This window comes from Stenotrophomonas sp. I18B00994 (genome assembly GCF_014145825.1).
GTDB classification, from domain to species: domain Bacteria; phylum Pseudomonadota; class Gammaproteobacteria; order Xanthomonadales; family Xanthomonadaceae; genus Stenotrophomonas; species Stenotrophomonas maltophilia.
Map to the genome: position 1 here is coordinate 1 of NZ_JACIUW010000003.1, position 370,366 is coordinate 370,366.

The 370,366-nt window shown below is 65.1% G+C and carries 318 protein-coding genes, 2 tRNA genes, 2 rRNA genes, 6 pseudogenes and 1 riboswitch; of the genes and pseudogenes, 149 read left to right on the forward strand and 179 right to left on the reverse strand.

All coding sequences use genetic code 11. The features are described from left to right. Window positions 1-479 precede the first annotated feature (479 nt). The gene (locus tag H4O10_RS03710; protein ID WP_049397258.1) at window positions 480-2,909 is read right to left on the reverse strand and encodes a DUF3772 domain-containing protein; all 2,430 of its coding nucleotides are present in this window, start codon (window positions 2,907-2,909) and stop codon (window positions 480-482) included. Between the two features lie 247 nt (window positions 2,910-3,156). Continuing rightward, window positions 3,157-3,405, reverse strand: a complete 249-nt coding sequence (locus H4O10_RS03715) for a hypothetical protein (protein WP_033834858.1) — start codon at window positions 3,403-3,405, stop codon at window positions 3,157-3,159. 182 nt (window positions 3,406-3,587) lie between these two features. Between H4O10_RS03715 and H4O10_RS03720 the strand changes: the two genes are divergently transcribed. The 3 genes from H4O10_RS03720 to H4O10_RS03730 all read left to right on the forward strand — a co-directional run bounded on the left by H4O10_RS03720 (window position 3,588) and on the right by H4O10_RS03730 (window position 5,911). Next, a complete protein-coding gene (locus tag H4O10_RS03720; protein ID WP_049452258.1) occupies window positions 3,588-4,082 on the forward strand; it encodes a lipocalin family protein in 495 nt (164 codons plus the stop codon). Window positions 4,083-4,093: 11 nt separating this feature from the next. Continuing rightward, entirely contained in the window at window positions 4,094-5,302 is a 1,209-nt protein-coding gene (locus H4O10_RS03725) for an FAD-dependent oxidoreductase (RefSeq protein WP_049452257.1), read from the forward strand. Between the two features lie 126 nt (window positions 5,303-5,428). After that, complete coding sequence (locus tag H4O10_RS03730) at window positions 5,429-5,911, forward strand: hypothetical protein (RefSeq protein WP_005411364.1); 483 nt, start codon at window positions 5,429-5,431, stop codon at window positions 5,909-5,911. A gap of 153 nt (window positions 5,912-6,064) precedes the next feature. On the opposite strand, the gene H4O10_RS03735 is transcribed toward H4O10_RS03730, so the two are convergent. After that, complete coding sequence (locus tag H4O10_RS03735; RefSeq protein ID WP_005411365.1) at window positions 6,065-6,499, reverse strand: PepSY domain-containing protein; 435 nt, start codon at window positions 6,497-6,499, stop codon at window positions 6,065-6,067. A 157-nt stretch (window positions 6,500-6,656) separates the two neighbouring features. Here H4O10_RS03735 and H4O10_RS03740 point away from each other — a divergent pair, with 157 nt between their 5' ends. Genes H4O10_RS03740 through H4O10_RS03750 form a run of 3 tightly spaced genes read left to right on the forward strand, consistent with a single transcriptional unit; the run spans window position 6,657 to window position 8,922 of the window. Next, a complete protein-coding gene (locus H4O10_RS03740) occupies window positions 6,657-6,947 on the forward strand; it encodes a PepSY domain-containing protein (RefSeq protein ID WP_033834860.1) in 291 nt (96 codons plus the stop codon). Further along, window positions 6,947-7,606: a response regulator transcription factor gene (locus tag H4O10_RS03745; protein ID WP_049402750.1), complete on the forward strand. Its 660-nt coding sequence runs from the start codon at window positions 6,947-6,949 to the stop codon at window positions 7,604-7,606. Before H4O10_RS03740 ends, H4O10_RS03745 begins: the two co-directional genes overlap by 1 nt. Next, entirely contained in the window at window positions 7,603-8,922 is a 1,320-nt protein-coding gene (locus H4O10_RS03750) for a HAMP domain-containing sensor histidine kinase (RefSeq protein WP_033834862.1), read from the forward strand. Before H4O10_RS03745 ends, H4O10_RS03750 begins: the two co-directional genes overlap by 4 nt. Before the next feature lie 163 nt (window positions 8,923-9,085). Here the strand turns inward: H4O10_RS03750 and H4O10_RS03755 are convergent, their stop codons facing one another. Then, window positions 9,086-9,406: a DUF6122 family protein gene (locus tag H4O10_RS03755; protein WP_019661547.1), complete on the reverse strand. Its 321-nt coding sequence runs from the start codon at window positions 9,404-9,406 to the stop codon at window positions 9,086-9,088. Window positions 9,407-9,443: 37 nt separating this feature from the next. Beyond that, the gene (gene speA, locus H4O10_RS03760) at window positions 9,444-11,333 is read right to left on the reverse strand and encodes an arginine decarboxylase (protein ID WP_033834863.1); all 1,890 of its coding nucleotides are present in this window, start codon (window positions 11,331-11,333) and stop codon (window positions 9,444-9,446) included. 191 nt (window positions 11,334-11,524) lie between these two features. Between speA and speE the strand changes: the two genes are divergently transcribed. After that, window positions 11,525-12,376, forward strand: coding sequence for a polyamine aminopropyltransferase (gene speE, locus H4O10_RS03765; protein WP_032127130.1), 852 nt, complete (start codon window positions 11,525-11,527; stop codon window positions 12,374-12,376). A 118-nt stretch (window positions 12,377-12,494) separates the two neighbouring features. Here the strand turns inward: speE and H4O10_RS03770 are convergent, their stop codons facing one another. Continuing rightward, entirely contained in the window at window positions 12,495-13,400 is a 906-nt protein-coding gene (locus tag H4O10_RS03770; protein WP_024957655.1) for an aspartyl/asparaginyl beta-hydroxylase domain-containing protein, read from the reverse strand. Window positions 13,401-14,350: 950 nt separating this feature from the next. Here H4O10_RS03770 and H4O10_RS03775 point away from each other — a divergent pair. Then, window positions 14,351-14,973: pseudogene (locus H4O10_RS03775) on the forward strand (tyrosine-type recombinase/integrase). Window positions 14,974-15,176: 203 nt separating this feature from the next. On the opposite strand, the gene H4O10_RS03780 reads toward H4O10_RS03775, so the two are convergent. Further along, entirely contained in the window at window positions 15,177-15,470 is a 294-nt protein-coding gene (locus H4O10_RS03780) for a metalloregulator ArsR/SmtB family transcription factor (protein ID WP_021202108.1), read from the reverse strand. 171 nt (window positions 15,471-15,641) lie between these two features. On the opposite strand from H4O10_RS03780, the gene H4O10_RS03785 reads away from it, so the two are divergent. Genes H4O10_RS03785 through H4O10_RS03805 form a run of 5 tightly spaced genes read left to right on the forward strand, consistent with a single transcriptional unit; the run spans window position 15,642 to window position 18,662 of the window. Then, window positions 15,642-16,583 carry an MBL fold metallo-hydrolase gene (locus tag H4O10_RS03785; RefSeq protein ID WP_227832890.1) on the forward strand — a complete coding sequence of 314 codons (942 nt, stop codon included), beginning with the start codon at window positions 15,642-15,644 and terminating at the stop codon, window positions 16,581-16,583. Beyond that, window positions 16,580-17,020 carry a hypothetical protein gene (locus tag H4O10_RS03790; RefSeq protein ID WP_005420838.1) on the forward strand — a complete coding sequence of 147 codons (441 nt, stop codon included), beginning with the start codon at window positions 16,580-16,582 and terminating at the stop codon, window positions 17,018-17,020. The genes H4O10_RS03785 and H4O10_RS03790 overlap by 4 nt, the downstream gene beginning before the upstream one ends. After that, on the forward strand, window positions 17,017-17,448 hold the full coding sequence (locus H4O10_RS03795) for a DUF6691 family protein (protein WP_005420840.1): 432 nt from the start codon (window positions 17,017-17,019) through the stop codon (window positions 17,446-17,448). The genes H4O10_RS03790 and H4O10_RS03795 overlap by 4 nt, the downstream gene beginning before the upstream one ends. Beyond that, window positions 17,445-17,882 (forward strand): TIGR01244 family sulfur transferase, encoded by a 438-nt coding sequence (locus tag H4O10_RS03800; protein WP_005420843.1) that lies wholly within the window; start codon window positions 17,445-17,447, stop codon window positions 17,880-17,882. The genes H4O10_RS03795 and H4O10_RS03800 overlap by 4 nt, the downstream gene beginning before the upstream one ends. Window positions 17,883-17,900: 18 nt before the next feature. Next, the gene (locus tag H4O10_RS03805; protein ID WP_005420845.1) at window positions 17,901-18,662 is read left to right on the forward strand and encodes a sulfite exporter TauE/SafE family protein; all 762 of its coding nucleotides are present in this window, start codon (window positions 17,901-17,903) and stop codon (window positions 18,660-18,662) included. 72 nt (window positions 18,663-18,734) lie between these two features. Here the strand turns inward: H4O10_RS03805 and H4O10_RS03810 are convergent, their stop codons facing one another. The 3 genes from H4O10_RS03810 to H4O10_RS03820 all read right to left on the reverse strand — a co-directional run bounded on the left by H4O10_RS03810 (window position 18,735) and on the right by H4O10_RS03820 (window position 23,257). After that, window positions 18,735-20,006 (reverse strand): DUF2254 domain-containing protein, encoded by a 1,272-nt coding sequence (locus tag H4O10_RS03810; protein ID WP_005420848.1) that lies wholly within the window; start codon window positions 20,004-20,006, stop codon window positions 18,735-18,737. Between the two features lie 122 nt (window positions 20,007-20,128). Next, window positions 20,129-22,108 (reverse strand): choline BCCT transporter BetT, encoded by a 1,980-nt coding sequence (gene betT / locus H4O10_RS03815; RefSeq protein ID WP_021202110.1) that lies wholly within the window; start codon window positions 22,106-22,108, stop codon window positions 20,129-20,131. A 51-nt stretch (window positions 22,109-22,159) separates the two neighbouring features. Then, the gene (locus H4O10_RS03820; RefSeq protein ID WP_072167334.1) at window positions 22,160-23,257 is read right to left on the reverse strand and encodes a hypothetical protein; all 1,098 of its coding nucleotides are present in this window, start codon (window positions 23,255-23,257) and stop codon (window positions 22,160-22,162) included. 298 nt (window positions 23,258-23,555) lie between these two features. Here H4O10_RS03820 and H4O10_RS03825 point away from each other — a divergent pair, with 298 nt between their 5' ends. The 3 genes from H4O10_RS03825 (at window position 23,556) to H4O10_RS03835 (ending at window position 26,669) form a co-directional block, all read left to right on the forward strand. Beyond that, the gene (locus tag H4O10_RS03825) at window positions 23,556-23,924 is read left to right on the forward strand and encodes an H-NS histone family protein (protein WP_005420854.1); all 369 of its coding nucleotides are present in this window, start codon (window positions 23,556-23,558) and stop codon (window positions 23,922-23,924) included. A gap of 287 nt (window positions 23,925-24,211) precedes the next feature. Continuing rightward, window positions 24,212-25,327 carry a serine hydrolase domain-containing protein gene (locus H4O10_RS03830; RefSeq protein WP_021202112.1) on the forward strand — a complete coding sequence of 372 codons (1,116 nt, stop codon included), beginning with the start codon at window positions 24,212-24,214 and terminating at the stop codon, window positions 25,325-25,327. 169 nt (window positions 25,328-25,496) lie between these two features. Then, window positions 25,497-26,669, forward strand: coding sequence for a serine hydrolase domain-containing protein (locus H4O10_RS03835; RefSeq protein ID WP_005420857.1), 1,173 nt, complete (start codon window positions 25,497-25,499; stop codon window positions 26,667-26,669). A gap of 118 nt (window positions 26,670-26,787) precedes the next feature. Here H4O10_RS03835 and chrA read toward each other — a convergent pair whose 3' ends face one another. Genes chrA through arsH form a run of 3 tightly spaced genes read right to left on the reverse strand, consistent with a single transcriptional unit; the run spans window position 26,788 to window position 29,201 of the window. Beyond that, the gene (gene chrA, locus H4O10_RS03840; RefSeq protein WP_072167335.1) at window positions 26,788-27,990 is read right to left on the reverse strand and encodes a chromate efflux transporter; all 1,203 of its coding nucleotides are present in this window, start codon (window positions 27,988-27,990) and stop codon (window positions 26,788-26,790) included. A gap of 54 nt (window positions 27,991-28,044) precedes the next feature. Beyond that, window positions 28,045-28,464 carry an arsenate reductase (glutaredoxin) gene (gene arsC / locus H4O10_RS03845; protein ID WP_005420861.1) on the reverse strand — a complete coding sequence of 140 codons (420 nt, stop codon included), beginning with the start codon at window positions 28,462-28,464 and terminating at the stop codon, window positions 28,045-28,047. Further along, window positions 28,461-29,201, reverse strand: a complete 741-nt coding sequence (gene arsH, locus H4O10_RS03850) for an arsenical resistance protein ArsH (protein ID WP_031269347.1) — start codon at window positions 29,199-29,201, stop codon at window positions 28,461-28,463. Before arsH ends, arsC begins: the two co-directional genes overlap by 4 nt. Window positions 29,202-29,240: 39 nt before the next feature. On the opposite strand from arsH, the gene H4O10_RS03855 reads away from it, so the two are divergent. Genes H4O10_RS03855 through H4O10_RS03870 form a run of 4 tightly spaced genes read left to right on the forward strand, consistent with a single transcriptional unit; the run spans window position 29,241 to window position 32,270 of the window. Continuing rightward, on the forward strand, window positions 29,241-29,555 hold the full coding sequence (locus tag H4O10_RS03855; RefSeq protein ID WP_005420865.1) for a metalloregulator ArsR/SmtB family transcription factor: 315 nt from the start codon (window positions 29,241-29,243) through the stop codon (window positions 29,553-29,555). 25 nt (window positions 29,556-29,580) lie between these two features. Continuing rightward, window positions 29,581-30,072, forward strand: a complete 492-nt coding sequence (locus H4O10_RS03860) for an arsenate reductase ArsC (RefSeq protein WP_021202114.1) — start codon at window positions 29,581-29,583, stop codon at window positions 30,070-30,072. A gap of 20 nt (window positions 30,073-30,092) precedes the next feature. Next, window positions 30,093-31,151 carry an ACR3 family arsenite efflux transporter gene (arsB, locus tag H4O10_RS03865; protein ID WP_005420869.1) on the forward strand — a complete coding sequence of 353 codons (1,059 nt, stop codon included), beginning with the start codon at window positions 30,093-30,095 and terminating at the stop codon, window positions 31,149-31,151. 33 nt (window positions 31,152-31,184) lie between these two features. Next, entirely contained in the window at window positions 31,185-32,270 is a 1,086-nt protein-coding gene (locus H4O10_RS03870; protein ID WP_021202115.1) for an ArsO family NAD(P)H-dependent flavin-containing monooxygenase, read from the forward strand. On the opposite strand, the gene H4O10_RS03875 is transcribed toward H4O10_RS03870, so the two are convergent. From H4O10_RS03875 to H4O10_RS03890, 4 genes are all read right to left on the reverse strand, one after another. Continuing rightward, window positions 32,231-32,764: an arsenate reductase ArsC gene (locus H4O10_RS03875; protein ID WP_072167338.1), complete on the reverse strand. Its 534-nt coding sequence runs from the start codon at window positions 32,762-32,764 to the stop codon at window positions 32,231-32,233. The two genes, H4O10_RS03870 and H4O10_RS03875, sit on opposite strands and share 40 nt — an antisense overlap. A 111-nt stretch (window positions 32,765-32,875) precedes the next feature. Then, the gene (locus H4O10_RS03880) at window positions 32,876-34,354 is read right to left on the reverse strand and encodes a SulP family inorganic anion transporter (RefSeq protein ID WP_005420874.1); all 1,479 of its coding nucleotides are present in this window, start codon (window positions 34,352-34,354) and stop codon (window positions 32,876-32,878) included. 420 nt (window positions 34,355-34,774) lie between these two features. Beyond that, complete coding sequence (locus H4O10_RS03885) at window positions 34,775-35,494, reverse strand: hypothetical protein (RefSeq protein ID WP_021202117.1); 720 nt, start codon at window positions 35,492-35,494, stop codon at window positions 34,775-34,777. Window positions 35,495-35,569: 75 nt separating this feature from the next. Continuing rightward, complete coding sequence (locus H4O10_RS03890; RefSeq protein WP_072167339.1) at window positions 35,570-35,866, reverse strand: hypothetical protein; 297 nt, start codon at window positions 35,864-35,866, stop codon at window positions 35,570-35,572. A 491-nt stretch (window positions 35,867-36,357) separates the two neighbouring features. Here H4O10_RS03890 and H4O10_RS03895 point away from each other — a divergent pair, with 491 nt between their 5' ends. The 3 genes from H4O10_RS03895 (at window position 36,358) to H4O10_RS03905 (ending at window position 39,098) form a co-directional block, all read left to right on the forward strand. Continuing rightward, a complete protein-coding gene (locus tag H4O10_RS03895; protein WP_021202118.1) occupies window positions 36,358-37,071 on the forward strand; it encodes a DUF3800 domain-containing protein in 714 nt (237 codons plus the stop codon). Between the two features lie 322 nt (window positions 37,072-37,393). After that, a complete protein-coding gene (locus tag H4O10_RS03900; protein WP_134970394.1) occupies window positions 37,394-38,173 on the forward strand; it encodes a hypothetical protein in 780 nt (259 codons plus the stop codon). Between the two features lie 196 nt (window positions 38,174-38,369). Beyond that, on the forward strand, window positions 38,370-39,098 hold the full coding sequence (locus H4O10_RS03905; RefSeq protein ID WP_021202120.1) for a hypothetical protein: 729 nt from the start codon (window positions 38,370-38,372) through the stop codon (window positions 39,096-39,098). A 164-nt stretch (window positions 39,099-39,262) separates the two neighbouring features. Here H4O10_RS03905 and H4O10_RS03910 read toward each other — a convergent pair whose 3' ends face one another. The 4 genes from H4O10_RS03910 to H4O10_RS03925 form a co-directional block, all read right to left on the reverse strand. Then, window positions 39,263-39,520 carry a hypothetical protein gene (locus H4O10_RS03910; RefSeq protein ID WP_031269352.1) on the reverse strand — a complete coding sequence of 86 codons (258 nt, stop codon included), beginning with the start codon at window positions 39,518-39,520 and terminating at the stop codon, window positions 39,263-39,265. Window positions 39,521-39,611: 91 nt separating this feature from the next. Then, on the reverse strand, window positions 39,612-40,037 hold the full coding sequence (locus H4O10_RS03915; protein ID WP_152525780.1) for a hypothetical protein: 426 nt from the start codon (window positions 40,035-40,037) through the stop codon (window positions 39,612-39,614). A gap of 279 nt (window positions 40,038-40,316) precedes the next feature. Continuing rightward, entirely contained in the window at window positions 40,317-40,586 is a 270-nt protein-coding gene (locus tag H4O10_RS03920) for a hypothetical protein (RefSeq protein ID WP_134970386.1), read from the reverse strand. Window positions 40,587-40,809: 223 nt separating this feature from the next. Then, window positions 40,810-41,178 carry a helix-turn-helix transcriptional regulator gene (locus H4O10_RS03925; protein WP_134970384.1) on the reverse strand — a complete coding sequence of 123 codons (369 nt, stop codon included), beginning with the start codon at window positions 41,176-41,178 and terminating at the stop codon, window positions 40,810-40,812. Window positions 41,179-41,617: 439 nt separating this feature from the next. Between H4O10_RS03925 and H4O10_RS03930 the strand changes: the two genes are divergently transcribed. Both H4O10_RS03930 and H4O10_RS03935 read left to right on the forward strand, forming a co-directional pair. Next, complete coding sequence (locus H4O10_RS03930; protein ID WP_005420884.1) at window positions 41,618-42,088, forward strand: NIF family HAD-type phosphatase; 471 nt, start codon at window positions 41,618-41,620, stop codon at window positions 42,086-42,088. 37 nt (window positions 42,089-42,125) lie between these two features. Further along, a complete protein-coding gene (locus H4O10_RS03935) occupies window positions 42,126-42,581 on the forward strand; it encodes a hypothetical protein (RefSeq protein WP_005420886.1) in 456 nt (151 codons plus the stop codon). Between the two features lie 405 nt (window positions 42,582-42,986). Here the strand turns inward: H4O10_RS03935 and H4O10_RS03940 are convergent, their stop codons facing one another. Beyond that, a complete protein-coding gene (locus H4O10_RS03940; RefSeq protein ID WP_021204010.1) occupies window positions 42,987-43,379 on the reverse strand; it encodes a hypothetical protein in 393 nt (130 codons plus the stop codon). Between the two features lie 267 nt (window positions 43,380-43,646). On the opposite strand from H4O10_RS03940, the gene H4O10_RS03945 reads away from it, so the two are divergent. The 4 genes from H4O10_RS03945 (at window position 43,647) to H4O10_RS03960 (ending at window position 48,946) form a co-directional block, all read left to right on the forward strand. Continuing rightward, window positions 43,647-43,955, forward strand: a complete 309-nt coding sequence (locus tag H4O10_RS03945; protein ID WP_005420891.1) for a hypothetical protein — start codon at window positions 43,647-43,649, stop codon at window positions 43,953-43,955. A gap of 210 nt (window positions 43,956-44,165) precedes the next feature. After that, the gene (locus H4O10_RS03950; protein WP_032954698.1) at window positions 44,166-46,559 is read left to right on the forward strand and encodes a transposase; all 2,394 of its coding nucleotides are present in this window, start codon (window positions 44,166-44,168) and stop codon (window positions 46,557-46,559) included. Window positions 46,560-46,614: 55 nt separating this feature from the next. Beyond that, window positions 46,615-47,637 (forward strand): transposition helper protein, encoded by a 1,023-nt coding sequence (locus H4O10_RS03955; protein ID WP_258015418.1) that lies wholly within the window; start codon window positions 46,615-46,617, stop codon window positions 47,635-47,637. 22 nt (window positions 47,638-47,659) lie between these two features. Next, window positions 47,660-48,946 (forward strand): TniQ family protein, encoded by a 1,287-nt coding sequence (locus tag H4O10_RS03960; protein ID WP_072167341.1) that lies wholly within the window; start codon window positions 47,660-47,662, stop codon window positions 48,944-48,946. 62 nt (window positions 48,947-49,008) lie between these two features. Here H4O10_RS03960 and H4O10_RS03965 read toward each other — a convergent pair. Continuing rightward, window positions 49,009-49,638 (reverse strand): annotated as a pseudogene (locus H4O10_RS03965) (IS3 family transposase); the annotation flags it as partial. 604 nt (window positions 49,639-50,242) lie between these two features. On the opposite strand from H4O10_RS03965, the gene H4O10_RS03970 reads away from it, so the two are divergent. The 4 genes from H4O10_RS03970 (at window position 50,243) to H4O10_RS03985 (ending at window position 55,600) form a co-directional block, all read left to right on the forward strand. After that, window positions 50,243-52,084, forward strand: coding sequence for an AAA family ATPase (locus H4O10_RS03970; protein ID WP_021204017.1), 1,842 nt, complete (start codon window positions 50,243-50,245; stop codon window positions 52,082-52,084). Beyond that, the gene (locus H4O10_RS03975; protein WP_031270585.1) at window positions 52,081-53,880 is read left to right on the forward strand and encodes an ATP-dependent helicase; all 1,800 of its coding nucleotides are present in this window, start codon (window positions 52,081-52,083) and stop codon (window positions 53,878-53,880) included. Before H4O10_RS03970 ends, H4O10_RS03975 begins: the two co-directional genes overlap by 4 nt. Before the next feature lie 296 nt (window positions 53,881-54,176). Further along, window positions 54,177-54,836, forward strand: coding sequence for an RIO1 family regulatory kinase/ATPase (locus tag H4O10_RS03980; protein ID WP_049451155.1), 660 nt, complete (start codon window positions 54,177-54,179; stop codon window positions 54,834-54,836). A 116-nt stretch (window positions 54,837-54,952) separates the two neighbouring features. Next, window positions 54,953-55,600, forward strand: a complete 648-nt coding sequence (locus H4O10_RS03985; protein WP_223846443.1) for a hypothetical protein — start codon at window positions 54,953-54,955, stop codon at window positions 55,598-55,600. A 136-nt stretch (window positions 55,601-55,736) separates the two neighbouring features. Here the strand turns inward: H4O10_RS03985 and H4O10_RS03990 are convergent, their stop codons facing one another. Next, a complete protein-coding gene (locus H4O10_RS03990; protein WP_005411374.1) occupies window positions 55,737-56,075 on the reverse strand; it encodes a P-II family nitrogen regulator in 339 nt (112 codons plus the stop codon). 155 nt (window positions 56,076-56,230) lie between these two features. Here H4O10_RS03990 and H4O10_RS03995 point away from each other — a divergent pair, with 155 nt between their 5' ends. Then, a complete protein-coding gene (locus H4O10_RS03995) occupies window positions 56,231-56,482 on the forward strand; it encodes an accessory factor UbiK family protein (protein ID WP_005419983.1) in 252 nt (83 codons plus the stop codon). 126 nt (window positions 56,483-56,608) lie between these two features. Then, the gene (gene arr, locus H4O10_RS04000) at window positions 56,609-57,043 is read left to right on the forward strand and encodes an NAD(+)--rifampin ADP-ribosyltransferase (protein ID WP_033834865.1); all 435 of its coding nucleotides are present in this window, start codon (window positions 56,609-56,611) and stop codon (window positions 57,041-57,043) included. 4 nt (window positions 57,044-57,047) lie between these two features. Here arr and H4O10_RS04005 read toward each other — a convergent pair whose 3' ends face one another. The 5 genes from H4O10_RS04005 to H4O10_RS04025 all read right to left on the reverse strand — a co-directional run bounded on the left by H4O10_RS04005 (window position 57,048) and on the right by H4O10_RS04025 (window position 61,139). Further along, window positions 57,048-57,482 (reverse strand): DUF4279 domain-containing protein, encoded by a 435-nt coding sequence (locus H4O10_RS04005; RefSeq protein WP_049454263.1) that lies wholly within the window; start codon window positions 57,480-57,482, stop codon window positions 57,048-57,050. A 335-nt stretch (window positions 57,483-57,817) separates the two neighbouring features. Further along, complete coding sequence (locus H4O10_RS04010) at window positions 57,818-58,423, reverse strand: hypothetical protein (RefSeq protein ID WP_180845659.1); 606 nt, start codon at window positions 58,421-58,423, stop codon at window positions 57,818-57,820. A gap of 261 nt (window positions 58,424-58,684) precedes the next feature. Further along, window positions 58,685-59,149: a hypothetical protein gene (locus H4O10_RS04015; RefSeq protein ID WP_180845660.1), complete on the reverse strand. Its 465-nt coding sequence runs from the start codon at window positions 59,147-59,149 to the stop codon at window positions 58,685-58,687. 809 nt (window positions 59,150-59,958) lie between these two features. Further along, window positions 59,959-60,288: a hypothetical protein gene (locus tag H4O10_RS04020; RefSeq protein WP_049454264.1), complete on the reverse strand. Its 330-nt coding sequence runs from the start codon at window positions 60,286-60,288 to the stop codon at window positions 59,959-59,961. Between the two features lie 260 nt (window positions 60,289-60,548). Beyond that, the gene (locus H4O10_RS04025; protein WP_049454266.1) at window positions 60,549-61,139 is read right to left on the reverse strand and encodes a DUF998 domain-containing protein; all 591 of its coding nucleotides are present in this window, start codon (window positions 61,137-61,139) and stop codon (window positions 60,549-60,551) included. Window positions 61,140-61,769: 630 nt separating this feature from the next. Here H4O10_RS04025 and H4O10_RS04030 point away from each other — a divergent pair. The 4 genes from H4O10_RS04030 to H4O10_RS04045 all read left to right on the forward strand — a co-directional run bounded on the left by H4O10_RS04030 (window position 61,770) and on the right by H4O10_RS04045 (window position 66,272). Continuing rightward, window positions 61,770-62,126 carry a hypothetical protein gene (locus H4O10_RS04030; RefSeq protein WP_049454268.1) on the forward strand — a complete coding sequence of 119 codons (357 nt, stop codon included), beginning with the start codon at window positions 61,770-61,772 and terminating at the stop codon, window positions 62,124-62,126. Between the two features lie 105 nt (window positions 62,127-62,231). Continuing rightward, window positions 62,232-62,768 carry a cold-shock protein gene (locus H4O10_RS04035; protein WP_239591861.1) on the forward strand — a complete coding sequence of 179 codons (537 nt, stop codon included), beginning with the start codon at window positions 62,232-62,234 and terminating at the stop codon, window positions 62,766-62,768. A gap of 100 nt (window positions 62,769-62,868) precedes the next feature. Beyond that, window positions 62,869-63,531 (forward strand): DUF1629 domain-containing protein, encoded by a 663-nt coding sequence (locus H4O10_RS04040; RefSeq protein ID WP_024957931.1) that lies wholly within the window; start codon window positions 62,869-62,871, stop codon window positions 63,529-63,531. A gap of 41 nt (window positions 63,532-63,572) precedes the next feature. Beyond that, on the forward strand, window positions 63,573-66,272 hold the full coding sequence (locus tag H4O10_RS04045) for an XVIPCD domain-containing protein (protein ID WP_080353470.1): 2,700 nt from the start codon (window positions 63,573-63,575) through the stop codon (window positions 66,270-66,272). A gap of 99 nt (window positions 66,273-66,371) precedes the next feature. Here H4O10_RS04045 and H4O10_RS04050 read toward each other — a convergent pair whose 3' ends face one another. After that, window positions 66,372-67,130: a carbon-nitrogen hydrolase family protein gene (locus tag H4O10_RS04050; RefSeq protein WP_049454269.1), complete on the reverse strand. Its 759-nt coding sequence runs from the start codon at window positions 67,128-67,130 to the stop codon at window positions 66,372-66,374. 262 nt (window positions 67,131-67,392) lie between these two features. Here H4O10_RS04050 and H4O10_RS22245 point away from each other — a divergent pair, with 262 nt between their 5' ends. Continuing rightward, window positions 67,393-67,719 carry a hypothetical protein gene (locus tag H4O10_RS22245; RefSeq protein ID WP_242880803.1) on the forward strand — a complete coding sequence of 109 codons (327 nt, stop codon included), beginning with the start codon at window positions 67,393-67,395 and terminating at the stop codon, window positions 67,717-67,719. A gap of 84 nt (window positions 67,720-67,803) precedes the next feature. Here the strand turns inward: H4O10_RS22245 and H4O10_RS04060 are convergent, their stop codons facing one another. The 5 genes from H4O10_RS04060 to H4O10_RS04080 all read right to left on the reverse strand — a co-directional run bounded on the left by H4O10_RS04060 (window position 67,804) and on the right by H4O10_RS04080 (window position 73,742). Continuing rightward, window positions 67,804-68,850 carry a radical SAM protein gene (locus H4O10_RS04060; RefSeq protein WP_049453844.1) on the reverse strand — a complete coding sequence of 349 codons (1,047 nt, stop codon included), beginning with the start codon at window positions 68,848-68,850 and terminating at the stop codon, window positions 67,804-67,806. Between the two features lie 18 nt (window positions 68,851-68,868). Then, the gene (locus H4O10_RS04065) at window positions 68,869-70,941 is read right to left on the reverse strand and encodes a peptidase domain-containing ABC transporter (protein ID WP_080353459.1); all 2,073 of its coding nucleotides are present in this window, start codon (window positions 70,939-70,941) and stop codon (window positions 68,869-68,871) included. 24 nt (window positions 70,942-70,965) lie between these two features. Further along, on the reverse strand, window positions 70,966-72,201 hold the full coding sequence (locus H4O10_RS04070; protein ID WP_049453847.1) for an FtsX-like permease family protein: 1,236 nt from the start codon (window positions 72,199-72,201) through the stop codon (window positions 70,966-70,968). Further along, entirely contained in the window at window positions 72,198-73,490 is a 1,293-nt protein-coding gene (locus tag H4O10_RS04075; protein WP_161801842.1) for an ABC transporter permease, read from the reverse strand. Before H4O10_RS04075 ends, H4O10_RS04070 begins: the two co-directional genes overlap by 4 nt. Before the next feature lie 66 nt (window positions 73,491-73,556). Continuing rightward, complete coding sequence (locus H4O10_RS04080) at window positions 73,557-73,742, reverse strand: hypothetical protein (RefSeq protein ID WP_141097866.1); 186 nt, start codon at window positions 73,740-73,742, stop codon at window positions 73,557-73,559. 558 nt (window positions 73,743-74,300) lie between these two features. Between H4O10_RS04080 and H4O10_RS04085 the strand changes: the two genes are divergently transcribed. Further along, window positions 74,301-75,800, forward strand: coding sequence for a YifB family Mg chelatase-like AAA ATPase (locus tag H4O10_RS04085; RefSeq protein ID WP_012481486.1), 1,500 nt, complete (start codon window positions 74,301-74,303; stop codon window positions 75,798-75,800). Window positions 75,801-75,995: 195 nt separating this feature from the next. Here H4O10_RS04085 and H4O10_RS04090 read toward each other — a convergent pair whose 3' ends face one another. The 3 genes from H4O10_RS04090 to yidA all read right to left on the reverse strand — a co-directional run bounded on the left by H4O10_RS04090 (window position 75,996) and on the right by yidA (window position 80,072). After that, window positions 75,996-76,382 (reverse strand): hypothetical protein, encoded by a 387-nt coding sequence (locus tag H4O10_RS04090; RefSeq protein ID WP_033835660.1) that lies wholly within the window; start codon window positions 76,380-76,382, stop codon window positions 75,996-75,998. 165 nt (window positions 76,383-76,547) lie between these two features. Beyond that, the gene (locus tag H4O10_RS04095) at window positions 76,548-78,866 is read right to left on the reverse strand and encodes a TonB-dependent receptor (RefSeq protein ID WP_033835661.1); all 2,319 of its coding nucleotides are present in this window, start codon (window positions 78,864-78,866) and stop codon (window positions 76,548-76,550) included. A gap of 372 nt (window positions 78,867-79,238) precedes the next feature. Next, window positions 79,239-80,072, reverse strand: coding sequence for a sugar-phosphatase (yidA, locus tag H4O10_RS04100; RefSeq protein ID WP_049454299.1), 834 nt, complete (start codon window positions 80,070-80,072; stop codon window positions 79,239-79,241). A 149-nt stretch (window positions 80,073-80,221) separates the two neighbouring features. On the opposite strand from yidA, the gene H4O10_RS04105 reads away from it, so the two are divergent. Then, entirely contained in the window at window positions 80,222-80,872 is a 651-nt protein-coding gene (locus H4O10_RS04105) for an exopolysaccharide biosynthesis protein (RefSeq protein WP_049454297.1), read from the forward strand. Between the two features lie 147 nt (window positions 80,873-81,019). Here the strand turns inward: H4O10_RS04105 and H4O10_RS04110 are convergent, their stop codons facing one another. From H4O10_RS04110 to H4O10_RS04120, 3 genes are all read right to left on the reverse strand, one after another. Continuing rightward, a complete protein-coding gene (locus tag H4O10_RS04110) occupies window positions 81,020-82,330 on the reverse strand; it encodes a sorbosone dehydrogenase family protein (protein WP_049454295.1) in 1,311 nt (436 codons plus the stop codon). After that, complete coding sequence (locus H4O10_RS04115) at window positions 82,323-82,763, reverse strand: DUF2231 domain-containing protein (protein WP_049454301.1); 441 nt, start codon at window positions 82,761-82,763, stop codon at window positions 82,323-82,325. Before H4O10_RS04115 ends, H4O10_RS04110 begins: the two co-directional genes overlap by 8 nt. A gap of 108 nt (window positions 82,764-82,871) precedes the next feature. After that, window positions 82,872-83,282 (reverse strand): hypothetical protein, encoded by a 411-nt coding sequence (locus tag H4O10_RS04120; protein ID WP_224481904.1) that lies wholly within the window; start codon window positions 83,280-83,282, stop codon window positions 82,872-82,874. 249 nt (window positions 83,283-83,531) lie between these two features. Between H4O10_RS04120 and H4O10_RS04125 the strand changes: the two genes are divergently transcribed. Further along, a complete protein-coding gene (locus H4O10_RS04125) occupies window positions 83,532-85,298 on the forward strand; it encodes a S8 family serine peptidase (protein WP_088470670.1) in 1,767 nt (588 codons plus the stop codon). Next, window positions 85,298-85,876: a hypothetical protein gene (locus H4O10_RS04130; RefSeq protein ID WP_005414757.1), complete on the forward strand. Its 579-nt coding sequence runs from the start codon at window positions 85,298-85,300 to the stop codon at window positions 85,874-85,876. The genes H4O10_RS04125 and H4O10_RS04130 overlap by 1 nt, the downstream gene beginning before the upstream one ends. Window positions 85,877-85,979: 103 nt before the next feature. On the opposite strand, the gene H4O10_RS04135 is transcribed toward H4O10_RS04130, so the two are convergent. The 5 genes from H4O10_RS04135 to cyoA are packed head-to-tail and all read right to left on the reverse strand — an operon-like array spanning window position 85,980 to window position 90,525. Continuing rightward, a complete protein-coding gene (locus tag H4O10_RS04135; RefSeq protein WP_049454291.1) occupies window positions 85,980-86,660 on the reverse strand; it encodes an SCO family protein in 681 nt (226 codons plus the stop codon). An 11-nt stretch (window positions 86,661-86,671) separates the two neighbouring features. Then, window positions 86,672-87,004 (reverse strand): cytochrome o ubiquinol oxidase subunit IV, encoded by a 333-nt coding sequence (cyoD, locus tag H4O10_RS04140; RefSeq protein ID WP_005411473.1) that lies wholly within the window; start codon window positions 87,002-87,004, stop codon window positions 86,672-86,674. Window position 87,005: 1 nt separating this feature from the next. Beyond that, window positions 87,006-87,641 carry a cytochrome o ubiquinol oxidase subunit III gene (gene cyoC / locus H4O10_RS04145; protein WP_005411474.1) on the reverse strand — a complete coding sequence of 212 codons (636 nt, stop codon included), beginning with the start codon at window positions 87,639-87,641 and terminating at the stop codon, window positions 87,006-87,008. Beyond that, the gene (cyoB, locus tag H4O10_RS04150; RefSeq protein ID WP_006474876.1) at window positions 87,638-89,614 is read right to left on the reverse strand and encodes a cytochrome o ubiquinol oxidase subunit I; all 1,977 of its coding nucleotides are present in this window, start codon (window positions 89,612-89,614) and stop codon (window positions 87,638-87,640) included. Before cyoB ends, cyoC begins: the two co-directional genes overlap by 4 nt. 5 nt (window positions 89,615-89,619) lie before the next feature. Next, window positions 89,620-90,525 carry a ubiquinol oxidase subunit II gene (cyoA, locus tag H4O10_RS04155; protein WP_005411476.1) on the reverse strand — a complete coding sequence of 302 codons (906 nt, stop codon included), beginning with the start codon at window positions 90,523-90,525 and terminating at the stop codon, window positions 89,620-89,622. 183 nt (window positions 90,526-90,708) lie between these two features. Here cyoA and H4O10_RS04160 point away from each other — a divergent pair, with 183 nt between their 5' ends. Genes H4O10_RS04160 through H4O10_RS04175 form a run of 4 tightly spaced genes read left to right on the forward strand, consistent with a single transcriptional unit; the run spans window position 90,709 to window position 94,581 of the window. Then, window positions 90,709-92,124 (forward strand): PLP-dependent aminotransferase family protein, encoded by a 1,416-nt coding sequence (locus tag H4O10_RS04160; RefSeq protein ID WP_049454288.1) that lies wholly within the window; start codon window positions 90,709-90,711, stop codon window positions 92,122-92,124. Window positions 92,125-92,179: 55 nt separating this feature from the next. Beyond that, window positions 92,180-92,458: a hypothetical protein gene (locus H4O10_RS04165; RefSeq protein WP_005414763.1), complete on the forward strand. Its 279-nt coding sequence runs from the start codon at window positions 92,180-92,182 to the stop codon at window positions 92,456-92,458. Further along, the gene (locus H4O10_RS04170; RefSeq protein WP_032127099.1) at window positions 92,458-93,057 is read left to right on the forward strand and encodes a DUF6436 domain-containing protein; all 600 of its coding nucleotides are present in this window, start codon (window positions 92,458-92,460) and stop codon (window positions 93,055-93,057) included. The genes H4O10_RS04165 and H4O10_RS04170 overlap by 1 nt, the downstream gene beginning before the upstream one ends. Before the next feature lie 9 nt (window positions 93,058-93,066). Further along, window positions 93,067-94,581: a PLP-dependent aminotransferase family protein gene (locus H4O10_RS04175; RefSeq protein ID WP_049404416.1), complete on the forward strand. Its 1,515-nt coding sequence runs from the start codon at window positions 93,067-93,069 to the stop codon at window positions 94,579-94,581. A 208-nt stretch (window positions 94,582-94,789) separates the two neighbouring features. Here H4O10_RS04175 and H4O10_RS04180 read toward each other — a convergent pair whose 3' ends face one another. The 3 genes from H4O10_RS04180 to H4O10_RS04190 form a co-directional block, all read right to left on the reverse strand. Further along, a complete protein-coding gene (locus tag H4O10_RS04180; protein WP_049454286.1) occupies window positions 94,790-96,091 on the reverse strand; it encodes an aminotransferase class V-fold PLP-dependent enzyme in 1,302 nt (433 codons plus the stop codon). After that, on the reverse strand, window positions 96,091-98,493 hold the full coding sequence (locus H4O10_RS04185) for a TonB-dependent receptor (RefSeq protein ID WP_180845661.1): 2,403 nt from the start codon (window positions 98,491-98,493) through the stop codon (window positions 96,091-96,093). The genes H4O10_RS04180 and H4O10_RS04185 overlap by 1 nt, the downstream gene beginning before the upstream one ends. 217 nt (window positions 98,494-98,710) lie before the next feature. After that, window positions 98,711-99,112 carry a hypothetical protein gene (locus H4O10_RS04190; RefSeq protein ID WP_014648738.1) on the reverse strand — a complete coding sequence of 134 codons (402 nt, stop codon included), beginning with the start codon at window positions 99,110-99,112 and terminating at the stop codon, window positions 98,711-98,713. 186 nt (window positions 99,113-99,298) lie between these two features. On the opposite strand from H4O10_RS04190, the gene H4O10_RS04195 reads away from it, so the two are divergent. The 3 genes from H4O10_RS04195 to H4O10_RS04205 are packed head-to-tail and all read left to right on the forward strand — an operon-like array spanning window position 99,299 to window position 101,945. Then, window positions 99,299-100,126 (forward strand): AraC family transcriptional regulator, encoded by an 828-nt coding sequence (locus H4O10_RS04195; RefSeq protein WP_049432233.1) that lies wholly within the window; start codon window positions 99,299-99,301, stop codon window positions 100,124-100,126. A 13-nt stretch (window positions 100,127-100,139) separates the two neighbouring features. Next, the gene (locus H4O10_RS04200) at window positions 100,140-101,219 is read left to right on the forward strand and encodes an alpha/beta fold hydrolase (protein WP_049454281.1); all 1,080 of its coding nucleotides are present in this window, start codon (window positions 100,140-100,142) and stop codon (window positions 101,217-101,219) included. Between the two features lie 54 nt (window positions 101,220-101,273). Then, window positions 101,274-101,945 (forward strand): VOC family protein, encoded by a 672-nt coding sequence (locus tag H4O10_RS04205; RefSeq protein WP_049454278.1) that lies wholly within the window; start codon window positions 101,274-101,276, stop codon window positions 101,943-101,945. A gap of 1 nt (window position 101,946) precedes the next feature. On the opposite strand, the gene H4O10_RS04210 is transcribed toward H4O10_RS04205, so the two are convergent. The 3 genes from H4O10_RS04210 to H4O10_RS04220 form a co-directional block, all read right to left on the reverse strand. Then, window positions 101,947-103,266 carry a TPM domain-containing protein gene (locus H4O10_RS04210; RefSeq protein WP_049454276.1) on the reverse strand — a complete coding sequence of 440 codons (1,320 nt, stop codon included), beginning with the start codon at window positions 103,264-103,266 and terminating at the stop codon, window positions 101,947-101,949. 2 nt (window positions 103,267-103,268) lie between these two features. After that, window positions 103,269-105,107: a M3 family metallopeptidase gene (locus tag H4O10_RS04215; RefSeq protein WP_049454274.1), complete on the reverse strand. Its 1,839-nt coding sequence runs from the start codon at window positions 105,105-105,107 to the stop codon at window positions 103,269-103,271. Window positions 105,108-105,180: 73 nt separating this feature from the next. Continuing rightward, window positions 105,181-105,693, reverse strand: a complete 513-nt coding sequence (locus H4O10_RS04220; RefSeq protein WP_049432223.1) for a hypothetical protein — start codon at window positions 105,691-105,693, stop codon at window positions 105,181-105,183. A gap of 82 nt (window positions 105,694-105,775) precedes the next feature. Between H4O10_RS04220 and H4O10_RS04225 the strand changes: the two genes are divergently transcribed. After that, window positions 105,776-106,402 (forward strand): YiiX/YebB-like N1pC/P60 family cysteine hydrolase, encoded by a 627-nt coding sequence (locus H4O10_RS04225; protein ID WP_049432221.1) that lies wholly within the window; start codon window positions 105,776-105,778, stop codon window positions 106,400-106,402. Between the two features lie 51 nt (window positions 106,403-106,453). Here H4O10_RS04225 and H4O10_RS22250 read toward each other — a convergent pair whose 3' ends face one another. From H4O10_RS22250 to ubiA, 3 genes are all read right to left on the reverse strand, one after another. Continuing rightward, window positions 106,454-106,618 (reverse strand): hypothetical protein, encoded by a 165-nt coding sequence (locus H4O10_RS22250; RefSeq protein ID WP_005414774.1) that lies wholly within the window; start codon window positions 106,616-106,618, stop codon window positions 106,454-106,456. A gap of 273 nt (window positions 106,619-106,891) precedes the next feature. Further along, window positions 106,892-108,316, reverse strand: a complete 1,425-nt coding sequence (locus H4O10_RS04235; RefSeq protein ID WP_172958426.1) for a TIGR00366 family protein — start codon at window positions 108,314-108,316, stop codon at window positions 106,892-106,894. Between the two features lie 435 nt (window positions 108,317-108,751). Next, window positions 108,752-109,645: a 4-hydroxybenzoate octaprenyltransferase gene (gene ubiA, locus H4O10_RS04240; RefSeq protein ID WP_033833742.1), complete on the reverse strand. Its 894-nt coding sequence runs from the start codon at window positions 109,643-109,645 to the stop codon at window positions 108,752-108,754. Window positions 109,646-109,794: 149 nt separating this feature from the next. Between ubiA and H4O10_RS04245 the strand changes: the two genes are divergently transcribed. Beyond that, a tRNA-Arg gene (locus H4O10_RS04245) sits at window positions 109,795-109,871 on the forward strand. 82 nt (window positions 109,872-109,953) lie between these two features. On the opposite strand, the gene H4O10_RS04250 is transcribed toward H4O10_RS04245, so the two are convergent. The 10 genes and pseudogenes from H4O10_RS04250 to H4O10_RS04295 form a co-directional block, all read right to left on the reverse strand. Beyond that, window positions 109,954-110,403, reverse strand: coding sequence for a hypothetical protein (locus tag H4O10_RS04250; RefSeq protein WP_049453480.1), 450 nt, complete (start codon window positions 110,401-110,403; stop codon window positions 109,954-109,956). Further along, complete coding sequence (locus H4O10_RS04255; protein ID WP_224481903.1) at window positions 110,400-110,897, reverse strand: hypothetical protein; 498 nt, start codon at window positions 110,895-110,897, stop codon at window positions 110,400-110,402. The genes H4O10_RS04250 and H4O10_RS04255 overlap by 4 nt, the downstream gene beginning before the upstream one ends. Before the next feature lie 245 nt (window positions 110,898-111,142). Beyond that, window positions 111,143-111,610 (reverse strand): hypothetical protein, encoded by a 468-nt coding sequence (locus H4O10_RS04260; protein WP_227832754.1) that lies wholly within the window; start codon window positions 111,608-111,610, stop codon window positions 111,143-111,145. Window positions 111,611-111,624: 14 nt separating this feature from the next. Further along, window positions 111,625-112,941 (reverse strand): annotated as a pseudogene (locus H4O10_RS04265) (RHS repeat-associated core domain-containing protein); the annotation flags it as partial. 1,702 nt (window positions 112,942-114,643) lie between these two features. Continuing rightward, window positions 114,644-115,450: pseudogene (locus tag H4O10_RS04270) on the reverse strand (RHS repeat-associated core domain-containing protein); the annotation flags it as partial. Between the two features lie 68 nt (window positions 115,451-115,518). Further along, entirely contained in the window at window positions 115,519-115,794 is a 276-nt protein-coding gene (locus tag H4O10_RS04275) for a hypothetical protein (protein WP_049418016.1), read from the reverse strand. A 23-nt stretch (window positions 115,795-115,817) separates the two neighbouring features. Further along, window positions 115,818-120,488 (reverse strand): RHS repeat-associated core domain-containing protein, encoded by a 4,671-nt coding sequence (locus H4O10_RS04280; RefSeq protein ID WP_258015420.1) that lies wholly within the window; start codon window positions 120,486-120,488, stop codon window positions 115,818-115,820. A gap of 313 nt (window positions 120,489-120,801) precedes the next feature. Further along, window positions 120,802-122,157, reverse strand: a complete 1,356-nt coding sequence (locus tag H4O10_RS04285; RefSeq protein ID WP_049453765.1) for a Gfo/Idh/MocA family oxidoreductase — start codon at window positions 122,155-122,157, stop codon at window positions 120,802-120,804. Window positions 122,158-122,222: 65 nt separating this feature from the next. After that, window positions 122,223-125,198 carry a TonB-dependent receptor gene (locus tag H4O10_RS04290; RefSeq protein WP_049453758.1) on the reverse strand — a complete coding sequence of 992 codons (2,976 nt, stop codon included), beginning with the start codon at window positions 125,196-125,198 and terminating at the stop codon, window positions 122,223-122,225. Window positions 125,199-125,331: 133 nt separating this feature from the next. Further along, on the reverse strand, window positions 125,332-128,691 hold the full coding sequence (locus tag H4O10_RS04295) for a TIM-barrel domain-containing protein (RefSeq protein ID WP_049453756.1): 3,360 nt from the start codon (window positions 128,689-128,691) through the stop codon (window positions 125,332-125,334). Between the two features lie 322 nt (window positions 128,692-129,013). On the opposite strand from H4O10_RS04295, the gene H4O10_RS04300 reads away from it, so the two are divergent. The 6 genes from H4O10_RS04300 (at window position 129,014) to H4O10_RS04325 (ending at window position 136,286) form a co-directional block, all read left to right on the forward strand. Then, window positions 129,014-130,168 carry an SIS domain-containing protein gene (locus tag H4O10_RS04300; RefSeq protein WP_005411499.1) on the forward strand — a complete coding sequence of 385 codons (1,155 nt, stop codon included), beginning with the start codon at window positions 129,014-129,016 and terminating at the stop codon, window positions 130,166-130,168. Next, a complete protein-coding gene (locus H4O10_RS04305; RefSeq protein ID WP_049453754.1) occupies window positions 130,161-131,099 on the forward strand; it encodes an ROK family protein in 939 nt (312 codons plus the stop codon). The genes H4O10_RS04300 and H4O10_RS04305 overlap by 8 nt, the downstream gene beginning before the upstream one ends. A 16-nt stretch (window positions 131,100-131,115) precedes the next feature. Continuing rightward, window positions 131,116-132,450: a D-tagatose-bisphosphate aldolase, class II, non-catalytic subunit gene (locus H4O10_RS04310; RefSeq protein WP_111118834.1), complete on the forward strand. Its 1,335-nt coding sequence runs from the start codon at window positions 131,116-131,118 to the stop codon at window positions 132,448-132,450. Between the two features lie 33 nt (window positions 132,451-132,483). Beyond that, window positions 132,484-133,260, forward strand: a complete 777-nt coding sequence (locus H4O10_RS04315; protein WP_049453764.1) for a DeoR family transcriptional regulator — start codon at window positions 132,484-132,486, stop codon at window positions 133,258-133,260. Beyond that, window positions 133,257-134,384 (forward strand): N-acetylglucosamine-6-phosphate deacetylase, encoded by a 1,128-nt coding sequence (gene nagA, locus H4O10_RS04320; protein WP_049453750.1) that lies wholly within the window; start codon window positions 133,257-133,259, stop codon window positions 134,382-134,384. Before H4O10_RS04315 ends, nagA begins: the two co-directional genes overlap by 4 nt. A gap of 123 nt (window positions 134,385-134,507) precedes the next feature. Further along, entirely contained in the window at window positions 134,508-136,286 is a 1,779-nt protein-coding gene (locus H4O10_RS04325) for an MFS transporter (RefSeq protein WP_049453762.1), read from the forward strand. 52 nt (window positions 136,287-136,338) lie between these two features. On the opposite strand, the gene H4O10_RS04330 is transcribed toward H4O10_RS04325, so the two are convergent. The 6 genes and pseudogenes from H4O10_RS04330 to H4O10_RS04355 all read right to left on the reverse strand — a co-directional run. Beyond that, the gene (locus H4O10_RS04330) at window positions 136,339-136,809 is read right to left on the reverse strand and encodes a hypothetical protein (protein ID WP_049453749.1); all 471 of its coding nucleotides are present in this window, start codon (window positions 136,807-136,809) and stop codon (window positions 136,339-136,341) included. Further along, window positions 136,806-137,357, reverse strand: a complete 552-nt coding sequence (locus H4O10_RS04335; RefSeq protein WP_033833753.1) for an HdeD family acid-resistance protein — start codon at window positions 137,355-137,357, stop codon at window positions 136,806-136,808. The genes H4O10_RS04330 and H4O10_RS04335 overlap by 4 nt, the downstream gene beginning before the upstream one ends. 58 nt (window positions 137,358-137,415) lie before the next feature. Next, the gene (locus H4O10_RS04340) at window positions 137,416-138,105 is read right to left on the reverse strand and encodes a ComF family protein (RefSeq protein ID WP_033833761.1); all 690 of its coding nucleotides are present in this window, start codon (window positions 138,103-138,105) and stop codon (window positions 137,416-137,418) included. A gap of 96 nt (window positions 138,106-138,201) precedes the next feature. Then, window positions 138,202-139,371, reverse strand: coding sequence for an L-dopachrome tautomerase-related protein (locus tag H4O10_RS04345; protein WP_033833762.1), 1,170 nt, complete (start codon window positions 139,369-139,371; stop codon window positions 138,202-138,204). A gap of 193 nt (window positions 139,372-139,564) precedes the next feature. Next, window positions 139,565-140,020: a hypothetical protein gene (locus H4O10_RS04350; protein WP_032964538.1), complete on the reverse strand. Its 456-nt coding sequence runs from the start codon at window positions 140,018-140,020 to the stop codon at window positions 139,565-139,567. Between the two features lie 143 nt (window positions 140,021-140,163). After that, window positions 140,164-141,459, reverse strand: a pseudogene (locus H4O10_RS04355) (chloride channel protein); the annotation flags it as partial. A gap of 204 nt (window positions 141,460-141,663) precedes the next feature. On the opposite strand from H4O10_RS04355, the gene bioB reads away from it, so the two are divergent. The 5 genes from bioB (at window position 141,664) to bioC (ending at window position 146,501) form a co-directional block, all read left to right on the forward strand. Then, complete coding sequence (gene bioB, locus H4O10_RS04360; RefSeq protein WP_049453745.1) at window positions 141,664-142,707, forward strand: biotin synthase BioB; 1,044 nt, start codon at window positions 141,664-141,666, stop codon at window positions 142,705-142,707. Window positions 142,708-142,774: 67 nt separating this feature from the next. After that, entirely contained in the window at window positions 142,775-143,998 is a 1,224-nt protein-coding gene (gene bioF / locus H4O10_RS04365; RefSeq protein ID WP_049453743.1) for an 8-amino-7-oxononanoate synthase, read from the forward strand. A 17-nt stretch (window positions 143,999-144,015) separates the two neighbouring features. Then, a complete protein-coding gene (bioH, locus tag H4O10_RS04370; protein ID WP_033833757.1) occupies window positions 144,016-144,795 on the forward strand; it encodes a pimeloyl-ACP methyl ester esterase BioH in 780 nt (259 codons plus the stop codon). Between the two features lie 29 nt (window positions 144,796-144,824). Next, a complete protein-coding gene (locus H4O10_RS04375; RefSeq protein WP_049453741.1) occupies window positions 144,825-145,604 on the forward strand; it encodes an SDR family oxidoreductase in 780 nt (259 codons plus the stop codon). A gap of 12 nt (window positions 145,605-145,616) precedes the next feature. After that, window positions 145,617-146,501: a malonyl-ACP O-methyltransferase BioC gene (bioC, locus tag H4O10_RS04380; protein WP_182680959.1), complete on the forward strand. Its 885-nt coding sequence runs from the start codon at window positions 145,617-145,619 to the stop codon at window positions 146,499-146,501. A 114-nt stretch (window positions 146,502-146,615) separates the two neighbouring features. Here bioC and H4O10_RS04385 read toward each other — a convergent pair whose 3' ends face one another. Both H4O10_RS04385 and H4O10_RS04390 read right to left on the reverse strand, forming a co-directional pair. Continuing rightward, window positions 146,616-147,260 carry a YdcF family protein gene (locus tag H4O10_RS04385; protein WP_024958800.1) on the reverse strand — a complete coding sequence of 215 codons (645 nt, stop codon included), beginning with the start codon at window positions 147,258-147,260 and terminating at the stop codon, window positions 146,616-146,618. Continuing rightward, a complete protein-coding gene (locus H4O10_RS04390) occupies window positions 147,245-148,207 on the reverse strand; it encodes a pyridoxal-phosphate dependent enzyme (RefSeq protein ID WP_049453738.1) in 963 nt (320 codons plus the stop codon). The genes H4O10_RS04385 and H4O10_RS04390 overlap by 16 nt, the downstream gene beginning before the upstream one ends. 159 nt (window positions 148,208-148,366) lie before the next feature. Between H4O10_RS04390 and H4O10_RS04395 the strand changes: the two genes are divergently transcribed. Continuing rightward, a complete protein-coding gene (locus tag H4O10_RS04395) occupies window positions 148,367-148,855 on the forward strand; it encodes a hypothetical protein (RefSeq protein ID WP_049403683.1) in 489 nt (162 codons plus the stop codon). Window positions 148,856-149,405: 550 nt separating this feature from the next. Continuing rightward, window positions 149,406-151,295: a tRNA uridine-5-carboxymethylaminomethyl(34) synthesis enzyme MnmG gene (mnmG, locus tag H4O10_RS04400; protein ID WP_049453736.1), complete on the forward strand. Its 1,890-nt coding sequence runs from the start codon at window positions 149,406-149,408 to the stop codon at window positions 151,293-151,295. A 170-nt stretch (window positions 151,296-151,465) separates the two neighbouring features. Here the strand turns inward: mnmG and smeC are convergent, their stop codons facing one another. The 3 genes from smeC to smeA are packed head-to-tail and all read right to left on the reverse strand — an operon-like array spanning window position 151,466 to window position 157,236. Next, complete coding sequence (smeC, locus tag H4O10_RS04405) at window positions 151,466-152,881, reverse strand: multidrug efflux transporter outer membrane subunit SmeC (RefSeq protein ID WP_049453735.1); 1,416 nt, start codon at window positions 152,879-152,881, stop codon at window positions 151,466-151,468. After that, window positions 152,878-156,027: a multidrug efflux RND transporter permease subunit SmeB gene (gene smeB / locus H4O10_RS04410; protein WP_088470439.1), complete on the reverse strand. Its 3,150-nt coding sequence runs from the start codon at window positions 156,025-156,027 to the stop codon at window positions 152,878-152,880. Before smeB ends, smeC begins: the two co-directional genes overlap by 4 nt. 12 nt (window positions 156,028-156,039) lie before the next feature. Continuing rightward, the gene (gene smeA / locus H4O10_RS04415; RefSeq protein ID WP_049403680.1) at window positions 156,040-157,236 is read right to left on the reverse strand and encodes a multidrug efflux RND transporter periplasmic adaptor subunit SmeA; all 1,197 of its coding nucleotides are present in this window, start codon (window positions 157,234-157,236) and stop codon (window positions 156,040-156,042) included. A gap of 117 nt (window positions 157,237-157,353) precedes the next feature. On the opposite strand from smeA, the gene baeS reads away from it, so the two are divergent. The 10 genes from baeS to H4O10_RS04465 all read left to right on the forward strand — a co-directional run bounded on the left by baeS (window position 157,354) and on the right by H4O10_RS04465 (window position 167,966). Further along, entirely contained in the window at window positions 157,354-158,757 is a 1,404-nt protein-coding gene (baeS, locus tag H4O10_RS04420) for a sensor histidine kinase efflux regulator BaeS (RefSeq protein ID WP_049453580.1), read from the forward strand. Next, a complete protein-coding gene (locus H4O10_RS04425; protein ID WP_005414809.1) occupies window positions 158,754-159,443 on the forward strand; it encodes a response regulator in 690 nt (229 codons plus the stop codon). The genes baeS and H4O10_RS04425 overlap by 4 nt, the downstream gene beginning before the upstream one ends. A 131-nt stretch (window positions 159,444-159,574) precedes the next feature. Next, complete coding sequence (locus tag H4O10_RS04430; protein ID WP_111118620.1) at window positions 159,575-160,396, forward strand: nucleotidyltransferase domain-containing protein; 822 nt, start codon at window positions 159,575-159,577, stop codon at window positions 160,394-160,396. Between the two features lie 166 nt (window positions 160,397-160,562). Beyond that, window positions 160,563-161,093: a gamma carbonic anhydrase family protein gene (locus tag H4O10_RS04435; protein ID WP_033833769.1), complete on the forward strand. Its 531-nt coding sequence runs from the start codon at window positions 160,563-160,565 to the stop codon at window positions 161,091-161,093. Window positions 161,094-161,216: 123 nt separating this feature from the next. Continuing rightward, a complete protein-coding gene (locus H4O10_RS04440; RefSeq protein ID WP_049453576.1) occupies window positions 161,217-161,906 on the forward strand; it encodes an RDD family protein in 690 nt (229 codons plus the stop codon). Beyond that, window positions 161,903-162,895, forward strand: coding sequence for a stage II sporulation protein M (locus H4O10_RS04445; protein WP_049403679.1), 993 nt, complete (start codon window positions 161,903-161,905; stop codon window positions 162,893-162,895). The genes H4O10_RS04440 and H4O10_RS04445 overlap by 4 nt, the downstream gene beginning before the upstream one ends. Further along, window positions 162,885-164,507, forward strand: coding sequence for a DUF4129 domain-containing protein (locus H4O10_RS04450; RefSeq protein ID WP_033833841.1), 1,623 nt, complete (start codon window positions 162,885-162,887; stop codon window positions 164,505-164,507). The genes H4O10_RS04445 and H4O10_RS04450 overlap by 11 nt, the downstream gene beginning before the upstream one ends. Next, entirely contained in the window at window positions 164,504-165,688 is a 1,185-nt protein-coding gene (locus H4O10_RS04455) for a DUF4350 domain-containing protein (protein ID WP_033833771.1), read from the forward strand. Before H4O10_RS04450 ends, H4O10_RS04455 begins: the two co-directional genes overlap by 4 nt. After that, entirely contained in the window at window positions 165,685-166,671 is a 987-nt protein-coding gene (locus H4O10_RS04460; protein WP_033833772.1) for a MoxR family ATPase, read from the forward strand. Before H4O10_RS04455 ends, H4O10_RS04460 begins: the two co-directional genes overlap by 4 nt. Further along, entirely contained in the window at window positions 166,668-167,966 is a 1,299-nt protein-coding gene (locus H4O10_RS04465; RefSeq protein WP_049403678.1) for a DUF58 domain-containing protein, read from the forward strand. The genes H4O10_RS04460 and H4O10_RS04465 overlap by 4 nt, the downstream gene beginning before the upstream one ends. A gap of 153 nt (window positions 167,967-168,119) precedes the next feature. Here H4O10_RS04465 and H4O10_RS04470 read toward each other — a convergent pair whose 3' ends face one another. From H4O10_RS04470 to H4O10_RS04480, 3 genes are read right to left on the reverse strand one after another with little or no spacing between them, the layout of a single operon-like run. Further along, the gene (locus H4O10_RS04470; protein ID WP_049453574.1) at window positions 168,120-168,767 is read right to left on the reverse strand and encodes a hypothetical protein; all 648 of its coding nucleotides are present in this window, start codon (window positions 168,765-168,767) and stop codon (window positions 168,120-168,122) included. Next, window positions 168,767-169,945 carry a glutathionylspermidine synthase family protein gene (locus H4O10_RS04475; protein WP_049453572.1) on the reverse strand — a complete coding sequence of 393 codons (1,179 nt, stop codon included), beginning with the start codon at window positions 169,943-169,945 and terminating at the stop codon, window positions 168,767-168,769. Before H4O10_RS04475 ends, H4O10_RS04470 begins: the two co-directional genes overlap by 1 nt. Window positions 169,946-169,952: 7 nt before the next feature. Continuing rightward, window positions 169,953-170,525 (reverse strand): DUF1190 domain-containing protein, encoded by a 573-nt coding sequence (locus tag H4O10_RS04480; RefSeq protein ID WP_005411539.1) that lies wholly within the window; start codon window positions 170,523-170,525, stop codon window positions 169,953-169,955. 409 nt (window positions 170,526-170,934) lie between these two features. On the opposite strand from H4O10_RS04480, the gene ilvD reads away from it, so the two are divergent. Further along, window positions 170,935-172,773: a dihydroxy-acid dehydratase gene (gene ilvD / locus H4O10_RS04485; RefSeq protein ID WP_049453570.1), complete on the forward strand. Its 1,839-nt coding sequence runs from the start codon at window positions 170,935-170,937 to the stop codon at window positions 172,771-172,773. Window positions 172,774-172,902: 129 nt separating this feature from the next. On the opposite strand, the gene dinG is transcribed toward ilvD, so the two are convergent. From dinG to aroE, 3 genes are all read right to left on the reverse strand, one after another. Next, entirely contained in the window at window positions 172,903-175,005 is a 2,103-nt protein-coding gene (gene dinG, locus H4O10_RS04490) for an ATP-dependent DNA helicase DinG (RefSeq protein WP_049453569.1), read from the reverse strand. 167 nt (window positions 175,006-175,172) lie between these two features. Then, a complete protein-coding gene (locus H4O10_RS04495) occupies window positions 175,173-175,526 on the reverse strand; it encodes a hypothetical protein (RefSeq protein ID WP_005411542.1) in 354 nt (117 codons plus the stop codon). A gap of 3 nt (window positions 175,527-175,529) precedes the next feature. Beyond that, on the reverse strand, window positions 175,530-176,375 hold the full coding sequence (gene aroE, locus H4O10_RS04500; protein ID WP_033833778.1) for a shikimate dehydrogenase: 846 nt from the start codon (window positions 176,373-176,375) through the stop codon (window positions 175,530-175,532). Window positions 176,376-176,423: 48 nt separating this feature from the next. Between aroE and H4O10_RS04505 the strand changes: the two genes are divergently transcribed. Next, window positions 176,424-177,287, forward strand: coding sequence for a PD40 domain-containing protein (locus H4O10_RS04505; RefSeq protein ID WP_049403673.1), 864 nt, complete (start codon window positions 176,424-176,426; stop codon window positions 177,285-177,287). Between the two features lie 83 nt (window positions 177,288-177,370). On the opposite strand, the gene H4O10_RS04510 is transcribed toward H4O10_RS04505, so the two are convergent. From H4O10_RS04510 to H4O10_RS04525, 4 genes are all read right to left on the reverse strand, one after another. Then, complete coding sequence (locus tag H4O10_RS04510; protein WP_005411545.1) at window positions 177,371-177,640, reverse strand: hypothetical protein; 270 nt, start codon at window positions 177,638-177,640, stop codon at window positions 177,371-177,373. A 32-nt stretch (window positions 177,641-177,672) separates the two neighbouring features. Further along, on the reverse strand, window positions 177,673-178,662 hold the full coding sequence (gene hemB / locus H4O10_RS04515) for a porphobilinogen synthase (protein ID WP_005414824.1): 990 nt from the start codon (window positions 178,660-178,662) through the stop codon (window positions 177,673-177,675). A 19-nt stretch (window positions 178,663-178,681) separates the two neighbouring features. After that, window positions 178,682-179,599 carry a bestrophin family protein gene (locus H4O10_RS04520; protein WP_033833780.1) on the reverse strand — a complete coding sequence of 306 codons (918 nt, stop codon included), beginning with the start codon at window positions 179,597-179,599 and terminating at the stop codon, window positions 178,682-178,684. Window positions 179,600-179,721: 122 nt separating this feature from the next. Next, the gene (locus tag H4O10_RS04525) at window positions 179,722-179,970 is read right to left on the reverse strand and encodes a hypothetical protein (protein WP_005411548.1); all 249 of its coding nucleotides are present in this window, start codon (window positions 179,968-179,970) and stop codon (window positions 179,722-179,724) included. Between the two features lie 184 nt (window positions 179,971-180,154). On the opposite strand from H4O10_RS04525, the gene H4O10_RS04530 reads away from it, so the two are divergent. Then, window positions 180,155-180,619 (forward strand): hypothetical protein, encoded by a 465-nt coding sequence (locus H4O10_RS04530; RefSeq protein WP_049453566.1) that lies wholly within the window; start codon window positions 180,155-180,157, stop codon window positions 180,617-180,619. 135 nt (window positions 180,620-180,754) lie between these two features. Here the strand turns inward: H4O10_RS04530 and H4O10_RS04535 are convergent, their stop codons facing one another. The 4 genes from H4O10_RS04535 to H4O10_RS04550 form a co-directional block, all read right to left on the reverse strand. Beyond that, window positions 180,755-182,554, reverse strand: a complete 1,800-nt coding sequence (locus H4O10_RS04535; protein ID WP_049453564.1) for a DUF885 domain-containing protein — start codon at window positions 182,552-182,554, stop codon at window positions 180,755-180,757. Between the two features lie 252 nt (window positions 182,555-182,806). Further along, the gene (locus H4O10_RS04540) at window positions 182,807-183,322 is read right to left on the reverse strand and encodes a cytochrome c oxidase assembly factor Coa1 family protein (protein ID WP_005414826.1); all 516 of its coding nucleotides are present in this window, start codon (window positions 183,320-183,322) and stop codon (window positions 182,807-182,809) included. Window positions 183,323-183,347: 25 nt separating this feature from the next. After that, a complete protein-coding gene (locus H4O10_RS04545) occupies window positions 183,348-185,573 on the reverse strand; it encodes a S9 family peptidase (RefSeq protein ID WP_049453562.1) in 2,226 nt (741 codons plus the stop codon). 162 nt (window positions 185,574-185,735) lie between these two features. Further along, window positions 185,736-186,425, reverse strand: coding sequence for a glutathione binding-like protein (locus H4O10_RS04550; RefSeq protein ID WP_049453560.1), 690 nt, complete (start codon window positions 186,423-186,425; stop codon window positions 185,736-185,738). Window positions 186,426-186,537: 112 nt separating this feature from the next. On the opposite strand from H4O10_RS04550, the gene H4O10_RS04555 reads away from it, so the two are divergent. Together H4O10_RS04555 and H4O10_RS04560 are read left to right on the forward strand one after the other, a co-directional pair. After that, the gene (locus H4O10_RS04555) at window positions 186,538-187,158 is read left to right on the forward strand and encodes a TIGR00645 family protein (RefSeq protein ID WP_005411554.1); all 621 of its coding nucleotides are present in this window, start codon (window positions 186,538-186,540) and stop codon (window positions 187,156-187,158) included. A gap of 202 nt (window positions 187,159-187,360) precedes the next feature. Further along, window positions 187,361-188,365, forward strand: a complete 1,005-nt coding sequence (locus tag H4O10_RS04560; protein ID WP_005414830.1) for an energy transducer TonB — start codon at window positions 187,361-187,363, stop codon at window positions 188,363-188,365. Between the two features lie 82 nt (window positions 188,366-188,447). Here H4O10_RS04560 and H4O10_RS04565 read toward each other — a convergent pair whose 3' ends face one another. Continuing rightward, window positions 188,448-188,702, reverse strand: coding sequence for a hypothetical protein (locus tag H4O10_RS04565; RefSeq protein WP_033833784.1), 255 nt, complete (start codon window positions 188,700-188,702; stop codon window positions 188,448-188,450). Window positions 188,703-188,779: 77 nt separating this feature from the next. Here H4O10_RS04565 and H4O10_RS04570 point away from each other — a divergent pair, with 77 nt between their 5' ends. Beyond that, window positions 188,780-189,577, forward strand: a complete 798-nt coding sequence (locus tag H4O10_RS04570; RefSeq protein WP_088470161.1) for a helix-turn-helix transcriptional regulator — start codon at window positions 188,780-188,782, stop codon at window positions 189,575-189,577. A 100-nt stretch (window positions 189,578-189,677) separates the two neighbouring features. Then, entirely contained in the window at window positions 189,678-190,376 is a 699-nt protein-coding gene (locus H4O10_RS04575; RefSeq protein WP_049452968.1) for a transposase, read from the forward strand. Window positions 190,377-190,409: 33 nt separating this feature from the next. Here H4O10_RS04575 and H4O10_RS04580 read toward each other — a convergent pair whose 3' ends face one another. From H4O10_RS04580 to H4O10_RS04595, 4 genes are all read right to left on the reverse strand, one after another. After that, window positions 190,410-191,594 (reverse strand): ABC transporter permease, encoded by a 1,185-nt coding sequence (locus H4O10_RS04580; protein ID WP_033833787.1) that lies wholly within the window; start codon window positions 191,592-191,594, stop codon window positions 190,410-190,412. Then, complete coding sequence (locus H4O10_RS04585) at window positions 191,591-192,337, reverse strand: ATP-binding cassette domain-containing protein (protein ID WP_049452970.1); 747 nt, start codon at window positions 192,335-192,337, stop codon at window positions 191,591-191,593. Before H4O10_RS04585 ends, H4O10_RS04580 begins: the two co-directional genes overlap by 4 nt. Further along, a complete protein-coding gene (locus tag H4O10_RS04590; RefSeq protein WP_049452972.1) occupies window positions 192,334-193,860 on the reverse strand; it encodes an alpha/beta fold hydrolase in 1,527 nt (508 codons plus the stop codon). Before H4O10_RS04590 ends, H4O10_RS04585 begins: the two co-directional genes overlap by 4 nt. A gap of 68 nt (window positions 193,861-193,928) precedes the next feature. Then, window positions 193,929-194,330 (reverse strand): GGDEF domain-containing protein, encoded by a 402-nt coding sequence (locus tag H4O10_RS04595; RefSeq protein ID WP_309250907.1) that lies wholly within the window; start codon window positions 194,328-194,330, stop codon window positions 193,929-193,931. Window positions 194,331-194,528: 198 nt separating this feature from the next. Here H4O10_RS04595 and H4O10_RS04600 point away from each other — a divergent pair, with 198 nt between their 5' ends. From H4O10_RS04600 to H4O10_RS04610, 3 genes are all read left to right on the forward strand, one after another. After that, the gene (locus H4O10_RS04600; RefSeq protein WP_049452976.1) at window positions 194,529-195,056 is read left to right on the forward strand and encodes a DUF1203 domain-containing protein; all 528 of its coding nucleotides are present in this window, start codon (window positions 194,529-194,531) and stop codon (window positions 195,054-195,056) included. 190 nt (window positions 195,057-195,246) lie between these two features. Further along, window positions 195,247-196,419 (forward strand): lytic polysaccharide monooxygenase, encoded by a 1,173-nt coding sequence (locus H4O10_RS04605; protein ID WP_088470162.1) that lies wholly within the window; start codon window positions 195,247-195,249, stop codon window positions 196,417-196,419. A 178-nt stretch (window positions 196,420-196,597) separates the two neighbouring features. After that, window positions 196,598-197,767: a lytic polysaccharide monooxygenase gene (locus H4O10_RS04610; protein ID WP_088470163.1), complete on the forward strand. Its 1,170-nt coding sequence runs from the start codon at window positions 196,598-196,600 to the stop codon at window positions 197,765-197,767. Between the two features lie 254 nt (window positions 197,768-198,021). On the opposite strand, the gene H4O10_RS04615 is transcribed toward H4O10_RS04610, so the two are convergent. After that, window positions 198,022-198,291 (reverse strand): helix-turn-helix transcriptional regulator, encoded by a 270-nt coding sequence (locus H4O10_RS04615; RefSeq protein ID WP_075075810.1) that lies wholly within the window; start codon window positions 198,289-198,291, stop codon window positions 198,022-198,024. A gap of 312 nt (window positions 198,292-198,603) precedes the next feature. Here H4O10_RS04615 and H4O10_RS04620 point away from each other — a divergent pair, with 312 nt between their 5' ends. The 9 genes from H4O10_RS04620 (at window position 198,604) to H4O10_RS04665 (ending at window position 209,019) form a co-directional block, all read left to right on the forward strand. Further along, a complete protein-coding gene (locus H4O10_RS04620; RefSeq protein WP_141097639.1) occupies window positions 198,604-199,188 on the forward strand; it encodes a hypothetical protein in 585 nt (194 codons plus the stop codon). A gap of 68 nt (window positions 199,189-199,256) precedes the next feature. Further along, window positions 199,257-199,712, forward strand: coding sequence for an NIF family HAD-type phosphatase (locus H4O10_RS04625; protein ID WP_032961321.1), 456 nt, complete (start codon window positions 199,257-199,259; stop codon window positions 199,710-199,712). A gap of 187 nt (window positions 199,713-199,899) precedes the next feature. Further along, the gene (locus H4O10_RS04630) at window positions 199,900-200,346 is read left to right on the forward strand and encodes a cyclin-dependent kinase inhibitor 3 family protein (protein WP_226053690.1); all 447 of its coding nucleotides are present in this window, start codon (window positions 199,900-199,902) and stop codon (window positions 200,344-200,346) included. Between the two features lie 508 nt (window positions 200,347-200,854). Then, a complete protein-coding gene (locus H4O10_RS04640) occupies window positions 200,855-201,283 on the forward strand; it encodes a periplasmic heavy metal sensor (RefSeq protein WP_087786541.1) in 429 nt (142 codons plus the stop codon). A 14-nt stretch (window positions 201,284-201,297) separates the two neighbouring features. Continuing rightward, the gene (locus H4O10_RS04645; RefSeq protein WP_049400889.1) at window positions 201,298-201,861 is read left to right on the forward strand and encodes a sigma-70 family RNA polymerase sigma factor; all 564 of its coding nucleotides are present in this window, start codon (window positions 201,298-201,300) and stop codon (window positions 201,859-201,861) included. An 87-nt stretch (window positions 201,862-201,948) separates the two neighbouring features. Then, on the forward strand, window positions 201,949-203,172 hold the full coding sequence (locus tag H4O10_RS04650) for a TolC family protein (protein ID WP_146256917.1): 1,224 nt from the start codon (window positions 201,949-201,951) through the stop codon (window positions 203,170-203,172). After that, window positions 203,173-204,342, forward strand: a complete 1,170-nt coding sequence (locus H4O10_RS04655; RefSeq protein WP_032961315.1) for an efflux RND transporter periplasmic adaptor subunit — start codon at window positions 203,173-203,175, stop codon at window positions 204,340-204,342. Further along, window positions 204,342-207,587: a CusA/CzcA family heavy metal efflux RND transporter gene (locus H4O10_RS04660; protein WP_008266162.1), complete on the forward strand. Its 3,246-nt coding sequence runs from the start codon at window positions 204,342-204,344 to the stop codon at window positions 207,585-207,587. Before H4O10_RS04655 ends, H4O10_RS04660 begins: the two co-directional genes overlap by 1 nt. A gap of 97 nt (window positions 207,588-207,684) precedes the next feature. Next, on the forward strand, window positions 207,685-209,019 hold the full coding sequence (locus tag H4O10_RS04665; RefSeq protein ID WP_008267238.1) for an MFS transporter: 1,335 nt from the start codon (window positions 207,685-207,687) through the stop codon (window positions 209,017-209,019). A gap of 111 nt (window positions 209,020-209,130) precedes the next feature. Here H4O10_RS04665 and H4O10_RS04670 read toward each other — a convergent pair whose 3' ends face one another. Continuing rightward, the gene (locus tag H4O10_RS04670; RefSeq protein WP_008264507.1) at window positions 209,131-209,454 is read right to left on the reverse strand and encodes a hypothetical protein; all 324 of its coding nucleotides are present in this window, start codon (window positions 209,452-209,454) and stop codon (window positions 209,131-209,133) included. Window positions 209,455-209,833: 379 nt separating this feature from the next. Between H4O10_RS04670 and H4O10_RS04675 the strand changes: the two genes are divergently transcribed. From H4O10_RS04675 to H4O10_RS04715, 9 genes are all read left to right on the forward strand, one after another. Beyond that, on the forward strand, window positions 209,834-210,484 hold the full coding sequence (locus tag H4O10_RS04675) for a HupE/UreJ family protein (protein ID WP_223224807.1): 651 nt from the start codon (window positions 209,834-209,836) through the stop codon (window positions 210,482-210,484). Window positions 210,485-210,503: 19 nt separating this feature from the next. Beyond that, a complete protein-coding gene (locus tag H4O10_RS04680; RefSeq protein ID WP_008264806.1) occupies window positions 210,504-211,154 on the forward strand; it encodes a hypothetical protein in 651 nt (216 codons plus the stop codon). Between the two features lie 129 nt (window positions 211,155-211,283). Continuing rightward, window positions 211,284-211,649 carry a hypothetical protein gene (locus H4O10_RS04685; RefSeq protein ID WP_075075811.1) on the forward strand — a complete coding sequence of 122 codons (366 nt, stop codon included), beginning with the start codon at window positions 211,284-211,286 and terminating at the stop codon, window positions 211,647-211,649. Window positions 211,650-211,737: 88 nt separating this feature from the next. Then, the gene (locus H4O10_RS04690) at window positions 211,738-212,988 is read left to right on the forward strand and encodes a TolC family protein (RefSeq protein ID WP_075075812.1); all 1,251 of its coding nucleotides are present in this window, start codon (window positions 211,738-211,740) and stop codon (window positions 212,986-212,988) included. Next, window positions 212,985-214,217, forward strand: a complete 1,233-nt coding sequence (locus H4O10_RS04695; RefSeq protein ID WP_040006894.1) for an efflux RND transporter periplasmic adaptor subunit — start codon at window positions 212,985-212,987, stop codon at window positions 214,215-214,217. Before H4O10_RS04690 ends, H4O10_RS04695 begins: the two co-directional genes overlap by 4 nt. A 9-nt stretch (window positions 214,218-214,226) precedes the next feature. Further along, on the forward strand, window positions 214,227-217,364 hold the full coding sequence (locus tag H4O10_RS04700) for a CusA/CzcA family heavy metal efflux RND transporter (RefSeq protein WP_032961302.1): 3,138 nt from the start codon (window positions 214,227-214,229) through the stop codon (window positions 217,362-217,364). Between the two features lie 29 nt (window positions 217,365-217,393). Then, a complete protein-coding gene (locus H4O10_RS04705; protein ID WP_008264906.1) occupies window positions 217,394-218,092 on the forward strand; it encodes a HupE/UreJ family protein in 699 nt (232 codons plus the stop codon). A gap of 16 nt (window positions 218,093-218,108) precedes the next feature. Beyond that, a complete protein-coding gene (locus tag H4O10_RS04710) occupies window positions 218,109-218,750 on the forward strand; it encodes a hypothetical protein (protein WP_032961297.1) in 642 nt (213 codons plus the stop codon). Window positions 218,751-218,789: 39 nt separating this feature from the next. Then, window positions 218,790-219,035, forward strand: a complete 246-nt coding sequence (locus H4O10_RS04715; RefSeq protein WP_008267212.1) for a hypothetical protein — start codon at window positions 218,790-218,792, stop codon at window positions 219,033-219,035. Between the two features lie 282 nt (window positions 219,036-219,317). Here H4O10_RS04715 and H4O10_RS04720 read toward each other — a convergent pair whose 3' ends face one another. The 3 genes from H4O10_RS04720 to H4O10_RS04730 form a co-directional block, all read right to left on the reverse strand. Further along, a complete protein-coding gene (locus H4O10_RS04720) occupies window positions 219,318-221,240 on the reverse strand; it encodes a TonB-dependent receptor (RefSeq protein WP_226053493.1) in 1,923 nt (640 codons plus the stop codon). A gap of 275 nt (window positions 221,241-221,515) precedes the next feature. Next, on the reverse strand, window positions 221,516-222,250 hold the full coding sequence (locus H4O10_RS04725) for an SDR family NAD(P)-dependent oxidoreductase (protein ID WP_075075813.1): 735 nt from the start codon (window positions 222,248-222,250) through the stop codon (window positions 221,516-221,518). 75 nt (window positions 222,251-222,325) lie between these two features. Then, window positions 222,326-223,396: an SDR family oxidoreductase gene (locus H4O10_RS04730; RefSeq protein ID WP_226053492.1), complete on the reverse strand. Its 1,071-nt coding sequence runs from the start codon at window positions 223,394-223,396 to the stop codon at window positions 222,326-222,328. Window positions 223,397-223,666: 270 nt separating this feature from the next. Between H4O10_RS04730 and H4O10_RS04735 the strand changes: the two genes are divergently transcribed. Both H4O10_RS04735 and dsr1 read left to right on the forward strand, forming a co-directional pair. After that, window positions 223,667-224,581, forward strand: coding sequence for a LysR family transcriptional regulator (locus H4O10_RS04735; protein ID WP_032962204.1), 915 nt, complete (start codon window positions 223,667-223,669; stop codon window positions 224,579-224,581). Window positions 224,582-225,166: 585 nt separating this feature from the next. Continuing rightward, window positions 225,167-228,991: an anti-phage defense-associated sirtuin Dsr1 gene (gene dsr1 / locus H4O10_RS04740; RefSeq protein WP_182680960.1), complete on the forward strand. Its 3,825-nt coding sequence runs from the start codon at window positions 225,167-225,169 to the stop codon at window positions 228,989-228,991. Between the two features lie 42 nt (window positions 228,992-229,033). On the opposite strand, the gene H4O10_RS04745 is transcribed toward dsr1, so the two are convergent. The 5 genes from H4O10_RS04745 to H4O10_RS04765 form a co-directional block, all read right to left on the reverse strand. Then, complete coding sequence (locus tag H4O10_RS04745; RefSeq protein ID WP_049459868.1) at window positions 229,034-229,540, reverse strand: hypothetical protein; 507 nt, start codon at window positions 229,538-229,540, stop codon at window positions 229,034-229,036. Beyond that, window positions 229,537-231,540 carry a hypothetical protein gene (locus H4O10_RS04750; RefSeq protein ID WP_125899103.1) on the reverse strand — a complete coding sequence of 668 codons (2,004 nt, stop codon included), beginning with the start codon at window positions 231,538-231,540 and terminating at the stop codon, window positions 229,537-229,539. Before H4O10_RS04750 ends, H4O10_RS04745 begins: the two co-directional genes overlap by 4 nt. Continuing rightward, window positions 231,540-233,537: a hypothetical protein gene (locus tag H4O10_RS04755; protein WP_125899102.1), complete on the reverse strand. Its 1,998-nt coding sequence runs from the start codon at window positions 233,535-233,537 to the stop codon at window positions 231,540-231,542. Before H4O10_RS04755 ends, H4O10_RS04750 begins: the two co-directional genes overlap by 1 nt. Beyond that, the gene (locus H4O10_RS04760) at window positions 233,534-234,856 is read right to left on the reverse strand and encodes a site-specific integrase (protein WP_161802155.1); all 1,323 of its coding nucleotides are present in this window, start codon (window positions 234,854-234,856) and stop codon (window positions 233,534-233,536) included. Before H4O10_RS04760 ends, H4O10_RS04755 begins: the two co-directional genes overlap by 4 nt. A 78-nt stretch (window positions 234,857-234,934) precedes the next feature. Further along, complete coding sequence (locus tag H4O10_RS04765; RefSeq protein WP_080353137.1) at window positions 234,935-235,696, reverse strand: ferredoxin--NADP reductase; 762 nt, start codon at window positions 235,694-235,696, stop codon at window positions 234,935-234,937. 84 nt (window positions 235,697-235,780) lie between these two features. Here H4O10_RS04765 and H4O10_RS04770 point away from each other — a divergent pair, with 84 nt between their 5' ends. The 5 genes from H4O10_RS04770 to H4O10_RS04790 all read left to right on the forward strand — a co-directional run bounded on the left by H4O10_RS04770 (window position 235,781) and on the right by H4O10_RS04790 (window position 240,746). After that, the gene (locus tag H4O10_RS04770; RefSeq protein WP_049453504.1) at window positions 235,781-236,749 is read left to right on the forward strand and encodes an ABC transporter ATP-binding protein; all 969 of its coding nucleotides are present in this window, start codon (window positions 235,781-235,783) and stop codon (window positions 236,747-236,749) included. Further along, window positions 236,746-237,537: an ABC transporter permease gene (locus tag H4O10_RS04775; RefSeq protein ID WP_005411568.1), complete on the forward strand. Its 792-nt coding sequence runs from the start codon at window positions 236,746-236,748 to the stop codon at window positions 237,535-237,537. Before H4O10_RS04770 ends, H4O10_RS04775 begins: the two co-directional genes overlap by 4 nt. A 323-nt stretch (window positions 237,538-237,860) precedes the next feature. Further along, window positions 237,861-238,628: a hypothetical protein gene (locus H4O10_RS04780; RefSeq protein ID WP_049454106.1), complete on the forward strand. Its 768-nt coding sequence runs from the start codon at window positions 237,861-237,863 to the stop codon at window positions 238,626-238,628. A gap of 298 nt (window positions 238,629-238,926) precedes the next feature. Continuing rightward, window positions 238,927-239,865: a 2-dehydropantoate 2-reductase gene (panE, locus tag H4O10_RS04785; protein ID WP_049454108.1), complete on the forward strand. Its 939-nt coding sequence runs from the start codon at window positions 238,927-238,929 to the stop codon at window positions 239,863-239,865. Window positions 239,866-239,894: 29 nt separating this feature from the next. Then, entirely contained in the window at window positions 239,895-240,746 is an 852-nt protein-coding gene (locus H4O10_RS04790; protein ID WP_176425429.1) for an NAD-dependent epimerase/dehydratase family protein, read from the forward strand. 56 nt (window positions 240,747-240,802) lie between these two features. Here H4O10_RS04790 and H4O10_RS04795 read toward each other — a convergent pair whose 3' ends face one another. Beyond that, the gene (locus H4O10_RS04795) at window positions 240,803-241,600 is read right to left on the reverse strand and encodes a TatD family hydrolase (RefSeq protein ID WP_049454123.1); all 798 of its coding nucleotides are present in this window, start codon (window positions 241,598-241,600) and stop codon (window positions 240,803-240,805) included. A gap of 67 nt (window positions 241,601-241,667) precedes the next feature. Between H4O10_RS04795 and hrpB the strand changes: the two genes are divergently transcribed. Both hrpB and H4O10_RS04805 read left to right on the forward strand, forming a co-directional pair. Beyond that, a complete protein-coding gene (gene hrpB / locus H4O10_RS04800; protein WP_049454112.1) occupies window positions 241,668-244,172 on the forward strand; it encodes an ATP-dependent helicase HrpB in 2,505 nt (834 codons plus the stop codon). Between the two features lie 120 nt (window positions 244,173-244,292). Further along, window positions 244,293-244,682: a hypothetical protein gene (locus H4O10_RS04805; protein ID WP_019661686.1), complete on the forward strand. Its 390-nt coding sequence runs from the start codon at window positions 244,293-244,295 to the stop codon at window positions 244,680-244,682. Window positions 244,683-244,772: 90 nt separating this feature from the next. Here H4O10_RS04805 and H4O10_RS04810 read toward each other — a convergent pair whose 3' ends face one another. From H4O10_RS04810 to H4O10_RS04820, 3 genes are all read right to left on the reverse strand, one after another. Continuing rightward, on the reverse strand, window positions 244,773-245,312 hold the full coding sequence (locus H4O10_RS04810) for a pseudouridine synthase (protein WP_049454114.1): 540 nt from the start codon (window positions 245,310-245,312) through the stop codon (window positions 244,773-244,775). A gap of 107 nt (window positions 245,313-245,419) precedes the next feature. After that, a complete protein-coding gene (locus tag H4O10_RS04815) occupies window positions 245,420-245,683 on the reverse strand; it encodes a hypothetical protein (RefSeq protein ID WP_262089239.1) in 264 nt (87 codons plus the stop codon). A gap of 111 nt (window positions 245,684-245,794) precedes the next feature. Beyond that, a complete protein-coding gene (locus H4O10_RS04820) occupies window positions 245,795-246,652 on the reverse strand; it encodes a class I SAM-dependent methyltransferase (RefSeq protein WP_033833799.1) in 858 nt (285 codons plus the stop codon). A 169-nt stretch (window positions 246,653-246,821) separates the two neighbouring features. On the opposite strand from H4O10_RS04820, the gene H4O10_RS04825 reads away from it, so the two are divergent. From H4O10_RS04825 to H4O10_RS04840, 4 genes are all read left to right on the forward strand, one after another. Then, window positions 246,822-247,778 (forward strand): aldo/keto reductase, encoded by a 957-nt coding sequence (locus tag H4O10_RS04825; protein WP_033833800.1) that lies wholly within the window; start codon window positions 246,822-246,824, stop codon window positions 247,776-247,778. A 649-nt stretch (window positions 247,779-248,427) separates the two neighbouring features. Then, window positions 248,428-248,501, forward strand: a tRNA-Thr gene (locus H4O10_RS04830). A gap of 363 nt (window positions 248,502-248,864) precedes the next feature. Then, complete coding sequence (locus H4O10_RS04835) at window positions 248,865-249,989, forward strand: slipin family protein (RefSeq protein WP_049454115.1); 1,125 nt, start codon at window positions 248,865-248,867, stop codon at window positions 249,987-249,989. Between the two features lie 56 nt (window positions 249,990-250,045). Beyond that, window positions 250,046-251,266 carry an RtcB family protein gene (locus H4O10_RS04840; RefSeq protein WP_049406694.1) on the forward strand — a complete coding sequence of 407 codons (1,221 nt, stop codon included), beginning with the start codon at window positions 250,046-250,048 and terminating at the stop codon, window positions 251,264-251,266. A gap of 95 nt (window positions 251,267-251,361) precedes the next feature. Here H4O10_RS04840 and H4O10_RS04845 read toward each other — a convergent pair whose 3' ends face one another. Both H4O10_RS04845 and H4O10_RS04850 read right to left on the reverse strand, forming a co-directional pair. Continuing rightward, window positions 251,362-252,267: an NAD(P)/FAD-dependent oxidoreductase gene (locus tag H4O10_RS04845; protein WP_024958521.1), complete on the reverse strand. Its 906-nt coding sequence runs from the start codon at window positions 252,265-252,267 to the stop codon at window positions 251,362-251,364. Continuing rightward, on the reverse strand, window positions 252,257-252,712 hold the full coding sequence (locus H4O10_RS04850) for an Rrf2 family transcriptional regulator (protein WP_049454118.1): 456 nt from the start codon (window positions 252,710-252,712) through the stop codon (window positions 252,257-252,259). Before H4O10_RS04850 ends, H4O10_RS04845 begins: the two co-directional genes overlap by 11 nt. Window positions 252,713-252,894: 182 nt before the next feature. Here H4O10_RS04850 and H4O10_RS04855 point away from each other — a divergent pair, with 182 nt between their 5' ends. Next, complete coding sequence (locus H4O10_RS04855) at window positions 252,895-255,015, forward strand: methyl-accepting chemotaxis protein (protein ID WP_024958519.1); 2,121 nt, start codon at window positions 252,895-252,897, stop codon at window positions 255,013-255,015. A 24-nt stretch (window positions 255,016-255,039) separates the two neighbouring features. Here the strand turns inward: H4O10_RS04855 and H4O10_RS04860 are convergent, their stop codons facing one another. Further along, a complete protein-coding gene (locus H4O10_RS04860; protein WP_033833806.1) occupies window positions 255,040-255,942 on the reverse strand; it encodes a LysR family transcriptional regulator in 903 nt (300 codons plus the stop codon). 105 nt (window positions 255,943-256,047) lie between these two features. Between H4O10_RS04860 and H4O10_RS04865 the strand changes: the two genes are divergently transcribed. Together H4O10_RS04865 and dkgB are read left to right on the forward strand one after the other, a co-directional pair. Then, complete coding sequence (locus tag H4O10_RS04865; protein ID WP_005411585.1) at window positions 256,048-257,262, forward strand: MFS transporter; 1,215 nt, start codon at window positions 256,048-256,050, stop codon at window positions 257,260-257,262. A 114-nt stretch (window positions 257,263-257,376) separates the two neighbouring features. Further along, window positions 257,377-258,186, forward strand: a complete 810-nt coding sequence (gene dkgB / locus H4O10_RS04870; RefSeq protein WP_049454943.1) for a 2,5-didehydrogluconate reductase DkgB — start codon at window positions 257,377-257,379, stop codon at window positions 258,184-258,186. 119 nt (window positions 258,187-258,305) lie between these two features. Here the strand turns inward: dkgB and H4O10_RS04875 are convergent, their stop codons facing one another. Further along, window positions 258,306-259,007: an alpha/beta hydrolase gene (locus tag H4O10_RS04875; RefSeq protein WP_049454945.1), complete on the reverse strand. Its 702-nt coding sequence runs from the start codon at window positions 259,005-259,007 to the stop codon at window positions 258,306-258,308. Between the two features lie 131 nt (window positions 259,008-259,138). On the opposite strand from H4O10_RS04875, the gene H4O10_RS04880 reads away from it, so the two are divergent. Beyond that, window positions 259,139-259,519 carry a YbjQ family protein gene (locus H4O10_RS04880; RefSeq protein ID WP_033833807.1) on the forward strand — a complete coding sequence of 127 codons (381 nt, stop codon included), beginning with the start codon at window positions 259,139-259,141 and terminating at the stop codon, window positions 259,517-259,519. Window positions 259,520-259,581: 62 nt separating this feature from the next. Here H4O10_RS04880 and H4O10_RS04885 read toward each other — a convergent pair whose 3' ends face one another. Further along, complete coding sequence (locus H4O10_RS04885) at window positions 259,582-262,302, reverse strand: bifunctional acetate--CoA ligase family protein/GNAT family N-acetyltransferase (RefSeq protein ID WP_180845716.1); 2,721 nt, start codon at window positions 262,300-262,302, stop codon at window positions 259,582-259,584. A gap of 177 nt (window positions 262,303-262,479) precedes the next feature. Continuing rightward, window positions 262,480-263,850 carry a magnesium transporter gene (gene mgtE / locus H4O10_RS04890; protein WP_049403655.1) on the reverse strand — a complete coding sequence of 457 codons (1,371 nt, stop codon included), beginning with the start codon at window positions 263,848-263,850 and terminating at the stop codon, window positions 262,480-262,482. Between the two features lie 344 nt (window positions 263,851-264,194). Here mgtE and H4O10_RS04895 point away from each other — a divergent pair, with 344 nt between their 5' ends. Continuing rightward, complete coding sequence (locus tag H4O10_RS04895; protein ID WP_005411591.1) at window positions 264,195-265,973, forward strand: monovalent cation:proton antiporter-2 (CPA2) family protein; 1,779 nt, start codon at window positions 264,195-264,197, stop codon at window positions 265,971-265,973. A 208-nt stretch (window positions 265,974-266,181) separates the two neighbouring features. On the opposite strand, the gene H4O10_RS04900 is transcribed toward H4O10_RS04895, so the two are convergent. The 27 genes from H4O10_RS04900 to H4O10_RS05030 all read right to left on the reverse strand — a co-directional run bounded on the left by H4O10_RS04900 (window position 266,182) and on the right by H4O10_RS05030 (window position 291,414). Further along, the gene (locus H4O10_RS04900; protein WP_049403654.1) at window positions 266,182-269,520 is read right to left on the reverse strand and encodes an ankyrin repeat domain-containing protein; all 3,339 of its coding nucleotides are present in this window, start codon (window positions 269,518-269,520) and stop codon (window positions 266,182-266,184) included. Further along, the gene (locus H4O10_RS04905; protein WP_049403653.1) at window positions 269,513-269,773 is read right to left on the reverse strand and encodes a YcgL domain-containing protein; all 261 of its coding nucleotides are present in this window, start codon (window positions 269,771-269,773) and stop codon (window positions 269,513-269,515) included. Before H4O10_RS04905 ends, H4O10_RS04900 begins: the two co-directional genes overlap by 8 nt. A gap of 160 nt (window positions 269,774-269,933) precedes the next feature. After that, entirely contained in the window at window positions 269,934-270,374 is a 441-nt protein-coding gene (locus H4O10_RS04910; protein WP_005411594.1) for a hypothetical protein, read from the reverse strand. 62 nt (window positions 270,375-270,436) lie between these two features. Next, window positions 270,437-271,675 (reverse strand): beta-ketoacyl-ACP synthase, encoded by a 1,239-nt coding sequence (locus H4O10_RS04915; protein ID WP_049454941.1) that lies wholly within the window; start codon window positions 271,673-271,675, stop codon window positions 270,437-270,439. Further along, entirely contained in the window at window positions 271,675-272,406 is a 732-nt protein-coding gene (locus H4O10_RS04920; RefSeq protein WP_033833812.1) for a 3-ketoacyl-ACP reductase FabG2, read from the reverse strand. Before H4O10_RS04920 ends, H4O10_RS04915 begins: the two co-directional genes overlap by 1 nt. Further along, entirely contained in the window at window positions 272,403-272,858 is a 456-nt protein-coding gene (locus tag H4O10_RS04925; protein WP_005411597.1) for a hotdog family protein, read from the reverse strand. The genes H4O10_RS04920 and H4O10_RS04925 overlap by 4 nt, the downstream gene beginning before the upstream one ends. Next, window positions 272,855-274,039 carry a beta-ketoacyl-[acyl-carrier-protein] synthase family protein gene (locus tag H4O10_RS04930; protein ID WP_005411598.1) on the reverse strand — a complete coding sequence of 395 codons (1,185 nt, stop codon included), beginning with the start codon at window positions 274,037-274,039 and terminating at the stop codon, window positions 272,855-272,857. The genes H4O10_RS04925 and H4O10_RS04930 overlap by 4 nt, the downstream gene beginning before the upstream one ends. Further along, window positions 274,036-274,593, reverse strand: coding sequence for a DUF3261 domain-containing protein (locus H4O10_RS04935; RefSeq protein WP_005414865.1), 558 nt, complete (start codon window positions 274,591-274,593; stop codon window positions 274,036-274,038). Before H4O10_RS04935 ends, H4O10_RS04930 begins: the two co-directional genes overlap by 4 nt. Next, window positions 274,581-275,831, reverse strand: coding sequence for an NAD(P)/FAD-dependent oxidoreductase (locus tag H4O10_RS04940; RefSeq protein WP_032967071.1), 1,251 nt, complete (start codon window positions 275,829-275,831; stop codon window positions 274,581-274,583). Before H4O10_RS04940 ends, H4O10_RS04935 begins: the two co-directional genes overlap by 13 nt. A gap of 52 nt (window positions 275,832-275,883) precedes the next feature. Further along, a complete protein-coding gene (locus H4O10_RS04945) occupies window positions 275,884-278,259 on the reverse strand; it encodes an MMPL family transporter (RefSeq protein WP_033833814.1) in 2,376 nt (791 codons plus the stop codon). Beyond that, complete coding sequence (locus H4O10_RS04950; protein WP_033833815.1) at window positions 278,231-278,860, reverse strand: outer membrane lipoprotein carrier protein LolA; 630 nt, start codon at window positions 278,858-278,860, stop codon at window positions 278,231-278,233. The genes H4O10_RS04945 and H4O10_RS04950 overlap by 29 nt, the downstream gene beginning before the upstream one ends. Continuing rightward, window positions 278,857-279,288 (reverse strand): acyl-CoA thioesterase, encoded by a 432-nt coding sequence (locus tag H4O10_RS04955; protein WP_005411603.1) that lies wholly within the window; start codon window positions 279,286-279,288, stop codon window positions 278,857-278,859. The genes H4O10_RS04950 and H4O10_RS04955 overlap by 4 nt, the downstream gene beginning before the upstream one ends. Then, on the reverse strand, window positions 279,275-280,825 hold the full coding sequence (locus H4O10_RS04960) for an aromatic amino acid ammonia-lyase (RefSeq protein ID WP_033833817.1): 1,551 nt from the start codon (window positions 280,823-280,825) through the stop codon (window positions 279,275-279,277). The genes H4O10_RS04955 and H4O10_RS04960 overlap by 14 nt, the downstream gene beginning before the upstream one ends. Beyond that, window positions 280,815-281,756 (reverse strand): acyltransferase, encoded by a 942-nt coding sequence (locus H4O10_RS04965; RefSeq protein ID WP_033833818.1) that lies wholly within the window; start codon window positions 281,754-281,756, stop codon window positions 280,815-280,817. The genes H4O10_RS04960 and H4O10_RS04965 overlap by 11 nt, the downstream gene beginning before the upstream one ends. A gap of 1 nt (window position 281,757) precedes the next feature. Then, window positions 281,758-282,528 (reverse strand): glycosyltransferase family 2 protein, encoded by a 771-nt coding sequence (locus tag H4O10_RS04970; protein ID WP_049403646.1) that lies wholly within the window; start codon window positions 282,526-282,528, stop codon window positions 281,758-281,760. Continuing rightward, entirely contained in the window at window positions 282,518-284,203 is a 1,686-nt protein-coding gene (locus H4O10_RS04975) for an AMP-binding protein (RefSeq protein WP_049454937.1), read from the reverse strand. Before H4O10_RS04975 ends, H4O10_RS04970 begins: the two co-directional genes overlap by 11 nt. Further along, window positions 284,196-284,747 (reverse strand): hypothetical protein, encoded by a 552-nt coding sequence (locus H4O10_RS04980; protein WP_180845717.1) that lies wholly within the window; start codon window positions 284,745-284,747, stop codon window positions 284,196-284,198. The genes H4O10_RS04975 and H4O10_RS04980 overlap by 8 nt, the downstream gene beginning before the upstream one ends. Window positions 284,748-284,769: 22 nt before the next feature. Further along, window positions 284,770-285,027: an acyl carrier protein gene (locus tag H4O10_RS04985; protein ID WP_005411609.1), complete on the reverse strand. Its 258-nt coding sequence runs from the start codon at window positions 285,025-285,027 to the stop codon at window positions 284,770-284,772. A 17-nt stretch (window positions 285,028-285,044) separates the two neighbouring features. Then, entirely contained in the window at window positions 285,045-285,302 is a 258-nt protein-coding gene (locus H4O10_RS04990) for a phosphopantetheine-binding protein (protein WP_005411610.1), read from the reverse strand. Continuing rightward, window positions 285,289-286,086, reverse strand: coding sequence for a lysophospholipid acyltransferase family protein (locus tag H4O10_RS04995; protein WP_005414875.1), 798 nt, complete (start codon window positions 286,084-286,086; stop codon window positions 285,289-285,291). The genes H4O10_RS04990 and H4O10_RS04995 overlap by 14 nt, the downstream gene beginning before the upstream one ends. Next, on the reverse strand, window positions 286,079-286,822 hold the full coding sequence (locus tag H4O10_RS05000) for a beta-ketoacyl synthase chain length factor (RefSeq protein WP_033833821.1): 744 nt from the start codon (window positions 286,820-286,822) through the stop codon (window positions 286,079-286,081). The genes H4O10_RS04995 and H4O10_RS05000 overlap by 8 nt, the downstream gene beginning before the upstream one ends. A gap of 217 nt (window positions 286,823-287,039) precedes the next feature. After that, entirely contained in the window at window positions 287,040-288,053 is a 1,014-nt protein-coding gene (gene cydB / locus H4O10_RS05005; RefSeq protein WP_049454935.1) for a cytochrome d ubiquinol oxidase subunit II, read from the reverse strand. A 1-nt stretch (window position 288,054) separates the two neighbouring features. Beyond that, window positions 288,055-289,455: a cytochrome ubiquinol oxidase subunit I gene (locus H4O10_RS05010; protein ID WP_049454933.1), complete on the reverse strand. Its 1,401-nt coding sequence runs from the start codon at window positions 289,453-289,455 to the stop codon at window positions 288,055-288,057. A gap of 213 nt (window positions 289,456-289,668) precedes the next feature. After that, window positions 289,669-289,884 carry a hypothetical protein gene (locus tag H4O10_RS05015; protein ID WP_033833824.1) on the reverse strand — a complete coding sequence of 72 codons (216 nt, stop codon included), beginning with the start codon at window positions 289,882-289,884 and terminating at the stop codon, window positions 289,669-289,671. After that, the gene (locus H4O10_RS05020; protein ID WP_033833825.1) at window positions 289,881-290,525 is read right to left on the reverse strand and encodes a sigma-70 family RNA polymerase sigma factor; all 645 of its coding nucleotides are present in this window, start codon (window positions 290,523-290,525) and stop codon (window positions 289,881-289,883) included. Before H4O10_RS05020 ends, H4O10_RS05015 begins: the two co-directional genes overlap by 4 nt. A gap of 36 nt (window positions 290,526-290,561) precedes the next feature. Then, window positions 290,562-290,891 (reverse strand): hypothetical protein, encoded by a 330-nt coding sequence (locus H4O10_RS05025; protein WP_010482336.1) that lies wholly within the window; start codon window positions 290,889-290,891, stop codon window positions 290,562-290,564. Window positions 290,892-290,961: 70 nt separating this feature from the next. Further along, the gene (locus tag H4O10_RS05030; RefSeq protein WP_182680961.1) at window positions 290,962-291,414 is read right to left on the reverse strand and encodes a hypothetical protein; all 453 of its coding nucleotides are present in this window, start codon (window positions 291,412-291,414) and stop codon (window positions 290,962-290,964) included. A gap of 161 nt (window positions 291,415-291,575) precedes the next feature. On the opposite strand from H4O10_RS05030, the gene H4O10_RS05035 reads away from it, so the two are divergent. From H4O10_RS05035 to H4O10_RS05065, 7 genes are all read left to right on the forward strand, one after another. Continuing rightward, entirely contained in the window at window positions 291,576-293,948 is a 2,373-nt protein-coding gene (locus H4O10_RS05035) for a S9 family peptidase (protein WP_033833827.1), read from the forward strand. Then, the gene (locus H4O10_RS05040) at window positions 293,945-294,364 is read left to right on the forward strand and encodes an NUDIX domain-containing protein (protein ID WP_033833828.1); all 420 of its coding nucleotides are present in this window, start codon (window positions 293,945-293,947) and stop codon (window positions 294,362-294,364) included. The genes H4O10_RS05035 and H4O10_RS05040 overlap by 4 nt, the downstream gene beginning before the upstream one ends. A gap of 30 nt (window positions 294,365-294,394) precedes the next feature. Then, entirely contained in the window at window positions 294,395-294,955 is a 561-nt protein-coding gene (locus tag H4O10_RS05045) for a hypothetical protein (RefSeq protein ID WP_033833829.1), read from the forward strand. A gap of 34 nt (window positions 294,956-294,989) precedes the next feature. Next, window positions 294,990-296,111 (forward strand): hypothetical protein, encoded by a 1,122-nt coding sequence (locus tag H4O10_RS05050; RefSeq protein WP_049454931.1) that lies wholly within the window; start codon window positions 294,990-294,992, stop codon window positions 296,109-296,111. Between the two features lie 37 nt (window positions 296,112-296,148). Then, the gene (locus H4O10_RS05055; protein ID WP_049454929.1) at window positions 296,149-297,762 is read left to right on the forward strand and encodes a hypothetical protein; all 1,614 of its coding nucleotides are present in this window, start codon (window positions 296,149-296,151) and stop codon (window positions 297,760-297,762) included. A gap of 54 nt (window positions 297,763-297,816) precedes the next feature. Continuing rightward, a complete protein-coding gene (gene hemF / locus H4O10_RS05060; protein ID WP_049454926.1) occupies window positions 297,817-298,713 on the forward strand; it encodes an oxygen-dependent coproporphyrinogen oxidase in 897 nt (298 codons plus the stop codon). A gap of 95 nt (window positions 298,714-298,808) precedes the next feature. Continuing rightward, window positions 298,809-299,972 (forward strand): hypothetical protein, encoded by a 1,164-nt coding sequence (locus H4O10_RS05065; protein WP_033833833.1) that lies wholly within the window; start codon window positions 298,809-298,811, stop codon window positions 299,970-299,972. A gap of 42 nt (window positions 299,973-300,014) precedes the next feature. Here H4O10_RS05065 and H4O10_RS05070 read toward each other — a convergent pair whose 3' ends face one another. Together H4O10_RS05070 and polA are read right to left on the reverse strand one after the other, a co-directional pair. Further along, complete coding sequence (locus H4O10_RS05070) at window positions 300,015-300,494, reverse strand: YetF domain-containing protein (protein ID WP_024957711.1); 480 nt, start codon at window positions 300,492-300,494, stop codon at window positions 300,015-300,017. Between the two features lie 340 nt (window positions 300,495-300,834). Continuing rightward, window positions 300,835-303,609, reverse strand: a complete 2,775-nt coding sequence (polA, locus tag H4O10_RS05075) for a DNA polymerase I (RefSeq protein WP_049454924.1) — start codon at window positions 303,607-303,609, stop codon at window positions 300,835-300,837. A 98-nt stretch (window positions 303,610-303,707) separates the two neighbouring features. Between polA and H4O10_RS05080 the strand changes: the two genes are divergently transcribed. After that, window positions 303,708-303,992, forward strand: a complete 285-nt coding sequence (locus H4O10_RS05080; protein WP_005411628.1) for a DUF2782 domain-containing protein — start codon at window positions 303,708-303,710, stop codon at window positions 303,990-303,992. Between the two features lie 170 nt (window positions 303,993-304,162). Here the strand turns inward: H4O10_RS05080 and H4O10_RS05085 are convergent, their stop codons facing one another. The 3 genes from H4O10_RS05085 to H4O10_RS05095 all read right to left on the reverse strand — a co-directional run bounded on the left by H4O10_RS05085 (window position 304,163) and on the right by H4O10_RS05095 (window position 305,860). Beyond that, the gene (locus tag H4O10_RS05085; RefSeq protein ID WP_005411629.1) at window positions 304,163-304,609 is read right to left on the reverse strand and encodes a universal stress protein; all 447 of its coding nucleotides are present in this window, start codon (window positions 304,607-304,609) and stop codon (window positions 304,163-304,165) included. Window positions 304,610-304,800: 191 nt separating this feature from the next. Further along, complete coding sequence (locus H4O10_RS05090) at window positions 304,801-305,355, reverse strand: hypothetical protein (protein WP_049454922.1); 555 nt, start codon at window positions 305,353-305,355, stop codon at window positions 304,801-304,803. 178 nt (window positions 305,356-305,533) lie between these two features. Continuing rightward, window positions 305,534-305,860: a low molecular weight protein tyrosine phosphatase family protein gene (locus H4O10_RS05095; RefSeq protein WP_049454920.1), complete on the reverse strand. Its 327-nt coding sequence runs from the start codon at window positions 305,858-305,860 to the stop codon at window positions 305,534-305,536. Window positions 305,861-305,998: 138 nt separating this feature from the next. Between H4O10_RS05095 and H4O10_RS05100 the strand changes: the two genes are divergently transcribed. Beyond that, window positions 305,999-306,709, forward strand: coding sequence for a hypothetical protein (locus tag H4O10_RS05100; RefSeq protein WP_033833844.1), 711 nt, complete (start codon window positions 305,999-306,001; stop codon window positions 306,707-306,709). Window positions 306,710-306,885: 176 nt separating this feature from the next. On the opposite strand, the gene uvrD is transcribed toward H4O10_RS05100, so the two are convergent. The 5 genes from uvrD to rpmB all read right to left on the reverse strand — a co-directional run bounded on the left by uvrD (window position 306,886) and on the right by rpmB (window position 312,634). Continuing rightward, window positions 306,886-309,078, reverse strand: coding sequence for a DNA helicase II (gene uvrD, locus H4O10_RS05105; RefSeq protein WP_049454917.1), 2,193 nt, complete (start codon window positions 309,076-309,078; stop codon window positions 306,886-306,888). 9 nt (window positions 309,079-309,087) lie between these two features. Further along, window positions 309,088-310,509, reverse strand: a complete 1,422-nt coding sequence (locus tag H4O10_RS05110; protein WP_049454915.1) for an FAD/NAD(P)-binding protein — start codon at window positions 310,507-310,509, stop codon at window positions 309,088-309,090. A gap of 45 nt (window positions 310,510-310,554) precedes the next feature. Beyond that, window positions 310,555-311,973: a cardiolipin synthase gene (gene cls, locus H4O10_RS05115; protein ID WP_005414897.1), complete on the reverse strand. Its 1,419-nt coding sequence runs from the start codon at window positions 311,971-311,973 to the stop codon at window positions 310,555-310,557. 246 nt (window positions 311,974-312,219) lie between these two features. After that, window positions 312,220-312,387: a 50S ribosomal protein L33 gene (gene rpmG / locus H4O10_RS05120; RefSeq protein ID WP_169411268.1), complete on the reverse strand. Its 168-nt coding sequence runs from the start codon at window positions 312,385-312,387 to the stop codon at window positions 312,220-312,222. Between the two features lie 10 nt (window positions 312,388-312,397). Beyond that, window positions 312,398-312,634 (reverse strand): 50S ribosomal protein L28, encoded by a 237-nt coding sequence (rpmB, locus tag H4O10_RS05125; RefSeq protein ID WP_005411638.1) that lies wholly within the window; start codon window positions 312,632-312,634, stop codon window positions 312,398-312,400. Window positions 312,635-312,913: 279 nt separating this feature from the next. Between rpmB and H4O10_RS05130 the strand changes: the two genes are divergently transcribed. Further along, window positions 312,914-314,128: a glycosyltransferase gene (locus H4O10_RS05130; protein WP_049454913.1), complete on the forward strand. Its 1,215-nt coding sequence runs from the start codon at window positions 312,914-312,916 to the stop codon at window positions 314,126-314,128. Window positions 314,129-314,141: 13 nt separating this feature from the next. On the opposite strand, the gene dnaQ is transcribed toward H4O10_RS05130, so the two are convergent. Both dnaQ and H4O10_RS05140 read right to left on the reverse strand, forming a co-directional pair. Next, window positions 314,142-314,651: a DNA polymerase III subunit epsilon gene (dnaQ, locus tag H4O10_RS05135; RefSeq protein ID WP_014648871.1), complete on the reverse strand. Its 510-nt coding sequence runs from the start codon at window positions 314,649-314,651 to the stop codon at window positions 314,142-314,144. Window positions 314,652-314,706: 55 nt separating this feature from the next. Further along, window positions 314,707-315,600 carry a LysR family transcriptional regulator gene (locus tag H4O10_RS05140; protein ID WP_049433030.1) on the reverse strand — a complete coding sequence of 298 codons (894 nt, stop codon included), beginning with the start codon at window positions 315,598-315,600 and terminating at the stop codon, window positions 314,707-314,709. A 109-nt stretch (window positions 315,601-315,709) separates the two neighbouring features. Between H4O10_RS05140 and H4O10_RS05145 the strand changes: the two genes are divergently transcribed. From H4O10_RS05145 to H4O10_RS05165, 5 genes are all read left to right on the forward strand, one after another. Next, window positions 315,710-316,099, forward strand: coding sequence for a RidA family protein (locus H4O10_RS05145; RefSeq protein WP_049433029.1), 390 nt, complete (start codon window positions 315,710-315,712; stop codon window positions 316,097-316,099). A 203-nt stretch (window positions 316,100-316,302) separates the two neighbouring features. After that, window positions 316,303-316,635 (forward strand): hypothetical protein, encoded by a 333-nt coding sequence (locus H4O10_RS05150; protein WP_033835343.1) that lies wholly within the window; start codon window positions 316,303-316,305, stop codon window positions 316,633-316,635. A gap of 56 nt (window positions 316,636-316,691) precedes the next feature. After that, complete coding sequence (locus H4O10_RS05155; RefSeq protein WP_033835344.1) at window positions 316,692-317,945, forward strand: TolC family protein; 1,254 nt, start codon at window positions 316,692-316,694, stop codon at window positions 317,943-317,945. Beyond that, window positions 317,942-319,147: an efflux RND transporter periplasmic adaptor subunit gene (locus H4O10_RS05160; RefSeq protein ID WP_049433027.1), complete on the forward strand. Its 1,206-nt coding sequence runs from the start codon at window positions 317,942-317,944 to the stop codon at window positions 319,145-319,147. The genes H4O10_RS05155 and H4O10_RS05160 overlap by 4 nt, the downstream gene beginning before the upstream one ends. A 10-nt stretch (window positions 319,148-319,157) precedes the next feature. Then, window positions 319,158-322,367, forward strand: coding sequence for a CusA/CzcA family heavy metal efflux RND transporter (locus H4O10_RS05165; protein ID WP_033835346.1), 3,210 nt, complete (start codon window positions 319,158-319,160; stop codon window positions 322,365-322,367). A gap of 133 nt (window positions 322,368-322,500) precedes the next feature. Here the strand turns inward: H4O10_RS05165 and H4O10_RS05170 are convergent, their stop codons facing one another. The 9 genes from H4O10_RS05170 to H4O10_RS05210 all read right to left on the reverse strand — a co-directional run bounded on the left by H4O10_RS05170 (window position 322,501) and on the right by H4O10_RS05210 (window position 330,720). Beyond that, on the reverse strand, window positions 322,501-324,273 hold the full coding sequence (locus H4O10_RS05170) for a DUF885 family protein (RefSeq protein WP_111118623.1): 1,773 nt from the start codon (window positions 324,271-324,273) through the stop codon (window positions 322,501-322,503). A gap of 305 nt (window positions 324,274-324,578) precedes the next feature. After that, window positions 324,579-324,926 (reverse strand): lipid-A-disaccharide synthase N-terminal domain-containing protein, encoded by a 348-nt coding sequence (locus H4O10_RS05175; protein ID WP_005414908.1) that lies wholly within the window; start codon window positions 324,924-324,926, stop codon window positions 324,579-324,581. After that, on the reverse strand, window positions 324,926-325,648 hold the full coding sequence (locus H4O10_RS05180; RefSeq protein ID WP_033835348.1) for a glycosyltransferase family 2 protein: 723 nt from the start codon (window positions 325,646-325,648) through the stop codon (window positions 324,926-324,928). The genes H4O10_RS05175 and H4O10_RS05180 overlap by 1 nt, the downstream gene beginning before the upstream one ends. A gap of 89 nt (window positions 325,649-325,737) precedes the next feature. Beyond that, window positions 325,738-326,703, reverse strand: a complete 966-nt coding sequence (locus tag H4O10_RS05185) for an NAD-dependent epimerase/dehydratase family protein (RefSeq protein WP_005411650.1) — start codon at window positions 326,701-326,703, stop codon at window positions 325,738-325,740. A gap of 45 nt (window positions 326,704-326,748) precedes the next feature. Continuing rightward, window positions 326,749-327,483 carry a suppressor of fused domain protein gene (locus tag H4O10_RS05190; RefSeq protein WP_033835349.1) on the reverse strand — a complete coding sequence of 245 codons (735 nt, stop codon included), beginning with the start codon at window positions 327,481-327,483 and terminating at the stop codon, window positions 326,749-326,751. Window positions 327,484-327,608: 125 nt separating this feature from the next. After that, window positions 327,609-328,532, reverse strand: a complete 924-nt coding sequence (locus H4O10_RS05195) for a ParB/RepB/Spo0J family partition protein (RefSeq protein WP_033835350.1) — start codon at window positions 328,530-328,532, stop codon at window positions 327,609-327,611. Beyond that, a complete protein-coding gene (locus H4O10_RS05200; protein WP_005411653.1) occupies window positions 328,532-329,329 on the reverse strand; it encodes a ParA family protein in 798 nt (265 codons plus the stop codon). Before H4O10_RS05200 ends, H4O10_RS05195 begins: the two co-directional genes overlap by 1 nt. Window positions 329,330-329,442: 113 nt before the next feature. After that, the gene (gene rsmG, locus H4O10_RS05205) at window positions 329,443-330,081 is read right to left on the reverse strand and encodes a 16S rRNA (guanine(527)-N(7))-methyltransferase RsmG (RefSeq protein WP_033835368.1); all 639 of its coding nucleotides are present in this window, start codon (window positions 330,079-330,081) and stop codon (window positions 329,443-329,445) included. A gap of 39 nt (window positions 330,082-330,120) precedes the next feature. After that, window positions 330,121-330,720, reverse strand: coding sequence for a 4'-phosphopantetheinyl transferase superfamily protein (locus H4O10_RS05210; protein ID WP_033835351.1), 600 nt, complete (start codon window positions 330,718-330,720; stop codon window positions 330,121-330,123). An 84-nt stretch (window positions 330,721-330,804) separates the two neighbouring features. Between H4O10_RS05210 and H4O10_RS05215 the strand changes: the two genes are divergently transcribed. Next, the gene (locus H4O10_RS05215) at window positions 330,805-331,056 is read left to right on the forward strand and encodes a GlsB/YeaQ/YmgE family stress response membrane protein (protein ID WP_005411656.1); all 252 of its coding nucleotides are present in this window, start codon (window positions 330,805-330,807) and stop codon (window positions 331,054-331,056) included. A gap of 72 nt (window positions 331,057-331,128) precedes the next feature. Here the strand turns inward: H4O10_RS05215 and xth are convergent, their stop codons facing one another. From xth to H4O10_RS05235, 4 genes are all read right to left on the reverse strand, one after another. Further along, on the reverse strand, window positions 331,129-331,896 hold the full coding sequence (xth, locus tag H4O10_RS05220) for an exodeoxyribonuclease III (RefSeq protein WP_033835352.1): 768 nt from the start codon (window positions 331,894-331,896) through the stop codon (window positions 331,129-331,131). 131 nt (window positions 331,897-332,027) lie between these two features. Then, a complete protein-coding gene (locus H4O10_RS05225; RefSeq protein WP_033835353.1) occupies window positions 332,028-333,437 on the reverse strand; it encodes a coniferyl aldehyde dehydrogenase in 1,410 nt (469 codons plus the stop codon). A 213-nt stretch (window positions 333,438-333,650) separates the two neighbouring features. Further along, a complete protein-coding gene (locus H4O10_RS05230; protein WP_033835354.1) occupies window positions 333,651-335,315 on the reverse strand; it encodes an MFS transporter in 1,665 nt (554 codons plus the stop codon). A gap of 78 nt (window positions 335,316-335,393) precedes the next feature. Continuing rightward, a complete protein-coding gene (locus H4O10_RS05235; RefSeq protein WP_005411660.1) occupies window positions 335,394-336,821 on the reverse strand; it encodes a DcaP family trimeric outer membrane transporter in 1,428 nt (475 codons plus the stop codon). 245 nt (window positions 336,822-337,066) lie between these two features. Here H4O10_RS05235 and acs point away from each other — a divergent pair, with 245 nt between their 5' ends. From acs to H4O10_RS05250, 3 genes are all read left to right on the forward strand, one after another. Continuing rightward, a complete protein-coding gene (gene acs, locus H4O10_RS05240; protein ID WP_005411661.1) occupies window positions 337,067-339,010 on the forward strand; it encodes an acetate--CoA ligase in 1,944 nt (647 codons plus the stop codon). A gap of 79 nt (window positions 339,011-339,089) precedes the next feature. Next, window positions 339,090-339,755, forward strand: coding sequence for a response regulator transcription factor (locus H4O10_RS05245; protein ID WP_005411662.1), 666 nt, complete (start codon window positions 339,090-339,092; stop codon window positions 339,753-339,755). A 233-nt stretch (window positions 339,756-339,988) separates the two neighbouring features. Continuing rightward, window positions 339,989-340,078, forward strand: a riboswitch (yybP-ykoY riboswitch). 88 nt (window positions 340,079-340,166) lie between these two features. Further along, the gene (locus H4O10_RS05250) at window positions 340,167-340,742 is read left to right on the forward strand and encodes a manganese efflux pump MntP family protein (protein ID WP_033835355.1); all 576 of its coding nucleotides are present in this window, start codon (window positions 340,167-340,169) and stop codon (window positions 340,740-340,742) included. A 156-nt stretch (window positions 340,743-340,898) separates the two neighbouring features. Here H4O10_RS05250 and H4O10_RS05255 read toward each other — a convergent pair whose 3' ends face one another. Both H4O10_RS05255 and H4O10_RS05260 read right to left on the reverse strand, forming a co-directional pair. Further along, complete coding sequence (locus tag H4O10_RS05255; protein ID WP_043034414.1) at window positions 340,899-344,345, reverse strand: PAS domain-containing hybrid sensor histidine kinase/response regulator; 3,447 nt, start codon at window positions 344,343-344,345, stop codon at window positions 340,899-340,901. Between the two features lie 135 nt (window positions 344,346-344,480). Next, window positions 344,481-346,628 (reverse strand): S46 family peptidase, encoded by a 2,148-nt coding sequence (locus H4O10_RS05260; protein ID WP_049454198.1) that lies wholly within the window; start codon window positions 346,626-346,628, stop codon window positions 344,481-344,483. 127 nt (window positions 346,629-346,755) lie between these two features. Between H4O10_RS05260 and H4O10_RS05265 the strand changes: the two are divergent. Both H4O10_RS05265 and H4O10_RS05270 read left to right on the forward strand, forming a co-directional pair. Further along, window positions 346,756-348,444, forward strand: a pseudogene (locus H4O10_RS05265) (molecular chaperone HscC). Then, entirely contained in the window at window positions 348,441-350,054 is a 1,614-nt protein-coding gene (locus H4O10_RS05270) for a molecular chaperone DnaJ (RefSeq protein WP_049454201.1), read from the forward strand. The pseudogene H4O10_RS05265 and the gene H4O10_RS05270 overlap by 4 nt, the downstream one beginning before the upstream one ends. 19 nt (window positions 350,055-350,073) lie before the next feature. Here H4O10_RS05270 and H4O10_RS05275 read toward each other — a convergent pair whose 3' ends face one another. The 4 genes from H4O10_RS05275 to glyQ form a co-directional block, all read right to left on the reverse strand. Then, entirely contained in the window at window positions 350,074-353,931 is a 3,858-nt protein-coding gene (locus tag H4O10_RS05275) for a translocation/assembly module TamB domain-containing protein (RefSeq protein WP_033835359.1), read from the reverse strand. Then, entirely contained in the window at window positions 353,928-355,724 is a 1,797-nt protein-coding gene (locus H4O10_RS05280) for an autotransporter assembly complex family protein (RefSeq protein WP_005414924.1), read from the reverse strand. Before H4O10_RS05280 ends, H4O10_RS05275 begins: the two co-directional genes overlap by 4 nt. A gap of 256 nt (window positions 355,725-355,980) precedes the next feature. Continuing rightward, complete coding sequence (gene glyS / locus H4O10_RS05285) at window positions 355,981-358,056, reverse strand: glycine--tRNA ligase subunit beta (protein ID WP_049454204.1); 2,076 nt, start codon at window positions 358,054-358,056, stop codon at window positions 355,981-355,983. An 87-nt stretch (window positions 358,057-358,143) separates the two neighbouring features. After that, the gene (gene glyQ, locus H4O10_RS05290) at window positions 358,144-359,055 is read right to left on the reverse strand and encodes a glycine--tRNA ligase subunit alpha (protein ID WP_033835361.1); all 912 of its coding nucleotides are present in this window, start codon (window positions 359,053-359,055) and stop codon (window positions 358,144-358,146) included. Window positions 359,056-359,138: 83 nt separating this feature from the next. Here glyQ and H4O10_RS05295 point away from each other — a divergent pair, with 83 nt between their 5' ends. Genes H4O10_RS05295 through H4O10_RS05305 form a run of 3 tightly spaced genes read left to right on the forward strand, consistent with a single transcriptional unit; the run spans window position 359,139 to window position 362,654 of the window. Continuing rightward, window positions 359,139-360,974, forward strand: a complete 1,836-nt coding sequence (locus tag H4O10_RS05295) for a GspE/PulE family protein (RefSeq protein ID WP_005414929.1) — start codon at window positions 359,139-359,141, stop codon at window positions 360,972-360,974. After that, on the forward strand, window positions 360,946-361,692 hold the full coding sequence (locus H4O10_RS05300; RefSeq protein WP_033835362.1) for a glutamine amidotransferase: 747 nt from the start codon (window positions 360,946-360,948) through the stop codon (window positions 361,690-361,692). Before H4O10_RS05295 ends, H4O10_RS05300 begins: the two co-directional genes overlap by 29 nt. A 50-nt stretch (window positions 361,693-361,742) precedes the next feature. After that, the gene (locus H4O10_RS05305; RefSeq protein WP_005411674.1) at window positions 361,743-362,654 is read left to right on the forward strand and encodes a BPSS1780 family membrane protein; all 912 of its coding nucleotides are present in this window, start codon (window positions 361,743-361,745) and stop codon (window positions 362,652-362,654) included. Window positions 362,655-362,761: 107 nt separating this feature from the next. On the opposite strand, the gene tatC is transcribed toward H4O10_RS05305, so the two are convergent. The 4 genes from tatC to H4O10_RS05325 form a co-directional block, all read right to left on the reverse strand. Then, window positions 362,762-363,511 carry a twin-arginine translocase subunit TatC gene (tatC, locus tag H4O10_RS05310; protein WP_005411675.1) on the reverse strand — a complete coding sequence of 250 codons (750 nt, stop codon included), beginning with the start codon at window positions 363,509-363,511 and terminating at the stop codon, window positions 362,762-362,764. Beyond that, entirely contained in the window at window positions 363,508-363,969 is a 462-nt protein-coding gene (tatB, locus tag H4O10_RS05315) for a Sec-independent protein translocase protein TatB (RefSeq protein WP_033835363.1), read from the reverse strand. Before tatB ends, tatC begins: the two co-directional genes overlap by 4 nt. 15 nt (window positions 363,970-363,984) lie before the next feature. Beyond that, complete coding sequence (gene tatA, locus H4O10_RS05320) at window positions 363,985-364,212, reverse strand: Sec-independent protein translocase subunit TatA (protein ID WP_005420453.1); 228 nt, start codon at window positions 364,210-364,212, stop codon at window positions 363,985-363,987. Window positions 364,213-364,287: 75 nt separating this feature from the next. Continuing rightward, entirely contained in the window at window positions 364,288-365,181 is an 894-nt protein-coding gene (locus H4O10_RS05325) for a YSC84-related protein (protein WP_005411678.1), read from the reverse strand. 164 nt (window positions 365,182-365,345) lie between these two features. Here H4O10_RS05325 and hemH point away from each other — a divergent pair, with 164 nt between their 5' ends. The 3 genes from hemH (at window position 365,346) to H4O10_RS05340 (ending at window position 369,555) form a co-directional block, all read left to right on the forward strand. Continuing rightward, entirely contained in the window at window positions 365,346-366,308 is a 963-nt protein-coding gene (gene hemH, locus H4O10_RS05330) for a ferrochelatase (RefSeq protein WP_033835364.1), read from the forward strand. Then, window positions 366,305-367,159, forward strand: coding sequence for an alpha/beta hydrolase (locus H4O10_RS05335; RefSeq protein ID WP_033835365.1), 855 nt, complete (start codon window positions 366,305-366,307; stop codon window positions 367,157-367,159). Before hemH ends, H4O10_RS05335 begins: the two co-directional genes overlap by 4 nt. 290 nt (window positions 367,160-367,449) lie before the next feature. Continuing rightward, the gene (locus H4O10_RS05340) at window positions 367,450-369,555 is read left to right on the forward strand and encodes a methyl-accepting chemotaxis protein (protein ID WP_049454206.1); all 2,106 of its coding nucleotides are present in this window, start codon (window positions 367,450-367,452) and stop codon (window positions 369,553-369,555) included. 476 nt (window positions 369,556-370,031) lie between these two features. Here H4O10_RS05340 and rrf read toward each other — a convergent pair. Both rrf and H4O10_RS05350 read right to left on the reverse strand, forming a co-directional pair. Continuing rightward, window positions 370,032-370,146 (reverse strand): 5S ribosomal RNA (gene rrf / locus H4O10_RS05345). A gap of 127 nt (window positions 370,147-370,273) precedes the next feature. Then, window positions 370,274-370,366, reverse strand: a 23S ribosomal RNA gene (locus tag H4O10_RS05350); the annotation flags it as partial.

Sequence of the window (370,366 nt, forward strand, 5' to 3'; positions counted from 1 at the left end):
CCGGCCCAGCCGCTGGCGGCTGTGCGTTCGGGCGCTTGCGAAGCAGTGCTTCGCAAGCAAAGCGCCCTCACCCATGTAAGCTCGGTCGCCGCATCCATGCGGCTCACGCCCCCGCAACCGGACCCACACCGCCTTCGACAGTTTGCTGCGGTCTGTTGGACATGCCGATGGGATCAGATCCGTTTTCCGGAGGAAAACGGATCTGATCCCAGATTGATTTCGATATCTGACAGAAATGTCGACCAAGGTCGACACCTACCGACAGCCGCAGGAATCTGTCAGAGGTGGGGCGGTGTCGGAGTGTGGGGTGTCAGCCGCATGGATGCGGCTGCCAAGCCTCCATGGACGGATTCACGGCGTCCCCGCACTCCGACACCGCCCCGCCAAACCACGGAATGCCTGCGGTTCCGGTTGCTTCTGAGGTTGCCGGCCAGCGGCCGGCACTACCACGGGTGCAGGGCGCAGCCCTGCAAAAACCCCTACTCCTGCGGATCGCGGGTGATGTGGATATCGGTCGGGGTCGACAGCGGAATGTTCCGCTCCGCCAGTATCTGCAGCAGGCTGAAGTACAGATCGCTGCGGGTGGCGTAGACCTGCCGCGGGCTGGCCACGTACGCGAAGCTGTTGATGGTGATCTGGCCACCGGCAATGCTGTCGATGTAGACCGTCGGCGCCGGCTGCTTCAGCACGTTGGTATGCGCGGTGTACGCATCCAGCAACGCCTGCCGCAGGTTGCCGACATCGGTGCTGGGCGGCACCGCGAACTGGATCTGGATGCGGCCCTGGTTGTTGCCCATCGTCATGTTGCGCACGGTCTTGGTGACCAGCTCGGAGTTGGGCACGATCAGCGTCGACTTGTCGCCCACCTGGATCTCGGTCGAACGCAGGCTGATGCGGCGGATGTCGCCCTCCTGGTCGCCCAGCTTCACCCAGTCGCCGATCTTCACCGGGCGCTCGGCCAGCAGGATCAAGCCGGAGACGAAGTTCTGGGTGATCACCTGCAGGCCGAAACCGATACCCACTGACAGCGCACTGACCAGCAACGCCAGCTTGCTCAACTGCAGGCCCATGGCCGACAGCGCCCAGATCACCGCGATGATGATGCCCACGTAACGGGCAACGGTACTGACCGAGTTGCGTGCGCCCAGGTCCAGTTCGGTCTTGGGCAGGTAGGTGTCGGTCAACCAGCGCTGCACCAGCTGGGTGATCGCCAGGCCGGCCAGCAGCGCCAGTACCGCCAACACGATCCCCGCCGGTGCCAGCTTGGTGCCACCGATATCGAATCCGGTCGTGAACAGTGAAGTGAAGCGCTCCACCACCGCGCCGATGTTGCCGAACGGTGCCACCAGGGCCAGCAGCGCGATCAGTACGACGATGGTACGCAACGCCGCCGACAGCAGCACGCCGGCCTGCTCCAGCCGCGATACGCTCAGGCCGGTGCTGAGCAGGATGGTCTGGCCAACCTTGCTGTCGGCGTTGAGCATCCAGGTGCTCAGGTCATCGACGAACTTGAACAGCAGGGTCGCGGCCAGCACTACGATGCTGCCGCCGATCAGCTGCTGGTTCACGAACTTGGCGAAGTTCAGGTAGCCCAGCAACGTGGCAATGATGGCCGCCACCACCGCGATGTTGCCCGCTACCCGGGCCAGTACCAGCCAGCTGCTGCGACGCACCGGCGTGGCCGCGCCCACGCCATCGGCCTGTGCCTCCAGCTTGGCCTCGGCCTCGGCGGTCTGCCGGCGATGCAGGCGTGCCAGGGTCACCAGCATGGCCATGATCAGGCCGAGGTAGGTCAGCGCAATCAGGCCGTCCAGCGCCACCGTGGTGACGTCGCTGGTACGCGTGGCCTGATCGAGGGCGACCAGCACCGTGCTCAGCCAGGCCAGCGCCGCCGCGCCCCACGCGTACTTGCGCAGCTTGAGTGCGGCGGTGTCATCCAGATTCAGCAAACGCCACGACGGACGCTTGGGTACCAGCATGCACGCGCTGAGCGCCGCGATGAAGGCGGCGCGGAAGGTGGCCGTCTCCAGGCCGTCGGCCACCACCTGCAGGCGCGGCGCGATCGCATCGATCGCATCGAGCGCTGCCATCAGCACCACCACGGCATAGCCGGGCAGCAGCGTACCGACCAGCAGCAGCCACATGGCCAGGCCGGATCGCCGCAGGCGACCGTCCGGCGCACGCTCGGACGCCGCAAAGCGCCGCCCCAGCCTGCGCAGCCACAGCCGCAGCGGGAACATCATCACCAGCGCGGCCAGCAGGCCCAGCAACGGCGTGCCCCAGCCATTGGCCCGGACACCAGCAACAAACGTATCGCGCCCCTGCTCGGCCAACGGCGCAACGCGTGCGATATCGATCGGCAGGCGCTCGGCCACCTTGCTCCACAGCGCCGGAGACAACGGCGAGGCGACCTTCTTCCCCATGTCTTCGGCGCGTTGCGCAGTGCGCTGCTGGTCGATGTCGGCTGCCAGCTGCTGGGCACGCACGGCACTGGCCTTGGCCTGCGCTACCGACGCGGCCAGGCCGTCGCGCTGTTTGGTGATGGTGCGTCGTTGCGCGGCCAGTTCCGGCGGTTCGGTGGTGCCTTCCGCAGGCGTGCCCAGCTGCGCCAGCTGTTCGCTGATCCGATCCAGCTGCGGCTGCAACGCCTTCTCCAGCGCTTCGGCATCGCGCCGGGCCTGCGAGGCATTCTCGGACAGCATCGCCAGTGTCTCGATGGCCTCTGCATCGCCCCGCTTGCGCTCGACCTCCTTCAGCCTGGAATCGATGTCCGCCAGTTGCTGCTTCGGCGTGGGGTCCTCATCCTGGGCCAGCACCGGTGCGGACAGCAGGAAGGCAGTGCACAGCAGCAGGGCCAGCCAAGGCCCCCGTGCACGGATCGATCGCAGGAAAGAAGACACGCCAGCCACACCGTTTCGCGCGGACCACCGCGCCTGCGCGCGACTATACGGCACAGGCGGTAAAGGCCGGATGGTGGGGCAGAGGACCACACCCACCGCGATGGGAGCTTCGACGGGGTGATGGCGCGGGGTGGTCACGACGGGGCGATAACGGCCTGGCGATTGCGGCGGGGTGTTCGTGGCCGGGCGAATCGACTCTATCCCGTCGGTTCACCCCGCCTGCGTTTCCGCGCGCACGCACGCCACGCCGGCGAAGTCAGTACTTCAGGCGCAGCTCTTCCACGACCGGCTGCTGCAGCGCGTACCAGTCCTGGAACTCTTCCTCGGTGATCTCATCGGGCGCATACACCGCCACCGGGTGCCAGTCGTGGTCGGTGGGCAGCGGCTGGCGCGGGCCGGCACGCAGGCTGTAGCTGACGCCCTCGTAGTCGACCAGGTCATCAACCTGCGGCCACTGCTCGCGTGCGAACGCGGATTCACTCTTCAACAGGATTACCTGGTACATCGGCACCTCCACCTCGGTTGGATCAGGAAAACACGGCGCTGGCGGCAGCATACCGCCACGCCGGTGACAACGGGCACGCCGCAGCGGCGACGGAACGTTCTGGACACGGCCATCGCCCCGGCTTCACCCGCCCATGGCAAGGCCATCGGCATCGTGGAGGCCCACCCCTGCCACGACCGCCGATGACCGACCACCCGCCGCTGAAGACCGTCGCCGACCTCAAGCTACCCCGCTACCTGGGCACCTGGTACGAAATCGCACGCCTGCCGATGCGCCACGAGCCGGAAGGCTGCACCGACGTGTCGGCGCACTACACCCTGCTCGACAACGGCAACGTCGGCGTCACCAACCGCTGCCGCATGGACGGCGACCTCGAGGAAGCCACCGGCGAGGCCTGTGCCGTCGACAACGACAGCGCGCGGCTGGAGGTGAGCTTCCTGCCCAAGGGCCTGCGCTGGTTGCCGTTCGCCAAGGGCGACTACTGGGTGATCCAGGTCGCTCCGGACTACAGCGTGGCGCTGGTCGGCAGCCCGGACCGCAAGTACCTGTGGCTGCTGGCCCGCGAACCGCAACTGGACGCCACCGTGCAGGATCATTATCTGGCCACCGCCCGCCTGCAGGGCTTCGATCTGTCCGAACTGATCCACACTCCGCACACCGGTCGCCCCACAGCCTGAGCCGCCCACTCATGGACCTGAAGAGTGGCTACCCGTGGTGGGCGGTGCGCAACGGCCTGATCCACGCCTTCCCACCGCTGGAGCGGGATCTGCGCTGCGACGTGCTGGTGGTCGGCGGCGGCATCACCGGTTCGCTGATTGCCGACGAGTTGTCCGGGCATGGCCACGACGTGGCGGTGATCGAGCAGCGTGACATCGGCTGGGGCAGCACCGCTGCCAGCACCGCGCTGCTGCAGTACGAGATCGACACCCACCTGCTGGAACTGGCCCAGCGCTATGGCCAAGACGCCGCGGCGCTTGCCTACCGGGCGTGTGCGGAAGCAATCCCAGCGCTGGGCGACGTGGCACGCGGGTTGAAGGACGTGGATTTCCAGCGCATGGACAGCCTGTACCTGGCCAGCCGCCATCGCGACGTTCCGCGCCTGATGGCCGAAGGTGAGGCGCGGCGCAGCATCGGCCTGGATGCCCGTTGGCTGGGCCCGGAGGCACTGCAGGAACGCTTCGACGTGGACGCCGGTGGTGCCCTGCTCACGCGCCAGGCGGCGCGGGTCGATCCGTATCGGCTGACCTATGCGCTGCTGCAGCGCCTGCGTCGGCGCGGCGGCCACGTGCATGACCGCACGGTGCTGCACAGCCTCGACGCCACTGCGCGCGGGGTGACCGCCCGTACCGAAGACGGTGCAACCATCCGCGCCCGCCACGTGGTGCTGGCCATGGGCTATGCCAGCCAGCGCTGGCTCAAGCAACGGGTTGCACGCGACCGCAGCAGCTACGCCTTCATCACCGATCCCATCGATGCGGACGTGCTTGGCCGGCTGCGCACCACCATGGTGTGGGAGAGCGCCCGCCCCTACCTGTACCTGCGCGCCACAGGCGACCGTCGCCTGCTGGTGGGCGGGCTGGACGACGCCATCGACATCCCCGCCCGCCGCGACCGGCGCGTTCAGAGCAAGGCCGACAAGCTGATGAAGCAGCTGCTGCATTGGTTCCCACGGCTGGACCCGGTGCCGGCGTTTTCCTGGGCCGGCACCTTCGCCGAAACGGCGGACGGCCTGCCGTTCTTCGGCCCGCACGATCAGTGGGGGCCGCGGGTGCACTTCGCCATGGCCTACGGCGGCAACGGCATCACCTATTCGATGATCGGCGCGCAGCTGCTGCGGGCCGGGATCGAGCGGCGGGCGCATCCGCTGGCGGGGCTGTTCGGGTTCGGGCGCTTGTAGCCTGCAGCCAGGCATGGCCTGGCTCTACCGCGAGCGGGCGCCGACAGGCATCATTCAAGCAGCCCCTGCTAGCGTCGGCCTGTACCGCCGCGTGTTGCGCGGCCATCTGTCCGCTGGAGCACCGTCATGATCCGCCCCCTGACCCTGCTGCTGTGCCTGGCCCTGCCGGGAACCGTGCTGGCCCAGTCCGCCGCCGGCGCCACCGCGCCGCAGGCTGCCGGCCTGGACCTGACGCTGCCGCAGGCGCCGATGCGCTACCTCAACGACCCGGCCCTGCAGCAGGATCCGCCGGGCACGTACTACGGTGACAAGAGCGGCCCGCGCGTACACGACGACGCGAAGATCGCCGACGTCACCGACGACAAGGTCAAGGTATCCGGCAGCTTCACCACCGGCATCGGCTATTCCAAGAACGGTGGCAACAGCCACTACAACGCCGCCACGCTGAACCTGAGCAAGAACTACACCACCGATGAGGGCAAGACCCACGGGGTCAACGTCAACATCCACGTGAGCGAAGGCAAGGGCCCGGGCTTCTTCGGCCCGTACGGCGGCTACTACGGCCGCGGCCCGGGCTATTGGGATTACCCGCCGCCGTTTGGCTGGTAACGCCCCGCGTCGGGCCTGGGCCGACCAAGGTCGGCCACTATCGCTGCGTACGCTTGGTAGGTGTCGACCTTGCATGTGCCGGTGGGTGTCGACCTTGGTCGACACGCTCTGCATTCCGTGCCGGCCAGCGGCCGGCACCTACCCGCACGCGAATCAATCCAGCCAGCCATCGCGCTCGCTGTGCAGGATGCGGCCGTCATAACCGCTCAGGCGCACCTCCACCTTCTGGTTGCGGGCATTGCGGGCTTCCAGTGACCAGGTCGCACCATCGCGTTCCAGCGAATGGATCTCGCGCAGGCCATGCGCCTGTGCCCGTGCCAACACCTGCTCGGTGGTCAACAGCGCGCGGCTGCTGTGCTCATCGAAGATCTCGCCGGTCTTCGGGTCCACGTAGACCTCGCTGAAGCGGCCATCGGCGCGGCTCACGTCAGCCTCCCACAGGCCATCATCGCGTTCGATCTCGTGGATCTGGGTGTAGCCGGCCTTGCGCAGGGTCTGTTCAACCTGGGCCATGCCCAGCGGCGCAGCCTGTACGGCCGGCGCGACGGCCAGCAGGGCAACAGTGGCGAGGGTGAGTGACTTCAACATGGGGGTTCTCCTGTTCGTGTTCGTGTTCGTGGCCGGACCATCCCGGCAACGCCACAATGCACCCCGTGGTTAACAGCGCCTTAGCCGGCACTGTTAACCAGCTGTTAGTCACCTCCGCCACACTCACGCCTAGTCCTACAGTCCTCCCCGCGCCCCGATGCTCTCCACCCTGCCCCTGCTGCTGGCCCTGGCCAGCGCCCCGACCGCCGCCGCGCCCGCACAGGACCCGGCGCAGCAGGTCGCGCGCCGCGCCGTGCAGCAGGGCCGCTACGTGCCATTGGAAAGCGTGGTGCGCGATGCGCTCAAGCGCTTTCCGGGCCAACTGCTGGAAGTGGAGCTGGACGACGGCGTCTACGAAGTGGAGATCCTGCGCAGCGACGGCGTGGTGGTGGAGCTGGACTATGATGCGCGCAGCGGAAAGCTGCTGAAGACGGAGCTGGACGACTGATGCGCATCCTGTTGGCCGAAGACGATGCCGCACTGGCACAGCGCCTGGTGCCCCTGCTGGAACAGGCCGGCTACGTGGTGCACGTGGTCGCCGACGGCCGCCAGGCCGAGGAGATCGGCCAGATCGAAGACCTGCAGGCGGCCATCGTCGACCTGGGCCTGCCCGGGCTGGACGGATTGAGCGTGATCGAGCGCTGGCGCGGCAACGGCCGCAGCTTCCCGGTGCTGGTGCTGACCGCACGCGGGCGCTGGCACGACAAGCTGGCCGGCTTCGACGCAGGCGCCGACGATTACCTCACCAAACCGTTCCAGGCCGACGAACTGGTGCTGCGCCTGCGCGCCCTGATCCGCCGCAGCCATGGCCACGCCAGCCCGCGCCTGCACTGCGGACCACTGCAGCTGGACGTCAACGCTGGCCGTTTCGAGCTGGACAGCCAACCGCTGTCGCTCAGCCCGCAGGAGTTCCGCCTGCTCAGTTACTTCATCCACCACAGCGGCCAGGTGATCGGCCGCGACCGCCTGGGCGAACAGGTGTTCGACGGCGGCTACGACCCGGACTCCAATGCGCTGGACGTGCTGCTCGGACGCGTGCGCCGCAAGCTCGGCATCGATCTGATTCAGACCGTGCGCGGCCAGGGCTGGCGGCTGGCCGCGCCGTGAGCCGGCAACCCTCGCTGCGGCGGCGCCTGCTGCTGGCTGGTGGCGCCGGCCTGCTGCTGGTTTCGCTGCTGGCCAGCGCGCTGCTGGGCGAACTGTTCAAGCGCAGCGCGCGTGACCGCCTCGACCACGAACTGCAGCAGGACATGCTGACCCTGCTGGCGCAGGCCGAAGTGGACCCGGAAGGACAGCTGCGTCTGCGCCAGGAACCCAATGACGCGCGCTTCCAGCGCGTGTTCTCCGGTGCCTACTGGCAGATTGCCGGTGCCGATGGCCGCGTGCTGTTGCAGTCGCGCTCGCTGTGGGATGAAACCCTGCCGGCCATGGCCACAGGTGCGGCCACGCGCAATCTGGCTGGGCCACTACAGCAATCCCTGCGTGCACGCGTGCAGCAGGTGCGCCTGCCGCGCGCCAGCGCACCGTTCGTCGCCGTGGTTGCCACCGACCGCAGCGCGCTGGATGCGGATGTGGCCGCGTTCCGCAAGCGCACCGCCATCGCGCTGGGCGTGCTGGTCGCGGCCTGGCTGGCTGTGCTGGCCAGCCAGGTGCACTTCGGATTGCGTCCGCTGCACCGCCTCGGCGCACAGCTGGAACGGGTTCGGCGCGGCGATGCGCAGCGCATCGAGACGCAGGGACTTGGGGCGGAGGTCGCGCCACTGGGCGAAGAACTCAACGCGCTGCTGGAGCACCAGCAACGCATGGTCGCGCGCGCGCGTACCAGCGCACAGGATCTGGCGCATGCGCTGAAAACCCCGCTGAGCGTATTGGCCACCGAGGCCGACGGCGACGGCGGGGACTGGCGGGCGACCGTTCGTGAGCAGAGCGCCCGCATGCAGGCCAGTGTCGACCGCTACCTGGCCGCTGGGTTGGCCGCCGACCATCGCCAACGCACCGACGTGGCGACTGTCGGACAGGCGCTGTGCCGGCTGATGGCACGCGTGCATGGCGAACGCGGCATTGCGTTCACAGCGGAAGGCATTGATCCGGCGTTGCAGTTCGCCGGTGCCAGTGCGGATCTGGAAGAGATGCTGGGTAATCTGTTGGACAACGCCGGGCGGTGGGCGCAACAGCAGGTCACTGTCGAAGCGGAAGCCCACGACGGGCAGTTACGCATCGAAGTGCGTGATGACGGCCCTGGCCTGGCGGCGGATGCGCTGTCCCAGGTCACACAGCGTGGTGTACGCCTGGATGAGCGCGAGGGCAGCAGTGGATTGGGGTTGGCGATCGTGGGCGATATCGCCGCCAGTTATGGCGGGCGCCTGGCGCTGGAGAATGCGCAGCCCGGCCTGCGCGCAACGTTGTGGTTGCCGGTGGCGTGAAGCGGCCAACCTAACGGTGGGTAGTGCCGGCCGCTGGCCGGCGCCCACGTAGTAACCGGAAACGCCCTGCGGAAGCCGGCCAGCGGCCGGCTCTACCAAGCACCAATCCTACCGGTCGCCGTGCACCCGGTAGGTGTCGACCTTGGTCGACACGCACCAAGCATCAACGGTGATGCATCCACCAGCAATCAATCGCGTCCAGCACGATGTGGATGATCAAACCGATGCCGAACAACCGCGTTCTCTTCGGCACGCACAGGCCTGCATACACGGCAATCGCCGGTGCGGTGTGCAGCGGGTGGAAACCGATGCTGCAGCGGTTCGGTGCATAGATCGGGTCGGCCAGCAGGTGGTCCAGATCGATGATCCAGCCCAGCAGCATCAGCAACCATGCCGAGGCAAAGCGCTTGCGCCAGAACAGCCATGCCAGCAGGGCTGGCACGGCGGCATGCAGGAACAGGTGGAAGATCGCGCGCGCGCTCATCGGCAACGGCGGCGCCGGGCAAACCCGGCGCCGTCCATCAGACCAGCGGTTCGTCGGACAGGTAGGTGTAACCGGTCAGGCCGGCTTCCAGCGCCTCCGACAACTCCTGCGCACGTTCCGGCGACAACTGGGCCTCGGCCACGCGCTGCGCATAGGTCGCACGCAGTTCGTCCAGGCGGTAACCCACGTAATCGAGCATCACGTCGGTGGTGTCACCACGGCGCTGCTGGGTGATGGCGTAGCCATCGGCATCGGCCAGCACTTCCACCGCGTCGGTATCACCGAACAGGTTGTGAATGTCGCCCAGGATCTCCTGGTAGGCGCCGACCATGAAGAAACCGATGCGGTAGCTTTCGCCCGGCTTCATCCTGTGCAGCGGCAGCGAGCTGTCCAGGCTCTCGTTCTCGACATAGGTTTCCACCATGCCGTCCGAGTCGCAGGTCATGTCGGCGATGATGCCGCGACGGTCCGGGGTCTCGTCCAGGCGCTCGATCGGTACGATCGGGAACACCTGGTCGATTGCCCACACGTCGGGGATCGATTCGAACACGCTGAAGTTGACGAAGTACTTGTCGACCAGGCGCTCGTTCAGTTCGTCCAGCACCGGGCGGTGGCTCTTCTCGTCATAGCTCAGGCGCGCACGCACGCCGTGGGCGATGGCGTAGAACAGATCGTCGATACGCGCACGCTGCGGCAGGTCGATCTGACCCAGCGCGTAGCTGGCCAGGCCTTCGGCATGGAAATGCTGCGCTTCCTGGAACAGCTCCACCGCCGGGCGCACGTCCAGCTCGTCGTGGATCTCGCGCAGGTGCCGAATCGCCGCCGGTTCGTCGTCGTGCTGGTCCGGCACGCGGCCTTCCTGCGCCTCTTCCACTTCCGAGACGTTGGCGATCAGCACCGCGTGGTGCGCGGTCATCGCGCGGCCGCACTCGGTCACGATGCGCGGCGGGGTCAGGCCGAATTCTTCGCACGCATTGGCCAGCGGCTGCACGATGTTGCTGGCATAGGAATGCAGGCCGTAGTTGATCGAGCAGAAGCTGCGCGAACGGGTGCCTTCATAGTCCACGCCCAAGCCACCGCCCACGTCGACGTGGGTGATCTTCGCGCCCAGGCGCGACAGCTCCACGAAGTAGCGGGTGGCTTCGCGCATGCCGTTGGCGATGTCGCGCACGTTGGAGATCTGCGAGCCCATGTGGAAGTGCAGCAGGTTCAGGCAGTCGGCGTACTCGGTGTCACGCAGCGACTTCCACAGGTCCAGCAGCTGGCGCGGCGACAGGCCGAACTTGGCCTTGTCACCACCGCTGTTCTGCCACTTGCCGGCGCCCAGCGAGGCCAGGCGCATGCGCACGCCCAGGCCCGGCTTCACGTCCAGCGCCTTGGACTCTTCCAGCACCAGCTTCAGCTCGGACGGCTTCTCGATGACGATGAAGGTCTGCAGGCCCAGCTTGCGGCCGATCAGGGCCAGGCGGATGTACTCGCGGTCCTTGTAGCCGTTGCAGACAATCAGGCCACCCGGGCGCGACAGCGCCAGCACGGCCATCAGCTCGGGCTTGCTGCCCGCTTCCAGGCCGAAGCCCTCGCCGTGGTGGCTGGCCAGGGTGCCGGCCACGCCGCGGGTCTGGTTGACCTTGATCGGGTACACGGCGGTGTAGCCACCGCTGTACTCCCAGTCCTGCTGGGCCTGGGCGAAGGCCGCCTGCAGCTTGCCCAGGCGCTGGCCGAGGATGTCCGGGAAGCGCACCAGCAGCGGCAGCTTGGCACCGGCCGCGCGCGCCGCATCGACCACCTTGGGCAGCGACACCACCGGGCCGTCCGCCCCGGTCGGTCTCACCACCATGTGCCCGGCCTGATCCACGTCGAAGTAACCGTCCGCCCAATGCGGGATCGAGTAGGTCTTGCGGGCTTGGTCGAGGGACCAATCGGTCATTTCAGTCGGCCTTGTTGGCAGTAAAAGGGGGGGCATGATAACGCCTATATGCCCACAGGTTCGTTATCATGCGCGCCCGCGCCCGTGACAGGTTCCAACCTGAACGGGCCGATCCGTCCGGATGTGGCATCTGTGCCACGCGGCCCCGCCCGCCAGCCCGGCTCCACCCCTCCGAACAGGACTGTTTTCCAATGACTGACAGCAACAACTGGTACATCGAACACTTCGAGCGCACCGGCTCGGCCATCGGCTACCGCATCACCGGCAAGCTGGACGAGGTGCAGTCGCCGTTCCAGAAGATCGAGATCTTCCAGACCACCGACTGGGGCAACCTGATGACCATCGACGGGGCCATCATGCTGACCAGCAAGGACAACTTCTTCTACCACGAGATGATCAGCCACCCGGTGCTGTTCACCCACGCCGCACCCAAGCGCGTGGTGATCATCGGTGGCGGCGACTGCGGCACCCTGCGCGAAGTGCTCAAGCACACCGGCGTGGAGAGCGTGACCCAGTGCGATATCGACGAGCAGGTCACGGTGATGGCGCGCAAGCACTTCCCGGAACTGTGCGACTCCAACGACGACGCCCGCGCCGAGCTGCTGTTCGATGACGGCGTGGCCTACATGGCCAACTGCCCGGCCGGCAGCGTGGACGTGGTGATCGTGGACTCGACCGACCCGGTCGGCCCGGGTGAAGGCCTGTTCAACAAGGCCTTCTACGAGAGCTGCTTCAAGGCCCTGAAGGACGACGGCATCCTGGTGCAGCAGTCCGAGTCGCCGCTGATGCAGCTGGACCTGATCAACGAAATGCGCACCGAGATGGGCAAGGCCGGCTTCGGTTCGTTCAAGACCCTGCCATTCCCGCAGCCGTGCTACCCCACCGGCTGGTGGAGCGTGACCATGGCGCGCAAGGGCGACAGCAGCTTCGATTTCCGCCAGGCCGACTCGGCTGCCAAGACCTTCAACACCCTGTACTACACCGCCGCGCTGCACACCGGCGTGCTGGTGACCCCGCCGTTCGTGCAGGCGGCACTGAAGTAAGGCGTGCCAACCAACGGTCGGCACCCACCCATGCAAAAGAAAAACCCGCGCTGTCGCCAGCGCGGGTTTTTTCATGTTCCGGTAGTGCCGGCCGCTGGCCGGCAACCTCATGCAACGATCAGAGCGCCCAGATACCGGCAATCACCGCCACCACCAGGCCCCACTTGATCAGCTGGTAGGCCACCACGCTGCGCTCGCGCAGTGCCTTGGCCTTCAGGCGCACCTTGTAGACGCTGCCGAACGCCTTGTTGACGCCACCGGTCGGGTCACCCGGCAGGTTCGGCGAGGCACCACCGGCCAGCAACGTGGCCGCCACCGCGCGGTTGAACAGCCCCGGCAGGCCGAAGCGCAGCGGGCGGGCGATGTCGCAGAACAGGATCACGCGGTCATCGGGCGTCTCGTTGTGCGCGTGGTGGATGTAGGTCTCGTCGAACATCATCCACTCGCCATCGCGCCAGCTCTTCTTGATGCCGTCCACTTCGATGTAGCAGCCGTCGTTGTTCGGCGTGGCCAGGCCCAGGTGCAGGCGCAGCGAACCAGCGAACGGGTCGCGGTGCGGACGCAGCTCGCTGCCCGACGGCAGCTGCGCGAACATCGCCGCACGCACGTCCGGTAGGGACTCCAGCAACGCCGTGGTCTTGGGGCACATCGCCTTCGCCGACGGGTGCGACGGGCCGTACCACTTCAGGTAGAAGCGCTTCCAGCCACGGCGGAAGAACGAATTGAAACCGGCATCATTGAACGTGCTGGACGCGGCGATCTTCTGCGCATCGCGCAGCGCCAGCGCCTCATCGCGGATCATCTGCCAGTTCTGGCGCAGCGGCTCCAGCTGCGGGAACTCCTTGGCCGGATCCAGGAACGGCGTGGTCGGCACCTTCGAGAACATGTACATGACCACGTTGATCGGGGCCATGAAACTGGAGTGATCCAGCAGCTGGCGCGACCAGCGCGCGCGGACCTTGCCACGGAAGTGGATGTACAGCACGCAGGCCACGAACAGCGCTGCAATGACGATTTTGATGATCAAAGCACTTTCCTCCAGCCGCGGCCGGAACGGGAATCGGGGCGATGCACGGCCTGGTGGCCAGCATCGGTAAGGAACGCGGCAGGGAACGGGGACGTGCCGAAGGGTGCGGCCGCCGATGTCGCGAATTAACAGCTTATGGTCGGCAGGCCGTGCGTCGGGGTCAAGCCGGACGTGCGCGACGTTCAGCGGGCCGCGGATGAACGAACCGATGCGACGCCCAACCTATTGATTCGGAAAGAACCGCCGACCAAGTGAGACATAATTGTCCGATTGAGCGCGACGAACTGTTCCAGCCACGCCCCTGACATTTCTCCGACAAATCGTGGAATAGCGAACTGGCGAGTACTAAAATTAACGAAAACTTAGTAACTCCCTGTAACACCGGTTCGTAGACGGGCAACCATAGGTTTGCGCTTTTGCTGAACCTATGGTTGCGCAAGAGCTGGAAACCTATGGTTGCAGTGGTTCAGGGGCAGAGCTGACGTCCGCGGCTCCTTGGCCCTAGCCAACGGCCAAGGAGGCAAGCACCGCCCTGACGTCGGTCCAAACTTGTCGGTCCTTAACAAGTAAGGAGACCCTTTAGGTGCCCTACGAAGGTTCGCGGCCTTGGAAGTCGAACGAAGCATGCCGTTGGCGTTAGCGACTCAGGACCAGTAGTGCTCGACATCGCCAGATGTTTCGTCCGCCACGGGCCGTACGCTGTCGCCCTCGCCCCTGTTGAATCTCACGGCTGCTTCATGCCAGAAGCTGGCATCGCTAGCCGTGGCGTCCAGAGATTTCGAGGCAGTGTCGAGCATCTATCTCTCCGGTGGACTGCTAGAGACAGCGTTTCTCTAAGACAGATGCCTCCCGGAAGCCGCCGGGCAAGGCGTCCGCTTCCGGTCGCATCACGCCTTGCTTCTAGGCTCGGGCGAAGCCTGACCACCCCCCTTCAACAGGAGTAGGTCATGGCAATTATTCACACACACCAGCCCCACGAGCCCTGGAACAAGGGAAAGCTGATCGGTCAGAAGGCGCCGCTCAAGCTGAAAGATATCTGGGCCATCCGGATCAGACTTCAGCTTGGCCACAAGGTTCGAGATCTAGCCCTATTCAATCTGGCAATTGACTCCAAGCTCCGCGCCTGCGACTTGGTGAAACTCCGGGTGTCCGATGTATCTCACGGCAGGCAGATGGCTTCGCGAGCTATGGTGATGCAACAGAAGACCGGTCGCCCTGTCCAGTTCGAAATTACCCAATCGACTCGCGAGGCTGTACAGGCCTGGATCACTCATGCTGACCTGAAGGCCTCGGACTTCCTGTTCGCGACCCACGGGTCGGACTCGCCCCAGCTTTCGACGAGACAGTACGCCAGGATTGTCCACCGCTGGGTTGAGGAAGCTGGTCTCGAGTCGGGTTCCTATGGCACGCACACGATGCGCAGGACAAAAGCTTCGTTGATCTACCGCAGGACGCGAAACCTCAGGGCTGTCCAGTATTGCTTGGGCACACGAAGCTCGAGAGCACCGTGCGTTACCTAGGCATCGAGGTCGATGATGCCTTAGAGATTGCCGAGCAGACTGATGTCTGAGTCCATAAGGGTCGCTCCTTGCCCATCGAAGGTCGAGGAGCGGCCATAAGCAGACATCCACCCCATCCCTGATAAACATCCCTAGGCCGCAGCAGACCTCGAGCCTGCTGCGGTCAATTGGTTTTGGGGCAGACTACGCCGATGGCCTAAATTCCCCTAGGTCAGTGAGTCTAGCCCGTCCCTTCTAGACGCCTTAGGCCACTTCAAGTTGATGTATCGTCCGCACAGAAGATCCCATGCATCGCGCCCAGCAGTGCTGCAACGCGCGGGTCTGCCATGCGGTAGACGATCGACCGCGATTCCCGTCGGGTCGCTACAAGCTTTCGTTGGCGGAGTTCGGCCAGTTGCTGGGAGAGCGCCGGCTGTCGGATGCCGGTGGCGTCCTCCAGTCCGCTCACCGTCATTTCACCTTGCGCGAGCTGGCACAGCAGCAACAGGCGGGAGGGAGTGGCCATGAAGCGCAGCAACTCGGCCACTTCGGGCACGCGCTCCTTCATCGTGGCTAGGTCTGACGGGCTGAATGGGGGGCTGGTCACGGGTAAGGGCAACTTGGCCGGGTGATGTGATGCAAACACCATGGGGAAGGCGCCCAGTCTAGCATGCTTCTATAGTTGCACACCTTATGTAACTATGTAATGATTAAGCAACCAATCCCCCCGGAGCCAGTCGTGAACCAATCCGTAGCGGTAGACGCCCCCTTGGAGCAGGCTGTCCGCGTCGTCAACGATGCCCGTGCCGGCCTGCTCCCCTCGCCTCATGTAAAGACCTTCTTCGATCCTGCCACTTTCACTGCCAGTCACGTCGTACGCGATCCATCTTCTTCAGCGTGCGCCATCATCGACAGCGTCCTTGACTTCGACATGGCCGCAGCCCGCACCTCCACTGCCTCCGCATCGGCGTTGGTGGACTACGTGCGGGCCGAGCGCCTACAGGTGCAATGGTTGCTGGAAACCCACGCGCATGCCGACCACCTGTCCGCGGCTCCATGGCTGCAGGAGCAGGTGGGAGGCGCGCTGGCTATTGGCGAACACATCACCGCAGTCCAGGAAACCTTCGGCAAGGTCTTCAACGCCGGCACTGCATTCAAGCGGGATGGCAGCCAGTTCGATCGCCTGTTCGCCGACGGTGCCTCCTTCCGCATCGGTAATCTGCACGCGATGTCGCTGCACGTGCCAGGCCATACCCCGGCTTGTCTGGCGTACGTGATCGGCGACGCCGTATTTCCTGGAGACACGCTGTTCATGCCGGACTACGGCACCGCCCGATGCGACTTTCCAGGTGGCTCGGCGCGCCAGTTGTATCGCTCGATCCAGCGCCTGCTGTCCCTGCCCGACGCCGCCCGCGTATTCCTGTGCCATGACTACAAAGCCACCGGCCGGGACCATTTCGCATGGGAAACAACCATCGGTGCCGAAAGGACAACAAACATGCATGTGCACGAGGGCGTGAGTGAAGCCATGTTCGTGGAACTGCGGGAGGCTCGTGATGCCACGCTTCCGATGCCACGGCTGATCCTGCCGTCAGTGCAGGTCAACATGTGCGCCGGCCATCTGCCCGAACCCGAAGAAAACGGCGTGCGCTACCTCAAGCTGCCGGTGGACCTGCTATGACGCTCTCTCATCTGGCCTGGTATTGGCCGCTCGCTGGCGGTGCGATGATCGGAACAGCGGCCGGAGCCTATCTACTCCTTCTCGGGCGCGTTGCTGGCATCTCGGGTCTGCTTGCCAGGACACTGGGCATGCCGGGTGACGGCGGACGCAGCAGTGCTGCCCTGTTCCTGGCGGGACTTGCCCTGGCGTCAGGCTTGGCAATGGTGGCCAGGCCCATACCCCTGCCGGCGCTCTCCGCAAACGGAGCAGTGGTATTGGTGATTGCCGGACTGCTGGTGGGTTACGGAACTCGCCTTGGCGCTGGCTGTACCAGTGGGCACGGTGTCTGCGGACTAGGCCGGGCATCGCCGCGTTCGGTGGTGGCGACCTGCGTGTTCATGCTCGTGGGCATGGCCACGGCAACCCTGGTACAGATTGCGACCGGAGGCCCGGCATGATCCGTCTTGCCGCGTTCCTGTGCGGCGCACTCTTCGGATTGGGCCTGGTCGTATCCGATATGGCCAACCCAGCCCGCGTGCTTGCTTTCCTGGATGTGAGCGACGCCTGGGACCCCTCCCTGGCGCTGGTCATGCTGGGCGCACTGATTCCTTCCGGCGCAGCCTACCTGTGGATACGCGCCCGAGGAACACCACTGCTTGCCGCATCGCTGCACATTCCCACCCTTCGCATCATCGATCGGCGCCTGGTCATCGGTGCGGCGATATTCGGCCTGGGTTGGGGACTGGCCGGAGTGTGTCCCGGCCCGGCCATCGCGTTGCTGGGAACCGGCCAGCCCTTCGCGATCATCTTTGCCACGGCAATGATCGCTGGCGTGCTCCTGCATGGCCTCATTCATCGCCCCACCGCAACTACGGGACAACCATGAACCTCAAGCCACTCTCTGCCAGCCTCAAGGTGTCCGGTCAGCTCCTGCCAAAGGACATTGAAGCCCTGAAGGAGCAGGCCTTTGCGAGCGTGATCTGCAACCGGCCCGACGACGAACAGCCGGAGCAGCCCAGTCACCATGCGCTGCAGGCTGCCTGCGACCAGGCGGGCATGCAGTTTGCCTATCTTCCGGTAGTGCCTGGTGTTATTACCGATGATCAGGTGCATACCTTTGCCAAGTTGATCGACGCGCTGCCACGCCCTGTTGTCGCGTACTGCAGAACCGGCACCCGTGCTGCGATGCTGTGGGCGCTGTCGGAAGTCGTTCACAATGGAGCGGCATTTGCTGACGTCCTGTCTGTTGCTTCGGACGCAGGCTACGACCTTTCCTCCATCGCAACACGGCTGCAGCAAGGTCCGGCGTCCGCCGACTGACATATGGAAACGCTATCTATGCTGCAGTGGGTGCTGGGCGGCCTGTCTGGCGTCCTGGTCGGCTTCGTCCTTGGCGTGGTTGGTGGGGGCGGATCCATCCTTGCGGTACCACTGATGCTCTACGTGGTCGGGGTGGAAGATCCGCATGTGGCTATCGGCACCAGCGCCCTGGCAGTGGCGGTCAATGCGGTGTCGAATCTGGTGATGCATGCCCGTAAAGGGAATGTTCGCTGGCCCTGTGCCTCGGTCTTCGCCTTGGCGGGGATCGCGGGCGCCTACCTGGGTTCCAGCTTGGGCAAGGCGTTCGACGGCAAGAGACTGCTGGCTCTGTTTGCTGTGGTCATGGTCATTGTCGGCATCGCCATGCTTCGCAGGCGCAACACGCTTGGCTTCGCGGACGCTCGGCTCGGCAGGCGCAATGCACCCGCACTGATTGGGCTGGGCGCCACTGCCGGTGGGCTTTCTGGCTTCTTTGGCATTGGCGGAGGTTTCCTCATCGTGCCCGCACTTGTGGCCGCGACGGGAATGCCGATCATTGCCGCAGTCGGAAGCTCGCTCCTCGCCGTCGCCGCATTCGGCATGACCACCGCACTGAACTACGCGCATGCAGGCCTGATCAACTGGAAGCTCGCGGCAGTGTTCGTCGTTGCCGGGATGGCTGGCGGTACTGCAGGAGCAGCAATTTCGACGAAGCTTGCCAACTATCGTGGAGCTCTGAACACGGTATTTGCAGTACTGATCTTCATTACCGCCGCATACATGCTGTGGAAGGTGAGCTGACCGGATGTGCTCCAGACCACAGCCGAGCACTGATAGCCAGCGCAGCGCTTCAAAGGCTTTGATAGGAAGACACTACGAACGGTGGTCCACATCTTCCAGAGTCAAATAAGATGCGACGGCTCGAAGCGCCTCGCGATCAGCTTCGAAATCCATGGCCAATAGGCCGCGCTCCAACGCGATGCGGGCATGCGCCTGTGATGCGACTCTTGTCGCTTCATTCGAGGACCCTGCCAACGCTGCGAAGGCCTTCTGCAGCCGGATACTGACCTCCAGGGACGCGGCGGCATCCCTGGCAATCGGAGTGAACGCGTCCTCAAACATGTCGCGTACGTCGAGACACTGCACGTGCACGCGCGGATACAGCACCTCGCCTGTCGCAGCGTCCCCTGCGTGGCTGGACCATGCACAGAGCAGCCTGACACATGTCCCGATGACGTCGATGCAGGTCCCAGGGTCGTTCACCGCAGGTGACATGGCTCGCTGGGCAATTTCCGCAAGCACGACCAGCCCGAACCGTGGGTCATTTTCGATGGAGCGCGCGTCGCTAAAGGAAATGGCTGAGATCACTTCACTCTGTACTTCAGGAAGTAGATTTCCCTCGATGGCTATCAACGGACGGGTTGGGGTTGCGAACGTACCCGGCTGGCAGAGCAGATGAACGCGTAGATCATGTTCCTGCGCAATGGCGTTGATCCGCCCGACATCCACGTGTTCAACGTAGGCCACCTGATCGCCGACCAGCTGCACCGCCCCCTCTCCTACCCGAACCGCACTGGCTCCGCCGAGCGAAGGCTCCTCGGCGCGGCGCTTCATTGCCACTTGGGTCGCCCGCTCCACCAGATCGATGGTTTCGCCGACGCGGCCAAAGCGTGAGAACTGCTCGATAGCCCGGAGCAACGTCACTGTGATGACGATGATGACCGCGATGGTTGCCCCGAACAGTACAAGCCGGCCGCTATCTCCGTAGATGCCGGTGCTGAGCGCGATGAGGCCCACGATCGAGAACAGGAAGGCACCAATGAAGGTGGCCAGCGCACCTTGGGCCCGGGTGTCTTCGATCAGCAGGCGGGCCGCGCGCGGGGTGGCGCTGTTGGACGCGGACCCGTATGCCGAGACCATGGTGGACAGCGAGAAGGTGGTTACCGTCAGCATCGACGCGGCAAGAATGCCAAGAATATTGCCGACGGAATCTGCGCCGATCCGTGCGGCAAGGCCGACGGGAATGAGGAACTTCAGGAACGCGCCCGCCAACGCCGTGATGATGCCTAGGGCGCCATACAGGGTCGAGCGGAACCACATCCGCTTTGTAACTTTGCTGGCTGCAAGCCTCAATCTGGTGAGCATGGGCTACTTCCTGGAAAGTTCGACCATCAATAGCACGGCCGGGCGCCGAGGCCACGTCAACGCAGGGTCATGCCCGACCCAAGGCAGATGCCGCTACTCCGGGCGGCATCTGTGTGCAGATTCTACGAGCGCACCTTGTCCAGGAACTGACGGTGGCGCTCGTATTGATCGAGCACATCGTGGATGAGTTGAACCTTGGTCCATCCCATGACGTCGTAGTCCTGCCCGCCCTCCCGCAGATAGACCTCCGCACGGTAATGACGGGTACCCTCGCTGACCGGCCGACGGGGATCCTGCAGGGCGAACGTCGGCGGCTCATAGGGCTGGGGCCGTACCGAGTAGAAGAAGTCCATCTCCTCGCCATGGCCAACCTGCAGCCACGCACGACCATCCTCCCCCTTGGAGACTTGGACCGGCAGATCCTGCTTGCGCAGCTCAGCCGCAACCTCTTCCAATGCTGGGATGACACGCTGCTCGATGAAGCCGGTCACCTCGATCTTCAACGGATTGTGCGCCAGCAGGCGCAGGCGCGCCCGCCAATCCTCGCTGGTACCCGGCAAGATACGTGCCTCGCGCAGGATCGAGCGCTTGGTTGCATCCAGATGCATGGCCTTCAGCAGTCCCCAGCACATCAGGATCATGACGATCGTAAATGGCAACGCACTGGCAATGGTGGCCGCCTGCAATGATTCCAAGCCGCCGGCCACCAGCAGGGCAATCGCAAGGCCGCCGACCAGCAGCGCCCAGAAGATCCGCTGCCAGACCGGCGATTCCTCCTCACCCTTCGAGGTAAGCATGTCGATTACCAGGGCACCGGAGTCCGCTGAGGTTACGAAGAACAGCGCAACCAGGATGACCGCCAGCGAAGAGGTCAGCATGGTCAGCGGCAGGTGCTCCAGGAACTCGAAGAGCGCCATCGAGCTGTCGGTTGAGACCGCCTGCACCAACTGCTGGATGCCCTCCGCCCGCACCATGTGCAACGCGGTGTTGCCGTAGATGGTCATCCAGAGGAATGTGAAGCCAAGCGGCACAAGCAACACCCCCACCACGAACTCACGGACGGTGCGTCCACGTGAGATGCGCGCGATGAACATGCCAACGAAGGGCGACCAGGCAATCCACCAGCCCCAGTAGAACAGCGTCCAGCCACCCAGCCAACCCGTGGGTTCGTAGGCATAAAGGTTGAAGGTCATCGAGAACAGCTGGGAAACGTACATGCCGGTGTTCTGCACCAGTGCCTGCATCAGGTGCACGGTGGGTCCACAGACCAGCACGAAGGCCAGCAACGCTGCCGCCAGGATCATGTTGAGCTCGGACAGCCTGCGTACGCCGCTGTCCAGGCCAGCCACGACCGAGCCGGTCGCCACCAGTGTGATGACGGTGATCAAGCCAACCTGGACGAGCGTACTGACCTCCAGGCCGAACAGGTAGTTCAGGCCGGCGTTGATCTGCATGACGCCCAGCCCCAGCGAGGTGGCCAGGCCGAAGATGGTACCCAGCGCGGCGAACGTGTCTACAGCATGCCCCAACGGGCCGTGGATACGATCGCCGATGAGCGGATACAGTGCGGATCGGACACGCAGCGGGAGATTGTGCCGGTAGGCAAAGTACGCCAGCGACAGCGCCACCACTGCGTAGATCGCCCATGCGTGGATGCCCCAGTGGAAGAAGGTGATGCGCATGGCCTGGCGGGCAGCTGCGGCCGACTCGGGCGAGCCGACCGGCGGCGTGGCGTAGTGCATGATGGGCTCAGCAACGCCGAAGAACATCAGACCGATGCCCATGCCGGCAGCGAACAACATGGCGAACCAGGAGCCGTAGCTGTAGTCCGGCGTACTGTGGTCAGGGCCGAGTTTGATGCGGCCGTAACTGCTGATGGCGACGCCGACGACGAAGACCAGGAAGCCGGCCACCGCAAGGATGGTGAACCAGCCTGCATCATTGGCAGCCCATGACTTGGCCGCGGTGAACCACCGCGTGGCTCTATCGGGCACGATGGCAGCAAGCGCCAGCAGCGCGATGACGATGGCTGCCGTGGGAATGAACACCTGCGGAAGAATCCGCTGGCGAACGGGGGGATGTTGCGGAGCCGTGCTCTGCATGGATACCTCCGTGTTGTTGGGTGAAGAAGCCTCCGGCTTGCGCGAGGCCGATCAGAAGTAGAAGCCGATGTTGAAGTTCAGCCGTGAATGCCAGCGGGAAGGTCCTCCCTCGTCGATGCCGATACCATCACCACCGGCAAACCACATGTTGCGGCCAGCGATCCAGTCGACATAGGTGAGCATGATGCCTTTCTGCAGGCTGCAACCGGTCACGTTCTGCCACGAATCACGAAGGCCCGCGCGGTGCCCGACCGGGCGGGTCATGCTGAGGTTGTTATAGCAGGTGATGTCATCCAGCCAGCCCTTCTGGCCGAACGAATAGGCGATGTTGGCGCTTGGCACATCCGCCTGCGCTGCAACCTGGAAGGGGAATTGGAACGCCGACATTGCGATGCGATCTCCGGGCACGTCATACCGGTACCGCGCCCACTGCAACTGCGCGGTCCAACCATCGCGCTGCCACTGTGCATGGAGGGCCGCGCCCTGATGACCGTAGTGACGCCGTGTCTGAGTGTTCTGCACCTTGCCAGCAAACGCTGATGCGCCCAGCAACAGCTCGCCGCCGCCCCAGGCGCGCGCACTCTCCACGCGTGCATGCAGTCGTTGCCGCTCGCGATACGGCAACGCCTCGGTCTGCGCGACATCAAAGGAGTAGCGATCATAGCGAGCCCCGGACCCGTATTCGTCTCCGGAGAACCAGCCGAGATGCCAGGTCGTGCTGCCGGTGCGGTGAATCACTACAAGGCCCGGATCGTAATCATCCTCAATGCCCAAGTAGTAGCCGGAGCCGAACCAGAAGCTCTGCGATACGGTAGGGAGCAGCCCGAACGGGATCTGCTGGATACCTGCCTTCAGCTGGGTAGCATCGGAGAACTGCCAGCCCGCGTACGCGTGATGCACGGCGTCGAAGCCATCATACCAGCGGTACTGGGCAGAAAAGGAGAACGGTCCGGTTCCAGCGTCAAGGTCTGCACGCAGCAGTTCAAGCTGCAGGCGGCTGGACGGCCCGTAGTCGAGCCAGCCATAGTTGAACCTGGCGGCGCCTCCTGGATCAAAGTAAGGATCTCTATGGAGGTTATCCTCAGAAGCATCTGCAGCCAGCGAAGTTCCCGCCAACGCGGCAGCGACAATGAAGGGAATTGATCTCACGGTTATGCGCCTTGCCTCCCTGATCTGCTACGGAAAGCGCTTGAGTCTAACGTCGATTCATCCAATGCCTCAAACTGGCGATCTCAAAGAACTCTTGGCGACGCCATAGCAATCACTCACGGCGCGTCTTTAGTCCTCAGGTCCATATGCCACGTGAAAATCATGTGCAGTGAGAGAGTAGCTAACACGATCCACTTTTTAGTAGTCGATCCTGAGATTGAGCGACTCATAGTGGACATGGAGTGACACGCAATGTCATTTGAGCATAGGCTAGGGCCTCGACACCGGGGAAGAATTCATGACTATTGATATCAGCGGCCTTACGGCCAAGGAACTTCGCTCACTGATTGCTCAGGCGGAGAAGCAGCAGTCCAAAGTGCTGTCACGCCCTAAGGCCACAGCGATGCGCGCCAAGATCAATAAGTACGTCAAGGATCATGGCTACACGATAGAGGAACTGTACGGCGCTTCAGTGATCGTGCCCTCCGAAACCGCCAAGAAGCGAGGTGATCGGAGGTCTGCCAAATCGACAGTGCCCAAGATCGCTCCCAAGTACCGTAATCCTGCAGTGCGCGGCCAGACGTGGTCCGGTCGAGGGCGGCAACCGCGATGGATAGCCGAGCTGGTAGCAAGCGGAAAATCACTGAATGACTTCCTGATCAAGTAGTGATAGCGGGGCAGCCGTACACCGTTACCGCAGCAGGTCCTGAGAATCATTAGTCATCAGATCGAACAGGATGCTGGTGCGCGGAATACCCTGCCAGGTAGGCGATCAAAGATTTCAGCTAGTCGCAGTTGATGTGACAGCGGGCGAACAGCAGGCGCTCCACCTTATTGTGAGCATGACTCTTTGCACTGTCGTGCCCGGGTGCCTGGGCCTAAGGTTGCCGGCCGGCATCGGTTCCGTCGGCACTCGCCAATCCATTTTCCAGACGACCTGGCCCAGGGAAATCTATGCTGCCTGCACTCTTGCGCACCGCCTTGCTGACCGTTGCCCTGTCGGCATGGCTTCCAGCCCAGGCGCTTGCGGCCGGTTCTCTTAAGGCAGCCAACAGCAAGGCCAGGGCCTTCATCCAGCAGGCCATGCAGGAGCACCGGATTCCGGGCCTCCAGTTGGCAGTGGTGCAATATGGGAAAGTAGTGCTGCTGGAGAACTACGGGTTCGCCAATGTCGAGAACCGGGTGCCTGTTACCGGCAAGACGCTGTTTCCGATCAACTCGGCCACCAAGTCGTTCACCGGCGTAGCCATGATGCAACTGGTCCAGGACGGACGGGTGGACCTGGACGCCCCCTTGTCACGCTATTTGGACGATGTGCCCGCGACCTGGCGTGGGGTGCGGATCCGGCAGCTGCTGGGGCATACATCAGGCCTTCCGGAGATCATCGACTCGCAGGGGGCCTTTGGCGGTGCGACGGAGCCGGAGGCATGGAGCGCGGTCGAGGCTCGGCCTCTGGAGGTATCGCCAGGCGAACAGTTTTCGTACAACCAGACCAACTACGGCCTGCTGTCGCGGATCATCGTCAAGTTGAGCGGGCAACCGTACGAGCGATTCGTGACGCAGCGACAGTTCGATGTGGCGGGGATGCCCTCCACCACGTTCGGTGACAGCTATGACCTGGTTGCCGGAGCCGCCACGATCTACAGCGTGTCGCCGCGGGGCTCGCTGGCACCGGACGACGGTGAGCGCCTGTCGCATTGGATTTATGAAATGCCCTACAGCCTGTGGGCGGGTGGCGGAATCCAGACGACGGCCGAAGAGCTGTCGCGCTGGATCATTGCGCTGTCGCAGGACCAGTTGATCGATGATGCACATGTCCAGCGCATGTGGCAGCCAGAGCCACTGAACAGCGGGGCGAAAAGCGATTGGGCCTTAGGCTGGCCGGTGTTGAAGGCTGATCGCCCGCGCCAGGTCGCAGGCATTGGCGGCGCCCGCGCGGCATTCGTCGTCTACCCGGACGAAGACTTGGCCGTGATCGTGCTGACCAATCTTGCCGGTGCGAACCCGCAGCGGTTTGTTCGACGCATCGGCGAGTTCTACCAGTCGCGGGCGAACGACTCCACCCATTGATGCCGACGAAGCCCCGGGACGACGTGTGCTTTCGACCCGAAGCGGACGTCCACACGCACGCCTTCTGGCTGGCGCCAGCGGCGGCCGCCGCGAGAACAGGGACAGGTGTGCGGCCCTCGGTGTTCGGCTATCTTGAGAGTTCTTGCCACAACCCTTCAAGCACAGACGCATGCAAGCGATTTCGAGGATTGTTCAGAACGGGCGGTGGCTCAACTACTTCGTATTGTCCGTCGTGCTCTTGGCTGCCGGCTGCAAGGGCGAGCATGTGCCGGCAAAGGATCTTGGGGCGGACCTCGATGAGGTGGCCGCAACACTGATACAGCAGCCGTTGCTCCACTCAACCTCGATCGCAGTCGTATATCGGGGCCAGGAATTCATCCGTCATCGCGGCAACATGGAAGCCGGCAGGCTGAGCCCTCCGACCGACGCGACCCTCTACGAAATCGGTTCGTTGAGCAAGACCATGGCAGGGACCCTGATGGCCAACGCCGTCCTGGAGCGCAGGCTGGGGCTGGACGACGATGTCCGGAAGTATCTGCACGGCGATTATCCGAACCTGCAGTACAAGGGCGACCCCATCCGCATCCGTCACCTGCTGTCGCATACGAGCGGTCTTCCGAACATGTTGCCGGAACGCGCGAACACGGTGCTCGCGGACTTCACCGATCAGCGTACGCCTCGTGAACTCAATGCTATTTACGCCGGCTATGGCAAGGCGGATTTCTTCAGGGACCTGCATGCCGTCGAGATTCACCAAGTGCCCGGAAAGGATTATGCCTACTCCAGTGCTGGAACCCAACTGGCGGCGCATATTCTGGAGACGGTTTACAAGAGCGACTATGAGTCGCTGTTACGCGAATTCTTTCGCGATTCCGCGGCAATGGCGGACCTCAGAATCAGGCTGGGCGATGCTGAGGCGCCCCGGCTTGCGGTCGGCTACCACGGTGACAACGCGGTACCGACCTCGCCCATGCCGGAGTTGCCTTGGGGAGCATCGGGGAACGTAAAGGCGACCGTTCCGGAAATGGTGAAGTACCTCAAGTTCCAGCTGGCCGGCGGGCCCGTCGTGACGGAATCGCACCGTACTCTCGTCGAATTCGATTCCGAGTTCAGCATCGGCTATTTCTGGAACATCGTCGGCGGCGACCGCTTGAAGGGCACCTACTATGCCCATCATGGTGGTGTGCCCCGCTCGCAGTGCTATATCTACATCATGCCGAAGTATGACCTTGGCATTTTCGTCATCACCAACCAGAGCGGCGACAAGACTGCCCACGCCATGGAGGCGGCGATCAATACACTGGTCGAGAGAATCGCCGCGCGAGAAAATATCTCTAGCTAGGGCCTGTCACGGTCGCGTCCTGCGAATCGACTTGACCGAGGGATTGTGAATGACCGCTGCTGGCCAGAAGCAGACGTTATGTTGTGCTGCAGAGGCGCGCCTGATTGACCTGGCGGCGTTACCGTGGCAGGGCCCAGGTCGTCATGGCAGCCAGCAACACAACCAGGATCGGCGGTGTACGCGCGAGGGCCAGTAGCCCGAACGCAACCAGCGCCATCGCTGCATCCCATCGGTCATGGATCGCACTCGTCCACACCGGGTCGTACAACGCAGCCAGCAGGATCCCAACCACCCCGGTGTTGACGCCAGCAATCGAAGCTTGCAAAGCCTTTCGGTGGCGCAGGGCCTCCCAGAACGGCAGCGCCCCCACGAGCACAAGAAAGGCTGGCAGGAAAATGACTGCCAATAGCACAAGGCCTCCAAGCCAGCCACCCAGCGGTCCCTCGGCCAGGGCTCCCAAGTACGCCGCAAAAGTGAAGAGAGGGCCTGGCACCGCCTGCGCCGCACCGTACCCAGCGAGCAGATCCGCGGTGGTCACCGTGCCACTTTGGACAACCCCAGTCTGCAGCAACGGCAGTACGACATGGCCGCCGCCAAAGACCAAAGCACCAGCACGGTACGTACCCTCCAACAGCACAGCCAACGGGGAGCCACTAGCTACCACCCACACAGGCAGCAGAACAAGCGGCAGCACCAACAGCATCAGCGCTACCGTGCCCGTTCTTCGCGAGACGGGATAGCTGCAAGCTAAATGGCCCTGGGCAGGCTCGATTTTCAGCGCCCAGCGACCGAGCAGGCCGCTGCAGATGATCACCACCATCTGGCCGAAGACCGAGGGTAGTGCCAGCGTCAATACGGCGGCGACGAGCGCCATCCCTGCCCTCAGACGGTCCGGGCATAGGGTCCGGGCCATTCCCCATACCGCCTGAGCCACCACGGCAACTGCAACGATCTTCAGGCCATGCAGCCAACCGGATTCGAGGATGCCTTGGTATCGAGCAACGCCAAATGCGAACAGGATCATCAGTACGGCCGATGGCAGGGTAAAACCTGCCCAGGCGGCTAGCAGGCCAAGCCAGCCGGCGCGAGCCAAGCCCAGCGCCATCCCAACCTGGCTGCTGGCTGGGCCTGGCAGGAACTGGCACAAGGCCACCAGATCCGAGTAGCTACGGTCCGTCAGCCACCGGCGGCGCTCGACAAACTCGAGGCGGAAGTAGCTCAGATGGGCGATCGGGCCGCCGAACGAGGTCAGTCCCAGTCGTAGGAACACCATGAAGACACGCCACGCACTTTCGCTTTTTGCGGGATGGAGCGTCGGCATGAGGCAGGATCTCCTGTTGTTCTCAAAGGCGGCCAGCCCGGCCCAGCACCCAGACTAGGTCGCCGGGCTTCCCCTGTGCTCGGCCACCAACTCTCCATCTTCCTTCCGGAATGGTCCGGGAAGCTTCGGCAGGATATCCAGCACCAGTTCGGAAGGCCGGCACAGGCGCGTGCCATTATCGGTTTGCACGAAAGGACGATTGATGAGTATTGGGTGCGCCAGCATGGCATCAAGCAACGCGTCGTCGCTCAGTGCCGCATCGCCCAATGCTAGCTCGTCATAAGGAGTGCCCTTCTGCCGGATGGCGTCGCGCACGCTCAAGCCCGCGGCCCTGATGAGGTCGACCAGGCGCGCGCGACTGGGCGGGTGGGCCAGGTAGTCGATCACTTCCGGCTCGATCCCGGCGAAGCGGATCATCGCCAGAGTGTTGCGCGAGGTGCCGCACTTGGGGTTGTGGTAGATGACCGCGTTCACGCACTTTCCTCCTCGTTAAAAACAGTTTCCACCACCCCTGCAGCGGCCGCCAGCGCCGCCGCCTCGATGGCCCCCTTGCGCTCGCTGTAACGGTCCACCAGGTAGTCGCTGCGCCCACGCACCAGCAGGGTGAACTTGACCAGTTCCTCCATGACGTCCACCACGCGATCGTAGTACGCCGAAGGCTTCATTCGACCTTCGTCGTCGAACTCCTGCCAGGCCTTGGCGACCGAGGACTGGTTGGGGATCGTCACCATCCGCATCCACCGGCCGAGCACACGCAGCGCGTTGACGACGTTGAACGACTGCGAACCGCCGCAGACCTGCATCACGGCCAGCGTGCGGCCTTGGGTGGGGCGCACGCTGCCCTCTTCCAGTGGCAGCCAGTCGATCTGGTTCTTGAATACCGCGGTAAGGGTGCCATGGCGTTCCGGGCTGACCCACACGTGGCCCTCCGACCACAGCGAGGCCTGGCGCAGCTCCTGCACCTTTGGGTGGGTGGCTGGCACCGAGTCAAGCATCGGCAGCTCGTGTGGATCGAACAGGCGGGTTTCCGCCCCGAGCTTTTCCAGCAGCCGCTGCGCCTCCAGCGCCAGCTTGCGGCTGAACGACTGAGGCCGCAGCGAGCCGTACAGGATCAGGATGCGCGGGCGGTGCGGCCGCGCGGCCGGGTCGTTGAGCTTGGTGGCCGTCGGGATGTCTAAGGCACCTGGGACCACGTTGGGGATCTGCTGCACGGGGTTGTCCTGCGATATCGATTCCATTATTCTAGAATTATGGAACATAACACTGCAACCCACGCTCTTGCTGCCCTGGGCCACGCCACCCGCCTGTCGATCTTCCGCCTGCTGGTACAGGCCGGCAGCGGCGGCAAGCTGGCCGGTGACATTGCCCAGACGCTCTGCTTGCCTGGCGCCACGCTCTCCTTCCACCTGAAGGAACTGCTGGCTGCGGGACTGATCAGCGCCGAGCAACGTGGCCGGACCATCTGCTACCGGGCCGAGTTCGTGGCAATGAACGAGCTGGTGGCCTACCTCACTGAAAACTGCTGTGCCGACGAACAGGCCTGTGAACGCCCCGCAGGCTGCTGACCAACCCACCTTAGAGATCGCTCAGATGACCCGTCGCGTCCTGTTCTTGTGTACCGGTAATTCCGCTCGCAGTGTGTTGGCCGAATCGACCCTGAAAAAGTGGGGCCAAGACCGCTACGAGTCCTTCAGCGCCGGCAGCCAGCCGGCCGGCCGTGTCAACCCGTTTGCCATTGCTCAGTTGCAGCGCGAGGGTTTCCCGGTGGACGGCCTTCGCAGCAAGTCGTGGAACGAGTTCGCCGAAGCGGATGCCGCGCCGATGGATCTGATCGTCACCGTCTGCGACAGCGCGGCGGTCGAGGCATGCCCGGTAGTGTTCGGCGACTTTGTACGGGTGCACTGGGGCCTGTTCGATCCGGCCGGCGTTGAAGGCTCGGACGGAGAGAAAGCCGAAGCCTTTGATCGCGCGCACCAGATCATCAAGGCGCGCCTGAGGGCCTTCCTGGAGATCTCCGACAGCGCCTGGGATGACTGCGAGGCCCTCAAGGCCCGGCTCGACCCGATCGCACAGATCAACTGACCGTCCTTCCGGAAATCCCCATGACCACTGATACCTCCCGCCTGTCCTTCCTGGACCGGTATCTCACGCTCTGGATCTTCGCCGCCATGGCGCTCGGCGTTGGTATGGGGGCGTTGTTCGAGGGTGTGCCCAGCGCGTTGAACAGCCTCTCCATAGGGTCGACCAACATCCCGATCGCGATTGGTCTGATCCTGATGATGTATCCGCCGCTGGCCAAGGTGAAGTACGAGGAACTGCCGCGGGTCTTCGCCGACAAACGGGTACTGATGCTCTCGCTGCTGCAGAACTGGATCGTCGGTCCGTTCCTGATGTTCGGCCTGGCCGTGCTGTTCCTGCGCGATTACCCCGAGTACATGACCGGCCTGATCCTGATCGGGCTGGCACGCTGCATCGCCATGGTGCTGGTCTGGAATCAGCTTGCCCGTGGTGACGGCCAGTACGTCGCTGGGCTGGTGGCATTCAACTCGATCTTCCAGATTGCGCTGTTCAGCGTCTACGCGTGGTTCTTCCTGTCTTGGTTGCCGCCGGTGTTCGGTCTGCAGGGCAGCGTCATCGATGTCAGTTTCTGGACCATCGCCGAGGCTGTTCTGATCTACCTTGGTATCCCGTTCCTGGCGGGCTTCCTCACCCGCCGATGGTTGAAGGCGCGCAAGGGCGTGCAATGGTATGAAGAGACGTTCCTGCCCGCCATCAGCCCGGTAACCCTCGCCGCACTGCTGTTTACCATCGTGGCGATGTTCAGCCTGAAGGGCGGCGATGTGCTGAGGATTCCGATGGACGCGGTACGCATCGCGATCCCGCTGACGTTGTACTTCATCATCCAGTTCGTCATCAGTTTCTTCATGGGCAAGCTGATCGCCAAAGACTACCCCCGCACCACCGCGATCGCGTTCACCGCAGCAGGCAACAACTTCGAACTGGCCATCGCCGTGGCGATCGCGGCGTTCGGGCTGGCTTCCCCGGTAGCCTTCGCGGCTGTTATCGGCCCGCTGGTGGAAGTGCCCGTGCTGATTCTGCTGGTCCACGTCGCCCTGCGCCTGGGCAAAAGCTACTTTCCTGCCGATGCACGGAGCCGCTGAACCGCCTAGGTGCTGCAGCATGAGGAAGTCCCGATGGAAAGCGTCGATGTCGTGGTGATCGGAGGTGGCCAGGCGGGTCTTTCGGCTGGCTACTTTCTGCGTCGCAGCGGGCTGTCCTATGTGATTCTTGATGCCGAAACGTCACCTGGCGGGGCGTGGCAGCATGCGTGGAAATCCCTGCATCTGTTCTCGCCGGCGGGCTGGAGCTCGATTCCCGGTTGGCCGATGCCTGCTACCCGGGAACCGTACCCGTCGCAGGCGGAAGTGCTCGACTACCTCGCGCGCTACGAGCATAAGTATGCGCTGCCTGTCATCCGTCCCGTGCAGGTGAAACGCATCAGCCGCTCGGGGAGCCGGCTGCGGGTGGAAGCAGATGACGGCCGGCAGTGGCAGACACGTGCAGTGATCAGCGCCACGGGTACGTGGCGGCATCCCTGCACGCCCGGATATGAAGGTCTGGACGCTTTCGGCGGCGTGCAGCTGCACTCGGCCCACTACAGCCATCCCGAACCCTTCGCCGGAATGCGCGTGGCCATCATCGGCAGCGGCAACTCAGGCGCACAGATTCTGGCCGAGGTCTCCAAGGTGGCCAAGACCACGTGGATCACCCAGCGGGAGCCAGCCTTCCTGGCCGACGATGTCGACGGGCGCGTTCTGTTCGCACGCGCAACCGAGAAGTGGAGGGCTCAGCAGGAAGGACGCGAGCCGGATATTCAGCGGGATGGTTTTGGCGACATCGTGATGGTGCCGCCGGTGGTGGACGCACGGCGCCGCGGTGTACTGGTCTCCATGCCGCCACCCGTCCGTTTCACCGCCACCGGCATGCAGTGGGCAGATGGCAGCGAACGCAACTTCGACGCGATGATCTGGTGCACCGGCTTCCGGCCGGTATTGTCGCACCTGGAAGGACTGGGCATTGTCAACGCTCGTGGTCGGATCGACGTGGATGACACCCAGGTTCGGTCGGTCGCAGCGCCATCGGTTTGGCTGCTTGGCTATGGCGACTGGAATGGCGCAGCATCGGCCACGCTGATCGGGGTGACCCGATACGCGCGCGAGGCAGTAAGGCAGATCAGCGACTACATCGGGGAGGCTTCTCCGGTGTTATCTGGCGCGTGAGCCTCGGCGCCATTGCCCAGCGCCCGCACCTGCGATTGCAGGGCCATGCGGTCCAGCGCTTCAGGCTTAAGCGCCAACAGCAATCCGAGACGGTGCTGGAGCTGGTGAAGCGTGCTCAGGAACGCCTTATGGACCTGATCAGCACTGCCCTGCACTGCGGCCGGGTCGGGGATGCCCCAGTGGGCGGTAGCCGGGTGGCCTGGCCACACGGGACACGCTTCACCCGCGGCACGATCGCACACCGTTACGATGAGATCCATCTGCGGTGCTTCCGGACCTGCGAATGCATCCCACGGCTTGCTCGACAGCCCGGCAACGTCGAAGCCAATCTCCGAGAGCACCTGCAGGGCCACCGGATGAACTACGCCCTTGGGATGACTGCCCGCACTGTAAGCGCGGATACGTTCGCGCCCTAAATGGCTGGCCAGTGCCTCGGCAAGAATGCTGCGCGCCGAGTTGCCTGTGCAAAGGAACAGAACATTCAGGGGACGCATGTCATCGCAACCATTTATCTAGAATAATCGAAGTATTGCCTTGCCATATGTCAACTCGATGACTGCCGAAAAGGAAGCGGGCACCCCTCGGTGCCCGCTTCGCTCATCTGTTCAATGGCCCGACGACCGTGTGGCGCCTGGCGTACGATGCTTTCCCAAGCGGTCTACCAAGGTCTCACTTGCATCGTTGAGACCGAACACCTCAACGGTCGCGCCGTGCTCGCGCAGCTTCATCACTACCCGGTCGAGCGCATCAACGGCGGTCACGTCCCAGAAGTGGGCGTCCTTCAGATCGATGATGACCTCCTTGGGGACATCCAGATAGCTGAAGCTACTCACGAACTGTCCAGAAGACGCAAAGAACACCTGCCCCTTCACAACGTAGACGCGCGAGTCGGTCTCGACCTGGGTGTCGTCGATGATCAGCATCTTGCCGACCTTGCGGGTGAAGAACACCGCCGACAGGATCACGCCTGTCAACACGCCTTTGGCGAGGTCGTGGGTAGCCACGGTCACGATGACCGTGCCAATCATCACGACCGAAGAGCTCTTGGGATGAATGGCCAGCTCGCGCAGCGAGCGCCAGCTGAAGGTGCCGATGCTGACCATGATCATCACTGCGACCAGTGCGGCCATTGGAATCTGACTCACCAGGTTTGACCCATAAACAACCAGAAGGAGCAAAACCACGCCGGCCACAAGGCACGAGAGACGGCCCCGGCCACCGGAAGTGATGTTGATCACCGACTGGCCGATCATTGCACAGCCTGCCATGCCCCCAAAGAAGCCCGTTACGGTGTTAGCCAAGCCTTGGCCCGCACATTCGCGATTCTTCTGGCTCGGGGTATCGGTCATGTCTTCGACGATCTGCGCGGTCATCAGCGATTCCAACAAGCCAACGACCGCCAAAGTCGCCGAAACCGGCAGCAGGATCTGGAGTGTTTCCCAGGTGAATGGCACATCCGGAATCAGGAACGACGGCAGGCTGTCAGGCAGCGCCCCCATGTCGCCTACGGTGCGTACCTGGAAGCCGAAATACATGGAAGCGGCCGTGAGAACCACGATCGCCACCAATGCCGAAGGAACGGCTTTGGTCAGCAGCGGCAGCAGGTAGATGATTGCCAGACCCACAGCACAGATCGCATACACCATCCACGGCATGCCGATGAGCTCGGGAAGCTGCGCCATGAAAATGAGAATCGCCAGTGCATTCACAAATCCGGTCACCACCGAGCGCGACACAAAGCGCATCAGCGAGCCCAACCGCAGGGCGCCGGCCAGCATCTGCAGGACGCCGGCCAGGATGGTGGCGGCAAACAGATACTGAATGCCGTGCTCGCGCACCAGCGTGACCATCACCAACGCCATGGCGCCGGTCGCAGCCGAGATCATGCCAGGGCGGCCACCGGCGATGGCGGTGATGACGGCGATGCAGAACGAGGCATACAAACCTACCTTTGGGTCGACGCCGGCGATGATGGAAAACGCGATTGCCTCAGGAATCAGGGCTAGCGCAACGACAATGCCCGACAGCAGGTCACCACGGATGTTACCGAGCCATTGCTGGCGCAGGGGATAAATTGCAGACATAGAAAATGATCTCCGCGCACAGCCGTGCGCGCCAAACGAAAGAAACAGGCACCCTTCCAGACCTATGTGTCTGGATCGCTTCTTCAATCAAGCGTCAGGGTGGAGTCATCGCTAGCCGATCCGTTAGGTATTTGACGGTCTATTGTAGACCGGCATGGCGCCTGAGGGGAAACCCGCCATCGCGGTCGCCTCGGTGCACTCTCAAGGGTAGCTTCCCAGATCCCAAGATCATTTCGCAGGCGAAGTCGACAAGCTGGTAGGCAGTTGATCAGATTGAATTGAGCTCTGACCGAATCGCCAAAGAAGAGGTGGACATTCGCCGCGGGGCCTATGTCCGCTATCGGCCAGAAGCGGACGTGGACCAATGCAATCAAGTCGCGCGGCGTACGCGCCGGTTCGAGTGAATTGTTGTCCCGCGCTCTAGTCGTTCCCGGACTGATACTTCTTGTTTGCACCCGCAGCAGTGAAGACAACAATATTTGCAAGCCGGTTAACTTCATCTCGCAGCTGAGCAATCTTGTCCGGCGGGTCACCCGCTTCGATGGCATGTCTTTTTGCGACCATTGCACGCACCAAGAACTCGCCGGCGGGCTCTGCCGCGTTCTTGAACTTGCTAGGGCGGCTAGGCCGCCTCACCATTGCCTGGGCAAATCGACCCTTTAGTATGTAGAGGAGGAACAGCGTGGCCTCCTCGAAGATCGCCCTGGGATTATTTCTATTTGCCAATGGAGTTTTGAACTCGTGAAGCATTTCAAGCTCCAGTGCGTCAGGAACCTGGCGGGGAGGCACCAGCTCTTCTGGCGCCGCCAACTGTCGGCAGCGATCGGCGATTCGTGGGGTGTTAAAGCTAATGTCCTCAGCTAGGTGCGCGAACTCGTTTCTGACCTTAGCTACAAGTGAGAGACGCATTCTCTCTGAGTCGTCAATCAGTCCAAGCATGAAGGCAATCTTGACCCGGCCCATGTAAGACCCAAGCTCCTGTCCAGGTGCAAAAACGTCAAGTCCGGGAGGGTGGTCCTCGACCATGACAGCCGCAAGAAGCGTGCGGAGTGCGTCATCGATGACCGCGGCCGCGACAATTGCCGCGGCTCGGTCACTGGCACCGGCAAACTCTGCATCTAAGACTTCAAGAGGAGTCATGTGTGTTCTGCCTTCTAATGCCTGAGCTAAGCCGGCGCGCGAAGCGACGTCGGCATCAATTAACGGTAAGCCGCCTCATGTCGTTGCGGCACCCCATGCCCAATTCTCACCGACTGCGACAAAGATCTCAGAATTGAATCTGCGGGCTGCGAAAGCAGCCTTAACCTTATTACGAACATAGTCGCGCACTTCGCCAGAACTGCTGCCCTTGAATGCCCCCATCGCAGAGGTAGTTGGAATGACTACGTCCCCACCATTATCTGACGTTTGCACTCTTCTTAGTCCCATCTCTTCGAGGTCAGCATATGCATTCTTGTAGTCCTGGCTGCTCGCGTTCTTGAGGTCGAAAGTGCAGAAAGCTAAATAGCTCATTGGCAATACCTCCGTGTTGTTTGCTATTCCGCCTTAATTATCCAACAACCTGGTCCCTGGCTCCGTGCGACCAATCTGTAGTGCACCGAATGATCGACTAGCCCTTGATCCAGCTTGATCTTAGGGTAGGTAGGCCCGGCTAACAAGCGCTGATCACAATATGCGGATACGTCTTCGATGACCGCTCTCGGTCGCATCACGCCCCACGGCCAGAAGGGGTAAGCAGATTGACTGGCATTAGCCCTGTGCGGAGCCTTTGAGCGTATTCTAGGCTGTACACGCGATTCGTCCTGACACTGCAGCCTGAACTATACGTGCTGCGGCCTTTCCACAGACTTAGTATGCCTGTTGTATGAGAGCGGCATGTGCTGATGCCTAAAGGACGAAGTGAAAGAAGATGTGGCATGAGAGAAGATGCTGCCTGACAGAGTAACTATCCTGAGGATTCGACGCATCTCGAGCTGGCCGCATTGATCAATTGGGGGAATTCTATGCGCCTTGTGTTCTTCGATGAGACAAAAAACGATCAGCAGTACCCCTCGTATCACATCGGCGCAGTAGTGATCGAGGACACACATCTTCTAGAGGTTGAGGGCATCGTCAATGCTCTCGCAACGGACGTATTTGGCAATGCGCATCTGTCTCAAGACACCGAGTTCCATGCGGCGGAGATCTATCATCGCAAGAAGAACTTTAAGGATTGGGGCAGCTTCGATCTTCGAATTGATGTGCTGCGAAGGCTTGTTGGCATTCTCAGTCTCGATTGCGTACATCTAATTGACATACAGATCAATTGCGATCTGTTGACGGAGAACCAAAGCGCTGAGGACATCGCGTTCATGTTCCTCTGCGAGCGCTCAAATGACTTCATGCGAAAGCATAAGGATCTCGGTATGCTCATCGGAGATCGTGAGAGTGACAAAGGCGCAGCCAGACATGCTGGATCTCTCTCTCATTACAAAGCGAAAGGCACCGGCTTTGCTTTCGGTCGTGAGATTCGGAACCTTGTCGATTCCGTTCACTTTACGCATTCACATCTCAGTCGATTCCTTCAGCTTGCTGATGTATACGTTTGGCTCCAGCAGTTCCGTGTTAGGAATCGAGGGTCGACGAATCCCCGGCATCAAGCCGTGCTCTCCCTGCTCAAGGAGGAGAACGTGAATCTGTTTGCGAGCAAGTACAAAGAGTGGCCGAAGCGGGATTGAGTTGCTAATCTCACACGATTTCTGAGGCCTCCTGAGCTTCCCGAACATCGAAGACCCACTATCAGCTTGCTATTGCGGCTCCTACTGGCCGAAAGGGAACTTTAGCACTGCAGGCACGCCGCGTCCGACCAAGTGTCCGCTTCCGGCCAGAAGCAGACTCTAGGGGGAACTCCAAGCAATCGTATGGCATCATCATGCCGACTGAGCTGACGCGGACGAGCTGATCGAGATCGGCCGGGACGGTGTACTGGACTAAGCACGCTCACGCGATTCGATCACCCAAATTAGTGTCGATCAGTTCTGCTACGAGGTAGGTTCCTGGATGAAATCGTTGTTGCAGTGCGTTGAGTGCACCAAGTCGGGCAGCGTCCAACCGTACCTGTTTGTAGGCGACTACTACGATGGACACACGGTCGAGGCCACATGTCCGCTCGGCCACGCAGCATTCTCCATCGTCCAGAACCCAAAGTTCGAAACGCTGCTGACCGCTGCCGCAGACGCATTGATCCATGATCAGACGCTTCAAGCTGTCGCATGCCTGGCTGCGTCGCGCGAGCGACTTTTCGAGCTTGCGATCCGTGTCTTCGCCCGGTCCAGCGGTGTTGATCCGGGCAACTTCGAGGCTTCGTGGAAGGAGGTGGCCTCGCAGTCTGAGCGGCAGTTCGGTGCTTTCTTGTTTCTCTATCTTGCTGCGACCGGAAAGCCCTACGAGTTCGACAAGAAACTGGCTACTGCCCGGAACGCGGCGCTCCACAAAGGCGAGATTCCAACGACAGGCGAAGCATTCGATTACGCAGGCAAGGTCTACCAAGAGATCTCGAACTTGGCGAACTACCTGCGGACTGATCACAAAGAGTCGCTGCGTGCCGTGCTCCACGAAGAGAACATGCGTAAAGCCGGCCGAGCTCCCAAGGGTGTTCCAGTAGGAACCATTGCACTCTTCAGCATCTACCGAATCGAGGCAGAAGAGAACAGGGCAAATTTCAAGGAAGCGTTCGATCAGTACAGAGACTGGTTGCCCGCGCTACCGGAAGTTGCGGAATCGACACAAAAGGCTTCTGGCGTGCATACGACAAGGAGTCATCCGCCGCACTCCGAGTAGAACCTTGCTTCCATGGTTCGCTGAGGCGGGATCCGCTTCGTACCCATTCCGATTCATGTGACGTCACATGATTGGACGTTAATTGAGCACTTCGGAGTGTTTCGGTTCGGAGGCACGTATTTTCGACAAGGCATACTACAGATACTATTTGGCAACAGGCATACTTGATTCACCTCAGTAACCTTCTCACTCGCACATGTCGAGCTTTCTCAACCCTGACGTTTTGCGGCTCTTCTTCGGCCCCCATTTCGACGTGGATGTCGCCATGGACGCGGTCATGCGGTACCAAGGCGTGAATGTCCTCAAAGGCGAACTTCGTGATTCAGCGACCACAGGTGTCCCGCACACGGGTATCCGGCTTGTCGGCCATCACGACGTGGACACCGGGTCTTCGATTTTCACTTTGATGCTGGAGCCCGGTCATATGAGCGGGGTCAGTTTTTTCGCTGAAAGCAAACATCGCTTGTTCGGAGGCAGCATACTGGTGTGCGTGCCCCTGCTTTACTGCTCGACGGAGTACACACCTACCGGTGATCACATCGTCTATCGGCATACCTACAAACGGCCACTGTTCACTCAAGAAGAGCTTGAGAGAATCAAAAAGAGTGGAACTGCAGAAGAGCAAGTTAAGGCGTTTGTTTTCACCAAAAGCCGTATCGGCTACGAGACGATCAAAGGCATGAGCTATGTCGGCCGATCTCGGCGCTCGTGGCAGCAAAGATACATGGAGCACGTTGAAGAAGCGCTGGAAAAGAACTCGAGCCGCCGCTTTCACGAGGCTATGCGGGGGATGCAGGGCCAGAACGTGATCTGTGTGCACGACATCTCGGCTTATGGGATCCCTGAGGCCTCAGCCAAAATGATCGAAAGGCAACTGATCAAGACTTCCACGTTGTATCCGATGGGACTAAATATGCGGATCTAGACCCGTGAGAATTCATCCGCAACGTCACCTTTCTGGTGGCAGGAAATCGACCACTGGCGCAGTGTCCGCTTCCGGCCAGGAGCGGACACTCAACGGCTGAATAAAGCCGACTTGACAGCGCGAGCGGGCAAGTTCGGTTTGAATTAATTGTTAGACCCCACGCCTCAGAGAAGAAGCTGAGCCTGTAGATTTGACCGACTAACGTCGTGGTTCTGCACAAACACTTCTTCTTCGGTTTGTTGCGTGACGTTCCGGTACATCTCGTGACCGAGTCCGTAGCGGTCTGTCCAAGTGATCTCATCCCCCACTTCTAGAGACCAATCGGACAAGAGTTCAATGATGGTAAACCCGCCATCCTCTGTAGCTATTGCCACCATCCCACGGCGTGGATTGATAGCAGCCACCTTTCCTCGACTGCGCATAGATTTCTCCTGCGGGGTCAAACGCCTGAATTAAGCCGGCCCGCGAAGCGGGTTCGGCTTGAATGAATTGTTAGGTTGCACCACACGCAACCTAAAGGAAATCGCTGCTCGGGTTGGCGATGGCCAACGCAGCATAGTCGAGGGCCTTGATTTTTCCTGAAGCGTCTTTGCCGTAGTTCTCGGGCTTGCGATCTGTGAGATAGCTAGGGATGCGATGCGAGCTGAGATCGCCCGGATCGAGCGGCGCAAGGCGCTCCATGATCAAGAACTTGCCCGACCAGCTCCAGGAAAATAGCTTAGCCAACTCGCCGGTGTCTTTGAACTGGCTATACACCAGTATTTCCATCCAGTTAGAAAAGTTAGATTGGCCGCTAGATACTTTAAGAACTTTGTCTGGATGGCCTGCAATTTCGTACACATCACGGCCGGTGCCGCGCCCGATGCGGCCAGGCGAATCAAGCCATAACGACTCGAACAGAGAGTCGGGCGAGGTGTGCCGAGGAATATCAATAGTCAAGAGCGCTCCTTGGGTACGTCATGCTGCTAAATGCCTCATGTGCAACCTAACTACCTAATAGCCGGATCCCTGGGTCCGGTTATACGACTTATCCACACAGCGCACCTTAGGGTGGGCTATCCCCTTGGTACGACTCGATCTTAGGCCGGCTCGGTCCGGCTAACAAGCCGATGTATAACCGGATCCAGCAGGATGCAGCCCCCCCCCCCGCCGCCGGATGTCCGCTTTGGTCGGATGCCGCCATGGCGAGACGACTACTCAGGGGGCCCGCCTATGAGGTCAGACGCGGACATAGGTCCAGGACTTGAGGCCCAGGCGCTTAGCCCAAGTCTTGGCCGTCGCCTTGTCGCCGGCGCCGAGTAGACGCGTTCGATCCAACTGATCGATGAGCTGCCACTTGCCCTCGCTGCCTTGTTCTGCCGGCTCATCGAAGCAATAGAACTGCATCACATCCTGAGTCGTGGCCAAGTAGTAATCAGCTGTAATTGCCTTTGGTTTTCCATCAGCTCCGAGGCTAGTGTTGTACGAAATGGTTGGCTGACGCGGCATAGGCCGTACCTTGCGGATGTGACGTTGCTAACAACGATACCGGGAGGAGACACCCGCCACCACATGCAGGCCCTCTGTACCCCCAACTACTGTAGGCTATCGAATAGCTATGCACTAAAGCCCAAAACACCTTCGCGAGAAGTTTGAGCCTCTGCCGAATTGGACGTGGGCAAGAGACGGCTACGCTCGCGTCATGGGAGGCTACCAGGTGCCTCTCCTGACTCTAGGACGCTCGCCTGCGTAGCCGTTTAGCCTTCAGCATGGCCATTGGGCTAACGGTTGGGACAGGGACGAGAAAACTCAGCTGTTGCTCCAAGCCCAACGCTTTAAGGGTTGAGATCAGCGTGTGGACAGTTGATCCTTGCCCGCTCTCCAGTTGCACCAATGCCCTGCGAGAGATCCCTGCTTTGTCGGACAACGCTGCTTGCGACACATTGGCCAGAAGGCGGCGCGCCCTGATCCGCTTTCCTAGGGCCTCGGCAATTTCCTCAGGGGACTGGATTGGCATGTGACTCATTTGCGCGCAAATGTGCTCATTAGGGGTGTCTTCTCCCGTTGTGCGCGGAAAAGCGCGCAACTCTGGCACTTCCATAACTCATCGTAATGACGCGAAATCTCCCGCAGAATAGAAGCCTATATAAACAGATCCTACATACCTGCAGGTATCATGCGCACAACTGGCACCAGACTGCGCTCAATTGCTGGGATATATCATTGCCGCGGCCGGACCAACAAAGATGTTCGTCGTTGGCATTCTGGAGCAACTGATCGTCGTCAGTCAGCTGCAGCTACCTTGCGCGAACCGCTCGGAACTGCGCCACGGCCGCAGGCAGAACTTAGCAATGTCGACGACTGGATGAGAATAGCAACGATGCCCGCAAACTTGTGGCTCCTGCGATACACCTGTTCGCTGTGCGCGCCAAGCTCGCGCCGGGAGACGCACTCCCGTGCCTACGAGTAGGCTCACACGATAGACAGCGATCAGCCAGGAGAGCAAGGTTGGGCGCTCGCACCAACAATAGAGGCAGCATATGAAGCCGACGATCTTGGCACTTGACCTTGAGGGAACGCTCATCTCAAACGCAATCAGCCAGATTCCCAGGCCCGGACTCTACCGGTTCCTTGAGGAAGTCCAGGCGCTGTTTGATCAGCTGACGATGTTCACAACAGTTCCCGAAGATCGCTTTCGCAGCATCGCCGCGCTGTTGGCTCGCGAAGGCAGTACCCCGGCCTGGTTCGTGGAGCTGCCCTACATCAGGTGGTCGGGAAAGACGAAAGACCTACGTCTCGCCTCGCCAAATCTGGGCGAGGCAATACTACTCGATGATCACGGCCCTTATGTCCATCCTGGGCAGGAGCACCTTTGGGTCCAGGTCCCGTTGTTCGGTTCTCCCTATTCATCAGACGATGATGGCCTCAACCTGGTACTCCACCGTTTGCTTGATCGCACCCGTAATGCAGACGCTGACTTGCGCCCCCTAGCCCGGAGCGGAGACGCGTAGCCATGCGCAATCCATCTTTGGTTCAGCTCAGGCTCGCATGACTCGCTTCGCGCCCCCACGAGAGATCCTAGATTCCGCCGCAGCAAGGCGCGAAAGTCTCGCCTCACAGTGGTTCAGTGCAGCACAGGTCAATGCCGGGCTAGACTTGAAGCTCGGCAGCGGCTGCCACAGTGCAAGCGAGTTGCGACGTCAGGGGAAGCTGCTGGGCGTGTATGTCACGCAACCCGTCGGCAGCTACCGCTACCCGACCTGGCAGTTCCGCCCAGATGGCCAGCCCTTTGAGCGATTAGTCGAGATCCTAGCAGTGTTGCGGGACTTTGGTCCTTTCCAGCGTGAGCCGGATGGTCTGCGTCGCAGTACCGGTTGGGGCGAGGCCGAGTGGTTCTTGTCGCCGCACGCGTTGCTTTTGGGCGCGGCACCGGCCGCGATGCTGAGTGTAGACCCAGCCCGCGTGTTGTATGCAGTGCACTGCGAGTTCGAAGAGGATGTCTGAGAGTGGCCTTACCGAGATGACTCAACGCTAGCGTCTACCCGACATCCTTCAATTGAAACTGAGTCTGGCAGTGCGGAACTAGTTGAGAGCGAATACGCGGAAGCCTACAGTCTGGCGGCTTGCAGGCCTCCAGCAATCCATGGCTATGCTCACCTGATGACGATGCAGCAGCCGCCAACCGCCGGGACAGAGGCTCAGCCAAGTTTCTGCGACGCGTACATCGAGGACAATCGTAGGGTGAATGTCTAAGCTTCCCCTTAGTTGAATCCAGGTCCATTGCAAGAACAGCGACTCTTATTCATCCCCCGTGATCTCATACGACGGAGACTGATGGGTCCAGGTCTGCATAAACCCGGTCAACCTCATCGACTTGTTACGCGGCCCAAGGTGAATGGCACCCCTTGTCTAGCTGATGGCGTCCTGCCCGTCCAAGTAAGATCGCACATCCCTAAGTTCGCTCAAGCCTCCGCGGCAAAGAAACTCCAGTACGGTGTTCCCAGCAAACATGGGTGCCATGTTCGGCCGCCTTATCCAGCCATCCGCCTGAATGGAGTCCGGCAGAAGGATATGAAGAGCTTTGTAGATGCCAAGTAGATAGCTAATCCGTATCAATACGTCGTCATCGATATGCTCGTAATCGCCTCGCACCCATGCCTCGTAAGAAGCATCAGGGGGACCTCCAAGCAACGTTCTCTGCTGGAGTCCCGACAGATCCCACCTCGCAGCGAGTTTGAAGAAGGCTCTTAATGCCGAGCCTGAAAGCTCTTCGCGACTGAGCTGATCTGTAGGGATGCTCATCATGTGCTCATCTACCAATCGACTTCTCTTAGAAGCACATCGTCGTGTGCCAAAACCCCACACCTACCAACGCGCCGTCATCCCATTCAACGGCCAGCAGCATGCCCATCCTATCGCAATCCACGAACTGCATCTCGTGCTGCGTTTTCTGACATGGCAACCGCTGTAGCGGTATGCATATCAGATTATCTGATACGTAATCAGATAATTTGTACACCACAAATATGAGAATGTGCTCTCTGTTTGCAATATGAAGGAGAGTGAGTGATGCTCGCCTACATGGTGCCCTTGTCGATACAAACGCTCGCACTTCGCGCAACGACTCCTGACCAGCTCGCCGAGCAGGTGGCGGAGGAGTACGGGCTCTATGTCCGGCTCTCAGAAGTCTGGATGCTGCTTGGCTACAACAGCATCGGCGCGGCCAGGCGTGCGGCATATGACAACCGACTGGGTGTAGCGACCTCAACCATCCCTGGGAGGAAGGGCCGCATGATCCGCTCCAGAGATCTCGCGCAATGGCTGTTCACCGCAGCGCGCAGCGCGGAGACCGTCAGCAATCCGCAGGCCACTCAATGATCCCAATCTTCCCATGGAGGACCTCCAGGTGAGCTAAGAACACTCTCTGGGGTAGAAAAGACAAACCCCGGCTGGCAGGCCGGGGTCTGTTTGAGGCGCAGCGATGAGTACCGCTATGCCGAATCTACCCCCTTACCCCGATAAGAATCAACCCCTAGGCATTCCGGGAGGGAGGCGGCTGCCCGCCTCCCAGTAGATAGGCAGGGCTCCATGAATCAAGAAGAACTGGCCGAGCGTCTGCGGGAGCATGAGGGCCTAACTGTCGAACAGCGAGAGCACATCCTTGAGATGGCTAGCTCGAGTCCAGCGCGGAAGCCAGGAAAGGGTGCGCTGAACAACGTTGTGACCCACTTCAACTCAGTGAAATGTGGCCAGCTGATCACGCTGGAGAGTCATACCGTTGAACATCTGTTCGCGCTGACTCTGGAGCTGGATCCGGATGTGCTTGGCTACTTCCCGCAGGTCGCCTGTAAGGGAGTGAGACTTGGCAGTCATGTAAGGAGCGGCACCTTGGATTTTCTGGTCGTCCGCACCCGTCGCGTTGAGCTGGTCGAATGCAAGGCCGCCTCCGCTCGTGACAGCTTGCTTACGGCAAAGTCCGGTGAATGGATTGATGTCGATGGAAATCTTCAGAACCTTGCCTATGGTCCTTGGGCAAGGCAGCGCGGCATGGAGCACGTCCTGTGGCTCAGTCCGTCCCGCGTCGACACGCCACTTCGGAACCTGCAGGTCATCTATAACGAAGTGCGCATGGTACCTGCCGACGCGGCTCAAGTCTTGGGCAGGCGCATCCATGCGCATCTCGCCGACGGCCCCAAGAGCCTCGATTGGATGATCGAGACTATCGAGGGATTCAACCTGAGCCAGGCGGCGCTTTTGCTTGGAACCCGCTGGGCCTTCGGTCCAGTTGAGCATGTTCCGCTCACGGACACGAGCAACTTCTTTTTAACCTTGAGTCAGGCTCAGGCTATTGAGATAGGAAGCAACTTCTTTGAGGTTGCCAGGCACTCTCGCAATCAACTGAACTCTGCGTTCGCAACGGCGACGCTAGTCGACGCCACCCACGCCGAAAAGCGGCTGGCATTGATTCAATCCGCGCATGCGAAGGGTACAGCCGTCCCCAAACACCTGCGTGGGGTAGCGCGGAATGTAGCCGAGGCGCGAAGCAGAGGTGAAAACGAACTTGAGCAGTGCCTTACCAGATTTCATGCAAGCGGCAACCGAATGAGCCGGCTTACCCCCGTTCAGGAGAAGCGGACGGCTGAGGCAATTCGCGCATACGCCGCAGGCAAGTATTCACAGAAGAAGGACGCATACGCTGCGCTCAAGGAGGCCTGTGAATCTGACGGCGAGTCGCCACAGAGCCGCCAGGCCTTCGAACGCAGGCTCGCTGATCCGCGCCTGGAGCTGCGTAAGGTCCTTGCAACGCAGGGAATGCGTGGCTACCAAAAGCAACGGCCGCGCTCGGACGCGCGCGACCGGTCGGGTACAGCCTTAGCTAAACATGCAGTCCTGCACGTCGACAGTACCAAAGTTGACGTCAGGGTGGTGCGCGACGATGGAATGAGTGCAAGCGCAGAGTCCCCTCTGATTTATCTAGGAACAGATGAGGCGACTGATTTGCCAATGGCGCATTCCGTTGTCTTCGGGCCAGCACGGCGCGATGGTTTGGCCATCCTGATACGGAACTACGTCCGCAGACATGGACGACTGTTCAACAGCATCTTTGTCGATCGGGGAACGGAGAATCAGTCGCACTTTCTCATAGCTCTGGCTTTGCGATATCAGTTCTCAATCCATATCTGCCCAACGGCAGGTTCGAGGTTCAACTCGAACGTAGAGCGATACTTTAAAAGGTTCAATTCCCAAGTCAGCCATGAGCTTGTCGGCAGCACCGATCCCGACAAGGCGGGTCGGGGCGTGGACGGGAAGTTCAAGAGCTACAACACTGCCAGGCACTGCTTTGAAACCGTTCATACGGTGGCCAAGGAAACGCTCTATGAGCACTTCCCGAGCGTTCCTGTACAAGGCTTCGCAAGTCCGGCTGAACGTGCAGCCCACGCAGATCTTCTCTTTCCTAGTGCCGGCCTGCACGCGTTGGTTGACGAAGAATTCCTCTTCAGAACCGCGATCCCGCACAGCAATAACAAGTATGTACCCGGACGAGGGTTCGAGGTGAATGGTCGGTATTTTCACTCCAATGAACTGAGGGAGCTCGACGCGTCATTCGATGTTGAGCAGCTTCGAACAGATCCGGAGGACCCGAGCTTCATCTGGGTTAGGACGAATCGTGGACTGTTCAAGGCGTTCTGCAACTTGATCGGGCCTCTAGCCAATTCCACCCTGATTGAGCGGTCGTTCAGGGGTATGTATGACCAGCTCTACGCGCCATCGCTCCGCGAAGCAAAGCAGACCGCAAGGCACGCTCAGGCGATGCGTACGGCAGCCGCGAACGCGAAGCCCAACACCGCGGCTCATCCCAAACCGGGGGAGGCGGACTCCAGTAGCCTCCCTTCGCAATCAAATGACGCTCTTGACGAGATCGCTCTGCGCGGAATCAAGAAGCGAGCCATGGATGACTTTGACGACATTGAGTCGCCGTAGCTTGTGTAATCGGGGGCAAGCCCGCGCCAGTCATTCAAATTCACAGGAACCGATAGTGGACAGCAACTCTGGAATTCCTTTTGTGAATCATAGCCGCATGAGGACGGCTTACTCCGAACTCTTGAATGCCATCCAAGGTGCGCGCCCAGGTACGTTCGTCTGGGCATTGGCTCCTTCTGGCTCGGGCAAGAGTGAGATCAGAAAAGCTATTCTTCCCGTCCTTGCCGGGAAGCAGAGCCTCTGGCCATCTGGCACGCTTCCTTTGATATCGGTGCGTGCAATGGCCAATGATCGGGGAAAGTTCAACTCCAAGGATCTCACGCTGCGCCTCCATCACGCCGTGGTGGAACCCGACTTCGGCTGGCTGGAGAACAAGGACCGATCGGTCAGTACTGATGCGCACCATGTCCAGGCGGAGGCAGAGGTAAACAATCAGCTGTGGAAGAGAGTGAGGGCAACGCAGTCGCAGCCGAGATTGCAGCACAGCTTCGAATCTGTGGCGAAACAACGTCAACTTAAGTACATCTTCCTGGAAGAAGCGGCAACCTTGACGATGGTGCATCTTCATCAAACCAGCTATGGGTACATGTCGAACCTTGTGCGACTGATTGAAGAAATCGGCTGCGTCATAGTGATGCTGGCTACCCACACTGCGGAGAGTTTGTGGGCGGGACACCCCGACGTCTGGAATCGATCCCGGTTCGTCTACATCCGGCCGTATAACCTGAAGAATTCCCAAGACGAGCGGGATTTCGTTGCAGTGCTGAAGGGTATCGGGCAGAGCTTCAACCTGTCCGATCCCAAGCTCCTCGTTAAGAATACTGATTTGATGTACGCCAATGGTGCTGGCGTGTTCGGTCCCACTATCGACGTCGTCCATAGGGCTGAGCTCCGCCGAAAGAATGAGGGAGCGAACAGCATCACTGAAGCGCACTTGCACGCCAGCTCCTCAAGCGAGAAGGAGCTTGGAACCGTGTGGAGCAGCGTGCTGGCCTTCAACAAGCTTGCGGATCAGAGGCCCTTGAATGGTGAGAAAAGAATTGCTGACTTCCTGAAGCGCATGGGTACGGGGGAGTAGAGCGAAAATGACTACGGCACACATGCGGTATCGGTGGACAGCACTGCCGCCAATTGCACCGATCGACGGAGCCACCGCCCAGACTGAGTCACTTGGAGGGTACTTCCAGAGGATGTGCGAAACGACCGGGTTTACAAAGACACACCTCGCAGGAGTGCTTGACAAAGTTGCGGGTCAGCCAAGAAATGGACTGAGTGAGCGAAATAGCTTCGTGGGACCAGGGCAGGTGAGCCTTAACCGCGCGCGCGCGCTAGAGCAGCTGACTAACCAACGCCTGGTCGGCTGCACGCTCTCGCCTTTCATTAATGTCCTGCAGATGCGGGATGGCGGCCTTGCTGGCATCAATCGCCGCTGGTGTCCTGAGTGCCTGCTGGAGGCTGGCGAGAGTAACGGTCTAAGTGAGAGGCTCATCTGGAACTTCCTTCACTACTCGCATTGCTCCTTGCACTCAGTCAGAATCATTGATCGCTGCCAAGAATGCGGCAACAGTCAACAGTTGCGAAGGGGCAACGCGGCCTCGTGCGCCTATTGCGGTTGCAGCCTAGCGCGCGCAACCACGCACGAGAGGCCGAGCGCACTTCAGTCCTGGGCCAACGCCTCGATCGAGGACGTCGTACGCTGGACCGCAACCAACCCTGATGTGGTTATTCCTGCGGAGAACTATCAACGTTTCTTTGATGGGCTCCTTCAAGATGGGACATTGGATAGGCTGAAGATCGTTCATAACAGGTTCTGGAGGGATGCAATTCGCTTCAGACGAACTACCACCACTTTCAGAACGCTACTCAACCTATCCGCCATCAAATCTGTTGACATTATCGGAATTTTGACCGAACCAGTTCCGGCCTCATCGACTTCATTGTTTCCAGGCCATGAGGTGGACGGTGAGATCGCGTTTGATCTAGAGGACTGGGGGGCTCAGGCGAGGAAATTCGAAGTCGTGCTCCACGCGCTCTGCAAGGCCAATACGCGTGTGTTCCCTAGCCAGCAGTTCCTTAGCCTATTGTTGGTTTCTAAACGAAAAAGTTCTATCCACCGTGCGCCGTCATTCAGCGTCTACCTAGATCTTCAGAGGCAACCTGGCCAGGACCTTCTTGCGGGTCGGAACATGGCGAGCAGAATTATGGCCCTGTCCATGACCCTGCTTAAAAGCGGCATGCGCGAGCGGGGCGTAGCAAGTGAAGTTCTGAAGAGATTCGCCATTTCGGCAGAGATCGCTAGAGAGTGCGCCCGGACCGCAGTTGTTATTACAAAGGCCATGCGCTCTCCGGCCTTCCGAGCTTCCGGTGATCCCTTCCCGTGCCGCTGAAGAAGGCCAGAAGAAGACATCACTTCCCTGCGCAGCCGAGCGGGTTGTTCAACCGCGGGGTTCTACCCCGATATCACGGACGGTTCTAAAAGAGCTGCAACCTTCTGGTCCTGCCTGGCGACCCTTCGTCGCATCCTTGGGTTATGGCGTCGCTCTATGTAGTCAAACGCATCCGCTCGTGCTGCATACTTTGTGGCGCAGTTCGTTCGATAGATCCGCTCACGCTTGAGTGGCCCAAAGAGGGCTTCGCAGGTCGCGTTGTCGCCACAATGACCCACAGCGCTCATCGAGCAGATCAGCCCGTTAGCCGCTAGATGCCCCTGGTAGTCGCGGCTGCGGAACTGGCTGCCTCGATCCGAATGCAGGATTACCTCATCGCTTCCTTGACGCTGCCGCACCGCTATCTGCACAGCCCGGGTCACCATCTGGCGATCCTGTCGATCGTGTATTGACGAGCCCATGATGCGCTGGTCGTACAGATCCAGCACGATCCCCAGATACAGCTTGCCCTGCTGGGTCTCGATCTCGGTAATATCTGTCCCCCACTTGGTTTCCGGCTCCAGCGCGAGAAAATCGCGTTCAAGCAGATTGACCACCCCCGGCGGTGTCCTGGCCGGAGTTGCGTGCCGCCCGCGACGCTTGCGGTGTGGCCAGCCCTGCAGGCCGTCGGCGGCCATCCGGCGCGCTACCCGGCCAGCGTTGCTGACGGCGGCGACAAGGCGCGCATCCGTCAGCCATGAGAGCGGGCCCTGAATGACAGGCTTTGAAATTCCGAGAACACTGCAAATTCGGATTGGTGGCTACAGCCCAGTTTCCAGATATGAGAAGTTGATTGACTCAAGGCAGCAGATGGACAGCGCTGCTGGAAGAGAAGGCTACGCCAGGTCGTTCCCGAAAGAATTGGCGATCCGGGGACATCAGTGTTACGAATTGCGATAACAAACTGTTGTCCTTCATGAGGGCCTTCGCCAATCAAACTCCGCCACCATGTACAAGCGCAATCACCGCATTGACCGAATAGGGCCTGCCACTTCATCGCGCGTCGGTGCGCTGAAAGGCACTGCTACCAGTGGTACCCCCTGCCTTCGCTGGGGGATGGATCCGACGTCGCCCCTTACTTGCCTGAGGGACCGGGGAACCAAAAGGCGATGGGCGTACGAGGGTTGCCGGAACGTCCAATTTCCCTGAATTGAGTAGAATCTGCCCAGGTAGATAGGGGCTGTCAGCCGGCCATCGTCGTGCTGCAGTTTGGGACAGGAGGCGGCTACGCCGCCATGAGCACAAGGAGACATCAGGGTGTATTTGGCAGAGCTGTCTATCTCGAACTTTCGCAAGATCAACAACGCTGTACTGCACTTCCAAAGTGGACTGAACGTCCTGGTTGGTGCGAATAACGCGGGCAAGACCGCCATTGTCGATGCGCTGAGGTCTCTCCTTGCCGGGCACGATGAACCTTACCCGCGGTTGGACTCAGACGATATTCATCGGCCGAAGACAGGATCGCCTAGCGGCAACATCGTGTTCAAGTACATCTTCCGAGGGTTGAGCCCCGATGATGAAGCTGACTTCATGACTGCCCTGAAGCCTGCCAAGGACGGGCAGATGGAGGCGCATATCACCATCAGCTTCTCCGAGGCGGATAAGACGGGGCGACTTAGAGCGAAGCGCTGGTGCGGAGACCATGATGATGTCGGCTTGACAGCGGACATGATGGAAAACCTTCGTGGCGTCTATCTACAGCCCCTGCGCGATGCTTCTCAGGCTCTTAGGCCCGGCCGCACAAGCCAGCTGTCCCGACTGTTTCAGCTGCTCGTTGATGACGATGGCAAGATCGAGATCAATAAGGCACTGAAGCTGCTGGATGATGAGCTCAAGACGAAAGCGCCGATTGTGAGCACCCATAAGGCGATAACGACTCGCCACTCCGAGATGTTGGGGCCACAGCTGTCCCAGCTGCTCGAGCTGGGGGTTAGCGTCAGCGATTTCCAACGCCTGGCTTCGCGTCTCTCTCTTACCGTAGATCTGTTCGAGCTTGAGCAAAATGGGCTCGGATTCAACAATCTGATCTTCATGGCGGTCGTTCTCAGCGAGCTGACCAAGAACCCGCAAGCTAGCTATCGAGGCCTGATCATTGAGGAGCCCGAGGCACATCTGCATCCCCAATTGCAGGCTGTGCTCCTGGGATACTTTGAGACCATCAAGGCAGTGGACAAAGAGAAGCCTGTCCAGCTGTTCGTTACCAGCCACTCACCCAACTTTGCCAGCATCGCCAACCTCGACAGTCTCACCTGTCTTGTTGACACCGGAATCAAGGTGGAGACTTTCTTTCCCCGAGACATCAAGTTTTCTGTCGGAAAGCGTGAGAAGCTTGAGCGCTATTTGGACGTCACTCGGGCTGAGCTTTTCTTTGCGCGCCGCGCAATCCTGGTCGAGGGTGCTGCGGAATTGGTCCTTGTCAGTGTGCTCGCCGAGAAGTGCGGTCACGATCTACGTAAGCATGGGGTAAGCCTCATCAGCGTTGAAGGTCTCAACTTCGACTCATTCATTCCACTGTTCGGCGAGAAGGCGCTGAAGATTCCTGTCTCCGTACTTACGGATGCGGACCCAACAGGTCCGAGTGAAGAGGATGAAGAGGAAGAGGAAAAGGGCGATGGCAGCGCAGAAGCAGACGACCATGCGCCGGAAGATGGGACCTCAAGTGGAAAGAAGAAGGCGGCCCCTGTCTACCCTTCGATCGGCGACAAGGTGCAGGCGTCCGCCAACACCTTGAATATGCTCAGGTTCGCGGATTCATATCTCAAGATCTTCCATGGGCTGAAGACGCTTGAGTATGACTTGGCCTTGTACGCCAGCAATCGCAAGATCATGCTTGCGGCGCTTAAGGAGCTACACCCGAAGATTTCTGCGAACCTGGAGAAGAAGGTAGACGCCGCTACGGGAGATGCAGAGAAGGCTCGCGTACTGTTCAGCGGGATGTTCGAGAGGAAGAACGGAAACGTCCAGAAGGGGCGCTTTGCACAAGCTTTGGCGTACCTGATCGCCAAGGCGAAAAAGGAAGAATTCACTGTTCCGGAGTATATCCAGGCTGCAGTCGAGCACGCTTGTCAGCCTGGCCCGAAGAAGGCTGAAGACGAATGAGCACGGATACTACTCCTTCAGTTGAACAGGGTGAGATCATCACGGCACCATTGCATCCGATGTCGGTCATTGCTTGCGCGGGAAGTGGGAAGACCTTCACGGCTGTACGTAGGCTGGCCCACATACGTCAATGCCTCGGTGATCACCGGGGCCGGGTTGCGCTCCTGTCCTTCTCGAACATCGCCGTGGAGACCTTCAGGCGCGAGTACCAGGCACTCGCAATGGGATCGCTCAAGATCCCGTCCCACCAGCGTGTCGAGATCGACACATTGGACGGGTTCATTACGACAAATATTCTGCGACCCCACGCCCATCGGACGATGGGGTGTACCACGACCCCGTTCTTGCTATCAGGGAGCGAGTCATTCCTTTTAGGTAAGGACTATCGCTTCTGGGTGGAATCGCCGAGAACCGATAGCTACCCAGTGCCCCAAGGGCATATCCATCGCGTTGTCATAGGCCCTTCTGGAGCTGCAACGGGCTTCTTCTATCAGAACTCCGGCATGCTGGCGAGGATCAACAATGGCCCAAAGGTTGCCGCAGCATTGGGAAAACTGGGGGCTTACACCCACGAGCTGGCGCGCTACTGGGTCGACCTTACCCTCCGCGAACAACCCGAGATCCTCCGAGTCCTTGCGCGTCGCTATCCCCACATCCTCATTGATGAAGCCCAGGATATCGGCATTCTGCACCAGGTGATCATTGAGAGGCTCAGCCAAGCAGGCTCTCAGATTTCCCTTATTGGGGATCCCAATCAAGGCATCTACGAGTTCATGGGCGCGACCGGCTCGTTCCTGTCCAGCTACCACAGCAAACCCGGTGTTTCTGCGGCCGCCCTGACGCGGAACTATCGGTCCGTGCCGGCCGTACTCGATCTCGCCAACGCAATCTCGGCGCGTACGGACGATCCGGATAGGACAGCGCCACCTACGCTCCACGGGGCCTACTTCGTTCCGTACACGACTGCCGATACGAAGAAGGTCATGGCGGCCTTCCAGGCAACACTGGTCTCCGCTGGGTTGGACCCAGCACGCTCCGCCGTGCTCTGCCGCGCACGCAAGTGGGCCAACGAGCTGGCTGGGCATGAGGGTGCGCCTGGCGTGGGAACGACCAAGATCCTTGCCCAGGCAGCGATGGCGCGCGATATCCACTCCGACTACTCAACAGCATTCAGACTCGTGGCAACTGCCATCATGGGTTTGACCGACAACGCGCCCAAGGGCATCGTTGCTCGCCTGACTCAGCCTGCCAGGTACCCAGAGGAACGAGCACTTCGTCGTGTCATTTGGGCTTTTACGCGAGATCCGGTCTCGGGCCTGCCCAGCGCGGCGCTGCCCGCTGTTAGCGATTGGCAGCCGGCACTGTTGCAACGTATAAGGGTCCTGATGACCAATCTGAGCACAGCCCACGGTCTCAACCACACATCGTCCACGCTCGGTGCTCGGCTCTCGAAGAGGAGTTTGCCCGGCTCACCGCTAATGAGCCCGCCTGACCTAGGTGCCGATCAGCCCTTGCGGGTCAAAATCAGTACCGTGCACCAGGTCAAAGGCGAAAGCCTGGATGCCGTCCTCTACATGGCAACGAAACCGCATGTATCTGCACTGCTAGGCGGAGGTTCCACCGAGGACGGGCGAATCGGGTACGTGGCTGTGACCCGGGCAAGGGATCTGCTGTGGTTGGCTGTCCCTGCAACAGCTTTGAAGAGCCTTCGTGCCGATCTCCAAGCAAAGGGCTTCAAGGACGCAACCGCTACGGCTGCAACCCCAACGGCCGGACATGACAACGGTTCCCTCTGAATGGGCGTATTGGACAGGAACCCAACGCGGCACTGGAATCAACGTCAACGCAGGGAATGAAGCTGAATGGGAGCAAGCATAGGTTTTCCGCTAGATCGGACCTGAATACGCTTCCCTCGATGGAACTGGGTTCCTGCCGGTCAGCGGGGGAGACTATGAGTGCTTGACAACCATAGTTGCGCCAATGGAAGCAGGAAATTGGCTCAACCTATGGTTGCGGATGGCGACAAACCTTTGGTTGCCCGTCTATTCGCTTGACGCTCTGCGCCACCCACCGGGTCGTCCGAGACCCCGACATGTATCTTCCTGCTCTGCCCCCCTCCTCCTGCGGCGATGAGGCCGCCACCCCGCTGCTGCTCAAGCGCGGCGAACGCTTCCTGGCCCCCGACGTCTATCGCACCTGCCTGGACGGGCGCGAGGCAGTCATCAAGGACTACTCCCGCTACCGCGGCACTCCCGTTTCGCTGATCGCGCGACTGATGGTGCGCCGCGAGGCCCGCATGCTGCAGCGCCTCGGCGGCTGGAAGCACGCCCCCGCGCTGCTCGGCACCCTCGGTGGCCTGGCGCTGGGCATGGAGTTCATCCCCGGCCAGACCCTGAGCACCGCACAGGCCGTCGGCAATGAGGTGTTCGAGCAGCTGCAGCACGCGCTCAGCCGCTTGCACGCCGCCGGCATCACCCACAACGACCTGCATGGCACTAACGTGGTGATCAGCGGCGGCGTGCCGGTGCTGCTGGACTTCACCTCGGCCTGGCGCGCCCCGCGCTGGCTGCGCCGCAACCCGCTGAGCCGGCAACTGAGCCGCAGTGACATGAAGAACCTGCTGAAGATCCGCCAGCGCGTGACCGGCCAGGCGCCAAGTGCCGCGCAGGCCGCACTGGTGGCCGACCCGGGCTGGGTCGCTGCCGTGCGGCAGGGCTGGAAGCGGTTCTACAAGTGGGCCAAGCGGCGGTAAGCGCTGTTCGCCCTGCATTGCTTGCGCGACTGCTGTTTGCCCCGCATTTGCCCCGGGCCACACGCCCGATGTGCTCTGCGATACTCGTCGGCACGCCACTCGCAAGGATGCTGGGGATGCCGACACCTGAACACACCCGCCTGCTGACTGCAGCCGCAAGATCCATACTGCGCCCCTTGGGCTGCGTGCAAAAGGGCCGTTCGCGCACTTGGCTTGACGACCAGGGCTGGTGGGTCGGGGTGGTCGAGTTCCAGCCTTCGGCATGGGACAGGGGCAGCTACCTCAATGTCGGCGCCTGCTGGCTCTGGGAAGAAAAGGACTACCTGTCCTTCGACGTGGGCGGCCGCGTTGCCGGATTCGAACGCTTCACCGAAACCGCCGAGTTTGCCTCGGCCGCACAGGCACTGGCCGAGCAGGCCGCCGCCGAGGTACTGGCCCTGCGTGACCGTTTCCCCACCCCGGGGCATGTGCGTGCATTGATGAACCGCCACCCCAAACCGGGCATCCGCGAACACATCCATGCGGGCATCACTGCCGGGCTGGCGGGCGCTTACGACGAGGGTCGCAGGCACTTGGCACTGGCCGCTACGGAGACCCACCCAGCGCCATGGGTCGATGTGCTGAAGCAACGCTGTGCCGAACTCATGCCGCTGCTGCAACGTGATGGCGGCTTCGAGGCAGAGATCGCCGCCACCGTGACGCGCACCCGCCGCGCGCTCGGTCTGCCGGAGTGGCGGTCGTCCTCCCTCATTCCGCCGGGTTGATCACACTGGGAGGGTACTTCGTCGAACACGGGTGTTCGCTCCGCCCGATCCCGGTTGTGGAGTCGAGCTTGCTCGACTCTACAACAGAGGCGGCAAGCATCCCGTCGCTCAGACTGCGCAGCGGTCCCCCCCCCCCTTACAACGCGTCCGCGTCCAACTCACCGGTACGAATACGCACCACACTGCCCAGGTCGTACACAAACACCTTGCCGTCACCAATCTTGCCGGTACCGGCGGCCTTCACGATGGCCTCAACCACGGCCTCCACCTGGTCATCGGTCACCGCCACTTCCAGCTTCACCTTCGGCAGGAAGTCGACCACATACTCCGCGCCGCGGTACAGCTCGGTGTGGCCCTTCTGGCGACCAAAGCCCTTCACTTCCGTCACCGTGATCCCAGTGACCCCACGCTCGGCCAGCGCTTCGCGCACGTCGTCGAGCTTGAACGGCTTGATCACCGCCATGACCATCTTCATCGTCTATCTCCTGTCTTCCGGCGTGGAGGATAGCGCCTGAACGCGGCCCGTGCGAAGCCGCTGCGGCCTGTCCGGGCAGTGGGTGCCAGCAGTATCCTTGTGCCCGAATGGCCTGCCCGCGCCGGATGCACGGGCCCACCCCCACGGAGCACCCCATGATCGACCTGAATCAAATCGATGACCTCGCCCGTCGCCTCAGCGACCTGGTGCCGCCGGGCCTGCGCGAATCGCGCGAGGAACTGCAGGCCACCTTCAAGAGCGCGCTGCAGGCCGGCCTGGCCAAGCTGGACCTGGTCACCCGCGAGGAGTTCGAAGTGCAGCGCGCCGTGCTACTGAAGACCCGCCAGAAGCTGGATGCGCTGGAAACCGCCGTGCGCGAGCTGGAAGGGCGCGGCGCCGCAGAATGAAAAAAGGAGGCGCACCGCGCCTCCCGTTTACAGATTATTTCCCGGATGGGGCCTTGCAGCAAGGCCCACCGGGCGCCCTAGACTCGCCGGCCTGTCGATCCGGCAGGACACGCGGGGGCAGCAGCGATGGCGCAGGACACCGATTGGACACCCGTTTCGCATGGCACCTGCGACCAGGTCGCCGGGCCGTTCTATCACGGCACACGCGCTGATCTGGCGGTGGGCGAGCTGCTGAGCGCGGGCTTCCGCTCCAACTATCGCGACAGTGTGGTGATGAACCACATCTACTTCACCACGATTGCCAAGGGCGCCGGGCTGGCTGCGGAGATGGCCAAGGGTGAGGGGCGGCCGCGCGTGTATGTAGTGGAGCCGACCGGGCCGTTTGAAGACGATCCGAATGTGACCAACAAGAAGTTTCCCGGGAACCCGACGCGGTCGTATCGGAGTGCGCAGCCGTTGCGGGTTCTTGGGGAGATTACGGAGTGGGAGCTGTATGACGCGGAGTTCGTCCAGCAGTTGAAGGCGTTTGTTGCTTCGGGGAGTGGGGAGATCATCAATTGATGACCTACTGGCGTTGGGCGTTGCGCACTTCTTCATCGGCTTCATAGATGTCCAGCCCGAGCTCAATGCCGCGCTCTCCCAAAGCGAGCAGCACGCGGGGCGAAAGCGAGACACCGTCATTGCTGCTGCACATGAAAAGACCGCAGAACAGGTCAGGCCGGAACCGTGCCAATGACTGCCATACGGCGAGATCGCCGGTGAGCTGATCGAGGATCTCGAAGATCTGCGCTTCCAGATCTTCAGGCTCACGACGCTCCGCATCAAGTTGCCAGCTTCCAGTCCTGGCGATACGCACGGTGCCTGATGGGTTGCCTCTGAATTCCTGGCCCTTGTGATGCGATGCGGTTGGAGCCGCTCCGAGCAAAGCACTGATCTGGTCTGGCAAGAGGTCGTCCCAGAAGAATCTGAGCGTTACCAAGGAATGATCGAATGCTGCCATTGGAATCCAGTTTTCCTTGTCGGAATGCATTCCCGCGCGTAGGCACCGATGATGTCAGATTTCGGCCAGAAGCGGACGGCAACACTTGAGCTGAGTCGGCTGTCGAAGCCACTTTTAGTTATCTGTCAGACCCCAACAGGACGGTTAGACCAGACACTGTATGCCAGGACTTGGCATAGACAGGTTGTTCCGAACTGCAGTAGCAAGCCGATGAAATAGAAGAACGGGTCATCGCTTGGATTGATTATGCCCCCCATGAAAAAGTTGCTCCAATGCTGCGTTTTCAGCGCCCACAACGGGGGCAGCTAAAGGCTGTCTATTTGATGGATGGGCCATCATTGTTTCGCACGGCTGTCATCATGTGGGCTTGAAGGGGGGCAGCGCTTCTTCTTCGCGGGGCTACCTTTCTTTGGTAGGTCGTCGGTAGTGTTGTCAGGAATGTCGAATACGAGAACAGTCATGATTAGTTCTCGATTGGCGTCTGAAGGGTGGTGCATAACAAACCGGAAGCCTGATTCTTTTTTCCAAGAGATAGTGCGCTTGTAGTGGGGATGCACTTCCGTCGCCTTCTTTATCTCCTCAAGAACCTTGGATGTGTCGCGGTTGCGGCTGAAGACAAGGATTGCAGTCTTTGTATCTCGCCAAGATTGATAGCTAAGCAGTTGGTCAATGGTCTCGCCGTAGGCCTTCGCCCCCTTCCAGAACTTGCATTCGCCAATGAAGGCATTCTTTCCTTCAATGCGGAGCAAAATATCTGTTTTGCCAGCGGCATTAAACGTCTCGCCCGTGGCTTGCCCTTCGAACTGGCCGTTGAGCTGCACGAGGTAGTGATCGCGAAGGACCTCCTCGCCCATTGTTGCGAATGTCGATGGGCTGCGCTCCATCATCTGAGTCATGTTATGGACCACTGTTAGCACGTGTTCGTAGTGCTCCATGCTCATGGTGGGTTCTGGTTCGAAGGGTGCTGTGGAGGCCTTGGGAAGTGTTGGGGCTACTTTCTTGCGAATAGCAGGCGCAGCATATGTCTTGGGAGCTTCCCCACGTACTTTTAAAGGAATCCCGATCGCTGCAACGCGACCTTGATTGGCAAGAAGTCGGTCTCTTCGTTTTCTTATCGCGGTTTCTGCAACGCCGGCGATCGAGTTGTTGTAGCCCCTTAGATCGCTTCTAATCCATTCGAGGTGCTTCTCGATCTCTTGGAGTTAGTGCTCCAGCTGCGGCTTTATATCCTGATCCATATCGTGGGGAATCTGATAGGAAAGGATCAGCGTTTGGTTCGACACTCGGCCTTGCGGGGGTGCGCTGGAGAATGTGCTGGCCCGGGCTTTGAATAAATTCGCCTCCCCAGTGAACGGAATCTCGATATCTATCTGCTGGCCTGGAATGTAGAAGGGGCGGCTTGTGTCACTTATCCAGCGATGTCCATGGTGGCGCGCATCAACTTTCGTTTCGCGCTGATCTGCGGTCATGTCATCACGAAGCAAAATGGGTGGCTCAACTGTGTACTTTTCGACGAAGTAGTCGATCAGGTCCTGCTCTGACGTGTTCAGTAGGCGGTTCTGCTCCAGCGAATCGACTTCCGCCTGCAAGGCACTTCGCTGGTGCTCCATAGTTGCGCGCAGGTCAATATCGGAGAAAAGGTATCCCCTTTGGTCATACAGTCCCATTGATATCCCTCTCATTTGGAGCGGCTGTGGCTCCTAATGTACGAGTATTTGTCTCAACCTGTGAGACCGCTCAGCGCGAGGCTGTAAGCCCATCATCCCGAAGCCGGACCATGCCCCGCTATCGAACCATTGCCTGCGACCACTGCGGCTACCTGCAGCTCAAGCGCGATACGCAGTGCGACGGCTGCGGCCGACTGACATGACGAGAGCGAAACCGCTGGATTGCCAAGGCGGCGCAGGTGGGCGTGGTCTTACTGGTGGGGGGCTTCATGTACGCCAAGCTCAAAGGACTGGCCCCACAATAGGGGGGCCACCAGGCCATTGCCACGGGCGGCGGGAACGGTCAGCGCATGCCACCCGGGCGCGCAGCCCACGCCCCTAAGGCCACCCCAGACCCAATGCCTTGCGCGGCCAGCAGCAGAGGCCCAGCGGCGGCTACTCACTTGATGCGACTCGATCTTAGGGCGACTGGTCCGGCTAACAAGCCGATGTATAACCGGGTCCAACAATGTGCCGAGTGTACGTTCCGTCGGATGTCCGCTCAGGGTCGAGAGCGGACGCTAGCATCATTGGTAGGGTTCTGCGGCGTCGGTTGCGTCCGCTTTCGGCCAGGAGCGGACAGCAATCGCAAGAGCAGGAGCGTTCCAGATCGCGGAACACCGGCGCGAGAGTATGAGCCCGTCAGGCCAGCTGAATCCGCGATTCTCAAGCTCGACTCTTACCGCGCCACTGCAAGATGATTACCGGCTAGCGACCTCGGTCTATGGGGCTGCTTCATGCCAGAACTAGGCATCTACCCCAGCGATTCGTCACTCCCGCCTTTCCGCCTGGATATGGATAGACGAAACACCGGAAACCAAGGAATGGCTGGACCAAGCATCCAGCTCTTCTGCAATTGAGCCACTCAAGAGCCATCCGCGGCCGGTGCACTGAGCCGAAGCCAGGGCAAGAACCACAAATTCAGGCCACGATTGCGCGGCATGATGGGAGCAGGCACTCACCATGAAGCCGCCCTTGTGATAGGGCTCGGCGTGGAGATTGCTGACTTCAAGACCTGCTTGCTCAAACATCCGCGCCGCGACCTTGAGAGTCGCCTGCTGCGATGTGCAATTAGTGAACAAGCGCCAGTACAACTCCATGAGTCCACAATCTTCCAAAAGGCCCTCTGGGCGCGGTTGCGCTACTTATAGCAGAAGGCGCGCACGACCTTTCCCCTCTTGCCACCCGAGGTGCCTGCATCAAGGAACAGATGGTTGAAGAGCGCCCACGGTTTGAACAGTGAGCCCCCTGGCATGAATCCCGAAAAGATCACCTGGAGCTGGGGCCTGAGAATCGAGAAGCCCTTGATCGATCCTCTATGTTCCGGTCGCGCGCCCCCATCAAAGCGCCGGCTGCCCCTTCAACGCGCTTGAGCGCTTGAACCCCTGCGCAGCAGATACAGCGCCACCAGGAATGGCCACAGCGAGTTGATCGATGAAAACACGCGCTGGGTCAGCCCCCTGAACCCCTCCGGGTCCGCCCCCACCACGTTCAACCAGAGATAGACGATGCCCCCGATGCTCACCACAGCGGTCACGGCATACGCCCTTCGGTTGGCAGACCACGCGCTCAACTCGATGTGCGACATCGCCGGTGCAATGATGTTTGCGATACCGATGGTGTAGAAGCCATGCATCGGATGGCCCATGGGCCAGAGGCCGTTGGTCAGCATGGAGATGCCAAAGATCATCCAGCAGATCGCGCCCACGGCAATGCGGCGGCCGGACTCCCGCCATACCCCGATGGAGAACGCCACGAAGCCCACACCGGAGCCGATGGCGGCGATCCTGGCGCAGATGCTTGCAAGCGTTGGCGCCTGCAGCAGCTCGCTGGCGTGTTGTGCAAGCGGGTTGTAGCCCGGCGCAAACACGGCGGCAACGCTGATCCAGAACAGGAACCACGGAAGCGGGAGCAGACCCGCAGACAGAAGAAGTCGATTGCGGCGTAACACGTACAGTGATCCTTGTAGCGGCCTGCGCCATTGGGTGGAGTCCGTTCGAACGCCGCAGAACCTTCCTGCTGCGGGCAGGACAGTTCCTGGTGACTACAGCAGTAGTCAGACTCTGCGTGACGCCCCACGGGGTCAATAGGCAGAAAGTCACTCACGCATGGAGGCGAAATACGCGGCATCCATCAGCGACCGTCGGACCAATGCTGTCGCATTTGCCGCGCCCTACATCTCTGACGGAAGGTTCTGACGACTCCGTTCCAGAAGTCCCGCTGCGCCAAGCACGCCAAGGCTCTCGCCGCATCCGGGGCTATGCGACAATGCCAAAAGCGTCTCGGGTTTTGGCGGCATTGACCCCTACCCGTTGGCATTCCGAACAACAGCAGGTAATCGTTACTGCGCCACCGTGCATCGGTGGTCGGGACTCGAAAACCCGGATTGCTAGACGTAAGTTTGCGCTTGCCAGCCGGCACCACCGCGCGTGGTGCCGGCTGGCAATCCGTCTGCCGGCTATGGCGGGCGGGGCGTGGGGGCCTCGTGCCCGCCGGCTTTGTCTAGCAACCGGTTTTCGAGCCACGCTCTGCCCGCCACCTTTATCGGTGGCGGCTTCTGCCTGCTTGCACGGAGCCCGCCATGACCACGCCGCACTCCCCTCCCCCGCGCCCGATCCAGGAAGCGCCCTCGGCCGCCCCGGCCCTGGATCCCAACAGCCTCATCGCCATCCTGCACGCCATCGGCGCGGGCGCTGCGGCCGACGGCCAACCCTGGCCCGAGCAGCATCACCTGCGCAGCCGGCAGATGGCGTTGTCCGACGCCGACTGCGCACTCACTGGCCAGCGCATCGTGCAGGAGATCCTGCTGGCGGCCGAACGCACGCGCCAGAACGGTGAGCCTGAGCAGTACGTGGGCGACCGGGTGATGGAGGGGCTGGTGATGGCCGATCTGGCGCTTACTGCGTTCATCCACGAACGGGTACGGCCCAAGGACTGAGCGCGCTTGTGGCGCGTACGTTTCTGCCTGTGTCTGGGGTGACAAATGAAGAACCACGGCCTTGCCGCTGCGGCGGTGTGCGCCTCGATCATGGCGGCGGTGTAGATGGGGTGGCCCGAGCCTGCGGGCGATCAGGTGTGGGCCTACCAGAAGCTGCGGCCGGCCGATTACCGCCTGCTGCACAGTGATGCGCTCGGCTTTGTGACCGCGAAGGCCCACGAGGGCTTTGAACTGCACGCGCGCCATGCCGGGGCGACGTCCTTCGAGATCCGGTGCAAGGGCGTGCTGGTGATGGACGTGGAAAACGCACCCTCGCGCGTGCTGATCCGCATGCCTGCCGATGCACGGTGGCGGGCACCGGACATCGAGCGTCTGCGCATCAGCTTCGAGCGGTGGCTGGATCTGTACCAGAGCCAGGGGCGGTTGCTGGTGGAAAGTGCGGGGCCTTCGTGGGTTGAGGCACGGCTTGGGCGCCTTGACAGGTCGGTGCCTGATGACCAGCGCTGCGTGTTCAGGGACCCAGGCCACCCTCGGCTGGAATCTCCCTCGTCATTCCGCCTATCCAGCAGACCATTGCAGGCAGTGAAAGGAATGGCAGCATCATCCTCGGCATTGCTCCGAAATTCCAAAAGAGCCGCGTGAACCACGTGCCCTCGGCACCGTTTCGGCGCAACTTGTGGCTGCGCAGAAGCCCCGCTAGCATCGGCTCAACGGTTTTTCCCGTTCTGCCCACGCATCCATGATGGAAGCCCCCGTGACCGAATCGACCGCCACTGAAGTTTCAGCCGAAGCCGCATCTCACAAGGGCGAATTCTTCCTGATCGACGCAGGCTTGCTGAGCAACGGCGGGGTACCCGGTATAGAGATCGCCAACGAAGACAAGCTGATCGATCCGGGGATGAATGTCATCTCGCGTCCTGATGGAACGCCAGGCCAGTATCCGGAGCGCCCCCACCTGGTTCATGTGCCCGAGAAGGGCGCAATGCCACGCGATCTGGAAGAGCTCGCTGGCATCTGGATTGTGTCGGAACCGTTGAAGCAGCTGTTTGAGCAGATGGACCCCCAGGCGTTTGCCTTTGTGGCCTGCGACTTCAGCCTTGCCGACGGCAGCCCCGGGCCCCAGTACTACCTGGGCAATGTGCTGCGCAGGCTCGACGCCCTGGATGAAGCCTCGTCCCGCGTGAGAATCAAGCTCGACCACAATTATCAGACCGGCGAGGACGAGAAGCTTTACAGCCTCGTCGGCGGCGCCAGCCTGGTGTTCAAACAGGACGTTGTGGGTGATGCCCATATCTTCCGCCAGGATCGCATGGGCGCACCGCCCATCTGCGACCGCGCGATGTTTGATGCATTGAATGCCGCCAACTTCTCCGGCGTACGGCTGCGCGATGTAGCCGATCTCTAGGACGAGCTCCTTCAAACGGATTCTTGAATGAGGTGGTGCGCATGGCCGACACACCGGTTTTCCAGGGACACCATCTGATCGAACAGAATGCGTTCGAACAAAGCCAGCTGCTGAAGTCGCTTGCCAGGAGTGGTCATTTCACGCTCCACGGTTCCGACAACATCCTCAACCTGCCCGCGAACCCCGCGCTGGCAACCCGGTTGGGTATATCGCCGCACTCGGGCGGCCCGTTGAGTGCGTACTCGGATCAACTGAAGTTCGTTCTCGACGACCTCGCAGAAACCTACGACGGCCGAGCGCTGTTGGCGAAGGATTCTGCGCCGGATGTGCGCGCTGCCGCCGCCGAGCGTATGGGTGCCCGCATCCAGAACCTGGAGTTCACGCTTCGCGCCGGCATCCTCAACGGCGACCTGGTCACCAACACGCCGGAGAACATGACCCCGGCCGAAGCCAACGCCAGGATCCGCACCTTCTTCGCCGATCTGGACGGCTACCAGCGCACCCACGCCGCGCAGATTGCGGAACTGAAGACCCTCAACCCGACCGAGTTGCGCTGGCGCGGCGTCATCCACTCCGAAGCCAACGTGACGGCGGCGCTGGATGCCATCGACCAATCCGGCAACTCCACCCTGAGCGAGCGCTGGGGGGGCCGCACATCGTTGGGCACCGCAATCCAGGAGGCCAACCAGGGCGGCCGCCTGCCGCTGAGCGAGCACACCGCGGCCCGCGTGCGTACGGCGTTCAACCCGGAGATGCCACTGACCATCGTGCGCCCTGGCCCGACAACCACGGCTCCGGAACTGGCCGGCTCTGCTGGGCGCGCTGGCGCTGCGGAAGGCGCCGCCGAAGCTGCCGCCGCGCGCGGACAGATCACCGGCGCGCGCGTACTCGGGGCCGCGGGTGTTGCCGCACTGGCCGTGGACTTCGCCATCACCGGCCACCGCGTGGCCGAGTTGCACAGCGAGGGCAACAACGCCGGCGCAAAATCCGCGGCCACCCACTTCGTGGGGCGCACTGCAGGCGGCTTCGGTGGCGGCTTCCTGCTGGGCGCGGGGTACGGATTGTTCACCGGATCGTGGACCGGGCCAGGTGCGCTGGCTACCGGGCTGCTGGGCGGCGTGGCCGGTGGCTTCGGCGGTGAGTACTGGGCGCAGTACCAGGACAAGAAAGCCGTTTACACCCAGGTGGACCGCAGCGGCAACGAATGGAACCGCGATCCGGAAGATGCCAAGGGCACCTGGAGCCGCAGCGTGCGCACGCCGCAACCCGACGGAAGCTACCGCGAGACCACCATGGTCGCCGGTGGCCGGCTGCTGGATGAGCTGAACTACAAGGCCGCCAACGACTCATATTCACTGGGCATGGCCAACCTGCCCAAGCCGCAGAACCCCTTCAAGCTTGATGCAGGCGGCGAGAGCACGCCGCCGCGCGAGCCGTTTGAAACCAACCGCCACTACGTGCGCAATCCGCACAACGGCGAATGGAACCTCTCCATCCACTCGATGATTGATGGACGCGTCCCTTTTGACTACAGCGTGCCTGTCAGCCCGGAAAAGTCGGGCCAACTGGAACGGGAATCGCAGCGCATCATTGCCCAGAACGCCTTGAACACGCCGGAGGCGCTTGCCGCCCGTTACCAGGTGGCGTTCAACCAGTACAACTGGCACGAGTTCGCCACCATTGAGCCGGTACCGGAGGTGATCACCAACGCGCTGACCCAGACGCAGCCCCTGCGCGCTTCCAACGGCGAGAAGTACACGCAGGACCCCAACGGGCAGTGGCAAACGCCGGGTTGGCTGTATGGCACCAACCCGGCCGAGGGCAGCATCGTCGAGGAGCTCAATCGTACGCGCCAGAGCCAGCAGGCCGGCGTACAGGAGCTGACGTCCATGGCCGACATCGCCCGGGCCAACCCCACGCCAACCGAATACGGCCTGCGCAGTCAGGTGGTGGACGCCTACCGTAGTGCCGGCATTGTGCGCAGTGCCGAAGAGATTGATGACGCCGTAGCCGCCGTTGCCCAGGATCACGCACGCGCCGTGCCCGACCTCGGTACGTTCATGCTGCAGGTACAGAAGGATGGCTCGCTGGCCACACTGGCCGGGAAAGATGACGAGCGCATGCAGATCGTCTGCGTCACCACGCCACAGGAGATTGCCCAGGCACACGTGCAGCGCTCGACCGCGGAGCAGCAGCCCGCGGATGCCTTGCCGCGCGCGCCAACTTCACCTGAGCCCGCACCGAATGCATCGCCGCCACACACTTCCAGGCCTGCCACGCAGCACGACGCTGACGTAGACCGGCGCCACGGCACGGCCCTGCGCCCAGATGGCAGCGGGCTGTTGGAACAGCTGCGCTCGTCGGTAGCCATGCTGGATGAGAAGAACAACAAGCCGTGGGACCAGAACAGCGACCGCCTGCTGGCCAGCGCGTACCGGCTTGCAGCAGAAGCCGGGTTCAAGCCCAGCGACAAAGTTGACATGGCACTGAACGAAGCCACCGAAGCCCATGCTGCGGGCTCCACGCTGTTCGTGACGCGCTCAGGACCGGGCGCGTCATCGGACCCCGCCGCCAACCGGGTGCAGATGCCAACACAGGAGGCCCTGGCGGTCGCACCGGAGCAGCAGTATGCAGCGGCCAACCGGAGCCTCGGCGCTCAGGATCGGGAGCAGTCGCAGCAGCTGGCACAAGCGCAGGAACGGCAGCAGGAAGAGAGCCGGCAGGGGCCGCGGTTGGGTTGATGGCAACGTGACGCTTGGGTTCTTCATGAGAACGCCAGGGTTCCTGCCTGGACGGAATCAGGCGAATGCTCCCTCCGAACATCTCAAGCCTTCCGGGCGTTAGCCCGCACTCCCGAGCGTGCCCATTGCTGGGAGTGTCACGGCACTACCGCTCTGATCTGCGAGGTCATACACCACCAATGCCTCGTCTCCAGTTCCGGCGCGGCACTTCAGCGCCCCCCTGTTGTCCCAGGCGGCGGACCCTCCCGTCATCTCGAATCCATCGGCATGGCCCACGCCGTTGCATACCAACACGTTCATCCCAAGCTCCCGCGCGACTGTTGCGTAGTGGCGGTGAGCCCGCTCCATACCGATCATGTTCTTTGCAACACTGGCAACGTATACCGTCGCTCCCGCGTCCTTGGCCCGCAATGCACTTTCCATCTGTAGCGACTCGAAGCAGATGGCGGGGACAAGAATTTCCTCTCCAAGGGTTACTGACAGGGACGTGGTTCCTGCCTTGAAATAAGGCAGTTCGTCGGCATGCAGCATCTGCTTGGTGTAGACAGCCGGTGCCTGACCGCTGCGGAAGACGAACATGCCGATCTCCGGCCCGTCGTTGCCGCGATACGGCCCGCCGACTGCGACCAGAATCTGGTGCCGATCGCTCAGAGACTGGAATACCTCCAGATGCGCGTCATCTGGGGTCATTGCCAGCTGTTCGGCCAACCGTGGCTCATAGCCGGTCAGCGACATCTCCGGAAAGAAGACCGCCGCACCGCCACACGAGACGGCCCGTTCAATGAAGTGCACGTGCCGTTCGATATTGCCATCGATGTCGCCAGGGGCTGATCGCATCTGTGCTGCAACAATCTTCATTCCATCCTCTCTACTCAGACGCAGGCCGAAGCAAGAACCGCCTCGTACGCTGATTATGCAACCGCCGGTTGAGTGCATCCATCGGGGATCGAGGGGCGATCTTGACGCTTCAGCGAGGCGACTCCTGATGCGCAGCGATGGCTATTCAGGGCGAAGGATCGCCCTTGACCGGAATCCCCCTAGCCGTTTCACCCGCAATGCCCGATGGCGCCGTGCCGAATGCCTGCCGCACCATCAAACATCCATCCGCAGGAAACCACACATGAGCCTGGCGCTGGTTGACAGCCGTGCCCGCGCCGGGGTCGATGCCCCACTGGTGCGGGTGGAAGTGCATCTCTCTGGCGGCCTGCCTGTCACGCAGATCGTGTTGCCGCCCGTGGAGCACGTGGACACACCACTCCTGCCACGGCCCTACTTGGCCGGGTCGCATGCGCAAGCGCCTGCTCCGCATGCCCTGCAGGCTTGCCTGGCAACGCCTGCTACTGCCACACGCGAGCGGTTCAAAGTACAGCGTGCCGTGCTGCTGAAAACCCGCAAGAAGCTGAAGCGCCGAATATGGCCATGCGCAAATTCGAAGGGCGCAGAGTAGGCAAAGATTGCTCCTTCATCCTGCCTGCGGAAGCCGACGCACGACCTTCCGTCAGAACGGAGATCGCGCGCCAGGAGTCCCTCATCAGCTACGGGTCATGAGTGGGCAGCCAAGCTCCGTCGCGTCGCCAGAAAGAAATCCACGTGCCCAGAATTTCATCTTTGCGGGGTCCAAGGCCACCGTCCCGTCTTCCGCCAGCGCCCCCACCACGTTCCCTGCGCTTGCTAACGCGACGGTACACTTCCCTATGCGACCATCGGCTCTGATCAGCATATGGTTGGGCTTGGCCGCATAGCAGACATGACTGACCCGCAGTCCCGACACGCTCATGGCCTGGAGTTCCGCATTTGAATCCGAGAGCCCCGAGATTGATACTTGGCTTTCGAACTCCGTCTCGACCCCGTTCTCGACTCTGAACCCTTCGCTCTCAAAGTCGGCTTGAAGTTCCCTCGAAATCCTCACCGCCTCGGCATGGCTGATCAACTTCAACGATTGCCCTTGCCCGCCCAGGTTCGAGATGTCGCGCAGATAGATCGTGAATCTCTCATCACCGCCGAAATCGCTGCAAAGCCGACTCGACAGGTCCCGAAGACTCTCTTCATTTCCCGGCATGATGTGTACACGCAACATCACCGTGAAAATCAGCGCAGACTCCCTCATTGCGAGCAGGTTCTCATAGATTCGTTGAAACGTTCCTGCTCCCGATGCGTATCGGCGAGTCACGTCGTGGGCAGATGCGTCTCCATCAAGCGAAATCTGGAAGAAGTTCACACCCAGGCCTACAAGCTCATTGAAGAGTTCAGGTGTCAGCTCATACCCATTCGTCGTCATGCTGCAATCGAGCAGATCCAGAGCCCCCGACAAGTAATGGGCATGAAATGCCCTTGAAAGCTCCAGAACCACCATCTTTGCAAGAAGTGGCTCACCCCCGAACCACTCGACACGGAGTTCCTTCAATCCGTGCTCCTCCACCCGCCGCTGAACAAGTGCCTTGATCCCCTTGATCGTTGGGGCCCTCATGCGACCGATCTCGAAATCCTCATAACAGTACACACATCGGAAGTTGCATTTCTCGGTTGGCATGATCGTAAGCTCCAACCGCTTGTTCAATCGTTCCTGAAACGTCTCCATTCATTCCTCCTCCGTTGATCAACCCAGCCTTATCACACGTACATCCTCAGGCAAGGCACGAACCCGGTGCGTGACAATGACACGGGTCATTTTCAGCGCCAGGAGCGTGACCAGAATCTGCTGCTCCGCGTCATAATCAAGCTGACTCAGCGTTTCATCCAGAACAAGAATTTTGGGGGCGCGATAGAGCGCGCGTGCGAGCAGAAGCCGCTTCTGCTGGCCACCGGACAATAGGCGCCCCTCATCCCCCACCTGCGTACCGAGCGACATTGGCTGCTCCGACACAAAGGCGTCCAGACCTGCGGCGCGCAGGCAGCTCCAGGCTTCATCCACATCCGCAACTTCACCCAGCGTTACATTATCCAGGACGGTTCCGGAAAGCAGCGCGTCCTGCTGAAGCACTGTTCCGATATGGCTACGCAGATTGGCAATCTGGCCACGCTCCACACCGCGACCATCGATCTCCATTACGCCCTCGGTTGGCGGGATCAATCCGGTAAGAATTCTTAACAGCGTTGATTTACCTACGCCCGACGGACCAACAATTGCCACCATCTCTCCGGCCTCAATACTCACATTCAAGCCTCTGATCACCCAAGGGTCATCACTCGAGTAGCGGAAGCCGACGTCCCGACACCTAATCGAAAGCGAATCCCGATGACTTCCCGCCACCTCCCATGGCGTGCGCTCCTCCTCAGCCTCGGAAAGAACTTCCGAAATTCTCTGCAAGTGCGCTCGGGCCATCCGTATGTCCATGACCTTGGGTACGATTGAACTCGCACGCTGGCCCAGCATCTCCACATAGATCGCCACCGCTACCAGAGCACCGATCGACATCGAACCTTCTTGCACAGCAAGAGCGCCCATGTAGACGACTGCAATCCTCGTCAAGCCGAGAATAAGATCACTCGCGCAGCTGGAGGCAATGGATATCCGTTGAAGCGTGGTACTCGCATTGATCAATCCAACATTGCTTTCACGGAATCGCATCTCCCTCACGCGCTCCGCACCGTTGGCCTTGACTGTCTGAGCGGCGCGCACGGTCTCTATTACTTCTCGATCCTGCGAAGAAAGCCGGCTTGCAAGAACATTGCAGGCAACGCCCGCATCGTCCGACATGAATACGCGCGCCAGGACGCAGGCAATCACTCCCGTTACGGCCAGCGCCGCAAGCAGCGAGCTATGAAACCAACACGCCACCAGAAGAATGAGCAGCGCAATTGAGTCAACCGTGCACTCAACGATCTTGGAGGACGCGATCTCTTGCACCTCGTGCACGGAACTCAGTCGGGATATAACATCAGCGGGATGCCTACGCAGGAAGTACGCTGGAGGAAGACTCAGGATCTTCCCGAAGACTTTCGTCGAAAGCGCACCGATGATGTTAGCTCCGAGCTTCACGGTCAGCATGGAACGGGACGCCACTGCCAAGACCCTGGCAGCGGCGATGGCGACGAAGATCACCAATAGGCGCTCTGGATTGAAGGCCGCATCAGCAATCTGCAGGCCATCGATGATGGTCTGGAGATAGAGGGGCGATACAACCAAGAGGATCTCTGCCGCAATGGCCAGCAGCACTATTGGAAGATACCTGTGCTTCTGCTGATGCACTTCTGACGCCAATGTCTGCCAAGGACCGGTCTCGACAGCGAACTCCTCGCACTGTCTTCTTCCGCCGGTGAACATGAGCAGCGCCCCCGAGAATCGCCTCTCCAGTTCGGCAAAAGACACTGCAATCTCACCAGCTGCAGGGTCGAGCAACCTGAAGCGATCCGGGCTCACTCTTTGCATGACGACGAAGTGCCCACCATCGACCAGCAGGATGCACTCCGACTCGATGCATCGAAGCGCTGTTGCCCGTCCCGCAAACACGCGGTGCTGCAGACCGAGCTCGCACGCAATCTGCGAGATTCGCCCTACTGTCGTACCACGGAGGGAAACCATGTATCGGCGCCTCAGCCACCGAAGGTTTATCCGCTTGTCATATCTGGATGCGACCATTGCCAGACAGGCCAGGCCACACTCAGTCGACTCCGACTGGAGAACCACGCCGACCCTTCTTCGTTTCCATCGCTTCCAGAAAGTCAACATTCTCTGTCCCTACCGATGCTGATCTCAGCGCAACCGGAAGGCCAACGCCGGTTCCACTTTGGCCGCGCTGAACGCCGGGATGATTGCGGCCACCGAGCAGCCAAAGAACGTCACGCCCGCACCTGCCACCATGGCCAGCCCATTTACCGGAACAAGTTCCACTTGGCGCCCCAGGAGTACATTCATAAGTATCGCCAGCCCCATCCCGGCCAGCACGCCGATACTCGATATCAGTGCACTCTCGGTTGCGAAGAGGACAACTACATCACGCCGCGACGCACCAAGCGCGCGACGGATCGCCGTGGACCAGCGCCTGCGGGAGACCCAGAAATGAGTCAAACCAAATACACCCAGCGCCGACGATACTGTCACGATTGTCGCGACGAGCAGGAGCATCTGTGATCTCGCCACATCCTTACTGAAATTTCTCACTCTCAGTTCGGCCACTGTGCGAACTGGCTCCTGCACAAACCCCGGCATCGAAAGAGAGAGCGCGGTGAGTAGCCCTTGCTTCCCTCGATGATCAAAGGAGGAACTTCGCCGGGCAACATACAGGCCGCCGATGCTCTCACTTTCAATTTTCACTTCCGCAATCACGGCATCGCTGTCGCTTGGGGAGCGCGTGGATGCACTTCTGAAGTCGGCGACAACTCCTACGATTCTCAGAGCTATCGGGTAGCTACCCCATACCTCGGCATGAATGATCCGCCCGAGGGGATTGCCTGCGGGAAATAGACGTTTGGATAGGCTGCTGGTTACCACAGCCGGAACGTGCAGCGATCCGCCGGCCTGCAGTGCGTCTTCCACCGCAGGCGCTCGGAGCGTTCTGAGACCAACACCTTGAAGAACTGAGACACCCAATGTGTCGGAAAGACTCTCACTTCCAAAGTAGATATAGGGTCTGGCCGCCGATAGCTCCCTGGAGGGCTCCAGGTAGACGTCCCCCCGCTCCACTGCAAATGGCGCTGGACCGATCGCCGCCATGGTTATCCCTGGCACTGCGCGCATCGCGCGCAAACCGGCAGCCGAGCTGGCCGCAGCCTCCTCCAGACCGATGATTCCGATATTCTGGACAACAGCGATATGGCTCTCGCTGAGACCTGAATGCGCCCTGCTTCGCTGTGACGCATCCAGAACTACAGTGAACAGATTGCACAGTACCGCCATGGCGATGGCAACCTGGACGATCAGCAATGCGGCTATGGCGGCGTGCTTTGGTAGCGATCTGATTGTCATTGATGCCGAACTGATGAACATCATCGCGCCTCTCCAGTGAGAAGGGATGCTGGCAGGCGACTGGTCCTCCAAACAGGCACTGCGGCCGACAACATCGCAGAGAACAACGCAATGACCGGACAAAGCAGAAGAAGCCATACGGGAAGTGAGAGATGCGCCGTATGCTCTGGCGCAAGCTCTTTGACAACATGGAATCCAACCAGTACCAAGGGAACGGACAGGGCGCCGCCCAAGGTTCCCAGCATGGTCGATTGCAGTGCGAACTGCATGGCCACGTCCCGCCGCGTTGCTCCCAATGATCTTCGAATGCCAGTTTCCCTGGCGTTGTCAACGAACCCAGCAAGGAACAACCCGGAAGCATTCACCAGGCAGATGATCAGTATGCCTATCGCAAACCATAGTTGCGTATGGACATCCTCCGGAACGACGTCATTGATCTCCAGCCACTCCAACAACGACGTCACATTGGGATAGGCGTGAGTCGACCTGCCGCCTTCAATCTGTTCTTCCGCATAGTTCTTCAGCGCGACCCGGAATGCATCAAGCGTGGAGGCACTTTCCAATCGGACCCAGAACTGAAGCCATGCGCAGGAGGGGTGGTTCGGGTCGTCAAGAACACCTTGCCAACAGGTCATCCCTCCCATTCCATAGTCAGTCGGAAGCGAAATCCACGATGACAGCGGAATGTACAGTTGCTCGTTATCCGTATATGCGCCCCCACGAAGGTCATGGAATCGCGGTGCAGGATTCCAGTCCTCGACTACCCCTATGATCACGAATGACCTTGTGGCGAGTTCCAGTTCCTTGCCGAGCGCCGATTCCGTTCCGAAGAGCTCCCTGGAAAGGGAGCGGGAAATAACGGCCACCCGACTGCCGGCGTCATCATCCTCCCTTCGCCAGAAGTTCCCCGAGATCAGGTTAAGATCGAATACTGACTGCGCGCCATAGGTGAATCCCCTTACTGGTAGCATGCCCGCTCGACGCTCTGAACCGTAGGGTCTGTAGGGCAACCAGGATGATGAGGTCGCTGCGCTCGGCACTCCAGTACGATCCGAGAGCGCTTTCACGTCGTGTAGCGCCATTGTGGGAAGCCGTCTATTGTCAGACTCCCGGGATGAGCCATCCCTAAGATCAAGCTCTACGTGATAAAGCGTTCGGCTGACGGCTGGTGCAGGATCAGCACTCAGTCCAATCCTGACCATCAGCATTGTCGCAAACGCGCTGATGCCGATTGCCAGCGAAGCGACAATCAACAGACTGAGAAGCCATGACCTTCCGATTCCCAACAACGCGAGCTGAAGCGCGTAGCGCATCAATGCATCTCCCCGATTACATGCAGCACGTGCGCCGCCGGATCGGCGGCGCACTCCCATCAGCGATCAGGATGCTTTACACGCGCAACCGGAAACGCAGTTTCCGCTGTTGACTTTGCAGACTGCTCCGGACGCTTGGACGCCGCCGGCTCCGAGCAATTCAATGGCACGTGGATCACGCACTTCGCAAAGGCCGTTCTCGTCGTAGACGAATGGATAGCAATCTTTGCCACGCTCTTTCAGCTCGTTCATGTCATCTCCATGGTGCTGTCATTGTCCACATCGGATTCTCTGGTCCGAGGGGATCTGCCGGAGCTCGGCAAATTCGATGTTTCCGTTCGCGGGTGATCTGGCTTCGTTTCTTTCACTGTCTACGGCAGGCATCCAATAGGTTTCCTCTATCTGAGAGGAACGTGGCAATGCTTCCTTGGCCAATCCTTTGAAATGGTTGGGATTAAGTTCGACGGCGGCGCGTGTGACTTGGTGTCGTGGCCGTCGGAGGCAGAAGAAAAGTGTGTCCGAACACGTCATATCGCGGACGTGATCACTCAATACGGCCCTGCCGCGTTTGAAATGAATGCCGTAGCTCTTCGCCAATCACCGTTTCTCCAGCGCTGGTAGCTATCACGGATCCTGTCGCGTCGCATACCAGCAGTTCTAAGAGGAAGCGGAACTGGGGGGAACACTCATGGCCAGTCGAACGGGGCCGGAGTTGGTCGGAATGTTCTTAGCCACCTCAACACCAAATCCCGATAGTCCGCTGCAGGTCGCGTAACGCACCATCGAGCGCCCTTCTGCAGGAATCCACACATGAGCCTGGCGCTGGTCCATAGCCGTGCCCGCGCCGGGGTCGATGCCCCGCTGGTGCGGGTGGAAGTGCATCTCTCTGGCGGCCTGCCTGTCACCCAGATCGTTGGCCTGGCCGAAACCAGCGTGCGCGAATCCCGCGAGCGTGTGCGAGCCGCCCTGCTCTGCGCTCGCTTCGACTTTCCACAGCGGCGCATCACCCTGAATCTGGCGCCCGCCGATCTGCCAAAGGAAGGCGGGCGCTACGACCTGGCCATTGCGCTGGGCATTCTTGCGGCCAGCGGCCAGGTCGATCCGCAGTCGCTGCTTCAATACGAGTTTCTGGGCGAGCTGGGGCTGACCGGCGAGCTGCGGCCGGTGGCCGGTGCACTACCGGCCGCGATTGCCGCCGCTGAAGCCGGGCGCATCCTGGTGGTGCCGCCCGGCAATGCGGCGGAGGCCGCACTGGCCGAGCACGCCGATGTGCGTGTGGCGCGCACGCTGCTGGAGTGCTGCGCCGGGCTGGGCAATCCGCGCCTGTTGCCGCCCGTGGAGCGCGTGGACACGACACCGTTGCCACTGCCCGATCTGGCCGACGTGCGCGGGCAGGCGCACGCACGACGCGCGTTGGAAGTGGCCGCAGCGGGTGGGCACCATCTGTTGTTGATCGGCAGTCCTGGCTGCGGCAAGACACTGCTGGCCTCGCGCCTGCCCAGCCTGTTGCCGGATACCGAAGAGACTGAGGCGCTGCAGCTGGCCGCGATTGCATCGGTGAGTGGCGAAGGACTGGACCCACGACGGTGGCGGCAGCGGCCCTTTCGGGCACCGCATCACAGTGCCAGTGCGGCGGCGCTGGTGGGTGGGGGCAACCCGCCCTGCCCCGGTGAGATATCACTGGCCCACCATGGAGTCCTCTTCCTTGACGAGCTTCCAGAGTGGAACCGCAGCGCACTGGAAACCCTGCGCGAGCCACTCGAGTCCGGCCACATCCGCATCGCCCGCGCGGCACGCAGCGTGCAGTACCCCGCGCGGTTCCAACTGGTGGCCGCGATGAATCCCTGCCCGTGCGGCTGGGCCGGTGACCGCAGCAACCGCTGCCTGTGCAGCGACGAACGGATCAATCGCTACCGCGCGCGGGTGTCCGGTCCGTTGCTGGACCGCATCGATCTGCATATCGGCGTGACGCGGATGGACGCGGTGGAGCTGCGGGAGAGCACGCCGCTGGGTGAGCCCAGTGCTGCGGTGCGTGCACGGGTGGAGGCCGCCCATGCCCGGCAGCAGGCGCGTGGCGCGCTCAATGCGCATCTGCCGCCAGCGGCGCTGCGTGCGTGCACCAAGCTGAGCGAGGCCGATCAGGATCTGCTGGAGCAGGCGATTGAACGCCTCCAACTTTCCGCGCGAGCCATGCACCGGATTCTGCGGGTCGCGCGCACGATTGCGGATCTGGCGGGTTGCGAGGTGATCCAAACGGCCCATCTGGCTGAGGCCATTGGCTACCGGCAGCTGGACCGGGGAAAGCCCTAGAAGCACCGTCCCGAGTGGTCGTTGGTAGAGTCGACTGTTAGTCGACTCGCGCGCGAAGCGCGGCATCTTGGTGGGCCGACGCGAAGAGCAGTCGACTAACAGTCGACTCTACCAGGAGCGGGTCATGGCGACGGATGGTGCGATGGTGCCGGAGCGGGTCATGGCCGCCTGGCGGCGCTAATGCCGCCCCCGCCATCACGCCGCGGAATCCACCCGCCCCCGCTTCGCCAGCAGCGCCACCCGACGGCTGACCAGCGCGTGCAGCTCCGCCAGCTCCGACGCCCGGTCAGCCGTCATGTTCCCGCCAAACAGCACCCGCGACAACGCCGCCTCGTCGCTGTCGTCCGGGTGCTGCCACCGGTCCCGGTACACCTTCTGGCACACCAGCCAGGCCAGCCGCAGCCCCCCACCGGGCAACGGACGGACCACGCGCTCGTAGACGTGCCAGAACTGGTACTCGGCCTGCAGGTCGATCACAGGCGCCACGGACAGCGCCTGCCGGGGCCGTTCTGGGCCCCGGATGCCGAACAACGGGGTTCGCGGGTTGTACTGAGCCATGCCGACAGCATGACCCAGCAACATTGTGGGAACCTTGCGTCGTTGCCGGAAAATCGCTGCCGGCCGCGCAAAGCTGGGTCTGGGGTCAGAGCCCTTTGCTGCGCAAAGGGATCTGACCCCGATCACGGGATGGCTGCGGGGTCGGATCCCTTTGCGCAGCAAAGGGCTCTGACCCCGGCCTTCGTTGCCTCAGAACGTCATCAAGGTACTGAACATCAGTTGCCGTGGCGCGCTGCGCTGCAGGGTCTGGTAATCCCCCGAGAACGACGAGCCGGCGATGGTGGCGGTGCCGATGTTGTGGCGGTTGAACAGGTTGCTCACGTCCAGCCGCAGCTCCAGGCCGGGCACCGCGCTGTCCGCACCGAAGCGGTAGGCGGCATAGGTGTTGACCTGCCAGAAGGTCGGCACGCGGATGTCGTTCTCGTAGGTGAAGGGCTGGCGCAGGTACGAGGTGCTGGTGGCACCAAAGCGCCAGTCACCAAAGTGCGCGGACAGGTCGCTGACCAGCGAGATCTGCGGGTAGCCCGGCTGGGCGTTGCCCTTGATCGGGTAGACCGTGTCGCCCACCACGAAATCGCTGTCGTAGTACGAACGGGCCACGGCCACGCCCTGGTAGAACTGCAGGTGGTCGCTCAGGTCGGCGGTGATGCCGAGGTCGGCACCGATCACGTGCATCTTCGGCATCAACCGCACGGTATTGATCTGTGCGAACTGGGTGCCGATGGCAGCCGACAGCAGTCGGTTGCGGATGTCGTTGTAGAACACATCGCCGGTGATCGTCAGCCGATCGAAGCGATGCGACGCGCCCACGGTGAGGTTCCAGTTCTTCTCCGGGCGCAGCGTGCCCGCCACGCGGTCGAACTCTTCCTGGTCGGTGATGGTCCATGCCGAGGCGGTGTAGCCGATGTTGCCGCGCTGGGCAACGCGATAGCCGTTCATGGTGTTGGCCAGGTCGATGAAGGCATCGGTGGATTCAGTCGGGCTCCAGAACAGCGAGACATGCGGCAGGAAGTTGCTTTTCGCGCGCAGCGTGCCGTTCACCGGCCGGTCCTTGGCATCACCGAGGCCACCGCCGCTGGTGCGGAAGTCCACAGCCTTGAAACCAACGCCCAGCTTCAGCGTGTCGTTCAGCACGATGTCGTCCTGCAGGTAGAACTGGCGCGAGCGGGTCACCCAGCTCGACGCGTTGTCGGTCTTGAACGCCGGACCATACACATCGAACGGACCGGTGGCCTTCAGCGGCGGGCCCTCGCCCAGCAGCGGCTGCTGGTACCACTCGGTCTTGGCTGCGGCCTTGCTTTTCTCCTGCCAGAAGCCGGCGGTGAAGGTGTGTGCGCCCGCCTCGAACTGCAGGTTGAGCATGCCGCCCAGCCGGTTGAGGCGCGGCGTCTGCACCTGTTCGGAGAATGGCGCGCCGTTGGGCGACGGTACGGTCGGGTCGGTCAGCGTGGCCTGCGTATGGCTGTTGGCGTTGTACAGCTGCACGTTGCCGTTCAGCGCCGGACTGATCTGGAAACGATGGTTGATCGAGGACACGCGGTCGCGGGTGGTCTGGCCGGTGTCGTAGGGAATCAGTTCGGACAACTCACCGCAGGTGTAGGCGCCGCAGGACTTGTCCGCATTCTCCGGCGAGGCCACGTACCAGGCCCACGCATAGTCTGGATAGAAGATGTCGGCCTTCCAGCCCAGCTTGCGGATCATGTCGAAGGAGATGTTGTTGTAGCCCCAGACCTTTGCCTTGCTGTCAGAGAGAAACACAGTGAAATCGCCCCAGGCCACATCCTGCTGCAACTTCAGATCGCCGCGCAGAAAGTGTTGGGTGCCGCCACCCTGGTACTTGTCGGCGGACACGCGCTGCAGGTCGACCAGCACTTTCGGGCCATGCTCGCCGAGCTGGCCGCTCTGCCCGGATACGGTGGTGACCAGCGTGTTGTTGCTGCCCACGCCCTGCTTCACGCGCAGGCTGGGCGTGTCCTGCAGCTCGCGCAGGCGGTATTCCAGGCTGCCGCCGTTGACGCTGCTGGAGAACACGCTGACCGGTGCGCCACCGGGGCTGACCGTGATCGCGCCGATGCCATCGGGCACGCCCACGTTCACCACGCTGGTGCCGGTGAGCGAGAGGAAGCCGTTGTCGTTCAGCGGCACGCCTTCGAAGGTGATGCCCATTTCATTCATGCGGAAGCCGCGCACGAACAGGCTGGTGGCCGAGATATCCAGGCCCAGCCCGTCGGTGGCGGTGTAGCTGGCACCGGGCACCTGCTTGAGCATGGCCAGGCCGTTGTTGCCGGTGACCATCGCATCAAGGTCTTCGGCCTTGATGATGTAACGGTTGGGGCCGACCACCTGGGTCGGTGCCACGGCAGCGCCGCGCGGTGTGGCGATCACCTGCAGGGCGTTGAGCGTGGTGGGCGTGTCGTGCGCGGCATCGTGCGTTTCTGCAGCGTACGCAGGTGCGGTGATGGCAGCGATGATGGCCAGGGCGAGGCGCGTCGTGGGTGGGGTGTTCATGGCAGTAGATCCAGGGTGCAGGGAGAGAGCGGCGCAGGCGCACGCCCAGCGCGTTGCAGCACCGGTGTCGGCGCCCTGGCTGGCGGTGCGATTGCGTTGAGGGAGCGACGGCGCGGTGCGTGCCGGTCAGTGGCAGAGGAAGACGATCATCTGCCGTGGGATTCGGTGGGGTGATTTCGACGTGCTGAATTCTTGCATCGCACTGCCGCATTCGCCATTGCGCGGTGGTACAGCGCCGATGGCGGAAGGGATGGGTGGGCTATACGTGGGTATAGCCCCTGGGTCGGCGCTTGCCGTTTGTGTGTGCCAACCAAGGTTGGCACCTACCGGGGCAGCTGAGGTTGGCAGCTACCAGAGCAGAGGGACGCGCGGCTACTGCAGGACGAAACGCTCGATCGCGTGCGCCACGCCGTCATCAGCATTGCTGCTGGTCTCAAACCGCGCCACCGCCTTCACCGCGTCGATGGCATTGCCCATCGCCACGCTGGTGCCGGCGTACTGCAGCATGGTCAGGTCGTTCTCCTGGTCACCGATGGCCATCACGTTGGCACGGTCGATGCCCAGGTGCTCGGCCAGCTTCTGCAGGCTCGGGCCCTTGCCGGCGCGGTGGTCGAACACTTCCAGGAAGAACGGCGCGCTCTTCAGTACCGCGAAGCGCTCGGTCAGGTCGGTGGGCAGGCGCGCGATGGCGGCATCCAGCACGTCGGGTTCGTCGATCATCATCAGCTTGATGAAGGACATGGACGGGTCCATGTCGACCACGCGGCGATACGACAGCGGCATCCGCGAAAGATGCGAGTCGGCCACGGTGTAGTAGCTGATGTCCTGGTTGGGCGTGTACATGCGCTGGCTGTCCAGCGCCTGGAAGTGCACGCCCAGGTCGCGGGCCACCTGCTCGCAGAACAGGAAGTCGTCGAAGCTGAGCGGATAATCGACCACGGTTTCGCGCGTGCCGATGCGCTGCACCAGGCCGCCATTGCAGGCGATGCAGTAGTCGTCGTTGCCGGTGATGCCGAGCTCGTGCAGGTACGGCGCCAGGCCCGGAACCGGGCGGCCACTGGTCAGCACGATGTGCACGCCCAGTGCGCGCGCCTGCGCGATCGCCCGCTTGGCCCGGGCGGTGAGCGTGTGGGTGGGGTCCAGCAGGGTGCCATCCATGTCGATAGCGACCAGTTCGATGGTCGATTGCCTGCGGCCCATGTCCATTGCGTTCAACTCGTGCGGGGCACGCCAGTTTAACCCCTCATGCCCGGTTCACCTCTTTGACTACGTTGGCCGGGATACTGCAGAGGCCTGTGCGTCCCCCACCGCAGGACGGCCCGCTGACCGCCCTTCCCTGGAGAACCTTGCGACGCATGACCTACCGTGCCCCCGAAACCAATGACAGCGCGCCCCTGGCCCAGCAGATCGAGCAGATGATCGACGAGCTGCCCGGCGACCAGGTGAGCGTCGGCACCCTGCTCAGCGCGCTGGGCGATGAGGGCCTGCTGCTGATCGTGATCCTGCTCTCGGCCATCTTCATCATTCCGGTGTCGATTCCCGGGCTGAGTACGGTGTTTGGCGCCTCGATCCTGCTGATCGGCCTGAGCCGGGTGCGCAACCGCCCGCTGTGGGTGCCACAGAAGCTGGCCCGCCGCGAGATCGCCACCGACAAGCTGAAGACCAACCTCGGCCGTGCGCTGAAATGGGTGCACCGCATGGAGCGGCTGTCGCGGCCGATGCGGCTGGCGGTGATGGTGCGCTCGAAGAAGATGATGCGCCTGAACAACCTGATGCTGGTGTTCGCGACCCTGCTGTTGATGGCGCCGGCCGGGCCGATTCCCTTCAGCAACACGCTGCCCGCATTGGCGCTGATGTCCTTCGCCATCGGCTTCATCCAGCGCGACGGCGCAGCGGTAGCGGCCGGTTATGGCTTCGTGGTGGCCACGGTGGTGTATTTCGGCGTACTGCTGGGTGGCGTGGGGTTTGCTGCCGAGTCGGTGTTCAGCGGGTTCCGGGCACGCTGAACCCGGTGGCAGAACCGGCAGGGCGGAGTCGACAGGGTAGTGTCGACTGCCCTTCGCTGCTTACCGGGGAAGCACGCGCTGCGCGCTCGAGTCGACTGACAGTCGACTCTACCGGATGTTCTTCGGCCATGGCTCGACGCTACACAGCTACTTGGCCGACACCCGCCACACCACGTCGCCCACGTCATCAGCCACCAGCAGCGCGCCTTCGGCATCCATCGCCATGCCCACCGGTGCGCCCATCAGGGTCTTCTCGTCCTTCGAGGTGAAGCCGCTGACCACGGTCTGCGGGCGCCCGGTCGGCTTGCCGTCCTTGAACGGTACATACACCACTTCGTAGCCGCTCAGCGGTGAACGGTCCCAGCTGCCGTGCTCGCCGATGAAGGCACCGCCGTGATACTGCGTCGGCAGCGCCTGGCCGGTGTAGAACAGCAGCCCCAGCGGCGCCACGTGCGAGCCGATGGCGTAATCCGGCACGATTGACTTGGCCACCAGGTCCGGCCGCTGCGGCTGCACGCGTTCGTCCACGTGCTGCCCGTAGTAGCTGTAGGGCCAGCCGTAGAAGCCATCTTCCTTCACCGAGGTGAGGTAGTCAGGCACCAGGTCGGCACCGATCTCATCGCGTTCGTTTGCCACCGCCCACAGCTTCCCGGTACTCGGCTCCCAGTCCAGCCCGGTCGGATTGCGGATGCCCGAGGCGTAGATGCGGCTGCCGCGGGTGGCCACGTCCACTTCCAGCACCACCGCACGGCGGTATTCGACGGCCAGGCCGTTCTCGGTGATGTTGCTGTTGGAGCCCACGCCCACATACAGCTTGCGGCCATCACGGCTGGCCAGCAGTTCCTTGGTCCAGTGGTGGTTGATGGTGCTGGGCAGGTCGGTGAACTCGCGGCCCTTGTCCGACATGCGGGTTTCGCCGGGCACGTAGTGGTACTGCATGATGTTGCCGGTGTTGGCCACGTACAGCGTGTCGCCGATCAGCTGGATGCCGAACGGCGAATGCAGGCCCTCGATGTAGACATGCTGGGTCCACGTGTTCGTTCCCGGCGTGCGGCGCAGCAGGGTGACCCGGTTCCCGCCCTTGCCGGCCTTGCCCGAGCGCGCTTTGACCTTGCCGGCAATCCACTGCTTGGGCGTGGTGACCGGTTCTTCGCCGGGGCCGTTGCCTTCCACCACCAGTACATCGCCATTGGGCAGGGACAGCAGGCGCCGCGGATGCTGCAGGTTGGCGGCGATGCGCTCGATCTTCAGGCCCTCGGCCACCGTGGGGGTCTGTCCATCAGCCCAGCCGACGCCCTTGGGCACCTGCATCGGCGGCATCAGGAAGTTGGCCGGCTTGGGCAGCGGCGGCTGCGGGCCCGACTGGTCGGCGGGATGGTATTCAGCCTTGCCGGCGCAGGCCGACAGCATCACGGCCAGCGCCAGGGCGCCCACGGTGGGCAGGATGTGCTTAGCCATGACGACCTCCCTGCAGCACCGGCGGCTGCAGTGACAGCAGGATCAAGCCCAGGGCAATCAGGGCCACGGTCAACGCCGACAGGATCGTGCCCGGCACTGCAACGGCATACGCATCGCGGCTGTGCACGAAGGCGTTCCAGATGGCCAGCACCACCGCGACCAGGTTGAGGAAGAAGTCGATGCGGTCGATACGGGTGGCCGTGCCGTTGCGGCGCCAGACCGCGAACAGGTTGATCAGGCGCGGAAGGATGGCGATCAGCAGGCCGAAGGTGATCAGCCAGGCGGCGGCCTTTCCCCACATCACCTCGGCGCCGTTGAGGTAGATCGCGTCGAAGATCAGTGCACCGACGAAGAAGCCGAAGGGTATCGGGTTCAACAGGCTGAACAGCGTGGTGCCGAGGCCGCGATGGGCCTGGGCCAGAGGGTTGACCATCATCGTGCTCCGATGCGGAAGGGTGCACGGGCTGTAGTAACACAGCGCGATGTGAGGGCGCGCGATGATACCCGGCGGGGCTGCCACACCCACCGCGCAGGCACCCCGCTACGCGGATTCGTCCTCGCGCACCTCGTGGAAGGGCAGCATCGTCTCGAAGCCGAATTCGTGTTCCATGCTGGTACGGACCAGGCCGCCGATGGCGTAGCGGCTGGTGTTGGCATGCACGTCTATGCCACCGAGCCGCCACTCGGTGCGCAGATGCAGCGTTTCTGCGCGGCGCATGACGATCCGTTCCTCCTGCAGCAGCGCGCGTCGGTGCCTCTTCATCAACAGCCGCAGCGGTTTCACCGTGGTGATGCCGAATGCGGCCAGCTCGGGCAGCAACTCGGCGATATCGGCATCGTCGCCATAGTCGTGGCTGCGCGTATGCACGGACAGCACCACCTTGCGGATGGCGGCAACCGAGAGCGGGGTCTGGTCTGCGCGCGCACGTGCACGCTGGCGTCCATTCTTCATGCGTGTCTTCATCTGCATGTGATTACCACGTTTCCGGCCCTCGAAGCAGACGCGCGAAGATGGCGTGAAGGCATTCGAATGCCCTGTCATAACCTGACGTACTAAGCGTTTGTGACGCAATTGGCACATTCGCAGATTGTTTGTGTGAAGAGGTAGGGGGTTGTTCGTTGTGTCGCGTTTGGCTCGTTGCGATGGGGCAGTTCCGCCCCGCCGTCCTGCCATGCCGATTCACAACAGAAGGATTCGTGTATGAAGCGACACACGCAACGCTCCGCGCCACCGCGCTCTGCGCGCCTGGCCCTCGCCACTGCCCTGGTGCTGGGCAGCCTGGCCGCCACCGCCCAGGCCCAACAGGCCGATCCGTTGGCGGGTATCCAGTGGCACCTGCTCAACACCGGTCAGACGGTCCCGGCCGACACACTGCCGGTGGCCGGCAACGATCTGAACGTGGATGGCCTGTTCCGCAATGGCATCCGTGGCCAGGGCGTCACCATCGCCATCGTCGACGATGGCCTGCAGATCGCGCATCCGGACCTGGCGGCCAACGTGGCCGCGGTGGCCGGCAAGAACTTCACCAATGGCTCGAACAACCCCACCCCGACCAACCCGGATGTCGACAACCACGGCACCATGGTCGGTGGCATCGCCGGTGCGGTGGGCGCCAACAACCTTGGCGTGCGCGGTGTGGCCCCGGCGGCGACGCTGAAGGGCTTCAACCCGATTTCGCGCTCAGCCCTGGGCAACCAGCAGAGCAACATCGAGTACGCCTGGTGGGACGGCGCGGAGTCGGCCGACGTGCAGGTGTTCAACAACAGCTGGGGCGCCGGCCCGGGCAATCCGAACCTGCCGTTGGCGTACAGCGAAAACACGATTCGTTCGTATGAGCAAGCCCTGTCGGGTACGCGCGGTGGCCGCGGCGGCATCTACGTGAAGTCGGCCGGCAACAACTTCAACAATGCCTCGATCAGCCAGACCCAGGATGTCTGCACCACCGACACCAAGAACCGCAACACCGGCTGCGTGCCGGCTGGCCGCGACCCGCGCAACAACCTGTTCAACGTCATCACCGTAGGCGCGGTGCGCGCCGATGGCGTGCGCTCGTCGTATTCCTCCACCGGCTCGGCGCTGTGGGTGTCGGCCTTTGGCGGCGAGTACGGCCTGCAGGCGCAGTACGCCCCGGGCCTGGTGGCACGCGCCTACGACCCGGCCATCGTCACCACCGACGTGACCGGGTGCGCGCAGGGCAGCAACAAGAACACCAACCGCCAGAACACGCTGGACAGCAACCTGTCGGCCATCGACAGCACCTGCAACTACACCGCCAAGATGAACGGCACGTCCGCGTCGGCACCGATGGTGTCGGGCGTGGCCGCACTGGTGCTGGAAGCCAATCCGAACCTGTCCTATCGCGATGTGAAGTACATCCTGGCCACCACCGCCACCCGCAACCACCCGAACCAGCCGGCGGTGACACTGGCCGACGGGCGCACGCTGGTGCCGGGCTGGACGGTGAATGCTGCCGGCCGTGCCTACAGCAACTGGTATGGCTTCGGCGTAGTCAACGCTGCACGTGCAGTGCAGGTGGCCGAGAACTTCCAGCCGCTCGGTGCGCTGGTCGACAGCGGCTGGCGCAACACCACGCGTACCGTGGCCATCGGCAACACCTCGGCTGCCGCCGCACGCCTGACCTTCCAGTTGGCCAACGGCGCGCGCAACATCGAAAGCGTGCAGCTGGGCTTCCGGGTCAACCACCGCAACACGCGCCAGCTGCAGTTCGTGCTGGTGTCGCCCAGCGGCACCCGCAGCGTGGTGCAACCGGCGTTCACCGCGATCGGTTCGGGCACGGGTGGCGCGCAGAGCAACTTCACCAGCTGGGACCTGCTGTCCAGCAATGCCTTCCTGGATGAAAATGCCAGCGGCACCTGGACGCTGGAAGTGACCGACATGGGGCAGGCCGCGACCGCAGCTTCGCGCGGCAACCTCGAATTCTTCAAGATCCGCGTTCTGGGGCACTGATGATGAAGACCACCATTCTGTTGAGCACGCTCGCCTTCGCGGCGATGACCTCCCCTGCCTGGGCACAGAGCTCGGGGCAGACCCCTCCAGCCAGGACCCTGTCGACCGTGGATGCGCAGGAACTGAAGGCGTCCGCTACCGGCCGCTCGTTCGATGTGGGCGGCACGCGCTTCCAGCTGTCTCCCTCGACCACCGTGAAGCAGGCCAGCGGCGGTCAGTTCACGATCACCCCGCAGGCGGCGGCGACCACCAGTTCGCGTACCAAGCGTTCGCTGGATGGCGCAGCGGCCGCGCCTGCTGATGCCGGTGCCGGCAAGTTCGCGGCGGCGGTCTCCCGCGACGGAGCGCCGGTGGTGGCGACCTCGCGGGTCAAGGTGTTCTTCACCGATGCGGCATCGGCCCAGCGCGCGGCTACGGCCACCGGTGGCACCGTGGTGAAGGTGTCGAAGGCTTCGGGCCAGGCCATCGTGGAGTATCCGTCGGTGAACGCGGCACTGGATGCGACCACCAGGCTGCTGTCCACCGCCGGTATCCGCGCCACCGAGCCGGACGTGGTGCAGTGGGAAGAGACCAAGTAAGGCGTTGAGTGGTGCCCCCGGCCGGCTGGCTCTCCTGGCCGGCCGGGGATTGGTGTGGGGGTGTGCCGACCAACGGTCGGCACCCACCGCGGTGGAGGTGACGTCAGCGCGCGGCGAGTGTGTCGCTGTGCTTGCGACTGCAGCTGGCCAGTGCGTCGTTGCCGGCGGCGGGATGAGCGGGCTCCAGCAGCAGGCGCTGCACGTCGGAAAACAGCTTGTCCACCGGCATGCCATAGGGCGCGAACAGGCGCAGGCGTCCCTGGCGGTCGAACACGTAGCCACCGGCAATGTGGCTCATCGTGTAGGTATCCGGTACCTGACCGGGTTCCTTTTCGTAGAACGCCTTGAAGTCGCTGGCCATCGCCGCCAGCTGCGCTTCGTTGCCGACCAGTGCGATTGCCTTGGGGTCGAACGCTTCCACGTAGGTCCGCGCAACCTCCGGGGTGTCGCGGGCCGGGTCAACGCTGACGAACACCACCTGCAGCTGGTCGGCATCCTTGCCCATCAGGTGCTTGACCTGGCTCAGCTCGACCATGGTGGTCGGGCACACGTCCGGGCAACTGGTGAAACCGAAGAACAGATAGGTCACCTGCCCCTGCAGGTCCTTCGGGCCGCGCACGGTGCCGTGGCTGTCGGGCATCGACCACTGCTGGCCGAGCTCTTCGCAGGCGATGTCCTTGGAGTAGAAGTCCATGCGCGACTGCGCACTGCAGCCGGCCAGCAGGCCGAGCAGCAGGCCTGCGGCCAGCCGCAGGCCACATTGGGGGAACGCGATGCCTTTCACGGTTCGCAGGCTCAGTTGATCATCATGTGGTAGTGCATGCTCCAGATGATCCACACCGACAACGCGACGATGATGAACAGGATCACCAAGGTGAACACGAAGCTGGCCAGGTTCCAGCCACCTTCGGACTTGCGGTCCATGTGCAGGAAATAGACCAGCTGCACCAGGATCTGCGCCACCGCGAAGCCAACCAGCAGGAACAGCGTGAGCGGCCGCGACAGCACCGGGTTCATCACCAGTGCGAACGGCACCACGGTCAGCAGCGCGCACAGCACGAAGCCGATCAGGTAGGACTTGGTGGAGCCGTGCGCATTGCCGGCGCGCGAAGTTTCGACGTGGGCCATGTCAGAAGGCTCCAATCAGATAGACGAAGGTGAAGACGCAGATCCACACCAGGTCCAGGAAGTGCCAGAACAGGCTCAGGCACGACACGCGGGTGATGTTGGTCGGGGTCAGGCCACGGCGGTAGACCTGGTGCATGACCACCGCCATCCAGATCAGGCCGCTGGCCACGTGCAGGCCGTGGGTGGCGACCAGCGCAAAGAACGCCGACAGGTAGGCACTGGTGCTGGGGCCTGCGCCTTCGTGGATCAGGTGCGAGAACTCGTAGATCTCCATGCCGATGAACGAGGCACCGAGCACGAAGGTCACGCCCAGCCAGCGCAGCACCGCCGAGGTGTCGTGGCGATGCATCGCCAGTACGGCCTGGCCGTAGGTGATGCTGGAGACCAGCAGCAGGAAGGTCTCGGCCATCACGAACGGCAGCGAGAACAAGTCCTTGCCGGTGGGGCCGCCTGCGTAGGCGGTGCTGAGCACCGCGTACGAGGCGAACAGCGAACCGAACAGCACCAGGTCGGACATGAGGTAGACCCACATGCCGAACACCTTCATGCCGCCCTGTTCGTGGCCGTGGTCGTGCTCATGGTGGTCCTCGCGCGCCTGCGTGTCGCTGGCCAGTTCGGGGCGGGTCAACAGGTTCATGCGCGTACCTCCTTCAGCTTGGCAAGGTTGGCCGCTTCGGTGCGCGCCACCTCTTCGGAACTGACGTAGTAGTCCACGTCCTCGTCGTAGGACCGCACGATCAGGGTGACGATCATCGCGATGAAGCTGGCCGCGGCCATCCACCAGATGTGCCAGACCAGGGCGAAGCACAGCACCAGGATCCAGATGTTGAGGATCAGCGGCACGCCGGTGTTCTTCGGCATGTGGATCGGTGCGTACTTCTTCGGCGGCGGCGGCAGGCCGCGCTTCTTCGCTTCGTGGAAAGCGTCCAGCTCATCGGCCTTGGGCACCACGGCGAAGTTGTAGAACGGCGGCGGCGACGGCGTAGCCCATTCCAGCGTGCGTGCGTTCCACGGGTCGCCGGTCAGGTCCAGGTTGCGCTTGCGGTCGCGCACGCTCACGTAGATCTGCACCAGCATCAGGATGATGCCCGCGAACACGAACAGCGCGCCGATGAAGGCGGCGATCAGGTACGGCGTCCACGCCGGGTTGTCGTACTGGTTCATGCGGCGGGTCATGCCCATGAAACCCAGCATGTACAGCGGCATGAAGGCCAGGTAGAAGCCGATCACCCAGCAGGCGAACGACCACTTGCCCAGGCGCTCGTTGAGGGTGAAGCCGAACACCTTCGGGAACCAGTAGGCGAAGCCGGCCAGGTAGCCGAACAGCGCGCCGCCGATGATGGTGTTGTGGAAGTGCGCGACCAGGAACAGGCTGTTGTGCAGCAGGAAGTCGGCGCCCGGGATGGCCAGCAGCACGCCGGTCATGCCACCGATGGTGAAGGTGACCAGGAACGCGATGGTCCACAGCATCGGCACGCTGAATTCGACGCGGCCACCGTACATGGTGAACAGCCAAGTGAAGATCTTCACGCCGGTGGGGATGGCGATGATCATCGTCATGATGCCGAAGAAGGCATTGACGCTGGCACCGGAGCCCATGGTGAAGAAGTGGTGCAGCCAGACGATGAACGACAGGATGCCGATCGCCAGCGTGGCACCGACCATCGACTTGTAGCCGAACAGCTTCTTGCGCGCGAACGTGGCGGTCACTTCGGAGAAGATGCCGAACGCCGGCAGCACCAGGATGTACACCTCCGGATGGCCCCAGGCCCACACCAGGTTCACGTACATCATCGGGTTGCCACCCAATGTGTTGGTGTAGAAGTTGAAGTCCAGGTAGCGGTCCAGGGTGAGCGCACCCAGCGCCACGGTCAGGATCGGGAAGGCGGCGATGATGATCACGCTGGTGACCAGCACGGTCCAGGTGAACACCGGCATCTTCATCAGGGTCATGCCCGGCGCACGCATGCGCAGGATGGTGATGAACAGGTTGACGCCGGTCAGCAATGTGCCGATGCCCGAAGCCTGCAACGCCCAGATGTAGTAGTCGACACCCACGCCTGGACTGAACTCGATGCCCGACAGCGGCGGGTAGGCGACCCAACCGGTCATGGCGAATTCGCCAACGCCCAGCGAGATCATCATCAACGCTGCGCCGACCACGAAGATCCAGAAGCTGAAGGCGTTGAGGAACGGGAACGCCATGTCGCGCGCACCGATCTGCAGCGGCACGATGATGTTCATCAGGCCGACCACGAACGGGGTGGCCACGAAGAAGATCATGATCACGCCGTGCGCGGTGAAGATCTGGTCGTAGTGCTCCGGTGGCAGGAAGCCGTCACTGCCCGGCCCGGCCGCCGCCAGCTGCGCGCGCATCATCAGCGCATCGGCAAAGCCACGCACCAGCATGACCAGCGCCACCACCACGTACATGATGCCGATCTTCTTGTGGTCCACGGTGGTGAACCAGTCACGCCAGAGCGGACCCCACAGCTTGAAGTACGTCACCGCGCCGAGCAGCGCGAGGCCGCCCAGCACCATGGCCGCCAATGTGACCACGACGATCGGCTCGTGCAGTGGCACGGCCTCCCACGTCAATTTACCCAACATGTTCGTTACTCCTGGGAAACCTGGGCACCGCCGGCAGCGCCCGCCGGGGTAGCAGCAGCGGTGTTCTCACCGACGCCGATGAACTGGTCGATGACCTTCTTGAACAGCAGCGGTTCAACACTGGAGAAGTGCTGCACCGGTGCGTTCTTCGACGGCGCGGCCAGCGCCTTGAACTGCGTGAAGCTGAGCGCGTCCGGCGCGTTGCGCACCTCGGCCACCCAGCGATCGAAGTCTTCGTTGCTGCTGGAAGTGGCGATGAACTTCATGTTCGAGAAGCCATGCCCGCTGTAGTTGCCGGACATGCCACGGAACTGGCCGGGCTCGTTGGCGATCAGGTGCAGCTGCGTGCGCATGCCGGCCATCGCGTAGATCTGCCCTCCCAGCTGCGGGATGAAAAAGGTATTCATCGTCGAGTTGGAGGTGATGTTGAACGCCAGCGGGCGGTTGGCCGGGAAGTTGAGCTGGTTGACCGTGGCGATGCCCAGGTCCGGGTACACGAACACCCACTTCCAGTCGGTGGCGATCACGTCCACGTGCAGCGGCTCACCGGCCACGTCCAGCGGCTTGTACGGGTCCAGCTCGTGGGTCGACTTCCACACGATCACCGCCAGCACCGCGATGATGATCAGCGGCACGCCCCAGACCACGATCTCCACCTTGGTGGAGTGCGACCAGTCCGGCGTGTATTTCGCCTTGGTGTTGCCAGCGCGGAAGCGCCAGGCGAATACGAAGGTCAGCACGATGGCCGGTATCACCACGATCAGCATCAGGCCGATGCAGATCAGGATCAGGTCGCGCTGGGCGAGCCCGACCATACCCTTCGAATCCAGCAGCACCCAGTCACAGCCCGACAGGCCGACGCAGGCCAGGGCGACCAGCGCCAGGCGGATGCGGTTCCAGCAGATATTCATTGGAGGTCAACCCTGTTGAAGAAGCGTGCTTGACCGGCTCGCCTGCGCGCAGCGCCCGGGCGTGGAGCGGCTACACTGTGGGTACGAGGTCGCCTACAAACAGGCGAACCACTCCAATCAAGCCCATACAAGATACATCATTGTATGGACTTGTGCATCTGCACGTATGGAAAAAACTGATCGATGACGCCACCTGCCGCCGGCCGCCGCCTGAAACACCCCAATCGCACCTGGGTTCGCCCCTTCCGCGAGGGCGCCGGCCCGCTGTACCTGCAGATTGCCCAGCAGGTGCGCGAGGCGGTGGATGACGGCGTGCTGCGCCCGGGCGACCGCCTGCCGCCGCAGCGCGACCTGGCCCAGCAGGTGGGCGTGGACCTGACCACGGTCACCCGCGCCTTCGCCGAGCTGCGCCAGGCCGGCCTGCTCGACGCGCAGGGCGCCGGCGGCACCTTCATCGCGCTGTCGGCCGGCAACCGCAGCACCTCGGTGGACCTGAGCATGAACATCCCGCCGCTGCTGGGCAGCGCGCCGTTCGCACAGGGCATGGAGGCCGGCTTCCAGCACGTGGGCCAGCAGCTGGGCCAGGGCGAACTGATGAGCTATCACGTCGGCGCCGGCACCCGTGAGGACCGCGCCGCCGCGGTGCAGTGGCTGGCGCCAATGCTGGGCACGGTCGGCGCCGACCAGGTGGTGATCTGTCCCGGCGCGCAGACCGCGCTGTGCGCGCTGATCCTGGCCCGCACCCAGCCGGGCGAGCTGATCGCCGCTGAGCAGCTGACCTACCCGGGCCTGCTGGCCGCCGCGCGCGTGCTGCAGCGGGGCGTGGCGCCGGTGGCGATGGACGCCGAGGGCATGCTGCCGGGCGCGCTGGAGGAGGCCTGCCAGCTACGTCGCCCGCGCCTGCTGTACCTGGTGCCGACCATCCAGAACCCGACCACGGCAACGATGTCGGCGCAGCGCCGGCAGGCCCTGCTGGCGGTGGCGGAGCGCCACGATCTGACCGTGATCGAAGACGATCCCTACTGGTTGCTGGCCGGTGACGCCGCGCCACCGCTGGCCGCCCACCGCGACGCCGGCTGCCCGGTGTATTACATCTCCACCCTGTCCAAGTGCCTGGCCCCGGGCCTGCGCACCGCCTATCTGGTGGTGCCGGCCGGCGAGCCGATGGAACCGGTGCTGGACGCCCTGCGTGCGATCGCACTGATGCCGACCCAGTCGATGGTGGCGGTGGCGTCGCAGTGGATCCGCAGCGGCCAGGCCCGGGACATGGTGCAGCGCTTCCAGCAGGAACTGCGCGAGCGCCAGGCGATTGCCGCGCAGTTCCTGCCGCCCCGCGCCCAGGCGCATCCGGCCGGCCTGCATGTGTGGCTGCCGCTGCCGCCACGGCTGGACCAGTACCGGTTGATCCAGGCCGCACAGGAACAGGGCCTGGGCATCGCCAGCTCGGATGCCTTCAGCGTGGAAGAGCCGCCGCCGGGCAACGCGATACGCCTGTCGCTGGGCGGCGCGGTCGACCAGGGCGCGCTGGCCGGGGCGCTGGCCAAGCTGAACGAGATCCTGTCCGAAGCCCCCGAGGCCCGGCACAACGCCATCGTCTGAACCGGGTGCATGGCGCTTCATCCATACAAGATGATACTTTGTATGCAATGTATGGATGAAGGGACGTGCATCGATGCGCGCCGAGAAACTGAAGTTCCACCTGGTGATGGCCGGCTGCGGTGGCTTTGTGGTGTTGATGCTGGCCGCGCTGGCCTGGGTCTGCCTGCAGCCGCAGACCGTGGACGTGCAGGCCGCCGAACGCCACGCCATCGAGCAGTGCGTGCAGCGCAGCGAGGATCCGTCGCGTAGCGAGATCCAGCGCCGCGCGCAGGCCGATTCCTGCCGCGAGATGCGCAAGCAGTACGTGCACAAGTTCGGCCGGGAAGACTCCTGATGGGCGCAGCCGCGCCGCGTCGCCGCTGGCTGCTGCCGACGATGATCGCCCTCGCCTGCCTGTTCATGGCTGGCGTGGCGGCTGCACTGTGGCAGTACTTCGGCTACAGCGCGCAATCCACGTTCACCGAACAGGCCATCGTCTTCGACGACTCGCAACTGCGCCTGCCAGCCGATCTGGCCGGTGATACCGGCCGCATCCGCGTGGTGCATTTCTGGGACCCGGCATGTGCGGTCTGCAACCGCGAGACCGGTGCGCACCTGAGCTACCTGATCAGCATGTACCGCCGCGCCGGCATCGACTTCTATGCGATCCGCCGCCCGGGTACGCAGGGCGAGCTGCCCGAGCCGCTGCGCAACAAGGTGATCAACCTGCCGACCATTGATGGCATCGAACACATCCCGGCCAGCCCCGCCGTAGCCATCTGGGATCGCCAGGGCCACCTCGCCTATGCGGGGCCGTACAGCATCGGCATGGTCTGCAACTCGGCCAACAGCTTTGTCGAACCGCTGCTGGACAGACTGGTGCGCGGCGAAACCGTGCGCCCGAAAGGACTGCTTGCCGTGGGCTGCTACTGCCCCTGGCAGGCCAAGCGCTGAGGACGCGCAATGACATCACTGACGCTGGCCGGTGCGGCCGCCGCAAACAACAACGGCGGTCACCTGTCCGAACCGACCGATGGTTATGGACAGGCTCCCGCCGTTGGAAGCAACGATACGCCCCGACATGCTCCGTACATGCCGCGACCGGATGTCGCAGCGCGCGAATGGGTGCAGGACGTGCTCGCGCACAACGGGCCGATCTACCTGCGCATCGTCAATTCGCTGGAACGCACGGTGCGCCGTGGCGGCCTCGCACCCGGACAGCGCCTGCCCTCGCAGCGCGCGTTGGCGCAGCAGCTCGGCATCGACCTGACCACGGTCACCCGCGCCTTCGATGAAGCACGCAAGCGCGGCCTGATCGAAGCACGCGGGCCACAAGGCAGTTTCATCGCACCGCCCAAGGCCGGCTTCGACCAGGTCGTGGACCTGAGCATGAACGTGCCGCCGGTGCCCGACGCCGATGCGCTGGCCGAGACCCTGCGCCGCGGTGCCGCCGCCGTGCTTGCACGCAGCAACGCGCCCAACCTGATGACCTATCACCTGGGCGGCGGCAACCCGACCGACCGCCACGCAGCGGCGCGCTGGCTGCAACCGATGCTGGGAAAGGTGGACGACGCCTGCCTGCTGCTGACCGAAGGCGCCCAGGTGGCGCTTGCCGCGATCCTGGTCAGCCAGGGCCGCGACGATGATGCGATCCTCTGCGATGCGCTGGTCTATCCGGGCCTGCTGCAGGCCGCCGCCGCACTGGGCCGGCGGCTGCTGCCGGTGGACAGCGACGAACACGGCATGTGCCCCGATGCGCTGGCCCGGCTGGCACGCGAAAGCGGCGCGCGGTTGGTCTATCTCAACCCCACCTGCCAGAACCCGACCGCGCTGACCCTGCCGCTGCAGCGGCGCGAAGCGCTGGCACGCGTGCTGGAGCGCGAAGGCCTGCAGGCGATCGAAGACGATCCTTACTGGCACCTCGCCGAGGATGCACCTACACCGCTGGCGGCACTGGCACCGCGTCATGTGTTCTACGTGGCGACGCTGTCGAAGGTGATCAGCCCCGGCCTGCGCACCGCCTTCGTGCGCTGCCCGAGCGCGGCGCATGCCGAGGCGATGACGGCTGCACTGCGGGCGACGCGGCTGATGGGTCATCCGCTGGTCTCGGCGTTGGCCAGCCAGCTGCTGCTTGATGGTTCGGCGCAGTCACTGCTGGCCCAGGTGCGCACCGAGGCACGCGAGCGCATGCGCATGGCGCGCTACCTGCTGGCGCCATCGCTGCTGCAGCGCGCGGAAGGCCTGCATGCCTGGTGCCGGGTACCGGCGCCGTGGACCGATGCGACCCTGGTGCGTACCGCGCAGCTGCAGGGGCTGGCGATTGCACCGTCATCGGCGTTCTGTCCGCCAGGGGTCTCGCACCAGAGCGGCGTGCGGCTGTCGCTGGGGCTGGCGGCGGACCGACGACAGCTGGAGAGTGCGCTGCGACGGATTGATCGGTTGTTGTTGTCCGATGCGTTGCCGGCGATCGAGCGGTAGCCGTGGAATGGGATGTGCCGACCAACGGTCGGCACCCACCCGACCGGTAGTGCCGGCCGCTGGCCAGCGGAAGATTCCCCGGCACGGTTGGAATGTGCCAACCAACAGTTGGCACCCACCCGACCGGTAGCGCCGGCCGCTGGCCGGCGGAAGATTCCCCGGCACGGTTGGAATGTGCCAACCAAGGTTGGCACCCACCAAAGCAGGGTCAGGCCAAGGCGGAGAGGGCCTTCACCAGCGCATCCATCTGCTCCGGCCGCGTGAACACTGATGGCGTCACGCGTACACAGGCACCGGAATCCAAACCGTCGCGATGGGTGGTGAACACGCGATGCTCATCCAGCAGGCGCTTCTGCAGCGCGAGGTTGTCAGCCACGCTGGTGCGCCCGCGCAGGCGGAAGCTGGCCAGCGCACTGGCCAGCGCCGGGTTCGGCGAAGACAGCACCTCGATGTGCGCCATCTTCCGCGCTGGCACGGTCCAGCGCTCGCGCAGGTAGCGCAGCCGCGCCTGCTTGTTGGCCACACCTACGCGCTGATGCAGGGCAATCGCCTCCGGCAGTGCCAGGTAGGCGGCGAAGTTGACCGTACCGGTGTGCACGCGGCTGCCGACACGGCCATCATCGGTCTCGCCCATGTACGGGTCCAGGTCCGCCACGCGCCCCTTGCGCACGTACATCGCGCCGACGCCGACCGGCGCGCCGATCCATTTGTGCAGATTGATGCCCACGAAGTCAGCCTTCAGATCCGGCACGGCGTAGTCGATCTGACCGAAACCATGGGCAGCATCAACGATCACATCGATACCGCGTGCCCGCGCACGCTCGGCGATCTCGGCCACCGGCAGCACCAGCCCATGGCGATGGCTGACCTGGGTCAGCAGCACCAGTTTCAGGCGCGGCAACCGCGCGAACGCGGCCTCGTAGGCCTGCAGGATCTGCGCGTGGTCGGGCACGGCCGGTAGCGCGATACGCTCGACCTGCACGCCGCGACGCTGCTGCAGCCAGCGCATCGCGCCGATCATGCTGTCGTAGTCGATGTCGGCATACAACACCTGGTCGCCGGGCTGCAGGCGGTTGTAGCCACCGATCAGCGCCAGCATCGCCTCGGTGGCCCCCCGCGTCAGTGCGATCTCATCAGCACCCACACCCAGCAGTTCGGCTACCTCTCGCTGCACCGCCATGTATTGCGCCGGAAACGCGCGGCGCCCATACCAGGCGTTGCCACGATTCACTTCAGTGGTGTGGCGCTGGTAGCTGGCGAGCGTCTCGTGACCCATCGCGCCCCAGTAGCCGTTCTCCAGGTGGTTCACTTCATCGGTGATGTCGAAGTGGCTGGCCACGGCGGCCCAGTAGCCTTCATCGCGGGCCAGCACGTCCGGCGCCACGGTCGTCGAGGGAATCTCCATCGGCGAAGCGTAACGCGCAGCGGCGCTGGCAGGCAGTGAAGACAGTGCAGCTGCGGCCGGCAGCAGTGTGCCGGCGCGCAGCAGGGAACGACGACGAGCGTCCATCAGAAGGTCAGCCGGTACTGCGCGTACAGGTTGGCACCGTCGGTGTCGTACGGCGCGTTGCGCGAGTAGACCAGGCCACGGCTGGCCTGGAACGTGGCCTCATCCGGGTAGCGATCGAACACATTGTCGGCGCCCACGCGCAGGCTGTGGTGCTCGTTGATGCGATAGCCCACGGCCAGGTCGAGGAAGCTCATCGCACCGAAGCGCTGGTAGATGTCGCCCACCGCGTTGCCGCTGGAATCGGTCCAGGCGCCGTAGTAGCGCATGCGCGCCATCAGCGACCAGGCACCGATGTCCCAGCTGCTGGTCAGACTTCCCTTGTGCTCGGGCAGGCGATCTTCGAACAGCACGCGCTGGGTCTCATTGGTGGCCACCGAGGTGCTGCCGTTGTCCACGCGTGTACGGTTGTAGTTGTAGGCCAGGGTCAGCGTCATGCGGCCGGCGCCGAGGTCGCGCAGGTAGTTGCCAACCACGTCCACGCCGGTGGTGGTGGTGTCGAAGTCGTTGGTGAAGTAGTTCACCGAGGTGTAGCCCAGCGGATTGGGCGTACCGGCCGGAATGGCGAAACTGGCCGACTGGCTGAAGCGGTCGGTGAGCTTGATCTGGTAGACATCCACCGAGCCGGACAGACCCAGGTCCGTGCGCCAGGTCAGGCCCAGCGAGGCGGTGCGCGATTCCTCCGGCTTCAACGGCTTGGCTCCAAGCAGCTGCGCCAGCGGATCGTTCGGCGACAGGCGGCCACTGGTGAAGATCTGCAGCGTGCGCGTGTCCAGGCCCTGGGTGGTGCTGGTGGTGTTGAGCTGCGCCGGCGTCGGTGCGCGGAAGCCGCTGGACACGGTGCCGCGCAGGGCCACGTCCGGGGTGATCGCAAAGCGCGCCGACAGCTTGCCATCCAGTGTGCTGCCGAAGCTGGAGAAGTCCTCGTAACGGCTGGCCGCGCCGATGCTCCAGCGCTCGCCCAGCGGCACTTCCATGTCCACGTAGGCGGCCTTGCTGCGCTGGCTCCACTGCCCGGCCTGGCTGGCCGAGAAGCCCGGCGCGCCATTGGAATTGGCTTCCAGGCCCGCGGCCGCGCCCGGACCCACCGCGTACGACGCCGGGTCACCGGCGCGCACCTGGTAGGTCTCCTGGCGCAACTCGCCACCGAAGGCGACGTTGATCGGCTTGGACAGCGCGCCCACCTCCCACTCGTAGTTGAAGTCGGCGTTGGCGTTCTTCTCGGTCTGGGTCAGGCGGCCGAGATCGAAGTCGGTCGGGCTGGCCGGGCCGAGCGAGGCATTGATCGAGTTCTTCAAGCTGTAGTCGATGGCGTTGCGGCCATACGAGGCGCTGATATCCCAGCGCAGCTTCGGCGTGATCTCGCCGCGCAGGCCACCGACCAGCTGCAGGTCGTTCTGGACGTTGCCGTACTGCGGGCTGAAGCCGACCGGATACAGCGAGCGCAGGTTCCAGCCGGGGAAGATGGAGGTGGTGCGGTACGCGCCGGTGGTGGTGTCCGGGTTGCGCCAGTTGAAATCACTGACGCCATCGCTGTGGCTGTACAGGCCGAAGGCATAGAGCTCCAGCGTCTCGCTGGCATTGGCCTTCACGTTGAAGCAGACGCGGCGGCTTTCCAGTTCCGGCTGGCCCCAGCGCTGCACCGGATTGGGCACGTCCAGCTCCGGATGTGCAGCCTGGAAGGCGATCGCGTCCGGGCGCTGGCGCGTGCGCGAGGTGGCGTCGGAGTTGGACGATTCGGCGAACAGCACCAGGCTGCCATAGTCGCCCAGCGACCAGCCGGTGCGCGCACTGAAATCGCGGGAGGCACCGTCGCCCTGCGAGTACTGCGAATAGCCGGCGGTGATCTCGGTACCTGGGCCATCCTCGAGGATGATGTTGATGACACCGGCGATGGCATCCGAGCCGTACTGCGCCGACGCACCATCACGCAGCACCTCGATGCGCTTGATCGCGCTGGTCGGAATCTGTGCAAGGTCGGCCGCCTGTGCACCACGGTTGCCGAGCAGCGCGCTGCGGTGGAAGCGGCGGCCGTTGACCAGCACCAGGGTCTGGTCCGGCGACAGGCCACGCAGGGTGGCCGGACGCACGAACACCTGGCCGTCGGCCATCGGCAGGCGCTGCACCACGAAAGACGGCACCAGCTGCGCCAGCACGTCCTTCAGGTCGGTGGATTCGACGGACGTGATGTCTTCCTTGGTGAACACGTCCACCGGCGCCAGTGTTTCGAACTGGGTGCGGTTGGACGCGCGGGTACCGGTGACCAGCATCGCGTCGAGCTGGGTGGGTGCGGCGCGGTTGCCGCCTGCGGCATCGACCGCATCGGCCTCCGCTGCGATCGCGCCTCCTGCGCTGGCCATGGAAAGGGCAAGGAGGATGGAACGCGAAAGCTTCGAACGATGCACGGCAGGGCTCCGGGAGGACGCGACAGGGCCAGCACCTGTGCGGACACAACGGGCCTGGACAAGGCGCGCAGTCTCGGCGCGATGTGTGAAGGAGGCATGACGTCAGTACGACAGCTTGATGCGCCAACCAAGGTTGGCCCCTGCCAGGGCTCATCCGTAGATCCACGCCATGCATGGGTGGCAATGAAGACCCACGCCCCATCCCCGCACACTGCGGCTAGCCGTTGGCGTCGTCGCCAAAGCCGAAACGGGCCGGCCGTGCCGTTCGCAGCGGAACGAACATCATGGCGGCGAACACCACCAAGGCGGGGGTGGACATGATCCAGATGCCCCTGTTGCGAATCCCGATCCCCATGAAGTCGACCTGCAGATCGCCGATCCATTGCAGCTGCGTCAGTATCATCACCAGCCCGCCGATAGTCGCGCACGGCAACCCACCGTGACCGGCCCCCAACAACGTCGGTGTCAGAAACCCGCCCAGCAACGCGAAGCCGACACGGTACACCCAGGGATTGCCGCGCCACCGTGGCGCGCCGAACAACATCAGCAGCATCAGCGCCAGGGTCAACAGACTGGGAAGTACCCAGAGGGCAAGCAGCATTTCGATCATCTCGATCATCGGCCGGGCTCCGCTGGCCTGGCATCCCACGTCGTCGATCGCATCTCCCTGCCCCTCATCACGTCCATGAAGCACGCATTGTTGCCGGTACGCAGGCAGACGCAAAGCCCCGGCAGCGCAAGAACTGCTAAACGCCGCGCCTGCCGATCCGCTACTGTGCCGGCATTGGATGCGGGGAACGGCAGGATGAGCGCGGCAGGCAAGGCGTTGTGGTACATCGAAACCCATGCGGACCAGCCCTTGGCGCTGGCCGATATCGCCGCCGCAGCGGGGCTGTCGCCGTTCCATCTGTCACGCCTGTTCCAGGCCCGCACTGGCACCTCGGTGGTGCGCTACCTGCGCGGACGGCGCCTGACCGCGGCCGCGCAGCGGCTGGCCGCCGGCGCAGGCGACATCCTGCAGGTGGCACTGGGTGCGGGCTACACCACCCATGCAGCGTTCACCCGCGCCTTCAACGAACAGTTCGGGCAGACGCCGGAACGGGTACGCGAACAGGGCACCGATGGCCTCGCGCTGGTACAGGCGATCCGCGTGGACGATGCGCCGGCGCCCTGCGGTGAGGCGCCGCGACTGCTTGACACGCCCGCATTCCAGGTGGCGGGCATCGGCATGCGGCATACCCGCGACAGTGGCGGTGCAATTCCCGGCCAATGGGCGCAGCTCAACCGCGAATGGCCGACGGCCGCTCCAATCAGCTTCGGTGCGTGCTGCAACAGCGACGACGATGGCGGCTTCGATTACATTGCCGCACTGCCCGCCAGCGCGCTGCCGACCGTGCCGGCGCACTGGCAACGGGTGGACGTGCCGGCGCGCCGCTATCTTGTGGCCTGGCACGGCGGGCACATCTCGGCCATCCGCTCGACCTGGTTCTGGCTGCTGGACCATTACCTGCCCGGCTCCGGCCTCAGCCTGGCCAATGCACCCGATCTGGAGCGCTACGACACCCGCTTCGACGAGCACACCGGCAACGGCGGCGTGGAGATCTGGCTGCCAGTCGACGAACGTCCCAACTGACAAGGAACTGAAGATGCGCATGATGGCCGCTGTGCTGGGAATGATCCTCATGGTCTCCACTGCCATCGCCGAGGGCAGCGAGACGCAGGCGGCCGGCGAGCGCCACGGCGCCACCATGGTGGCCAGCGCGGCTGTACGCGATGCGCAGCACCACGACGCGCTGCGCTACACGGTCTGGTACCCAGCGCTGGCCGGCAGCCGGGAAACCGCCCTGACCATCGGCCCGCCCGACGCAGCGCTGTTCGAGGTTGGACGCGCAGCGGTGGATGCTCCCGTCGCGGGGGCTCGCCTGCCGACGCTGCTGCTGTCGCACGGTAACGGCGGCAGCGCACGCATGATGGGCTGGCTGGGCACGGCGCTGGCGCGGAACGGTTATCTGGTGATCGCGGTCGATCATCCCGGCAACAACGGTGCCGACGAGATGACGCTGGCCGGCAGCATGCTGAGCTGGCTGCGCGCGGATGATCTGCGCGCTGCGCTGGCCGCCGTGCAGGCCGATCCGATCCTCGGCCCGCATGTCGATCCAGAACGGCTGGGCGTGGTCGGCTTCTCGGCCGGTGGCTACACCGCGCTGCTGGCAGCCGGTGCACGGCCCAGCCTGCAGCGACTGCTGGCCTTCTGCACCGCGCACCCGGATGACGGCGTCTGCCAACCGCAACAGGAGGCGGCCACGCACACGATGCAGGCGCGCCGGGCCGCTGCGGCTTCGCCCGCGCTTGCCCCCTGGATCGCCGAGGCTGACGCACAGCGCGCGATTCCCGGCGTGCGTGCCGTGTTCCTGCTGGCACCCGCCATCGTGCAGGCGTTCGCGCCCGCGCAGCTGTCCGCGTTGCGGCAGCCGGTATCGATCATGTTGGGGGCCGCAGACACCGTCGCGCCACCGGAGACCAATGGTGAGGCCGCACAGGCGCAGATTCCGCGCGCAACGCTGCAACGCCTGCCGGACGTGGGTCACTACGACTTCCTGGCGGCCTGTACCGTTGTCGGCGGGCAGAGGCTGCCCGAGCTCTGCAGCACTGCGGTTCCCAGGACGAAAACCCACCGGCAGGCGGTGGATGCAGCCACGCGATTCTTCGCCGACGCACTGCGCTAGTGGCCGCCGGATGCGGCCCGGCGCTACAGTGATCGCGTCCACGGAGGAACGATCATGCGCCTGCTGCACCTCACCCTGCCGGTCTCCGATGTCGGCGCCGTCGCTGCGTATTTTCACGATGTCCTGCAGCAACGCGTGATCGGCAACCATGTGCACATCGGCTGGAGCACGATCGAACTGCAGCCCGCTGAAGGACGTCCGCTCGGAGGCGTGCACCTGGCCTTCAACGTGCCGGACAACCGCTTCTGCGAGGCGATGACCTGGCTGCGCGAGCGCACGCCACTGCAACGCAATCCAGCAGGGCTGGATTACTTCGCGCTGGAAAGCAGCTGGCAATCGCAGTCGGTGTACTTCACTGGCCCCGATGGCTTGATCCTGGAACTGATCGGCCGCCGCCGCTTGCCCGACAGTACGCATCAGGGCGCCTTCCACGGCAGCGAACTGACCTGCCTGAGCGAGGTCGGCCTGCCCAGCCACGATGTCGATGCCGTGCGCGAACAGTCCAGCATGCGATTCGGCCTGCAACCGATCAGCCCGCCTTCGCCGCAGTTCGCGCCGATGGGCGACGACGAAGGGCTGCTGATCGTGGTCGCTGCGGACCGGCGCTGGTTCCCCGAGCAGAAGGACCTGCCCAATGCGCAGGGGCTGTTGCTGCAGGTCGGCGACGTGGCCGGCCCGGGCGTTGTGGAGGACGCTGCACTCGGCTGGCGTGTGCAGGCGACCTGATCTACCAGCTGCCCGACGCGCCGCCTCCGCCGCTGCGGCCGCCGCCTCCGGACCAACTGCTGGAGCTGCTCGACGACGAACTGCTGGATGACGAACTGGACGCGCTGCGGTGGCCGCCGGATGATCTGCGGCTGCCGCGAGCCTTCTCACCTGGCAGCATGGTGAAGATCCAGGTGAAGTACAGCACGAGCGTGCCGGCACTCCACCCGATCGTCGTGGCGAGGCGCGCAACCGGGCCGGCGTGATCGATGGCCAGCAGTGCGAAGAGCACGTAGCCAGCGGTCAGCAGCAACAGCACTGCGCACCTCACCCCGAAGCTGCTGCGGTCCTTGTGCCAGCGCGCGCGGCACGCCTGTACGAGGAAAAACACCAGCATGGCCATGATGCCTACCGCCAGGTCCAGCGACGTGTGCAAGGCCAGACTGGGTGGCAACTGGCCACGCACCACCATCACCACGAAGAACCCCGAACTGACCCCGAGCATGCCGAGCAGCACCACGCGCACACCGCGGCTACGGCGCCAGCACCAGCCAAGCAGGCTCGCCACCGGTACGCACAATGCCAACACGATGCAGAGCGCTGCCAGTGCCTGGCGTGGCGCCCACATGGCCGCCGCCAGCACGCCCGCGGCCACCACCGCCGTCACCAGCAGCGGGCGGGCCCAGGCCGGCAATCGCTCCGGGTGCGCCTGCGCCGAGGGCGGCGAGCGCCACAGACCCGCAAGGAAGCCGGCCAGCAGCGTCAGTGCAACCACCGAGTCTGCGCTGCGCCAATCGGCCGGCAGCACGTTGCGCATCGATGGCGCTTCCGATGCCGGCAGGTCCTCGCCATCGATCAGCGCCACTATGATCTTCGTTCCATCCAGCACGCCCTGGTCAAGGTCGCCATCGCGGAAACGCGGCACGATCGCCTTGTCGATGATGCGGGCGGCATAGGCATCGGGTATCGCGCCCTCCAGGCCGTAGCCGGTCTGGATGCGTACACGGCGGTCCTGCACGGCCACAAGCAGCAGCACGCCATCGTCAACGCCTTCGCGGCCCAGCTGCCACTGGTCGAACACCCGCTGCGCGTAAGCTTCGATGCCTTCGTCGCCAACATGGTTGACTACCATCACCTGCAGCTGCGCGCCGGTGCGCGCCTGCAACTGGAATGCCTGCGTGCGCAGTTTGTCGCGGGTATCCGCCGAAAGTGCGTTGGCGGCGTCCACCACCGGATCATCCAGCGCAGGGACTGCAGCACCGGCCATCACCACCCTCGGCAACAGGCACAGCAGCATCAACAGCCATGCCGTGGCCCAGGTGCACGTCATCCTGCGCAGCATCTTCACGTTCCCTGCCCTGCCTCGATCCGCGCATGCAGCGCCTGCAGCTGTGCCGCCGTCTGGTTGAACACCTGCAGATCGGCATCCACCAGGGCCGCCCAGTCAGGCGCGTGCCCCAGCAGTTGCGCCACCTGCTCGTTCGGCGCGCGATCGAAGCCCTCGCCAAGCACGGCAAGATAGCGCGCACGGAACCCCTCGGGATCGCGCTGGTCCTGCACATACAACTGCACGGCCAGCAGACCCGCATACAGGTAGTTCACCAGATAGTTCGGGTCTTCATACATCAGGCGCTTGCCGATCCAGGCGTTGCGCAGCTGCGGGTAGCGCTCCGGTTGCTGGCCGAAGCGTGCGAGCACCCGCCCGGTCAGCGCGTCCAGGTCATCGGCGGTGCCCAGCGTGCCGGCGGCAACGCCCTGGTAGATCGACCGCTCCAGCTGCGCTTCCTCGGAAGAGGTGAACAGCTGCAGCACCATGTCGTCCAGCAGAGATTTCAGGTAGTAGGCCTTGGCACGCGGGTCCTGTGCCTGCTGGTACAGCTGGTCGCGGAAGCGCAGCTCGTTGTAGATCGCGAACGCCTCGGTCAGCCACTGGCTGCCATTGCGCTGCAGCGGCGACGCATGACCCCGCTGCATCCACTCGCCATGCACGGCATGGCCAGCTTCATGGGCGATCTCGACATCGCTTTCCAGGTCCCCGCTGCGGACACCAACGAACAGCATTGCCGGCACACCGGGAGCGCTCACGGAGAACGCGTCCTGGCTGCGGTCACCGCGTTCGGTGGCCAGATCCATGCGGTGGCTGGCCGGATCGAGCAGCGCGCGCAGTTCAGCGACGTACGCCGGGCCCAGGTGCTGCATGGCATCGGCGGCGTTGTCGCGCAGCTGCGCCAGCGTCAGCATCGGTGGCGTGTAGCCAGCATCGGGCACCGTGGTATCCCAGATCTGCGGCGCGTCGATGCCCGATCGCGCAGCGTGGTGCAGCAGCATCTCCTGATAGGCGCGGCGGTCTCCCGCATGCTGTTCGATCGCCACCAGCGTTGCATCCACTGCGGCAGTATCCAGGCCCATGCGCTGATAGCCATGTGCCGGCGCCGAGCCGTCACCCTGCAGGCGTGCCGCGGCGTCATTCACCTGCACCAGCCCCAGCAGCACCGACGCCATCGGCTCACGGCGCGATTGCAGGCCTTGCCAGTAGCCCTTCCAGCCCGCCTCGCGCAGGGCGCGGTCGGGCTGCCGGGCCAGTGCCTGCCTGTCGCGCCCCGTGTCCCAGTGCCGGCCGCCGTGCTCGATCTGCGGATACTCGGCGCTGCGCAGGATCTGCCCACGCAGGCGCGCGAAGCTGTCCAGCGCCGGATCGGCCAGTGCCTCCACGGCCTCATCCAGCGCGGCGTTGGCCGGGGCGGCGGCCTCCTTCAACGCGCGTGCGCGCAGGAAGCCATAGGGTGCTGCCCATGGTGCATCCGCGGACGCCTCGCGCAGAGCGGCGCGGCCGCTGCGGGCAATGCGGCTGCACAGCCCCATCACCTGGTCCAGCGCCTGGGCTGGACGCTGATCACGCGCATTGCGGGCGGCCTGCAGGTGCAGGTAGCTGTGATGGCGCAGGCACTGCGCCTCCAGTACCTCGGCCTGCCGGAAGCGTTCCGCGGGTGCAACGGTGGACGCCTGCTGCAGAGCCTCGACGCGCTTGCCCAGTGCGTCACGCGCGGCCTGTTCGGCGGTGGCATTGGCGAAGTAGGCGCGGTCATCGGCATGCACCGACTGTGCCTGGGCGCCGCTGAGGGAGGCTATCGCCAGCACAGCTGCGATGGCGGTGGTGGTGGCGTGCTTCCTGAAAGCCTGCATCGGCGTCTCCCTGCCTGGACCAGGGATCGAGCCTAGCAGTCACTGGCCCGCCGCGCCTGTGCCGGATCAGGTTTCAGATCGACTCGTCCTCACGCTTGACCAGTGTCCAACACGGCGTCTGCGCAAAGGTGTAGGTCTGCTGGTCGCTGCTGTCCGGCATACGGATCTGCACCTGTCGCTGCCCATCGGCCAGGGGGCTGACCTGCATTTCGCGGCCCTGCCCGGCCAATGCGGCAGGATCGGGCATCACCGGCCACTCGACATCGGCCAGCGCCAGCCGGCTCTCCACCTTGCGCGGTTCCGGCTCGGCCTCCGCATCGATGTAACTGTCCAGCAGCGGATCGGCAGTAGCCTTTTCCTGCAGCGCGATCTCGTTGCCGAAATGCTTCAGGAATGTATCGAATTCCGGGTGGGGGCATTCACTGCGTGCAGCCACAGGTGTGGGCTCGGCGGCAGTGATCGCCGGCGCCGCTGCGGCAGGCCCGGCTTCGCCCGCTGTCTGCGGCGGCTGCGGCGCAGGCGTGCAGGCAACCAGCACCACGCCACAGGCGAGCATCAGCAGTGCGGCAGAACGGTATCGACACATGGGCTCATCCTGAATCCGGTCCGGTCGCTCCATGCTACCGCGCGCCCTACAATTCCGGCATTCCGCCTGTCCGAGAGTCCTCATGCATCGCCTCCTGCTCCTGATCGGCCTGCTGCTGCCCGCCCTGTGGCCAGCGGTGGCGATGGCCGTCGATGTCCACGAAGGCGATCTGCTGTTTGTCACCGCCGGCCGCAGCGGCCTCAGTGCGGCCATCGACGATGCCACCGGCAAGCAGGGCGCGCCCAGCTTCGATCACGTCGCCCTGGTCGCTTCCACGCCGACGGGCTGGGAGGTATTGCATGCGGACGAGAAAGGATCGCGCCGGCAATCGCTGGTCGAGTTCCGCCAGGAGGCGCGCGCCAAGCAGCGGCAGATCGTGGTCTATCGCCTGCACGCACCGCAGCAGGCGGCCATCAAGGATGCGGTCGCCACCGCGCGCACGATGCTGGGCAAGCCGTACAACACGTCGTATGTGTTGAGCGAGGACAGCTACTACTGCTCGGACTTCATCGAACGCGCCTTCCGTGCGCACCACGTGTTCGCATTGCAGCCGATGAACTTCCGCAACCCGCAGACCGGGGAGATCGCCCAGCACTGGGTGGATCTGTACCGCGGCATGGGCATGGACGTACCGCAGGATCAGCCCGGCACCAATCCGAACGACATGTCGGCAGCGCCGGTGCTGCAGCGTGTCGGCGTGCTGGAATAAGCAAAGCCCCGCACGGGGCGGGGCTTTGCATCACCGGAGCTGGTAGCGAGGTCACTCTTCCTCGTCCTGCCCACCCTGCTGCTGGTTGCGCTGGTTGCGCTGCTGCTGTTCCTGCTGCTGTTGCTGCTGCTGGTCGCGGCCACGACCCTGCTGCTGATCCTGCTGGTTCTGCTGGCCCTGCTGCTTCTGGTTCGGGTTCTGGTTCTGCTGTGCCATGTCCGATCTCCAAAGCCACTCGCGGAATGCGGTGGACGTGGCCATCGTCTGCAGCGAATGGTTAATCACGCGTGGGTGCGCGGCTACATCTGCGTGTACGCCTGTGAATGAACGCGCAGAAGCCCTTGTGGCACAAGCGGCTGAAGAATTCATGCGGGTTCGGCATGTGCTCATGCAGTGGTCAGCATGGCGCGCATTCATGTCGTTCTCAGCCGGAAACACGCGCGGAAGGAGGCTGGCTTCCCAACTCACGCAGGCAAGCAAGCCCAGCATTCAGGGCATCACCGGCGGCACATACGCCAGGGTCATCCCCAGCAGCCACAGCAGGCCCAGCACCAGCGGGATGTGCACCAGCAGCTGTATGAAGGTGAAGCCCACGATGTCGCGTGCCTTCAGACCCAGCACGCCCAGCAGCGGCAGCATCCAGAACGGATTGATCAGGTTCGGCAGCGCTTCGGCCGCGTTGTAGACCTGCACCGCCCAGCCCAGGTGTGCCTTCAGTTCGTTGGCGGCCTGCATCACGTACGGCGCCTCGATGATCCACTTGCCACCACCGGAGGGCACGAAGAAGCCCAGCACCGCCGAGTAGACGCCCATCACCAGCGCGAAGGTATCGGTGCTGGCCACGTGCACGAACAGGCTCGACAGCCGGTGCGCCAGTGTCTGCCCGTCGCCACCGGCAGCGTGGGTGAGGATCATCGCGATGCCACCGTACAGCGGGAACTGGATCAGCACGCCGGTGGTGCTGGGCACCGCCTTGGCCACCGCGTTGAGGAAGCTGCGCGGCCGCCAGTGCAGCAGCAGGCCCAGCGAAATGAACAGGAAGTTGTAGGTGTTGAGGTTGGCGATGGCGGTGACCACCGGCTTGTTGGCGAACTCGTTGAACAGCCAGCCGAACGCCAGCAGCGAGAGCAGCACGGTCAGCAGCGGGCTGTACTCCAGCCATTCGCCCGGGCGCGTGCGGCGCTGCAACGGCTGCGGCTCGGCCTGCGCGGCGCCGGGGAAGTCTTCAGCGGTGCGGGCACTGCCGGCGGCCGGTGCGGTCAACCAGGCGATCAGCAGCGAGACCAGGATCAGCACCGCGGTCAGTGCGATCGACTGCCACAGGAAGATGGTTTCGGTGAACGGCAGGACGCCGGTGATCTCGACCAGGCCGGGCGGCATGCTGGCCGGGTTGGCCTGCAGCTGTGCGGCCGACGAGCTCAATCCCATGGCCCACACCGCACCCAGGCCGAGATACGCCGACGCACCGGCCGCGCGGTAGTCCATGCGCAGTTCGGTACGGCGGGCCAGCGCGCGCACCAGCAGGCCACCGAACACCAGCGAGAAGCCCCAGCTGAGCAGCGAAGCGAGCATGCTGACCAGGCCCACGTACACCACCGCACCACGGCCGGTACGCGGCACCCGGGCCAGGAAATCGATGAAGCGTGCGACCACCGGCGCGGTCGCCACGGCGTAGCCACCGATGACCACGAAGGCCATCTGCATGGTGAAGGGGATCAGGCTCCAGAAACCGTCACCGAAGGCGCTGGCGGTGGTCTGCGGGGTCGAGCCGAAGCCCATCGCGGCCAGCGCGACGATGACAACGCCCAGAACCGCGAACACGTACGCATCGGGGAACCACTTTTCCGCCCAGGCGGCCGAGCGCAGCGCTGCGCGCGCCATCCAGCCGTCCTGTACTGCTGCCGTCGAGGCCATCGCCTACCCTCCCAGGTTCGATGGATCGATTCTGGGCGGTGGGGTGCGGCCTGTCAGCCACCTATTGGTCGTAGGTCGCCGAGGAGGGTAGTGCCGGCCGCTGGCCGGCAACCTGGGCATCGCACACGGGTGCAGCCGGCCAGCGGCCGGCTCTACCAGACCTGGGGACGGTCGCAGGTAGTGGGTGGCGGTAGTGCCGGCCGCTGGCCGGCAACCTCGGAATCGCGCACGGGTGCAGCCGGCCAGCGGCCGGCTCTACCAGATCCAAGCATCATCGCAGGTGGTGGGTGGTGGTAGTGCCGGCCGCTGGCCGGCAATCTCGCGATCGCGCACGGGTACAGCCGGCCAGCGGCCGGCTCTACCAGATCCAAGCATCATCGCAGGTGGTGGGTGGCGGTAGTGCCGGCCAGCGGCCGGCACTACCTCACCTTGGGCTCAACGCAGTGCCAGATCCACGGCGACGCCGGCAAACAGCGCGGCACCCACCCAGTTGTTGTGCAGGAACGCCTTGAAGCACGGGCCGCGCTCGCGGTTGCGGCAGATCCAGAACTCGTACACCACCAGCGCGGTGGCCACGGCCACGCCGGCCAGATAGTACCCACCCAGCCCGCCACGCACGCCGACCAGCGCCATGGTGGCCAGGAACAGCGCGTACAGCACGCCCTGGATGACCAGGTCGAGGTCGCCGAACAGGATCGCGGTGGAGTGCGAGCCCATCTTCAGGTCGTCCTCGCGGTCGACCATGGCGTACCAGGTGTCGTAGGCGGTGGACCACAGGATGTTGCCGGCGTACAGCAGCCAGCCCAGCATCGGCACCTCGCCCTGCACGGCGGCGAAGGCCATCGGGATGCCCCAGCCGAACGACATGCCCAGGTAGACCTGCGGCAGATGGGTATAGCGTTTCAGGTAGGGGTAGCTGGCGGCCAGGAACACGCCGATGAAGCTCAAGCCGATGGTCAGGCCATTCAGGGTCAGCACCAGGCCGAACGCCACCAGCATCAGCACCGCGAACAGAGCGAGCGCGGCGCGGCCGCTGATTGCGCCGGTGGCCAGCGGACGCGCCTTGGTGCGTTCCACGTGCGGGTCGAGCCAGCGGTCGGCGTAGTCGTTGATGACGCAACCGGCCGAGCGGGTCAGCCACACGCCTGCTGTGAACACGAACAGCGTCCACAGCGGCGGCAGGCCGCCAGCAGCCAGCCACAACGCCCACCAGGTGGGCCACAGCAGCAGCAACGTGCCGATCGGGCGATCAGCGCGCATCAGACTCCAGTAATGCCGCCAACGCGGCGTCGCCGGCGACTGCGGCGAAGTGAGGGGGGTATCAGCCATGGCGATAGGATACTCCTGCCCCTCCGGCAGGGCTTTGCCGGTGGGGGGAGATTTGTTCGGCGAAACTGGATAGAATGCCGGTCCCGCACCGCCTCATGGCGCTGCGATGCCCGCCCCGGCACTGGCCGACGGCGCGGCAGTTCTACAACGCGCCCGTAGCTCAGCCGGATAGAGTAGTGGCTTCCGAAGCCATTGGTCGGGGGTTCGAATCCCTCCGGGCGCGCCATTTTTCCTTCATTGCCTGTACGCAGCGTCCCAACCGGGCGATGCTGCGAAGTCGCAAGGAATCCGGCTCGCCGCCAGGAATGTCAGGGAATGAACGTTGCCGAGCGATGTTCGCAACCGGCAGCGTCCTGTACCACGATGGAGTAATTCGCGCCCGCGCTGGATGCGCCGGGCAGGAACAGGCCATCACCATCGAACAGAACGCTCTGCTGTTCATCCTGCCCGATCGACACCCCGATCGCTCCCGGTGTGATTTCCTCAAGGATCACGTTGTAAGGCCGCCAGGCATCTTCGCCTGTGCACCTCATCTCTGCGCGAGCGGTCCTTGAGTTCAACCTGCGTCTCTCATCCACCCACAGCTGAAGCGGCTGACCAGCGTTGTGGCTGACCTGGAAGCGCCCATAGGTCAGCCCGTCGATGCTCTCGGTGCCGATGTAAGTGAATTGGACCGGCTGACACTTCGTCGTGCGGTTCGGATGCGCCGCACAGGATGTCAGTGCGGCCGCGAGGCAAAAGGCAGTCAGGCGCTTCATGGGTTCGAGGCCTGATGTGGGTGGTTGTCGCGGCGGAATGCGGCGGTGAGGGCAACCAGCACTACGCCCCAGAGCGGCGTGAGCAGCACGACGCTGATCACCGTCAGCGAAACCGGTACCTGCCAGAGCAGCGATGGCCTGAATCCGCTGAATCTGTAGGCTTCCAGTACAAGTACCACGACCTGGGCCAGAAGGCCCGCGAGCAGCCCCAAGCCAGCCCCCTTGGCAAGCCGCCTGAACGTCAGGCGGCCAGCGGCGGGAACCCGTGCGCCCATTCCCAGCAACAGAAGGCTGACGGCATACAGCCAGAAGAAAACCTGATGTGAGTCGAAGGCGTAAAGCGCCCTGCCCACAAAGTGCAGGAACAGCCAGAGTGCTCCACACGACACCGCGTAGGCCAGCCCGTACCGAAGAATCTGCCTCGCTTTCATCTTGTACCTCTCCGAGGCGTGCAGGCCGATCGCGTTCTGTTGTGGAGGAGCGCGGGAGCTCATGCACCTTGCCTCCTGCTTGGCGGCCTACTCACGCAGCCCATCGCGCAGCGCTCGAGAGTACTGCCTGCCCGAAGTCACTGTCGACACCGAACCGGGAAAGAAGTTCGCTGAGTACAGGATCCATGATGTTCATCGAACTGCACGCACGGTAGACACCAACAGAGCGCTCGCAAATGAAATTCCCACTTCCCTATTCCCACCTCAGACCCACACATCCCACCTCAGACCCACACACATAAGAATCTTCAAAGCGCTCCTGAACACCCTCCGAAGACCTTGGCAGGCCTCTTACTCAGGCTCACAGCAACCACTCGATGCACTTGCTCCCCACAACTTCCCATTACCCCGTACAAGATGAGAATTCCATTGTCATTTATGTAGCCGACAAAACTCCCGCCTCCTGCACCCGAGGCCGCTCTGACGAGATAAACAGTCTCCCCCTCTGCCGGCACTAACCCATTCAACTGTAGTGGCGCGAATTTCTCAGCCGCATCCGATGCTTGGATGATGCTCAAGTTCTGATCGAGCATCCACTGAGCAATCGATTTTTCGCTCTGCGGATTCAAGGTGGCCAAGCGGTCACTTCGAAGTGTCGTCGAGTTCCCAGGAATGATCTCATCCGATGAAACGTCCACCCAATCTGAGTTCCATTCAATGTGTTTGATCTGGCTAGTGCCACAGCCTCCGAGCAATGGAAGAAGGAGCGCAGCCACGCGTAGACTCACCATCATTTGCACCCCAACCGCTTCTTGATAGCATCCCGAACCCTATCGTCTGGAACGCCAAGATGCTCTGCCATGATGTTTCCCTCCCACCCCGGAACGGGCTTGGTAGAACGAGATGGCGCCTGCGACACCACATCGTACATATCAAAACGACCATCGTACTTGAATTTCATCAAATGCCCTGCTTCGTGCGCAGCCGTCCACTCAGTGTTTCCTGCATACCATTTACCGACACTGCCTCCAGTTACGGTCGCCCCCTTCCCCAGCGGAACCTCAACACGGTTTAACCGACCTTTCTCCGGCTGGCTAACAGTCACTGTAAATCCGGGCGCAGACCAGGTCGATTCAATTGCATTTATCATTTTTCTCAAAGTCTCAGGAGTAGCTCCCTCACCACTGAAGCGAATAGGGATGTCGATATGAACTCCACCGTCCACGCAAGTGCAATTGGCCAGCAGTCCGAGCGGATCAACCGCCTGCACTGGATCAGCTGATACATAGGAGAAGGTAGATACCCCTCCGTCGAATCCCATCGGATCACTCTGCGAATAGCGCCCCGCTGCCGGGTCATACTCCCGCTGGTAGTTGTAGAACAACCCACTCGCATCCGTGGCCTGCTGGCCCGGGAATCGTAGCGCCAGCTCGAACGCCCCACCATCCCCATCCGGATCAGCGTTCGGAATCTGGTTACCGAACACCTCGCTCTTGTTGTTCCACTCCCAGATCGCCGCATCGCGCATCGGATCGATCACCACGCGCGGCGTACTCAGATGATCCGGCTGCACGTAGGCCAGCTGCGGAACACCGGTACTCGGCACATTGATCAGCGCCACCGGATAGTTGTCCAACCAGATGGCCTGCAACTGCGCCTGCCCCGTGGCCGAGTAGTTGCCCAGCCACTGCCCTGCTTCGTTATACAGGGTGATCTGAGCAGCGCCACCGGCCGGGCTGCGCAGCACGCGCTCGCCGCGATGGTTGTAACCGTAGCTCTCCAGTGCGGCATTACCCTGCTTCACCGCGTTCATGCGATTGGCATCGCTGTAGGTGAACTTCTTGCTGCCGATGCTGGTGGTGTTGCCCGCCGCGTCATGGTTGCGCGCTTCGCCGTCCACGGCGGTCAGCCGGTGGCTGGTTGCGGGATAGGTGTAGCTGGCGGTGCCTGCCGAGGTGGTCAATGCGATGCGATTGCCGGTGGCGTCATACGCATAGGTTTCAATCGGCGTGCCGGTCGCGCCGTCCTGGGTCTGGGTCAGGCGGCCCAGCGTGTCGTAGGCGTACTTGGCCAGCACCGTCGAGCATGTGCCGGTCTTCAGTTCAGAGGTCGTTGCGGCCGATTGAGTCCAAGCATGGCAATTCTACGATTCCGTACCCGCGCAACGCACCGCGTTTTTGGCGTGAATTACCATGGCAGGAGCGAGGACCAAGAGTGCGAACACTATTACAACTGTCAGGGCCAGCCACCATTTATTGCCTGTAACCGCAAGCACGAAGGGAATGCAGCGATGACGGCCAGTACATGAGCATAGAGTAGAAGAAGCACATATCTGTACAGACTCGACGCCGAATCCGCAACGCCCGCAATACTTCCGCACCGACTTGTTAAGTGAATTGAATGTAGAGAAGCTCTGTTCACGTGCCCCGCAGGAGGAGCACGTGAATGAAAGTATCGACCTCACCGGCAAACCTCCGCGCCAACTATTGCCGCCGCTGCGACAGCATCAGGATGCTGATAGGTAACTCTAAAGGATGAACATAGACAGCGAGCCGGATACCGGGATCCTTACCGCTGGTGAAAATATACAACTGACACCGAAACCCGAGGCAGCGCGGCTCAGTAGCTGTACGGGATACTTGGATGCTACTGCACTGACTGCCGTCGCGGTCTGACCAGGGGGCGAGGATACCTGGGAGAGCACGGCGTTCAGTTGAGTATGGGTACTGATTGCTTCCTGTTGAGTCCCTTGGCCCCACCAGTGTTCTCGTCCAGTGAGAGCTGCCGCACGCCACACAGGCCCGATGCGGATGTTATGGAACACACGCCGCACATGCGGCGTGTGCTACCGAACAATGGCGATCATGGAGGTAGCGTTCGAGAAGAATCAGCTCGGGTCCGACGCACGGGATGCTAGGGCAGACGGAGCAAACGTAGAGACCCGATGTGGATGGGGCTAGTTCTCCCATAGATGTGTCTTCTTGACCCGCCATACTCCTTCCTCTTTTCTCAAGAACACATCTGCGTTCTTTCCTGTCGGAGGGAATCCGATTTCCATGAAAGCAGCATCGTCATCAAAGTACAACTTCTCAATGGCAATGAATGGCGAAGTGCGATCATATGACGACGACTTTACGAACTGAAATCTCCCGCCGTTGGCTTCGCACAACGGCAATGAAGATGACGATTCATCGCCATCCCATAGAACGTTTATCCGTGAAGATCCCCATCCATCTCCTCCGTATGCAGAAAGCGCTGAATCCGAGGATGCCGCCTGGATGATTGCCACCGGATCATGACTACAGGGAGCACCTCTTTCACTGGATGACTTTGCGCATCCAAATAGGGTAAATGCAATTATCAAGCACAAGCCAACGCGAAAGAGGTTAGTGTGAAGCAGGCCTTCTGATCCCATAGACATACTCTTCATAGCTCCAACCCTCCTCGCCCTTGTACTGATTTTTGTTCCAGAAATACTCCGAGAATTGAACCAACTCGTGCTCCAGTGTTCTTTCCAGCTTCTGCAGGAGTTCTGGGCTTCGGTCACCCGATTCGAAGCGGTCAAAATAGGTCTCATGAATAAATATCTCACCCGAGCCAGGCGCGTAACCACCATCGTCATGCCTCATGTATTTTGGCGTAATGACTGGCCCATCGCATTTCGATAGAAGCTGATCAAGATGCCCCTGTCCGATGTTTCCGTATCGCTGGAATCCATCATATTTGCGACTGGTCATTCGATCTTTCGTTCCATTCAAGAATTCCGTCGTCGCGGGGTACTTCTTGCTGACCCAGGAGTGATAGCGGAGAAGTCCTAATGGATCGACAAAGTCTAACGGATCATTTCCTGTGTACGCGTAGATTGAAGCTCCGCCTCTCAAACCGATCGGATCACTCTGCGAATACCGCCCCACCGCCGGGTCGTACTCGCGCTGGTAGTTGTAGAACAACCCACTCGAATCCGTCGCCTGCTGGCCCGGGAATCGCAGCGCCAGCTCGAGCGCCACACCATCCCCATCCGGGTCGGCACTCGGAATCTGGTTGCCGAATACCTCGCTCTTGTTGCTCCACTCCCAGATCGCGACATTCCGTACCGGATCGATCACCACGCGCTGCGTGCCCAGATGATCTGGTTGGACGTAGGCAAGTTCCGGCACGCCGGTGCCCGGCACGTTGATCAGCGCCACCGGGTGGTTATCCAGCCAGATGGCCTGCTGTTGCGCCTGCCCCGTGGCCGAGTAGTTGCCCAGCCACTGCCCGGCCTCATCGTACAGCGTGATCTGAGCTGCGCCACCGGCTGGAGTACGCAGCACGCGCTCGCCGCGATGGTTGTAACCGTAGCTTTCCAGCACGGCATCGCCCTGCTTCACCGCGTTCATGCGGTTGGCATCGCTGTAGGTGAAGGTCTTGCTGCCGATGCTGGTGGTATTGCCCGCTGCGTCATGGGTGCGCGCTTCGCCATCCACCGCAGTCAGGCGATGGCTGGTTGCGGGGTAGGTGTAGCTGGCGGTGCCTGCCGAGGTGGTCAGCGAAGCGCGATTACCGGTGGCGTCATACGCGTAGGTTTCGATCGGCGTGCCAGTCGCGCCGTCCTGGGTCTGGGTCAGGCGGCCCAGCGTGTCGCAATCGCAATTGGCCCGCGGGACAGAGCATAGCGCAATGGCTTCAGACCAACGGAAGAGGATCAGCGCATAATCCAGATCACGATCAGGGGAATCAGCGATATGAGATACACAAGGAACGAGAACCAGAACACCAAGAGGAACAACTTGCGCACTCCTGATGCGCCGTTATGAACCCGCTTCCATCCGCAGATCGGATACTTGGTTAAGAAATGATCTCGCTCCAGGATCGCAGGCCTGCCAAGGGTGTCCCACAGTTCAGGGGAATTTCTCCTTAACTCCCAAACCAGAAAAATTCGCGAAACGAAAGCTATCAACAACGTTGCGATAGCGAGCATGCAAAGGGCTTCAAAAACTGATTCTAATGACATTCGCAGTCGCTCCAGGTAACTCCATTCCCCATGAATCTGCTTCGCCCAATCAGGTAGCTCGCCGAGGCATCCCAACCCCCCTGCCCCCCAATTCCAAATGAAGATACATCGCCAATCCTCAGGGTTGACAGAGAGCCCCCCCCACCGGCCGCTGCTCCCAACGAAAGAATGGAAGAAGCTCCGAGCAATTCGCTTGGATCGACATACATCAGGTTGCCTCCAGTGAGAGTGACATTAGAGACGGTGACGGAGATGGGAGATCCAGTGCCGACGCCAACCCCAGCAAAGCCGAGTTCGACGGACGCCTGACGTCCATTGAGACATTCGGACGTAAGGGTCAGTCTTGCACCACCCACACCACCTACAATCCCTACGCCAGTGCCCGCAAACGTCATGGTTCCAGTCCATGTCGCCAATCCGAGCGGGTCCGCTTTAGCCTGTGGAGTGAGATCCGCGTAACTGAAGGTTGAGATTCCCCCATCCAACCCAATTGGATCACTCTGCGAATACCGCCCCACCGCCGGGTCGTACTCGCGCTGGTAGTTGTAGAACAACCCACTCGAATCCGTCGCCTGCTGGCCGGGGAAGCGCAACGCCAGCTCGAACACCACACCATCGCCATCGGGATCGGCACTCGGAATCTGGTTGCCGAACACCTCGCTCCTGTTGTTCCACTCCCAGATCGCGACATCACTCACCGGATCAATCACCACGCGCGGTGTGCCCAGATGATCCGGCTGCACGTAGGCCAGTTCCGGCACGCCGGTATCCGGCACATTGATCAGCGCCACCGGGTAGTTGTCCAGCCAGATGGCCTGCTGCTGCGCCAGCCCCGTGGCCGAGTAGTTGCCCAGCCACTGCCCTGCTTCGTCGTACAAGGTGATCTGCGCTGCGCCGCCGGCCGGGGTACGCAGAACGCGTTCACCGCGGTGGTTGTAACCGTAGCTTTCCAGTACGGCATTGCCCTGCTTCACCGCGTTCATGCGGTTGGCATCGTTGTAGATGAACGTCTTGCCGCCGATGCTGGTGGTGTTGCCCACCGCGTCATGGTTGCGCGTTTCACCATCCACTGCAGTCAAGCGATGGCTGGTTGCTGGATAGGTGTAGCTGGCGGTGCCTGTCGAGGTGATCAGCGCGGTCCGATTGCCAGTGGCGTCATAGGCATAGGTCTCAATCGGTGTGCCAGTTGCGCCGTCCTGGGTCTGGGTCAAGCGGCCCAGAGCGTCGTAGGCGTACTTGGCCAGCACCGTCGAACCTGCGCCGTTCTTCAGCTCGGTGATCGACCCGACCGGGTCGTAGCCATAGCCCAGCGACAGGCCACCTGCGGCCGAGTCATGTACCGCCTGCGGGCGGTAATCCAGATCCAACGGACGCTGCAGCTGGCGGCCGTTGCCGTAGGTCCAGCCGGTCGCCGGGCCGAAGGCCGCACAGGTCACGTTGTTCACCACGATCTGCCGTACCTGGCCGGGGCGGGTCAGGCCGATCTGGCTGATGCAGCCTTGGGTATCGCGCACGTAGTCGGCCACGCTGCCGTCGGGGTAGGTCAACGCAGTCAGGCGACCCGACTTGCTGTAGGCATAGCGCAGTGTGCTGGCCACACCATTGACGGTCTGCACCTTGCGGGTGACCTGGCCGAAGCGGTCGTGGCAGTACTGGGTGCTGCCATTGGCGTGCAGCACCTGCCCCAGGCGCCCCTTGGCAAAGCGCTCGTCGGCGGTACACGCGGCAGGCGCCACGTCGTAGCTGTAGCCCACGTCCAGATTGGGGTCCGGGTAGGCGATGCCGATCAGGCGGTTGAGTGCATCGTAGTGATAGGTGGCGGTGATGCCGCGTGCATCGGTGGCCGTCTTGCGGTTGCCGGCGGCGTCCACGGTGAAGCTGCTGGCGCCACTGTCCGGGCTGACCTGCCCGGTCAGATCACCGAACCCGTTGTAGGCATAGGTCGTATGCAGGCCTTTCGGGTCGGTGACCTGGGTGACCTGGTCCAGCGCGTTGTACTGGCTGCGGATCTCCGCCGCCACGCCGCCGACATCCTGCAGGGTCTGCGCCAGGCGGTTGAGCGGGTCGTACTGCTGGCTGGTCACGCGCTGCAGTGCGTCGGTGATCGTCTGCGGGTTGCCGTTGGCATCGTAGGCAAAGCCGGTGGCGTGGTTGCCCGCATCCTTCAGCGCGGTCAGCTGGCCAAGCGTGTTGAACGTCCGCGCCAGGGTGCGACGCAGCGTGCCGCCAGTATCCAGCGTGTCTTCCTTGAGGCGGTTGCCGGCATTGTCCAGCGTGTAGTGGATGGTGTTGCCAGCGCTGTCGGCGATATCCGTCAGCCGCTGCGCGGCGTCGTAGACGTAGGTGACGCTGCTGCCGTCGGGCTCGGTGACCTGCTGCACTTGGCCGGTCGGCCAGTAGCTGATCTGGGTAGCCCGGTCCTCGGCTGTGGTGGCACCGCGCACGGTGATCGAGGTCGGCCAGCCGCGGGGATGGTAGGTGTAATCAGTTACCACGCCGTTGGCGTCCTTGACCGACAACGGCCGCCCGAACGCGTCGTAGGCCAAGGTCTCGACCGTCTGGCCCAGCGCATTGGTCACGCTGCGCAGGTCGCCCTTGCGATAGCTGCAGGCACCATTGGCCGCGCACCCCGCGTCATCCGCGGTGTAGTAGGCATAGGTGGAGACATCCGCCACATCACTACGCGGGCCATCCACGCTACGCAGCAGTCCCATCAGCGGGCACTCCGGGCCCTCTGCCTCACAGTAGGTCTGCGTGGTGACGCGGTTGTCACCGGTCACCATGTCGCGCACGGCGATGGTGGTCGGCTGGAGGCGTGCATTGCGCACGATGCGGATCTCACGGTTACCGACGGTCTGCTGCACCAGCCGATTGCTGTCCATGGCCACGCGCATTTCGCTGACGCGCTGGTCCGGAGTACCGGCCGCTTCGGTGGTGGTGGTCACGCTGATGGCGCCTGTGGCAGCATCGCTGGCCTCGGAATAGGCATACTGGGTGACAACGCCTCGGCGATCGGTCACCGACTGCAGCCGGCGCCGGAAATCGGTGCCCTCGGGCAGATAGGTGCGACTGATGCTGCCGTTGCTCTCGGTGACGCCGTTGACCTTGCGCGGAAGGCCGCTGGCGCCGCTGGCGGTCAATGCGTAGGTGCTCTGCTTGCCCAGTGCGTCGGTGACGATCGTGGTGCCTGCCAGGGTGTACTCCAGGCGCACGCCATCAATGCCCACGTCGGCCTGACTGCAATCGCCGGAATGGCGGCTGCAGGTGACCCGCCCCTTGGCGTCGTAGCCGTACCAGCTGTAACGCTGGTTGCCCTCGGCGGTAATGCCGGTCAGGTAGCCCGGGAAGCGGGCGTCCTCATAGTGATACGTGCGGCTGGCACCGTCTGCGTAGGTCGCACTGATCAATTCCCCGGCCGGGGAATAGGCGTAGCTCACCACGGGCTGGCCGGCGATCACCAGGGCCGAGATCAGCGAATCGTCACCCGGCGCGAGATACTGGACGTCCACGCGCCGGCCGGTTGAATGGGTGATGCTGAGCAGGCGGCCATGGCTGTCGCGTGCATAGGTTAGCGAGGTTCCGTCTTCGAAATCGCGGCGCTGCATAAGGCCGCCGGCATCGAACTGAATGCGCTCCTGAGCCCGCGACAACAACCATAGGCTCCCCTGTTGAGCCACGCGGTCCCCACTGCCATCCATTGCCTCATACACCGCTCCCACCTTCTTGAAGGCGAGCTGGCCACCCTCAGCGTCAATCAAACCCACCTGGACTTCCGAACTCGGCGGATAGCCCGTGTCATCAATGCCGAGCGTCAGGTGAATATTGTGCGAGTGCGTCCAACCTTGGCCAATGGCTCCGCCGCTGGTGCTGGTCAAGGAATGATACTGGCGATCGAAGCGGACCCACCCGAAATCAAGGTCCGCTTCCGGCTGAGACTTGTCGCCGGTGGTAGGGTCGCATGGATTACCGACTTTGCACTGCTGCGGCGGCAGCGGAGAAGTCCAGTAGGCCAGCAGCATTGCCATGTTTGGGTCGTCCTGCTGGATCAGGGCGCACATGCCCAGGTTATCGTCCCACATCATCATGGGGCGATTCATGCATTTTGCGGTTCTACTCCGAGATGCATTTTGCCAGAAGACCGTCTGCCTGCAGGAATTAATGCCCTCGAAATAAGTGTTCTTAGCGAATTTGTAGCGCTTGCTTTCGTTGATGACGCTACCGTCATCTCCCACTCCAAGCCCGCCAACCTCCTCCCAGGCCTCTTCAGTCATGACGGTGGCAGCGCACCGCGGATCGCTCGCATTCTTCGACAGGAACATGCTGCGGACGGCATCCTCCGTGGCGTACTTCTGATGGTTCTGCTCATACACCCAATCCGTGGTGACGATCTTCTCGGGCTTGACGCGATAGTCATAGATCGTCTTGTTAGGAAGGGCCCTCTGGCGCTTGACCTCCCAAACGAAAGGCTTATCGACCTCATACTCGGCGAAGAAGGCCCGTATGTCTTTCTGGACAGCCGCCTCCGTGGAACGGGGCTCTCCCATCGAGAAGTAGCTTTCCCATTTCTTCTCGATCTCCTGCGCCTGCACGCTGGACGTCGAGCACGCCAGCACGAACAGCGCAAGACTGATGAGCGAAGTGCCAGAGTTTGCCTTCAACATCCCTGTTCTCCTTCCTGGACGGACACAGCGCCGGCGGGAACGAGAACGTGGGCAGCAACCTCCTCACGTCATGCTTCGGATCGTCCCTGGTCCGGAATGCGGCGTGGCCGCATGGGGACGTTATCTCCGATGTGGTTTACACATTCAAGTCAAAAAACTGTGGAATGAGTCAAATTTCAGAACTTTCTGATGCGGGGGGGGGCGTGTCGGAAATGCAGCCAAGCGTGGGCTCGGCTCTACAAGGCGAATGCCCCAGAAACAGAAACGCCGGGCATCGCCCGGCGTTTCCGTCACCGCATGGAAGGGGTAAATCTCAGTACTTCCCATCAAACGCAAAGATCGGCTTGCGCTGCTTCCACGCGCCAGCGGTGAAGTCCGGGAACTCCAGCGTCTGGAAGCTGTTGGCGATCGACTGCTCGCTCAGCGGGGTGATCGCGCTCCAGGTCACTGCGTCGTAGATGTCGATCGGCATCGGAGCCTTCGCCTTCAGCGCTTCAACAAAGGCATGGATGACGAACCAGTCCATGCCACCGTGGCCGGCGCTGGCGGCGGTGTCGGCGTTCTGCTTCCACAGCGGGTGCTCGTACTCGTCCTGGTACTTCTTGAACTCTTCCCACTGGTGCGGCGGGCTACGGCCTTCGATGTGGATCGAATGGTTCACGTCCATCCACAGGCCCTTGGTGCCCTGCACGCGGAAGCCCATCGAGTACGGGCGCGGCAGCGAAGTGTCGTGCTGCAGCAGGATGGTCTCGCCGTTCTCGCAGGCCAGCGTGGTGGTGACGATGTCGCCCAGCTTGAACTTCACCTTGGTGCTGGGGTGGGTGGTGCCACCGCTCTTGGCAACGGTGTACTCGTGCAGGCCACGCGCCTTGGTCGCGAAGGCATTGATATGGGTGAAGCGGTTGCCACGGTTGATGCCGGTGTACATCGCGCACGGGCCGATGCCGTGGCTGGGGTACAGCTCGCCGTTGCGTTCCACCGAATGCTCGGTGCGCCAGCGTGCTTCGCTCCAGCCCTTGGGGCCGAATTCCACGCCGCTGTCGTAGGGCTGGTTCGGGTCGCCGGAATTGAACTTCACACCGCGCAGGTCATGCTGGTAGCCGGCCTGCAGATGCACCAGCTCGCCGAACAGGCCCTGGCGCACCATCTGCAGCGCGGCCATCACGTCGCGGCGGTAACAGACGTTCTCCAGCAGCATGTACGGGGTGCCCGTGCTCAGCTGGGTCTTCAGCACGTCCCAGTGGTCCTGCAGGGTGATACCGGCCACCACTTCGCAGCCCACGGCCACGGCGGCCTGCATGGCGGCGATCGCCATCGGTGCGTGGTACTCCCACGGCGTGGCGATGATCACGCCATCGATGCCCTTCTGTTCCAGCAGGCGCTTCCAGGCGTTGGTATCGCGGTCCTGGCCGTAGGTCTTCGGGGCCGGCTTGCCGGCCTTGGCCACCATGTCCATGGCACGGCCGAGCATGATCGGTTCGATGTCGCACAGCGCGACCACCTCGACATCGTCGCGGCGCACCAGCTCCTTCAGCAGCACAAGGCCACGCATGCCGGTGCCGATCATGGCCAGGCGCACTTTGCGCCCGCGTGCCCACGCCGGGGTCTGCGGCAGCAGGCTGCTGGCGGCGACAGCGGCACTGGCCGCGATGAATTCCCTACGCTTCATGGCAAACATCTCTCCTCTTGGCAGCGAGCCGGCCGTAGCCGGCCCGCCGGGTCACGCAAACGGAATTACTTGAAACGGTAGCCGATGGTCACACTGTAACCACGACCGAAGATGGTTGCGTAGTCACTGGAGTCACCCAGGAAGCTGTTCGGATCGTAGAACGGCAGGCGGTTGAACAGGTTCTTGACGGTGAAGCTCAGGTTCCACGCGTCATCCGGGCGCCAGGTGACACTCATGTTGGCAGTCCACCACGACGGCGCACCATCGCACTTGCTCTTCTGCAGGGCCAGGTAGCCGCCGGTGCAGGTTTCCTTGTTGTTGCTCACCTCATCAACCTGGTCGGTGGCCCACTTGGTGCCGCCCACGTAGTTGACGAACATGCTGGTGGTCACCTGCTTGTAGGTCCAGTCGGCATTGAGCGTGGCACGCAGGCGCGGGTTGTTGTAGTAGCCGACCACGTCGCCGTAGTACCAGCCGTTCTCCGCATCCATGTAGAAGCGGTTGCGGTTGGCGATGGTGGCGGCCAGGCCGATGTTCAGGTTGCCCCAGTCGCCCAGCGAGAAGCGGCTGCGCGCATCGATGTCGAAGCCGTCGATCAGGGTCTTGCCTCGGTTCTTGTACTGGCCCACCACGCTGGCCACGTTGCCGGCCGAATAGCCCGGCAGTACCGACGGGCAGCTCACGCCACTGGCCGGGTCGGCACACATGGCCGCCAGCTGCGCCAGGTTGGCGCGGTCGCTGTCGCTGATCGGCGAGCGCGACATCGAGATGATGTCTTCCATGCGGCGATAGTCCGGCGCGACGATTTCGTTGTTGCGGTAGATGAACCAGTAGTCGGCCGACACCGACAGCCAGCTCGCCGGCTCGTAGACGAAGCCGAGGGTGGCGATCTTCGCCTTCTCCGGCTTCAGGTCCTTGTTCGGCTGTGTCATGCGGGCCACGGTGCGGCTGCAGTCGACGTTCAGCATGTTCTTGCCCAGGTCGACATCACCCGGCCGCTGCGACTTCAGCAACAGGTTGGCGATGGCATTGGTCTCGTTGCAGCGCAGCTCGTCGCGGAAGCCGCCCAGCTGGGCGAACACGCCGCCATTGCCGGACTCGGCCAGGCTCGGTGCACGGAAGCCGGTGGAGTAGGTACCGCGCAGCATCAGCTGGTCGAACGCCTGGTACTTGAAGCCGATCTTCGGTGCCACGTTGGCGCTGAAATTCGGGTACTTGTCCACGCGCACCGCCGCATCCAGTTCCAGCTTCTCGGTGATCGGCGCCACGGTTTCGGCGAACAGCGCGTAGGTGTTGCGCTTGCCGTCGAACCAGGAACCGCCCTGCTGGGTGATCAGGCCGTTGGCGGCGTCGGCGTTGCCCGGAGTGTAGAAGGTTTCGCGGCTGGCGTTGAAGCCGAATGCCGCACGCATCTCACCGGCCGGCAGCTGGAACAGCGGGCCTTCGATCTTGCCGTCGAGGGTGTGCAGGCGGGTCCACGACTGGATGTCGAAGGTCGGGAACGCTTCACGGATCAGTGCGGCGTTGGCTTCGCTGATCTCGCCGAACTTGTACGCCGGGTGGTCGGAGATGATCACGCGGCCGGTGCCCGGATCGATCGTGTACGGGCCGAAGGCCTTCTCGAAGCCCTTGGTGTTGACGTTGATCGTCTGGTAGGTGGTGGAGTGGGTGCCGGCGCTGGCGAACGCGGTTTCCCAGTTCCAGTCGCCGCGGTTGCCACGCGCGCCGGCCAGCACGCGGTAGCTCTTGTCGGTATTGCGCTGGCCGAAGTAGTTCGGGCCGGCATCCTGCAGCAGGTAGTTCAGGCCGACCACACCGCCCATCATCGCCTTCATCTGCGGGCTGGCGTGGTTGTACTCGTTGTTCGGGCCCAGGAACGGGTACAGGAACTGGTTGACGGTGTTGCCGGTATTGCGCGAGAACCAGCTGGTCGGGTTGCCGGTGGTGGTGCCGTAGGTGCGCGGCGTACCGCCGTTGGCGCGCAGGTCGATGTCGGTGTAGGTCGCCTCGGCGAAGATCTCGGTGCTGTCGCCGACCAGGAAGGTGCCGTTGAGGTAGGCGGTGTTGCGCTCGGACTTGGCACCGGCGTCGATCTCGTTGTTCATCCAGGTTTCCCAGACGCAACGCGGACCGGCCGCTTCACTGGTCAGCACGTTCCTGCAACCCGGCGCAGCTTCCTGCACACGGCGGCCGGTGACCGGATCGAAGGCGAAGTAAGTGCCCGGATTGAATTCACCCGGCTTGCTGCCCACGCCCAGGCGCAGGTTGTTGAGGTAGTTCGGATTGTTGACGTAGTACTGGTCGGGCCGCTTGTCGTAGAAATCGCTCAGCGGGATCGCGTCGCGGCGGTACATGTTCACCGCGCCGTAGATGTTGAAGCGGTTTTCGGCCAGGTCACCGAAACCGGCGGTGATGCTGGCCTGGCGCTCACCATAGGAGTCGATGCGCGAAGAGGTGTCGTTGGTGAAGCTGACCTCGGCACCCTGGAAGTTGCGCTTGGTGATCACGTTGATCACGCCGGCCACCGCGTCGGTGCCGTACACCGCCGAGGCGCCGTCGGTCAGCACTTCCATGCGCTCGATGGCCGCAGCCGGAATCGCATCGATGTTGACGAACTGGGTCTGGAAGCCGGCCGGTGCGCCGTAGTACGACAGGCGACGACCGTTCAGCAGCACCAGCGTGCCCTGCGCGCCGAGGCCACGCAGGTTGGCCTGCGAGGCACCGTCGGAACCGGTGAACAGCGAGCGCGCGTCCTGCTGCGCCGGGCGGGCGGCCGGCAGGTTGTCGAGCACCTGCAGCAGCGTGCGCGCACCCATGTTCTGGATGTCCTGCTTGCTGATCACCTGCACCGGCGAGGCGGTTTCAACGTCGGTGCGGCGGATGTTGGAGCCGGTGACCTCGATGCGGGCCAGGTCGGTGGCCTTGTCCTTGCTCTCCTGGGCGAAGGCAGGAACGGCGACCGACAGCAGCACGCCGGCGATGGCCAGCGACAGCGGAGCGATCGAACGACAGGGGGGGCGGTGGTGGCGGGCGGGCAACATCGGGGTTCTCTCCTGGCAGGGGTGCAGCGCAATAAGTGAGCGCGTGGGCGTTCGGCGGGCAAAACGCTCCCGGGCCACGGCCACGAGGGCCGTAGTCGGAATGGGCGGGGGGAGGAGCGGTGTTACGAGGGGGTCATGGGGCGACGATGCTGGCGGAGTCGCCCTCCTGGCCGATCAGTACGGCATTGGCCCAGTTGGCGCAGACCTGGGCGGGTTGACTGCCCTGCGCACCCAGCGTGCGCAGGCTCAGGGTGGAAAGGCCTCGGATGTCCAGCTCCGGCTTGACCACGCCGGGTGCCTTCACCAGGCCGCTGTCATACAACAGGCGGTTGTCACCCCAGACCTGGAACTGCAGGCCACCGGCGGTGCGGCAGGCGTCGTCGATGCCGAGGTCGGCACGCAGCAGGTGCCAGCCGCCCTGCAGGCGCAGGTCGATGCGGCTGTTGGCGCCGACGCCCAGGCCACGGCGGAACTGCAGGCCGTTCATGCGCATGCCGGCGTCGCCACGGAAGGACTGGTCGGTGCGCACCTGGCTGGCCAGCGCGGCCGGCACCGGCAGCTCGGAGAGATAGCGCTGCCGGGCCGGTCGCTCCGGTTCCTGGTGTTCGAGGATGTGGAAGGTGGACAGGGCGATCGGGCCGACGTCGCGTGGCTGCAGTGCATCGAATGCGCGGGCGCTGCCCTGTGCGGCGGTGACCATCGGGTCGGTGCTGCTGGCGCCGTCGCCTTCGGGGTTCTGCACGCTCAGCACGCGGAAGCGCAGCAGGCGCCCGGCATGGGCCGGGAACGCGATGCGCTGCACGCCCTCCTTCAACTGCAGGCGGCCACGTGCGATCGGCTCGCCCCACTCCCCATTGCTGTCGCCCAGGTACACCTCGTAGTCGCGCACCTGGCCGTGCTTCCAGTTCTTGTCGTTGCGCGGGGCAATGTCGATGCCGTCGATCATCCTGCGCTCTCCGAAGCCGATCACCCACTCATGCGCACCGGTGCGCACGGCCTGGTTGCGCACACTGCGGAACCAGGTGGCCGGATCGTCGTCGAGGGCATTTTCCAGCGCATGGCCAGGCTCTTCGGCCGGGCGGTTGACCACCAGCAGGCTGTCGGCCGGCAGTTCGCGGCCCAGCACCGGCGCAGCCGGATAGGCATCGTCGGCGGCCGCAGCGACCACCGCGAAGTCCAGCTGCAGTTGCAGCGGCTGGCGGATGTCCTGGGTAGCGGTACGCACGTGCAGCGTGCCACGGCGCTCCTTGGCATCGAAGTACCAGCCTTCAGCCGCACCGTTGAACGCCGCCGCATCGGCCAGCGCCGGCAACGCGCGGCCACCGGCCTGCACCGCACGCGGCGCCTGGCGGCTGAGCACGCGCAGGCCATAACGACGCTGCGCCAGCTGGCCGTTGTACTGGCCCTGCACCGGATCGATCTGCACCTGCACCGGGCCACTGCCCTGCGCCGGCGCCTGCACGCGGATTACCTGCGTGCTCGACTCACCCTGCTGGTAGCGGCGCGTGTTGCCATCGTCTTCGTACAGCGTGTACTGCGACTCGCCCTGCGGGTACAGGTCGAACGTCACTTCATCCAGCGGCTTCTCGCCGTCGAACAGCATCGACGGGTACATCGGCAGGATCGCACCGGCACGCACGAATACCGGCAACGTGGCCAGGTCCACCTGGCGGTCGAGCTGGCGGCCGTCGGCGCCGGCCTGCACGCGGCGGCCATCCCAGTAGTCGATCCAGCCGCCGGCCGGCAGGTGGATGTCGCGGCGCCAGCCACGGCTGGCGGCCTGGCTGCGATACACCGGCGCCACCAGCAGGTCGCGGCCAAGCAGGAACTGGTACTTGTAGGTTTCATCCTGCGCATGCGGGTCGCGCGGGTTGTCCCACATCAGGCCGCGCACCGGCGGTGCACCAGTCTGCGCGGCCTCGTGCACCAGCCCGTACATGTACGGGGTCAGGCGCATCTTCAACTTCAGGTAATCGCGGTTGATGCTGCGATAGGGCTCGTCGTACCACCACGGGTGCTTGCGCGCGTTCGACGACCAGCCGCTCATGCCCATCAGCACCGGGGTGAAGGCTTTCCACTGCAGGTCGCGGGCGAAGGTTTCGGCGCTGCCGCCGAAGATCGCATCCACATCGCCACTGGCGTAGGCCATGCCGGACAGGCCCGAACCGACCAGGGTCGGCACGTGCCAGCGGATGTAATCCCAACTGCTGCTCTGGTCGCCGGTCCACGCCACCGCGTAGCGCTGGATGCCGGCCCAGCCCATCACCGTCCACAGGAACGGGCGCGAATCGGAATTGTCGAGGATGCCGTTGAACGCCTGACGGTTGGCGTCCATCGCGAACTGGTAGCCCTTGCCGGTCCAGGCCACGTCCAGCTTCTGCACGCGGCTGCCGGCCTTGCCCACTTCCCAGGCGATCTTGTCGACGCCGTTCTCGGTCCACAGGCCGGTGCGGAAGCCGTACTTGGCCAAGCCCTGCACGGTTTCCGGCAGCTTCTTGTACCCGCAGCCGTAGCCATCGTTGGGCAGGATCCAGCCACCGGGCATGTCGTGGGCGCGGTACTGCTTGGCCACCGAGTCGATCACATCCGGCGTGGTGCCGGTCGGGCCGTCACTCCAGCCTTCGGGCACGGTGCCGGGCTTCTTGGCATTGTCACCGTCGTTGTAGCAATCGGCATCGCCGTAGGACAGCGCCCAGCGCGCGACCATGTTCGGGCGGCCGGTCAGCTGGGTGTAGCGCTCGATCAGTTTAGGCAGGTCGGCGCCGACGAAGTAATAGGCATCGAAGCGGTCTTCGCGGTGCAGCAGCGTGGCCTGGTCGGCCTCGCGCAGATCGTAGCTGCCATCGCTCCAGGTGTTGCGCAGCATGCCCCAGCCACGGCTGCTAAGCAGCATCGGTGCAGGGCTGGGGCGGTCGCCCTCTTCCCAGCCGCCGGAGTAGGACACGTCCAGCTCGCGGCCCTTGAACTGGTAACGGCCGTTCTGCTGGCCGCCACCGAAGTAGCCCTCATCGGCCTGCGAGGACAGCACCTGCACGCTCTGCGTGGCATCCAGGTCCAGCGGCTGCAGTTCCTGCCACAGCGCGGTGGGCTGGCCGTTGTCCAGGCGTTCCAGGCGCATGCGCAGCGGCTGTCGCTGTACATGCAGGACCAGTGCATCGGTGCGCACGCGGATTTCCTGTGCGTCTTCTTCCAGCTGCGCCTTCACGTTCGCCTTGGGCTGCGGCAGCACGATCGGTGCGGCCTTGTCGCCGGCACCGGTCAGCGTGCCGTTGCGGCCGGCCTGCACGCGGATGATGTCGGTAGCCGGCAGTTCGATGCGGATGCGCGCGCCCTTGTCGGTCTGCAGGTCCCAGCCCTGCACGCCGTCGCCGCTGGCGCTGGCGGCAACCGAACGCAGGTTGCCGACCGGCTCGGCCTGGGCCGGCATGGACGCCAGCATCAATGCCGGCAACAGGGCCAGCATCAGCGGCGAGCGACGAACGCAGTTTTCCACGCGGACTCCCAACCCGTTCACCGGGCGTTTCGAAAGCGATTGGGCCGACTCTAGGGCAGCGATTCGAAAGATGTCAACAAATTGAAAGGAAAAAGGAAGATATATTCCATTGAAACGAAAGTTGCTGCGCCGCAATACTTTGTGTAATCGCTTGCAGACGCCTGTTAAGCATTGTGCGATACGGCATCCGGCGGATTCTTGCGTTTTCCGACGTGTTCTGGGCAGAGCGAAGTCGGCGTCACATTTTCTTTCTTTTTACTTTCGCTATTTGACATTTCGAAAGAAAACACAGATGGTGCGCTGGCCCAACTGGAACCTCCGAATGGACGTCACCCTGCTTTCCGATGTGTCCGCCTGGCAGCGCCTTGGCGGAGCCGATACCGCTACCGAAATCGCCCAGCAGCCTGCGCTGTGGGAAGCCCTTGCACAGGACCTGTCGCGTGCCCGCGACCGCCTGCAGGCCTTCCTCGGCGACAGCCTCAACGATCCCAACCAGCGCGTGCTGTTCACCGGCGCCGGCAGCTCCGGCTTCATCGCCGAAATGGTGGCCGACGCGATCAACGCGCAGTGGCCAGCCGATGTGCGCGTGGTGCACACCACCAGCCTGCTGACCCACCCGGCGCTGTACCTGCAGCGCGACCGCCCGACCCTGCTGGTCTCGTTCGGCCGCAGCGGTTCCAGCCCGGAAAGCGTGGCGGCGGTTGACCGCGTGCGCAGCGACGTGGATGACGCGCGCTTCCTCGACATCACCTGCAACGCCGATGGCGAACTGGCCCGCCGTGGGGCCGGCCGTGCCGATACCTGCACCCTGCTGATGCCGTCGGCCAGCTGCGACCGCGCCTTCGCCATGACCAGCAGCCTGACCTGCATGCTGTTGGCCGCGCTGACCGTGTTCGATCGTTCGCCGTGGGATGCGCGCGTGGCGCGCCTGAAGCAGATCGCCGCGCTGGCCCGCGAAGGCCAGGCGCAGTGGGACGCACCGGTGGCGGCGCTGGCGCAGCGCCCGTTCAACCGCATCATCTACCTCGGCAGCGGCCCGCTGGAAGCGCTGGCACGCGAGTGCGCGCTGAAGGTGCTGGAACTGACCGCTGGCCGCGTGCTGGCGCTGGCCAACACCCCGCTGGGCTTCCGTCATGGGCCGAAGTCGACGCTGGATGGCAACACCCTGGTGGTGGTGCTGCGCAGCGTGCAGCCGCTGGCGCGCCGCTACGAACAGGACCTGCTGGAAGAACTGCGCCGCGACGGCGTGGCCGGCCAGGTGCTGGCGATCGGCCCGCATTCGGACATCGGCGCCGATGACGAATACACCCTCACCGTGCCGGCACTGGACGATCCGTGGCTGGCGCCGGTGTGGCTGGGCTTCGCGCAGCTGTTCGCGCTGCAGCGCTCGGCCGCGCTTGGCCTGACCCCGGACAACCCGTTCCCGGATGGCACCGTCAACCGCGTCGTCAAGGGCGTCACCATCCACCATGGCTGAGCTGATCGCCCACGCCTGCTACGGCATCGACATCGGCGGCACCAAGATCGAGCTGGTGGCGTGCGATGCGGCGATGCAGGTCACCTGGCGCCGCCGCGTGGCCACCCCACAGGGTGACTACGACGGCTTCCTGCAGGCGGTGATGGCGCTGGTGGCCGAGGCGGACGCCGCCCTCGGCCGCAGCGGTGCGGCCATCGGCATCGCCCTGCCCGGCGTGCGTGACCGCCGCAGCGGCCGCCAGCTCAGCGCGAACGTGCCTGCACTGACCGGCCAATGCGTGGCGCAGGATCTGCAGGCGCGCCTGCAGCGTCCGCTGCACTTCGGCAATGATCTGCAGTGCTTTGCCCTGTCTGAAGCGCACGGCGGCGCGGCCGACGGTTACCCCAGCATGTTCGGCGCCATCCTCGGCACTGGTGCCGGCGGCGGCTTCTGCCTGCACGGCCGGCTGCTGTCCGGCTTCAACGGCCTGGCCGGCGAATGGGGCCACTGGAGCGTGCCCGGCCATCTGCTGCAGCGCCATGGCCTGCCGCTGCTGGACTGCGGCTGCGGCCTGCAGGGCTGCGTGGAGCGCTATGTGTCCGGCAGCGGCGTGGCGATGATCGAGCGCCATCTCGGTGGCAGCGCCGCCGACGCCAGCGCCGTGATCGCCCTGGCCGAAGCGGGCGATGCACGTGCGCGCAAGGCGCTGGACATCCACCGCGATCTGCTTGGCCACAGCCTGGCCGCGCTGGTGCTGGCGCTGGACCCGCACGTGATCGTGCTCGGCGGTGGTCTCTCGCAGTACGCGCCGCTGTACCAGCAGCTGCCGTCGGCCATCGCTGCCCATCTGTTCAACGGCGTGCAGGTACCGCCGATCGTGCCGCCGCGCTTCGGCGATGCCGGTGGTGCACGTGGTGCCGCCCTGCTCGCCTGCCAACCCTCGTTTTCCTGATGTCCGGAGCCTGACCATGTCCCCGTTGCAGACCCTGCTTGCCTCCCACCGCGCCGGTGCCAACGTCGGCCTGTACAGCGTCTGCTGCAGCAACGAGCAGGTGCTGCGCGCGGCCATGCACGTGGCGCTGGCACACGGCACCGTGCTGCTGGTCGAGGCCACCTCCAACCAGGTCGACCAGTTCGGCGGCTATACCGGCATGACTCCGCCGCAGTACCGCGACTACGTCGCTACCCTGGCCGATGAGGAAGGCTTCCCGCGCGAACGGCTGATCCTGGGCGGTGACCATCTTGGCCCGAATGCCTGGCAGAAGCGCCCGGCTGCCGAAGCGATGACCCACGCGCGCGTGCTGATCGAAGCCTACGCCGCCGCCGGTTTCCACAAGATCCATCTCGACTGCAGCATGTCCTGCGCCGATGACCCGGTGCCGCTGCCCGATGCGATCGTTGCCGCACGCTCGGCCGAGCTGGCCGAGATCGCCGAACGCACCGCCGCCGAACACGGCCTGCCGCCGCCGGTCTACGTGATCGGTACCGAGGTGCCGATTCCCGGTGGAGAAGCCTCGCTTGCCGAGGGCCTGCAGGTGACCACGCCGGCCGCCGCCGCGCAGACCCTGGCCATCCACCAGCAGGCGTTCGACACGCCGCAGCTGCGTGATGCGTGGCAGCGCGTGATCGCGATGGTGGTGCAGCCGGGCGTCGACTTCGACCACAGCAGCGTGCACGAGTACGACCCGGCCGCCGCCAGCACGCTGGCCGACTTCCTGGAACAGCAGCGACGCATCGTCTTCGAGGCGCACTCCACCGACTACCAGCGCGAAAGCGGCCTGCACGCGCTGGTGCGCGACCACTTCGCCATCCTCAAGGTCGGCCCGGCGGCGACCTTCGCCTATCGCGAAGCGCTGTTCGCGCTGGCCGCGATCGAGGCCGAACTGCTGCCGGCCGCACAATGCTCGCGCCTGCCGCAGGTGCTGGACGAGGTGATGGTGGCGCAGCCGAAGTACTGGCAGTCCTACTACCAGGGCGATGAGGCAGCGCTGCGCCTGCTGCGCAGCTATTCCTTCAGCGACCGCTGCCGCTACTACTGGGGCGAGCCGGCGCTGGTACAGGCGGTGCAGACCCTGTTCGCCAACCTGGAACAGCACGCGCCGCCGCTGGTGCTGCTCAGCCAGTACCTGCCGGAACAGTACCGCGCCGTGCGCGAAGGCGCCCTGGCCAACACCCCCACCGCACTGGTGCAGCACCGTATCGGCCTGTGCCTGGGCGAGTACGCCCGTGCCTGCAGCGCCAACCAGGCCGGAACCCGCACTCACCACGCAGGTTCGGCTGCCGCCGTTGCTTCGAACGGATAATCTCTACCTTTCCCCGCGACACCGAGAATGGCCATGCGCAACACCCGCTCCCGCCGGCAACAGATCCTGCAGCTGCTGATCGAGCACGGCTCGGTGCAGGTAGCCGATCTGGTCGAGCGCTTCGGCGTGTCGGCGGTGACCATCCGTGCCGACCTGACCCACTTCGAATCGCAGGGCCTGGCCAACCGTACCCACGGTGGCGCCACACTGGTGCGCACGCCGCCGCAGGAACAGGACATCCACGAAAAGGACGCACTGAACCTGCCGCTGAAGGAATCGATCGGCGCGTGTGCCGCGCGCCTGGTACGGCCTGGTGACAACATCATCATCGACTCCGGCTCGACCACGATGACCCTGGCCCGCCACCTGCGCAGCCAGCGCGACGTGACGGTGATGACCAACGGGCTGAACATCGCCTGGGAACTGGCCAACGCGCCCGGCATCAACGTACTGCTGACCGGTGGGCTGCTGCGCCAGCAGTCCCTGTCGCTGCAGGGCAGCCAGGCCGAAGCCAGCCTCAACTCCTACAGCTTCGACACCCTGTTCCTGGGCGTGGACGGCCTGGACCTGCAGTTCGGGTTGACCACCCATGACGAAGCCGAAGCCCGCCTCAACCATCGCATGGTCGAGCGTGCACGCCGCATCGTGGTGCTCACCGACGCCTCCAAGTTCGGGCGCGTCAGCCTGCACCGCATCGCCCTGCTGGATCAGATCCACACCATCATCACCGATGCCGGCATCGACGACGTCTCCCGCGAGGGCCTGCAGCGGCTGGGCATCGAAGTGATCATCGCCGAGCCCGCCGCATGACCGACACCCGTTCCCTGCATGGCCGCATCCTCACCCCGCTGGGCTGGCGGCGTGGCCAGGTCCACTTCGATTCGCACGTGCGCCAGCTGCAGGTGGACGACCACAGCGGTGCCGACGACCTGCAGCTGCCGGTGATCCTGCCCGGCTTCATCGACCTGCATGTGCATGGCGCCGCCGGCGTGGACCTGATGCAGGGCGGCGACGTGGCGCGCACCATCGCCCGTACCCATCTGCGCTTCGGCACCACCACGCTGCTGGCGACCACCATGACCGCTGGCCTGGATGAGATCGAGCACGCGCTGCACGGCGTGGCCGCCACCATGGCCGCACCCGACGCCGAGGCCGCCTGTATTGCCGGCGTGCATCTGGAGGGGCCGTTCATCAGCCCGCAGCGGCTGGGTGCGCAGCCCAACCGGACCATCGAGGCGACGCTGGCGCTGGTACAGCAGCTGCACGCGCTGGCGCCGATCCGGGTGATGACGCTGGCGCCGGAGATCGGCGAGCACACCGCGCTGATTCCCGCGCTTTCGGCGATGGGCATCCGCGTGCAGCTCGGCCACAGCGCCGGTACCTACGAAGAAGGTGTTGCTGCGCTGCAGGCCGGTGCCTCCGGCTTCACCCATCTGTTCAACGGCATGACCGGCGTCGATCACTATCGCCCGGGCATCGCGGCGGCGGCACTCGCGCATGCGCAGTACGCCGAGATCATTCCCGACCTGCAGCACATCCATCCCGGCGTGATCCGCCTGGCCGCGCGCGCGATCCCGCGCCTGTACGCAGTGACCGACGCGACTGCCGCCACCGGCATGCCCGACGGCGAGTACGCGCTGGGCGAGCAGCGCGTGCACAAGTGCGGCGGCTGCGTGCGCCTGGCGACCGGTTCACTGGCAGGAAGTGCACTGACCATGGACCAGGCCCTGCGCAATCTGGTGCAGGTGGGCCTGGAGCTGGCCGATGCCTCGCAACGTGTTTCCACCTTCCCGGCCGATTACCTGGGCCTGGGCGATCGCGGCCGCATCGCGCCCGACGCCCGCGCCGACCTGGTGGTGCTGGACGCCGAACTGCGCCTGCAGCAGGTGGTGGTGGGTGGGCGCGTGGTCGATTTGAACGCAACACCAGCCTGACGCACCGCGCCTTTGTAGAGTCGAGCCATGCTCGACTGCTCTGCCGCGCCATGCGCGGTCAGTCGAGCTCGGCTCGACTCTACAGAAAGCAATCCGCACCGAAACACCTTCTGGGATATGCCGATGACTGCACGCACCGCTCCGCGCTGGCCCGTACGCTACCTGCTCTTCATCGGCGGCCTGGGTGGCCTGCTGTACGGCATCGACATCGGCATCATCGCCGGCGCCCTGCCCTATCTTGAAGCAACTGCCAGCCACGCCTGGCAGCTCAGCAGCCAGCAGCTCGGCTTCGTGGTGGCGGCGGTGCTGCTGGGCAGCGTGCTGTCCTCGCTGTTCGCCGGCATGGTCGCCGACCTGATCGGCCGCCGCGGCGCGATGCTGCTGGCCGGCCTGCTGTTCACCGCCTCGATTCCGATCATGGCACTGGCCTCCGGCTACACGCCGCTGCTGCTGGGACGCCTGTTGCAGGGCATCAGTGGCGGTTTGATCGGCGTAGTGATTCCGCTGTACCTGGCCGAAGTGCTCAGCCCCGAGCGACGTGGGCGCGGCGCGGCGATGTTCCAGCTGCTGCTGACCGTTGGCCTGGTGCTGGCAGCCCTGATCGGCCTGTACCACGCCCACGCCGTGGATGCCGCCGCCGAAGCCGTGCGTTCGCTGCCGGTCGCGCAGCAGGCGCAGGAACTGTTCACTGTGAAGGACCACGCCTGGCGCACCATCTTCTGGACCTGCCTGGCGCCGGGCCTGCTGTTCTGCGCCGGCATCTTCTGGCTGTCCGAATCACCACGCTGGCTGGTGCGCCGCGGTCGCATCGATGAAGCCCGCCGCAGCCTCCAGCGCGTCCTGCCCGCCGCAGATGTCGAGCCCACGCTGGCCCAGATCCAGGCGCCGGAATCGAGCAGCAGCGACGGCAAGCGCGACCCGCTGCTCAGCCGCCGCTACGTGGTGCCGTTCGTGCTCGCGTGCGTGGTGCTGGCCTGCACCCAGGCCACCGGCATCAACTCGGTGCTGGCCTACGCGGTCAACATCCTCAACCAGGCCGGCCTGTCCGGTTCGGTGGCCAACGGTGCCGACGTGGCAATCAAGCTGCTCAACGCGGTGATGACCGTGGTCGCGCTGCTGCTGGTCGACCGCAAGGGCCGCAAGTTCCTGCTGATGCTGGGCAGTGGCGGCATCTGCGTGGCCCTGCTGGCCGCGGCCACGCTGTTCTTCCAGGCCGAGCGTGGCCGCGCCGATGTGCAGCCGCAGTTGCAGGCGGCGGTCAGCGGCGATGGCCTGCAGCTGGTGCTGGATGATGCGCAGTGGCAGCGCCTGGGCGCGGGGATCGACCGCGAAGGGCGGCCGATGCAGCTGACCGTCTCCTATGCCTACGGTGACTTCACCAACGTGCGCGCCCTGCGCAGCGACAACCTGACCGATCGCGAGCTGCGCATCGAGCGCGCCGGCACTGTGCAGCCCGACAGTGTGATTGGTGCGTTCTTCCGCAAGCTGCATCTGAATCCGTTCGCCGACCCGGCCAGTGCCGCGCGGGCACCGCTACGCATCGAACAGGCCCGCATCGGCCCGGTACCGCCGCCGGCACATGGCTTGGCCGTGGCCGCCTGCATCCTGGTGTTCGTCGCGTTCTTCGCGGTCGGCCCCGGCGTGTGCGTGTGGCTGGCACTGTCGGAGCTGATGCCGAACCGCATCCGCTCCAACGGCATGAGCATCGCACTGCTGATCAACCAGTTCGTGTCCACCACCATCGCCGCCATCTTCCTGCCCACGGTGGGCCACTACGGCTACGCCAGCATGTTCGTGTTCTGGGCGGCGTGCACCTTCGTGTTCTTCCTGGTAGCCGCGTTCTGGCTGCCGGAGACCAAGGGCAAGTCACTGGAGGAGATCGAGGCACGGTTCGCCCGGTAGCGGTCGACCTTGGTCGACCTCCGCGCGTAGCGCGGTGGTGTTGGCGCGCCCGTTACTGACCGGTGATGTGCTTCGCCAACGCCTGTGCCTCGGCAATGCTCGGCAGCCCGCTCAGCATCATCGATTCACCGAACGGGCCTTTCACCGTCGTCACCATCAGCACGCGGCCATCCACACTGATCGCTGCTCGCTGGCCCACCAGTGCTGCCGTGCCATCGTGGATGCGCTGGTGCGCTTCGGGTCGATAGCGAATCTGCAGGCCAGGTTGCTTGGCCTCATCCAGCACGTAGCGCACGTCGGCGATGTCGGTGCTGCCGGCAATCGGCGGCTCGCGCAGCGCCAGGGTCTCGCCCTGCCACTGCGCCTGCGTGCCCTTGCCGTCCGCATCGACCGCGCTCAGGCGCACATCCACACCGGGGCGCGGCGCGTGGCGCTCGACCGTCTGCACCGCGGGCGTTGCACCCGGCGTGCATCCGGCGATGGCCAGTGCCGCGCCCAGCAGCAGCGGAAGCGCCGTTCTCACTTCAGGTTCCGCAGCTTGAACGCCACCAGCACCTGCAGCAGGCCGTACAGCAGGCTGCCGATACCGATCCACAGCGTGGTGACCGCCACGCCGGCATACGGGTTGGCCGCAAACAACAGGCCCAGCACCACGGCCAGCACGCCGCTGAGGATCAGCAACCATTCGCCCTGGATCTGCTTACGCACGCGGATCGCGAACACGATGCGATAGATGCCGGCCACCAGCAGCCACGCCGCCAGGAACAGCACCAGCACGCTGGCGGTGGCCAGCGGATTGATCACCGCCAGGATGCCGAAGCCCAGCGAGGCGAGGGCGTACAGCGCCAGCCAGCCGCGCGACGCGCCGCTACCGCCACTGATCAGGGCGAACAGGCTGATGACGCCCTCGACGATGGCCATCACGCCGAGCGTCCAGGCCAATGCCATGGCCGCCGACAAGGGCCAGCCGATGGCGATGATGCCGAAGCCGAGAGCGACCAGGCCATACAGCAGGAGGATCCACCAGCTACGGCCGATTGCCGACAACAGGGGAGACAAGGGGGAATTCATGGCTTCTCCATCGATCCGGAATCGGGTTCATCGTAGCCCGTTGTGATGAAGAGGGGGATCACGGCGCCCGCGCACAGACCCAGACGCGCACCTCCGCAGCGCCGACCAGGCGCAGCGTCTCGGCAACCTCCATCACCGTGCTGCCGGTGGTCATCACGTCATCGACCACGGTCAGCCGCGTGGGCACCGGACCACGAACCGCAAACGCGTCGAACAGATTTTCCCGGCGCTGTTCGGCCGTACGCTCGGACTGTGGTGCGGTATGCCGCCGCCGGTACAGCCCCTGCCAGACCGGCATCGGCAGCAACCGGCACAGCTCGCCCGCCTGGTTGTAGCCGCGCTGGCGCAACCGACGATTATGCAGCGGCACCGGCACCAGCGGCTGACACCACCACGGCGGCGCTGCGCGCTGCATCAACTGCGCCAGCAGGCGCCCGACCGACAGATCCTGATGGAACTTGTAGCGCACCAGCAGCTGATCCACAGGCGGCAGGTACAGCAGGCTCGCATGCGTTGCGGCCTGTGGCGGCACCTCCTCGCGGCAGGTGCCGCAGACGATCAACGCGGTCTCGGGCAACGGCAACGCGCAGCGCAGGCAGGCACGGCCAGCCCAAGGCAGTCCGGCCAGGCAGGCATTACAGAGATCGAGTCCATCGTGGCCCGCGTCACCGCAGACCAGGCAACGAAGTGGTAGCAGCACGCGAAGTGCGGCCTGCACGTGGCGGACTGGGTCGAAGAAGGCAGGCATGCACTTCAGCATGTCACCGCCCTCAGCGGGTTGCTATCGGGGGCGCCCTCAACGACCCGTAGGCATTTTCATCGCCCGCCTCCTGCCCCGATCACTTCACCGCGTCGGCGCAGGTGCGGCATCCACACGCGTGCGATACACCATGTAAGGCGTCTGCCGGCGATCCACGCCACCATTGAAGCCGGCCTGTCGATGCAGCTGGTTGGCGGTGAAATACAGATAGCCGTCCGGCCCCATCGACAGCGTATCCGGCCACAGGATGCGCGGGTCGTGCACCACCGTCGTCCATCGCCCCTGCGCGTCGCGGGCATGGATGGCGTTGTGCTCGTAGTCGCTGGCATACAGCCGCCCGTTGGCGTCCATCTCCATGCCATCGGAGGCGCCCTTGTCGCCCAGGTCGACCACCGCCGCCGCCAGTTCCGCTTCACTCAGCTTCGGGTCGCGCAGCAGCGCGGTCGGCACGCTGTACAGATGACGGCTGGACAAGGGCGTGTAGAACAGGGTGCCACCATCGGGCGACAGGGCGATGCCATCGGCGGCCACGGTGAACGGCGCCGACGAACCGTCGGCGTTACGCAGCCGCATCTGCTGCCCTTCCACGATCGGCACGAAGGCGGCATCGGCCGAGGTGGATACGTGGCCGACCAGTCGCTTGGACGCGGCGCCAGTGGCGAGGTCGATCACGATGATGCCGCCGATACCGCTCAGCGACGAGTCGGTCACGTAGGCCACGCCCTCGCGGCCAACCCGGAAATCGAAGCGCACATCGTTGACATAGGTGCGCGCGTCGATGACGTTGGCCGGGAACACCAGCGTCCTGGCCACGGTGTTGGTGGCAAGGTCGATCGCCACCAGTTTGGCACCGCCGGCCTGTGGCGCAGAGAACCCGGGCGCAGCGGTATCCAGCACCCACAACCGGCCCTGGCCATCGGCCACCACGCTCTGCACGCTGATGAAATGGGCCGCCGGATCGGGACCGTCCTTGCGGTTGATGCGCGCATCCGGATAGGGAACGGCGCGGCCGTCGCGCCATTCGGCCACGCTGTAGGCCACCTCATCGCCCCAGCGCGGGAAGTTGACGAAGATCCGCCCGGTTTCAGATACCGCCACGCTGGTGGGCATGGCGCCATCGAAACGCGCCACCGGTTCGAGGGTGCCGATGCTGCGCTCGCTGGGCAGCAGGGGCGCGCCGGACATCGCCAGCGCGGGGGAACTGGCCAGGGCCAGGACGGCAGCCGCCAGGCTGCGGATACGGCAGTTGATCATGGTCGCGCTCTCGATGCAGGTCCGGGTGCAGCCCGGCGTCGACGCATCTTCTGCGTCGCGCGTGGCATCGGGTAGACGGTGCAACGCGGAATCAGCTTCACTGCTGGAGTGAAGATGGAGGGCTGATTGATCGCGTTGATTGAAGCAATGATCGTTGTCTATCCGTTGCGTGCCTGCCTTGCGGCAAACCCGGTCAAGAAATCTCAACGGCTGCCAACGCGGTTTCGAACCTGTGCTGGCCCTCTTCACCCCACCAGGGAACGGTCATCACGCCCCCCCGCCGCTGCAACTGGTGCAGAAGGAGCAGGAAGGCCTGGACCTCCCGCTGGCCCCAGGACGCTCCCATGCGGTAATCCAGCGTCAACCCATGGCGCATGACGAGCACACCCAGTTCTGGCAGAAGAACGCCGCCGCAGGCAATGTCTGCAAGGCCGACATGGAAGGGTTCCACTTCGTCCTGGAGAACGCGTCGCGCGTCGCCCGGTCCCATGAACGGCTGACCAAGATCTTCCGCACGGTGCCAGAGCTGCACGCTTCCAGAACCCGCGACGCGGGCACCGCAGGCAAACAGATAGGCGAACGCATCGGCCGTTCCGGCGGCCTCACGGTAGGCGAGCTCCACTTCCGGAAGCGAGCCATCATCGGTCACGAAGTAGCACCGTAACGTCGCCAACACCTCCTCTGGGAGGAGAATTGCTGCTCCAGGCTGTATTGCTCCTAGCCATCTCCATTTTCGCGGGTGCGGGAGGTTCGCACAGCAGGCGCCTCGACAGCCACATCTTCAGCCGTTTTCGGCACCATCAACAGCTCCGCCAACCCGCGATAGATCGGTACCCTGCACACCAGCCCGGACACACCACGCGCGATCAGCACCGTCGCCAGGATCGGCAACAGCAGGTCGCCGCTGTCGGTCAGCTCCAGCGAGATCACCGCCGAGGTCAGTGGCGCCTGGGTCACACCGGTCAGGTAGGCGCACATGCCCAGCAACACGAACGCGCGCGGGTCCACGCCCGGCATCAGCACTGACAGGTTGTGGCCGAGTCCCGCGCCGACCGCCAACGCAGGTGAGAACAGGCCACCGGGAATGCCCGCCACGTACGAGGCCAGGTTGGCCAGCAGCTTCATCAACCCGAACTCATGGCCGACCAGCGCCTGGCCCTGCACCAGGCTGCGCGCTTGTTCGTAACCGGTGCCGAACGCGCCTTCGCCGAACACCAGGGCCAGCATGACCACCACCAGGCCGCAGCCCGCGGCCAGCAATACCGGATGCCGCTGCCGCAGCTGGCCCAGCCAACGCGGACGGCCCGCCGCGCTGGCCAGTACCGCACGTGCGAACAGCCCGCCCAGCAGGCCCGCCACCACGCCGCACAGCAGGATCGCCAGCCAGCCCTGGCCGAGCGGCAGACGCGCGCTCACATGGCCGAAGTAGGTGTAATTGCCCAACAGACCGAGCGATGCCACGCCACCGACGATCACCGCGGTCAACAGGGTGCCGGAGAAGCGATGTTCGAAACGGCCGCTGAGCTCCTCGATGGCGAAGACGATGCCGGCCAGCGGCGTGTTGAACGCCGCCGCAATACCGGCAGCGCCACCGGCCAACAGGAAGTGCGAGAGCTCGCGGGGATCCTTGAAGCCGAACCAGCGGCCGAACAGATACATCAGGCTTGCGCCTACGTGCACGGTGGGCCCCTCGCGCCCGACCGATGCCCCACCCAGAAGCGACAGCGAAGTCAGCAGCAGCTTGCCGGCCGAAACCGCTGGGGAAAGGTTGGTTTTCCGGAACGGCTCATCGGCCTTGTCCAGCGCAGCGATGACCTGCGGAATGCCGCTGCCCCGCGTGGGCTTCAACACGCCGGAAGTGAGCCAGGCCAGCAGCGCGAAGATGCCCGGCGTGAGCAGCAGGGCCCACCACGGCGAGTGCGAGGTGATGCGCTGGAACAGATGGAAGGCCGCATCGCTGGCCTTGGCAAACAGGATCGCCACCAGTGCCACGGCCACGGCGCCGCCCCACAGCGCGGCGCGGCGGCGCCAGGCCTCGCTGAGGACCAGCGCGGTGATGCGCCCACGAAGGTGGTAAAGATCAAACATGGGAAAGAGTCTGCGCGCCAGCACTTGCGTTGTGCAGCAGGCACTGTGGCTGGACGCCTTGCAGCATGCGGTGAAATGCGGCGCTTCGCTCGATGCTCTATCGCACCGACGATCTGTAAACCAAATTAAAATGCAAATGGTTGACAGCCTCCCCGCGCCCACCCACACTGCCGCCCTCGCTCCACTCGTATCCAAGGTCCCGCCATGGCTGCTGCCATCCGCCACGACTGGCAACACGACGAACTGCAGGCGCTGTTCGATCTGCCGTTTCCCGAGCTGCTGTTCCGCGCCGCCGCGGTGCACCGCGAGCACTTCGATCCGGCGCAGGTGCAGGTGTCCACGCTGTTGTCGGTGAAGACCGGAGGCTGCCCGGAAGACTGCGCGTACTGCCCGCAGGCGCAGCGCTACAGCACCGGGGTGAACGCGCAGAAGCTGATGGAGACCGACGCGGTGCTGGCCAAGGCGCGCCAGGCCAAGGCCGCCGGTGCATCGCGCTTCTGCATGGGTGCCGCGTGGCGATCGCCGAAGGACCGCGACATTCCGAAGGTGGCGGCGATGATCGCCGGGGTGAAGGCGCTGGGCCTGGAGACCTGCGCCACGCTGGGCATGCTCAGTGGCGAGCAGGCGCGTGCGCTGAAGGATGCGGGCCTGGACTACTACAACCACAACCTCGACACCGCGCCGGACTACTACGATTCGATCATCCACACGCGCCAGTACCAGGACCGTCTGGATACGCTGGAGCACGTGCGCGATGCCGGCCTGAAGACCTGCTGCGGTGGCATCGTCGGCATGGGCGAGACGCGCGCGCAGCGCGTCGGCCTGCTGCTGGCGCTGGCCTCGCTGCCGGCACATCCCGATTCGGTGCCGATCAACAAGCTGGTGCAGGTGCCGGGCACGCCGCTGCATGGCAGTGCCGAGCTGGACCCGTTCGAGTTCGTGCGCATGATCGCAGTGGCGCGCATCGCCATGCCGCGCTCGATGGTGCGGCTGTCGGCCGGGCGCGAGGCGATGAGTGACGAACTGCAGGCACTGTGTTTCCTGGCCGGTGCCAACTCGATCTTCTACGGCGACAAACTGCTGACCACCGGCAACCCGGAGGGCGAGCGCGACCTGGCTTTGTTCGCCCGGCTGGGCCTGCAGCCGATGGCGGTGCAGGTGGATGCCGAGGGCCATGACCACGGCGGCACCGTGCACGCCGATATCAGTGCCGATACGCCCGGCTGTGGCTGCGCTCACGCGGCCTGAGACGGGCCGCAAGCAGCCGCCGCGTCAACGCGCTACCCTAGCCGCCCCGTCGACGCATTCAGCCACCATGGCCCGCCCCGACCTGACCGCCCGCCTCCACGCCCAGCGCGCCCTGCGCGATGCCCAAGGCCGTCGCCGCCCGCGACGCACGGTCACCCGTCGCGATGGCGTGCGCCTGGAAGTGGACGGCCAGTGGCAGACCGGCTTCTGCAGCAACGACTACCTCGGCCTGGCCCAGCAGTTCAGCGTGGTCAACGCGCTGCAGGACGCCGCCGCACGCGAAGGCGCTGGCGCCGGTGCCTCGCACCTGGTCTGCGGCCATCATGCCCTGCATGAGGCGCTGGAACGCGAGGTGGCCGAATGGCTTGGCTATCCGCGTGCGCTGCTGTTCGGCAGTGGCTTCGCCGCCAACCTGGCGGTGCAGCAGGCGCTGCTGAGCGAAGAGAACGATGTCTGCGTACAGGACAAGCTCAACCACGCCAGCCTGCTCGATGCCACCCGGTTGGCCGGTGCACGCCTGCGCCGTTATCCGCATCTGGATGCGGAAGGCGCAATGCGTCAGCTCAAGCATGCGCCCGATGGCGCGGCAATGCTGGCCACCGATGGTGTTTTCAGCATGGATGGCGACATCGCACCGCTGCGTGCATTGTCGCTTGTGGCACGCCTGCAGCAGGCGCTGTTCTATGTGGATGATGCGCACGGTGTAGGCGTGGTCGGTGATGGCCGGGGTGCCGTGGCCGCCGCCGGGCTGGGTGTGGACGATGTGCCGCTGCAGCTGGTCACGCTGGGAAAGGCACTGGGCGGTTCGGGTGCACTGGTGCTGGGCCGCGACGACCTGATCGAGCATCTGGCCGAGACCGCACGCCCGTACATCTACACCACCGCCGTGCCACCAGCGATGGCCGCCGCTGCGCTTGAAGCGGTGCGCCTGGCGCGCAGGGACAACTGGCGCCGTTCCAAACTGGCAGACCTGATCGCGCTGTTCCGCAGCGAAGCACGCCGCCATGGGCTGGACCTGATGGGTTCGGACACGCCGATCCAACCGCTGCTGTGCGGCGATGACCACACCGCCGTAGCCATGTCCACGGCGCTGGAACAGGCCGGCTGGCTGGTCGGTGCGATCCGCCCGCCGACCGTGCCGGAAGGCAAGGCGCGCCTGCGGGTGACACTGTCTGCGCTGCACACGCCGGAACAGGTGCGGGGGCTGGTCGAGGCCATCGCCAGCGCGCGCGAACGCGTGGCCCTGGCCGTGCGTGAAGCCGCGCCACCGCCGCTGCCTGTCTTTGCCTGAGTTCCGTGTCGTTGCCCATGCATATTGACGTCACCGGCCGTGGACCGGACCTGGTGCTGATCCACGGTTGGGCCCTGCAGGGCGGCGTGTTCGCGCCGCTGGTGCAGCGGCTTGCGGACCAGTTCACCCTGCATCTGGTCGACCTGCCCGGCCATGGGCACAGCCGCGAGGACACCACGCCGCTGCGCCTGCCGTTCGTGGTAGGTGCCATTGCCGCGGCTACGCCGCCGGCGGTGTGGTGCGGCTGGTCACTGGGCGGCCTGTTCGCATTGCACGCGGCGGCCACGCTGCCAAAGGTGCGCGGGCTGGCGATGATCGCCGCCACGCCGCGCTTCGTGCGAGGCGATGACTGGCCGCACGCGGTGGAGCCGGCGGTGTTCGAGCAGTTCGGCCGCGAGCTGGCGACCGACTTCGGCGGCACGCTGGAACGCTTCCTCGCGCTGGACGTAATGGGCTCGGCACACGCCCGCGAGGAGCTGCGCACCCTGCGCCAGCGCCTGGTCGAGCGCGGTGCGCCCACCGAACGCGCCCTGCTGGAAGGCCTGCGCCTGCTTGAAAGCACTGACCTGCGCGGCGCACTGCCAACGCTGGGCAAGCCCAGCCTGTGGATCGCCGGCCAGCGTGACCGGCTGGTGTCTCCGGTGGCGATGCAGGCCGCCGCAGCACTGGCCCCGGGTGCGCAGGCGCTGACCATCGCCCACGGCGGCCACGCGCCGTTCCTTGGCCATGCCGACGAAGTGGCCGCCGCCCTGCAACACTTCGTTGCCGCCCTGTCGCCGGCTGATGGCGGACAATGAACACCTTCCGAATTCCGCAGGACTGACGCATGGATCTGGGCATCAACGGCCGCTGGGCACTGGTCTGCGGCGCCAGCAAGGGATTGGGCTTGGGTTGCGCGCGTGCGCTGGTGCGCGAGGGCGTGAACGTGGTGATCGTGGCCCGTGGTGACGCTGCGCTGCAGGCCGCCGCTGAAGAACTGCGTGCCGTGCCCGCCGCTGCCGAGGTGCGCGCGGTTGCCGCCGATGTCACCACCGAGGCCGGCCGTGCTGCGGCACTGGCCGCATGCCCGCAGGTGGACATCCTGGTCAACAACGCCGGTGGTCCGCCGCCCGGTGATTTCCGCAGTTTCGAGCGCGACGACTGGATTGCCGCGCTGGACGCCAACATGCTGGCGCCGATCGCGCTGATCCGCGCCACCGTCGACGCGATGATCGAGCGCGGCTTCGGCCGCATCGTCAACATCACCTCGTCGGCGGTGAAGGCCCCGATCGACATCCTGGCGCTGTCCAACGGCGCGCGCAGCGGCCTGACCGGTTTCGTCGCCGGCCTGTCGCGCCGCACCGTGGCCCACAACGTCACCATCAACAACCTGCTGCCCGGCCAGTTCGACACCGACCGCCTGCGCGCCAACTTCGCCCACAGTGCGGGCAAGGACGGCGATGCTGGCGAAGTAGCCGAGCGCCGCCGCCAGCAGATTCCCGCCGGCCGCTTCGGCACGCCGGACGAGTTCGGCGCCGCCTGCGCCTTCCTGTGCAGTGCGCAGGCCGGTTACCTCACCGGGCAGAACCTGCTGATCGACGGCGGCGCCTACCCCGGTACGTTCTAAGAGACTTTCGCAATGCCGTCCCACTTCGATGCCCGCCACGTCCGCCGCGCGTTCGCGCGTGCCGCCAGCAGCTACGACGCCGCCGCCGCCCTGCAGCGCGAGGTGCAGTCGCGACTGATCGAATCGCTGGACTACCTGGAGGCACACAAGCCCGAGGTGGTGCTGGACATCGGCGCGGGTACCGGCCATGCCAGTGCGTTGATGAAGAAGCGCTGGCCGAAGGCGCAGGTGATCGCGCTGGATGTGGCGCTGCCGATGCTGGACCAGGCCAAGCGCCAGGCCGGGTGGTGGAAGCCGTTCCAGCGCCTGTGCGGCGATGCCGCCGCGCTGCCGCTGGCCGACAACAGCGTGGATGTGATCTTCAGCAACCTGTGCCTGCAGTGGGTGGACGACCTGCCGGCGGTGTTTGCCGGATTCCGTCGCGTGCTCAAGCCCGGTGGCCTGCTGCTGTGCTCGACCTTCGGCCCGGAAACCCTGGTGGAACTCAACGAAGCGTTCGCCGCCGCCGATGATCGTCCGCACGTGAGCCGCTTCGCGCAGATCGCCCAGTTCGGCGACGCGCTGATGATGGCCGGCTTCCGCGACCCGGTGCTGGACCGCGATCTGTTCACCCTGACCTACGACGACCTGCCCTCGCTGATGCGCGAGCTGCGCGCGATGGGTGCGACCAACGCGCGGGTGGACCGCCGCCATACGCTGACCGGGCGTGGTCGTTTCGCCGCTGCCGCCGCCGCATACGAGCCGATGCGCCGTGCCGACGGCAAGCTGCCCAGCAGCTGGGAAGTGATCTACGCCCACGCCTGGGCACCGGATCCGGGCGCGCCGATCCGCGAAGGCGGGCATGACGTCGCCTCGGTGCCGGTGTCGGCGATTCCGATCCGGCGCAAGCAGACCTGATCGTCTGGTAGTGCCGGCCGCTGGCCGGCAACCTCACGATTCCATGGTGGGCATCTGCCGGCCAGCGGCCGGCACTACCCAATGCGACGCCGCGCCCAACGCAGGCTTCCGCCCTCAGGTATTGGCCGGCGAACTCAACGGCGGGCGCACCAGGTCGCGGTGGAAGAAATAGATTTCCTGCACCAGGAAGCGCCAGCTGGTATGGAAGCTGCGGAAGCGCGTGCTGGGCGTGGACGAGGCCAGCGCATCGATGCCGAGCGCCTTGCTCAGGCGCAGCGCGCGCGCCATGTGCAGCGGATCGCTGACGACGATCACCCGGTGCAGGCCGCGCTGGTCCATCAGCCGCTTGGCTTCAACCAGGTTCTGCACGGTATTGCGCGAAGCGGTTTCGATCAGGATCGCATCGTCCGGCACGCCATGCTTCAGCGCGTAGCGCCGCGCCACCTGCGACTCGGAGAAGCGCGCACCGGTGCCGCCATAGCCACCGGTGAAGATCAGCAGCGGCGCATAGCGTGCTTCATACAGATCCAGCCCGTGGCGGATGCGTTCTTCGAACACCGGTGACGGCTTGGCGTCATAGGCGGCCGCACCCAGCACGATGATGGCGTCGGCCTTGGCGGCCTGGTCGCGTTCACCCACCCAGACGATCCAGGCGGTCACGCCCAGCAGCCAGATCACCAGCAGCACGAACAGCCGCCACAACCAGCCCAGCAGGCCGGTGCGTTCGCGGTGCCGCCCGCGGCTCACGCCGCCCCCCAGCGCAGCGCTGGCAGGTCGACGTTGCCGCCGGACAACACCAGGCCCACGCGCAGGCCGGCGAAGCGCTGCGGCTGCGCCAGCACCGCAGCCAGCACGGTGGCCGAAGAGGGCTCCACCACCTGCTTGAGCACGTCCCACAGCAGGCGCATCGCCGCCAGCGTCGCGGCGTCATCGACCACGATCGCCTCGGCACCGGCGGCGCGCAGCAACTCGAAATTGGGCGCGCCGATCAGAGTACGCAGGCCATCGCAGATGGTGTCCGGGGTGAACGCACCCTGGCGCTCGCCGATGGCCAGCGAGCGCGCGGTGTCATCGGCGCCGGCCGGCTCGGCCAGGATCAGCCGGGTCTGCGGACTGGCATGCTGCAGGGCCAGCGCGGTACCGCTGGCCAGGCCACCGCCGCCCACCGGCACCACCAGCGCGTCGAACGGGCCGTCGCTGTGCAGCAGTTCCAGGGCCGCGGTGCCCTGCCCGGCCATCACCGCCGGGTTCGTATAGGGATGCACCAGGGTTGCGCCGGTATCGGCCAGCACCCTGGCGCAGGTGGCCTCGCGGTCGGCGATGGTCGGCGGGCAGCGCCAGAGCGTGGCGCCGTGGCGGGCGATGTTGGCCAGCTTGGCGGCCACCGCCCCCTCCGGCACCACCACATGGCAGGGGATGCCCCGGGTGCGTGCGGCCAGGGCCAGCGCGGCGCCGTGGTTGCCGGAGGAATGGGTCACCACGCCAGCACTGGCGCGATCGGCATCCAGCGACCACATCGCATTGCAGGCACCACGGAACTTGAATGCGCCACCACGCTGCAGGTGCTCGGCCTTGAAGGCCAACTGCGCGCCGGTCATTGCATCGAGGGTGCGCGAGCGCAGCACCGGGGTCACGCTGGCATGCGGGGCAATCCTCGCAGCAGCAAGCAGGACATCATCGGCGCGGGGCAACAGTGAATCGCTCATGACGCAAGATTAACGTATGCCCCCGCGCTGGCGACCGGGGCACAGGTCATGCCAGCATGCAGGCCTACGCCTCCATTCATCCTGGCCAGCCGAATTAAGGGCCGATTCAATGCCCGCGCACGAAGCTGGCTGCACATCCGTCCTCTGGGGGGACCCACCATGAAAATGCGCCTGTTGCTTGCCGGTGGCCTGTTGTTGGGCCTGACTGGCTGCACCACCTACGATTATGTAGGCGGTGGCCGCGGTGGCGGCTACTACCACGGCGCGCCGTCGGTGGAGTACCGCTACCCGGCCGGCTATCCCTACAACTACGGCTACCCGTACTACGGTGGCTATGGCGGCTATTACGGCGGCTATGGCAACCCATACTACTCGCGCCCGATCTACCGCCCACCGCACAACCACCGCCCGCCGCCGCGTCCGCCCGGCAACGGTGGCGAGAATCGTCCGCCGCCGCCGCGGCCGTCGTACAACGGCGGTTCCCCGTGGCGGAACATGGATTCGATGCGACGCCCGCCGCAATCGAACATGCAGCCGCCGTCGCCCGCGCCGCAGGCCCGCCCGTCCCCGGCACCGAGTGCGCCGAGGATGAACGGTTCCCCCTGGCGCAACATGGATCGTGCGACGCAGCGCACAGTTGAGCGCTGAACCGTCTTGCATTTCACACGGTCCAAGCCGCAATCTACGCGGACAGTGACGGCCCGCGTCACAAAGTGACAAAAACGACACGGGCCGCCGCAAAAAGCTCTACGTCGATATCCGACAGGAACATCTGGATCCCCCCTGTTCCGGCCCTGTCGGATGTCGGCACCTCTGAAGGCAGACGGCCCCGCAATGCGGGGCCGTTTGTTTTGCCGGGCCGCCAACCGGCGAGAGACCCAGCGTCAGTAGATCCACGCCATGCGTGGACGGGGCCTTTCCCGGCACCCCAAAAAAACAGGGCCGGACAGTCCCCCGACTGCCGGCCCTCTGCTCCCCCACCGTGCGCCTGTACCGGCCCCTGTTCCAATTCCGGTCACGGGCGCCTACGGCGCCAGCCACGGTGGGTGCTATTGGGTTATCTGCAAAAATCCTGCCAACTTTAGGGCTGATTTCGTCGCCGGCCGACCGGTGCCGACGTCCCGGACCCGAATGGCGCTAAAATCGCCACCCCGGCGCCGCCCCCCCGGCCGCGCCCGCCCCCAGCTGAACAGCCCCCATGAATCCGTCCTTCCATCGTTACGACGTCATCGTCATCGGCGGTGGCCACGCTGGCACCGAAGCCGCGCTGGCCGCGGCCCGCACCGGCGTGCGCACCCTGCTGCTGACCCACAACATCGAAACGGTGGGCGCGATGAGCTGCAACCCGGCCATCGGCGGCATCGGCAAGGGCCACCTGGTCAAGGAAATCGACGCCCTGGGCGGTGCGATGGCGCATGCCGCCGACCGCGCCGGCATCCAGTGGCGCACGTTGAACGCCTCCAAGGGCCCGGCCGTGCGTGCCACCCGTTGCCAAGCCGATCGCAACCTGTACCGCATGGCGATCCGCGCCATCGTCGAAGGCCAGGCCAACCTGACCGTGTTCCAAGCCGCAGTGGACGATCTGGTCATCGAAGGCGACGCCGTGCGCGGCGTCATCACCCAGACCGGCCTGCGTTTCGACGCCGGGGCCGTGGTGCTGACGGCCGGTACCTTCCTCGCCGGCAAGATCCACGTGGGCCCCACCCAGTACGCCGCCGGCCGCATGGGCGACCCGCCGGCCACCACGCTGGCCGCGCGCCTGCGCGAGCGCCCGTTCCAGGTGGACCGCCTGAAGACCGGCACGCCGCCGCGCATCGATGGCCGCTCGCTGGACTACAGCGTGATGGACGAACAGCCCGGTGATTCGCCGCGCCCGGTGATGTCCTTCCTCGGCTCGGTGGACAAGCATCCGCAGCAGGTCAGCTGCTGGATCACCCACACCACCGAACAGACCCACCAGATCATCCGCGACGCGCTGCATCGCTCGCCGCTGTACAGCGGCCAGATCGAAGGCATCGGCCCGCGCTACTGCCCGTCCATCGAGGACAAGGTGGTGCGCTTCGCCGAGAAGGCCAGCCACCAGATCTTCGTCGAACCCGAAGGCCTGGGCATCGTCGAGATCTACCCCAACGGCATCTCCACCTCGCTGCCCTTCGACGTGCAGCTGGAGATGGTGCGCAGCATCCGTGGTTTCGAGAACGCGCACATCACCCGCCCCGGCTACGCGATCGAGTACGACTTCTTCGATCCGCGCGGGCTGAAGGCCTCGCTGGAGACCAAGCTGGTCAACGGCCTGTTCTTCGCCGGCCAGATCAACGGCACCACCGGCTATGAAGAAGCGGCCGCGCAGGGCCTGCTGGCCGGCCTCAACGCCGCACGCCAGGTACGTGGACTGGATGGCTGGTGCCCGCGCCGCGACGAGGCGTACCTGGGCGTGCTGGTGGATGACCTGATCACCCACGGCACCAACGAGCCCTACCGCATGTTCACCAGCCGCGCCGAATACCGCCTGCAGCTGCGCGAGGACAATGCCGACCAGCGCCTGACCCCCGCCGGCCGCGAAATGGGCCTGGTGGATGACCATCGCTGGAGCGCGTTCGAGACCAAGCAGGCTGCCGTCGCCGCCGAGCGCGCGCGCCTGGGCGCACTGTGGGCGACCCCGGCCAATGCGCTGGGCCGCGAGGTACAGGACACGCTGGGCGTGGCGGTCAGCCGCGAAACCAATGTGCTGGACCTGATCAAGCGCCCCGAGCTGGATTACGCGCAGCTGATGCAGGTGCCGTCGCTGGGCCCGGCCGTGGCCGACGCCAAGGTGGCCGAGCAGGTGGAGATCGGCGTGAAGTACGCCGGCTACCTGGATCGCCAGCGCGAGGAAATCGAGCGCCAGCAGCGGCACGAAGCCACGCCGATCGCTGAAGCCTTCGATTATGCGACGGTACGCGGGCTGTCGGCCGAAGCGCTGCAGAAGCTGGAGCGCGTGCGCCCGCAGACCATCGGCCAGGCGCAGCGCATCCCGGGCATGACCCCGGCAGCGATCTCGCTGCTGCTGGTGCATCTGGAGCGGGCGCGCCGCGGCCGCGTGGCATAAGCGGTCGCACCTGCTTCTGGTGGGTGCCGACCTGGGTCGGCACATGAGTCTGCCCTGGTGGGTGCCGACCCTGGTCGGCACGAATCATCAGATCGCGATGCTGCATGCATTTGTGCCGACCAAGGTCGGCACCTACCGGAGCGGAAGACACACCCACATTGGCGGGCGCGTTACCGCGCGTCGGCGCCGCCACCCAACACCTTGAACAGCGTCACCCGGTTGCCCGCCTCCTGCTGCTGCAGGGCGATCAGGTCCTGCTGCGCGGCATACAGGCTGCGCTGCGCATCCAACGACTGCAGGTAGCCATCCAGTCCGGTGCGGTAGCGCGCATCGGCCAAGGTGTAGCTGCGCTGGCTGTCAGCCACCAACGCGCGTTGCGCGTCCAGCTGCGCGGTCAGGTGATCGCGCGTGGCCAGCGCATCGGCCACCTCACTGAAGGCCTGCTGGATCGCCTTCTCGTACTGCGCGATGCCGATGTCCTTGCCGATCTTCGAGGCATCCAGCGAGGCCTTCAGTGCACCGGCATGGAAGATCGGCGCGGTGATGCTGGGCGCGAACGACCAGCCACGGGTGCCGGCCGAGAACAGCGTCGACAACGCGGTGGAACTGTGGCCGTAGTTGGCGGTCAACGCCAGCGTCGGGAAGAATGCGGCGCGCGCGGCACCGATATCGGCGTTGGCTGCCTGCAATGCATGCTCGGCGGACAGCACGTCCGGGCGCTGCAGCAACACGCTGGACGGCAGGTTGGCGGGCAGCGGCGCCAATGCGACGCTGCCACCCAGCGCCTGCGCGGTTGGCAGCAGGGCCGGATCCAGCGGTGCCCCCACCAACAGCTGCAATGCATCGCGATCCTGCGCCTGCTGGGCCTGCAGCTTCGCCAGCGCACCGCGCGCGGCTTCCACGCTGGTCTGCACCTGCGACAGGTCCAGGCCCGAGGCCAGCCCCTGTGCACGGCGGGCCTCGGTGCGCTGAAGGGTCTGCTGCTGGCTGCCCAGCGTTTGCTGCGTGAATGCCAGCGACTGCTCGTCGGCCGCCAGCGCCAGCCACGCCGTCGCCACTTCAGCCACCAGGCTGGTGCGCGCAGCGCGCTGGTTCTCGGCGCTGGCCAGCCAGTTCTGCAGCGCCTCGTTCTTCAAGCTGCGGATACGCCCGAACAGGTCCAGCTCCCAGCTGCTGATGCCCACCTGCACGGCATCGGATTCGGTCACCTGGGTGACGCCGGTCTCGCTGTTGGCATCGCTCACCCGCGAACGGGTGACACTGCCGCTGGCATCCACCGACGGCAGCAGTGCCGCGCGCTGGATGCGGTACTGCGCGCGCTCCTTCTCCACCTGCAGCACCGCCACGCGCAGGTCGCGGTTGTTCTGCAGCGCCAGCGCGATGACCTGCTGCAGGCGCGGTTCCAGGAACACGTCGCGCCGGGCCGGCATCGCCAGTGCCGGTTCGGCCGCGCCGATGGCGGCATTGCCGAACTGTGCCGGCACCGGCGCCTCGGGTCGCTGGTAGTGCGGGGCCATGCTCACGCAGCCGCCCAGCACGGCGGTCATCGTTGCGGCCGCCAGGGCGCGCAGCAGCATCGGCTTCATGGACTTGTCTCCGGGACAGTGGCGTCGGCCGGCGCGCGGCCCGGGAACAGGCGGCGCACCAGCAGGTAGAACAACGGCACGAAGAACATGCCCAGCACCATCGAGGCCACCGTACCACCGGCCACGCCGGTACCCAGCGAACGGCGCGCGGCCGAACCGGCCCCGGTGGCGAACACCAGCGGCAACACGCCCATCAGGAACGCCAGCGAAGTCATCACGATCGGCCGCAGCCGCAGGTAGACCGCCTGCAGGATTGCGTCGCGGGTGTCCCTGCCCTGCTGTTCGAGGATGCGCGCGAACTCGACGATCAGGATGCCGTTCTTCGCTGCCAGACCAATCGTGGTCAGCAGGCCGACCTGGAAGTACACGTCGTTGTTGAGGCCACGCAGGTTCATCATCAGCACCGCACCGAACACGCCCACCGGCACCGCCAGCATCACCGCGAACGGCACCGCCCAGCTTTCATACAGCGCGGCCAGGCACAGGAACACGAACAGCAGCGAGATGGCGTACAGCATTGGCGCCTGGTTGCCCGACAACTGTTCCTGGTAGGCCATGTCCGACCAGGCATGGCTGAAGCCTTCCGGCAGTGTGTCGGCCAGCCGCGCGATCTCGGCCATCGCCTCGCCGGAGCTGACGCCCGGCGCCGGCTGTCCGGTGATTTCCATCGCTGATACGCCGTTGTAGCGCTGCAGTGCGGCCGGCGCACTGGTCCAATGCGTGCTGATCAGCGACGACAGCGGCACCATCTGCCCGGCCTGGTTGCGCACGCTCCAGCGCTCGATGTCCTGCGGCTGCATGCGTGCTTCGGCGGTGCCCTGGATGAACACCTTCTTGATGCGTCCCTTGTAGATGAAGTTGTTGACGAAGTCGCCGCCCAACGCCGCGTTCAAGGTGTCATTGACGTCCTGCGGGTTCACGCCCATCGCCTGCGCCTTGGCGTCGTCCACCTTCACCGCGTATACCGGCGCGTCTTCCAGGCTGGCGTAGCGCACGTTGACCAGCTTCGGGTCCTTGGCGGCTTCTTTCAGCAGCGTGTTGCGCGCGGCCACGGCGGCGGCATGGCCGGCACCGCCTTCGTCCTGCAGTTCCAGGGTGAAGCCACCCGCATCGCCGAGGCCCAGGATGGCCGGTGGCGAGGTGATGAACACCTGCGCATCGGGCACGCTGGCCATCGCCCGCGTCAAGCGTGCGGCGATGGTATCGGCGTCGTCCTTGCGGTCATCCCAGTCCTTCAGGCGGATGAAGGCCTGGCCGACGTTCTGGCCGCTGCCGGTAACACTGAAGCCGGCGGTGGCCTGGATCGAGAGCACGCCGTCGTCCTTCACCGCGACGGCACTCAGACGATCCATCACCGCCCGCGTCTGCTCCAGCGTGGAACCGGCCGGCAGCTTCACCAGCGCGTTGAGCATGCCCTGGTCTTCATCGGGCAGGAACGCGCCCGGCAGGTGCCACAGCAACAGGCCGGTGGCCACGCTCAGCACCAGGTAGAACAGCACGCCCAGCGAGCGGCGGCCGAGGAAACGATCCACGCGGTGACGCAGGCCGTTGGAGGTACGCTCGAAGCGGTGGTTGAACCAGATGAAGAACTTGCCCAGCAGGCTCGGCTCGCCACCGTGGTCGCCATGCGGATGGCCGCCCTTGGGAATCTGGTGCAGGATGCTGCCACACAGTGCCGGGGTGATGGTCATCGCCACCAGCACCGACAGGATCATCGCGGCGGCGATCGTCACCGAGAACTGGCGATAGATCACCCCGGTTACACCGCTGAAGAACGCCATCGGCAGGAACACCGCGGTCAGCACCAGCACGATGCCGACCAGCGCGCCGGTGATCTGGCCCATCGCCTTCAGCGTGGCCGGCTTCGGCGCCAGCCCTTCGAAGGTCATCACCCGCTCTACGTTCTCCACCACCACGATGGCATCGTCCACCAGCAGGCCGATGGCCAGCACCAGTGCGAACATGGTCAGGGTGTTGATCGAATACCCGAATGCAGCCAGCACGCCGAAGGTGCCCAGCAGCACCACCGGCACCGCGATGGTCGGGATCAGCGTGGCACGCCAGTTCTGCAGGAACAGGTACATCACCAGCACCACCAGGATGATCGCTTCGATCAGGGTGATCACCACTTCCTTCAGCGAAATGGTCACGAATGGCGTGGTGGTGAAGGCCACGTGGGCGGTGTAGCCATGCGGCCAGTACTTCTGCAGCTGCTGAAGCCGTGCATCGATGGCCTTGGAGACGGCGATCGCGTTGGCACCGGCATTGAGTTCAATGCCCAGCGACGCCGACGGCTTGCCATTGAAGGTGCTGATGCTGTCGTAGCTTTCCGGCCCGAGGCCGATCTTCGCCACGTCGCCCAGACGCACCACGCTGCCGTTGGCATCGGCCTTGAGCACCACCTGCGCGAACTGCTCGGGCGTGTGCAGGCGGCTGCGCGCGGTTACCGTGGCGTCGAGCTGCTGGCCCTTCAGCGCCGGCTGGCCACCCAGCTCACCGGCGGAGACATCGGTGTTCTGTGCCTGCAGTGCGGTCTCGATGTCCGACGGCATCAGCGCGTACTGGCGCATCTTCTCCGGATCCAGCCAGATGCGCATGGCGTATTCCTGGCCGATCGGCTGGATGTTGCCGACACCGCTGACGCGGCTGATCTGGTCATCGATGCGCGCTTCCATGAAGTTGGCGACATCGAAGTTGTCCATGCTGCCGTCTTCGCTGGTGAACGACAGCACCTCGAAGATCGAACCACTGGACTTGGTGATGGTCAGGCCGTTCTGCTGCACCGCCTGCGGCAGCGTGGCCATGGCGGCCTGCAGCTGGTTCTGCACCTGCACCTGCGCGGTATCCGGATTGGTACCGGTGGCGAACACCAGGTTGACCTGCGCCGAGCCGTCGGAGGCACTGGTCGAGGTCATGTACATCAGGTGATCGAGGCTTTGCTGGGACTGCTCGATGACCTGGGTGACCGCGTTTTCCACGGTCTGGGACGAGGCGCCGGTGTAGGTGGCGCGGATGGTGATGGTGGGCGGGGCGATCTGCGGGTAGCGGTCCACCGGCAGGATCAGGATCGCGAGCAGGCCGAGCAGGCTGACCGCGATGGCGATCACCCAGGCGAAGATCGGCCGGTCGATGAAGAAACGAACCATGTGGGCCAGGCCTCAGTGCGACTTTTCGTCGGTGTTGCCGTTCGGATCGACCGCCGGCATCGCCGCCAACTGCGCCGTCGTGGCCGCCACCGCTTTCACCTGCTGGCCGAGCGATACCGCGCTGCCGTTGCTGACGATCACCCGTTCGCCAGCCTTGAGGCCGCTGGTGATCTGCCACTGGTTACCGACCACCTGGCCGGTGCTGACGCGGCGCTCGACCACATGATCCTTGGCGTCGAGCAGGCGCAGCAGCGGTTCGCCGCGTTCGTTGCGCACCACCGCCTTCTGCGGCACCAGCAGGGCACGCGCGTCGGTGGCCATCGGCAGCACCGCCTTCAGGTACATGCCCGGCAACAGCAGGCCGTCCGGGTTCGGAATGACCGCGCGCAGCTTCACGTTGCCGGTGCCCGGATCCACTGCGCTGCCGACGAACTCCAAGGTGCCTTCATGCGCGTAGGTGCTGCCGTCCTCCAGCAGCACCTTTACCTGTGCCTTGCCATCGATGGCCTTCACCAGGCCCGCATCGAGCTGCTTGCGCAGCGCCAGCATCTGCGTGCTGGACTGGGTGACATCCAGGTACACCGGGTCCAGCCGCTGGATGGTGGCCAGTGCCGTATCCTGGCCGGCCGCGACCAGCGCGCCGGCGGTGACGCTGGAGGTGCCGATGCGGCCGTCGATGGGGGCGGTCACCCGGGTGTAGTCGAGGTTGATGCGGGCAGCCTGCAATGCAGCGCGCGCGGCAATCACGTTGGCCTGCGCCTGCTTCAATGCCGAGGTGGCATCGTCGGCGTCCTGCTTGCTGGCTGCATCCATGCTCACCAGCGCGCGGGTACGCTCGGCCTTCGGCTGTGCCGACAACACGGTAGCCTCGGCCTGCGCCAGCTGCCCGCGCGCGGTATCGAAGGCCGCCTGGTACGGTGCCGGGTCGACCTGGTACAGCAGCTGCCCTGCCTTGACCTGCTGGCCTTCGGTGAACAACCGCTGGCGGATCAGGCCGCCGACCTGCGGCCGCACCTCGGAGATCTCGAACGGCACGGCACGGCCGGGCAAGGTCTGCTGGAGTGCCAGCGGCTGCGCGCGGGCGATGATGACGCCCACTTCGGGCATGGCCGGGGCATCGGTCCTGCCCGCCGAACAGGCCGCCAGGGCCAGCAGCAGGGGCAACAGCAGGGGACGCGGGGAACGGGACAGCGGGCGCAGGAGGGACATGGGGGGCGTGGGGGCCTTGCGTTGACCCGTGCACGCTGCCGTGAAACTGTGCAGAGAATATGGAGATTGTGCGACGGGCTCAGCTGGCGCTTGCTTTCGGCGCCGCATGCGCCGCTAATGGCCTTCGCGATGGCGAAGTTCCAACTCAAATTCGGCCTGACCGCGAAGACCTTCCTCGCGATCTTCACCGCCTGCCTGCTGGTGCTGGCAGTGAACGGTGTTGCCAGCCGCGTGGCCTTCCAGACCGGCTTCCTGGACTACCTCAACGACCAGGGCGACCTGCGCATGCAGCGGCTGATGCCACACCTGCAGCACGAGTACCGCGAGCACGGTGGCTGGGAGCATCTGCACGGTGATGGCGACCGCTGGGCGCGGCTGCTGCGCCCGGACCTGGCCCATGGGCACGAAGGACCGGTGCCGTCGCTGTCCGACCAGACCGGCGTGCCGTCGCGCCTGGGCCTGTTCGACGCGCAGCACCGTTTCGTGGCCGGCAACCCCGACGCCACCAGCGATGACGAGCCGCATGCGGTGCAGGTGGACGGGCAGACCGTCGGTTGGCTGGGCATGGTGCCGTTCCAGACCGTCATCGCCACCAACGACCTGAATTTCTACAACACCCAGGTGCGCGCCTGGTGGGTGATCGGCATCGCGCTACTGCTGGTGACGGTACTGCTGGCCTGGCTGGTATCGCGTGCGCTGCGCCAGCGCCTTGCCAAGCTGGCCGCTGCCACCCACCGGTTGGCCGCCGGTGACTACGCCACCCGCATCGAGCGCACCAGTGACGATGAGCTGGACGCGCTGGTCAACGACTTCAACCGGATGGCGCAGGCGCTGGACGATACCGAACGCAACCGCCGCGCCTTCATTGCCGACATCTCGCATGAGCTGCGCACGCCATTGGCCGTGGTGCGCGCCGAGCTGGAGGCGATCGAAGATGGCATCCGTCCGCTGGACCGGGCCAACCTGGTGGGCCTGCAGGGCGAGATCCGCCAGCTGGGCAAGCTGATCGACGACCTGCACGACCTGTCGATGACCCAGTCCGGCGGCCTGGCGTACCGCTTCGCGCCACTGGACCTGGTGGCGCTGCTGCGCAGCGAACTCAATGGCATGCGCGTGCGCTTCGCCAATGCAGGCCTGGCGTTGGAAGAAGACCTGCCCGCCACGCCGTTGCAGGTGTCCGGTGACGAACGGCGCCTGCAGCAGGTGCTGGCCAACCTGCTGGAAAACGCACTGCGCTACACCCATGCCGGTGGCCGCGTACGCGTGCAGGCAGCGCGCGTGCCTGCCGGCGTGCAGCTGGTCGTGGAAGACACCGCGCCGGGCGTTCCGCCCGACAAGTGTGCACTGCTGTTCGAACGCTTCTACCGCGTGGAAAGTTCGCGCAACCGCGCCAGTGGCGGCAGCGGGCTGGGCCTGGCCATCAGCCACAACATCATCCTCGCCCACCACGGCGTCATCCACGCCGCGCCCTCGCCGCTGGGCGGGCTGCGCGTGGTCATCAGCCTGCCGGAGCCTGCATGAGCACGTCGCCCGCCACGTCCACGAAGATCCTGATCGTCGAGGACGAGCCGCGCCTGGCCTCGGTACTGCGCGACTACCTGGCCGCCGCCGGCATGGCCAGCGAGTGGGTGGACGACGGTGGCCAGGTGATCGACGCATTCGCGCGCTACCAGCCCGACCTGGTGCTGCTGGACCTGATGCTGCCGCAGCGCGACGGTGTGGACCTGTGCCGCGAACTGCGTGCCAGCAGCGATGTACCGGTCATCATGGTCACCGCACGGGTGGAAGAGATCGACCGCCTGCTGGGCCTGGAGATCGGCGCCGACGACTACATCTGCAAGCCGTTCAGTCCGCGCGAAGTGGTCGCGCGGGTAATGGCGGTGCTGCGCCGCTACCGCCCGGACCCGGGTGCGCGCGCCAACGGTGGCCTGCACATCGACGAGCCGGCCGCACGCGCCACCTGGAACGGCAAGGGCCTGGACCTGACGCCGGTGGAGTACCGCCTGCTGCGCACGCTGCTGGCCACCCCGGGCCGGATCTGGGCGCGCGATGAACTGCTCGACCGGCTGTACCTGGACCATCGCGTGGTGGTCGACCGCACCGTCGACAGCCATGTGCGCAACCTGCGCCGCAAGCTGGCCGACGCCGGCATGGAAGGCGAGCCGATCCGTTCGGTGTACGGCATGGGCTACAGCTACGAACCCTAGCCGGTAGTGCCGGCCGCTGGCCGGCAACCGCGCGGTACGCCTGGATTTCCGTGGTTGCCGGCCAGCGGCCGGCACTACCGGTGCGCACCTGCGTTACAGTCGAGCACGCTCGACATTACGAACACAACTGCATGGACGACATCCACCCGATCGCGCCGGACAAGCGCGCCGCCATCCTTTCCACCCTGGCTGACATCGAACAGCGCTACGACGTACGCGTGCTGCTGGCGTGCGAGTCGGGCAGCCGCGGCTGGGGCTTTTCCTCGCCCGACAGCGACTACGACGCGCGCTTCATCTACGTGCATCGCCAGCCTTGGTATCTCAGCGTCAACGAGAGCACCGGTCCCGGCGAAGCGCAGCGCGATGTGATCGAACTGCCGATCGACGATGAGCTCGACGTGAGCGGCTGGGACCTGCGCAAGGCACTGCGACTGGTTTCAAAATCCAATCCGACACTGATCGAGTGGCTGCGCTCGCCGATCGTCTACCAGCAGGATCAGGCGGCGGTGTCACAGTTGTGGGAAGCAGCGAAAGCGTTCCATTCACCGCTGGGCACCTGGTGGCACTACTTCAACATGGCGCGCTCGAACCATCGCGGCTACCCGCGTGGCGAAACGGTGCGCACCAAGAAGTACCTGTACGTGCTGCGCCCACTGCTGGCCTGCCAGTGGATAGAGCACGAACAGACACCCCCGCCGATGGCCTTCGAGGATCTGCTGGACCGGCTGCTGCCAGACGGTGCGGTGCGTGAAGTCATCGATGCCCTGCTGGCGGTCAAGCGGGCCAGCGCCGAGGTCGCCGCCGGGCCGCGCATTGCGGCGATCAGCGACTACATCGATCGTGAACTGGCCATCCGGACTGCGCAGGCGCCACAGCTGCCCGCCGGACGAGGTGATGCTGCGTGGCTGGATGAGCTGTTCCGGCAGATGCTGGCCGAGCACGCGCCTGAATGAAGAGCCGCACCTGCCTCTGGTAGTGCCGGCCGCTGGCCGGCAACCGCGCGGCACGTCTGGATTTCCGTGGTTGCCGGCCAGCGGCCGGCACTACCCGCGGCAGGCACGCGGCGTGCGGACCACGCGGGTATCATCGTCGCGAACGCCCTGATTTCCGGAGACCCCGATGAACCCGCTGCGCCCCTTCCGCGACAAGATGCCCGTCCTCGGCGAGCGCGTGTACATCGACCCGTCGTGCACGATCATCGGCGACGTGGAACTGGGCGACGACGTGTCGGTGTGGCCGGGCACGGTCATCCGCGGTGACGTCAATTACGTACGCATCGGTGCACGCACCAACGTGCAGGACGGCACCATCATCCACGTCAGCCACCACAGCCCGTACAACAAGGCCGGCTACCCGACCCTGATCGGCGAAGGCGTGACCGTCGGCCACGGCTGCATCATCCACGCCTGCACGATCGGCGATTACAGCCTGATCGGCATGGGCGCCTGCATCCTCGACGGTGCCCGCGTGGAGCGCCATGGCTTCGTCGGCGCCGGTGCGGTGATCGGCCCCGGCAAGGTGGTGGGCGAAGGCGAGCTGTGGGTCGGCAACCCTGCCCGGCCGGCACGCACGCTGAGCGACAAGGAGATCGAGTCGCTGCAGTACTCGGCCGACCACTACGTGCGGCTGAAGGACGAATACCGGGGCTGAGCAGCCAACGCTGCCGCGCGGCTCTGCTAAAGTCTGGGCCCGACCAGGATCTGTCGAGACCCCCATGCCTGTGGTTGCCAGCCGGAGAGGACTCCGGCGCCCACAACGAAGGCCACCGCGCTGATGGCCGCACCGATGCTCGATACCTACCGTGAGGTGGTGACGCCAGAGGGTGTGCTGCTTCAGTTGCCGGTAGCCGGACCGCTGCCGCGGGCCATGGCCTGGCTGGTCGATCTTGGCGTGCGCATCGCGGTACTGGTGCTGATGGCGATTCCGCTGGCGGTGCTGGACGAATTCGGCTCCGGCCTCAACCTGGTGCTGATGTTCCTGGTCTACTGGGTCTACCCGATCGTGTGCGAGGCACTGTGGAGCCGCACACTGGGCAAGCGCGCGCTGGGCCTGCGCGTGCTGTCCCGCGATGGCGCGCCCGTGGGCTGGATGGCGGCGATCACCCGCAACCTGCTGCGCACGGTGGACATGCTGCCGTTCGGCTATGCACTGGGCCTGGTCAGCAGCCTGTTCGATCCGCACGGCCGCCGCCTCGGCGACCTGGTGGCCGGCACCGTGGTGGTGCACGCGCCTGTGCTGTACCTGCCGCCGCCACCTACCATCGACAGCGTGCTGGCCCCGCCGCAGCCACTGCGGCCGGAGGAACAGGCCGCGCTGATGGCCTTCGCCGAGCGCGCGCCACGGCTGTCGGCGGCCCGCCAGCAGGAGCTGGCCGGCATTGCCGAGCCCCTGACCGGTACCCACGGCCAGGTCGCCGTGCTGCGCCTGTACGCCATGGCCAACTGGCTGCTGGGGCGGCGATGAAACAGGAACAGTTCGTCGCCCGCTACCAGCAGGAATGGCAGGAGCTGGAACAGTGGCTGCTGCTGCGTGCCGGCGCCTCGCGCCGCGCGCGCCGCAAGGCCAGCGGCCTGGCACTGGACGATACCGCCGTCCCGCAGCGCTACCGGCGCCTGTGCCAGCAGCTGGCGCTGGCCCGCGAGCGCGGTTACAGCCCGCAGCTGCTCCAGCGCCTGCAGCAGCTGATGCAGCAGGGCCACAGTGTGCTGTACCGCACACGGCCGACGCGCTGGCGCGCCGCGCTGGAATTCCTCGTGGCCGACTTCCCGCTGCTCGTGCGCAGCCAGGCACGCAGCATGTGGGTGGCGCTGGCGATGTTCGCGCTGCCGGCAATCGCCTGCTTCGTGCTTGTACAGGTCTACCCGGACCTGATCCACACGTTGATGGACAACCGCCAGATCGCCGCGATGGAGCGCATGTACGACCCTGCCGCCGAACGACTGGGCCGCGACAGCGGTACCGACTGGATGATGTTCGGCCACTACATCCTCAACAACATCAGCATTGCCCTGCGCACCTTCGCCAGCGGCCTGCTGGCCGGGCTGGGTACGCTGCTGGTGCTGCTGTTCAACGGCGTCACCATCGGCGCGGTGGCCGGCCACCTGCAGCACATCGGACACGGTGGACCATTCTGGCGCTTCGTGGCCGGCCATGGCGCGTTCGAGCTGACCGCGATCGTGATCGCCGGCGGTGCCGGCCTGCAGCTGGGCATGAAGCTGCTGGCACCGGGCCGGCGCAGCCGCCTGGACGCGCTGGTCGACGGTGGCCGCATCGGTGCGCGGCTGTGCCTGGGCGTGGCGTTCATGCTGCTGGTCGCAGCCTTCATCGAAGCGTTCTGGTCGTCGATCGCGGAAGTCCCCGCATGGACCAAGTTCGGCGTCGCCGGAGTGCTCTGGGCCGGCGTGCTGCTGTGGCTATGGCGTGGCGGGCGTGGAGGCGGCCATGCGCATTGACCGTCTGGACGTAGTGCTGCGTGCACGCAGCGGCTGGGAAGCGATGGAGCTGGGCAGTGCCCTCGCCCGCCGCCATGCGCGCGCCGTGTGGGGCAGCTGGCTGCTGGCCAGTGCTCCGTTGTTCGTGATCTTCAACGCGCTGGGATGGTGGCTGGATGCCTTCGGCTGGGCCTGGCTGGCGATGTGGTGGTGCAAGCCACTGTTCGAGCGTGCGCCGCTGTATGTGCTGTCGCGCGGCATCTTCGGCGAACCGGTCAGCACACTTTCGGCCCTGCGTGCGCAGCGCCACTGGGGCAACACTGGTTCCTGGGGCTACCTGGGCTGGCGTCGCTTCAGCGTGCTGCGCAGCCTGTGCCTGCCGGTGAACCTGCTGGAAGGCAACGCCCCGGGCCAGCGCGGTCCACGCCGCCGTGCGGTGGCTGCCGGCGCCGCAGGTGCGGCGACAGTGCTGACCGTGACCTGCATGGCGTTCGAAGCGGTGCTGGTATCTGGTGCCATCGGTGCAGTGTTCATGTTCATGCCACTGGACCTGATGTCCGAATCCTGGCGTGCGGCGTGGGACATGATCGGCAAGGACACGCCGGCATGGGCACGCTTCGGTTTCAATCTGGCCTGCTGGCTGGCCTCGGCGCTGATCGGCCCGTTCTTCGTCGGTGCGGGCTTTGGCCTGTACTTGAACCGGCGTACGCAGATGGAAGCCTGGGACGTCGAAATCGCCCTGCGCCGCCTGCGCGATCGCCTGCTGCCGGCGGCATCGACGCTGGCGCTGCTGCTGTGCCTGGCACTGCCGCTGGTCTCCGCCCCGGTGCATGCGCAGGACGCAGATGCCGAGCCCGGGCGCGCAATGGGCAAGCCCAACGCCAGTAACATCGCCGCCGAAGACGACGACGATGAACCGACCATCGACCCGGCCAACACGCCGGCCACCATCTTCGGTGGCACGCCGGTGGACACCGCCGGTTTCCGTCAAGCGGTTAACCGCGCCTATGAGGACCCGCTGCAGCGCCCGACCCGCGAGGTCACCCGCTGGAAGCCGATCGAGCAGGCCGAGGAAAAAAAGAAGGAAGACAAGCAGCTGCAGCGTGACACCAACAGCAAAGGTGAACGCAAAGCGCGCAGGGACGGCATCGCCTGGCTGGCACGGCTGGCCGAATGGGGCCTGTGGGGCCTGCTCGGCATCCTGCTGCTGGTGCTGCTGCTGACCGCGCGGCTGTGGCTGCCATGGCTGCGTGGCAGTGGCCGGCGCAAGGCCGACGCTGCACCGAAGGTGCTGGAGGAACAGGTGGAGTTGCCGGTGGTGCTGCCGCCGGACGTGGCCACCCAGGCTGGCCTGCTCTGGGACCAGGGCCGGCCGCGGCAGGCGCTGGCCCTGCTGTACCGCGCCAGTGTGCGCACGGTGGGCGAGCGCAGCGGTATCGCGCTTCCACCTGGTGCCACCGAAGCGCAATGCCTGCGCGCGTCGCGGCGCATGCCTGATGCCACCGATCGTGACCTGTTCGCGCGCATCGTGCGCATGTGGCAGTACGCCGCCTACGGTGGCCGCCTGCCCAGCCGCGCCGATTTCGATGCATTGGCCGATACCCTGCGCCAGCAGTACGGGTGGCAGGCATGAGTCCGCGCCTGTTCTGGTCGCTGCTGCTCGGTGCATTGGTGCTGTTCGGTGTACCGCTGACCATCCTCTACCTGCGCACGCACGAACGGGTGACCGAGACGATCCGGCTGCCGCCACAGGGCGAAGCCGCCTACAACCCGCTGTACGTACTCGGCCAGGCCCTGCGCGCCGATGGCATTGACGTGCACTCGCGGCCACGGCTGGAACTGCAGCAGATGGCACTGGGGCCGAACGATACGGTGGTGCTGCTGCAGGACAGCAGCGAACTGCCGCCGCCCGTTGCCAGCGCGCTGCTGGACTGGGTCGACGGTGGCGGCCACCTGCTGGTACGTACACCGCCGCCGGCCGAGGACGATGCCGGCAGCACGCAGGGCCCCTTGCTGGACCGGCTGGGCGTGGACAGCCTGTTCCAGCGCAGCGACTGCCAGCCGTTCCATGTCGACGACGATCCTGGCCACGTCGAATTCTGCGGTGGCCGTCGCTTCACCCTGGGTTTTGCCGCCAGTGCGCAGGCCGAACGTCGCTGGGGCACGGATCGCGACCTGGTGTTCGCGCGCCTGCGCCATGGCCAGGGCAAGGTGAGCGTGCTGGCCGACATGGAGTTCATGCGCAGCGAGGTGGACTCACCGGCGGCGCGCCTGGCCTCCGCAGGGGGCAAGGCCAGCGACGGCCTGCACGACGCGTCGCATCGCGACCTGACCCGCTACCTGCTCGATCCGAACTACGGCAAGGGTGCGGTCTGGCTGGTCTATGCCAGCCGCCCGCCGTCGCTGTGGTCGCGCATGTTCTATCAGGGTTGGCCGCTGTGGGCACCGTTGCTGCTGGCCCTGCTGGGTTGGCTGTGGGGCCGCTCGCAGCGCTTCGGCAGCCTGCTGCCGTCGCCGGTTCTGGAACGCCGTTCGCTGCTGGAGCACGTGCGCGCCAGTGGCGAACTGCTGCTGCGTTTCGGCCACGGCGCGCGCCTGTACGAGGCCGTACTCGCCCTGTTCCTGCACCGCCTGCGCCTGCGCGCACCGGTTGCCGCCGCACTCGATGGCGCGCCGCGCGATCAGGCCATCGCCGAGCTGCTGAAGTGGCCGCAAGGCCGCGTTGCCAGCGCGCTCACGCCCCCTCCGCCGCACGATTCCTCCGCCCTGCGCGAGCGCATCCGCTTGCTGCTCCAGATGAGATCCCTGCTATGACCGAAGTCCCCGAGCTGCCGGCGGCCGCCAACGCCCGCCTGATCGAACGCGTCGATGCCATCCGCGATGCCGTCGGCCACGCCTTCATCGGCCAGGCTGATGTGCTGGACCAGATCCTGGTGGCCCTGCTGGCCGGTGGCCACGTGCTGATCGAGGGCGTGCCCGGGCTGGGCAAGACCCTGCTGGTGCGCGCGCTGGCCCAGGCACTTGAGCTGGACTACGGTCGCGTGCAGTTCACCCCCGACCTGATGCCCAGCGACGTCAGCGGCCACGCGGTGTACGACCCGAAGACCGAGAGCTTCAAGATCCGTCGTGGCCCGGTGTTCACCAATCTGCTGCTGGCCGACGAGATCAACCGCGCACCGGCCAAGACCCAGTCGGCGCTGCTGGAAGTGATGCAGGAAGGCCAGGTGACCATCGAAGGCAAGGCCTTCACCCTGGCGCCGCCGTTCATGGCGCTGGCCACGCAGAACCCGCTGGAACAGGAAGGCACCTACCCGCTGCCGGAAGCGCAGCTGGACCGCTTCCTGCTGAAGGTGCTGATCGACTACCCGCAGCTGGAGGACGAGAAGCGCATGGTGACCGCGATCACCAGCGGCCGCGCCGCCAGCGATTTCGACCTGAGCCAGGTGCCGCGCGTGCTCGGCGCCGGTGAGCTGCTGGAACTGCAGCGCGCCACGGCGGCGATCACCGTCGATGACGAAGTGATCGACTACGCGGTGCGGATTGTGGCGGCCACGAGGCAGTGGCCGGGTATCGCGGTCGGCGCTGGCCCGCGTGGCAGCATCGCGCTGGTACGTGCCTCGCGCGCGCAGGCGGTGTTGGCCGGCCGTGACTTCGTCACCCCCGACGACGTGCGCGACATCGCGCGCCCCGCGCTGCGCCATCGCATCGCGCTGGCACCGGAACTGCAGATCGAAGGCCAGGACGCCGACGACGTGCTGGGTGCACTGCTGGCCAAGGTGGAAGCACCGCGCCGATGAGGCCGGCCCCGCTGCTGCTGGCGCTGCTGCTGGCCTGGGCCGCCCTGGGTGGCCTGGTGCTGGGCGGCATGCTGCCGCGCTGGAGCTGGGCGCTGGCCGCGGTGGCGATTGCCGTGCCAGCGTTGATGGATCTGTGGCGGCAGACGCGGCGTCCATCGCCGCAGATCCAGCGTGAGCTGCCCGAAGCACTGGCACTGGGCGTGCGCCGCGAGGCCGCGCTGCGGCTGCAGGCGGACGCATCGATGACGGTGCAGGTGTTCGACCTGGTCCCCGGCGGCTGGCCGCTGGAATCGCTGCCGCAGCGCGTGCGCCTGAAGCCCGGCAGCGCCTCCACCCTGCACTACCACCTGCAGCCGCTGCAGCGTGGGCGCTTCCGCTTCGACGGCGTGCATCTGCGCATGCGCTCGCCATGGCGCCTGTGGTGGCAGCAACGCACGCTGCCTCCCGCGCTGGACGTGCGGGTCTATCCGAACTTCGTACCGCTCACCCGCTTCGCCCTGTTCAGTGCCGACCAGGCCTCGCGGCTGGTCGGTGCACACGTGAAGCGCCGCCGCGGTGAAGGCACCGACTTCCACCAGATGCGCGAGTACCGCATCGGCGACAGCCTGCGCCAGCTGGACTGGAAGGCCACCGCGCGTGCGCGCAAGCTGGTCTCGCGCGAGTACCAGGACGAGAAGAACCAGCAGCTGCTGCTGATGCTCGACAGTGGCCGCCGCATGCTGGCCAGCGAAGGCGGGCTCTCGCACTTCGATCATGCATTGAACGCCTCTCTGGTGGTGGCCTACCTGGCGCTGCGCCAGGGCGATGCTGCCGGCCTGTTCGCCACCGGTGGCGAGCGCCGCTGGGTGGCACCGCAGCGTGGCATGGGCACGGTCGAGCACCTGCTGCGTGCCAGCTACGACCTGCAGCCGCGCGCGGTGGCCACCGACTACCTGGCCGCCGCCACCGAAGTGTCGCTGCGCCAGCGCCGGCGCGCGCTGGTGATGCTGGTCAGCAACGTACGCGATGAGGACATCGAAGACCTGCTGGCGGCGGTGCGCCTGCTGCAGAAACGCCACCTGGTGTGCGTGGCCAGCCTGCGCGAGCGCGAACTGGATGCTGTCCTCGATGATGAGGTGCAGTCGCTGGAGGACGCGGCACAGGCCGGCGCCGCGGCGCTGTACCTGCAGCAGCGCGCGAAAGCGCATGAAGCGCTGCGCAGCGAGAAGGTGATGGTTCTGGACGTGACCGCCGACGCCCTGCCCGGTGCACTGGTGGAGCGCTATCTGGCGGTGAAGCGCGAAGGGTTGCTCTGATACCAGGAACGATTGCCGGCCAGCGGCCGGCACTACCCCCCCTGTAACAACCGCCACATCGCCCTGGTGGGTGCCTACCTTGGTTGGCACGAAACTCACGGCGCCGACCAGGGTCGGCATCTACCAACGGCGGTTGCCGGCCAGCGGCCGGCACTACCCCTGCAACAATCGCCGCTGCAATCGCTCCACCGCGCGCTGCAGCAACACCCGATTGCGGGCCAGCTTCATCCACTGCGGCAGGCGCGAGAACATGGATCGGTGATGGCCGCGGCTTTCGCGCAATGTCGCGCTCGCGTGCTCGTGCAATGCCTGCAGATGTTCAGCGTTATAGGCCCAGAGCAGGCCTGCGCGGGTCGGTTCGACCAGGCACAGCGGCAATCCGAAGTGCGGATCGGCAGGCTCGGCATCACGCAACGGACGCACCGAGACCGAAACATCGGTACTGCGATCACATTGCGCACATCGAGCAGCGAAGGACGCCGGCGCAGGGATGCCAGCGGGAACCCGACGACGCACGTGCAGCCACTGATGCCCACAGAATCCACAAGGTTGGCGGCCCAGCATGTAGACCGCACCGACCCAGTCACCACTGTCCAGTGCAGAACTGCAGCCGGTGCAGCGGAATCGCGCGGTCCACCGGTAGGGTTTCCAGCTGGCGACCACCCAGCCGGGGGTATCGCAGCGATGGCAACGCACCGCGACGCGGTCCGCGAAGGCCTGCAGGCTGCGCCCGTCATCGAAGTGCCGGCCAGGCACGGGCGAAGAACGCCCATGCCGGCCAGGCCAACGCCGCACCGCCATCAGACGTAGATCCGCGTCGGCGCCTCGTCAACGATCGCATGCGGCACGAAGCGCGCACTGTCACGGGTGATCGCGCTGTCGTCCTCGCGGATGCCGACGCCGCAGGCGTGTTCACCCACCACCCAGCTGCCGATCAGCGGATAGCCGCCTTCGAAGCGGGTGAGCGGATGGGCGCGCTGGATGATCGCCGGGCCATCGTAGGGACCGTCGCTGCGCTGGGTGCTGCCATCGGCCAGATGCATCTCGATGTTCGCGCCTTCGCGCGAGAACAGCGGCTTGCGCACCCAGCCCGACGCCAGCGTGCTGCCGTCATCGAAATGCGCTTCCAGCAGGTTCGGATGGCCCACGTTACGCTGCCACAGCAGCGGCAGGATGCCCTTGTTGCTCAACACCGCCTTCCACGCCGGCTCCAGCAGCTGCACGCCCGAGCCGGGCAGCGCGCGACCGAATTCCTCGGCCATCAGGTCTTCCAGCGGGTACAGCTTGAACAGCGTGCCGATCACCGAATCGTCCAGCGCGGTGAAGCGGCCGTCCTCGGACAGGCCAATGTCCTCGATGGCGATGGCCTGGCCATGCAGGCCGGCCTGCGATGCACAGTCGCGCAGATAGTCGACGGTGCCGCGGTCTTCTTCGGAGCTGCCCACGGCACTGAAATACAGCGGCGGCGGCAGCTGCGTGGCCAGTTCGCCGAAACGCTCGACCAGCGTTTCGTGGATCGCGTTGAACTGGTCGGCGTGCTGCGGCAGGCGACCGGCGTTGCGCTGGTCTTCCAGCCACTGCCATTGGAAGAAGCTGGCCTCGAACAGCGAGGTCGGCGTGTCGTAGTTCAGTTCGTACAGCTTGGCCGGACCGGTACCGTCGTAGGCCAGGTCCAGGCGACCGTACAGATGCGGCTGGCGCTGGCGCCAGCTGTCGGCGATCCAGTCGCGGTAATGCGACGGAATCGCCAGCTGGTCCATCAGCCGTTCGCTGGCGATGACATCGCCGACCAGGTCCAGCGCCATCTGGTGCAGCTCGGCGCTGGGGTCTTCGATGTCCTGCTCGATCTGGCGCAGGGTGAACGCGTAGTACGCGCTTTCGTCCCAGTACGGCTGGCCGTCGATGGTGTGGAAGCGGAAACCCGCCTCTTCCGCGCGCGCCCGCCATTGGGCACGCTCGGCAATCCGGATGCGCTGCATGGGTCGATCAGCCGCCGTAGCTGCCGCTGCTGCTGCGGCGCGCGCTGGTGTTGCCGAAGCCACCACGGCTGGCAGTGACCGCACGGTTCGGTTCGCTGGTGACCGGGGCCAGGCCGGCCTTGCCCGCGCCGATGCCGCTGGCGGTGTTCAGGCCACCAGTGCCACCCGGTGCCGGGCGCGCCCAACCCGCGTTCTTGTCCTGGTAGGCCGGCGCCGACGCCGGTGCCTGCGGTGCCAGGCCTCCGCGGTTACTCAGCATCTGCGACATGAAGAAGCCCATCATCATCGGGCCGATGAACGAGGTACCGGCCGAGGTGTGCTGCTGCACGCACTGCTCCGGCTTGTAATCCTTCTCGCAGGCTTCCCTGCTGGCGTACTTCGGCGCCGCATCGGCGGCCTGCTTCTGCGCTTCGGCGAAGGCATTGCGGCACGACGACGGATCGCCGGTGGCCTCGGTGCAGGCCTCGACCGACGTGTACAGGCCTTCCTGCACCTTCACCTCCGGCTCCTTCTGGCAGGCGGTGAACAGCAGCGGCGCGGCGCTCATCAGCAGCAGCGCGGTGGTGCGGGAACGTTTCATGGCCTCATGCCCTGTCGACGGATCAATGCCCCAATGATGCCAAATCCGGGCCAGCAACCGGAATCGGCAAAGTCCGAAAGATGAACGGACTTTCATTTTCGTCGGCATTGGGGTCAGAGCCCATCGCGCCGCGATGGGATCCGACCCCAGGCGACGCACCGCTCTGGTAGGTGCCAACCTTGGTTGGCACACATCCCGCGGCGCCCGGTCATGCCCGGCGCGCGCAGCCAAGTCTCCGGCAAGACGCCCCCTTGTTGTTCAAGGGGGGCGCGCCGAAGGCGCGGGGATAAGGGGAAATGCGCGGACCACCAAGCCGCTGCAAGCGGTGAAGGTGGTTGCAGCAGCAACCGAAAAAATTGGCCATGATCGGCTGACCCCCACGTCGTACGGCCCGCCCGTTCCGCCAGCCATGCCCGAATACCGTTCCCGCACCTCCACCGCCGGCCGCAACATGGCCGGCGCCCGCGCCCTGTGGCGCGCCACCGGCATGAAGGATGGAGACTTCCACAAGCCGATCATCGCCATCGCCAACTCCTTCACCCAGTTCGTGCCCGGCCACGTGCACCTGAAGGACCTCGGCCAGCTGGTCGCGCGCGAGATCGAGCAGGTCGGCGGCGTCGCCAAGGAATTCAACACCATCGCCGTGGACGACGGCATCGCGATGGGCCACGACGGCATGCTGTATTCGCTGCCCAGCCGCGAGATCATCGCCGACGCCGTGGAGTACATGGTCAACGCGCACTGTGCCGACGCGCTGGTGTGCATCAGCAACTGCGACAAGATCACCCCCGGCATGCTGATGGCAGCGCTGCGCCTGAACATCCCGGTGGTGTTCGTTTCCGGCGGACCGATGGAAGCGGGCAAGACCAAGCTGTCCGAGCACAAGCTGGACCTGGTCGATGCGATGGTGGTGGCTGCCGATGACAGCGCTTCCGACGAGAAGGTGGCCGCGTTCGAACGCAGCGCCTGCCCCACCTGCGGCTCCTGCTCGGGCATGTTCACCGCCAACTCGATGAACTGCCTGACCGAAGCACTGGGCCTGTCATTGCCCGGCAACGGCACCACGCTGGCCACCCACGCCGACCGTGAGGCGCTGTTCCGCCGTGCCGGCCGCCTGATCGTCGAACTCTGCCATCGCTGGTATGGCGGCGAAGACCCGAGCGCGCTGCCGCGCGGCATCGCCACCCAGGCGGCGTTTGCCAATGCGATGACCCTCGACATCGCCATGGGCGGCTCCACCAACACCATCCTGCACCTGCTGGCCGCCGCGCAGGAAGCGGAGGTCGACTTCAACCTGACCCACATCGACGCGCTGTCGCGGCGCGTCCCGCAGCTGTGCAAAGTGGCGCCGAACACGCCGAAGTACCACATCGAGGACGTGCATCGCGCCGGCGGTGTGTTCGGCATCCTCGGTGAACTGGACCGCGCCGGCCTGCTCGAAACCACGGTGCCGACCGTGCACAGCGCCAGCCTGGCCGAAGCACTGGAACGCTGGGACGTGGTGCGCAGCGACAACGACACCCTGCATACCTTCTTCAAGGCCGGCCCGGCCGGCATCCCCACCCAGGAGGCCTTCAGCCAGGCCACGCGCTGGCCGACGCTGGACGTAGACCGCGCCGGGGGCTGCATCCGCTCGCTGCAGCATGCGTATTCGCTGGAAGGTGGGCTGGCCGTGCTGCGCGGCAACCTGGCCGTGGATGGCTGCGTGGTGAAGACCGCCGGCGTGGACGAGTCGATCCATGTGTTCGAAGGCCCCGCGCGCGTCTATGAAAGCCAGGACGCCGCCGTCGCCGGCATCCTCGCCGACGAAGTGCAGCCGGGCGAGGTGGTGGTGATCCGCTACGAAGGCCCGAAGGGCGGCCCCGGCATGCAGGAAATGCTGTACCCGACCAGCTATCTGAAATCGAAGGGGCTGGGCAAGCAGTGCGCACTGCTCACCGATGGCCGCTTCTCCGGCGGCACCTCCGGCCTGTCGATCGGCCATGTCTCGCCGGAAGCCGCCAGCGGGGGTGTCATCGGCCTGGTGGAAGATGGCGACCGCATCCGCATCGACATTCCGGCCCGCCGCATCGACCTGCTGCTGGATGAGACCACGCTGGCCCAGCGCCGCAGCGACGCCGATGCGCGTGGTTGGAAGCCGCGCGCACCGCGCCCACGCAAGGTCACCAGCGCGCTGAAGGCTTATGCACTGCTGGCCACCAGCGCCGACAAGGGTGCCGTACGCAACACCGCGCTTCTGGGCGATTGACCGCCATACGGTAGTGCCGGCCGCTGGCCGGCATCTGGGAAAAGGGGCTGAGGGAATTAAGTCGTTTGTGCCTAAATCGACTTAATCCCCTCCGTCCCCTTTTTGCCGGCCAGCGGCCGGCACTACCGGTCAGCCGATCACACGCTTGAACGGTGGCAGCGCGTCGATGATGCGCTTGCCGTAGCGGCGGGTCAGCAGCCGCGAATCGAGGATGATCACGCGGCCGGTGTCGGTGGAAGTGCGGATCAGGCGGCCTGCGAACTGGGTCAGCGTGCGCAACGCATGCGGAATGGCGATCAGATTGAAGGCATTCAGCCCACGCCCCTCGAACCATTCGCTGAGGGTGGCGGTCTGCGGATCGGTCGGCACCGCGAACGGCACCTGGGTGATCACCACCGTGGTGCAGGCTTCACCGGGCAGGTCGAGACCTTCGCCGAACGAATTCAGCCCGAACAGCACCGAACCCTCGCCTGCGGCCACGCGGCGCAGGTGCTCGTCGATCAGGCGGGTCTTGGACATCTCGCCCTGAACCAGCACCTGCTTGCGGCGCGCGGCCGACATCAGCCCGGCCACCTTCTCCATCTTCCAGCGCGAGGTGAACAGCACCATCGAGCCTTTGGCCCAGTCCAGCTCGGTGTCGAGGTAGCGCGCCACTTCGCGCGGATGGCCTTCGCGATCGTCCGGAGTGACCGGGAACTTCGGCACGATCAGTTCGGCCTGGTTGGGCAGGTCGAACGGTGACGACAGCGAGACCATCTCGGCCTCTTCGGGGATGCCGTTGTCGATCGCCAGCGACTGGAAATCGCCGCCACCGGTCAACGTCGCCGAGGTCATCACCACCGAGTCCACTTCATCCCACAGCAGCTTGCGCAGCACGTGCGCGGCCGACACCGGCGAGCCGTGCAGCACCAGATCGCCGTCGCGGGTGGCGGTGACCCAGCGCGCCATCGGCGGCGCACCGTCCTTGTCTTCGCGGCGCCAGGCCTGCCACAGGTTGTACTGCTGCTCGATCATCTCCAGCGCCATGCCCAGGTTGCGCTGCAGGCGCTCGCGCGCGGCATCGTCCGGCTTGCCCTTGGCTACCTGGGCGGTGGCGGCGTGCGCCCAGTTGTAGAGGCTGCGGGTATCGTCAGCCAGTGCTTCGATCGGCTCGCGCCAGGCCTCGGGCAGTCGCCCATTGGCCGCGCGCCACATCGGCTCTTCGTCCGCCGGCGCCGGCATCCACACGCGCTCGATATGATCGCGGAACGCGCGCAGCTGCTTGGCCACGTTGCTGGCCACCTCGATCGCTTCGTTCGGCAGCAGGTTGCCGAGGCGATCCTTGTCGACCGCGCGGTAGGCGCCGGCGATCAGGATCTGCAGGCGACCGGTGCGTTTGGCCATCTCGTCCAGCGCCAGGCTGGCCGCGCCCTGGTCGATCGCCACGTTGCCGATGTGATGGCCTTCGTCCAGCACCAGCAGCATGTCCGACGGCGGTGCGATCAACGGCTGGCCGTTGTCGCTGTCGCCGATCGACAGCGCCGACAGCAGCAGCGCGTGGTTGGTGACCACGATCTGCGCATCGCGCACGGTGTTACGCGAACGCAGCACCGCACACTGCGCCGAATAGGCACAACGGCGCCCGGCGCAGCCCGAAGCCGGCGTGGTGATGCGGCTGCGCAGGCCGGGGCTGATCGTCTCCGGTGCGTTGTCGATGTCGCCATCCCAGCTGCCGCCGGTGAAGGCATCGGTCAGGCGCTTGGCGATGTCCATCTCGATCGGCGCCAGTGGCCGGTCGAACAGCGGCGCATCATCCTCGAACATGCCGCCCTGCGAGCCCTCGCCCTGCGCCTCGGCGGCATTGCGCGTGCACAGGTAGCGGGTACGGCCCTTGGCCAGCGCCACGGTCGCTTCCAAGCCGGTGGCCTTGAGGAAGTTGGGAATGTCGCGCTCGACCAGCTGCGACTGCAGCGCCACGGTGCCGGTGCTGATCACCAGCTTCTTCTTGCTGGCCAGCGCGATCGGCACGCCCGCGGTCAGGTAGCCCAGGCTCTTGCCGACGCCGGTGGGCGCCTCGACCACGCCAACGCCGCCACTTTTCGACAGCGCGCGCGACACCACGCCGATCATCTGGCTCTGCGAGCGGCGACTGGAAAAGCCGGGCGTATTGGCCTGCAGCGTCGTGTACGCCTTGCGGATCGCGTCCTTCAAGGTGTCATCGAGGGTGCGCGGAGCGGCGACGGTTTCGGTCACGCCGGGAATTACCGTAGCTGGATCAGGCCGGGCATTGTCGCATGGCCGGCCGCATTCACCGCCGCTGGGACCCTGAACGGGCCAGCGACGACGCCCGCTGGCGGTCCCGGTCCAATGGCCGGACCATCCCAGGGGCAGATACGCCGGGCATGGCCCGGCGCGACCGGTCAGGCGGCCGGGAGCGTACGGGTACGCAGCAGGCGCACCAGCGCCCACACCACCAGCACCACACCGATGGCCTCGACCATCGCCAGCGCGAAATGCAGCACGCCGAGGATGGCACTCAAGCTCGACACGGCACTGAAATCACCGCTGCGGACCATCCACATCGGCAGAATGCCCGCCGCCATGCCGCCGAGGCTGGCCAGCAGCAACAGCAGCAGGCCGACCAGGGCACCGGTGCGGGTGGCATCGCGCGGTGCGCCGACCACCCAGACCAGGCCCACGCACAGCGCGATCAGCACCGGCAGGCGCACGCCGACCATGCTCAGCACCGTGACCAGCAGGGTTGTGCCGTCCATCGATCAGTCCTCGCCGGCCAGCACGGCCGAGCCCTGGCGCAGCGACTGGTAGACCTCGTCGGTCTGCGGGCGCACACCGTGCCACTGCAGGAAACTCTCAGCGGCCTGCTCGACCAGCATGCCCAGGCCATCGACCGTATTGCGGCACTCTGCGGCGCGCGCCCAGGCCAGGAAGGCGATCGCCGCTTCGCCGTAGTTGAGGTCGACGGCGGTGGTCATCGAGTTGACCAGCGACAGCGGCAGCTTGAACTCGACGTCGCGGTCGCGGCCGGCCGAGGTGGCGTTGACGATCAGTTCGAAGTCACCCAGATCACGCAGGTCTTCCCAGTAGCGGCTGATCGCGCGACCCGGCTCACCCATCGCATCGATCAGTTCATCGGCGCGTTCCGGCGTGCGGTTGACCACCACCAGCTCGGTGATGCCGGCATCAAGCAGCGCCGGGGCGACGCTGCGCGCGGAGCCACCGGCACCGATCAGCAACATGCGGCGGCCACGCAGGTCCAGGCCATGGCGGTCGGTCAGGTCACGCACCAGGCCGATGCCGTCGGTGGTGTCGCCATGCCAGCGGTCGCCCTTGCGCAGCAGCGTGTTGACCGAACCGGCGCGGCGCGCGCGTGCGGTCAGGGTGGTGCACACCGAGAACGCGGCCTCCTTGTGCGGCGAGGTGACGTTGGCGCCGACACCGCCGTCGGCGGCGAAGGCCTCCAGGCCGGCCAGGAACGCCTCCGGGGCCAGGTCGATCGCGCGGTAATCCACCGCGATGCCTTCCTGGCGACCGAACGTCGCGTGGATCTGCGGCGACTTCGAGTGGGCAACGGGGTGTCCGAAGACGGCGTAACGGTCGGTCATGGAATCCTCAAGCTGGCTAGACTGATGCTCTTTCGTGCACGGACCCGGATGATGCGCATCACCCCGCCCCTGCTGGTGCTTGCCGCCAGTCTACTCTCTGCCCCCGTGGCGATGGCGTTGAACGAGTACGGCATCGAAGGCATGGGCGTGGTCTCGACCCGCGCCGACGAGGGCCGCGCCACGATCAGTGCCGATGGCCGGCGCATCGTCTTCGCCCGCCGCGGCGAAGCCGGCTGGGGCCTGTGGGAGGCGCGCGTGGTCGATGGCCGCTGGCAGCAGGCGCAGGCCCTGCCGGTAGGCGTGGCCGGCGAGGCCCGCGATCCCTACTTCAGCCGCGACGGCCGCTGGCTGTTGTTCGCCGCCGGCCGCGAAGGCGCGCTGGCGCTGTACCGGGCTGCGGTGGAAGCAGATGGCCGGCTGGGCAAGGCGCACCCCATGGCCGGCGACGGTGGACGCCACGAAGAGCGCGGGCCGGCCCTGAGCGCGGACGGCACGCGGCTGCTGTTTGCCCGCCAACAGGGCCGTGGCGCCGGCTGGAACCTGTTCGTGGCGACGCTGGATGCGCAGGGCATGCGCGGCCCGGCCACCGCATTGACAGCGTTGAACAGCGCCGACGACGAGACCGACGGCGACTGGCTGGGCAACGATGGCGCGGTGGTGTTCAGCCGCGGCAACGGCGCAACCGCACAGGTGTGGAGCAGCGGCTGCGCGTGGAGTGGCGCGCCCCTGCAACCGTTGGGACTGTCGTTCAACCAGACCGGCGGCTGGACCGGCGCGCCGGTGATCGACAACGCCAAGCCAGGCGAAATGATGGTGGCCAGCAGCGCGGCCAGGGCACCGCGTGCCGGTGGCGTGGACGTGTACCGGTTGGCGGTGCCGAAGGTGGCGGCGGTGGCCGGGTGCGTGCGGTAGATCCACGCCGCGCGTGGATGGCGCCCGCGAAGGGGGTCAGAGCCCTTTCCTGCGGAAAGGGATCCGACCCCGGGCATTGCCCGTCAGCGCGACAACACCTTGGCGCGCAACTGCTCGTACTCCATCTCGCTCAGCTGGCCATTGTCCTTGCGCTGGTTCAGCGCGGCCAGCTCGGCCTGCACGCTGTCCGGCAGGGCCTGCTCACGGGCCACGTGGCGGGCGGCGGAGAGCTGCTCCGGTGGGCGCTTGCCCGCGCGCCAGGCGGCGATGAAGACACCGACGATGATGGCACCGAACACCAGCGTGCCGGTGCCCCAGATCAGCCATTGCATCCATCCCAGTTCGGGTCCCATCGCGCAGTCCTCCGTCTATCGTGGCGCTATTGTCAGCGCTCGCGCAGCCATCGCGCCACCTGCGGCGCGAAATAGGTCAGCACGCCATCGGCACCGGCCCGCTTGAAGCCCAGCAGCGACTCCAGCACGCAGGCGCGCTCGTCCAGCCAGCCGTTGGCGAAGGCGGCCTTCATCATCGCGTACTCGCCACTGACCTGATAGGCGAAGGTCGGCACGCCGAATTTTTCCTTCACCCGGCGCACCAGGTCCAGGTACGGCATGCCCGGCTTGACCATCACCATGTCGGCGCCTTCTTCCAGGTCCAGCGCGATCTCGCGCAGGGCCTCGTCGCCGTTGGCCGGGTCCATCTGGTAGGTCTTCTTGTCGGCCTTGCCGAGGCTGGCCGCGCTGCCCACCGCATCACGGAACGGACCGTAGAACGCCGAGGCGTACTTGGCCGAGTAAGCCATGATGCGCACGTTGACGTGGTTGTCGGCATCCAGCGCACGGCGGATCGCGCCGATGCGGCCATCCATCATGTCCGACGGCGAAACGATGTCGACGCCGGCTTCGGCATGCGACACCGACTGCTTGACCAGCGCTTCGACAGTGATGTCGTTCAGTACATAGCCCTTGTCGTCGATGATGCCGTCCTGGCCGTGGGTGGTGTACGGGTCCAGCGCCACATCGGTCATCACCCCCAGTTCCGGGAAGCGCGACTTCAGCGCGCGGATCGCGCGTTGCGCCAGGCCGTCCTCGGCCCACGCCGCCGATGCATCCAGCGATTTCAGCGACGGGTCGATCACCGGGAACAGGTCGATCACCGGAATGCCCAGCTCCAGCGCCTCTTCGGCCACCTTCAGCAGTTCTTCGATCGACAGCCGCTCCACGCCCGGCATCGACGGCACTGCGGTGCGGCCGGCCAGTTCGTGCACGAACACCGGGTAGATCAGGTCGTCGGTGGTCAGCGTGTTCTCGCGCATCAGGCGGCGCGAGAACTCGTCGTGGCGCATGCGGCGCGGGCGGTACAGCGGGTGGGACATGGCAGGCTCCGAGGAGTGGCTATTGCAACAGGTAGCCCTGCGGCAGCAGGGGTTCGGGCAACGGGCGTTCGCCGAGCGCATCGAGCTGGTCGATCTCGATCGTGCGCACCAGCGCGTCCAGCGGCAGATCGTTCGGCTCAAGGCCGAAGGGGTCTTCCATTTCTTCGCCCAGCTGGTCCAGGCCGAAGAAGGCATAGGCCAGCACCGCCGACAGCACCGGCGTGCCCCAGCCCAGCGAACTGGCCAGGCCGAACGGCAGCAGCACGCAGAACATCCACGCGCAGCGGTGCAGCAGCAGGGTGTAGGCGAACGGCAGCGGCGTGGTGAGGATGCGCTCGCAGCCGGCCTGGATCGACGACATCGCGTGCAGGCGCTCTTCCAGCTGGGTGTAGAGGATGGGCTCGAGCTGGCCGGCGCGCAGCGCATGCGCCAGTTCGGCCGCGATCATCGCCAGCAGTGCATCGGGCACGTTCTCGCGCTGGCCCAGCTGTTCGCGCTGGCGCTTGTCCAGCCACGGCAGTGCTGCCAGGGCGACGATGCGACCACGCAGTCGCGCCGCCAGCGCATGGGCGAACGCGGTGGTGAGGTAGGCGACGCGACGACGACGGCCCGCGTCGTCGGCCAGCAGCAGGTTTACCTGGCGCGCCAGCGAACGCGATTCGTAGATCAGCTGGCCCCACAGCTTGCGTCCTTCCCACCAGCGGTCGTAGCAGGCGCTGTTGCGGAAGCTGAGGAAGATCGACAGCACCAGGCCAAGCAGGGTGAACGGGGTCACCGACACGCGTTCGATGCCGGTGGGGGGCGCCAGTTCGACCACCGCAGCCACGGCGATGGACAGGATCAGGATGGCCAGCACCTTCGGCGCGATCGCTTTGACGATCGAACCGCGCAGGATGTACAGCAGTTGCCAGCCGTGGGGACGGGGTCGGATGATCATGGGGCAGCCGCGCGGGGCGCGGATTCACAGGCACGCGGGGGGCTCGCGCAGCCATTCATTGTACGCCCCCGCCCGGCCATCGGCCGTGTGCCTGCGACGCCCTGTCGCACCCGGGACCGGGCTCAGACCACGCCGCCGCCCAGGCCAAGACGCAGGATGCCGACCACCACCACGATACCGTTCAGGACCAACCCGGCCCACGCCCGGCCACGCTTGCTCGGGTGGGTGAACAGGATGCCCAGCGCGGCGATCACCGCACCGACCGCAGCGAACGGGATCAGGAACCAGTTGCCCCAGCCCAGCAGCGGAATCAACGCCAGGATCATCCACAACAGCGCCAATACGCCCCACAACAGACTGATCACACCCATGCCGCTCTCCCGCAGTTGGTTCCTGGCCCCACCATAATCGTTCCCGTTGCCGCCGCCTACTGCCATTGGCGGGGCTGTCACCCGGCCCGTGCTAGCGTGCTGTCGTGCGTGCCCTGGCCCGGGTGTTGGCGCCGATTCAGAGTGGCCCGCCGATCATCGCAACCAGTCCTGCAGGGGAAGTGCCATGAACATCCGTTGGGCCGCGTTGGCGGCCACGCTGCTGGTCGCCGCCGGCTGTGCCAGCACCTCCAAGGTGATGCTGGGCCGCGCGCGCGCACCGATCGATCCGGCGCTGGTGCAGATCTATTCGACGCCACCGGCCGGCTCCCAGGAAATCGCCCAGCTGGAATCGTCTTCCGCCGTCGGCTTCGGCACCCAGGGCCAGACCGACGCCGCGGTGGCCCGCCTGAAGCGTGAAGCCGCAGCGCTGGGCGCCAACGGCGTGGTGCTGATGGGCGTGGGCAGCAGCGGGTCGCCGGTAGGCATGTCGGTGGGCGCGGGCACGTTCGGCTCGCACGTCGGTGGCGGCGTCGGCATCGGGATTCCGACCACGCAGAAGCGCGCCGCGGGCGTCGCTATCTGGGTGCCGAATCCGGCACCGCCGGCGCGGTTGCCGACACAGGTGATCACGCCGCAACCGCAGCGGTGACGCGGCACTACCGCTGCAACCGACGCATCGCTCTGGTGGGTGCCAACCTTGGTTGGCACGACCCCACAGCGCCGACCAAGGTCGGCATCTACCCACACCGGTTGCCGGCCAGCGGCCGGCACTACCCGGTGATGCTCAGCGCTTGTACTTCGGCACGAACACCTTGTTCACTGCGTCAGCCAGCTGGTCCGGCGGCAGCAGGCCCTGGTCGAGCAGGAAGTTGTTGAACGCCAGGCGGTCGAACTTCGCACCCAGCGCCAGTTCCGTCTGCATGCGCAGTTCCAGGATGCGGGTGTAGCCGTAGAAGTAGCTACCGGCCTGGCCCGGCATCCGCACCATGTAGCGGTCCAGTTCCTGGGTGGCCATCGCCTTGGACAGGCCGACCTGCTCCATCAGCACGCGCTCGCCGTTGGCTCGGTCGGTCAGGCCGAGGTTGAGCATCGGGTCGAGCATCGCGCGCGCGGCGCGCAGCAGGCGGAACTGCAGGGCGATCATCTGCCCGTCCAGCGGCTCGTACGGCACCATCTCGGCTTCGGCGTACAGCGCCCAGCCTTCCACGTTCACCGAATTGAACGCGAACATGGTGCGTGCCAGCGACACACCACGCTCGACCATCGCGGTGAACTGCAGCTCGTGGCCGGGGCGGCCTTCATGCGCGCTCAGCGTCCATGCTGCGGCACCGAAGTTGAAGTCGTCGTACTGCGCGCCCGGGCCCGCTGCCGGGTTGCCCAGCGGCAGCACGAAGGTGCCCTGCTGCCCGGTGTTGTTGACCAGCGGGGCCGGCAGGAAGTGCGGGGCCGGGCTGGCCGCGCTCTCGGCGGCCGAGCCCAGGCGCATCTGCATGGCGCGCTTGGGCACGTCGACGATGGCGTGCTCGCGGATCAGCGGATCGATCGCATCGATCACCTTGCGGTAGTGGCCTTCCAGATGGTCGTCGGCGATCTTGTCGGCCTTCAGCGCGCGGATCACCGCCACCGGATCGCTCGGGTCGGCCACCTTCAGCCCCTTCTCCTTCACCACCAGCGGTGCCAGCTGCTGCATCGCCGAGCGGGTTTCCATGAACTCCAGCTGCGCGCGCTGCATCAGCAGCTTCGGGTCGATGTCGATGCCGACCTGCTTGAGCTGGTAGGCGTACAACGGCGCCGGCAGGCGTGCGTCGGCACGTGCCTTCGGCAGTACCTCCTTGCGGGTCCAGGCGGCGTAGTCCTTCATCTGCCCGGCCAGCGCCTTCATTGCTTCATCGGCGCCGGCAATCTGGTACTTCTTCAGCAGCGACTCGATACCGGTGATGTAGGTCTCGACGTTGTCCAGCGACTGCTGAACTTCGATCCTGGTCGGCTGCAACAGGCTGCTGTCCTTCAGCCGTTCCTCGTAGCGCTGGCGCGCCAGCGTGGTGAAGGCGGTGCCGCCCGGCTGCAGGCCGGCATAGGCCTTGAGGCGGTCGACCGCCTTGGCCCGGCGCTCGACCGGCACCTGGTCGGACAGCAGCAGGTTGAGGCCGCTGAACACGGTCTGCGGCGCATCGCTCCACGGCAGCAGGTACTTCTCGTTGAGCTCGCTGCCTTCGATGTTCTGGCTGGCGGCGTGGATCATGATCTCCAGGTCCTGGCGGACATTGGGATCCTTCTCGACGGCCAGCTTTGCCTTCAGTTCGTCACGTGCCTTGGCCATGGCAGCGCGGTAGCGCTTGCCGTTGTCCGGGCCGAGATCGGCCACCTTGTCGTCGTAGCCGGGCACGCCGAAGAAGCCGGTTTCCTCCGGCTGGAACGGGCCCTGGGCGTCCAGCAGAATCTGCGCCAGCGCATTGCTGCGGGCGACCCAGGCCGGGCTGGCCGGGGTGGCGGCCTTGGCGGAGGGTGCCGCCAGCGCCGGTGGTGCGGACAGCAGCGGTGCGGCAGTCAGGGCCAGGGCAACGGCGAGCGCAATCGGCTTCATGGGACACTCCAGCAAAGGGTTGCCCGCACCCTACGCGCTCACGGCGATGGCGACAATCGGCGGGAAGTCATGGCGGGCTGGTTGTGCAGCCGGGCTCCGCGGAAACCTGGCGGGGGTAGAGTCGACTGTCAGTCGACCATCGCGCGCAGCGCGGGGTTTTTCGCTGTCTGATCGAAGAGCAGTCGACTGACAGTCGACTCTACCCGGTCGACTCTATCCAGTCGGCGTCCCGCAGTCGCCTGCGCCCGGAGGTCAGAGCACGGCGGTCAGCGGGCATTCGCCGCGATCACGGCAGGCCTTCAGCTCGCACTCCTGCGCGGCCTCGTCGTCGTCCAGCGCCGTCAGGTCGAAGGTCTGCTTGTCCTCGCCCAACACGTACATCACCGGGTAGTCCCACACGTCATCGCGACGGGTACCCTGCACGAACAACCGTCCGTGCGCATGCGGTCCTTCCAGGGCTACGGTCAGGCCGACATCACGCTGGCCGTTGATCGCAGTCTGCATGCTGCCCAGCGGCATCGACTCGATGTTCAACGGCTCACCGAACGCTTCCACCAGTTCAATACTGCAGCCCGCGCGTCGCAGCGCCTCGCGCATCGGCGGGCTCTCGCGTGCCGCCTCGCTCCAGCGCAGCACGCTCCAGGTCACTACACCCCCTGCACCACCCAGCACCAGCACCACCATCAACGGCATCGCCCAGCGCCAGTGGCGGCACCACCAACCGGCGGATGCGGGGTCATGGGCGGGAATCGGCGGTGGCAGGGTCATCGGCGGGCTCCTTCCCGTTGCTGGATCAGGGCTTGAGGCAACGTCCCAGGAAGGCTTCGGCCACGCGGTAGCGATGCAGGGCATCGGCGCCGGACAGGCCATGCTTGGCACCCGGGTAGGTCATCAGCTCGAACGGCTGTGCACGCTTCTGCAACGCGCTCATCAGGCTGGTCGAATTGGTGAACAACACGTTGTCGTCGGCCATGCCGTGGATCAGCAGCAGCGACGAGCGCAGGCCATCGATATGGGTCAGCACGCGCGCTTCGCGGTAACCCGCTTCATTGCGCGCCGGCAGGTCCATGTAGCGTTCGGTGTAATGGCTGTCGTACAGGCCCCAGTCGGTCACCGGCGCACCGGCCACGCCACAGGCGTACTGGTTCGAAGCCTTGGCCAGCAGCATCAGGGTCATGTAGCCGCCGTTGGACCAGCCCTGCACGCCGATGCGCGCCGGGTCCACCCATGGCTGCTGCTTCAGCCAGGCCACGCCGCGCAGCTGGTCGGTCACTTCCACCGTGCCCTGCTTGCCATACAGCGCACCACCGAAGTCGCGGCCACGGCGCGGGGTGCCACGGTTGTCCAGCGAGAACACCACGTAGCCCTGCTGGGCCAGGTACTGGTTGAACAGGTGGTCGCCACGGCCGGGCCAGCTGTCGGTGACGGTCTGGCTGGCCGGGCCACCATAGACGTACACGGCCACCGGGTAGCGCTTGGACGGATCGAAGCCGGCCGGCTTGATCAGGCTGTAGTTCAGCGGGGTCTTGCCGTCGGCAGCCATCAACGTGCCGAACTCCACCGGGCGCTGCGCATCGCGGTAGCGCGCATACGGATGCTTGGGATCGGCCAGGTCGTTCTCGAGCAGGGTGGCGATCTTCTCGCCATTGGCGCGGAACAGTTCGATCTGCGGCGGCGTGGTGCTGTTGGACCAGCTGTCCACGTAGACGCTGGCGTTGCGGGCGAAGCTGGCGCTGTGCATGCCCGGCGCCTTCGACAGGCGCTGCGGCTCACCGCCCTGCAGCGACACCGCGTAGATCTGGCTTTCGCGCGAGGTCTCGATGCCGGCGCGGAAGTAGGCCTTGCCGGCCTTTTCATCGACCGCCAGCAGCTCATCCACCGGCCAGTTGCCGTGGGTCAGCGCGGTGGCCTTGCCCTTGCTGTCGATGCGGTACAGGTGCTGGAAGCCGGTGCGTTCGGACGACCACAGCACGCTGCCATCGTCCAGGAAACGCAGGCTGTTGTGCAGCGGCACCCAGGTCGGGCTGGTTTCGTGGGCGAGCACGCGCTGGCGGTTGGAGTCAAGTGCCACTTCCACCAGGTCCAGCTGCTTCTGGTCACGCGACTGGCGCTGGAAGCTCAGGTGCTGCGCATCGCGCCAGTCCACGCGGGCCAGGTAGATGTCCTGTTCCTTGCCGAGGTCGACCCAGCGCGGCTGCGCATCGGCGGTCGGTGCGATCACGCCCAGCTGCACGCGCACGTTGGCGTCGCCGGCGGCCGGGTAACGCTGTTCGATAACATCGGTGCGGTCGGCATAGACCTCGTAGCGCTTCTGCACCGGTACCGGGGATTCGTCGATGCGGGCAAAGGCAATCGCCGAATCGTCCGGCGCCCACCAGTAACCGGTGTGGCGATCCATTTCCTCGTCGGCGACGAACTCGGCAACGCCGTTGCCGATGGTGGTGCTGCCGTCGCGGGTCAGCTGCAGCTGCCTGCCGCTGGCCAGGTCGATCACCCACAGGTTGCGGCCGCGGATGAAGCTGACGAAGCCGCCCTTGGGCGACAGCTTGGCGTCGGTGGCGAAGCCTTCACCATGGGTCAGCTGGCGCACCGCCGCCTGGCCCTGCTGCTTGAGGTCGTACAGGTACAGCTCGCCGCCCAGCGGGAACAGCAGGCGCTGCGCGTCCGGCGACCACTGGTAATCGACGATGCCGGTCATCGCGGCGATGCGCTGGCGCTCGCGGCGGGCCTTCTCCTCGTCGCTGAGGGTCTCGGTGCCGGGCAGCACCACCTTGGAATCAACCAGCAACCGGGTCTGGCCACTGTCGATGTCGTAGGTCCACAGGTCCAGCTGGTTGCGGTCGCTGTCCTTGCCGCGCAGGAAGCTGACCTGCGAACCGTCGGGCGCCACCTTCGGCTTCATCAGGGTTGGGCCGGACAACGGCAACGGGCCGGTGATGGCTTCCAGGGTCAGCTTTTCAGCGTGGGCGGCGGTACTGGTGGCGAGCATGAGGGCGAGCGAAGCGAACAGGTGGCGCATGGAGGATCCCGGCAAACGGCAGGTCCGCCCCCGCGATGGACGCGGAGCGGTCGTCCCCCATCCTAACCAAGCCTGTGCGGGAAGGCAGCATGACCTTCTGCCCATGCCGCGGTGCTGGGGTCGGAGCCCTTCGCGCTGCAAAGGGATCCGACCCCGAGGCGGTCAGCGCTGGCCGAACAGGTGCTTGCGCTCCTCGTCGCTGAGCGGCTTGCCGGCGTTGGGGTTCACCTGCTGGCGCAGGGCATAGGCGCGCTGGGTGGCCGGGCGTGCGGCAATGGCTTCATGCCAGCGCTTGAGGTTCGGGAACGCGGTGAAATCCACCGGCAGCTTGTCGTAGGCGCCGATCCACGGGTAGCTGGCCATGTCGGCGATGGTGTACTCGTCGCCGGCCAGGAAGGCGTGCTGGGCCAGGCGCTTGTCCACCACCCCGTGCAGGCGGCGCACTTCGTTGTCATAGCGCTCGATGGCATACGGGATCTTTTCAGGCGCGTATACGTTGAAGTGGCCCATCTGGCCGCTCATCGGGCCCAGGCCGGCCATCTGCCAGAACAGCCACTCCAGGGTGGTGACGCGGCCGCGGGGGTCGCTGGGCAGGAAGCGGCCGGTCTTCTCGGCCAGGTACAGCAGGATCGCGCCGGACTCGAACACGCTCTGGGGAGCACCGCCATCGGCCGGGGCCTGGTCGACGATGGCCGGCATCTTGTTGTTCGGCGAGATCGCCAGGAATTCCGGCTTGAACTGGTCGCCCGAGCCGATGTTGACCGGGTGGATGCGGTATTCCAGGCCGGTTTCTTCCAGCAGCAGGGTCACTTTGTGGCCGTTCGGGGTGGGCCAGTAATACAGGTCGATCATGGCGGCGGCTCGGGGTGCGGAAAGGAACCTGAAGTCTAGTGCGTGAGTTGGGTTGGCACCGTCATGGCGGGCCGGTAACCTCGCCTCTCCCCCGCAACGCAGCATCCCTCGCATGAGTGCAAACCGCCCGCCGCTCTCCCCCTTGTCCACGCTGATCTTCGCCTCGCGCTGGCTGCAGCTGCCGCTGTACCTGGGCCTGATCGTGGCGCAGTGCGTCTACGTGTTCCTGTTCGGCAAGGAACTGTGGCACCTGATCTCGCACTCGGTGTCGATGGGCGAGCAGCAGATCATGCTGATCGTGCTGGGCCTGATCGACGTGGTGATGATCTCCAACCTGCTGGTGATGGTGATCGTCGGCGGCTACGAGACCTTCGTCTCGCGCCTGCGCCTGGAAGGCCACCCGGACCAGCCGGAATGGCTGAGCCACGTCAATGCCAGCGTGCTGAAGGTGAAACTGGCGATGGCGATCATCGGCATCTCCTCGATCCACCTGCTGAAGACCTTCATCGCCAGCGGTGCGCTGGGCGGCATCCCGCTGTGCACGCCGGAGCAGATGAGCGTGGCCGCTGCCAACATCGGTGTCGCCCGCTGCTCGATGCTGACCCAGGATGGCGTGCTGTGGCAGACCATCATCCACTGCGTGTTCATCCTGTCGGCGATCGGCATCGCCTGGACCGACAAGCTGATGTCCAACAGCCACAGCAAGTCGCACGACAAGGCACACGACCACTGAGGTCGCCGCCGCCAGCGGCTTGACCGCCGCTGCCCCATTCCGGCCACCGTCCCTTGTGCGCGGCGGTGGCCGGGATGCTAGATTGCACCCTCGCCGTTGCCGGCGGTGGCGTCGGGAAACGTCACCCTGCCGCGCCCGGACCGCAGGTCCCGGCCATGCGTATCAATGATTTACGTCACGTCGTCTTCTAGAGGGGAGCAGGATGTCGCACGTCTCAACGATCACCGCCGCGCGCCGGTGGCTGCCGGTTGCCCTGGCACTGGCACTGGCCGCCTGCTCGGGCAAGGAAGAATCCGCAGCGCCTGCTGCCGCCACGGCGCCTGCCGCTGCCGCACCCGCCGCACCGGCGGTTGCTGCCAAGGTGCAGTCCATGGGCACCGAGCAGCTGCGCGAGTCGGCCAGCCAGGCGCTGCGCGAGAACCGCATGTATGCACCGGCCGGCGACAACGCCATCGAGTACTACCTCGCCCTGCGTGACAAGACGCCGGACGACGCCTCGGTGAAGAGCGCACTGACCGACCTGCTGCCGTACACCCTGATCGCCGCCGAGCAACACCTGGGCCGCGAGGACTACACCGAAGCGCAGCGCCTGGTGGCACTGATCGAGAAGGTGGATGCATCCGCGCCGGCCCTGCCGCGCCTGAAGGACGGCCTGGCCAAGGGCGTGCAGAACGCAGCCAAGCGCACCGAAGCGGAAGCCGAGAAGGCCAAGAAGGACGCCGAGGACCGCAGCAAGCAGCAGACCGAGCAGCAGCGCCTGAGCGAGCAGCGCGCCAAGGAAGCCGACGCCGCCAAGCAGATTGCCGCGCAGCAGGATGCCGCGCGCCGCGACAACGAGCGCCAGGAAGCCGAGCGCCAGGCCGCCGCCCGCCGCGAGGCCGAGCAGAAGCAGCAGCAGGCTGCCGCCCAGCAGGCCAGCGCCGCACGCCAGGCCGCCGCACCGGCAGCGCCCACCCTGCGCCCGGTCAGCACACCGGCGCCGCGCTATCCGGGCGAAGCGCTGCGTTCGGGAACCTCCGGCGAAGTGCTGGTGGAGATCACCGTCGGCACTGACGGCTCGGTGGTGAACGCTCGCGTGCTGCGCGCGACGCCGGGACGCGTGTTCGACCGTGAAGCCCTGAACGCGGTCAAGCGTTGGCGCTTCGAGCCGGTCAGCGCGCCGGTGACCACCCGCCGTACGCTGGTGTTCGCGCCGGGCAACAACTGAACGAAAAAGGGGACGGAGGGGATTAAGTCGTTTCTGCCCCTGCAATGACGCCAAGGCCCGGCATGTCCGGGCCTTGTCCGTTTCAGGCCGCTCCATCGATCAGTCGTTGCAGTGCCGGATCGCGCGCCGTCAGTACCTGGAACAGGCCCAGCGCGTGCAGGCCCGGCAGCAGCGCACGCAGATCGGCTTCGGCAGTGGCACGCCTGGCGGGATCGCTGGCGGGATCCTGCCAGTCACGGACGCTGGCCAGGAAGGCGCCGACACTGCCCTTGCGCACGGTGAGGCCGTTCACCTGCACGTCGTTCTGATGGTCGGAAAGAATGTCCTGTGGCTGCATGGCGAAGCGCTCCGTTGAGGTGGGCTCCAGTGTCGGGGCACGGACGCGACGTTTCTGCCGTATAACTGCCAATCGATATGGCAGATCAGACAACCGCCGCATTGCTCGACCCCGCGCTGGCCGATGCCACCGATGGACCGGCGGTGCTGGCGGCCCGGCTGCGCCAGCTCGGCAAGCGTCGCACGGCCCGCCACCGGCATGCGCGTGGGCAGCTGCTGGGTGCGTACCAGGGGCTGCTGCGGATCGCCGCCGACGACCTGCACTGGCTGCTGCCCGCAGGTCACGTCGCCTGGATACCGCCCTTGCTGCCCCACGCGCTGCTGGGCGCAGACGGGTTCAATGGCTGGAGCCTGTACTTCAACGCCGAGGCCTGCCTGGGTCTGCCCGCCACACCACGCATCTTCCAGCCCAATGCGCTGCTGCAGGCGGCGACAGCACGTGCGCTGCAATGGCCCCATGCGCCACTGGATGCTGCGCAGGCACGCCTGGCCGGCGTGATCGCCGATGAGATTGCCGCCAGCACGCCGCTGCCGCTGGCCCTGCCACAGCCGCGTGACCGGCGCCTGGGCCGGATCGCCGCCGCGCTGGCTCGCGCGCCGCACGACAACCGCAGCGTCGAGGACTGGGCCGCCAGCAGTGGCCTGTCCGGCCGCAGCCTGGCCCGCCACTGGCTGGCCGAGACCGGCATGACGCTGAGCCAGTGGCGGCAACGCCTGCGGGTGCTGCTGGCGCTGCCACGCCTGCTGTCCGGCGAGCCGGTGATCAGCGTCGCGCTGTCGATGGGGTACGACACGCCTAGTTCATTCATCGCCGTGTTCAAGCGCGAGATGGGGGTGACGCCTGCGCGGTATGGAAAAGGGGACGGAGGGGATTAAGTCGCTTCTGCCCTCCCCCACGCCATCTCGCGGCATCGCCTGATGTCCTTCGAGGTCACGGAGGCGGCAGTCTGATGAATTCTTGAAGCCCTGAACTGCCATGCCTCGACAAGCGCGCCTGATGTTGGCCGAACAGCCGTACCACGTAACCCAGCGCGGTGTGAACAAGAGGGCGATCTTCGTTGACGATATCGACCGTCAGCTGTTTCTGCACCTGTTGCACAGCGCGTTCCTGAAGCATCAGGTCGCACTGCATGCCTACGTATTGATGGGCAATCACGTTCATCTGTTGGCCACACCTTCCACGCGTGTTGGCTTGGCGAATGCGATGCGGATGCAGGGCAACAACTATGTCCAGGCGTTCAATCAGCGGCATGAGCGCAGCGGACCGCTCTGGCAGGGCCGCTTCCATTCTTCGATGGTGGACAGCGACGCCTATCTGCTCAGCGTCTATCGCTACATCGAACTCAATCCGGTTCGTGCAGGCATGACTGCCGCCCCGGAAGATCACCCATGGTCGAGCGTGCATGGAAACCTGCAGCGGCGCCACGATCCGATGCTGACAGAACATCCCGCATTCCAGGCGCTCGCTCCGACCCAGCGACAGCGGGCAATGCTCTATGCGGAGTTTCTGCAGGACATGAACGCGTCCGCTGACCTGCCGGCAATCCGTGCGCACAGTGCCGGCCAGCATCCGTTGGGAAATGCAGCTTACCTGCGAATGGTGGAACAGACCCTGGGTCGCCCCGTGATGCTGCGCAAGCGGGGGCGCCCTCAGAAGAAGGGGGCGGGGGGTTAGAAACGACTTAATCCCCTCCGTCCCCTTTTACGGTCAGCCGGAGATGGCCAGGCGCTCGTTGTGGTAGCGACGCACGGCGGCGAACCACAGCACGGCGGCCAGGCCGAGGCTGGCGCCGAGGTAGATGGCCCAGACCGCGGGTGTGATGGTCTCGTGGCGGATCACCTTCAGCAGCATCTGGTTCTGCGACAGGAACGGCACGGCGTACTGCCACAGCTGGCTCTTCACCGGGTAGGCAATCAGCGCATAGCCCGGCAGCATCGGCAGCAGCATCAACCAGGTCATGTGGCTCTGCGCTTCCTTCATGCTCTTGGCCGCTGCGGCCAGGAAGGTCAGCAGCGAGGTGCCGATCAGCAGCATCGGCAGCATCACCAGCAGCATCTGCACCATCGCCATGATGTTCATGTTGAGCTGGCGGCCGATGTTACCGGGGGCGATCTGCGCGCTCACCTTGAACGCGGCCAGGGTCAACAGCAGCGAGGCAAAGCCGACCATGCAGGCGGCGGCGATCTTGCCGCTGACAATGGCACTGCGCGACCCCGGCGTGGCCAGCAGCGGCTCCAGCGACTGCCGCTCACGCTCGCCGGCGGTGGTGTCCATCACCAGGTAGGCACCACCGAGGAACGAGGTGAGGGTCAGCAGGATCGGCAACAACGCCGACAGCATCAGGCCACGCTTGGCTTCGGCACTGGCCATGTCCTGGCTGGCCACGTCCAGCGGCCGTGCGACCTGGGCGTCGACGCCCCGCGCCATCAGCCGCAGCGCCCCTACCTGCCCGTTGTACGTGGCCAACGCCGCCTGCAGGCGCGCAGTGGGCACCTCGGCGGCACGTCGTGTGCTGTCACTGATCACCTCCACCAGCGCCGGCTTGCCATCGGCCCAGTCCCTGCCGAAGTCCGGGCTGATGCGCAGCGCCACGTCGATGTCCTGCGAACGGATGGCCTCGGCCAGGTCCTTCGGCGCAGCAGCGGTATTCAGGCCCTGGGCAGCCAGGAAGCGCACCAGGTTCGGCGCATGTTCGGCGCCGATGGTGGGAATCTGCAGCGGCTGCTCGATCTGCGTGCGCACGCGGCTTTCGGACAGCTTGCCCATGCCCAGGATCAGCAGCGGGTACAGCAGCGGCCCGAACAGCAGCGTCAGCGCCAGCGTACGGCGGTCGCGCGACAGGTCACGCAGCTCCTTGCGCATCACCGTCATCAGGGTCGACATCATGCTCATGCGTGCAGGCCCTCTTCGCTGCCGATCAGTTTCACGAACGCATCCTCCAGGTTGGATTCGCCGGACTGCGCGCGCAGTTCATCGGCGCTGCCGGCGGCCATCACCGTGCCCTTGGCGATGATCACGATGTGATCGCACAGCGCGGCCACCTCCTGCATGATGTGGCTGGACAGGATCACGCAGCGGCCTTCTTCGCGCAGGCCCAGCAGGAAGCGGCGCAGTGCGCGGGTGGTCATCACGTCCAGGCCGTTGGTCGGTTCATCGAGAATGACGTTGCGCGGGTCGTGCACCAGTGCGCGGGCGATCGCGGTCTTGGTGCGCTGGCCCTGCGAGAAGCCATCGGTCTGGCGGTCGAGGATGTCCCCCATGTCCAGCGCGTGCGACAGCACCTCGATGCGCTCGCGGATGCGCTCGGCCGACAGGCCATGCAGTTCGCCGAAGTAGGCGATGTTCTCACGCGCGGTCAGGCGCTTGTAGACGCCACGCGCGTCGGGCAGCACGCCGAGATGGCGACGCACTTCCACCGGATTGCGCGCAGCATCGACACCATCGACGCTGATGCTGCCCTGGTCGGGGGTCATCAGCGTGTACAGCATGCGCATGGTGGTGGTCTTGCCGGCACCATTGGGCCCCAGCAGGCCGGTGATGCGGCCATCCTCGGCGCGGAAGCCGACGTTGGACACGGCCTGGATACGGCCGGTGCGGGTTTCGAAGGCCTTGTGCAGGTTGTCGGCGACGATCATGGTTCCCATCCGTTGAACGAGGTGAACGCCGGCACGTAGCTCAGCGTGTCCAGGCAGCCGGCATCCAGCGCCTTGGCATCGGTCGTGTCGATGAACTGGCCGAGCAGGCGCGGCATGCAGCCGGCGGTCAGCGTGCCGTGGCCCTGGCCACGGGCGACCAGCGCGCGTCCATTGGGCAGGCCCTTGAGGACCTGCTCGGCATAGCGCGGCGGGGTCACCGGGTCCAGTTCACCAGACAACAGCAGCGCCGGTACGTCACTGCGCAGCGGCACGGCATTGGCTGCCGGTGCCGGCCGGTGCGGCCATGCCGGGCAGGCGGCAAAGAAGGAACTTGCCACGTCGTTGCCGAACAGGCGCCCGGGATCCTCGGCCGGCGCCTGGTAGCGCGGCGCGTCTTCGCTGCAGATCACCGACCAGTGCATGCCGCGGTTGATCTGGAAATCCATGCTGCGGCTCGCACCGCGCGCCAACGAGGCGAGCGGCGCGTAGCGGCCGTGCGCGGCTTCATCAAGAACCAGCGGCAGCAATGAGGCGTACTGGGGTACGTAGGAAAACGCAAACGCCAGGCCCACCACACTGTCCGGTGTCAGCACATCCTTCCGGGTGTCGTAGGTGCCGGGATCGCGATACTCGACCGGAACCGGTGCACGGCGCAGGGTCTCGACCACGCTGCGCAGCTGCGCACGGGTATCGGTCGGGAAGCGCCTGCTGCAGGCAGCGTCCTTGCGGCACTGCGCCGACTGCAGGGCGATCGCGTCTTCGAACGTCCTGGCGAAATCGCCGCCCACCACCAGCTCATTCGGCACCACGCCATCGATGACGATGCTGCGGGTGTGCTTTGGATAGGTACCCGCATAGCGCTGGGCCACGCGGGTGCCGTAGGACGCACCGATCAGATTGACCCGGTCCACGCCCAAGGCCTGGCGGACCGCGTCCAGGTCGGCAATGGCTTCGGTGGTGGTGTAGAAACGTGCGTCCGCACGTCCCCGCAGGGAAGCCGCGCATCGCCGGGCATAGTCGCGCAGCAAGGCTTCGGAGGGCGCCGCGTCCTCGTGCATCGGCAGTTCCTTTCCGTCCGCGCCGAGGCAGCTGAGCGGGTTGGAGCCGCCGGTGCCGCGCTGGTCGACCAGGAAGATGTCCCGCTGCTTGCGCACCTGGCGCAGCGCGGTATCGACGATGACGGCCACTTCGCTGGCGGCCTGGCCGGGGCCACCGGCCAGGAAGAACACCGGGTCGGGCTGGCTGGAGCCGCTGCTGCCCGATTCCAGCCAGGCGATGCGCAGGCCGATGCGCCGGCCAGCGGGCTGGGCCCGGTCCTCCGGGACCTGCAGGGTGGCGCACTGCGCTTCCACGTTGGCACTGGCACCTACCGTGGACAGCGTGCAGGGCTGGAAGTCGATCGTGCCGAAACGGCGGCTGGGTGCATCGCTGGCGCCTTCGGCGCCGGGTGACGGTGACTGGCTGCAACCGGCAAGCATCAGGCTGGCCAACGCTGCGGCCAACGCGAGGTGGTGTCTTTGCATCGTGCTCGTTTCCCCTGGAGGACGTTCCTGGCAACCACGACGGGCTGCCGCGGAAGATGTGACTCAACTTACACGGGCACGGCGTCGTCGGCGATGGGCAGACGCGAAATCTCCGCCGGCGTGGCGCAGGCCAGGCGATCGCGGCCGGCGGCCTTGGCCCGGTACAGCGCCGCGTCTGCCGCTGCCAGCAGCGTGGACAGCTCGCCCTGGCCGTCGTCCATCGCCAGGCCGATGCTGGCAGTGAACGTCACCGGCCCGGTGGCCAGCCGCGCCGGCTTCTGCTGCAGAGCGGTACGGATCGCCGCAGCCCGCGCCATCGCTTCCACCTGCGTGCTGCCGGCCAGCACCAGCACGAACTCCTCGCCACCGTAGCGGCCCAGCAGCGTGTGATGGCCCTGCAAACCGTGCTGCATCAACGCAGCGAAGTGGCGCAGTACCTCGTCTCCGGCCAGATGGCCCCAGCGATGCAGAGCAGGAAGCCAAGCACGGTGAGGGTGGGGAAATCCACGGACATGCGGCGCTCATCGGCCGGGGCGGCGCGCGCATCTTGGCGCCTTGTGCTGCGTTCCCCGTGGCGCTGCCTGGCCCGATCGAGATGCGGGGTCTGAAAACGGCGAGCACGGCGGCCGGTGCCTGCGCAGAATCCGTGGGAAACCAAGGAGACGCCCATGCATGCCTGGTACCTCGGTGGCATCGACCACCGCCCGTTCCTGCACCTGTTCGAAAAGAGCGACACCGCGCTGGCTGCGCTGGGCATCCGGCGTCGCTGGGCCGGCGAATCAGGAGGACACCCCTGCCGGATCAGCCTGAGCGATCCGCCCGGTGGCAGCGAGCTGCTGCTGTTGTCCCACGTGCACCTGCCCCTGCACTCGCCCTATCACGCTTCGGGCCCGATCTTCGTGCAGCGTGGCGTGACCCGCTGCGTGCTGCCGCCGGGCGAAGTACCCCCGTACGTGCAGCGCCGGATGATCTCGTTGCGCGCCTATGACCAGGCTGCATTGATGCTGGCCGCCGAGATCAGCGCAGGCACGGATGTCGGCGCTCGGCTGGACGCGCTGTTTGCCGACCCTGCCGTGGCCTTCGTGCAGCTGCACAACGCGGCCCACGGCTGCTTCTCGTGCCAGGCGGATCGCGTCGGCATGACACCGACATGGCCGGATCTCCACGACGTGATCGTTGCCACGCCGAACACGTGATCGCCAGCGCATCCGTTCAGGCCCACGTGAAGCCCGCGGGAAGGGCTTCACACCCACAGTCACGGATCAGCATTTCCATGGTTCCGCACCCGGCACCGCAACTCGATACTCGCCATGGTGCCGCCGAAAGTCCGCCGCGCAGCGCAACTCTGCGGTCACCGCTCTCTTTCGACGACCACAAGGAAGCGCCATGTCATTCCAATCCACACCGCTGCTGCTGGCCACCTCGTTCGCCGCTGCAGGCCTGTGCCTGGCCGGCAACGCGTTCGCCCACGGCACCATGACCACGCCGGTCAGCCGCGTCTATGCCTGTTTCCAGGGCAATCCGGAGAACCCGACCAACCCGGCCTGCGCTGCCGCGAAAGCGGTGGGCGGATCGCAGGCGTTCTACGACTGGAACGGCATCAACCAGGCCAACGCCAACGGCAACCATCAGGCGGTGGTGCCCGACGGCAAGCTGTGCAGCGGCAACAATCCCACCTTCCGCGGCCTGGACGTGAACCGCAGTGACTGGCAGACCACGCCGATCCACGCCGATGCCAATGGCAAGTTCACCTTCGTGTTCAAGGCAACCGCGCCGCACGCCACGCGCGACTGGCGCTTCTTCGTCACCCGCGACGGCTGGCAACCGGGCAGCCCGTTGCGTTGGGCAGACCTGCAGGAGTTCTGCACGCTGGGCAATACACCGCTCTCTGCCGATGGCACCTACAAGCTGCAGTGCACGCTGCCGCAGCGCACCGGCCAGCATGTGATCTACAACACCTGGCAGCGCTCGGATTCGACCGAAGCGTTCTACACCTGCATGGACGTACGCTTTGAAGGCGGCGGCGGTGGTACGGCGCCGGCACCGCAATGGCAGGATGCCGGCCCGGTCACCGCCCGCGGTGAATTGCCGGTCGGTACGACGCTGGCACTGCGCGTGTTCAATGCCAGCGGCAACGATGTCGAACGTGTGGAAGCGACGCTGGCCAGCGGCCAGACCTCGGCCGCGCAATGGCCCTTGGCGCTGGCCCGCAAGGTCAATGCCAGTGCCAGGCATGCGCGCGTGGGCGTGCTTGCCAATGGCGTGATCACGCCGTCGGCGTCGGCCACCGACAATCGCGTGTACCTGAAGGACGGCAACCGCTTCCAGCTCGATACCCAGGTGCCGGACCCGGGTACGCCATCGCCGGGTGGTGATTTCGACCACGTGTACCCGGCGGGCATCGGCAGCTATTTGCCGGGCCAGACCGTGGTGAAGAGCAGCGACGGCAAGCTGTATGCCTGCCGCCCGTTCCCGGAGGGTGCATGGTGCAACGTCAATGCCGAGGCCTACCGGCCGGGCGTGGGCGCGGCCTGGCGCGATGCGTGGATCGCGTACTGACGCAGTGATGTGGGAGGCGGTGCACATCACACCGCCTCCTGGCTCCCCTGCCGCGCAGTGGGGCGCGCGTTGCGGAAACAGAGGAACGCAGCAGCCTTTCAAACTTGTCTGATGGGCATATGGCGGCTACATGGGAAGACTCCGCGAGGTTTCCAACACTTCGCAAAGGAGTTCCTGCATGCACCTGTCCCATCGGGCCGTCCTCGCACTGTCCGCCGTTGTCGGCCTGGCACTGTCCGGCAACGCCTTCGCCCACGGCACGCTGTCCAAGCCGCTCAGCCGCGTGAAGCAGTGCCACGAGGGCAATCCGGAGAATCCGACCAACCCGGCCTGCGCCGCCGCCAAGGCCATCGGCGGCGCCCAGCCGTTCTACGACTGGGCCGGTGTCAACCAGGCCAACGCCAACGGCAACCATCAAGCGGTGGTTCCAGATGGCGAGTTGTGCAGCGGCGGCAACAGCAAGTACCGCGGCCTCGATCTGAACCGCAGTGACTGGCCGACCTCGCCGATCCGCGCCGATTCGCGCGGGCGCTACACCTTCGAGTTCAAGGCACCGGCCCCGCATGCTACCCGCGAGTGGAAGTTCTACGTCACCCGCGACGGCTGGCAGCCGGGCAGTCCGCTGCGCTGGGCCGACCTGCAGGAATTCTGCACGCTGGGCAACGTGCCGGTCTCCGGCGACGTCTACAAGCTGGATTGCCCGCTGCCCAAGCGCAGCGGCCAGCACATCATCTACAACACCTGGCAGCGCTCGAATTCCGGTGAAGCGTTCTATACCTGCGCGGACGTGCGCTTCGAGGGCGGTGGTGGCGTTGAACCGCCGCCGCAGTGGCAGGACGCCGGCCCGGTCACCGCCCGCGGTGCGTTGGAAGAAGGCACCACCCTGACGCTGCGCGTGTTCAACGCCCAGGGCAATGATCTGGAGCGTCCGGAGATCACCCTGGCCGCAGGCCAGACCGCTGCGAACCAGTGGCCGCTGGCGCTGGCCCGCAAGGTCAACGCCAGTGCACAGCAGGCGCGTGTGGGCGTGATGAGGAACGGCGTGATCACGCCGGTCGCCTCGGCCACCGAGAACCGCGTCTACCTGAAGCCGGGCAACCTGTTCCAGATCGATACCCGCCTGCCGGGCCCGGTGGATCCGGTAGATCCGCCGCCGGGTGACGACTACGACTTCGTGTATCCGGCCGGTATCGGCAGCTACACGCCGGGCGAAACCGTGGTCAAGGGCACCGACGGCAAGCTCTACGCCTGCCGGCCGTTCCCGGAGGGTGCGTGGTGCAACATCAACGCCGATGCCTATCGCCCGGGCACCGGTTTCGCCTGGCGCGATGCCTGGGTCGCGTACTGAGGCAGGGCACCGGGGGCGGCGTGGCGCCGCCTCCGGTTCTTGGAGTTGCCGGCCAGCGGCCGGCACTACCAGGGTTCGTGGGGCTGCCCGGCCGGCGGCCGGCACTACCAGGGTTCGTGGGGCTGCCGGCCAGCGGCCGGCACTACCCTGACTTACTTGCTGCTGAAGGACTAAATAACAACGGAAAACTTATTTAAAGCATATAAATCAATTACTTATGCTTGAAATAAGACTTTCGACTTATGTGAGCCTTGTCAATTGATCCTCGAGACTCGCACTGCCTTTAGAGCCTTGCAGATCAGATCAGACACCTCAGCTGGAGAGACACCCAGCGCAGATGCCATTTGGCAGAATTCGAGAACGTCTAGACGACGTGATCCAGACTCTATTGAAGAAATGCGCTGTTGGGGCCACCCCAGATGGGCAGCAAGCTGAGTCTGACTGATGCCCAAGATCTCCCGATGCTCCCGAAGCTTTCCGACCAAACGGAGGTACGGGTTCTGATAGATCGTCTTCGTAGCCATCCGGTCCGCCTCAAGGAGCGGATGGAAATCTATGACCGGGGCACGGCATACATGAAAATCATGTAGACGACATCGTGCCGCCTTGGTAGCATCCGGACTGGTTAATTTGCCGGGGATCGAGTGATCTATGGCCGTAGCCAACAGACCCTCCTTCCTTCGTGGCCCGAGCTCGACTCACTTGTCGTATCGCTTGGTCCTTTCTACACCTGCGCCTGGTGTGCGCTTGAACGCTCCACTTCCGTTAGCGCGCCCGTTTCCTCAGACCCTGCTGTCGCCCAGCAACTCCTGCAATTCCTAAAAAGCGCAGGTGTTGTGACCGGTTCCAGTTCAGGCAACGGAGCCGTTAAGCGCTCTCTCTACGAACCGGTCAGTTGGTCCTACGTCGATGACCTGATTCTTCCTGATGACCTTGATGCAGCGCTCAAGGGGATGCTTGATGCTTGGCGCCCGACGCTTGATAAACACGCAAGACTTTGGATCTGGCGCCAGCTAGCGGATCGAGAGGCAAGCGCCTATCTCACATCATTGCTGCGCCGTCACCGTATCGGAGTGCACCGCGTAGATGAAATCCTGAGAAGTCAGGATGAGGAGTGGACTCGTCTGAGCCTGGGGCGGAAACGATACGTGCTCTGGTCATCTGTAAGGGGAGCAGCGAGCCAGTTCCTTAGTAGCGGTGGCAACGAGGACGCCGCACTAGAAGTGCTTTCCCGAGAGATGCGAAGGAGGACGCGCTGGCTGGTAGTAAAGGCGGCCGCGGGTGAACTTCGAAGAACCGACTATTGCTTCCTTCCTGACACAGGTTGGCGACGACCACTGATGATCGATGTAGCGCTGGAAAGCATACTGAAGATAGGCGATGACTACTGGCTTGCAGCTCCATCCTTGGGCGAAATCTAGTCAAAACAGAGGCCCTCGATTACCCACTTCCCTGGCTCAGCTGAACCAAGAATCACGAGACTTGATAGATGCGTCCAATCATTCTTGCACTGGACCTTGAGGGAACACTTATCTCCAATGCCGTCAGTCAAATACCCCGACCCGGCCTGATGGAGTTCCTAAACTATGCCAGCAGCACCTTCAATCGGATCGTCATGTTCACCTCTGTACCCCAAAAGGTTGTTGCAGAGATTACATCCCTCTTGGTGCTGGAGGGACGCGCTCCCGAATGGTCTCAACATCTCCCATACATCGAATGGGACGGTCCGACGAAGGACCTTCGATTCGTTTCGGCAGAACTTGGCGAGGCACTGTTGCTGGATGATCACGGGGCCTACGTGCATCCCGGCCAACACTTCCTCTGGATTGAAGCCCCTCTCTTCGCTGCACCATATTCTGATGGAGACGAGGGGCTGCAGCTGGTGATCCAGCGTCTTGAGGAGCGCCTCAATCCAGGCAGCACAAAGCCCAAGGCGCGGCCTTAGTGGATGGAGTGTGCCGTGGATGCAATCTTCGGACGCCGCAGTGAGACACCGCCAGCCCCCAATACTCGAGGATTCTGTGCACAGAACTAGCTTGTCTCATCCGTTGCAGATTGCGGGACTTTCCGTCGGTGCCAACGGAGGAACCATAGGCGTTACCTTTGCCCCCGGTAAGCATCAGAAAGTTGCAATGACGGGCTCGTGGTGTAGAGATCTCGAGCTCGATCTAGCGTCCGTCTCAGCTTGGGGATGTCGCCATCTGCTTTCCTTGATTGAACCGTGGGAGTTCGACGATCTCGGGATAGGGTCGCTACCCGAACGCGCGCGCGCTCATGGCCTGCACTGGCATGGTCTTCCGATTCGTGATGGAGAAGCGCCGGATCCTCAGTTCTTGGACGAGTGGACACGACTAGGCCCCGTCCTCACTGACGATTTGCTCCGCGGTGACAAAGTAGTCGTTCATTGCAAAGGAGGGCTTGGCAGAGCGGGCACCGTGGCTTCGATGCTACTGCTCGAGAGCAGATCATGCCTAAGCGCTGAAGAAGCTATGGCCAGAGTTCGGAGTGCTCGTCCCGGAGCCGTGGAAACGGCGGAGCAAGAGCGCTTCCTTCTTCACTGGGCTTCTCGGATGCTCTAGAACCGTGTGCGCTGAAGCATCCGTTCTGAACTCTTGACACGGCACTAATCACGTCCAGACCTGTGAACCTCCCAGTGCCGGATCAGCTTCGCCCCGGTGCTCATCGGTGAATCTGAGAACCCGCGGGGAGGTCAGCAATCAGAGGTTTGAGGGGATCTCCCCACGGCAGGCGTATAAGTAGGGAAGGATGAGGAGATCTCCACATGAATGATCTAGACGATTGGCTGTCCAGAGCCTCGGCAGCTACAAGGCCAGACGGCCATGATCGGGCCACCGATAGCCTGGTCCGACGCCTGTCCCAGGAAGCTTCCCCTTCGCAATGGGCCGGTAAGCGAGAGTTCCGCCGGGCACTCGCATGCGCGGCGCTCGCGGCGGTGCTTACCTGCGGAGGAGTAGGCTCCGCCTTCTTTGTCACCCAGGCACCCTCGCGCCCGACATGGGTCGCGGCCCCAGCTTCCATGTCCCCATACGCTCTACTGGTGGAACGCTGATGGCAATCGGACCCCTCATGAGGCTGCCGCTGGCAACAATCGCTGGCGCCATCATTGGCGTAGTGTGCGCGCTGGCTATCGGCTGGATCTGGCACTCGCTCAATCCTGGGCACAGCGATCTCCATGAACGCCTTCACGCCGTGGTGCCTCTGGACGACTCGGAGAAGCAGATCCTCCAGGCCAAGGAACAGCTGTTCGCAACAAGGCGAGGTGAGATCGAAGCGCGCCTGCGGATTGCCAACCGCCAGCTGGCGGACGCCATCGCGGCTGACCCCAAATGGAACCCCCAGGTGGAACGTGCAAGTCGTGAGGTGGAGCGGGCTGCGGGCGATCTCCAGCGCATCACGCTCGAGCATGTGTTCGAGATGCGCGAGGGCTTGAAACCCGAGCACCGGCCGGCCTACGACAAGGCACTCCTTGAAGCACTTCGCACCGACTCTCCCTGAGCCCCACAAACGTTGTGACCATCGAGGACGACAACAACTGGGCAGTTGAAGCTGCGGCGGGTGATGCTGAGGCCTTCGCTCGCCTGGTCCGCCGTCACTCGCCAGCAATCAAGCAGATGGTTCGAGGCATGGGTCTGCCCGAAACCGACGTCGATGATGTCGTGCAGGAGACATTCGTTGCCGCTTGGCGAGGCCTGTCAGAGTACGATCCGACGCGCTCGGTACTTCCTTGGCTGATGCGTATTGGAATCAACAAGGTTCGTGATACGCAACGGTTTCGACGCGTCCGCCACTTCCTGTTTCGGGCCAAGCCTTTGGATGATGAGGAAGGACGCGCCCTGCATTCCGAGCAGGCCGGGCCAGAGCAGGTTGCCGGTTCTCAGCTTGAGCTCGCAGAAGTAAGAAGGGTTCTCAACACGATCGACCCGAGCCTGCGTGAAGCTCTGGTTCTGACTGCCTTCGTCGGCCTTTCCCAGGTTGAAGCAGCTTCCGCCCTGGGTATCAGTCTCAAAACGATAGAGGGTCGCGTCCTGAGAGCGCGGGCCAAACTGACAGATGCACTGAGCCGCGGGAAATAAATTTTCGCCGGATTCGAGGGGAAGGCCGCGCAGGCCGCGTAGTGCAGAAAGACGGCCGAGATTGCGGCCCCACTGCACCGGATCCTCATGAAACCATCATTGCTTGCCCTGACGGTGATGCTGGCCCTGACCAGTATCTCTGCGGCCTATGCCTCGGACGCCCCGAACTTCAGCGCGTTGCTCGAGCAGAGCAGGGCCCAATCCCCCTTCCTTCAGGAAAAGGGGTTCGACACAGCTGCCGCTGCGGGCGAAGCCCGCCAAGCGCGAGCGCTACGTAACCCCACCATTGATGCCCTCGCAGAGAATCTCAACGCTCCCCCCAGCAATGGCGCGAGCCAGCGGCAGACGACCTACACCATCAGCCAGCCACTCGAGATCTTTGGCCAACGTGGGGCTCGAATCCAGGCGGGAGAGAAAGGGCTGCAGGCGGCCGAAGCTCGCCAGCACCAGGCGCAAGTCGAATTCGCCGCAGCCTTGGCTGTTGCCTACGCGTCTTCCGAAGCTGGGCTGATACGGCGCGACATTGCTGCCGAAGATGTTGATCGCGCCAGAGGCGACCTGAAGGCAGCTCAGGCGCTGGTTGACGCAGGAAAGGAGGCCAGCCTGCGCGTAGCACAAGCCCAGGCAGGCTTGAGCTCAGCAGAAGCGATTGCCGCCTCAAGAGAGGCAGAGGCGGCTGCAGCTCTAGAGCAACTGTCAGTACTGGCGGGAAGAGCGGAACCCTACTCAGGCACGTCCGAGTCACTCCTGGTGCGCGAGTGGGTTGCGCCCGCAATTGCGAACGTCGATTCGGCATCTGTCCTGTCTGCGAAGGCAGACGTCGACGCGAGCGATGCGGTTCTGCGCACTGAACGCTTCAAGCGGGCACCGGACCTGAACCTCACCGCAGGCCGTCGCAACTTCGCCGCCGGTGGGGACGCATTGGTCGTCGGCGTGTCTCTGAGCATCCCATTGTTTGACCGGAACAGTGGCGGGATCAGCGCGGCTCGATCACGGAGCGACGCCGCCCGTGCTCGATTGGATGCCGCACGCCTCCAGAGCCAGGCGGACCGTGCGACTGCGCTTGCGCGTGTTGACGCCGCCAAGCGAGGACTGATCGCTGCCTCCAAGGGAGAGGAAGCAGCCACGGAAGCCTACCGAATGGCGCGCTTGGGATACGAGGCCGGTAGAACCCCACTGGTTGAGCTGCTGCTTAGCCGTCGCACGCTGACGGACGCGAGGCTGAGCGTGGTGGATGCACGACTCGCACGCGTTGCCGCCTACGCATCGCTCGCCGTGGCCAGCGGTCAGATTGCCTTTGGAGACATGTAGATGAAGAGAAGTATTCCGGCTGTTAACACCCTGACGATGATCGGCGTGGCTACCTTGGCGCTTGGCGCAGGATTTGGCATTGCACGCTTATCCGCCCCTTCAGAGACGGTGGTCGACCCCGCGAAAGACGAAGCCAGCGCCAGTGCGCCGGCGGAGGCGGCTCAGGAAGTCGCGATTCCCAAGGAGTATGTTGCCGCTGCGGGGATCTCGGTGGAGCCCGTCACTTCCGCTCAGGTAGCGGCGAACATCACCGCATCGGGTTCGGTCGTGGCAATCCCCGGTGGTGAGGCCGTCGTGGTGGCACGTGCGGCCGGTAACGTCACCGATGTCATCCGGCAGGTGGGCGACAAGGTGAAGAAGGGCGAAGTGCTGGCACGCGTAGCCAGCCCTGATGGGGCCCGTATTGCGGCTGACCTTCGTGTGGCCAGCGCCAGCCTCTCCCTCGCCGAAAAGAACGTCAAGCGCGATGAGTCGTTGCTCGCACAGGGCGTGTTGGCACGACAAGAGGCCGAGGCGAGTCGCGCCGCTTATCTCACAGCGCAAGCAGAAGCACAACGCGCTGCCCTGGTGGCACGCACCGCCAATGTGGATGGAGGAGGTAGCGTCAACGTCATCAGCCCTATCGATGGAACCATCAGCAGCTCGCAAGTGACTCTGGGCGCTTTCGTCGAGCCGCAGGCCTCCCTCTATAGGGTCACAGGTTCCAATGGCGTGGAGATTCAGGCCTCCGTTCGTGCGGGTGACACCGGTCGGATCAAGGCCGGCGACAGCGCGTCCATTACCCGCTCCGACGGAAGCGTCACCTCAGGCAAGGTCCGTTCAGTTGCTGCCGCCGTAGGTGGGCTGACAAGGGCTGCCACAGTCGTAATCACCCCGAGCGCAGAGGCGAACGGATTGGTTGTGGGTGACGGTGTGCAGGTCCGGCTGGTCACCGCTTCCGGATCGGGTGAGGGGCTGTCTGTCTCGGAAGAGGCGGTCCAGAACATCGACGGAAAAGACGTCCTCTTCGTCAGAACCAGTAAGGGGTTCACTGCACAGCCGGTCTTCATTGGCCTCCGTAGCGGTGGTATGGCGCAGATCCTTTCTGGCGTCACTGCGGGAACCCCGGTTGCTACCCGTAATGCGTTTCTGGTGAAGGCCGAGATGAAAAAGTCGGGCGGAGACGAGTAATGATCGAGCAAGTACTTACGGGTGCCGTACGGCACCGCTGGCTGGTTCTGTTCATCACACTGGTGATTGCGGTGATCGGCGGGTGGCAACTGAACCTGCTACCGATCGACGTGACTCCGGATATCACGAACAAGCAGGTCCAGATCAACACCGTCATCCCGACGCTGAGTCCAGTGGAGGTCGAGAAGCGCGTTACCTACCCGATCGAGACCGCGATGGCAGGACTTCGGGGCGTCGCGAACACCCGGTCGTTCTCGCGCAACGGCTTCAGCCAGGTCACGGTGATCTTCGATGAGAGCGCAGACCTCTACTTCATGCGCCAACAGGTCACCGAGCGACTGACTCAGGCTCGGCCCCAGTTGCCGGAGGGTGCCGAACCGCTGATGGGCCCGGTTTCGACCGGGTTGGGCGAAGTATTCCACTACAGCGTTGAATTCACCCACCCAGATGGCAAAGATGCCCCGCGAAATGATGGTAAGCCTGGCTGGCAAAGCGACGGTTCGTTCCTGACTGATCAGGGGGAACGGCTGACGGACAACATGGCACGTCTGGCCTACTTGCGCACAGTCCAGGACTGGATTGTGCGGCCTCAGCTGCGCACGACGCCGGGCGTAGCAGACGTCGACAGCCTCGGCGGCTACGTCAAGGAGTATGTCGTTGAGCCCAATGCGAGCAAGCTCGCAGAGTACGGGTTCTCCTATACCGACCTAGCCGACGCGTTGCAGGATGCCAACCTGTCGGTCGGAGCAGACTACATCCAGAGGTCGGGCGAGTCCTATCTGGTGCGCGCAGACGCCCGCATCCGCTCCGTGGACGAGATTGCCCGTGCCGTTGTGGGCAATCGCAACGGAGTTCCCGTAACAGTGGGAGACGTCGCACGTGTGGTCGTTGACGGTGAGCTCCGCCGCGGTGCCGCCAGCCGCAATGGCTACGAGACCGTCGTTGGCAGCGCACTCATGCTGGTTGGCGCCAACAGCCGAACTGTGGCGGCCGCAGTGGGTGACAAGCTGCAGGAGATCGGCAAGACCATGCCGCCGGGCGTGAGGATTGTTCCCACGCTGGACCGATCCCAGCTGGTTGTCGCAACGATCAAGACCGTCGCCAAGAACCTGGCCGAAGGCGCTCTTCTAGTCGTGGTCATCCTATTTGCATTGCTCGGAAACTGGCGAGCTGCTGTCATTGCTGCATTGGTGATTCCGTTGTCCCTGCTGATCACCGCGATCGGCATGAACAAGCTCGGGATCTCTGGCAACCTGATGAGTCTGGGTGCGCTCGACTTTGGCCTGATCATCGACGGCGCGGTCATCATCGTCGAGAACGCGCTGCGCCGTTTGGCAGAGCGACAGCATGCACTTGGGCGCCCACTCAATCTATCGGAGCGGCTGCATGAAACGATCGCCTCGTCCAAGGAGATGGTCCGCCCGACCGTGTATGGGCAGGCGGTCATCTTCCTGGTCTTCGTGCCATGCCTGACCTTCCAGGGCGTCGAGGGAAAGATGTTCTCCCCGATGGTAATTACCCTGATGCTGGCGCTGGCCTCTGCATTCGTGCTCTCCCTCACTTTCGTTCCGGCGATGGTGGCGGTCATGCTCAAGGGCCACATTTCCGAGAAAGAAGTACGGGTAGTCGCTGCCACCAAGAGCCGCTATCAGCCGATGCTTCGCAGCGCAATCCGCCAACCCATGCCCTACCTGGCCGGTGGTCTTGGCGTCCTGGTGGCCGGCGTTGTGGCCTTTGGCTTTGTGGGTCGGGAGTTCATGCCCACATTGGATGAGCAGAATCTCAACCTGTCCTCCGTTCGCATCCCGTCCACATCGATCGAGCAGTCCGTCGCCATCGACCTTCCTCTTGAGAAGGCACTGATGACGTTGCCGGAGGTACAGACGGTGTACTCCAAGGCCGGTACCGCAAGCCTGGCCGCAGATCCCATGCCGCCCAACGCGTCCGACAACTACGTGATCCTCAAGCCCAAGGACCAATGGCCGGATGGAGTGAAGACCAAAGAGCAGGTGATCGAGAGGATTCGAGAGAAGACAGCCTTTCTTGTTGGTAACAACTATGACGCCACCCAGCCCATCGAGATGCGCTTCAATGAGCTGATCGGCGGCGTTCGTAGCGACGTTGCAGTCAAGATCTATGGCGAAGACCTGACGGCGCTTGCCGGCAGCGCTGACAAGATTGCGAGCGTCCTCAAGAAGATTCCGGGCGCATCGGATGTCCGTGTGGCGCAAACGGGAGGCTTCCCGACCTTTGACATGGCATTCGACCGGGCCGCGATCGCCCGTTACGGACTGACCGTCAAGGAAGTGGCCGACACAGTGTCTGCTGCGCTGGCAGGTCGCATGGCGGGCCAGATCTTCGAAGGTGATCGGCGCTTCGACGTAGTGGTTCGTCTGCCCCGTGTGGACCGCAGCGATCTCGATGTACTGGGAGCCGTTCCGGTCATGCTGCCGCCAGGCAGTCAGGAAGGCCGTCAGTCTGTTCCGCTTCGTGAATTGGTCAGCTTCCGCTTCACGCAGGGTCTGAACGAAGTCAGCCGCGACAATGGCAAACGTCGAATCTATGTGGAAGCGAATGTGGTCGGGCGTGACCTGGGTAGCTTCGTTGACGACGCCAAGGCGGCTATTGGCCAGCAGGTGCAGTTGCCCACCGGTTCCTGGATCGAATGGGGCGGGCAGTTCCAAAATCTGCAGGCAGCAACGAAGCGACTGGCGATCATTGTGCCTCTCTGCTTCATCCTCATTGCGGCCGTCCTCTACATGGCGATTGGCAACGGTTTGCTGACAGGTACGGTACTGACTGCAGTGCCACTTGCTCTGGCCGGTGGATTCTTCGCATTGGCGTTGAGAGGAATCCCCTTCTCGATCTCAGCCGCTGTGGGCTTCATCGCGGTATCTGGTGTCGCGGTGCTCAACGGCCTGGTTCTGATCTCCGCGATCAAGAAACGCCTGCACGAGGGGCTTCCGCCAGATGAGGCGGTCGAACTGGGTGCAATGGAGCGCGTCAGACCGGTTCTTATGACCGCGCTGGTTGCCTCCCTGGGCTTCGTCCCGATGGCGATTGCAACGGGTACGGGCGCCGAAGTGCAGAAGCCACTGGCTACAGTGGTTATCGGGGGTCTTGCCACGGCAACCGTACTGACGCTGTTCGTGCTGCCTGCGCTGTGCGGGCTGGTACTCCGAAGAACTGCACGCAGGAAGGCCGCGGGCATTGAAGACCCCCTGCCGGTACCCGAAGTCGATTGAGCACAAGCCCCTTCCACGGCTTCACGTCCTGCCCTACGGATCGGATTACGATCCGCAGGGCAGCGGCGCTTTCCACTGTTCCATCTAGAGGTGAGCCATGATCGAGGTCCTACGCTTTCCAACATTCAGGAACCTGTTCGCTGCGCAGGTTATCGCGCTGATCGGCACGGGCTTGGCTACCGTGGCGCTCTCTCTTTTGGCCTATGACCTGGCGGGGGCTGAGGCGGGCGCTGTGCTAGGTACGGCTCTGGCAATCAAGATGATTGTCTACGTGCTGTTGGCCCCTCTGTCCGGAGCGATCGTCCCGGCAAATCTACGCAAACCGGTGCTTATTGCCCTCGACCTGGTGCGGGCGGGCGCGGCGCTTTGTCTGCCGTTCGTCAACCAGATCTGGCAGGTGTACCTGCTCATTGCCTTGCTGCAGTCGGCCTCGGCGTGCTTCACCCCTCTGTTCCAGTCGACGATCCCGGAAATCCTGAAGGAGGAACGCGACTACACCCGAGCACTGTCCCTGTCGCGCCTGGCCTATGACCTGGAGAGCCTGCTGAGTCCCGCGTTGGCCGCTGCTCTGCTGACGCTGATCAGCTTCCACGGCCTGTTCGCTGGTACGTCCGTAGGCTTCGTGATATCCGCCATGCTGGTGTTCTCAACTGCATTCCCCTTCGTTGCTCCTTCCCTGAGAAAGGACGGTCCCTACGCCCGCGCGATTCGAGGAATGCGGATCTACCTGAAGACGCCCAGGCTGAAAGGGTTGCTTGCCCTTAATCTGTGTGCGGCCGCCGGCGGCGCCATGGTGTTCGTGAACACTGTCGTCGTGGTGCGCAACGTTCTCGGCGGAGCAGAGTCACAGGTGGCATGGGCGCTGGCAGCTTTCGGTGGCGGTTCGATGCTGACGGCGCTTGTCCTCCCCAAGGTTCTCGATCGGGTGGCTGACAGGCGTGTGATGCTCTCCGCAGCCCTTGCAATGTGCATTGTACTTGTGACCCTCAGTCTTACCTGGCTGCTCTCGCCCTCCTCCATAGGTTGGCCCATCGTGCTCGCCGGCTGGGCATTGTTGGGGATGAGCTATGCGGGGCTGGTGACTCCTGGCGGCAGATTGCTGCGACGATCAGCGGAATCCACCGATCTGCCATTCCTGTTCGCAGCGCAGTTCTCTCTCTCCCACGTGTGTTGGCTGATTGCCTACCCTCTGGCGGGAACCGTGGGTGCGAAGTTTGGAATGCCAGTGGCGATCATGGCACTGGCAGTAGTCGGCATCGCCGGATTCGTGTTCGCCTGGAGAATCTGGCCCGCCCATGACCCGGACGAGATTTCCCACGGTCACGACGATCTGGCTGCGGACCATCCCCACTGGGCGGAACACGCCTCTTCCAACGGCAAGCATTCACATCGGTATGTCATCGACGACGTGCACCCTCGTTGGCCTGGATGACGGAAACTTGAACAAGGGGCGCGAGAGGGCATTTTCACCGCTCGCGCCCGACGTTGTCATATCGACTTTGCCAGAACAAGCCTCTAGTCTTTGCCCGTGCGATCCCTTCGTCTACCAACCAGCGTGCTGTTGCGCAGCTGCATCTTCATGATGCTGGTGGCGAGTCTGCTCGTGCGACCCGTCCTGAATCATCTGGGTGAGCTGCACGGCTTGCAGCACATCGTGCAGGCTGCGGTGGAACATGGTCACCCCCATGTTGGGGTGAGTGATGCCGCAGACCGTGATCTTGAACACGCGGTTGGATTGCACAGCCTGTTGCACCAGGCCGATCTGACGGCTTCTGTAGGCATCTTGGCCAGCCTTGCTGGACCCGCTCGAGTTGATCTGAGCGATATCCATCCCTGGCACCAGCCAGCGGCAGAGCTTCAGCATCATCGCTCATCCCTGTTCAGGCCTCCTATCGCCTGAGACCCAGGCCTCGTGCTCGCACTGAGCAGAGGCTTGGCAGCGCCCGTCCAGTCAATCCTTACTGGACGTTCGTCGCTGCAAGAAATTATTCATTCGTTCCCCGCCCGGACCCCGCTTACGCGCAGTGATCCGTGTGACGTGCCGTGCGCGCCTTCTGCGCACTCGTAGCACGTTGCGCCGGTTCCCAGTGTCGTAGCGGATAGCTTTGGCGGAGGTCCGCTGACCGCATTCGTAGATCCTCATCATGATCCCCAGTTCTGAATCCGGGACGCTCTCGCGCGTCCTTCTCCAACCCCCACTACTGTCGCACTGGCCGCGAACTCTACTCGCACTGCTTTCCCTGTTCATGCTGCTACTCACAGCTGACGGGGCGTTGGCTCACGCGATCGCCGAAGGCGACAAGGGCTACATCCAGGAAATATCTGGAGTAAATCTGATCGCATTCGCCTATCTGGGCGCGAAACACATGGCCACCGGCTATGACCACATCCTGTTCCTCCTGGGCGTGGTGTTCTTCCTGTACCGGATGAAGCATGTCGCGCTGTATGTGACGCTGTTCGCGATCGGGCACTCCACAACGATGCTGCTGGGTGTGCTGTTCAACGTGGGCATCAACAGCTACCTGATCGACGCAATCATTGGTCTGTCTGTGGTCTACAAGGCCTTGGACAATCTGGGCGCCTACCAGCGTTGGTTCGGCTTCCAGCCAAACACAAAGGTTGCGACGTTGATCTTCGGCCTGTTCCACGGCTTTGGTCTGTCAACCAAGATCATCGAGTACGACATCTCACCCGATGGTCTGTTGCCCAACCTGCTTGCGTTCAACGTCGGCGTGGAGATCGGCCAGATCCTCTCGCTTGGCGCGATTCTGATCGCAATGGGCTACTGGCGCCGCACGCCCAGCTTCTTCAAGCACGCCTACACCGCCAATGCCGCCATGCTCTGCGCCGGATTCATTCTGATCGGCATGCAGCTCACTGGCTACTTCGTTTCCTGACTTTCAAGAGAACTACATCATGTACAACAGTAAGCCCGCCGAAGGCGACCTTCCCACCAGCCGCCAGCTGGGACGCACCACCGCAATTGCCGCCGGCATCGCCATCATCCTCCTGGTTGGAGTGGTGATGCCATCTGAGTACGGAATCGATCCCACTGGTGTTGGTCGGGTACTTGGTCTGAAGGAAATGGGGGAGATCAAGGAACAGCTTGCCGAGGAAGCGGCAGCTGACGCTGCGATGGACGCAAAGGCCGCCGAAGACGAGGCAGCCGCCCTGCTGACGCAGGTGTCCACGCAGAACCGTAAGACCGTTGAAGTTGCTCAGAAGCCTGCCGCGAGTAATGCGGCCACCGCTGCCGAATGGCGGGACGAAGAACAGGTTGTCCTGACGCCGGGCCAGGGCACCGAGATCAAGCTCGTCATGAAGGCGGGCGAGCGCGCCAGCTACCAGTGGTCTGTTGAAGGCGGCGTCGTGAACTTCGACACCCACGGAGACGGCGGCGGTCGAGCGATCAGCTATGAGAAGGGTCGAGGGGAAGCCACCAAGCAGGGGGTGCTCCTGGCTGCCTTCGATGGCAACCACGGATGGTTCTGGCGCAACAGGGGCGAGGAGCCCGTAACGCTTCTGCTCCGCACCGGAGGGGAGTACGAGTTGATCAAGAAGATGTAAACCGCAGCGGTGAGCGGTGGCCGGGTGCGCTTAAGGCCCGGCCACCGCCCTATGTGGGGTATTTCCGATGGGCTGCGCCCAGTTTCGGCCCCTCGACAACCCCAGCCAGCCCCGCTTAAGCTAACCCATATGCGTCTTTCCGCCCGCCACGGCCTTGCCCTCAGGATCAGCTTCTTTGCGCTGATGCTGTTGAGTGTCGTTGCGCGGCCGATGGTGATCCAGCTCAGCGAACTGCACGGATTGGAACATGACATCGCAGCAGCGGTGGATCATGGCCATTCACATGCCGGCGGTGCGGGCGACAATCTGGACCCGGATCACGCCACTGGCGCTCATGCGGTACTGCATCAGGCAGACGCGAGTTTCGCTGGAAGCTTGTTCACGCCCCACGTCTACCTGGCTTCACTACCGCTGGCCGGTGAAGTCCATGCTCTGCGACTTCTGAGGGTGCCTGCAGGGCACCCGGCGTCACCCTTCCGACCTCCGATCGTCTGACGACCCTAGCTGCGCTCTAGCAGCCTGAGCGCGCCTCCCGTGTAGCGGGACGCGGCGCGTCGTTCTGACTTTCTTTCCGGAGGCTTCCGTGAAATTCCGTAGTGTGTGGGCGCTGGCTGTTGCCGGCGCCTGCGGTGTGGCCCTTCCTGGCCACGCCGCCGAAGTGCTGCGCCTGGAGGATGCGGTTGCCCGCGCCCTTGGCACTCACCCAAGCGTGCAGGCAGATGCCGCACAAATAGAGGCGACAAAGAACCGTGCGGCGCGAGAGGGCTTAGCAGCCCCGTTGGTGCTCGGCGGAGAACTGGAGAACGTGGCCGGTAGTGGCAGCGTGCGAGGTATGGACGCTGCCGAGGCAACGTTCCGGGTATCCAAGATTCTGGAACTGGGTGGCAAGCGGGCGGCCCGCCAAGCGCTTGGCGGCGCGGAGGTCGATGCAGCCCAGCGAGAGGCTGATGTGACCCGGGTGGCCATCGCCACACGCACCGCTGGTCGATTCATCGACGTGCTTGCGGCGCAGGAGCATGTCGAGCATGCGGAAGAGCGGATTCGTATGGCCCGCGCGCTCCAGCGAGAGGTGGCCCGCTGGGTCTCTGCGGCACGGAACCCGGACTCAGACCTGAGGGCCGCTGAAATCGCCCTGGCCGATGCAGAGCTCAAGCGTGATCAAGCAGTCCAGCGGTTGGAGGCATCGCGCATGGCGCTTGCGTCTTCCTGGGGCTCTTTCACCGCTGACTTCGACACCGTCGCCGGCGATACAAACATCCTCCCCCCGCTGGATGACTACCAGACGCTGTCCGAACGCCTTCAGAACGCGCCACAGCAACGTGCCTTCGATGCCCAGTCCAGAATTCTTGCCGCGCGCCGCGATGTCGCCGTTTCCAGCGCGAAGCCTGACGTGAGTGTTGGATTTGGACTTCGCCGTCTTGAAGCAACGAAGGACAGTGGCTTGGTCATGTCGATCTCGGTTCCCTTGGGAACCCGGCGTCGATCAGCCTACTCGGTATCCGAAGTCGACTACGAACTGAGTGCGCTCAAGTCACGCCGTGAAGCACAAATGTTGGAGCTCAACCAGGAGCTGTTCGGAGTCTATCAACAGCTGCGCCAAGCGCAGTTGGAGGTCACCTCCGTTCGTGAGCGGCAGCTCCCCAAGGCGGAGCAGGCGATGAATCAGAGCCGTCGTGGCTTCGAGGAGGGTCGATTCTCCTATCTCGCATTGAGCCAGGCGCAGAAGACGCTGTTCGACCTTCGTGAGCGCGAAGTCGAGTCCGCCGCACTCTATCTCCGATTGCTGGTCGAGGCAGATCGCCTCACCGCCTCCGCCCAGGATATCCGCCCATGAATCGTTACGCCCTTCTTATGTTGCTTCCGCTGGCACTGGCCGCCTGTGGCGGTGAAAAGCCGGTTGAGAAAGAAGCCGCAGAGTCCACCGCCGCGGCCGGCGACTACGAGCGCGGCCCCAACCGCGGTCGCATGCTCCGCGATGGTGATTTCGCACTTGAAGTCACCGTCTATGAAACCAACACGCCTCCTCAGTTCCGCCTCTACGCCTATCGAAATGACAAGCCGATCTCACCGAATGAGGTGAAGGCAACAATGCAGTTGAAGCGCCTCGACGGTGAGGTCAATGATTTCACTTTCACCGCCGAAAACGACTATCTCGTGGGGAACGGCGAGGTCGTGGAACCTCATTCTTTCGACGTGAAGGCAGACGCAGTGGTAGGAGGAAAGACACACACCTGGTCCTATCAGTCCTATGAGGGCCGTACCACCATCGAGCCAAGCGCTGCCAAGGATGCGGGTGTGGTGGTGGAAGAGGCTACCGCTGGCACTATCCGCGATACGGTCACGCTGATGGGGAACATCGCGGTCAACACTGGCCGCCAGGCCGCCGTCAAAGCACGATTCCCAGGTATTGTCCGCAGCGTGTCGGTCGAGATGGGCCAACGCGTTTCCGCAGGGCAGACGCTGGCGACGGTTGAAGGCAATGACAGCATGCGCACCTACGCGGTGATTGCTCCCTTCAGCGGCATCGTTCTTGCGCGCAACACCAGTGTTGGTGATGTGGCCGCCGACAACACACTGTTCGACGTTGCCGATCTGTCAGAGGTCTGGGTCGATCTACGAGCTCTGGGCACTGACGCCGAGCGTCTCGCTCCAGGTCAAGCAGTGCGGATCCGTTCCGCCACGGGTGCCTTGGAGACTGAAGGTAGGCTCCAAAGCCTGCTTCCGCTGGCAAGCAGCGGCCAAAGCGTGGTTGCGCGCGTGAGTATCCCCAATGGTGACGGCAAGTGGCGTCCAGGAATGGCTGTCTCGGCCGAGGTCATCATTGCCGAGACACCTGTTCCACTGGCCGTCAAAGAGTCAGGGCTCCAGCGATTTCGCGACTTTACCGTCGTATTTGCGCAGGTGGGCGATACCTATGAGGTGCGCATGCTTGAGCTTGGAAAGCGTGATGGCGAGTGGGCAGAGGTTCTTGGCGGACTGAAGCCCGGAACGCGGTACGTCGCCGAGCAGAGCTATCTGATCCGTGCAGACATCGAGAAGTCTGGCGCCAGCCACGACCACTAAGGATCCATCATGCTAGAGCGAATCATTCGCGCGTCCATCGCGCATAGATGGCTTGTGCTGCTTCTGGTCCTGGCGCTGTCAGGCTTGGGCATCTGGAACTACAGCAAGCTGCCAATCGACGCCGTCCCTGACATCACCAATGTCCAGGTCCAGATCAACACCGAAGCACCGGGCTACTCTCCACTGGAGGCAGAGCAGCGGGTAACGTTCCCCGTCGAGACAGCCTTGGCCGGCTTAGCCAAGCTGGAGTACACGCGGTCCATCTCGCGTTATGGTCTCTCCCAGGTCACCGTTGTATTCGAAGACGGTACCGACATCTACTTCGCGCGGCAGCAGGTGGCCGAGCGCTTGCAGCAAGCCGCATCCCAGCTCCCAACTGGGCTGAAGCCAACGCTGGGCCCGGTCGCCACCGGTCTCGGTGAGATCTTCATGTACACCGTGGAAGCCGAGAAGGGTGCTGAAGAGACCTGGACGCCGATGGCGCTTCGTACCCTCCAGGATTGGGTGGTACGCCCCCAGATGCGACATCTGAAAGGTGTTACAGAGGTCAACACCGTCGGTGGCTATGTGCGGCAGTTCCACATCACGCCTGACCCGCGCAAGCTTCAGGCGTACGAGCTGACCATGCAGGATGTGATGGAGGCCGTGGCGCGCAGCAATGCGAACGTGGGTGCCGGCTACATTGAAAAGAGTGGTGAACAGTACCTTGTGCGCGTTCCTGGCCAAGTGGCGGACATGGACGGCCTGCGCAAGATCGTGGTCGCCAATCGCGAGGGGCTGCCGCTTCGCGTCGGTGACCTCGCAGACGTTCACGAGGGCACCGAACTGCGAACGGGTGCAGCGACCAAAGATGGCAAGGAAGTGGTACTTGGTACTGCATTCATGCTCATTGGTGAGAACAGCCGCGAAGTCGCTCAGCGAACCGCTGCCAAGCTGAAGGAGATCGACGAGACGCTTCCAGAAGGTGTCCGCGCGCATGCGGTCTATGACCGTACGGAGCTGGTCGACCGCACCATTGAAACCGTCAAGAAGAACCTACTGGAAGGTGCCCTGCTGGTCATTGCGGTGCTGTTCCTTCTGCTCGGAAATCTTCGCGCCGCACTGATCACGGCCGCGGTCATTCCTTTGACCATGCTGCTGACCATCTCCGGCATGGTCCAGAACCGTGTCTCAGCAAATCTGATGAGCTTGGGTGCGCTGGACTTCGGTCTGATCGTCGACGGCGCGGTCATCATTGTTGAGAACTGTCTGCGCCGCTTCGGCGAGCGTCAGCACGCCCTGGGGCGTCTGTTGACCCGGGATGAGCGCTTTGCTTTGGCCGCCAGCGCCAGTGCCGAGGTGATCAAGCCCAGCTTGTTCGGCTTGTTCATCATTGCCGCCGTCTACATCCCGATCTTTGCGCTCTCCGGCGTGGAAGGAAAGATGTTCCACCCGATGGCCCTGACCGTCGTTATCGCGCTGACTGGTGCGATGGCATTGTCCCTCACGTTCGTTCCCGCTGCGGTTGCTCAGTTTGTCACGGGCAAGGTCTCGGAGAAGGAAACCAAGGCTATGCGGGGCGTAACCAAGCTGTATGGCCCGATGCTGGAGCGGGCAGTCAGTGCTCGCAAACTGGTTGTGGGTGGTGCAGCCGTCCTCACCGTACTGGCGGGTCTTCTGGCCAGTCGCATGGGCACTGAGTTCATTCCGAATCTGGACGAAGGTGATATTGCGCTTCACGCGCTGCGCATTCCCGGCACTAGTCTGACGCAAGCCATCGGCATGCAGCGCCAGCTTGAAGCGACCATCAAGAAGTTCCCCGAGGTGGATGAGGTTGTCGCAAAGATCGGCACAGCAGAGGTAGCGACCGACCCCATGCCACCGTCGGTCGCAGACACCTTCATCATGCTCAAGGATCGCGACCAATGGCCTGATCCCCGCAAGCCAAAGGCGCAGCTCATTGCTGAGCTGGAGAAGGCTGTCCGAGCAATTCCCGGCAACAACTACGAGTTCACCCAGCCCGTGCAGATGCGCATGAACGAGCTGATTGCCGGTGTACGCGCCGAGGTGGCGGTGAAGTTGTACGGTGACGACCTGGATCAGCTGGCGCAGATCGGCAGCCAGATCGAGGACGCCGCAGGTTCCATCCCAGGCGCCGCAGACGTGAAGTTAGAGCAGATCAGTGGTCTGCCTCTTATGACCATCACGCCTGACCTGGGTGCTTTGGCCCGCTATGGCGTTTCGATCGACGAGGTCCAGAAGACCATCTCTGTTGCGCTGGGCGGTGAGGCGGTCGGTCAGGTCTTTGAGGGTGATCGTCGCTTCGACATCGTCGTTCGTCTGCCCGAGAACCTGCGTCAGGACACCCGGACGCTCGCATCGCTACCGGTAGCCGTCGCCGTCGGGGCCAGTTCCGGCGAACAGAGAGCGTTCGTTCCGCTGGGGCAGCTGGCTAAAGTTGAAGTTGCGCCAGGCCCAAACCAGGTCAGTCGCGAGAACGGCAAGCGTCGCGTCGTCATCACCAGCAACGTACGTGGTCGCGACCTTGGTTCGTTCGTAGAGGAGCTGCGAGAGAAGGTTGGTCAGGAGGTGCAGTTGCCGGAAGGCTACTGGATTGAGTATGGCGGTACCTTCGAGCAGCTCATCTCTGCCAGCAAGCGGCTGTCCGTGGTCGTGCCGGTCGTCCTGGTGATGATCTTCGGCTTGCTCTTCATGGCGTTCGGCTCGGGCAAGGATGCTGCCATCGTGTTCAGCGGCGTTCCACTTGCGTTGACCGGTGGCGTGGTGGCTCTGTGGATGCGTGACATACCCCTGTCCATTTCTGCAGGCGTGGGGTTCATCGCGCTGTCGGGCGTCGCCGTGCTCAACGGCCTGGTCATGATCAGCTTCATCAAGAGCCTTAGGGAACAGGGCACTCCCCTGCACCAAGCGGTAACCGAAGGTGCACTGACCCGGCTGCGCCCCGTGCTGATGACGGCCCTGGTTGCCAGCCTGGGCTTCCTGCCAATGGCCCTAAACGTTGGGGCTGGCGCGGAAGTTCAGCGCCCGCTGGCGACGGTCGTTATCGGCGGAATCATCTCCTCCACGCTGCTGACCTTGCTGGTGTTGCCGGCGCTCTATCGCCTCATCCACCGCGAAGGGGATGAGCGGAAGGAGGACGCAGCGTGAACCCGTCCATCTCAACCCCTCCCAGGAACATGCAGTTGACCATTTCCAAACGAACCCAAGCGTGGCTCTACCTGCTTGCAGCCATCCTTCTGCCTTGCGTTGCTTGGGCGCATGGCGTCAGTGAAGGCGACCAGGCCTTCCTGGAAGACAGTACCGGCCTGCAGCTCATCGCGTTCACGTACCTCGGCGCCAAGCACATGGTGACTGGATACGACCACCTCCTGTTTCTGTTCGGGGTGATCTTCTTCCTGTACCGGATGCGTGATGTCAGCATCTACGTGACGTTGTTCGCGATCGGCCACAGCACCACCTTGCTGCTAGGTGTCCTGGGCGGATTGCATGTGAATGCGTACCTGGTCGACGCAATCATTGGCCTGTCGGTTGTCTACAAGGCGCTGGACAACATGGGCGCGTTCAAGCGCTGGTTTGGGGTACAGCCCAACACCAAAGCCGCCGTGCTGATCTTTGGCTTCTTCCATGGCTTTGGTCTAGCGACAAAGCTGCAGGATTTCTCGCTCTCACCTGACGGGCTTGTCCCAAACATGCTCGCCTTCAACGTGGGGGTCGAGATCGGACAGCTGCTCGCGCTCGCAGGCATCTTGATCGTGATGGGCTTCTGGCGCCGCTTGCCGTCATTCCATCGACAGGCGTACAGCATCAACACCGCCCTTATGTGCGCCGGCTTCGTGCTTGTTGGCATGCAGCTCACCGGCTACTTCGTTTCCTGAATCTACAGAGGTACTCATGTCCATCACGCTTTCCAATCAGCTGCCCAGCACTCGCAAGCTGCTGAAATCCACCGCCCTGGCCGCTGCCGTTGCAGGGGTGATTCTGCTCACCACCGTGCTTCCCGCGGAGTACGGAATCGACCCTACGGGCGTAGGTAAGGTTCTGGGTCTGGACGCCCTAGCCTCCACTGACCAGGTAGAGGCCGTAGCTCCCCCAGTTCCGGCATCTGCTGGCAGCGCCGAAGCCGTCTCGGCGCTGTTCGAGAAGGCCAAGGTTGCCTTCGGGAGCAATGGCAAGCAGGCCTTCGAACCCGCCGCTGTCTCTCTCGCCAGCACTCCTTTACGGCAGGACTCACTGACGATCGAGCTTGCCCCTGGTAAGGGCCAGGAGGTGAAGGCCCATATGGCTCAGGGCGCTGGGATGGTTTTCAGCTGGAAGGCCACGTCTGATGTTGCCGTGGACATGCACGGCGAGCGTCCCGACGTGAAGGGCCCCTGGACCAGCTACGCCGTTGAAGGCGCCCAGCGTCAGGCCGAGGGAACGTTCATTGCTCCCTTTGAAGGTACCCATGGGTGGTACTGGCAGAACCGCGGCAGCACCCCCGTGATCATCGAGGTGCAAATTACCGGCTACCAAGCCGACCTCTACCAGCCGTGACACCCGGCATAACGCCGAAATCAACCTAGGAGAAGCAACATGAAGAATCGTTTTGCCCTCATCAGCGTCCTTTTCGCTTCCATTGCAGCGTCCGCATCGGCCTTCGCACATGATCCGGCGCTTCATGCCGAGTCGGAAGTGAAGGAGGCGCCTAAGGCAAAGCCTGCTACGTGTGAACAGCTGGCTGACCGGACGAAGTTCAAGGTGGATCTTGCCGATCCTCAGACCAAGGCGCTGAAGGACAGGTGCGACGCTCAGGCGCAGTCGGCTGCGAAGAAGAAGTAATTGATTGCGGCGAATGGTCCGGCTTGGGTGAAGTCGGACCATTCGTCTTTACCCTTGAGCCAAGCGAATAGTGCCAGCGTCGTCCTACAAATAGACCTCGGTTAGACCCTCATTCTTCCAACAGGCTCGCTCTCGAATGCTAGCGTTTGACCGGAGGATTGCGATTAGAGCCGCACTCGGGCTTACATTCTCCAAACCCGAGTGCGGCAAAGTTCATTTGCAATCATCGACGTGATCGAACGTGCTGAACCGAACGCAATCTCCTGACCTGATCAACCCGCCTTAGAAGCGCGCGGTCGCGCCCACAAAGAGCGTGCGTGCGCCGCCGTCGTAATTATTGCCTTCTTCAAGCGTGGAAACATCACCCAAGTTCAGTACGCCGACGCGCAAGGTCAGGTTTTCGTTCACATCGAGAGCGGTGACCAGATCCACCGTGGTGTATGCCTTGGCGAAGGTAGGTCTGGACGAAGACACAAGCTGCTTCCCGATGTGTTGCGCGCTGAGGTTAAGCGACCATGCATCGGACACGCTCCAGTTCAGCGAAGTGTTGGCGGTGATCTTCGGCACCACTAGCAGGCTGGCGCCGGTGGTGCGGTTCTTCGATTCCAACATGCGTGTGGCGTTGGTGGTCCAGCTCAGTCGCTCGTGCAGCGGCACGGTCACACTGGCTTCCACGCCTCGCGTGCGAGCCTTCTGGATGTTCTGCGCCACCGTCCACCAGAAGCCGTTTACGAAGCTAGTGTTCTGGCCTGGGATCTCGCGCAGCGGCACCTGTTCGATCTTGTCGTCGAAGTTGGTCAGGAAGTAGGTGGCCGATGCGGACCAGCCGTTCTGGTCGAAGCCCACGCCAAGCTCATAGTTGGTGCTGGTTTCCGGTTTCAGGTTCGGGTTACCGGCCATGTAGCAGCCGGTCGTGCCGTCGGCGTTGATCAGCCGGCTGTTCCAGCCTTCCGGGGTCAGGCTGCCGCAGCCGCGTCCCAGAGACTGGGTGGCCGCACCAGCGGTGCCCTGCTTAAGATTGGGCGCGCGGAACCCTTTGGAGACACCGCCGCGTACTGTCCATGCGTCTGCCGGGTGCCACACGCCGTAGATGCGCGGGCTCACGTTGTCGTCGTAGTTGTCGGTGTTGTCCCAGCGCACGCCCAGAGTCAGCACGAAGCGCTCGTGCAGGGTGATGTGGTCTTCGGCGAACAAGGCCCATGAGTCCGCTTCACTGGTCGGGCTGATGCGGCTGCTGCCGGTCCAAGTCACAGGTACGGTACCGATGGTGTCGCTGTTTTCCAGCTGCTCGCGCTTCCACTGACCACCCACGTTCAGGCTGTGCTCGAAGCCCCAATGGAAAGCGGTGGTGAAGGCAGTATCGAACACCGTTTCCTTCGAATGGTTGCCCACCGCACTGCCCTTGTCTTGGTAGTCGTTCCGCACAAGGGTGGTCTTGGAGGTGGTGGAGTCGCCGTAACGGCCATCATGGCCCAGCACGTAACCGGTCTGTACCAGCTTGGACAGACCCCAGGCATATACATCACCGCTGCCGGTGTTGCGCTGCACGCCGCGCGACCCTTCTATGGTCAGTGCGTGGTCATCGTTGAGGCGCCAGTGGAACTGCAGGTTGGCATTCTCCGCCTTGCTGCCCGGAGTCTGGCCCTCAAGGCGATCGGACTTGCGGTCGGTCACGTTGGCCCCGATGCGGATCCCCAGGTTGTCGGTCAGTGGGCCGCTGAAAAGGGCACCCATCTGCGTGGTATCACCGCGGGTGGATGAATCGGGCACGCTGTGGTTCAAGGTGACCGAGCCGCCCCAGTGGTCGGAAATCTTGCGGGTAATGATGTTGATCACGCCGCCCATCGCATCCGAACCGTATAGCGACGACATCGGGCCGCGCACCACTTCTATTCGTTCGATCATGTCCGGCGACAGCCAGTTCAGATCCTGCGGACCCAGGTCGTCGCGGTAGTTCACGCCGGAGGAGTTGCCCTGGCGGCGGCCGTCGATCAGGATCAGCGTGTACTGCTCGGGCAGTCCACGCAGGCGGATCTTCGACTGCGCTCCGGACAGTGCATAGCCACCGGTCACTCCAGGGACGGTACTCAGCAGCTGGCCGATGCTGGTGACCGGCTTACGCTCGATCTCCTCGCGGCTGATAACGCTAATGCTGGCTGGCGCATCCCTGATCCACTGCTGGGCACCGGTGGCGGTAACGACCAAGGTGTCCAACTGCTTGACGGAGGAGGCATGCGTCAAAGCTTCAGCGCTGGCATGCGAAGAAAGGGCCAGACCAATAGCAACTGTCAGCGTGGGAAGAGCAAGTCGTGACTTCAGGTATGTGTGCGACATCTCGGGGTAATCCGGTAACGGGCATTATTGCTGGGGAATGGCTGCCTCGCTTGATTCCGGAAAACGCCCATATCGGGTCGAGGGCTGGCTTGCGTCTTGAGGTCAGGTATCAAACTGTGGCCGACCGATGCTGTCTGGGCAGCACCTCAGCTGGACTGGCTCATGCTCCAAGTCGTCCATACGCCGGTCCGCAAGGTCCGCGGTTGCTGCAAGCAATAGACAATCTGCGAGGCTACATCCTGCGCGGCCATGAATTCGCTCAAACGGGGATCGTCGGCCGTGCGACCGTGACCCACGGCAAAAGATGTATGAGTACCTGCGGGGCAGATGGCACTCACGCGAATCCCATCTTTCCTTACTTCTCGGTCCAAGCCGCCCGCAAAAATGAGCTGGGCGGCCTTGGTACCTGCGTAGACGGCTTCGTCCGCCCCACTGCGATGAGCTGCGACGCTCGATACGATCAAAATATCCCCGCCACCAACGCTACGAAGATGAGGGAGGAAAGCACGTACCGTGAGGACCGTTCCGAGATAGTTGATTTCACACATTTCGATGACTTGATCATCGCTTGCGTCAGCGACTCCGCCGTAGTAGCCAACCCCGGCGTTGGCCACTACCGAATGTACGCTTCCAAAGTGATCAATGCCGCAAGATGCGAAGGCACCCACGCTATCCGGATCGCGCACATCCAGACGCATCCAGTAGGCGCGATCAGCGCCGAACTCATCCTGTAGCCGCTTGAAGTCACCTAAACGCCTGGATCCTCCAAGAACGCTTCCACCACTGCGTAAGATCATCTCCGCCGTTGCCAGTCCGATCCCCGAACCGGCGCCAGTAATGGCAACGCAGCGGTTTCTAAGGCTGTAACTTGCTTCTGTCAAGGTCTATCTCCTACGTTCGTTGGCGACCAGGTGTAGTTGAGTCATGAAAGGAGTTGGGGTCGTCTGTGACGCAAGTTAGGGGCGTGCAGCGCCACCTTCGGCCCCATACACCTGGCCGTTCGCATAACTGGCGTCGCTTGCCGCAAGTTGGACGAAGATTGAACCCAGCTCAGCAGGCTGACCTGCGCGTCCTAGCGGCTTGTCCCCCCCGAAGTTCGGAATCTTCTCGGATGCAGTCCCGCCACTGATCTGCAACGGAGTCCAGATAGGACCTGGAGCAACTCCGTTTACCCGAATCCCCTTAGGGCCAAGCTGCTTAGCCATCGAGCGAACGTAGCTAACCTGCGCACTCTTCGTCATCGCATAGTCGACCAGGTAGGGGGACGGATCGTAGCCCTGCTCAGACGTAGTAACGATGATGACGCTTCCAGGCGGAAGAGACACACGCAGTGCCTCTTGGGTCATCCATACCATTGCATTGATGTTGGTAAGGAAGGTGTTCTCGAGGTGTTCGTCGGTAATCTTTAGAATGTCCGGCTCCTGCTGCTGATACGCCGCGTTCAGCACCAAGGTGTCGATCGAGCCCAACGCCGATGCCGCCTTGCGCACAAGATCCAGGCAAAAGTCTTTGCTGCGAATATCACCAGGTAAAGCGTATGCCTGACGGCCGGTTGCGCGTATCAGCGCAATAACTTCACGCGCATCTTCCTCTTCTTCAGGCAAATAGTTGATGGCCACATCGGCACCCTCGCGGGCGTATGCAATGGCAGCGGCCCGACCGATTCCTGAGTCTCCTCCCGTAATCAGTGCCTTGCGGCCTTCAAGGCGCCGATTGCCTCGATAGGTTTTCTCACCGTGGTCCGGCAGCGGACGCATCTTCGACGCAAGCCCCGGCCAAGGCTGTTCTTGGCGCGGGTAGGGTGGCCGAGGATATGCCTGCCGAGGGTCGATCAGGCCGGCTCGCGGGCGGCCCTGACCCTGCGCCTCCGAGAGTACCGCAGCGGGCACAGCACCGAATGCCGAGGAAGCAGCAATTCCGCTGGCGATGGCCACACTGCTTCCCGCAATAAACTGTCTGCGGCCGATGACCGGCGTGGCTTCATCGTCGTGCTCAGGCAAATCACTATTCGAATTTGACATGTTCATCCCAGTTGATTGGTCACTCTGGCCCAAGCAAATTTGAGTACAGCGACCGTGGAGGAGACGCAACTTTACTGCGGCGAACATGCGCAAGTAGCAATTTTATTGCTGAAGTTCTTTCAATTCAGAAATGATCGAAAGCGTCGACGGCGCAGCTTCTTGCCATGCCATCCTCGGCGATAATGGGGAAGCATCTGCACTGCGTTCGATCCATAAATCATGCTTTGTGCGGCGGATCATTGGCACGTTTAGTAATCGATACCCGGGTGAAGTGTCTTGAAAGGTGATCTAGAGAGAATAAGCATTTCAGATCTAGCTGCGTTCATCGAGATCGCTCGGCATGGATCAATGCGCGCCGCCGCCCTCGAACTTGGCTTATCTGCCTCAGCTCTAAGTCACGCCTTAAAGCGGCTGGAAGATCGACTGGGTGTGCGTCTCGTTAATCGTACGACCCGTGCGCTTTCGATCACCGTTGAAGGACGCGAACTGGAACGCTATGCAGCCACTGGCCTAGATACAATTGGAGAGGGTCTAGCCGCGATTCGGGCTCGGAAGCAGTCAGAGATCCAGATGCTCAAGATCTCGCTATCACACGATGCGGCGCGCCTCCTACTCTGGCCAGTGCTGTGGAGCTTTCAGCAACGCTGGCCTAACGTCCATCTTGATCTAGTGATAGAAGAACGCCTGGTGGACTTAGTAGCGGAAGGCTTTGACGGCGGCATTCGATACGGTGACCGAGTGCCAGAGGGGATGGTTGGTCTGGAGCTTACACATCCGCTTAAGTGGGTGGTCGTGGCAGCGCCCAGCTATCTGCAACATGCTGGGAGACCTGAGAATCCAAGCGATCTGCGGCGGCATGTTTGTATTGAGAACAGAATCGGCGACGGCTCAATCTATCGCTGGGAACTTGGCGACGGTGATCGTATGGTCAAGGTAATTCCCAGCGGAATGCTGAGGGTGAGCAGCACCGACTCTCTGCTCGCTGCAACGTTGCAGGGATTGGGGTTGGCATACTGTCTGGAACTCAGAGTGCAGGACGAAATCTCGTCCGGCGCACTTGAAGTTGTGATGCCAGACTGGGCATCAATGGGCGCACCATTCATGCTGTACTACCCCACTCGTCGCCAATCCCTGCCCGGCCTCAAGGGGCTAGCGGAGGTAATTCGGACACAGATGATCGATGCATGCTAAAACATGCTCCAAACTATGGAGTTGGGATCGACATGAATGGTCTGCCAACGTACTCCATCACCAGTTCGATACCGGAGTGCTCTCCAGACTCTCCCTCTGGATCACATATGTAGGTTGCTGTGAGGCAATGAGAGCGCTTCTTGCCACCGGCATCAGACAGAGCCAGTCCGGAGGACTCCGAGAATGGATGCCCTGGACTCGCTAGTTCCATAAGCACCTCGTCCATATGAGTGGGTATCGGAATGCAGTCCCTTCATATGGAAGCGTTCAATTGCCAACCACTGTTGAGGCGCTGAAGTTGCGGTCCTCCGCTGTGGTTGGCTTTAACATTCCTAAACGCGGATGAGACCAAAAACCCTACCTTCAATACTGCCACATCAGCACGAGTTCGAAGCCGAATTTACTGAAGAATGATTGGCACTGCCACGACGAGGCGTTGAGCGGGCTCGGACAGATCTCACCTCTTGGACCATCAGACTGAATCCGCACAAACTTCAAAAGAAGAACTTAATTGGACGCTGCGATTGGCCAATTCCATCTGATTTGAACCTACACTCTGTTCGAGAGCATTCAGAGGGAGTTGCAATGCAGTTCATCGTCGACGGGCCAGACATCCCAGAAGCACTTCTACAGGCACACGAAGAAGGACGAGTAGTCTTCTTCTGCGGCGCCGGAGTCTCCTACCCGTCAGGACTACCTGGTTTCAAAGGACTGGTTGAGCAAATCTATGCGTCGAATGGGACATCATTCACGGACATCGAGCGTGCCGCCTTCGATCATTCAAAGTTCGACGCGACTCTCGATCTACTTGAAAGGCGACTGCCTGGGCAGCGATTGGCGGTTCGGCGCGCCCTAGCGAAATCGTTGAGACCCAAGCTTCGTCGGAAGGGAGCAATTGACACCCAAGCAGCGCTTCTTCGGTTAGCACGAAGCCGGGATGGCGCGTTGCGGTTGGTGACTACCAACTTCGATCGAACCTTCCACGCGGCGGCGAAGCGCATGGGCCAACCATTTCCGGCCTATCCCGCTCCAATGCTGCCGATCCCTAAGAGCAGCCGCTGGGATGGGCTTGTCTTTCTGCATGGCCTGCTTCCGGAGAGTGAGGATGATGCAGCACTCCATCGACTAGTGGCCACCAGTGGTGACTTCGGCTTGGCTTACTTGACCGAACGCTGGGCCGCGCGGTTCGTCAGCGAACTTTTTCGCAACTATGTCGTTTGCTTCATTGGATACAGCATTGACGATCCGGTCCTCCGGTACATGATGGACGCATTAGCAGCAGATCGAATGCTCGGTGAGGTTACCCCGCAGGCGTGGGCGTTCGGAGATTGCGAAGCCGGGAAAGAGCATCTGAAGACTATTGAATGGGAAGCTAAGGGCGTTAGACCTATCCTCTACAGGGTTCAGCCTGCTACCCATGACCACTCTGCGTTGCACGACACAATCAGGACTTGGGCAGATGTCTATCGCGATGGAGTTCAAGGTAAAGAGGCCATTGTTGCGAAGCACGCCATGGCCCAACCTCAGGACAGCACGCTCCAGGACGATTTTGTTGGACGAATGCTGTGGGCTCTTTCAGACAAGTCAGGCCTCCCCGCGAAGCGCTTCGCGGAGTTCAATCCAGTTCCCCCGCTTGAGTGGCTCCTCGAGGCATTTTCCCATGAGCGATTCTTGCAGAGGGATCTAGCCCGCTTTGGCTTCTCCTCGGTTAAGGAGGAGGATGCAGAACTCAGATTCAGCTTGGTTCGTAGGCCTGCGCCTTATGATCACGCTCCTCCTATGACACTGGCGTCTTCTGGAAGTATGGCCAGCCGATGGGATGGATTGATGTTCCAGCTCGCACGCTGGCTTGTGCGTCATCTGGACGATCCACGATTGATCATATGGATTGCAGAGCGTGGCGGGCAGATGGATAGTCGCTGGATCTCTCTAGTCGACTCCGAACTTGAGCGTCTGGCCACACTGGAACGGGATGGCAAAGTCTCGGAGCTGGATCTTATTCGCCTGGACGCCCCAAAGGGTGTGCCCGATCCAAAGATGCGAACTCTTTGGAGAATCGTGCTCGGTGGCCGACTCAAGACCCCACTGTCAGGGGGGCTGCTATATCGTTGGATCAAGCGTCTTAGACGTGAGGGACTGAACACGTCTCTTCGGATGGAACTTCGTAGCCTTCTCAGCCCAAAGATCACACTAAGGCGTCCATTTGTTTGGGACGGCGAAGTGGCCGATGGTGCAGACGAGACAGTGCGAATTAAGCAGTTGGTTGACTGGGACCTTGTGCTTGCGGAGGACAATGTACATGCGGTCCTCCAGGATCAGTCTAAGGGTGAGTGGGAGAAGGCACTCCCGCTCCTGCATTCGGACCTACAGCAACTGCTCTGTGACGCGCTGGGCCTTCTTCGAGATCTAGGAGAGGCAGATGACCTTGTCGATAGATCCTACTGGGACCTTCCATCAATCACGCCCCATTGGCAGAACCGGTCCTTCCGAGACTGGGTTAGGCTGATTGAACTGCTACGCGACGCTTGGTTAGCAGTTCGAGCTACGGATGAGTCGAGATCCACGCTCATGGCTCAGGCATGGTTCGAGATCCCGTATCCCACATTCAAGCGGCTGGCATTGTTTGCGGCCAGCCAGGACAATTGCATCGAGCAGGAGCAGTGGGTCGATTGGCTGCTACTGGATGAGGGGCGGTGGCTGTGGTCGCAGTGCACCGCACGCGAAGTGCTGAGGCTTCTTGTTCTCCAGGGGAGAATTCTAGACAACGCGTCTCAAGCACGCTTGGAGAATGTCATCTTGGCAGGACCTCCCCGCGAGATGTATCGCGATGATCTGGAGTCCGAACGCTGGGATCGCCTGGTTGCTCGCGCAGTATGGATTCGTCTAGCGAAGCTGGAGTCCTCGGGCCTACATCTTGGTGTGTCTGCAGCAAGGCGCCTAGCGGAGATATCCATCGCGCATCCTGAGTTGAGATTGGACCCTAACGAGAAGGACGAATTCTCACACTGGATGAGCGGCACCGGAGATCCGGATTTCGAGGACGGCAGAGAGGTCGATGTCGCCCCTCGCACTCGCAAGGAGCTAGTTGAATGGCTTGAATCGCCGAGGCCTGCCCATAGACCGTTCTATGAGGACACTTGGCGGGATGTCTGCCGTACTCGCTTCTTCCATAGCCTTGCCGCGCTCTGCGACCTCGCTCACCAAGACGTCTGGCCCGCAGTTCGATGGCGCGAGGCGCTTCAGGTTTGGTCGGACGATTCAATGGCAGCCCGCTCCTGGCAGTACGCATCGCCTTTGGTACTGCTAATGCCTGATGAAGTTCTGTCCGAGATCGCACCTGCAGTAGCGTGGTGGATGGAGGCCACTTCAAGAAGCGGCGCGAATCGCGAGAACCTCCTATTGACTCTCGCCGGTCGAGTGCTTGCGCTTCCGATCCCCTTGAGTAGTGGCATGACAAGGAACGGCGAGCCAATCGATAACCCTGTCTCGGAGGCGATTAATCACCCCATTGGGCATGCCACGCGCGCCTTGCTCAATCTATGGTTCAAGAGGGCGCCCAACGATGGAGACCTACTTCCCCCTGAACTTAAGGCGGCATTTTCCGCCATATGCGATGTTGAAGTAGATCGATTCCGCCATGGCAGGGTGTTGCTCGCATCTAGACTCATCGCCCTGTATCGCGTAGACCGGGCGTGGACCGAAGCGACGCTACTACCGCTCTTCGATTGGTCCAACCCTGTCGAAGCGAAAGCAGCCTGGGAAGGATTTCTTTGGTCACCGCGACTGTACCAGCCATTGATGGTGGCATTGAAGTCGCAGTTCCTATTGACGGCCGGTCACTACGCCGACCTTGGTGAACACCGAGGACAGTTCTCTGCTTTCCTAACGCACTCAGCCCTAGGGCAATTGGAAGGCTACTCTCGGGACGACTTTAGATCTGCATTGGGCAAGCTTCCACAGGATGGACTGGAGAAGTCCGCACAATCGCTCTCCCAAGCACTGGAGGCCGCAGGCGATCAACGCGAAGACTTCTGGAGAAATCGAGTCCAACCCTTCTGGCAGGAGATTTGGCCAAAATCGCGCAATCTAGCTACACCCAGCATTGCTGCCTCCTTAGCTCGACTCGCCATCGCGGCCCGGGTTGAGTTCCCTTCCGCATTGAAGGCGGTACGTGACTGGCTTCAGCCGGTAGCGAATTCGGACTACATCGTCCATCTTCTACTAGAATCTGGCCTTTGTAGCCAGTCGCCAACTGAGGCTTTAGATTTGCTGGGTGCCGTTGTTGGATCCCAACAATGGGCGCCTCTAGGACTGAATGAATGCCTAGCTCAAGTAAGGGCCGCCGCTCCCGACCTAGAGCGAAACAACCAGTTTCATCGACTTGAGGAGCTGGTGCGAACGCGCTCCTAAGAGTTCTGGCGGGGCATCATTCGAAGCTTGCGAGATGCCCTATTACGAACTCGCTTTTCTCCTTCTCCCGCTCTCGATTCCAACCACCCTTGAGCCCGCCTCGCGCTGCTTCTTGATCTGTGACTTCAGCTCAGAAATCTCCTTCTTCAAGGCGGCGATCTTTGCATCTCGCTGCACCACCTCGATCGAGTACATGTTCTTGAACTGCGCAGAAATACCGTCGTACCTCTCTTTCCATCCCAGCCTTTGTGAGTAGGACTTTCGTCTGGCGGCCTTCACGCTCGTAGGAACGTCCACTCGAAGTTTCGTGAGCCAGGCCTGCACCTCGAGCTTTGTGGTGCCGGCATGCTTCTCTCCGTGCAGCGATACCGCTGTTACCTTTGCCCGCCGACACAGCTCTGCAACATTCAGCCGACCAGAGTTCCGTGGATACACTCCGTCGTTCTCCGATATCTCCCTGTCAATCTCGGCCATAGTTGATCGAAGGCGTGCAACGAACGCCTCCGTCCGCTCCTTTCCAAGCTCGGCAAGACTCTTCTTTTGTCTCATTTCAGAAGTACCACATTGGGTACGAGGCGCGTCAGCAAACTGCTCTTCGAGAAGTATTCGTCCACCTTCTTCCACCTGCCGAGCACGGACTTGATCTGCCCCCGGAACTGAGCAATGAGCATAACGTCATCATCCACGAAAGCGTGCTCTAGCAACTCAAGATTGTACTGAACTGTCTCGATGGCCTGAACAACGCTTCTGGACGCCTTATCCTCGTCGTCAGGGAGAATCAACTGATTCTCACATGCAGGATGACAGTAGTGTGGATTAGCCTGACCATGCCCCTTGTTGCAAAGGCCTCCATCGGTGAAGTTCGTACACACTATTCCTGGTGCGACAACTGCCCAAGAAGAGCCCTCAGCAGTCATCGCGCGGGCGAACTCCCTGATGTTCTGCGGATCAAGGGCGGACTTACCCAGCCGGCGCGCGAACAGCGCCACACGCCCCCGTAGCTTCTCTGCGCCGGCCCCCTGAACCTCATCAGCCTTATTGATCGCCTCCACTCCCTTTAGAATAAGCATCTCACGTACAACTTGCTGTACTTCGGAAAGAATTCCTGGATCCGAAAGTATGTAGCGCATGATTGTCATTTGTTCATCCCTGTGCCCAAAGACATCCATCAAAATCTTTGGCGCATGGACAAGCGCTAGAGCAACAATTCGAGCGAGGGTCTTTCGGAATCGATGCGGGTTCATACCACCATCGGTGAGCCAGCGCTCCAGGCCAAGTATCTCCACGAAGCTATTGAACACATGCGCAAGGCTCGGCACCTTATCTGGATATCTTGGGGAAACCCACAGGCCGTTCCCCTTTAGGCCGTGGTGCCGTCGAAAAATGTTCGCTAGGCGCTCTTGCTGCAGAATCGCTTGAATGGCAATTGACGGCGCTGGCGCTTCACTCTGCCTCCCTCCGGGATTCTCAAACTTCCAGGTTCTGAACTCGTAAACACTGGAACCACCTCGCTTGCCAAGCGAGCCGATCTGCATCGTTAGCAGTTCACCATGTCGGGGACCGCCAGAAAGAGCCACCGGAAAAGCGTGTGCACCCTGTAGAACCACTATCAGGCGCAAGGCCTGGGGTAACGTCCGAGGCGGCCATGCGACGGTTTTTCCACTTCGCCCGGATTTCATCGAAAATTGAAGCGGGGCATCCCTAAGCGGCTCCCCGTCAGGCCCCCGCCATTCCCATGACCGGATCACAGCATTGCTTACGCGAGCAGCTCGGCGACTGGGAGATGGCGAGGGACCGTCTTTCAGATCACGAGTAGTTTCAGTAGCGGCGAGTGCGGCCTCTACGGCATCCAACAAAGTAGGACCAACGACTTCGATCATCACCAGTGCCATCGAGCCTGCTTCAGAGACGAACTCATCTGAGTATGGCTGATGAGGTTTCGCTATGCTGACCGGGATTGTATGCTCAGGTTCACCCGTTCGATCTCGCGCAGCCTTCATTCCATGAACCGTTGGACGCATGGGCGCGGGGCCATCGGGAAGACACCCCAGTCGGTGGTAGTACTCAACCACCCCAAGGCAGTCAGAGTACTTCTGCGTCAGGCCAGCGCGTTCGACCAGGCTCCAGAGTCTCTTGGAGCTTGGACGTACATTTGTACGCTGGATCGCCCTCTTAAGATTGGCAATGAGCGTCCGGATCGTTGTGTATCTATACACCTTCCCGGTTTTGCCTGGAATTATCGCCATCGTGATCGCCAGCCTCATAAGCTCTCGAACTACGAAGGGTGAGTGCTTCCCCTTGCACGTCTTGCCCCTTCCAGAATAGAGCCTTAGATCGAGATCAGAGGTCCGTAGGCCAGACTGATGTTCGTCGTCAATACGAAGAACGCCCCAGTTGTCCCCCATTCCAACAAGCTTCTGAAGCTGCTTCAGCTTTGCCTCCGGCGCCAACCTCAGCTCATTCGGACTAATCGACAGTAGCGACACCTCCACGTCAGGAGCTAGGAGTTCATGGTTGCCTGCTACTAGAGACCGGTTGACCATTTTCATCAGTGCTGCCCTGCGAAGTAGATTGGCATGTGCTCACCGGAGGCTATCCTTGCCGCCCACTTATCAATGGCGAACTTCACTGCATCTGCTGGCCATTGAAGAACGGTTAGGCGAAGCCGCGCCAGGTCACTTGCATCTGATCCAGCATCGAACCGAACCATTCCTACGGAGGTCCGAACTGCCTCTAGCTCTGCCACACGCCGGCAGATGAAGTCCAGGCTGTCCGTGAACACAAAACAGTTGGGGCAGCCGCTGGAAGCACACCTATGCTGCTGGACGCATAGAGTGCATCCATCTCTCGGATTGCCTGGATCAATGACTGCTGGCGGGCTGTAAGGATCTGCACATCCGCTTCCGTCGTAGGTCTTATGACGGCGTGCTTGATTCAGCTTTTCGATCTCGGCTTCACTGACGTCCAACTTTGCGAGCTTCGCCCTCGTCAAGGCTACGTCGAACACACGATTGACCCGAAGCTGGGAGAACAAGTCATCAATCACTTCGGACACAAGCGAGAAGGATTCCTCAAAAGAAGATCTTCGGTAGCCATAGTGCCTAGTGGTCATGAGGTTCTTGTGACCAAGTAGTACCATCATTACCCAGTTCGAGTATTGAGAATCCTTGAAGATCGCAGCCGCGGCGACATCTCTGAACTGTCCAATTGACATGGTCTCGGAAGCTGTACGGGTGCCGTCATCGAGTTGCTCTATCAGAGAGGCGAGCCAGTTGTTTGCAGTTCGAGTTGTGCGGGGATTTACTACATACACCCCTTGTCGCCGTCCGCGCACTGTTACGCCCACCCATGGACTACGAGCGACAACGTCTGGGAGAGGGCACAGGCGCGGGTTTCTTTCGATATGGCCTCGAAGCCCTTCTGTCCGCTTCAGAAGAAGCTCAACTAACGAATGACAGCCCGTCGCATCGCCTACCCGTGACACAGTCCATTGCGCGGTCCCTTTGGCCCGGTCCTTAGGCGCATAGATCCATGCATGCTGCTCATCATAGACTGCCGTCCAGTCGCTCAAGTTCATGGATGCTGCGGTTGCGGGGTTCCAGGCGCTCCGCGCTACAAAGAGCAGGAAGAAAATTGAGACATCTGCGCTAGTAGGATAGGTTCCGGCAACCAGATCGTGCCAGCCGACCTCGCTTCCTGATCGTTCGTGGTCATCGGGGTAGTGCGCCCACCAGCTTGGGAGTCTTTTGATGCGCTTGCCGAAGATCGCCAACAACTGAGATCGCCGAGGCACTGGATTTCCCGTCAGCCTTATGAGCGCGCGATAGGTCGCGTGCGCATCCGCTTCCGTACATACGAAGTCGGGGGCATTCATGAACTCAGGATTCTCTCTGTACAACTCGATCAGATCGCGTCCTTGAGGAATGAGTCTGTCCGTTCTCCTCCACCGCTGTAGAACCTTCAGTGCCTCCGCTCGTAGCAGCCTAATGACGGCCAATCCGTGCTCTTCGGATGGGGTCTCGCGGCGATTCGAGGCTATCCTGAAAACTGGAAGTACTAGCTCTGGAAGTTCATGGTAGCTAATCGCGGTCTTTATAATCGCGCGGACGACGGCAGCTCTGCTGTCCATAGTGGCATCCCATGCACCCTCCGGACCCGGGCTTGTGTAGAGGGCAACGTGCCGGGATGTCAGATCGCGAAGTCTAACCACCCGTTTGAATGGAATTCCATTTGAGGCCATGTATCCCTCAAGTGCATCGAGGAATCTCCAGAAGGACACCAGTGCCCCCCTTCTTGCAGCTGCACCGTCTGATGCGATGCCTTCAATACTCGCGCTCAGCGTAGGCCATAGATCGCGCAGCAGCTCCGGCCTACCAGTGAATCCCCCCTTCCAGGAATGCCTGACTGCGGCAATGGGCGGGGCATCACTTGCACCAGTCGCCAGAATCGAGAAGTCATAGATCTTCCCCGTGCTAATGAGGTCCGGATGTGTACAGGGCACCACCCATTTCCCAGGCATTCCCCCTGTATCTTCACGCGCTCTCACGTCAATGCCTCGTCGATGATCGCATTCCAACGAATTGCTGGATGCCCTCGATCACGACCAATTTTGGCTACCGCAGCGCGCAAGTATTGCATCGTCGTGCGCTCATCAACGTGCCCCATAAGCGGACTGAGAAGCATCTTTACCTGTCCGGCCATGAGCCCATGCAACCAACCGAAGTCAGCACCACTCAGCTCTGAGTTGCCTGCGAGGGCCAACTGCGCCCGCGTCAGGGCGCAGATCTTCTCCACCGCAAAATGGTGCCTTCCTGTATGAGGGTGCCATCCTTTGGGACAATGCCGATCGGAAGTCCAAATCCGGCGAAGCATCTCATTGCTCACAGGTCGGTTCACACCTTCTCCAAGCCACAGACGATCTGTCCGCTTGGTGTGTTTCCTATCACCAATGTGATATCTCGTCAGCTGGGTCGGTCGAATCACCGAAATGTAGTGCCAGATCCTTTCGGCAAGATCTAGTGGCACAAATACCGTACGCCATCTTGTGCCAAGGTCTGACCCAGGACTGACCTTGCCTCCCTTAGTGCCATACTTGAGCACTAGCGGAACCTCACCAGCCAATATCCAGTCGGGTTGCCAGTTGGTTCTCTCGCTCGTTCTTTTTGCTGGAAAACAGGTGACCCGTAGTTGATTGGCTTCCGAGATCCTGAGGCCAGAACGGATGATCAGCTCGAAGATCAGAATTTTTACGGGCGCACGCACCGAAATCGACTTCAACCACATCTCAACCTCCCTGTCAGGAGGGAGGATGATCGGAGCTTCCGGCGCAGTTAGAGACCCGATCCGCACAGTCTTTGAGCGCAGTGTTCCGCTTTGCGAGCTTGTGGGCGATATGTAGGTGTATGCAACTTTTCTTACAGGTATCTGCATGGGCAGGCGATAGCCGCGCTCGCTGGCCCAGGTCAGAAATAGACACGCCTCATTGACGTAGAGGTTAACTGTAGCGGGATCCAACTGCCTCCCACTCGGGGAGCCGTCTCCACTCAGGAGTGCCGGCTGATACTGATGAAGGATATTCTCGTTGTAGGAAATTTCTCGCCAATCAGTGGCTTGGTCTATGCACCATTCGAGAAAAATAGAAAGCCTTGCGGCCATGTTTCTTCGCGAGCGCAAGGTTGGGATGGGCCCGTAAAAGAGCTCACTCTCAGCTTTTGCTTTTGATCGGTCGCGAGGAAGTTGCCATTCCCCGTTGCTGCGCTCATCGAGGTAGCGGTTGGCTTCAATTGGGTATGAGCCATCGTCACCGATCAGAATCGGTACATGCTGCAACTTAGGCGCGTGTGCAAAGGCTCCCTCAGGGGGCATAACCACTTGCATCGGATTGACTCCGAGCTGACCTGCAGCGGACGGTACGCCCGCTGTTCGCCAAGGTCAATAGGCCACTTAAGCCTTTGAAGGGGTTGAACTTACGTACTTCTCGCGGCGGATCTGCGGGTTGCCCAGGCCGGCGGCCTTCAGCAGCTCGGCACAGGCATCGACCATGTCCGGGTTGCCGCACAGGTAAGCGATGTCGGTGGCCGGGTCCGGCGTGAAGCCGGCCAGCGCCTGCTGCACGTAGCCGTGCTGTACGTCCGGGTGCGGATCAGCCGGGAGTTCACGCGACAGGCACGGAACATAACGGAAGTTCGGGTGCTTTTCGGCGAAGCTGTAAAAATCTTCGCTGTACAGCAGTTCGCCCGGGCTGCGCGCGCCCTGCAACAGCACGATCTGCACACCGCGTTCGGCCATGGCCTTTTCCAGCAGCGGCAGCATCGAGCGGTACGGGGTAACGCCGGTACCGGTGGCGATCAGCAGGTAACGGGCGTTGTGGTCACCGGGATTCAGGCAGAACCGGCCATAGGGGCCGGACGCACTGATCTGGCCGCCCTGCTCCAGTGCCTCGAACAGGGCCGTGGCGGCGCCACCGGGCACGAAACTGACGGCGATATCCACCGCCTCGCCTGGGCCCAGCGCGTGGTCGTGGATGGTCGCCAGCGAGTAGCTGCGCTTGGTTTCGGTGCCGTCGGCGTAGCTGAAATGGACCTGGATGAACTGGCCGGGCTGGAAATCCAGCGGCTGCCCATCGTCACGCACGAACTGGTAGTGGCCGACGGTCGGGGCCAGCATGCGGCAGCCGACCAGCTTGAGGGGGAATTGAACAGGCACGAATTTTCGGGACAGTGTGTAGCCGGGGCAAGCCCTCGGGGTCTTCTATAATAGCCCCTCCCCGCCCCTCTCCAGCGCCAGCCCATGGGCGCGAAGGCTTCGAGCTTGGCATCCCAGAACGATACGGCGCCCGCCCTGCGCGTGCGCGACCTGCGCAAGACCTACGACAACGGCACCCAGGCCCTGAAGGGGGTTTCCCTGGAAGTGGCCCCGGGCGACTTCTTCGCCCTGCTCGGCCCCAATGGCGCCGGCAAGTCGACCCTGATCGGCATCATCAGCTCCCTGGTCAACCTCAGCGAGGGCCAGGTGGAAGTGTTCGGCAGCGACCTGGTGCGCAACCGCAGCGCCACCATGCGCCTGATCGGGCTGGTGCCTCAGGAAATCAACTTCAACCTGTTCGAGAAGCCCTTCGACATCCTGGTGAACTACGCCGGCTTCTATGGCGTACCGCGCGAGGAAGCCGAGCAGCGCGCCGAAGAGGAACTGAAGCGCGCGCACCTGTGGGAAAAGGCACAGGTGATGAGCCGCACGCTGTCCGGCGGCATGAAGCGCCGGCTGATGATCGCCCGCGCGATGATGACCAGCCCGCGCCTGCTGATCCTGGACGAACCGACCGCCGGCGTGGACATCGAGATCCGCCGCGACATGTGGCGCGTGCTGAAGGAGATCAATGCCGCAGGCACCACGATCATCCTTACCACGCACTACCTGGAAGAAGCCGAGTACCTGTGCCGCCACCTGGCGATCATCAACCATGGCCAGATCGTCGAGCAGGGGCCGATGCGCACCCTGCTGGCCAAGCTGGACGTGGAGGGCTTCCTGCTGGACATCGACGGTGACCTGCCGGCACAGCTGCCGGTAATCGAAGGTGCGACGCTGACCGCGCCGGACCCGCACACGCTGGACATCGACATGCCGCGCGCAATGGACCTCAACCGCGTGTTCGCCACGCTCAACGAGGCCGGTATCCGCGTGCGTTCGATGCGTACCAAGAGCAACCGCCTGGAGGAGCTGTTCGTGCGCCTCACCGGCAACCTGGAGAAGCCTGCATGAGCACCACCGAGCTGACCGACGGCCAGCGCAACCGCATCGCGCTGATGACCATCGTGCGCCGCGAAGTCGCCCGCATCATGCGCATCTGGGGCCAGACCCTGGTGCCACCGGCGATCACCATGACCCTGTACTTCCTGATCTTCGGCAACCTGATCGGGTCGCGCGTGGGTGACATGGGGGGCTACACCTACATGCAGTTCATCGTGCCGGGCCTGGTGATGATGAGCGTGATCCAGAACAGCTACGGCAACATCAGTTCCTCGTTCTTTGGCGCCAAGTTCGGCCGCCACGTGGAAGAACTGCTGGTCAGCCCTATGCCGAACTGGGTGATCCTGTGGGGCTACGTGGCCGGCGCCGTGCTGCGCGGCCTGATGGTGGGCGTGATCGTGCTGATCATCGCGATGTTCTTCACCCCGGTGCGCATCCCGCACCCGCTGGTGATGCTGACCACGGTGATCCTGGGCGCGACGATCTTCTCGCTGGCCGGCTTCATCAACGCGGTGTATGCGAAGAAGTTCGATGACGTGGCGATCGTGCCGACCTTCATCCTGACCCCGCTGACCTACCTGGGTGGCGTGTTCTATTCGGTGAAGCTGCTGCCGGGCTGGGCCGAAGCGGCCACGCACGCCAACCCGATCTTCTACATGGTCAACGCGTTCCGCTATGGCCTGCTGGGCAGCAGCGATGTACCGCTGCCGGTGGCCTACGGCCTGATGATCGGTTTCGTGGTGGTGCTGACGGCGTTGGCGCTGTGGCTGCTACGTCGCGGCGTGGGCATGCGCAGCTGAGTTTTGCCTGCAGGGCCTGCGGCCCTGCACCCGCTGAATCAACGTCAACGTCAAGTTCAACGGCAAAAGCTGACTAGCCGGAGGATGGCGGGGTGGGTCCGGTTGCGGGGGACGCCGTAAACCCATCCTGGGGGCTTGGCCGCGGCATCCATGCCGCGGACACCCCCGCAACCGGACCCACCCCGCCTTCGACAGATTGCCGCTGCTGTTGGTGGGTGTCGACCTTGGTCGACACGATGGATCCACGCCACGCGTGGATGGAGCGTTCACGGTAAGGCCGACGCCCGGATCTTTTCGTTCGGGATTGCGGCTAGGCTGTGGCGATGAAGATCACTTCCACTCCATTGGACAAGGCCGTGTCGGACGGCCCCATCGATGCCTTCAGCCATGCGTTGCTGGGCGATTCACCCTCGTTGGATGAGATGCTGGAATACCTGGCGTCACTACAAACGGCTGATCCCCGGTATCGCTACCTGTTCACGCTCGATGATGTCGGCCAATGCCGCTACACCAGCATGCATGCGTCCGACGACGCGCGCATCGCGCTGTACGAGGACGAAGATCCGGAAACCCCCGAAGATGCATTGGCGGCACGCGAGCGGTTGCTGGCGCATGTGGTCGCGCAGCTCGAGCATTCCTCTCATCGGCTGGAATGGAGCGCGCTGCCGGGCACGCTGATGTGCAGCGACGAGGACATCGAGGCGCTGGGCGCCGCCAATGCAACGCCGGACCTGATCGTCGACGAGGTGGTCTGCGTGCAACAGGTGCCGGTGGACCGCGATGACCTGCTGATCGCCGCCCTACCCAACGGTTACTTCAGCGCGGACTGGGACATCTTCCAGAATCACGCCCTGATCCGGCACCTGCAGGAACACCATGACTACCGCTTGTTCGGACTCGGCGCATCGTGGCTCGGCTTCCAGCGCGACAGCGCGCCGTCGCCTGCACAGGCAAATGCGTTGGTCGCGGACCTGCAGCGCGTCTACGCGGCCGGAACGCATGACACGTGGTCAAAACTGGCTGCAACCCTGGCCACCCGCACCACACTGCTGTTGGGCTACACCGAAGACTTCAGCGAACAACTGCCCTGAGCACCGCTCTACACGAGCGAGCGCAGCGAGCGACCCGCTTTCACTCTTGATCTGCTTTCCGTGGTGGCCGCACCCGGAAACTGTCAGGGGTCGTGTGCAATGGGCTCGCGGGGGTATCCGCGCCATGGATGGCGCGGCTAAGCCCCCAAGGATGGGTTCACGGCGTCCCCCGCGAACCCATCGCACACGACCCAGCTCATGAAACCAACTGCGCGAACCACCACGAGGGGCTCCGCCGTTGGCCGCAATCTCCGGCACAATCGCAGATCTGATTCCCCCAGAAAGCGGTGAACGTGCAATGCGCATCCTGATCCTCGGCGCCGGCGGTACCGGCGGTTACTTCGGTGGTCGCCTGGCCCAGGCCGGTGTGGACGTGACCTTCCTCGTGCGCCCCGCGCGCGCCGCACAGCTGGACCGCGATGGCCTGGTCATCCGCAGCCCGCTCGGCGATGCCAGCTTCCCGGTGCAGCACGTCACCGCCGATGCGCTGCCCGCATTGGCCGCGCAGAAGCCGTTCGATCTGGTCATCCTCAGCTGCAAGGCCTACGACCTCGACAGCTCGATCGACGCCATTGTTCCAGCCGTGGGCGCGAACACCACCGTGCTGCCGATCCTCAACGGCCTGCACCACTACAACGCGCTGGACCTGCGCTTCGGCCGCGACGCCGTGCTCGGCGGCCTGTGCTTCATCAGCGCCACCAAGGCCCCCGACGGTGCGGTGCTGCACCTGGGCAAGCCGGCCAAGCTCACCTTCGGCGAGCGCGATGGCGGCGCTGCGTCCGCACGCGTGCGTGCCTTCGCCGCTGCCTGCGCGCAGGCCCATCTTGATCACCTGGCGAGCGAACACATCGGCCAGGAACAGTGGATCAAATACACCTTCCTGACCGCGCTGGCCGCTGCTACCTGCCTGCTTCGCGCGGATATCGGCACCATCGTCGCCACCGATGATGGCGAGGCGATCGTGCGCGGCCTGTACGACGAATGCCTGGCCGTGGCTGAAGCTGCCGGTGAGCCGATTCCAGATGCCGCGCAGGACACCGCACGCGGCACCCTTACCCAGGCGGGCTCGGCACTGAAGGCGTCGATGCTGCGGGATCTGGAAGCCGGCCAGCAGGTAGAGGCCGAACAGATCGTCGGCGACATGCTGGCGCGTGCACGCAAGGCCGACCAGGAAGCCCTGCTGCTGCAGGTCGCCTACAGCAGCCTGCAGGCCTACCAGGCACTGCGCGGCGCGTGAGCCTCCCGTTGCAGGCCGGCGCGCTGCCTATGCGGGTGCTGATCCTCGGTATGGGCTGGAGCGGATGCGTGCTGGCCCCGCATCTGCAGGCGCGGGGCGTGCACGTCGTCGGCACGGTGCGTAACCCCTCGTCGGCGCCGGACGATGGCCTGCTGCGGCGTCAGCTGCACGCTGACTCCCCACCGTCGCCCGCCCTGCTCGATGAGGTCGCGCAGGCCGAGGCCGTGCTGTGCAGCGTGCCGCCAGATGCCGCGGGCGACCCGGCACTGCGCCTGCTGCTGCCGGCTCTGCGGGCCAGCCCGGCACTGCGCTGGGTGGGCTATCTGTCGTCCACGTCGGTGTATGCCGATCGGGCCGGCGGCTGGGTTGACGAGCACAGCGCAGCCGATGCCACCGAAGCAGCCGGCGTGCAGCGCCTGCGTGCCGAAGCGCAATGGCGCGCGCTTGCAGAGGAAGGTGGCATCGCTTCGGCGGTGTTCCGCCTGCCCGGCCTGTACGGGCCGGGGCGCAATGCGTTGCTGCAGCTGTCACAGGGCCGTGCCCGCCATGTGATTCGGCCGGGCCTGGCGTTCAACCGCCTGCACGTAGAGGATCTTGCGGCAGTGATCGTCGCGGCGATGCAGCGACCGGTTGCGCAGGGGATATACCTGCCCAGCGATGACGAGCCGGCACCGCCGCAGGATGTGCTGGCCTTCGCCGCGAAGCTGGGCGGGTTTGCGATGCCACCTGCCGTGGCATGGGACGACCCGGCACTCAGCCCGACGCTACGGCGCTTCTACGAGAGCAACAAGCGCATCGACAGTCGTGGCACGCGTGAAGCGCTGGCGTGGCAGCCGCGCTTCCCCAGCTACCGTGAGGGCCTGCGCGACCTGCTCCGGTAGTGCCGGCCGCTGGCCGGCAATCAGGATGTGCTGCCGGCCAGCGGCCGGCACTACCGTCAACCCGCGTCGGGCAGGCGGAAGAACGCACGCGTGGCGGCAGTCGCATTGGCCGCCGTCACTGCAACGTCCTCACCACGGTCACGTGCCAGTTCTTCCACGATGTGCGAAAGGAACATCGGTTCGTTGCGGCGGTCCTTCGGCATCGGCTTCAGCGTGCGTGGCAGCAGGTAGGGCGCATCGGTCTCGATCATCAGGCGGTTGGCCGGGATGTTCTTCACCAGTTCGCGCAGGTGCGCGCCACGGCGCTCGTCGCACAGCCAGCCGGTGATGCCGATGTACCAGTCCTGGTCCAGGTAGTCGAACAGCTCGTCGCGTTCGCCGGTGAAGCAATGCACCACCGCCGGGCCGATGCGACCTTCGAAGTTCTTCATCTGTGCCATGAAATCGGCATGCGCGTCGCGCTGGTGCAGGAACAGCGGCTTGCCATTGTCCGCGGCCAGCTGCAGCTGGCGCTCGAGGGCGCGGTGCTGCGCCGGGCGCGGCGAGAAGTCACGGAAGTAGTCCAGCCCGCACTCACCCACCGCCACCACTTCCGGGTGGTCATGCAGCGCGCGCATCTCGGCATCACATTCCTCGGTGTACTCCACCGCATGATGCGGGTGCACGCCGGCGGTCGCGTACAGGAAGCCCGGGTGCTGCTGCGCCAGCTGCACGGCCAGCGGCGAGTGCTCGCGGCTGGCACCGGTAATGACCATCTGCACCACGCCGGCCTGCCGTGCGCGGTCCAGGACGGCATCGCGGTCGCGGTCGAATGAGTCGTGGGTCAGGTTGGCGCCGATATCGATCAGGTGCATGGTCATCGCGGGGGAAAAGTGCCCGCGCATTGTACCTGCGGCCGCCATGGCCCCTTATCCTTTGCCCATGAATGCCCCGCCCTTCCCGATTTCCCCGCTGCTGCCGCAGATCCAGCAGCACCTGGCCGTGCAGCCACGGCTGGTGCTGGAAGCCCCGCCCGGCGCCGGCAAGACCACCCAGGTACCACTGGCCCTGCTCGAAGCACCATGGCTGCAAGGCCGGAAAATCATCCTGCTGGAGCCGCGCCGGGTCGCCGCACGCAGCGCCGCGCTGTTCATGGCACGGCAGCTGGGCGAAGAGGTCGGCGGCACGGTCGGCTACCGCATCCGCTTCGAGAACAAGGTCTCGGCACGCACCCGCATTGAAGTCGTCACCGAAGGCATCCTGACCCGCATGCTGCAGGACGACCCGATGCTGGAAGAAGTCGGTGCGATCCTGTTCGACGAATTCCACGAGCGCCATCTCAGCGGTGACCTCGGGCTGGCGCTGGCGCTGGACGTGCAGGCGCAGCTGCGCGATGACCTGCGCCTGGTAGTGATGTCGGCCACGCTGGATGGCGAGCGCCTGGCACGCTTCCTCGATGCGCCGCGGCTGAGCAGCGAGGGCCGCAGCTACCCGGTGACGGTCAGCCATTTCCCGGCGCGCCGCGATGAGACGCTGGAACTGCAGGTGCGCCGCGCGGTGCAGCAGGCCCTGGCCGATCACCCCGGTGACCTGCTGGTGTTCCTGCCCGGCCAGCGCGAGATCGCGCGGGTGCAGGCTGGCCTGCAGGAATCGCTGGATGCCGGCGTCGAAGTACTGGCCCTGCATGGTGAGCTGCCGGTGGAACAGCAGGCGCGCGTGCTGCAGGCCGCCAGCGATGGCCGCCGCCGCGTGGTGCTGGCCACCAACGTGGCCGAGTCGTCGGTGACCCTGCCCGGCGTGCGCGTGGTGATCGACAGCGGCCAGGCACGCGAACCGCGCTACGACCCCAACAGCGGCTTCACCCGGCTGGACGTGGTGGCCATCGCCCAGGCGTCGGCCGACCAGCGCGCGGGCCGTGCCGGTCGCGTGGCCGAAGGCGTGGCCTGGCGGCTGTGGCCGCAGTCGCAGCGATTGGAGCCGCAGCGCCGCGCCGAGATCGACCAGGTGGAACTGGCCGGACTGGCGCTGGAACTGGCCGCGTGGGGCAGCAGCGACCTGCGCTTCCTCGACCCGCCACCGGCCGGCCCGATGGGTGCGGCGCGCGAACTGCTGCAACGCCTGGGTGCACTGTCGGACTCGGGCGCGATCACAGCACTCGGGCACCGTGTACTGGCGCTGGGTACGCACCCGCGGATGGCGGCGATGCTGCTGGCAGCGCCCGATGCCCGCGCGCAGGCGCTGGCCACCGATCTGGTCGCCCTGCTGGAAGCGCGCGACCCGCTGCGCCAGGGCGGTGACGCGCTGGCGAGCCGCTGGCGCGCACTGGCTGCGTTCCGCAATGGCCGCATACCGGGCGATGCCAACCGCAGCGGGCTGGCCGCCATCGATGCCGCCGCCAAGCAGTGGCGTCGCCGCCTGCGCTGTGATGCCGCGCCGCCGGCGAGCGTCGAAGCGCACGAACTGGGCGACCTGCTCGCTCACGCCTTCCCTGATCGGATCGGCTTCCAGCATCCCGGCGATCCACTGCGTTACCTGCTGGCCAATGGCCGCAGCGCGCGCCTGCACGAGCTGAGCGACCTGCGTGGCGAACCGTGGCTGGTGGCCAGCGAGCTTCGCTTTGAGGCACGCGATGCGCTGCTGCTGCGTGCCGCACCGGTGGACGAAGGCCAGCTGCGCAGGGCGTGGCCGGAGCGCTTCGTCACCGAAGACGTGGTGCGATGGGACAGCGAGCGCCGCGCCCTGGTGGCCCTGCGCGAGACCCGTTTCGACCGGATCGTGTTGGACAGCCGCTCGGCCGGCCGGGTCGATCCGCAGCACGCCGCGCAGGCGCTGACCGATGCGGTGGCCGAGCTCGGCCTGCAGGCGCTGCCGTGGACCGAAGGCCTGCGCCAGTGGCAGGCACGGGTGGAATCGCTGCGCCGCTGGATGCCCGAGCTTGGCCTGCCCGACTGCAGCGACGACGCCCTGCTGGCCAACCGTGCGCAGTGGCTGCAGCCCGCGTTCGCCGGCAAGGCGCGACTGGATGCGCTGGACGAATCCAGCTTTGGCGAAGCGCTGAAATCGCCACTGGAGTGGTCACAACGGCAGCTGGTCGAGCGTCATGCGCCGACCCGCATTACCGTGCCGTCCGGACTGGAGCGGCCGATCACCTATGCGCTGGACAGCGAGAGCGGCGATCCGCTGCCGCCGGTGCTGGCGGTGAAGCTGCAGGAACTGTTCGGCCTGGCCGACACGCCGCGCATCGCCGATGGCCGCGTGCCGCTGACCCTGCACCTGCTCTCCCCCGGCGGCCGCCCGCTGCAGGTCACCCAGGATCTGCGCAACTTCTGGGAAAGCACCTACGCCGAAGTGAAAAAGGAGATGAAGGGCCGTTACCCGCGCCATCCGTGGCCGGATGACCCGTGGACGGCCACGGCCACGCATCGGGCCAAGCCGCGCGGGACGTAGCCGGACCCTGCCTGATCCTGAATGGCTGCGGTAAAGTCACACCGCGTGCCACCTCGACTGACATACCGTTTACGGGCAACACGCGACACTGGACTTCGACCCGAGGCAAAGGACCCCCGCATGAGCAAGCTGACCGTAATCACCGACCGCGCTCTGGAGCGCGCCCTGGACCTGGCCCACAGCGCCGGCGACGGCCTGAAGAGTGCCGGTGGCAGCCTGCGCCACCTTGGGCCGCAGGCCAGTGACTGGATCAAGACCGGCGCGGCGCTGGGCGCCGTCAAGACCGGTGGCAAGGTGGCCACCAAGTTCGCCCGGCGCAACCCGGCGGTGACCATTGCCGCCGCTGCGGTGGGTGTCGGCCTGCTCGGCTATGCGCTGTACCGCAAGCAGCAGAAGAAGAAGGCCGCCAACGGCCACGTGGTGAATGGCCAGGCGCAGCGCATCAATGCGCGTGACCGCCGCAACGACACCGTGGTGGACGAGCACAGCGATATCGGCAGCGACGCCTGAGTCTGCCGGGGTCGGCTTCCTTCCGCAGGAACTGAGCCCATCAGCCCGCTATGAGGGCCGGATACCGCAGGGTATCCGGCCCTTCCTGTTTCAGCCGATCTGCCGCCACTGCCCCGGCTGCAGGTCGTCCAGGCGGTAGGGTCCCATCGACACGCGGACCAGCCGCAGCGTCGGCAGGTTCACCGCCGCGGTCATCCGCCGCACCTGGCGGTTGCGGCCCTCGCGGATCGTGATCGCCAGCCAACTGTCGGGCACGGTCTTGCGGAAGCGCACCGGCGGATCGCGTGTCCACAGCGACGGCGCCGGATCGAGGCGCTCGATCTTCGCCGGCAAGGTCGGTCCGTCATTCAGCTCCACCCCATCGCGCAGCAGTTGCAGCTGCTCATCGCTGGGCGTGCCTTCCACCTGCACCCAGTAGGTCTTGTCGGCCTTGTGCCTGGGGTCGGTCAGCTTGTGCGCCAGCGCACCGTTATCCGTCAGCAGCAGCAGGCCTTCGCTGTCATGGTCCAGGCGACCGGCGGCATACACGCGCGGCGGCAGGCCGAACCCGGCCAGCGTCGGCCGCGGCGGTACGCTGCGGTCGGTGAACTGGCAGAGCACGTTGAAGGGCTTGTTGAAGGCGATCAGCATTGCGGGCACTACGGGCGGCAGGTGCAGCATTGTCCCATGCCGCGCAACCTCGGCCGAGCGCGGCCCCGGTGCTGCCGGGCATCACGCCGGCCGAGGCTGCGGCGCGATCAACCGAAGACCTTCCACTCCAGCAGGAAAGAGCCCAGCACCAGTGCGATGCCGCACGCCGCGATGACATTGGCCCGGCGCCGCAGGCGAACCGGCGGCGGATTCATGGCACGCGCACGCTCCTCCAGCAGCGCACCGGCAAACAGCACGGCAAACAGCACGGCAAACCCCACGGTCGCCACCAGGTCGTAGGCATGGCCACCGTAGAACACGAAGTCAATCAGCCGCGCCAACACCAGCACTGCAACAGCGATATAGAACACCTTCTTCAACTGTCCACTCCATTGGCAGCAGGGCCGGGCCACGCCCGGCGGATACACGTTACGTCCATTGTGACGCCGCAGCGCTCACCGGGCGCAGCCCGGCGCCGCCCGCTACGGCTTGATGAAGCGCAGGGTCATGCGGTCGCTTTCACCGATCGCCTGGTACTTCGCATCATCGGCCTTGTCGTGCTGGTTGGTCGGCGGCAGCGTCCACACGCCGTTCGGGTGGTCCTTGGTGTCGCGCGGGTTGGCGTTGACCTCGCTGCGTGCATCCAGCTTGAAACCAGCCGCCTCGGCCATCGCGATCACCTGCTGCTGGCCGACATAGCCGGTGTCATCATCGTCGGCTACGTCGGCCTTGGCACGATGCTCGACCACGCCCAGCACGCCGCCCGGCTTGAGCACGTTGAAGAAGCCCTGGAACATGCCCTGCGCCTGGCCGGCCTTGCGCCAGTTGTGCACGTTGCGGAAGGTCAGCACCACATCGGCTGAATTGGCCGGGCCGAACACCGGCTTGGCCGGATCGTAGGCGACCACGGCAGTCTTGCCGAACTGTGCCGGCGCACCGGCGTACTTCTTCTCCAGGCTGTCGCGGCTGCGCTGCTGGTAGTCACGGCCGCGGCCTTCGGGCACCGCCATCGGATCGACCACCGCAGCAACGTAGTGGCCCTTGTCGTGCAACAGCGGCGCCAGGATCTCCGAGTACCAGCCGTTGCCGGGGGTGATCTCGATGACGGTCTTTTCCGGTGCCACCTTGAAGAACGACAGCGTCTGCGCCGGATGACGGAAGCCATCGCGCTTGACGTTGTTGGCATCACGGGTCGACGCCTTCACCGCCGCATCGATGGCCGGTGAGACCTGGATCTTCGCCGGCGCCACCGTGGCCGGTGCGGCGAACGCGGGAACGGCGGCAAGCAGGGCCGAAGCAAGCAGCAGGCGGCAACCACGCAGGGACGAAGCAGGCATCATCGGAGCGACTCCAGCGGAAGATGCGGCGAGACTAGCAGCCGCGGCGTCCCAGGTGTTCACAAAACGTTAGCGGCGTGCGCGGCGCGGAACACTGTTTTGTGGTCACCGCCGCAGCACGGTCACACTACGCGTTCTATTCTGGAGCACTTCCCCCAAGGAGTCCGTGCCCATGACGGCAACCCGCGAACTGGGCCGTTCCGGCCTGCATGTACGTCCGCTCGCCTTCGGTGGCAACGTGTTCGGCTGGAGCGCCGATGAAAAGGCCAGCTTCGCCCTGCTCGATGCCTTCGTCGACGCCGGCTTCAACCTGGTCGACACCGCCGATGTGTATTCGGCCTGGGTGCCGGGCAACGCCGGCGGCGAATCGGAAACGCTGATCGGCAAGTGGTTCGCGCGCAGCGGCAAGCGCGACAAGGTGGTGCTGGCGACCAAGGTGGCCAAGTGGGCCGAACGCCCCGGCCTGACCCCGGACAACATCAACGCCGCGGTCGAGGATTCGCTGCGCCGCCTGCAGACCGACGTGATCGATCTGTACCAGGCCCACGAGGATGACGAGTCGACGCCGCTGGAAGCGACCCTGGCTGCGTTCGGCCGGTTGATCGAAGCTGGCAAGGTGCGTGCGATCGGTGCTTCCAACTACAGCGCCACGCGCCTGGCCGATGCGCTGAAGGTGTCCACCGACTACAGGCTGCCGCGTTACGAAACGCTGCAGCCGGAGTACAACCTGTATGACCGCGCCGGCTACGAAAAGGAACTGGAACCGCTGGTGCAGCGCGAACAGATCGGCGTGATCGGCTACTACGCGCTGGCCAGCGGCTTCCTCAGCGGCAAGTACCGCGCGCCGGCCGATGCAGCCAAGAGCCCGGCGCGTGGCGAGATGGTGGTGAAGCGCTATCTGAACCCGCGTGGCCTGCGCATCCTGCAGGCACTGGATGACGTGGCCAGCAAGCACAACGCCAGTGCCGCGCAGATCGCACTGGCATGGCAGATCGCACGGCCGTCGATCACCGCACCGATCGTCAGCGCCACCAGCGTCGAGCAGCTGCACGATCTGCTGGCGGCGGCAAACGTGTCGCTGAGCGTGCAGGATGTCGCGCAGCTGGATGCCGCCAGCGCGGAAGCCTGAGGGCCGGTAGTGCCGGCCGCTGGCCGGCATTGCACACATACCGAAGAAAATAATTGAACAAAATGGTTGCGCGCGACTAAATCGTGGTTTATCGTGCGCACCTCGTTTCAACAACCACTGGAAACTTCCCTTGAACGCGCATTCCGTCGCCACCACCAAACTGCTGCCATGCCTGCGCATGGACGTGCTGGCGCGCGCGTTCGGCAAGGAAGACCAGCTGACAACGGCCTGATACCCGCCCTGCGGAGATCGGCCACCCCGATCTCCGAGGCTTGACGACGCCCTCGGAACGCAAGTCCCGGGGGCGTTTTCGTTTGCGTCGGCACAAGGACCCGCGATGCCAGAACTGCACCCCGCGCGGCGACCCGCCGCTCACTGACCCAGGCTTTTCCCGCCCCGCCGAAGGATTTACTTCGCGCGACTGGCAACGCCTGGACATTATCTGCATCGCATCAGAACATTATCGCTCGCCGATAATGTCGGCGGCCTGCACCCTCGATTATCCAACGGTCCCGTTTCAACCACGGGCTGGTGCGCGCGGCGTTGCCGTGGCGTATGCCGGAGGTCGCGGACATGCCATCGCCTGGATCGCCTGCTGGAGGCAGGCACCGGTTCGCCGGTACGCGGTTCGATTCCGCGCGGTCCCCAACTGGATAGCTCAGCTTGGTCAGAGCAACGGATCCGTAATCCGTCTGTCGTGGGTTCGATTCCCACTCCAAACCACATGACCTGTCACGTCATGACTTGAAGCAACACCCGGGGCGCAAGCCCCAGCGGCCATCGTCGCCATCCACGGATATCGCCTTCGGGCAGGAACGTGGAAGGCAACGGACCGCACGCCGGGCCCCGCCCCGCCGCCACTGCCACTGCCAGCCACGTTCCGCACCGGTGCTGCCTGCCGGGAACGACGATGGCAGCGGTGCCGGTGCACCGAAGGCTCCGCGCGCGGACCGTCCGCCGATGGCCGCCCTCTTCCGCCGCCTGCACGTGATGTGCAGGCGGCCTCGCCACGACCGGATCGACCCGGGTCACGGCGATTCATCCGCAACGGGTCGAACCACCAGAGCCATACAAGGAGAGACTCCCATGTTCTGGACCATCAAGGTCGTGATCGGCGACGGCGAGCGCGGCCTGGTGTATCGCAACCGTCGCTTCCAGCAGATCCTGCTGCCGGGCGTGCACCGTCTGTCGCCGTTCGGCGGGCGCCCGCACGTGGACATCCACACCGCATCCAAGGGCGCGGCCTACACCGGCAGCGACCAGGACAGCCTGATCGAGGCACTGGGCGCGACGCTGGACACGCACTTCGTGCTGGCCAACGTCGGCGCCAGCGAGGTCGGCCTGTTGCTGCGCAACGGCCGCATCGATGAAGTGCTGCCGCCGGGCAGCCGCCGTCTGTACTGGCGCGGTTCGGTCGATACCCAGGTGCAGGTAATGGCGTTGGGTGACGAGCCGCGCATTCCGGCCGACGTGCAGCAGCGGCTGGGTCAATTGGGCGTGCTGCCGCGTGTGGCGGTGATCAGCACGGTGCCGAGCGAGTCGGTCGGCCTGCTGTTCATCGATGGCACGCTGCGGCAGACGCTGGACGCCGGCCTGCACGCGTTCTGGAACTTCAACGGCAACGTGTCGATGGAGCGTGTGGAACTGCGTGCACGTTCACTGGACGTGTCCGGCCAGGAACTGCTCAGCCGCGACAAGGTGACCCTGCGGGTGAACCTGGCCGCGACCGTGCAGGTGGTCGACCCGGTGCGTGCGCACCGCACGCTCAGCAATGCCGATGAGTTCGTCTACCGGCAGCTGCAGTTCGGCCTGCGCCAGGCAATTGCCGCGCGCAGCCTGGACGAGCTGCTGGGTGACAAGGCGGCACTGGACGGCGAGATCGCTGCGCATGTGCAGGCGGCGATCGAAGGCCACGGCGTGCGCTTGCTCGGCGTCGGCATCAAGGACGTGATCCTGCCGGGCGAGATGAAGGAGATCCTCAACGGCGTGGTGCTGGCCGAAAAGCAGGCCCAGGCCAGCGTGATCCGTCGCCGCGAGGAGGCCAACGCCACGCGTTCGCAGCTCAACACCGCAAAGCTGATCGAGGACAACCCGGTGCTGATGCGCTTGAAGGAGCTGGAGGCACTGGAGAAGGTCACCGAGAAGATCGACACGCTCACCGTGTTCGGCGGCCTGGATGGCGTGCTGAAGCAGCTGGTGACGATCAGGTAGGGGGTAGCGGTGGCGCAGGGACGCGCCGCCGGCCCATCAAGGACATTCAGGAAGACATGGACACTCAACAGAACTATCAATGGCTGCATGCCGAGGGCACCACGCCGATCAAGGGCTGGGTCAACGGAGTGCCGCTGGAAGCGCAGGCACATGAGCAGCTGCGCAACATCGCCGCGATCCCGTTCGTCGGGCCGTGGGTGGCCGTGATGCCGGACGTGCACCTGGGCAAGGGCGCGACCGTCGGCTCGGTGATCCCGACCCGCGGGGCGATCATCCCGGCCGCGGTCGGCGTCGACATCGGCTGCGGCATGGCGGCGGTGCGTACCACGCTGCGCGCCGATGACCTGCCCGATGACCTGCGGCAGCTGCGCAACAGCATCGAGCGCAGCATCCCGGTCGGCAATGGCCGTGGCGGCGAACATCACCGCATGCCCGACAGCATCCACACCCGGCTGGTGCAGTCCGGGCTGGCCGCCGGCCTGGAGAAGATCAAGGACAAGCACCGCAGGATCCGCACCGACAAGCTCGACCGCCAGCTGGGTACGCTGGGCGGCGGCAACCACTTCATCGAACTGTGCCTGGACGAGACGGACACGGTGTGGGTGATGCTGCACAGCGGCTCGCGCGGCACCGGCAACCTGATCGGCACCTACTTCATCGAGAAGGCGCGCGAGGAACTGGCGCGGCGCGTGCTGGGCTTCCACCTGCCGGACAAGGACCTGGCGTTCTTCATGGAAGGCGAGCCGCTGTTCGATGACTACGTTGAAGCGGTGTCGTGGGCGCAGGACTACGCCCGGCAGAACCGCGAGGCGATGATGTCGCGCGTGCTGGCCGAGATGCGCCACCGGCTGCCGAAGTTCCAGCTGGCGGCGATGGCGGTGAACTGCCACCACAACTACGTGCAGAAGGAGACGCACCACGGGCAGGAACTGCTGGTGACGCGCAAGGGTGCGGTCAGCGCGCGTGAGGGCGAGCTGGGCATCATTCCCGGCAGCATGGGCACGCGCAGCTACATCGTGCGCGGCAAGGGCAACGCGGACAGCTTCCACAGCTGCAGCCACGGCGCCGGCCGGGTGATGAGCCGTGGCACGGCGCGCCAGCAGATCACGCTGGCCCAGCACCGCGAGGCCACCGCGCACGTGGAATGCCGCAAGGACAGCGGCGTGCTGGACGAGTCACCGGCCGCGTACAAGTCGATCGACGATGTGATGGCCGCGCAGCTGGACCTGGTCGAGGTGGTGCACACCCTGCGGCAGGTGCTGTGCGTGAAGGGGTAATGGAGCGGTGCCGACCGCGGTCGGCCTCTACCAGAGCAGCACGTCGCGTCGGGGGTCAGATCCCTTTCTGCGAAAGGGATCTGACCCCGGCACATTCAGCGCGGCACGCTGTCCTCGGCCACCAGCGCATGGTGCACGCCGATGCCCGCGCGCACGCCTTCGGCCATGGCCAGGGTGATGTTGCCCACCGTGGTCGCATCGCCTGCGGCATACACGTTCGGCACCGAGGTCTGCTTCATCGCATCGACCTCGATCAGCACGCCCAGCGGGCTCTCGACCAACGTGCAGCCCAGCTGCTGCACCAATGGCGTGGCCATCGCCTGGGTGGCCGGCACGAACAACGCACGCTGGGCGATTCGGCGGCCGTCGGCCAGCTGCACTTCCAGCCAGGTCGGCTGGTCGCCCTGCACGCCCAGCACGGGTGACGTCTCGATCTGCACGCCGCGCTGCTGCATGGCGGCGCGTTCCTCATCCGTGATGTCCAGTCCCATGCTGAAGAACGTGACATTGCCCCAGTCGGCGAACAGCGGCGCCTTGCTGGCAGACATCGGATGACCGCCAAGCAGGCCAATGGCACCACCACCCACTTCATAGCCATGACAGTACGGGCAGTGCAGCACGGTGCTGCCCCAGCGCTCGGCGAGGCCCGGCAACGCCGGCAACTGGTCGGCGATGCCGCTGGCGAGCAGCAGCTTGCGCGCGGCCAGCACCTGGCCATCGGCGGTACGCACTTCCACGCCTTCGGCGCTGGCGGTGGCCTGCACGGCTTCGGCATGCACCCAACGCACCGTGGGGTAATCCAGCAGCTGCTGGCGCGCGGTCTTCAGCAACTCGGCGCCACTGATGCCATCCAGCCCGAGCACCCCGTGCGAATGACTGGCGAAACGGTTGCGCGGCGAACCGGCGTCGATGACGGTGACCGGGCGACGGGCACGGGCCAGGATCAGGCCGGCGGCAATGCCGGCATAGCTGCCGCCGACGATGAGCACATCAGGATTCATGGTGAGCTTCCAGGGAACGGTGATGGGCGAGATGGCGGGCGAAGTCGGCGCCAAGCTGGTCCAGCGTGGTCGCCTGCAGCCGCGCTTCGAGCAGGCGCTGCGCTTCGCGCGCCCCTTCGAGCAAGGCGCTGTTGACCAGCTGCTGGATCGGGCAGCCACCGCCGGAGTCGCGTGCGCCGACCTGGACCAGCGGTGGTGCGCCCACCGCCAGGTAGATGTCATGCAGGGTGATCGCCGCGGCGTCGCGTGCCAGCAGGCTGCCGCCGCCGTGGCCGCGGGTGCTGCGCACCAGGCCGGCCTTGTGCAGCTGCGCCAGCAGGCGACGGATCACCACTGGATGCGTCGGCAGGCAGGACGCCAGCTGCTCGGACGTGCGCGGGGTGGCATGGCCGACCAGGTGCGCCATCACATGCAGGGCGTCAGACAGTGGATTTGCGGATTTCATGTAACAACGATAGTTACATTTAAATTCTCTGTCGAGGGTCTTCTTTCGTTCCATATGGACACATTTGTCCTATGAAACATCTCCTTCACATCACTAAACGAAACGGTAATGTGATGAGTGTCGTACTTCAGAGGCGTGGGGACAGGTCGATACCGCATTGCCCCTTCCCGAGAGTCCCTTCCATGAAAGCGTCTGTCCGTGCTCCGCGCCTGCAGTCCAAGCTGCTCGGCGCGGTTTCCGTTGGTCTGGCCGTGGTCCTGCTGTGCGCATTGGCGGGCTTGGCCTCCGCCTGGTTGAAGTTGTCCACCGAGGTTCCACCCGAAGTCGCGCACAGCCGCGACGCCGAACGCCTGCAGCGCGAGTTCCGCGGCCAGGTGCAGGAATGGAAGAACGTGCTGCTGCGCGGCCACGACGACGCGCTGCGCCAGCGCCATCTGGACGCCTTTGACAGCGAGGGCCGCCTGGTCGAGCAGCTGGCCAGGGGCCTCGTAGCCAGCCCGGACATACGCACGCGCGAACTGGCACAGTCCTTCATCGGCCTGCACACGCAGCTGCAGAAGGACTACCACGCCGCCCTGCAGGCGTTTGCGGAAGCCGGCTACGATCCCGCCGCCGGCGACAATCTGGTGCGTGGCAAGGACCGCCCGGTGGCGACCGCACTGGATGCGCTGAGCACGCATGCCACGCAGGTGGCCGAAGCAACCGTAGCGGCGCGGTCGCAGCAGGCGCGGCAGACCCTGCTGCTGTGCGCGGCGCTGACCGTGCTGGCCGCCGTGTTGCTGCTGATGGGCCTGGCCTGGTGGCTGCGGCGCGCGGTGGTGCAGCCGGTGCTGGCGGTGGAAGCCGCTGCGCGTGCCGTGGCCGCCGGTGATCTGCAGCACGTGGTGCAGGTGCGCAGCCGCGACGAGATCGGTCGCCTCGCGCAGGCGATGCAGGCGGTGCAGTCCACGCTGCGCGGCGTACTGGACGCACAGGCGACGATGGCGCAGGCGCATGACGCCGGCACCATCAGCCATCGCATGGATGCCAGTGCGTTCCCGGGCGCGTTCGGCACCATGGTGGCCGACTGCAACACGCTGGTTGACGCGCACATCCAGGTGAAGATGCGCGCGATCTCGATCATGGGCCGCTATGCCGTCGGTGACCTCAGCCAGGACATGGAACGCCTGCCCGGCGAAAAGGCCGTGATCACCAACGCGTTGGATACGGCCAAGGCCAATCTCGGCATGATCAACGGCGAGATCCGCCGCCTGGCCGAAGCCGCCGCCGCCGGTGACTTCAGCCAGCGCGGCGACAGCGCACGCTTCGAGCATGATTTCCGCGCAATGGTCGACGGCTTGAACCGATTGATGCAGACCACCGAACTGAACCTCGGCGAGGTCTCCAGCATGCTGCGCGCGATTGCCGATGGCCGCCTCGGCGCGCGCATGCACGGTGATTTCCAGGGCGTGTTCGCGCGTATCGCCGGCGACGCGAACACCACCGCTACGCAGCTGGCAACCATCGTCACCGACATCAAGCACGCCTCCGGCAACATCCACACGGCGGCGGCGGAGATCGCCGCCGGCAACAACGATCTGTCGCGCCGTACCGAACAGCAGGCCGCCAACCTGGAAGAGACGGCGGCATCGATGGAGGAACTGACCTCCACCGTGCGCCAGAACGCCGAGCATGCGCGCCAGGCCAACCAGCTGGCGATCGGCGCGCACACCGTTGCCTCTCACGGCGGCAGCGTGGTCGGCCAGGTGGTGACGACGATGGGCGCGATCGAAACCTCGTCGCGGCAGATCGCCGAGATCATCAGCGTGATCGACGGGATCGCCTTCCAGACCAACATCCTGGCGCTGAACGCCGCGGTGGAAGCGGCACGCGCCGGCGAGCAGGGCCGCGGCTTCGCGGTGGTTGCCAGCGAAGTGCGCACCCTGGCACAGCGTTCGGCGGCAGCCGCGAAGGAGATCAAGGCGTTGATCGAAGCGTCGGTGGAACAGGTCGGCCACGGTGCACGGCGCGTGCGCGAGGCCGGTGACACCATGGCCGAGATCGTGGCGTCGGTGCAGCGCGTCACCGACATCATGGCCGAGATCTCCGCCGCCTCGCAGGAGCAGAGCGCGGGCATCGAACAGGTCAGCCAGACGGTGATCCAGATGGACGGCACCACCCAGCAGAATGCCGCGCTGGTGGAAGAAGCCAGTGCCGCCGCACGCAGCCTGGAACAGCAGGCAAACCGCCTGATCGATGCAGTGGATGTGTTCGACCTGTCGACCACCGCCGCAGCGAAGGACGCGCTGGCGCGCGCGGCCTGATTGATCCGGTTGCCGGCCACGACCTCAGCGCAGGTAATCGCTCCGCGCCATCGCTTCAGCCAGGTAATCCAGGAACGAGCTGATCCGCGCCGACACCGCCGTGTTGCGGTAATACACCGCGTGGATCGGCTGGTACACATCCAGCGTCTGCGTCGCCAGCACCGGCACCAGAGTGCCGGTGGCGCGGTCGCGGTCGGTCACGAAGTCGGACAGGCAGGTGATGCCCACGCCTTCCACCGCCAGTCGGCGTAGTGTTTCGCCGCTGGACACCGCGATATCCGGACGCACCCGCAGCAGGCCATCGGCATCGCCCGGCAGCGGCCAGTGATTCAACGATTCCGGTTCGTTGAAGCTGAGCAGGGTGTGCTGGCCCAGCGCGGCGACGCTGGCCGGTTCGCCGTGTGCCGCCAGGTAGGCCGGACTGGCCACCAGCCGCAGCTGGCAGCGACCCAACGGCCGCGCATGCAGGGTGGAGTCGGCCAGCGGCCCGATCCGGATCGCCAGGTCGGTGCGCCGTTCCAGCAGGTCGATGTAGCGCTCGGAGCTGTTCAACTCCAGCTGCACCTCCGGGTAGCGCGCGCGGTACCCGGCCACCAGCGGCGCGATCACGTGCAGCACGAACGGCATCGCCGCATCCACGCGCAGGCGCCCGGCCGGGCGCTCGCGGCGGGCGGCCATCTGTTCCTCGGCGGACTCCACCGCATCGATGATCGCCCGTGCATGGCGCAGATAGGCCTCGCCCTCTGCGGTCAGGTGCAGGCGGCGGGTGGTACGGGTCAACAGGGTGGTGCCGAGCTTGTCTTCCAGCCGCCCCAGCGCCCGGCTCACGCCCGACGGCGTCTGCCCCAGCTGTTCGGCGGCAGCACTGATCGACCCGCTGTCTATCACCGCGAGGAAGGCCTGCATTTCATCGAGAGTGGTCTTCATGCCGCCATTATTGACTGGACGGCAATAGTGATTGGCGTGAAGACCGGTTTTTCGGCAAAGGTGCGCCGCGCACACTGCGCGCCTTCCTTCCCTCCGGAGCCGGTCATGATCCGTGGCATTCCCCTCGCCCTGCTGGCGCTGACCCTCGGTGCCTTCGCCATCGGCACCACCGAGTTCGTCATCGTCGGCCTGATTCCCACCATTGCCGCCGACCTTCAGGTCAGCCTGCCCTCGGCCGGCCTGCTGGTCTCGCTGTATGCCCTCGGCGTGGCCATCGGTGCGCCGGTGCTGACCGCGCTCACCGGCCGCGTACCGCGCAAGTCGCTGCTGGTGGCGCTGATGGTGCTGTTCACCCTCGGCAACGTCATCGCCTTCCTGGCGCCGGGCTACACCTCGCTGATCGTCGCCCGCATCCTCACCGGCCTCGCCCACGGTGTGTTCTTCTCGATCGGTTCGATCATCGCCACCGCGGTGGTGCCGAAGGAGAAGGCCGCCAGCGCGATCGCCATCATGTTCACCGGCCTCACCGTGGCGCTGGTGACCGGTGTACCGCTGGGCACCTTCATCGGCCAGCACCTGGGCTGGCGCGCCACCTTCCTGGCGGTGGCCGCGCTGGGCGTGATCGCCCTGCTCGGCGCGCTGCTGTTCGTGCCGCGCAGCGTGCCGCAGAGTGCGCCGGCCAGCTTCCGCCAGCAGCTGGCCGTACTCGCCCAACCCCGCCTGCTGCTGGTCTATGCGATGACCGCGCTGGGCTACGGCGGCACCTTCCTGGCCTTCACCTATCTGGCGCCGATCCTGCAGGACGTCACTGGTTTCTCGGCAAACGCAGTCAGCCTGGTGCTGCTGGTGTACGGCGTGTCGGTGGCGATCGGCAACCTGTGGGGCGGGCGCATGGCCGACCGCATGGGCCCGGTGCCCGCACTGAAGCGCATCTTCGCCCTGTTGGCCGTCGTGCTGTTCGTGCTCACCTTCACCGCCTACAACACCTGGCTGATGCTGCTGACGGTACTGGCACTGGGTGCGGTGGCGTTCGGCAACGTGCCCGGCCTGCAGGTGTATGTGGTCAAGCAGGCGCAGCGCTATGCGCCGCAGGCCACCGACGTGGCCTCGGGGCTGAACATCGCCGCCTTCAACATCGGCATCGCGCTGGGCGCCTCGCTCGGCGGCCTGGTGGTGGAGAACATCGGCCTGATGCACACGCCGTGGCTGGGCGCGCTGGTGGTGGTGGGTGCGTATGCATTGACCGTGCTCAGCGGCCGACTGGACCGCCGCGACGGCATCGATGACCGCGCCGATGGCATCGCCGTGGCCACGCATTGAGATAGGTCATGCCCTGCCGGTACGGTGGTGCAATGCACCGTTGCCGGCACGCATGCGGCCACTGGCCTACCCTTTGCTGGATATTCGCATCCCTCCCCTCTGCTGGAGCTCCCCATGACTGTCCCCGCCTTCGGTCTCGGCACCTTCCGCCTGAAAGACCAGACCGTGATCGACTCGGTGCGCAACGCGCTGGATGTCGGCTACCGCGCCATCGATACCGCGCAGATCTACGGCAATGAAGCCGAGGTCGGCCAGGCCATCGCCGATTCCGGCGTGCCGCGCGAAGAGATCTACCTGACCACCAAGGTCTGGATCACCGCGTTCAAGCGCGAAGCGCTGCTGGCCAGCCTGCATACCAGTCTGGAAAAGCTGCGTACCGGTCATGTGGACCTGACGCTGATCCACTGGCCGTCGCCGAACGACAAGGTCGACGTGCCGATGGAGGAGTACCTGCCGGCGCTGGCCGAGGCCAAGGCACAGGGCCTGACGAAGGCGATCGGCATCTCCAACTTCACCATCGCCCAGACCCGCAAGGCCATCGAGATCCTTGGCGCCGATGCCATCGCCACCAACCAGATCGAGATCCATCCCTACCTGCAGAACCGCCTGCTGGTGAAGTTCCTGCAGGACAACGGCATTCACGTCACCGCCTACATGAGCCTGGCCTATGGCGAGGTGATCAAGGACCCGGTGATCCAGGCCATTGCCGGCCGCCACCAGGCCACTCCGGCGCAGATCGCGCTGGCCTGGGCGCTGCAGCAGGGCTTCTCGGTGATCCCGTCGTCGACCAAGCGCGAGAACCTGTCGAGCAACCTGGAAGCGGCAGCGATCCGCCTGACCGACGAAGACATGGCGCAGATCGCCAAGCTGGACCGTGGCCATCGCCTGGCGAATCCGGAAGGGATTGCACCCGCCTGGGATTGATCCCGACCGCGGTTGCGGATCGGAATCGGTAGGTGCCGCCCTTGGTCGGCACTGACCTCTGATGGATCATTGAAACACCGTGCGGACCAAGGTCCGCACCCACCAGAAGCGGCTTTGGCCTAGCCCTGCAGCAACCACCCACGCATCGCCGTACTCACTTCGTCCGGTTTCTCCATCGGTGCCAGGTGCCCGCAGTCGGGCACCACCACCAGCTGCGAGTGCGGCACCAGGGCGTGCATTTCCTCGCTGACCGCGAGTGGCGTAATGCGGTCGTTGGCGCCACAGATGATCAGCAGCGGGTCGCGGTAACCAGCCAGAACATCGTGGCCATCGCGGCGTTCCAGCGCACTCTGGCGCAGGAACACGTCCGCGCCCAGGCGGGCGGTCATGTCACGCACACGTTGCACCAGCACGTAATCATCCAGCCGCGAGGCATCGATGTAGCTGCGCATCAGCACATCGCCGAAGCCATGGAACTTGCCGGGCAGGCGCACGCTGGCGCGCTGGCTGCGGCGCTGTTCGGCACGTTCCGGTGAATCGGCGTGGATCGAGGTATCGACCAGCGCCAGCTGCAGCACGCGTTCCGGCGCGATGCGCAGGATCTGCTGGGCGACGAAGCCACCCAGCGAGAAACCGGCGAGGGCGAAGCGTTCCGGCGCCTGCGCCAGCACGTCCTCGGCCACCGCCTGCAGGGTCTCGCCGCGAGTCTGGTCGCCTACCGTGCAATCGGCGATGTCGGCCAGATCGGCCAACTGCGCGCGCCACAGTTCGGCATCGTTGAGCAGGCCAGGCAGCAGCAGCAGGGGGATACGGTCGGTCATGCGGGTATTGTCGCGCCGGTGCGGTGGCAAGGACATGCCGTGGCTGGCCCTGTGCGTTGCAGAACCGGCCCAGCAGCGCGACGACACGCTAGGATGCAGCCCTCGACCCTACCCGTTCCAAGGATGCGGCCATGGCAGACCCCTACAACAGCGGCAACCCGACGACCTCGCTGACACGTTTCGACGATTCACTGGTCACCACCGCCTTCGAGTTGCCCGGCCATCGCGTGGTGCGCAACCTGGGCGTGGTGCGCGGCATCACCGTGCGCTCGCGCTCGATCGTCGGCAATTTCCTCGGCGGCATCCAGACCCTGTTCGGTGGCAACATCACCATCTACACCGAGCTGTGCGAACAGGCCCGCGAGGAAACCTACCGCGACATGGTCAAGCACGCGCGGCAGCTGGGCGCCAACGCGATCATCGGCATGCGCTACGACGCCACCGATGTGATGACCGGGCTGACCGAAGTGCTGTGCTACGGCACGGCAGTGGTGGTGGAACCGATGCGGTAGCCTGGTCGTAGAGTCGAGCTTGCTCGACTGCTTTCGATGGCAACAGTCGAGCGAGCTCGACTCTACAGCGGTGCCGCCGGCACCTCTACCTGCTGCACCGGCAGGGTCACCATCATCACCGTCGGGTCATCCGGGTCCAGCTTCGTCTTGAAGCCCAGGCTCTGGCACATCGCCAGCATGGTGCTGTTCTCGCGCAGTACCTGGCCCTCGACCACGTCCAGGCCCAGCCACTTGGCGTACTCGATCATGATCGCCATCAGCCGCCAGCCGATGCCGTGCCCCTTCAGGTCCGAGCGGATCAGGATGCCGTACTCGCCACGGTGGTAATCGGCATCGGCGTGCAGGCGCACCGCGCCGAGCATTTCGCCACTGCGCGGTTCGATCGCCACCAGTGCGATCGAGCGTGCGTAATCGAGCTGGGTCAGGCGCGCGATGAACTCGTGGCTGAAGTGCTTCACCGACTGGAAGAAGCGCAGGCGCAGGTCCTCGTCGCTGACGCGGGCGAAGAACGCACGGAACAACGCGTCATCCTCCGGCCGCACCGGACGCACGAAGGCGCGGCCGCCATCGGACAGTTCGATGGTGCGCTCCCACTCCTTCGGGTACGGGAACACCGAAAAACGCGGATGACCACGGCCCTTGTGCAGGATGCGCGACGGCGCCACCGCCACGCGTGCGTCGAGGGCGAGGATGCCCTTGCCGTCGACCAGCAGCGGATTGATGTCCAGCGTACGCACTTCGGGAATGTCGGCGGCCAGCTGCGCCAGCTTGACCAGCGCCAACGCCAGTGCGCGCTCGTCGGCGGCAGGCACATCGCCATAGGCCTTGAGGATGCGCGAGGCGCGGGTCTGGCCGATCAGCTCGTGGGCCAGGCGCAGGTCCAGCGGCGGCAGCGCCAACGCCTTGTCATTGATCACTTCAACCGCGGTACCGCCACGGCCGACCACGATCACCGGGCCGAACGTCGCGTCATCGGCAATGCCGACGATCAACTCGCGCGCCTTCGGGCGAACGATGGTCGGCTGCACCAGCAGGCCATCGATGCGCGCATCCGGCCGCAGCTGGCGTGCGCGCGACAGGATCGCGTTGGCCGCGCTCTGCACCGCCGGCAGCATGGACAGGTTCAGGCGCACGCCGTCCACTTCCGACTTGTGCGGAATGTCCGGGGACAGGATCTTCAGCGCCACGCTGGCGCCACGCTCCAGCAACGGCTGCGCCAGGTCCATTGCCTCGTGCGCATCGCGCGCGTGCATCACCGGCGCGGAGGGAATGCCGTAGGCCTTGAGCAGTTCGTGGGTGGCCAACGGGTCCAGCCATTGCTGGCCGTTGGCCAATGCCGCATCGACCAGCGCGCGTGCGGCCGCAGCGTCGACACTGAAGTCCTGCGGCAGGCTGGGTGGTGTTTCCATCAGGGCGTTCTGCGCTTCGCGGTAACGCACCAGATGCTGGAAGCCGCGCACCGCTTCGGCCTCGGTCGGATAGGTCGGCACCCGTGCCGCGTTGAGCGTGGCGGTGGCCTGGTCATCGTTGCCCAGCCACACCGCGAATACCGGCTTGTCGCGGTGATGGCGCGGGCGCAGTCCGAGCGTGCGGGTAAGCGCCTGTGCGGCGTCTGCGGATGAAGTGAATGCGGTCGGCACGTTGACCACCATCACCGCATCATTCTCGTTGTCAGCCAGCAGCGCCTCGATGGCGGCGGCATAGCGGTCACCATCGGCGTCGACCACGATGTCGACCGGGTTGCTGCGCGACCAGCCCTGCGGCAGCACGGCGTCGAGTTTCTCGACCGTGCTGTCGGACAGGTTGGCCAGCGTGCCACGCAGTGCAATGAGCTGGTCCACGGCCAGGCGGCCGACACCGCCACCATTGCTGAGAATGGCCAGGCGACGACCGGGGAAGGTCCCCAACCGGCCCAGCGATTCGGCGGCCGTGAACAGTTCGTCCAGCGCGCCCACGCGCAGCAGGCCGGCGCGGTTGAACGCGGCGCCATACACGTCGTCGGCGCGGGCCAGGGCCTGCACATGGGTATCGCGGCTGCCCGGCTGCACGCGCTCGGCGCGGCCGGACTTCACCACCACCACCGGCTTGGCGCGGGCGGCGGCACGCGCGGCCGACATGAACTTGCGCGCATCCTTGATCTGCTCGACGTAGAGCAGGATGGCGCGGGTGCGGTAGTCGGTGGCGAAGTAGTCGAGCAGGTCACCGAAGTCGACGTCCATCGTGTCGCCCAGCGAGACCACCGCGGAAAACCCGACCGAGCGGGCCACGCCCCACTCCACCAGCGCGGCGGCAATGGCCGAGGATTCGGAGATCAACGCAAGATCACCGGCCTGCGGGAAGTGCGCGGCGATGCTGGCATTGAGCCGTGCGTGCGGTGCAATCACACCCAGGCAGTGTGGGCCGAGGATGCGCAGGCCATGCTTGCGCGCCACCGCCTCCACCTGCGCCGACAGCGAGCCCGGGCCTTCACCCAGGTGCGCGGTGAGGATGATTGCCGCCTGCACGCCGCGTTCGGCAGCGGTGCGCACCACCTGCGGCACGATCGACGCCGGCGCAGTGATCACCACCAGATCCGGCACCCAGTCCAGGTCCTTCAGCCGCTTCACGGTGCGGATGCCATCAATTTCGGCATGCCGCGGGTTGATCCACGCCACCTTGCCGGGGAAGCCGGTGCCGCGCAGGTTGCGCATCACCGCACGTCCGGCCGAGCGCTGACGCGGGCTGCCGCCGATCACCGCGACCGACTGCGGACGGAACACGGACTGCAGGTGGTAGGTACTCATGCGCCTACGGTAACCAAATTCCATGGCGATGGGGTCAGATCCCTTCCCCAGGAAAGGGATCTGACCCTTGCGTGACCCTTGCGTGTCGACCAAGGTCGGCAACTACCGGAGCACGCTGCTTCAGGGGTCCGAGCCCTTCGCTGCGCGAAGGGATCCGACCCAGTAAACGACCCCGGCCTACAACAGCGTGCCGTGCAGGATCATCGCGGCGATGCTGAAATAGATCACCAGCCCGGTCACGTCCACCAGCGTGGCCACGAACGGGGCCGAGGCACTGGCCGGGTCGAAGCCGAGCCGCTTCAGGATGAACGGCAGCATCGATCCGGACAGCGAGCCGAACGTGACGATGCCGACCAGCGCCGCACCGATGGTGATCGCCAGCAGGATCCAGTGCTCGCCGTAGTCATGCAGGCCACCCAGCTGCCAGATGACGATGCGCACGATGGCCAGGCAGCCGAGGATCGCGCCCAGCACCATGCCGGTGGGCACTTCGCGCAGGGCCACCTTCCACCAGTCGCGCAGGCGCAGTTCGCGCAGCGCCAGGCTGCGGATCAGCAGCGAGGTGGCCTGCGAACCGGAGTTGCCGCCCGAACTCATGATGAGCGGAATGAACAGGGTCAGCACCACCGCGCGCGCCAGTTCGTCTTCATAGTGCTGCATCGCGCTGGCGGTCAGCATCTCGCCCAGGAACAGCACGCTCAGCCAGCCGGCGCGCTTGCGCAGCATCTCGAAGAAGCCGATCTGCATGTACGGCTTGTCCAGTGCTTCCATGCCGCCGAACTTGTGCGCGTCCTCGGTGGATTCCTCGATCAGCGCATCGAGCACGTCGTCCACGGTGACGATGCCGAGCATCTGCTGCTGCGCATCGACCACCGGGATCGCCAGCAGGTCGTGGCGACGGATCAGCCGTGCCACTTCTTCCTGGTCCATCAGTGCGTCCACCGTCACCGGTGGATTGACCTGGGCCACGTCCAGGATCGACTCCTCCGGCAGGCCGGTGATCAGCCGGCGCATGGTCACCACCTGCTGCAGCTGCTGGCTGTCCGGGTCCAGCACGTAGATCGCGTACACCGTTTCACGGGTGCGCTCGACCTGGCGGATGTGCTGCAGGGTCTGCGCCACGGTCCAGCTGGCGGGTACCGCCACGTACTCGGTGGTCATCAGCGCGCCGGCGGTGTTCGGCGGGTAGCTGAGCAGCTTCTGGATGGCCTGGCGGGCGTCGGTGCCCAGCAGCGGGATCAACCGCGCGCGTTCTTCCTCATCCAGCTCATGGACGATGTCGGTGGCGCGGTCGTCGGCCATCAAGCCGAGCAGGGCGGCAGCGCGCGCCGGCGGCAGCGCAGCCACCAGTTCGCCGCTGCGGTGCAGTTCCGGCGCTTCCAGCATTTTCACTGCACGCGGCAACGGCAGCGCAGCCAGCGTTTCCGCGGCGCGGGTCAATTCCAGCGTGTTGAGGAATTCCACCGCATCGGCGGTGTTGAAGTTCGCCAGCGGCGCGGCCAGTGCGGCGGCATCGGCCACCGGGCGCAGCAATTGCTTCTGGTTCATCGGGTTTGCCTTGTGGGGTGCGACCTCGCGCAACGCCAACGCAGGCAAACCGTCCCGATGTCAGGCGGTGGCCATCGCTGGCGTCGAACGAGGTCGACTTCTACTGTCGCTGGACATGGGTTGGGGACTCCGGGATGCGTGTGCCGACGGACGCGCCGCCAGCGGCGGGCAGTCTGGACCCGTGGACCATGCAGGTCAACCCGGTCCCGCCGCGGCAGCACCCTGCCCGCAGGTTGTTCTCGTGCGTACACAGGCCGGCGCGCATAATGGCGCGGTGGTGTTCGCCACGCTTTTCCCCCACCCGAACGGACGCACAGCGGCTCCCCCGATGACCAGGTATTCCCATGCATAGCGGTGGTCTGGAACTGGCGCTGGTGCTGCTGCTGGCGGCAGTCATCGCCGTGCCGGTGTTCAAGAAGTTCGGTTTCGGCGCGGTGCTGGGCTACCTGGCGGCCGGTGTGGTGCTGGGCCCGGACGGGCTGGGCTTCGTGCAGGACGCCGACCGCATCCTCGGCGCCGCCGAGATCGGCGTGGTGATGCTGCTGTTCGTGATCGGCCTGGAGCTGTCGCCGGCACGCCTGAAGGTGATGCGGCGCTCGGTGTTCGGCGCCGGTGCGGCACAGGTGGCGCTGTCCGGGCTGGTGCTGGGCGGCCTGCTGCTGCTCGACCATTTCCAGTGGAAAAGCGCACTGGTGGTGGGCGTGGCACTGGCGCTGTCGTCCACGGCGGTGGGCCTGCAGCTGCTGTCCGAGCACAAGGCGATCAACAGCGACCACGGCCGGTTGGGCTTTGCCATCCTGCTGTTCCAGGACCTGATCGCGATCCCGCTGCTGGCGGCCATCCCGCTGCTGGGCGGGGTCAAGAACGAGACCCTGCGCTGGGAAGATGCGGCCGTGGCGCTGGGTGCGCTGGCGGTGGTGATCCTGTGCGGACGACCGGTGCTGCGCAAGGTGTTCAGCATCATTGCGCGCACCCGCAGCCCGGAAGTATTCACTGCCACCGCCCTGCTGGTGGTGCTGGGCACCGCCTGGTTCATGCAGGAAGCCGGCCTCAGCCCCAGCCTCGGCGCGTTCCTGGCCGGCGTGCTGCTGTCCGATTCGGAGTTCCGGCATGAGCTGGAAGCGCAGATCGAGCCGTTCAAGGGGCTGCTGCTGGGCCTGTTCTTCATCGCGGTGGGCATGGGCATCGACCTGGACCGCATCGCCGCCGAGCCGTGGCTGATCGCCGCAGGTGTCGGCATCCTGCTGGTGGTCAAGTTCAGCCTGCTCTACGCGGTTGGACGTGTCGCCCGGCTCAGCTCGCGGCAATCGCTGCTGCTGGGCAGCGTCCTGTGGCTGGGCGGTGAGTTCGCCTTCGTGGTGTTCAACGAGGCACAGCGCGCGCACCTGCTGGGCAACGCCAACCACGACCGGCTGGTGGCGATCGTCGGCCTGTCGATGGCGATCACGCCGCTGTTGATGATCGCGCTGCTGAAACTGCTCGGCCAGGAGAAAGCCACTCCGCGCGAGCCGGCCGAGGCCGACAAGGTGGCGCCGGACAACCGGCCCAAGGTGCTGATCGCCGGCATGGGCCGCTTCGGCCAGGTGATCGCGCGCCTGCTGACCGCGCAGAAGGTGCCGTTCGTGGCGCTGGAGGCGAACCCGGATACCGTGGCCGACCTGCGCCGATTCGGTAACCAGCTGTATTACGGCGACCCGACCCGGCCGGAGATGCTGCGCGCGGCCGGGGGCGAGCACATCGATGTGTTCGTGATCACCGTGGATGACCCGGAAACCAACCTGCGCGCGGTGCGCATGGTGCGCCGGCTGTACCCGGACGCGACGGTGCTGGCGCGTGCACGCAACCGCCAGCATGCGTGGCGCCTGATGGACATGTCGGCCGAGCCGTTCCGCGAAGTGTTCGGCACCAGCCTGGAGATGAGCGGCCGCGTGCTGACCGCGCTGGGCGTGGCACCGGACGTGGCCGAGCGCCACGTGCAGCGCTTCCGCGAGCACGATGAGCAGCTGCTGCGCGACCAGTACCTGGTGTACGACGACGAGGCAGCGGTGATCCAGACCTCGCGCGACGCACGCAACGACCTGATGCATCTGTTCGAGGCCGACGCGGAAAGCGACGGCAAGTAGGCGTGCCGACCAACGGTCGGCACCCACCACGGATTGCAGTAGTGCCGGCCGCTGGCCGGCAATCTCGCGTCCCCGGGGTGTCATGAGGCTGCCGGCCAGCGGCCGGCACTACCCACTGCGGATTCCAGCAGTGGATCCACGCCATGCGTGGATGACGCGATGCCGGGGTCAGAGCCCTTTCCGTGGGAAAGGGATCCGACCCCGGTGCTCAACCGTTGTCGCGCAGGAACCGCGCCATCGACGAGACACCCGGCACGCGCGGTTCGAACTCGCCGGCCACGTCGATGAAGCCACGCATCACCGCGATCTCGCGCGGGCTGCGGTTGAGGCTGTCGCGCGCCTCCGGATCGGCACCAGCGCGCAGCAGGCGCTGCACCAGCAGCGGCAGGCCGTGCAGGGCCGCGAGGTGCAGCGGTCCGAAGCCGCGCGGATCACGCACCTCAAGGCTCACGTCTTCGTCCAGCAGGCGTTCCACTGCGGCCATCACCACCTGTTCGTCGCAGGCGGTGCCGGGCTCGGCGCGTGCGCCCAGCAGCAGCAGCAGCGGCGTGACCGAACCAGCCGCGGCCTGGTCCGGTTCGGCACCGGCCAGCAGCAGGGTGTCGAGCAGGGCGAGCAGGCGCGAGCGGTCGCGGGCACTGAAGCCATACAGCGCGGCACAGTGCAGTGGGCCCAGCTGCTGGGCATCACCGGCGTGCACGTCGGCACCGGCGGTGAGCAGGCGCGCAACGATGTCCGGCAGGCCCAGCGCGGACGCCAGCATCAGCACGGTCACGCCGCCCGGCAGGCGGTGTTCCAGCTTGGCGCCAGCGTCGAGCAGGGCCGAAACGATGTCCACCTGGCGCATGCTGACCGCCGCCGACAGCGGCGTGGCACCACTGGCCGCTGCGTGCTGCGGATCAGCGCCACGCGCCAGCAACAGGTCGGTCACCGCCAGATGGCCACCACCGGCGGCGCGCAGCAGCGCGGTGCAGCCCTGCGCATCAACCGCATCGACGGCGAAGCCCAGATCGATCAGGCGGCGCACCGCGTCGACGTCACCGGCCATTGCGGCGGCCGGCAGATCGGACTCGCGCAGGGTGCGGCGCGGCAACGGCCACACCCGCCAGTCCAGCCAGTCGGCCAGGTCGCGGCGACCAATCGACAGCGCCACGCCCAGCGGCGTCTGGCCATCGGCGGCGCGTGCTTCCGGCGAGGCACCGTGCTGCACCAGCAGCTTCAGCGCGCCTTCGCGGGCCAATGCGGTGGCCAGATGCAATGCCGTCATGCCATGGCTGTCGCGCGCTTCGCGATCGACGCCCGCCTTGAGCAGCGCCTGCTGCAGGCGCAGCCAGCCCAGGCGCACCGCCAGCGACAACGGCGGATCACCAGCCGGCGAAGCCGCGAACGGATCGGCGCCACGCTCCAGCAATTCCAGCGCCAGCTGTTCCAGGCCACGGGCGGCCTGGTCGTGCTGCGCACAGGCCGCCAGGAAGCGCGCCAGGCCACCGCGTCCGGCCGGTGACAAGCCACGCTGCAACATCACCTGCAACGCCGGCACTGCATCAATGCCGCGCGACAGCAACGCGAACATCGGCGTATCGGAACAGGCGTCACGCACATAGGGGTCGGCGCCGTGGCCCAGCAGCCAATCCACCGCGCGCGGCTCCAGCGCCAGCTCGGGGTCGAGCAGCAGACCGCCCAGTTCTTCCGGCTGGCACAGCTTGGCCAGCGCGGCCATGCCTTCGGTGTTGCCGAAGCCCAGCGCTTCGCGCAGCAGGGTCAGCGGCGGACGGTCCGGCAGCAGGCCGCTGGCACTGGCGGCTTCGCCACGCTCGGCCAGGCCGTCACTGACCGCGGCCGGCAACGGATAGGACGGATCCAGCAACGCGACAATCGCCCAGCGCCCGGCTTCGGCAGCGTAGTCCACTGCACGGCGACCGACCGGATCGGTCGCGTCGGCGGCGATGCCCAGCTCCACCAGGCGCTTGACCAGCAACGGCGAGACATCCTCTGCCATCACCGCCAGCTGCACTGCGTTGCGCCCTTCGCCGTCGACGGCAACCAGGTCCGGCTTGTGCGGCAGCAAGTGTTCGACCACCGCGGCACGCCCGGCACGGGCGGCTTCCAGCCAGGGTGTACGCCCCAGTGCATCGCGTGCTTCCAGGTTGGCACCGGCGGCCAGCAGCACGCCGATGATTTCAACGTGGCCGGCCAGCGCCGCCTCGTGCAGCGCGCTGCGGCGCTGGCGATCACGCGCGTCGGCACGCGCCTTGTGCTTGAGCAGCAGCTGCACGCCAGCCGGATCGTCGTCTTCGGTGGCGGCGGCGGCCAGCAGCACCGGGGTGCCCTCTGCCGGTTCGCTGCGCGCACCGCGTTCGAGCAGGAAGCGGGCCAGGCGCCAGTTGCCGACCTGGCAGGCCACGGCCAGCGGCGACCAGCCCTCGTTGTTCAGCGCATCGACTTCGGCGGCGGCATCGCGCAGCAGCGCGGCCACGCCCGGGTCGGAACTGCGCGCGGCATGGTGCAGCGGGGTGTTGCCATCGCTGTCGGTGGCACGCGAATCGGCACCGTTGGCGAGCAGGGTCATCACGGCTTCGGGGCGGCCATGCCAGCTGTCGCGGGTGGCGGCCAGCAGCGGGGTCATGCCCCGGTGCGGCGCGTTCACGTCAACGCCGCGGGCAATCAGTTCGCGCAGCAGGCGCAGGTCCGGCAACACCGCCGCCAGCACCGCCAGGCTGCGCTGGTCGCGCCAGTTCGGGTCGGGCAGCGCATACGGATCGGCGCCGGCCTGCAGCAGCTGCAGGCCGCGGTCGATGCGGCCGTGGCGGGCGGCTTCATACAGGGCCGGGGTCAGCTCCTGCGGTGCCATCGCCTCCAGCGGCGCGGTCTCGGCCGCGGCAGCGAACATCGGTTCGTGTTCTGCGCTGGACGTCGCCATCGGGCTGGGTCGCAACGACACCAGCGGCGCCGGCGCGACCCGCTGCAGCAGCAGGTGCAGCACGGGAGACACCACCACCACGGCCAGCGCAGCGGGCCAGCGCGCGCTCTCCGGCAGCAGCCCCGGCCAGGCCGGCAGCACCACCAGCGCGGCCAGCGCGATCACCAGCGCCGCCACGCCGAGACCGCGCCAGGCGGTCAGGTCGCGACCGGCCAGCGCCTGCCAATGATGGGCCAGGCGGCCATCAAGCCGTTCGACATCGTTCCACAACGGCCAGGTGCGCCAGGCAGCGAGCAGGCCGGCACTGACCAGCACGCTCAGGCCCAGCACCGCCGCAAGGCTGCCGCTGTCACGCAGCGCCGCCAGCGGCCAGGCCAGCAGCAGCGCCAGCAGCAGCGGTGCGGCCGCCCACAGTGCCAGCAGCGCCGGCAGGTCCTGGCGTGCAACCACCTTCAGCGGCAGCAGCGCACGGCTGCGCCGCCACCACGATACGCCCAGCGCGAACGCCGGTTGCGCCAGGGCGGCGAGGATGGCACCGGCAACGCCGCCCACGGCAGCACCCAGTGCCAGCACGGCGCCCACGGCGAAGGCGATCGACAGGGCGCGCGGACGGGAGACGTCAGTCATAGTGGCGCGGCATCAGGCTGGCCACCGACGGCGGCACCTGCAGGTAGAACCCGCGCTCGCTCATGTCACTGCGAACCTTGTCCGGGTCGGCCTGGGCCAGGCGACGCTGGGCATCCAGGGTCACGTCCAGGACGAAGGTGAGCGCACCCAGCGAGGTGAGCAGCGGCGCAGGCAGCGCGCTGAAATCATCGCGTCGGGGAACGTAGACGTAGGTGTCAGGCTTGAGTTGGCTTTTATAGACGTAGGCGTGCATGTCCGCGGGACGATAACCCGGGAAGAGCCATGATTGTGTCGGAAAGCCGACACCGGGGAAAGCCGTCGACCGACGATGGCAGCGTGATCGACGGCGTTTCCCCGACGGGGTTCAGCAATGTGGCGGCGGCGTTCAGGCAACGCCGCTGCCCTGCGGTCGCTTACTTGACCTTGGCGTAGGTGCCCTTCAGCGCCACGCCAGCGAGGATCGTACCGGCATAGCATTCGTAGTTGGTGCTGCTCTTGAACTCGTTCTTCTTGTAGTAGCTGACGATGTCGACCACCGCGTTGGCTCCGCGTGACTTGGCGCCGTCCTGCAGCGCGCGCAGCGCCGACAGCGCGACCCAGCGGCAGGCCTCGGCATCGCTCTTGTTGGCGGCGTTGGTCTTCTTGTTGGTCACGTCCTCGCCCAGGCGCTGCTGCACGCTGACCGGCTGGCCGGCCAGGTAGAAGCGCACGCTGCCGTCGATGCCGGCGTCCCGGGCGGCCTGCGAGGTGACCAGCTCCTGCAGGGACTGCTCAACGCGGGTGTCGCGGGCGGAGGCGGTGGAGGTCAGGGCCAGCAGTGCAGTGGCCGTGGCGATCATCAGGGTGCGGCGCATCGGAACATCTCCTTGTCGGGGGTGCGGGTGGGTTGAGGAAAAAGGCGGGATGGGACGGTGGATCATTCGCTCCAGCGGCGGAACACCAGCGAGGTGTTGATGCCGCCGAAGGCGAAGTTGTTGCTCATCACGTACTCGGCCTGCAATTCGCGGCCCTGCCCGGTGATGAAGTCGAGCTGGCCGCAGCGCGGGTCAACCTCGGCCAGGTTCAGCGTGGGGGCGAACCAGCCGGCACGCATCATCTCGATGCTCAGCCAGGCCTCGAACGCACCGCAGGCACCGAGCATGTGGCCGACGTAGCTCTTCAGCGAGCTGATCGGTACGCGGCTGCCGAACACCTGCGCGGTGGCCTGGGTCTCGGCGATGTCGCCGTGATCGGTGGCGGTGCCGTGGGCGTTGACGTAGTCGATCTGCGCCGCCTCCAGGCCCGCATCATCCAGCGCCAGGCGCATGGCCTGGGCCATGGTGTCGGCGCTGGGCTGGGTGACGTGCTGGCCGTCGCTGTTGGTGCCGTAGCCGACCACCTCGGCAAGGATGGTGGCACCGCGCGCCTGCGCGTGCTCCAGGTCTTCCAGGATCAGCGTGCAGGCACCCTCGCCCAGCACCAGGCCATCGCGGCCGGCATCGAACGGGCGCGGCGTGGTCTGCGGCGCGTCGTTGCGCACGCTGGTGGCGAACAGGGTATCGAACACCGCCGCAGCGGTAGCGTCGAGCTGCTCGGCACCACCTGCGACCATCACCGTCTGCTTGCCGCTGCGGATCGCTTCATAGGCCGCGCCCACGCCCTGGCTGCCCGAGGTGCAGGCGCTGGAGGTGGTGTAGACACGCCCGGACAGGCCGAAGAACACGCCGATGTTGACCGGCGCGGTATGGCTCATCATCTTCAGGTAGGTGGTGGCGCTGATGCCTTCGGTGGTGAACTCGTTGAGCATGCGCCCGAACTCGCCGGTGGCTTCGTGGCTGCCCGACGAGGAACCATAGGCCACGCCGGTGCGACCGCTGCGCAGCACCGGGTGCTCGTGCAGGCCAGCTTCGCGCAGCGCCACTTCGGTGGCACGCACCGACATGATCGCGACCTTGCCCATGGAGCGGGTGGTCTTGCGGTTGTAGTTCGGCGGCAGCGCGAAGTCCTGCGCCGGCGCAGCCAGCTTGGTGTTCAGCCCGGCATAGACATCCCACTCGGGCATCGCGCGCACCGCGTTGCGGCAGCTGCGCAGGTGCGCCTCGATGGTCGGCCAGTCATGGCCGAGCGGACTGATCGCGGACGCACCGGTCACCACGACGCGACGATCGGTGGCCATCAGAGCATGCCCCCGTTCACCGAGATCACCTGGCGGGTGATGTAGCCGGCCGGTTCGGACAGCAGGAACGCCACCGTGGCCGCCACTTCGTCGGGACGGCCGACGCGGCCGGCGGGAATCAGCTTGAGCGCGTGTTCGATCACTTCATCGTTGAGCATTTCGGTCTCGATCAGGCCCGGGGCCACGCAGTTGACGGTGATCTGGCGGCTGGCCAGTTCCAGCGCCAGGGCCTTGGTGGCACCGATGATGCCGGCCTTGGCGGCACTGTAATTGACCTGCCCGCGGTTGCCGGCCAGTCCGGACACCGACGACAGGGTGACGATGCGGCCCGGCTTGCGCCGCCGCACCATCGGCATGATCAGCGGATGCAGCACGTTGTAGAAGCCATCCAGGTTGGTGTGGATGACCTGGTCCCAATCCTCCGCCGACAGTGCCGGGAAGGCGCCGTCGCGGGCGATGCCGGCATTGCAGACCACGCCGTAGTACGCGCCGTGCGCTTCGACATCGGCCTCCAGCGCGGCGCGTGCGGCCTCGCGGTCGGCCACGTCGAACATCAGTACACGGGCCTGCTGGCCCAACGCGTGGATCTCGGCCACCACGGCCTGTGCCTCATCCAGGCGGCTGCGGCAATGCACCACCACCTCGAAGCCATCGCGCGCGATGCGCAGCGCGATGGCCCGGCCGATGCCCCGGCTGGCGCCGGTCACCAGCACGCTTCGATTCCCTGTCATGCCTGTCCACTCTCCAGATAGGCCATCGCATCGGCCGGTTCGAACACCGACACGTTGGCTGTCGCCCATTCGTCCTCGCCCGCCAGGATGCGGCAGGCGAACATCCCCAATCCATTGTCACCCAACAGCTCGCAGCGCGCCTGTACGCGCAGCCGCGAGCCGCTGGGGAAGCTGCAGCGCGCGCTGTTGTAGCGGCGGCTGCCGAGCAGGAAGCCCAGCTGCGGCGGCTTGCCCGCTGCACGCGCACGGCAGCCGGCCCAGGCCGCGATGGCCTGTGCCATGTATTCGATGCCCACCCAGGCCGGCACTTCGTGGTTTTCCACGAACAGGCCGGCCTCGGGCACCACCAGTTCCGCCTCGATGGTGTCCTGGTCCCAGTGCGTGATGCGCTCCAGCAGGCACATGTCCTGGCGGTGCGGTACCACCTCTTCAATTGCATACAGCATGTTCATCGACGCTCCAGCGCCAGCACGGCATTGCTGCCGCCGAAGGCGAACGAATTGCTCAGCACCCGCCGCGGTGCCTGCGCCAGGCGGGTGGCCGGTGCGACCAGCGGCAGTGCCGGCAGCGCGGGGTCTGCCACGCCGTCCCACCAGTGCGGTGGCAGTTGCTGCTGCGGGTTCTCGGCCAGCACGATCCAGCACAATGCAGCTTCGATCGCGCCTGACGCACCCAGCGTATGGCCGGTCAGGGGCTTGGTCGAACTGGCCCGAATGCCGTTGCCCAGCACCTGCGAAACCGCCAGGCTTTCCATCGCATCGTTGTGCCCGGTGGCGGTGCCATGCAGGTTCACGTAGTCCACTTCATCGGCCGCCCAGCCGGCGCGCTGCAGCGCCTGCTGCAGGGCATCGATGGCACCCAGGCCCTGTGGATCGGGGGCGGACATATGGTGAGCGTCGGCCGATTCGCCCCACCCGGCCAGGCACACCGGGCCCGGCTCGCGGGTGAGCAGGAACAGCGCGGCGCCCTCGCCGATGTTGATACCGGCGCGGTGCTGCGAGAACGGATTGCAGCGCAGGGCCGACACCGATTCCAGCGCACTGAAACCGGCCACGGTGAAGCGGCACAGCGAGTCCGCGCCGCCTGCGATCACGGCGTCGACGATACCGGCTCGCAGCATGCGTGCAGCCGACATCAATGCCTTGGCACTGGACGAGCAGGCGGTGGACAGGGTCCACGCGGGCCCCTGAGCGCCGCTGCGCTGGCGCACGAACTGCGCGGCAGTACCCATTTCCTGCTGGGCGTAATCGAAGCCCTGCGGCCACTGGCCCTGTTCGGCGTGGGTGCGCAGGGCCTGCTCGGACTCACCAATGCCCGAGGTGCTGGTGCCCAGCACCACCGCCACGCGCTCGGCGCCATGGCGGGTGATCGCGGCGGCCACCGCTGGAGCGATCTGCGCCAGTGCCACGTCCAGCAGGGCGTTGTTGCGCCCGCGCAGGGCCACCGGCAGTTCCTCCAGCGCCGGCAGTGGCGTGCGTACTTCTCCCAGCGCCAGGGTGCGCCCCGGCAACAGGCTGTCGTTGTCACTGAGCCCGCCCGGCACGTCGGCGAACATCGCCGACGCGACAGCGGCGCGGCCATCGCCGAGCGCGCAGACCACGCCCAGGTCGTTCAGGTAGATCGGTGCACTCATCGGTCCTGTCCGGCCATGTCGATCGATTCGATGCGCAGCGCATAGCCTTCGGCACGGTTGTCCAGCTGCACGCTGCCATCGTCCAGGCGCTGCAGTTGCAGCCACACCGTGCCATCGCGCGACAGGCTGCGCTGCTGGCCGTCGTCGCTGACCTGCCAGTCGGCCGGCAGCGCGGCGGCGATGGCCGCGGTCGGCCACAGCGCGAACTGCAGGTCATCCAGCACACGCTCGGCACGTACCTGCGGCGGCAGCCACGGCGCGCGCTGCTGGGTCAGCTGCTGGCCGTCCCACTGCAGGCGCACGCCGGTCTGGCCCATCGCCTGCACCGCCAGCTGCACCTGCTGCGCGTCGGCCTCCAGCAGCGCGTCGAGGTCGCGCTCATGGCTGCCGAAGCGGAAATGCAGCTGCTGCTGCAGGGCCAGCGGCGCCGGCAGGCTGGCCGGCGACAGCCGCAGCGGCGGCAGCTCCACCTGGGGCTTGGGCATGCGCCCGGCACAGGCGGCCAGCAGCAGGCACAGCAGCAGGGCCGCAGTACGGAAGATCAGGCGCTGCACAATTCCTCCAGCACGCGCATGCGGCGACCACTTTCATCGGCCACATACGGATTCTTGGTGTCCCAGGCGTAACCGGCCAGGATGGAGCTGATCATGTCGCGCACTTCGGGCTGCTGCTGCGGGTGGTAGATGATCTTCTGGAAGCCGCCCTGGTACCAGCTTTCCACGAAGCGGCGGAAGGTCTTCACGCCGGCGCGCAGCGGGATCGAGAATTCAGCTTCCCAGTCGACGGTTTGGCCGGCATAACGGCGCTTGAGGCACTCGCTGGCCAGCTGCGCGGACTTGAAGGCAATGGTCACACCGGACGAGAACACCGGGTCGAGGAACTCGCCGGCGTTGCCCAGCAACGCGTAGCCGGGGCCCCACAGCGAGCTGACATTGGCCGAGTAACCCGTGATGCGGCGCACCGGCAGCACCGCCCATTCGGCATTGGCCAGCAGGCGGGTCAGGTTGGGGTCCTCGCCGACGATGGCCTGCAGCTTCTGCAGGTCGTCGCCTTCGTAGCGCTCGAAGAACGACGGCTCGGCGACCACGCCCAGCGAGCAGCAGCCGTTGGAGAATGGAATCGTCCAGTACCAGACGTCGATGTGTTCGGGATGGGTGGTGATCAGGATCTTGTTGCGGTCGAAGTCGGCTTCGGCCGGAATGTTGTCGCGCACGTGGCAGAAGATCGCGCCGCGCACCGGGAAATTGGATGGCGATTCCAGCTGCAGCAGGCGCGGCAGCAGGCGCGCGAAGCCCGATGCGTCGAGGATGAAATCGGCCTCGATGCGGTACTCGCTGCCATCCGGGCGGCGCACGCTCACCGCAGGCTGTTCACCGGGTTCGACCGACAGCACTTCATCACCGAAACGCAGCGTGGTTCCCATGCGCTCGGCGCCGCGTGCCAACACGTTGTCGAAGTCGGCGCGCTGCACCTGGTAGGTGGTACCCCAGCCCGGCGAGAACTTCTTCCGGAAGTCGAAGGCAGTACGCGCTTCACCGTGCACGAAGGCCGCGCCGTTCTTGTACTGGAAGCCAGCCTCGACCACATCCTGCAGCAGCCCGGCTGCTTCGATGTACTCCATGCTCTGCGGCAGCAGGCTTTCGCCGATGGAGAAGCGCGGGAACTGCTGGCGCTCCAGCATCAGCACCTGTCGGCCCTGCTGGCGCAGCATCGCCGCGGCCACGGAGCCGGCCGGGCCTGCGCCGATGATCAGGATTTCAGTGCGTTCGACAGCATCCACAGCAGTACTCATCGGGGCGTCCTTGTTGCTCGATCAGGGGAAAGAAGAAAAGCGGAAGGCGGACTCAGGCCGGCGGCAGGTCATGCGGTGGCGGCCGGAACAGTGGCGAGATCAGCCAGACCAGGCCGATGCCGAACAGCAGGGTCAGGCCGAACGCGCGCAGCGCCGGGGTCTGCGACAGGCCCAGCAGGCCGAACGACAGCCAGGTGCTGGCCGCACCCACGCAGACCGCCAGCCATGCGCTGGCATCGCCACGGTGTTCGATCAGGAAGATGCCGTAGTCGATGCCCATGCCCAGCAGCAGCATCAGCGCCAGCACGTTGAACAGCTGCAGCGGCTGGCCGAACAGGCCCAGCAGGCCCAGGGTCAGTGCGCCGGCAATCAGGGTGGGGGCAAATACGCGCCAGGCCTGGCGGCGGTAGCGCAGCCACAGCGCACCGAACACCAGTGCGATGCCGACCAGCAGCAGCCCGCCCATCAGCTTGCGGTAGTGGCCCAGCAGCTTGGAGAAATCGGAGGTGCGGTCTACCCAGCGAACGCCGGGCAGGCCTTCGGCGGCACCCTCCAGCGTGGCCAGGGCATCGGCGCGCGACAGGTCATCGACCATCACCACGCTGATCATCTGCCCACCGACTTCACCCACCCACAGGTGGCGGAACGGCTGCGAGGCCGGCGAGGCCAGGAAGGCTTCGGCGGTGAGCGGCGCGGCGGCGAACTGCGGTCGCTGCAGCGGCTCGCCCACCGCCTCGGACACGGCCGACAGCACGCCGGGTTCCACCTTCGCGGTCAGCGCGGCATCGGCCTGCTGGCGCGCCGGCGACGGCAGCCAATCGCTGATCGCGCGATAGCCACCAATGCGCTTGTCGGTGGCCAATACACGCAGGCGCTCGGTCAGTGCTTCCTCGCGCTGCAGCAGCTGCGCGGCATCGGCACCCTGCACCAGGTAGAACTGCGCCGGGCTGGGCATGCCCAGCAACTGGCTCAGGCGGATCTGCTGCGCCATCAACGCCGGCGGTGACGACTGCAGGCTGCGCAGGTCGTCGTTGCTCTGCAGGCGCACGATGCCGACGGCAGACAGTGCCAGCGCGACCACCACGAAGACCGTCACCGCGCGGCGGCCATGCAGCCGCGGGAAACGCTCCAGCGTATTGCCCAGCCACTGCGAGAAGCGGGTCTGGCGGATCTCGCCACCGTCGAGCCACGGGAACCAGAAGATCACCGTGAGGAAAGCTGCGGCCAGGCCCACCACCGAGAACAGTGCCATCTGGCGCAGGCCGGGGAACGGGGCCAGGCCCAATGCCAGGTAGGCCAGCGCACTGGTCAGCAGGGCCAGCCACAGGCCGGGCAGCAGATGCCGCAGCAGTTTCCAGCGACGATCGGCCGGTTCGGCCTGGCGCGAGGCGAACCAGTGAATGCCGTAATCCTCGGCCACACCCACCAGCGACGCACCAAACACCAGGGTCAGCACGTGCACCTTGCCGAACACCAGCACGGTCACCGCCAGCGCCACGCCACAGCCGATCAGCAGCGAGGCGGCCACCAGCAGGATCGGGCGCAGCGAGCGGAATGCCAGCCACACCAGCAGCAGCACCGCCGCCAGCGACCCCCAACCGATGGTGTTGATCTCCTGGTTGGCCTGCACCGCGGCGGCCTCGGCATGCAGCGGCACGCCGGCATGCAGGATTTCAAGCTCAGGCGCCGCCGCCGTGGCGGCCTGCCCGGCACGTTCCAGCAGGCCATCGAGGTGGCGCTCGCCATCCAGCTGGAACGCCGAGCCGGGCGTATCGAACTGCAGCACGGCCCAATGCCTGCCCTCGGCTTCAAGCAGGCCGTCATCGCCCAACCGCAGGCCCGAACCCTGCGCCTGCTGCTGCCACCACTGCGGCCACAGCGACAACGGATCCTGGCGCCATTCAGTCAATCGCGGCGCGCCCATCGGGCCATACAGCGCAGCCAGCGCCTGCTCGGCCAACACGCCCGGTTCGCTGCCCTCCAACTGCTCGCGCTGGGCCGGTGTCAGCAGGCGGTCGCGGTACGGCGCGTAGAACGCGCGCGCCTCGTCAAACCAGCCTTCGATCGAGCCGCTGGGTACCAGCAAGGCGTGGTCGGCATCCTTGGCCATGGCCGCCGCAAAGGCCGCCTGCGCGCGCTTGGCAGCCGCGCTGTCCTTGCTGCCGAGCAGCACCACGACCTGCCGCGAACTGCCATCGGCAATGCGCCGGGTGACGTCGCTCAACAGGCGGTCGTGCGCATCCTGCGGCAGCAGGGCGAGGATGTCGGTGTCGATCCGCGATTGCTGGCTCCACAGCTGCCACTGCTGTGCGCCCAGCGCCAGCAGCACCAGCAGCCAGGCAATGCCCAGCCAGTGCCACCAGCGCCGCAACCGGTCCGGTGCGTTCGATGCCACGGCCTCACTCAAAGCGGCGGGCCTCGTCGGCATTGAGCGTGGCCGGCGCCTCGCTCAACGCGCTGAACTGGATCTGCGTGCGGTCCTTGTTGGCCTCGACGATCTCGACCTGGCGCACGTAGCGGTCGCCCTGCAGGGTCAGCGATTCGAAGGCCTTGGCCAGCATCGCCGACTTCGGCGTCAGGCGCAGCCGCCAGCCCTGCCCTTCACGGCTGGCCGCCACGTTGAACTGGCTGGACAGTGCCTGCACGTCGCCACTCATCAACGCGAACATGATCGCATTCACTGAACGCATCGCCGGCTGCTGCCGCGCGTCCAGTTCGACGCGGGTGCTGCCATCACGCTGCCGGCTGAGGATGCGGTCGGCGGTGACCACTACTTCCGAGGGGAACGGCTTGAGCGTGGTCCAGATCACGCCGTGCTGGCGCGCGACCACGAACCGGCCCTGCGAGCGCAGCGGGTTCCTGAAGCCACTCACCTGCTTTTCCTGGCTGAACTGGCCACGCAGCACATCCGGCCGCGCCACCGCCTGGGTAATCGCATCGATGGCGGGGTCGGCCGCCTGCACCAGTGGTGCGGCCACCAGCAGCAGCGCGCACAGCAGCGCACGCGCGAAACGGTTCGCTCGGTTCATGGCGCAGGCACTCCCAGGCGTTCCCACAGTACCGGCGGGCACTGGTACAGCATTTCCTTGCTGGCCGCGTCCACCGCGACCTGAATGGTCATCGCCCGGGTCAGCACCTGGCCGCTTTCCGCATCGAGGATTTCGTACTCGATCTTCAGCCGGTTCTCCCATTCAACGATGCGCGCGACCACGCGCAGCGCCTGGTTGAACAGCAGCGGGCGCACGTACTTCACCCGCGCATCGACCACCGGCCACAGGTAGCCTGATTCGAGCATCTGCGGGTAGTCGTAGTCGTAGCGGCCGAGCAGCGCGCAGCGCGCGATCTCGAAGTACTTGAAGTAGTTGCCATGCCAGACCACGTTCATCGGATCGCAGTCATGGAAGGCGGGGGTCAACGCAATCTCGCCAACCCGTTCAATGGCCTCATTCACCGGCATACAGCTCCCAACGTTGCGCGCGGATCTCCACCAGCAGTTCCCGCAGTTCGCGATCCAGCGCGCGGTCTTCCTCGACCAGGGCGATGCGTTGCCCCAGGTCGGCGTACATGTCGGCCAGACTGCCATGCAGCTGCGCATTCAGGCCAACCCGTTCACGCAGGGCCAGGCCCTGGCGCGCGGTGATCAGCATTGCCGCCACCACCTGTTCGGTCAGCTCGATCACGCGCAGGCAGTCGCGCGCGGCGATGGTGCCCATGCTGACCTTGTCCTGGTTGTGGCACTCGGTGGAACGCGAGAACACGCTGGCCGGCATGGTCTGCTTCAGCGCTTCGGCAGTCCAGGCCGACACGCTGATCTGCAGTGCCTTCAGCCCATGGTTGATGGCCGCGCGCGGACCGGTGGCCGCCGACAGGTTGGCCGGCAGGCCATGGTTGTAACGGGCGTCCACCACCAGCGCCAGCTGCCGGTCGAGCAGATCGGCAACGTTGGCCACGGTGTTCTTCAGGGTGTCCATCGCCAGCGCGATGTGGCCCCCGTAGAAGTGGCCACCATGCAGGATGCGCTCGCCGTCGGCGTCGATCAGCGGGTTGTCGTTGGCGCTGTTCAGTTCGGTCTCGATCAGCTGGCGCAGGAACGGCAGGCTGTCCTCCAGCACGCCGATCACATGCGGTGCGCAGCGCAGCGAGTAGCGATCCTGCAGGCGCTGTTCATTGCGCGGCGGGCGCTCGCTGTGCAGGTCGCTGCGCAGGCGCGCGGCGATGCGGCCCTGGCCCGGGTGCGGCTTGGCGGCGAACAGGGTTTCGTCGAAGTGGTGCGCGTTGCCGTCGCTGGCCAGCACGTTGAACGCGGTCAGGCGCGTAGCCATGCGTGCCAGGTAGTCGGCGCGCTGCCAGGCCAGGCAGGCCAGGCCGGTCATCACCGCGGTGCCGTTCATGATCGCCAGGCCTTCCTTCGGCCGCAGCTTCAGCGGGGTCATGCCGATCTTCGCCAGCACGTCCGCCGCCGGCTGCACGCGGCCGTCGTGCAGCACCTCGCGCTCGCCGCACAGCACCGCCGCCACGTAGGACAGCGGCGTCAGGTCGCCACTGGCACCGACCGAGCCTTCGGCCGGAATCATCGGCAGCACGTTGTGCTGCAGCAGCGTGGCCAGGCCTTCCAGCAGCGGCAGGCTTACACCGGACATGCCGCGCACCAGAGAGGCCAGGCGCGCCGCCAGCACCGCACGGGTCTCGACCGGGTCCAGGTAACGGCCCAGGCCGCAGCCATGATAGGTGTACAGGTGGTGCGGCAGTTCAGCCACCAGTGCCGGTGGGATGTTCACCGTGCACGAATCGCCATAGCCGGTGGTCACACCGTAGATCACGCCATCCTCGCGCAGCAGGCGGTCGAGGAAGTCGGCACCGCGCTGGATGTGCGCGCGGAATGCCGGCGCGTCGCTCAGTGCGGCCTCGCACTGGCGCTGGGCCAGGGCAACCACGTCTTCGATGGTCAACGGTGCATCGCCAAAGCGGCACACGGGTACGGCGTCAGTCGTCATGCGGAGCCTGATCCCAGAAGGGGAAGAAATTGAACCAGTCCAACGGGGACTGGATGACCTGGAGTTCCAGCCAGCGCGCGAAGCGCTGTGCCTGTTCGGCCAGTGCCGCATCGCGTGAGCCGCGCGGCAGCACGATGCGTTCGGCGAACTGTTCGAATGCCACGCGGTAGCCCTCGCCCTGGTGCAGGCAGGCCATGGTGTAGACCGGGCAGCCCAGTGCGGCGGCGAGCACATAGGCACCGATCGGGAACGGGGCGCGGTGGCCAAGGAAATCGGCGGTGACGCTGCGTCCGCCCTGCACCGGCGTGCGGTCGCCGACGATGGCGACGAAGCCCCCCGCCGCGACGCGCTCGGCCAGCATCACTGCCGTGGCCGGGCCCATTTCGGTTACCTGCACCAGTTCCACCGCCGCCAGCGGGTCCAGCCGTTGCAGCAGGCGGTTGAAGCGCTGCGCATGCGCGGTGTGCACCAGCACGGTGATGCGGAACCCCGGCACCTGTTCGGCCAGCACCTGGCACAGTTCCAGGCAGCCGATGTGCGCGGTCAGGATCAGCCCGCCTTCGCGGCGCGCTATCTTCTGCAGTACCAGGTCGCGATGCAAGTGGATGCGTTCGGCGGGGTAGCGCCCGCCGAGGCCGAGGATCTTGTCCAGCATCGTGTCGGCGAAGGCGAAGAAATGGCGCAGGCTGTCGCGCCGGGTCGGCGCACGGCCGAGCACGCCGCTGTGTGCCTGCAGGCGCTGCAGGTACTGCATCGAGGCCTGGCGGCCGACACGGTTGCCCAACCAATGGCAGGCCACCACCGGCCACACGCACAGGCGGAATGGCCAGCGCCCGAACCAGCGGTGCACCCAGCACAGGAACAGCACGCCGGCAACCGACGTGGATTCGCCGATGTCGGCCCAGTGCGGAGCGTGCGGTCCGGTCGCCATCTCAACCCTGCCCGCGCAGGCGGCGCCACAGCAGGCGCGGCGCGCGCCAGAGCATGCCGAAGAACAGGCGGGTGTGCATGCGGCTGATGCGCACGTTGTCGCGCCACACATCGAAGTGCGACACGCCATCGGCAGGGTAGGTCACGCGCGTGGCCAGGTGCTCGACCGGCAGCTGCCGCCAGTACAGGCGCACCATCACTTCAGTATCGAAATCCATGCGCCGGCCGATGGTCTCTTCACCGATCAGGCGCAGCACCGGCGGCAATGGATACACGCGGAAGCCGCACATGGTGTCGCGCAGGTGCAGCGACAGCGTGTTGATCCAGACCCAGATGTGGGTCGCGTAGCGGCCATACAGGCGTGCCTTGGGAACACTGGCATCGTAGGCCGGAATGCCGCAGATCACCGCACCCGGGTGCGCGCGCGCCGCCTCGATGAAACGCGGCAGGTCGGCGGTATCGTGCTGGCCGTCGGCATCGATCTGCAGCACGTGGCTGTAGCCACGCGCAGCGGCCTCGGCAAAGCCGGCCAGCATCGCCCCACCCTTGCCCTGGTTGATGTTCAGGCGCAGCAGGTCGACGCCCTGGCGCTGTGCCAGCGAACGCAGCACCGTCGCGCACGCTTCATGCGAGCCATCGTCGACCAGCAGGCACGGCAGCCCGGCGGCCTGCACGCCTTCGACCACCGCCGCGATGGCGTGCTCGTGGTCATAGACGGGAATCACCACCAGTGGCGCGAACGCGGCACCGGCAACGGCCGGGTCAGTCCGCATCGGCGAAAACCACCTTGCCGCTGGCATGCACGCCGTGGCTGGAGGTGTAGCGGAAGGCCAGCACATTGCGCGTGGCATCCCAGTCCAGCTGCAGGGTCAGCTCATCGCCCGGGCGGGCCACGTGCTGGAACTTCACCGCATCCATGCGCAGGAATCCGGCCGGCATGCTGAACGCCTGGCGGCCAAAACGCACGGCCCAGTCCAGCTGCGCCACGCCGGGCAGGATCGCCGCCTGCGGGAAGTGGCCCTGGAACGGCCGCAGCGCCGGGTCGAGGGTCATGCGCAACGTAGCGCTGGCAGCATCGCGGTGATCCCAGACCGGCACCGGCATGAGCGGCTGGAACAGCGCCGCCAGTGCCGCCTGGGTGACCTTGCCCTGTGCATTGATCGGCAGCGCCTTCACCAGGCGCCAGCGGCGCGGCCGGGTGACCGCGTCATGCGCCTGTGCCAGGCGCGCGCCAAGGCGCTGGCCCAGCGCGCGGCGCGCGGCGTCACCGCCCTCCAGCAGCGCCAGGCTGGCCGGTACCACCACCGCTGCCAGCTGCTCACGCTGTCCCGGCAGGACCAGTACTCTCACATCGTCCACTTCGGTGTCTTCGCGCAGCGCGCGTTCCAGCGCATCCAGCGAAACGCGGCGCTCCTCGATCTTGACGATGCGGTCGGCGCGGCCCAGAAGGCGGAAGCGGCCATCGGCCAGGGCTTCGACACGGTCCTGGGTGCGCCACCAGTCGAGGGTTTCCAGATGCGCCGAGGCGACGGCCAGGCAGCCATCCTCGATGCGCCACTGCACGCCCGGCAACGGCTGCCACGGTGGCAGGTCGGTATCCCAGCGGCGCCAGGCGATACCCCCGGTTTCGCTGCTGCCGTAAACCTCGGTCGGTGCCACGCCCAGCCATTGCCGTACCTGGCGTGCGGCTTCTTCGGGCAGCGGGCCACCGGAGGAGAACACCGCGCGCAGGCGGCCGTGCAGGCCGGCCCAGTCGAGCTGCTCGGGCAGGCGCTTGAGGTGGGCTGGCGTCGCCACCAGCACCGTGTCGCTACCGGCCAGCGCGCCCACCAGGTCTTCGTGGAAGAACCGGCGCGGATGGATCAGGCGGCCGGCGGCCAGCGGCCACAGCACCCGGAACAGCAGGCCGTAGATGTGCTGGTGGGACACCGTGCCATGCACCTGCACGCCTTCCAGCTGCGCGCCGAACGCAGCCTGCAGCGCATCCACCTCGCGCGCCAGCTGGTCCATGCGCTTGTTGATCGCACTGGGCTGGCCCGTGCTGCCGGAGGTGAACACGCACAGCTCGCAGGCGCGCTCGTCCAGCACCTGCAGTTCGCCGTCCACGCCAACGGTGGGGGCAACCAGCGCTCGGTAGTCGGCGGAAACATCGCCGGCGAAACCGCTCACCTGTGGCTGCAGCGCCTGCAGCGTGGCCGGCAGGTTGTCGGCAGCCAGAAACACCCGCTTGCCGGCATGCCAGGCGCCGAACAGCGCAGCAGCGAAGGCCACCGCATCATCGAAGTACAGGGCCCAGTCACGGCCATCGGCAGCAGCAAAGGCCGCACGCCAGGCCAGTACCCGCTGGCGGAAGCGGGCATGGTCGATTACCTCGCCATCGCACACGCCGATGCTGCGCTGCGGCTGCGGGTCCACCAGCAGCCGGTCCAGGGCAATCCACTCAGCCATGCGCGTGCGCTGCCTTGACCCGACGCCGCACCAGCCACTCACCTGCAAACAACACGCCCATCATCACGTACGCCAACAATCCGTTGTAGAGCATCCAGACCCGGTCCGACGCGTAAAGCGCGGTCAGCAGGGCCAGGCTGCCGTTGAGAACGAAGAAGCCACACCACACCTGGGTGACGCGGCGGGTATAGGCCACCGCGAACGCCGGCAGGTCCGGCTCCTGCAACCGCGCCAGGCGTTCCACCAGCGGCGGGCCGAAGCGCAGGCTGGTGCCGAACACCGCCAGCATCACCATGTTGACCAGCGCCGGATACAGCTTCAGCGGCAGGGGCTGGTTCAGCACGGTGGCCAACACGGCCAGCAGGCCGGTTCCCGCAGCGGCGGCCCACCACAGCGGCTGGCGCGTACTCAGCGCACGCAGCAGGGCCAGGGTGAACAGCAGCAGCGACAGCCAGCGTGGCTCGAAACGGCCCATCGCCAGGTACACCAGCACCGGGTAGGCCAGCGAGATCGCGGCCACCACGACCGTGCGTGCGCGTGCCATGGCGGAGCCGCCGGCGCTGCGGTCAGGCGGCTGCCTGGTCCGGCAGCAACCCATGCACGACATCGACGATGTCCTGCACGGTGCGCACGGCCTTGAACGCTTCCGGCTGCAGGTTGCGGCCCAGCAGCGGCTTGAGCTGCACGATCAGGTCGACCGCATCGATGCTGTCGATATCCAGGTCGTCGTACAGGCGTGCCTCGGGGGTGATCCGGGCGGTTTCGATCTCGAAGCTGTCGGTCAGGATGCTGACGATGCGTTCGAACAGTTCATTCTTGGTCATGGCAATTCCTGGCGCCGTTACGACTGGCGGGCGGCGACGAACTCGCCGAGCGCGCGCACGCTGGAGAAATGGCGACGGGTTTCTTCCGAATCGGCCGAGAGGCTGACACCGTACTTCTTCTGCAACGCCAGGCCCAACTCCAGCGCGTCGATCGAATCCAGGCCGAGGCCCTCGACGAACAGCGGCGCGGTCGGATCGATGTCCTCCGGCGTGATGTCCTCCAGCGAAAGGGAGGAAATGATCAATTCCTTGATCTCGTGCTCAAGTGCTTGCACGGGGCGGCTCTCCAGACAGGTCGAAATAACGAGAAAGGTGCTCGGTAACGCGGCGTGCCGCCAAGGCATCCCCCCTTGGCGAGTCGTCTTCGGCCAAGAAAGGCGCGATCGGGATATCTTCGCCGATCTGCAGCCGAACGTGAAAGCGACGTGAGGGGACACGATACCACTTCTGTCCCTTGGTCAGGGTTGGCGGGCTGCAGGTGATCCGCACCGGGGTGACGTCGATGCGGCCCCGTACGGCGATGTTGGCGGCCCCGCGCTGCAGGCGCGGCGGCTGCCCGGGCACGCTGCGGGTGCCCTCCGGGAAGATGACCAGGGTGCCGCCGGCATGCACCGCGGCCACGCAGTCATCGACCAGGCCGGCGCCATCGTCATTGGAGATGTAGCCGGCGGCCCGTACCGGACCGCGCATGAACGGGTTGCAGGCCACGGCCCGCTTGACCACGCAGTCGGCGTTGGGAAGCAGCGAGATCAGGCAGACCACGTCGATCAGGGTCGGGTGGTTGGCCAGCACCAGCAGGCCGTCACGCTGCAGGCGTTCACCGCCCTCGATCTCGTAGGTCATCACCCCCAGCCCGCGCATCAGCCGCAGATGGCTGGCGAACGCGACCTGGACCACGCGCCGGGCGCGCCGGCGACGGGCCACCGGGTCCCGCATCAGCAGCAGTACCGGCATCACCAGGACGCCGAGCAGCAGCCCGCCCAGGCCAAACGCAACAAAGCTCAGGCCGGTGCCAAACACCCGCCAGGCGTGGTCGAGGCGGCGCGGCAGCTCACTCACGGCGGCCCCAGCGCCAGCGCTGGCCATGGGCCACGTGCTCCAGCGCTGGCGCGCCGGACAACAGGAAGCGATGCAGGTCCAGCGCGTGCGGCAGCAGGCCGGGTACAGTGCTGGCCTGGCCGTCGGCCGGCTGCCACTGCAGCGCCAGCGTCGGCCGGCCCTCTGCTGGCGCGGTCAAACGCCAGCACCAGGCGAAGAACGGGTCGGGTTCGTCGGCGAACGTCGCGTAAACCTCCGGTAGCGGCGACTCGTAGACCACCACCCGTACCTCGCGGGCGCCATCGGCGAGCAGGGCGACGGCCTCCAGGCACGCGGCTTCGACCGTTCCCTGGCCAGCAGCCAATGCCAGGTAGTTGCCGCGATGGCCGCGGGCGATTGAATACAGCGCGGCGATCGCGTTGTGCACCGACAGGCCAAATCCGGTGGGCGACAACGCCTGGTCGCCGACCAGCGCCCCCAGCAGGTCCATCGAACGTGCGACGTCGCCATGGCGGCTGGCGAACACCAGCGGCACGTCGCTGTCGGCCCCCTGCCCGTCCTCGCACCAGCACGCGGTCTGGATCGCCATGCGGCCCAACCGCTCGATGCGACGGCGTTGCATTGCCGGAACCTCTGCCAGTGCCGGCGTATCCCCGCCGTGCGGCAGGTACGGCGCTTCGGCCCAGCCCAGCCACTGGCTACGCTCGCTCAGGCCGGGCGCCCACGCGGCCCAGTCGACGATGGAGAATTCAATCATTTAGCGTTGGTGCTTCAACGGGAGAACGATAGGCACGAGCCATTACGGCGACGCGCGGCGGCCCCCCATTCCTGCAGCCGTGCGTCCGTCCAGGACGTCGCCGGCTGCCCCCCTGGCTGCCGGAAAGGAGCGCACGCTAGCACGTCCCGCCCGGGGTGTGCAGGTTTCACATTCCCCAACACGGGGCCCGGCACCGGCGGGCCCCGCCTTCAACCCATCAGTGGTAACCGGTGTCGGCGTGCACCTTGCCGCGGAACACCCGGTACGACCACGCCGTATAGCCCAGGATGACCGGCAGCAGAATGACCAGCCCGACCAGGGTGAAGCCCAGCGAGGAGGCCGGCGCGGCGGCCTGCCACAGGGTCATCGACGGCGGCAGCAGGTACGGCCACATGCCCAGCACCAGGCCAAGGAAACCAAGCACGAACAGCGCCAGGCTGAGCAGGAACGGCGGCAGGTCGCGGCGCGGATGGGTCGCACTGCGCCACAGCGCGGCGGCCACCGCCAGGGTCAACAGCGGCACCGGCGACAGCCACCAGAAGTTGCCGTCGCTGAACCAGCGGGCCATCAGCCGCGAATCGAGGAACGGCAGCCAGCTGCTGACCAGGCCCATCGCTGCGATCACCGCCACCACCAGCGGCCGGGTCATCTTCCGTGCCAGCGCCTGCACGCGGCCTTCGGTCTTCAGGATCAGCCAGGTGCTGCCCAGCAGTGCATAGCCGGCCACCAGCGCAGCACCGGTCAGCATCGCGAACGGGCTGAACCAGGCGAACGGCCCGCCCTCATAGACACCGTCCACCAGCGGGATGCCCTGCACCAGGGTGCCGAGGATCACGCCCTGGGCAAACGTGGCCAGCAGCGAACCGAGGCCGAACGCCACGCTCCACAGCCGGCGCGATCGATGCGCCTTGAAGCGGAACTCGAACGCCACGCCGCGGAACACCAGCGCCACCACCAGCAGCAGCACCGGCAGGTACAGCGCCGACAGCAGCACCGCATAGGCCTTCGGGAACGCCGCCAGCAGGCCGGCGCCACCCAGCACCAGCCAGGTCTCGTTGCCGTCCCAGATCGGCGCGGCGGTGTTCATCATCAGGTCCAGCTGTTCCTCGTCCTCGGCGAACGGGGCGAGGATGCCGATGCCGAGCACGAAGCCATCCAGCACCACATACATCAGCACGCCGAAGCCGATCACCGCAAACCACGCCACCGGCAGCCAGGTCATCAGGTCCATGTCAGCGCTCCTCCAGCGGTTCGTCGGCCGCCGACAGCGGGCGTGCCGGGGTGTGGCTGCCGTGGTCCAGCGATGGCCCATCATCGTGCGGACGCGGTCCGTGGCGCAGGATCTTCACCAGGTACCAGATGCCCCAGCCGAACACGAAGGCATAGCCGACCAAGTAGACACCCAGCGACAGCGCGGTCATCCACGCGCTCTGCGGGCCGACCGCATCAGCAGTGCGCAGCACGCCATACACCACCCACGGCTGGCGGCCCATCTCGGTGACGAACCACCCGGACAGCAGCGCGATGAAGCCGCTGGGCAGCATCCAGTTCCAGCCGCGCAGCAGCCACGGCGAATCGAGCAGCTTCTTCCGCCACAGCTGGAACGCCGACACCCAGGCCAGCAGCAGCATCAGCGTGCCCAGCCCGACCATGATCCGGAAGGCGAAGAACACCGGCGTCACCGGCGGCCGCTCGCTGGAGGGTACCGAGGTCAGCGGGTCGAAGGTACCGTCCAGGCTGTGGGTGAGGATCACGCTGCCCAGCTTCGGAATGGCAACTTCGAAATCATTCCGCTCTTCCTTCTCGTTCGGCAGCGCGAACACCACCAGCGGTACGCCCTCGCCCTCCTTGGTTTCATGCCAGTGCGCTTCCATCGCCGCGATCTTCATCGGCTGGTGCTTGAGCGTGTTCAGGCCATGCATGTCGCCGACGAAAATCTGCACCGGCACGGTCAGTGCCGCGAACGCCACCGCTGCCACCAGCATGCGCCGGCCCGCTTCCACATGCGTGCCCTTGCGCAGGTACCACGCACCGACGCCACCGATCACGAAACAGGTGGTGATGAACGAACCCAGCGCCATGTGCGCCAGGCGATAGGGGAACGAGGGGTTGAACACCACCTGCCACCAGTCCACCGGATGCACCACGCCGTTGACCATCTCGTAGCCGGCCGGCGTATGCAGCCAGCTGTTGGACGACAGGATCCAGAACGTGGAGAACAGCGTGCCCAGCGCCACCATGCAGGTGGACAGGAAATGCAGGCGCGGCGAGACGCGGCCCCAGCCGAACATCATCACGCCGAGGAAGCTGGCTTCCAGGAAGAACGCGGTCAGCACTTCGTAGGTCAGCAACGGGCCGATGACCGTGCCGGCCACCTCGCTCAGCCGTGGCCAGTTGGTTCCGAACTGGAAGGCCATGACGATGCCGCTGACCACGCCCATGCCGAACGACACCGCGAAGATCTTCTGCCAGAAGAAATACAGCTCGCGCCACACGGGCAACTTCGTGCGCAGCCAGCGCCATTCGATGAAGGCCAGCCAGCTGGCCGTGCCAATGGTGAAGGCGGGGAACAGCACATGGAAACTGATGACGAATCCGAACTGGATCCGGGACAACAACAACAACGCGTCCAAGGGACGCCTCCTGCCTGTGACCGGTGGGATACCGGACCACTTTAGGAGGATTTCGTTAAGACGGGATGCGACCGGGTGACGCGCTGCTTCACTTTGTCGCAGGGGTCAACCGTTCTGGTAGCTGCCAACCTTGGTTGGCACACACGCCCAAACGCCGACCCAGGTCGGCATCTACCAACGGCGACTGGAACGGCCCACCGCCCGGAGGGCGCCTCAGTGCCAGAAATACCAGCCCGCTGCAGTCAGCAGCGCGCCAAACAACAGCACCTGCACCAGCACATAGACCACACCACTATCGCGCGACTCAGCGGCAATGCGCTTCTGCAGCGCCTCGCTCACATCCGGCGCGTCTTCCTGCTGCGCCTGCTCACGCAACGCCTGGGCCAGCGCGCGCTCTTCCGCATCGCGGGGGTCGGTGGGTAGGTTCACAGCAGTTCTCCAGCAGAGGCGCGCCGCGTCAGTTCCTGCTTCAGGACCTGGCGCGCGCGGTGCAGGTGGCTCTTGATGGTACCGCGCGCCAGCCCGGTCACCTGCTCGATCTCGGCCAGATCGAAATCCTCCAGGTAGTGCAACCCGACGATCAGCCGCTGCGGCGCACTCAGCCGTTCCAGTGCTGCGCCCAGCTGGCGCCCGGCCTGCAGCACCTCGCTCAGTTCCGCCGGGCCCGGGCCTTCATCACCGATGCCAAGTTCTTCCGGCACCTCCACCGCTACCATCCATTGCGCTTCCAGGCGTCGCCGTCGCAGGTGCTGCAGCGCAGTGGTGTAGGCCACCCGCGAAACCCAGGTACGCAACGAAGATTCAAAGCGGAACCGGTACAGCTGGCGGAACACCGCCAGGAAGGTTTCCTGCAGCAGATCGGCCACCTGGTCGCGGTCGCCGACCATGCGACCGATCACATGCGCGCAGGTGCGCTGATGCGCCTGCACCAGCTGCGCGAACGCCGACTGCGAACCATCAATGATGGCGCGGACCAGAGCGCGGTCGTCATCTGCGTCGGGTATGGGCTCGGCGGGGACGTCGCGGCGACGCCCCCGCAATGCAGCCAATGCTCCATCCAGCAGGCTCATGCGCGGGGCGCCCCCTGTGCCCGTGGCATGCCTGCCTCAGCCCTTGCGCGCGGCGGGGCGGGTGAAGTGCCAGGCCAGCAGCTGGCCGAGGCCGGCACTGCCGACCATCGCGGCGGCGGCGCCGAAGGTCAGTTCGCGTGCACCGATCGCCTCCAGCAGGCCCATTGCCACGGCCAGGCTGACCAGGCTGATGCCCCAGCGAAGCGCGCCCTGGCGGCGACGCTCCTCTTCCAGTACGGCCAACGAGCGGATGACTTCCTCGGGTACATGGGGCGCCACCAGCTTGCTGCGCGCCCGTGCATCGGCGATGGCATGGATCGCGTAGGCGATGCAGATGAAGAGGGTGATCGGGATCAGTTCCTGCATGGTCGGGCTCCTGTTCGGTGGATGATGCGGGTTCAGGAGAATGGATGCGCGACCACGGCAACCGGTTGCACTAAGTGCCTGCAGCCTCTCCGCTGCCGCCGGGCGTGTCCGCCGGGACCGGGAAATAGGTCTCCACGTGAAAATCCAGCTGCAGGTCCGCCATCAGTCGCAGCAACTGCTGATCCAGCTCGAAACCCGCCCATGCGGTCTTTCCAAAGATGCCGACACGCAGGCCGATGCCGGCGCCTTCCTGCAGCAGTTCCCTGATCACGTCGGCGCGTGCCTGCAGTAGATCGATCAACGCCGGCCAGGCATCCATCAGCCAGCCGTCCTTGCCCCTATCCAGTACGAACACCACGCGGGTCTCCGCATGCCCGCTGATCAGGCTGCCGTCGCGATCCCGGTATCCGGTTCCGACGTCTCGGGAAAACGCCGGTTCCAGATCCAGCCGGGCGGCAATCCCGTCGCCGGCCTCTGTTGGGTGCTGCACGCGCAGCGAGATCCTGTAGTCGTAGCAGTACATATCGGTTCCATCCGAACGGAACGGCCATCATGCCGCACACGCCACCGCGGCGACCCGGACGGTGCCATTTTGCCGATTCCGCTGCCATGACCTGTGGCCCCTGCCCCGGGCCCGGACGGCTGCTACGCTTGCCCGGTTTCCTCTACTGGTGCCGTCCGCCCATGTCCCGAGTGCTGCCCCTGTCCCTCCTGCTGTCGGCCGTGCTGGCCGCACCGGCTGCGCATGCCGCGCCGACGCCGATCACCATCGAACAGGCCATGGCCGACCCGGACTGGATCGGTCCGCCGGTCGAGAAGGCCTGGTGGTCGTGGAACAGCCAGCAGGTGGAGTACCAGCTCAAGCGCAACGGCAGCCCGGTGCGCGATACCTTCCGCCAGCCGGTGGCCGGTGGCGTGGCCGCGCAGGTGGCCGATGACCAGCGCGGCACCCTGGACGTGGCCGAGCCGGTCTACGACCGCAGCCGCAGCCGCAGCGCCTTCGTCCGCAACGGCGATGTGTTCGTGCGCGACCTGCGCAGCGGCGCGCTGACCCAGCTCACCCGCAGCAACGAGCGCGCGGGCAACGTGAACTTCGCCGCCGACAATGGCGTGATCTGGCGCGTCGGCCAGAACTGGTTCCACTGGACCGCCGCCAGCGGCGTGCAGCAGGTGGCCAGCCTGAAGGCCGAAAAGGACCCGCGTACGCCGCCGAAGGCCGACGTGCTGCGCGACCAGCAGCTGCGCACGCTGGAAACCCTTCGCCGCGACCGTGACCAGCGCGAAGCACTGAAGGACCAGGACCAGCGCTGGCGCCAGGCCGACCCGACCCGCGCGCCGGGCCCGGTGTACCTGGGCGCCGACGTGGAGATCGCCGACAGCGTGCTGTCGCCTGACCTGACCCACCTGATCGTCGTGACCAAGCCGAAGGACTTCGATGACGGCCGTGGCGGCAAGATGCCGCTGTACGTAACCGAGTCGGGCTACGAGGAAACCGAGGACACCCGCACCCGCGTCGGCCGTAACGGCTTCGAGCCGCACACGCTGTGGTACGTGGACGTGCGCACCGGCAAGGCCGAGAAAGTCTCGCTGGCCGGCCTGCCGGGCATCAGCACCGATCCGCTGGCCGAGCTGCGCCGCAAGGCCGGCAAGGACGCGCTGAAGGGCGAGCGCAGCCTGCAGGTGATGAGCGACTTCATGGGCGGTGGCATCCGCTGGAGCCCCGATGGCCAGCAGGCCGCGGTGATGCTGCGTGCCAACGACAACAAGGACCGCTGGATCATCAGTGTCAACGCCGCCGACGGCCGCGTGCAGAACCGCCATCGCCTGACCGACAATGCCTGGATCAACTGGGGCTTCAATGATTTCGGCTGGATGGCCGATGGCCGCACGCTGTGGCTGCTGTCGGAGGAATCAGGCTTCTCGCACCTGTACACCCAGGCCGGCACGGCCAAGCCGCAGGCGCTGACCAGCGGCAAGTGGGAAACCTCGGCGCCGGTGCTGTCGGCCGACGGCAAGGGTTTCTACTTCCTGTGCAACCAGCAGGCGCCGCATGACTACGAAGTCTGCGCGGTCGACACCGGCAGCCGCCAGGTGCGCGAGCTGACCAGCCTCAACGGCGTGGAAGACTTCTCGCTGTCCCCAGACGGCCAGCAGCTGCTGGTGCGCTACTCCGGCGCCTACCTGCCGGCGCAGCTGGCCGTGGTACCGAGCACCGGCGCAGGCCAGGCCCGCGTGCTGACCGACACCCGCACTGCCGAGTTCAAGGCGCGCCAGTGGATCCAGCCGAAGCTGGTGGCGGTGCCGTCCAAGCATGGCGCCGGCGTGGTCTGGGCCAAGTACTACGAGCCCGAAAACAAGGAACCGGGGAAGAAGTACCCGATCGTGATGTTCGTGCACGGCGCCGGCTACCTGCAGAACGTGCACCAGCGCTACCCGGCCTACTTCCGCGAGCAGATGTTCCACAACCTGCTGGTGCAGAAGGGCTACATCGTGCTGGACATGGATTACCGCGGCAGCGAGGGCTACGGCCGCGACTGGCGTACGGCGATCTACCGCAACATGGGCCACCCGGAACTGGAAGACTACAAGGACGGCCTGGACTGGCTGGTCGACACCCAGCAGGGTGACCGCGACCATGCCGGCATCTACGGTGGTTCCTACGGCGGCTTCATGACCTTCATGGCCCTGTTCCGCTCGCCGGGCACGTTCAAGGCCGGCGCCGCGCTGCGCCCGGTGGTGGACTGGCACCAGTACAACCACGGCTATACCAGCAACATCCTCAATACCCCGGACATCGATCCGGAGGCGTACCGCGTGTCCTCGCCGATCGAATACGCGCAGAACCTGCAGGACAACCTGCTGATCGCCCACGGCATGATGGATGACAACGTGTTCTTCCAGGACTCGGTGAACCTCACCCAGCGCCTGATCGAACTGCACAAGGACAACTGGTCGATCGCACCGTACCCGCTGGAGCGCCACGGCTATGTGCGCGCCGATTCCTGGCTGGACCAGTACAAGCGCATCCTCAAGCTGTTCGAGCAGAACCTGAAGTGAGCAACGCCGCGGCCACGATCCACATCGTGGCCGCGGTCATCCTGGATGACCGCGGCCGGGCGCTGGTGGTGCGCAAGCACGGCGCCAGCCGCTTCATCCAGCCGGGCGGCAAGCCCGAACCCGGCGAAGCGCCGCTGCAGGCGCTGGCCCGCGAACTGGACGAAGAACTCGGTGTGCAGCTGTGCGCCGAAACCGCCATCGCGCTGGGCACCTTTGAGGATTGGGCGGTGAACGAACCCGGCCATCGCGTGCAGGCACAGGCCTGGTGGGTGCGGGTGGTCGGCACGCCACAGGCATGTGCAGAGATCGCCGAACTGGCCTGGGTGCCGCTGCAGCCGCCGCATGGCCAGCCCTTGGCACCGTTGAGCGAACACCATATCCTGCCGGCCGTCGCCACCCGGGTGACGGCCCGCTGATCGCGCGGGCACCGATTGCAAGGACACCGGATGTCAATGTCGATCCCGCCGATTCCCTCGCTGGTCCAGCCGACCTATCACGCCTGGGTGCGCCCGATCGCACACGCTTCGTTCTGGCTGTCGCTGCTGCTCACGGTGTACTTCGTGATGCAGGGGCTGCTGCTGTGGCCGCTGCACAACCTTCCGATCTGGCATCTGGTTGAGAGGGAAGTACAAGACCAGCACCTGCACAGCCTGACCTGGCTTCTGGCGCATCCGGTGGCCGCGTCGATGATTGCCGCGCTGCTGTGCCTGGCCTCGACGCTGGCCAGCTGGGGCCTGCTGCGCGAGCGCAGCTGGGGCTTGTGGAGCTTTGTGGTGATCCTGCTGCTGAGCGCATTGGCCAACTTTGCGATCGCCGGCTGGTTGGACGTGTTCATGCGTGATGTCATCCCGTTTCTCTCCGACGACGCCGTCCTGCAGCAGGAACTCCATCTGAAACGCTGGTTGATCACGCTGACCGTGGTGGCCATGTCATTTGTGCTCCTCGGCCTGCAGGGCTGGCTGGCCTGGCGCCTGTTGCGGCCGGACATCCGCTCGCGCTTCCACTGAGCACCCCCCTTTCCCGCACGACAAGGACCGTCGCTTGCGCTTGCCGACCCTTCTCCCCGCATTGCTGCTGTTGACTGCGCTGCCTGCCAGCGCCGACGCGCTGCAATGTGGCGAATACCGCAGCGCCGATGGCGGCATGGCGCTGGTATTCACCACTCCCGGCAGCGGCCACCACCACGATGATGGCAGCGAGCCGCAGCCGCTGTGGGTTGATCGCGGTGCGGCACAGACGCGGTTGGTCATGCTCGACGATGGCGTGGCGCAGCGGATCCGGATCAGCGCCGATGGGCAGCGTATCGAGCGCGACGGGGTGGTGCTCTACACCCTGCGCCAGCCCCGCGCCTGCGCCAGCGAGCCCAGCGCGATGGACGGCAGCTGCCGCGCCGCCGGCAGCCACTGCGTTGCACGGCTGCCCACGGCCTCACCCGGCCAGGGCCAGCGTGCGTGCAGCGAAGGCGTTGGCGCGGGCTGCTCGGCGCTGCTGCGCCAGCTTCGCGATGGAACGACTGTAGTCGGCAGCGATGACACCAGCACCGCGCGCTTCGAACGCCCGCCCATCTGCCGCGAACACACGCCCGGCCATGACCCGCAGGCCTGCGAGACGCTGACCGGCGATGCGCTGGCCGCCGCCATGCAGAAGGTCGGTGAACGCCTGCAACAGGAAGACGAAGACCTCCCGGATTCACCGCTTCCGGCCGCTGCACGCGATCGCCTGCAGCAGTTGTGCCTGCAGCAACGTGGCGGCCGCTTCTGCGTCGAAGTAGCCGCACAGCAACTGATCGCGCTGGAGCCCGCATTGGCGGTGCAGGCGCTGCAGGTGGTCTGCGATGCCGGCCGCGCCAGCGGCTGCGAACGCATCGCACCGCTGCGCGGTCCTGGCGCCGACCTGCGCCTCGTCCCGGCCCAGCAGGTGCCCTGCGGCCGCTACCAGGCCGATGGAGGCGTGATCGACAGGCTCGACTTCGGCGATGGCACCCGGGCCCGCCTGCAGAACGGCGCCATCCACCTGCAGCAGAACGGCGAAACCCTTGTGCTGCGCCAGCTCGGCAACGGCGATCTGCTCGGCATGGATGCGCAGACCGCCTACCAGCGTTACCAGCCTGTGCCCGGCACGGCAGAATGTACGCCCCCGCGCGAGGGCCGTGGTTCGCCGTAGCGCCTGGAGTTTCCCGTTCGATCGTCAAGGAGACGACATGCATTCACCCGCACCGCGCCAGCGCTGGCTGGCCTGGGCGTTGCTGCTGGCCGCACCGATGGCCGCCGCACAGTCACCGCAATGCGGCCTGTTCAAGGCCGACGAAGGCAGCAGCACGCTGCGCATCAGCTCACCCAACCGTGGCGAGCAGAAGCACTTCGGCAGTGCACCGTCTCCGGTCGCGTTCCAGCAGATAGACGGGAAGCTGCAACTGGTGAACCTGGAGTACGGCCTGCCCAGCCCGCTGCAGGTACGTGATCGTGGCCGCACGGTCGAGGTGGATGGCACGACCTACATCCTGCTGACCCCCGAACAGTGCGCCGCCGCAGCCAGGCCGGCGGTAGGCAGCTGCCTGGCCAATGCCGTGGCCTGCCTGGACAACCGTCACGAAGCCACTCCGGCCGCGCTGGAAGCAGGGTGCCGGGAAGGCGTGCCCGGCATGTGCCTGCAACTGGCTGATCGCTGGCGTGATGAAGCCAAGCCTAAGGTGAAGGCCGATCCTGTCCAGCAGAAGGCGGCCCTCGACGCCGCCCTGTCCGGCATCAAGCTCCCCGCTGCTTGTGACAACGGGGGCTTCGAACAGGAAACCCCGGCATGTGCCGCCGCGCTCGAGGCCGACCCCGCAGTGCAGGCGCAGCTGGTCAAGGCCGCGATGACGGCAGCCATGACCGAAGCCATGGTGACGATGACGGCGCCGACCGTGCCGGTGATCATTCCGGCTGAGCGGCGGCAACAGTTGTTGCGGCTGTGCCGCGAGGTAGCGCATGGCGGCTTCTGCGAGCGGGTGGCCGAGCTGTCCTGGGACGCGGGAGATCCCCTGCTGGCGGTGCAGGCGCTGGCTGCGGCCTGCACACCGGGCAACGACACCGCCACCTGCGAGCGTCTGCCGTCGTTGCAGGCACTGGGCGCATCATTGCGACCGCAACCGGCAACGGCCCTGCCCTGCGGCAACTACCGGACCGATGGCGGTCTGATGGACACGCTGGACTTCGGTGACAACGGCCTGGTCGGCGTTGGCTGGAACAGCCATCTCCGCGCCCGCGTCGAAGAGGGCGACATCCGCATCCGCCACGACAGGGGCGGCGACTTCGTGCTGCGTCCGCTGCCTGGCGGCCAACTGCTGGGCCTGGATACCTGGACCCGCTTCCAGGTGTTCACCCCCACTGGCGATGGCCCGGGCCGCTGCAGTGCACCGAAGCAGTACACCGTGCTGCCGCTACCCCAGGATTGCCCGCAGGCGCTCGCTGCCGGCGGGGCGGAAGCCTGCTGCGCGCAAGGCAAGCTGCAGGGCTGCAACGTACTCGGCAACCGCCTTGCGCTGTCCGGGCACTGGCTGCAGGCCGCCGAGCACTACACCACGGTCTGCCGCGCCGGCGTCCGCGAGGGCTGCGAGAACCTGGTCACGGCCCAGGGCAACGATGCCGAGGTGGATGCACATGCACTGCTGGACCGGCTGTGCAAGGCCGACCGCAGTGGCCTGCACGTGGCCTGCGACGCGCTCGGCACCCAGAACTGGGAACTGATCGATCTGGGCCGCGCGCTGCAGAAGGCGGCCGATGACGCGGCATCAGACGACACCCCGCCGCCACGCCATTCCAACCGCAAGCGCTGAGCCAGCCAGGGCCTGTCCGCAGCTTCGGGCGGGCCCTGCGGTAAAGTACGCGCCATGAACGAATTCGAGCGCGTGCGCGCCTACCTCACCGACCTGCAGGACCGCATCTGTGCGGCGATCGAGGCCGTCGATGGCCGGGCCCGCTTCCAGGAAGACCTGTGGCAGCGTGCCGAGGGCGGCGGTGGGCGCACCCGCGTGCTGCGCGACGGCGCGGTGTTCGAGCAGGCCGGTATCGGCTTTTCCGATGTGTCCGGCAGCCGCCTGCCGCCGTCGGCCTCGGCCAACCGCCCGGAACTGGCCGGCGCCTCCTGGCGCGCCACCGGCGTGTCGCTGGTGTTCCACCCGCTCAACCCCTACGTGCCGACCACCCATGCCAACGTGCGCTTCTTCCAGGCACAGCGCGACGGTGAAGTGGTGGCCAGCTGGTTCGGCGGCGGCTTCGACCTGACCCCGTTCTATCCGTTCGACGAGGACGTGCAGCATTGGCACGAGGTGGCACGCGACCTGTGTGCTCCGTTCGGCGACGAACGCTATGCCGCGCACAAGCGCTGGTGTGATGAGTACTTCTTCCTGCGCCACCGCAATGAAACGCGCGGCGTCGGCGGGCTGTTCTTCGACGACCTGCACGGCGACTTCGAGCGCGACTTCGCTTATCTGCGTGCGGTCGGCGATGGTTTCCTCGACGCCTACCTGCCGATCGTGCAGCAGCGCAAGGACACCGCGCATGGCGAGCGCGAGCGCGAATTCCAGCTGTACCGCCGCGGCCGCTACGTGGAGTTCAACCTGGTCTACGACCGCGGCACGCTGTTCGGCCTGCAGAGCGGCGGCCGCAGCGAGAGCATCCTGATGAGCCTGCCGCCCCGGGTGCGCTGGGAGTACGGCTTCGCCCCGGAAGCGGGCAGCGCCGAGGCGCGCCTGGCCGACTATCTGGTGCCGCGCGACTGGCTGTGATCTTCCGGCGCCACGCCTGACCCGTGGCGCCCTCTCCTGCCTGTGGTGCGCCCCGCACCGGACAGGCCCTGCTCACTTCCTTCAAGGATGACCCCATGCCCGCTGCTGTTTCCCCCCGCCCTCGCGCTGCGGGCTGGCGCTCCCTGCTGTTGCTTGCATTGGCCTCGGCCAGCCTGCCGGCCGCCGCTCAGTCGATGGCCTGCGGCACCTACAAGGACAGCAGCGGCAACACCACGCTGACCCTGGAGAGCGAAGGCCACGGCTTCCTGTCCGGCCCCTACCAGGCCACCGAGGAGCTGCGCATCGCCCGCCAGGAAGACGTGCTCGGTACCGGCAACCTGTCCACGGGCCAGCTGGAAAACTGGTACTTCTCGGACAACGACCGCACGATCAGCACGCCCTATCGCGAGTTCACCCGTGAGCACGCCGCCGCCTGCAAGACAATGCCGCAGCCCGTCGAGGGCGGTTGCGTGATGAACACCTCCGAGTGCCTGGAGGCGCTGCCAGAGGCCGCACCCGTGAAACTGCACGCCTGGTGCGCCGAGGGCGTGGGCGCAGCCTGCATGCGCCTGCTGGAGACCTACCAGCAGCAGGCCAAGGACGCAGCACCCAGAAAGGAAGAGCCGCCGATTCCCGAGATCTGCAGGGAGGAGCTGCCCTCGTTCGACGCCGAGGGTTGCATGACGGCAGCCAAGGAGATTGCCTCGGAAATGATGGGCAAGGCCCTGCTCGGCCTGCAGCATTCCGTGGATGCGCCTCTGCCACCTGCACAGCTTGATGAACTGATCGACCTTTGCCGCGTGCAACAGGGCGAAACGTTCTGCGCCGACACCGCCGAAACCTTGTGGAGCAGTGGCCGCCTGCAGGAGGCCCGCGATGCGCTGCAGCGATCCTGTGCACAGCGCGCGGATGCCCCGGCCTGCGGTCCGGCCAACGACCTTGCCGTTCTCGCCAGCGCCCCCGCGGCAGCGCTCACGCCGGTGCCGGCCGCCGCACTGCCCTGTGGCAGCTTTGAAGCCGAGCGCAGCGTGCTGTCGCAGCTGCGTTTCCTCGAGGGTGGTGTGGTTGAGGCCGGTGGCCGCGAACAGCCACTGCGGGCCAGCCTGAGCGACGGCCGCATCCTCATCCATCGCGATATCGGCAGCGACTTCGTGCTGCAGCTGCTGCAGAACGGCAACCTGGTCGGTATCGACAGCGGCAATCAATTCGCCTATTACGAGCGCAAACCGGCGGCCGGCAATACCCGCTGCACACCGTGAATGATGCCCTGTAGCGCCGAGCCCATGCTCGGTGCTGCACGATCAGGTGCCCTTCCGCGGAAGGATGGTGATGTGCCCGGTCGTCTCCAGCAGGGCGATCTGCACATCCTCGATCCGCAGGCCACCCTGCTGGCGCAACGCAGCATCGAAATCGGCCCGGCTGATCAGTTCGCGGCGGAGAACACCCTCCAAAAGCCGGCCATCGCGCGCGATTACGGTAGGTTCTCCTTCGATCATCCGCTCCATGCGTCGATTCCGGGTGGTCAGCCAGCCCACCCCATAGTTGAGCAGGATGAGGGTCGCGGCCAGCAGCAGGCCGCCGCCCAGCGAGGTATCGGTGCCCAGCAGCGCGTTCTGCACCGCATTGCCCAGCAGCACGATCAACAGCACGTCGAAGGGCGTGATCTGCCCTAGAGCCCGCTTGCCGCCAAGCCGGACCATGCCCAGCACCACGACATAGACCACCACCGCGCGCAGGATGAACTCCCACCAGGGCATTGCCAGTGCAAACAGATCGGGCATGGTCTTCCCCTGTGGAACGGTAGCCCAGCCTAGCACCAAGGATCTGACCCCATCCCTGGTGCTGCGGCGGCACAAATAAAAAGCCCCGCTGACCAGGGGGAGGTCAACGGGGCCGGGGAACGGGCACTTGGGGAGGAGTCCCCGTTCCGAGATCTGCTCCAGGGGATGGGAGAGATCCACAACAGGCGTTGCGCCTGTCGAGCGTTATAGAAGCACTCCGAACACTAACGGTTCGTGAAGGGGCCCAATTTAATGAACCTCGATCAGGACAACATTCATGATCGAGTCAGAAACCTCTGACGAATGAACGAATTCACGTCGTTTTCGGCCTGAAATGCCCTCAGTGCGCTTCGTCCCAGTTGTTGCCGACGCCGGTATCGACCACCAGCGGCACCCGCAGTTTGGCCGCTTGCGACATGCGCTCCACCACCTGCAAACGCAAGTCTTCAACGAAACTGCTTTCGGTTTCGAACACCAGTTCATCGTGCACCTGCAGGATCATCCGTGCCGGTGCGCCGCTGTCACGCAGCCACTGGTCCACGTCCACCATCGCGCGTTTGATGATGTCGGCAGCGGTGCCCTGCATCGGCGCGTTGATCGCCGCGCGTTCGGCACCGCCGCGCAGGCCCTGGTTACGTGCATGAATGTCGTTCAGGTACAGGCGACGACCAAACAGGGTTTCCACATAGCCCTGGTCGCGGGCCTGCTGGCGCATCCGCTCCATGAAGTCGCGCACGCCGGGGTAGCGGCTGAAGTACAGGGCCACGTAGTCCTGCGCCTGGCCACGGTCGATGCCCAGGTTGCGGGCCAGGCCGAAGGCGCTCATGCCGTACATTAGCCCGAAGTTGATCGCCTTGGCGGCGCGGCGCTCGTTCGGGGTCACGTCCTCCAGCGTGCGCCCGAACACCTCGGCGGCGGTGGCACGGTGCACGTCGGCGCCCTGCTCGAAGGCACGCACCAGGCCCGGGTCCTCGGACAGGTGGGCCATGATCCGCAGTTCGATCTGCGAATAGTCGGCCGCCAGCAGCTGGAAGCCCTCCGGCGCCACGAACGCGCGGCGGATGCGACGGCCGTCCTCGGTGCGGATCGGGATGTTCTGCAGGTTCGGATCCGACGAGGACAGGCGGCCGGTGGCGGCACCGGACTGGTGGTAGCTGGTATGCACGCGGCCGGTGTCCGGGTTGACCATCTCCGGCAGCTTGTCGGTGTAGGTGCTGCGAAGCTTGGCCAGCCCGCGGTACTCCAGGATCACGCGCGGCAGCTCGTGCTGGTCGGCAATCGCCTCCAGCGCCTCTTCATTGGTGCTGGGCTGGCCCTTGGGGGTCTTCACCACCGCCGGCAGCTTCAACTCGTCGAACAGCACCGCCTGCAGCTGCTTGGGCGAATCCAGGTTGAAGCTGCGCCCGGCCAGCTCGGTGGCTTTCTGCTGCGCGGCCAGCATGCGCGAAGACAGGTCCTGGCTCTGCCGGCGCAGTTCGTCGGTGTCGACCCGCACGCCGTTGGCTTCGATGCTGGCCAGCACCGGCACCAGCGGCATCTCGATGCCGCGGTAAACGCTGTCCAGCGCCGGCTCGGCCAGCAGCTGCGGCTGCAGCGCGTGGTGCAGGCGCAGGGTGATGTCGGCGTCCTCGGCGGCGTAGCGGCTGGCCTCGTCGATGCCCACCTGCGAGAACGGAATCTGCTTGGCGCCCTTGCCGGCCACGTCCTCGAACTTGATGGTGCTGTAGCCCAGGTAGCGCAGCGCCAGCGAATCCATGTCGTGGCGGGTGGCGGTGGAATTGAGCACGAAGCTCTCGAGCATGGTGTCGTCGTGGTAGCCCTGCACCTGCACGCCATGGCGGCGCAGCACGTGCAGGTCGTACTTGCCGTGCTGGCCCAGCTTCTTCTTCGCCGGGTCCTGCATCACCGGGCGCAGTGCGTCCAGCACCTGCTGCATCGGCAGCTGGGCCGGCGCACCCGGGTAATCGTGGCCGACCGGAATGTACGCCGCCCTGCCCGGCTCGACGGCCAGGCTGATGCCCACCAGCCGCGCACGCATCGCGTCCAGCGCATCGGTTTCGGTATCGAAGCTGATCAGGTCGGCCTGCTGCAGGCGTTCGACCCAGGCCTGCAGCTGCTCGGCGCTCAGCACGGTCTCGTATTCACCCGGCGCGGACAGTGCCGGATCCAGCGTGCCGGCGGCGGGCGCCTCGACGCTGCCACGCGCGAAGCCCGCCGCAGTGCCGCGCAGGCTCGGGGTCGCCTCGCTGGCGGCCACCGGTGCCGGCACCGGCGCACCCAGCTCCTTCAGCGCCTGGGTGAAGCCGTAGCGCGCATACAGCTCGGTCAGCTCCGGCACATCCTGCTCGCGCAGGGCCAGCGTGGTCGGGCTGGCGTCCAGCTGCACGTCGGTACGGATGGTCACCAGCTCGCGGTTCAGCGGCAGGCGCTCCAGCGCGGCGCGCAGGTTTTCGCCGATCTTGCCCTTCATGGCCGGCGCGGCTGCCATCACGCCGTCCAGGTGCTGGTACTCGGCCAGCCACTTGGCGGCGGTCTTCGGCCCGCACTTCTCGACGCCCGGCACGTTGTCGACCGCGTCGCCCATCAGCGCCAGCAGGTCGATGATCTGGTCGGCGCGCACGCCGAATTTCTCCATCACCGCCGCATCCGAATCCATGCGGCTGCCGGTCATGGTGTTGACCAGCTCGATGCCCGGGCGCACCAGCTGGGCGAAGTCCTTGTCGCCGGTGGAAATGGTCACCTTCAGGTCCTGCGCCAGGCCCTGGAGGGCCAGCGTGCCGATCACATCGTCGGCTTCCACGCCGGGGACGCGCAGGATGCTGATGCCCAGCGCCTCGACGATGCGGCACATCGGCTCGACCTGGCTGCGCAGTTCATCGGGCATCGGCGGGCGGTTGGCCTTGTACTGGTCGTACAGGTCGTCACGGAAGGTCTTGCCGGGCGCATCGACCACGAACGCGACGTAGGCCGGGCGTTCCTTCAGCGTCGAACGCAGCATGTTGACCACGCCGAACAGTGCGCCAGTGGGTTCACCCTGTGCATTGGACAGGGGCGGCAGCGCGTGGAACGCGCGGTACAGGTAACTGGACCCGTCGATCAGGACTAATCTGCTCATGGGCCGATTCTACGCGCCCGTGCCTGCACCGCGACGACACGGCACGCACCTGGCGATGGGGCATAATCAGGGCTCTCTCCAGGCAAAGGCCCCCGCCGATGAAGACCCTGATGCTGGCTTCCCTGCTCCTGCTCGCTGGCTGCGCCAGCATGGGTGGCGCAGGTGCTCCCCCGGTGGACGTCAAGGGCGCCGATGTCTCCAAGCGCACCATGGACAACGGCGATGTCATCGAGGAATACCGTGTGTCCGGCCAGCTGCGCATGGTCAAGGTGACGCCATCGCGCGGTGCTCCGTTCTACATGTACGACAAGAACGGCGACGGCCGTTTCGACAACGACAAGGATGGCGTGTCGCCGGTGTACTGGAAGCTGTACAGCTGGTGAGGTGACCGGGGTTGTGACCGGGGCCGGATCCCTTTCCACAGGAAAGGGCTCTGACTCCCTCGGGGCCATGGGCACGGCCCCCGATCCCCCACAAAAAAACAACGCCGGCGCGCATCCTGCGGCCGGCGTCGGGTCCTCTCCCCGGGAACGCTTGAATCAGCGGGTATGGATCAGCGGATGACCAGCACCGGCAGCGTGCTGCGCGCCAGCACTTCTGCGGTCTGGCTGCCCAGCAGTACACGGGTCACGCCACGGCGGCCGTGCGAGGTCATCACGATCAGGTCGCTGTTGCGCTCGCCGGCGGTCTCGATGATGCCGTCGGCCGCGTAGCGGTCCAGCACGTGTACCGGGTTGGCGGTGATGCCCTGCTCGGCGGCCTTGGCCAGCGCCGGCTGCAGCACCTTCTGCGCCCCTTCCTCGCGGTCGGCCTTGTACTCGGGGCTGTTCATGTAACCCACGCTCCAGCCCATGGCGTCGTACATGCCGACCGCCCACGGCTCGGAAACAGTGACGATATCGACCTCGGCGTTGAGGTCCTTGGCCAGCTCCAAGCCCTTCGCCAGGCCCTTGTCGGCCAGCTCGGACCCGTCGGTGGCAATCAGGATGCGCTTGTACATGGTGGGGCTCCGTGGCGGTCTGCCAGATGGGAACGACACCATTGCACACCGGATGTGGAGGCGGCGCCTTGAGCAGGATCAATCCGGCGCTGTGCAGGGGCCCGTGCGCACCGTCGCGTGGTCCGAGGGACGCGCTCGGCCGGCCCACTTCTGTAGAGCCGAGCCCATGCTCGGCTCCACAACAATGTCGCTCAGGCGATCTGCACCACGCGTGCGTTCTGGCACAGCGGATAACTGGACACGAATTCGGCAATCGCATCACGCATCGCCTCGAACGATTCGCCGTACATGTACAGTGCGGTTTCGGTCGGGCCCTGCCACCAGCTGCAGATCTCGCCCAGGCCATCGATGTTCCCGGACAGCTGCTCGAATACGTGGTTGGAATCGCACTGTTCGTAGACCTCGTCCGGCAGGTTCAGGCCATCCAGGTAGATGCCCAGGCCCTCGGTCACGCCGAAGCTGCGATCCGCTTCGCCTGCCCCCTGGATCTTCGACCCCTTCGGTGCACCCAGCTGTTCCAGCAGATCGATCAGCTTCGGCACGCCGGCCGCATCGACCAGGGCAACTTCGATATCACCGTATTCGACCTCGCCGAGATCGGACATCGCGGTGCCGCCGCCGGTCAGCTCGCCCACCTGAGCCGCCTGCAACAGCGCGTCGAGCGGATCTTCGAACAGTTCGTGGCGATGCTCGGGCTGCAGCCGGGCGTTCAACTTCACGGTGACGTGCAGCGTGGGTTCGGTCATGGGGGCGTTCCTGGAAGATTTCAGTTCCCATTGTAGAGTCGAAGGTAGCGGCAGGAGCCGCTGCGAACGTCGCTTGCGACGGCCCGAAGGCTGTCGGTCAGGACGACCGGCATAGCCACGCTCGACTGCCTTTCCCGCCAGAAGCAGCCGAGCCTGGACTCGGCTCTACAACAGCCCGTCAACGCAGGAACGGCGGCACTTTCCGTTTCAGCAGCTCCACCAGCACCGGGTCCATGTAGTCGTAGTCATCCGGGATATCCAGGCAGATCACCCGCTTGCCGTTCAACCAGGCCTTGTAGCGGCTGGACAGCCGATTGCGGTGGGCGCGCACCATCACGAACACCAGGTCCGCCCACTGCAGCAGCTCAGGGCTGAGCACTTCCTCGGCGTCGGCCAGCAGCCCGGCCGAGGCGGTCTCGATGCCCGGCCAATCGGCAAATACCTGCTCGGCCGTAGGGCTGCGCAGGCGGTTCTGGCTGCAGAGGAAGAGCACGTTGCGGGTCATGAGCGCAGCCTAATCGGGGTCGAATCCCTTTTCCAACGGAAAAGGGCTCTGACACCAACAGGGTGCTTTCAGACAAATTGCATGGTCGGATGACCGTTCAAGGGGCCACCATGTGCTTTTGCCACCGTCCAGATGTCCATGATCACCAAGGATGACCTGTTAACGTCGTTCGGAGAGGTGGCCGAAGTCCACGGCTGCTACTTCAGCAAGTACGTAGTCGCGACGTACGTACTCTATTGCTGCGTGAGGAATGCCAAGAGACATGACCTCGCGATCGCGTCCAAGAATGTCGATGATCCGGAATTCGCCACCAGCGTTGTGCTGAACGCACCGCACCATCTTTCACATGATGGGCCAACGATCTTCGAGATTCCTTCCAACGCCTATGGGTTCACTCATGCGATGGCGGTTCCCAGCACCTATCACGGGCTTCTGAATCGGATCGAGAAGCGCACGGGGCTGTTCCTGTGCCTGCCGATCTTCCGGTGTGAGTTCAACGGCAACGAATCAGCAGAGGATTTCAGGTGGTCCACACATCACATCGTTGACGTCAACAACTGGCATAGGACCAGGCAGCCGAAGATATGCGTGTACTTCGACAATCCCCGCACTGGCGGCGGAACGGACAAGGACGGCGCCATCGTGAGCCTGGAGACGTTAATGGCCGAGATCGACAACCTCAACGGAGTGAGCAGCGGCTTCATCGAGATCACCAACTATCGCAATGAGGTGATCGAGGTGTTGTCGCCGGAGGAAGGCCACTACGTATTGATCCGCAACCGCCAGGATGAAGAAGCAATGGACCGCGCCGGGTTGGTGGCAGCCGTGGAGACATTCACCATCAGCTGATAGCCGACCGCTGTTGTAGAGCCGAAGGTAGCGGCAGGAGCCGCTGCCAACGTCGCTTGCGACGGCCCGAAGGGTGCCGGTCAGGACGACCGGCATAGCCATGCTCGGCTGCTCTTTCCCGCCAGAAGCAGCCGAGCATGGCTCGGCTCTACAGGAATTCCCGCCTCTGACGGTGATCAGATCACCGTCAGGTTGGCATACGCCATCACCAGCCACTTGCTGCCGGCGTCGGCGAACTCGACCTGCACGCGGGCGTGGGCGCCGCTACCTTCGTAGTCGGTCACCATGCCTTCGCCGAACTTGGGATGGGTGACCAGCGCACCGAGCTTGATCGGCGGTGCCTCGATCGAGGCATGGCCCATCACCCGGCTGGCGCCCATAGAGGCCGGTCGCGAGACCTGCACCTTGGGGCGCACTTCGTGCAGCAGCTCGCGCGGAATCTCGCGCAGGAAGCGCGACGGCAGGCTGTAGTTGTCCTGGCCATGGATGCGGCGCGATTCGGCATAGCTCAGCACCAGCTTCTGGCGCGCGCGGGTGATGCCGACGTAGGCCAGGCGGCGCTCTTCTTCCAGCCGCCCGCTTTCCTCCAGCGAACGCGCGCTGGGGAACAGGCCTTCTTCCAGGCCGGCCAGGAACACCAGCGGGAATTCCAGGCCCTTGGCCGAGTGCAGGGTCATCAGCTGCACGCCGTCCTCGCCGGCCTGCGCCTGGCCTTCACCGGCCTCCAGCGCGGCGTAGGCCAGGAACGCGACCAGCTCGTCCATGTCCTCGCCCACTTCCTCGATGTCGTCGGCGCGGCGCACGAAGCGCGAAGCGACCGAGACCAGTTCGTCGAGGTTGTCGGTGCGCGATTCCGAATCCAGCGAATTGCGGCTTTCTTTGCTCCAGTGCTCGCGCAGCTGCGAGCGGGCCAACACGTGGTCCACGCGCTCGGCCAGGGTCATGTGCACGGTCTGCGCCTGCAGCTCGTTGACCAGCCCCAGGAAGCCGGCCAGTGCATTGCGCGCGCGTGCGGCCAGCGCGTTGCCCTGGGTGACCAGCATCGTTGCTTCCCACAGCGAGATGCCCTGCGCGCGCGCCTCGCGGCGCACTTCGTCCAGCGTGCGGTCGCCGATGCCCCGGGTAGGCGTGTTGACCGCGCGCTCGAAGGCGGCGTCATCGTTGCGGTTGGACAGCAGGCGCAGGTAAGCCAGCGCGTCCTTGATTTCGGCACGTTCGAAGAAGCGCATGCCGCCGTACACGCGATAGGGCACCTGTTCGCTCAGCAGCGCCTCTTCAAGCGCGCGCGACTGTGCGTTGCTGCGGTAGAGCACGGCCACTTCGGTATAGCTGCCACCATCGCGTACCCACTGGCGGGCACGCTCGACGATGTAGCGCGCCTCGTCCATCTCGTTGTACGCCGCGTACAGGTCGATCGGTTCTCCGTCGCCACTGTCGGTCCACAGCTGCTTGCCGATGCGATCCGGGTTGTGCGCGATCACCGCATTGGCAGCGCCGAGGATGTTGGCAGTGGAGCGATAGTTCTGTTCCAGGCGGATGGTCTGCGCACCTGGGAAATCACGCAGGAAGCCCTGCACGTTCTCGACCTTGGCGCCGCGCCAGCCGTAGATGGCCTGGTCATCGTCACCAACAACGAACACGTGGCCGGAATCACCGGCCAGCACGCGCACGAAGGCGTACTGGATGGCGTTGGTGTCCTGGAACTCGTCCACCAGGATCTCGCGGAAGCGGGCCCGGTAGTGCGCCAGCAGCGCCGGGTTGTCGCGCAGCAGTTCGTGCGCGCGCAGCAGCAGCTCGGCGAAGTCGACCAGGCCGGCGCGGTCGCAGCGTGCCTGGTATTCGATATAGGCCTGGCGCATGGTTTCCAGCCACGCATCATGCGGCTCGGGCTGGATGTGCTGCGGGCGGCGACCCTCATCCTTCTGTTCGTTGATCCACCAGGCGATCTGCTTGGCCGGGTACTTGCCGTCGTCCAGTTCCAGCGCCTGCACCACGCGCTTGACCAGCCGCAGCTGATCATCTGAATCCATCACCTGGAAGCCTTCGGGCAGCTTGGCGTCCTGCCAGTGCAGGCGCAGCAGGCGGTTGGCCAGGCCGTGGAAGGTGCCGATCCACATGCCGCGGCTGCCATTGGGCAGCTGCGCGTCGATGCGGTGGCGCATTTCACCGGCCGCCTTGTTGGTGAAGGTCACTGCGAAAATGCCGTGGGTCGGCACGCCGTCGACTTCATGCAGCCAGGCGATGCGGTGGGTGAGTACGCGGGTCTTGCCGGAACCGGCACCGGCCAGCACCAGGTGGTGGCCGGGGGGAGCGGAGACGGCTTCGCGCTGGGCCGGGTTCAGGCCATCAAGCAGGTGGGAGACATCCATGCCCCCATTTTACGGCATCGCCGTCGCGGCTCCTGCGACCACCTGGGTGGCCAGTGCCTGCGCCTGCTGACGCAGTTCAGGCACCGCCAGGCTTTCCCACAGGCTGCCGATGCGCAGGCTGCCGAGCACGCCCAGCTGCGCCTGCGGCTGGCCACCGGCGGCACACAGGCGATCGCCCGGCACCATGCTGTCCAGGCCCAGCCCATGCGGGCCGGGGCGGGCCAGGCCATCGGCCTGCAGCTGCTGCAGCAGCGGGTTGCGCAGCGCACTGGCGCGGGTTTCCACGCCGGTAGCGTTGATCACCCCGCTGATCGTCCACTGCTGTTCATTGCCGGTGGCATCGCGACCCGACAGCCGCAGGGCATCGCCTTCGCGGCCGACGCGTTGCAGGCGGGACCGGTGGATACGCAGTTGGCCGCTTTCGATCAGCGCCTGCAGCTGTGCGTCGACCTCTTCGGCGATGCGGTGGCGATGCACGTCCCAGTAGCGCACCACATGGCGCAGGAAGCGGCGCTGGTCGGCCGCGTCGAGGCTGCACCACAGCGCCTGCCCGTGCGGACGGATACGGTCCATCACGCCCTGCCACGGCAGGCCGTCGGCCTGTGCCTGGCGTGCGAACCCACGCAACGCGCGCAGGCGCTGGCGCAGGTTCATCGGCAACAGCGTGGCCGGGTCGAACGTGGGCAGGCCGCCGTGCGCATGCGGCAACGGCAGCAGGCCGTGGCGCGAGATCACGTGCAGCGGGCCGGTGTGGCCGGCAGCGACCAATGCCAGCACGGTGTCGGCCATGCTCAGGCCGGAGCCGACGATGGCCACGGCCTGCTCGCCGGCCAGGGTGCGCACGCCGTCGTAGTCCCAGGCCTCGATCACGTCATCGGCGGGCAGCGCCTCGGCACCGGCTACCGGCAGCGGTCGCATGCTGTTGCCGGTGGCCAGCACCGCCTGCGCGGCGTGCAGCGTGCTGCCATCGCCGAGTGTCAGCTGGTAGCCATGGTCATCCGGCTGCAGGCCCAGCACCGGCTGCGCGAGCACCTGCAGCTGTGCCGGGCTGGTCGCAGCGGCCTCCTGCAGGCGCTGCTGCAGGTAGGCAGCAAAGTAGTGGCGGCACACATAGCGCTCGCCCAGCACCTCGCGCGCCTCGCCCGGGTAGGCATTGGCGGCCATCAGGTAGTCGAGGAAATCGCCGGGCTGGTCGGCAAACGCACTCATCTTCGCCGCCGGCACGTTCAGCAGGTGCTCCGGCCACGGCGTGGCATAGGCGATACCCTGGGCCAGCTGCGAGGCGGGTTCGAAGATGGCCAGCGCCAACGGCGCCTTGGCCTGGCGCAATACCTGGATCGCCACCAGCACCCCGGCCGCACCACCACCGATGATCGCCAGGTCCAGTTCGCCATTACGCGGTGAATCAGTCATGTGCCGATTGTAGGCCATCGGCGATGACAGGCCGGATTGCCGGAATGGGCGGCCGGCATTGCTTCACATCAACGCATCGGCCAGCCGTGCAATACCTTCGCGGCTGCGCCGCCACGTAGGGCGGCTGCGCCACTGCTGCAGGTCCAGCTGCCGAGACTCGCGCAGGTAGCCATCCTCGATCGCGCACAGCTGCTGGACCAGCGCGCGGTCGTAGCAGATCAGGCCGATCTCGGCATTCAGCGCGAACGAGCGGATATCCATGTTGATGGAGCCGAGCACGGCGATGTCCTCATCCACGCTCATGTGCTTGGCGTGCAGGAACTGCGGCTCGTACAGCGCGATGCGCACGCCACAGCGCAGCAGTTCATCGTAGTAGGCCTCCTGCGCCCACGACGTCAGCCGCTGGTTGTTGCTGGCAGACAGGATCAGCTGCACCTGCACGCCGGACAATGCGGCGATACGCAGCGCACTCAGTGTGGCTTCGTCAGGCACGAAGTACGGGGTGACCATCACCAGCCGGCGTCGCGCCAGGTGGATCAGCGCGGCTACCGCGTCGCGCGCGTTGCTGTACGGGTAGGCCGGGCCGCTGGGCAGCAGCTGGGTGGCGATGTCGTCGCCGCATTCGGGCACATCGGTGATCACATCCAGGCGCTGGCCGGTCTCCATGTACCAGTCGCTGGCGAATACGGCTTCCAGATGCGCCACCGCCGGGCCGCGGACGCGCGCCACCAGTTCGCGGTTCGGGTGGCCCGGCACGAACTGCGGGCCCGCCAGGTTCTGCGAACCGACATAGGCCACTTCGTTGTCGATCACCGCGATCTTGCGGTGGTTGCGCAGGTCCATGCGTCCGCTGCGACGCCAGCGCAGGCCACCGGGCAGCATCGCGCGCACTTCGATGTCGCGCGCCTGCAGGCGCTTGCGATAGGCGCGCAGGCCACGCTTGGCGCCCACCGCATCGAGCAGCACGCGGCACTGCACGCCACGCGCGGCGGCACGCTGCAAGGCCTCGACAATGGCCTCGCCGACCGCGTCGTCGAACATCAGGTAGTACAGCAGGTGCACGCGGTCTTCGGCCTGGTCGATGTCGGCGATCAGCGTGTGCAGCGACTCGTCGTAGTCGGTCAGCAGATCGACGGCGTTGCCGTGTACCGGCATGAAATCGCCTTGGCGCTGCACCAACGGCACGATCTCGGCGCTGGCGGTGTCGGGCTGTGGGGTCCAGCGCAGGCGATGCTGCAGCGCCTGCTCCTCACGGATCACCTGCGAGGCCTCGGCCTGGCGGCGGATGCGCTCGCGCGACAGCCACGGATGGCCGAACAGCAGGTACAGCGGCAGGCCCAGCAGCGGTACGAAGCCGACCAGCAGCAGCCAGCTGCGCGCCGCGCCGGGCGTGGTGCGGGTGGGAATCCAGCACAGCGCGACCAGCCGGATCAGCCAGTCGATCAGCAGCAGGTAGGAACCCAGCAACCACTCGAACAGCATCGTGTCGCCCGTCGGGAGGTGATGTGCCATTCTGCCCACCGGCCCTTGTAGAGTCGAGCCGCGCTCGACTGCGTTGAAGCAGCGTGCCAACCAAGGTTGGCACCTACCGGGCGGACAGCGTGCCGACCAACGGTCGGCACCCACCACGGCAATGGCGGAGCAGCCGGCAGCCGCCCTGGAATGCCGGGCATGAAAAAACCCGCCACAAGGGCGGGTTTCTTCGCGGGGACCAGCAATCCTTGCGGATTACTTGATCTTGCCTTCCTTGTACAGGACGTGCTTGCGCACGACCGGATCGTACTTCAGGAATTCCATCTTCCCCGGGGTGTTCTTCTTGTTCTTGTCGGTCGTGTAGAAGTGGCCGGTACCGGCCGAGGAAATCATACGGACCTTATCGCGCTTGCCTGCCATGATGCTTTACTCCTCAGACCTTTTCGCCGCGCGCACGCAGCTCAGCCAGAACGGAATCAATGCCGTTCTTGTCGATGGTGCGCAGTGCATGCGCGGAAACACGAAGCTTGACCCAGCGGTTCTCGCTGGCCACCCAGAAACGGCGCTCGTGCAGATTCGGCAGGAAACGACGACGGGTCTTGTTGTTGGCGTGCGAGACGTTGTTACCCGTCTGCACTCGCTTGCCGGAAACCTGGCATACGCGGGACATTGCGCACCTCGATAGTAGTAGTTGTCAGCCCGTAGCCCGGGAGACGGCGGCCTCGATGGTTGCCCACCACACGTCAAGAGAATCAAAGGGTTACGCTGGCGTTGGGCGGCCGGGGACGTGCTCCCGGGGGGCGCCGCCCGGTAGAAAACCGGACACAGCGAGCCGCGCATTATGCACGGGTTCAAGCACTTGCGCAAGTTACCCACAGGCTGCGGCTGAACCGGCAGGGCCGGGAGCCCGCCAACCGGCATACTGCTCCGGTTCACTGCGGAGCTTTCCATGCGGCTGCTGGCCCTGACCTACGGAACCGAAGGCGATACGCGTCCCCTGGCCATGCTCTGCCATGGGCTGATCGGCGCAGGCCACGAGGTGACACTGCTTGCCGATGGCGGCACCCTGGGCAGCGCGCAGGCACTGGATGTGCCCCATGCGGCTCTTGAAGGTGACATCCATGACGAAGTGGTCGCGCTGGTCTCGCGTGGCAACGGTGTTGCCGCCGCCAGTAGCGGGCTGGCACGGATGGCGCTGCAGCATGTCAGCGGCTGGATGCGCCAGGCCGATGCCGCTGCCGAAGGCTGCGATGCGATTCTGACCGGTGGCCTGGCGGCCTTTGTCGGCATGAGCGTGGGCGAACGCCGCGGACTTCCGGTCATCGGCACCGGCATGATCCCGCTGACCCCGACGCGGGCCTTCCGCTCTCCGTTCCTGCCACCGGGACGCTCGCCGGGCTGGTTGAACCGCGCCAGCTATGGGCTGGTCAACGGCCTGATCTGGCGCCAGTTCCGTCGGCCGATCAGCGCAGCCCGCAAGCAGCTGGGGCAATCGCCGCGCCGCTCGCTGTGGCCCGGCCTGCCGATGCTCTATGGCATCTCGCCGCAGCTGCTGCCGCCACCGGCGGATTGGCCGGCCGACCACATCGTCTGTGGCCAATGGCGCCTTCCTGATGCGCCCTGGATACCCCCGGCCGATCTGCAGGCCTTCCTCGATGCCGGCCCGGCGCCGGTGTATCTGGGCTTCGGCAGCATGACCGGCTTTGATCGCGAGCGCGTGTTGCCGGCCCTGCTGCAGGCGCTGGCGCCACGCCGGGTGCTGCTGTTTCCTGGCTGGGTGGGACTGCCTGCGATGCGCTTGCCCGATTCGGTCTTCGTACTGGGGCCGACTCCACACGAAGCGCTGTTCCCGCGTTGCGCATTCGCAATCCATCACGGTGGCAGCGGCACCACGCATTCGGCCTGCCGCGCCGGTGTTCCTTCGCTGGTGATGCCGTTCGCCGCCGATCAGTTCTTCTGGGCTGATCGTCTGTATCGGTTGGGCGTGGCACCGGCACCGTTGTCACCGAAGCGGCTGGACGCAGCAACGCTGGCGGCAGCCATCACCTTCGTTGAAACCGACGCAACACGCGCACGCGCGGCGGCCCTGGGCGTGGCGATGCGCCATGAGGACGGGGTGGCCTGTGGCGTTGCAATGATCGAGCGATGGTTGCGGCCGGTGTGACAGCGGCCAGGCCTCAGCGCAGGTGCGGAATCACCTGCGCCAGCAGGTGCGCATCCTTCAACGCGCCATGCAGGCCGCGCTGGCTGGGAATGCGCAGGCGCTGCAGCACATCATCCAGCTTGTTGCCCTGACCCGGCCAGCGTCCCCGCGCAAGCTTCAGGCTGCAGGTGATGCGGCAGTGCTGGGCCAGCGTGCCGGGGATGCCGGACAGGCGCAGCTCGTTGTCCAGGAACCCCACATCGAAGGTGGCGTTGTGCGCGACCATCTCGCTGCCGCGCAGGAAGTCGAGCAGTTCGGCGGCTTTGCTGGAAAACAGTGGCTTGCCCACCAGCATCGCGTCGCTGATGCCATGCACGCGCTGTGCGCCCCAATCGACTCTGCGCTGCGGCTGCAGGTAGGTGTGAAACTGGCGGCCGGTGAGCTGGCCATCGATCAGTTCGACGGCACCGATTTCGATCACCCGGTGCCCCAGGCGGTGGGAGATGCCGGTGGTTTCGGTATCCAGTGCGACGATGCGGCTCATCAGGGTGTGCGTTCTCCAGTACGTGCACGCCGATTCTCGCACGCGGCCGATGCACTCACCCCAACGCTTCCACCACCCAATCGATGAACACCCGCAGCCGCTGGCTCATGTGCCGGTTCGGCGGGAACATCACATGCATCGGCATCGGCGGCAGCTGCCAGTCCTGCAACACCGGCAGCAGCTCGCCGCGCGCCACGTGCGGTTCGGCCATGTAGCTGGGCAGCGCCACCACGCCCAACCCCGCCAACGCAGCGGCCAGATAGGCATTTCCATCATCGAAGCCGACCGTATAGCGGCCCTGCACCTCAACGCGCTCATCGCCGCGCTGTGCGCTGAACACCCGCGCCCGGCCACTGCGCGGGCTGAGGAAGCCGATCATGTGGTGGTCGGGTCCTTCCAGCGCGCGCGGGTCGGTCGGCAGGCCGAAGCGCTGCACATAGCCCGGACTGGCGTGGAAACCGATCGGCAGCGCGCCGAGCGGTCGCGCCACCAGTGCCGGGTCTGCCGGGGTGCCACCCCGGATCACGCAATCGACGTTGTCTGCGATGACGTCGACCTCGCGGTCGCTGACGCCGATGTCCAGCTGGATCTCCGGGTAGCGCGCCTGGAAATCCGGCAACGCCGGCACCAGCCGCAACCGCGCGTAGGGCCCGGGCACATCCACGCGCAGCCGCCCGCGTGGCTGGGTGGCCGCGTCGCCCAGCCCGCCCTCCACCTCTTCCAGCTCGGCCAGCAGGCGGGCGATGCGCGGGTAGTAGGCCGCGCCATCGGCGGTGACGCTGACCCGGCGCGTGGTGCGGTTGAGCAGGCGCAGCCGCAGGTGCGCCTCCAGCTGCTGCACCAGCTGGGTGGCCGTGGTGCGGCTGATCTGCAGGGTCTGCGCGGCGCGGGTGAAGCTGCCGGTCTCCACCACGCGGGCAAAGGCCCGCATCGCCTCGAAACGGTCCATGGCTGACTGCAATTGTTTGGGATTTGCAATCAATCTAGGCCGATCATCGCGGTTTATCCAGACAGCGCTGGCGCGGAGGATAGGCGTCCTCACCCACGGGTTCTTCCCCATGTCACAGCGTGATGTCGTTTTCCCCGCCGGCCGCCAGGCCCTGTACGAGCGCAACCGCTACTCGCCGGCGATCCGATCCAACGGTTTCCTGTTCGTCTCCGGCCAGGTCGGCAGCCGCGAGGACGGCTCACCCGAACCGGACTTCGAAACGCAGGTCCGCCGCGCCTTCGAGAATCTCAATGCGGTGTTGGCTGCTGCAGGCTGCACGTTCAATGACGTGATCGACGTGACCGTGTTCCTGGTCGATCCGGAGAAGAACTTTGAGAAGGCCTGGGCGATCGTGCCCGAGTACTGGGGCGAGGCGCCGCACCCGACCCTGACCGGCATCGGCGTGACCTGGCTGTATGGGTTCCAGTTCGAGATCAAGGTGATCGCGAAGCTGCCGTGATACGGGTAGTGCCGGCCGCTGGCCGGCAACGCGGTGGGGTCGAAAAGCGTGTCGACCAAGGTCGACACCCACCAAGGCAGGAAGTCCGCACCCACCAGGGCAGGATGCCCCCAGGCCGTCCACCTGAACGGGAGATTCCGACGTATTCCCGAAGCGGCCATTGATATTGTATCCGGCGAAAACCGCTTGCTAGCCTCCCTTCCATGCGCCGGATCGCCCGCCACCTTCGCTCGTACCTGCTGATGCTGCTGATGGCGGCATTCGTGGTCGTGCCGGTGGCCGACGCACTGGCCTGCACGGTGGAACCGCACGCCAGCACGGTGCATGTTGAGACCGCACCGGATGCCGATGGCGATACCGACGGCAAGCATGTCGGTGCCTGTGGCCACAACCACTGCCATCACTCCAATCTGAGCCTGCCGGCCAGCACCCTCGCCGCCTTCGGTGCGCCACTGCCGGCGCGCTGGATGAATGCCGGCGACGTGGCGACCTATGCGGTCGCCCAGGATGAATTGACGCGTCCCCCCCGGGCGTGAGTTGAGCGCGTCCCGCAATCGCGGGCTCCCGTTTCACTCACAACCGGAATCCCCCTATGTCGATCCTGACACCTCGGTCGCCGCGCGCGGCCGGGCTGGTCGTCGCCGTGCTGCTGGGCCTGGCCCCGGCAATGCAGGCGTCGGCACAAGCCGCCCCTTCCTACGACAGCCTGCTTGAACGCCTGGACCAGCTGCCCGGCACCCGCGTGGGTACGGCGCTGGCCGAGGCCGCCGACGCGCGCGCCGACCAGGCCCGTGCGTTGCCCAACCCTTCCCTTTCCTACTCCGCCGAAAACGCCTGGGGCACCGGCTCCTATGGCGGCATGGGCAAGGCCGATACCGTGCTCACCCTGTCCCAGCCACTGGAGGTCTGGGGCCAGCGTGGCGCGCGCGTCCGTGCGGCCCGCGCCGAAGCACAGGCCGCCAACCTGCGTGGCGCGCAGAGTCGCAGCGATGTGGCCAGCCAGCTCGCGGTGGTCTACGCACAGGCGGAAAGTGCACTGCGCCGCTACACCCTGGCCGAAGAAGCACTGACCCTCACCCGCGATGACGCCAACGCCGTCAACGCGATGGTCAAGCAGGGCCGCGAGCCGCAACTGCGTGCGGTGCAGGCGCAGAGCGAAGTGGCCAATGCCAGTGCTTCGCTGGATGAGGCGCAGGCCTTCCGTGATGCCGCGCTGGCCCGCCTGGCCGGTGCCGCGTTGCTGGATGCGCCGGTGCAGTCGATCGACGACAGCCTGCTCGACCGCGCGCCGCCGTTGCCGCGCGGCGCCACCGACGTGGCGCTGGCGGTGCGCATTGCCGAAGCCGAAGCCGATGCGGCGGGCAAGCTGGTTGAGGTGGAACGCAAGCGCGCCCTGCCCGACCTCAGTGTCACCGCCGCGCAGACCCGCTTCCGCGAAGGCGGCGAGCGCGCCTACAACCTCGGGGTCAGCCTCAGCATCCCGCTGTTCGACCGCAACCGCGGTGGCATCCGCGCCGCCAATGCCGACCAGCGCGCGGCCGAAGCACGCCTGGACCAGCAGCGCCGCGACAGCGAGGCCGAGCGCCTCTCTGCGGTGGCCGGGTTGAAGGCCGCCAGTAGCCGTACCCGCGCCGCCGATGAAAGCGTGGTCGCCGCCGAAGAGGCGTATCGCTTGGCCCGCATTGGCTTCGACGCCGGACGCATCTCGCAGCTGGAACTGCGCAGCACGCGCAGCGCCCTCATCGCCGCCCGCGGCACCGCCGTGGATGCGCGCCTGTCGCGCGTCGCCGCGGAAATCGATCTTGCCCGCCTGGAAGGGCGCGCACCCTTTGTGGAGGCTCCATGACTCTCTCCCGTACTTTCCCGCTGATCGGCGGCGTGCTGCTGACCGTCCTGCTGGCTGGCTGCGCCGGCAACGCGCAGACGCCTGCCAATGAAAACCCCGCTGCGGCCAAGGCCGGCACCGACGATGGCCACGGCCATGCCGCCGGCAGCAAGGAAGCCAAGGCAGAAACCGCGAAGGCGCCTGCTGACGCCGACGAAGGCGTGGTGCAGCTGACCCCGGAGCAGATCAAGGCCTCCGGTATTGAAGTGGTCGCGATCGGTCGCGGTGGCGGTGGTTCCACGCGCCTGTCCGGCCGGGTCGAACCGTCGGTCGGCGCACGCGCGTCGGTGGCCTCCACGGTGACCGGCCGCGTCGAGCGCGTGCTGGTCGCGCCGGGCACCGCGGTGAAGCAGAACCAGGCGCTGGCGATCGTGGTCAGCGGCGAAGCGGCGGTGTTCCGCGCCAATGCGCTGGCCGCAGCGGCCGAAGCCGAGGCCGCGCGTCTGGCCTATGGCCGCGACAAGGCGCTGGTCGACCAGGGCGTGGTCGCCCGCCAGGAGATGGAAGCCTCTCGCGCACGTTCGCTGGCAGCACAGGCCCAAGCTGCTGCCGCGCAGGCCCAGGCCGCCGCCAACGGTGCGCCCGATGCCAGCGGTCGCGTGCGCATCACCAGCCCGGTGGCCGGCATCGTCGGCAACGTGCAGGTCACGCCGGGCGGCGTGGTCGCCGCCGGCAGTGCAGTCGCCGATGTCGCCGACCCGACGATGAACGAGCTGGTGTTCACCGCACCGCCCGCGCTGGCCGCGCAGGTCACGCCCGGCATGAAGCTGGAAGTCAGCGTGCCGGGTGGCAGCTTCACCGCCACCGTCACCGGTTCGGCCGCCGATGTGCGCCAGCAGGGCGGCGTCGCGGTCATCCGTGCCACGCCGGTGGATGCGTCGCTGCCGCCGGCCGGTTCGCCGGTATCGGCCGTAGTGGTCACCGAAGGCCAGGACGGCTCGCTCAGCGTCCCGGCCGATGCGGTGCAGAACGTCGATGGCAGCAGCGCGGTGTTCGTTGCCGTCGAAGGTGGCTTCAAGGCGCAGCCGGTCCTGGCTGGCCGTCGCGCCGGTGACCGCATCGAGATCCTCGGTGGCCTGACCGGCAGCGAGCGCATCGTTGGCAGCAACGCCTTCCTGCTCAAGGCCGAACTGGCCAAGGGCGAAGCCGAGCACGGCCACTGAGGAGGCGACCATGTTCAAGCTGATCATTGAAACAGCGGTGCGCCACCGCTGGCTGGTGGTGTTCATGGCGGCGCTGATTGCTGCGGTGGGCCTGTTCCAGCTGGGCAAGCTGCCGATCGACGCGGTGCCGGACATCACCAACCGACAGGTGCAGATCAACACGGTGGCACCGGCGCTGACCCCGGAGCAGATCGAGCGGCAGGTGACCTATCCGCTGGAAACCGCGCTGGCCGGCATTCCCGGCCTGACCACCACGCGTTCACTGTCGCGCAATGGCTTCTCGCAGGTCACCGCGATCTTCACCGATGCGACCGACATCTACTTCGCGCGCCAGCAGGTGGCCGAACGCATGCGCGAGGCATCGGAAGACTTGCCCGATGGCGCGTCGCCGATGCTGTCGCCGGTTACCACCGGCCTCGGCGAAGTGCTGATGTGGACCGTGGACTTCACCACGTTCGATCCGGCCAGGCTGGCCAAGCCGGGTGAAGCCGGCTGGCAGGCTGGCGAGGTCTACCGCACGCCGGAAGGCAATCTGCTGCGCACGCCGGAAGAACGTGCCACCTACCTGCGTACCGTGCAGGACTGGATCATCGCGCCGCAGATGCGTTCCAGCCCGGGGCTGGCCGGCGTCGATACGGTCGGTGGCTACGTCAAGGAATATGGCGTGCATCCGGACAGCGCCCGGCTGGCCGCGCACGGCCTCGGCCTGGCCGACCTGGTCACCGCCCTGCAGCGTTCCAACGTGCAGGCCGGTGCCGGTTTCGTGCAGCGCGCCGGCGAAGGACTGGTGGTGCGTGCCGATGGCCTGGCGCTGACCACCGAGGATCTGGCACAGGCCCCGGTGGCGACCCGCAATGGCGTGGTGGTGCGCGTGGCCGATGTGGCCGAGGTCGAGCTGAGCCGCGCGCCGCGCCTGGGTGCGGCCAGCCGCAACGGCCATGAAGCCGTGCTGGGTACCGCGCTGATGATTGCCGGCGGCAACAGCCGCACCGTGGCGCAGGCAGCTGCGGCGCGCCTGGAACAGGTGAACAAATCGCTGCCGGCCGACATCGTGGCCGCGCCGGTGCTGGACCGCAGCGTGCTGGTCAATTCCACCATCAAGACCGTGGCCAGGAACCTCACCGAGGGCGCGCTGCTGGTGGTGGTGGTGCTGTTCCTGCTGCTGGGCAACCTGCGTGCAGCAACGATCACCGCGCTGGTGATTCCACTGTCGTTCCTGTTCGCAGTGATCGGCATGAACCGCTTCGGCATCAGCGGCAACCTGATGAGCCTGGGTGCGCTGGACTTCGGCATCCTGGTGGACGGTGCGGTGATCGTGGTCGAGTCGACGCTGCTGATGCTGGGCCAGCGCCGCGCCGAACTGGGCCGTGCGTTGACCGCGATGGAGCGGCTGCGCGTGGCCGCCGATTCGGCGATGAAGATGGCGCGCCCTGCGGCCTTCGGCCAGCTGATCATCCTGCTGGTGTTCGCGCCGATCCTCACGCTGGAAGGTGTGGAGGGCAAGACCTTCCACCCGATGGCGGCGACCTTCATGCTGGCCCTGGTCGGTGCCTTCATCTTCTCCTTCACCTTCGTGCCGGCGATGGCCGCGCTGCTGGTGCGCGAGCCCAAGGTGAAGGACGGCGATACGCATGCCGAAGATGGCGAGCACGAGACGAAGCTGATCCGCGTGCTGCGTGCACGCATCGAACCGGTGGTGCGCAAGGCCGTGGCGCATCCGCGCACGGTGCTGGCAGCTGCGGTGATGATGGTGGTGGTGGGCATCGGCGCGTTCTCGCTGCTGGGCCGCGAGTTCATGCCGACGCTGGACGAAGGCAACGTGGCGATGCAGGCCCTGCGCGTGCCGTCGACCTCACTCGAGCAGTCGCTGGCGATGCAGCTCGCGCTGGAGAAAGCGATCGCCAAGCAGCCGGAAGTGGAAACCGTATTCTCGCGCACCGGTACCGCCGAGGCGGCCATCGACCCGATGCCGACCAACATCTCCGACAGCGTGATCGTGCTGAAGCCGCGCAAGGACTGGCCTGATCCGAAGCTGGACAAGGAGGCACTGGTGGCGCGCTTCGAGAAACTGGCCGGGCAGCAGCTGGGCAACAGCTTCGAGTTCAGCCAGCCGATCGAGCTGCGCTTCAACGAGCTGATTTCCGGCGTGCGTACCGACCTGGCGGTGATGATCTTCGGCGATGACTTCAGCCAGCTGCAGAAGGTGGCCGACCAGGTGGCGCTGAAGCTGCGTGCGGTGAACGGCGCGGCCGACGTGCGGGTGGAACAGATCTCCGGCCTGCCTACACTCAACGTGGCGATCGACCACGTGGCGGCGGCGCAGTACGGCCTGACCGCCGCAGACGTCAGTGATGCACTGTCCACCGGCATTGGTGGCACCGCGGCGGGCAAGATCTTCGAAGGTGATCGCCGCTTCAACGTGGTGGTGCGGCTGGACGATGCCTCGCGCAACGATCCGGACCAGCTGGCCTCGCTGCCGATCGCCACGCCATCGGGGTTGGTGATTCCGTTGTCGTCGGTGGCCCGCATCACGGTGAGCGAAGGGCCGAACCAGATCAGCCGCAACAACGGCAGCCGCCGCGTAGTGGTGCAGGCCAACGTGCGCGGTCGCGACCTGGGCGGCTTCGTCGGCGAGGCGCAGTCCGCGGTGGCCGACGTGGCACTGCCGCCGGGTGCCTACCTGACCTGGGGTGGCCAGTTCGAGAACCTGCAGCGCGCGGAGAAGCGGCTGGCGACGGTGGTACCGGTAGTGTTCCTGCTGATCGGCAGCCTGCTGTTCATGGCCCTGCGCAGCGGCAAGGAAGCCATTCTGGTGTTCAGCTGCGTACCGTTGGCGCTGGTCGGCGGCATCCTCGCACTGCTGCTGCGTGGCATGCCGTTCTCGGTGTCGGCGGCGGTCGGCTTCATCGCCGTCTCCGGCGTGGCGACCTTGAACGGCCTGGTGCTGATGCAGGCGATCCGCGAACGCCTGGATGCCGGTGACCTGCCGCTGCAGGCAGCGATCAACGGTGCCTCCAGCCGCATCCGCGCGGTGCTGACCACGGCGCTGGTGGCGATCGTCGGCTTCATTCCGATGGCGATTGCCAGCGGTTCCGGTGCGGAAGTGCAGAAGCCGTTGGCGACGGTGGTGATCGGTGGCTTGATCACCGCCACCGTGCTGACCCTGCTGGTGCTGCCGACCTTCGCGGCGCGGGTAGCCAAGCCGCGGGCGGTGGGGTGAAAGACCACGGGGTCGGATCCTGTGATCCGACCCCGTTTCCCGGTCCGAGGTAGTGCCGGCCGCTGGCCGGCAATGTCGAACGATCGCGGTGCGTGCAGGTTGCCGGCCAGCGGCCGGCACTACCCGGTAACGGTCAGGCCTTCTTGCGTTCGGCGATGTAGGCCTGGATCTGCTGTTCCAGCACCGGCAGCGGCACCGAGCCCTGCTTGAGCAGGGTGTCGTGGAAGCCCTTGATGTCGAACTTGTCGCCCAGTTCCTTCTCGGCCTGCGCGCGCAGGCGCACGATGGCGATCTCGCCCAGCTTGTAGCTCAGCGCCTGGCCCGGCCAGGAAATGTAGCGGTCCACTTCGGTGGTCACTTCATGCTCGCTCAGCGCGGTGTGGTCACGCAGGTAGGCCAGCGCCTGCTCGCGGGTCCAGCCCTTGCTGTGCACGCCGGTGTCGATCACCAGGCGCGTGGCGCGCCACATCTCGTAGGTCAGGCGGCCGAAATCCTCGTAGGGGGTTTCGTAGATGCCCATCTCCACGCCCAGCTTCTCGCAGTACAGCGCCCAGCCTTCGCCATAGGCGGAGATGTAGGCGTTGCGGCGGAACTCGGGCAGGTTCTTCTGTTCGGCGGCGATCGCGCCCTGCAGCGCGTGGCCCGGATCGGACTCATGCAGCGTCAGTGCCGGCAGGTTGTACAGCGGGCGCGACGGCAGGTTGTAGGTATTGAGCCAGTAGGTGCCCATGCCACCACGGCCGGCGGTCCAGAACGGCGCGATATCCGGCGGCACCGGCACGATGGTGAAGCGCGCGCGCGGCAGCGTCATGTACTTGCCGAGCTGGCCGTCCGCCCGCTTGGAGATCCACGCGGCACGCGACAGCAGCTCTTCCGGCGTCTTGGCATAGAACTGCGGATCGGTACGCAGGAAGGTCAGGAACTCGGCGAAGCTGCCCTTGAACTTCACCTGCTTGATGATGTCGTTCATTTCCTTCTGGATGCGTGCGACTTCATCCAGGCCGATGCGATGGATCTCGTCCGGCGACAGGTCCAGCGTGGTGTATTCGTGGATCTGCTGCTTGTAGTACGCCTTGCCATCAGGCATCGCTTCGGCGGCCAGGGTGGTGCGCGCCTGCGGCACGTACTCCTTGACGAAGAAGGTGCGCAGCTGCTGGAACGCCGGCACCACCTTGCCGCTGATCGCTTCACGCGCCTGCGCCTGCAGCCTGGCCTGCTCGGCGGCCGGGATGGTGGTGGGCAGCTTCTTGAACGGCGCGTACAACGGCGATCCGGTCGGGTCCTTCAGCTCGGCGACGGTGGCGATGGACACTTCGCGGCCATCGAGCACGGCACGCGGCACGCTGAAGCCACGCTTCAGGCCGGCACGCATGTTCTCGGTCTGCTGGCCGAAGTAACGCGGCACATCGTTCAGCCGTGCGATGTAGTTCTGGTAGTCCCGCACGGTCTTCATCTCGCGCCGGGCCATGAAGGACAGGTTGGACCAGAACGAGGAGTCGGCGTTGAACGGCATCTCGTAGCCGCGCAGGCGCGTCTCTTCGGCCAGGTTGAACACCTGGTCGTGGTAGATCGCGTAGTTGACCTGGTTGTCGGGCGACAGGGTCTTCGGGTCGATCTTCTTCAGCGCGGCGAGGGTCTCGTCCCACACCTTCAGGCGCGCCTGCTGCGCGGCCGGGCCGACATCGGGCATGCGGGTGGCATTGGCCGGCGCGTCTTCGTCCTCGCTGGCCTCACCGCCGCCCTGCTGGCGCCACTTCCATTCCTTCTCGTACAGCGCGCGGAAGGCGGCATCGGCGGGCGATTCGGTGGCCACGCTGGCCGGTGCGGCGGTGGCAGGGGGCACGGCAAGGGCCACGGCGGGCGCGGACAGGGCAATCAGCAGGGCAACGGCAAGACGGGTTTTCACGAGCACAGGTTCCCGGGAAGGCAGACCCCGATGATGGCACCGCCCACGGCCCGTGGCATGGGACGAAGGTCCTGCCTGCAGCGCAGGCAGGACCGGGAACCGACCGCAGGCCGGGGCCCCAGCGCCGAAGGCGCGTGGTAGAGCCGACTGTCAGTCGGCTGCTCTTCCGCCAGACGTGGCAAAGTCCGCGCGAAAGTCGACTGACAGTCGACTCCACCCACGGCAGGCAGGGCCGGGAACCGGCCGCCGAACATGCAGTAGATCCACGCCATGCGTGGATGCGTCGGGGATCCGAACCCGGGGCCTCAGTGACTGGCCTTGTCCCGCTTCCAGCCCCGGTGCTTGATGTCCAGCTGCAGGCTGTACAGCGCGGTGAACGCCGGGAACAGGTTCTGCAGCACGCCCACCGAGTCCTGCTTGGCCGAGAACAGGAAGTAGCTCAGCGTCATCAGGCTGCCGACCACGCTCATGTACCAGAACAGGCGCGGGATCACCGGCTTGCCCGCACGCTTGGACGCGATGAACTGGACCAGCCAGCGGCCGCCAAACATCAGCGCGCCGGTATAGCCGATCAGCTTCCAGCCGGTCACATGCAGGCCGGTCCAGTACAACCAGGTCAGCGGCTGGTCGAGCCAGTGCAGCTCCAGATCCATCAACGCTCCTCCACTGCGGTGCGCTTGCTGCGGGTGATCAGCCACGCCACGCCGCGCAGGTCACGGATGCCGACCAGTGCACGGCCCAGGTTGTTGTACTTGGACACGCCGGCGGTACGGTGGCGGTGGTTGACCGGCACGCTGGTGGTCTTCCAGCCGGCACGCTGCATCAGCGCGGGCAGGTAGCGGTGCATGTGGTCGAAGTACGGCAGGTCGAGGAACGCGCTGCGCTCGAACAGCTTGATGCCGCAGCCGGTATCGGGCGTATCGTCGCGCAGCATGCGTGCGCGGATGGCGTTGGCCCACTTGCTGGCCCAGCGCTTGCTGCCGCTGTCCTGGCGGTTGACCCGCCAGCCGGCGAACAGCTTCACCTGCGCCTCGGCGGCATCGCGCGCGGCCAGCAGCTTGGGAATGTCGGCCGGATCGTTCTGGCCATCGCCATCCAGGGTCGCGATCCACGGCGCACGTGCGTGCTTGACGCCGGTGCGCACGGCGGTGCTCTGCCCGCTCTGGTTCACATGGTGCAGCACCCGCAGTTCCGGCGTGGTCGCCTTCAGCCCCTGCAGCACCGCCAGGGTGTCATCGCGCGAGTGATCGTCGATGTAGATGATCTCGAACGGCAGCCGGCCACGCAGTGCAGCGGTGATTTCGGCAACCAGCGGGGCGACGTTGTCGCGTTCGTTGAACACCGGGACGACAACGGAAAGCTCGGGTTGGCTCATAAGGCACTCGGCCAAAGGGGGACAAAGACCGCGCATTCTCCGAAGCCGAGGTTATCCGAAGATGAATCCGGCTGTGTGAGGATCCGACCTCAGGCGCGGTCGCCAAAATACTCGCGGCACCACTGCACGACGGGGGGCAACCCTTCTTCGATCGGGGTCACCGCGTCGAAGCCGAATGCGTCATGGGCGCGCCGGGTATCGGCCATCGTGCGCACCATGTCGCCCGGCTGCATCGGCTTGTAGACCTTCTGCGCGGGGCGACCGGCGGCCTGCTCGATCACGCTGATGAAGCGCTCCAGCTCGACCGGCGTATGGTTGCCGAGGTTGAACACCCGGTGCGGTACCGGACCATCGGCCGGATGCGCGAGCGCGCCGAGGATACCCGACACGATGTCGGAGACATGTGTGAAATCACGCTGCATGCGGCCCTCGTTGAACACGTCGATCGGCCGCCCGGCCAGCACCGCACGCGAGAACAGCAGCGGTGCCATGTCCGGCCGGCCCCACGGGCCATACACGGTGAAGAAGCGCAGGCCGGTGGCATGCAGGCCGTACAGCTGCGCGTAGGTGTAGGCCATCAGCTCGTTGGCCGCCTTGGTCGCCGCGTACAGCGAGCGCGGCTGGTCCACGCGCTGGTCCTCGGAGAACGGCGGCGTGGCCGAATCACCGTAGACCGAGCTGCTGGAGGCATACACCAGGTGCTGCACGCCACGGTGACGGCACAGTTCGAGCATGTTGACGAAGCCGACCAGGTTGCTGTCGACGTAGGCGTGCGGGTTTTCCAGCGAATAGCGCACGCCGGCCTGCGCGGCCAGGTGGATCACCGCAGTCGGCTTCACCTCGTCGAACAGTGCCGCCAGGCCCTGCTGGTCGGTCAGGTCCAGGGTGCGCAGGTCCAGCGCCGGGCACAGCGCAGCCACGCGGTCGCGCTTGATCTGCGGGTCATAGTAGTCGTTGAAGTTGTCCAGGCCGACCACGGGCTGGCCGGCCTCCAGCAGCGCGCGGGCGGTGTAGGCACCGATGAAGCCGGCAGCGCCGGTGAGCAGGATGGTCATGACAGGGGCCTGGAAACGAAGTTCAGGCCCCTGATGTTACCGGTCTCAGAACAAACCGAAACGCTTCTTCGCCACGTTGGTGCGGGCGGGTTCGATCACGTCCTGGATGTTCTTCGCATCGAAGCGGTCGAGCAGCACCTCGGCGCCCTTCCTCAGCTTCAGGTCCATCTCTTCCGGGTACAGCGGAACCAGGCTCATGAAGCTGATGGTCCTGCCGTCCTCCAGCGCCAGCGTGGCGAAGTCCTCCGGGGCGGTCACCGGCGACAGCACGATGGCACCGTCGAAACCCACACCCGGCGCGTAGGGCTCGCTGGGATGGCCGTTGGGAATGGTGTGGCCGAAGCCCAGCCAGGTGTCGTACTCGTGCGGCAACCGTGCCATGCCCTTCAGCAGGCGCACCGGCCAGTAATTGCGCTCGTCCTCGAAGGCGTCCTGGGAGATCGGCCAGTCGGCCGGCAGGGTCACCATCAGTTCCATGTAGCGCGGCACGTCCGCGTCCACCTCGGCGGGCACGGTCATCGGCAGGTCGCTCATGCCGGAGGTGACCAGGCGCAGGTACGGGCAGTGGTCATTGGCCGGCACCACGTGCACGTCGATGTGCACCAGGTCGGAGATGATCTCGTGGAAGACACCGGACACCGGGCCCAGATGGCGTTCGAGGTGGGCGCTGATCGCCTCGATGTGCTGTTCTTCGCCGATGGCGGGCACGAAGTCCTTTTCGCGGCGATGTACCAGTATCTGGGTGCCGTCCGGGCTGACGTCCTCGTATTCGTTGCTCATGTCCTGTTCCCTGGATGAGGCCACGGACCGGAGAGCAGTGCATCCCCGGCACGCGCGGCGGTGCGTTCCCTGTCATCTGCAGGACGCGGCGGGAACAGGCCGCACCCCCTGGCGCTGCGCCGGGCTCAGCCCTGGCGCGTACGCAGCTTTTCCAGCACGCCGTCCAGGGTATCCAGATCGGTGTAGTGGATGATCAGCTTGCCCTTGCCGCCCCGGCCGTGGTTGATCGCCACCTTGGCACCCAGTGCTTCGGACAGTTCGGTTTCCAGCGAGGCGATGTCGGCCTGCTGCACCTTCGGCGTCGCCACCGGGCGGTTGCTCGGCACCTTGCCGGCGGCGAAGGCCTGCGCACGGCGCTCGACCTCGCGCACCGACCAGCCTTCATCGGCCGCTTCCTGCGCCAGCTTGCCAGCCAGCTCGGGAGCCAGGGTCAGCAGCGCGCGGGCGTGGCCCATTTCCAGGCGGCGGGTTTCCAGCAGCAGCCGGATCGCCACCGGCAGCTCCAGCAGGCGCAGCAGGTTGGACACCGCCGCGCGCGAGCGGCCGACGGCCTCGGCGGCCTCGGCATGGGTCAGGGTGAACTCGCTGATCAGGCGCTGCAGCGCCTCGGCTTCTTCCAGCGGATTGAGGTCTTCGCGCTGGATGTTCTCGATCAGCGCCATCGCGATGACGGTGCGGTCTTCCAGCTCGCGCACCACCACCGGCACTTCGTCCAGGCCGGCCAGCTGCGATGCGCGCCAGCGGCGCTCACCGGCGACGATTTCGTAGTTGCCTGCCGGCAGCTGGCGCACCAGGATCGGCTGGATCACGCCCTGCGACTTGATCGAGTCGGCCAGCTCGGAAAGCTTGCCCTCGTCCATCTCGCGGCGCGGCTGGTACTTGCCCGGCTGCAGCTGGCCGACCGGCAACTTGCGCAGCACTTCACCCGGCAGCGGTTCGATCACCGCAGCGGTGGCCTGCACCTGGCTGACCGCGCCTTTCGGGCCCAGCAGCGCGTCCAGGCCACGGCCGAGGCCTCGCTTCTTGGCTGCCGGCTTGCTGCTGGTCATCAGACGGTCTCCACGGCCTTGGCGGCCTTGTTGCGTTCGTTGTTGCGGCGGATGATCTCGCCGGCCAGGCCCAGGTAGGCCACGCCACCGCGCGAGGCGCGGTCGTAGCCGACGATGCTCTGGCCATGGCTGGGCGCCTCGGCCAGGCGCACGTTGCGCGGCACGATGGTGCGGAACACGCGGTCGCCGAAGTGCTCGGTGAGCTCGGCCGACACTGCGTTGGCCAGGTTGTTGCGCACGTCGAACATGGTGCGCAGCACGCCTTCGATCTCCAGCGCCGGGTTCAGGCTGGTGCGCAGCGCTTCGATGGTTTCCACCAGCGCACTCAGGCCTTCCAGTGCGTAGTACTCGCACTGCATCGGCACGATCACCGAATCGGCGGCGGCCAGCGCGTTGAGCGTCAGCAGCGACAACGCCGGCGGGCAATCGATCAGGATGTAGTCGTACTCGTCGCGGATCGGCGCCAATGCGCGCTTCAGGCGCTGCTCGCGCTCGCTCTGGCCCATCAGCTGGATCTCGGCGGCGGTCAGGTCGATGTTGCCCGGCAGCAGGTCGTAGCCTTCGGCGGTCTGCACGCGCACATCGGCGGCGCTGTTCTCGCCCAGCAGCAGATCGCAGGTGGAGGCCGCCAGCTCACGCTTGTCCACGCCGCTGCCCATGGTCGCGTTGCCCTGCGAGTCCAGGTCGACCAACAGCACGCGCTTGGGTGCGTTGGCCAGGGAAGCGGCCAGGTTGACGGCGGTCGTGGTCTTGCCGACGCCACCCTTCTGGTTGGCGATGGCGATGATGCGGGCCATGCGGGTGTGCCTCGTCGACGGATGGTTGGGACCGGTCATTATGCGTACAACCGGCCCCTTGCGGAAATCGTGGATCGCCAACCCGTTGTTCCACAAAGGGCTGGCGGCGGGAATCAGGAACCTGTAACGGTGACCAGGTGGCGTTCGCCGGCCAGGCCGGGCACGCTCAGCGGGGTCACCTCACGCACCTGCCAGCCAGCCGGCAGTTCCGCGATCTCCTCATGCGGGTAGACACCCTTCATGGCCAGCAGCACGCCACCGGGGCGCAGCAGATGGCCACCGACACGGACGATGCCGGCCAGGGTATCCATTGCGCGCGCGGTCAGCTGGTCGTAACGACCGGCCTCGTCCAGCGCTTCGGCCCGCGATTCGGCCACGCGGGCGTTGCCCAGGCCGAGCTGGCGCACGGCCTCGCGCATGAAGCGCGCCTTCTTGCCGTTGCTCTCCACCAGGGTGACCTGCAGGCCCGGGCAGGCGATCGCCAGCGGGATGCCGGGCAACCCGGGGCCGGTACCGAGGTCGGCCAGGCTGCCATCAGCCACGAACGGCTGCATCGCCAGCGAATCGAGCAGGTGGCGGGTAACCATCTCCTGCGGGTCGCGGATGGCGGTGAGGTTGTAGGTGCCGTTCCAGCGGTGCAGCAGGGCCAGGTAGCGCAGCAGCGGCGGCGCCAGCGCGGCGTCCAGGCCCATGCTGGCCAGGCCCTGTTCCAGCGTGGCAGCCACGCTGGCGGGAAGTGGGTGTTCGCTCATGCCGCCATTATCGCCGGTTTTGCGCACTGATTCCCCGCTTCAGTGCGGATACCAGGCCAACGCCGCACGGAACTGGCCGGTGGCCTGCCATTCGTGCAGGTGCCAGCGCGCGGCCTCGCCCAGCTCCGGGTCGCACCAGCGCAGGTGCAGGGCGCCATCGGCCCCCGGCGCCAGCTGCAGGCGGTGCAGCCCGAACGAGATGCCCTGCCCGTGCGCCTTCAGGATCGCCTCCTTGACGCACCATACGCGGAAGAACCAGTGCTCGCGGTCGGCCTCGTCCAGGCGTTCCAGCCAGGCCACCTCCTGCGGGTGGAAGAAGCGCCGCACGATTTCCAGAAGACGCGGCCGCGGCCGCAGCAGTTCCAGGTCCACGCCCAGCCGCACGCCTTCGCCCAGCGCCACCAGCAGCACCTCACCGCTGTGGCTCCAGCCGGTCCCGTAGTGGGCCAACGGGCCGCTCAGCTCCGGCCGGCCCTTGTCGTCACGGACCAGTGGCAGCGTCTGCGGATCGGTGCCCAGCGCCTGCGCCAGTACCTGCCGGGCCTGCGGTTCACCGCGCTGGCCCGGCACGTGCGGACGCCGCCAGACCGTTACCGGACCGAAGCGCCACGGGCCGTCGAGGGTGGCTGGCAGGCTCATCCGCACGCGCCCGTCACGCAATTGCACGACGGGTTCACAGCCCTGCGCGTCAACTGGTCACAGTTCCCCACCGGAGGTTCGATCATGGGCATCATCATCTGGCTGATCGTCGGCGGCATCGTAGGCTGGCTGGCCAGCATCATCATGAAGCGCGATGCCCAGCAGGGCATCATCCTCAACATCGTGGTCGGCATCGTCGGCGCGCTGATTTCCGGCTGGCTGTTCGGCGGCGGCATCAACGAAGCGATCACCATCCGCACCTTCCTGTTCTCGCTGATCGGCGCGGTGATCCTGCTGGCGATCGTCAACCTGTTCACCCGCAAGAGCATACGGTGATCTGAGGGTAGTGCCGGCCACTGGCCGGCAGATGTTCCAGAACGGGCCCGGCAATCGTCGGGCCCTGTTCGTTCAACCGATCTGCACCCAGGCCGGCGCATGGTCGCTCGGGCGTTCCCAGGTGCGCGGCTCGCGGTCGATGCCCGAGGCCACCGCGCTGCCCTTCAACGCATCGGAGACCAGGGTCAGGTCGATGCGCAGGCCCAGGTTGCGGCGGAAGCCGGCGGCACGGTAATCCCACCAGCTGAAGGTGCCCGCCTCGTCGTTGTGCAGGCGGAAGCCATCGTGCAGACCCAGCTGCAGCAGCTTGTTGAGCGCGCCGCGCTCGGCGGTGGAGGTCAGGATGTGGTTGTCGTTCCACACCTCCGGGTCGTGCACATCGCGCGCGTCCGGGGCGATGTTGAAGTCACCCATCACGATCAGCTTCGGATGCCGCTGCAGTTCTTCGGCGATCCAGGCATGCACCGCTTCCAGCCAGCGCAGCTTGTAGTCGTACTTGTCGGTGCCGATGTCCTGGCCATTGACCACGTACAGGTTGATCACCCGCAGGTCGCCGAAGGTACCGGCAATGACGCGCTTCTGTTCGTCCTCGAAGCCGGGAATGCCGATCTGCACGTCCTGCGCCGGCTCACGCGACAGCAGCGCCACGCCGTTGTAGGTCTTCTGGCCGGCGAACACGCTGCGGTAGCCGGCGGCGATCAGCGCAGAATCGGGGAACTTGTGGTCCTCCAGCTTGGTTTCCTGGATACCGACGATGTCCGGGCCGAACTCCCTGAGCCACTGCTCCAGGTGCGGCAGGCGGACATTGAGCGAATTGACGTTCCACGAGGCGATCTTCATGCGGGCATTCTACCCGGGTGCGCTTGGCACGCGTGCCACCCCAGGTGGGCACCCGCCGGTAGTGCCGGCCGCTGGCCGGCAACCCCATGAACCGCCGGCAAGACCCCGCAGTTGCCGGCCAGCGGCCGGCACTACCGAAGCAGCAGCTTCAACAACCCCGCAATCTTCGAATACGGCGGCCGCAGCCGGTCGCTGGCGGCCCAGCGCGACTGCCACAGCACCGGCAGCCGCTTGCTCATCGCATCGAACCCGGCCCGGCCGTGGTACGCGCCCATGCCGCTGGCCCCTACCCCGCCAAACGGCAATCCATCGGCGGCGAAGTGCAGCAGCGTGTCGTTCACCGTCACCCCGCCGGCCACCACCTGACCGAGGATGCGTTCCACCGTCGCCGTGTCATGACTGAAGGGATACAGTGCCAGCGGCCGGTCACGGGACAACACGTCGGCCAGCGCCGCCTCCAGATCTGGATAGGCCCGCACCGGCAGGATCGGCCCGAAGATCTCCTCGCGCATCAGGTCCAGGTCGTCCGGCGGGTCCAGCACCACGGTCGGCACCAGCAGGCGCTCGCGGTCGGCGCACGCCTCATCCACCTGCGCCAGCGGAATCACCGGCACGCCGCGTTGCCGCGCCTGTGCCAGATAGCCCTGCAGGCGCCGGTACTGGCCTTCATTGATGATGCGGGTGTAGTCGTCGGCATCGCTGAAGTCGCCATAGCGCTCGCGCACCTGCTGCTGCAGCGCCTGTACGAACTCGCGCTGGCGCACGGTGTCGATCAGCACGTAATCCGGCGCGATGCAGGTCTGCCCGGCGTTGAACCATTTCCCGGTGGCGAGCCGCGCGGCGGCTTTGTCCAGCGGGAAATCGCGGCAGACAATCGCCGGCGACTTGCCGCCCAGCTCCAGCGTGACCGGCACCAGATGTTCGGCTGCGGCCGCCATCACCTTGCGGCCAACAGCCGTCGAGCCGGTGAACAGCAGATGGTCCAGCGGCAGCGAGGACACCGCCGCCGCCACATCCGCCCCACCCTGCACCACCGCCACGCGATCGGGCGGGAACACACTGGCCAGCAGATCGGCCAGGAATGCACTGGTGCGTGGTGTGTGTTCCGAGGGCTTCAGCAACACATGGTTGCCGGCGGCAATCGCGGTGGCCAGCGGCACCAGCGCCAGCGTAACCGGGTAATTCCAGGGCGAGATCACCCCGACCACGCCCAGCGGCGTCGGCCGCAGCTGCGCACGCGCCGGCCACAGCTTCCAGCCTGCACCTACCCGCTGCGGCTTCGACCAGCGCCGCAGGTGGCGGCGCAGGTGATCGATGGCCGACAGCACGCTCATGCCATCGGCCAGCTTCGATTCCACGTGGGCGCGATGGCCGAAATCCTCGGCGATGGCCTGCGCCATTTCGTCCAGGCGTGGCTTCAGCGCCTCGCGCAGGCGGCGCAGGTCAGCTTCGCGCTGGTCCAGCGACGGGCGCTGCGACTGCCAGGCGCTGCGCAGGGTGTGCAGGAGGGCGGGGAGGTCTTCCGGCGTAGTGGCGGTCATGGGCCGACTATACGGGGTGCTGCGCGACGCAAAGGTAGTGTCGGCCGCTGGCCGGCAAGGGCTTCATGTCCGCGGAGATTCATGAGGTTGCCGGCCAGCGGCCGGCATTACCGGATTGCGAGCCGAGTGGGCACGCCCCACAAACAGAAAGACCGCGGTCTGCACCGCGGCCCTTGAAACCCGGTGGGTGCCGACCGTTGGTCGGCACACCGGTTACTTGGTGATATCCACGTCCTTGGTCTCACGCAGGAACAGGCCGCCGATCACCACCGACATCAGCGCGATGATGATGGGGTACCACAGGCCGTAGTAGAGGTTGCCGGTACCGGCCACCAGCGCGAACGAGATCGCCGGCAGGAAGCCACCGAACCAGCCGTTGCCGATGTGGTACGGCAGCGACATCGAGGTGTAGCGGATGCGGGTCGGGAACAGTTCGACCAGGTAGGCGGCGATCGGGCCGTAGACCATGGTCACGTACAGCACCAGCAGCCACAGCATGAAGATGGTGCCGGCGATGTTGATGCGGGCGCCATCGGCCTTGGCCGGGTAGCCGGCAGTGGTCAGGGCGGTCTTCAGTTCCGCACCGAACGCGTCAGCCTTGGCCTTGCCTTCTTCCTTGGTCAGGCCGGCGGCCTCATACGAGGTGACGCTGGCGCTGCCCACGTTCACCATCGCCAGCGAACCGGCGGCGGCGGGCTGCACGTCGTACGGCACACCGGCCTTGGTCAGTGCGGCGGTGGCCACGTCGCAGGAGCTGGTGAACTTGCGTAGGCCAACCGGATCGAACTGGAACGAGCAGGTAGCCGGATCGGCCACGACCAGGGCCGGCGAGCTGCTGCGGGCTTCTTCGATGGCCGGGTTGGCGAAGTGGGTCAGGCCCTTGAAGATCGGGATGTAGGTGATGGCCGCCAGCAGGCAGCCGGCCAGGATGATCTTCTTGCGGCCGATGCGGTCGGACAGCCAGCCGAAGAAGATGAAGAACGGCGTGCCCAGTGCCAGCGCTGCGGCGATCAGCAGGTAGGAGGTGGTGGCATCGACCTTCAGCATGCTGCTGAGGAAGAACAGCGCGTAGAACTGTCCGCCGTACCAGACCACGGCCTGGCCAGCCGCTGCACCGAGCAGGACCAGCAGCATCAGCTTCAGGTTGCCGCCCTTCAGGCTGTCGCGGAACGGGGTCTTGGAGCCCTTGCCTTCAGCCTTCATCTGCTGGAACAGCGGCGATTCGCTCAGCTGCAGGCGGATCCATACCGAAATGCCCAGCAGCAGGATCGAGACCAGGAACGGAATGCGCCAGCCCCAGGCTTCGAAGGCCTCGTTGCCCAGCGTCATGCGGCAGGCCAGGATGATCAGAAGCGACAGGAACAGGCCGAGCGTGGCGGTGCACTGGATGAAGCTGGTGTACAGGCCACGCTTGTCGTCCGGCGCGTGCTCGGCCACGTAGGTGGCGGCACCGCCGTACTCGCCGCCCATCGCCAGGCCCTGGGCCAGGCGCAGGATGATCAGGATCACCGGTGCGGCGAAACCGATCGAGGCGTAGTTGGGCAGCACGCCGACCAGGAAGGTCGAGATGCCCATGATCAGGATGGTGACCAGGAAGGTGTACTTGCGGCCGATGCGGTCGCCGAGGCTGCCGAAGAAGGCCGCGCCGAACGGACGCACGAAGAAGCCGGCGGCAAACGCCAGCAGGGCGAAGATCATGCCCGTGGTTTCATTGACGCCACTGAAGAACTGCTTGGCGATGATGGCCGCGAGCGAGCCGTACAGGAAGAAGTCATACCACTCGAACACCGTGCCGAGGCTCGATGCGAAGATGACCTTCTTGTGGCCCTTGGTCAGGGTGCCCGCCGCATTGTGCGGGCTGGATGCAGTGCTGGACATGGGACGTTTTCCCTCTGTAGATGCCGACCTTGGTCGGCATTCAATCTCGGTAGGTGCCGGCCGCTGGCCGGCACGCTCTTAGAAGCTGTACTTCGTAGTGAACTGCAATCGGGTGATGTCACCCTTGTTGCCGTTCTCCACTTCGCGACGGCCGTACATCAGCTCGGCGCCGATATCGACCTTGGGCAGCGGCGAGTAGAAGATGTTGCCGCGGATGCTCTGCACGCTCTTGGTCACCAGCGGGCCCAGGATGCTGTCGTTGTCGTAGTCGCTGCGCGCATAGATCAGGTTGGTGCGCAGCTTCGGCGAGAACGCATGCCGCCAGCCCACGTAGCCGGCCAGCACGCCGGTCGGGTTGAGCTCGTCGCGGGCCACGTCATAGGCGCTGTCGGCGGTGATGCCCAGACCGATGTAGCGGGCGATGCCTTCGCCGCCGGTCAGCTGGTAGTGCAGCGAATCGCTGTCGCCCATCACCCATTTGCCGCCCAGGGTCAGGCCGCCAGCCACCTTGTCGGCCTTGGCGCCGGTGGCCTGGTTGTCGACCTTCAGCTGACGGACGATGCCGCCGACACCGAAGGTGCCCCAGTCACCCTTCCAGCCATAGCGCAGGGTCAGGTCAGGCAGGCTGCCACGGTCGGAGTTGGCGCTGGTGTTGGTCCAGGCGCCGGTGACCGGGTTGCGGGTACCGGTAAGGGTGGTGGTTTCCGGGTTTTCCAGCGCGACGCTGAAGCCACCCTGGGTGTAGCGCACCTGGGCCTGGCGCACGAAGATCACGCCGTCGGTGGGCCCGACGAAGTCGACCGCTTCGGGCAGCGCGGCCGCGTCCATGAAGTTGGACCAGGTCTGGCCTGCCATCCAGTTGTTCCAGTACATGTAGGCGTGGCGCAGGGTCACACCGTAGGTATTGGTGGCGGTCTGGTTGCCCAGCGAGTTGCCGAAGAAGTCCATCTCGAAGAACGCACCGGCCTTGTTGCCCGATTCGCTCACGTTGTCGATGCCCAGGTTGAATCGCGAGAACTTGGCATGGGCGTTGAAGTCGGTGCCCGAACGCTTGCCGCTGCCGCCGGCGCCTTCCACCGGGGTCTGGCCCGGCAGGTACAGCGAGCGGCCGGTGGCGTCGTCGGCCAGCTGGCCATCGCTGGTCTGGGTGGCCAGGAAGTCGGCCTTGATGAAGCCGCCGATCTTGACCGTGGTACCCGGCGCGGCGCCCGGGGTGATGGTGGTGACCTGGATCGGCTGCTTGCCGGCCGGCACCGAAGCAACCGGCTTCTGCCCGGCCTGCACCGTGCGCACTTCGGTCACCGCCTGCTGGGTCTGGCTGATCTGGGTCTGTTGTTGTTGCTGCGAAGACAGCAGCAGCTGGACCTGGCGTTCCAGTTCGGCAACGCGTGCTTCCAGTGCCTTCTCTTTGGCGGTCTCAGCGAACGCCATGCCCGGTGCGACCAGGGCGACCAACAGGCAGGCCGCCAAAGGTGTGCGCACGGCTTTCAACGTACGGTGGCTCATGTTGCCCTCTCTCCCAAGTGGCAAGGTGATGCCGCGCGTGGGGCACGGTCGAGCCGAGACTGCGGGGCGATTATGTATAGCGGCTATTCGCCATTGGTCGAACCCGGCCCTGCTGGGCGCTCACTTTCGACCATGGTCTAACCAGAGTGGTGACGCGGCCGGGGGTGGATGGGGCAAACTGAGGGGGATCGGTCGCTGCGATGCTGCGACCGCACATACAAAGTCAACGTGCAAGTGAGGGTGCCATGGCTGATATCTACCCCGTCGATCCGCAGTTCGCCGCCAAGGCACGCATCGACAAGACGTCGTACGAACAGCAGTACCAGGCGTCGGTGACCGACCCGGATGGTTTCTGGGGCAAGGCCGCCGAGCGCCTGCAATGGATGCGCAAGCCGACCAGGATCAAGAACGTCAGCTACGACCTGTCCGACTTCCACATCAAGTGGTTCGAAGATGGCGAGCTCAATGCCAGCGTGAACTGCCTGGATCGCCAGCTGGAAACGCGCGGCGACAAGACCGCCCTGCTGTTCGAGCCGGACGGCCCGGATGCACCGGCCCAGCACGTGACCTACCGCGAGCTGTACGAGCGCACCTGCCGCCTCGGCAATGCACTGCGCAATCTCGGCGTCAAGAAGGGCGACCGCGTCACCATCTACCTGCCGATGATCGTCGACGCCGCCGTGGCCATGCTGGCCTGCGCGCGCATCGGTGCGATCCACTCGGTGGTGTTCGGTGGCTTCGCGCCGAACTCGATCGCCGACCGCGTCAGCGACTGCCAGAGCAAGCTGATCATCACCGCCGACGAGGGCCTGCGCGGTGGCCGCAGGATTCCGCTGAAGGCCAACGTTGATGCCGCGCTGAAGCTACCGGGCACCAATACCGTGGAAACCGTGCTGGTGGTGCGGCACACCGGCGGTGCGGTGGACATGCAGGCCCCGCGCGACCGCTGGTTCCACGATGTGGTGGACAGCCAGCCGGCCACCTGCGAACCGGAACGCATGAACGCGGAAGACCCGCTGTTCATCCTCTACACCTCCGGTTCCACTGGCAAGCCGAAGGGCGTGCTGCACACCACCGGCGGTTACCTGCTGTACGCGGCCTACACCCATGAAGCGGTGTTCGACCTGCGCGAGGACGACATCTACTGGTGCACCGCCGACGTCGGCTGGGTCACCGGCCACAGCTACATCGTGTACGGGCCGCTGGCCAACGGCGCGACCTCGCTGATGTTCGAAGGCGTGCCGAACTACCCGGACACCTCGCGTTTCTGGAACGTCATCGACAAGCACAAGGTGACCATCTTCTACACCGCCCCGACCGCCATCCGCGCGCTGATGCGCGAAGGCGAGGAGCCGGTGAAGAAGACCTCGCGCGCCTCGCTGCGCCTGCTCGGCAGCGTCGGCGAGCCGATCAATCCGGAAGCCTGGCGCTGGTACTACGAGGTGGTTGGCGACAGCCGCTGCCCGATCGTCGATACCTGGTGGCAGACCGAAACCGGCGGCATCCTGATCTCGCCGCTGGCCGGCGCGATGGATCTCAAGCCGGGGTCGGCCACCCTGCCCTTCTTCGGCGTGCAGCCGGCGCTGGTCAATGCCGATGGCGAGATCCAGGACGGCCCGACCGAGGGCAACCTGATCATCCGCGATTCCTGGCCGGGCCAGATGCGCACGGTGTACGGCGACCACCAGCGTTTCATCGATACGTATTTCCGTACCTACCCGGGCAGCTACTTCACCGGCGACGGTTGCCGACGCGACGAGGACGGCTACTACTGGATCACCGGCCGCGTCGACGATGTGATCAACGTGTCCGGCCACCGCATCGGCACCGCCGAAGTGGAAAGCGCGCTGGTTTCGCACCCGAAGGTGGCCGAGGCGGCCGTGGTCGGCTTCCCGCACGACGTCAAGGGCCAGGGCATCTACGCCTACGTCACCCTGGTGGCCGAAGAGGCACCGAGCGATGAGCTGCACAAGGAGCTGATTGCCTGGGTGCGCAAGGAGATCGGCCCGATCGCCACGCCCGACCACCTGCAGTGGGCACCGGGCCTGCCGAAGACCCGCTCGGGCAAGATCATGCGCCGCATCCTGCGCAAGATCGCCGAGAACGCGCCCGACCAGCTTGGCGACACCTCGACCCTGGCCGATCCGTCGGTGGTGGCGTCGCTGGTGGACGAACGCAAGGTGCGCTGACGTACGACCGGGGTCGGATCCCTTTCCGCAAGGAAAGGGCTCTGACCCCATCTGCTTTCCCTCACGGTTCCCCCCGACCATGACCACCCTCCTGATTGCCGATGACCACCCGCTGTTCCGCGAAGCCCTGCGCGGCGCCGTGCAGCGGGTCATCCCCGGCGTGCAGCTGTTCGAGGCAGACAGCGTGGAAGCGCTGTACGCGCTGGCCGACCAGCACAACGACGCCGACCTGGTCCTGATGGATCTCAACATGCCCGGTGCGCAGGGTTTCAATGCACTGGTGCACATGCGCTCGCTGCATCCGCACCTGCCGGTGGTAGTGGTGTCCGCGCGCGAAGAGGCGACGGTGATGCGCCGCGCGCTCGACCACGGCGCGCTGGGCTTCATTCCGAAGTCTGCGGATTCGGACACCATCGGCCACGCACTGGGCACCATCCTCGATGGCGAGACCTGGGCGCCGCCGGAAGCGCACAACGTGCCGCCCACCGAGCGCGAGGAACGCGAAGTCGGCCAGCGACTGCGCGAGCTGACCCCGCAACAGTTCCGTGTGTTGCAGATGCTGGGCGCAGGCCGCTTGAACAAGCAGATCGCTTACGACCTCAACGTCTCCGAAGCGACGATCAAGGCCCACGTCACCGCCATCCTGCGCAAGCTGGGCGTGACCAACCGCACCCAGGCCGTGCTGATGGCCGGCAAGCTGGCGATCGACGACGACGCCATCGTGCTGCCGCCGGAAGAAGACTGACGGTAGTGCCGGCCGCTGGCCGGCAATCGCCTTCAGCCCCTGAAATCACCCGAAACCGCTTCGGTAGGTGCCAAGCTTGCTTGGCACGCTCTCGCCGTTGCGCATGCCGGCCAGCGGCCGGCACTACCAGGCACCGCTGCGCCCGCGATATAGCCTTCGCTATACAAACCAGCCGTGCCTGCGCGTTTCGCTGGAAATGCGCCACGCGCGAATCGCGATGCTAAGCTTCGCGTCCCCTTGGGGAGTAGCCGGATTCCTTTGCAGGAATCGTCCACGTCAACATACTCGGCCGGTGCGCCGTGGCGTGGACAACCATGATGGTTGGCGAGACCAGCGGCCCGCGCGCGCAACGTCAGGTTGGGCGCGAGCGCAGGCCGTGCGTCCGTCCTGGCCCAACCTCAGCAGCTGCCCATGTCCCCCATTTCGATCCTCCTGATCGGCTTTGCCATGTCCACCGATGCCTTCGCTGCGGCGATCGGCAAGGGTGCGGCCATGCGCAAGCCGGTGTTCCGCGATGCACTGCGGGCCGGCATCATCTTCGGCGTCATCGAGGCGATCACGCCCATCATCGGCTGGCTGCTCGGCCGCGCCGCGCTGCAGTACGTCGAAGCCTTCGACCACTGGATCGCCTTCGGCCTGCTCGGCGCACTGGGCATCCACATGATCTACAACGGCCTGCGCCCGGAAAGTGCCGACGAGGACGAAGACCCCTCCCAGCACCATGGCTTCTGGAAGCTGGCGTTGACCGGTTTCGCCACCAGCATCGACGCGATGGCGGTGGGCATCGGCCTGGCCTTCATGGACGTGCATATCGGCGTGATGGCCGCGGTCATCGGCCTGTGCACGCTGACCATGGTCACCGTCGGCATCATGCTCGGCCGCGTGCTGGGCAGCATGGTCGGCAAGCGTGCCGAGATCATCGGTGGCGTGATCCTGGTGATCATCGGCGCGACGATCCTGTACGAGCACCTGCACGGCGTGGGGTAACGCTTCCGCGATTACGTGGTTGCCGGCCAGCGGCCGGCACTACCTGACGTCACATCCACGCATGGCGTGGATCTACTGCCAGGCCGATGAAGCTTTGGTAGATGCCAGGCTTGCCTGGCATGGTTTCACGTCGTGGTTGCCGGCCAGCGGCCGGCACTACTGCGCATCGCGCAGCGCGCCGAGGAAGGCGCGCAGCGAGGCCGGCTTGATCGGCTTGGTCAGCACGCGATAGCCACGCTCGCGCGCCATCCGCTTCAGCTCGTCGCGACCATCGGCGGTCAGCAGCGCACCCGGCAGCGGGTAACCGGCGGCTTCACGCAGCGCCACCAACGCATCCAGGCCGTCCATGCGGTCGTGCAGGTGGTAGTCCACCAGCATCACCTGCGGCCGCTCGGCCACCTTCTCCAACGCCTGATCCACCGTCGATGCCGTGATCACCTGCACCTGCCAACGGCCGAGCAGTGCGCGCATGCCGTCGAGGATCTCCTCGTCGTTGTCCACGCACAGCACGCGCAGGCCCGCCAGCGAATCGCTGCGTACCGGTGCGGCCACCGCCTGTACCGGCGTGGCCAGTTCGGTGTAACCCGGCAATGGTGCCACCCGCGGCAGGATGATCGAGAACATCGATCCCTTGCCGACCCGGCTGCGCGCATTGAGGCGATGGTCAAGCAGACGCGAGATGCGCTGGCAGATCGACAGGCCCAGACCCAGGCCCTGCTCGCCCCAGTCGAACGGCTGCTGGTAGCGGTGGAACTCGTCGAAGATCTGCCGCATGTGGTGCTCGGGAATGCCGGGCCCGGTATCCCAGACCTGCAGCTCCACTTCGTCGCCGCGCTGGCGCACGGCCAGCACGATGCGTCCCTGGCGGGTGTAACGCAGCGCATTGGCCAGGAAGTTCTGCAGCACGCGGCGCAGCAGGCGGCGATCACTGCGCACCCATGCCGGTCGCGCGAACAGGTCCAGGCGCAGGCCACGGCCGGCGGCGACCGGGGTGTACTGCGCGGCCAGCTCACGCATCAACGCACTCACGTCGAACTCGCCGATCACCGGGTGCAGGCCACCGGCATCCAGCCGCGACACATCCAGCAGGCCATCGAGCAGCTCTTCGGCCGCACGCAACGACGCATCCACACGTTCGGCCAGGTGCTTCTGCTCATCGCTCACGTGATCGCTGTCGCGCAGCGCGGAAGCGAACAGGCGTGCGGCGTTCAGTGGCTGCAGCACGTCATGGCTGATCGCCGCCAGGAAGCGGGTCTTCGACTGCTGCGCGACCTCGGCCTCATGCGAACGCTCGGCCACGCGCTGTTCCAGCGTTTCGTTGGCTTCCAGCAGGGCCTTTTCCGCGTGCTTGTAGTCGGTGATGTCGTTGTAGCTGGTCACGTAACCGCCGCCGGGCAACGCCTGCCCGCGCATCTCGATCACCTTGCCGTCGCTGCGGGTGCGCTCGAACACGTGCGGCGAACCAGCGCGCATGTAGCCGATGCGTCGATTGATCTGGACTTCGATATCACCCTCGCCCAGCTCGCCGCGCTCGGCGTTGTAGCGGATCAGGTCGGCCACCGGGCGACCTACGTAGAGCATGCCGTCGGGGTAGCCGAACATGTCCTGGTAACGACGATTCCATGCGGTCAGGCGCATGTCCGGATCGACCACGCTGACCCCGGCGCTGATGTTCTCCAGCGTGGTCGACAGGATCTCGCGGTTGAAGCGCAGTTCCTGCCCGGCTTCGTCCAGCACCGCCACCACTTCGCCCAGGTCCATGCCCGAGCCACGCAGCAGGCTGGTCAGCAGCAGGCGCGCCGAGGCCGCACCAATCGACGCGGCCAGCAGGCGTTCGGTGAACTGCACCCACGGCCGGTCAGCGGGCGCGGAAGACTGCAGCTCGCGGCCCAGCGACTGTGCCTGCTCGAAGAACGAGCGCCGCGCATGGCGCTCGCCGACCACGCGCGAAGCCAGTGCCAGCAGGTCGCCCACATGCACATGACCGGGCCAGCCACCGGCCACCGACGGGCGCTCGGCATACGGGTCGAGGAACGGCGCGGCGCGCAGCCGCTCGTCCACACCGGGCCGCCAGCGCGCGGACACCAGCATCATCGTCGCCGCATTGACCAGCAGCGACCAGAACGTGCCATGGGTCAGCGGGTCCCAGCCGGTCATGCCGAACAGCTGCTGCGGGCGCAGCCACTCGATGCCGAACGGGCCGTGCTGCACCCAGCCAGCATCGACCCAGCCGGCCATGGTCATCGCCGGCAGCAGCAGGGTGTACAGCCAGGTGGCGAAGCCCAGCAGCATGCCCACCTCGACACCACGCCGGCTCGCGCCGCGCCAGTACAGGCCGCCGATCAGCCCGGGCGCGAACTGCGCCACTGCCGCGAACGCCATCAGGCCGTACGAGGCCAGCGTGCTGTCGTTGCTGCTGGTGCGGTAGTAGCTGTACGCCATCAGCGCCAGCAGCAGGATCGCCAGGCGGCGGATCCACAGCACGCGCGAGGCAACGTCGGCGGCTTCCTGATGGTCGCCACTGCGGCGCAGCAGCACCGGCATCACCAGGTCGTTGCTGACCATGGTGGCCAGCGCAATGGACGACACGATGACCATGCCGGTGGCGGCGGAGAAGCCGCCCACATAGGCAATCAGCGCCAGCGCGTTGCGGCCTTCGGCCAGCGGCAGGGCCAGCACCATCGAGTCGTCGGCGACGCTGCCGCCGGTGCCGAACAGGGTCACGCCGGCGGTGGCGATCGGCAGCACCATGCCCGAGATCAGTACCAGGTAGCCACCGAACATCCAGCGCGCGCGGCGTACGTCGCGCACGTCACCGCACTCGACCACGGCCACGTGGAACTGGCGTGGCAGGCAGATGATGGCCAGGAAGCTGAGCAGGGTCTGCGAGATGAAGCCCACCGGCGGCAGGCCGGTGAACAGCGTATGCACCGACTCGACCACCGCATCGGTGCGGTTGCTCAGCCACAGGTAGGCGAACACGCCCACGGCCAGCATCGCCAGCAGCTTGATCACCGATTCGAAGGCGATCGCCAGCATCATGCCGTGGTGGTGCTCGGTGGCGTCGACCTGGCGGGTGCCGAACAGGGTGGCGAACAGCGCCATCAGCAGCGCCACGTACAGCGCCGGATCGGTGAAGAAGCCGGTCGGGCCGCTGTTGCCGGTCAGCACCTGCAGGCTCATCGCCACCGCTTTGTACTGCAGGGCCAGGTACGGAATGATGCCGATCAGGGCGATGATCGCCACCAGTGCGGCCAACCGCCGCGAGCGGCCGAAGCGCGAGGAGATGAAATCGGCGATGGAGACCACGTTCTGGCTGCGGGCGATCAGCGCCAGGCGTTCGATGATGCGCCAGCCGAACAACAGCAGCAGCAACGGACCGATATAGATCGGCAGGTAGCCGATGCCGTTGCGCACGGCCGTACCCACCGCGCCGTAGAAGGTCCACGACGAGCAGTACACGGCCAGCGCCAGGCTGTACACCACCGGCCGCAGCCACGGCCGGTCGGGATACATCGGCCGGCGGTCACCCCACCACGCCACGCCGAACAGCAGCGCTGCATAGGCAACCGAGACGAGCAGCAAGATCCAGCTGGAGACCACGCGTGCGTTTCCGTCGGAAGAACCCGCAGTGTAGGCCAGGCATGGCCGGGGGTGCGGGCTCGTTGGGAGCAACCACCCCCACCAAGGTGGGGGCCTACGCGGTGCGGGCCACGACCGTTGGTCGTGGCCGGCTTCTTATTGGGCCGGCACGCCCATTTCCTTCAGCAGCTCGGGCGCCGGGTAGACCTTGGCCAGCAGCCAGCGCAGGTAGCGCATGTCCACGTGCACAGCGCGCTTGTAGCGCGGATCGAACCACCAGCTGGCGCTGACCGATTCCCAGTTGCTGTCGAAGTTCAGGCCGATCAGTTCACCCTTGGCGTTGAGCACTGGCGAGCCGGAGTTGCCGCCGGTGGTATCCAGGTTGGTCAGGAAGTTGACCGTCTGGGTCTTCAGCGCCGGGTCGGCGGTGCTGCCGAAGTCACCCTTGGCAATCGCCGCCAGCAGCGGCTTGGGCGCATCGAACGGATAGGCGTTGGTGTTCTTCTCGACGATGCCGGCCACGGTGGTCACCGGCGAGTAGGTCACGCCATCGCGCGGGTGCAGCGCCTCGACCTTGCCGTAGCTGATGCGCAGGGTGCGGTTGGCATCCGGGTACACGGCGCGGCCCTGCTTGGCACGCCAGGCGAACAGCGCCTGCATGTAGGCCGGGCGCAGGCGCAGCTGCTCGCCTTCGCGGGTCTTGCTCTCGTTCTCGATGCGCAGCTGCGCGGCCACCAGCGGGCCGGCCACGGCGATCAGCGGATCGGCGGCCAGCGCCTTGCCTTCGCGTGCGGCAGCGAAACGCGACAGGCGCTGCGCCTCGTCACCCAGCTGGGTGCCCGCATACAGGGTGTCCAGCGCCTTGGCCAGCTGCTGCGGGGTACGGCCGAAGGCCGCGTCGAACTCGGCCACGCGCTGCGCGTCCGGCAGCTGCTGGTAGCGGGTCAGCAGGGTGGTCAGCAGCGCCTTCTCGACCTCCGGTGCGTAACGGCGCTGGACCTGCTTGAGCACGCCTTCGATCATCGCTTGGTCGCGCTGCTGGTAGCCGCTTTCGCGCTGCGCGTCCGGCTTGGCCGATTCGATGCGCAGGCGCTCCAGCAGCAACGCCGAACGCAGCAGCTGGCTCTGCGCGGCCATCTGCTCCAGCAGCAGGTCGCGCTCGCCCACCGCCGCGCCCTGCGACAGGTTGGCCAGCAACGCCTTGATGTCGCCCTGGTACTTGCGGTCGGTGGCAGCGAGCATCGCCGTCTCGTCGGCGGCACGCTGGGCCTTGGCGTCGCTGCGCAGCAGGCCTTCCAGCTCACCGGCAGCGCGCTTGCGGTTGTTCTTCAACGACTGCAGCTGCGAGGCGTAGCGGGTGCGCGCCTGTGCATCCTTGGCGCTGGCGGCCTCGATGGTGTCGATCATCTGCTGGAACACCGATACGCGGCGCGGCAGCACGGTATCGATCTGGCCAGCGAATTCGGCCGCGGTACGATGGCGGTAGGTGATGCCCGGGTAACCGGCCAGCATCGCGTAGTCGCCTTCCTTCGGGCCTTCCACCGACATCTGCAGGTGTGCCGGCGCCTGGTAGGGCACGTTGTCCTTGCTGTAGGCGGCCGGCTTGCCGTCCTTGCCCACGTAGGCGCGCAGCAGGGTGAAGTCACCGGTGTGGCGCGGCCACATGAAGTTGTCGATCTCGTCGCCGTAGTTGCCGATCGCGCGCGGCGGCGCGTACACCAGGCGCACGTCGCTCAGTTCCAGCTGGGCGATCCGGTAGAAATCGGTGCCGTAGTACATGTTGGCCACCGAGCAGCGCACGCTGCCGTCCTTCTCGCACTCGGCCACGATCTGCTTGCTGGCCGCGTCCACGGCGTCGAAGTAGGCACGGCCGGTCTTGCCACGGGCCTGCGCCAGCACCTGGTCGGTCACCTTGTCGAAGCCGACGGTAACCAGCACGCGGAAGTCCGGGTTGGCCGGGCGCTCGTCGGCACGGCCGTTGGCGATGAAGCCACCAGTGATCAGGTCGTGCTCGGGCGAGCTGTTGTACTGGATCACGCCCATCGCCACGTGGTGGTTGGTCAGCAGCAGGCCGTCGGCGGACACGAACGAACCGGTACCACCACCGGCGCGCACCACGGCGCTCAGCGGCGGCGCGGTGACATTGGCCAGGTCGGCCGGATTGCCCTTGAAACCTGCGGCCTGCAGCGGCTTGGCCAGTTCCGGCAGCTGGGTCGGCATCCACATGCCTTCATCGGCGTGGGCACCGGCGGCGAGGGTCAGGCCCAGGGCCAGGGCGGTGGGAAGGGCTTTGCGTGATGACATGAGGCAATCCGGTACGACTGAACAGCCCGGGACCATAGCCCGTGGGGCGCTGTCGGGCAACGCCCGATGGTCAGGGGGTCGGGGCCACTCCTACAATCGCGGTTCCCTGCACAACGGACGTCAGCAGATGATTGTTGGAATCGACCTGGGCACGACGCACTCGCTCATCGGTGTGCATTCGTCGGATGGACCGCGCCTGTTCCCCAATGCCCATGGCGAGCTGTTGACCCCGTCGGTAGTCAGTCTCGACGGCGACGTCGTGCTGGTGGGTGCTCCCGCTCGCGATCGCCTGATCAGCCACCCTGACCAGAGCGTGGCCCATTTCAAACGCTGGATGGGCAGCAACCGTGAAACCCGGCTGGGCGATCGCGTATTCCGTCCCGAGGAGCTTTCGGCGCTGGTGCTGCGTTCATTGCTGGCCGATGCGGAAGCCGTGCTCGGGCAGAAAGTGGAAGAAGCGGTCATCAGCGTGCCTGCGTATTTTTCCGACGCCCAGCGCAAGGCCACCCGCGCCGCCGGCGAACTGGCTGGCATCCGGGTCGAGCGCCTGATCAACGAACCCACCGCCGCCGCGCTGTCCTATGGCCTGCAGCAGCGCGAGGAGGAAGCTCGGGTGCTGGTACTGGACCTTGGCGGTGGCACCTTCGATGTCTCCATCCTGGAGCTGTTCGAAGGTGTGGTGGAAGTCCATGCCAGCGCCGGCGACAACTTCCTTGGCGGGGAAGACTTCCTGCGGGTGCTCGAGCAGGCGTTGCTGGCCGAACAGGGCCTGCGGGCGGCCATGATCGCCCCGGGCGAACGTGCACAGCTGCTGCGCCGGCTGGAACTGTTCAAGCGCGAACTGAGCCAACAGGGCAGCGGCCACCTGCAGTTCAACCTGGAAGGCCGCGAATTGGACTGGCAGCTGGATGAGGCACGCTACGCGCAGTTGTGCGACCCCCTGCTGCAGCGCATGCGTGCGTCCATCGAACGGGCCATCCGTGATGCCCGCCTGAAGCCGGAGGCGCTGGACGACATCGTGCTGGTGGGCGGTGCCGTCCGCATGCCGATGATCAGCCGGCTGGTGACCCGCATGTTCGGTCGCCTGCCATTGCGGCATGTCAACCCGGACCAGGCCATCGCCATGGGCGCGGCCGTGGCGGCCGGCCTTAAAGCGCGCGACCAGTCACTGCGCGAAACCGTGCTGACCGATGTCTGCCCCTATACGTTGGGCATACAGGTGTGCCGTCGCGATGCATCCGGCCAGGAGCGCGGCGGCTACTTCCATCCGATCATCCAGCGCAACAGCGTGGTGCCGGTCAGCCGCGAGGACGATTTCTGCCCAATCAACGATGCACAGACACAGCTGGTACTGGACATCTACTAGGGCGAAAGCCCCACCGTGGACCGCAACATCAAACTGGGTGAAATCCGCATTCCGTTGAAGGGAAAGGGCCCGGCCCAGGCAAAAAGCGTGACTGCCCGCTTCACCTACGACGTCAACGGATTGCTGCAGGTGGAGGTGACCGAACATGCCAGCGGGACCCGGCATGAGCTGATCCTGGAACAGAACCCCGGCCTGCTGTCACCGGACGAGATCCAGCAGCGGCTCGCGGCACTGCAGTCATTGAAGGTGCATCCGCGCGACGATCAACCGAACCTGGCCGTAGTGGCCCGACTGGGTCGGCTTTACGAAGAGTGCCTCGACCAGCGCGATACCCTGCAGAGATGGCTGTCGCAGTTCCATGCTGCGCTGGAGAGCCAGGACCTGGCCCGTATCGAACGCCACCGCGAGGAATTGACCCACGCCATGGATTCGCTGGAGATCGACGCATGAGGCGGGGGCTGGACGTCCTCGAACTGGACGAGGATGCTGACGAGCGGGCGATCAAGCGAGCCTACGCCAGGCTGTTGCGGGTAACCCGGCCTGACGATGATCCGGTTGCGTTCCAGCACCTGCATGAGGCTTACCAGTCTGCGTTGTCATGGGTGAAACAACGCGCTCAGCCCCTCGACATCGATCATGACAAGCACGCCTTGCCGCCGATGCAGGATCCATCGCTGGAACCGGCGTCGCGTGCACATATCGATGCGATACACGCAGCGATCGCGCTGGATCGCCAGCTGGAGCAGGAACGCGGGCCATACGGCCATGACCCTGTCCGGATCGTGCAGACCACACCGATGCCGCCAGCCGACACCGGGTTGGACAAGGTGATCGGGCCGTCGCAGAGCGATCCGCACGGGCCTGACGCGTTACCAACGGCGCACGCCCTGGCACCGCAGCCCACGCTCGCCCCTGCTGGCGACGGCGAGCGATCGCCACTGCGTTCAGTGGATCAGATGGTCGCGGCCATCCTGATCCGACTGGCTGCAGCTGCCCGGGGCAGCGACGATGACACGACCGTGCCCGCGCTGGAAACCTGGCTGCAGGCTCAACCCGAGCTATGGTCCCTGCATGACAAGCCGCTCATCGCGGCGTCCCTGCTGGAGCAACTGCGCGAGGCGTCCCCGCCTCTGCCGCGGGAGGTGGTCGAGCACGTGGCCAGCAGCTTCGGCTGGGATGATATCGGCAACGGACTCGATGCCGAGGATCTGCAGCGGATCGTGCGTCGCTGCGATCAGGCCTGGATGCTCACGGATGCGGGCCGGCAGCGCCTGGCGTGGCATGTTTCGCGGCTGGACACCTCCATCGTGCGCCCGGATATGCGCCCGGTACTGGACCGGTTGCGCCGCCCGCGCAGCCGCTGGCGCAACCTGCTGGAGTCGCTGCCGTGGTCGCGGCCCGACATCACGGTGCTGACGTTGGCGGCACTGCGTTACTGGCCCGATCGTGAGCTGCCGCCAGGCCTGTCCGCCACGCAGGTGGCGTTCTGGAGTCGCTTCGGCAGCCGTCAGGATCCTCTGCGTTCGCAGGTGTCCGCCCTTCGGGCCTGGTTGGCCGGCCTGCTGTGCGGCACGATTTGCCTGGTCGGCGTGATCAACAGCTGGCCACTGACCTCCACCGAGGGCGGCATGACCGGCGGTGCGAAGGCCGCGCTCAGCCTCGCGATCGGCACGCTGCTGATTCCATTCGGCTGGTACCTGATCTGCGGATTACGGATGCTGATCAGCTGGCAGGTGAACCCGGTTGCCGCTGGAAGCTGGCGGCAGGTCGCCTCGCTTCCAGTTATTGTCGTTGTCGGTGCCGGCCTTCTGCTGCTGTTCCAGCATGAGTCGTTCCCGGATATGTCTGGGATCCTGTTGGCTCGTGGACTGGTGTTCGCGCTCTGGTTGGTGGCATTCATCGGTACCACCACGCAGCGCCAGCGGCTCGGTATGGCCGACCATGGCGCCCTGGACCGCGTCAGCATGATTCCCGGCCTGATTTTTCCCTGGTTGGGGCTGGTGATCGTGCTGGGCTATTGGGCCCGCACCCAGGTGCTGCGGCGCAGATCGCCGCAATGATGCATCCATGTGCGGCGGGTTACTTCTCCCGCCGCCAGTTGATCGACCCCCGGTTTTCCACCGTGCTCGACTCCACTTCCACGTCGAAGCCGCGGCGCAGCAGGTACTTCAGCGTGATCACCGAACCGGCACCAACCAGCGACACGCCGTAGCCGACGTACAGCTTGGGCGAGATGTACTTGCCAACACCGATCACCGAGCCGCCCAGCGCGCGCGACTGGCTCACGCCGGCATCGTCCAGGCCCAGCTTGGCGCCCAGCTGCGACGCCAGCAGGCCGCTGCCAGCCGAGAGCGCCGCCGAGGCCGCGTTGACCTGCTGGGCCTGGTCGCTGCTGGCACCGGTCAGGCTGCGCCCCAGCACCAGGTAGGCCAGTGCCTCGGACTGCGACATCGCCGGCTCGGACCACACGTCCGCGCGCGGCTGCTGTGCACGCCCGGTCACGTCGATGCCGGCGGTGACATCACCGATCCGGCGCTCGGCACGGATGTTGATGCGCGGGTCGGACACCGCGTTGTAGTTCCAGGTGAGGTTGCCACGGGTGATGGTCAGGTCCTGCCCGTATGCCTTGTAGCGACCACTCACTTCCAGGCCACCATTGGCGGTCATTTCGCGGCCAGGCTTGGCCCAGACCTGCATCTTGCCGGTCAGCGCGCCCTTCAGGCCGAAGCCGGTCATCTTGACCTTGTCGCCAAGGCTGACGGTCAGGTCCATGTCCAGCGGCGAGGTGCGCGACTCTTCCGGGTCGGCCGGGTCCAGCACCACCACGTCCTCGGACACCGAGGTGCCACGATCCAGGCGTTCGAGATCGATGTCGGCCTCGGGCACGTGCACGGTGCCGCGCAGCTCCATCGCCGCCTTGGCCAGGGTGAAGTCGAGGTTGGGGTTGGCGACGATGCGCAGCTCGCTGGTGTTGGACAGCAGCACGTTCTCGCCGTGGATCTTCAGCTGCAGCGGCTGTGCATCACCAAACCACGACAGGCCACCATCCACGTACAGCGTGCCCTGGCCCGAGTTGGCCTGCGCGGTGATCTTTGCCGAACCGTCGGGCTGGGCCACGAAGCTGCCCTTGCCCTGGTCGAAGGTCAGGCCCAGCGCGGGGAATTCGCCCTTGAAGTTGCTCAGCTGCGCGTCGCCGCCCAGCGACGGCTGCCCGCGCGTACCGCGCAGGCTGACGTGGCCCTCGATCAGGCCGGTCGGGCGCACGATGTCCGGCGAGAACAGCTCCAGCCAGTACAGCCGCGACATGTTGAGGTAGAGCTCGCCGTTCAGCGGCGCACTGGCCTCCCAGCCGGTCTGCATCCTGGCATCGACGAAGCCGTTGCCCTGGAAGCCCATGCCCAGGTAGCCCTTGATGCTGGCCGGGGTCATGTCGAGCTTGAGCGAGAACTGGTCATAACGCACCAGCTCGCCGCGGGTGGTATCCCCCACGGTGTTGCGGTTCTCGCCCAGGCGCACGCCGCCTTCCTTCGAGCGCACCTCTACATGGCCTTCCCAGGCATTGCCGCGCGGGCGGATCTGCGCGTCCAGGCTGACATCGCCACGCAGGTAGATGCGGCGGCCGGACTGCGGCGGCAGCCACGGCTGCACCAGCGCCAGCGGCAGCGCATCACTGCGCACCACCAGGCCCTCACGCGGCCAGTTGGCCTGTGCGCACAGCGCGCCGCTGCTGGCCGCGGCCAGGCAGGCTTCGGACAGGGTGTAGGTGCTGCCGTTGATCGCGAACGCCGCCGGTGCACGCAACGACCAGGCATCGCCCTTCACCGGTGCGATACGCAGCGACGCCAGCTCGCCGCGCCACTGCGCGCCCTGTTGGCGGACGCTGCCCTGCAGCTCGATCGCACCCATCTCGTTGCGGGTCTGCGCGGCCAGGCGCAGGTTGGAGACACTGCCCTGCGCATCCACGTTCAAGCGTTCCAGCAGCATGCCGGCGTTGACCTGCTGGCCCTGCACCGCCAGCGTGCCGCTGTCGCCGCGCCATGGCAGGTGGCCCTTGATGCTCACGCTCTCGGCGCCGTAGCCGTCCCAGTTGAGGTTGTTGCCGACCAGGTCGGCAGTGATGTCCGGCGCATCGCGCGGGCCCTTCACCTGTACCTGTCCACGCAGGCCGCCATCGGCGCCGGGCAGCAGATCGCTCAGCTGCAGCGGTTCGAAACGCGCGTCGATGTCGAGGCGGTCGCCGACCTTGCCCGACGCGGTCACCCGGCTGCTGCCCAGCGACAGCTTCAGGTCGCCCTGGCCCTGCGCGCCCTGCAGCGCGAACTTGCCCTGTGCGTCGAGATTGCGCTGGCGCAGGATGCCCTTCAGCGAGGGCAGGTCGACGGTGGCTTCCAGCGTGCCGGCGGTGCCCGGCGGCGCGTTTGCCGGCGGCGGCAGCTGGCGGCCCTTGGAGGCCAGGTTGCCGGACAGGCGGCCGTTCCAGCCCGGCACGAAATAGCCGGGGTCGAAGTCCTTCAGCGTGGCCTTGGCATCCCAGTCCAGCTGCGGTGCCCACGCCACCTGGCCTTCCACCTGCAGCTGCCCACCCGGCGTCTGCGCCTGCAGCTGGTGGATCGACGCGGCCTGGTCATTGCCGCGTACGTCGAACTGCAGCTGTGCCTTCTGCTTTTCGCGTTCGACATCGGCACGGCCGATCGCGGCCCACGCCTTCAAGGTACCGGCCAGGCCGAAGCGCGCTTCCTTCAGGGTGACCGGCACCGGTGCGCTGCCGGCCGTGTTCGGATCGGGCGCCGGCACGTAGGTCAGGTCATGGGCGACCACCGAGAAATTGAGTTTCTGCTGGTCTTCCTGGCTGAAGTCGGCGGTGCCTTCCAGCCGTGCCTCACCGCCAAGCCCTTTCACCAGCAGGGGCGACACCTTCAGCACCTGGTCCTGCAGCGACACCACCGACGGTGCCAGCTCCAGCTCCTGATCACCCTGCTTCACCTTGCCACGCAGGTTGGCGTTGCCGCCCTTGCCAGCCGCGGTGAAGTCCAGTGCGAGTGGTGCGATCGCCGAGCTGGCCAGTGCCGGCGACAGCAGCGCCAGATCCAGTTCGTCGCTGCGGATGCTGGCGCTCCAGCTCGGATCGGTGCGGCCATCGAACACCAGCATCGCGTGCAGCGGCTTCGGCGCGCGCCCGGCTACGGCCACTTCCATGTGCGCCAAGTCACCGCGTGCCACCAGCCCCACCGTCGCTGCGGTACGGCCACGCGGGGCCGGCAACACTGCGGTGACGGTCACGTCGGTGTCGTAGTCCTTGGCCGGGATGTAGCGGCCCTGGGCGGTGAAATTGCCCATGTCGCTGTCCACGACCAGTTTGTGCGCCTGGAACTCGCCGTTGGCGATCTCGATGCCACCCCGCACACGGCTGATGTCGATCACCGGCTCGTTGGCCTGGCTGATGCGGAAGCCGTCGATGGCAATGGCATCGGCCTGGATCGCCAGCGGCATTTCGATCTGCGGCAGCGAATCGGGCCACGACGGCAGCTTGAACGGCTCGTCACTCTTGGCCAGGTTCAGCGTCGCGTTGGTCAGCTCCAGCTTGTCCAGCAGCAGCTTGCGGCCCAGCAGCGGGCGCAGGTCCGGCTCCAGGTGCGCGCGCTCGGCGTGGAAATGGATGTCGTCGTAGCGGAAGTCGACGTTGTACAGGGTCAGCGGACCGGCCACCGGGCCGTCCACCTTGTCCCAGGTGAAGCTGGCGCCCACCGGCAGCCGCGCCACCACCTGTGCCAGCAGCACATCGCGGCCGGCCACGGTCTGCAGCAGCCAGTACACCGCCAGCAACGCCAGCAGCACCAGGCCGATCACGCCCACGCCGGACCACGCCCAGAAGCGGCGGCGGCGGTAGAAACGCACGCGCGGCGGCGGCGTGTTCGGGGTGGGTGCGGGCGTGCTCACAGGTCCGCTCCGATGTTGAGGTAAAGCTGGAACTGCGAATCCGGATTGTTCAGGCCATGCGCGATATCCACGCGCACCGGGCCCACCGGCGATTTCCAGCGCACGCCGAAGCCGACGCCGGTGTGCAGATCAATGGTGTTGTCGAATGCGCTGCCGGTATCGACGAACACCGCCGCGCCCCACGGGCCGCCATTGAAGTAGTGCTCGTACTCGGCCGAGCCGATCACCAGGTTCTTGGCGCCCAGCGCGTATTTGTCGGGTTTGGGTGTGCGCGGGCCGACTTCGCGGTAGGCGTAACCGCGGATGCTGCGGTCACCACCCGCGAAGTAGCGCAGGCTCGGCGGCATCGCCACCAGATCGCTGGTCCAGGTGGTACCCCCCTCGCCGCGCAGGATCAGGCGGTTGCTTTCACCCACCGGGATGTACCAGCGCAGCACGGCGTTGGCCTGTACGAAGCTGGTGTCCGAACCCGCGCCCTCCACACCGGCGCGCATCGTCGCAGTACCGCTGATGCCCTTGCGCGGGAACATCTCGTCGTCGACGTTGACGTAGTCGGCAACCATCTGCGGGTACACCAGCGTCGAGGTGTTGTAGACGGCATCGGTGAATTCAGTGCCGGAGGCATAGCGCCAACGCTCGCGCAGTGCGTTGATCGAGGCGATCGCGGTCCAGTGCTCGTTGATCTCGCCGCTGCGGCTGGCGATCAGCTTGAAGTTGCGCAGGTCGATGTAATCGGTCTGCTCGTCATACGCGCTGGCGGCGAAGGTGTACCAGCCGTCAAGCCAGTTGAAGGCGGGGATGCGGTAGCTGGTCACCAGGCTCTTGCGCTTCTGCGCATAGTCCAGCTGCGTGTTCATCTTGTGCCCGCGGTTGTTCAGGAACCGCCGCTCGATGCCGCCGCGCACACCCGGGCCACTCTCGCTGCCATAGCTCAGACCCGCGGTATAGATGGTGCGCTTGGCGCGGGTCAGCTTCACATCCACCGGCACTTCGCCGTTGGCATCGGCCTGGTCGGGCCGTGGCTGGATGTCGATCACGCTGAAGTAGTCCAGCTTGGTCAGCGACTCGCGCAGCCGGTCCAGCTTGCCCTCGTGGAAGTAGCTGCCCTGTTCCCAGTACACCAGCGGGTCGAACAGCTTGTCGACGAAGTAATCCTGCTCGAAACGCACCGGCCCCATGTTGTAGCGGCGGCCGCTGTCCCAGGTCAGGTCGATGTCGGCTGCGTTGTCGGCGCGGGTGATCTGCACCTGGCGCTGGGTGTAGTCGGCATCGAAGTAGCCACGCTCGGCCAGGCGACGGGTGATGGTGATCTTGCTGGCTTCGTACTGCGTGTGCTCGAAGCGCTGGCCCTTGCGGGGCTTGAATGCGGCCAGGTCATCCTGCAGGTACTGGTCATACATCGCCGGCCCGGTGATGTCGATGTGCTCACGGCGAACGGTCACCGGGGTGCCCTTGTCGACATGGATCAGCACCCGCACATGCTCGTCCTCACGCGGCGCCTCGACCTTGATCACCGGGTTGTAGTACCCGAAGGGTTCCAGTGCCTGGCGGGTCTGCCGCTCGGCCTGTGACAGCAGGTACTCCAGGCGCGATTCGCCCTGTTCCTTGCCGATCGTGTCGTACAGCGACAGCGATTCCTGGATGTTCTCGATGATTGCGGCGTCGTCGCCCTTGTCCAATCCCTTGATGTCCACCTTGTCGATGGTGCCGCGCGCGTGGGCCACGGAGGTGGCGGCCAGCGACAGGACCATCAGCGGCAGGGCGTATTTCTTTGGCTGCATGCGGCACAGCATACCGACCGAAGGTGACGATGCGAAATGCATCACGTCATTCGGGATCGGTTGTTAAGTGGCGGTCAAAATACGCGCCTTTGGGGCGATCCTCGTGATCGCAGGCGAGGATGCCGGCATCCTGCGCGATGCCGGCAATGATCCCGATGGACATCCGCCGACAGTGTTCCGGTAGTGCCGGCCGCTGGCCGGCAATCCACAGGTCGATGCGATGCGCGGTGGCAATGCCGGCCAGCGGCCGGCACTACCGATACGGGCATCAGCTCGACAGATGCTCGATCGCTGCCACCTTGCTCAGGCGCTCGCCCAGCATCGTCAGCAGCGCCAGGCGGTTGCCACGCAGCGCCGGATCTTCCGCATTGACCATCACCCCGTCGAAGAACGCATCGACCTGCGGACGCAGGCGCGCCAGGCGTGCCAGCACGGCCACATAGTCCTTCTGGTGCAGGCTGGTGCCGGTGTCGTCGATGGCCGCGGTGACCGCTTCAGCCAGCGCGCGCTCGGCGTCTTCCTGCAGCAGCGCCGGGTCGATCTGGGCCGGAATGGCGCCTTCAGCCTTGCGGAGGATGTTGCGGATGCGCTTGTTGGCCGCAGCCAGCGCCTCGGCTTCCGGCAGCGCGGCGAAGGTGCCGATCGCGTCCAGGCGGCGGTCGAAGTCATACAGCGAGACAGGCTTCAGTTCGGCCACCGCATTGAAGTGCGTGGCTGGCACGTTCTTGTCGCCGTAGTAACCCTTCAGGCGGTCGAGGATGAAGTCGTACAGCTCGCCAACGTCGGCCTGCACGTTGCGTGCGGCCAGGCCGGCGTTGGCGCTGGCCAGCAGCGCGCGCAGGTCCAGCTCGAAGCCGCTTTCGATGATCGTGCGGGCCAGGCCCAGCGCGTTGCGGCGCAGGGCGAACGGGTCCTTGTTGCCGGTCGGCTTCAGGCCTGCGGCGAAGCCACCGGCCAGCGTGTCGACGCGCTCGGCAATCGCCAGCACCTTGCCCAGCGGCGACAGCGCGATGTCATCACCACCGAAGCGCGGCTGGTAGGCCTCGTCGATGGCCAGCGCCACCTCGGCCGATTCGCCACCGGCCACGGCGTAGTGGCGGCCGGCGATGCCCTGCAGCTCCGGGAACTCGTTGACCATCCGCGACTGCAGGTCGTTCTTGGCCAGTTCGGCAGCCCGCCTGGCCTGCGCGGCATCGGCGCCAACCTGGGGTGCGATCACTTCGGCCAATGCAGCCACGCGCGCCACCTTGTCGGCCACGCTGCCCAGCTTGGCCTGGTAGGTCACCGTCTTCAGCCCCTCACCCATCGACACCAGGCCCTGCTTCAGGTCCTCGTCGAAGAAGAACTTGGCATCGGCGAAACGCGGACGGATCACCCGCTCGTAGCCCTTGGCCACTTCGGCCACGTTCTTCGATTCGATGTTGGCGATGCCGATGAACTTCTCGGTCAGCGTGCCTGCGGCATCCAGCACCGGGAAGAACTTCTGGTTGATCTCCATCGTCTCGATCAGCGCTTCCTGCGGCACCGCCAGGAACGCGGGCTCGAAGCTGCACAGCACCGCCGACGGCCATTCGACCAGGTTCACCACCTGCTCCAGGTTGTCGTCGGTGATGCGGGCGCTGCCACCGGCCTTGGCCGCAGCGGCCTCGACCTCGGCGACGATGCGCGCGCGGCGCTCGCTCGGGTCGACCAGCACGAACGCGGCGCGCAGCGCTTCAACGTAGTCCTGCGGCTGCGCCAGCGACACCGCCTGGTCATGGTGGAAGCGATGGCCACGGCTGACGCGGCCGGCCTGCAGGCCGAACAGTTCGGCCTCGACCACGTTGGCGCCGTGCAGCAGCACCAGCCAGTGCACCGGGCGCGCGAAGCCCCAGGCGTGGTCGCCCCAGCGCATCGGCTTGGGAATCGGCATCGCCGCGATCGCCTCGTGCAGGATCTCCGGCAGCAGGCTGGCGGTGCTCGCGCCCGGGGTCACCGCGCGGTGCACGAAGCGCTCACCCTTGTTGTCGGTGGTCTTCTCCAGCGCGGTCCAGTCGATCCCGGCCTTGGCGGCGAAGCCCTGCAACGCCTTGGTCGGCTGGCCTTCGGCGTCCAGCGCGATGTTCAGGTACGGGCCCAGCACTTCGCTGTGCTGCTCCGGCTGTTCCAGGCCGACGCCCGGCAGCAGCACGGCCAGTCGGCGCGGGGTCGACAGCGGGCGCGCATCGTCCAGTTCCAGCGCGACGCCGCGCTTGCGCAGGCCTTCGACGACACCGTCGAAGAACGCCTGGGCCAGGCCCGGCAGCGCCTTGACCGGCAGTTCCTCGGTGCCCAGTTCGATCAGCAGGGGGGACAGTTGGCTCATCGGTTCGATCCTGTGGTGGGGGCGCAGCGCGCAACGCGTCCGGCGCCCCGGGTAGTTGATGAAAAGCGGGTCGGTGCGGGAGGACCGTCAGGCCTTCTTCGCGCCCGGGAAGCCCAGCTTCTCGCGCTGCTCGTAGTACGCCCTGGCCACCGCCTGGGCCAGCGCGCGCACGCGCAGGATGTAGCGCTGGCGCTCGGTCACGCTGATCGCACGGCGCGCATCCAGCAGGTTGAAGGTGTGGCTGGCCTTCATCACCTGCTCGTAGGCCGGCAGCGGCAGGTTCACTTCCACCAGCTTCTGCGCCTCACGCTCGCAGGCGTCGAAACGGTGGAACATTTCTTCCACGTCGGCGTATTCGAAGTTGTAGGTGCTCTGCTCCACCTCGTTCTGGTGGTAGACGTCACCGTAGGTCACCGGCTGGCCGTCCGGACCGTAGGTCCAGACCAGGTCGTAGACGTTGTCGCAGTTCTGCAGGTACATGCACAGGCGTTCGAGACCGTAGGTGATCTCGCCCAGCACCGGGCGGCATTCCAGGCCACCGGCCTGCTGGAAGTAGGTGAACTGGGTCACTTCCATGCCGTTGAGCCAGACTTCCCAGCCCAGGCCCCACGCGCCCAGCGTCGGCGATTCCCAGTTGTCCTCGACGAAGCGCAGGTCGTGCACCAGCGGATCGATGCCCAGTGCCTTCAGCGAATCCAGGTACAGCTGCTGGATGTTGTCCGGCGCCGGCTTCATCGCCACCTGGTACTGGTAGTAGCGCTGCAGGCGGTTCGGGTTCTCACCGTAACGGCCATCGGTCGGGCGCCGCGACGGCTGCACGTAGGCCGCATTCCAGCCTTCCGGACCGATCGCACGCAGGAAGGTGGCCGGGTGGAAGGTACCGGCGCCCACCTCCAGGTCGAGCGGCTGGATGAGCACGCAGCCCTGCTGGGCCCAGAACTGGTTCAGGGTCTGGATCAGGCCCTGGAAGGTGATCGGAACGGTCGGGGTCGCGGACATGCGTACGAGTCTTGGCCGGCAAGGGGGTGCGCTAGTATAACGGCCGACCTGCGGGGCATTCCGTACCCGGGAGGAGCAGGCAGATGGAACATCGGCTGCCGGCAGGCACGCCCGGCGAGGCGGACGGCGTCCCGCTGCCCTGGGGACGGCTGCATTTCGAGCAGATTGCCGCGGCCCTGACCGCCGATGGCCTGGTGGCCGAGCAGGACCGCGAGCGCATGCGGTTTTCCGCACAGGGCGCGCGCAACGCCAGTGAAGTGCATCCGCTGGTACTGCTGTCCAACCTCAAGCTGGCCGCCACCGGCGGCGGCGAACTGACCCTGGAACGCCTGACCGAGTGGCTGGCGCAGCGCACCGGCAGCCGTTACCTGCGCATCGACCCGACCCGGGTGGACGTCGCTGCGGTGACCGCGCTGGTGTCGCATGCCTACGCCCGCCGCCATCGCTTCCTGCCACTGGCGGTGGATGCCGAGCGCGTGCTGGTAGCCACCAGCGAGCCGCTGGTGCAGGAATGGCGTCGTGACCTGCAGCACCTGACCCGCCGCCGCATCGAGCTGGCGGTGGTCAACCCGCTGGACCTGCACCGCTACACCATGGAGTTCTACGGGGTGACCCGCTCGGTGCGCGGCGCCCGTGGCGATGTGCGCGGCGAGGCCAGCACCACCCTGCCCAGCTTCGAGCAGCTGGTGGAGCTGGGCCGCACCGGCGACGTCAATGCCGACGACCAGCACATCGTGCACATCGTGGACTGGCTGCTGCAGTACGCCTATGAGCAGCGCGCCTCGGACATCCACCTGGAGCCGCGCCGCGAGATGGGACGCATGCGCTTCCGCATCGACGGCGTGCTGCACAAGGTGTTCGAAGTACCGCCGGCGGTGATGACCGCCGTGGTCAGCCGCATCAAGGTGCTGGGCCGCATGGACCTGGCCGAGCGCCGGCGCCCGCAGGATGGCCGCATCAAGACCCGCTCGCCGGGTGGCCGCGAGGTCGAGATGCGCCTGTCGACCATGCCCACCGCCTTCGGCGAGAAGTGCGTAATGCGCATCTTCGACCCGGATGCCGCGTTCAAGAGCATCGACCAGCTCGGTTTCAGCCCGCAGGAGGCCGCCGGCTGGAATGCGCTGGTCGAGCGCCCGCACGGCATCGTGCTGGTCACCGGCCCGACCGGCTCGGGCAAGACCACCACCCTGTATTCCACGCTGAAGCGGCTGGCCACGCCGGACGTGAACGTGTGCACGGTGGAGGACCCGATCGAGATGATCGCGCCCGAGTTCAACCAGATGCAGGTGCAGGCCAACATCGACCTGGACTTCGCCAGCGGCGTGCGCACCCTGCTGCGGCAGGACCCGGACATCATCATGATCGGCGAAATCCGCGACCTGGAGACCGCACAGATGGCGGTGCAGGCCTCGCTGACCGGCCACCTGGTGCTGTCTACCCTGCATACCAACGACGCGCCCTCGGCGGTCACCCGCCTGCTCGACCTGGGCGTGCCGCATTACCTGCTGGCCAGCACCCTCAACGGCATCCTCGCCCAGCGCCTGGTGCGCACGCTGTGCCCGCACTGCAAGCAGCCGCACAGCCTCGGCGCGGCCGATTGGGCGGTGCTGGCTGATAGCCATGCTGCATATCCAGATGCCGCCACGCCCTGTCGGCCGGTCGGTTGCCTGGAATGCCGGCGCACCGGATTCCTCGGCCGCATCGGGCTGTATGAGTTGCTGCCATTGGGTTCGCGGCTGCGCGGGCAGATCCGCGCCGACATGGACCTGGCCGGTTTCACCCGTGCCGCGCGGGCTGAAGGGCTGCGAACCCTGCGCCAGGCCGGGCTTGAAAAGGTGGCGCAGGGGCTGACTACAATCGAGGAAGTCCTGTCAGTGCTGCCGCCCCCGGATGAACCCAGCCCCGTTCCTGATCCTTGAAACCGGCCGACCGGTGCCGTCATTGCGCCGCTACGGGCGCTTTCCGCACTGGATCCGCGTCGCCGCCGGGCTGGAAGAACACGAGACGGTGGTGGTCGATGTCGAGCACGGTGGCGCTCTGCCCGACCCTCATGCCTTCGCCGGCGTGCTGGTGACCGGCTCGGCCGCCTTCGTCACCGACCATGCCGACTGGAGCGAGCGCAGCGCCGCGTGGCTGCGCCAGACCGCCCACGACGACCTGCCGGTATTCGGCATCTGCTACGGCCACCAGCTGCTGGCACATGCGCTGGGTGGCGAGGTGGCCTACAACCCGGCCGGCCGCGAGTCCGGCACGATCGAACTGGAACTGCAGCCGCAGGCCGCGCAGGACCCGCTGTTCCAGGGCCTGCCGCAGCACTTTGCCGCCCATGCCACCCATCTGCAGACCGTGCTGCGCGCGCCCGATGGTGCCGAGGTGCTGGCCCGTTCACCGCTGGATGGCTGCCATGCCTTCCGCTGGGGCCGCCAGGCCTGGGGCGTGCAGTTCCATCCGGAGTTCGCCACCCACCACATGCGTGGCTACGTGCGTGCCCGCGCCGACTGCATCGGCCGCCACGGCGGCTGCGCCCGCAGCATCGAGCGCGCGGTCAGCGCCGCGCCGCTGGCCCGCCAGCTGTTGCGCCGCTTCGTCCGCCAGGCGCGGCTGTCTTCAGCCCAGCCGGCGGCAAAACAGGGATAATCGGCGGCACGGGCAGCCGCCCGGCCCCCTCCTGTCCTTCCCGGATGTCCATGAAAGAGATTCGCAAGCTGCCGGCTTCGGCGGGCGCCCAGTGGTTGCTGGATACGTTCTCGCTGTACCGGCGTGCGCCGCTGCAGCTGGCCCGGATCGGCCTGACCTGGCTGCTGGTGAGCTGGGTGGTCACGCTGTTGTCGACGCTGATTCCCGGCGCTGCCGGCATGGCCGTGCAGCTGATGACGCTGGCCATTTCGCCGATCATGTTCGGCGGCATGCTGTATGCCGTGGGCGAGATCGATGAAGGCCGCCCGGGCCTGGCCTCGCACCTGCTGCAGCCGATCCGCGACCACCGCGTCAGCCACCTGCTGGTGCCGCTGGCGATCCAGGTGCTGGCGGTGCTGCTGCTGGGCGCGCTGCTGTTCCTGATGATCGGCCGCGAGGGCTTCACCGCCTTCAGCGAGGTCATGACCAAGATGGAAGAGATCAGCCGCAGTGGCCAGCAGATCAAGCCGGACGATGCCGCCGCGCTGGTTGCCAACCTGCCGGCCAAGCGCATCGCGCTGTGGATGCTGCTGGTGTTCCTGAGTGCGGTCGCGCTGTCGCTGGCGATGTTCACCCAGCCGGCGCTGGTGGTGTTCGACAAGCAGAGCGGCATGCACGCGTTGCGCCTGAGCCTGCAGGGCTGCATCGAGAACATCGGCGCGATGATCGTGTTCGCCGCACTCGGCCTGATCGCCGCGTTCTGCATGTACATCCTGTTCGTGATCGTGATCCAGATCGCGATGCTGATCGGCGGCCCGCTGGCCGCCGCCTTCATCGCCCAGCTGGTACTGACCACGGTGCTGATGCCGCTGTATGTCGGCGCGGTCTACGCCGCGTGGAAGCAGATGTTCGTGCACCGCGGCAGCCGCGCGGCGCCGCCGATCCCGACCACGCCGACCTCCAGCGACGTGTTCCACGCCTGACCAGAACGCAGGTAGATCCACGCCATGCGTGGATAGAAAAGGGGACGGAGGGGATTAAGTCGTTTTTGCCTTTAACGACTTAATCCCCTCCGTCCCCTTTTTGTCTTTCAGGCGGCGGGCTTCTTCACTACCGACGACGGCACCAGCCAGCGCGCGGCGTGGATGCCCAGCTCGTACAGCAGGCACATCGGAATCGCCAGCATCAGCTGCGACACCACGTCCGGCGGGGTCAGCACCGCCGCCAGCACGAAGATGCCGACGATCGCGTAGCCGCGGCCTTCCTTGAACTGCTGCGGCGTCACCCAGCCCAGCAGCACCAGGATCACCATCGCCACCGGCAGTTCGAAACTGCCACCAAAGGCGAAGAAGATCGCCAGCACGAAGTCCAGATAGGCATTCGCATCCGGTGTGATTGCGATCACGTCCGGGCTGAAGGTGGTGAGGAAGTGGAACACCGCCGGCAGCACCAGGAAATACGCAAAGGCGCAACCGGTGTAGAACAGCAGCACCGATGACACCAGCAGCGGCACCGCCAGGCGCTTCTCGCGTGCATACAGACCGGGCGCGACGAACGCCCACAGCTGGTACAGCAGCCACGGTACCGCCACGAACAACGCGACGAAGAAGGTCAGCTTCAGCGGTGCGAAGAAGGCACCGGCCGGGTTGGTGGCGATCATCGTCTGCCCGTTCGGCAGCTGCGAGACCAGCGGTTCGGCCAGCGCATTGTAGAGCTTCTGGGTGAACGGCAGCAGCGCCAGCAGCACCACGCCCAGGCCCAGCAATGCGCGCACCAGCCGGCCGCGCAGTTCCACCAGGTGTTCTACCAGCGAGCTCTCGCCGAAATCCTGTTCACTCATGGGTGGCGCTCCGGGCTCTGCGCCGGCGGCGGCGTACCAGCTTCAGCGGGCGCGGCCGAAACCGGCTCGGCGGCACCACCGTCCTGCGCTGGTTCAACGGCATCGGGCGCGGCGCTCATGTGCGGCGGCAGATCCGCGGGCGCCGGTGCACGGACGTGCTGCACCAGGTCATCGCCCTGCTGCTGCGCCTGCTGGGCTTCGCGACGGATCGCTTCACCGCTGGCGCGCAGCTGGTTCTCGGTGTCCTGCATGCCCTGGCGCACGTCCTGCATCTGCCGCTTGATGTCCTCGGCCTGCAGTTCGCGCTCCAGTTCCTGTTTCACCGAATCCCATTGATTGCGGGCGCGACGCACCCACAGGCCGGCGAAGCGGGCCGCCTTGGGCAGGCGCTCGGGACCGAGCACCACCAGGGCGACCACTGCAATCACCAGCAGTTCGCTGAAGCCGATATCGAACACCGCAACCGCTCCGGATCAGCGAGCGTTACGGTCGTGCTCGTCCTGCGCGGTGCGCGACGCGTCCTGGCTGCGCGACTCATCGCCCAGCTGCGCGTTCGGCTTGTCCTCGTCGCGCATGCCCTTCTTGAATTCCTTGACCGCCGAACCGAGGTCCTTGGCGCCGCTGGTCAGGCGCTTGGTGCCGAACACCAGCAGGACGATGGCCAGCACGACCAACCAATGCCAGATGCTGAAACTGCCCATAAAGACGCTCGTTACGTTAGTGATCAGGCTGTCGAGCATAGCGCACCGGCTGTCAGCCGGCGCGCGTGACGAAAGTCAGTTTCCGCCCAGCGTTTCCGTACGGATCTCGCCGTCATTCACCGGCTGGAAGCCCTGCTGCTGCGGCGGCGGGGTCTGCGGCACGTTCTGCAGCGGCGCGGTGGTGGCCTCAGCCGGCGCAGCCGGTGCTGCCTGAACAGGCGCCGGGGCAGCGGCCGGGGCGGCAGCCGGGCGCGGCGCGCTGCCGCCGTTGCCGCTGCGGTTGTTGCGCGCCGCGTAGGTGGCCTCTTCCAGGCGATCGCGGAAGGCGACCACATCCATCGACGGCGAACCGGCGGCGCGGCCTTCGAAGATCATCCGCGGCGTAGTGTTGCTGCCGTAGGCGTCCAGATTGGCGGCATCGTCGATCTGCAGCACCGCGCCATCCAGCGCGACGCCGGCAAACAGGCCGCGGGCGCGCGACCAGGACCAGATCTCGGCCTTCAGCTGGCCGTCGGTGGCCGCGGCGGCGTTGCGGCCCACCGGACCGGCGGCGACGCCAGCGTCGGCACCCAGCGTGAACTTGCCGTTGACCAGGTTGTCCAGGCTGCGGTCGTTGCGGAACACCAGCACCACATCGGAGGACTGCACGCCGGCCTGGAAGCCGATGCTGCCGCCGGTGAGCTTCACGAACACCGGGTTGGACCAGGCGCCGTTGGGCATGCGCACCGACATCAGGCCGTGGCCACGACGGCCGCCAATGACCAGACCGGCCTTGATCGTGTCGGGAATGACGATGACCGCGCGGCCTTCGTCCAGCAATTTATCCGGAATGCCCTGTTCAGGGATTTCCTGGATTTCAGCCAGCACGCGCACGGCATTGCGCGCACGCTGGTCTTCCTGCGGCCCGGCCATGGCCTGGCTGGACAGCAGGCTGGCGGCGATCAGCAGGGCTTGGATCGGGCGACGCATGGCAGGCTCCAGAAGTCAGTCCATAGGAAGATATAGCAAGTGACTGAAATTAGTAGCGTTGTCATGAATCCCCAATGAGCGTTCCCTGCTCACATTGATGCGCGCTATGCCTGCAATCCGAACCCTGCATCCCGGCGCGACACCGGATCGGCGACAATACCGCCATGCTCGACGCACCCGATACCGCCGTGCTGGCGGTCAACCTAGGCACGCCCGAGACGCCGACGGCCCCCGCCGTACGCCGTTACCTGGCTGAATTCCTGTCCGACCGCCGCGTGGTCGCGATCCCGCCACTGCTGTGGCAGCCGCTGCTGCGCGGACTGATCCTGCCCCTGCGCAGCAGTCGTTCGGCGGCCAAGTACGCCCAGGTCTGGCTGCCCGACGGCTCACCGCTGATGGTGCATACGCGCCAGCTGGCGCAGGCGATGCAGGCCCTGTTGCCGACCCTGACAGTGCGTCATGCGATGCGTTACGGCGAACCGGCGCTGGCCAGCGAGCTCGACCGCCTGGCAGCCGACGGTGCGCGCCGCATCGTGGTGCTGCCGCTGTATCCGCAGTACTCCACCACCACCACTGCCTCGGTCGAAGACCGCGTCGATGCCTGGCAGCGCCGCAACCCTGGCGTGACCGTCAGCCTGGTGCGCGACTATTCGGTCGATCCGGGCTGGGTCGAGGCCGTGGCCGGCTCGATCCGTCGCTACTGGGAACAGCACGGTCGCGGCCAGATGCTGATGTTCTCCTTCCACGGCATCCCGCAGCGCCTGGCCGATGCCGGCGATCCGTATCCGCAGCGCTGCGAGGCCAGCGCACAGGCCATCGCCAAGGCGCTGGAACTGGGCAGGGACGAGTGGCAGATGGGTTACCAGTCGCGTTTCGGCCGCGAGCGCTGGCTGCAGCCGTATGCCGAGCCCAGCCTGTGGGCGCTGGCCGAATCCGGCGTGAAGCAGATCGACGTGGTGTGCCCCGGCTTCGCCACCGATTGCCTGGAGACGCTGGAAGAGGTCGCCATGGGCTTCACCGAAACACTGGCCGAGCGCGGCGCGACGATGCGCTACATCCCCTGCCTCAACGCCGAACCGGAGCACGCACGCGCGCTTGCGCGGCTGGCCGTGGCCTCGCTGGCATGAGTCTGCAACCGTTTGAACTGGAGGTCGGTGGCGCGCGCGTCGCCGGCCTGCGCAACCACGGCGATGGCCCGCGCGTGCTGGCCCTGCACGGCTGGCTCGACAACGCGGCCAGCTTCGTGCCGCTGGCGCCGCACCTGTCGTCGCTGCAGCTGGTTGCCATCGACCTGCCCGGTCATGGCCACAGTGCACATCTGCCGGCCGGTGCCAGCTACACCACGGCCGCCGCGATCTGCCACGTGCTCGACGTCGCCGATGCACTGGGCTGGGACCGCTTCAACCTGCTCGGCCATTCGATGGGCGCCGGCATCGCCAGCCTCACCGCCTCGGTCAGTGACCGCGTCGAGCGCCTGGTGGCGATCGAAGCACTCGGTGGCCTGCGTGGCCCCGAAGAGGACACCGCGCATCGCCTGCGCGAACACGTGAACGCGACGCGGGCGCTGGCACGCAAGCAGCTGCGCGTGTTCCCCGACCTCGCCGCGCCGATCCGCGCACGGATGATGACCAACCAGCTCAGCGAGCACTGTGCACGGCTGCTGGTCGAGCGCGGCGTGGAACCGGTCGAGGGTGGCTACCGCTGGTGCAGCGATCCGCGCCTGATGCTGCCCACTGCGATCCGTCTCAGCGAAGGCCAGATCGACAACCTGCTGCAGGCCATCGCCTGCCCGACGCAGGTGATCTATGCCACGCCAGCGCAGTCCTACTACCCCGAGCCGATGCGCAGCGATCGCCTGCAGCACCTGCGCGATGGGCGGTTGGCGGTGTTTCCCGGCAACCATCACCTGCACATGGAAGATCCAAAACAGATCGCAGGCGTGATCCTGCGCTTCTTCAGCAACGACAACGCGGGCTGAGCAAAGGTATCCGCGCGCTTCACTCTGCGCGTCTGCGGCCGATACATCAGTTGCGGTCCCCTGCGTCCGCAGCACGCAGGTCCGGTCGGGCCTGCGGCGTGTGTCTGGTTCTGCAAGGAAGTCCGCATGCCTGCTCCATTGCACCGTCACCCACAGGATGTGGCCGCGGTGTCCCGTCTCCGCGTCGCTGATCGCGTCGCATTCCCCGAATTCCCGGCTCGCGCCCTGGTCACGCACTCCTGCGTGCGCCGCGGCGTGGCCGTTGTCGTCTGCTGATCCAGGAGTCGCCGATGTCCGTTGCATCCTCCCGTCCCCCCGATACCGCCCGCCTGCCGCACCTGCAGCAGCTCGCGCACCGCGCTGACCGCCGCCTGCTGATCGGCAGCGCGGTACTGGCCTTGGCTGGCCTGGCGCTGGCCCTGCGCGGCCCGCAGGTGCAGGCTGCCGCGTTGGCGGCCGTCGCCGTGCTGCCAGCCGCGTGGTTGGGCGGGGCCCAGGCGGGCCGGGCCGTCGCCCGCAACGGTCTGGCGTTGCTGTTGTCGCTGCAGCTGGCTGTGTTGTGCGCGATCATCAGCCTGTCACCGGCATTGCCGATTGCCCTGCTGCTGGGCGTGCTGCTGGGCCATCGCGATCGCCTTCCGGTGTGGCTGGCCGGTGGCGTCGGTACCCTCGCCCTGCTGGCACCGCTACAGGGCGGTGCCGCGCTGTGGCCGACGCTGCTGCAGGCCGGCATGCTCGCGGGCCTGACCCTGTTCCTCGGCCAGGTCGCACTGCGCCTTCGGCAGCAGACCGAGGCCCTCGGCCACGGCCCGCGTCGGCTTGCCGCGCTCGCACGCGATATCGCCACCGGTGCCGATCTTGGCGCGCATGCCGATACCGGCGCCTATGCGCCGGGTTCACTGGCCCATGCCCTGGCCGACACTGCACGCCACGTGCAGGCCCAGCGTGGGCGCGAAGCCGCGTCACATGCCGAGAACGCGCAGATCCGCCAGGCCCTCGATGCCTCGCGCACCGCGATGATGATCGCCGACAACGACCATGTGATCCGCTACGTGAACCGCTCGGTGGTGGCACTGCTGCGCAACCAGCAGGCGACGTTGCGACAGGCCTTCCCCGATTTCGACGCCGAGCGCCTGGTCGGCAGCAGCATCCATCGTTTCCACGCCAACCCGGACCGCATCCGCGCGATCCTCAACGGCCTGCAGGTAGCGCACAACGGCAAGGTGCAGATCGGCCCGGTGCACTTCGCGCAGGTGGTCACACCGGTGTTCGACGCGCAGGGCGTGCGCCTGGGCTTCGCCGTGGAATGGCATGACCGCACCCATGAGCTCGCGCTGGAGAATGCCGTGGCCGGCATCGTCGCAGCGGCAGCGGCCGGTGACCTCGACCAGCGCCTGCAGGCCACTGAAGGCGCCAGCTTCCTCGATGGCCTGACCGGTGGCATCAACCAGCTGCTCGATACGCTCGGCAGCACCGTCAACGAAGTGCGGCAGATGCTCTCGGCACTGGCCAACGGCGATCTGGATCGGCGCATGCACGGCGAGTATCACGGCGCCTTCGCTGCCATCCAACGCGATGCCAATGCCACGGCCGGGCAGTTGGCACGCATGGTCGGCCGCATCCAGGAATGTGCGGCGTCGATCAGTACCGCCGCCAGCGAGATTGCGGCCGGCAACGGCGCATTGTCCGAGCGCAGCGAGCGCCAGGCCGCGCACCTGCAGGAGACCGCAGCATCGATGGAGGAACTGACCGCCACCGTGCGCCAGAACGCCGCCCATGCGCGTGAGGCCAGTGCGTTGGCCGCCTCCACGCAGAGCGCTGCCAGTGACGGCAACACGGCCATGCAGCGGGTGGTCGATACCATGCAGGCCATCGAAGGTGCCTCGAAGCGGATCGGCGACATCACCGGCGTCATCGACGGCATCGCCTTCCAGACCAATATCCTGGCGTTGAACGCAGCGGTGGAGGCGGCACGCGCCGGCGAGCAGGGCCGAGGCTTTGCCGTGGTGGCCAGCGAGGTGCGCGTGCTGGCACAGCGTTCGGCGGCGGCCGCACAGGAGATCAAGAAGCTGATCGACGAAGCGGGCCGGCAGGTGGGCGAAGGTGCCCAGCTGGTGGCCGATGCCGGCCAGCGCATGCAGGGAATCGTCGGCGGCGTGGAGGATGTCAGCCACCTGATGCGCGAGATATCCGCGGCGTCGCAGGAGCAGTCGATCGGTATCGAGCAGATCAACCAGACCGTGGTGCAGATGGATCAGGCCACGCAGCACAATGCGGCGCTGGTGGAAGAAGCCACCGCTGCCGCACGCGAGCTGCAGAACCAGGCCGGCACATTGACCGAAGCAGTCTCGGTATTCCGCCAGCAGGAACCGCTCGAGGTCTCCCAGGCCGCCTGACCCGGGCCTTCCATTCGATCCTGATCAGGACGGCGCCCGCAGGGCGCCGTCTTTTTATGCGTGACCTGCCCCTGGTAGTGCCGGCCGCTGGCCGGCAACCGATTGCTGTGTGGGCCTGCTGTTGGTAGCGGCCAACCTTGGTTGGCACCGCTGTTCCTCGCAGGGGGATCCACGGATGGCGTGGATCTACCGGGCGATGTAACACCGTCGGGTTGCCGGCCAGCGGCCGGCACTACCCGGTGTTTACCGCGCACAAAGTTGCCGGCCGCTGGCCGGCAATCGATTGCTGTACGCGCTTTCTGTGGGTAGCGGCCAACCTTGGTTGGCGCCGTGGCTCCTCGCAGGGAGCATCCACGCATGGCGTGGATCTGCCGGGCGATGTAATGCCATCGGGTTGCCGGCCAGCGGCCGGCACCGGCATTTCGGGCGCACAAAGAAAAACCCCGCTGCGTGAGCAGCGGGGTTTTGGGTGTAAACCCTGGCGATGACCTACTCTCGCATGGCTTGAGCCACACTACCATCGGCGCAGCTGCGTTTCACTTCCGAGTTCGGGATGGGATCGGGTGGTTCCACAGCGCTAATTTCACCAGGGAGGCGGTTGGAGCGTCGCCATCCGATACAGCTGGATAAGGCGCCTGCCTCTCGTAGTTCTTGTGACGTAGCGTGCACTTGGATGCTCTTACGACGTTGTCGTAAAGCCAAGGCAACTTGAGGTTATATGGTCAAGCCGCACGGATCATTAGTATCAGTTAGCTCAATACATTGCTGTACTTACACACCTGACCTATCAACCACGTAGTCTACATGGTTC

Bases quoted from the DNA above. Each gene is read 5' to 3' on its own strand.
- H4O10_RS05150 (WP_033835343.1), top strand. From the start codon at position 316,303: ATGCGCCGGATCGCCCGCCACCTTCGCTCGTACCTGCTGATGCTGCTG.
- cls (WP_005414897.1), bottom strand. From the start codon at position 311,973: ATGCTGTTCGAGTGGTTGCTGGGTTCCTACCTGCTGCTGATCGACTGG.
- H4O10_RS04730 (WP_226053492.1), bottom strand. From the start codon at position 223,396: ATGAACATGTCAAATTCGAATAGTGATTTGCCTGAGCACGACGATGAA.
- H4O10_RS04665 (WP_008267238.1), top strand. From the start codon at position 207,685: ATGATCGAGGTCCTACGCTTTCCAACATTCAGGAACCTGTTCGCTGCG.
- H4O10_RS04535 (WP_049453564.1), bottom strand. From the start codon at position 182,554: ATGAAGCCGATTGCGCTCGCCGTTGCCCTGGCCCTGACTGCCGCACCG.
- panE (WP_049454108.1), top strand. From the start codon at position 238,927: ATGCGCATCCTGATCCTCGGCGCCGGCGGTACCGGCGGTTACTTCGGT.
- H4O10_RS05110 (WP_049454915.1), bottom strand. From the start codon at position 310,509: ATGGCCTACAATCGGCACATGACTGATTCACCGCGTAATGGCGAACTG.
- H4O10_RS04930 (WP_005411598.1), bottom strand. From the start codon at position 274,039: ATGAGTGCACCGATCTACCTGAACGACCTGGGCGTGGTCTGCGCGCTC.
- H4O10_RS04880 (WP_033833807.1), top strand. From the start codon at position 259,139: ATGGCAGACCCCTACAACAGCGGCAACCCGACGACCTCGCTGACACGT.
- H4O10_RS03885 (WP_021202117.1), bottom strand. From the start codon at position 35,494: ATGACTCCTCTTGAAGTCTTAGATGCAGAGTTTGCCGGTGCCAGTGAC.
- H4O10_RS04625 (WP_032961321.1), top strand. From the start codon at position 199,257: ATGCGTCCAATCATTCTTGCACTGGACCTTGAGGGAACACTTATCTCC.
- H4O10_RS04460 (WP_033833772.1), top strand. From the start codon at position 165,685: ATGACCGAAGTCCCCGAGCTGCCGGCGGCCGCCAACGCCCGCCTGATC.
- H4O10_RS04940 (WP_032967071.1), bottom strand. From the start codon at position 275,831: ATGAGTACTGCTGTGGATGCTGTCGAACGCACTGAAATCCTGATCATC.
- H4O10_RS04790 (WP_176425429.1), top strand. From the start codon at position 239,895: ATGCGGGTGCTGATCCTCGGTATGGGCTGGAGCGGATGCGTGCTGGCC.
- H4O10_RS04085 (WP_012481486.1), top strand. From the start codon at position 74,301: ATGAGCCTGGCGCTGGTCCATAGCCGTGCCCGCGCCGGGGTCGATGCC.
- H4O10_RS05300 (WP_033835362.1), top strand. From the start codon at position 360,946: ATGAACCCAGCCCCGTTCCTGATCCTTGAAACCGGCCGACCGGTGCCG.
- H4O10_RS04030 (WP_049454268.1), top strand. From the start codon at position 61,770: ATGACCACGCCGCACTCCCCTCCCCCGCGCCCGATCCAGGAAGCGCCC.
- H4O10_RS05130 (WP_049454913.1), top strand. From the start codon at position 312,914: ATGCGGCTGCTGGCCCTGACCTACGGAACCGAAGGCGATACGCGTCCC.
- H4O10_RS04950 (WP_033833815.1), bottom strand. From the start codon at position 278,860: ATGAACCGAGCGAACCGTTTCGCGCGTGCGCTGCTGTGCGCGCTGCTG.
- glyS (WP_049454204.1), bottom strand. From the start codon at position 358,056: ATGAGCCAACTGTCCCCCCTGCTGATCGAACTGGGCACCGAGGAACTG.
- H4O10_RS04540 (WP_005414826.1), bottom strand. From the start codon at position 183,322: ATGACCCTGCCACCGCCGATTCCCGCCCATGACCCCGCATCCGCCGGT.
- rsmG (WP_033835368.1), bottom strand. From the start codon at position 330,081: ATGAGCGAACACCCACTTCCCGCCAGCGTGGCTGCCACGCTGGAACAG.
- H4O10_RS03990 (WP_005411374.1), bottom strand. From the start codon at position 56,075: ATGAAGATGGTCATGGCGGTGATCAAGCCGTTCAAGCTCGACGACGTG.
- H4O10_RS05090 (WP_049454922.1), bottom strand. From the start codon at position 305,355: ATGACCGAACCCACGCTGCACGTCACCGTGAAGTTGAACGCCCGGCTG.
- H4O10_RS05165 (WP_033835346.1), top strand. From the start codon at position 319,158: ATGTTCAAGCTGATCATTGAAACAGCGGTGCGCCACCGCTGGCTGGTG.
- H4O10_RS05260 (WP_049454198.1), bottom strand. From the start codon at position 346,628: ATGTCATCACGCAAAGCCCTTCCCACCGCCCTGGCCCTGGGCCTGACC.
- H4O10_RS04345 (WP_033833762.1), bottom strand. From the start codon at position 139,371: ATGATCAACTGCCGTATCCGCAGCCTGGCGGCTGCCGTCCTGGCCCTG.
- rpmB (WP_005411638.1), bottom strand. From the start codon at position 312,634: ATGTCCCGCGTATGCCAGGTTTCCGGCAAGCGAGTGCAGACGGGTAAC.
- H4O10_RS03745 (WP_049402750.1), top strand. From the start codon at position 6,947: ATGCGCATCCTGTTGGCCGAAGACGATGCCGCACTGGCACAGCGCCTG.
- H4O10_RS05230 (WP_033835354.1), bottom strand. From the start codon at position 335,315: ATGTCCAGCACTGCATCCAGCCCGCACAATGCGGCGGGCACCCTGACC.
- H4O10_RS05210 (WP_033835351.1), bottom strand. From the start codon at position 330,720: ATGAGCCTGCCAGCCACCCTCGACGGCCCGTGGCGCTTCGGTCCGGTA.
- ilvD (WP_049453570.1), top strand. From the start codon at position 170,935: ATGCCCGAATACCGTTCCCGCACCTCCACCGCCGGCCGCAACATGGCC.
- H4O10_RS04570 (WP_088470161.1), top strand. From the start codon at position 188,780: ATGGCAGATCAGACAACCGCCGCATTGCTCGACCCCGCGCTGGCCGAT.
- nagA (WP_049453750.1), top strand. From the start codon at position 133,257: ATGACCGACACCCGTTCCCTGCATGGCCGCATCCTCACCCCGCTGGGC.
- H4O10_RS03860 (WP_021202114.1), top strand. From the start codon at position 29,581: ATGACCCGTCGCGTCCTGTTCTTGTGTACCGGTAATTCCGCTCGCAGT.
- H4O10_RS03930 (WP_005420884.1), top strand. From the start codon at position 41,618: ATGAAGCCGACGATCTTGGCACTTGACCTTGAGGGAACGCTCATCTCA.
- bioC (WP_182680959.1), top strand. From the start codon at position 145,617: ATGCCGTCCCACTTCGATGCCCGCCACGTCCGCCGCGCGTTCGCGCGT.
- H4O10_RS04215 (WP_049454274.1), bottom strand. From the start codon at position 105,107: ATGCAGGCTTTCAGGAAGCACGCCACCACCACCGCCATCGCAGCTGTG.
- yidA (WP_049454299.1), bottom strand. From the start codon at position 80,072: ATGGACATGGGCCGCAGGCAATCGACCATCGAACTGGTCGCTATCGAC.
- H4O10_RS05030 (WP_182680961.1), bottom strand. From the start codon at position 291,414: ATGTACTGCTACGACTACAGGATCTCGCTGCGCGTGCAGCACCCAACA.
- H4O10_RS04070 (WP_049453847.1), bottom strand. From the start codon at position 72,201: ATGATGTTCATCAGTTCGGCATCAATGACAATCAGATCGCTACCAAAG.
- H4O10_RS04335 (WP_033833753.1), bottom strand. From the start codon at position 137,357: ATGAATTCCCCCTTGTCTCCCCTGTTGTCGGCAATCGGCCGTAGCTGG.
- H4O10_RS04885 (WP_180845716.1), bottom strand. From the start codon at position 262,302: ATGAGTACCTACCACCTGCAGTCCGTGTTCCGTCCGCAGTCGGTCGCG.
- H4O10_RS04020 (WP_049454264.1), bottom strand. From the start codon at position 60,288: ATGGAGTTGTACTGGCGCTTGTTCACTAATTGCACATCGCAGCAGGCG.
- H4O10_RS03925 (WP_134970384.1), bottom strand. From the start codon at position 41,178: ATGGAAGTGCCAGAGTTGCGCGCTTTTCCGCGCACAACGGGAGAAGAC.
- H4O10_RS03720 (WP_049452258.1), top strand. From the start codon at position 3,588: ATGACCGACCACCCGCCGCTGAAGACCGTCGCCGACCTCAAGCTACCC.
- bioB (WP_049453745.1), top strand. From the start codon at position 141,664: ATGGCTGCTGCCATCCGCCACGACTGGCAACACGACGAACTGCAGGCG.
- H4O10_RS03870 (WP_021202115.1), top strand. From the start codon at position 31,185: ATGGAAAGCGTCGATGTCGTGGTGATCGGAGGTGGCCAGGCGGGTCTT.
- H4O10_RS04945 (WP_033833814.1), bottom strand. From the start codon at position 278,259: ATGCCGACGAGGCCCGCCGCTTTGAGTGAGGCCGTGGCATCGAACGCA.
- H4O10_RS03880 (WP_005420874.1), bottom strand. From the start codon at position 34,354: ATGTCTGCAATTTATCCCCTGCGCCAGCAATGGCTCGGTAACATCCGT.
- acs (WP_005411661.1), top strand. From the start codon at position 337,067: ATGGCTGATATCTACCCCGTCGATCCGCAGTTCGCCGCCAAGGCACGC.
- H4O10_RS03910 (WP_031269352.1), bottom strand. From the start codon at position 39,520: ATGCGCAGTCGAGGAAAGGTGGCTGCTATCAATCCACGCCGTGGGATG.
- H4O10_RS04060 (WP_049453844.1), bottom strand. From the start codon at position 68,850: ATGGAGACGTTTCAGGAACGATTGAACAAGCGGTTGGAGCTTACGATC.
- H4O10_RS04285 (WP_049453765.1), bottom strand. From the start codon at position 122,157: ATGAAGCGTAGGGAATTCATCGCGGCCAGTGCCGCTGTCGCCGCCAGC.
- H4O10_RS05245 (WP_005411662.1), top strand. From the start codon at position 339,090: ATGACCACCCTCCTGATTGCCGATGACCACCCGCTGTTCCGCGAAGCC.
- H4O10_RS04435 (WP_033833769.1), top strand. From the start codon at position 160,563: ATGAACCCGCTGCGCCCCTTCCGCGACAAGATGCCCGTCCTCGGCGAG.
- H4O10_RS05185 (WP_005411650.1), bottom strand. From the start codon at position 326,703: ATGACCATCCTGCTCACCGGCGCTGCCGGCTTCATCGGTGCCTACACC.
- H4O10_RS04590 (WP_049452972.1), bottom strand. From the start codon at position 193,860: ATGCAAAGACACCACCTCGCGTTGGCCGCAGCGTTGGCCAGCCTGATG.
- H4O10_RS03855 (WP_005420865.1), top strand. From the start codon at position 29,241: ATGGAACATAACACTGCAACCCACGCTCTTGCTGCCCTGGGCCACGCC.
- hemH (WP_033835364.1), top strand. From the start codon at position 365,346: ATGCTCGACGCACCCGATACCGCCGTGCTGGCGGTCAACCTAGGCACG.
- H4O10_RS04110 (WP_049454295.1), bottom strand. From the start codon at position 82,330: ATGGCTAAGCACATCCTGCCCACCGTGGGCGCCCTGGCGCTGGCCGTG.
- H4O10_RS03960 (WP_072167341.1), top strand. From the start codon at position 47,660: ATGCGGTATCGGTGGACAGCACTGCCGCCAATTGCACCGATCGACGGA.
- H4O10_RS04565 (WP_033833784.1), bottom strand. From the start codon at position 188,702: ATGCAGCCACAGGACATTCTTTCCGACCATCAGAACGACGTGCAGGTG.
- H4O10_RS04520 (WP_033833780.1), bottom strand. From the start codon at position 179,599: ATGATCATCCGACCCCGTCCCCACGGCTGGCAACTGCTGTACATCCTG.
- H4O10_RS03975 (WP_031270585.1), top strand. From the start codon at position 52,081: ATGAGCACGGATACTACTCCTTCAGTTGAACAGGGTGAGATCATCACG.
- H4O10_RS04160 (WP_049454288.1), top strand. From the start codon at position 90,709: ATGACGCCACCTGCCGCCGGCCGCCGCCTGAAACACCCCAATCGCACC.
- H4O10_RS04575 (WP_049452968.1), top strand. From the start codon at position 189,678: ATGCCTCGACAAGCGCGCCTGATGTTGGCCGAACAGCCGTACCACGTA.
- H4O10_RS04040 (WP_024957931.1), top strand. From the start codon at position 62,869: ATGGAAGCCCCCGTGACCGAATCGACCGCCACTGAAGTTTCAGCCGAA.
- H4O10_RS05225 (WP_033835353.1), bottom strand. From the start codon at position 333,437: ATGACCGCCACTACGCCGGAAGACCTCCCCGCCCTCCTGCACACCCTG.
- H4O10_RS04120 (WP_224481904.1), bottom strand. From the start codon at position 83,282: ATGAAGAATGGACGCCAGCGTGCACGTGCGCGCGCAGACCAGACCCCG.
- H4O10_RS04980 (WP_180845717.1), bottom strand. From the start codon at position 284,747: ATGGCACGCGCACGCACGGTCGTGGTGGCCGCGATCTCGCTGGCCTAC.
- H4O10_RS04045 (WP_080353470.1), top strand. From the start codon at position 63,573: ATGGCCGACACACCGGTTTTCCAGGGACACCATCTGATCGAACAGAAT.
- H4O10_RS04865 (WP_005411585.1), top strand. From the start codon at position 256,048: ATGATCCGTGGCATTCCCCTCGCCCTGCTGGCGCTGACCCTCGGTGCC.
- H4O10_RS04220 (WP_049432223.1), bottom strand. From the start codon at position 105,693: ATGTGTCGATACCGTTCTGCCGCACTGCTGATGCTCGCCTGTGGCGTG.
- H4O10_RS03825 (WP_005420854.1), top strand. From the start codon at position 23,556: ATGACTATTGATATCAGCGGCCTTACGGCCAAGGAACTTCGCTCACTG.
- H4O10_RS04170 (WP_032127099.1), top strand. From the start codon at position 92,458: ATGGGCGCAGCCGCGCCGCGTCGCCGCTGGCTGCTGCCGACGATGATC.
- H4O10_RS04180 (WP_049454286.1), bottom strand. From the start codon at position 96,091: ATGGACGCTCGTCGTCGTTCCCTGCTGCGCGCCGGCACACTGCTGCCG.
- H4O10_RS04860 (WP_033833806.1), bottom strand. From the start codon at position 255,942: ATGAAGACCACTCTCGATGAAATGCAGGCCTTCCTCGCGGTGATAGAC.
- tatC (WP_005411675.1), bottom strand. From the start codon at position 363,511: ATGAGTGAACAGGATTTCGGCGAGAGCTCGCTGGTAGAACACCTGGTG.
- H4O10_RS03900 (WP_134970394.1), top strand. From the start codon at position 37,394: ATGAAATCGTTGTTGCAGTGCGTTGAGTGCACCAAGTCGGGCAGCGTC.
- H4O10_RS04095 (WP_033835661.1), bottom strand. From the start codon at position 78,866: ATGAACACCCCACCCACGACGCGCCTCGCCCTGGCCATCATCGCTGCC.
- bioH (WP_033833757.1), top strand. From the start codon at position 144,016: ATGCATATTGACGTCACCGGCCGTGGACCGGACCTGGTGCTGATCCAC.
- hrpB (WP_049454112.1), top strand. From the start codon at position 241,668: ATGAATGCCCCGCCCTTCCCGATTTCCCCGCTGCTGCCGCAGATCCAG.
- H4O10_RS03735 (WP_005411365.1), bottom strand. From the start codon at position 6,499: ATGTTGAAGTCACTCACCCTCGCCACTGTTGCCCTGCTGGCCGTCGCG.
- H4O10_RS04205 (WP_049454278.1), top strand. From the start codon at position 101,274: ATGCGCCTGCTGCACCTCACCCTGCCGGTCTCCGATGTCGGCGCCGTC.
- betT (WP_021202110.1), bottom strand. From the start codon at position 22,108: ATGCAGAGCACGGCTCCGCAACATCCCCCCGTTCGCCAGCGGATTCTT.
- H4O10_RS04675 (WP_223224807.1), top strand. From the start codon at position 209,834: ATGCTGCTACTCACAGCTGACGGGGCGTTGGCTCACGCGATCGCCGAA.
- H4O10_RS05190 (WP_033835349.1), bottom strand. From the start codon at position 327,483: ATGAGCAACGAATACGAGGACGTCAGCCCGGACGGCACCCAGATACTG.
- dkgB (WP_049454943.1), top strand. From the start codon at position 257,377: ATGACTGTCCCCGCCTTCGGTCTCGGCACCTTCCGCCTGAAAGACCAG.
- polA (WP_049454924.1), bottom strand. From the start codon at position 303,609: ATGAGCAGATTAGTCCTGATCGACGGGTCCAGTTACCTGTACCGCGCG.
- H4O10_RS04035 (WP_239591861.1), top strand. From the start codon at position 62,232: ATGGGGTGGCCCGAGCCTGCGGGCGATCAGGTGTGGGCCTACCAGAAG.
- H4O10_RS04780 (WP_049454106.1), top strand. From the start codon at position 237,861: ATGAAGATCACTTCCACTCCATTGGACAAGGCCGTGTCGGACGGCCCC.
- H4O10_RS04525 (WP_005411548.1), bottom strand. From the start codon at position 179,970: ATGGGTGTGATCAGTCTGTTGTGGGGCGTATTGGCGCTGTTGTGGATG.
- H4O10_RS04505 (WP_049403673.1), top strand. From the start codon at position 176,424: ATGATGCGCATCACCCCGCCCCTGCTGGTGCTTGCCGCCAGTCTACTC.
- H4O10_RS04225 (WP_049432221.1), top strand. From the start codon at position 105,776: ATGCATCGCCTCCTGCTCCTGATCGGCCTGCTGCTGCCCGCCCTGTGG.
- bioF (WP_049453743.1), top strand. From the start codon at position 142,775: ATGGCCCGCCCCGACCTGACCGCCCGCCTCCACGCCCAGCGCGCCCTG.
- H4O10_RS03790 (WP_005420838.1), top strand. From the start codon at position 16,580: ATGACGCTCTCTCATCTGGCCTGGTATTGGCCGCTCGCTGGCGGTGCG.
- H4O10_RS03890 (WP_072167339.1), bottom strand. From the start codon at position 35,866: ATGAGCTATTTAGCTTTCTGCACTTTCGACCTCAAGAACGCGAGCAGC.
- H4O10_RS03800 (WP_005420843.1), top strand. From the start codon at position 17,445: ATGAACCTCAAGCCACTCTCTGCCAGCCTCAAGGTGTCCGGTCAGCTC.
- H4O10_RS04660 (WP_008266162.1), top strand. From the start codon at position 204,342: ATGATCGAGCAAGTACTTACGGGTGCCGTACGGCACCGCTGGCTGGTT.
- H4O10_RS04550 (WP_049453560.1), bottom strand. From the start codon at position 186,425: ATGATCGACCTGTATTACTGGCCCACCCCGAACGGCCACAAAGTGACC.
- H4O10_RS04125 (WP_088470670.1), top strand. From the start codon at position 83,532: ATGAAGCGACACACGCAACGCTCCGCGCCACCGCGCTCTGCGCGCCTG.
- dnaQ (WP_014648871.1), bottom strand. From the start codon at position 314,651: ATGAGCCGCATCGTCGCACTGGATACCGAAACCACCGGCATCTCCCAC.
- H4O10_RS04605 (WP_088470162.1), top strand. From the start codon at position 195,247: ATGTCATTCCAATCCACACCGCTGCTGCTGGCCACCTCGTTCGCCGCT.
- H4O10_RS05270 (WP_049454201.1), top strand. From the start codon at position 348,441: ATGAGGCGGGGGCTGGACGTCCTCGAACTGGACGAGGATGCTGACGAG.
- H4O10_RS04855 (WP_024958519.1), top strand. From the start codon at position 252,895: ATGAAAGCGTCTGTCCGTGCTCCGCGCCTGCAGTCCAAGCTGCTCGGC.
- H4O10_RS05095 (WP_049454920.1), bottom strand. From the start codon at position 305,860: ATGACCCGCAACGTGCTCTTCCTCTGCAGCCAGAACCGCCTGCGCAGC.
- H4O10_RS03940 (WP_021204010.1), bottom strand. From the start codon at position 43,379: ATGAGCATCCCTACAGATCAGCTCAGTCGCGAAGAGCTTTCAGGCTCG.
- H4O10_RS05140 (WP_049433030.1), bottom strand. From the start codon at position 315,600: ATGGACCGTTTCGAGGCGATGCGGGCCTTTGCCCGCGTGGTGGAGACC.
- H4O10_RS03830 (WP_021202112.1), top strand. From the start codon at position 24,212: ATGCTGCCTGCACTCTTGCGCACCGCCTTGCTGACCGTTGCCCTGTCG.
- H4O10_RS04900 (WP_049403654.1), bottom strand. From the start codon at position 269,520: ATGACTGACGTCTCCCGTCCGCGCGCCCTGTCGATCGCCTTCGCCGTG.
- H4O10_RS04770 (WP_049453504.1), top strand. From the start codon at position 235,781: ATGGGCGCGAAGGCTTCGAGCTTGGCATCCCAGAACGATACGGCGCCC.
- speA (WP_033834863.1), bottom strand. From the start codon at position 11,333: ATGACCGATTGGTCCCTCGACCAAGCCCGCAAGACCTACTCGATCCCG.
- tatA (WP_005420453.1), bottom strand. From the start codon at position 364,212: ATGGGCAGTTTCAGCATCTGGCATTGGTTGGTCGTGCTGGCCATCGTC.
- H4O10_RS05070 (WP_024957711.1), bottom strand. From the start codon at position 300,494: ATGCCCGATCTGTTTGCACTGGCAATGCCCTGGTGGGAGTTCATCCTG.
- H4O10_RS03795 (WP_005420840.1), top strand. From the start codon at position 17,017: ATGATCCGTCTTGCCGCGTTCCTGTGCGGCGCACTCTTCGGATTGGGC.
- H4O10_RS05215 (WP_005411656.1), top strand. From the start codon at position 330,805: ATGGGCATCATCATCTGGCTGATCGTCGGCGGCATCGTAGGCTGGCTG.
- H4O10_RS04290 (WP_049453758.1), bottom strand. From the start codon at position 125,198: ATGTTGCCCGCCCGCCACCACCGCCCCCCCTGTCGTTCGATCGCTCCG.
- H4O10_RS05280 (WP_005414924.1), bottom strand. From the start codon at position 355,724: ATGCTGTGCCGCATGCAGCCAAAGAAATACGCCCTGCCGCTGATGGTC.
- H4O10_RS04910 (WP_005411594.1), bottom strand. From the start codon at position 270,374: ATGCGCCGCACCCTGATGATCGCCACGGCCACTGCACTGCTGGCCCTG.
- H4O10_RS03780 (WP_021202108.1), bottom strand. From the start codon at position 15,470: ATGAAGGAGCGCGTGCCCGAAGTGGCCGAGTTGCTGCGCTTCATGGCC.
- H4O10_RS04440 (WP_049453576.1), top strand. From the start codon at position 161,217: ATGGCCGCACCGATGCTCGATACCTACCGTGAGGTGGTGACGCCAGAG.
- H4O10_RS03805 (WP_005420845.1), top strand. From the start codon at position 17,901: ATGCTGCAGTGGGTGCTGGGCGGCCTGTCTGGCGTCCTGGTCGGCTTC.
- smeC (WP_049453735.1), bottom strand. From the start codon at position 152,881: ATGAAGCCGATGCTGCTGCGCGCCCTGGCGGCCGCAACGATGACCGCC.
- H4O10_RS05055 (WP_049454929.1), top strand. From the start codon at position 296,149: ATGCATTCACCCGCACCGCGCCAGCGCTGGCTGGCCTGGGCGTTGCTG.
- H4O10_RS04745 (WP_049459868.1), bottom strand. From the start codon at position 229,540: ATGAGACAAAAGAAGAGTCTTGCCGAGCTTGGAAAGGAGCGGACGGAG.
- H4O10_RS05025 (WP_010482336.1), bottom strand. From the start codon at position 290,891: ATGCAGGAACTGATCCCGATCACCCTCTTCATCTGCATCGCCTACGCG.
- cyoC (WP_005411474.1), bottom strand. From the start codon at position 87,641: ATGAACCTGTTGACCCGCCCCGAACTGGCCAGCGACACGCAGGCGCGC.
- H4O10_RS04700 (WP_032961302.1), top strand. From the start codon at position 214,227: ATGCTAGAGCGAATCATTCGCGCGTCCATCGCGCATAGATGGCTTGTG.
- uvrD (WP_049454917.1), bottom strand. From the start codon at position 309,078: ATGGATGTCTCCCACCTGCTTGATGGCCTGAACCCGGCCCAGCGCGAA.
- H4O10_RS04835 (WP_049454115.1), top strand. From the start codon at position 248,865: ATGTTCTGGACCATCAAGGTCGTGATCGGCGACGGCGAGCGCGGCCTG.
- H4O10_RS05175 (WP_005414908.1), bottom strand. From the start codon at position 324,926: ATGGATCTGGAGCTGCACTGGCTCGACCAGCCGCTGACCTGGTTGTAC.
- H4O10_RS04015 (WP_180845660.1), bottom strand. From the start codon at position 59,149: ATGGGACTGTATGACCAAAGGGGATACCTTTTCTCCGATATTGACCTG.
- H4O10_RS05065 (WP_033833833.1), top strand. From the start codon at position 298,809: ATGCCCGCTGCTGTTTCCCCCCGCCCTCGCGCTGCGGGCTGGCGCTCC.
- speE (WP_032127130.1), top strand. From the start codon at position 11,525: ATGACTGACAGCAACAACTGGTACATCGAACACTTCGAGCGCACCGGC.
- H4O10_RS03730 (WP_005411364.1), top strand. From the start codon at position 5,429: ATGATCCGCCCCCTGACCCTGCTGCTGTGCCTGGCCCTGCCGGGAACC.
- chrA (WP_072167335.1), bottom strand. From the start codon at position 27,990: ATGCCGACGCTCCATCCCGCAAAAAGCGAAAGTGCGTGGCGTGTCTTC.
- H4O10_RS04495 (WP_005411542.1), bottom strand. From the start codon at position 175,526: ATGGACGGCACAACCCTGCTGGTCACGGTGCTGAGCATGGTCGGCGTG.
- H4O10_RS03985 (WP_223846443.1), top strand. From the start codon at position 54,953: ATGCCGACACCTGAACACACCCGCCTGCTGACTGCAGCCGCAAGATCC.
- H4O10_RS04895 (WP_005411591.1), top strand. From the start codon at position 264,195: ATGCATAGCGGTGGTCTGGAACTGGCGCTGGTGCTGCTGCTGGCGGCA.
- H4O10_RS03715 (WP_033834858.1), bottom strand. From the start codon at position 3,405: ATGTACCAGGTAATCCTGTTGAAGAGTGAATCCGCGTTCGCACGCGAG.
- H4O10_RS04200 (WP_049454281.1), top strand. From the start codon at position 100,140: ATGCGCATGATGGCCGCTGTGCTGGGAATGATCCTCATGGTCTCCACT.
- H4O10_RS04315 (WP_049453764.1), top strand. From the start codon at position 132,484: ATGCGCAACACCCGCTCCCGCCGGCAACAGATCCTGCAGCTGCTGATC.
- H4O10_RS04685 (WP_075075811.1), top strand. From the start codon at position 211,284: ATGCGTCTTTCCGCCCGCCACGGCCTTGCCCTCAGGATCAGCTTCTTT.
- H4O10_RS04530 (WP_049453566.1), top strand. From the start codon at position 180,155: ATGAACATCCGTTGGGCCGCGTTGGCGGCCACGCTGCTGGTCGCCGCC.
- H4O10_RS04640 (WP_087786541.1), top strand. From the start codon at position 200,855: ATGAGGCTGCCGCTGGCAACAATCGCTGGCGCCATCATTGGCGTAGTG.
- H4O10_RS04115 (WP_049454301.1), bottom strand. From the start codon at position 82,763: ATGGTCAACCCTCTGGCCCAGGCCCATCGCGGCCTCGGCACCACGCTG.
- H4O10_RS04970 (WP_049403646.1), bottom strand. From the start codon at position 282,528: ATGCGGACTGACCCGGCCGTTGCCGGTGCCGCGTTCGCGCCACTGGTG.
- H4O10_RS04325 (WP_049453762.1), top strand. From the start codon at position 134,508: ATGACTGCACGCACCGCTCCGCGCTGGCCCGTACGCTACCTGCTCTTC.
- H4O10_RS04450 (WP_033833841.1), top strand. From the start codon at position 162,885: ATGCGCATTGACCGTCTGGACGTAGTGCTGCGTGCACGCAGCGGCTGG.
- H4O10_RS04555 (WP_005411554.1), top strand. From the start codon at position 186,538: ATGAGTGCAAACCGCCCGCCGCTCTCCCCCTTGTCCACGCTGATCTTC.
- H4O10_RS05325 (WP_005411678.1), bottom strand. From the start codon at position 365,181: ATGCGTCGCCCGATCCAAGCCCTGCTGATCGCCGCCAGCCTGCTGTCC.
- H4O10_RS04010 (WP_180845659.1), bottom strand. From the start codon at position 58,423: ATGAGCATGGAGCACTACGAACACGTGCTAACAGTGGTCCATAACATG.
- H4O10_RS05295 (WP_005414929.1), top strand. From the start codon at position 359,139: ATGGAACATCGGCTGCCGGCAGGCACGCCCGGCGAGGCGGACGGCGTC.
- H4O10_RS04960 (WP_033833817.1), bottom strand. From the start codon at position 280,825: ATGACGACTGACGCCGTACCCGTGTGCCGCTTTGGCGATGCACCGTTG.
- cyoB (WP_006474876.1), bottom strand. From the start codon at position 89,614: ATGTTGGGTAAATTGACGTGGGAGGCCGTGCCACTGCACGAGCCGATC.
- H4O10_RS03725 (WP_049452257.1), top strand. From the start codon at position 4,094: ATGGACCTGAAGAGTGGCTACCCGTGGTGGGCGGTGCGCAACGGCCTG.
- H4O10_RS04075 (WP_161801842.1), bottom strand. From the start codon at position 73,490: ATGCGCTACGCGCTTCAGCTCGCGTTGTTGGGAATCGGAAGGTCATGG.
- H4O10_RS04195 (WP_049432233.1), top strand. From the start codon at position 99,299: ATGAGCGCGGCAGGCAAGGCGTTGTGGTACATCGAAACCCATGCGGAC.
- H4O10_RS04255 (WP_224481903.1), bottom strand. From the start codon at position 110,897: ATGAGCTCCCGCGCTCCTCCACAACAGAACGCGATCGGCCTGCACGCC.
- dsr1 (WP_182680960.1), top strand. From the start codon at position 225,167: ATGCAGTTCATCGTCGACGGGCCAGACATCCCAGAAGCACTTCTACAG.
- H4O10_RS05195 (WP_033835350.1), bottom strand. From the start codon at position 328,532: ATGACCAGCAGCAAGCCGGCAGCCAAGAAGCGAGGCCTCGGCCGTGGC.
- mgtE (WP_049403655.1), bottom strand. From the start codon at position 263,850: ATGAACCAGAAGCAATTGCTGCGCCCGGTGGCCGATGCCGCCGCACTG.
- H4O10_RS05340 (WP_049454206.1), top strand. From the start codon at position 367,450: ATGTCCGTTGCATCCTCCCGTCCCCCCGATACCGCCCGCCTGCCGCAC.
- H4O10_RS03905 (WP_021202120.1), top strand. From the start codon at position 38,370: ATGTCGAGCTTTCTCAACCCTGACGTTTTGCGGCTCTTCTTCGGCCCC.
- H4O10_RS04560 (WP_005414830.1), top strand. From the start codon at position 187,361: ATGTCGCACGTCTCAACGATCACCGCCGCGCGCCGGTGGCTGCCGGTT.
- H4O10_RS03945 (WP_005420891.1), top strand. From the start codon at position 43,647: ATGCTCGCCTACATGGTGCCCTTGTCGATACAAACGCTCGCACTTCGC.
- H4O10_RS04775 (WP_005411568.1), top strand. From the start codon at position 236,746: ATGAGCACCACCGAGCTGACCGACGGCCAGCGCAACCGCATCGCGCTG.
- H4O10_RS04425 (WP_005414809.1), top strand. From the start codon at position 158,754: ATGAGCACGTCGCCCGCCACGTCCACGAAGATCCTGATCGTCGAGGAC.
- H4O10_RS04825 (WP_033833800.1), top strand. From the start codon at position 246,822: ATGACGGCAACCCGCGAACTGGGCCGTTCCGGCCTGCATGTACGTCCG.
- hemB (WP_005414824.1), bottom strand. From the start codon at position 178,662: ATGTCCCACCCGCTGTACCGCCCGCGCCGCATGCGCCACGACGAGTTC.
- H4O10_RS04005 (WP_049454263.1), bottom strand. From the start codon at position 57,482: ATGGCAGCATTCGATCATTCCTTGGTAACGCTCAGATTCTTCTGGGAC.
- H4O10_RS04080 (WP_141097866.1), bottom strand. From the start codon at position 73,742: ATGAACGAGCTGAAAGAGCGTGGCAAAGATTGCTATCCATTCGTCTAC.
- H4O10_RS04805 (WP_019661686.1), top strand. From the start codon at position 244,293: ATGAGCAAGCTGACCGTAATCACCGACCGCGCTCTGGAGCGCGCCCTG.
- H4O10_RS03810 (WP_005420848.1), bottom strand. From the start codon at position 20,006: ATGCTCACCAGATTGAGGCTTGCAGCCAGCAAAGTTACAAAGCGGATG.
- H4O10_RS04050 (WP_049454269.1), bottom strand. From the start codon at position 67,130: ATGAAGATTGTTGCAGCACAGATGCGATCAGCCCCTGGCGACATCGAT.
- H4O10_RS04760 (WP_161802155.1), bottom strand. From the start codon at position 234,856: ATGCCCCCTGAGGGAGCCTTTGCACACGCGCCTAAGTTGCAGCATGTA.
- H4O10_RS05100 (WP_033833844.1), top strand. From the start codon at position 305,999: ATGATCACCAAGGATGACCTGTTAACGTCGTTCGGAGAGGTGGCCGAA.
- H4O10_RS04705 (WP_008264906.1), top strand. From the start codon at position 217,394: ATGCAGTTGACCATTTCCAAACGAACCCAAGCGTGGCTCTACCTGCTT.
- H4O10_RS03875 (WP_072167338.1), bottom strand. From the start codon at position 32,764: ATGCGTCCCCTGAATGTTCTGTTCCTTTGCACAGGCAACTCGGCGCGC.
- H4O10_RS04915 (WP_049454941.1), bottom strand. From the start codon at position 271,675: ATGGCCACCGATCGTCGCGTCGTGGTGACCGGTGCGTCCGCGATCAGT.
- H4O10_RS04390 (WP_049453738.1), bottom strand. From the start codon at position 148,207: ATGAGCGATTCACTGTTGCCCCGCGCCGATGATGTCCTGCTTGCTGCT.
- H4O10_RS04610 (WP_088470163.1), top strand. From the start codon at position 196,598: ATGCACCTGTCCCATCGGGCCGTCCTCGCACTGTCCGCCGTTGTCGGC.
- H4O10_RS05305 (WP_005411674.1), top strand. From the start codon at position 361,743: ATGAAAGAGATTCGCAAGCTGCCGGCTTCGGCGGGCGCCCAGTGGTTG.
- H4O10_RS03895 (WP_021202118.1), top strand. From the start codon at position 36,358: ATGCGCCTTGTGTTCTTCGATGAGACAAAAAACGATCAGCAGTACCCC.
- hemF (WP_049454926.1), top strand. From the start codon at position 297,817: ATGAACGAATTCGAGCGCGTGCGCGCCTACCTCACCGACCTGCAGGAC.
- H4O10_RS04465 (WP_049403678.1), top strand. From the start codon at position 166,668: ATGAGGCCGGCCCCGCTGCTGCTGGCGCTGCTGCTGGCCTGGGCCGCC.
- H4O10_RS04920 (WP_033833812.1), bottom strand. From the start codon at position 272,406: ATGACAGGGAATCGAAGCGTGCTGGTGACCGGCGCCAGCCGGGGCATC.
- H4O10_RS04820 (WP_033833799.1), bottom strand. From the start codon at position 246,652: ATGATGCCTGCTTCGTCCCTGCGTGGTTGCCGCCTGCTGCTTGCTTCG.
- H4O10_RS05080 (WP_005411628.1), top strand. From the start codon at position 303,708: ATGAAGACCCTGATGCTGGCTTCCCTGCTCCTGCTCGCTGGCTGCGCC.
- H4O10_RS04175 (WP_049404416.1), top strand. From the start codon at position 93,067: ATGACATCACTGACGCTGGCCGGTGCGGCCGCCGCAAACAACAACGGC.
- H4O10_RS04875 (WP_049454945.1), bottom strand. From the start codon at position 259,007: ATGACCGACCGTATCCCCCTGCTGCTGCTGCCTGGCCTGCTCAACGAT.
- H4O10_RS04445 (WP_049403679.1), top strand. From the start codon at position 161,903: ATGAAACAGGAACAGTTCGTCGCCCGCTACCAGCAGGAATGGCAGGAG.
- H4O10_RS05335 (WP_033835365.1), top strand. From the start codon at position 366,305: ATGAGTCTGCAACCGTTTGAACTGGAGGTCGGTGGCGCGCGCGTCGCC.
- H4O10_RS04190 (WP_014648738.1), bottom strand. From the start codon at position 99,112: ATGATCGAGATGATCGAAATGCTGCTTGCCCTCTGGGTACTTCCCAGT.
- cyoD (WP_005411473.1), bottom strand. From the start codon at position 87,004: ATGGCCCACGTCGAAACTTCGCGCGCCGGCAATGCGCACGGCTCCACC.
- H4O10_RS04250 (WP_049453480.1), bottom strand. From the start codon at position 110,403: ATGAAGCGCCTGACTGCCTTTTGCCTCGCGGCCGCACTGACATCCTGT.
- H4O10_RS05155 (WP_033835344.1), top strand. From the start codon at position 316,692: ATGTCGATCCTGACACCTCGGTCGCCGCGCGCGGCCGGGCTGGTCGTC.
- H4O10_RS05180 (WP_033835348.1), bottom strand. From the start codon at position 325,648: ATGAGCCAACCCGAGCTTTCCGTTGTCGTCCCGGTGTTCAACGAACGC.
- H4O10_RS04455 (WP_033833771.1), top strand. From the start codon at position 164,504: ATGAGTCCGCGCCTGTTCTGGTCGCTGCTGCTCGGTGCATTGGTGCTG.
- H4O10_RS05145 (WP_049433029.1), top strand. From the start codon at position 315,710: ATGTCACAGCGTGATGTCGTTTTCCCCGCCGGCCGCCAGGCCCTGTAC.
- H4O10_RS04480 (WP_005411539.1), bottom strand. From the start codon at position 170,525: ATGAAACGTTCCCGCACCACCGCGCTGCTGCTGATGAGCGCCGCGCCG.
- H4O10_RS04430 (WP_111118620.1), top strand. From the start codon at position 159,575: ATGGACGACATCCACCCGATCGCGCCGGACAAGCGCGCCGCCATCCTT.
- H4O10_RS04580 (WP_033833787.1), bottom strand. From the start codon at position 191,594: ATGAGCATGATGTCGACCCTGATGACGGTGATGCGCAAGGAGCTGCGT.
- H4O10_RS04340 (WP_033833761.1), bottom strand. From the start codon at position 138,105: ATGCCTGCCTTCTTCGACCCAGTCCGCCACGTGCAGGCCGCACTTCGC.
- H4O10_RS04680 (WP_008264806.1), top strand. From the start codon at position 210,504: ATGTACAACAGTAAGCCCGCCGAAGGCGACCTTCCCACCAGCCGCCAG.
- H4O10_RS04715 (WP_008267212.1), top strand. From the start codon at position 218,790: ATGAAGAATCGTTTTGCCCTCATCAGCGTCCTTTTCGCTTCCATTGCA.
- H4O10_RS04845 (WP_024958521.1), bottom strand. From the start codon at position 252,267: ATGAATCCTGATGTGCTCATCGTCGGCGGCAGCTATGCCGGCATTGCC.
- H4O10_RS05235 (WP_005411660.1), bottom strand. From the start codon at position 336,821: ATGAGCCACCGTACGTTGAAAGCCGTGCGCACACCTTTGGCGGCCTGC.
- H4O10_RS04750 (WP_125899103.1), bottom strand. From the start codon at position 231,540: ATGAAAATGGTCAACCGGTCTCTAGTAGCAGGCAACCATGAACTCCTA.
- baeS (WP_049453580.1), top strand. From the start codon at position 157,354: ATGGCCTTCGCGATGGCGAAGTTCCAACTCAAATTCGGCCTGACCGCG.
- H4O10_RS05200 (WP_005411653.1), bottom strand. From the start codon at position 329,329: ATGGCCCGCATCATCGCCATCGCCAACCAGAAGGGTGGCGTCGGCAAG.
- H4O10_RS04210 (WP_049454276.1), bottom strand. From the start codon at position 103,266: ATGCTGCGCAGGATGACGTGCACCTGGGCCACGGCATGGCTGTTGATG.
- H4O10_RS03755 (WP_019661547.1), bottom strand. From the start codon at position 9,406: ATGAGCGCGCGCGCGATCTTCCACCTGTTCCTGCATGCCGCCGTGCCA.
- H4O10_RS04510 (WP_005411545.1), bottom strand. From the start codon at position 177,640: ATGGGACCCGAACTGGGATGGATGCAATGGCTGATCTGGGGCACCGGC.
- arsB (WP_005420869.1), top strand. From the start codon at position 30,093: ATGACCACTGATACCTCCCGCCTGTCCTTCCTGGACCGGTATCTCACG.
- glyQ (WP_033835361.1), bottom strand. From the start codon at position 359,055: ATGTCCGCGACCCCGACCGTTCCGATCACCTTCCAGGGCCTGATCCAG.
- H4O10_RS04375 (WP_049453741.1), top strand. From the start codon at position 144,825: ATGGATCTGGGCATCAACGGCCGCTGGGCACTGGTCTGCGGCGCCAGC.
- H4O10_RS04795 (WP_049454123.1), bottom strand. From the start codon at position 241,600: ATGCACCTGATCGATATCGGCGCCAACCTGACCCACGACTCATTCGAC.
- H4O10_RS22245 (WP_242880803.1), top strand. From the start codon at position 67,393: ATGAGCCTGGCGCTGGTTGACAGCCGTGCCCGCGCCGGGGTCGATGCC.
- H4O10_RS04305 (WP_049453754.1), top strand. From the start codon at position 130,161: ATGGCTGAGCTGATCGCCCACGCCTGCTACGGCATCGACATCGGCGGC.
- H4O10_RS04065 (WP_080353459.1), bottom strand. From the start codon at position 70,941: ATGTTGACTTTCTGGAAGCGATGGAAACGAAGAAGGGTCGGCGTGGTT.
- H4O10_RS04310 (WP_111118834.1), top strand. From the start codon at position 131,116: ATGTCCCCGTTGCAGACCCTGCTTGCCTCCCACCGCGCCGGTGCCAAC.
- H4O10_RS04470 (WP_049453574.1), bottom strand. From the start codon at position 168,767: ATGGCGGTGCGGCGTTGGCCTGGCCGGCATGGGCGTTCTTCGCCCGTG.
- H4O10_RS04300 (WP_005411499.1), top strand. From the start codon at position 129,014: ATGGACGTCACCCTGCTTTCCGATGTGTCCGCCTGGCAGCGCCTTGGC.
- H4O10_RS04090 (WP_033835660.1), bottom strand. From the start codon at position 76,382: ATGTTGCTGGGTCATGCTGTCGGCATGGCTCAGTACAACCCGCGAACC.
- H4O10_RS03995 (WP_005419983.1), top strand. From the start codon at position 56,231: ATGATCGACCTGAATCAAATCGATGACCTCGCCCGTCGCCTCAGCGAC.
- H4O10_RS04975 (WP_049454937.1), bottom strand. From the start codon at position 284,203: ATGGCTGAGTGGATTGCCCTGGACCGGCTGCTGGTGGACCCGCAGCCG.
- H4O10_RS04475 (WP_049453572.1), bottom strand. From the start codon at position 169,945: ATGCAGCGCATCCGGATTGCCGAGCGTGCCCAATGGCGGGCGCGCGCG.
- H4O10_RS04615 (WP_075075810.1), bottom strand. From the start codon at position 198,291: ATGGCTACGAAGACGATCTATCAGAACCCGTACCTCCGTTTGGTCGGA.
- ubiA (WP_033833742.1), bottom strand. From the start codon at position 109,645: ATGGCTGATACCCCCCTCACTTCGCCGCAGTCGCCGGCGACGCCGCGT.
- H4O10_RS04165 (WP_005414763.1), top strand. From the start codon at position 92,180: ATGAAGGGACGTGCATCGATGCGCGCCGAGAAACTGAAGTTCCACCTG.
- xth (WP_033835352.1), bottom strand. From the start codon at position 331,896: ATGAAGATCGCCTCGTGGAACGTCAATTCGCTCAATGTCCGCCTGCCG.
- H4O10_RS22250 (WP_005414774.1), bottom strand. From the start codon at position 106,618: ATGGCACAGCAGAACCAGAACCCGAACCAGAAGCAGCAGGGCCAGCAG.
- H4O10_RS04395 (WP_049403683.1), top strand. From the start codon at position 148,367: ATGAAAATGCGCCTGTTGCTTGCCGGTGGCCTGTTGTTGGGCCTGACT.
- H4O10_RS03980 (WP_049451155.1), top strand. From the start codon at position 54,177: ATGTATCTTCCTGCTCTGCCCCCCTCCTCCTGCGGCGATGAGGCCGCC.
- H4O10_RS04810 (WP_049454114.1), bottom strand. From the start codon at position 245,312: ATGCTGATCGCCTTCAACAAGCCCTTCAACGTGCTCTGCCAGTTCACC.
- smeB (WP_088470439.1), bottom strand. From the start codon at position 156,027: ATGGTTCGTTTCTTCATCGACCGGCCGATCTTCGCCTGGGTGATCGCC.
- H4O10_RS04965 (WP_033833818.1), bottom strand. From the start codon at position 281,756: ATGGCGACCGGACCGCACGCTCCGCACTGGGCCGACATCGGCGAATCC.
- H4O10_RS05035 (WP_033833827.1), top strand. From the start codon at position 291,576: ATGTCCCGAGTGCTGCCCCTGTCCCTCCTGCTGTCGGCCGTGCTGGCC.
- H4O10_RS03950 (WP_032954698.1), top strand. From the start codon at position 44,166: ATGAATCAAGAAGAACTGGCCGAGCGTCTGCGGGAGCATGAGGGCCTA.
- H4O10_RS04105 (WP_049454297.1), top strand. From the start codon at position 80,222: ATGACCTACCGTGCCCCCGAAACCAATGACAGCGCGCCCCTGGCCCAG.
- H4O10_RS04955 (WP_005411603.1), bottom strand. From the start codon at position 279,288: ATGCCGGTGAATGAGGCCATTGAACGGGTTGGCGAGATTGCGTTGACC.
- H4O10_RS04695 (WP_040006894.1), top strand. From the start codon at position 212,985: ATGAATCGTTACGCCCTTCTTATGTTGCTTCCGCTGGCACTGGCCGCC.
- smeA (WP_049403680.1), bottom strand. From the start codon at position 157,236: ATGTCCCTCCTGCGCCCGCTGTCCCGTTCCCCGCGTCCCCTGCTGTTG.
- H4O10_RS04840 (WP_049406694.1), top strand. From the start codon at position 250,046: ATGGACACTCAACAGAACTATCAATGGCTGCATGCCGAGGGCACCACG.
- H4O10_RS05000 (WP_033833821.1), bottom strand. From the start codon at position 286,822: ATGATTGAATTCTCCATCGTCGACTGGGCCGCGTGGGCGCCCGGCCTG.
- H4O10_RS05045 (WP_033833829.1), top strand. From the start codon at position 294,395: ATGTCAATGTCGATCCCGCCGATTCCCTCGCTGGTCCAGCCGACCTAT.
- H4O10_RS04585 (WP_049452970.1), bottom strand. From the start codon at position 192,337: ATGATCGTCGCCGACAACCTGCACAAGGCCTTCGAAACCCGCACCGGC.
- H4O10_RS05250 (WP_033835355.1), top strand. From the start codon at position 340,167: ATGTCCCCCATTTCGATCCTCCTGATCGGCTTTGCCATGTCCACCGAT.
- H4O10_RS04925 (WP_005411597.1), bottom strand. From the start codon at position 272,858: ATGAACATGCTGTATGCAATTGAAGAGGTGGTACCGCACCGCCAGGAC.
- H4O10_RS04850 (WP_049454118.1), bottom strand. From the start codon at position 252,712: ATGAAATCCGCAAATCCACTGTCTGACGCCCTGCATGTGATGGCGCAC.
- aroE (WP_033833778.1), bottom strand. From the start codon at position 176,375: ATGACCGACCGTTACGCCGTCTTCGGACACCCCGTTGCCCACTCGAAG.
- cyoA (WP_005411476.1), bottom strand. From the start codon at position 90,525: ATGAATATCTGCTGGAACCGCATCCGCCTGGCGCTGGTCGCCCTGGCC.
- H4O10_RS04655 (WP_032961315.1), top strand. From the start codon at position 203,173: ATGAAGAGAAGTATTCCGGCTGTTAACACCCTGACGATGATCGGCGTG.
- H4O10_RS03920 (WP_134970386.1), bottom strand. From the start codon at position 40,586: ATGCCGCGTCAGCCAACCATTTCGTACAACACTAGCCTCGGAGCTGAT.
- H4O10_RS03935 (WP_005420886.1), top strand. From the start codon at position 42,126: ATGACTCGCTTCGCGCCCCCACGAGAGATCCTAGATTCCGCCGCAGCA.
- H4O10_RS04280 (WP_258015420.1), bottom strand. From the start codon at position 120,488: ATGTTGAAGGCAAACTCTGGCACTTCGCTCATCAGTCTTGCGCTGTTC.
- H4O10_RS04275 (WP_049418016.1), bottom strand. From the start codon at position 115,794: ATGCTCGCTATCGCAACGTTGTTGATAGCTTTCGTTTCGCGAATTTTT.
- H4O10_RS03835 (WP_005420857.1), top strand. From the start codon at position 25,497: ATGCAAGCGATTTCGAGGATTGTTCAGAACGGGCGGTGGCTCAACTAC.
- H4O10_RS05085 (WP_005411629.1), bottom strand. From the start codon at position 304,609: ATGTACAAGCGCATCCTGATTGCCACCGACGGGTCCGAGCTGGCCGAC.
- H4O10_RS04905 (WP_049403653.1), bottom strand. From the start codon at position 269,773: ATGCACGCCTACGTCTATAAAAGCCAACTCAAGCCTGACACCTACGTC.
- H4O10_RS05020 (WP_033833825.1), bottom strand. From the start codon at position 290,525: ATGAGCCTGCTGGATGGAGCATTGGCTGCATTGCGGGGGCGTCGCCGC.
- H4O10_RS04630 (WP_226053690.1), top strand. From the start codon at position 199,900: ATGACGGGCTCGTGGTGTAGAGATCTCGAGCTCGATCTAGCGTCCGTC.
- H4O10_RS04130 (WP_005414757.1), top strand. From the start codon at position 85,298: ATGATGAAGACCACCATTCTGTTGAGCACGCTCGCCTTCGCGGCGATG.
- cydB (WP_049454935.1), bottom strand. From the start codon at position 288,053: ATGGACCTGATGACCTGGCTGCCGGTGGCGTGGTTTGCGGTGATCGGC.
- H4O10_RS04710 (WP_032961297.1), top strand. From the start codon at position 218,109: ATGTCCATCACGCTTTCCAATCAGCTGCCCAGCACTCGCAAGCTGCTG.
- H4O10_RS04650 (WP_146256917.1), top strand. From the start codon at position 201,949: ATGAAACCATCATTGCTTGCCCTGACGGTGATGCTGGCCCTGACCAGT.
- arr (WP_033834865.1), top strand. From the start codon at position 56,609: ATGGCGCAGGACACCGATTGGACACCCGTTTCGCATGGCACCTGCGAC.
- H4O10_RS04235 (WP_172958426.1), bottom strand. From the start codon at position 108,316: ATGGCCTCGACGGCAGCAGTACAGGACGGCTGGATGGCGCGCGCAGCG.
- mnmG (WP_049453736.1), top strand. From the start codon at position 149,406: ATGAATCCGTCCTTCCATCGTTACGACGTCATCGTCATCGGCGGTGGC.
- H4O10_RS04985 (WP_005411609.1), bottom strand. From the start codon at position 285,027: ATGACCAAGAATGAACTGTTCGAACGCATCGTCAGCATCCTGACCGAC.
- H4O10_RS03740 (WP_033834860.1), top strand. From the start codon at position 6,657: ATGCTCTCCACCCTGCCCCTGCTGCTGGCCCTGGCCAGCGCCCCGACC.
- H4O10_RS05160 (WP_049433027.1), top strand. From the start codon at position 317,942: ATGACTCTCTCCCGTACTTTCCCGCTGATCGGCGGCGTGCTGCTGACC.
- H4O10_RS04600 (WP_049452976.1), top strand. From the start codon at position 194,529: ATGCATGCCTGGTACCTCGGTGGCATCGACCACCGCCCGTTCCTGCAC.
- H4O10_RS04670 (WP_008264507.1), bottom strand. From the start codon at position 209,454: ATGATGCTGAAGCTCTGCCGCTGGCTGGTGCCAGGGATGGATATCGCT.
- H4O10_RS04545 (WP_049453562.1), bottom strand. From the start codon at position 185,573: ATGCGCCACCTGTTCGCTTCGCTCGCCCTCATGCTCGCCACCAGTACC.